General features: G+C 38.5%; 410 protein-coding genes, 2 tRNA genes, 8 pseudogenes and 2 riboswitches (2 of these 422 cut by a window edge). Of the genes and pseudogenes, 358 read left to right on the forward strand and 62 right to left on the reverse strand.

The window, feature by feature from the left end; genetic code table 11:
* The 57 genes from hslU to QNH17_RS09035 form a co-directional block, all read left to right on the forward strand.
* Positions 1-105, forward strand: the 3' end of a protein-coding gene (gene hslU, locus QNH17_RS08755) for an ATP-dependent protease ATPase subunit HslU (RefSeq protein WP_283878312.1). It extends 1,299 nt beyond the left edge of the window; the window shows 105 of its 1,404 coding nt (coding positions 1,300-1,404); its start codon lies off the left edge, out of view; its stop codon occupies positions 103-105.
* Between the two features lie 118 nt (positions 106-223).
* Complete coding sequence (codY, locus tag QNH17_RS08760; RefSeq protein WP_144549032.1) at positions 224-1,003, forward strand: GTP-sensing pleiotropic transcriptional regulator CodY; 780 nt, start codon at positions 224-226, stop codon at positions 1,001-1,003.
* A gap of 387 nt (positions 1,004-1,390) precedes the next feature.
* A complete protein-coding gene (gene rpsB, locus QNH17_RS08765) occupies positions 1,391-2,095 on the forward strand; it encodes a 30S ribosomal protein S2 (RefSeq protein WP_144549034.1) in 705 nt (234 codons plus the stop codon).
* 140 nt (positions 2,096-2,235) lie between these two features.
* Positions 2,236-3,117 carry a translation elongation factor Ts gene (tsf, locus tag QNH17_RS08770; protein ID WP_283878313.1) on the forward strand — a complete coding sequence of 294 codons (882 nt, stop codon included), beginning with the start codon at positions 2,236-2,238 and terminating at the stop codon, positions 3,115-3,117.
* Positions 3,118-3,223: 106 nt separating this feature from the next.
* Positions 3,224-3,949 (forward strand): UMP kinase, encoded by a 726-nt coding sequence (gene pyrH / locus QNH17_RS08775; protein ID WP_283878314.1) that lies wholly within the window; start codon positions 3,224-3,226, stop codon positions 3,947-3,949.
* Positions 3,949-4,506 (forward strand): ribosome recycling factor, encoded by a 558-nt coding sequence (gene frr / locus QNH17_RS08780; protein ID WP_283878315.1) that lies wholly within the window; start codon positions 3,949-3,951, stop codon positions 4,504-4,506. The genes pyrH and frr overlap by 1 nt, the downstream gene beginning before the upstream one ends.
* Before the next feature lie 267 nt (positions 4,507-4,773).
* Positions 4,774-5,550 (forward strand): undecaprenyl pyrophosphate synthase, encoded by a 777-nt coding sequence (locus tag QNH17_RS08785; RefSeq protein WP_283878316.1) that lies wholly within the window; start codon positions 4,774-4,776, stop codon positions 5,548-5,550.
* 24 nt (positions 5,551-5,574) lie between these two features.
* Positions 5,575-6,369, forward strand: a complete 795-nt coding sequence (locus QNH17_RS08790; protein ID WP_283878317.1) for a phosphatidate cytidylyltransferase — start codon at positions 5,575-5,577, stop codon at positions 6,367-6,369.
* A 34-nt stretch (positions 6,370-6,403) separates the two neighbouring features.
* On the forward strand, positions 6,404-7,546 hold the full coding sequence (dxr, locus tag QNH17_RS08795; protein ID WP_283878318.1) for a 1-deoxy-D-xylulose-5-phosphate reductoisomerase: 1,143 nt from the start codon (positions 6,404-6,406) through the stop codon (positions 7,544-7,546).
* Positions 7,547-7,563: 17 nt separating this feature from the next.
* The gene (gene rseP, locus QNH17_RS08800) at positions 7,564-8,823 is read left to right on the forward strand and encodes an RIP metalloprotease RseP (protein WP_283878319.1); all 1,260 of its coding nucleotides are present in this window, start codon (positions 7,564-7,566) and stop codon (positions 8,821-8,823) included.
* A gap of 501 nt (positions 8,824-9,324) precedes the next feature.
* Complete coding sequence (locus QNH17_RS08805; protein ID WP_283878320.1) at positions 9,325-13,650, forward strand: PolC-type DNA polymerase III; 4,326 nt, start codon at positions 9,325-9,327, stop codon at positions 13,648-13,650.
* Between the two features lie 215 nt (positions 13,651-13,865).
* A complete protein-coding gene (gene rimP, locus QNH17_RS08810; protein ID WP_283878321.1) occupies positions 13,866-14,336 on the forward strand; it encodes a ribosome maturation factor RimP in 471 nt (156 codons plus the stop codon).
* Between the two features lie 35 nt (positions 14,337-14,371).
* Positions 14,372-15,493, forward strand: a complete 1,122-nt coding sequence (nusA, locus tag QNH17_RS08815; RefSeq protein WP_283878322.1) for a transcription termination factor NusA — start codon at positions 14,372-14,374, stop codon at positions 15,491-15,493.
* Positions 15,494-15,512: 19 nt separating this feature from the next.
* Positions 15,513-15,785 carry an RNase P modulator RnpM gene (rnpM, locus tag QNH17_RS08820; RefSeq protein ID WP_026566468.1) on the forward strand — a complete coding sequence of 91 codons (273 nt, stop codon included), beginning with the start codon at positions 15,513-15,515 and terminating at the stop codon, positions 15,783-15,785.
* An 8-nt stretch (positions 15,786-15,793) separates the two neighbouring features.
* Entirely contained in the window at positions 15,794-16,096 is a 303-nt protein-coding gene (locus QNH17_RS08825) for a YlxQ family RNA-binding protein (RefSeq protein ID WP_283879464.1), read from the forward strand.
* A gap of 19 nt (positions 16,097-16,115) precedes the next feature.
* Positions 16,116-18,437: a translation initiation factor IF-2 gene (gene infB / locus QNH17_RS08830; RefSeq protein ID WP_283878323.1), complete on the forward strand. Its 2,322-nt coding sequence runs from the start codon at positions 16,116-16,118 to the stop codon at positions 18,435-18,437.
* A complete protein-coding gene (locus QNH17_RS08835) occupies positions 18,434-18,715 on the forward strand; it encodes a DUF503 domain-containing protein (RefSeq protein ID WP_098571697.1) in 282 nt (93 codons plus the stop codon). Before infB ends, QNH17_RS08835 begins: the two co-directional genes overlap by 4 nt.
* A 17-nt stretch (positions 18,716-18,732) precedes the next feature.
* Complete coding sequence (rbfA, locus tag QNH17_RS08840; protein WP_283878324.1) at positions 18,733-19,104, forward strand: 30S ribosome-binding factor RbfA; 372 nt, start codon at positions 18,733-18,735, stop codon at positions 19,102-19,104.
* A gap of 235 nt (positions 19,105-19,339) precedes the next feature.
* The gene (gene truB / locus QNH17_RS08845) at positions 19,340-20,260 is read left to right on the forward strand and encodes a tRNA pseudouridine(55) synthase TruB (RefSeq protein ID WP_283878325.1); all 921 of its coding nucleotides are present in this window, start codon (positions 19,340-19,342) and stop codon (positions 20,258-20,260) included.
* A gap of 30 nt (positions 20,261-20,290) precedes the next feature.
* Complete coding sequence (ribF, locus tag QNH17_RS08850) at positions 20,291-21,229, forward strand: bifunctional riboflavin kinase/FAD synthetase (RefSeq protein ID WP_283878326.1); 939 nt, start codon at positions 20,291-20,293, stop codon at positions 21,227-21,229.
* Positions 21,230-21,414: 185 nt separating this feature from the next.
* Positions 21,415-21,684 carry a 30S ribosomal protein S15 gene (gene rpsO, locus QNH17_RS08855; protein WP_026566475.1) on the forward strand — a complete coding sequence of 90 codons (270 nt, stop codon included), beginning with the start codon at positions 21,415-21,417 and terminating at the stop codon, positions 21,682-21,684.
* Positions 21,685-21,922: 238 nt separating this feature from the next.
* Positions 21,923-24,040: a polyribonucleotide nucleotidyltransferase gene (gene pnp / locus QNH17_RS08860; RefSeq protein WP_283878327.1), complete on the forward strand. Its 2,118-nt coding sequence runs from the start codon at positions 21,923-21,925 to the stop codon at positions 24,038-24,040.
* 157 nt (positions 24,041-24,197) lie between these two features.
* Positions 24,198-25,145 (forward strand): polysaccharide deacetylase family protein, encoded by a 948-nt coding sequence (locus QNH17_RS08865; RefSeq protein ID WP_283878328.1) that lies wholly within the window; start codon positions 24,198-24,200, stop codon positions 25,143-25,145.
* 96 nt (positions 25,146-25,241) lie between these two features.
* The gene (locus tag QNH17_RS08870; protein WP_283878329.1) at positions 25,242-26,480 is read left to right on the forward strand and encodes a M16 family metallopeptidase; all 1,239 of its coding nucleotides are present in this window, start codon (positions 25,242-25,244) and stop codon (positions 26,478-26,480) included.
* A 142-nt stretch (positions 26,481-26,622) separates the two neighbouring features.
* Positions 26,623-26,865 (forward strand): YlmC/YmxH family sporulation protein, encoded by a 243-nt coding sequence (locus QNH17_RS08875; protein WP_088086400.1) that lies wholly within the window; start codon positions 26,623-26,625, stop codon positions 26,863-26,865.
* A gap of 166 nt (positions 26,866-27,031) precedes the next feature.
* The gene (gene dpaA / locus QNH17_RS08880; RefSeq protein WP_144549075.1) at positions 27,032-27,934 is read left to right on the forward strand and encodes a dipicolinic acid synthetase subunit A; all 903 of its coding nucleotides are present in this window, start codon (positions 27,032-27,034) and stop codon (positions 27,932-27,934) included.
* Entirely contained in the window at positions 27,931-28,530 is a 600-nt protein-coding gene (dpaB, locus tag QNH17_RS08885) for a dipicolinate synthase subunit B (RefSeq protein WP_026566481.1), read from the forward strand. Before dpaA ends, dpaB begins: the two co-directional genes overlap by 4 nt.
* A 202-nt stretch (positions 28,531-28,732) precedes the next feature.
* A complete protein-coding gene (gene asd / locus QNH17_RS08890; RefSeq protein ID WP_283878330.1) occupies positions 28,733-29,782 on the forward strand; it encodes an aspartate-semialdehyde dehydrogenase in 1,050 nt (349 codons plus the stop codon).
* Between the two features lie 33 nt (positions 29,783-29,815).
* Positions 29,816-31,060, forward strand: a complete 1,245-nt coding sequence (gene dapG, locus QNH17_RS08895; RefSeq protein WP_283878331.1) for an aspartate kinase — start codon at positions 29,816-29,818, stop codon at positions 31,058-31,060.
* A gap of 81 nt (positions 31,061-31,141) precedes the next feature.
* The gene (dapA, locus tag QNH17_RS08900; protein WP_283878332.1) at positions 31,142-32,017 is read left to right on the forward strand and encodes a 4-hydroxy-tetrahydrodipicolinate synthase; all 876 of its coding nucleotides are present in this window, start codon (positions 31,142-31,144) and stop codon (positions 32,015-32,017) included.
* Between the two features lie 227 nt (positions 32,018-32,244).
* A complete protein-coding gene (locus QNH17_RS08905; RefSeq protein ID WP_283878333.1) occupies positions 32,245-33,912 on the forward strand; it encodes a ribonuclease J in 1,668 nt (555 codons plus the stop codon).
* A gap of 97 nt (positions 33,913-34,009) precedes the next feature.
* Positions 34,010-34,765 (forward strand): ClpP family protease, encoded by a 756-nt coding sequence (locus QNH17_RS08910; RefSeq protein ID WP_283878334.1) that lies wholly within the window; start codon positions 34,010-34,012, stop codon positions 34,763-34,765.
* The gene (locus tag QNH17_RS08915; protein WP_283878335.1) at positions 34,762-35,001 is read left to right on the forward strand and encodes a YlzJ-like family protein; all 240 of its coding nucleotides are present in this window, start codon (positions 34,762-34,764) and stop codon (positions 34,999-35,001) included. The genes QNH17_RS08910 and QNH17_RS08915 overlap by 4 nt, the downstream gene beginning before the upstream one ends.
* 129 nt (positions 35,002-35,130) lie before the next feature.
* Positions 35,131-37,479: an FtsK/SpoIIIE family DNA translocase gene (locus QNH17_RS08920; RefSeq protein WP_283878336.1), complete on the forward strand. Its 2,349-nt coding sequence runs from the start codon at positions 35,131-35,133 to the stop codon at positions 37,477-37,479.
* A 297-nt stretch (positions 37,480-37,776) separates the two neighbouring features.
* The gene (locus tag QNH17_RS08925; protein ID WP_283878337.1) at positions 37,777-38,502 is read left to right on the forward strand and encodes a GntR family transcriptional regulator; all 726 of its coding nucleotides are present in this window, start codon (positions 37,777-37,779) and stop codon (positions 38,500-38,502) included.
* A gap of 87 nt (positions 38,503-38,589) precedes the next feature.
* A complete protein-coding gene (locus QNH17_RS08930; RefSeq protein ID WP_283878338.1) occupies positions 38,590-39,669 on the forward strand; it encodes a BMP family lipoprotein in 1,080 nt (359 codons plus the stop codon).
* A gap of 205 nt (positions 39,670-39,874) precedes the next feature.
* Positions 39,875-41,410: an ABC transporter ATP-binding protein gene (locus QNH17_RS08935; protein ID WP_283878339.1), complete on the forward strand. Its 1,536-nt coding sequence runs from the start codon at positions 39,875-39,877 to the stop codon at positions 41,408-41,410.
* Complete coding sequence (locus QNH17_RS08940; RefSeq protein WP_283878340.1) at positions 41,403-42,449, forward strand: ABC transporter permease; 1,047 nt, start codon at positions 41,403-41,405, stop codon at positions 42,447-42,449. The genes QNH17_RS08935 and QNH17_RS08940 overlap by 8 nt, the downstream gene beginning before the upstream one ends.
* Before the next feature lies 1 nt (position 42,450).
* Positions 42,451-43,410 (forward strand): ABC transporter permease, encoded by a 960-nt coding sequence (locus QNH17_RS08945; RefSeq protein ID WP_283878341.1) that lies wholly within the window; start codon positions 42,451-42,453, stop codon positions 43,408-43,410.
* Between the two features lie 196 nt (positions 43,411-43,606).
* Positions 43,607-44,887, forward strand: a complete 1,281-nt coding sequence (gene yfmF / locus QNH17_RS08950; RefSeq protein WP_283878342.1) for an EF-P 5-aminopentanol modification-associated protein YfmF — start codon at positions 43,607-43,609, stop codon at positions 44,885-44,887.
* Complete coding sequence (gene yfmH / locus QNH17_RS08955; protein ID WP_283878343.1) at positions 44,888-46,180, forward strand: EF-P 5-aminopentanol modification-associated protein YfmH; 1,293 nt, start codon at positions 44,888-44,890, stop codon at positions 46,178-46,180.
* 67 nt (positions 46,181-46,247) lie between these two features.
* Complete coding sequence (gene ymfI, locus QNH17_RS08960) at positions 46,248-46,970, forward strand: elongation factor P 5-aminopentanone reductase (RefSeq protein WP_283879465.1); 723 nt, start codon at positions 46,248-46,250, stop codon at positions 46,968-46,970.
* A gap of 82 nt (positions 46,971-47,052) precedes the next feature.
* Positions 47,053-47,310 carry a DUF3243 domain-containing protein gene (locus QNH17_RS08965; protein ID WP_098571722.1) on the forward strand — a complete coding sequence of 86 codons (258 nt, stop codon included), beginning with the start codon at positions 47,053-47,055 and terminating at the stop codon, positions 47,308-47,310.
* Between the two features lie 171 nt (positions 47,311-47,481).
* Positions 47,482-48,270 (forward strand): DUF3388 domain-containing protein, encoded by a 789-nt coding sequence (locus QNH17_RS08970; RefSeq protein WP_283878344.1) that lies wholly within the window; start codon positions 47,482-47,484, stop codon positions 48,268-48,270.
* Between the two features lie 21 nt (positions 48,271-48,291).
* Entirely contained in the window at positions 48,292-49,188 is an 897-nt protein-coding gene (locus tag QNH17_RS08975; RefSeq protein WP_283878345.1) for a helix-turn-helix domain-containing protein, read from the forward strand.
* Positions 49,189-49,239: 51 nt separating this feature from the next.
* Positions 49,240-49,824 carry a CDP-diacylglycerol--glycerol-3-phosphate 3-phosphatidyltransferase gene (gene pgsA / locus QNH17_RS08980; RefSeq protein WP_283878346.1) on the forward strand — a complete coding sequence of 195 codons (585 nt, stop codon included), beginning with the start codon at positions 49,240-49,242 and terminating at the stop codon, positions 49,822-49,824.
* A 35-nt stretch (positions 49,825-49,859) separates the two neighbouring features.
* Complete coding sequence (locus QNH17_RS08985) at positions 49,860-51,113, forward strand: competence/damage-inducible protein A (protein WP_283878347.1); 1,254 nt, start codon at positions 49,860-49,862, stop codon at positions 51,111-51,113.
* Positions 51,114-51,383: 270 nt separating this feature from the next.
* The gene (gene recA, locus QNH17_RS08990) at positions 51,384-52,427 is read left to right on the forward strand and encodes a recombinase RecA (protein WP_144549118.1); all 1,044 of its coding nucleotides are present in this window, start codon (positions 51,384-51,386) and stop codon (positions 52,425-52,427) included.
* Between the two features lie 325 nt (positions 52,428-52,752).
* Complete coding sequence (gene rny, locus QNH17_RS08995) at positions 52,753-54,312, forward strand: ribonuclease Y (protein WP_098571727.1); 1,560 nt, start codon at positions 52,753-52,755, stop codon at positions 54,310-54,312.
* Positions 54,313-54,425: 113 nt separating this feature from the next.
* Complete coding sequence (locus QNH17_RS09000; protein ID WP_283878348.1) at positions 54,426-55,223, forward strand: TIGR00282 family metallophosphoesterase; 798 nt, start codon at positions 54,426-54,428, stop codon at positions 55,221-55,223.
* A gap of 365 nt (positions 55,224-55,588) precedes the next feature.
* The gene (gene spoVS / locus QNH17_RS09005; RefSeq protein WP_026566505.1) at positions 55,589-55,849 is read left to right on the forward strand and encodes a stage V sporulation protein SpoVS; all 261 of its coding nucleotides are present in this window, start codon (positions 55,589-55,591) and stop codon (positions 55,847-55,849) included.
* Positions 55,850-56,334: 485 nt separating this feature from the next.
* The gene (locus QNH17_RS09010) at positions 56,335-58,071 is read left to right on the forward strand and encodes a 2-oxoacid:acceptor oxidoreductase subunit alpha (RefSeq protein ID WP_283878349.1); all 1,737 of its coding nucleotides are present in this window, start codon (positions 56,335-56,337) and stop codon (positions 58,069-58,071) included.
* 3 nt (positions 58,072-58,074) lie between these two features.
* Complete coding sequence (locus QNH17_RS09015; RefSeq protein ID WP_283878350.1) at positions 58,075-58,941, forward strand: 2-oxoacid:ferredoxin oxidoreductase subunit beta; 867 nt, start codon at positions 58,075-58,077, stop codon at positions 58,939-58,941.
* A gap of 186 nt (positions 58,942-59,127) precedes the next feature.
* Complete coding sequence (gene miaB / locus QNH17_RS09020; protein WP_283878351.1) at positions 59,128-60,672, forward strand: tRNA (N6-isopentenyl adenosine(37)-C2)-methylthiotransferase MiaB; 1,545 nt, start codon at positions 59,128-59,130, stop codon at positions 60,670-60,672.
* Between the two features lies 1 nt (position 60,673).
* The gene (locus QNH17_RS09025; RefSeq protein ID WP_283878352.1) at positions 60,674-61,129 is read left to right on the forward strand and encodes a YlbF/YmcA family competence regulator; all 456 of its coding nucleotides are present in this window, start codon (positions 60,674-60,676) and stop codon (positions 61,127-61,129) included.
* A gap of 239 nt (positions 61,130-61,368) precedes the next feature.
* Complete coding sequence (locus tag QNH17_RS09030) at positions 61,369-61,911, forward strand: outer spore coat protein CotE (RefSeq protein WP_283878353.1); 543 nt, start codon at positions 61,369-61,371, stop codon at positions 61,909-61,911.
* A gap of 93 nt (positions 61,912-62,004) precedes the next feature.
* Positions 62,005-62,205 (forward strand): hypothetical protein, encoded by a 201-nt coding sequence (locus QNH17_RS09035; protein ID WP_283878354.1) that lies wholly within the window; start codon positions 62,005-62,007, stop codon positions 62,203-62,205.
* A 13-nt stretch (positions 62,206-62,218) separates the two neighbouring features.
* Here the strand turns inward: QNH17_RS09035 and QNH17_RS09040 are convergent, their stop codons facing one another.
* On the reverse strand, positions 62,219-62,770 hold the full coding sequence (locus tag QNH17_RS09040) for a GNAT family N-acetyltransferase (protein ID WP_283878355.1): 552 nt from the start codon (positions 62,768-62,770) through the stop codon (positions 62,219-62,221).
* Positions 62,771-62,900: 130 nt separating this feature from the next.
* Here QNH17_RS09040 and QNH17_RS09045 point away from each other — a divergent pair, with 130 nt between their 5' ends.
* The 7 genes from QNH17_RS09045 to sda (QNH17_RS09075) all read left to right on the forward strand — a co-directional run bounded on the left by QNH17_RS09045 (position 62,901) and on the right by sda (QNH17_RS09075) (position 69,381).
* A complete protein-coding gene (locus QNH17_RS09045) occupies positions 62,901-63,548 on the forward strand; it encodes a protein kinase family protein (protein ID WP_283878356.1) in 648 nt (215 codons plus the stop codon).
* Positions 63,549-63,576: 28 nt separating this feature from the next.
* Positions 63,577-64,041: a flavin reductase family protein gene (locus QNH17_RS09050; protein ID WP_283878357.1), complete on the forward strand. Its 465-nt coding sequence runs from the start codon at positions 63,577-63,579 to the stop codon at positions 64,039-64,041.
* 284 nt (positions 64,042-64,325) lie between these two features.
* The gene (locus QNH17_RS09055) at positions 64,326-65,135 is read left to right on the forward strand and encodes an ABC transporter ATP-binding protein (RefSeq protein WP_283878358.1); all 810 of its coding nucleotides are present in this window, start codon (positions 64,326-64,328) and stop codon (positions 65,133-65,135) included.
* Between the two features lie 147 nt (positions 65,136-65,282).
* Complete coding sequence (locus QNH17_RS09060; protein WP_283878359.1) at positions 65,283-66,167, forward strand: SCO family protein; 885 nt, start codon at positions 65,283-65,285, stop codon at positions 66,165-66,167.
* A 138-nt stretch (positions 66,168-66,305) separates the two neighbouring features.
* The gene (locus QNH17_RS09065) at positions 66,306-66,953 is read left to right on the forward strand and encodes an SH3 domain-containing protein (RefSeq protein ID WP_283878360.1); all 648 of its coding nucleotides are present in this window, start codon (positions 66,306-66,308) and stop codon (positions 66,951-66,953) included.
* Positions 66,954-67,149: 196 nt separating this feature from the next.
* The gene (locus tag QNH17_RS09070; protein WP_283878361.1) at positions 67,150-69,219 is read left to right on the forward strand and encodes a bifunctional aldolase/short-chain dehydrogenase; all 2,070 of its coding nucleotides are present in this window, start codon (positions 67,150-67,152) and stop codon (positions 69,217-69,219) included.
* A 36-nt stretch (positions 69,220-69,255) separates the two neighbouring features.
* On the forward strand, positions 69,256-69,381 hold the full coding sequence (sda, locus tag QNH17_RS09075; RefSeq protein ID WP_283878362.1) for a sporulation histidine kinase inhibitor Sda: 126 nt from the start codon (positions 69,256-69,258) through the stop codon (positions 69,379-69,381).
* 43 nt (positions 69,382-69,424) lie between these two features.
* On the opposite strand, the gene QNH17_RS09080 is transcribed toward sda (QNH17_RS09075), so the two are convergent.
* Together QNH17_RS09080 and QNH17_RS09085 are read right to left on the reverse strand one after the other, a co-directional pair.
* Positions 69,425-70,360, reverse strand: coding sequence for an amidohydrolase family protein (locus QNH17_RS09080; protein WP_283878363.1), 936 nt, complete (start codon positions 70,358-70,360; stop codon positions 69,425-69,427).
* A gap of 25 nt (positions 70,361-70,385) precedes the next feature.
* Positions 70,386-71,168, reverse strand: a complete 783-nt coding sequence (locus QNH17_RS09085) for an IclR family transcriptional regulator (RefSeq protein ID WP_283878364.1) — start codon at positions 71,166-71,168, stop codon at positions 70,386-70,388.
* 218 nt (positions 71,169-71,386) lie between these two features.
* Between QNH17_RS09085 and QNH17_RS09090 the strand changes: the two genes are divergently transcribed.
* The 12 genes from QNH17_RS09090 to QNH17_RS09145 all read left to right on the forward strand — a co-directional run bounded on the left by QNH17_RS09090 (position 71,387) and on the right by QNH17_RS09145 (position 85,228).
* Complete coding sequence (locus tag QNH17_RS09090) at positions 71,387-72,850, forward strand: aldehyde dehydrogenase (RefSeq protein WP_283878365.1); 1,464 nt, start codon at positions 71,387-71,389, stop codon at positions 72,848-72,850.
* Between the two features lie 17 nt (positions 72,851-72,867).
* Complete coding sequence (locus tag QNH17_RS09095) at positions 72,868-73,644, forward strand: 2-keto-4-pentenoate hydratase (RefSeq protein ID WP_283878366.1); 777 nt, start codon at positions 72,868-72,870, stop codon at positions 73,642-73,644.
* 21 nt (positions 73,645-73,665) lie between these two features.
* Complete coding sequence (locus QNH17_RS09100; protein WP_283878367.1) at positions 73,666-74,448, forward strand: 2-keto-4-pentenoate hydratase; 783 nt, start codon at positions 73,666-73,668, stop codon at positions 74,446-74,448.
* A 160-nt stretch (positions 74,449-74,608) separates the two neighbouring features.
* The gene (locus QNH17_RS09105; RefSeq protein WP_283878368.1) at positions 74,609-74,794 is read left to right on the forward strand and encodes a 4-oxalocrotonate tautomerase; all 186 of its coding nucleotides are present in this window, start codon (positions 74,609-74,611) and stop codon (positions 74,792-74,794) included.
* 110 nt (positions 74,795-74,904) lie between these two features.
* Positions 74,905-75,753 (forward strand): DODA-type extradiol aromatic ring-opening family dioxygenase, encoded by an 849-nt coding sequence (locus QNH17_RS09110; RefSeq protein ID WP_283878369.1) that lies wholly within the window; start codon positions 74,905-74,907, stop codon positions 75,751-75,753.
* A 36-nt stretch (positions 75,754-75,789) separates the two neighbouring features.
* A complete protein-coding gene (locus QNH17_RS09115; RefSeq protein ID WP_283878370.1) occupies positions 75,790-76,998 on the forward strand; it encodes a 4-hydroxybenzoate 3-monooxygenase in 1,209 nt (402 codons plus the stop codon).
* A gap of 195 nt (positions 76,999-77,193) precedes the next feature.
* A complete protein-coding gene (locus tag QNH17_RS09120) occupies positions 77,194-78,294 on the forward strand; it encodes a two-component system sensor histidine kinase NtrB (RefSeq protein WP_283878371.1) in 1,101 nt (366 codons plus the stop codon).
* A gap of 178 nt (positions 78,295-78,472) precedes the next feature.
* A protein-coding gene (locus QNH17_RS09125) for an IS3 family transposase (protein WP_283876058.1) occupies positions 78,473-79,851 on the forward strand; the annotation gives its coding sequence in 2 pieces (ribosomal slippage) (positions 78,473-78,947 and positions 78,947-79,851; 1,380 coding nt in all).
* Between the two features lie 395 nt (positions 79,852-80,246).
* The gene (locus tag QNH17_RS09130; RefSeq protein ID WP_283878372.1) at positions 80,247-81,161 is read left to right on the forward strand and encodes a DMT family transporter; all 915 of its coding nucleotides are present in this window, start codon (positions 80,247-80,249) and stop codon (positions 81,159-81,161) included.
* Between the two features lie 281 nt (positions 81,162-81,442).
* The gene (gene rhaB, locus QNH17_RS09135) at positions 81,443-82,861 is read left to right on the forward strand and encodes a rhamnulokinase (protein ID WP_283878373.1); all 1,419 of its coding nucleotides are present in this window, start codon (positions 81,443-81,445) and stop codon (positions 82,859-82,861) included.
* A gap of 21 nt (positions 82,862-82,882) precedes the next feature.
* Entirely contained in the window at positions 82,883-84,136 is a 1,254-nt protein-coding gene (rhaA, locus tag QNH17_RS09140; RefSeq protein WP_283878374.1) for an L-rhamnose isomerase, read from the forward strand.
* Positions 84,137-84,466: 330 nt separating this feature from the next.
* Positions 84,467-85,228, forward strand: coding sequence for a DeoR/GlpR family DNA-binding transcription regulator (locus QNH17_RS09145; protein ID WP_283878375.1), 762 nt, complete (start codon positions 84,467-84,469; stop codon positions 85,226-85,228).
* A 210-nt stretch (positions 85,229-85,438) separates the two neighbouring features.
* Here the strand turns inward: QNH17_RS09145 and QNH17_RS09150 are convergent, their stop codons facing one another.
* Positions 85,439-86,449, reverse strand: a complete 1,011-nt coding sequence (locus QNH17_RS09150) for a phosphotransferase (RefSeq protein WP_283878376.1) — start codon at positions 86,447-86,449, stop codon at positions 85,439-85,441.
* A gap of 203 nt (positions 86,450-86,652) precedes the next feature.
* On the opposite strand from QNH17_RS09150, the gene QNH17_RS09155 reads away from it, so the two are divergent.
* Complete coding sequence (locus QNH17_RS09155; protein WP_283878377.1) at positions 86,653-87,408, forward strand: class I SAM-dependent methyltransferase; 756 nt, start codon at positions 86,653-86,655, stop codon at positions 87,406-87,408.
* A gap of 123 nt (positions 87,409-87,531) precedes the next feature.
* On the opposite strand, the gene QNH17_RS09160 is transcribed toward QNH17_RS09155, so the two are convergent.
* Complete coding sequence (locus QNH17_RS09160) at positions 87,532-88,416, reverse strand: LysR family transcriptional regulator (protein WP_283878378.1); 885 nt, start codon at positions 88,414-88,416, stop codon at positions 87,532-87,534.
* Positions 88,417-88,585: 169 nt separating this feature from the next.
* Between QNH17_RS09160 and QNH17_RS09165 the strand changes: the two are divergent.
* The 4 genes and pseudogenes from QNH17_RS09165 (at position 88,586) to QNH17_RS09180 (ending at position 95,285) form a co-directional block, all read left to right on the forward strand.
* Positions 88,586-91,499 (forward strand): annotated as a pseudogene (locus tag QNH17_RS09165) (2-oxoglutarate dehydrogenase E1 component).
* A 50-nt stretch (positions 91,500-91,549) separates the two neighbouring features.
* Positions 91,550-92,800, forward strand: a complete 1,251-nt coding sequence (gene odhB / locus QNH17_RS09170; protein WP_283878380.1) for a 2-oxoglutarate dehydrogenase complex dihydrolipoyllysine-residue succinyltransferase — start codon at positions 91,550-91,552, stop codon at positions 92,798-92,800.
* A gap of 558 nt (positions 92,801-93,358) precedes the next feature.
* Positions 93,359-94,186: a rhamnulose-1-phosphate aldolase gene (rhaD, locus tag QNH17_RS09175; RefSeq protein WP_283879466.1), complete on the forward strand. Its 828-nt coding sequence runs from the start codon at positions 93,359-93,361 to the stop codon at positions 94,184-94,186.
* A gap of 130 nt (positions 94,187-94,316) precedes the next feature.
* Positions 94,317-95,285 (forward strand): AraC family transcriptional regulator, encoded by a 969-nt coding sequence (locus QNH17_RS09180; protein WP_283878381.1) that lies wholly within the window; start codon positions 94,317-94,319, stop codon positions 95,283-95,285.
* Positions 95,286-95,388: 103 nt separating this feature from the next.
* On the opposite strand, the gene QNH17_RS09185 is transcribed toward QNH17_RS09180, so the two are convergent.
* Positions 95,389-96,159, reverse strand: coding sequence for an IclR family transcriptional regulator (locus QNH17_RS09185; RefSeq protein ID WP_283878382.1), 771 nt, complete (start codon positions 96,157-96,159; stop codon positions 95,389-95,391).
* A gap of 288 nt (positions 96,160-96,447) precedes the next feature.
* On the opposite strand from QNH17_RS09185, the gene QNH17_RS09190 reads away from it, so the two are divergent.
* Complete coding sequence (locus tag QNH17_RS09190) at positions 96,448-98,415, forward strand: acetate--CoA ligase (RefSeq protein ID WP_283878383.1); 1,968 nt, start codon at positions 96,448-96,450, stop codon at positions 98,413-98,415.
* A 51-nt stretch (positions 98,416-98,466) separates the two neighbouring features.
* Here QNH17_RS09190 and QNH17_RS09195 read toward each other — a convergent pair whose 3' ends face one another.
* Positions 98,467-99,165: a pirin family protein gene (locus QNH17_RS09195; RefSeq protein ID WP_283878384.1), complete on the reverse strand. Its 699-nt coding sequence runs from the start codon at positions 99,163-99,165 to the stop codon at positions 98,467-98,469.
* A 513-nt stretch (positions 99,166-99,678) separates the two neighbouring features.
* Between QNH17_RS09195 and QNH17_RS09200 the strand changes: the two genes are divergently transcribed.
* From QNH17_RS09200 to QNH17_RS09300, 21 genes are all read left to right on the forward strand, one after another.
* Positions 99,679-100,581, forward strand: coding sequence for a LysR family transcriptional regulator (locus tag QNH17_RS09200; RefSeq protein ID WP_283878385.1), 903 nt, complete (start codon positions 99,679-99,681; stop codon positions 100,579-100,581).
* 189 nt (positions 100,582-100,770) lie between these two features.
* On the forward strand, positions 100,771-101,127 hold the full coding sequence (locus QNH17_RS09205) for a hypothetical protein (protein WP_283878386.1): 357 nt from the start codon (positions 100,771-100,773) through the stop codon (positions 101,125-101,127).
* A gap of 180 nt (positions 101,128-101,307) precedes the next feature.
* A complete protein-coding gene (locus tag QNH17_RS09210; RefSeq protein ID WP_283878387.1) occupies positions 101,308-102,345 on the forward strand; it encodes an LLM class flavin-dependent oxidoreductase in 1,038 nt (345 codons plus the stop codon).
* Between the two features lie 179 nt (positions 102,346-102,524).
* Positions 102,525-103,583 (forward strand): LLM class flavin-dependent oxidoreductase, encoded by a 1,059-nt coding sequence (locus tag QNH17_RS09215; RefSeq protein ID WP_283878388.1) that lies wholly within the window; start codon positions 102,525-102,527, stop codon positions 103,581-103,583.
* 22 nt (positions 103,584-103,605) lie between these two features.
* Positions 103,606-103,920: an LLM class oxidoreductase gene (locus QNH17_RS09220; RefSeq protein WP_283878389.1), complete on the forward strand. Its 315-nt coding sequence runs from the start codon at positions 103,606-103,608 to the stop codon at positions 103,918-103,920.
* Positions 103,921-104,053: 133 nt separating this feature from the next.
* Complete coding sequence (locus tag QNH17_RS09225) at positions 104,054-104,821, forward strand: alpha/beta hydrolase (RefSeq protein ID WP_283878390.1); 768 nt, start codon at positions 104,054-104,056, stop codon at positions 104,819-104,821.
* A 182-nt stretch (positions 104,822-105,003) separates the two neighbouring features.
* The gene (locus QNH17_RS09230) at positions 105,004-106,338 is read left to right on the forward strand and encodes an LLM class flavin-dependent oxidoreductase (protein WP_283878391.1); all 1,335 of its coding nucleotides are present in this window, start codon (positions 105,004-105,006) and stop codon (positions 106,336-106,338) included.
* 135 nt (positions 106,339-106,473) lie between these two features.
* On the forward strand, positions 106,474-106,752 hold the full coding sequence (locus tag QNH17_RS09235) for a glutaredoxin family protein (RefSeq protein WP_283878392.1): 279 nt from the start codon (positions 106,474-106,476) through the stop codon (positions 106,750-106,752).
* A 112-nt stretch (positions 106,753-106,864) separates the two neighbouring features.
* Positions 106,865-107,701 (forward strand): transporter substrate-binding domain-containing protein, encoded by an 837-nt coding sequence (locus tag QNH17_RS09240; protein WP_283878393.1) that lies wholly within the window; start codon positions 106,865-106,867, stop codon positions 107,699-107,701.
* Between the two features lie 35 nt (positions 107,702-107,736).
* A complete protein-coding gene (locus QNH17_RS09245; RefSeq protein ID WP_283878394.1) occupies positions 107,737-108,444 on the forward strand; it encodes an amino acid ABC transporter permease in 708 nt (235 codons plus the stop codon).
* Between the two features lie 21 nt (positions 108,445-108,465).
* Entirely contained in the window at positions 108,466-109,176 is a 711-nt protein-coding gene (locus QNH17_RS09250; RefSeq protein ID WP_283878395.1) for an amino acid ABC transporter permease, read from the forward strand.
* Positions 109,173-109,943: an amino acid ABC transporter ATP-binding protein gene (locus tag QNH17_RS09255; protein ID WP_283878396.1), complete on the forward strand. Its 771-nt coding sequence runs from the start codon at positions 109,173-109,175 to the stop codon at positions 109,941-109,943. The genes QNH17_RS09250 and QNH17_RS09255 overlap by 4 nt, the downstream gene beginning before the upstream one ends.
* A gap of 34 nt (positions 109,944-109,977) precedes the next feature.
* The gene (locus QNH17_RS09260) at positions 109,978-110,508 is read left to right on the forward strand and encodes a GNAT family N-acetyltransferase (RefSeq protein ID WP_283878397.1); all 531 of its coding nucleotides are present in this window, start codon (positions 109,978-109,980) and stop codon (positions 110,506-110,508) included.
* Entirely contained in the window at positions 110,501-111,631 is a 1,131-nt protein-coding gene (locus tag QNH17_RS09265) for an amidohydrolase (RefSeq protein WP_283878398.1), read from the forward strand. The genes QNH17_RS09260 and QNH17_RS09265 overlap by 8 nt, the downstream gene beginning before the upstream one ends.
* Before the next feature lie 114 nt (positions 111,632-111,745).
* Positions 111,746-112,273, forward strand: coding sequence for an NADPH-dependent FMN reductase (ssuE, locus tag QNH17_RS09270; RefSeq protein ID WP_283878399.1), 528 nt, complete (start codon positions 111,746-111,748; stop codon positions 112,271-112,273).
* A gap of 149 nt (positions 112,274-112,422) precedes the next feature.
* Positions 112,423-113,262 carry a MetQ/NlpA family ABC transporter substrate-binding protein gene (locus QNH17_RS09275; RefSeq protein WP_283878400.1) on the forward strand — a complete coding sequence of 280 codons (840 nt, stop codon included), beginning with the start codon at positions 112,423-112,425 and terminating at the stop codon, positions 113,260-113,262.
* Positions 113,263-113,303: 41 nt separating this feature from the next.
* A complete protein-coding gene (locus tag QNH17_RS09280) occupies positions 113,304-114,386 on the forward strand; it encodes a methionine ABC transporter ATP-binding protein (RefSeq protein WP_283878401.1) in 1,083 nt (360 codons plus the stop codon).
* Positions 114,325-114,978, forward strand: coding sequence for a methionine ABC transporter permease (locus QNH17_RS09285; RefSeq protein ID WP_283878402.1), 654 nt, complete (start codon positions 114,325-114,327; stop codon positions 114,976-114,978). Before QNH17_RS09280 ends, QNH17_RS09285 begins: the two co-directional genes overlap by 62 nt.
* A gap of 72 nt (positions 114,979-115,050) precedes the next feature.
* Complete coding sequence (locus tag QNH17_RS09290) at positions 115,051-115,905, forward strand: MetQ/NlpA family ABC transporter substrate-binding protein (RefSeq protein ID WP_283878403.1); 855 nt, start codon at positions 115,051-115,053, stop codon at positions 115,903-115,905.
* Positions 115,906-115,926: 21 nt separating this feature from the next.
* On the forward strand, positions 115,927-117,261 hold the full coding sequence (locus tag QNH17_RS09295) for an LLM class flavin-dependent oxidoreductase (RefSeq protein WP_283878404.1): 1,335 nt from the start codon (positions 115,927-115,929) through the stop codon (positions 117,259-117,261).
* 210 nt (positions 117,262-117,471) lie between these two features.
* Positions 117,472-117,726, forward strand: a complete 255-nt coding sequence (locus QNH17_RS09300) for a DUF2255 family protein (protein WP_283878405.1) — start codon at positions 117,472-117,474, stop codon at positions 117,724-117,726.
* A gap of 99 nt (positions 117,727-117,825) precedes the next feature.
* Here the strand turns inward: QNH17_RS09300 and QNH17_RS09305 are convergent, their stop codons facing one another.
* Positions 117,826-118,374: a TetR/AcrR family transcriptional regulator gene (locus QNH17_RS09305; RefSeq protein WP_283878406.1), complete on the reverse strand. Its 549-nt coding sequence runs from the start codon at positions 118,372-118,374 to the stop codon at positions 117,826-117,828.
* 215 nt (positions 118,375-118,589) lie between these two features.
* Here QNH17_RS09305 and QNH17_RS09310 point away from each other — a divergent pair, with 215 nt between their 5' ends.
* The 10 genes from QNH17_RS09310 (at position 118,590) to QNH17_RS09355 (ending at position 127,055) form a co-directional block, all read left to right on the forward strand.
* Positions 118,590-119,345 (forward strand): carboxymuconolactone decarboxylase family protein, encoded by a 756-nt coding sequence (locus QNH17_RS09310; RefSeq protein WP_283878407.1) that lies wholly within the window; start codon positions 118,590-118,592, stop codon positions 119,343-119,345.
* A 92-nt stretch (positions 119,346-119,437) separates the two neighbouring features.
* On the forward strand, positions 119,438-120,301 hold the full coding sequence (locus QNH17_RS09315; RefSeq protein WP_283878408.1) for an aldo/keto reductase: 864 nt from the start codon (positions 119,438-119,440) through the stop codon (positions 120,299-120,301).
* 35 nt (positions 120,302-120,336) lie between these two features.
* Complete coding sequence (locus QNH17_RS09320; protein WP_283878409.1) at positions 120,337-121,494, forward strand: MFS transporter; 1,158 nt, start codon at positions 120,337-120,339, stop codon at positions 121,492-121,494.
* Between the two features lie 126 nt (positions 121,495-121,620).
* The gene (locus QNH17_RS09325; RefSeq protein ID WP_283878410.1) at positions 121,621-122,031 is read left to right on the forward strand and encodes a cupin domain-containing protein; all 411 of its coding nucleotides are present in this window, start codon (positions 121,621-121,623) and stop codon (positions 122,029-122,031) included.
* Positions 122,032-122,044: 13 nt separating this feature from the next.
* Positions 122,045-122,296 carry a hypothetical protein gene (locus QNH17_RS09330; RefSeq protein ID WP_283878411.1) on the forward strand — a complete coding sequence of 84 codons (252 nt, stop codon included), beginning with the start codon at positions 122,045-122,047 and terminating at the stop codon, positions 122,294-122,296.
* Between the two features lie 286 nt (positions 122,297-122,582).
* Entirely contained in the window at positions 122,583-123,578 is a 996-nt protein-coding gene (locus QNH17_RS09335; RefSeq protein WP_283878412.1) for a DUF4822 domain-containing protein, read from the forward strand.
* Between the two features lie 124 nt (positions 123,579-123,702).
* On the forward strand, positions 123,703-125,160 hold the full coding sequence (locus tag QNH17_RS09340) for a sensor histidine kinase (protein ID WP_283878413.1): 1,458 nt from the start codon (positions 123,703-123,705) through the stop codon (positions 125,158-125,160).
* A 13-nt stretch (positions 125,161-125,173) separates the two neighbouring features.
* Entirely contained in the window at positions 125,174-125,863 is a 690-nt protein-coding gene (locus QNH17_RS09345; protein ID WP_283878414.1) for a response regulator transcription factor, read from the forward strand.
* A 58-nt stretch (positions 125,864-125,921) separates the two neighbouring features.
* Entirely contained in the window at positions 125,922-126,332 is a 411-nt protein-coding gene (locus QNH17_RS09350; protein ID WP_283878415.1) for a nucleoside deaminase, read from the forward strand.
* A 9-nt stretch (positions 126,333-126,341) separates the two neighbouring features.
* A complete protein-coding gene (locus tag QNH17_RS09355) occupies positions 126,342-127,055 on the forward strand; it encodes an ankyrin repeat domain-containing protein (RefSeq protein WP_481858584.1) in 714 nt (237 codons plus the stop codon).
* A 230-nt stretch (positions 127,056-127,285) separates the two neighbouring features.
* On the opposite strand, the gene QNH17_RS09360 is transcribed toward QNH17_RS09355, so the two are convergent.
* Positions 127,286-127,359, reverse strand: a tRNA-Arg gene (locus QNH17_RS09360).
* A gap of 68 nt (positions 127,360-127,427) precedes the next feature.
* On the reverse strand, positions 127,428-128,171 hold the full coding sequence (locus QNH17_RS09365; protein ID WP_283878417.1) for a YwaF family protein: 744 nt from the start codon (positions 128,169-128,171) through the stop codon (positions 127,428-127,430).
* 356 nt (positions 128,172-128,527) lie between these two features.
* Between QNH17_RS09365 and mutS the strand changes: the two genes are divergently transcribed.
* Together mutS and mutL are read left to right on the forward strand one after the other, a co-directional pair.
* Complete coding sequence (gene mutS, locus QNH17_RS09370) at positions 128,528-131,128, forward strand: DNA mismatch repair protein MutS (RefSeq protein WP_283878418.1); 2,601 nt, start codon at positions 128,528-128,530, stop codon at positions 131,126-131,128.
* A 13-nt stretch (positions 131,129-131,141) separates the two neighbouring features.
* Positions 131,142-133,073 (forward strand): DNA mismatch repair endonuclease MutL, encoded by a 1,932-nt coding sequence (gene mutL, locus QNH17_RS09375; RefSeq protein WP_283878419.1) that lies wholly within the window; start codon positions 131,142-131,144, stop codon positions 133,071-133,073.
* A 92-nt stretch (positions 133,074-133,165) separates the two neighbouring features.
* Here mutL and QNH17_RS09380 read toward each other — a convergent pair whose 3' ends face one another.
* Complete coding sequence (locus QNH17_RS09380) at positions 133,166-133,387, reverse strand: hypothetical protein (RefSeq protein WP_283878420.1); 222 nt, start codon at positions 133,385-133,387, stop codon at positions 133,166-133,168.
* 306 nt (positions 133,388-133,693) lie between these two features.
* On the reverse strand, positions 133,694-134,701 hold the full coding sequence (gene mreBH, locus QNH17_RS09385) for a rod-share determining protein MreBH (RefSeq protein ID WP_283878421.1): 1,008 nt from the start codon (positions 134,699-134,701) through the stop codon (positions 133,694-133,696).
* Positions 134,702-135,008: 307 nt separating this feature from the next.
* Between mreBH and miaA the strand changes: the two genes are divergently transcribed.
* From miaA to spoVK, 3 genes are all read left to right on the forward strand, one after another.
* Positions 135,009-135,965, forward strand: a complete 957-nt coding sequence (gene miaA, locus QNH17_RS09390) for a tRNA (adenosine(37)-N6)-dimethylallyltransferase MiaA (RefSeq protein WP_283879467.1) — start codon at positions 135,009-135,011, stop codon at positions 135,963-135,965.
* A 26-nt stretch (positions 135,966-135,991) separates the two neighbouring features.
* The gene (hfq, locus tag QNH17_RS09395; protein ID WP_283878422.1) at positions 135,992-136,222 is read left to right on the forward strand and encodes an RNA chaperone Hfq; all 231 of its coding nucleotides are present in this window, start codon (positions 135,992-135,994) and stop codon (positions 136,220-136,222) included.
* 203 nt (positions 136,223-136,425) lie between these two features.
* Complete coding sequence (gene spoVK, locus QNH17_RS09400) at positions 136,426-137,373, forward strand: stage V sporulation protein K (RefSeq protein WP_283878423.1); 948 nt, start codon at positions 136,426-136,428, stop codon at positions 137,371-137,373.
* A 55-nt stretch (positions 137,374-137,428) separates the two neighbouring features.
* Here spoVK and QNH17_RS09405 read toward each other — a convergent pair whose 3' ends face one another.
* Positions 137,429-138,034: a trimeric intracellular cation channel family protein gene (locus tag QNH17_RS09405; RefSeq protein WP_283878424.1), complete on the reverse strand. Its 606-nt coding sequence runs from the start codon at positions 138,032-138,034 to the stop codon at positions 137,429-137,431.
* Positions 138,035-138,226: 192 nt separating this feature from the next.
* On the opposite strand from QNH17_RS09405, the gene hflX reads away from it, so the two are divergent.
* The 6 genes from hflX (at position 138,227) to QNH17_RS09435 (ending at position 143,654) form a co-directional block, all read left to right on the forward strand.
* Complete coding sequence (gene hflX, locus QNH17_RS09410) at positions 138,227-139,489, forward strand: GTPase HflX (RefSeq protein ID WP_481858585.1); 1,263 nt, start codon at positions 138,227-138,229, stop codon at positions 139,487-139,489.
* 11 nt (positions 139,490-139,500) lie between these two features.
* Complete coding sequence (locus tag QNH17_RS09415; RefSeq protein WP_283878426.1) at positions 139,501-140,772, forward strand: methionine gamma-lyase family protein; 1,272 nt, start codon at positions 139,501-139,503, stop codon at positions 140,770-140,772.
* 133 nt (positions 140,773-140,905) lie between these two features.
* Positions 140,906-141,310 (forward strand): MerR family transcriptional regulator, encoded by a 405-nt coding sequence (locus QNH17_RS09420; protein WP_283878427.1) that lies wholly within the window; start codon positions 140,906-140,908, stop codon positions 141,308-141,310.
* A 37-nt stretch (positions 141,311-141,347) separates the two neighbouring features.
* Positions 141,348-142,682 (forward strand): type I glutamate--ammonia ligase, encoded by a 1,335-nt coding sequence (gene glnA / locus QNH17_RS09425; RefSeq protein WP_283878428.1) that lies wholly within the window; start codon positions 141,348-141,350, stop codon positions 142,680-142,682.
* Positions 142,683-142,991: 309 nt separating this feature from the next.
* A complete protein-coding gene (locus QNH17_RS09430; RefSeq protein ID WP_283878429.1) occupies positions 142,992-143,201 on the forward strand; it encodes a hypothetical protein in 210 nt (69 codons plus the stop codon).
* 198 nt (positions 143,202-143,399) lie between these two features.
* On the forward strand, positions 143,400-143,654 hold the full coding sequence (locus tag QNH17_RS09435; protein WP_283878430.1) for a hypothetical protein: 255 nt from the start codon (positions 143,400-143,402) through the stop codon (positions 143,652-143,654).
* A gap of 69 nt (positions 143,655-143,723) precedes the next feature.
* On the opposite strand, the gene QNH17_RS09440 is transcribed toward QNH17_RS09435, so the two are convergent.
* Together QNH17_RS09440 and lexA are read right to left on the reverse strand one after the other, a co-directional pair.
* Positions 143,724-144,011, reverse strand: coding sequence for a DUF4257 domain-containing protein (locus tag QNH17_RS09440; protein ID WP_283878431.1), 288 nt, complete (start codon positions 144,009-144,011; stop codon positions 143,724-143,726).
* Between the two features lie 200 nt (positions 144,012-144,211).
* Positions 144,212-144,835 (reverse strand): transcriptional repressor LexA, encoded by a 624-nt coding sequence (gene lexA, locus QNH17_RS09445; RefSeq protein WP_144549340.1) that lies wholly within the window; start codon positions 144,833-144,835, stop codon positions 144,212-144,214.
* A 157-nt stretch (positions 144,836-144,992) separates the two neighbouring features.
* Here lexA and yneA point away from each other — a divergent pair, with 157 nt between their 5' ends.
* The 9 genes from yneA (at position 144,993) to QNH17_RS09490 (ending at position 153,621) form a co-directional block, all read left to right on the forward strand.
* Positions 144,993-145,319, forward strand: coding sequence for a cell division suppressor protein YneA (gene yneA, locus QNH17_RS09450; protein WP_283878432.1), 327 nt, complete (start codon positions 144,993-144,995; stop codon positions 145,317-145,319).
* Positions 145,320-145,330: 11 nt separating this feature from the next.
* Complete coding sequence (locus tag QNH17_RS09455) at positions 145,331-145,978, forward strand: YneB family resolvase-like protein (protein WP_144549344.1); 648 nt, start codon at positions 145,331-145,333, stop codon at positions 145,976-145,978.
* 78 nt (positions 145,979-146,056) lie between these two features.
* Positions 146,057-146,287, forward strand: a complete 231-nt coding sequence (locus QNH17_RS09460; protein ID WP_283878433.1) for a DUF896 domain-containing protein — start codon at positions 146,057-146,059, stop codon at positions 146,285-146,287.
* Between the two features lie 181 nt (positions 146,288-146,468).
* The gene (tkt, locus tag QNH17_RS09465) at positions 146,469-148,475 is read left to right on the forward strand and encodes a transketolase (RefSeq protein WP_283878434.1); all 2,007 of its coding nucleotides are present in this window, start codon (positions 146,469-146,471) and stop codon (positions 148,473-148,475) included.
* Positions 148,476-148,720: 245 nt separating this feature from the next.
* Positions 148,721-149,161, forward strand: coding sequence for a sporulation inhibitor of replication protein SirA (gene sirA, locus QNH17_RS09470; RefSeq protein WP_283878435.1), 441 nt, complete (start codon positions 148,721-148,723; stop codon positions 149,159-149,161).
* A 71-nt stretch (positions 149,162-149,232) separates the two neighbouring features.
* The gene (locus tag QNH17_RS09475) at positions 149,233-149,445 is read left to right on the forward strand and encodes a YneF family protein (protein WP_373561664.1); all 213 of its coding nucleotides are present in this window, start codon (positions 149,233-149,235) and stop codon (positions 149,443-149,445) included.
* A 184-nt stretch (positions 149,446-149,629) separates the two neighbouring features.
* Positions 149,630-149,926, forward strand: a complete 297-nt coding sequence (locus QNH17_RS09480; RefSeq protein WP_283878436.1) for a hypothetical protein — start codon at positions 149,630-149,632, stop codon at positions 149,924-149,926.
* Positions 149,927-150,077: 151 nt separating this feature from the next.
* Positions 150,078-151,829, forward strand: coding sequence for an ABC transporter transmembrane domain-containing protein (locus tag QNH17_RS09485; protein WP_283878437.1), 1,752 nt, complete (start codon positions 150,078-150,080; stop codon positions 151,827-151,829).
* Position 151,830: 1 nt separating this feature from the next.
* Positions 151,831-153,621, forward strand: coding sequence for an ABC transporter ATP-binding protein (locus QNH17_RS09490; RefSeq protein ID WP_283878438.1), 1,791 nt, complete (start codon positions 151,831-151,833; stop codon positions 153,619-153,621).
* A gap of 55 nt (positions 153,622-153,676) precedes the next feature.
* Here QNH17_RS09490 and QNH17_RS09495 read toward each other — a convergent pair whose 3' ends face one another.
* Entirely contained in the window at positions 153,677-153,853 is a 177-nt protein-coding gene (locus tag QNH17_RS09495) for an aspartyl-phosphate phosphatase Spo0E family protein (protein ID WP_283878439.1), read from the reverse strand.
* Between the two features lie 279 nt (positions 153,854-154,132).
* On the opposite strand from QNH17_RS09495, the gene QNH17_RS09500 reads away from it, so the two are divergent.
* Both QNH17_RS09500 and QNH17_RS09505 read left to right on the forward strand, forming a co-directional pair.
* A complete protein-coding gene (locus QNH17_RS09500; protein WP_283878440.1) occupies positions 154,133-154,840 on the forward strand; it encodes a cytochrome c biogenesis CcdA family protein in 708 nt (235 codons plus the stop codon).
* A gap of 176 nt (positions 154,841-155,016) precedes the next feature.
* The gene (locus QNH17_RS09505) at positions 155,017-155,496 is read left to right on the forward strand and encodes a CcdC family protein (protein WP_283878441.1); all 480 of its coding nucleotides are present in this window, start codon (positions 155,017-155,019) and stop codon (positions 155,494-155,496) included.
* Positions 155,497-155,811: 315 nt separating this feature from the next.
* Here QNH17_RS09505 and QNH17_RS09510 read toward each other — a convergent pair whose 3' ends face one another.
* On the reverse strand, positions 155,812-156,237 hold the full coding sequence (locus tag QNH17_RS09510; protein ID WP_283878442.1) for a DUF2621 domain-containing protein: 426 nt from the start codon (positions 156,235-156,237) through the stop codon (positions 155,812-155,814).
* Positions 156,238-156,546: 309 nt separating this feature from the next.
* On the opposite strand from QNH17_RS09510, the gene QNH17_RS09515 reads away from it, so the two are divergent.
* Both QNH17_RS09515 and QNH17_RS09520 read left to right on the forward strand, forming a co-directional pair.
* A tRNA-Sec gene (locus QNH17_RS09515) sits at positions 156,547-156,643 on the forward strand.
* 188 nt (positions 156,644-156,831) lie between these two features.
* Entirely contained in the window at positions 156,832-157,548 is a 717-nt protein-coding gene (locus tag QNH17_RS09520) for a tyrosine-type recombinase/integrase (protein WP_283878443.1), read from the forward strand.
* A 77-nt stretch (positions 157,549-157,625) separates the two neighbouring features.
* Here the strand turns inward: QNH17_RS09520 and QNH17_RS09525 are convergent.
* Both QNH17_RS09525 and QNH17_RS09530 read right to left on the reverse strand, forming a co-directional pair.
* Positions 157,626-157,779: pseudogene (locus tag QNH17_RS09525) on the reverse strand (IS110 family RNA-guided transposase); the annotation flags it as partial.
* 233 nt (positions 157,780-158,012) lie between these two features.
* Positions 158,013-159,116, reverse strand: a complete 1,104-nt coding sequence (locus QNH17_RS09530; RefSeq protein ID WP_283878444.1) for a mandelate racemase/muconate lactonizing enzyme family protein — start codon at positions 159,114-159,116, stop codon at positions 158,013-158,015.
* Positions 159,117-160,188: 1,072 nt separating this feature from the next.
* Between QNH17_RS09530 and QNH17_RS09535 the strand changes: the two genes are divergently transcribed.
* The 28 genes from QNH17_RS09535 to QNH17_RS09665 all read left to right on the forward strand — a co-directional run bounded on the left by QNH17_RS09535 (position 160,189) and on the right by QNH17_RS09665 (position 188,447).
* A complete protein-coding gene (locus QNH17_RS09535; RefSeq protein WP_283878445.1) occupies positions 160,189-161,214 on the forward strand; it encodes a TRAP transporter substrate-binding protein in 1,026 nt (341 codons plus the stop codon).
* A gap of 36 nt (positions 161,215-161,250) precedes the next feature.
* Positions 161,251-161,826, forward strand: a complete 576-nt coding sequence (locus QNH17_RS09540; protein ID WP_283878446.1) for a TRAP transporter small permease — start codon at positions 161,251-161,253, stop codon at positions 161,824-161,826.
* Positions 161,823-163,100: a TRAP transporter large permease subunit gene (locus QNH17_RS09545; protein WP_283878447.1), complete on the forward strand. Its 1,278-nt coding sequence runs from the start codon at positions 161,823-161,825 to the stop codon at positions 163,098-163,100. Before QNH17_RS09540 ends, QNH17_RS09545 begins: the two co-directional genes overlap by 4 nt.
* A gap of 61 nt (positions 163,101-163,161) precedes the next feature.
* The gene (locus QNH17_RS09550; protein ID WP_481858586.1) at positions 163,162-164,223 is read left to right on the forward strand and encodes a TRAP transporter substrate-binding protein; all 1,062 of its coding nucleotides are present in this window, start codon (positions 163,162-163,164) and stop codon (positions 164,221-164,223) included.
* 28 nt (positions 164,224-164,251) lie between these two features.
* Positions 164,252-165,502, forward strand: coding sequence for a nickel pincer cofactor-dependent isomerase, group 22 (locus tag QNH17_RS09555; RefSeq protein WP_283878448.1), 1,251 nt, complete (start codon positions 164,252-164,254; stop codon positions 165,500-165,502).
* 68 nt (positions 165,503-165,570) lie between these two features.
* Positions 165,571-167,775, forward strand: coding sequence for a dihydroxy-acid dehydratase domain-containing protein (locus tag QNH17_RS09560; RefSeq protein ID WP_283878449.1), 2,205 nt, complete (start codon positions 165,571-165,573; stop codon positions 167,773-167,775).
* A 61-nt stretch (positions 167,776-167,836) separates the two neighbouring features.
* A complete protein-coding gene (locus tag QNH17_RS09565) occupies positions 167,837-168,604 on the forward strand; it encodes an IclR family transcriptional regulator (RefSeq protein WP_283878450.1) in 768 nt (255 codons plus the stop codon).
* A gap of 36 nt (positions 168,605-168,640) precedes the next feature.
* Positions 168,641-169,531 carry a fumarylacetoacetate hydrolase family protein gene (locus QNH17_RS09570; RefSeq protein ID WP_283878451.1) on the forward strand — a complete coding sequence of 297 codons (891 nt, stop codon included), beginning with the start codon at positions 168,641-168,643 and terminating at the stop codon, positions 169,529-169,531.
* Between the two features lie 11 nt (positions 169,532-169,542).
* Positions 169,543-169,842, forward strand: a complete 300-nt coding sequence (locus QNH17_RS09575; RefSeq protein ID WP_283878452.1) for a UxaA family hydrolase — start codon at positions 169,543-169,545, stop codon at positions 169,840-169,842.
* Entirely contained in the window at positions 169,832-171,004 is a 1,173-nt protein-coding gene (locus tag QNH17_RS09580; RefSeq protein ID WP_283878453.1) for a UxaA family hydrolase, read from the forward strand. The genes QNH17_RS09575 and QNH17_RS09580 overlap by 11 nt, the downstream gene beginning before the upstream one ends.
* A gap of 23 nt (positions 171,005-171,027) precedes the next feature.
* Positions 171,028-172,494, forward strand: coding sequence for an alpha-ketoglutaric semialdehyde dehydrogenase GucD (gucD, locus tag QNH17_RS09585; protein ID WP_283878454.1), 1,467 nt, complete (start codon positions 171,028-171,030; stop codon positions 172,492-172,494).
* A gap of 64 nt (positions 172,495-172,558) precedes the next feature.
* Complete coding sequence (gene dgoD / locus QNH17_RS09590; protein ID WP_283878455.1) at positions 172,559-173,707, forward strand: galactonate dehydratase; 1,149 nt, start codon at positions 172,559-172,561, stop codon at positions 173,705-173,707.
* 18 nt (positions 173,708-173,725) lie between these two features.
* Positions 173,726-174,649 (forward strand): dihydrodipicolinate synthase family protein, encoded by a 924-nt coding sequence (locus QNH17_RS09595; RefSeq protein WP_283878456.1) that lies wholly within the window; start codon positions 173,726-173,728, stop codon positions 174,647-174,649.
* Positions 174,633-175,580: a U32 family peptidase gene (locus tag QNH17_RS09600; protein ID WP_283878457.1), complete on the forward strand. Its 948-nt coding sequence runs from the start codon at positions 174,633-174,635 to the stop codon at positions 175,578-175,580. Before QNH17_RS09595 ends, QNH17_RS09600 begins: the two co-directional genes overlap by 17 nt.
* Before the next feature lie 75 nt (positions 175,581-175,655).
* Positions 175,656-176,615: a C-terminal binding protein gene (locus QNH17_RS09605; RefSeq protein WP_283878458.1), complete on the forward strand. Its 960-nt coding sequence runs from the start codon at positions 175,656-175,658 to the stop codon at positions 176,613-176,615.
* Positions 176,616-176,633: 18 nt separating this feature from the next.
* Entirely contained in the window at positions 176,634-177,497 is an 864-nt protein-coding gene (locus tag QNH17_RS09610) for a fumarylacetoacetate hydrolase family protein (RefSeq protein WP_283878459.1), read from the forward strand.
* A 25-nt stretch (positions 177,498-177,522) separates the two neighbouring features.
* Positions 177,523-178,479 (forward strand): sugar kinase, encoded by a 957-nt coding sequence (locus QNH17_RS09615; RefSeq protein ID WP_283879469.1) that lies wholly within the window; start codon positions 177,523-177,525, stop codon positions 178,477-178,479.
* Between the two features lie 32 nt (positions 178,480-178,511).
* The gene (locus tag QNH17_RS09620) at positions 178,512-179,144 is read left to right on the forward strand and encodes a bifunctional 4-hydroxy-2-oxoglutarate aldolase/2-dehydro-3-deoxy-phosphogluconate aldolase (RefSeq protein ID WP_283878460.1); all 633 of its coding nucleotides are present in this window, start codon (positions 178,512-178,514) and stop codon (positions 179,142-179,144) included.
* A gap of 55 nt (positions 179,145-179,199) precedes the next feature.
* Positions 179,200-180,015, forward strand: coding sequence for an ATP-dependent sacrificial sulfur transferase LarE (gene larE / locus QNH17_RS09625; protein WP_283878461.1), 816 nt, complete (start codon positions 179,200-179,202; stop codon positions 180,013-180,015).
* Positions 180,012-180,779 carry a nickel pincer cofactor biosynthesis protein LarB gene (larB, locus tag QNH17_RS09630; RefSeq protein ID WP_283878462.1) on the forward strand — a complete coding sequence of 256 codons (768 nt, stop codon included), beginning with the start codon at positions 180,012-180,014 and terminating at the stop codon, positions 180,777-180,779. The genes larE and larB overlap by 4 nt, the downstream gene beginning before the upstream one ends.
* Entirely contained in the window at positions 180,760-181,674 is a 915-nt protein-coding gene (gene larC, locus QNH17_RS09635; protein ID WP_283878463.1) for a nickel pincer cofactor biosynthesis protein LarC, read from the forward strand. The genes larB and larC overlap by 20 nt, the downstream gene beginning before the upstream one ends.
* Positions 181,671-182,147 (forward strand): nickel pincer cofactor biosynthesis protein LarC2, encoded by a 477-nt coding sequence (larC2, locus tag QNH17_RS09640; RefSeq protein ID WP_283878464.1) that lies wholly within the window; start codon positions 181,671-181,673, stop codon positions 182,145-182,147. The genes larC and larC2 overlap by 4 nt, the downstream gene beginning before the upstream one ends.
* On the forward strand, positions 182,144-182,386 hold the full coding sequence (locus QNH17_RS09645) for a hypothetical protein (RefSeq protein ID WP_283878465.1): 243 nt from the start codon (positions 182,144-182,146) through the stop codon (positions 182,384-182,386). The genes larC2 and QNH17_RS09645 overlap by 4 nt, the downstream gene beginning before the upstream one ends.
* A gap of 191 nt (positions 182,387-182,577) precedes the next feature.
* Positions 182,578-183,600 carry a zinc-dependent alcohol dehydrogenase gene (locus QNH17_RS09650; RefSeq protein WP_283878466.1) on the forward strand — a complete coding sequence of 341 codons (1,023 nt, stop codon included), beginning with the start codon at positions 182,578-182,580 and terminating at the stop codon, positions 183,598-183,600.
* Between the two features lie 17 nt (positions 183,601-183,617).
* On the forward strand, positions 183,618-184,379 hold the full coding sequence (locus QNH17_RS09655; RefSeq protein ID WP_283878467.1) for an SDR family oxidoreductase: 762 nt from the start codon (positions 183,618-183,620) through the stop codon (positions 184,377-184,379).
* Positions 184,380-184,791: 412 nt separating this feature from the next.
* Entirely contained in the window at positions 184,792-185,136 is a 345-nt protein-coding gene (locus QNH17_RS29865) for a hypothetical protein (RefSeq protein ID WP_349632568.1), read from the forward strand.
* 76 nt (positions 185,137-185,212) lie between these two features.
* Positions 185,213-185,461, forward strand: coding sequence for an NAD(P)-dependent oxidoreductase (locus tag QNH17_RS29870; protein WP_349632584.1), 249 nt, complete (start codon positions 185,213-185,215; stop codon positions 185,459-185,461).
* A 2,362-nt stretch (positions 185,462-187,823) separates the two neighbouring features.
* A complete protein-coding gene (locus QNH17_RS09665; RefSeq protein ID WP_283878468.1) occupies positions 187,824-188,447 on the forward strand; it encodes a tyrosine-type recombinase/integrase in 624 nt (207 codons plus the stop codon).
* Positions 188,448-188,943: 496 nt separating this feature from the next.
* Here the strand turns inward: QNH17_RS09665 and QNH17_RS09670 are convergent, their stop codons facing one another.
* A complete protein-coding gene (locus QNH17_RS09670; protein WP_283878469.1) occupies positions 188,944-190,314 on the reverse strand; it encodes a sigma-54 interaction domain-containing protein in 1,371 nt (456 codons plus the stop codon).
* Positions 190,315-190,653: 339 nt separating this feature from the next.
* On the opposite strand from QNH17_RS09670, the gene QNH17_RS09675 reads away from it, so the two are divergent.
* The 15 genes from QNH17_RS09675 (at position 190,654) to QNH17_RS09745 (ending at position 209,936) form a co-directional block, all read left to right on the forward strand.
* Positions 190,654-191,712 carry an aromatic ring-hydroxylating oxygenase subunit alpha gene (locus tag QNH17_RS09675; protein WP_283878470.1) on the forward strand — a complete coding sequence of 353 codons (1,059 nt, stop codon included), beginning with the start codon at positions 190,654-190,656 and terminating at the stop codon, positions 191,710-191,712.
* Positions 191,713-191,782: 70 nt separating this feature from the next.
* Complete coding sequence (locus QNH17_RS09680; RefSeq protein ID WP_283878471.1) at positions 191,783-193,501, forward strand: thiamine pyrophosphate-binding protein; 1,719 nt, start codon at positions 191,783-191,785, stop codon at positions 193,499-193,501.
* A 181-nt stretch (positions 193,502-193,682) separates the two neighbouring features.
* Positions 193,683-194,843, forward strand: a complete 1,161-nt coding sequence (locus tag QNH17_RS09685) for a M20 family metallopeptidase (protein WP_283879470.1) — start codon at positions 193,683-193,685, stop codon at positions 194,841-194,843.
* 147 nt (positions 194,844-194,990) lie between these two features.
* Positions 194,991-196,463, forward strand: a complete 1,473-nt coding sequence (locus QNH17_RS09690; RefSeq protein WP_283878472.1) for an aldehyde dehydrogenase family protein — start codon at positions 194,991-194,993, stop codon at positions 196,461-196,463.
* Positions 196,464-196,565: 102 nt separating this feature from the next.
* On the forward strand, positions 196,566-197,741 hold the full coding sequence (locus tag QNH17_RS09695) for a Glu/Leu/Phe/Val family dehydrogenase (RefSeq protein ID WP_283878473.1): 1,176 nt from the start codon (positions 196,566-196,568) through the stop codon (positions 197,739-197,741).
* Positions 197,742-197,783: 42 nt separating this feature from the next.
* Positions 197,784-199,202 carry an amino acid permease gene (locus QNH17_RS09700; protein WP_283878474.1) on the forward strand — a complete coding sequence of 473 codons (1,419 nt, stop codon included), beginning with the start codon at positions 197,784-197,786 and terminating at the stop codon, positions 199,200-199,202.
* Positions 199,203-199,299: 97 nt separating this feature from the next.
* Positions 199,300-199,491 (forward strand): DUF3311 domain-containing protein, encoded by a 192-nt coding sequence (locus QNH17_RS09705; RefSeq protein ID WP_063254992.1) that lies wholly within the window; start codon positions 199,300-199,302, stop codon positions 199,489-199,491.
* On the forward strand, positions 199,488-200,969 hold the full coding sequence (locus QNH17_RS09710; protein WP_283878475.1) for a sodium:solute symporter family protein: 1,482 nt from the start codon (positions 199,488-199,490) through the stop codon (positions 200,967-200,969). Before QNH17_RS09705 ends, QNH17_RS09710 begins: the two co-directional genes overlap by 4 nt.
* Positions 200,970-201,015: 46 nt before the next feature.
* Positions 201,016-202,458 (forward strand): aldehyde dehydrogenase family protein, encoded by a 1,443-nt coding sequence (locus tag QNH17_RS09715; protein WP_283878476.1) that lies wholly within the window; start codon positions 201,016-201,018, stop codon positions 202,456-202,458.
* A gap of 50 nt (positions 202,459-202,508) precedes the next feature.
* Complete coding sequence (lhgO, locus tag QNH17_RS09720) at positions 202,509-203,723, forward strand: L-2-hydroxyglutarate oxidase (protein ID WP_283879471.1); 1,215 nt, start codon at positions 202,509-202,511, stop codon at positions 203,721-203,723.
* Between the two features lie 27 nt (positions 203,724-203,750).
* Entirely contained in the window at positions 203,751-204,089 is a 339-nt protein-coding gene (locus QNH17_RS09725; RefSeq protein WP_283878477.1) for a DUF3870 domain-containing protein, read from the forward strand.
* Between the two features lie 324 nt (positions 204,090-204,413).
* Positions 204,414-205,352, forward strand: coding sequence for a glutarate dioxygenase GlaH (glaH, locus tag QNH17_RS09730; RefSeq protein ID WP_283878478.1), 939 nt, complete (start codon positions 204,414-204,416; stop codon positions 205,350-205,352).
* A 72-nt stretch (positions 205,353-205,424) separates the two neighbouring features.
* Positions 205,425-207,443: an oxidoreductase gene (locus tag QNH17_RS09735; protein ID WP_283878479.1), complete on the forward strand. Its 2,019-nt coding sequence runs from the start codon at positions 205,425-205,427 to the stop codon at positions 207,441-207,443.
* A 70-nt stretch (positions 207,444-207,513) separates the two neighbouring features.
* Positions 207,514-208,728: a CaiB/BaiF CoA transferase family protein gene (locus QNH17_RS09740; RefSeq protein ID WP_283878480.1), complete on the forward strand. Its 1,215-nt coding sequence runs from the start codon at positions 207,514-207,516 to the stop codon at positions 208,726-208,728.
* A complete protein-coding gene (locus tag QNH17_RS09745; protein ID WP_283878481.1) occupies positions 208,725-209,936 on the forward strand; it encodes an acyl-CoA dehydrogenase family protein in 1,212 nt (403 codons plus the stop codon). The genes QNH17_RS09740 and QNH17_RS09745 overlap by 4 nt, the downstream gene beginning before the upstream one ends.
* 88 nt (positions 209,937-210,024) lie before the next feature.
* Here the strand turns inward: QNH17_RS09745 and QNH17_RS09750 are convergent, their stop codons facing one another.
* A complete protein-coding gene (locus QNH17_RS09750) occupies positions 210,025-210,345 on the reverse strand; it encodes a DUF3870 domain-containing protein (RefSeq protein ID WP_283878482.1) in 321 nt (106 codons plus the stop codon).
* Positions 210,346-210,588: 243 nt separating this feature from the next.
* Between QNH17_RS09750 and QNH17_RS09755 the strand changes: the two are divergent.
* Positions 210,589-210,762: pseudogene (locus QNH17_RS09755) on the forward strand (PQQ-dependent sugar dehydrogenase); the annotation flags it as partial.
* Between the two features lie 153 nt (positions 210,763-210,915).
* On the opposite strand, the gene QNH17_RS09760 reads toward QNH17_RS09755, so the two are convergent.
* Entirely contained in the window at positions 210,916-211,374 is a 459-nt protein-coding gene (locus QNH17_RS09760) for an Lrp/AsnC family transcriptional regulator (protein ID WP_283878484.1), read from the reverse strand.
* A 301-nt stretch (positions 211,375-211,675) separates the two neighbouring features.
* Here QNH17_RS09760 and QNH17_RS09765 point away from each other — a divergent pair, with 301 nt between their 5' ends.
* The 5 genes from QNH17_RS09765 (at position 211,676) to QNH17_RS09785 (ending at position 217,983) form a co-directional block, all read left to right on the forward strand.
* Positions 211,676-212,815, forward strand: a complete 1,140-nt coding sequence (locus QNH17_RS09765) for a Leu/Phe/Val dehydrogenase (protein ID WP_283878485.1) — start codon at positions 211,676-211,678, stop codon at positions 212,813-212,815.
* Between the two features lie 26 nt (positions 212,816-212,841).
* Positions 212,842-213,909 (forward strand): pyruvate dehydrogenase (acetyl-transferring) E1 component subunit alpha, encoded by a 1,068-nt coding sequence (pdhA, locus tag QNH17_RS09770; protein WP_283878486.1) that lies wholly within the window; start codon positions 212,842-212,844, stop codon positions 213,907-213,909.
* Positions 213,909-214,931, forward strand: a complete 1,023-nt coding sequence (locus tag QNH17_RS09775; RefSeq protein ID WP_283878487.1) for an alpha-ketoacid dehydrogenase subunit beta — start codon at positions 213,909-213,911, stop codon at positions 214,929-214,931. Before pdhA ends, QNH17_RS09775 begins: the two co-directional genes overlap by 1 nt.
* Before the next feature lie 12 nt (positions 214,932-214,943).
* Positions 214,944-216,230 (forward strand): dihydrolipoamide acetyltransferase family protein, encoded by a 1,287-nt coding sequence (locus QNH17_RS09780; RefSeq protein WP_283878488.1) that lies wholly within the window; start codon positions 214,944-214,946, stop codon positions 216,228-216,230.
* A 376-nt stretch (positions 216,231-216,606) separates the two neighbouring features.
* Positions 216,607-217,983 carry an amino acid permease gene (locus QNH17_RS09785; protein ID WP_283878489.1) on the forward strand — a complete coding sequence of 459 codons (1,377 nt, stop codon included), beginning with the start codon at positions 216,607-216,609 and terminating at the stop codon, positions 217,981-217,983.
* A gap of 278 nt (positions 217,984-218,261) precedes the next feature.
* Here the strand turns inward: QNH17_RS09785 and QNH17_RS09790 are convergent, their stop codons facing one another.
* Positions 218,262-218,711, reverse strand: coding sequence for a PaaI family thioesterase (locus tag QNH17_RS09790; protein ID WP_283878490.1), 450 nt, complete (start codon positions 218,709-218,711; stop codon positions 218,262-218,264).
* 340 nt (positions 218,712-219,051) lie between these two features.
* Here QNH17_RS09790 and paaK point away from each other — a divergent pair, with 340 nt between their 5' ends.
* From paaK to QNH17_RS09865, 15 genes are all read left to right on the forward strand, one after another.
* Positions 219,052-220,377, forward strand: coding sequence for a phenylacetate--CoA ligase PaaK (gene paaK / locus QNH17_RS09795; RefSeq protein ID WP_283878491.1), 1,326 nt, complete (start codon positions 219,052-219,054; stop codon positions 220,375-220,377).
* Between the two features lie 198 nt (positions 220,378-220,575).
* Positions 220,576-221,532 carry a 1,2-phenylacetyl-CoA epoxidase subunit PaaA gene (gene paaA / locus QNH17_RS09800; protein ID WP_283878492.1) on the forward strand — a complete coding sequence of 319 codons (957 nt, stop codon included), beginning with the start codon at positions 220,576-220,578 and terminating at the stop codon, positions 221,530-221,532.
* An 18-nt stretch (positions 221,533-221,550) separates the two neighbouring features.
* Positions 221,551-221,901: a 1,2-phenylacetyl-CoA epoxidase subunit PaaB gene (gene paaB, locus QNH17_RS09805; RefSeq protein ID WP_283878493.1), complete on the forward strand. Its 351-nt coding sequence runs from the start codon at positions 221,551-221,553 to the stop codon at positions 221,899-221,901.
* Positions 221,898-222,710 carry a 1,2-phenylacetyl-CoA epoxidase subunit PaaC gene (gene paaC / locus QNH17_RS09810; protein WP_283878494.1) on the forward strand — a complete coding sequence of 271 codons (813 nt, stop codon included), beginning with the start codon at positions 221,898-221,900 and terminating at the stop codon, positions 222,708-222,710. Before paaB ends, paaC begins: the two co-directional genes overlap by 4 nt.
* 26 nt (positions 222,711-222,736) lie before the next feature.
* Entirely contained in the window at positions 222,737-223,237 is a 501-nt protein-coding gene (gene paaD / locus QNH17_RS09815) for a 1,2-phenylacetyl-CoA epoxidase subunit PaaD (protein ID WP_283878495.1), read from the forward strand.
* A 27-nt stretch (positions 223,238-223,264) separates the two neighbouring features.
* Positions 223,265-223,567 carry an EthD family reductase gene (locus QNH17_RS09820; protein ID WP_283878496.1) on the forward strand — a complete coding sequence of 101 codons (303 nt, stop codon included), beginning with the start codon at positions 223,265-223,267 and terminating at the stop codon, positions 223,565-223,567.
* Positions 223,567-224,343: an enoyl-CoA hydratase/isomerase family protein gene (locus QNH17_RS09825; protein WP_283878497.1), complete on the forward strand. Its 777-nt coding sequence runs from the start codon at positions 223,567-223,569 to the stop codon at positions 224,341-224,343. The genes QNH17_RS09820 and QNH17_RS09825 overlap by 1 nt, the downstream gene beginning before the upstream one ends.
* A gap of 4 nt (positions 224,344-224,347) precedes the next feature.
* A complete protein-coding gene (locus QNH17_RS09830) occupies positions 224,348-225,121 on the forward strand; it encodes an enoyl-CoA hydratase-related protein (RefSeq protein ID WP_283878498.1) in 774 nt (257 codons plus the stop codon).
* Between the two features lie 15 nt (positions 225,122-225,136).
* Complete coding sequence (locus QNH17_RS09835) at positions 225,137-226,648, forward strand: aldehyde dehydrogenase family protein (RefSeq protein WP_283878499.1); 1,512 nt, start codon at positions 225,137-225,139, stop codon at positions 226,646-226,648.
* A gap of 68 nt (positions 226,649-226,716) precedes the next feature.
* Positions 226,717-227,589, forward strand: a complete 873-nt coding sequence (locus tag QNH17_RS09840) for a 3-hydroxyacyl-CoA dehydrogenase (protein ID WP_283878500.1) — start codon at positions 226,717-226,719, stop codon at positions 227,587-227,589.
* Positions 227,586-228,791, forward strand: a complete 1,206-nt coding sequence (locus QNH17_RS09845; protein ID WP_283878501.1) for an acetyl-CoA C-acyltransferase — start codon at positions 227,586-227,588, stop codon at positions 228,789-228,791. Before QNH17_RS09840 ends, QNH17_RS09845 begins: the two co-directional genes overlap by 4 nt.
* A gap of 144 nt (positions 228,792-228,935) precedes the next feature.
* Positions 228,936-229,712, forward strand: coding sequence for an enoyl-CoA hydratase-related protein (locus tag QNH17_RS09850; RefSeq protein ID WP_283878502.1), 777 nt, complete (start codon positions 228,936-228,938; stop codon positions 229,710-229,712).
* A 64-nt stretch (positions 229,713-229,776) separates the two neighbouring features.
* Entirely contained in the window at positions 229,777-230,673 is an 897-nt protein-coding gene (gene paaX / locus QNH17_RS09855) for a phenylacetic acid degradation operon negative regulatory protein PaaX (RefSeq protein WP_481858587.1), read from the forward strand.
* A 91-nt stretch (positions 230,674-230,764) separates the two neighbouring features.
* Positions 230,765-231,715 (forward strand): NAD(P)H-dependent flavin oxidoreductase, encoded by a 951-nt coding sequence (locus QNH17_RS09860; protein ID WP_283878504.1) that lies wholly within the window; start codon positions 230,765-230,767, stop codon positions 231,713-231,715.
* Positions 231,716-231,754: 39 nt separating this feature from the next.
* The gene (locus QNH17_RS09865; protein WP_283878505.1) at positions 231,755-232,177 is read left to right on the forward strand and encodes a PaaI family thioesterase; all 423 of its coding nucleotides are present in this window, start codon (positions 231,755-231,757) and stop codon (positions 232,175-232,177) included.
* A gap of 173 nt (positions 232,178-232,350) precedes the next feature.
* On the opposite strand, the pseudogene QNH17_RS09870 reads toward QNH17_RS09865, so the two are convergent.
* Positions 232,351-232,539, reverse strand: a pseudogene (locus tag QNH17_RS09870) (gamma carbonic anhydrase family protein); the annotation flags it as partial.
* Complete coding sequence (locus QNH17_RS29965) at positions 232,524-232,697, reverse strand: AAA-type ATPase lid domain-containing protein (RefSeq protein WP_481858588.1); 174 nt, start codon at positions 232,695-232,697, stop codon at positions 232,524-232,526. The gene QNH17_RS29965 and the pseudogene QNH17_RS09870, both read right to left, overlap by 16 nt.
* A gap of 214 nt (positions 232,698-232,911) precedes the next feature.
* On the opposite strand from QNH17_RS29965, the gene QNH17_RS09875 reads away from it, so the two are divergent.
* The 5 genes from QNH17_RS09875 to QNH17_RS09895 all read left to right on the forward strand — a co-directional run bounded on the left by QNH17_RS09875 (position 232,912) and on the right by QNH17_RS09895 (position 236,850).
* Complete coding sequence (locus QNH17_RS09875) at positions 232,912-233,346, forward strand: Gp49 family protein (RefSeq protein WP_283878506.1); 435 nt, start codon at positions 232,912-232,914, stop codon at positions 233,344-233,346.
* A gap of 402 nt (positions 233,347-233,748) precedes the next feature.
* Positions 233,749-233,991, forward strand: a complete 243-nt coding sequence (locus tag QNH17_RS09880; protein ID WP_283878507.1) for a hypothetical protein — start codon at positions 233,749-233,751, stop codon at positions 233,989-233,991.
* Complete coding sequence (locus QNH17_RS09885) at positions 233,939-234,583, forward strand: IS3 family transposase (RefSeq protein WP_283878508.1); 645 nt, start codon at positions 233,939-233,941, stop codon at positions 234,581-234,583. Before QNH17_RS09880 ends, QNH17_RS09885 begins: the two co-directional genes overlap by 53 nt.
* A gap of 297 nt (positions 234,584-234,880) precedes the next feature.
* Complete coding sequence (locus QNH17_RS09890; RefSeq protein ID WP_283878509.1) at positions 234,881-236,173, forward strand: Glu/Leu/Phe/Val family dehydrogenase; 1,293 nt, start codon at positions 234,881-234,883, stop codon at positions 236,171-236,173.
* A 176-nt stretch (positions 236,174-236,349) separates the two neighbouring features.
* Positions 236,350-236,850 carry an acyl-CoA thioesterase gene (locus tag QNH17_RS09895; RefSeq protein ID WP_283878510.1) on the forward strand — a complete coding sequence of 167 codons (501 nt, stop codon included), beginning with the start codon at positions 236,350-236,352 and terminating at the stop codon, positions 236,848-236,850.
* Between the two features lie 86 nt (positions 236,851-236,936).
* Here QNH17_RS09895 and QNH17_RS09900 read toward each other — a convergent pair whose 3' ends face one another.
* From QNH17_RS09900 to QNH17_RS09910, 3 genes are read right to left on the reverse strand one after another with little or no spacing between them, the layout of a single operon-like run.
* Positions 236,937-238,148: a Ger(x)C family spore germination protein gene (locus tag QNH17_RS09900; protein ID WP_283878511.1), complete on the reverse strand. Its 1,212-nt coding sequence runs from the start codon at positions 238,146-238,148 to the stop codon at positions 236,937-236,939.
* Positions 238,132-239,235: a spore germination protein gene (locus tag QNH17_RS09905; RefSeq protein ID WP_283878512.1), complete on the reverse strand. Its 1,104-nt coding sequence runs from the start codon at positions 239,233-239,235 to the stop codon at positions 238,132-238,134. Before QNH17_RS09905 ends, QNH17_RS09900 begins: the two co-directional genes overlap by 17 nt.
* 7 nt (positions 239,236-239,242) lie before the next feature.
* Complete coding sequence (locus QNH17_RS09910; RefSeq protein ID WP_283878513.1) at positions 239,243-240,832, reverse strand: spore germination protein; 1,590 nt, start codon at positions 240,830-240,832, stop codon at positions 239,243-239,245.
* A gap of 473 nt (positions 240,833-241,305) precedes the next feature.
* On the opposite strand from QNH17_RS09910, the gene QNH17_RS09915 reads away from it, so the two are divergent.
* Complete coding sequence (locus tag QNH17_RS09915; RefSeq protein WP_283878514.1) at positions 241,306-241,464, forward strand: hypothetical protein; 159 nt, start codon at positions 241,306-241,308, stop codon at positions 241,462-241,464.
* Between the two features lie 134 nt (positions 241,465-241,598).
* On the opposite strand, the gene QNH17_RS09920 is transcribed toward QNH17_RS09915, so the two are convergent.
* Both QNH17_RS09920 and QNH17_RS09925 read right to left on the reverse strand, forming a co-directional pair.
* Complete coding sequence (locus tag QNH17_RS09920) at positions 241,599-243,032, reverse strand: alanine/glycine:cation symporter family protein (RefSeq protein ID WP_283878515.1); 1,434 nt, start codon at positions 243,030-243,032, stop codon at positions 241,599-241,601.
* A 110-nt stretch (positions 243,033-243,142) separates the two neighbouring features.
* Positions 243,143-244,123: a glutaminase gene (locus QNH17_RS09925; protein ID WP_283879472.1), complete on the reverse strand. Its 981-nt coding sequence runs from the start codon at positions 244,121-244,123 to the stop codon at positions 243,143-243,145.
* 377 nt (positions 244,124-244,500) lie between these two features.
* On the opposite strand from QNH17_RS09925, the gene QNH17_RS09930 reads away from it, so the two are divergent.
* The 3 genes from QNH17_RS09930 to QNH17_RS29970 all read left to right on the forward strand — a co-directional run bounded on the left by QNH17_RS09930 (position 244,501) and on the right by QNH17_RS29970 (position 247,332).
* Positions 244,501-245,754 carry a sensor histidine kinase gene (locus QNH17_RS09930; RefSeq protein WP_283879473.1) on the forward strand — a complete coding sequence of 418 codons (1,254 nt, stop codon included), beginning with the start codon at positions 244,501-244,503 and terminating at the stop codon, positions 245,752-245,754.
* 10 nt (positions 245,755-245,764) lie between these two features.
* Positions 245,765-246,709: a response regulator gene (locus QNH17_RS09935; RefSeq protein WP_283878516.1), complete on the forward strand. Its 945-nt coding sequence runs from the start codon at positions 245,765-245,767 to the stop codon at positions 246,707-246,709.
* Positions 246,710-247,071: 362 nt separating this feature from the next.
* Entirely contained in the window at positions 247,072-247,332 is a 261-nt protein-coding gene (locus tag QNH17_RS29970) for a GNAT family N-acetyltransferase (RefSeq protein ID WP_481858616.1), read from the forward strand.
* Between the two features lie 210 nt (positions 247,333-247,542).
* On the opposite strand, the gene QNH17_RS09940 is transcribed toward QNH17_RS29970, so the two are convergent.
* Positions 247,543-248,670 carry a GntR family transcriptional regulator gene (locus QNH17_RS09940; RefSeq protein ID WP_283878517.1) on the reverse strand — a complete coding sequence of 376 codons (1,128 nt, stop codon included), beginning with the start codon at positions 248,668-248,670 and terminating at the stop codon, positions 247,543-247,545.
* A 281-nt stretch (positions 248,671-248,951) separates the two neighbouring features.
* Between QNH17_RS09940 and araD the strand changes: the two genes are divergently transcribed.
* The 21 genes from araD to QNH17_RS10045 all read left to right on the forward strand — a co-directional run bounded on the left by araD (position 248,952) and on the right by QNH17_RS10045 (position 285,207).
* Positions 248,952-249,647 (forward strand): L-ribulose-5-phosphate 4-epimerase, encoded by a 696-nt coding sequence (araD, locus tag QNH17_RS09945; protein WP_283878518.1) that lies wholly within the window; start codon positions 248,952-248,954, stop codon positions 249,645-249,647.
* Positions 249,648-249,758: 111 nt separating this feature from the next.
* Entirely contained in the window at positions 249,759-251,249 is a 1,491-nt protein-coding gene (gene araA / locus QNH17_RS09950; protein ID WP_283878519.1) for an L-arabinose isomerase, read from the forward strand.
* 101 nt (positions 251,250-251,350) lie between these two features.
* Complete coding sequence (locus QNH17_RS09955; RefSeq protein ID WP_283878520.1) at positions 251,351-252,946, forward strand: xylulokinase; 1,596 nt, start codon at positions 251,351-251,353, stop codon at positions 252,944-252,946.
* Positions 252,947-253,393: 447 nt separating this feature from the next.
* Entirely contained in the window at positions 253,394-255,043 is a 1,650-nt protein-coding gene (locus QNH17_RS09960; protein WP_283879474.1) for a cache domain-containing sensor histidine kinase, read from the forward strand.
* A gap of 35 nt (positions 255,044-255,078) precedes the next feature.
* Positions 255,079-256,284, forward strand: coding sequence for a response regulator transcription factor (locus tag QNH17_RS09965; RefSeq protein ID WP_283878521.1), 1,206 nt, complete (start codon positions 255,079-255,081; stop codon positions 256,282-256,284).
* Positions 256,284-258,167, forward strand: coding sequence for a substrate-binding domain-containing protein (locus tag QNH17_RS09970; RefSeq protein ID WP_283878522.1), 1,884 nt, complete (start codon positions 256,284-256,286; stop codon positions 258,165-258,167). Before QNH17_RS09965 ends, QNH17_RS09970 begins: the two co-directional genes overlap by 1 nt.
* 317 nt (positions 258,168-258,484) lie before the next feature.
* Positions 258,485-260,455: a family 43 glycosylhydrolase gene (locus QNH17_RS09975; protein WP_283878523.1), complete on the forward strand. Its 1,971-nt coding sequence runs from the start codon at positions 258,485-258,487 to the stop codon at positions 260,453-260,455.
* A gap of 104 nt (positions 260,456-260,559) precedes the next feature.
* The gene (locus QNH17_RS09980) at positions 260,560-263,304 is read left to right on the forward strand and encodes a family 43 glycosylhydrolase (protein WP_283878524.1); all 2,745 of its coding nucleotides are present in this window, start codon (positions 260,560-260,562) and stop codon (positions 263,302-263,304) included.
* A 356-nt stretch (positions 263,305-263,660) separates the two neighbouring features.
* Positions 263,661-264,671 carry a substrate-binding domain-containing protein gene (locus tag QNH17_RS09985; RefSeq protein WP_283878525.1) on the forward strand — a complete coding sequence of 337 codons (1,011 nt, stop codon included), beginning with the start codon at positions 263,661-263,663 and terminating at the stop codon, positions 264,669-264,671.
* A gap of 12 nt (positions 264,672-264,683) precedes the next feature.
* Positions 264,684-266,501 carry a cache domain-containing sensor histidine kinase gene (locus QNH17_RS09990; protein WP_283878526.1) on the forward strand — a complete coding sequence of 606 codons (1,818 nt, stop codon included), beginning with the start codon at positions 264,684-264,686 and terminating at the stop codon, positions 266,499-266,501.
* A gap of 34 nt (positions 266,502-266,535) precedes the next feature.
* Positions 266,536-267,768, forward strand: a complete 1,233-nt coding sequence (locus QNH17_RS09995) for a response regulator transcription factor (RefSeq protein WP_283878527.1) — start codon at positions 266,536-266,538, stop codon at positions 267,766-267,768.
* Between the two features lie 213 nt (positions 267,769-267,981).
* On the forward strand, positions 267,982-269,055 hold the full coding sequence (chvE, locus tag QNH17_RS10000) for a multiple monosaccharide ABC transporter substrate-binding protein (RefSeq protein WP_283878528.1): 1,074 nt from the start codon (positions 267,982-267,984) through the stop codon (positions 269,053-269,055).
* A gap of 79 nt (positions 269,056-269,134) precedes the next feature.
* Positions 269,135-270,664: a multiple monosaccharide ABC transporter ATP-binding protein gene (mmsA, locus tag QNH17_RS10005; RefSeq protein WP_283878529.1), complete on the forward strand. Its 1,530-nt coding sequence runs from the start codon at positions 269,135-269,137 to the stop codon at positions 270,662-270,664.
* A 106-nt stretch (positions 270,665-270,770) separates the two neighbouring features.
* Positions 270,771-271,901 (forward strand): multiple monosaccharide ABC transporter permease, encoded by a 1,131-nt coding sequence (mmsB, locus tag QNH17_RS10010; RefSeq protein ID WP_283879475.1) that lies wholly within the window; start codon positions 270,771-270,773, stop codon positions 271,899-271,901.
* 286 nt (positions 271,902-272,187) lie between these two features.
* Positions 272,188-276,702: a family 43 glycosylhydrolase gene (locus QNH17_RS10015; protein ID WP_283878530.1), complete on the forward strand. Its 4,515-nt coding sequence runs from the start codon at positions 272,188-272,190 to the stop codon at positions 276,700-276,702.
* 221 nt (positions 276,703-276,923) lie between these two features.
* Positions 276,924-277,925, forward strand: coding sequence for an ABC transporter substrate-binding protein (locus QNH17_RS10020; RefSeq protein WP_283878531.1), 1,002 nt, complete (start codon positions 276,924-276,926; stop codon positions 277,923-277,925).
* Positions 277,926-278,005: 80 nt separating this feature from the next.
* Positions 278,006-279,538, forward strand: coding sequence for a sugar ABC transporter ATP-binding protein (locus QNH17_RS10025; RefSeq protein WP_283878532.1), 1,533 nt, complete (start codon positions 278,006-278,008; stop codon positions 279,536-279,538).
* Positions 279,528-280,610 (forward strand): ABC transporter permease, encoded by a 1,083-nt coding sequence (locus QNH17_RS10030; RefSeq protein ID WP_283878533.1) that lies wholly within the window; start codon positions 279,528-279,530, stop codon positions 280,608-280,610. Before QNH17_RS10025 ends, QNH17_RS10030 begins: the two co-directional genes overlap by 11 nt.
* Positions 280,588-281,607, forward strand: a complete 1,020-nt coding sequence (gene yjfF / locus QNH17_RS10035) for a galactofuranose ABC transporter, permease protein YjfF (protein WP_283878534.1) — start codon at positions 280,588-280,590, stop codon at positions 281,605-281,607. The genes QNH17_RS10030 and yjfF overlap by 23 nt, the downstream gene beginning before the upstream one ends.
* A 49-nt stretch (positions 281,608-281,656) precedes the next feature.
* Positions 281,657-284,686, forward strand: coding sequence for an immunoglobulin-like domain-containing protein (locus QNH17_RS10040; RefSeq protein WP_283878535.1), 3,030 nt, complete (start codon positions 281,657-281,659; stop codon positions 284,684-284,686).
* Between the two features lie 302 nt (positions 284,687-284,988).
* Positions 284,989-285,207 (forward strand): hypothetical protein, encoded by a 219-nt coding sequence (locus tag QNH17_RS10045; protein ID WP_283878536.1) that lies wholly within the window; start codon positions 284,989-284,991, stop codon positions 285,205-285,207.
* A 99-nt stretch (positions 285,208-285,306) separates the two neighbouring features.
* Here the strand turns inward: QNH17_RS10045 and fsa are convergent, their stop codons facing one another.
* Complete coding sequence (fsa, locus tag QNH17_RS10050; protein WP_283878537.1) at positions 285,307-285,975, reverse strand: fructose-6-phosphate aldolase; 669 nt, start codon at positions 285,973-285,975, stop codon at positions 285,307-285,309.
* Between the two features lie 23 nt (positions 285,976-285,998).
* Complete coding sequence (tkt, locus tag QNH17_RS10055; RefSeq protein WP_283878538.1) at positions 285,999-287,987, reverse strand: transketolase; 1,989 nt, start codon at positions 287,985-287,987, stop codon at positions 285,999-286,001.
* A gap of 249 nt (positions 287,988-288,236) precedes the next feature.
* Between tkt (QNH17_RS10055) and QNH17_RS10060 the strand changes: the two genes are divergently transcribed.
* The 14 genes from QNH17_RS10060 to QNH17_RS10125 all read left to right on the forward strand — a co-directional run bounded on the left by QNH17_RS10060 (position 288,237) and on the right by QNH17_RS10125 (position 304,108).
* Complete coding sequence (locus QNH17_RS10060) at positions 288,237-288,986, forward strand: DeoR/GlpR family DNA-binding transcription regulator (protein WP_283878539.1); 750 nt, start codon at positions 288,237-288,239, stop codon at positions 288,984-288,986.
* Positions 288,987-289,691: 705 nt separating this feature from the next.
* Complete coding sequence (locus QNH17_RS10065; protein WP_283878540.1) at positions 289,692-290,699, forward strand: tripartite tricarboxylate transporter substrate binding protein; 1,008 nt, start codon at positions 289,692-289,694, stop codon at positions 290,697-290,699.
* 81 nt (positions 290,700-290,780) lie between these two features.
* Positions 290,781-291,230 (forward strand): tripartite tricarboxylate transporter TctB family protein, encoded by a 450-nt coding sequence (locus QNH17_RS10070; protein ID WP_283878541.1) that lies wholly within the window; start codon positions 290,781-290,783, stop codon positions 291,228-291,230.
* Between the two features lie 14 nt (positions 291,231-291,244).
* Positions 291,245-292,753, forward strand: a complete 1,509-nt coding sequence (locus QNH17_RS10075; protein WP_283878542.1) for a tripartite tricarboxylate transporter permease — start codon at positions 291,245-291,247, stop codon at positions 292,751-292,753.
* A 167-nt stretch (positions 292,754-292,920) separates the two neighbouring features.
* On the forward strand, positions 292,921-293,163 hold the full coding sequence (locus QNH17_RS10080) for an HPr family phosphocarrier protein (RefSeq protein ID WP_283878543.1): 243 nt from the start codon (positions 292,921-292,923) through the stop codon (positions 293,161-293,163).
* A gap of 127 nt (positions 293,164-293,290) precedes the next feature.
* Entirely contained in the window at positions 293,291-294,349 is a 1,059-nt protein-coding gene (locus QNH17_RS10085; protein ID WP_283878544.1) for an Ldh family oxidoreductase, read from the forward strand.
* 126 nt (positions 294,350-294,475) lie between these two features.
* Positions 294,476-295,102 (forward strand): fumarylacetoacetate hydrolase family protein, encoded by a 627-nt coding sequence (locus QNH17_RS10090; RefSeq protein ID WP_283878545.1) that lies wholly within the window; start codon positions 294,476-294,478, stop codon positions 295,100-295,102.
* A 391-nt stretch (positions 295,103-295,493) separates the two neighbouring features.
* On the forward strand, positions 295,494-296,342 hold the full coding sequence (locus QNH17_RS10095) for a MurR/RpiR family transcriptional regulator (RefSeq protein WP_283878546.1): 849 nt from the start codon (positions 295,494-295,496) through the stop codon (positions 296,340-296,342).
* A gap of 563 nt (positions 296,343-296,905) precedes the next feature.
* Entirely contained in the window at positions 296,906-297,799 is an 894-nt protein-coding gene (locus QNH17_RS10100) for a DUF1932 domain-containing protein (RefSeq protein ID WP_283878547.1), read from the forward strand.
* Positions 297,800-297,942: 143 nt separating this feature from the next.
* The gene (locus QNH17_RS10105) at positions 297,943-298,644 is read left to right on the forward strand and encodes an RraA family protein (RefSeq protein WP_283878548.1); all 702 of its coding nucleotides are present in this window, start codon (positions 297,943-297,945) and stop codon (positions 298,642-298,644) included.
* 169 nt (positions 298,645-298,813) lie between these two features.
* Positions 298,814-298,972, forward strand: coding sequence for a helix-turn-helix domain-containing protein (locus QNH17_RS10110; RefSeq protein ID WP_283878549.1), 159 nt, complete (start codon positions 298,814-298,816; stop codon positions 298,970-298,972).
* A 369-nt stretch (positions 298,973-299,341) separates the two neighbouring features.
* Complete coding sequence (locus QNH17_RS10115; RefSeq protein ID WP_283878550.1) at positions 299,342-300,640, forward strand: CitMHS family transporter; 1,299 nt, start codon at positions 299,342-299,344, stop codon at positions 300,638-300,640.
* 192 nt (positions 300,641-300,832) lie between these two features.
* Positions 300,833-301,993 carry an MFS transporter gene (locus tag QNH17_RS10120; protein WP_283878551.1) on the forward strand — a complete coding sequence of 387 codons (1,161 nt, stop codon included), beginning with the start codon at positions 300,833-300,835 and terminating at the stop codon, positions 301,991-301,993.
* 549 nt (positions 301,994-302,542) lie between these two features.
* Positions 302,543-304,108, forward strand: a complete 1,566-nt coding sequence (locus tag QNH17_RS10125) for an FMN-binding glutamate synthase family protein (protein WP_283878552.1) — start codon at positions 302,543-302,545, stop codon at positions 304,106-304,108.
* Positions 304,109-304,214: 106 nt separating this feature from the next.
* Here the strand turns inward: QNH17_RS10125 and QNH17_RS10130 are convergent, their stop codons facing one another.
* A complete protein-coding gene (locus QNH17_RS10130; RefSeq protein WP_283878553.1) occupies positions 304,215-304,370 on the reverse strand; it encodes a hypothetical protein in 156 nt (51 codons plus the stop codon).
* Positions 304,371-304,787: 417 nt separating this feature from the next.
* Here QNH17_RS10130 and QNH17_RS10135 point away from each other — a divergent pair, with 417 nt between their 5' ends.
* Positions 304,788-305,048 (forward strand): FAD-dependent oxidoreductase, encoded by a 261-nt coding sequence (locus tag QNH17_RS10135; RefSeq protein WP_481858589.1) that lies wholly within the window; start codon positions 304,788-304,790, stop codon positions 305,046-305,048.
* A 45-nt stretch (positions 305,049-305,093) separates the two neighbouring features.
* On the forward strand, positions 305,094-305,906 hold the full coding sequence (locus QNH17_RS10140) for a VOC family protein (protein ID WP_283878554.1): 813 nt from the start codon (positions 305,094-305,096) through the stop codon (positions 305,904-305,906).
* Positions 305,907-305,968: 62 nt separating this feature from the next.
* On the opposite strand, the gene QNH17_RS10145 is transcribed toward QNH17_RS10140, so the two are convergent.
* Positions 305,969-307,108: an AbrB family transcriptional regulator gene (locus QNH17_RS10145; protein ID WP_283878555.1), complete on the reverse strand. Its 1,140-nt coding sequence runs from the start codon at positions 307,106-307,108 to the stop codon at positions 305,969-305,971.
* Between the two features lie 139 nt (positions 307,109-307,247).
* Here QNH17_RS10145 and QNH17_RS10150 point away from each other — a divergent pair, with 139 nt between their 5' ends.
* Positions 307,248-308,120: a LysR family transcriptional regulator gene (locus QNH17_RS10150; protein WP_283878556.1), complete on the forward strand. Its 873-nt coding sequence runs from the start codon at positions 307,248-307,250 to the stop codon at positions 308,118-308,120.
* Between the two features lie 173 nt (positions 308,121-308,293).
* On the opposite strand, the gene QNH17_RS10155 is transcribed toward QNH17_RS10150, so the two are convergent.
* Entirely contained in the window at positions 308,294-309,313 is a 1,020-nt protein-coding gene (locus QNH17_RS10155) for a YeiH family protein (protein WP_283879476.1), read from the reverse strand.
* 139 nt (positions 309,314-309,452) lie between these two features.
* On the opposite strand from QNH17_RS10155, the gene QNH17_RS10160 reads away from it, so the two are divergent.
* From QNH17_RS10160 to katG, 4 genes are all read left to right on the forward strand, one after another.
* Positions 309,453-310,349 (forward strand): LysR family transcriptional regulator, encoded by an 897-nt coding sequence (locus tag QNH17_RS10160; RefSeq protein WP_283878557.1) that lies wholly within the window; start codon positions 309,453-309,455, stop codon positions 310,347-310,349.
* Positions 310,350-310,419: 70 nt separating this feature from the next.
* Complete coding sequence (locus QNH17_RS10165; protein ID WP_283878558.1) at positions 310,420-311,103, forward strand: hypothetical protein; 684 nt, start codon at positions 310,420-310,422, stop codon at positions 311,101-311,103.
* A 140-nt stretch (positions 311,104-311,243) separates the two neighbouring features.
* Entirely contained in the window at positions 311,244-311,432 is a 189-nt protein-coding gene (locus QNH17_RS10170) for a hypothetical protein (RefSeq protein WP_283878559.1), read from the forward strand.
* 465 nt (positions 311,433-311,897) lie between these two features.
* Positions 311,898-314,099 carry a catalase/peroxidase HPI gene (gene katG / locus QNH17_RS10175; RefSeq protein WP_283878560.1) on the forward strand — a complete coding sequence of 734 codons (2,202 nt, stop codon included), beginning with the start codon at positions 311,898-311,900 and terminating at the stop codon, positions 314,097-314,099.
* Between the two features lie 348 nt (positions 314,100-314,447).
* On the opposite strand, the gene QNH17_RS10180 is transcribed toward katG, so the two are convergent.
* Complete coding sequence (locus tag QNH17_RS10180) at positions 314,448-315,749, reverse strand: CitMHS family transporter (RefSeq protein WP_283878561.1); 1,302 nt, start codon at positions 315,747-315,749, stop codon at positions 314,448-314,450.
* A gap of 385 nt (positions 315,750-316,134) precedes the next feature.
* Between QNH17_RS10180 and QNH17_RS10185 the strand changes: the two genes are divergently transcribed.
* From QNH17_RS10185 to fbp, 3 genes are all read left to right on the forward strand, one after another.
* Positions 316,135-317,688 (forward strand): ATP-binding protein, encoded by a 1,554-nt coding sequence (locus tag QNH17_RS10185; protein ID WP_283878562.1) that lies wholly within the window; start codon positions 316,135-316,137, stop codon positions 317,686-317,688.
* A 16-nt stretch (positions 317,689-317,704) separates the two neighbouring features.
* Entirely contained in the window at positions 317,705-318,409 is a 705-nt protein-coding gene (locus QNH17_RS10190) for a response regulator (protein WP_283878563.1), read from the forward strand.
* 171 nt (positions 318,410-318,580) lie between these two features.
* Positions 318,581-320,512 (forward strand): fructose-1,6-bisphosphatase, encoded by a 1,932-nt coding sequence (gene fbp / locus QNH17_RS10195; RefSeq protein ID WP_283878564.1) that lies wholly within the window; start codon positions 318,581-318,583, stop codon positions 320,510-320,512.
* 180 nt (positions 320,513-320,692) lie between these two features.
* Here the strand turns inward: fbp and QNH17_RS10200 are convergent, their stop codons facing one another.
* The gene (locus QNH17_RS10200) at positions 320,693-321,610 is read right to left on the reverse strand and encodes a LysR family transcriptional regulator (protein WP_283878565.1); all 918 of its coding nucleotides are present in this window, start codon (positions 321,608-321,610) and stop codon (positions 320,693-320,695) included.
* A 136-nt stretch (positions 321,611-321,746) separates the two neighbouring features.
* Here QNH17_RS10200 and QNH17_RS10205 point away from each other — a divergent pair, with 136 nt between their 5' ends.
* The 10 genes and pseudogenes from QNH17_RS10205 to QNH17_RS10250 all read left to right on the forward strand — a co-directional run.
* A complete protein-coding gene (locus QNH17_RS10205; protein WP_283878566.1) occupies positions 321,747-323,264 on the forward strand; it encodes a long-chain-fatty-acid--CoA ligase in 1,518 nt (505 codons plus the stop codon).
* 33 nt (positions 323,265-323,297) lie between these two features.
* Entirely contained in the window at positions 323,298-324,818 is a 1,521-nt protein-coding gene (locus QNH17_RS10210) for an aldehyde dehydrogenase family protein (protein WP_283878567.1), read from the forward strand.
* A gap of 36 nt (positions 324,819-324,854) precedes the next feature.
* Entirely contained in the window at positions 324,855-326,063 is a 1,209-nt protein-coding gene (locus tag QNH17_RS10215; RefSeq protein ID WP_283878568.1) for an iron-containing alcohol dehydrogenase, read from the forward strand.
* Between the two features lie 145 nt (positions 326,064-326,208).
* Positions 326,209-328,113, forward strand: coding sequence for an alkyl/aryl-sulfatase (locus tag QNH17_RS10220; RefSeq protein WP_283878569.1), 1,905 nt, complete (start codon positions 326,209-326,211; stop codon positions 328,111-328,113).
* A gap of 139 nt (positions 328,114-328,252) precedes the next feature.
* Positions 328,253-329,524, forward strand: a complete 1,272-nt coding sequence (locus QNH17_RS10225; RefSeq protein ID WP_283878570.1) for an MFS transporter — start codon at positions 328,253-328,255, stop codon at positions 329,522-329,524.
* A 62-nt stretch (positions 329,525-329,586) separates the two neighbouring features.
* The gene (locus QNH17_RS10230) at positions 329,587-330,231 is read left to right on the forward strand and encodes a hypothetical protein (protein ID WP_283878571.1); all 645 of its coding nucleotides are present in this window, start codon (positions 329,587-329,589) and stop codon (positions 330,229-330,231) included.
* Between the two features lie 18 nt (positions 330,232-330,249).
* On the forward strand, positions 330,250-330,798 hold the full coding sequence (locus tag QNH17_RS10235; protein WP_283878572.1) for a polyhydroxyalkanoate biosynthesis repressor PhaR: 549 nt from the start codon (positions 330,250-330,252) through the stop codon (positions 330,796-330,798).
* Between the two features lie 23 nt (positions 330,799-330,821).
* Positions 330,822-331,886 (forward strand): alpha/beta fold hydrolase, encoded by a 1,065-nt coding sequence (locus QNH17_RS10240; protein WP_283878573.1) that lies wholly within the window; start codon positions 330,822-330,824, stop codon positions 331,884-331,886.
* A 38-nt stretch (positions 331,887-331,924) separates the two neighbouring features.
* The gene (locus QNH17_RS10245; protein WP_283878574.1) at positions 331,925-332,320 is read left to right on the forward strand and encodes a YidH family protein; all 396 of its coding nucleotides are present in this window, start codon (positions 331,925-331,927) and stop codon (positions 332,318-332,320) included.
* Between the two features lie 278 nt (positions 332,321-332,598).
* Positions 332,599-332,784, forward strand: a pseudogene (locus QNH17_RS10250) (four-carbon acid sugar kinase family protein); the annotation flags it as partial.
* A 74-nt stretch (positions 332,785-332,858) separates the two neighbouring features.
* On the opposite strand, the gene QNH17_RS10255 reads toward QNH17_RS10250, so the two are convergent.
* Positions 332,859-334,271, reverse strand: a complete 1,413-nt coding sequence (locus QNH17_RS10255; RefSeq protein ID WP_283878575.1) for a PQQ-dependent sugar dehydrogenase — start codon at positions 334,269-334,271, stop codon at positions 332,859-332,861.
* Between the two features lie 166 nt (positions 334,272-334,437).
* Positions 334,438-335,052, reverse strand: coding sequence for an RraA family protein (locus tag QNH17_RS10260; protein ID WP_283878576.1), 615 nt, complete (start codon positions 335,050-335,052; stop codon positions 334,438-334,440).
* Between the two features lie 198 nt (positions 335,053-335,250).
* Between QNH17_RS10260 and QNH17_RS10265 the strand changes: the two genes are divergently transcribed.
* Complete coding sequence (locus QNH17_RS10265) at positions 335,251-335,568, forward strand: Ldh family oxidoreductase (RefSeq protein WP_283878577.1); 318 nt, start codon at positions 335,251-335,253, stop codon at positions 335,566-335,568.
* Positions 335,544-335,738, forward strand: a complete 195-nt coding sequence (locus QNH17_RS10270) for a hypothetical protein (protein WP_283878578.1) — start codon at positions 335,544-335,546, stop codon at positions 335,736-335,738. Before QNH17_RS10265 ends, QNH17_RS10270 begins: the two co-directional genes overlap by 25 nt.
* 678 nt (positions 335,739-336,416) lie before the next feature.
* Here QNH17_RS10270 and QNH17_RS10275 read toward each other — a convergent pair.
* Positions 336,417-336,947 carry an ECF transporter S component gene (locus QNH17_RS10275; RefSeq protein WP_283878579.1) on the reverse strand — a complete coding sequence of 177 codons (531 nt, stop codon included), beginning with the start codon at positions 336,945-336,947 and terminating at the stop codon, positions 336,417-336,419.
* Between the two features lie 180 nt (positions 336,948-337,127).
* Here QNH17_RS10275 and QNH17_RS10280 point away from each other — a divergent pair, with 180 nt between their 5' ends.
* The 4 genes from QNH17_RS10280 to QNH17_RS10295 all read left to right on the forward strand — a co-directional run bounded on the left by QNH17_RS10280 (position 337,128) and on the right by QNH17_RS10295 (position 342,207).
* Complete coding sequence (locus tag QNH17_RS10280; protein ID WP_283878580.1) at positions 337,128-338,393, forward strand: MFS transporter; 1,266 nt, start codon at positions 337,128-337,130, stop codon at positions 338,391-338,393.
* A 597-nt stretch (positions 338,394-338,990) separates the two neighbouring features.
* Positions 338,991-339,818, forward strand: a complete 828-nt coding sequence (locus QNH17_RS10285; RefSeq protein WP_283878581.1) for an electron transfer flavoprotein subunit beta/FixA family protein — start codon at positions 338,991-338,993, stop codon at positions 339,816-339,818.
* Positions 339,819-340,853 (forward strand): electron transfer flavoprotein subunit alpha/FixB family protein, encoded by a 1,035-nt coding sequence (locus QNH17_RS10290; RefSeq protein WP_283878582.1) that lies wholly within the window; start codon positions 339,819-339,821, stop codon positions 340,851-340,853.
* Between the two features lie 175 nt (positions 340,854-341,028).
* Positions 341,029-342,207, forward strand: a complete 1,179-nt coding sequence (locus QNH17_RS10295; RefSeq protein WP_283878583.1) for a GNAT family N-acetyltransferase — start codon at positions 341,029-341,031, stop codon at positions 342,205-342,207.
* 204 nt (positions 342,208-342,411) lie between these two features.
* Here QNH17_RS10295 and QNH17_RS10300 read toward each other — a convergent pair whose 3' ends face one another.
* Entirely contained in the window at positions 342,412-342,561 is a 150-nt protein-coding gene (locus QNH17_RS10300; RefSeq protein WP_283878584.1) for an RNA-binding protein, read from the reverse strand.
* 60 nt (positions 342,562-342,621) lie between these two features.
* Positions 342,622-343,755, reverse strand: a complete 1,134-nt coding sequence (locus QNH17_RS10305) for a 2-methylaconitate cis-trans isomerase PrpF family protein (protein WP_283878585.1) — start codon at positions 343,753-343,755, stop codon at positions 342,622-342,624.
* A gap of 146 nt (positions 343,756-343,901) precedes the next feature.
* Here QNH17_RS10305 and QNH17_RS10310 point away from each other — a divergent pair, with 146 nt between their 5' ends.
* Positions 343,902-344,765 (forward strand): LysR family transcriptional regulator, encoded by an 864-nt coding sequence (locus tag QNH17_RS10310; RefSeq protein ID WP_283878586.1) that lies wholly within the window; start codon positions 343,902-343,904, stop codon positions 344,763-344,765.
* Between the two features lie 263 nt (positions 344,766-345,028).
* Positions 345,029-346,348 (forward strand): CitMHS family transporter, encoded by a 1,320-nt coding sequence (locus tag QNH17_RS10315; protein WP_283879477.1) that lies wholly within the window; start codon positions 345,029-345,031, stop codon positions 346,346-346,348.
* Between the two features lie 101 nt (positions 346,349-346,449).
* Here the strand turns inward: QNH17_RS10315 and yyaC are convergent, their stop codons facing one another.
* On the reverse strand, positions 346,450-347,034 hold the full coding sequence (gene yyaC, locus QNH17_RS10320) for a spore protease YyaC (protein WP_283878587.1): 585 nt from the start codon (positions 347,032-347,034) through the stop codon (positions 346,450-346,452).
* 285 nt (positions 347,035-347,319) lie between these two features.
* Positions 347,320-347,421, forward strand: a riboswitch (glycine riboswitch).
* Between the two features lie 341 nt (positions 347,422-347,762).
* Between yyaC and QNH17_RS10325 the strand changes: the two genes are divergently transcribed.
* The 14 genes from QNH17_RS10325 (at position 347,763) to QNH17_RS10390 (ending at position 361,809) form a co-directional block, all read left to right on the forward strand.
* Positions 347,763-349,151 carry an amino acid permease gene (locus QNH17_RS10325; RefSeq protein ID WP_283878588.1) on the forward strand — a complete coding sequence of 463 codons (1,389 nt, stop codon included), beginning with the start codon at positions 347,763-347,765 and terminating at the stop codon, positions 349,149-349,151.
* A 108-nt stretch (positions 349,152-349,259) separates the two neighbouring features.
* A riboswitch (glycine riboswitch) is annotated at positions 349,260-349,363 on the forward strand.
* A gap of 196 nt (positions 349,364-349,559) precedes the next feature.
* Positions 349,560-350,810, forward strand: coding sequence for a serine hydroxymethyltransferase (glyA, locus tag QNH17_RS10330; RefSeq protein WP_283878589.1), 1,251 nt, complete (start codon positions 349,560-349,562; stop codon positions 350,808-350,810).
* A gap of 14 nt (positions 350,811-350,824) precedes the next feature.
* Complete coding sequence (locus tag QNH17_RS10335; protein ID WP_283878590.1) at positions 350,825-351,337, forward strand: serine dehydratase beta chain; 513 nt, start codon at positions 350,825-350,827, stop codon at positions 351,335-351,337.
* Complete coding sequence (sdaAA, locus tag QNH17_RS10340; protein WP_283878591.1) at positions 351,337-352,236, forward strand: L-serine ammonia-lyase, iron-sulfur-dependent, subunit alpha; 900 nt, start codon at positions 351,337-351,339, stop codon at positions 352,234-352,236. The genes QNH17_RS10335 and sdaAA overlap by 1 nt, the downstream gene beginning before the upstream one ends.
* Before the next feature lie 11 nt (positions 352,237-352,247).
* The gene (gene gcvT, locus QNH17_RS10345; protein WP_283879478.1) at positions 352,248-353,345 is read left to right on the forward strand and encodes a glycine cleavage system aminomethyltransferase GcvT; all 1,098 of its coding nucleotides are present in this window, start codon (positions 352,248-352,250) and stop codon (positions 353,343-353,345) included.
* 89 nt (positions 353,346-353,434) lie between these two features.
* Positions 353,435-353,827 (forward strand): glycine cleavage system protein GcvH, encoded by a 393-nt coding sequence (gene gcvH / locus QNH17_RS10350; protein WP_283878592.1) that lies wholly within the window; start codon positions 353,435-353,437, stop codon positions 353,825-353,827.
* A 1-nt stretch (position 353,828) separates the two neighbouring features.
* Positions 353,829-355,181, forward strand: coding sequence for an aminomethyl-transferring glycine dehydrogenase subunit GcvPA (gene gcvPA / locus QNH17_RS10355; RefSeq protein ID WP_283878593.1), 1,353 nt, complete (start codon positions 353,829-353,831; stop codon positions 355,179-355,181).
* Positions 355,174-356,658, forward strand: coding sequence for an aminomethyl-transferring glycine dehydrogenase subunit GcvPB (gcvPB, locus tag QNH17_RS10360; protein ID WP_283878594.1), 1,485 nt, complete (start codon positions 355,174-355,176; stop codon positions 356,656-356,658). The genes gcvPA and gcvPB overlap by 8 nt, the downstream gene beginning before the upstream one ends.
* A gap of 120 nt (positions 356,659-356,778) precedes the next feature.
* Entirely contained in the window at positions 356,779-357,654 is an 876-nt protein-coding gene (gene lipA / locus QNH17_RS10365) for a lipoyl synthase (RefSeq protein ID WP_283878595.1), read from the forward strand.
* Positions 357,655-357,682: 28 nt separating this feature from the next.
* A complete protein-coding gene (locus tag QNH17_RS10370; protein WP_283878596.1) occupies positions 357,683-357,988 on the forward strand; it encodes an iron-sulfur cluster biosynthesis family protein in 306 nt (101 codons plus the stop codon).
* A 92-nt stretch (positions 357,989-358,080) separates the two neighbouring features.
* On the forward strand, positions 358,081-359,481 hold the full coding sequence (lpdA, locus tag QNH17_RS10375; protein ID WP_283878597.1) for a dihydrolipoyl dehydrogenase: 1,401 nt from the start codon (positions 358,081-358,083) through the stop codon (positions 359,479-359,481).
* Between the two features lie 66 nt (positions 359,482-359,547).
* Positions 359,548-360,417 carry a formyltetrahydrofolate deformylase gene (gene purU / locus QNH17_RS10380; RefSeq protein ID WP_283878598.1) on the forward strand — a complete coding sequence of 290 codons (870 nt, stop codon included), beginning with the start codon at positions 359,548-359,550 and terminating at the stop codon, positions 360,415-360,417.
* A gap of 21 nt (positions 360,418-360,438) precedes the next feature.
* Positions 360,439-360,654, forward strand: coding sequence for a hypothetical protein (locus tag QNH17_RS10385; RefSeq protein WP_283878599.1), 216 nt, complete (start codon positions 360,439-360,441; stop codon positions 360,652-360,654).
* Between the two features lie 450 nt (positions 360,655-361,104).
* Positions 361,105-361,809, forward strand: coding sequence for a DUF421 domain-containing protein (locus QNH17_RS10390; protein WP_283878600.1), 705 nt, complete (start codon positions 361,105-361,107; stop codon positions 361,807-361,809).
* A 392-nt stretch (positions 361,810-362,201) separates the two neighbouring features.
* Here QNH17_RS10390 and QNH17_RS10395 read toward each other — a convergent pair whose 3' ends face one another.
* Positions 362,202-362,936: an SH3 domain-containing protein gene (locus tag QNH17_RS10395; protein ID WP_283878601.1), complete on the reverse strand. Its 735-nt coding sequence runs from the start codon at positions 362,934-362,936 to the stop codon at positions 362,202-362,204.
* Positions 362,937-362,941: 5 nt separating this feature from the next.
* The gene (locus QNH17_RS10400) at positions 362,942-363,862 is read right to left on the reverse strand and encodes a hypothetical protein (protein ID WP_283878602.1); all 921 of its coding nucleotides are present in this window, start codon (positions 363,860-363,862) and stop codon (positions 362,942-362,944) included.
* A 792-nt stretch (positions 363,863-364,654) separates the two neighbouring features.
* On the opposite strand from QNH17_RS10400, the gene QNH17_RS10405 reads away from it, so the two are divergent.
* From QNH17_RS10405 to QNH17_RS10460, 12 genes are all read left to right on the forward strand, one after another.
* Positions 364,655-365,485 carry a DUF427 domain-containing protein gene (locus QNH17_RS10405; protein ID WP_283878603.1) on the forward strand — a complete coding sequence of 277 codons (831 nt, stop codon included), beginning with the start codon at positions 364,655-364,657 and terminating at the stop codon, positions 365,483-365,485.
* A gap of 137 nt (positions 365,486-365,622) precedes the next feature.
* Positions 365,623-366,408 carry an ABC transporter ATP-binding protein gene (locus tag QNH17_RS10410; protein WP_481858590.1) on the forward strand — a complete coding sequence of 262 codons (786 nt, stop codon included), beginning with the start codon at positions 365,623-365,625 and terminating at the stop codon, positions 366,406-366,408.
* A 19-nt stretch (positions 366,409-366,427) separates the two neighbouring features.
* Positions 366,428-367,078, forward strand: a complete 651-nt coding sequence (locus QNH17_RS10415; RefSeq protein WP_283878604.1) for an ABC transporter permease — start codon at positions 366,428-366,430, stop codon at positions 367,076-367,078.
* Positions 367,079-367,103: 25 nt separating this feature from the next.
* Positions 367,104-368,048: an ABC transporter substrate-binding protein gene (locus QNH17_RS10420; RefSeq protein WP_283878605.1), complete on the forward strand. Its 945-nt coding sequence runs from the start codon at positions 367,104-367,106 to the stop codon at positions 368,046-368,048.
* Positions 368,049-368,109: 61 nt separating this feature from the next.
* Positions 368,110-369,459 carry an LLM class flavin-dependent oxidoreductase gene (locus QNH17_RS10425; RefSeq protein WP_283878606.1) on the forward strand — a complete coding sequence of 450 codons (1,350 nt, stop codon included), beginning with the start codon at positions 368,110-368,112 and terminating at the stop codon, positions 369,457-369,459.
* 1 nt (position 369,460) lies between these two features.
* Positions 369,461-371,131 carry a thiourocanate hydratase gene (locus QNH17_RS10430; protein WP_283878607.1) on the forward strand — a complete coding sequence of 557 codons (1,671 nt, stop codon included), beginning with the start codon at positions 369,461-369,463 and terminating at the stop codon, positions 371,129-371,131.
* On the forward strand, positions 371,124-372,230 hold the full coding sequence (locus tag QNH17_RS10435; protein WP_283878608.1) for a thiohydantoin desulfurase: 1,107 nt from the start codon (positions 371,124-371,126) through the stop codon (positions 372,228-372,230). Before QNH17_RS10430 ends, QNH17_RS10435 begins: the two co-directional genes overlap by 8 nt.
* Positions 372,223-373,776 carry an HAL/PAL/TAL family ammonia-lyase gene (locus QNH17_RS10440; RefSeq protein WP_283878609.1) on the forward strand — a complete coding sequence of 518 codons (1,554 nt, stop codon included), beginning with the start codon at positions 372,223-372,225 and terminating at the stop codon, positions 373,774-373,776. Before QNH17_RS10435 ends, QNH17_RS10440 begins: the two co-directional genes overlap by 8 nt.
* Positions 373,777-373,795: 19 nt before the next feature.
* Positions 373,796-374,626: a DUF427 domain-containing protein gene (locus QNH17_RS10445; protein WP_283878610.1), complete on the forward strand. Its 831-nt coding sequence runs from the start codon at positions 373,796-373,798 to the stop codon at positions 374,624-374,626.
* A 342-nt stretch (positions 374,627-374,968) separates the two neighbouring features.
* On the forward strand, positions 374,969-375,127 hold the full coding sequence (locus QNH17_RS10450) for a hypothetical protein (protein WP_283878611.1): 159 nt from the start codon (positions 374,969-374,971) through the stop codon (positions 375,125-375,127).
* 446 nt (positions 375,128-375,573) lie between these two features.
* Positions 375,574-377,109 (forward strand): argininosuccinate lyase, encoded by a 1,536-nt coding sequence (argH, locus tag QNH17_RS10455; protein WP_283878612.1) that lies wholly within the window; start codon positions 375,574-375,576, stop codon positions 377,107-377,109.
* A gap of 317 nt (positions 377,110-377,426) precedes the next feature.
* A complete protein-coding gene (locus QNH17_RS10460; protein ID WP_283878613.1) occupies positions 377,427-377,609 on the forward strand; it encodes a Fur-regulated basic protein FbpA in 183 nt (60 codons plus the stop codon).
* A gap of 421 nt (positions 377,610-378,030) precedes the next feature.
* Here QNH17_RS10460 and fbpA read toward each other — a convergent pair whose 3' ends face one another.
* Positions 378,031-378,189 (reverse strand): Fur-regulated basic protein FbpA, encoded by a 159-nt coding sequence (fbpA, locus tag QNH17_RS10465; RefSeq protein ID WP_283878614.1) that lies wholly within the window; start codon positions 378,187-378,189, stop codon positions 378,031-378,033.
* A 79-nt stretch (positions 378,190-378,268) separates the two neighbouring features.
* Complete coding sequence (locus QNH17_RS10470; RefSeq protein ID WP_283878615.1) at positions 378,269-379,042, reverse strand: alpha/beta hydrolase; 774 nt, start codon at positions 379,040-379,042, stop codon at positions 378,269-378,271.
* 595 nt (positions 379,043-379,637) lie between these two features.
* On the opposite strand from QNH17_RS10470, the gene QNH17_RS10475 reads away from it, so the two are divergent.
* The 11 genes from QNH17_RS10475 (at position 379,638) to QNH17_RS10525 (ending at position 393,435) form a co-directional block, all read left to right on the forward strand.
* Entirely contained in the window at positions 379,638-380,627 is a 990-nt protein-coding gene (locus QNH17_RS10475) for a sulfonate ABC transporter substrate-binding protein (RefSeq protein WP_283878616.1), read from the forward strand.
* Positions 380,628-380,644: 17 nt separating this feature from the next.
* Positions 380,645-381,784: an FMNH2-dependent alkanesulfonate monooxygenase gene (gene ssuD, locus QNH17_RS10480; RefSeq protein WP_283878617.1), complete on the forward strand. Its 1,140-nt coding sequence runs from the start codon at positions 380,645-380,647 to the stop codon at positions 381,782-381,784.
* A 13-nt stretch (positions 381,785-381,797) separates the two neighbouring features.
* Positions 381,798-382,556 (forward strand): aliphatic sulfonate ABC transporter permease SsuC, encoded by a 759-nt coding sequence (gene ssuC / locus QNH17_RS10485; RefSeq protein ID WP_283878618.1) that lies wholly within the window; start codon positions 381,798-381,800, stop codon positions 382,554-382,556.
* Positions 382,557-382,571: 15 nt separating this feature from the next.
* Positions 382,572-383,345 (forward strand): ATP-binding cassette domain-containing protein, encoded by a 774-nt coding sequence (locus tag QNH17_RS10490; protein WP_283878619.1) that lies wholly within the window; start codon positions 382,572-382,574, stop codon positions 383,343-383,345.
* Positions 383,346-383,424: 79 nt separating this feature from the next.
* Entirely contained in the window at positions 383,425-383,583 is a 159-nt protein-coding gene (locus QNH17_RS10495; RefSeq protein WP_283878620.1) for a YezD family protein, read from the forward strand.
* Between the two features lie 142 nt (positions 383,584-383,725).
* Complete coding sequence (gene ssuE, locus QNH17_RS10500) at positions 383,726-384,283, forward strand: NADPH-dependent FMN reductase (protein WP_283878621.1); 558 nt, start codon at positions 383,726-383,728, stop codon at positions 384,281-384,283.
* A gap of 348 nt (positions 384,284-384,631) precedes the next feature.
* Complete coding sequence (locus tag QNH17_RS10505; RefSeq protein WP_283878622.1) at positions 384,632-385,705, forward strand: Wadjet anti-phage system protein JetD domain-containing protein; 1,074 nt, start codon at positions 384,632-384,634, stop codon at positions 385,703-385,705.
* Positions 385,696-387,207 (forward strand): hypothetical protein, encoded by a 1,512-nt coding sequence (locus QNH17_RS10510; RefSeq protein ID WP_283878623.1) that lies wholly within the window; start codon positions 385,696-385,698, stop codon positions 387,205-387,207. Before QNH17_RS10505 ends, QNH17_RS10510 begins: the two co-directional genes overlap by 10 nt.
* Positions 387,207-387,953: a DUF6063 family protein gene (locus QNH17_RS10515; protein WP_283878624.1), complete on the forward strand. Its 747-nt coding sequence runs from the start codon at positions 387,207-387,209 to the stop codon at positions 387,951-387,953. The genes QNH17_RS10510 and QNH17_RS10515 overlap by 1 nt, the downstream gene beginning before the upstream one ends.
* Complete coding sequence (locus QNH17_RS10520) at positions 387,931-392,394, forward strand: coiled-coil domain-containing protein (protein WP_283878625.1); 4,464 nt, start codon at positions 387,931-387,933, stop codon at positions 392,392-392,394. Before QNH17_RS10515 ends, QNH17_RS10520 begins: the two co-directional genes overlap by 23 nt.
* Positions 392,395-392,655: 261 nt before the next feature.
* Positions 392,656-393,435 carry a Cof-type HAD-IIB family hydrolase gene (locus QNH17_RS10525; protein ID WP_283878626.1) on the forward strand — a complete coding sequence of 260 codons (780 nt, stop codon included), beginning with the start codon at positions 392,656-392,658 and terminating at the stop codon, positions 393,433-393,435.
* A 72-nt stretch (positions 393,436-393,507) separates the two neighbouring features.
* Here the strand turns inward: QNH17_RS10525 and QNH17_RS10530 are convergent, their stop codons facing one another.
* Positions 393,508-393,819 (reverse strand): replicative helicase loader/inhibitor, encoded by a 312-nt coding sequence (locus tag QNH17_RS10530; RefSeq protein ID WP_283878627.1) that lies wholly within the window; start codon positions 393,817-393,819, stop codon positions 393,508-393,510.
* A 309-nt stretch (positions 393,820-394,128) separates the two neighbouring features.
* On the opposite strand from QNH17_RS10530, the gene QNH17_RS10535 reads away from it, so the two are divergent.
* Entirely contained in the window at positions 394,129-396,465 is a 2,337-nt protein-coding gene (locus tag QNH17_RS10535; protein WP_283878628.1) for a YhgE/Pip domain-containing protein, read from the forward strand.
* A 71-nt stretch (positions 396,466-396,536) separates the two neighbouring features.
* Here QNH17_RS10535 and gltC read toward each other — a convergent pair whose 3' ends face one another.
* Positions 396,537-397,448, reverse strand: coding sequence for a glutamate biosynthesis transcriptional regulator GltC (gene gltC, locus QNH17_RS10540; RefSeq protein ID WP_283878629.1), 912 nt, complete (start codon positions 397,446-397,448; stop codon positions 396,537-396,539).
* A 147-nt stretch (positions 397,449-397,595) separates the two neighbouring features.
* Between gltC and gdhA the strand changes: the two genes are divergently transcribed.
* Positions 397,596-398,978: an NADP-specific glutamate dehydrogenase gene (gene gdhA / locus QNH17_RS10545; protein WP_283878630.1), complete on the forward strand. Its 1,383-nt coding sequence runs from the start codon at positions 397,596-397,598 to the stop codon at positions 398,976-398,978.
* Positions 398,979-399,089: 111 nt separating this feature from the next.
* On the opposite strand, the gene QNH17_RS10550 is transcribed toward gdhA, so the two are convergent.
* Positions 399,090-400,397, reverse strand: coding sequence for a M14 family zinc carboxypeptidase (locus QNH17_RS10550; RefSeq protein WP_283878631.1), 1,308 nt, complete (start codon positions 400,395-400,397; stop codon positions 399,090-399,092).
* Between the two features lie 346 nt (positions 400,398-400,743).
* On the opposite strand from QNH17_RS10550, the gene QNH17_RS10555 reads away from it, so the two are divergent.
* Positions 400,744-403,272, forward strand: a complete 2,529-nt coding sequence (locus tag QNH17_RS10555; RefSeq protein ID WP_283878632.1) for a GH39 family glycosyl hydrolase — start codon at positions 400,744-400,746, stop codon at positions 403,270-403,272.
* A gap of 63 nt (positions 403,273-403,335) precedes the next feature.
* On the opposite strand, the gene QNH17_RS10560 is transcribed toward QNH17_RS10555, so the two are convergent.
* Together QNH17_RS10560 and QNH17_RS10565 are read right to left on the reverse strand one after the other, a co-directional pair.
* Positions 403,336-403,728 carry a C-glycoside deglycosidase beta subunit domain-containing protein gene (locus QNH17_RS10560; RefSeq protein ID WP_283878633.1) on the reverse strand — a complete coding sequence of 131 codons (393 nt, stop codon included), beginning with the start codon at positions 403,726-403,728 and terminating at the stop codon, positions 403,336-403,338.
* A gap of 1 nt (position 403,729) precedes the next feature.
* Positions 403,730-404,749, reverse strand: a complete 1,020-nt coding sequence (locus tag QNH17_RS10565; protein ID WP_283878634.1) for a sugar phosphate isomerase/epimerase family protein — start codon at positions 404,747-404,749, stop codon at positions 403,730-403,732.
* Between the two features lie 358 nt (positions 404,750-405,107).
* Here QNH17_RS10565 and QNH17_RS10570 point away from each other — a divergent pair, with 358 nt between their 5' ends.
* The 10 genes and pseudogenes from QNH17_RS10570 (at position 405,108) to QNH17_RS10610 (ending at position 416,856) form a co-directional block, all read left to right on the forward strand.
* Positions 405,108-405,896 (forward strand): sugar phosphate isomerase/epimerase family protein, encoded by a 789-nt coding sequence (locus tag QNH17_RS10570; RefSeq protein ID WP_283878635.1) that lies wholly within the window; start codon positions 405,108-405,110, stop codon positions 405,894-405,896.
* 19 nt (positions 405,897-405,915) lie between these two features.
* Positions 405,916-407,013: a Gfo/Idh/MocA family protein gene (locus QNH17_RS10575; protein ID WP_283878636.1), complete on the forward strand. Its 1,098-nt coding sequence runs from the start codon at positions 405,916-405,918 to the stop codon at positions 407,011-407,013.
* Between the two features lie 269 nt (positions 407,014-407,282).
* Positions 407,283-407,474: pseudogene (locus QNH17_RS29975) on the forward strand (fibronectin type III-like domain-contianing protein); the annotation flags it as partial.
* 422 nt (positions 407,475-407,896) lie between these two features.
* Complete coding sequence (locus tag QNH17_RS10580) at positions 407,897-409,294, forward strand: MFS transporter (protein WP_283878637.1); 1,398 nt, start codon at positions 407,897-407,899, stop codon at positions 409,292-409,294.
* 70 nt (positions 409,295-409,364) lie between these two features.
* Complete coding sequence (locus QNH17_RS10585) at positions 409,365-412,043, forward strand: glycosyl hydrolase (protein ID WP_283878638.1); 2,679 nt, start codon at positions 409,365-409,367, stop codon at positions 412,041-412,043.
* A 258-nt stretch (positions 412,044-412,301) separates the two neighbouring features.
* Entirely contained in the window at positions 412,302-413,207 is a 906-nt protein-coding gene (locus QNH17_RS10590; RefSeq protein ID WP_283878639.1) for a sugar phosphate isomerase/epimerase family protein, read from the forward strand.
* 66 nt (positions 413,208-413,273) lie between these two features.
* Positions 413,274-414,398, forward strand: coding sequence for a Gfo/Idh/MocA family protein (locus QNH17_RS10595; protein WP_283878640.1), 1,125 nt, complete (start codon positions 413,274-413,276; stop codon positions 414,396-414,398).
* A 14-nt stretch (positions 414,399-414,412) separates the two neighbouring features.
* Positions 414,413-414,868 (forward strand): C-glycoside deglycosidase beta subunit domain-containing protein, encoded by a 456-nt coding sequence (locus QNH17_RS10600; RefSeq protein ID WP_283878641.1) that lies wholly within the window; start codon positions 414,413-414,415, stop codon positions 414,866-414,868.
* Positions 414,865-415,836: a sugar phosphate isomerase/epimerase family protein gene (locus tag QNH17_RS10605; protein WP_283878642.1), complete on the forward strand. Its 972-nt coding sequence runs from the start codon at positions 414,865-414,867 to the stop codon at positions 415,834-415,836. The genes QNH17_RS10600 and QNH17_RS10605 overlap by 4 nt, the downstream gene beginning before the upstream one ends.
* Positions 415,837-415,890: 54 nt before the next feature.
* Positions 415,891-416,856, forward strand: coding sequence for an ROK family glucokinase (locus tag QNH17_RS10610; RefSeq protein WP_283878643.1), 966 nt, complete (start codon positions 415,891-415,893; stop codon positions 416,854-416,856).
* Between the two features lie 95 nt (positions 416,857-416,951).
* Here QNH17_RS10610 and QNH17_RS10615 read toward each other — a convergent pair whose 3' ends face one another.
* A complete protein-coding gene (locus QNH17_RS10615) occupies positions 416,952-418,385 on the reverse strand; it encodes a DHA2 family efflux MFS transporter permease subunit (protein ID WP_283878644.1) in 1,434 nt (477 codons plus the stop codon).
* A gap of 317 nt (positions 418,386-418,702) precedes the next feature.
* Between QNH17_RS10615 and QNH17_RS10620 the strand changes: the two genes are divergently transcribed.
* From QNH17_RS10620 to QNH17_RS10650, 7 genes are all read left to right on the forward strand, one after another.
* Positions 418,703-419,596, forward strand: coding sequence for a sugar phosphate isomerase/epimerase family protein (locus QNH17_RS10620; protein WP_283878645.1), 894 nt, complete (start codon positions 418,703-418,705; stop codon positions 419,594-419,596).
* An 11-nt stretch (positions 419,597-419,607) separates the two neighbouring features.
* Entirely contained in the window at positions 419,608-420,009 is a 402-nt protein-coding gene (locus QNH17_RS10625; protein WP_283878646.1) for a C-glycoside deglycosidase beta subunit domain-containing protein, read from the forward strand.
* A gap of 27 nt (positions 420,010-420,036) precedes the next feature.
* On the forward strand, positions 420,037-420,318 hold the full coding sequence (locus tag QNH17_RS10630; protein ID WP_283878647.1) for a carboxylesterase family protein: 282 nt from the start codon (positions 420,037-420,039) through the stop codon (positions 420,316-420,318).
* A gap of 79 nt (positions 420,319-420,397) precedes the next feature.
* The gene (locus QNH17_RS10635; RefSeq protein ID WP_283878648.1) at positions 420,398-422,038 is read left to right on the forward strand and encodes a glycoside hydrolase family 43 protein; all 1,641 of its coding nucleotides are present in this window, start codon (positions 420,398-420,400) and stop codon (positions 422,036-422,038) included.
* Between the two features lie 191 nt (positions 422,039-422,229).
* Positions 422,230-423,465, forward strand: coding sequence for an MFS transporter (locus tag QNH17_RS10640; protein ID WP_283878649.1), 1,236 nt, complete (start codon positions 422,230-422,232; stop codon positions 423,463-423,465).
* A 20-nt stretch (positions 423,466-423,485) separates the two neighbouring features.
* Complete coding sequence (locus QNH17_RS10645) at positions 423,486-424,019, forward strand: sugar phosphate isomerase/epimerase family protein (protein WP_283878650.1); 534 nt, start codon at positions 423,486-423,488, stop codon at positions 424,017-424,019.
* Between the two features lie 45 nt (positions 424,020-424,064).
* Positions 424,065-424,367, forward strand: coding sequence for a hypothetical protein (locus tag QNH17_RS10650; RefSeq protein ID WP_283878651.1), 303 nt, complete (start codon positions 424,065-424,067; stop codon positions 424,365-424,367).
* Between the two features lie 792 nt (positions 424,368-425,159).
* On the opposite strand, the gene QNH17_RS10655 is transcribed toward QNH17_RS10650, so the two are convergent.
* Positions 425,160-426,071 carry a nuclease-related domain-containing protein gene (locus QNH17_RS10655; protein ID WP_283878652.1) on the reverse strand — a complete coding sequence of 304 codons (912 nt, stop codon included), beginning with the start codon at positions 426,069-426,071 and terminating at the stop codon, positions 425,160-425,162.
* A 253-nt stretch (positions 426,072-426,324) separates the two neighbouring features.
* Here QNH17_RS10655 and QNH17_RS10660 point away from each other — a divergent pair, with 253 nt between their 5' ends.
* From QNH17_RS10660 to QNH17_RS10680, 5 genes are all read left to right on the forward strand, one after another.
* A complete protein-coding gene (locus tag QNH17_RS10660; RefSeq protein ID WP_283878653.1) occupies positions 426,325-427,410 on the forward strand; it encodes a BMP family lipoprotein in 1,086 nt (361 codons plus the stop codon).
* 50 nt (positions 427,411-427,460) lie between these two features.
* Complete coding sequence (locus QNH17_RS10665; RefSeq protein ID WP_283878654.1) at positions 427,461-428,570, forward strand: carbohydrate kinase; 1,110 nt, start codon at positions 427,461-427,463, stop codon at positions 428,568-428,570.
* Positions 428,567-429,481 carry a pseudouridine-5'-phosphate glycosidase gene (locus QNH17_RS10670; RefSeq protein ID WP_283878655.1) on the forward strand — a complete coding sequence of 305 codons (915 nt, stop codon included), beginning with the start codon at positions 428,567-428,569 and terminating at the stop codon, positions 429,479-429,481. Before QNH17_RS10665 ends, QNH17_RS10670 begins: the two co-directional genes overlap by 4 nt.
* Before the next feature lie 220 nt (positions 429,482-429,701).
* The gene (locus tag QNH17_RS10675; RefSeq protein WP_283878656.1) at positions 429,702-431,468 is read left to right on the forward strand and encodes a sigma-54 interaction domain-containing protein; all 1,767 of its coding nucleotides are present in this window, start codon (positions 429,702-429,704) and stop codon (positions 431,466-431,468) included.
* 16 nt (positions 431,469-431,484) lie between these two features.
* The gene (locus QNH17_RS10680; protein ID WP_283878657.1) at positions 431,485-433,239 is read left to right on the forward strand and encodes a sigma-54 interaction domain-containing protein; all 1,755 of its coding nucleotides are present in this window, start codon (positions 431,485-431,487) and stop codon (positions 433,237-433,239) included.
* A 97-nt stretch (positions 433,240-433,336) separates the two neighbouring features.
* On the opposite strand, the gene QNH17_RS10685 is transcribed toward QNH17_RS10680, so the two are convergent.
* Positions 433,337-434,686 (reverse strand): MFS transporter, encoded by a 1,350-nt coding sequence (locus QNH17_RS10685; protein ID WP_283878658.1) that lies wholly within the window; start codon positions 434,684-434,686, stop codon positions 433,337-433,339.
* A gap of 521 nt (positions 434,687-435,207) precedes the next feature.
* Here QNH17_RS10685 and QNH17_RS10690 point away from each other — a divergent pair.
* The 10 genes and pseudogenes from QNH17_RS10690 (at position 435,208) to QNH17_RS10735 (ending at position 443,636) form a co-directional block, all read left to right on the forward strand.
* Complete coding sequence (locus QNH17_RS10690; protein ID WP_283878659.1) at positions 435,208-436,338, forward strand: FAD-dependent monooxygenase; 1,131 nt, start codon at positions 435,208-435,210, stop codon at positions 436,336-436,338.
* 48 nt (positions 436,339-436,386) lie between these two features.
* Positions 436,387-437,493, forward strand: coding sequence for an alpha/beta hydrolase family protein (locus QNH17_RS10695; protein ID WP_283878660.1), 1,107 nt, complete (start codon positions 436,387-436,389; stop codon positions 437,491-437,493).
* A gap of 33 nt (positions 437,494-437,526) precedes the next feature.
* Positions 437,527-438,471 carry a VOC family protein gene (locus tag QNH17_RS10700; RefSeq protein WP_283878661.1) on the forward strand — a complete coding sequence of 315 codons (945 nt, stop codon included), beginning with the start codon at positions 437,527-437,529 and terminating at the stop codon, positions 438,469-438,471.
* A gap of 75 nt (positions 438,472-438,546) precedes the next feature.
* Positions 438,547-439,452 carry a fumarylacetoacetate hydrolase family protein gene (locus QNH17_RS10705; RefSeq protein WP_283878662.1) on the forward strand — a complete coding sequence of 302 codons (906 nt, stop codon included), beginning with the start codon at positions 438,547-438,549 and terminating at the stop codon, positions 439,450-439,452.
* A gap of 12 nt (positions 439,453-439,464) precedes the next feature.
* Complete coding sequence (locus QNH17_RS10710) at positions 439,465-439,767, forward strand: SDR family NAD(P)-dependent oxidoreductase (protein WP_283878663.1); 303 nt, start codon at positions 439,465-439,467, stop codon at positions 439,765-439,767.
* Positions 439,768-439,781: 14 nt separating this feature from the next.
* A pseudogene (locus tag QNH17_RS10715) lies at positions 439,782-440,165 on the forward strand (SDR family NAD(P)-dependent oxidoreductase); the annotation flags it as partial.
* A 34-nt stretch (positions 440,166-440,199) separates the two neighbouring features.
* Positions 440,200-440,955, forward strand: a complete 756-nt coding sequence (locus QNH17_RS10720) for a cyclase family protein (RefSeq protein WP_283878664.1) — start codon at positions 440,200-440,202, stop codon at positions 440,953-440,955.
* A gap of 320 nt (positions 440,956-441,275) precedes the next feature.
* Positions 441,276-441,953: an MFS transporter gene (locus QNH17_RS10725; protein WP_283878665.1), complete on the forward strand. Its 678-nt coding sequence runs from the start codon at positions 441,276-441,278 to the stop codon at positions 441,951-441,953.
* Between the two features lie 133 nt (positions 441,954-442,086).
* Positions 442,087-443,340, forward strand: a complete 1,254-nt coding sequence (locus tag QNH17_RS10730; RefSeq protein ID WP_283879479.1) for a flavin-dependent oxidoreductase — start codon at positions 442,087-442,089, stop codon at positions 443,338-443,340.
* Positions 443,340-443,636, forward strand: coding sequence for a Dabb family protein (locus QNH17_RS10735; RefSeq protein WP_283878666.1), 297 nt, complete (start codon positions 443,340-443,342; stop codon positions 443,634-443,636). The genes QNH17_RS10730 and QNH17_RS10735 overlap by 1 nt, the downstream gene beginning before the upstream one ends.
* A gap of 129 nt (positions 443,637-443,765) precedes the next feature.
* Here QNH17_RS10735 and QNH17_RS10740 read toward each other — a convergent pair whose 3' ends face one another.
* A complete protein-coding gene (locus QNH17_RS10740; protein ID WP_283878667.1) occupies positions 443,766-445,016 on the reverse strand; it encodes a multidrug effflux MFS transporter in 1,251 nt (416 codons plus the stop codon).
* A gap of 144 nt (positions 445,017-445,160) precedes the next feature.
* Between QNH17_RS10740 and QNH17_RS10745 the strand changes: the two genes are divergently transcribed.
* Complete coding sequence (locus QNH17_RS10745; protein WP_283878668.1) at positions 445,161-445,787, forward strand: DNA-3-methyladenine glycosylase; 627 nt, start codon at positions 445,161-445,163, stop codon at positions 445,785-445,787.
* Between the two features lie 190 nt (positions 445,788-445,977).
* Here the strand turns inward: QNH17_RS10745 and QNH17_RS10750 are convergent, their stop codons facing one another.
* Positions 445,978-446,679: a hypothetical protein gene (locus QNH17_RS10750; protein ID WP_283878669.1), complete on the reverse strand. Its 702-nt coding sequence runs from the start codon at positions 446,677-446,679 to the stop codon at positions 445,978-445,980.
* Between the two features lie 316 nt (positions 446,680-446,995).
* Here QNH17_RS10750 and thrC point away from each other — a divergent pair, with 316 nt between their 5' ends.
* From thrC to QNH17_RS10780, 6 genes are all read left to right on the forward strand, one after another.
* Positions 446,996-448,399, forward strand: a complete 1,404-nt coding sequence (gene thrC / locus QNH17_RS10755; protein WP_283878670.1) for a threonine synthase — start codon at positions 446,996-446,998, stop codon at positions 448,397-448,399.
* Positions 448,400-448,631: 232 nt separating this feature from the next.
* Positions 448,632-449,072, forward strand: a complete 441-nt coding sequence (gene phaQ / locus QNH17_RS10760) for a poly-beta-hydroxybutyrate-responsive repressor (protein ID WP_283878671.1) — start codon at positions 448,632-448,634, stop codon at positions 449,070-449,072.
* Positions 449,053-449,697: a hypothetical protein gene (locus tag QNH17_RS10765; RefSeq protein ID WP_283878672.1), complete on the forward strand. Its 645-nt coding sequence runs from the start codon at positions 449,053-449,055 to the stop codon at positions 449,695-449,697. The genes phaQ and QNH17_RS10765 overlap by 20 nt, the downstream gene beginning before the upstream one ends.
* 196 nt (positions 449,698-449,893) lie before the next feature.
* The gene (gene sda, locus QNH17_RS10770; protein ID WP_283878673.1) at positions 449,894-450,064 is read left to right on the forward strand and encodes a sporulation histidine kinase inhibitor Sda; all 171 of its coding nucleotides are present in this window, start codon (positions 449,894-449,896) and stop codon (positions 450,062-450,064) included.
* Positions 450,065-450,187: 123 nt separating this feature from the next.
* On the forward strand, positions 450,188-450,349 hold the full coding sequence (locus QNH17_RS10775) for a hypothetical protein (protein WP_283878674.1): 162 nt from the start codon (positions 450,188-450,190) through the stop codon (positions 450,347-450,349).
* A gap of 305 nt (positions 450,350-450,654) precedes the next feature.
* Positions 450,655-451,575 (forward strand): patatin-like phospholipase family protein, encoded by a 921-nt coding sequence (locus QNH17_RS10780; RefSeq protein WP_283878675.1) that lies wholly within the window; start codon positions 450,655-450,657, stop codon positions 451,573-451,575.
* 175 nt (positions 451,576-451,750) lie between these two features.
* Here QNH17_RS10780 and QNH17_RS10785 read toward each other — a convergent pair whose 3' ends face one another.
* The 4 genes and pseudogenes from QNH17_RS10785 to QNH17_RS10795 form a co-directional block, all read right to left on the reverse strand.
* Positions 451,751-452,470 carry a 3-ketoacyl-ACP reductase gene (locus QNH17_RS10785; RefSeq protein ID WP_283878676.1) on the reverse strand — a complete coding sequence of 240 codons (720 nt, stop codon included), beginning with the start codon at positions 452,468-452,470 and terminating at the stop codon, positions 451,751-451,753.
* A 152-nt stretch (positions 452,471-452,622) separates the two neighbouring features.
* On the reverse strand, positions 452,623-452,853 hold the full coding sequence (locus tag QNH17_RS29980) for a Ger(x)C family spore germination C-terminal domain-containing protein (RefSeq protein ID WP_481858591.1): 231 nt from the start codon (positions 452,851-452,853) through the stop codon (positions 452,623-452,625).
* A 76-nt stretch (positions 452,854-452,929) separates the two neighbouring features.
* A pseudogene (locus QNH17_RS10790) lies at positions 452,930-453,920 on the reverse strand (spore germination protein); the annotation flags it as partial.
* A gap of 538 nt (positions 453,921-454,458) precedes the next feature.
* Entirely contained in the window at positions 454,459-455,013 is a 555-nt protein-coding gene (locus QNH17_RS10795; RefSeq protein ID WP_283878677.1) for a MerR family transcriptional regulator, read from the reverse strand.
* Between the two features lie 385 nt (positions 455,014-455,398).
* Here QNH17_RS10795 and QNH17_RS29985 point away from each other — a divergent pair, with 385 nt between their 5' ends.
* The 6 genes from QNH17_RS29985 to QNH17_RS10820 form a co-directional block, all read left to right on the forward strand.
* Entirely contained in the window at positions 455,399-455,557 is a 159-nt protein-coding gene (locus QNH17_RS29985; RefSeq protein ID WP_481858592.1) for a YuzK family famiily protein, read from the forward strand.
* A gap of 281 nt (positions 455,558-455,838) precedes the next feature.
* On the forward strand, positions 455,839-456,987 hold the full coding sequence (gene ftsZ, locus QNH17_RS10800; protein ID WP_283878678.1) for a cell division protein FtsZ: 1,149 nt from the start codon (positions 455,839-455,841) through the stop codon (positions 456,985-456,987).
* Between the two features lie 260 nt (positions 456,988-457,247).
* Positions 457,248-457,514, forward strand: coding sequence for a hypothetical protein (locus QNH17_RS10805; protein WP_283878679.1), 267 nt, complete (start codon positions 457,248-457,250; stop codon positions 457,512-457,514).
* A 130-nt stretch (positions 457,515-457,644) separates the two neighbouring features.
* Entirely contained in the window at positions 457,645-459,579 is a 1,935-nt protein-coding gene (gene glgB / locus QNH17_RS10810) for a 1,4-alpha-glucan branching enzyme (RefSeq protein ID WP_481858593.1), read from the forward strand.
* Positions 459,527-460,657: a glucose-1-phosphate adenylyltransferase gene (locus QNH17_RS10815; protein ID WP_283878681.1), complete on the forward strand. Its 1,131-nt coding sequence runs from the start codon at positions 459,527-459,529 to the stop codon at positions 460,655-460,657. Before glgB ends, QNH17_RS10815 begins: the two co-directional genes overlap by 53 nt.
* 31 nt (positions 460,658-460,688) lie before the next feature.
* A protein-coding gene (locus QNH17_RS10820; RefSeq protein WP_283878682.1) for a GlgC family sugar phosphate nucleotidyltransferase crosses the window boundary here: on the forward strand, positions 460,689-461,373 show its 5' portion. 332 nt of this gene lie beyond the right edge of the window; 685 of the gene's 1,017 nt are visible here — the first part of the coding sequence; it begins with the start codon at positions 460,689-460,691; its stop codon lies beyond the right edge, outside the window.

Raw genomic sequence — 461,373 nt, forward strand, 5'->3', positions numbered from 1 at the left:
GCACCAGATATTTCTATGGAGAAGGTTACCATTACACCACAGTATGTAGATGATAAACTCGGTGCTATTTCGAAAAACAAAGATTTAAGTCAGTTTATCCTGTAAAAGTGAACATCTCAATTTCCATTTGGAAGCAATGTTCATTTATTAAATACCTAAAATGTAGAAATTATGCTTGATTAAAATTTAATAATGGTTGTAGTTACTTAGGAGGAAGAAACAGATGGATTTACTTACAAAAACTAGAAGGATTAACGTATTATTGCAAAAGGCAGCTGGAAAACCAGTTAATTTTAAGGAAATGTCCGAAACATTGAGTGAAACAATTGAAGCAAATGTGTATATTGTCAGCCGTCGCGGAAAACTTCTTGGCTTTTCAATTTATCAGCAAATTGAAAACGAAAGAATGAAAAAGATGTTTGAGGATCGTCAATTTCCTGAAGAATATACTAAAGGTTTATTTAATATTCAAGAAACATCTTCAAACCTTGATATTGAAAGCCAATACACTGCTTTTCCAGTGGAAAACAGAGACTTATTCCGTACAGGTTTAACAACAATTGTGCCAATTATTGGTGGTGGGGAGCGTCTTGGAACACTCATCCTAGCAAGATTAGAAGCAAAATTCCATGATGAAGATTTAATCCTCGCAGAATATGGTGCAACAGTTGTAGGTATGGAAATCCTTCGTGAAAAGTCAGAAGAAATTGAAGAAGAAGCAAGAAGTAAAGCTGTTGTTCAAATGGCAATTAGTTCATTATCATATAGTGAGCTGGAAGCGATTGAGCATATTTTTGAAGAGCTTAATGGCCGTGAAGGGTTATTAGTTGCATCTAAGATTGCAGACCGTGTTGGAATTACCCGTTCAGTTATCGTTAACGCTTTAAGAAAGCTTGAGAGTGCTGGGGTAATTGAATCTCGTTCACTTGGTATGAAAGGAACATATATCAAAGTCTTAAATGATAAGTTCTTGATTGAATTAGATAAACTAAGAGCAAATTAATTAAACCATTCCCTAGCCTCGCTAGGGATTTTGTTTTTTTTAGTAATGTTAGAGCTCATTCATTATTTTGGCACCCTGTTGATTGGAGTGGAAGGTGCGAAGACTCCTGCGGGAGGACGGGGCAGGGGAGACCCCACAGGTGCGTAGCACCGAGGAGGCTCCCCGGACCGCCCGCGGAAAGCGAAGCACCTGGAACGGAAATCGACAGGCAAGTTAAATAGAACCTTTTTATAAAAGTAATGCTTGATTGTTATTATCACATATGCTATATTATTTTACGGTGTTAATACACACGCTTATTGATTTAAACAGATGGTGCTGTTCATAACAGTTTCTGTTTAAAAATGAAGTGAGCGGAGGACAACAAACCATTAGGAGGAAAAAATCATGTCAGTAATTTCTATGAAGCAATTGCTTGAAGCTGGTGTACACTTTGGACACCAAACACGCCGTTGGAACCCAAAAATGAAGAAATATATCTTCACAGAGCGTAACGGTATCTATATCATTGACCTACAAAAAACAGTTAAGAAAGTTGAAGAAGCTTATAACTGGGTTAAGGAACTTGCTGGTAACGGCGGAACAGTTCTTTTTGTTGGTACTAAGAAACAAGCTCAAGATTCTGTTAAAGAAGAAGCGGGCCGTTCTGGTATGTACTATGTTAACCAACGTTGGTTAGGTGGTACACTAACAAACTTTGAAACAATTCAAAAGCGTATTGGCCGCTTAAAAGATATTGAAAGAATGTCTGAAGACGGTACTTTCGAAGTATTACCGAAGAAAGAAGTAGTACAATTAAAGAAAGAACAAGAACGTCTTGAAAAATTCCTAGGCGGAATTAAAGACATGAAACAACTTCCAGATGCATTATTCATCATCGACCCTCGTAAAGAGCGTATCGCTGTTGCGGAAGCAAAGAAATTAAACATTCCTATCGTTGGTATCGTTGATACAAACTGTGATCCAGACGAAATCGATGTTGTTATCCCAGCGAATGATGATGCAATCCGTGCGGTTAAACTTTTAACTGGTAAAATGGCTGATGCGATCCTTGAAGCTAAACAAGGTGAAGAAGTAGCTGTAGAAGCTTAATTTAAGTGATTAAATGAAAAGGTGATAAGAGGGAGACCCTTTATCACCTTTTTTTAAGAAGGTTTTTTTAAGAAAGTTTTATATTAGCTGTCATTGGCTAAGATATGGATACATAGAAAAATAAAGGAGGAATTTACATTATGGCAATTACTGCTCAAATGGTAAAAGAATTACGTGAAAAAACTGGTGCAGGTATGTTGGATTGTAAAAAAGCATTAACTGAAACTGATGGTGATATGGACAAAGCAATTGACTTCTTACGTGAAAAAGGAATTGCATCTGCGGCTAAAAAAGGTGACCGTATCGCTGCAGAAGGGTTAACATATGTAGTTACTGAAGGAAACAACGCAGTGATCCTAGAAGTAAACTCTGAAACTGATTTCGTAGCGAAAAACGAAGCGTTCCAAGCACTTGTAAAAGAATTAGCTGCACACCTTCTAAAAAACAACCCAGCATCTGTTGAAGAAGCATCTGCTCAAACAATGGAAAATGGCGCTACTGTTGCAGACCATATCAATGCTGCGATTGCTAAGATTGGTGAAAAATTAACACTTCGCCGCTTTACAGTGTTATCAAAAACTGACAACGATGCATTTGGTGCTTACATTCATATGGGTGGACGTATTTCTGTGTTATCTGTTCTTGAAGGTACTACAGATGCAGACGCTGCAAAAGATGTTTCAATGCATATCGCTGCACTTAAGCCAAAATATGTTTCTCGTGACCAAGTTTCACAAGACGAAGTTGAGCATGAGCGTCAAGTATTAACTCAACAAGCTCTAAACGAAGGCAAGCCTGAAAAGATCGTTGAAAAAATGGTTGAAGGCCGCCTTGGAAAATATTTTGAAGATGTTTGTGTTCTTGACCAAACTTTTGTTAAAAACCCTGATCAAAAAGTACGTCAATTCGTTGAATCTAAAGGTGCTACAATCCGTGAATTCGTTCGTTACGAAGTAGGAGAAGGCATTGAAAAACGTGAAGATAACTTTGCAGAAGAAGTAATGAATCAAATTAAAAAATAATCGGCAATATTCTCGAACATAAGGGAATATTACGAAATAGCTATTAAATAGGGGACACTATGTGTTCCCTTTTTTAAGAAGAAATAAATACATATTGGAGGTTAATATGAGCGGTCCTAAGTACAAACGGGTAGTTTTAAAGTTGAGCGGTGAAGCACTAGCTGGTGATGAAAGCTTTGGTATTAAACCTTCAGTAATCAAATCGATTGCTATTCAAGTGAAAGAAATAGCGGAACTTGGTGTAGAAGTTGCTGTCGTTGTTGGCGGTGGTAACATTTGGCGTGGTAAAATAGGTAGTGAGATGGGAATGGACCGGGCAACAGCTGATTATATGGGGATGCTTGCAACTGTAATGAATTCTTTAGCGCTACAAGATAGCTTGGAGCACTTGGGGATTGAATCAAGGGTGCAAACATCAATTGAAATGCGCCAAGTGGCAGAACCTTATATTAGACGCCGTGCGATTAGGCACTTAGAAAAAAAACGGGTGATTATTTTTGCGGCTGGTACAGGGAATCCATATTTCTCTACTGATACAACTGCAGCACTCCGAGCAGCGGAAATTGATGCTGAAGTGATTTTGATGGCAAAAAATAATGTCGATGGAGTTTACTCTGCTGACCCTCGTTTAGATGCCAACGCAATCAAATATGAAGATCTGTCTTTCCTTGATGTGCTTAAAGAAGGATTAGCAGTTATGGACTCAACTGCATCTTCATTATGTATGGACAATGATATACCATTAATTGTTTTCTCAATTATGGAGCAGGGCAATATTAAACGAGCCGTTATGGGTGAAAAGATAGGAACAATTGTTAGGGGGAAAAATTAATGCCGAAACAGGTCATTGCTGCGACAAAAGATCGTATGACAAAAGCGATTCAGTCATATTCACGTGAACTTGCAAGTATTCGAGCTGGAAGAGCAAGTGCTTCATTATTAGATAGAATTACAATTGATTACTATGGTGCACCAACTCCTGTCAATCAAATGGCTGGAATTACCACACCTGAAGCAAGATTAATTGTGATTCAACCTTACGATAAATCTATTCTTGGTGATATTGAGAAAGCTATTCTCAAATCTGATTTAGGATTAAATCCTACTAATGACGGCACGGTAATCCGCCTTGCGATCCCACAATTGACAGAGGAGCGCCGTAAAGAACTGGTTAAGTTAGTTAAAAAGTATTCAGAAGAAGCTAAAGTAGCTATCCGTAATATCCGTCGTGACGGTAATGATGATTTGAAGAAGCTTGAGAAGAATGGGGAAATTACTGAGGATGCTCTTCGCGGTCATTCTGATGATATTCAAAAGTTAACTGACGAATACATTAGTAAAATTGATCAAGTCACAAAAGATAAAGAAAAAGAAATTATGGAAGTATAATTCATTATCGAACCCTCTGTTTAGGGGGTTTTTCACTATTTTATTACGTAAATAAGATCTATTGAGGGATTTTGAAAGTTGTCTGAAAATAATTCTTAATTCCTTTTATTTTACATAAGTTAATTAATAGAGATATCTTAATGCTTTTTTGGTATGATAAAAACATGCTACCCCGAAATGTCCATTACATAACAACACACGCTTCAATGGAATTGATCGATGATTTATTTTCGGAGGAAATGATTAACTAATTAGAGGAGCAATGTCATGTTTAATAAAATAAGGCTTGGGAAGAACCGAAACACCCTTTCCACACTCCGAAATAAAATAGATGAAATAAAAAAATTGCCTGTTCCTGAACATGTGGCGATTATTATGGATGGAAACGGGCGTTGGGCTAAAAAACGGGCATTACCGAGGATTGCTGGTCATCACGAAGGTATGAAAGTAGTCCGTAAAACAACGAAATTAGCAAATGAACTTGGAATTAAGACGTTAACATTATATGCGTTTTCGACTGAGAATTGGAAAAGACCAAAGAATGAAGTGGAATATATAATGAGCCTTCCTGATGAGTTTTTAGGTACCTTTCTCCCCGATTTGATTGCAGAAAATGTACAGGTGAAAATGATGGGGTACAAAGATCAACTTCCTCCACATACGCTCCGTGCAATCGAAAAAGCGATTGAGGATACGAAGGATAACAACGGGTTAGTTCTCAATTTTGCTTTAAATTACGGGAGTAGAGCGGAAATACTTGATGCCGTTAAGAAGGTCTTAAATGATAGCAAAAGTGGTAAACTAAATGAGATAGACCTAGATGATAAAGTCTTTTCTTCCTATCTAATGACTGCCAACTTTACTGACCCGGACCTATTAATACGTACGAGTGGTGAAATTCGTTTAAGTAACTTTATGCTTTGGCAGTTAGCTTACTCTGAGTTTTGGTTTACAGATGTGTTATGGCCGGATTTTAGTGAGGAACATTTACTTGAGGCAATTGAAACATTCCAAAAACGGCAGCGTCGGTTTGGTGGTATATAGTACAACAAAGGTGTTGAAAATTAAATGAAGCAACGAATCATAACAGGAGTCATCGCAGCTGCACTTTTTTTGCCCATCGTTTACTTTGGTGGATTTCCAATGGTATTGCTTACGTATTTTTTAGCGACGATCGGTTTGTATGAATTATTGAAAATGAAAAAACTGAATATTTTTTCGGTTAATGGTGTATTATTAGTTTTATTTCTATGGGTGCTGCTTTTCCCTGAAAAGTATCATCACATATTAGATTCATTTTATTACTCAAAAGCCGAAATTTGTATTGCGTTAATCCTATTGTTATTAACCTTTACCGTCATAACCAAGAATCAATTTACTTTTGAAGATGTTTCATTTTCGATTTTATCTGCTATCTATGTGGGGATTGGATTTTACTATTTCTTTGAAACTAGACAAGATGGCGGACTCGTCTTTATTTTGTATTCCTTGTTTATGATCTGGGCTACCGATTCGGGGGCATATTTTATTGGAAAGGCTCTTGGAAGGACAAAGCTCTGGCCGGAAATTAGCCCCAATAAAACGGTGGAAGGATCAATTGGCGGTATTGCTTGTGCAGTTTTGGTTGCTGTGCTCTTTGCACTTTTCTCTGACATCAACGTCGGTCTTTTATCATTAATGGGAATTACAGTAGTTCTTTCTATTTTTGGACAAATCGGTGACTTAGTTGAATCTGCTTTTAAGCGTCATTTTAATGTTAAAGACTCTGGAAATATCTTACCAGGTCATGGCGGGATCCTTGACCGATTTGATAGCCTATTATTTGTTTGGCCCTTGCTTCATCTGTTTCACCTATGGATATAAAACGTATGTGCTTCGCATTTAGGAGTTGACCTTTTTGAAAAAAATTAGTTTATTGGGTGCCACTGGATCAATCGGCACCCAAACGTTAGATATTATTCGTGAGCATCCAACTGAATTTAGTGTTGCAGCCATTTCTGTTGGTAAGAATATTGATTTGGCTCGTAAATCGATTGTTGAGTTTCAACCTGAGCTTGTTTCTGTACAAGACTATCATGACTGTCATACATTAAAAGCAGAATTCCCTACAATTAAGTTTACATATGGTCAGGAAGGATTAATTGAGACTGCCGTTTATAAAAAAGCAGATATCCTTGTCAATGCTGTCATCGGCAGTGTGGGTTTAAATCCAACGCTGCAAGCGATTGAGAGCGGGAAAGTCATCGCAATTGCTAATAAAGAAACGCTTGTAACTGCTGGTCATTTGGTAATCGAAGCTGCTAAAAGAAATAATGTTCCACTCCTTCCTGTTGATAGTGAACATTCTGCCATTTTTCAAGCCTTGCAGGGGGAGAAAGAAAAAAATATTGAAAGATTAATTCTAACTGCTTCAGGCGGAAGCTTTCGTAATCTTTCCAGGCAAGAATTGAAAAATGTGACTGTAGAACAAGCATTAAACCATCCAAATTGGTCGATGGGTGCCAAAATCACCATTGATTCGGCATCGATGATGAATAAAGGTTTGGAAGTAATTGAAGCACACTGGCTCTTCAATATGCCATATGAAAAGATTGATGTATTGCTGCATAAAGAAAGCATCATTCATTCAATGGTTGAATTTCATGATAGCAGTATTATTGCACAGCTTGGTACACCAGATATGAGAGTACCAATCCAATTTGCACTCACCTATCCTGATCGCTTAGCATTGCCTACATCAAAGCGTTTGGATTTAGCAAGTATTGGGAAATTGCATTTTCAGGAAATGGATATGGCAAGATTCCGCTGTCTAGGTTTTGCCTATGAGGCAGGAATAAAAGGAGGCTCGATGCCTACCGTATTAAATGCAGCTAATGAAGTGGCTGTTGCAGCATTTCTAGACGGAAAAATTCATTTCTTGCAGATTGAGGATTTGATTGAAAAGGCATTAACTTCTCACCAAACCGTGGATCACCCTAGCTTAGCAGCTATCCAAGAGATAGATACAGAAACAAGACAGTATGTACGTTCACTTCTATAAAAAAAGGTGGTTTTAATTTGACTACAGTTATTGCCTTTATTGTGATTTTTGGCGCACTTGTATTCTTTCATGAATTAGGTCATTTGATTTTCGCAAAAAGGGCAGGTATTTTATGCCGTGAATTTGCCATAGGGTTTGGGCCAAAAGTATTTTCTCATAAAAAAGGGGAGACGACTTATACCATTCGCTTACTACCGATTGGCGGATTTGTCCGTATGGCAGGCGAAGACCCAGAAATAATTGAAATTAAGCCTGGATATCGAATTGGCCTGTTATTTGATAAGAATGAGAAAGTAAATAAAATCATCTTGAATAATAAAGAAAAATTTCCTAATTGCCGGATTGTTGAAGTGGAATATGCTGATATTGAAAAAGATTTAATCATTAAAGGATTTCCTGACGATGAAGATGAGGAATTAAAAACATTTGCCATTAACCCAGAAGCCGTCATCGTTGAAAATGGAGTTGAATCACAGATTGCTCCCATTGATCGCCAATTTGGTTCAAAAACATTGGGGCAAAGAACAATGGCTATTTTTGCTGGACCAATGATGAATTTTGTACTAGCATTCATTGTCTTTATTATTATTGCTTTTATTCAAGGTGTACCAACGAATGAACCTAAGTTAGGTGAAATCACTCCTGAAGGGGCAGCAATGGCTGCAGGTCTTAAAAAAGGTGATCTAATACAGACGATCAATGGTTCAGAAATAACTAGTTGGTCTGATGTTGTAGAAGTTATTCGGAAAAACCCAAATGAAAAACTCGATTTTTCAATTCGTCGTGACAACAAGGATTTAGATATCACTGTAACCCCAATTGAAAAAACGGTTGAAGGAAAGAAAATCGGACTAATTGGTGTCTATAGTCCAGTTGAAAAATCACCCGTTCAAGCGATAAAAGCAGGATTCACAGAAACCTATTTCTGGACCAAGCAGATTTTTGTGATGGTTGGTAAATTAGTAACGGGACAATTTTCAATCGATGCACTATCAGGACCGGTAGGTATTTACCAAGCTACTGATTCTGTTGCTAAATCTGGAATTTATTATTTAATGAAGTGGGCCGGGATATTAAGCATTAACTTAGGAATTATGAACTTATTGCCGATTCCCGCTCTGGATGGCGGCAGATTGATGTTTTTTGCTGTTGAAGCAGTTAGAGGAAAGCCAATTGATCGTCAAAAGGAAGGGATGGTCCATTTTATTGGATTTGCCCTACTCATGTTACTCATGCTTGTTGTAACATGGAATGATATTCAAAGGTTCTTCCTGTAAATATGATAAATTTTCTGTAAAATAAGGGGCCGTTAATCCGGTCCCTTATTTTTTTAAAGGCTATGTTAAGCTTATTGTATATTTTGGCCCCCTGTTGACCTTCGTTCCAGGCACGAAGACTCCTGCGGGAGGACGGGGCAGGGGAGACCCCACAGGAGCGCAGCGACGAGGAGAAAGAAATGCGGAAGCGCCTTGTACAGCCCCGACAAGCGCTGGAGGGCCTGACGTTGAAGTCGTTCTTTGACTTCAGCGGCAGGACCGAAGCGACCTCGAGTGGCTAGGCGCTGCAGCTGGACAAGCTCCCCGGACCGCCCGCGGAAAGCGAAGTGCCTGGAGCGGAAATCAACAGGCAAGTTTAACAGAGCCTTTTTAAAAGAAAACTTTTTAACTAAATTGGAGAATTTTTTCTGTCGATTAATGCCGAATCAAATCGACTCATATGATATAATTACTTTTTGACGAGATAAATAAAGTGATTTTTAATAGATGGGAGAGAGAACGATGAGCGAACATGCCCTAGGCAAAAAAGAGCGATTCCAACTCTTGCTCCAGCAGCTGCAATTAATTGAGGATGCTGTTGTAGTGCATTTCAACAATGCGCAAATAGATAGGTTATTAGTTGAAAAAAAGAATCGAAAGTGGCATTTTCAATTTTTACTCGAAAATATTCTTCCCTATAATATCTATGTTCTGTTTACGACACAACTTGAACGGACATTTTCAAATATCGCCACGATATCTTTCCAAATTAATGTAACAAATCAAACCATTTCATCTGAATTAATACGAGATTATTGGAGTTATAGCATTCAGCAAATAGATGGGATTGCTCCGCCTCTTTTAAAACTGTTGCATGAACAACTCCCTGAAGTGAATGGAAATAAACTAACAATTACGGTTCGTAATGATACAGAAGGACTTGCATTAAAGAGGAAATATGGTGAGGTAATCTCAAAAATATATCAATCGTTCGGGTTTCCTAGCCTTTCAATAGAGACGGACCTGAAAAATGTAGAAAAAAGTGATGAATACCAACAATTTTTACTTGCTAAGCAAAAAGAAGACCAAGAACGCGGACTGCAGGCAATGGTAGAATTGCAGAAAAAAGAAGCTGAAAAGGATCAAGCATCTGGAGAGCTGCCATCTGGACCACTTACTATTGGTCTTACGATTAAAGATAATAACGACTTCCGCACTTTGATTGATATTGTCGACGAAGAAAGAAGAGTAGCGGTGGAAGGTTACATCTTTGATGCTGAGATTCGTGAACTCAGGAGCGGTCGGTCTCTGTTAACATTTAAAATAACGGATTATACAAGTTCCATCATGGTAAAAATGTTTTCACGAGACAAAGAAGACGCTGCTCTCTTCCAATTAGTCAAGAAGGGTATGTGGGTAAAGGTTCGAGGAAGCATTCAAAATGATACCTTTGTCCGAGACCTCGTCATGATAGGCAATGATATTAATGAAATCAAACCGGCAGGTCGGAAGGATACGGCTCCTGAAGATGAAAAACGGGTTGAGCTCCATCTTCATACCCCAATGAGTCAAATGGATGCTGTCACACCTGTGAGTGCGTTGATTGCCCAGGCTAAAAAATGGGGGCATAAAGCGATTGCCGTAACTGATCATGCCGTTGCCCAATCCTTTCCTGAAGCATATGGTGCAGGGAAGAAAAATGATATTAAAATTCTTTATGGCGTTGAAGTAAACTTAGTAGATGATGGGGTGCCAATCGCGTATAATGATGCGCACCGTCAGCTTACCGAGGATACCTATGTCGTTTTTGACGTTGAAACGACTGGTCTCTCAGCTGTGTACAACACCATTATCGAACTAGCCGCTGTAAAAATACATGATGGAGAAATCATTGACCGTTTTGAATCCTTTGCCAATCCACATCACCGATTATCGGCAACAACAATCAATCTTACGGGAATCACCGATGACATGGTCCAAACTGCTCCGGAAATAGAAGAAGTTCTTCGGAATTTTAGAGAATGGGTCGGAGATTCTGTCCTTGTTGCCCATAATGCTTCCTTTGATATGGGGTTCCTAAATGTCGGCTATAAAAAAATAGGCTTTGATAAAGCCAATAATCCTGTTATTGATACGCTTGAACTTGGTCGATTCCTCTATCCAGAATTGAAAAACCATCGGTTAAATACGCTGGCAAAGAAGTTTGATATTGAATTAACCCAGCATCACCGAGCAATTTATGATGCAGAGGCCACTGGTTATTTACTTTTGAAAATGTTAAAAGATTCACTTGAAAAAGGAATCGAATATCATGATCAATTTAATGATAATATGGGTAAAGGTAATGCCTACCAACGTGCTCGTCCGTATCACTGTACATTATTAGCTCAAACTCAAGCAGGTTTAAAGAATCTGTTTAAACTTGTATCCATTTCCCACCTCGAATACTTTTATCGTGTCCCTCGATTGCCTCGTTCTGTTTTACAAAAATACAGAGAAGGGATTCTTGTTGGCTCTGGATGTAATAAAGGAGAAGTATTTGAGGGGATGATGCAAAAATCTCCTGAGGAAGTAGAAGGCGCTGCCCGCTTTTATGATTACATTGAAGTTATGCCAAAAGAAGTCAATGCACCGTTAATTGAAATGGAATTGGTTAGCGATGAAAAAGCAATGGAAGACATTATTTCGAAAATTGTTAACTTGGGGGATAAATTAGGACTTCCAGTCGTTGCCACAGGAAATGTTCATTACCTTAACGAAAATGATAAAATTTATCGCAAAATATTAATTAATTCCCAAGGTGGAGCTAATCCGCTCAACCGTCATGAACTTCCAGATGTACACTTTAGAACAACTAATGAAATGCTGGATGCTTTTTCCTTTTTAGGAAAAGAGAAGGCAAAAGAAATAGTCGTCACGAACACGAATAAAATTGCTGATATGATTGAAGTCATTAAACCAATTAAAGATGATTTGTACACACCGAAAATTGAGGGTGCCGATGAAGAAATGCGTGAAATGAGTTACGCAATGGCACGAAAAATATACGGTGATAACTTGCCAGAAATTGTTGAAGCCCGGTTAGAAAAAGAATTAAAAAGTATTATTGGTCATGGATTTGCCGTTATTTATTTAATTTCACATAAGCTAGTAAAAAAATCATTGGATGACGGCTACCTTGTAGGTTCCAGGGGGTCTGTCGGTTCATCACTGGTTGCGACCATGACAGAAATTACCGAAGTCAACCCGCTGCCGCCACATTATGTATGTCCAACGTGTAAGCATTCAGAGTTCTTTAATGATGGATCGGTTGGGTCTGGTTTTGATTTACCTGATAAAGATTGCCCGCAATGCGGCGGGAAATACCATAAAGACGGACACGATATTCCGTTCGAAACGTTTCTTGGATTTAAAGGGGACAAGGTTCCCGATATCGATTTAAATTTCTCGGGAGAATACCAGCCGCGTGCCCATAACTATACCAAGGTCCTTTTCGGAGAAGAATATGTTTATCGTGCCGGGACAATTGGTACGGTTGCAGATAAAACAGCTTTTGGTTATGTGAAGGCATATCAGCAGGACAACAATCTTCAACTCCGAGGGGCAGAAGTGGAACGACTAGCATCGGGCTGTACGGGTGTAAAAAGAACAACAGGACAGCACCCGGGGGGGATTATCGTAATCCCTGATTACATGGATGTTTATGATTTTTCACCAATTCAATTCCCAGCAGATGATAGAAATTCTGAATGGAAGACAACGCATTTTGATTTCCATTCCATCCATGATAATGTCTTAAAGCTCGATATTCTTGGACATGACGACCCGACTGTCATTAGGATGCTTCAGGACCTGAGCGGGATGGATCCAAAAACAATTCCAACTGACGACCCTGAAGTTATGAAGATCTTCAGCGGCACCGAGTCATTAGGCGTAACAGAACAGCAGATTATGTGTAAAACGGGGACATTGGGAATCCCTGAATTTGGTACGCGATTTGTTCGTCAGATGCTTGAAGATACAAAACCTACTACTTTTTCTGAATTAGTGCAAATCTCAGGTCTGTCACATGGTACCGATGTATGGCTGGGGAATGCACAGGAATTAATCCATAATAAAACATGTAATCTTAGTGAAGTAATTGGCTGCCGGGATGATATCATGGTTTACCTTATTTATCAGGGATTGGACCCTTCATTCGCTTTTAAAATTATGGAATCAGTGCGTAAAGGTAAAGGCTTAAGTGAAGAAATGGAAGCTGAGATGAGGAAAAACGAGGTTCCGGAATGGTATATTGACTCCTGTAAAAAGATCAAGTATATGTTCCCTAAAGCCCACGCTGCTGCCTATGTACTTATGGCAGTTAGAATTGCCTATTTCAAGGTTCATTTACCGCTTCTCTATTATGCCGCTTACTTTACTGTTCGTGCTGAAGATTTCGACATAGAAGCGATGTCGCGCGGTTCAGAAGCAATTCGAGCTAAAATTGAGGAAATCAATGCGAAAGGCTTGGAAGCATCAAACAAAGAGAAAAACTTATTAACGGTTTTAGAACTAGCCTTAGAAATGACAGAACGCGGCTTCGTATTTCAAAACTACGATTTATATAAGTCATCTTCATCTGAATTCATCATTGAAGGCAATACCTTAATACCGCCATTTAACTCGATTCCAGGTCTCGGAACAAATGCGGCCTATAATATTGTCAAAGCTAGGGAAACAGGAGAGTTTTTATCTAAAGAAGATTTGCAGCAGCGCGGAAAAGTATCTAAAACCATTCTTGAATATTTGGACAAACAAGGGTGCCTCGCATCCCTTCCAGAGCAAAACCAGTTATCGTTGTTTTAAATAGGAAAATACTTGACAAACGGCGAAGCTATTTGCATAAAAATGATGGTTATGGTATAGTTTTATTGGAAATACTAAGAAATACTCTCGTGAACAAGAGTGGGGAAACCCGCTCTTTCCTTTTTGTATACGACTTTTTTTCTTAGTATAACTTGATAAAACTTTCCGTGAACTACATACAATATGGGTGAAATTATCGGAAAAGGAGGTAGAGCATGAGCAAGGTAACGGAAGTTGTAGAAGAATTGGCTGCACCTATTTTTCAAGAACTTGGTTTAGAATTAGTGGAAATTGAGTATGTGAAAGAAGGGAAAAGTTGGTTTCTACGCGTATATATCGATAAAGACAACGGTGTTGATATTGAAGATTGCGGACTCGTTAGCGAAAAACTCAGCGAAAAACTCGATGAGCTTGATCCGATTCCCCATAACTATTTTCTTGAAGTTTCTTCACCTGGGGCAGAGCGTCCATTAAAAAAAGATAAAGACTTTCAAAAAGCAATCGGTAAAAATGTTTTTATCAAAACTTATGAACCAATCGATGGGGAAAAAAGCTTTGAAGGGACCTTATTAGAATTTGATGGACAGCATCTGAAAATTGAAATGAAGATAAAGACCCGTAAAAAGACGGTTGAACTTCCCTATGAAAAGGTAGCAAATGCGCGCTTAGCGGTTACTTTTTCGTAATGAAATTATAGGAAAAGATAGGGGGATACACAAAGATGAGCAGCGAATTATTAGATGCTCTTAATATACTGGAAAGAGAAAAAGGTATTTCCAGAGATGTAATCATAGACGCAATAGAAGCAGCACTTGTTTCGGCTTATCGCCGTAATTTTAATCAGGCCCAGAATGTTCGGATTGATATAAATTTACAGTCAGGATCGATGCGTGTTTTTGCTAGAAAAGAAGTGGTCGATCAAGTATTTGACCCTCGACTTGAAATTTCGGTAGAGGATGCTAGACAAATCTCACCAAATTATCAAGTTGAAGATGTTGTCGAAATGGAAGTCACTCCTAAAGATTTCGGACGGATTGCAGCTCAGACAGCTAAACAAGTTGTTACCCAGCGTGTTAGAGAAGCAGAACGAGGAATTATTTATTCTGAATTTATCGACCGTGAAGAAGATATTATGACTGGTATTGTTCAAAGATTGGACTCGAAATTCATTTATGTAAGTCTTGGGAAAATTGAGGCATTACTTCCAATGAATGAACAAATGCCGAATGAACGTTATAAACCTCATGATCGAATCAAAGTATTTATTACAAAAGTAGAAAAAACGACCAAAGGTCCCCAAATATTTGTTTCGCGGACACATCCAGGCCTCTTAAAACGTCTGTTTGAGATTGAAGTACCGGAAATTTATGATGGAACCGTTGAAATTAAATCAGTTGCTCGTGAAGCAGGAGACCGCTCGAAAATCTCTGTTCATTCAGATAATCCCGAGGTAGATCCTGTTGGTTCTTGTGTTGGGCCTAAAGGAGCTAGGGTTCAAGCGGTAGTTAATGAATTAAAAGGTGAGAAAATCGATATTGTTAAATGGTCAGGGGACCCAGTAGTATTTGTGGCAAATTCTCTTAGTCCGTCTAAAGTTTTAGATGTAATGGTGAATGAAAATGAAAAAGCAACGACTGTTGTTGTTCCTGATTATCAACTTTCATTGGCAATCGGTAAACGGGGACAAAATGCCCGCTTAGCAGCAAAATTAACAGGTTGGAAAATTGACATTAAATCAGAAACAGAAGCACGCGAAATTGGTATCTATCCGCGTGAAGAAACCATTAGGCTTTTTGATGATCAGGTTGAAAATGACTTTGATTATGAAGAAGAGCTAGATTAAAAAGTGAGGTGAATGATGAGTGAACCAAAAGAAAAAAGTTCCTATGCGTAAGTGTGTAGCAACCGGTGAAATGAAGCCGAAAAAAGAACTAGTTCGCATCGTTCGCTCAAAAGAAGGGGATGTATCCATCGACCTGACGGGGAAGAAATCCGGAAGAGGTGCCTACCTTTCAAAGGACAAGGAAGCAGTTTTACTTGCCAAGAAAAAAAATACCCTATCTAATCACTTACAGGTTTCTATAAATGATTCGTTATACGAAGAGCTACTTGAGCTTATAGAGAAGGAGAATTGACAATCCAAATGAAAGAGAATCAATGGATGTCATTGCTTGGCTTGGCCAATCGAGCACGTAAAATCATATCAGGTGAGGAGCTAACCGTGAAGCAGATTCAAAACGGAAAGGCACGCCTCATTTTATTATCCGCAGATGCTTCTGCAAATACGACAAAAAAAATTACTGATAAGTGTAATTCGTATGAGGTTCCATATAAATTTGTGGAAAATCGTCATCTTCTTGGCCAAGCGATTGGCAAGGAAGCCCGCGTTGTTGTAGCTGTACTGGATGATGGCTTTGCAAAAAAAATGGTAACGTTGCTCGATTAAATCTAGCGGGGGTGAAAAGATGAGTAAAATACGTGTATATGAATACGCAAAAAAACACAACATTTCAAGTAAAGAAATCATCACAAAACTAAAAGAAATGAATATAGAGGTCTCTAACCATATGGCAACAATAGAAGACGCAGACGTTAAAAAGCTTGACGCAGCATTCAGCAAAAAAGAAAACAACACGCCACAACAAATACAAGAGAATAAACAAAATGGACAGCAGTCACAACGAACTAACTCACGTCCAGGGCAACAGCAGCAACGTTCAAGCCAAAGGCCTGCTCAGTCAGCCCAAAGACCGCAAGTGCAAACCAAAACAGCAAAAGCATTTGAAGAAGCGGCCGATAATAATGTTGCTCCAACGAAAGTAAAAGTGGTCTCGCCTCCAAAAGCGGTAGAAGGCAAAAAGCAAAACCAGGAAAATCAATCCAAAGAGAATAAGGTCTTCAATAATGCTGATAAAGCAAAGTCCAGACCTTATAATAATAATCAAAATCGCAATAATAATAATAATAAAAATAAGAAGAAGACTCATACGCCAGTTCAACAATCACAACCACAGAAGAAAAAAGAGAAGGAACTTCCAGCTAAAATTACTTTTAGTGAATCTCTAACGGTTGGTGAATTAGCGAAAAAGATCTATCGTGAGCCTTCGGAAATTATTAAAAAGCTCTTTTTACTTGGAGTAATGGCAACAATTAACCAGGTATTAGATAAAGATGCAATTGAATTAATTGCAAGTGAGTATGGTGTTGAGGTTGAAGAAGAAATAAAAGTGGATACCACTGACCTTGAAGTTTACTTTACTGAGGATTCAGAGGATTCTCTTGTAGAGAGACCTTCTGTCGTCACAATTATGGGTCACGTTGACCATGGGAAAACAACCTTGCTTGACTCCATTCGAAACACAAAGGTAACGGAAGGAGAAGCTGGTGGGATTACGCAACATATTGGTGCGTACCAAGTTGTTGAAAATGGCAAAAAAATAACCTTCCTTGATACTCCAGGACACGCTGCCTTTACGACAATGCGTGCACGCGGAGCTAAAATTACCGATATTACCATTCTTGTCGTAGCTGCTGATGATGGTGTAATGCCACAAACAGTTGAAGCAATCAACCATGCGAAAGCTGCCGAGGTTCCAATTATTGTCGCAGTGAATAAAATGGACAAAGAAGCTGCCAATGCAGACCGTGTAATGCAGGAATTAACAGAACATGGGTTAGTTTCAGAGGCTTGGGGTGGGGATACTATCTTTGTTCCACTATCCGCAAAAACAGGTGAAGGAATCGATAATTTATTAGAAATGATCCTTCTTGTTGGTGAGGTAGAGGAATATAAAGCTAATCCAAACCGAAAAGCTGTAGGTACTGTAATTGAAGCTCAATTGGATAAGGGCCGTGGCTCTGTTGCAACTTTACTTGTCCAAAACGGTACATTAAAAATTGGTGATCCAATCGTAGTTGGTAACACGTTCGGTCGTGTACGTGCGATGGTAAATGACAAAGGCCGCCGCGTGAAAGAAGCAGGTCCATCCACACCGGTTGAAATAACTGGACTTAATGACGTGCCGCAGGCAGGGGACCGTTTCGTTGTATTTGAAGATGAAAAAACTGCACGTCAAGTTGGGGAAACAAGAGCTCAATCTGCATTGGTAGCCCAACGTGGTGAAAAATCGATTGTCAGTCTAGAAACGCTATTTGATCAATTGAAGCAAGGTGAGATGAAGGACCTAAATATCATCTTAAAAGCAGATGTTCAAGGTTCTGCTGAAGCCGTTGCCGCTTCATTACAGAAAATAGATGTTGAAGGTGTCAACATCAGAATTATTCATAGTGGCGCTGGTGCGATTAATGAGTCGGATATTAGTCTTGCCGCTGCATCGAATGCCATCGTCATCGGTTTTAACGTCCGCCCAGATGTTAATGCTAAACGTGCAGCAGAGGCTGAGAAAGTAGACGTTCGTCTTCACCGCATTATTTATAAAGTTATCGAAGAGATCGAAGCTGCTATGAAAGGTATGCTTGATCCTGAATTCCAAGAGAAGATTATTGGTCAGGCAGAAATTCGTCAAACTTTCAAGGTTTCAAAAGTTGGGACGATTGCTGGTTCATATGTTACGGATGGTAAAATTACCCGTGACAGTGGAATTCGTCTAATTCGTAACGGTGTTGTTACTTTTGAAGGTAATATTGATGCGTTAAAACGATTTAAGGATGACGTAAAAGAAGTATCACAAGGGTACGAATGTGGTATTACCATTAAAAACTTTAATGATGTGAAAGAAGGAGACATCATTGAAGCATATGTAATGGAAGAAATTGAACGTAAATGATCATCGGTGCAGCTGAATGCGAATGTATAATCTATGATGCGCATTCGTTAAAGGAGAAACGAGCGGTTTTACAAAGGATCCTAACTCGCTTAAAACAGAAATTTAATGTTTCTGTAGCTGAAGTAGGCTTTCAGGATGTGTGGCAGCGAACGAAAATTGCGATCGTTGTCGTCACTTCCACTCGTGTAAACACGGAACATGAGTTGAATAATGCGTTAAAATTAATTGACTCCTTTCCAGAGATAGAGAGAACGATCACCGAGATTGAATGGCTTTAAGTTAAGAGGTGAATGTGATGAGCCACAGAGCAAATCGTGTTGGAGAACAAATGAAGAAAGAACTGGGTGACATTATCGGTCGTAAAATTAAAGACCCCCGGATTGGTTTTGTTACGGTTACCGATGTTGAAGTATCAGGTGATCTACAACAAGCCAAAGTATATATTTCCGTATTAGGGGATGAAGAACAAAGGGAAAATACTTTAAAGGGTCTAGCCAAAGCGAAAGGCTTTATTCGGACCGAGATTGGCCACCGAATTCGTCTTCGAAAAACCCCTGAGATCATCTTTGAATGGGATGAATCGATCGATTACGGGAATCGAATCGATACACTTCTTCACCAACTGCATAAGGATGAAAAGCCTTTAGAAAATAGGGAAGAAGAATAACTGGATAGACATACGTCTATCCTTTTTTTAATATGAAAAGAATGTATAAGTTTTTGAACTAAGATTACTGTCTAGCTCCAGTGCCCTAGCGGCTAGTGTCCTTCGCTCTCCGCCCTACGATAAGTCAAGCACGAATACGCTAACACTCTTCGTGTTTCCTTTATCTCGGTTGGAGTGCTCCAGGCCATACGCCGCTGACCAGGGCACTTGCGCTTTTCTTTTTGGAGGTTATAGAGTGGAAGGAATACTACCTTTATTTAAACCAGCGGGACTAACATCACATGATTGTGTCTTTCGGTTACGGAAAATTTTAAAAACAAAAAAAGTAGGGCATACAGGCACACTGGATCCAGACGTCACAGGGGTACTTCCTATATGTATTGGAAAAGCAACTAAAGTGGCCGAATATATTACGGATGCAGGTAAAGCATACGAGGGAGAAGTAACTATTGGTTATTCAACAACAACGGAAGATGCTTCAGGTGAAACAGTTGCCGAGAAGTCAGTAACCAGGGTTATTCAACGGGAAGAAATTCTTAAAGTACTACAGTCATTAACTGGTGAAATTGAACAAACACCACCAATGTTCTCGGCAGTAAAAGTGGGTGGTGTCCGACTGTATGAATACGCGCGCAAAGGCATTGAGGTCGAACGTCCAACTCGGAAGGTAACGATTTATTCAATCGACTTATTAGACGATCAATCTGAATATATCGGTGAAACGATAAAATTTAAGTTTAGAGTCAGTTGCAGTAAAGGAACGTATATTCGAACCTTGGCTGTAATGATTGGTGAAATGCTTGGCTTTCCAGCACATATGTCATACCTGCAAAGAGTTCAATCAGCTTCTTACTCCTTAGAAGACTGCTTAACGTTTGAAGAGATTGAAAAACATATGGAAGCAGGAACGATTTCGAGTGTATTAAGGCCTCTAGAAACTGCACTTTCTCATTTGCCGAAACTCCAAATTAATGATAAAGTAGCAGAGAAAGTGAAAAATGGCGCATTATTACAAATGCCTGAACATTTAAAAACTAGTAACGGACCGATTATCGTTGAAACTGTAGATGGAATGGCTCTTGCTATTTATTCAAAGCATCCTAACAAGCCTGACCTCTTTAAACCAGTTAAAGTGTTACGAAATGATTTAGATTAAAAGGTACGGTATAGAAAAGGTGAGTTTCTTTTGGAAGTAATTAGGCTAAGATTCCCATTTAATAATGCAATTGATGAATATCCGCCTCTCTCAATGGCGTTAGGATACTTTGACGGTGTTCACCGTGGACATCAACAGGTTATTCTTGAGGCCAAAAATCAAGCTAAAGAAAAAGGAATTTGCAGTGCGGTGATGACATTTGACCCACATCCTTCCGTTGTATTAGGAAAAACAGATAAGCAGATTAAGTATATTTCCCCATTAACTGAAAAAATTAAGATAATTGAAGAACTAGGTATTGATTATTTATTTATTATTCATTTTAGTGTGGAGTTTGCTAATTTGCTGCCACAAGAATTTATTGACCAATATGTGATTAGCCTGAACGTAAGGCATGTGGTCGCTGGTTTTGACTTTACCTATGGACGAATGGGAAAAGGAACAATGGAAACATTGCCCTTTCATTCTAGAGAAAAATTTTCTTATTCAATTGTTCCAAAATTTACACAAGGTGAGGAAAAGGTAAGTTCAACCAGAATTCGCAAACTGCTTAAAGAAGGCAGGACCAACGAACTCTATTCATTATTAGGAAGATATTATACAACACCAGGCATCGTCATCCATGGTGATAAACGAGGAAGGACGATTGGTTTTCCTACTGCGAATGTAGATTTTAATGATGAGTATATTATGCCGCCTGTCGGTGTTTATGCAGTTCGAATGAAAGTACATTCAAAATGGTACACTGGCGTATGTAATATTGGCTTTAAACCTACATTTAATAAGGATGCATTCCTTCCTTCGGTGGAAGTTCACTTATTTGATTTTAATGAAAATATTTATGGTGAAAAAGTGATTATTGAATGGCATCTTCACTTACGTAATGAACAAAAATTTTCAGGAATTGAAGAGCTCGTCGCACAAATTGAACGTGATAAGCAAAATTCGCTTATTTACTTTAACAAATAAGAAATTCTTCTTAATTATCGTCTTAAAAGGTGTTTTTCCTACAATAAACTTTGTTATTGCCTTGCTTTTTGGCGTAAAAAGTTGTATTCTTATTAACGTATTAAAAATAACCTCTACTTGGCAAGACGAATCACCAACGCTTGCTCGGTATCAGGGGATTTGTAAAATTTAGGAGGTGAATCCGGATGGCAATCACTCAAGAACGTAAAAATGAACTTATCAATGAGTTTAAAACTCATGAAAGCGACACTGGATCTGCAGAAGTTCAAATCGCTGTCCTTACAGAATCAATCAACAATTTGAATGAGCACTTACGTACTCATAAGAAAGATCACCACTCACGTCGCGGTCTTTTGAAAATGGTTGGTAAACGTCGTAATCTTTTAACATTCCTACGTAACAAAGATGTTCAACGTTACCGTGTGTTAATTAATAAGCTTGGTCTACGTCGTTAGTTTACAGAAGCGGGATTATTCCCGCTTTTTTATTAGGTTAAAAAACTTTATTGCTAAATAAAGAATTTTTTATACATATTTTTAAGTCATGACTTTTTTGTGCATACTATTAAGGTGATTTGCATTGATAATATAAGCTTTTTAAGCTTTTTAATATTAGTTTAGAATGATGAGTACAGCGAGGGTAGAAATTTTCGCTTCATCCTCCTAAGTGATTTAGATAGAGAGGGGTAAAAATATGGAACAATTGAAACATGAGTATTCCATTGTTTGGGCAGGTCGTAAATTAACTGTCGAAATTGGACAATTAGCCAAACAGGCAAACGGTGCTGTCCTAGTTCGTTATGGGGATACAGCAGTATTGAGTACGGCAACAGCATCAAAAGAACCTAAAAACTTAGACTTTTTTCCATTAACTGTTAACTATGAAGAACGTTTGTATGCAGTTGGTAAAATTCCTGGGGGCTTCATTAAACGTGAGGGTCGTCCAAGTGAAAAAGCAATCTTAGCCAGCCGACTGATTGACAGACCTATTCGTCCACTATTTGCCGATGGGTTCCGCAATGATGTTCAAGTTATTAGTATTGTCATGAGTGTGGATCAGGACTGTTCAACAGAAATGGCAGCAATGTTTGGTTCTTCGTTAGCACTAAGTACTTCAGATATCCCATTTGAAGGGCCGATTGCTGGTGTCGTTGTTGGTCGGGTTAACAATGAATTTGTCATAAATCCAACCGTGGAACAAGCTGAAAAAAGTGATATTCATTTAACTGTGGCAGGTACGAAAGATGCCATCAACATGGTAGAGGCAGGGGCGTTAGAGGTTCCTGAGGAAACGATGCTTGAAGCGATTATGTTTGGTCATGATGAGATTAAGCGCCTCATTGAATTCCAAGAAAAAATCGTTTCTGAAATCGGAAAGCCAAAAAGAGAAATAACTCTTTATGAAATTGATAAGGACCTCGAGGCTGAAGTGAGGGAAATGTGTGAAGCTGATATGGTAAATGCCATCCAGGTTCAAGAGAAGCATGCCCGTGAAGACGCTATTAAAGAGGTGAAAAACCGAGTTATTGCTAAATATGAAGATCAAGAAGCAACGGATGAAGATTTAAAACAAGTTAAGCAAATATTGGACAAGATTGTTAAAGGTGAAGTACGTCGTTTAATTACAGTTGAGAAGGTTCGTCCTGATGGCCGTAAAATCGACGAAATCCGTCCGCTTTCTTCACAGATAAGTATTTTACCTCGCACACACGGTTCCGGTCTGTTCACACGTGGACAAACTCAGGCCTTAAGTATTTGTACACTTGGAGCAATGGGAGATGTACAAATTCTTGATGGACTTGGAATAGAGGAAGAAAAACGCTTTATGCATCATTATAATTTTCCTCAATTCAGCGTAGGTGAGACAGGTCCAATTCGTGGACCAGGTCGCCGTGAAATTGGTCATGGTGCCCTTGGTGAACGTGCACTTGAACCAATCGTTCCGTCTGAAAAGGATTTCCCATACACGATACGTCTTGTATCTGAGGTACTTGAATCCAATGGTTCGACTTCACAGGCAAGTATATGTGCTAGCACTTTAGCAATGATGGATGCTGGTGTACCGATTAAAGCTCCTGTAGCCGGAATTGCAATGGGTCTTGTGAAATCTGGTGAGCACTATACTGTGTTATCTGATATTCAAGGGATGGAAGATCATCTTGGAGATATGGATTTTAAAGTGGCCGGTACAGCTAAAGGGGTTACTGCCCTTCAAATGGATATTAAGATTGAAGGACTTTCACGTGAGATTTTAGAAGAAGCCCTTCAACAGGCAAAGGTTGGCAGAATGCATATTTTGGATTCAATGCTAGCTACGATTTCTGAACCAAAATCAGAGCTTTCGCAGTTTGCACCGAAAATCTTGACGATGACAATCAATCCAGATAAAATTCGTGATGTTATTGGACCTAGTGGAAAACAGATCAATAAGATTATTGAAGAAACTGGTGTTAAAATTGATATTGAGCAGGATGGTACAGTATTTATTGCCTCAACAAATCAAGAAATGAACCAAAAAGCCAAGAAGATCATCGAAGATATTGTTCGTGAAGTCCAAGTAGGCGAATTGTATCTTGGTAAAGTAAAACGAATTGAAAAGTTTGGAGCTTTCGTAGAAATCTTTGCTGGAAAAGATGGTCTTGTTCATATATCTGAACTTGCCGAAGAACGTGTCGGTAAAGTGGAAGACGTTGTCAAAATCGGGGACGAACTTTTAGTTAAAGTAACTGAAATTGATAAGCAAGGTCGTGTAAACCTTTCCCGAAAGGCTGTCTTAAAAGAACAGCGTGAAAAAGCCGAAGAAAACAAATAATAAGAATCTAAATAGTTAAGTCAGGGTAATTACCCTGGCTTTTTACATATGTAAATCATACACTTTTTTCTTTTAAATTTTGCAATATTGTATTGAAGAACCTGAAGTTCTACCTTGTCCCTTTTATACATAATCTTATGGAAAGGGGGAAAGTTAGATGAAAAAGGTTTCTATCATAATAATTATTTGTATTGTCGGATGGATCACAGTAAGTAATCCATTTGTTAGCGAATACTTAACAATTAAAAAGGAATCATCTTTGCCAGCAGCAAAAGTGTCAGACCCTCTTTACCAAAGTATTATTAAAAATGCCCATACATACGATATAGCGCCTAAAGATGCGACCATAGACAGGGTTTGGAAAGCAATTCCGGGCTATAATGGACGGAAGGTTGACATTAAAGCATCATATAAGAATATGAAAAGTAAAGGCGTTTTTAATGAAAAAAAACTTATCTTCACGCAAATAAAACCGAAGGTCCACCTCAAAGATTTGCCTCCATCCCCAATTTATAAGGGGAATCCGGATAAACCAATGGTATCATTTATTATTAATGTAGCGTGGGGGAATGAATATTTATCTGAAATGCTTGCTACGTTAAAAAGACATAATGTATCAGCGAGTTTTTTTCTGGAAGGAAACTGGACTAAAAAAAATCCCGATCTTGCTAAATTGATTGTTAGTTCAGGTCATGAAGTCGGCAATCATTCTTATTCTCACCCTGATATGAAACAACTGACTGCTGCGAGAGCCAGGGAACAAATAGTGAAAACCAACGAAATTATTGAAGCCGCTACTGGTAAGAAATGTGTTTGGTTTGCCCCTCCTAGTGGCAGCTATCGGGATGAAACCGTAAAAGTGGCCGCTGAATTTAATATGATGACCGTTATGTGGACGGTTGATACGGTTGACTGGAGAAAACCAACTCCTGATGCGCTTGTTTCCCGAGTCATGTCAAAAATTGATAATGGTTCAATGGTTCTCATGCATCCAACAGAGTCCACAGCAAAATCACTTGATCGCTTGATTACTCAAATTGAACAAAAAAACCTAAAAATTGGCACTGTTTCAGAATTATTGAGTGAAGAAAGAGTGGACCAATAATAATGGGTAAGAAATACTGAAAATTGGAGAAAATACACTATTATAAGTATAATGATAGATGGAGAATCAGCTGCGTTTATAGACTGGAGGAAGTCGATGATTAATAAATACACATGCCAAAATGGAGTAAGAATCGTTTTAGAAAATATTCCTACCGTACGTTCGGTAGCAATTGGTGTTTGGATAGGTACTGGTTCGAGAGATGAGAACCCCGTAAACAATGGTATTTCCCATTTTCTTGAGCATATGTTCTTTAAAGGCACTACAACTAGATCAGCAAAGGAAATAGCCGAATCCTTTGATAGTATCGGCGGGCAGGTGAATGCGTTTACCTCTAAGGAATATACATGCTATTATGCTAAAGTCCTTGATACACATTCCCAATTTGCATTAGATGTACTCGCGGATATGTTCTTCAACTCAACATTTGTTGAGGAGGAATTAAACAAAGAGAGAAACGTAGTTTTAGAAGAAATAAAAATGTATGAAGATACTCCAGATGATATCGTTCATGATTTATTAAGCAGAGCAGTATTTGGTGATCACCCACTTGGCTATCCGATCCTAGGTACAGAGGAAACACTTAATACGTTTACTGGAGAAACACTGAAGGAATATATCCATGAGCGATATACTCCAGAAAATGTGGTCATTTCGATTGCTGGAAATGTATCCGATGCATTTATTAAAGAGGTCGAAAAGTATTTTGGATCTTATAAAGGTGCGGACCAACAAGTAAATGAAAATATTCCAACCTTTCATTCGAATCAAATTTCTCGTAAAAAAGAAACTGAGCAGGCCCATTTATGCATCGGTTTTGAAGGATTAAAGGTGGGGCATGAAGACATTTACAGCTTAATTACTTTAAATAATATATTAGGCGGAAGTATGAGTTCGAGATTGTTCCAAGAGGTTCGTGAGCAAAGGGGCTTAGCATATTCAGTATTCTCTTACCATTCTGCATACCAAGATAGTGGGATTGTGACAGTATACGGCGGAACTGGTGCGAAACAGCTAAATGTATTATTTGAAACCATCCAAGAAACACTTAATACATTAAAGCGGGATGGGATTACCGAAAGGGAATTAACTAATAGTAAAGAGCAGCTTAAAGGCAGTTTAATGCTAAGTCTTGAAAGCACAAATAGCCGGATGAGCCGTAATGGGAAAAATGAACTTTTATTAAAACGACACCGTTCCCTTGATGAAATAATTGAACAGATTGATTCAGTTACAAAAAACGGAGTAGATGAAATGGCAAGAAATATCTTTACAGATAAATATTCTGTAACATTAATAAGCCCAGACGGAGAATTTCCTAATAAACTTTCATAATAAGATGAGGTATTCCATTTAGAGGGATACCTCTTTTTTTAGATGGAAAACTCCACTTCTTAGCTCTGCAAGCTTTTCTTTAGTCTAAATAAGGACTTCCTCTTATAAACTAATTGTAGGGAGAAGGAAGGGGGCTATTGCATTGAGATTGAGTGAATTAAGCGGAAAAGAAATAGTGGATGTTAAAAAGGCAGAACGACTGGGAGTACTCGGGCAAACCGATTTAGAAATTAATGAAGGGACAGGACAAATTCAGGCATTGCTTATTCCTTCTATAAAATGGTTTGGTTTTCGTAAACAAGGGGAAGAAATTAGGGTTCCGTGGCAGCATATAAAAAAAATAGGCTCTGATATGATCATTATCGATGTACCAGACGAAGATTAAAACACAAACCTAAGTTGGCCCAAGCAAGTTTCATCTTGCTTGGGCTTTTTTTATTTAGTACGTATGGAAAACTCACCGAATGAAGAGAACCGACATAAGATGGTGAAGTGATATAAAGAAAAGGATTCTTAGAAGGATTTTTAAAAAAAAGAAGGTGAATGTTTTCATGCTGACAGGGATGCAGATTGCCGTGATTGGCGGGGATGCCAGACAGCTGGAAATCATCCGCAAGTTAACCGAATTAGATGCGAGATTATCGCTTATTGGTTTTGAACAACTTGACCATGCCTTTACTGGTGCCGTCAAGGAAAAGTTGGATGAAGTCGATTTTTCAAATATGGATACCCTTATCCTGCCAGTTCCCGGTACAAATTTAGAAGGTCAGGTAGAAACAATCTTTTCAAATGAAAAGGTTATTTTGACAGGAGATTTGCTTGCAAAGACACCTGAGCATTGTACGATTTATTCCGGAATTAGCAATTCCTATTTAAATGGAATTACTAAGGAAGCTAAACGAACTCTTATTCAATTATTTGAAAGGGATGATGTGGCCATCTACAATTCAATTCCGACGGTTGAAGGGACTATTATGATGGCGATTCAACATACTGATTTTACAATACATGGGTCGAATATTACGGTTCTAGGCTTAGGGAGAGTGGGTATGAGTGTGGCAAGAACTTTTGCGGCACTAGGAGCAAAAGTTAAGGTAGGAGCAAGGAAAAGTGAGCATTTAGCAAGGATTACTGAGATGGGATTAACACCATTCCATTTAAATAATCTAGTTAATGAAGTGAAAGACACCGATATTTTAATAAATACAGCACCACATTTGATCGTAACAGCGATGGTTATTTCAAAAATGCCTTCACATACGCTCATTATTGACTTGGCATCCAAACCAGGAGGTACTGATTTTCGTTATGCAGAAAAAAGAGGGATTAAAGCATTGCTAGCACCGGGGCTGCCGGGAATTGTCGCTCCGAAAACGGCAGGTCAAATTTTAGCCAATGTTCTTGCCCAACTGCTTCAAGATGATTTAAGAAAGCGAAAGGGGAAAGTGAAATGAGTTTAAAAGGTAAAAGAATTGGCTTTGGCTTAACCGGCTCGCATTGTACGTATGACGCTGTATTCCCAGAAATTGAAAAGTTAGTGCAAGCCGGTGCAGAGGTAATGCCAGTCGTGACTTTTACAGTTAAAAATACAGATACCCGCTTTGGAAAAGGGGAAGATTGGATCCAAAGAATTGAGGATTTAACAGGAAACAAAGTAATCGACTCCATCGTAAAAGCAGAGCCGCTTGGACCAAAAATTCCTTTAGATTGTATGGTAATTGCTCCATTAACAGGGGTTTCAATGAGTAAATTCGCTAATGCCATGAATGATAGCCCAGTGTTAATGGCAGCAAAAGCAACACTGCGTAATTTAAAGCCTGTGGTGCTGGGGATTTCTACAAATGATGCACTGGGTTTAAATGGGGTAAATTTAATGAGATTAATGGCTACCAAGAATATATACTTTATTCCGTATGGTCAGGATGACCCAATTAAAAAGCCCAATTCGATGGTTGCGAGAATGACCCTGCTTACAGAAACGGTAGAAGCAGCAATCGAAGGTAAACAAATTCAACCTGTATTAGTTGAAAGATATAAAGATTCTGACTAATAATTCCCTCATTCATCAAAATAGGTTATTTCTTTAAAGGAATATGTTAAAATAAATTATTCAATCATCAGTGGGAAAATTCAACCCACTGATGAGATAATAAAATAATTATTAAACAAAGCTGGATGTTATATATGGCAATTTCCTTTTAAAGTATGATAACCAGTAATGTACAACGATGAATATGGAAGGGGAACTAGTAATGACACAACAAAATGGATTTCACGTTGCTGTTGTTGGAGCAACAGGAGCAGTAGGACAACAAATGATACAAACATTAATGAAAGAGAACTTCCCAATCAGAAAACTTACCCTATTATCTTCAGCTCGTTCAGCAGGGAAAAAAGTAGAAGTTAATGGACAGGAATATACGATTGAAGAAGCTAAGCCTGAGAGTTTTGAAGGCGTTGAGATAGCCCTTTTTAGTGCAGGAGGCAGTGTTTCTAAGGAGCTTGGTCCAGAAGCAGTTAAGCGTGGTGCGATCGTGGTGGACAACACTAGTGCGTTTAGAATGGATGAGAATACCCCTTTAGTTGTCCCTGAAGTGAACGAAGAGGACCTTCATCAACATAATGGAATTATTGCTAACCCCAATTGTTCCACTATTCAAATGGTTGTTGCCCTTGAGCCAATTCGTCAACAATTTGGTTTGAAAAAGGTGATCGTCTCCACTTATCAAGCTGTTTCTGGTTCAGGTGCTGCAGCTGTGGAGGAATTAATGCAGCAAACGCAGTCAATCTTAAACGGAGAAGCATATGAACCAAAGATTTTACCAGTGAAGTCAGATAAAAATCACTATCAAATTGCTTTTAACGCGATTCCACAAATTGATAAATTTCAAGATAACGGATATACATTTGAAGAGATGAAAATGATTAATGAAACCAAAAAAATCATGCATTTACCAGAGTTACAGGTTTCGGCAACTTGCGTTCGGCTTCCTGTAGCAGTTGGTCATTCTGAATCAGTTTATTTTGAAATTGAAGCGGATGATGTTAGTGCGAATGACATTAAAGCATTGTTAAAGGATGCTCCAGGTGTTATTTTACAAGATGATCCAGAAAATCAACTATATCCAATGCCTGCAAATTGCGTTGGGAAAAATGATGTTTTTGTCGGTAGAATTAGAAAAGATATCGATGAATCTCGTGGTTTTCATATGTGGGTTGTCTCTGATAACTTGCTTAAAGGAGCAGCATGGAACTCTGTCCAAATCGCAGAAAGTTTAGTAAAATTAGGTATTGTAAAATAAAGTTACATCACAAAGGCAGGTTTTGGTGTCCCCATGAAAATTATTGTTCAAAAATTTGGCGGTACATCTGTTAAAGATGAAGAAAGCAGAAAATATGCTCAAGGCCATATCGAAAAAGCCTTAGCTGATGGCTATAAAGTGGTAGTTGTTGTTTCCGCGATGGGAAGAAAAGGTGATCCTTATGCAACAGATTCATTACTTTCTTTAGTCGGTGGAAATTTAAGTAAAATATCAAAACGCGAACATGATCTATTATTGTCATGTGGTGAAGTTATTTCCAGTGTAGTGTTTGTTAATATGTTACTAGAGAGCGGAATAAATGCTGTATCATTAACAGGTGCACAAGCAGGTTTCCGTACAAATAATGACCATACAAATGCAAAAATTATTGATATGCAATGTGATCGGTTGCTTAGTGAGTTAGAGAGTAATGATGTTGTCGTGGTAGCAGGCTTTCAAGGAGCGGCAAAAAATGGTGATATGACAACCATTGGCCGGGGTGGAAGTGATACTTCAGCGGCTGCCTTAGGAGCTGCCCTAAACGCTGAATATATTGATATATTTACAGATGTGGAAGGAATTATGACAGCCGACCCGCGTATTGCTGAAAATGCACGACCGCTATCTGTTGTAACTTACACTGAAGTATGTAATATGGCTTATCAAGGGGCAAAGGTCATTCACCCTAGGGCAGTTGAAATCGCTATGCAGGCTAAAGTTCCAATCCGGATTCGCTCGACTTATTCTGATAATTTAGGAACATTAGTTACTTCCTTAAATAAAAATAATCGTGGCAGTGATATCAAGGAACGAGTTGTTACCGGAATCGCCCATGTTTCAAATGTTACGCAAATTAAAGTCTTTGCAAAAAAGGATCAATATTACTTGCAGGCTGAAGTTTTTAAGGCAATGGCCAATGAAGGAATCAGTGTAGATTTTATCAATATTTCTCCTAATGGAGTGATCTATACAGTTACGGAAGAAATGACGGACCGTGCAATTACAGTTCTAAATGAATTAGGCCATGACCCCGTCGTTGAGCGTCATTGTGCGAAGGTTTCTGTAGTTGGTGCAGGAATTGCCGGTGTCCCTGGCGTTACCTCCCAAATCGTGACTGCCTTATCGGATTATGGGATTCGTATATTGCAATCTGCAGATAGTCATACTACGATTTGGGTACTTGTAAAGCAGGAGGACTTAGTAAAATCGGTTAATGCCCTTCACGACGCCTTTCAGTTAGAAGATGAATCAGTAGAATTTAATTATACTGATTTATAAAAGTTATCTTCAAATGAATAGTAAATCCCTTAGATGAATGTGGATTTAATTATGCTTGACGGTATTGAGAGGAGTAGAAATATGGTTCATTTCGGGCGAGTATCGACTGCAATGGTAACTCCCTTTGATAAAAAAGGTCATATTGACTTTGCTAAAACCACGCAATTAGTGAATTATTTAATTGAAAATGGAACAGATTCCCTTGTAATTGCAGGAACTACTGGTGAATCACCAACCTTAACAAAAGAAGAAAAACTGGCATTATTTGATCATGTTGTTAAAGTTGTAAATAAACGCATTCCTGTAATAGCAGGAACAGGAAGCAATAATACCTACGCATCCATTGAATTGACAAAAAAAGCTGAGCAGCTGGGTGTCGATGCGATTATGATTGTTGCCCCTTATTATAATAAACCAAATCAAGAAGGCCTGTATCAGCATTTTAAGGCTGTTGCAGAAGCAACTGTCTTGCCGGTAATGGTTTACAACATACCTGGCCGTTCTGCAGTTAATATCCATCCTGAGACCATTATTCGACTTTCAAAGATAGCGAATATTGTTGCGGTTAAGGAAGCAAGCGGTGATCTTAATGCTATGACACATATCGTTGCAAATACAGATGATGATTTTGTTTTATATAGTGGGGATGATAGTATGACAATCCCTGTTCTTTCTATTGGCGGGGTAGGTGTAATTTCGGTTGCATCACACGTAATTGGGAATCAGCTGCAGGAAATGGTTAAAGCATTTTTTAACGGTGAAAATGAAAAGGCTGCTAAAATGCACCAACAGCTTCTCCCAGTTATGCAAGGTTTATTTGCTGCTCCGAGTCCTGCTCCTGTAAAAACAGCGTTACAGATATCAGGATTAGATGTCGGGTCAGTAAGGCTCCCACTCGTAGGGCTGACAGAAGAAGAACGTACAACATTAATTACTCTATTAAAACAATTAAAATGAATTGAAAAAGCCAACCGAAAGAAAATAGTCGGTTGGCTTTTTTATTTCAGTAAACCTCCATTATTACTTTTTTGTTGGAAAGGTTTTCAAAAATCAAGTATAATAATCATAACTGATTTGGATCGGAAATAAGAAAAGCGGATGCACCCAAAAGAGCGGAGCTACAGCTAGACATTTTTCGGAGTTCAATAAAACAAATTTAGCTACAACATAGGAGGATTTACAAATTGATAAACAAAATTAATAACTCCATTAAGGTAATCACACTTGGTGGTGTAGGAGAAATCGGTAAAAATATGTATCTGGTTGAAGTGGACAAGGACATATTTATTATTGATGCCGGCTTAATGTTCCCCGAGGAAGAAATGCTAGGCATAGATATTGTGATTCCTGATATTACATATTTAAAAGAAAATAAGGAACGGGTAAAGGCAATATTTTTAACACATGGTCATGAAGATCATATTGGGGCATTATCGTATGTTCTCCGTAATATTGATGTACCTGTTTATGGAACTAAGCTCACACTGGCTCTTGCAAGTGCAAAACTTAGAGAGCAAGATTATTTTAGTAAAACCAATTTTATTGAAGTTCAGTCTGATACGATTGTTAATTTAGATGCAGTAGATGTAAGCTTCTTTAAAACCAATCACAGTATTCCTGATTCTGTAGGGATTTGCATTCATACCACTGAAGGAATCATTGTCTATACAGGTGATTTTAAATTTGATCAAGCGGCAACAAAGCTTTATAAACCTGAAATAGGAAAGATGGCTGCTATCGGGGAACAAGGGGTCCTATGCTTATTGTCTGATAGTACAGAAGCTGAAAAGCCTGGCTATACAGCATCAGAAGCAATTGTTGAGCGCGAAATGTCCAATGCCTTTTATAATGCACCTGGAAGGATTATTGCAGCATGCTTTGCCTCAGATATAAATAGAATTCAGCATATTTTTAACGCAGCCAAGGAAAACGGACGTAAAGTCACCGTGGTTGGAAAAAGCTTGGAGAGAATTTATCATATTGCCCTTGATTTGGGATATTTAGAAGTAGATGAGGATTTAATTATTCCTGTTAGTCAGATAAAAGAATATCAAGATCGGGAAATTGTCGTATTAATGACTGGAAGTCAAGGTGAACCAATCGAGGCTTTGCAAAAAATGGCAAAGCAAATGGATAAAGTGGTTAACATTCAAAAAGGAGATACCGTATTAATTGCCGCTTCCCCATTAAGAGGTAGTGAAGTATTTTTATTTAAAACTATCGATATGCTCTTTAGAGCTGGTGCTAATGTTATATCGGGTAAAAGGACCATCCATGTATCAAGTCATGGCAGTCAAGAAGAATTAAAATTTATGATTAACTTAATGAAACCAAAATATCTGGTTCCTGTACATGGTGAATACCGGATGCTTAAGGCCCATCGGAAATTAGCTTTGGAATGTGGGCTAACTGATGAGCAAATTATTATCCCTGACCGTGGTGATATTCTTGAATGGAAGGAAGGCAGGCTCGCCGTGGCAGGCAAGGTTCCTTCTGGGAATATTCTAATTGACGGCATTGGTGTTGGTGATGTTGGGAATATTGTGCTTCGTGATCGAAGGCTCTTATCACAGGATGGAATCCTAATTGTTGTTGTGACATTAAAAAAACAAGACAAGAGTATAGCAGCTGGTCCTGAAATTATTTCTAGAGGATTTGTTTATGTTCGCGAATCAGAAAAATTGATGGAGGAGTCAACAAAACTAGTTCGTGACATTGTAGAGAGAAATATTGCGAAGGACTCATTTGAGTGGTCAAGTTTAAAGCAAGAAATTAGAGAAGAATTAAACCGTAACCTATTTGAAAAAACAAAAAGAAGACCAATGATTCTTCCAATCATTATGGAAATCTAGAAAGAAAGCACTGGAATGCCAGTGCTTTTTATTTTTGGCATGAAATTACCTTATAAGATAATACTAACCTATATCATGCTTGAAGGGAGTATTAAGGATGAATAACGATTTACAAAAGGATAAAACTGCAAGTCAAGAAGGCGGGGAACCCCAAAAAGAAGATAAACCTTCTTCTGCATTAATAGAAAAAATTCAGCAGTTAGGACAAACAAATGTCCCACAGCTTTCAACAGATTCTAAAATTCATTGTCTGACAATTATCGGTCAAATTGAAGGACATTTGGCACTGCCACCACAAAACAAAACAACAAAATATGAGCATATCATTCCTCAACTTGTAGCGATAGAACAAAACCCTAAAATAGAGGGCGTTCTCATCATATTAAATACGGTTGGAGGTGATGTTGAGGCAGGTCTGGCAATATCCGAGATGCTTGCGACTCTTTCAAAGCCGACGGTTTCCATTGTATTAGGAGGTGGGCACTCCATCGGAGTTCCGATTGCTGTTTCCTGTGACTACTCCTTTATTGCGGAAACGGCAACAATGACAATTCACCCAATAAGGTTAACAGGTCTTGTGATTGGTGTGCCGCAAACCTTCGAATATATGGATAAAATGCAAGACCGGGTAATTAACTTTGTAACAAAGCATTCAAAAATTAGTGAAGAAACATTTAAAGATTTAATGTTTGCAAAAGGAAATTTAACCAGGGACATTGGAACAAATGTAATTGGTGTTGATGCTGTTAAGACAGGTTTAATTGATGAAGTAGGAGGCCTCGGTCAGGCAATGAAAAAGTTAAATGAAATGATTGAACTCCATAAAGAAAAGGATAAAGGGCTGATCCAATGATACTTTACACAATGATGCCGCCCGAATTAATTTTCCCTAATGAGACAGAATCACCCAGCAAACAACAAATGGTCAGCTATCAGGGCATACCCCTCTTAGTAGAGTTGATTGATGGTCAAAATGTTCAAGTCATTCGGAATCTAAGTACAGATCCTCAGCATTTCTTGGATAACCAAATATGCCCGGGAGCAAAAATTTCTTTCACAAACCTAGAAGGATTGTCCGCTATGTATTAGTAGATTATGGTATAATCAAGTGAACACACAAGAGCAGCCAGCAAGGCTGCTTTCTTCCTTTTTACCCTCTGATAAAGGGATGTTTTATAGTAAAGGAATGATATACCATAATAAACACAGGGTGATTAGATGGCAAAGAAAAAGAGAAGACAACCTAAAAAGAGAGATAACCATTTGAAAAAGACCGTTCAATTTGAATTATCCGCATTGGCCATTTTAGCAGTTGCAATCATATCGATAGCAAAACTTGGTGCAGTAGGGAAAGCAACCGTGATCTTCTTCCGATTTTGGATGGGTGAATGGTATATGCTCAGTTTAATGGGACTAGTGGTATTAAGCGTTTATTTAATGTGGAAACGCAATATTCCTTTTTTCTTCCATATTAAATTAGTTGGAGTGTACTTTATTACTTCAGCGATTCTGCTCCTAAGTCATGTAACCCTTTTTCATTTGCTAACCAATAATGGGAAATTTAAAGACCCCAGTGTCATCAGCAATACATGGGAACTGTTTATGATGGAACTTAGAGGTGAAACAAGCACAACCGATTTAGGCGGGGGAATGCTAGGGGCAGTATTATTTGCCTTATTCCATTATTTATTTGCTGAGACTGGAACGAAAATTATTGCTTTTATTTTTATCTTAATTGGAGTTATTTTACTGACTGGGAAATCATTTGGAGATTTTGTTGGGAAAATCATGATGGTTCTTGTTGATTTTTCAAAAAGTCAGTGGGATGCGTTTAAAACTGATATGACAGAATGGAAACAAAAAAAGCAAGAGAAAAAAGCAGAAAGAACTACACAAAGAAGACAAGAGCAGGAAAATCACGAACAAAATCGTCAGACAAGGTCAACTACAGAACCACAATCTCCTCAGGAAGAAATCAGTTCACCAGAGCCAATAATTTCAAGCTTCGCTGATAGGGCCTATGTAGAAGAGGTAATTGATACAAATCAACCAGTAGAAACGAAGCAAACAAAAAGCAAACCGGAAGAAAATGAAGATCCAATTCCGCCCATTACTTTTACAGAAGTGGAGAATATTGACTATGAGTTGCCGCCACTTCGATTGTTAAGTCTGCCTAAGAAAGCAGACCAAAGTGGTGAATATGAACAAATCCATGCAAATGCTGCAAAGCTTGAAAGAACATTTCAGAGCTTTGGAGTGAAAGCGAGAGTAACCCAAGTACATTTAGGACCAGCTGTTACAAAATATGAAGTTCATCCAGATGTAGGTGTAAAAGTTAGTAAAATTGTCAGTCTAAGTGATGACTTAGCATTAGCACTAGCTGCTAAAGGAATTCGAATTGAAGCTCCTATTCCTGGTAAATCAGCAATTGGAATAGAAGTCCCTAATTCAGAGGTGGCAATGGTGTCACTTCGTGAGGTATTAGAAGCAACCCAAAATGACAAACCTGACTCAAAACTATTAATTGGTTTAGGTAGAGACATTACTGGTGAGGCAGTTTTAGCTGAATTAAATAAAATGCCCCATTTGTTAGTTGCGGGTGCAACTGGTAGCGGAAAAAGTGTTTGTATCAACGGAATTATCACTAGTATATTGATGCGAGCAAAGCCTCATGAAGTAAAATTAATGATGATTGACCCTAAAATGGTTGAATTGAACGTATATAATGGCATACCACACTTATTAGCACCGGTAGTAACAAATCCAAAAAAAGCATCACAAGCTTTGCAAAAAGTTGTAAGCGAAATGGAAAGGCGTTACGATTTGTTCTCACATACAGGAACACGTAATATTGAGGGCTATAATGAACATGTCAGAAGGCATAACTTAGAAGAAAATGATAAACAACCATTGTTACCATTTATTGTTGTTATTGTTGATGAGTTAGCTGACTTAATGATGGTTGCCTCCTCAGATGTAGAAGATTCAATTACTCGACTTGCACAAATGGCCCGTGCCGCAGGAATTCACTTAATTATTGCTACACAACGGCCATCTGTTGATGTAATTACTGGGGTAATCAAAGCAAATATTCCATCCAGAATTGCCTTTGCCGTATCAAGTGCTACCGATTCCAGGACGATTTTGGATATGGGGGGGGCTGAAAAATTGTTAGGAAGAGGTGATATGTTATTCCTTCCAGTTGGGGAATCTAAACCAGTTCGAGTTCAAGGTGCTTTCCTTTCAGACCAAGAAGTTGAGGACACAGTAGAATTTGTAATTGGACAGCAAAAAGCGCAGTACCAGGATGAAATGATACCAGATGATATCCCAGAAGTAACGGGCGCGGTCGATGATGATATTTATGAAGAGGCAGTTGACTTAATTATTGAAATGCAAACAGCATCTGTTTCTATGTTACAAAGACGATTTCGTATTGGGTATACAAGAGCAGCAAGGTTAATAGACGAAATGGAGGCTCGTGGGATCGTTGGGCCTTATGAAGGCAGTAAGCCACGAGCAGTCCTTCAGGCGAAACCAATAGATAAAGAAGAACAAAGTTCATAATTTATTTGAAGAAACTAATAGAAGCGGTAAATGATAGACTGAGATAAAATGATGCCTTTATTATGATAGGAAAATTATCATAATAAAGGCTATTTTTACGGGTGAAATTTCTCCCTATATCAAAAATGTTATATAGGAAGAATTACCCTGAAACAATTGTGACATAACCTTCACCCATTATCGACAAAATTTATAAATAGCTATTTATTTATTCAAAAAAAAGTGTTAATATAAATTTCGATTAGTAGAAATGATATCAGATGTCTGATGTCTAAGGAAAAGGCTGGAGGAAGCAGCATGTCTATAAAATCAGATAACCGGCATTTATACCTACAAGTTATCGATCACCTGAAGCAAGATATTGCAGATGGGATATATAAAGAAAAAGAGAAATTACCATCTGAGTTTGATCTTGCCAAACAGCTAGGTGTGAGCAGGGCAACTCTTCGAGAAGCATTGAGAATCCTCGAAGAAGAAAATGTTATCATTAGACGCCATGGCGTTGGTACTTTTGTTAACGTAAAGCCTTTATTTACTTCAGGGATAGAACAACTTAATAGTGTTACAGCCATGATCAATCAAGCTGGAATGACTCCAGGAACAATTTTCCTTAGTTCATCAACACAAGATGCTACCGAAGAGGATATTCGTCGTTTTTCCTGTTCTATTGATGAGGAGATTTTCGTGATGGAGAGGGTTAGAACCGCCAATGGGGAACCAGTCGTCTACTGTGTCGACAAAGTACCCAAACGAATTCTGCCGGAAACATTTTCCCATGCAGAAGAATCAATCTTCCATATTTTGGAAGAAGAAGCGAACCGAAGAATTACATACGCGGTTGCTCAAATTGAGCCACTTGGCTATCATGAAAAAATTTCCCCAATTCTAGAATGCGAACCAGAAACTGCATTATTAGTCTTAAAACAAATGCATTTCGATGAAATGGATGAACCTATCCTATTTTCGGTAAACTATTTTAAAGCAGACAAGTTTAGTTTTCATGTTTTAAGGAAAAGAATTTAATTTTTTTTATCCAGATTGAAAACGCAATCAGTCTTGCTACACAAACTTTTTTACTAAATCAATCCATATTCATAGGGGGTCAATACCGTGAAAAAGCGTAAAATTGGAACGGCTTTATCACTAGTTCTAGCTGCTGGTACACTTTTAGGAGCATGTGGAAAAAGTGATACAGGCAAAGAAACATCAAAAGGCGGAGAAAAGAAAAATGAATTCTCTGTTGCAATGGTTACTGATGTTGGTGGTGTTGATGACAAATCATTTAACCAATCTGCTTGGGAAGGTCTTCAAAAATTCGGTAAAGATAACGGTATGTCAAAAGGTAAAGGCGGATATGATTACCTTCAATCAAAATCTGATGCTGATTATTCTACAAACTTAAACACACTTGCTCGTCAAGACTTTGATTTAGTTTACGGAATTGGTTTCTTAATGCAGGCTGCTGTTGAGGAAATCGCGAAACAACAAAAAGATTCACACTTTGCGATCATCGATGCTGAAGTTAAACAACCAAACGTTGCAACCGTTCTTTTCAAAGAGCAAGAAGCTGCCTTCCTTGCTGGTGTAGCAGCAGCTCTTCAAACAAAATCTAACCACATAGGATTCATTGGTGGTATGGAAATCCCTGTTATTGAACGTTTTGAATCTGGATTCTTAGCTGGTGTTAAGGCTGCAAAACCAGAAGTAAAAGTAGATGTTCAATATTCTGGGGCATTTGATAAAGCGGAACTTGGACAAAACATTGCTTCTAAAATGTATTCTTCTGGTGCAGACGTAGTTTTCCACGCAGCGGGTGGTACTGGTAACGGACTTTTCAAAGAAGCTTCTGACAGAAAAGCAAAAGATCCAAGTAAAGAAATTTGGGCTATCGGTGTAGACCGTGATCAAAACGACATGGGTCCAGATGTGGTTCTTACTTCAGCACTTAAGCGTGTTGACGTTGCAGTTCAAGATTTATCAAAGAAAGCAATGGATGGAAACTTCCCTGGCGGCAAATCTATCGTTTATGGATTAGCTGAAGATGGCGTAGGCTTAGCACCAGTCAATGCGAAAGCAGATAAAAAAGCGGAAATCGAAGCTGCTGTAAAAGAATGGATTGAAAAGATTAAGTCTGGTGCGGTAAAAGTTCCAGGAACTCGTGATGAATTAAAGAACTTTAGTGCAAAATAATTTTGTGTGGAATAAGCGGGACATCATACCTGCTCGCTTATTCCTTTTTAATGAATCTTAACTGAAGCGTAGAATGGTCATTCTACCTTTCATTTAGGATTACAGTGGGGAGGGATTCCCTGTTTTTTTAAAATTCGGAAAGGTCTGACCTCTTACTACTTCTGGTCAATTTTTCCTTTTACCTTATCACAGGGAGTGAGAAAAGATGGAATATGTAATTGAAATGCTTAACATCCGTAAAGAGTTTAATGGCTTCGTTGCGAATGATAACATAACCCTTCAATTAAAAAAGGGTGAAATCCATGCCTTGCTTGGAGAAAATGGTGCGGGAAAATCTACTTTGATGAATGTTCTCTTTGGTTTATATCAACCAGAAAAAGGTGAAATTCGTGTTAAAGGAAAACCTGTTAACATTTCAAACCCAAATATAGCTAACGATTTAGGAATTGGAATGGTCCATCAACACTTTATGTTAGTTGACACATTTACCGTTACAGAAAATATTATTCTAGGAAGAGAAATTACATCTGCAGGAAAAATCGACATTAAAAAAGCTGAACAGCAAGTTCGTGAAATTTCAGAACGTTACGGATTATCTGTCGACCCGCAGGCGAAAATTTCCGATATTTCCGTGGGAATGCAGCAGCGTGTGGAAATTTTAAAAACGCTATATCGCGGAGCAGAAATTCTAATTTTTGATGAGCCCACAGCTGTTCTAACACCCCAAGAAATTAAAGAATTAATTCAAATTATGAAAACGCTTATAAAAGAAGGTAAATCTATTATTCTCATTACCCATAAGCTCAAAGAGATTATGGAAGTTTCAGACCGCTGTACAGTCATTCGAAAAGGTAAAGGAATTGGAACAGTCACAGTAAGTGAAACAAACCCAAATGAACTTGCAAGCTTAATGGTAGGACGTGAGGTTGTTTTTAAAACTGATAAAAAAGAAGCATCACCAAAACAAGATGTCCTTGAAATTAAGGATTTGCTTGTAAAAGACACGCGTGGTGTGATGGTTGTTAATGGCCTGAATCTTACTGTTCGTGCTGGTGAGATTGTCGGAATCGCTGGTGTTGATGGGAATGGACAGTCGGAATTTATTGAAGCTATTACTGGATTACGTAAGTCTGAAAGTGGCAGTGTGAAACTAAATGGAAAAGAATTGATCAATCAGACACCAAGACAGATTACCGAATCTGGTGTCGGTCATATTCCTCAGGATCGTCACAAGCATGGGTTAGTATTAAACTTTCCGATTGGTGAGAACATGGTTTTACAAACCTATAATAAGAAGCCATTCTCTAAAAACGGAATCTTGAACTTTGGTGAAATTTATAAAAAAGCAAAAACATTAATTAGTGAATTTGATGTTCGTACACCAAGTGAATATACTTTGGCGCGTGCCCTATCGGGAGGAAATCAGCAAAAAGCAATCATTGGTCGTGAAGTCGATCGGAATCCTGACTTACTAATAGCAGCACAGCCAACGCGCGGACTGGATGTTGGAGCAATTGAATTTATTCATAAGCGCTTAATCGAACAGCGTGATAATGGCAAAGGTGTCTTGCTGGTTTCCTTTGAATTGGATGAAATTATGAATGTCAGTGACCGTATTGCTGTTATATACGAGGGAAGAATTGTTGCTGTCGTTAATCCTAAGGAAACAACTGAGCAGGAACTTGGATTATTGATGGCTGGATCGAATAGAAAGGAAGCGGGTGAAGGAACACATGTCTAAACGGGTGAGAAGTATATTAACACCAATTATTGCCGTGCTATTAGGCATTCTGGTTGGAACTATAATTATGCTAGTAAGTGGATACAATCCCTTAGCGGCCTTTACAGCACTTTGGAATGGGGCATTTGGAGATATTTATTATATCGGGGAAGTAATTAGACAGTTTACCCCTTATATATTAGCTGGATTGGCTGTTGCCTTTGCTTTCCGAGTAGGCTTATTTAATATCGGGGTAGAGGGACAATTCTTAGTAGGCTGGCTTGCAGCTGTTTGGGTTGGGGTAGCTTTTGATCTGCCGCGTATTATTCATTTACCGCTAGCTATCCTAGCAGCAATTGTTGCAGGTGCACTTTGGGCATTTATTCCTGGTTTATTAAAAGCTCGTTTTCGTGTCCATGAAGTAATTGTTACCATTATGATGAACTATGTAGCCTTACATGTATCGAACTATCTAATTAGAAATGTAATTACAGACCATGGGGACAATTCCGGCCCTATTCATAAATCAGCAACCTTACGATCTGGATGGTTAGAAAGTCTAACTGATTATTCACGTCTTCACTGGGGTATTCTACTTGCAATTTTATCATGCTTTATTATGTGGTTTTTATTAGAAAGAACAACAAGAGGATTTGAATTAAGGTCAGTAGGTTTTAACCAACATGCGGCACAATATGCCGGCATGAACGTTAATAAAAATATTATCCTTTCAATGGTTATTTCCGGAGCATTTGCAGGATTAGCGGGTGCCATGGAAGGACTAGGTACTTTCGAATATGCCGCAGTTAAGGGTGGATTCTCAGGCGTTGGTTTCGATGGTATTGCCGTTGCGTTACTTGGTGGTAATACTGCTTTAGGTGTATTTTTCTCAGCAATTTTATTTGGAGTTCTAAAAGTCGGAGCATTAAACATGCCGCTCGAAGCAGGGGTACCGAATGAATTGGTTGATATCATCATTGCCTTAATCGTATTCTTTGTGGCATCTAGTTATTTCATTAGAGTATTTCTTGATCGAATCAGTAAGAAGGAGGTGAAGTAAGTTGAGTTTTATGGATATTTTAATGATTCTTGTTCCATCTACTTTACTATGGGCAGCTCCACTTGTCTTCACTGCATTAGGCGGTATATTCTCAGAGCGTTCTGGAGTCGTAAATATTGGGCTTGAAGGTTTAATGGTTATCGGGGCATTTTCAGCTATTGTGTTTAACTTATTTACATTTGATACATTTGGCAATGCTACACCTTGGATTGCCCTTTTAATAGCAATGGTTGCAGGAGCATTCTTTTCTATGTTACATGCTGTCGCTGCCATTACATTCCGTGCAGACCATACAGTTTCTGGTGTTGCCATTAACTTACTTGCAACGGGTCTTACTCTATTTCTGGTAAAACTTATTTTTGATAAAGGTGAAACAGGAATTATCAGTAAAGGGTTTAGCAAAATTGATATTCCAGTTTTAAAAGATATTCCAGTTATCGGAAAAATCTTCTTCCAAAATACGTATTGGACATCATTCCTTGCCATCCTTGTTGCTATTATAGTTTGGTACATTGTTGCCAAGACACCATTTGGACTTCGCCTTCGCTCAGTCGGTGAACATCCAATGGCTGCAGACACAATGGGGATTAATGTAACCAAAATGCGTTATTACGGCGTCATCCTTTCTGGAGCTCTAGGTGGACTTGGTGGTGGAGTATATGCACAATCCATTACATCTAACTTCAGCCACTCAACAATCAGTGGTCAAGGTTTCATGGCATTAGCGGCAATGATTTTCGGGAAATGGCATCCACTTGGCTCATTAGGTGCTGCAATATTCTTTGGTTTCGCACAAAGTATTAGTATCATTGGATCAAGTTTACCATTCCTAAAAGAAATTCCGAACGTATATTTGTTAATAGCTCCTTATGTGTTAACAATATTAGCACTTACAGGATTCATCGGACGTGCCGATGCACCAAAAGCATCTGGTACTCACTACATTAAAGGCAGCAGATAATATCATTTACAACGAAGAACCCCTGATTAATATACCAGGGGATCTTTTTTTTGAAGATAAAGTGATATCGCTTGTATTATACAAGCCTGCCAAATTATAGTAATAAGTATAGGTTTTCTTTCAATGGAAATGATATAAAGAAAAATGTTTACATATTGTAATAAAGAACCCTTTGAACAGTTAAGGAGGAATGTATGTGGCAACAGCTACAGAAAAAATAACGGAGCTTAAAGGATATAGACTTCATGTGATCCCGACAGAAAAATATAAAACGAATACTTTAATCTGGAAAATGAAAGCCCCGCTTACAAAAGAAGATGTAACCAAACGAGCACTCCTTCCACAAGTATTGCAAAGCAGTTCAGCAAAATATTCTTCAACCACAGCACTTCGGTCCTATCTTGATGAGTTATATGGCGCGACACTTTTTGTTGATTTATCTAAAAAAGGTGAATACCATATCATGAGTTTTTCAATCGAAATTGCCAATGAAAAATTCTTAAGTGATCCAAGTCCATTATTAAAAAAAGGGTTTGAATTATTAGCAGAAATATTAACAAAACCAAACCTTAAAGGTAATGCTTTTGATCCAGACACCGTAGAAAAAGAGAAACGGACACAAAAACAAAGGATTCAATCTGTTTTTGATGATAAGATGCGTTACTCGAATGTTCGCCTTATTCAAGAAATGTGTAAGGGTGAACCCTATGCCTTAGAAGTAAACGGGGATGCCGCAGATGTTGATGCCATTACGGCAGAGAATTTATATGAATATTATCAAAACGCCTTTTTAACGGATGAAATGGATTTATATATTATCGGTGATGTTAATGAAGAAGAAGTAAAGCAACTTGCATCAGATCTATTAAAGTTTGAGGATAGAACACCGAAAAAATTAGTACAAGAAAAGGTAAGTTTGAATAGACAAGTAAATGAAGTGAAAGAGCAGCAAGATGTAAAACAAGGGAAATTAAACATTGGTTATCGCACAAACATCGTCTATGGGGACCAAGATTATTTTGCCTTGCAAGTGTTCAATGGTATATTTGGCGGGTTCTCGCATTCTAAATTATTTATAAATGTACGTGAAAAAGCAAGTCTTGCTTATTATGCAGCAAGTCGTCTTGAAAGTCATAAAGGCTTAATGATGGTTATGTCAGGTATTGATTTAAAGAATTATGATCAGGCAGTTGGAATAATTCATGATCAATTAGAGGCGATGAGGAAAGGTGATTTTACAGACCAAGAACTCGTCCAAACCAAAGCTGTCATCCAAAATCAAATCCTCGAGACGATCGATACATCAAGAGGGTTAACTGAAATTCTTTATCATAATGTTGTGGCCGATGCAAATATTAATCTTGATACATGGCTGCAAGAAATGCAAAATGTAACGAAAGAAGAAATCATCGCAGTTGCTAAAAAAATCGAAGTAGATACCATCTACTTCTTAACAGGAACGGAGGCGGGCAAATAAATGGAGAAAATTAGTTTTGACCAGCTTCAAGAAGAACTTTACCATGAAAAACTAGCCAATGGTCTAAATGTGTATATTTTACCGAAAAAAGGATTTAATAAAACCTTTGCTACCTTTACGACAAAGTATGGTTCTGTGGATAATACATTTGTTCCATTAGGAAAAGAAGAGTATGTTAAAGTACCTGATGGAATAGCTCACTTCTTGGAGCATAAGCTGTTTGAAAAAGAAGATGGAGATGTTTTTCAACAATTTAGCCGCCAGGGAGCATCGGCTAATGCGTTTACCTCTTTTACTCGAACCGCCTATTTATTTTCAAGCACCTCTGACGTAGAAAAAAATCTGGAAACCCTCATTGATTTTGTTCAGGATCCATATTTTTCAGAAAAAACAGTTGAAAAAGAAAAAGGAATAATTGGGCAAGAAATTACCATGTACGATGATAATGCGGATTGGCGTTTATATTTTGGTTTGATTCAAAATCTTTACAAAAACCACCCAGTAAAAATTGATATTGCTGGAACAATTGAATCGATTTCCCATATTACTAAAGATTGGCTGTATGAATGCTATAATACCTTCTATCATCCGAGTAATATGCTATTATTTATTGTCGGGCCTGTTAACCCAGAAAGTTTTATGAATCAAGTAAAAGAGAATCAAGCGAAAAAAGAATACAAAGATATGCCTGAGATTCAGCGTAAATTTGAAAATGAACCGACAGAGGCAGCTGAAAAAAGACAGGTACTTGAAATGAATGTGCAGACATCTAAATGTTTACTTGGAATTAAAGCCCTCCATGTCGATCAAAGCGGAAATGAAATGTTGAAAAATGAATTAACCATGAATGTTTTATTGGATTTATTGTTTGGGAAAAGTTCGGAAAATTACAATCAACTCTATAATGATGGACTAATTGATGAAACTTTTTCTTTCGATTATACCCAAGAACAAGGCTTTGGTTTTGCCATGATTGGCGGAGACACTGGAGAACCTGATAAATTAGCGGATACTCTTCAAAAAATGCTGCTTGATGCTAAGAATCAAACTGTATTTAATGAAGAACAGTTAGAAAGAGCGAAGAAGAAAAAGATTGGTGCATTCCTTCGAGCGGTAAACTCGCCAGAATATATTGCTAATCAATTTACGCGCTACGCGTTTAATGATATGAATTTGTTTGATGTGGTTCCAACACTTGAAAAAATCACATTAAACGATGTTAAGATACTGGCATCAGAGGTCATATCAGAAGAACGGTTTTCAGTATGTCAAGTGATTCCTAAGAAAAAATAAATACATGAAAGCGTCGTATCCCCGGCGCTTTTTCTGTGTAAAAGTTTCAAATAAAGAGAGTGGGAACATAATGAAATATGTATTAATAACGGGAGCTAGTGGTGGAATCGGCCAAGCGATTGCGTATAACCTAGCAGAAAAAGGCTATCATTTGTATCTGCATTACCATAAAAATAAACAGGCAATAAAGGAATTAATAAATAAACTGGAGTCCTACGGTGGGGAGTATATTCCAATTCAAGCAAATTTAGCTGACCCTATTGGATATAAGAAGGTCTGTTCAGAAATATTTTCGTTAGATGCGATTATCCATTGCGGGGGCCAAAGTCAGTATGGACTTCTTGTAGATTTACAACAATCTGAAGCCGAAGCATTATTAAATGTTCATGTGTTAACGCCATTAATGCTCACAAAAGAGCTTCTTCCGAAATTACTTACTAAAGGAAATGGAAATATTGTGATGATTACCTCAATTTGGGGGCAAACAGGCGCGGCTTGTGAAGTGGCATATTCTACGGTTAAGGGTGCGCAAATTGCATTTGTTAAGGCATTAAGTAAAGAAGTTGCCATGAATGGTATTCGGGTAAATGCCATAGCCCCTGGAGCTATTGTAACTCCTATGATGGAAGGTTTTGCACCAGAAGAAGTGGATCAGCTTTCTTATGAAATACCAATGGGGAGATTGGGCCAACCGGAAGAAATAGCGAGGAGTGTAGCATATTTGCTTTCCGAAGATTCTTCCTACATGACAGGACAAATCCTTGCAATAAATGGAGGGTGGTATACTTAAAAAATTCAAAAGTAACCAATGCATAGTTCCCTCCACTTCGTCACAAAATAACCTTGTACTAATTTAAAGGAGGGAAAAAACCATGTCTGTTTTAGATAATTGGAAACAATGGGAGGACTTCTTAGCCGATCGTCTTCATCATGCACAAAATGAGGGTATGAGCGATGGAGCCATTAGTAACCTTGCTTTTCAAATTGGTGATTATTTATCAAACCAAGTAGAGCCAAAAAACGAACAAGAAAGAATTCTTGCTGATCTTTGGTCAGTTGCAGATAAAGAAGAGCAACAGGCAATTGCAAATATCATGGTAAAATTGATTCAAAATAACGGCAGCCGTTAAAAGAGAGGAGGACTTTCTCCTCTCTTTTTGTATGCATTCTTTGAGGAATCTCCGTTAACGAGCGGAATATCTTTGTTTTTACTTTCATCTTCATCCAAAATCATTTATTATAGGGGTTAGATAAGAAATTGTAAAAAAAATGTCGAAACTTCTTTTAAGGAGGTTTATTACTTGAAAAAAGAATGGTATTTAGAATATGAGATTCAGAAGAACCGACCAGGCCTGTTAGGGGATATTTCATCACTGTTAGGAATGCTCTCTATTAACATTGTTACAATAAATGGTGTGGATGAAGGCCGTCGTGGATTACTCATTTTAGCAAAAGATGATGACCAAATTAAACGACTTGAGTCAATTTTACATACGATGGACACAATAAAACTAATTAAACTTAGAGAACCAAAACTGCGTGACAGGCTTGCGGTAAGACATGGACGTTATATTCAAAGAGATGCGGACGATAAAAAAACCTTCCGTTTTGTAAGGGATGAACTTGGCTTATTAGTTGATTTTATGGCAGAATTATTTAAGAAGGAAGGCCATAAGCTGATTGGTATTCGCGGAATGCCTCGAGTTGGAAAAACAGAATCATTGGTGGCTGCAAGTGTTTGTGCAAATAAACGCTGGTTATTTGTGTCTTCCACTTTGTTAAAGCAAACAATCCGAAATCAATTAATTGAGGATGAATATAACGAAAACAATCTATTTATTCTGGATGGAATTGTTTCCACCAGACGTGCTAATGAGCGTCATTGGCAGCTTGTCCGTGAAATCATGCGACTTCCGTCCGTAAAAGTCATCGAGCATCCTGATATTTTTGTTCAAAACTCAGAATATACACTAGATGATTTTGATTATATTATTGAGCTTAGGAATGACTCGGAAGAAGAGATTACATATGAGGTCGTTGATCAACATAATATGTTCTCCGGATCTGATTTTGGAGATTTTGATTTTTAATAAATTGGAAGGTGTTAACAGTTGACTGAATTAGGGAATCGACTAAAAGAAGCCCGATTAGCTAAAGGATTAAGCTTGGACGATTTACAATCCATGACGAAAATTCAAAAGCGGTATTTAATAGGTATTGAAGAAGGGAATTATGCAAGCATGCCCGGGAATTTTTATGTTCGGGCATTTATTAAGCAGTATGCAGAGGCGTTAGCTCTTGATCCAGATGAAATTTTTGAAACCTATAAAGGTGAAATTCCTGCAAGCTTAAATGACGAATTGCCACAGCAATTGTCCAGAGTGAAAACACATAAATCGATTTCAGAAAGCAATTCTAAAATATTCGATATATTACCCAAGGTTTTAATCGGTGTTTTTGTGATTGGAGTTGCCAGCCTGTTATATTATTTTGTATATAAACATGCGGGTGATAATACAAATGAATCGATTAATAAGGAAAATGAACCGGTTAAAATTGTAAAATCGGAGAATCTTGAAAAAGAAAAAGTAGAAGAGAATAAAAAGGACGACACCGAAGAAAAGAAAGATACTACAGAGCAGAAAGAGCAGAAAACAACAGTAGAAGAAACACCAAAACAAGAAATTACTGCTGTTAAAAGCAGTGGCAGGAATTCGACCTATGAATTAAAAAATGCAGACAAGTTTGTTGTGAAGTTGGTTTCTAAAGGGCAGACTTGGGTTAGTATTAAAAATGGAAAAGGGAAATCCTTTTTTCAGGGATTATTAAAATCAGGTGATAATGAAAGTCAAACAGAGGATTTATCAGCAGAAAGCGAGGCTGTTCTTCGTATTGGAAATGCTGCTGATACTGATATCTTTGTAAATGATCAAAAGCTCGAGTATGCAGTGCCAGCGACTGCAAATGTTCAGAACATAACGATCCAATATGTTCTGAAAAACGAATAGTCATCTGTTGATGACTATTTTTCGCTTTTAATAATAAAACGGAGGAAAACTATGAATATTCCGAATAGAATCACCGTATCAAGAATATTATTAATTCCAATATTCTTGATTGTTATGCTCGCTCCTTTTGATTGGGGCGACATGCATCTCCTGGGAACTGACCTTCCAGTGACCCATTTTGTAGGTGCATTGATCTTTATTTTAGCCTCATCAACTGACTGGGTTGATGGGCATTATGCCCGAAAGTATAACCTTGTGACTAATATGGGGAAATTTCTCGATCCACTAGCCGATAAACTATTGGTCTCGGCTGCCTTGATTGTTCTCGTTGAATTGAATGATGTTTATGCACCTTCATGGATCGTGATTATTATTATTAGCAGGGAGTTTGCGGTAACAGGATTACGTCTCTTGCTTGCAGGGGAAGGCGAAGTTGTTGCGGCTAACATGCTTGGGAAAATTAAAACATGGGCGCAAATTGTCGCCATTTCAGCACTTTTATTACATAATATTATCTTTGCAATGATTCCATTTCGTTTTGATATCGTGGCATTGTGGGTAGCGTTAATTTTTACGATTTGGTCTGGATGGGATTATTTTGCAAAAAATAGTCATGTCCTTAAAAATTCAAAGTAAGCTTTACTTACTAAGAAGAAAGGATGATGATTACGATGAACGCTGAGATTATTGCAGTTGGTTCGGAGTTATTGCTCGGTCAAATTGTAAATACGAATGCACGATTTTTGTCTCAGCAATTGGCGAATCTTGGGATTAATGTCTTTTTTCATACGGTAGTTGGTGATAATCCTGAAAGATTGGAATCGGCAATTGAATTAGCTGAGAAACGTGCAGATCTTATTATCTTTACGGGTGGCCTTGGACCAACAAAGGATGATTTAACGAAGGAAACAATTGCGCGCCACCTTGGAAAAGAACTTGTAATTGATGAGGATGCGTTAACTTCGATAGAATTGTACTTTAAACGAACAAATCGTGTAATGACAGAAAATAACCGAAAACAGGCACTTGTATTAAGCGGGGCACATATTCTTCCAAATGATCATGGAATGGCTCCAGGAATGGTTATTGAAGCTAAGGACCACACCTATATGCTGCTTCCTGGCCCGCCTAAGGAACTTGAACCGATGTTTAGTCAATACGGGTGTCAGGCACTTTCTAAAGCAAACCTAGCTAAAGAGGTAATTGTTTCAAGGGTGTTAAGGTTTTTTGGAATTGGTGAAGCTGCCTTGGAAACCGAGATCATGGATTTAATTGATGCTCAGAGCAATCCAACGATCGCTCCGCTCGCTGGGGATGGGGAGGTTACATTGAGGCTGACTGCAAAGCATGTAGATGGAAAAATAGCTCAGTCACTGCTCGATAATCTAGAAAATACCATTAATCAGCGTGTAGGTTCATTTTTTTATGGATATGATCAAACTTCTCTTCTGGAAGAAGTAATGAAGACCTTACAGACACGAAAACTTACAATTACTGCGGCTGAAAGTTTAACCGGTGGACTGTTCCAACAGGGGCTGACCTCCATTTCAGGTGCAAGCTCCGTGTTCACAGGTGGAGTTGTCTGCTATTCAAATCAAGTAAAACAAGAGATTTTAAAAGTTCGGCAAGAAACGCTTGAAACACATGGTGCAGTAAGTGAACAATGTGCTAGGGAACTGGCTGAAAATGCGACCAAATTATTCAAAACGGATCTTGGGATTAGTTTTACTGGTGTAGCAGGTCCTGAAGAACTTGAGGGCAAGCCAGTTGGTACTGTATTTATTGGGATTGCAATAAAGGGAAAGCCAACCATTGTTGAAAAACTTATCCTTGGCGGAACCAGAGAAGCAAACCGCGGTCGTGCCGTAAAATATGGATGCCATTTTCTCCTACAATTGTTAAAAGAGTCACAGAATGCTAAATAGTATTCTGTGACTTTTTTTGAATAGATTTGGATATTCGGAAAAGTTAGACAGTGGATGAACCTAACTTTATCTGCTAACCAAAGTCGCAAAAATTTACAAAAAGGATAGAGAATTACCTAAAATTACATCAAAGTTGCTTTGAAAATAAACGAATGAATGTTCGTTTTTTTACTCGACAAATATTCGAAAAGCGGTTATATTATTTATAGGAATTAATTTAATAGATTATAGCAATTAGCTTGTGTTTATATATAAGGGAGGAAATGATTCGTGAGTAATGATCGTAAAGCGGCCTTAGAAATGGCGTTAAAGCAAATAGAAAAGCAATTTGGTAAAGGTTCCGTCATGAAGATGGGAGAAAAGACGGACACGAAGATTTTAACGAGTCCAAGCGGCTCATTAGCACTTGATGCAGCGCTTGGAGTGGGTGGATATCCTCGAGGCCGTATTATTGAAGTGTATGGCCCTGAGAGCTCTGGTAAAACAACGGTTGCTTTACATGCAATTGCTGAAGTTCAAGCAAATGGTGGACAAGCCGCATTTATTGATGCTGAACATGCCCTTGACCCAACCTATGCCCAAAAATTGGGTGTTAACATTGATGAGTTATTATTATCACAGCCTGATACGGGTGAACAAGCACTTGAAATCGCGGAGGCATTAGTACGAAGCGGAGCCATTGATATTCTTATCGTTGACTCTGTAGCCGCACTGGTTCCAAAAGCGGAAATTGAAGGGGAAATGGGAGATTCTCACGTTGGTTTACAAGCACGTCTAATGTCACAGGCACTTCGTAAACTATCTGGAGCGATCAACAAATCTAAGACAATCGCAATCTTTATTAACCAAATCCGTGAAAAAATTGGTGTAATGTTCGGGAATCCTGAAACCACACCTGGTGGTCGTGCGTTAAAGTTTTATTCAACAGTCCGTCTTGAAGTGCGCCGTGCGGAAGCGTTGAAGCAAGGAACTGACATTGTTGGGAATAAAACCAAAATTAAAATCGTAAAGAATAAGGTTGCTCCGCCTTTCCGTACAGCAGAAGTAGATATTATGTATGGCGAAGGGATTTCTAAGGAAGGCGAGATAGTTGATCTAGGCTCCGAATTAGATATCGTTCAAAAGAGCGGTTCATGGTATTCCTATAACGATATTAGAATTGGTCAAGGCCGTGAAAACGCAAAGCTGTACTTAAAGGAAAACCCTGATATTCGTCTCCAGATTCAAACGAAAATCCGTGAACATTATGGCTTAGACGGTGAAAAGTTTGTAACTGAAACAGACGATGATGAACAATTTGAATTAATTGATTAATTAATGTAAGAGCAAAGCTAATTATGGTTTTGCTCTTTTTTTACAAAATATATTTTATTTACAATTATATAATCATAAAAATGAAATAGATTTTGGCCTGTGGATTGAAAAATGATGTCCTATTCTAAATATTTCAAAAAGCCAATAGGACTAAGCCTTGACAATGAATATTCCCACCTTTACAATTAACATGTATATTTTACATTTTTGGTATTATTACAATCCGAAAAAAGCCTTGGTGCTTGCTGTATGTTGAGTCTAAACAATGTACATGCCGACACTTAAAAAATGTAACAAAAGTTCATAGCAAGAGGAGGTGTAACGATTGGATTTAATTACTATCATCTCCATTTTGCTTGGCCTTATCGTCGGTGCCGTTGTTGGCTATTTTGTTCATAAATCCATTGCTGAAGCAAAAGTAGCAGGTGCAAAGAATGCTGCTGAGCAGATTCTTGAAGATGCGAAACGTGATGCTGATTCATTGAAAAAAGAAGCTTTGCTAGAAGCAAAGGATGAAATTCACAAGCTTCGTACAGAAGCAGAACGTGAGGTTCGTGAACGAAGAAATGAAATGCAAAAACAAGAAAACCGTTTACTGCAAAGAGAAGAGAATTTAGATCGAAAAGAGGAAACGTTAAACAAGCGTGAAAATCTTTTAGAAAAGAAGGATGATTCTCTAAACCAAAGACAACAGCATATTGAAGAGATGGAAAGCAAAGTGGACGAGTTGGTACGAAAACAACAAACTGAACTCGAACGAATTTCAAGCTTAACGCGCGAGGAAGCGAAAGCCATCATTATCGACAGAATGGAGCAGGAATTAACCCATGACACTGCCATAATGATTAAGGAAAGTGAGAATCGTGCGAAAGAGGAAGCAGACAAGAAAGCGAAGGAAATTCTTTCGCTAGCAATCCAGCGTTGCGCTGCTGACCATGTTGCGGAAACGACTGTCTCTGTCGTCAACCTGCCAAATGACGAAATGAAGGGCCGTATTATTGGCCGTGAAGGAAGAAATATTCGTACGCTAGAAACGTTAACAGGAATTGATTTAATTATTGATGATACTCCTGAAGCTGTTATTCTATCAGGTTTTGATCCTATTCGCCGCGAAACGGCTCGCTTAGCACTAGAGAAATTAGTTCAAGACGGGCGTATCCATCCAGCACGAATAGAGGAAATGGTAGAAAAATCTCGTCGCGAAGTGGATGAATATATTCGCGAGGTTGGTGAGCAAACCACCTTTGAAGTGGGTGTTCATGGACTTCATCCAGATCTTATCAAAATTCTTGGCCGCTTGAAATTCCGTACAAGCTATGGTCAAAACGTCTTGAAACATTCAATGGAAGTAGCACAGCTATCTGGATTACTTGCTGCTGAATTGGGTCAAGATGAAACTTTAGCACGTCGTGCGGGCTTGCTTCATGATATTGGGAAGGCGATTGACCATGAAGTGGAAGGCAGCCACGTAGAAATTGGTGTTGAACTAGCAACAAAATACAAGGAACACCCTGTAGTCATTAATAGTATTGCATCACACCATGGGGATACAGAGCCAACGTCTATCATTGCTGTTTTAGTTGCTGCTGCTGATGCATTATCAGCTGCAAGACCAGGTGCACGTAGTGAGACGCTTGAAAACTATATCCGCCGTCTTGAAAAGTTAGAGGAAATCTCTGAGTCTTATGAAGGTGTAGAGAAATCTTTTGCCATTCAAGCAGGACGTGAAGTACGTATTATTGTTAGACCTGATTCCGTTGATGATCTTGCTGCTCATCGATTAGCGCGAGATATTCGTAAGCGCATTGAGGAAGAACTTGATTATCCTGGACACATTAAAGTAACAGTTATCCGAGAAACGCGGGCTGTTGAATATGCGAAATAAAGCGGTGCACATGCACCGCTTTATTTTTTTGGGGGAGTGCTTATTCGATTAAATAAAGTTTGAATGTGATACAATTAAAACATTAACAATTTTTCTTGATGAGAGGAATAAAAATGAATCTACTTTTTATAGGTGATGTTGTAGGGTCACCAGGCCGTGATATGGTAAAGGAATACTTGCCAAAATTAAAAGAAAAATATCGTCCGCATTTTACCATTATAAATGGGGAAAATGCAGCTGGCGGTAAAGGAATTACTGAAAAAATTTATCGTGAATTTTTAGGATATGGTGCGCAGGCTGTAACTCTTGGTAACCACTCGTGGGATAACCGTGAGATCTTTGAGTTTATTGGTTCAGCCAAAAATATGGTTAGACCAGCGAATTTTCCTGAAGGAACACCAGGAAAAGGAATGGCGTTTTTTAAAGTAAATGATTTAGAAGTTGCCGTCATTAATTTGCAAGGGAGAACTTTCATGGCACCATTGGACTGCCCCTTTAAAAAGGCAGACGAATTAATTGAAATTGCCAGAGAAAGAACCCCGTATATTTTTGTGGATTTTCATGCGGAAGTAACAAGCGAGAAACAGGCAATGGGATGGTACTTGGATGGGAGAGTATCAGCGGTAGTGGGGACGCATACACATGTTCAGACAGCCGATAGCCGCATTCTGCCAAATGGCACAGGGTATTTATCCGATGTGGGCATGACTGGTCCGTATGACGGCATTCTAGGGGTGGAGAGAGAGGCTGTTCTTAAAAGGTTCCTTACAAGCCTGCCAGTTCGATTTGAAGTAGCTGCAGGAGGAAGAAATCAGCTTAGTGCAGTTGTTATTGAGTTAGACCGAAAAACAGGATTTACAAAAAAAATACAACCTATATTAATAAACGACGATCATCCGTTTTATTCTTAGGCTGTGATAAATCTTATTGTTTGGCACCCTGTTGATTGGAGTGGAAGGCGCGAAGACTCCTGCGGGAGGACGGGGCAGGGGAGACCCCGCAGGAGCGTAGCGACGAGGAGGCTCCCCGGACCGCCCGCGGAAAGCGAAGCGCCTGGAGCGGAAATCAACAGGCAAATTTAAACAGAGCAAATACTTAAAAAGAAAATTGATTTTGCTATTAGTTTAGCTCCAGCTCCTAGGCGCTGGAGCTTTTTTTTTGTCCAAGCCGGAATATGTTATTTTACAACTGAATATAGTAGCAGTGGAATGTTATAACCTGATTTGTTCATGAAACTGCTCATGCGGGATCGGGATTTTCTAAGGAGGAGCTAGAAATGGATATATTAAAAGTTTCAGCAAAATCTAATCCTAATTCTGTAGCTGGTGCGCTTGCCGGGGTTCTGCGTGAAAGAGGTGCAGCGGAAATACAGGCAATTGGGGCGGGTGCATTGAATCAAGCCGTTAAGGCAGTAGCGATTGCTCGAGGATTTGTAGCACCTAGCGGAGTTGATTTAATTTGTATCCCTGCGTTTACCGATATTTTAATTGACGGGGAAGAACGCACAGCTATCAAACTAATTGTAGAACCGCGTTGAAAGAGATAGACTTTTGACAAGAAAAAACAAATATTAATTAATACTACCTGCTTGTATAATCAAGCAGGTATTTTTTAGCTTCAAGTCAAAAATCATACAATGAATGAAATAAACATTATTCTAAGATAGACTATGATGAATTCTAGAATATAAATATTAGATATTCGTATGAAGAATAAATATAAGGAAAATTGCCATATAATGAGGAGGATTTATGTTTCTAGAGCAGTCGACATTATCGAATCGAAGTATGTTTCAAATAATAAAAAAATATTCATATTTTAGACAATATTTCGCTTTAAAGGGTTGCAATTTTTAGTGCATAGGTCTAGAATTGTAAGCGTTTAGTACATATCTTAAGTTACATTTTTTAGTCTTTTTGTAATCATAGGCTAATTTCTAGTGAAATACTCGGAATAGTGCTAAACTAATAAATGAATCAATTTATTCTACTTAATTTTTACATATCCAAAGGGGTGTAAGTCATGATCAATCAACTTTCATGGAAAGTTGGAGGACAACAAGGGGAAGGTATTGAAAGTACTGGGGAAATCTTTGCAATTGCACTGAATCGCCTGGGATATTACTTGTATGGTTATCGTCACTTTTCTTCACGTATTAAGGGCGGTCATACAAACAACAAAATCAGAGTAAGTACGACAGAAGTGCGTTCAATTTCTGATGACCTAGATATCCTAGTAGCATTTGACCAAGAAACGATTGATTTAAACTACAAAGAACTACACAGTAATGGTGTAATCCTTGCTGATGCAAAATTTTCACCAAAGAAACCTGATGATACGCAAGCATCATTGTATGCGGTACCATTTACTGAAATTGCTACTGAACTTGGAACTTCTTTAATGAAGAATATGGTAGCAATCGGTGCAACCTCTGCCGTATTAGACTTAGATATTAATGTATTTGAAGTAGTAGTTCGTGAGATTTTTGGCAAAAAAGGCGACCAAGTAGTTGCAAAGAATATGGATGCAATCAAAGCTGGCTTTGAAAAAATGAAGGAAAATCTTGCTTCAGGTATCCAAACCATGGAACTTGAAAAGGCTGACGGCAAAAAACGGATGTTTATGATTGGTAACGATGCTATTGCACTTGGAGCTATTGCCGGCGGATGCCGTTTTATGGCAGCATACCCAATTACACCTGCATCTGAAATTATGGAATATTTGATTAAAAAGTTACCTGCACTAGGTGGTACAGTAATTCAAACAGAAGACGAAATTGCTGCTTGTACAATGGCAATTGGGGCTAACTACGCCGGTGTACGTACGATTACTGCTTCTGCCGGACCTGGATTATCATTAAAGATGGAAGCAATTGGACTTTCAGGTATTACTGAAACTCCGTTAGTAATTGTTGACACGCAACGTGGCGGTCCTTCAACAGGATTACCAACTAAACAAGAACAATCAGACCTTATGGCAATGATCTATGGAACACATGGTGAGATTCCGAAAATTGTCATGGCTCCTAGTACAGTTGAAGAAGCGTTCTATGATACTGCTGAGGCATTCAATTTAGCTGAAGAGTATCAATGTCCTGTCATTATTTTATCTGATCTTCAATTATCTTTGGGTAAACAAACCGTTGAACCATTAAGCTATGACAAGGTTGAAATCAGACGTGGGAAATTGGTAACAGATGAAATACCTGCTAATGAAAATAATGCGTACTTCAAACGTTATGAAGTAACAGAGGATGGAGTTTCTCCACGTGTAATCCCTGGTATGAAGAATGGTATTCACCATGTAACAGGTGTTGAGCACGATGAGACTGGTAAACCATCTGAATCTGCTGCAAACCGGAATGCACAAATGGATAAGCGTTTCCGCAAAATCGAAAATATTCGCTTTGATACTCCTGTATATAAAAATGTTAAGCACGAGGATGCGGATGTTTTATTTGTAGGATTTAACTCAACACGGGGTGTTATTGAAGAAGCAATGACACGTTTAGAGAATGATGGCATTAAAGTCAATCATGCGCACATCCGTCTAATTCATCCGTTCCCTACGGACGAAGTTCTTCCACTTGTTCGTTCTGCTAAGAAAGTTGTAGTTGTGGAAAACAATGCAACTGGCCAATTAGCGAATATTATGAAAATGAATGTAGGACATGCTGAAAAAATTACAAAGCATCTTAAATATGACGGAAATCCATTCCTACCACACGAAGTATATACAAAATGTAAGGAGTTGTTCTAAATCATGGCCACTTTTAAAGACTTTCGAAACAATGTAAAACCGAACTGGTGCCCTGGCTGTGGCGACTTCTCCGTACAAGCGGCAATGCAACGTGCGGCAGCGAATGTTGGCTTAGAGCCAGAAAACCTTGCTGTAATTTCTGGAATCGGCTGTTCTGGTCGGATTTCAGGTTACATTAATTCTTATGGATTCCATGGAATTCATGGCCGTTCACTTCCAATAGCACAAGGTGTGAAAATGGCTAATCGTGACCTAACTGTTATCGCCTCTGGTGGTGACGGGGATGGATACGCAATTGGAATGGGGCATACCATTCATGCCATTCGCCGTAATGTCGATATTACTTATATCGTAATGGATAACCAAATTTATGGTTTAACAAAAGGTCAAACTTCTCCTCGTTCAGCAACGGGTTTTAAAACAAAATCAACGCCAATGGGGTCAATTGAGCAATCAATTTCACCGATGGAAATGGCTTTGACTGTTGGAGCAACCTTTGTAGCGCAAAGTTTCTCTACAGACCTAAAAGATTTAACAGCATTAATCGAAGCAGGAATTAAACACAAAGGATTTTCTTTAATTAATGTATTCAGTCCATGTGTCACTTATAATAAGGTAAACACATATGATTGGTTTAAAGAAAATCTAACTAAGCTTAGTGATGTCGAAGGTTATGACCCTTCAAATCGCGAAGAGGCCATGCAGACATTAATGAAACATAATGGTCTTGTTACAGGACTTATTTATCAAAATACAGAGCGTAAGTCTTATCAAGAATTAATCACTGGCTATTCTGAGACGCCTTTAGCCAAAGCAAATCTTGACCTAGATCAAAATTATTTTGATAAATTAGTATCTGAATTTATTTAATGTATAATAGAGAATCCCGTGGCTTTAGCCTACGGGATTTTCTATTGTTTTCAAGCCAGTAAACCTTTATACTATTATAATGTGTGGATAATGTCTGGATTTTCAAATTCATTGTTGCACAAGATTATAATCTTAAAAAATTAATAGATGAAATTGTAATATGGATAGAAAGGGGTATTTGAACAAATGAATGAAAAACAACGTTTAGAAGGTACGCAAGTCGAGTCTGTTAATTCTTCGGACAAAAAATCCGCCAAGGATTACAGCAAGTACTTTGAACAAGTAATTACTGCACCATCATTGAAAGATGCTAAGAAACGTGGGAAAGAAGATGTAAAGTACCATAATGACTTTGCGATTCCAGAAGAATTCCGTGGGATGGGCCAGGGTCGAAAGTTTTATATCCGTACCTATGGCTGTCAAATGAATGAGCATGATACGGAAGTTATGGCAGGAATATTTTTAGCATTAGGCTATGAACCCACTGACAGCACTGAAGATGCAAATGTCATTTTATTAAATACATGTGCAATTAGAGAAAATGCTGAAAATAAAGTGTTTGGTGAACTAGGTCATTTAAAGTCATTAAAATTAGAAAAGCCTGACTTACTATTAGGTGTTTGTGGATGTATGTCACAAGAAGAATCTGTTGTTAACAAAATTCTAAAAACCTACCACCAGGTTGATATGATTTTTGGTACCCATAATATTCACCGTTTACCACATATCTTGAATGAGGCATACATGTCAAAAGAGATGGTTGTTGAAGTATGGTCTAAAGAAGGGGATGTTATTGAAAACCTTCCAAAAGTCCGCCGTGGGAATATTAAAGCATGGGTTAACATCATGTACGGCTGTGATAAATTCTGTACGTACTGTATCGTTCCATTTACCCGTGGGAAAGAAAGAAGCCGCAGGCCTGAAGAAATTATTCAAGAAGTTCGTCATCTTGCTGCACAGGGTTACCAAGAAGTTACCTTGCTTGGTCAAAATGTAAATGCCTATGGAAAAGATTTAGAAGATGGTTCCTATGGTCTTGGTGAACTGATGGATGAATTACGAAAAATTGATATTCCGAGAATTCGCTTCACAACAAGCCATCCGCGTGACTTTGATGATCGTTTAATTAATGTGCTTGCTAAAGGCGGCAACTTAATGGACCATATCCATTTACCAGTCCAATCAGGTTCTACTGATGTATTAAAAATTATGGCACGTAAATATACTAGAGAACAATATTTAGAACTAGTAAGAAAAATTAAAGCGGCCATTCCTAATGTTGCGTTAACCACAGATATTATTGTTGGTTACCCGAATGAAACGGATGAGCAGTTTGAAGAAACAATGTCACTCTACCGTGAAGTCGGTTATGAATTAGCATATACCTTTATTTATTCTCCACGTGAAGGTACTCCAGCAGCAAAAATGGAGGATAACGTTCCGATGGAAGTGAAGAAAGCACGTTTACAGCGCTTAAATGCCCTTGTGAATGAGCTTTCCTTAGAAGCGATGAAAAAACATGAAGGCCAAATCGTCGATGTCCTTGTTGAAGGGGAAAGTAAGAACAATCCTGATGTCCTAGCAGGATATACGTCTAGGAATAAGCTTGTAAACTTTGTTGCCCCGAAATCAGCGATTGGAAAAATTGTAAAGGTTAAAATAACTGAAGCAAGAACATGGTCATTAAACGGAGAAATCGTAGAGAAATTCGAACCAGCAGAGGTGAAGTAAAGTGGCGAAATATACAAAAGATGATATCGTTGCACGTGCAACAGACTTAGCTCGAATGATTGCAGAAACAGAAGAGGTTGACTTCTTTAAGCGAGCAGAAGCACAGTTGAATGAAAACAAGAAAGTTCACACTTTAATTTCGGATATTAAAGGCTTACAAAAGCAAGCTGTAAATCTTCAGCACTATGGTAAACCTGAAGCCTTAAAAAAGGTTGAAGATAAAATTGCTTCGATTGAGCAAGAATTAGATGAAATTCCAGTGGTACAGGAGTTCAAACAATCACAATTAGATGTAAACGAATTGCTTCAAATTATTGCTTCAACCATTTCAAATACGGTTACCGATGAAATCATCATTTCTACGGGCGGCGATGTATTATTAGGAGAAACTGGTTCTAGCATGCAAAATGGCGGCGGATCTTGTGACGGCCACGACGATTGCGATCACGAACATTAAGAATTCAGCCAGGCTTATTAGAGCCTGGCTTTATTTTTTCCTTACATTTATTTTCCCCACTGACCAGAATCTTATTACTCTTCCTTTATAAGTACATGCATACAAGGCACACACCTATAACTCCCGCATAAAATGAACTATGACTAAACTTTTATCCAGTACTAAACAAAATAAATTTCACACTAGTCTTATATCTTGCATACGATGAAATGAAAATGAATGAGGAGGGTTCGCGCGAAATGGGAGAATATAGAGAGATAATTACCAAGGCCGTAGTAGCGAAAGGACGAAAATTCACCCAGTCCAATCATACGATTAGCCCGGCGCATAGTCCAACAAGTATACTTGGCTGTTGGATCATCAACCATAAATACAATGCGAAAAAGGTAGGCAAAACTGTAGAGATACATGGCTCTTACGACATCAATGTTTGGTATTCATTTAATGATAATACCAAAACAGAAGTTGTCACAGAACGTGTCCAGTATACAGATGTCATTAAGTTAAAGTATCGCGACCATGATTGCCTCGATGACAATGAAATTTGTGCTCGAGTGCTGCAACAGCCAAATTGTGTTGAAGCGGTCATTTCCCCGAATGGCAATCGTATCATCGTCCATGTTGAAAGAGAGTTCCTCGTAGAGGTAATTGGCGAAACCAAGGTTTGTGTTCTTGTCAGCTCAGAGGGACACAAAGACGACGATGATTGGGGCTTGGACGTTGACGACGAAGAATTCGAAGAGTTAAATCCAGATTTCTTAGTCGGTTCCGAAGAAGAATAAAAGTAACTAGGAGGTTTTTACTTCCTAGTTTTTTTCTTTTCCGGGGGAATTAATAAAGGCAAAATTAGCAAGCTAAGACAAGGAGGTGTTAGAATGGATCCTAGACAGCCAGGAAATAAAAATATGCCAGATTTTGACCAATTAAATGACCGAATAATCGCTGAAAGTTCACCCTCACCAATGTTAGTGATCAAAACAAATCTCGATCCACAAGATGCTACGGAATGTAATCCGTATTACAATGATACTGTAGTAAAAAACCCTAAAAAAGTTAAGGATTATTTTGAGGAATAAGAAAGCCAGGAGTTTAACCCTGGCTTTCTATCCATTCTGGTTTTAATAACGACAGGACGTACGTATCATGAAAATGCTCATTTTGATTAATATAGCCGCGCAGGATTCCTTCATTTGTGAAACCAATCTTCATTAGTAAATTGATTGATGCTTCATTTTCCGGGTAGACAACGGCACCAATACGATATAGATCTAATTGTTGAAAGCTAAAACGGATCACTTCATTTATTGCTTCGGAGCTTAGTCCCATTCTCCAAAAATTTGGATGGAGTTCATAGCCAATCTCTGCACGCTTATTTTTTAAATGTAAACCATTAAGACCCACTGTACCGATGAAACGCTGATTTTCTTTTAATTTAATACCCCAACGGATCCCGCGCTTATCAACAAAATTCTTATGAAACATGTCAATTAATCTTGATGCTTCAACGGGAAGAGTAAAACGATTAGTCCCATAAAACCTTGTCACTTCTTCTAAGGATAAAATATCGTATATGTAGTCAACATGCTGATGGGTTATTTCAATTAATTTAAGTCTTTTGGTTTCTAAAATGGGAAAAGTCATAGCAAATCCTTTCTATTAGCCTTTATTGCTTCCGAATTTCTATATGAATTCTAAATCTTTATACTAATTATTAGTGTATAATGGCATAAAAGAAATTTCCATTATATTTTGGTTTAGAAGGTGTACAATTTTGCAAAAAGCAGAGTATATAAATTTAATAGAAACAGAGTTATTCCCGAAAATACAATTAACGACAATCAGTCCGTTTGACCCCATTATCATAGAAAATCAGTCACCGATCTGGAGAACCATCGGAAGTGGTAATTATGCTGGGGTATTTTCGCTTGATGCAAAGCCAGAATGGGTTGTAAAAGTATATGGGCGAAATCCTGAGGAACTTAAGAAGGAAATTGAAGTATATAAAAGATTAGGAAATCATAAAAGTTATTCTACACTGTATGATTATGGGGAAAATTATTTAATCTTAAAAAAGCTTGAAGGTATTACTTTGTTTGATGCCCTTGTAAAGGGGGTTCCAATTCCCGAATCAGTTATAAAAGATATTGATTCCGGTTTAGATTATGCAAGGTCAGTTGGATTAAATCCCTATGATGTCCATGGGAAAAATGTCGTCATGTTTGAGGGTAGAGGATATATTGTTGATATATCCGATTTTTATAAGAAAGGATTTTGTAGGAAATGGAAAGATTTAAAAAAAGCTTATTATAAGATTTATTTACCATATATATATAAATATCATCCACCAATCCCTTTTTTAATGGTGGATGCAATGCGGAAAGGATATCGGATGTATCGTCGTTTGAAAAAGAAAGGCTAAAAATAATAATATTTAGCGAGGTGTAATTATGGATGACCGTCAGTTTCGAAACGCAATGGGGAAATTTGCAACTGGAGTAACAGTAGTGGCAACAGAAGTAGCGGGAAATGTACATGGAATGACTGCGAATGCCTTTATGTCTGTTTCGCTTAATCCAAAACTTGTTGTCATTTCGATTGCTGAAAAAGCACAAATGCTTGAAAAAATAAAACAAAGCAAAAAGTTCTCGGTCAATATCCTTGCTGCCAAACAGCAAGAATTATCAATGATTTTTGCGGGGCAGTTAAAAAATCAACAAGAAGTACCGTTTGAGCGTATTGAAGGAATCCCAGTTTTACCTGGTGCAGTGGCACAAATTACATGTGAAGTATCGGCCGAGCATGTGGAAGGAGATCATACCCTTTTTATTGGCCGGGTAACTAGCATTAACCTGGAGGATTCGGACCCGCTAATTTATTTTGGTGGAAAATATAGATCGCTTGCAGATGAGTAGATTATGAATCAAACAGTTTGCGAAAACTGTTGTCGCAATCAATACAGATTCAGAAGCGCCTATTTTTAAACGTGCCAATCTCGGTGTGATTGCGACTACAAGACAGTAATTCCAGCACTTACGGAAAAATTAAAAAAGGTACTAGTATAATAGATTAAATTGTCGATTGAAGGAATTTAGTAAGTCCTCCTAGAAGGGCTTATTTTTTTATTTTCTGAATATTTGATACAATAGAGATACAAAAATTTCTTAGTAAAATTGATGATAATAAAGGAGCTTAAACTATGATACTACAACTCGAAAATGTCTCTTTAAGACGAGAAGGAAATTGGATTTTGCAAGATGTAAATTGGCAGATTAATAGAGGAGAAAACTGGGTATTATTTGGTTTAAATGGCTCGGGTAAAACTGCAATCTTAAATTTATTAAATGCCTATTATTTTCCGACAAAAGGGAATGTAACTGTACTGGGGATGGAATTTGGGAAAACGTATTTAAGTGAGAGGCTGCGCAAACAAATTGGATTTGTTTCATCTTCACTTCAGGAAAAATTTCATCCAGGAGATAATGCATTTGAGGTTGTCTTAAGCGGTGCTTTTGCTTCGATTGGTCTCTATGAAACACCCACAGATGAAATGAGAAAAAAGGCTGTTGGACTCTTAGAGACACTTGGTTGTATTAGATATGCAAACAGAAATTACGAAAAATTATCACAAGGGGAAAAGCAGCGTGTTTTAATTGCTCGTGCACTGATGGCAGACCCCTCTTTGCTCATTTTGGATGAACCGACAAATGGACTAGATTTTATCGCACGTGAACAACTATTAGAATCAATTGAAAAAATTGCAAAAAATCAAGATGGCCCGACCATGATTTATGTCACCCATCATGTCGAAGAAATCCTGCCAGTTTTCAATAAAACCCTTTTACTAAAAGAGGGTCAAGTTTTTGCAGATGGAGAGACAAGTGAATTGATATCAAGTGAAAAGTTAACGGAGTTTTTCAATCTTCCTGTACAGGTTGAGTGGAAGATAAACCGTCCATTGCTTACTAGACTTCAGGTTGATGAGAAAGATAGAATTAGAGCATATTAATGATCGAAAAAGGCGCATGAATGCATCATGTGCCTACTCTAGTTATTTTGGTTAATGTGTAAAACTTCACAGATTTAGAGAAGATCGTAGTATATAGTATAAGGGAACTATATTACTAAAATTTATCTGACTGAGAGGTTGGGCAAGATGAAAAAATCTTTTGTTTTCATATTGAGTCTGATGTTTATATTAATTACAGGCTGTGGGTCAGCAAGTAACTTAACAATAAAACTTTCTACACCAAAAACATTTATACCTGGAAAAATATATGCGATGCAGTTTTCAGTGATTGACAAACAGGGAAATCCGGTGAAGGGTGCTAAAGTAAGTGCTGACTTAAATATGAAAAATATGGATCACGGAACAACCCCTTTAACTATAGAAGAAATAGGGGATGGCAAATATTTAGGAACCGCTAATTTAGCGATGAACGGTGATTGGGTTGCTTCAATAAAAGTAGAACACGATGGCAAAATTGTTGAGGACGAAAAGCAATTTACTGTTGAGGCAAAAACATTAGAGAATGCCCATAAAGTGACAAAAGAGGTTACTTTACCTGATTTTAAGTTTATTGACCAAAATGGAAATTCAGTAACGAAACAAGATTTTTTAGGAAAAACCGTTATACTAACCTTTACGTATGTTAATTGTATCGACCCAAACGCATGTCCAATATTATTGGGGAATTTCAGCAACTTGCAGCAGGATCTGAAATCAAAAGGAAGTAAAATAGATAATCTTTTACTTGTTTCCGTTTCACTTGATCCTGAAAATGATACACCAGAAGTCATGAAAGAACATGCAAAGAAAATGAAATTTGATCTATCCTATTTGAAAATGCTTACAGGGGATAAGAATCAGATTCAAAGCTTGGCAGATACCCTTGGTGAGCATTTCGAAAAAACCGAGAGAGAAGTTTTGCATGATAATAAAACGTTTATATTTAATAAGGACGGAAGGTTAACTCATGAATTTACTGGAAGCATGATTGATCGAAATGAATTGTATCAGGTAATTAAACTAGGAAAATAAATGAAAGACCACTATTACAAATGATAGTGGTCTTTCTATTTAAAAAAATAATTGCTTAATAGAGAATTTTTTTGTAAAATATTCCATATTATGTGAACCTGAGAAGGGCATAGAGTAGAGAATACGGAGGAGAAAAATATGAGAAAAAACTTGAAATTAATCCTGGCATTTTTACTTGTTTTTACATTATTTCAACCAATGAGTGAAGCTTCTGCTGCAACGAAAAAAATAACTGTGTCCTCAAGTAGTGCAAAAGTTTATTCAGGGCCAGGAACGAAATATAGGGTCTTAGGTAAAGTGTATAAGGGGAAAACCTTAACTGTTTATTCGATTACAAAAAATAACTATTATAAAATTTTATATAAAAGTAAAAAAGCATATATTTCGAAAAAATACGTTAAAATAGCAACAGCCAAGAGTTATAAAAAATATAGCGGTAGATGGTTTACCTCTGCAACAAGTAAACCAGGTGTTGGTTTGGATTTAAAGTTTACGAGTAACAATAAAGCAAAAATTAATCTATATGGAATCTGGTGGTCCATGCCGGATGGTTCCAATGCAAGGGAATCAGATACAGACAAATATACGATTACCTTTGATAAAAATGGAGTTGGAAAAGTTAAATTTATAGAAGGATATGCTTTAAACAAAGGGATCGCAACTGTTAAATTAAGCGGAAACAATGTTTATTTAACAGTTGTTTATCCAAGTTCTTATCCTGAAAATGAATTCATGGGGTCTTATATCTACGAGGGTAAACATAAATTAGTAAAAAGAAAATTCTAATCAAAGATTTTAAAGGGGTTGACGTACACTGCTTAGGTGTTCGTCAACCCCTTTTTAAATTCGAGATAGTCAGTGGATTTTTAAAAACCAAATAAAAAACAAAATTTTAGGTTTTATATTCAAAAATAAACAAAAGTAATATATAATAATAACGGAAGTTAATAAACATATATACATACAAACGGAGGAATCTTGGATGGTTAAAAATCTTTGGGATACTGAAAAAGCTTCACAGGTTTCAAAAGGGGTAGAAGAATTAGTGTATCGCTCCAATTTAATTGGAACAGATCGTGCCGTATGTAACTGGGGTGGCGGCAATACTTCAATGAAAACAATTGAAAAGGATTTCCGTGGACGCGATATCGAGGTAATGTGGGTAAAAGGCAGCGGTTCTGATTTAGCGACTATGAAAGCACAAAACTTTACTGGATTAAATTTAGAAGATATTCGTCCATTATTTGAACGCGATGAAATGACAGATGAAGATATGGTTGCTTATCTTTCACATTGTATGATTGACAGCAAACATCCAAGAGCTTCGATTGAAACATTATTACATGCGTTCTTGCCATTTAAACATGTAGATCATACACATCCAGATGCGATTATTAGCCTTTGCTGTGCTGATAACGGAAAACAGCTTGCCGAAGAGATTTTTGGAAATCGTTTTGTCTGGGTCCCGTATGTACGTCCTGGCTTTACACTTTCAAAAATGATCGCAGAAGGAGTTAAAAATAACCCCAATGCTGAGCTTGTTTTAATGGAAAAACACGGACTTGTTACGTGGGGAGAAACATCTGAACAGTCTTACGCAAAAACAATTGAAATCATCAATGAAGCAGAACAATATATTAATGAAAGAATCGATGAAGCGTCGGTATTTGGCGGACAAAAATATCAATCTCTTTCTGAGGAAGAAGCAACCAGTATTTTAGCAAAAGTAATGCCAATCATCCGCGGTGCAGTAAGTGAAGAAAAGAAAATGCTGCTAACCTATGATCGTGGAGAAGATGTTTTGCAATTTGTTAACAGCCAAAATGCACCTGAGCTTTCACAAATCGGTGCGGCATGTCCAGACCATTTAGTTCACACAAAAATGCTTCCACTTTATATTAACTGGAATCCACAATCAAAAGACGTGGATGTCCTAATTGCTAGTATTAAAGAGGGCGTTGCCAGTTTCAAAGCAGCTTACCAAGAATATTTTGATCGTAACAAAAATCAAGGCGATAAAATGTTTGAACCAGCTCCACGTGTCATCCTCATTCCTGGGGTTGGTATGGTGAACTCTGGTAAAGACATTAATAATTCTAGAGTGAGCGGTGCCTTATACCATCGTGCGATTGCTGTTATGAAAGGTTCTACCACATTAGGAAACTTTGTATCTTTAAGCGAGAATGAATCCTATAACGTGGAATATTGGCCATTAGAGCTATATAAATTAACTCTTGCTCCACAAGAGGCAGAATTTTCTAGAAAAGTAGCTTTTATCACTGGTGGAGCTGGCGGAATTGGCAGTGCAACAGCTCGTCGCCTTGTTTCAGAAGGTGCTCATGTGGTGCTAGCTGATCTAAATTTAGAAGGTGCAGAAAAAGTTGCTGCTGAAATTAACGAAAAATTCGGAGCTAATCGTGCTCTTGCTGTTAAGATGGATGTTACGAGTGAAGAGCAAGTTCATACTGCTTTTAATCAAACCGCACTAACATATGGCGGTGTAGACATTATTGTAAACAATGCAGGTCTTGCAACATCAAGTCCATTCGAAGAAACAACTCTCAAAGAGTGGAATCTAAATATGAATGTATTAGGTACAGGTTACTTCTTAGTTGCCCGCGAAGCATTTAAGCAAATGAAAGAACAAGCGATTGGCGGTAACATGGTGTTTATTGGATCGAAAAACTCTGTGTACGCTGGTAAGAATGCTGCAGCCTACAGCTCTGTGAAAGCACTAGAAACACACCTAGCAAGATGCATTGCGGCTGAAGGAGGCGAATATGGAATTCGTGTAAACTCTGTTCTTCCGGATGCGGTTCTTCAAGGTTCAGCAATTTGGGGTTCAAGATGGCGTGAGGAACGTGCTGCAGCATATGGGATCGAACCGGATCAATTAGAAGAGCATTACCGTAAACGCACGACCTTACTCGTAAATATTTATCCATCAGATATTGCAGAATCAATTGCATTCTTTGCTTCATCAAAATCAGACAGAACAACTGGATGTATGTTAACGGTGGATGGCGGAGTGCCTGCTGCATTTACTAGATAAGATTTTTACGTCAAAGCTTTCTGGAGTGATATGATTATGCAGAAATTAAGCATGGAACAATTGCTCGAAACACTAAATAAAGCAATTGAATTAAATTTAAGACAAGACTTTATTGATTTACTAGTAAACGAGTTAGATAGAAAACGATTCTTGATTAATTAACAAAAAAGTTGACTCCTATATAAATGGGGTCAACTTTTTTCATCTATACGAAGATCGAACTTGCACCTTTTGTATTAAATTCCTTTGGAGGCCACATCGAGAGGTCAAAAGGGTAATCAGAACCTGGAACGACTCTGTCTTCTCCGACTGTTTTAATAAGAAAATCAATACTATCAGGGCTCCATAAAACGGTATCATACCAGAATCGATTTAAGTATTCAGATGGTTTTGCTTTCAGTTTGGAAGAGACTAGCCCCCATTGTTCATAACCTTTATCAAGTCTGCCAATTTGATAGGGCAGGAAACCTCCGCCATGTGCAAATAGTATTTTTACATTCGGATATAGATCAATCATTCCGCTTAAAAGAATATCTGTTGCACAAACAGTTGTTTCCCAAGGTACCCCAATTAAATTAGGCATCATTCTTCGCTTTAAGCGAGGGTCTTCACATAGTAAGGGGTGAATAAAAACAATCGCATGTAATCGATTGGCTTCTTCGAAGAAAGGGATAAAAATGTCATCAGATAACATATGGTCAGATAAACCCGGACCAATGATGACTCCTTTTAATCCCAGATTCATCGCCTGATTTAATACTTGAGCCGCTTTATCAGGATTGATGAGAGGGACAGTACCTAAGGCAGATAGTTTCTGAGGTGTTTTATTGGTCCAATCGGCTAATGTATGATTGTATATTGCGGCCATTTCAGTGGTTATTTCTTCAGGGAAATCATACAGAAACAGTTGGGGGATTGGTGAGATAAGTGAATGAGAAACACCCGCTTTTTCTTGTTCGGTCAAATAATATTCACCATCAATAAAACCCTTTTTTAGCTCAAACCCCCATTTTTCATTAATCGTTAAGAAAGGCTCTTTGGTGTCATCTTTTTGGCTCCATTTCGCATTAATGATCTTTTGATGTTCTTGCAGCCAAACGATTACTTCAGGTGGAATAAAATGAGTATGAAAATCAAGCATTAACTTTCACTCCTATACGATTATATTAATCTATTTTTCGATAGCCCATATTTCTAGAAATATCTAAACCAGCACTAATTACTTTTTTAGCTATACTTTGAATTTTATGAGGTGGGAATCGCTGCTTTGGACCCACAATGGACAAGGCTGCAATTACTTTTCCTTTGTAATCATAAATCGGTGCAGCAATAGAAGTGACTCCATCAAGTAATTCTTCGACACTAGATGCATAGCCATTTTTCCTTACTTCACGTAAGTGAGCATGAAGCATATCGGTGTCTGTGATCGTGTTTTTTGAGAATTTATGAAGCCCTTTTTCGATTACGCTCTTCGTCACATCTTCATCAGAGAATGCTAGTAAAACTTTCCCTGAACTTGTACAGTAAGGCGGATTTCTTCGTCCAACATGAGTTAAGAATCGAACAGGATGATTGCATTCTACTTTATGAAGATAGATGACATCCGACTGATCTAAAACAGATATGTGAGCGGTTTCACCAAGTGTGTCAACTAGCTTGTTTAAGACCGGCTGTGAGTCACGATAGATATCCATTGAACTATATACGACACCGCTAAGAGTAAGAATAGAGAGGCCTAAGCGATATTTTTTCGTTTCGGGATCTTTATGCACGAACCCTTCGCTTGCAAGGGTTGCCATGGTCCGGCTGACTGTACTTTTGTTTAATCCTAGAGAAGTTGAAATTTCACCAATTTTCTTTTCAGGTTCATCCATCGAGAAACTATTTAAGATCCGAAGAGCATTTTTTAAGGAAGAAAGATAATTTTCTTCCTGTTTCTTTGTTTCCATCACTCATTCCTCCCTCTACCCACTGTTTCATTATGTAAAACTAGGTTCCTTTATAGTGGTCAATATATCAAAAGAAAAATGAAAAGAAAAGTTATTTTTTAAAAATTAAAATTATTTTTAATTGTTTCACATATAGAAACAACGGTGTTGTATATGAAATTGAAAGGGGATATCTTCTAGTTAAGAAAATATAGTTTTTTAATTGGAGGAATAAAAAGATGACTGTCGAAACAAGAGTAAAGGCTATCAATTGTTTGCATTTCATTAACGGCCAATTTGTTGAGTCGCATAACAAAAAAACATTTGAAAATATTAATCCTGCCACTGAAGAAGTTTTAGGGATGGTAGCAGAAGGGGGAAAAGACGAGGTTGATTATGCCGTAGCAGCCGCCCGCAGAGCATTCAATGGCAGTTGGAAAAAGATGACGACAGGAGAACGTTCAAAGATTCTTCGTCGAATAGGAGATTTAATCCTCGAAAGACAAGAGGAATTAGCCCGGTTGGAATCGTTGGACACTGGTAAACCGTTCTGGTTGGCTAATAGTATTGATGTCCCGAGGGCTGCTTATAATTTCCACTTTTTTGCTGATTATATGATTTCTGTTAATACGGATGCAAACCAACAGGATGACATAGCCATTCATTACTCCTATCGGCGCCCAGTTGGGGTAGTTGGTATTATTAAACCTTGGAATTTGCCATTATTATTACTGACTTGGAAATTAGCACCATGTTTAGCGATGGGCAATACAGCCGTGATTAAACCAGCAGAATGGACTCCGATGACGGCAACGGTATTGATGGAAATTTGTAAAGAAGCTGGGGTTCCAGATGGAGTGGTTAATCTTGTACATGGCTTCGGACCAAATTCCGCAGGCGGTGCCATTTCGGAACATCCTGATGTCGATGCGATTTCCTTCATTGGTGAGCCAGGAACCGGATCTTCTATTATGAAGGCTGCATCAAGTTCATTAAAGAGATTGTCGTTTGAATTAGGAGGGAAAAATCCTAACATTATTTTTGCCGATTCGGATCTGGATGAAGTGGTCGAAACAACAATCAAATCAAGTTTTATTAACCAAGGTGAAGTTTGTCTCTGCGGTTCACGCATTTATGTTGAGCGCCCGGCGTATGAAGAATTCCTGAACAAATTTGTAGCAAAGGTTAAAAACTTAAAAGTAGGGCTTCCAGAAAATGAAGATACAAAGGTGGGGGCATTAATCAGTAAGGAACATTATGACCGGGTTAATAGCTATATTGAAATTGCCCGCAATGATGGTGCGACCATTCTGACAGGAGGAAAACGTCCAGATGGGTTTGAAAAAGGATATTATTTAGAACCCACGATCATCACAGGAGTAGACCGGAATTCCCGTTGTGTCCGTGAAGAGATTTTTGGGCCGGTTGTAACAGTAATGCCTTTTGATATGGAAGAAGAAGTGATCATGCAGGCAAATGATACCCATTTTGGTTTAAGTGCAACGATTTGGACAAACGATTTAAGACGGGCGCACCGGGTTGCTCATCAAATTGAAGCAGGCATCATTTGGGTAAACACTTGGTTTCTACGTGACCTGCGCACCCCATTTGGAGGGATGAAAAATAGTGGAATTGGCAGAACAGGCGGAATGCATAGCATTGATTTTTACTCTGAATTATCCAATATTACGATTAAATTATAAGAAGGGGAGTCATTCTTTTGACGGACAAAATAAAGCAATATGCAGAAAAACTAGCTGAAGCGGAGAACACACGGATCGGTACGGTTCCGCTTACTTCAGTAGATTCAACACTGACAGTAAAAGAAGCCTATTATATTCAGTTGGAAAATATTCAGCGCAAAATAGAACAGGGACAAATCATAGTAGGGAAAAAGATCGGATTAACGTCCTTGGCGATGCAGAATTTATTAGGTGTAGATGAACCTGATTACGGACATTTGCTGGACAATATGGTGGTAGAAAATGGTGGTCAGATTAATATAGAGCAAGTTCTTCAACCAAAAGTAGAAGCGGAGATTGCCTTTATCCTAAAAAAGGAATTACGGGGGCCAAATCTAACAGCGCTTGATGTCATTCAGGCAACCGATTATATTGTACCTGCTCTGGAAATCGTCGATAGTAGAATAAAAGATTGGAAAATTAAGTTGGCTGATACAGTGGCAGACAATGCCTCATCTGGTTTTTATGTGCTTGGTGGTAAGCCAACAAAAATAGCCGATATTGATCTTGAATTAATTGGCATGGTACTAATGAAAAATGGTGAGCTCGTCAATACGGGGGTGGGTGCAGCGGCTTTAGGAAATCCAGCAAAGTGTGTTGCCTGGTTAGCGAATAAATTAGCCGAATTCGATCTCTCGCTAAAAGCAGGCGAAGTGATTCTCTCAGGGGCTTTGTCAGCAGCAGAAGCAGCTCAAAAGGGTGATACATTTACGGCAAGATTCGCTCATATCGGTCAGGTTAGTGTACGGTTTTAACCGTTTAAAGGAGGAAAGAGGATGAGTCAATACAAAGAGATTGCACACTATTTAGAATCTGCGGAGCTTGATAAGCGCGAGGTTGCCAAAGTCACAGTAAACTTGAAGCCTGATTTAACAGTGGAAGAAGCTTATCAAGTACAACAGGAAATTGTACATTCGAAATTAAATGAAGGAAAAAAAATCATTGGCCCGAAAATGGGATTAACCAGTCAGGCCAAAATGAAACAAATGGGGATCGAAGAACCGATTTATGGGTATGTGTTTGATTATATGATCATTGAAAATGGCGGTCAGGTGCCATTACATGAATTAATTCACCCAAAAGTTGAGGCTGAAATCGCGTTTGTGATTGGAGAAGATATTGAAGGTCCTGGCGTAACAGGGGCTCAGGTTTTAGCTAAAATCGAGTATGTTTTACCAGCCTTAGAGATTATTGATAGCCGGTACGAAAATTTTCAATTTACCTTACCCGACGTGATTGCGGATAATGCTTCAACTTCAAGAGTGGTGTTTGGTACCACCCTTAAAAAGCCGGAGCAATTTGAACTCGATTTAGTTGGGGCAACACTTTCAATCAATGGCAAAATCAAGGAATTGGGAGCAGGTGCTGCGGTCCTTGGTCACCCTGCAAATTCCATTGCCGTGCTTGCCAATATGCTGGCAAGAAAAGGAGAAAAGGTCCGTAAGGGCGATGTAATTCTAACAGGCGGGATTACAAGTGCGGTTCAATTGAAATATGGAGATATTGTAAGCGGTAAATTCGACGGTCTAGGTGAAGTGGCCTTTACAGTAACTGATTAATAATTTTTGCCACCCTGTTGACCTTCGTACCAGGCACGAAGACTCCTGCGGGGGCAAAGCGATGAGGAGACTCCCCGGCACCCCCAAGAACCGCTCGTGTCTGGAGCGGAAATCAACAGGCCACAATAACAGAGCCTAATTTTTAAAAAGGAGAATTTACATGCCAATTATTAATGTTCAAATATTAGAAGGAAGACCAAAAGAGAAAATAGAAGAAGTCATTCACAATATTACTAATACTGTTTCAGAAACATTAGATGCTCCAAAAGAGAACATAAGAGTCATCGTAACAGAAATTCCAAAATCTCATTGGGGAATAGCTGGGGTACCAGTTTCGAAAAAGTAACCAACATTAAAAGGGAGATTATGGCGATAGGGGATATTCCGTCATACTCCCAAGAATGTATATGAACGATGTAAGCGCTAACTAAATAAATTTAAGTTTTGGAGGGTATTATGACGATAGAATTGAGTTTGTTAGTGCCTCATGTTCCCAGCCTTTGTGACGAGGGTCAAGTACCAGAATTTCAACAGGACATGGCAAGAGAAATGAAAAAAATGGGGAGACAAATTAAAGAAATAAATCCAGATGTTATTGTGTTAGTTTCCTGTCATTGGCCATCCACCTTTTTCCATTATGTCGACTGTACGCCTGTACATAAAGGGATTCTTACTGCGTTTGAGGCCCCGGATTTAATTAAGGATGTTCCCTATCATTACCCTGGGGATGAAAAATTGGCAAATGAACTAGTAAAAGCGGGGGAAGAGGCTAATCTTCAAGTTCAAGGAGTGAACGATCCCTATTTTATTTGGGATTATGGGAGTTTGGTCCCTTTACGGTATTTGGTCCCAGACGAGGACATCCCAGTTATTAATTTATCAGTTACACTAGCAGCGAGTTTAGAAGAAACGTATAAATGGGGGCAAGTAATTGCCAAGATATTGCGTGAAAGTGATAAAAAAGTGGTATTTCTTTCAAGTGGTGCCTTATCCCACAATATAGTTCGAGGCAGACATAACAAGCCAACTCTTTCCGAACATGCTTTGGATAAGCAGTTTATTGAATTTGTAATGAGGAAAGATTATAAAGCGGCTTATGACATGCTGCCGGAATATGCAAGAATGGCAAGAGTGGAATCAGGAGGGCGACATCTTGCCATGTTATTCACGATGATTGAGGATGATTGTGTACCTACTTATCTAGCAGAAGGCCAGTCCTCGGGAAGCTGGAATGCGCTAATTACATTTGAAAAAAGCGAAACAGCAAATTTAAAAGCAGAAGTTGAGAGTGAATTTGTAAAATAACTCTACTAAAGAAAAGGAAAGGGGGAGATGGTTTATATGCGTACTCAAGTAGGGATTATCGGAGCTGGTCCAGCGGGGCTGATGTTATCACATCTATTACACTTACAAGGAATAGAATCTATTATCATTGAATCCCGTTCACGTGAAGAAATTGAGGGAACCATTCGTGCTGGGGTTTTAGAGCAAGGAACGGTTGACCTATTAAATGCCACTGGTGTCGGTGAACGAATGATGAGGGAGGGACATGTTCACGAGGGGATCGAATTGCAATTTAATGGCAATAGACATCGTATTGATTTCGCCGAGTTAACCGGTGGAAAACAAATTATGGTATATCCTCAGCATGAAGTCATTAAGGATTTGGTTGCTGCCCGACTAAAAGCTAATAGAACCATTTTCTTTAATGTTTGCGATGTTAAACTAGTAAATATTGAATCTACTCAACCCAAAATAGAGTATACGAATGAATTGGGTGAGTCTCAGGTCATTGAATGTGATTTTATTGTTGGCTGTGATGGTTTTCATGGACCCAGCAGACAATCCATCCCAAAAAGTAAAAGAGTTGAAAAACAGCAAATCTATCCATTTGGATGGCTTGGAATTATTGCCGAGACACCTCAAGTGAACCCAGAGTTAATCTATGCCCACCATGAACGAGGTTTTGCCCTACTAAGTACCCGTACCCCATCTATTCAGCGCCACTATCTTCAAGTTGACCCAAAGGATGATATTGCAAACTGGTCAGATGATCGAATTTGGTCAGAACTGCATGCGAGAGTTGATATGGAAGGCTGGACACTTCCACAAGGACCGATTATACAAAAAAATATTGTTTCTATGAGAAGCTTTGTTTGTGAAACGATGCAATATGGACGTCTCTATTTAGCAGGAGATGCTGCACATATCGTGCCTCCTACAGGAGCAAAGGGACTAAATTTAGCTGTAGCGGATGTCCAAGTTTTGAGCCAGGGAATTAGAGAATTTTATGAACAAGGTAATCAAAATATCCTGCAAAAGTATTCCCAAACATGTCTAAAAAGGATTTGGAGAGCACAAAGATTCTCATGGTGGATGACCACTATCCTTCATACCAACCAAAACCATAGTCCATTTGAATACGGCATTCAATTGACAGAACTTGATAATGTTACATCATCTCGAAATGCAGCTGCAAACCTAGCTGAAAACTATGTCGGTTTACCATTTGAACTCCCTTTATATAAACATGAATTATCGCAAAAATAGCCCTTTAAATAAACCGTACTATTTACATACTAGTAGGGTTTTACTTTAAGAAAGCATCTCTTTCTTTTAGACTGTCCTTTAACATAACAGGACAGTCTTCTTATTTATGATGGTATAATTAGTCTGAGGTTTTTGATCGGAAAATCGAGTATAATCATTTGGACAACCTTTAGATAAGAGAATCGGAGAGAATATATGTTTTTTCGTTTAATGTACCATGTCGTCTTGCCTATTTATGTTGTATTTGTGATTTTTTCCTCGATCACGTTGGATAAATCCCAAAACAACTTTTTAATGATTTTACTAGGCAGTATTTTTATAACAAGCATTTATTTGGAAAGGGTTTATCCACGCTCTTTTATTTATATAGCTGCTATTGAGATCCTTTCATTACTATTGTTTCATTTCACAAGCCAGTTGAATTGGTGTTTCTCCATTTATATCATTTTACTTAGTAAATTCCTATTTCAAATCAAGGGTGTTCTCAAAGGGATTTTTCTTGGTTTTGTCTTGATTGCTTTTTACACAGTAATACGCATTTCGTATACTCCTATCAATGCCTATAGCCTGCTTGCGGTTGTGTCTGACTTCTTAACATCTCTAGCTGTAGTGCTTATCATTCAATACATAATTGAAACAGAGAGAGCAAAAAATCTTCTCGAAGAAGAGAAGAAACGGGAAGAATTGCGTTATCAAGAGGAAAAAATGAAACTTTTAGGTGAAATGGCTGGCGGTCTCGCACATGAAATTAGAAACCCTTTGACCATCATCCAAGGATTCCTCAAACATTCTAAAGAGTATAATTATAATATTAAACCTTGGTATGATTTAATCATTAGTGAAGTTAGTAGGATGAATAAATTAACTGTCGAATTCCTACAATTTTCAAAACCAAATGTTTCTTTATACCAAACATTTGCCATCCACGAGTGTTTAAAGAGAGTAATCTCATTAACCGAATCTAAAGCCCGTAGTTCGGGACATCAAATCATATACACGGATTCCAATCCCGATCTGTTTTTACCAATGGACTTTGATAAAATGGTCCAAGTTTTTGTAAATTTAATAAATAATGCCATTCAATCGATGGTTAAAGATGGAGATATTACGATTCGATTATTTAAAGTGGAGAACAAAGCCGTAATTGAGATAAGCGATATGGGTGTAGGTATAGAAGAGGCAAATCTGGAGAAAATCTTTAGTCCATTCTATACAACGAAATCTGATGGAACGGGGTTAGGGCTATCTATTTGTCAGAAAATCATTTTCAAGATCATGGAGGAACGATTGAGGTGATTAGTAATCCAAATCAAGGAACTACATTCACCATTTGTTTTCCTTTGAATAATGGATTTCACGATACTCAGAGAGCTTTTGTTGAAAACCAAAATAAATAAGTATAAGGAAAACTCGCCAATATTTGATCTGCCCCGTAAATGTTAGACACCATTCTAACATTTACGGGGTGTTTTTTATGGCTAAATTTAATTCGGAGGATAAAATAGCTGCTGCTCAGCGCTATTTGAATGGCAATGATAGTTATCAAAAGATTGGTGATTCCATTGGAGCACACTCTTCTCTCATAAAAACTTGGGTGAAGCAATACGAGATAAACGGTGTAGAAGCGTTTCAAAAATCCTATACAAGTTTCTCAACAGAGTTTAAACTAGACGTACTAAAATATATGAATAACTACGGGACGTCACCGAATGAAACAGCTGCTATTTTTAAGATAGCTGATCCTTCTACCATTCGAAAATGGAGCAGGCAGTTCGAGGAACATGGAATTGATGCCCTTAAATTAAAGAAAAAGGGGCGTCCATCCATGAAAAAAGAAACAGTGAAAACAGAAACACAGAAACAAAAAGCCAACAAACCAATACATAGCGAAGAATCTTTGGAGTTTTTACAATCAAAAGTTGAACGTTTAGAAATGGAGATTGCCTACTTAAAAAAGTTGAATGCTTTAGTTCAAATGCAGGAAAAATTACAAACAAAATCAAAGCGCAAGTAATTTTTGATCTAAAGCAAAAGTATGAGGTTGTGGATCTAGTTGAAGTCGCTGACATGAAACGCAGCACGTATTATTATTGGGAAAAACGATTAAATCAGCCTGATAAATATGAAAAAATAAAGGATGCAATTAAAGAGATTTTCCATGAACATAAAGGTCGTTATGGGTACCGTCGAATCACGAAAGAATTAGAAAAAAGAGGTTTCCACCATGATCCCAAAACCATCAATAGTTTAATGAATGATATGGGGATAAAATGTATGGTGCGTATGAAGAAGTATAAATCTTATAAAGGTAAGGAAGGCAAAATAGCTCCGAATGTCTTAAATCGAGATTTTACTGCTGAGAATATGAATGAAAAATGGGTAACAGATGTTACAGAATTCCGCCTATTTGGTGAGAAGCGCTACCTCTCTCCTGTCCTGGATTTGTGTAATGGTGAGATCATTGCCTATAGCGTCATGAATCGTCCTGTATATACATTGGTAGGAGACATGTTAAATCAAGCAATTGAACGTCTTAAGCCCGGAGACAAGGTCATTCTTCATTCAGATCAGGGTTGGCACTATCAAATGGGAAAATATCAAAAAAAATTGAAACAACATCAAATTACACAGAGTATGTCCCGGAAAGGAAATTGTTTTGATAATGCAGTCATGGAAAATTTCTTTGGCTTATTAAAGTCCGAACTCCTTTATCTACAGGAATTTGATAGTTTAGAGCATTTTGAACGGGAATTAGCTGATTATATTTACTATTACAATCACAAGAGAATGAAGTCAAAATTAAAAGACCTGAGTCCAGTAGAATTCCGAACTCAAGTCTTAAAAGTTGCATAAAAGTATTTGTCTAACTTTTTTGGGTCAGTTCATATTTTTCGGCGAGTTTTTGGTTTAAATTTATCCCTTTCAAAACAGAGCCCCTACTTTACTCTTTTGTTGGTATATAGCATGAACAAAAAAATCTGTTAATAAAGCCTTTCCTGCTAGTGTTTGTAGCAGTGCTGAATCAAAATAACTTGTTCGAATCATGATATTGATATTAATATCCCATTTTCGGTAGCGCTTTAAATTCCATGAGTCAGTAAACAGAGATTTCCTTCTTTCGAGACTACCTCTTTCCCAATATGGAAGATGAATGGAGATTTCTCGAGATATTTCTTTCGATATGCGAAATATCGTGTTATACTTGTAAAGTTATTAATAAAAACGTCCTAGAAGGGTTGTTTATATAAATGTCTAGTACAATAAAAGCTTTTATAAGTCTCTTTTTGGTTTCTGTTTTGTGGGGGTTAAATTATCCAATCAGTGCCTATTTGCTTCAAGATTTTTCACCTGTCTTTTTATCAACTGTTCGAATTTGTTGTACCTCACTTTTTTTGATTATCGTTGCCTTAATTCATAAAGGAATAAAGCGTCCCACCATTTCAGAGTGGAAATTCCTAGTTGGTGTTGGAATCTTTGGAACTCTGTTAAATCAAACCTTTTACTTTACTGGGCTGCATCATACAACACCAGCAAACGCCTCATTAATCATTTCCTTGGCACCCATAGCAACAATTTTATTGGAACGGATCATCTTTAAGGTCAAGTTTACGGTGAAAAAATCCGCAGGAGCCATTATAAGTCTAATCGGTGTTTTTTCAATAATTGGCCTTGGAAAGGGCGGTTTGGGAATCTCATGGGGAGATTTTAACATTCTAATCGCCATGCTTTGCCTCTCGATTAGTCTATTATTTATTCGAGGTTTAGCGAAAACCATGAATACCTTTATTATCACCATTTACTCGACCGTACTAGGAAGCGTACTGATGATTCCTGCAGCAGGAGTTGAAAATTTGGTAAGCGGCTCCTATATCAGTCATTCTCTTTTTATGTGGATATTATTAGCTTTTGCTGGGATTATCGCTCAAGGAGTTGCCGGCTTTTGGTGGAATAAAGGTGTAGCAAAAGTTGGAGCAGGTACAGCTTCAATGTTCATGAATATTCAGCCATTTGTGGCCATCCTTGCCTCCCATTTTATACTAGGAAATCATATCTTGATGAATCAAATCCTTGGGGGTATTTTGGTATTGCTCGGGGTATTTATTGCGAATATGCCATCGATTAAAAATGCGGTTTCTACTGGACCAAATAAAGTGGCAATGTGAAAAGTCATCCCATTCAGGGATGACTTTTTTTTAGCAGTAAATGTAACCTTTCCAAGTCAGGTTTTTATTTGCATTCATATTTGAGTTTCAAAAGTAAGGGTAGATAAAACTAACAGGACTTGGCTTGCCAAGTGAAATGCTGAGTATCGTAACAGAAAGGAAGAAATAATCCCTGTTTGCAAATAAGGACAATAAATTGGTCGAATCACGTTATAGGAAAATCTTATATTTCTATTAAAATAGAGTCATTAGTAAGCGTTTCCATCCGAGAGGTGATGTTAATGACAAAATACAGTATTGCTGTTGATATCGGTGCTTCAAGCGGCCGGCTTATTTTAGGCTATTTAAAAAATGGATTATTAAAATTAGAAGAAATTAATCGTTTTGATAACAAAATAGTTAAAAAAGGTGAGTCCTATTGCTGGGAAGCCGATAATCTTTTTCAAGAGATTAAAAAGGGACTAAAAAAATGCAAAGAATTGGGTATTAGGCCGGACAGCATCGGAATTGATACATGGGCCGTAGACTTTGTTTTGTTAGATGAAAACGACCAGCCATTAACAGAAGCTGTATCTTATCGAGATCCTCGGACCGACGGCATGATGGAGGAAGTGTTTCAGTTATTTTCAATAGAAAGACTCTATCTAGAAACCGGCATTCAGTTCCAGAAGTTTAATACGATTTATCAATTATTTTCGATGAAAAGAAACACCCCAGAGATTCTCGATAAAGCTAAATCATTCTTAATGATTCCGGACTATTTCAATTATCTGCTCACTGGCAAAAAAGCAAATGAATATACGAATGCAACTTCCACTCAATTAGTAAATGCTTTTACAAAGAAGTGGGACCATCAGCTATTGGATGTCCTTGGAATAAATAAAGAAATGTTTCAGGAAATTAAAACGCCAAAAACGATACTTGGAACACTTACCGAAGAATTAGTTTCCGAGCTTGGGTTTGATTTACAGGTCATTCTGCCTGCAACACATGATACCGGTTCCGCCGTCATTGCCGTACCAGAAGAAAATGAAACGATTTATATCAGTTCTGGTACATGGTCATTGATTGGCGTCGAAAACTACTTCCCAATCTGTGTAACGAAAGCACTGGACTACAATTTTACGAATGAAGGCGGAATCGACTATCAATACCGTTTCCTAAAAAACATCATGGGTCTCTGGATGATTCAGGAAGTGAAGCGAAACTTCCATGATGAATATTCCTTCGCAGAACTCGTGGATTTAGCCAGCGAAGCAAAAGAATACCGGGCCATCGTGAATGTAAATGATGACCGCTTCTTGAAACCTGATCATATGATTGACGAAATCCAGAACTATTGTGTGGAGACAGAGCAGCCAATACCTAGTACTCCGGGTGAAATTGCCAAATGTGTGTTTGAAAGTTTAGCAGAAAGCTACCAGGAAGCCGTAATGCAAATAGAAGAAATTTTTGAGAGAAGATTTGAAAAAATAAATGTCATTGGCGGCGGCTGTCAAAATGAAATGTTGAATCAACTTGTTGCGGATGTAACGAAGAAAGAGGTAAATGCTGGACCAGTTGAAGCTACTGCCATAGGTAATATCGTGGCTCAGCTAATGGCTCTCGATGAAATTCAAGATATTAAAGAAGCTCGTACGATAGTTAAAAATTCATTTGAAGTGAAAAAATATTTGCCCGCCGCACCGATTACAAACTAACAGATAGAAAGGAAGAATGTCATGTCTATTCAAGAAAACTACGAACTTGCTAAAAAAGCTTATGAAAAATGGGGAATTAATGTTGATAAAGTCATCGAAAAATTAAAAAATGTTCCTATCTCTATTCATTGCTGGCAGGGGGATGATGTTGGCGGATTTGAAGTAAATCCGAACGAATTATCTGGTGGAATTTCCGTTACTGGTAATTATCCAGGTAAAGCATCAACACCGGAAGAATTAAGAGCAGACTTAGAAAAAGCGCTTTCCTTGATTCCAGGAAAACATCGCGTCAATTTACATGCGATTTATGCAGAAACAAATGGAGCAGTAGTGGAAAGAGATCAATTAGAACCAAAGCACTTTGAAAACTGGGTGAAATGGGCAAAAGAAAATGGTTTAGGGTTAGACTACAACCCAACATTGTTTTCACATCCAAAAGCAGATGATGGCTTAACACTATCACATCCAAACGAAGAAATCCGGGAATTCTGGATTAATCACTGTATTGGCAGCCGTAAAATTGGTGAGTACTTCGGTAAAGAACTTGGTACACCAGCATTAACAAACATTTGGATTCCAGATGGGTACAAGGATATTCCAAGTGACCGCCTCACACCAAGAAAGAGATTAAAAGAATCATTAGATAAGATTTTTGCGGTGGAAACTGATGAAAACTATAACTTAGATGCTGTTGAAAGCAAGGTATTCGGAATTGGTTCCGAATCATATGTAGTCGGATCCCATGAATTTTATTTAAACTATGCAATGAAAAACAATAAATTGTGTCTATTAGATACCGGTCACTACCATCCAACAGAAACTGTATCTAACAAAATTTCATCTATGCTTTTATTCAGCGAAAAACTTGCGTTGCATGTTTCAAGACCGATACGTTGGGACAGTGATCATGTCGTTATTTTAGATGATGAACTTAAAGAAATTGCTCTAGAAATTGTACGTAATGATGCCTTAGACCGTGTAATTATTGGACTTGATTTCTTTGATGCGAGCATAAACCGTGTGGCTGCATGGACAATCGGCACACGGAACATGATTAAGGCTTTACTTAATGCCATGTTAGTTCCAAACGGGTATTTAAAACAGCTTCAGGAAGAAGGAAACTTCACTGAAAGATTGGCGTTAATGGAAGAATTCAAGACTTATCCATTTGGTGCTGTTTGGGATAACTACTGTGAAAAAATGGGAGTTCCAGTAAGAGAGTCTTGGTTAGAAGAAGTAAAAGCGTATGAGCAAGAGGTTTTATTAAAGCGATAACTTGTGATGAAAGACTCAAATAGGAGATTTATAGGCTCCTTTGGGTCTTTTTTTGGATTTATTTCTTAAATTAGGAAGGGATTATACAAAATATAGGGAGAATATTACGAAGTTTTAAGTTATTATACAAAATAACGAGTAGATTCTACAAAAAGTGTAAATCAATTCCCAATTCGATTTAATACCGTTTTGAAAAAAGGATGGGCATATAAAAAGTATAATCTTTGTTTGTTTTCCAAAGATATATGGTATAGTTATAGTGATAATGACAATAAATCAAATATAAAACAACATAAATAAAAATTTCTTCAGCAGGAAGGGGCAGCACTAGTGCTAGTTGCAGAAAGACAAAAAAAGATTGTGGACTTAGTTAATGAGCGGTTGAGTATTCGGGTCACGGAGCTTAGTAAAATTTTCTCCGTAACAGAAGAAACGATACGGCGTGATCTTGAAAAGCTTGAAAAAGATAATCTCTTAATGCGCAGCCATGGTGGGGCAGTTAGTATTGAAAAGGATCAGGGGGAGACCTCTTATTTAGAAAGGGAAATCACTAACGCTGCCGAGAAAAAAGCGATCGCTGTAGAAGCGATTCGTTCTATCGAGCCAGGGGATCAAATCGTCTTGGACGCAAGTACAACGGCATGGTATGTGGCGAAGGAACTGCCTGATATGCCTTTAACGGTTCTGACAAATTCGATAAAAGTCGCCATTGAACTTAGTAAAAAAGAACAAATCAAGGTGATCTCAACAGGGGGAATGCTGCTTTCACAATCTCTTTCATATGTCGGACCGCTTGCAGAACGTTCTCTGAGTATGTACCACGTAAATAAGGCGTTTCTTTCCTGTAAAGGGGTTCATTTAGAAAAGGGATTAAGTGACTTTAATGAATCACAAGCCTTATTAAAAAAACAGATGATGGAAATTTCAGATGAAACCATCTTAATGGTTGACTCGAGTAAATTTGGAACACGAGCCTTCTCACAAATTGCACCTGTTTCCACCATCGACTGCATTATTACAGATTCGAATATAAATGAAGAAACTAGGAATGAACTGGAAGAGAAAAAGATAAAGCTATTAATTGTAAACTAGCAGGCCATCTCACGGTCTGTTTTTTTTATACACTTATAGAGTAAATAGAGGCATACTCTGTAAAAAAACAAATTGATGCTAGATCCAGATGGTTGACAAAAAATGAATTTTAAATAAAAATAATCGAAATGATTAATTAGTTATATACCAATAAAAAATGACTATCAGTTGGTTTACATTTTGATAGTCATTTTTTTACATTTATTTTAATTACTTTTCACGGAATTTGATGAACTTGTCTTGATGTCTTAAAATCCATGAAATTCTTTGTGCAGCCTTACGAATATACTTCTTTACCGTTTCAATAGTGTCAACCCCGTCCCAATAACGGCCGAGAAAATGGATAAAGACATCTAAACTTCGAAGCTGGATTAGAAAAAGAAGGGAATCAATTTCTCCTTCTGTCAGCTTAATCGTACTGCCATATCCTTTTAGAAAGGCAGTAATCTTTTTAAAAACAATGGTCTCATCCTCTTCATCATCTATAAAATCGGACATAGCAACTGCAACTTCCATCACTCGTAAATCATGTGTAACAAATTCAAAATCAAGTATTGCGGAAATCTTTCCATCCCCACCCGAAAGAATATTGGAAGCATTTAAATCTCCATGAACGAGCTGATGAGGAAGGCTTTTTAAAAACGGGACACTGTCTTGAAAGGAAACTAGTTGTTTATAGATTATTAATAATTCTTGAGTTAACTCCACAAAGTCTTCTGGTGGATTGAGGGAAAAAACTTTAATCTGATCCAAAGAACATCTTGGGTGTGTACTATTAATATCATAATACGGTCTGTATACTGGCGTTTGATTTACAATGACCTCGGCAAGTTCTGCAGTAAGTTGACCAGCCGCCTTACCAAATGAATAGATTTGATCTAAGTCTTCTAGGGCAGGATTCGTCCCATTGATAAATTTAAACACCCCCGCAAGATTTCCAGATTGAGTTTTGACAATGGTTTGCCCATCTATTGTTTTCATTGGTACAGGAATGGAAAAGGAAAAGGGCCGTTCGATTAATGCTAATAATACAGCATGTTCATAGTTTACCTTGTCTTCATCTTGATGGGTTTGGTATATTCTCAGTACGTATTTCTCATTATTTGCCAGAATAAATAGGGTTGTATTGTTTTTCCCACTTGGCCCGGGAACAATCTCCCAATTCTCAAAAGGAAAGTACAAAGGTACTATTTCTTCAATATATGATAAAATTTTTTTCATCTTATTCAAAAATCCTTTTTTTTAAAAGAAGTCTATCACGTACAGGAACAAGAGGAAAGTATTTTTGAATAGGTAATTTGGAAAATCCTTGGAGATGAAGCTGTTCAAAACCATTTTGAAGGTTAACAAGTAAATTAAACCCGATGTGGAAATATGGTAAAATAGGATAATGTATCCATTTGGAACAGAGAGAAGGTGGCTTTATGAAATCAAATGATAAATTCACAGGAAAAGCAGAGGTATATGCAAAATATCGTCCCAGCTATCCTCCTGAATATATTGAATATTTAATTTCTGAAGCTATTTTAAAGGAAGATAGTATTATTGCAGATATTGGCTCCGGGACTGGAATATTTAGCAATCAGCTTCTTGAACGGGGATACTCAGTAATCGGAGTGGAGCCAAATGATGATATGAGAACAGTTGCGGAACAAAATTTGATGACGGATTCCCGTTTTATTTCCATTAAGGGCACGGCTGAAAACACAACTTTAAATGATAATAGTATAGATCTAGTAACAGTAGCTCAGGCATTTCATTGGTTCGACATGGAGCTGTTCAAATTGGAATGTCAACGGATTTTGAAACAGGATGGTAGAGTGGCCCTTGTCTGGAATAGCCGAGATGGGTCAAGCGATATAAACAAGGAGAGTGCAGAGGTTTGCCAAAAGTACTGCCCAAATTTTAAAGGATTTAGCGGCGGTATCGAGGAAACTCCGATTGCATTTCAGCAATTTTTTAAAGATGGAAAGTATGATTTAAATTACTTTCGCAATGACCTGCAATTTAATTTAAGTGGATTTTTGGGAAGATACTTATCCGCTTCCTATTCCCCAAAAAAGACCGACGAGGAATATCATCCCTTCATTACAGCATTATCAAATCTATTTGAAAAATATAGCAATCATGGGCAAATAGTTATTCCAAATATCACAAGAAGCTATTTGGGTAAAGTGTAATTATTTAAATGATGACTATTTGTTAACTTTATAACAAAGTATTCTTCTTTTATAATAATGACAACAATGTAGTCAGTCAAAACGGGTCACGTAGAAGTAGTCTACGTGACCCGTTTCACTCATTCAATTATCTTTCCAGTCAAAGTTTTCGATAAAATTAACAAACGCCTTAACAACATTCCATTCCATAGCTTCCTTATGGTAATACATCCACGTTCTCCGCAAAATCGGATTTCCTTCTTGGTCTTTTAAGTGGACTTTGTTTAAGTCTTCTATCCCTTTAAGTACTCGACTAGACAAAATGCAATAGCCTAAACCATTTATAACCATTTCCTTACATGGGTCTACTTGGTCGACTTCAATACTTATAAAGGGGGCTTCAGAAAAATTTTCAGCCCACCAATGATCAATGACTGATTTTAATAAGTAATCCCCTCTATATTCAATTCTTGGAAGACGAGGGAGATCTTTCATATCAAACTCATTTTTTGAAGCAATGCAAATAGTTTCCTCGAACAATTGATATTTTGATAATCCCCGCCAGCCATAATCTCCACGGACAAAGCTGATATGAACGTCCTTATTATGAATAAGTTGAGTCACATCTCTGCTCCATCCCGTCGTTACTTTGAATTCAACATGCGGATATTGCATTTTAAATAATTTCAAAACATAGGGAAGTTCATAATTCGCAAAAAAATTGGAAACCCCCAATTTCAACGTACCTACCACTTCATCACTTTCGTTATTACTCATATTTTGGACATTTTCTTTTATCTTCTCATAATGTGCTAGGGCCTCCTCAGCACAATGAACAAGGTATTCTCCTTGTGGGGTAAAATGCACACCCCTGCTTTCACGGGTTACGATTTTTACGCCTAGTTCTTCCTGCATATGCTTTAATCGAGTCGTTAATGCGGGTTGAGTAAGAAATAAGAGGCGAGCTGTTTTTGTTAGATTCTTTTGATGATAAAGCACCTTTAGTATTTCCCAATCACGGTAATCCATTTTTCCACCCATCTATCTGATATTAATATTTTTTATAAGTTAATATAATTTTTTAGCATTTTATTTATTTCAATTATTACATTATCCTTAACCTTAAGCAATTGAAAATTACTTATTAATTAATCTGAAATTAAACATATAAAGTAAGACAACAATGGAGGAATTGTGAATGGGAGTCCAGAAAAACCAGCATAATCCATGGCGGAAATTCAATGGTCCAAACCTTGGCTATGTAATTGAACAATACGAGCGGTATACGAACGGAGAAGAAGCTATTGATCCAAAATTAAGAGATCTTTTTATAAAATGGGGCTCACCATTGTCTTTTGAGTCAAATCATACCGAAGAAACCCCCAATAATGAATCTTTTAATCCTGGTAATTCCACAAATATTCAGAAAGTACTGAAAGTGGTAAAGCTGCTTGAGGACATTCGTTCAAACGGTCATTTAGCGGCAAACATGAACCCATTAAAGTGGAATCAACAAAATCAAGAGTTGTTTCAGCCCGAAAAATATGGGGTTAGTGAACAAGAACTGAAAGCGATTCCAGCAATCCTCGTATGGGAAGAGGCTCCTGTAGGGATACAAACTGCGTGGGATGCTATCAATCATTTAAAAAGTGTATATACCTCTACATTAGCCTATGAATTTAACCATGTGCACCAGATGGATGAACAAGCCTGGTTAACTCAAATGGTGGAGACAGGTTCCTTGCATCGATCTTTATCGAAAGAAGAGCAAACGAACTTGCTGCAGAGCCTAACAGAGGTTGAAGGATTTGAACAATTTTTGCATAAGACCTTTGTCGGACAAAAGAGATTCTCCATTGAAGGCGTAGATATGCTAGTACCAATGCTGAATGAAGCAGTGCACGAAGGCGTTGAGGATGGAGCACGAAATGTCGTGATTGGTATGGCGCATCGCGGCCGCTTAAGTGTCCTTTCACATGTGTTAAACAAACCATACAGCAAGATGTTCGCTGAATTTCAGCATTCGTCTGCTAAACAACAGGGTCCGTCAGAAGATTTAGTCGACATAAGTGAAGGCTGGACTGGAGATGTGAAATACCATCTTGGACGTAATCGATTCATGGAAGGTCCCGGTAATGTGCGCGCACGGATTACCTTAGCCAATAACCCGAGTCATCTTGAATTTGTTAATCCGGTAGTCGAAGGGTTTGCAAGAGCTGCCCAAGAAGAACGAAAAAATGCAGGTTACCCTAAGCAAGATGTGAATAGGGCGTTTGCCATTTTAGTTCATGGCGATGCAGCCTTTCCAGGCCAGGGGATTGTAGCGGAGACCCTGAATTTAAGCGGGTTAAAAGGATATAAAACAGGTGGAACGATCCATATCATTGCTAACAACATGGTTGGTTTTACAACCGATAGCCATGATTCTCGTTCAACGAGATACTCCAGTGACTTAGCAAAAGGATTTGAGATCCCGATCGTACATGTTAATGCGGACGATCCAGAAGCCTGTCTAGCCGCTGTTCGACTTGCTTATCAATACCGTGCCAAGTTCCAAAAAGACTTTTTGATTGATTTAGTTGGATACCGTCGATTTGGCCACAATGAAATGGACGATCCAGCGGTCACCCAACCGCAGGTATACAAAAAAGTTGTGAACCATCCAACTGTAAGAGCAGTGTATGCAAATCAGTTGAAAGAAAGAGGCATTCTCAATCAAGAAGATGTTGAGCTAATGAATCGCAGCGTACAAGAAATGTTGCAAGTGGAGTACGAAAAAGTGTCAGAGAAGAAGCAGAGTGAACACATTTCAGAAGTAGAGGTTCCGATGGTAATCGCTAAAGGAATTCCATCGTTGGAAACAAGTGTCCCACTTGATACGCTTCGTGAAATAAACCAAGATTTGCTGAAATGGCCGGAAGGTTTTCATGTTTATCCAAAATTAAAGCGGATTTTAGAGCGTCGTGGAACGGCACTAGAAGAGAACGGTAAAGTAGAATGGGCGGTAGCAGAGGTGCTGGCATTTGCGTCGATGTTAAAGGATGGTACGCCGATTCGTCTCACTGGCCAAGATTCAGAACGTGGAACGTTTGCGCAACGGCACATTGTACTGCACGACGCAGAAACAAACGAAACTTATTCTCCATTGCATAATCTTCCGCAAGCACAAGCATCATTTGCGGTTCATAATAGTCCGCTGTCAGAAGCAGCTGTTGTAGGTTTTGAATATGGATACAATGTATTTGCTCCTGAAACACTTGTCATGTGGGAAGCACAATATGGCGACTTTGCAAATACAGCGCAGCCACTCTATGATCAATTTGTTTCATCTGCAAGGGCAAAATGGGGACAAAAATCAGGCCTTATTCTCCTGCTGCCTCATGGGTATGAAGGCCAAGGTCCGGAGCATTCCAGTGCCCGCCCTGAACGGTTTTTACAGTTAGCGGCTGAAAACAACTGGACGGTTGCCAACCTGACAAGTGCGGCCCAATATTTTCATATTTTACGCCGTCAAGCCTCCATCTTAGGTTCAGAGTTTGTTCGACCATTAGTGATTATGACACCAAAGAGTCTGCTCCGTCACCCGATAGTTGCTTCTACTGGTACTGCTTTAAGCGAAGGTCATTTCCAAACCGTTTTGGAACAGCCTGAACTAGGAAAGTCGCCGGAAAAGGTAAGACGCTTAGTGTTAACAACTGGTAAAATGGCCATCGATCTGGCTGTAGAAATCGACTCACAGAAAGAAAATCTAGAAGAGGTACACATCGCTCGAATTGAACAATTGTATCCATTTCCTGAGGAAAAAGTAGAAGCCATTATAAAGCGTTACCCTAACTTAAAGGAAATTGTTTGGGTGCAGGAAGAACCGAAAAATATGGGTGCGTGGCATTATATCGCTCCAACTCTCTTTGAACTTGCATCTGGCAGACTGACTGTCGGTTATATTGGGCGTCAAGAGCGTTCAAGTACAGCAGGCGGAGATCCAACCGTTCACAAAAATGAACAAGAACGGATTATCAAACAGGCTCTGAACTTTATTGAATCAAATAAATACTCAGAAACAAGAAATAGAACTAGTTTCTAATTCCAATTCCGGAAAATCATTTAAGTAGAAATACTACTTTATAGAGGACTTACCAACAAACATAGGAGGATACACCACATGATTGAAATCAAAGTACCAGAACTGGCAGAATCCATTACGGAAGGAACCATCGCTCAATGGCTCATTAATATTGGTGATAAAGTAACCAAAGGAGATAGTGTGGTTGAGCTGGAAACTGATAAAGTTAATATAGAATTAAATGCCGATTACTCAGGTGTAGTTACAAAGTTTTTAAAAGAGCCTGGCGATATCGTCGAAGTTGGCGATGTCATTGCGATTATCGAAGAGAATGCGGCGGCTGGAGCCACTCCGGCTGTTCCTGCTGCAGCTTCGGAAATACCAGTAGAAGAAACCTTAAATCAACCAAACACCCAACCCGAGCCAGAACTTCCAAAAGGCAATAGTCCAATTGCCTCACCAGCAGCGAGAAAATTGGCTAGAGAATTGGGAATCGATTTAACGCAAGTAAGCAGCCGGGATCCACTTGGCAGAATTAGACCAGAGGATGTAAAAGCATACACACCGACACCTGTGGTTAAAGAAGAGCCAAAGGTGGAAAAGGCCAGCACCAAACCAGTCGTACAACAATTAGATGAAGAGTTCGACAAACCAGTTGAACGGGTGAAAATGACCCGCCGGCGTCAAACAATCGCAAAACGCCTAGTAGAAGTTCAGCATACAGCAGCGATGTTAACCACTTTTAACGAAGTTGATATGTCGGCTGTTATGGATTTACGCAATCAGCGTAAGGATGCTTTTTTTGAAAAACATGGTGTTCGTCTTGGGTTCATGTCATTCTTTACAAAAGCCGTGGTCTCAGCGTTAAAGCAATTCCCGCTTTTAAATGCTGAAATTCAAGGCGATGAATTGATTATCAAGAAGTTCTATGATATTGGAATTGCAGTTGCAGCACCAGAGGGTCTAGTGGTACCGGTTGTACGCGGTGCAAATCAGAAAAACTTTGCTGAAATCGAACAGGATATTAGTAATCTTGGTAAAAAGGCTCGTGATAATGCCCTTACGTTAAATGATTTGCAAGGTGGTACATTTACCATTACAAACGGCGGAGTTTTCGGTTCGTTAATGTCAACGCCAATCTTGAATAGCCCGCAAGTAGGGATTCTCGGAATGCATAAAATCCAAACAAGGCCAATAGCGATTGATAAGGAACGAATGGAAAATCGCCCAATGATGTATATTGCCTTGTCTTACGATCATCGAATTGTAGACGGCAAAGAGGCCGTTAGCTTCCTAGTTGCCGTGAAAGAATTGTTGGAAGATCCTACATCTTTATTGTTGGAAGGTTAATAACGCTAATCGTGCCCGGCGGAGTTGAAAAAGCGAGCCAATGGTAACGAATAGAAAGCGTGTTTTAATTTAATATTGAATAAAAATAGAGATGGGAGGAGTCCATCTCTATTTTTTTATTATGGAGAATGGTCTGCTCAACAGTCTACAAACATATTCCAAAAAAGTCCGTACACAAATCAAAAAAATAGAGCACTATCGCTCTAATTACTGCTGGGCTATGATGATGGTATTGGCGTATGAATAGCTGCAGGGAAGTATATTGATTTGCAAATTACTCTTCCGGAGGCTGTAGAAGCTCAGATTACAGCACCTAAAAATACAAGAGTCATAGTAAATGGTGAATGGAAACGGACCTATTAGGTCTGTTTTTTATTCAATCGGAAGTAAACAAATTAATTTTGTGACAAAAATGTTAATTAAACAAAAGTAATCAAAAATATAATTTTTGTTTATGTTGATTTATATTTGTTATCGAGTTATGATGAAATTGTAAAGAAGATAAATACACATAAATATAAAAACCAATTTTTATTAAGGGGGAGAATATAAATGAGTATGACATTGAGAAATTTAATATATACAGCACCTTTTTTACAAGAAATGATTGAAGCAACTACTAACCTATACCGTTTAGGATGGGATGAACGTAATGGCGGAAATATTAGTTACCTTTTAAATGAATATGAAGTTTTACCTTATTTGGATGTTGATAATGTTGTAAGAACAGTACCAATGAGTTTTGATGCCTCTGAGCTTGCAGGAAGATATTTTGCAGTAACAGGTTCTGGAAAATACTTCAAAAATGTTAAAGAGGATCCGGCTTCAAACCTGGGTGTGATTCGAATTGCAGCAGACGGCAAAAGCTACGAAATTCTTTGTGGGCTGGAAGATGGCGGTGTAGCAACAAGTGAGCTGCCAACACATTTAATGAATCATAAGAAGCGATTAGCAGCAGACAATAACCACCGCGTGATCATGCACTGTCACGCGACAAATTTGATTGCCATGACATTTTCACATAGTTTGAAGGAAGAAGAATTTACAAAAACACTTTGGGAAATGTGTACAGAATGTATTGTTGTTTTCCCTGATGGTGTAGGCGTCATTCCTTGGATCATCCCAGGAACCAATGAAATTGGTGAAGCAACCGCAGAGAAAATGGAACATGTCCGCCTAGTAGTTTGGCCGCATCATGGAATTTTCGGTGCTGGCGCCACAATGGATGAAACCTTTGGTTTGATTGAAACAGCAGAAAAAGCGGCTCAGGTTTATACGATCGTTTGTGCACAAGGAGGGAAAAAACAAACGATTACCGATCAGCAGCTTCAAGACCTTGCTGATGCCTTTAAGGTAGTTCCGCGGGAAGGAATTTTGCAATTATAAATATTTAATCAATCAAGAGGCATGTTCCTGTAATAGGGAGCATGCCTTTTGTAGATTAGTTGTTTTTTCAATTGGGGAATAAGAAATATGATATGATTTAGAGATAGAATTCAGAAAATAGGTGAATCAAATGAATCTGGAACTTCTTGAGGAACTAATGGAAATAACAGATGAAGAGAGAACCATTCTTGAACAACGAAAAAAAGTAAGTAAAGAACTATATACCAATAAGACAAATTTTATTATTGAAAGTGAAAAATTCCTCAGTAAAGATAAGATGATTATGGTTCGTAAGCACACAAGATTTGTGGATTTCCCTTTACATAAACACGATTATATTGAAGTCAATTATGTCTATACCGGGGAATTGAATCAAATTGTGGGCGGCAGGCAAATTACCTTGAAAAAAGGAGAACTTCTCTTATTAAATCAGCATATTGAGCATGAGATCACGGCCTGTGCCAAAGAAGATATTGTCATTAATTTTATCATTCGCCCTTCTTTCTTCGACTTTATTTTTTCCTTTTTAAGTTCTGAAAACATTGTCAGTGATTTTCTGATTAATAGCTTATATAACAACACTCAGAACGGCCAATTTCTTTATTATAAAGTTGCTGAAGTGCCGGCTATTCAGGATATGATTGGAAAAATGATTGAGGAAATCATGCATCCTACTGCTTTCTCAGAGTCAACCATTAAACTTTATATGGGGCTTTTCTTGATTGAACTCATTAAAAATTCCGATAAGGTGGAGAGAAAAGAAGAAGCATCTATTAATCATTATTTAGTAGTAGAGTCACTTAAGTATATTGAAGATCAGTTTAAGGATGCCTCGTTATATGAATTAGCCGATCAATTGAAACAATCTCACTATGGTTTAAGTAAAACCATAAAAAAGGCCACATCCCACACATTCAAAGAGCTTCTTCAAGGGAGGCGACTTGTCAAAGCGAAAGAATTACTGGAAGGAACCGACATGGCGATTGCTTCGATCGTAGAGCAGGTGGGATATGATAATATCAGTTATTTTTACCGGATTTTTAAAGGGAAATATGGACTGACACCAAAGGAATACAGGAAGAGGATTCTCGGTGGATAACCAAACGTTTTTGAAAGAATTTGAAATAAAACAACGGAGAAGTTCCTCTTAAATAGAGGTTTTCTCCGTTGTTTTATTTTTCACCAGCTCTTTGTTATATTTGTTAATTCACTTCTGTCATATACCCGAAACTAGCAGAAATTTCTTTGCTGATTTCTATTAAATAATGGGAAAGGTCATTATTTTCATTTTGAGGAATAAACTCAGAAAAGCCTACTACTGTAACAGCTCCTAGTAGTTTTTTCTTATAGTTTAAAACCGGGATGGATACGGATGACACAGATGATACAAGAGGTTCCCTTGCAAAGGCAATTTCTTTCTCACGTATGAGTCCGCATTCATCCTCAAGCTGACTAACCTTTTCAGTAGGAATTTGCATAAATTCTTTCGCTTTCCATTCACGCACCATATGCTCATCCATAAAGGCCATAAACACTTTTCCTGTTGCCGAACGAATAGGTAGTAAGGTTCCAATTTGAGCGCCAATATTAAACCCTCGATTGTTGTTCAAATCCCTAACAATCATTGGTCCATTATCGGTCCAGCTGGAAAATAGAACTGTACTCGAACTTTTTTCGTTAATTTCATGCAGAAAAGGTGAAATCCGATCGATAACATTTTCTTGATCGACAGCGGCCATTCCATATTCAATCAACTTGCTTCCCAATACATATTCTCCTGTATCCATGTGTCGATACAGAAGACCTAATTGTGTAAAAGTATTTAAATATTTATAAAGATTACTCTTTGTAATCTGTGTTAAGTCTTGAATATCGGAAAACCTTAATGGCCTGCCTTGTTTGGCAATAATATCAATAATGCCCATTCCAATTTGTAATGACTGAATAGTTGTTCCTTTTTTAATGGCTTCCATATTTAACCTCCTATAAACCTTAATCCTTATATTAACATAGCAGAGGACTAAATCCTATGCAGAACAAAATAGTTTTCTGAATATTCCTTTTTACTTTTACAGAAAAATTAGTATTATTGAAAATTCAGAATATTTATGTTAACCTTATTGATGTACATCTAATGACGGGCTACTATTTTAGAGTAATTTTTGTATTCCATAAAAATAAAGCGCTTTCATCAGTTTGGCGCTGAACCGACCAACTAGTGATCACTATGGTTCTAATATTTTCAATTTAGGGGGATTTATATGGATGTAAGCGGAATTTTAAAGGTAGTTGCTGAAAGTAAACTTGTATATCCGAGTGAAGAAAAACAATCTAACACCTCAATTGGAAGCAGTAAAGCTTTTCATGAACTTCTTCAAAAATCCCAAAAAGATCCCGAAGCCTTTTGGAACGATGCGGCGAAAGAGCTATTTTGGTATGAGCCTTGGCAAAAAACAATAAGTGGAAATCTTCCAGACTTTCGTTTTTTTGAAGGGGGCATCAGCAACCCTTGTGTAAACTTACTCGACCGTCATGTGGAAAATGGTGCTGGAAATCGCACCGCACTGATTTGGGAGGGAGAAAACGGGGACACGAAGTTTTTTACATATAATATGCTGTTAGCAGAAGTAAATCGCTTTTCGAATGTCTTGCGTTCCTTTGGTGTGAAAAAAGGGGATTGCGTGGCTATTTTCCTTCCGAATTTGGCTGAGGCAATTATTGCCGTGCTTGCATGCTTCCGGATTGGGGCAATTTACAATACAGTATTTTCAGGATACTCCGAAAAGTCATTGAAGGACCGTCTGATTAGCTTTGAGCCCAAGATTATCGTGACGACTGACGCTACAATCAGACGTGGAAACAAAGTTTGCTTAAAGGAAAAAGTGGACAGGGTAATTCCAGATATTCCATCCATTGAAGCGGTGATCGTCGTTAATCGCCTAAATACAGAAATCAATATGACAGAAGGACGGGATTTCTGGTGGGATGACCTAACCAAAAAGGCAAGTATCCTTTGTGAACCTGAGAAACTAGAGGCCAATGAATATGGAATTGTCTTCTATACAAGCGGTACAACTGGAAAACCAAAGGGTGTCGTTCATTCAGGAATGGCCTTTGTAATCCAAAATTACATCTATAGCAAATATCATATGGATCATCATGATGATGATGTTTTCTGGTGTACGGCTGATATAGGATGGTTAACGATGCATATTTGGGGCATTGCGGGCGCACTCGCAAATGGAGTGACCACTGTCGTATATGAAGGATCGATTGACTTTCCAACAAAGGATAGATTTTATCAGGTAATCGAGAAATACCGTGTCAATAAATTGTTTACCGCCCCAACAGCTTTGCGGATGTTAAAAAGTCTAGGTGAAAAAGTACTGAATCAATTTGATTTATCATGTCTGGATGTAGTTTCCCTAGTGGGTGAACCCTTTGACCCAGAATCATGGCAGTGGACGTATGAGATATTAGGGAAGAAAAAGATATGTGTCAATAATACGTGGGGACAAACGGAGACAGCGGGCTGTCCAATTGCTGGTGCAGCATGGTTAACCCCAATGAAGCCTGGATCAGCCGGAATGCAATTTTTAGGTGCAGATATAGCTGTAGTAGATGAAGAGGGAAATTCAGTTAAACCGGGTACGTTAGGAAATTTAATCATTAGAAAACCATTCCCAATGCTTTGCCGTACGCTTTGGAAGGAACCGGAGCGTTATATTTCCTCTTATTTTAGTCAGGTAGAAGGAAGCTATTTTGCAAGTGATTTGGCTCTAATTGATGAGGATGGCTATGTGTGGGTTGTTGGTCGTTCTGATGATGCCTTCAATGTTGCTGGGCATCGTTTAAGTACAATGGAAATTGAAAGTGCGGTTCTTGAATGTGAAGGAGTTGCTGAAGCGGCTGTAATTGGTGTCCCAGATGAAATCAAAGGAGAAGTCCCGCTTGTATTTGTCCGGGTAAATAATCTTTCTCTAGGGACTTCTGATTTAAAAGAAAGAATAAATAAAAATATTATTCAGCTTATCGGAAAGATTGCCCTGCCAAAATCTATCATTTTCACAGAAACATTACCAAAAACAGTTAGCGGAAAAATCATGCGCCGCTTATTAAAGGAAATTTTCGTTTCAGGTAAGGTTTCAGGTGATATTACAGGGCTTGAAGATCCAGCAACAGTAGCTCAAATTCAAATGATTATCAATGAAAGGTCGACAGTGAAATAAAACAAAAAGTCTGATGGGATTTCCATCAGACTTTATATATATATCAAACTACTATGCTTTTTTCATCTCTATTAGTAAGATATGAGAGGTTTTTTCTGCCTTAATTGTGATATCTTCTTCAACAATCTCCATTCCATCTCTATCAGAGAGTTCAATGCCATTAATGAAAGAAGTACCTTCTATTTGAACTAAATAAGCCTGCCTGCCTTCTTTAACTGGAAAGCTTATTTCATTTCCTTGCTCCAATTCCAAAGAATAGATGTTTGCATCTTGATTAATCGTAATTTGAGCATCTCCGTCTTTTCCTGATACCATGTGCAGCCAAGTATTTTTTCTATCATCCCAATTGAATCTAAAATCACCATAAGCTGGTGTATGGCCAATTTTGTCTGGTAAAATCCAAATTTGTAAAAACCTTGATGTATCTTCGCCTAAATTATATTCGCTATGCAGCACACCCGTCCCCGCACTCATATATTGAACTTGACCGCGAATTATTGTATTTTGGTTACCCATGCTATCACCATGAGTCAACTCACCATTCACCACGTAGGAGATAATCTCCATATTTTTATGTGGATGCGTGCCAAAACCTGTTTGCGGATTAATTAAATCATCATTGATTACACGTAAAACCCCAAACTGAATATTGTCTGGATTATAATATTCTGCAAATGAGAAGTGAAATTTACTTCTTAACCATCCAAGATTACTAGAACCCATATTATTGCTGTTTATTTTTCTTAGCATATTTTTCTCTCCAATCTATTATAAAAAATGTATATAAAGAAAACTGGCCTCTTTTGTTCTCTATTGATATTTGTGAATCTAAAATATAAATATCTTGAATTCGAGATAATTATATATATTATATTTCCATGTGTCAACATTAGTCGAGGGCAATAATAAATTACCAAGTAAATTAAAAACCCCCTTGCATGGCAAGAGGGTTAATGAATGAAATGTAAAATAAAATTTCGTTCAATTCATACTTTACTTATTGGATTAATTGGAGTAAAATTTAGAGAATTCAAATTAAATGTAATTAGCTGATTGGTCGTCCAAAGGCTCCTAAACGCATTTTCGCGTAAAGGAGCCTTTTTTAATGCTATTAATCATTATGTTAATGTATTATATTTTGCTGCAATTTTGGCTTAAAGGGAGTGACTTTACGCAGATACTGAAAGGTAAATCGAACCCGAAAGCCATTCTACAGCTTTGTTTACCACTGCTAATATTATTTCAAGAAAGGGGTTTGGTAAAATGAATATTGATCATTTTGAAGCTTTTATGTATGTAGTTCATTTGGAAAGTATACATAAAGCAGCTGAAGCTTTGTATTTATCACAGCCAACCGTTACAGCGAGAATAAAATCGTTAGAGCGTGACCTTGGCATTGAGTTATTTCTACGAAAAGGGAGAAGTTTGACATTATCAGAGGAAGGGAAAGCCTTTATCCCATATGCCGAGCAAATTATTCGTACCTATCAACAAGGAAAGAAACTATTGAAGAGGGAAGAGCATCCAAAGGAAATTGTCATTGGAGCAAATACGATTACATCACAATACTTTATTCCTTTTGCCCTTCCAATTTGGAAGAAAGAAAACCCTCAATTGCGATTTAAATTTATTTCAGCGCCAAACGACGTATTGCTGGAAAAACTTCTACAGAAACAGGTGGATTTGGCCTTTATGAAGGAGATTGCTCACCCTCGAATTCAACAACATGAGCTTTTTAATAATTCTGTTCGGTTGGTAGTTTATCCTGGACATTCATTTCAATTTCAAGAGACTGTAGTTGTTCAGCAATTAGCAGTTGAACCGATGGTATTTTTTGAATGTGGCGCTTTTGATTGGAATCGGGTCCATAAATTATTTGAAGTAGCTAATATTGAACCACGGATCGAATTTTTAGTTGACCATCTTGAAGTTGCAAAATCTATTATTCTGAGCAAAAATGGCATAGGGTTCTTACCCTACTTATGTATTAAGGAAGAGCTTGAGCGGGGTGAGCTGATTGAAATAAATGTTTCTCATATTTTAAAAATAGACCAGTATATTTTTGCGACACATTTTATCAATGGTTCTGAATTTCCGTTGTTATGGAATAATATTCTTATGTCTGTTAAAGAATTTGAAAACCCGAGTCTTTTGTTAATTGATTAATTTTTTTGATGCAATGATTAATTTTTCTATCAGTTCCAGTATTGCCAATACAAACTTCTAGGTGATAGGATTAATTTCAATAAAATATCACGCAATCATCGCCCTGAATTGTAGGGACAAACAGATTTATAAATCCGATTATTCCAGTGTGAATTGTTGGTTATAAGAAATTAAAGGAGGATGACAAATATGAAAACCCAAAATATTCATTATGCAGGACTATTTTCAAATACAAAAATACAAAATTCTATCAAAACAAGCCAATATCTTAATTTGCCAGATTTACAGTTTTTTATTTGGTGCAATCAAGAGTATGGCGTAAATAGAGGTGTTTATAATACGATTGAACAGTCGTTTTATGAGTACGGGATTGTTAATATTCATCAGCGAAGAATTCACCTTTTGGCCTTCTTAGATTTTGTTAAAGATGAGAAGCAAGATCAAATGAAATTTATCCGTTTTGGTCATGGTGGACTTAACAGAAAAATAAAAGAATTTTTTAAAGTTAGTGGACAAAACGATAATGTAATACCTCTGGAGAGATGAAGACTCTTAATAAGTGTAATGATACCGTGTAATTGATAGATTTTCTTAATCAATATCGAATATTTTCCTATCAGCGAAAGTATTGCCAGCTCAGTATTTTCAGTGATAGGATAAAAATCACTATTATAAAACATACTTTTCTTATGAGTTAAGTCGGATTAATAATTGGAGGAAAAAGAAATGAGTTATAAGCTAAGTATTTTAGATCAGAGTCCCATTTTTCCTGGAACGAATGCTTCTCATGCATTACAGCAAACTGCCCTTCTCGCTCAAAGAGCAGAAGAATGGGGCTATACACGTTTTTGGGTTTCAGAACATCACCATACTGACCAATTGGCTGGTTCCTCACCTGAGGTATTAATTTCATACTTATTGGCTCAAACTAGCACAATTCAAATTGGTTCAGGAGGCGTGATGCTTCAGCATTACAGTCCATATAAGGTGGCCGAAAACTTTCATGTTTTATCAAACTTGGCTCCTGGGAGAGTAGATCTTGGTGTCGGAAAAGCACCAGGTGGTCTTCCGCTATCAACAAGGGCTTTACAATATGGAACAGTCAATGATGGTAAAGACTTTCCAGAACGGTTATCTTTTCTGGTCCAAATAGTTGAAAATACAGTTAGTGAAAGTCACGCTCTTGCTGGAATTCAAGCAACACCGATTCCCCAGGAAAAACCTGAAACTTTTTTACTTGGCGCGAGTGTAAAAAGTGCTCAGCTTGCCGCAAATCTTGGAATATCTTTCGTTTTTGCTAAATTTATCAATAGCGATCATAGGGTACTGGAAGAAGCAGTAAAGGTGTTTCGTGAAGGTTACCCAAATGGGAGATTCATAATCTCAATGGCTGTTATTGCGGCTCCTACTCAAACAGAAGCAGAACAATTGGTAGGAGAAAGAAAAATAGTCAAAGTCCATCTTCAAAGCGGAAGGTCGGTGACCTTACAATCCATTGAACAAGCAGAAGTATTTGGGAAGCAAGCAGGTGAACCATATGAAATTAGCGAACACGAAGCTGATATTATTGCAGGAACCCCTGATTACGTGAAGGAAGTTTTAGCTTTGCTTCAAAAAAATCATCAGGTGGATGAATTTATGATACATACACCGATTGAAAAGGAAGCAGAAAGATTTCGGTCATTTAAGCTTTTAAGCCCACTTTACTCTAATGAAAAAGTAGGGGATGAGATAACTGAAAATAATGAATATATCGCAAAATAAAAACTTTGATTGAAAAATTTGTAAGGGGGAGGATGCAGATTTCATACCCGTTGCCGGGAAGAACAGCCGCTATTTAGGGAAGTGAGTAAAGGGCATTGGGTTGCTTGCCAATATGCAGTCTAGTTTATATTAAAAGTTTAATAGTGAAAAAATGAGTGGTATCGGAGGGAATCCTTAAGATGAAATTTGTTTTGTTTGATCTAATCAGTAATCATCCAAATGGTGTGACAAGAGAGATTTTAACTGCACAGGAAAGAATTCAAGAAGTGATTAACCAGGCTGTATTTGCTGAACAACTTGGATTTGATGGCTATGGGGTAGGCGAACGACATGGTCCCCCATTTTTATCTTCCTCACCAGCAGTAATCTTAACGGCGATTGCGGCCAAAACCTCTAAGATTCGTCTGTTGCCTACCGTATCGGTTTTAAGTGTCCTTGATCCAGTGCGAGTAGCAGAGGATTATGCCACACTTGATCATCTTTCAGGAGGAAGATTAGAGATGATGATTGGAAAAGGGAATGATCCTCGTCATTACCCGTTATTTGGAATAACAGAGGAGGAGCAATGGGTGTCACTTGCGGAGCGATATGATCTTCTTAAACGTTTATGGACAGAGGAAAATGTCTCATGGGAAGGGACCTACCGCTCTCCATTAAATAAGGTAACGACAGAACCTAGACCGTTTCAAAAACAGATACCTATTTGGCATGGCAGTGCATCAAGTCCACTATCAACTGAGCTTGCTGCCAAGAATGGGGAGCCTATTTTTTCTTCCAATGCTTTTCATCCTATGGCTAAATATAAAGAATTAATTGATCATTATCGAGAACGTCTAGAATTTTATGGATATGATTCAACAAAAGCTGTTGTCGGCGCGGGAGCTGGCAGTTTGTACTTGGCTAATACATCGGAAGAAGCCATTAACCGATTCCGGCCGTATTATGATATTGAAATGAATACCGAGGCAGCAAAACATAATCAATCACCATTTAAGGATCTCGAGGATCACATTCAAAATGGTTCAGCACTAATTGGAAGTCCCGATAAAGTAATAGAGAAGATCCTTAAGTATCATCAAGCCTTCGGACATCAGGTACAAAGTATAAGTGTGGGGGGCTTAAGCAAAGAGGAGCAATATGAACAGCTTGAGAGGTTTGCTGCTGAGGTTATGCCTGTGCTTAAACGGGAGATTCCTAGTTCAGTTTGGGATATCGAACCAGCTGCAGTGGAGTCTTAAGCCATGATATTTTTTCATTCAATTGGCCCAAAGAGAAAATCTTACTGTTAAACAATTACTTATTCGCTTAGGAGGAGGAAGGGGGCATTATACAATTAGCGGGACACCAAAAAGAATTGCAGATGAGCTTGAATTTTGGTTCCTTAACGGCGCAGCAGATGGATTTAATCTCATGCCCCAAGTAATGGATCGTGATTTTGATCGATTTGTACAATTAGTAATACCTGAATTGAAACGAAGACAGATATTTAGAAAAGACTATACAGGCGATACATTAAGAAATCATTATGGGCTACCACTACCAGAAAATAAACCTGTCTTTTTAACGGAACCATAGATAAAAAAAGGGTTTAAATAAGTTTTTTATAGCTATAATTCCTACTTATTGAATAGGTTTAGTAGGTTTAGTTTTGAAATTTAATAGAGAGCTAGAGTTTGGAAAATAGTACTCGAAACGGAGGATGATAGGGATGGATGAAATGTTTCCTATTATAAAGGGGGCAGAAAAATTTTATTTTAAGGGAAGCAAGATTGGAATTCTGATATCACATGGATTTGTCGGTACTCCCCAAAGCGTACGTTACCTTGGTGAAAGACTTGCACAATATGGGTATTCTGTTCTGGCTCAAAGATTAAAAGGGCATGGCACTAATCATTATGATTTTGAGAAGTGCACTCATGAAGAATGGTTTGAATCATTGGAAAGGGGTTATCAGGAATTAAAACAGAACTGTACAAGTATTTTCGTATTGGGTCAATCCATGGGCGGGACACTGGCGCTTTGGCTTGCCCATAAATATCGGGACATTAAAGGGATTATTTTAATTAATGCGGCTTTAACTATTCCCGCTTATGAACATTTAAAAGGAAAAGCCAATCCAAGATTTATTGATGAAGGAGAACCAGATATTAAAGAAAAGGATGTTTATGAAATCACATATCAAAAAGTACCGATCAAGGCCATTCATCAACTGCAAACACTAATGGACATTACACCCAAAATATTACCGGAAGTTAAAAGTCCTGTTTTAGGCTTTAAGTCAGCCGAGGATCATGTCGTACCACCTGAAAATACAGATTATATTATTGATCACATTGGCTCTCGCATTAGGGAAAGGGTTGTTCTCTCGAACTCCTATCATGTGGCTTCTTTGGATTATGACAAAGAGCAAATTGTAAATGGGTGTCATCGTTTCGTACAGCAACAAGTCGGATCTGGAGTGAATCAGTCTTTATAGGATATGTACAGAAAAATAAATCAAAGCTTCTATTTTTTTGATAGATTTTTTGAATCAAACCAATAAATTTTTCTATCAGTAAAACTATAGAATTCCATTTATGTAAGTGATAGGATAAAACACAGCAATATAAATAAGTATTCCCATCTAATTACTAGGAATTAAGAAAGGGTGGATCGTAGATGTCCAATCAAAAGAAATTGAAATTTGGTGCAATAATTCATGGGGTTGGAGGAAATATTGCTGGATGGAGGCACCCTGATATTCAGGCAGATGCAAGTGTAAGTTTGGAATTTTACACCAATCAGGCACAGAAAGCTGAAGAAGGAAAATTCGATTTAGTCTTTATCGCAGATGGTCTTCATATAAACGAGAAATCTATTCCACACTTTTTAAATCGTTTTGAACCACTCACTATTTTGTCTGCCCTTGCTGCTGTAACGTCAAAAATAGGACTTGTGGGAACGCTGTCTACTTCGTATAGTGAACCGTTCAATGTGGCAAGGCAATTTGCTTCTCTTGACCATATTAGCCACGGTCGGGCCGGTTGGAATGTGGTTACGTCTCCATTAGAAAAAACCGCATTAAACTATAGCAAAACGATCGAAGAACATCCTGATCATGCTAAACGATATCGAATCGCTTCTGAATACCTGGAGGTAGCAAAAGGATTATGGGATTCTTGGGAAGATGATGCATTTGTTCGTGATAAAGAAACGGGGGTATTCTTTGATCCTGATAAATTACATCCATTAAATCATCGTGGGGAATTTTTCACCGTACAAGGGCCGCTGAATATTGGTCGCTCCAAGCAAGGACGACCGGTTATCTTTCAAGCTGGTTCGTCCAATGCAGGAAAAGACCTTGCAGCTAAAGAAGCAGAGGCTATCTTTACAGGACATCCCACTTTAGAAACGGCAAAAGATTTTTATCAGGATGTTAAAAACAGAGCAAAAGCATTGGGGCGTAATCCGGAAGATCTGGTCATCATGCCAGGAATTGCACCTATAATCGGAGCAACAGAAGAGGAAGCAGAAAGAAAATATCAGGAAATTGCGAATTTAGTATCGATTGATAAAGCTCTTGATTACCTGGGGCGATATTTTGAGCATCATGATTTCTCACAATATCCTCTTGATGAACAGTTTCCTGAACTGGGTGACTTAGGAAATAACAGCTTCCAAAGCCATACCAGTCGAATTAAGCAGGAAGCAAAGGAAAAAAATTTAACCCTCCGCCAAGTAGCCTTAAAAGAGACGACTCCGAAACCAGCTTTCATTGGAACGCCAGAAAAAGTGGCCGATCTGATCCAAGAATGGTTTGAAGGCGGAGGGGCTGACGGATTCATTGTCGGGTCAAGTGTTCCGGATGGTTTGAATGATTTTGTTGACTTCGTCGTACCGATTCTTCAAAAACGAGGATTGTTTAGAACGGAATACGAATCTGAAACCTTGCGAGGCAACCTAGGAATACCTTTTCCTGAAAACCGTTATGCAAAAACAGTGATAAAGCATTGATCTTTCAAATTAAAGATGTTATTCGCGATATGTATTTGTGCCGGCTAGTCAACTAGAGGCTCTCTATTTAAGATGATAAGTACCTTAAATAGAGAGCCTTTTTAACTAAAAAAAAGAAATAGGGAGGAAAAAAAGATGGGAAAAGAATTATCTGTTGTGGTTTGGGCTAAAGAAGGTTGTCACTATTGTGGTGAAGTTAAGCAATATTTACAAGATAAAGGAATTAATTACGAAACAATTGATGTTACTCATCACGATGAACGCCGAGATATTTTGGAAATGAAGTATGGTGTCCGTCATGTACCTGTCGTTGAAATTGGCCAGGGGGAAGTGTATGAGGGGGTAACTAAAGTAGGAATCGAACATCTCGAAAAGGTACTGGCGAAATATAATAAGAGTAAAATTTCAGGATAATTCCGACTAAAATCATGTGATTAATCAGTTAAATTCAAAGGGGGAGTATTTGTATTACATATCCTAGAAGAGTGGGATGAGTTCAAAAATAAAATATAAAGGATTGGTGTAAATGAAAAGGAAAAAATCCTTAGTGATGACGATGACGTTATTGCTTGCCTTAGTGGTAGGAGCATGCTCTTCTCAAGAGACGAAAACTACTACAAAGGCAAGCGCCGGAGCTCAGAATGAGGGATCAAAAGTACAAAAAATTATAGTCGGTACAGGGACGCAATTTCCGAATGTATGCTTTATTGATAAGAATGGAAAGTTAACCGGTTATGATGTTGAGTTAGTTAGGAAAATTGATGAAAAGCTGCCTGAATACCAATTTGAGTTTAAAACCATGGAATTCTCCAATCTTTTAATAAGCCTAGAAACTAATAAAATTGATTTTATTGCCCACCAAATGGAAGTGAATGAAGAACGACAGGAGAAATTTCTTTTTAATAAAGAACCATATAATATCTTTCCTCTTAATGTAACGGTCAATAAAAATAATAATGACATTCACTCTATAAAGGATTTAAAAGGGAAAAAAGCGATTGTAAGTGCAACAAGTAATTCGGCTGTATTTCTGGAAAAGTATAACAAAGAAAATAACGCCGGAATTCAAATTGTATATGCAGGTAATGGTCCTGATTCTACTATTAATCAACTGAAAACAGGTCGTGCAGATGCAACGATCACAACACCATTTTCAGTGGATTTTCTTAATAAGTCAGTTGATGCTCAACAAAAAGTAGTAGGTGAGCCGCTATTAAATTCAAAGGTTTATTTCCTACTAAGAAAAGATGAAGTACCCCTTCAAAAGAAAATTGACGAAGCCCTGGTTGAATTGAAAAAAGAAGGGGTCGTTAGTGAATTGAGTAAAAAATGGTTAGGTGCTGACTATACGGTTAAATTTTAATAGTTTAGAAGGTACAGTTTGGAGGGTGTATAAAAATGGGGAAATCATTTGATCCTTTGTTAATCATCGAGTTTATTCCGACACTAATTCATTATCTAGGGGTAACTCTCCAGATTTTGGCAGCATCCATTTTCCTAGGACTTATCCTCGGTGTAGCAGCAGCTATACCGAGGTTGTTTAAAATACCTTTATTAAATCAAGTGGTCATTTTATATGTTTCTTTTATACGAGGGACACCGATTATTATCCAGTTATTCTTGATTTTTTATGGCTTACCTGCCGTTCTCATGCTTTTCAATATTGATATATCTAAGCTCGAAGCGATTTATTTTGTCATCATTACCTATGCGATAAGTAATGGAGCCAGCTTTGCTGAAATTTTTCGAGGGGCGATCCGAGCCGTCGATTATGGGCAGACAGAAGCAGCCTATTCGGTTGGAATGACGGCAAGACAAAACTTTTTTCGCGTAGTTTTCCCGCAGGCGATACGGATTGCTTTTCCGAATATGGCGAATTCAGTCATCGGATCGCTTAAGGATACGTCACTTGCTTTCACCATCGGTGTAATGGATATGGTGGGAAGAGGGGATACCCTCATAGCCTCAACAGCCCATGCCCTGGAAGTGTATATATCGCTTTCTATTATCTATTATGCTGTTGTGCTATTGTTTGAAAAAATATTTAGTAAATTAGAAAAATATTTCAATCGTTATCAGAAATCTAATGTATCTACTACTGCCTAAACTTAAAAAGGAGGAGTGACCATGACGATTGATATTCCCTTTATTTGGATCGCTTTTAAAGAAATTGTAAAGTCCCTGCCTATAACTCTCATTTTAACGGTTGTGCCCTTATTGATTGGATTTTTAATCGGCATTGCGGTAGCACTCGTTCGAGTCTATCAAGTGAAATTTCTATATCGGGCAGCAAATGGCTATGTATCTTTTTTTCGAGGGACTCCTATCATCATGCATGTTATGCTTATTTATTTTGGATTTCCCTTATTAATCAATCAAATTTCGGAGAGGTTTGATCTTGGTATCCAAGCAAATTCAATCCCGATTATCCTATTCGTTCTAACCGCATTATCCTTGGCCGCCGGAGCTTATTTATCAGAAATTATCCGTTCTGGTATCCTCAGTGTTTCTAATGGGCAATTGGAAGCGGCCTATTCCGTTGGGATGACAAGCTTTCAAGCAATGATACGAATTATTTTACCTCAGGCGTTAGCGCAATCCATTCCTAATTTTACAAATATTTTTGTTGGTTTTTTGCACACATCCTCCATTGCTTTTCTTGTTTCGGAGAAAGAGGTGACAGGTGCTGCTAATATTGTCGCATCGACAAACTTGAAATTTCTTGAAGCCTTTATTGCAGCCGGTATGATTTATTGGGGTCTCACCATCATTGTTGAGGGAATTTCCTTTTTACTGGAAAAAAGGGTGACAGCTTATAATCGAGGAGGCGTGTCATGATTTCTTTAAAAGGTATAAAGAAAACATTTAACAAACAACCTGTTTTAAAAGGAATTAACTTGAAAATAAATAGAGGCGAAGTTGTTACAATTCTTGGTCCAAGTGGTTCAGGGAAAACAACGCTGCTGAGATGTCTGAATTTTTTGGAAACACCTGATACTGGTATTGTTCAAGTTGGAAATATACAGGTTCATTCAGAAAAAGCGACGAAAAAAGAAATATTATCGATTAGAAAACAGTCGGCCATGGTTTTTCAGCATTATAACTTATTTGCTCATAAAACTGTTGTGGAAAATGTGATGGAAGGATTAATTACCGCCAAAAAAATGAAGAAAAAGGAGGCTAGAAACCAAAGTGAACAAGTGCTTGCAAAAGTGGGACTAAGTGAAAAACTCCATCACTATCCATCACAGCTATCTGGTGGACAGCAGCAGAGGGTAGGTATAGCAAGAGCGTTAGCATTAAATCCTGAAGTTATCCTTTTTGATGAGCCTACATCGGCTCTTGATCCAGAGCTAGTAGGTGATGTACTTTCCGTAATTAAAGCCATTGCACAAGAAGGGATTACGATGGTGGTTGTCACACATGAAATGACTTTTGCAAGAGAGGTATCGGATCGTGTGTTGTTCATGGATGAAGGTGTCATCGTGGAAGAAGGTACCCCATTGGAAATTTTCAATGCCCCAAGGGAGGAACGAACTCGGCGGTTTTTACAGCGGATATCGAGTGAAACATTCTTTACACAGCCCAAAAAACAAGTGAATTAAAAAGTAAATCGTATAGAAGAGGGTGGAGTTTTTGGTGACAAATCAAATTATCGTTGATGAAATTGCGGAAGAAGAAATAGAGGCGGTTCGCCGGTTATTGGTTGAAAGCTATCAGCAGTATGAGCATGCGTATACAAATCCTCAGCTTTGGGATAGTTATTTAACCAATATCAAGGCATCGGTTGATAATCCAGATGTAAAAAAAATATTGGTCGCGAAAAGTGAAGACCATATTCTTGGGACATTACAGTTATTCGATTCATCTGAGACAGCATATCAAAAGCCTGATTTAGAAATTTTTTCACCGATTATCCGCCTTTTGGCCGTCCATCCCCAGGCAAGAGGCCGCGGGGTAGCGCAAGCCTTAATAAAAGCAAGCGTTCAGTTTGCCAAGTCGCAAGGGGCAGATCAATTGTATTTGCACTCTAGTGATAAAATGCAACAAGCGATTCGTTTATATGAATGGCTTGGTTTTAAGCGAGATGAAACTAAAGAGTTTCGGAATAATGATATTTTAGTAAAGTGCTTTCGTCTAGATTTAAAGAAAGGAGAAAACTATGAATGAAACGGATTTAGAGGCCCATCTGATTTCCATTTATCGTCATTTACATCAATATCCAGAATTATCTAAACAAGAATTTGAAACTACTAGATTCATTGAAAAATGGATGAGGGAATTGGACATTCCGATTCGGAAAACGAAATTGAAAACGGGGGTCTTTGCTGATATAAAAGGAGGAAATCCTGGTCCTATAGTCGCTGTACGTGCGGATATTGACGCACTCCCAATTGAGGAAAAAACAGGACTTCCCTATGCTTCAAAGATAAAAGGGGTCATGCATGCATGCGGACATGACTTTCATACAGCCGCTCTAATTGGTGCCGCCTGCCACTTAAAAAGAAACCAGTCTCAACTAAATGGAACAGTGCGTCTTCTGTTTCAACCGGCTGAGGAATTAGGAGGAGGAGCTAAACAGGTAATAGCAGATGGGCAATTAGAGGGAGTAGAGGCAATAATTGGGCTCCATAATAAACCGGAGCTGCCTGTCGGGACTATTGGATTAAAAGAAGGACCCTTAATGGCGGCAGTGGATCGTTTTCATATCGTTCTTCAAGGAAAAGGGAGTCATGCGGCGATCCCGCAAAACGGAAAGGATCCGATTGTAACGGCTGGGCATCTGATTACTGCACTCCAGACCATTGTCAGCCGGAATGTGTCTCCGCTTCAAAGTGCTGTAGTGAGTGTCACGAAAATTATTGGCGGGAGTACGTGGAACGTTATTCCAGGTGATGTGACACTGGAAGGTACCATTCGATCCTTTGACCCTGCTATTCGTGAGGAAGTTAAAACCAAGCTCTATACCATTGTCGAAGCAATTGCGACCGCTTTTTCACAGAAAGTTGAAATTGGCTGGTTTCCTGGGCCGCCGCCACTGGTTAACCATAAGGCTGTGACTGAGATCGTCAGGAAAGCTGCTACGCAAGAGGTGTTGGATGTTATTGATCCTGAACTTTCAATGGCTGGTGAAGATTTCTCTTACTATCTTTACAATGTCCCAGGGACATTTGCATTTTTTGGAACAAACGGGAAAGAGGAGTGGCACCACCCTGAATTTACTCTTGATGAGTCAGCCCTTATACAAGCGGCTAATTTTTTATATAAAAGTTCTAGAGCATTATTAAATTGATATGTTTTATGATCAAAACGAAAAATGTTTGATCTATAAACTAGATCTATTGTTTGGATAGGGAAAATTTTAATTTTTGATAATAAAGGCCACTATAGAAAGGGAGTACGAATGATGAGTAGAGTATCAATTATTTCTGGTAGTCCCTCAGAGCAAACGAGATTAAATGAAGTATTACATTGTGTTGTAAATCAATTTCAAGCGAGTAAGATTACTCCTGAAATTATTAATGTCCGTGATCTTCCTGCAGAAGATTTAATTCAAGCGAGATTTGAAAGTGAAGAAATTGTAAAGGAAAATAAGAAAGTTGAGAATTCAAATATTATCGTGATTTTGACTCCCGTTTATAAAGCCTCCTTTTCCGGGGTCTTAAAAACTTACTTGGATCTCCTGCCGCAAAATAGTCTCGAGGGTAAAACTATTATACCAATTGCTGTCGGTGGGACTTTTGGACACTTATTAATGATTGATTATGCCCTTAAACCTGTTCTTGCAGCTTTGGGAGCAACCCACATTTTAAAAGGAGTATATATTTTGGATAGTCAAATAAAAAAATTAGGAAATAATCGTTATGAATTAGAGCCAGACGCAAAAAATCGACTAAATCAGTTTATTACTGGTGACATTTTGGTCACGAACTAAAAATAACTAAGATAATTAGGATGAAAAGTCCACCGGTCATCTGGAGACAAAAACAATTGTTGCTGTAAACAACAAAATGTTTTTGTCTCTATTATTTTATTACCATCAATTAAATTTTTATAGATATAAAAAAGAAGGGAAAAAAGCAAATGAAAAAGATCCTATTACCATTTCTACCAATACTAATATTAATTGGCGTTGTTTTGTCAGGCTGCGGTGTTAACAAAGAAACTTCAACGACAGCGAAAGGCAGTTCACAGAAGGAGGCAGTCCTTAAAGTAGGCGCTTCTTCTACTCCGCATGCAGAAATTTTAAAGTTCATCGAGCCAGAACTAAAAAAGCAGGGAATTAAGTTAGATATCGTAGTGATTAACGATGGAATTCAAACCAATCAGCAAACAGCAAATGGAGAATTAGATGCCAATTACTTTCAGCACATCCCTTACTTAAACCAGGTGAATAAGGACAGCGGTCTTGATTTAGTCAGTGTAAAAGGAATACATATTGAGCCATTCGGTGTTTATTCCAAAAAAATAAAATCGATTGATAATTTGTCAGATGGTGCAAAAATTGCCATTCCAAAAGATCCGGTGAATTTTTCCCGCGCACTGCAGCTATTTGCTGCAAATGGGTTAATTGAACTCAAGCAAAAAGAGAAAGACAACTTTGATTATACACTTGAAGATATCACTAAGAATGACAAGCATCTTAAATTTATTGGTGTGGATGGACCGGTACTCGTGCGCTCACTTGACGATATTGAAGCGGCTGCCATCAATACGAATTACGCCCTTGAGGGAGGATTTAAACCCAAAAAGGATGCCCTAATTATCGAAAGTGATCAATCACCATATGTCAATATTCTAGTTGCTGATAAATCTAGGAAAAATGATAAAAACATTCAAAAATTAGCGAAAGCATTGACAACCGAAGAAGTGAGAAAGTTCATTGAAGATAAATATCAGGGTGCAGTAGTACCAGCATTCTAATTTTTCTCCAGCCAAAAAGTTTATAAGAAAGGAGCAGCAGCATGATTCAATTTAATAATGTTTCCAAGGTATTTGAAAGCAAAGGGAAAAAGGTAACAGCATTAAAGAATATCCAATTAACGGTGGAAAAGGGAGATATCTTTGGCGTAATAGGGTTTAGCGGCGCGGGTAAAAGTACATTGATCCGTACGATAAATTTGCTGGAGTACCCTACAGCTGGCGAAATACTTGTGAACGGCATAAATTTGAAGGAGCTTTCTGAAAAGAAGCTCCGTGAGGCTAAAAAGAATATTGGGATGATCTTTCAACATTTTAATTTACTCGAGTCAAAAACGGTGTTTGAAAACGTGGCTATGCCACTTTTACTGAGCAACAAAAAGAAAAAGGATATCAAACCTCGAGTTGAAGAACTGCTTCAATTTGTCGGGTTAGAAGACAAGATGGAAAGTTATCCTAATCAGCTTTCAGGAGGACAAAAACAGCGTGTCGGGATTGCGCGTGCCCTTGCCACTAATCCATCAGTCCTCTTGTGTGATGAAGCTACTTCGGCACTGGATCCACAGACCACCGAGTCCATCCTTAGGCTCCTTAAAAGAATTAATGAGGAATACCGGATTACAATGGTCCTTATTACACATGAAATGGAGGTCATCAAGCAAGTTTGCAATCGGGTTGGGGTGATGGAGGATGGAAAAATAATTGAATCAGGCAGTGTCTTTGATATATTTTCCCAGCCTCGCACAGTAACAGCAAAGAATTTTGTCAGGTCGGTTGTCCGCGATGAAATTCCTTCTAGTGTTTGGGAACTACTAGAGACCGATGATCAATACCATAAGATATTTAAAATAAAGTTTTTTGGAATCCATTCCGGGCAACCAGTCATTTCGCAGGTGGCCAAACGATTCGATGTACAAGCAAATATCTTGTTTGGAAGTATTAATGAGCTTCAAGGCGTACCATTCGGGCATTTAATTGTAGATTTTAGCGGTCCTGAAACAGAAATTGAAAAGGCTCGGGACTATATTGCAAGGCAGAATATAAAAGTAAGAGAGGTGACTGGAAATGTTGGAGGTAAGTCCGCAACTAATTCTCACGTCCATGTGGGAAACCTTATACATGGTTAGCATTTCCTTGGTGTTTGGTACGCTGATCGGTATCCCACTAGGCGTCTTGCTTGTTGTAACTCGAAAAGGTCATATTCTTGAGAACCGCTTGATATTTTCCATTCTTAATCCAATCGTAAATATCTTCCGGTCCATTCCATTTATTATTTTGTTGGTAGCTATTATTCCTTTTACTAGATTTATAGTAGGAACATCAATTGGAACTACAGCTGCCATTGTTCCTCTTGTTCTTCATATTGGACCGTATATGTCGAGACTGGTTGAAAATTCCTTACTCGAAGTAGATGAGGGGATTATTGAAGCGGCTAAGGCTATGGGGGCTTCTCCAGTTCAAATTATTTTTCGCTTTTTATTCCCAGAGGCTTTTCCTTCACTTCTACTCAGTATTACAACGGTAACAATTGGTCTAATTGGTGCAACAGCGATGGCAGGGGCCATTGGAGGCGGAGGGCTTGGTGATTTAGCGATCACTTATGGCTATCAACGATTTAGTACGATTACGATCGTTGTGACAGTGGTCATACTCGTAATTCTTGTTCAGGGTATTCAATCGTTAGGAAATCTTCTTGAACGAAAATTGAGGAGGTTATGAGAGATGGATGTTTAACATCTTTGACATGAAATCAAAAATAGAGACTACCTAATAGAAAAGAGGATACAAGAAATGAAGAAATGGATTTTTCCTTTGTTGCTTATTATTACCATTATTATCACAGGATGCTCAACCCAGACATCCGACCAGCCAACTAAGAGCAGTACAACAATCAAGGTGGGCATCAGGAGTTCAGAGCTTCGGACCTGGGAGTTTATAAAGAAAAAGGCTGCAAGAGATGGTTTAACCATCAAACTAGTCAATTTTTCTTCTGCTTATGATCCTGACCAAGCTTTAGCAGAAGGGGACATCGATGTAAATGCCTTCCAGCATGTGGCCTATTTAGATTCGTTTAACCAAAAAAATGGGACTACTATCGTGCCTATTGGAACAACAATCATCGCTCCGCTTGGTTTATATTCTGAAAAATATAAGTCAATCAACGAGATTCCGCAGGGTGCTCAAATCGCTGTTCCGAATGACCCGCCTAACTGGGGACGTGCTCTATTACTCCTACAGGAAGCAGGACTCATTAAAGTAACCGATGATTTTGACGGCAATGGCGGGCAGGATAAGATTAAGGAAAATCCTAAAAAGCTCAAGATTATTCCAGTTGAGGCAGCAAATACTCCGCGCGTGATGCAGGATACCGCTGGATCGATTATTAATAACGGTGTTGCAGTTGAAGCCGGTCTCGGCCTGAAGGATGCCCTTGTTCATGAAAGCAAAACCGCTAAGCCGTACATTAACATCATTGCTGCTAATAAGAAAGATAAAAATAGAACAGAATTAAAAAAACTGGTATCTATCTATCAATCTGAAGATACAGCAAATTTTATAAAGAAAACGTATAAAGGAAACTATATCCCTACCTTTATTAGTTTAAAAGAATTAAGTACGTACAAAGAAACTTTTCAAACAAAGTAGTTGGAAAGAGGAGCGAGGTAAATGACAACAAAAAGGCAGATTAAGCTTGCTACATATTTAATTGGCAGTGGAATGCACGTCGCCTCATGGAGGCATCCAAAAGCAAAGCCAAACGCTAGTATTGATCCCTCCGCTTATATCGAGTATGCACAAATTGCAGAAAAGGGAAAATTTGATATTGTCTTCATTGCTGATAGTTTGGCAGTCAATAAAGAGTCACATCCCCAGATTTTAAACCGGTTTGACCCTGTTGTCATTATCACGGCAATGGCGGCGGCGACTAAACAAATTGGCATTGCTGGAACGTCTTCAACAACGTACAATGAGCCATACATATTAGCAAGGCAATTTTCCTCAGTGGACCATGTCAGCGGTGGGAGAGCTGGGTGGAATATGGTGACTACTGCAGATGCAACAGGGGAAACAGCTTTGAATTTTAACCTGGAAAAGCATTGGGAGCATGACCAACGGTATGAGCGTGCCGAGGAATTTATTGATGTGGTCAAAGGGTTGTGGGACTCATGGGAAGATGATGCCTTTTTATACGATAAGATAACTGGTCAGTTTTTTGATCCTGAGAAGATGCATGAACTTCATTATCAGGGAAGATATTTTTCAGTCAAAGGCCCTTTAAACATAGCTCGGTCTAAGCAAGGGCAGCCTGTCATTATTCAGGCAGGATCGTCTGAGCCTGGCCAACGTTTGGCGGCACGAACAGCAGAGGTTGTATTCGCCCACCGAGACGATATTGAGGAAGCAAAACGATTTTACAAAGAGTTAAAATCGAGGCTCCCCGAATATGGACGGAGTGAAGATGAACTATTAATCCTTCATGGTATTTCACCGATTGTGGGGGAAACAGAAGAAATAGCAATAGAAAAATATCATGAATTGCAAAAAGGGATCGATCCATATGAAGCGTTGAAGTTTGTTTCCGGATATATGGGGAATGTGGATTTTTCAAATTACTCTTTAACTACCCCGGCAAAAAAAGTAGAGTTTCCACCAGTAAATAGCATTCAAAGCCAGTTTTTTGAAATGAAAAAAATCATTAATGAAGAGAATTTAACAGTTGGTGAACTTTACACAAGATTTTTCGGGGCAGCTAAAAAAGACGGCTTTATCGGAACTCCTGAACAAGTGGCGGATGAAATGGAAAAATGGTTTACTGAAAGAGCTGCAGATGGATTTATGATCCAATTTCCTCTGCTACCTTATGACCTTGAAGATTTTGTCAACTTGGTTGTTCCTATCCTGCAGGATAGAGGGTTGTACCGATTTGAATATGAAGGGGACACACTAAGGGAAAATCTTGGCCTCAAAATACCGCAAAATAGATTTACCTTGAAAAATTGAAATTCAAGGTTAGCAAGTTTTGAAGACAAAAAATAAAGTTTAATATTTCAAAAAAGCTGTCCTAATTTTTTTGTATTGCCCCAAATAATGATGGTATTTGGAAATGGTTGAAAGATGAACTGCTTAAAATCGCTGCTGCTGATGACCTGCACATCTCACCGCCGAGAGGATAGGGTAACCTATGGCACACCGACCTGGATTTGGTCCGTCGTGGTTGACGATGCGCGGTATGTTCGGGCATATAATGGGAAGAACTCTCGTTGGTACCAAGCAGAAGTAAAACAGAGACCTTGGCGAATCACTGTCGGCGGCATGGCGAAGGAAGTCAATTTTGAGCCAGAAGATAACGCAATCAATGCCCGAATTGACGGCGCATACCGTCAAAAGTACAGTGACAGCCCGTATCTTAACTCAATGATCAGCACACGTGCCCGATCTGCGACTGTCAAGGTCATCCCACGATAAAGAATTAGACGGAGAAAGCCACCATAGCAACAGATAAAAGAGGGCGTCTAAATGCAATTTGATCTGCTTTTGGACGCCCTCCATTTATTATATTTTCTGCTATTCCAGGTTTCTGTCCAACAACGCTCCCGTCTGCTCTGCCATCACACGAGCTGGCAATGGCATTCCATTCTTGAACCACCATTCCACGGCACCAACAACCGCTGAGCCAAAAAATTGAAGAATAACATCTTCACTTAAGCCTTGATTAGTTCCTTCGGTTGTTTCCACTTCCACTTTAAACTCTTCGATGACTAATTCGAGAAACCGACTTCGAAAATAGGGAGCACCTTTACTCGCTAACATGGTTGAAAAAAATAAATAATTACGCTCAAAGTATTCGTACCAGACATAATTTCCTTCTTGAAAAGTCATTTCAGATGCCGATTGGCATAGTTCTCGGAGATTGTCCATATGCTCTTCAATCATTTTATCCAATAGATCATATTTATCTGTGTAATGCAGATAGATGGTTCCTCTATTAACATCTGCCCTGTCAGCAATATCCTGAATGGTAATATCATCAAAACTTTTTTCAGACATCAGTTCAATGACAGCATTTTTTATTGCTACTTGGCTTTTGGCTATTCTTCTATCAACTTTAGACATTTTATTTCACCAATCTTTCAAAAGATACTCAACAATTTTACTTGATTTGTTGAGTAATCAACGAATTGTGTTCATTTAACCATTGAAAGTATAACAAGCTTTTTTATAATTATAAACAGATGTTGATTAATCAATCAATATTAATTTTTAAAGCATCATGTTGAAGCTACTTTTGGAATAATAAATGAAATTAACTTCAAACTGGAGGCCAATTCATGGACCGCATTGAAAAGAGCAAGGAAAAATACAAACAGCTATTTGGAAATGGAGAATCAGCCGCATACGCTGCCGATCCTGATTTTTTGGACATTCTTAGCCGCTTCATTTTTGGAGAAGTTTTTTATCAAGGGAACCTGGATGACAAGCAACGTGAGCTTATCACTCTGGTTGTGCTTGCTACGAGCCAGACGTTGCCTCAGCTCAAGGCACATGTAGTTGCTGCACTGAACGCCCAGCTGACACCTGTTGAAATTAAAGAGGCCGTTTACCAGTGTGCTCCTTATATCGGATTTCCCAAAACATTAAACGCCATCAGTGAAGTCAATGGGGTTTTCAAAGCAAAGAATATTGCTTTACCAATAGAAAGCCAAAAGACTGTAGAAGAAGAAAATCGCTTTGACAAGGGATTATCCGTACAGGTAAAGATTTTTGGTGAGATAATCGCAAAAATGCAAGAGAGTGCCCCGTCAAATCAAAAGCATATACAGGAATACCTTTCCGCCTTTTGCTTTGGAGATTTCTACACTCGAGGCGGACTTGATTTGAAAACACGAGAGTTACTGACACTCTGCATCGTAAGTAGCCTTGGCGGTGCGGAAAGACAAGTAAAGGCACATGTGCAGGGTAACCTAAATGTGGGCAATGACAAGGAAACATTGATCTCCGCCATCACTCACTGCCTCCCATATATGGGCTTTCCAAGAACACTGAACGCATTAGCTTGTATCAATGAAATTATTCCAGAAAATTAAGAGAGAAGTAGAAAAAGGGATGCCGCTTATTCTTGTAAAACTTCTACCCGGCAGGGATGACAAAAATATAACAATGCAAAGGAGACAAAAGCATGTTTAACGAAACTTACAAATTATCAAATGGTGTAGAAATACCAAAATTAGGTCTTGGTACCTGGCTGCTTGACAATCCACAGGCAGCACAGGCAGTGCGAGATGCGGTATCTATCGGATATCGTCATATTGATACTGCTCAGGCTTACATGAATGAAGCTGGTGTAGGAGAAGGAATCCGTTCCAGCGGTGTCGCAAGAGAAGAACTTTTCATTACGACAAAGGTTGCTGCAGAAGCAAAGACCTATGATGCAGTTACGAAGTCTATTGATGAGTCTTTAGTAAAGTTGGGACTTGATTACATTGACCTTCTGATTATTCACAGTCCACAGCCTTGGAAGGAGTTCCGTGAGGCGAACCGTTACTTCCAGGAAAACAAAGAAGTATGGAATGCAATGGAGGATGCTTATATGACAGGTAAGTTAAAGGCAATCGGTCTTTCTAACTTTCTACAGGATGATATAGAGAATATTCTTGCAAGCTGTGAGATCAAGCCTATGGTAAATCAAATATTGGCACATGTGAGCAATACTCCTTTTGAACTAATTGAACACTGCCAGAAGAATGACATCTTGGTAGAGGCATATTCACCAATTGCACACGGTGCAGTTCTCGATAATGCTGAGGTAAAGGTAATAGCTGATAGGTATGGAGTATCTGTTGCTCAACTTTGCCTACGTTACGATATCCAGCTTGGTCTTGTAGTAATTCCTAAAACGGCAAATCCTGACCACATGAGAAACAATGCAGAGCTTGATTTTGTTATCAATGATGAAGATATGGAAACTTTGAAGAATGTAGAGCATATCCAAAATTATGGTGAGCATAGCTTCTTCCCGGTATTTGGGGGGAAATTAAAATAATAAGCAAACAAATAAATAACGATTGGAAAATTTACTTGCTGGCTCTCATTACTTTTATGGTCAGTACATCAGAGTATGTCATTGCAGGTATTTTGGATAAAGTTGCTGCCTCCGCCAATGTATCGGTATCGGTAGCAGGACAACTGATCACCATATTTGCGTTAGCTAATGCGGTTGGTTCTCCCCTCGTCGTGATGGGGACGACAAGATTGAATCAGCGGAAGTTATTAATGCTTTCTCTAGTGTTAATGGTGATTGGCTGCGTAATGACTTTTACCCTTTCTGGTTTCGGTTTTCTAATCGTCTCACGCATTATTCTTGCTCTAGGAAGCGGCGTTTTTGCTATTGGTGCGAAGACTGCAGCAGTCAATTTAGCTTCCCCAGAAAAACAAGCAGGTGCTATCGGCACTGTTTTACTTGGATTTAGTGCTGCAATCATCATCGGTGTTCCAATTGGTCGTCTTATAGCCACAGCATATGACTGGAAGCTAATTTTTGTGGGGATAGGTGTTCTGAGTCTACTAGCAATGTTCGTCATTATACGTACGATTCCTGCTACAAATAACGGGTCAGCCGTCCCTCTAGGCAAGCAACTCTCATATTTAAAGAACCCGAAAATCTTAATGGGCCTTGGTGCAACGTTCTTTTGGCAGTTAGGATATGGCGTAATGTATTCCTATATTGCACCCTTCCTGCTGATCGTTACATCCATGAACGGACGAGAAGTTAGCGGTGCCTTGTTTGCCTTCGGTATCGCTACCTTAATAGGTTCAAAGTTTGGTGGCTTCATGACGGATCGGATTGGTAACCCTAGAACTCTTGTTAGCGGTTTGGTTGTCCATTGTTTAGCTCTAGTGTTGCTATCTACAATTGCAAGGTCACCTCTTGTCGCCATTCCGTTGCTTATACTCTGGTCCTTCTCGGCATGGTCGTCAGGCCCAGGTATGCAGTATAACCTGGTTTGGCTTGCACCAGAAGCTTCAGGAATCATGCTAAGTTTATATGGCTCATTCATACAATTAGGCATAGCTGCAGCGGCAGGCATTGGGGGTATTGCTGTAAAAAGTATATCGGTACTAGCGGTCAGCTGGATTGGGGCCGCAGCAGTGGCAATTGCTGCAATTATTGCGGCGGTATCATTTAGTTTTAATAGTAAAGTAGCCAGGAAGTCGTTTAATAAGGAAATACTATGAGCAATATAGATATAACATTTAACACCGAGGAAGTAATAGTGCAACAGATGTAGCAATTAATGAAATGATTATTCATCCAACTGTTCGAGTTATTTAATAAAAGTAAATTTATTGGGGGAATTAAAAATGGTAAAACATGAAGAAGTAAAAAATGGCGTTATTTTCCCGGTTGGCGAGAAAAATGATGCATATGCACAATTTTTTGTGGGACAAAGTTATCTTAAAGGATTAGTTGCTGATCCTAATGTGAATGTTGGTGTAGGGAATGTAACCTTTGAACCAGGGTGCAGAAATAACTGGCATATCCATCGTGATGGATTTCAAATTTTATTGGTAACTGGCGGCGAAGGTTGGTACCAAGAAGAAGGAAAACCTGCTCAATTCTTAAAAGCAGGTGATGTTATTGTTACTCACGATGGTGTAAAACACTGGCATGGCGCTGCAAAAGACAGCTGGTTTGAACACATTGCAATCACAGCTGGTACGCCTGAATGGTTGGAACCAGTATCAGATGAGGAATATAACAAAGTAAAATAATAGTAGAGGAATGGTGTGTGTTCTCGGAGACATTTCAGAAACTGGCTGGTTCGTTAGACCTGATTGTGAAAACAGTGAGCGCATTCTAGATTCAGATGTCCGCTATCGATTTGTAGTCGATAGCAGTACGATGGAAAATGAATTACGAGTATTTCTAGTAATATATTTAGAGGCACGCCTAAAAGGTGTGCCTCTTTACATGTTGGAAGATAGAGAGGGTTATTTAAAAGATAATAAGAGGAATGAATACTTTGCATATTCTTAATAAAATAAAAAGCCTTGAAGAACCAAGGCTTTTTGACGTCCCGAAGAGGATTCAAACCTCCGGCCTGCAGTTTGAGAAAAGTATAAAAAGGGTAAAATCGACCGCCAAACTCTTAAATGGGGTTTTACTGTAAACCGCCACTTTATTTCTTAAGGTTTAAAACTTAAAAGTTAAGAATTTGTTAATGTTTTTTATATAGGGAGTTAAGTTCTGTCAGGTACAATCAATGTACGTCGACGAAATCATAAATAAAGAATACAAAATTATAGTATAAGGAGATGGAAAAATGATTAATAAAGCAAAAATAATATCATCTTTACTGGGTGTAACAATAGCTTTATCAGCATTCAGTACAAGTACGCAAGTAAAAGCAAGTGAACAAAAGAAAGAGGCAACAGCAGAACAAACGAAATCAAATAATGTCCAAGATTCAAATCAAATAAAGCAATCAAAAGAAAAACTAACTAAAGGTCAGGAAATGGCTAACATTCTAAGCAGCACAAATTGGCAAGGTACAAGAGTGTACGACAAAAATAAAAATGACTTAACAAAAGAGAATGCGAACTTCATTGGTCTTGCGAAATACGATGCGAAATCAGGAAGATATGAATTTTTTAATGCAAAAACAGGTGAAAGCCGTGGCGATAAAGGAATTTTCTTTATCACCAATGACGGGAAAAAGAGAATATTAATCTCAGAATCTATGAATTATCAAACTGTTGTCGAAATGACAAAACTAAAAAATGATGTTTTTACTTACAAAAGAATGGGGAAAGACGCTAATGGTAATCCTGTAGAAGTATTCGTTGAGCATGTTCCATTTAAAGAAAAAGAACTGTCTTTTACTGATCCAGACAAGCAATTGGACGCTATTACAGGAGATATTGTTAAAAACGTTGATGGAGATAAAATTTTAGGTAGTACCCTTTGGCACGGGACAAAGGTATTGGATGAGAACGGCAATGATGTAACAAATTATAATTTAAATTTTATAAGTCTCGCAAAATTTGATAATAAAACGAATAAATATGAGTTTTTCAATAATGATATAGGCACGAGCCGCGGTGATTATGGCTATTTCGATGTTGTTCGTGGAAATAAGGTAAGAGCCCATGTTTCAATTGGAGATAGGAAGTATGGTGCCGCTCTTGAACTTACAGAACTGAATCTAAATAAATTTACGTATAAAAGAACTGGCAAAGATAAAGATGGCAAGGATATTACGATATTCGTTGAACATGAGCCTTATAAAGGTGAACTAAAACCAAAACTTAGTTTCTAAAACATAATACTCCAGTAACAGGATCTAATGTACAATTGGAAAAAAGGTTGTCTACAAAAGGTGACAACCTTCTTACCTTTACGGGAAATTAAAAAAACTGTACCTCGGATTGGGAGGCAATCTTATGTCCATTCGGTGGCGATTATTAATTTCACATACAACAATGCTAATCGTAACAATAATATTATTCATAATAAGTGCTTTGTTAATACCAGTGGCGATTACAGGTGATGTTCGGAGTATTAAAGATTTGTATACACGTCAATATGCACTTAAGCCCTTAACAAAACCAGAGGAAAATGTTTTTCTAGATGTTAAATATTTAGCTAAAAAACAACCAACTCAATTGTTAAATGAAGTCACACTTAAACAATTTGATCAACAGTTAGATACAGTAACGGCTGGATTAGTCATCCGTAAAGGAGAAAAAGTTGTACATTCCTCAAAAATTTTAAATTCCATAAAAGACGTTAAAAAGCTTCCTTCTTTTGAACCAGAAAATATAAAAGTAAGAGACACCATCAGTATAGATCATAAATTTTATTTATATGTAAAGTTCGATTTTTATTTTCAGGATCAGGAAAAGGGCAGTGTTATCATAATGAGGGAAGTGAGCCCATTTGTTGAGCTGTCCAGAAGTTTATTTCCATTAATATTCGGCTCATTATTTCTATTATTAATTCTTGTAAATGGACTATTAAGTTATTTTGTATCCAAAAGTATTATTAAGCCCTTATTTTTTTTAAAAAATGCAACAGAACAAATGGGCGAAGGTAATTTAAATGTGAAGATAGATCAAGTTAGGCAGGATGAAATTGGTCAGCTAAGTCATGCATTTGACAAAATGAGGATAAGACTAAAAGAATCCATTGACATTCAGCTTCAATATGAAGAAAGCAGAAAGGAATTAATTTCTAATATCTCGCATGATTTAAAAACCCCTATAACAGCTATTAAAGGATATATTGAAGGAATTCAGGATGGTGTTGCAGTTTCACAGGGGAAAATGGAAAAATACCTTTCTACAATTAAACGTAAAGCAACAGATATGGATCGATTAATTGATGATTTATTTCTTTATTCTAAACTTGATTTAAATAAGCTTCCATTTTACTTTGTAGATATTGATATATTCCGATTTATAAAAGATTTTGTTGATGAAATATATTTTGATTTAGAAGAAAGAGGTATTAAGATAACCATAGAAAATAAGACGAAAAATATATTGATGGTAATTGCTGACCGGGATCAATTAAGGAGAGTAATGACCAATATCATTGATAACTCTGTTAAGCATATGAAAAAGCCAGAAAAAATGATATGCATTCATATAATCGAAGAGAAAGATTTTGTTGAAATCAAAGTCAGTGATAATGGCTCAGGAATTGAGCCAACTTCTCTACCATATATTTTTGAACGTTTTTATCGTGTTGACGCATCAAGAAATCAATCAACCGGCGGAAGTGGACTAGGTCTTGCCATTTCAAAGCAGATTATTACAGAGCATAACGGTGATATATGGGTGAAAAGTCAATTAGGAGTAGGTACGAGTATTTTCTTTACATTGAAGAAGTCGAAATAGAGTGGTGAAAACTTTGAAAAAAATATTAATCGTAGAAGATGATCATGATATTGGAGAATTACAACAAGATTACCTTGAGATTAACGGTTATGATGTTGAATTACAGACCTCAGGCAAAGAAGGATTAAAACGTGCACTAAATAAAGACTATAACTTATTAATTATCGATGTCATGTTGCCAGAGGTAGATGGATTCGAGATCTGTAAACAAGTCAGAGCTGTAAAAAATATCCCCATCTTATTTGTCTCGGCTAAAAAGGAGGATATTGATAAAATAAGAGGTCTGGGTCTTGGAGCGGATGATTATATTATTAAGCCGTTTAGCCCAAGCGAGCTTGTTGCCAGGGTGAAGGCACACTTGGCTCGATATGAGCGATTAATAGGGAATATTGAAACAACAAAAAAGGAAATAAGAATTCGCGGGCTTCTCATTGATGAAATGGCTCGAAAGGTTTACGTGAACAATCAGAAGATCGCTTTAACCGCTAAAGAATTTGACCTATTACTTTTCTTAGCACAGCATCCAAATCGTGTCTTTAGCAAAGAGGACCTATTCGAAACCATTTGGGGCCTCGATTCCTCAGGGGATATTACTACCATAACGGTGCATATAAGAAAAATACGCGGTAAAATTGAAAAGGATCCCTCCAATCCTCAATTTATCGAAACCGTTTGGGGTGCAGGATATATGATATCGGTTTAAATTATTTTTAACATCAATTAAAACAATATAACCAAATAAATGATAGGAGTGAGTCTCAATGAGTAACAAAAAATGGATGGAACATGCCATCAATTTGGCAAAAAGTAATGCGAATAGAGGCGGAAAACCATTTGGGGCAGTTATTGTAAAAGATGAAACAATTATTGCTGAGGCAGTAAATGATGTCATTGCAACACACGATCCAACAACACATGCAGAACTTCAGGCAATCAGTAAAGCTTCACGTTCATTAGGTAAAGAAGACTTATCTGATTGTGAACTGTATGCAAGTGGTGAACCATGTCCAATGTGTTTAAGCGCTATTTATCTCGCAAATATGAAGAAGATTTATTTTGCCAATCCGATGGAGGGAAATCCACTTGCGGTTCAAGCAAAAAAAATCTATGAACAGGTTGGATTAACAAACGAAAAAAGAACAATTAGACTAATTCAACTATCGATTAATTAATTATAAGGTTTGATTATGAAACGGTTATCTTTTTCTTTTTGTATCATGTTCCTAATTTTGGCAGGTTGTCAAAATCCTAAAATGTTTGAAAAGTCAAGTGAAGTACCGATCGATAAGGTGAATAATATGAAAGAACAATTTTTTAAAGCTGTAGAAAATGGACAAATAGACCGGATAAATAGCTTATTAAATCAAGGAGTAAATATAAACAGCCAGGATAGTATGGGAAGGACAGCGGTAATGATTACTACCTATGCTAATGATATAGAAACAACCCATGCCTTAATTGAAAAGGGTGCGGATGTTAACATTCAGGATAATATGAATAATAATCCGTTCCTTTATGCTGGTGCAGAAGGTTTAATTGGGATTTTAAAGCTTACTATCGAGGCAGGGGCAAATCCAAAGCTTTTAAACAGGTATGGTGGTACAGCCTTAATTCCAGCTTCTGAACATGGACATATAGAGGTTGTAAAAGAACTTCTAGAAAAAACAGAAATAGATGTTAATCATATAAACAATTTAGGCTGGACAGCATTAATGGAGGCAATTGTTCTAAATGATGGCGGAAAGAATCAGCAGGAAACAATTAAGCTTTTGATAAAACATGGGGCAGATGTTAGCATACCAGACTCTGAGGGTGTCACACCTCTTCAACATGCAAGCGAAAGAAACTTTGCAGAAATTGAAAAAATTCTACTGCAAGCAGGTGCAAAAAGATAACTATTTAAAAGCCAATATATAAGATTAGATGTTAAATATATGTTTTGACTTATTTTCTTTTTGAAAAATAATTAACGACATTTACGGCCCAAAAACAGGGTACCATGACGACGGGTATTTTGTTTATGATGGTGTTATTTTCCTCTTTTTTGGATGGAAAACTAGATGTTTCATAAATACATCTATTAAAGATAAACAGAAAAAACCTTGCAATAGCAAGGTTTTTTAGACGTCCCGAAGAGGATTCGAACCTCCGACCTACAGTTTAGGAAACTGTTGCTCTATCCTGCTGAGCTATCGAGACACACATATTAGGAACGTTATTTATTATAAGTTGTTAATGGCAAAAGGTCAATAGAAAAGTTGTTGCTGTCATTGAAAAGGCAGGTCCCGGACGACTTCGCTTTTTTTTGTACCCCTTTCACGGAATATCAGCCAGACAATCAAACTAAGCCCAATTAGTAAACCTTCCAGCGATAAAATGTACCAAGGATAGGGTCCTAAAACATCTAATAAACTCGCACTATCTGGCTTATGACTTAAGAACATATAATTTCCGCCAACCAGTTTATTAATCAACATGATAATCGGCATGAGTACATTTAAAAAGATACATAATTTTAAGACAGACCAAATCGTCGGACGGTAACCCTTTGACCATGTAAAATATAGCGGCACCCAAATTTCCATCAAATGTGTATAGAAGAAATGGAAAAACCGAAAATGTGGGAAGTCATAATTTAAGGCTGGAGTAAATAATGCCTGTGATGCGCCTAATAATGCCGTAAATAATAAAATCTCATAGATTATTTTTTTCGTGGTTAGCAACAGTAGGACCGTTAATATTAAACTAATGCTGCATAACTCCAAAGGAATAGCGTGACTGACATTCCAACTGCCATTTAAAATCATCCAAAAATGATAGGTCAATTCCATGATGATGAGAGTGATAGCGATCCCTATTTCGGTCCGTCTTCTTTGCCTAGCATTCAATTTATCTCTATTAAGATAGATAAAGATGGAACCTAGGATTAAGACGGCAATAATAACAAAATGACTGGTTGAAAACATTTCAAAATCATAATTTGTGAAACTGCGCCCAAACACCCCATCCATACCCCCACCACCTAATTCGGCTAATAGTACCTTTTCTAATTATATTCAATGGAATTGCTTTTACACCTCTTCCAAAATATAAAATATTTCCATTTCACTCCGTTCTATAATTAGGATTTTTCTTCCTAAAAAAGTCTGTATGAAGTATGGTATAATAGTTTGTCGAACATACTCGAAAAAAAGAAAAGCGGAAGCGCCCGTTTAGCGCACGACAGGACTGGAGCGCTCTGACTGAGATAAAGGAAACACGGAGAGCGTTAGCGATTCGATGTTGACTTATCGTAGGGAAGAGAGCGAAGTACACTAGTCGCTGGGCGCTGAAGCTAGACAGTAATATAAATTTAGTGGAGGTCATTATGGCTGCATATACGCCGATGATACAGCAATACTTAACCGTTAAGGCAGATTACCAAGATGCCTTTTTATTTTTTCGCTTAGGCGATTTTTATGAAATGTTTTTTGATGATGCCATCAAAGCATCACAAGAATTAGAAATAACCTTAACAAGCAGACAAGGTGGTACGGATGACCGGATCCCGATGTGCGGTGTTCCCTATCATTCTGCACCTAACTATATTGAACAGCTCATTTCAAAAGGCTTTAAAGTGGCGATTTGTGAGCAGGTTGAAGACCCGAAGCTGACCAAAGGTATGGTGAAAAGAGAAGTTGTCCAATTGATCACGCCTGGTACAGTGATGGAAGGTAAGGGTTTAACTGATAAAGAGAATAATTATATTGCCTCAATTACCCGATTTGATGACGGAACCTTTGGGTTTGCCTACAATGATATCTCAACAGGTGAAAGCAGAGTAACACTGTTATCTAAAAATTTTGATGAGGTCCTAAATGAGTTAGCAGTTCTAAGTGCGAAGGAAGTAGTTGTAGCCAGCAGCTTTGATGGTGAATGGCAAAAGAAACTTCGTGAACGTGACGTTCTAGCGATTTCATTTGAAGATAATAGTTCAATAGATATGAATTTTTCACATCTGCTAAAAGATTTGAATCAAGAAAAACTAAAGGTAACAATTGCGCGGCTTTTTCATTATTTATATCGGTCGCAAAAAAGAAGTTTAGATCATCTACAGCCAGTAACCACCTATCAAATCCATCAATATATGAAAATTGACTACTATTCCAAGAGAAATCTTGAATTAACGGAAACCATTCGTTCCAAAGGAAAAAAAGGGTCCTTGTTATGGCTCCTTGATGAAACGATGACCGCAATGGGCGGAAGGATGTTAAAGCACTGGATCGACCGTCCGTTAATCAGTCAAACTGAGATTGAATCGCGCCAATCTATTGTGGAAGTCCTAATGTCACATTATTTTGAGCGCCAAGAACTACGTGAAAAACTAAAGGAAGTTTATGATTTAGAACGATTAGCTGGAAGAGTAGCCTTTGGCAATATCAATGCCCGTGATTTGGTCCAATTGAAGCGTTCGTTAATGCAGGTTCCATATTTACAACAAATTTTGCAAGGTATGCAGGATGAAAAAGTGAACCAAATCGCTGAACTGCTTGATCCTTGTGAAGAAATTACGGATTTGTTGGAGCAGGCGATTGTTGAAAATCCACCGCTTTCCTTAAAAGAAGGTAATATGATATGCGATGGGTACAATGCCCAGCTCGATCAATACCGTGATGCCAGCCGGAATGGGAAAACTTGGATTGCTCAGCTGGAACGGGAAGAACGGGAGAAGACCGGCATTAAGTCATTAAAAGTTGGTTACAACCGTGTATTTGGTTATTATATTGAGATTACACGTGCAAACCTCCATCTGTTAGAAGAAGGACAATACGAACGGAAACAAACATTATCCAATGCGGAACGGTTTATTACTCCGGATTTAAAAGAAAAAGAAGCTTTAATTTTACAAGCAGAAGAAAAAAGCAGTGAACTGGAATATGAATTGTTTGCGGAGATTCGTGAGATTGTAAAAGAACAAATTCCGCGTTTACAAGCATTGGCAAAAACGATTAGTGAACTAGATGTCCTGCAGTGTTTCGCTCAAGTAAGTGAAGACCGCCACTATGTTAAACCACAGTTTTCAATGGAGGGCCGTGTCGTTGTTAAGGAAGGCCGTCATCCCGTGGTTGAAAAGGTATTGAACGCTCAGGAATACGTTCCAAATGATTGCTTCATGGACAGCGACCGGGAAGTTTTATTGATTACAGGCCCAAACATGTCAGGGAAAAGTACCTACATGCGCCAAGTCGCTTTGGTTGCGATCTTAGCGCAAATCGGCTGTTACGTCCCAGCTTCCGAAGCGGTCTTGCCGATATTTGACCAAGTATTTACCCGGATTGGTGCAGCTGATGATTTAATTTCCGGACAAAGTACCTTTATGGTTGAAATGCTTGAAGCCAAAAATGCGATTTCAAATGCTACACAAAACAGCTTAATCTTGTTTGACGAAATCGGTCGTGGGACTTCGACTTATGATGGGATGGCCCTTGCGCAAGCAATCATTGAATACATTCATACCAATATTGGCGCAAAGACTCTTTTTTCGACACATTATCATGAATTAACGGTCTTACAGGAAGAACTGCCTAAGTTACAAAACATCCACGTCAGTGCGATTGAGCATAATGGAAAAGTCGTGTTTCTTCATAAAATAAAAGAAGGACCAGCCGACAAGAGTTACGGAATTCATGTCGCTCAGCTTGCAGGACTGCCAACTGACTTAATCAGCCGTGCGAATGAAATATTAACCGCACTTGAGCAGTCTGATACCCAGGAGGTCAAGCCAAAAAAGGAAGCAGTGAAGGTAGTTAACGTAGAAGAACAGCCTGCTCAACTTTCTTTCTTTGATGAACCGAGAGATGTGAAAAAGCAAGAACTTTCTTCGAAAGAGAAACGCGTGATTGAAAAAATGAAGGAATTAGATATATTGGATTTAACACCACTTCAAGCGATAAATATGTTGTATGAGCTCCAGAAAAAGTTAAAGTAGGGGGTGAATTCGAATGGGTAAAATAATTCAATTAGATGATGCCTTATCGAATAAAATCGCAGCGGGAGAGGTAGTAGAACGTCCTGCTTCCGTGGTAAAAGAGTTGGTTGAAAATTCAATTGATGCCGGCAGTACGGTGATTGAAATTGAGGTGGAAGAAGCAGGGCTCGCTAAAATCCGCATTACCGACAATGGAAATGGGATTGAGGAAGAGGATGTGTTAATCGCCTTTCAACGCCATGCCACCTCTAAAATAAAGAATGAAAATGACTTGTTCCGAATTCGGACCCTTGGGTTCCGGGGAGAGGCCCTGCCGAGTGTCGCCTCTGTTTCACGGCTCGAGATGAAAACTTCTACGGGTGAAGGGGCAGGAAATCGGGTGGTCTTCGAAGGCGGCAAAGTTGAAATATTTGAGAAAGCATCGAGCCGACGAGGAACCGATATTACGATTACCGATTTATTTTTCAATACACCTGCCCGCTTGAAGTATATGAAGACGATTCATACCGAGCTTGGAAATATAACGGACGTTGTGAATCGACTTGCCCTTTCCCATCCAGAGGTAGCTTTCCGCCTCATTCATAATGATAGGAAATTGTTGCAAACCAATGGAAACGGAGATGTTCGTCAGGTTCTAGCCTCGATTTATGGTCTGGGGATCGCCAAGCAGCTCGTTCCCATCTCCGGGACATCGCTTGATTATAAAATTACTGGATTTGCTTCGATGCCTGAGGTAACCAGAGCCTCACGAAACTATATTTCAACAATGATAAATGGTCGTTTTATCAAAAACTATCCATTAGCAAAGGCGATCCAAGAAGGCTACCATACATTACTTCCAATCGGCAGGTTCCCAATAGTTCTCCTGAACATTGAAATGGACCCATTGCTTGTGGATGTCAATGTCCACCCTTCGAAAATGGAGGTTCGTATTAGTAAAGAAGCAGAGTTGAATGAACTTGTCACAACGATGATCAAAGAGGAGTTTAAATCAAAAATCCTGATCCCGACAGCTTATACAGCGGTGAAAAAGGAAATTCAAAAGGAAGAACAGACTTCCTTGGCCCTTGATGAAGGAACAATGCCGCCTGTCGAGAGGAAAGACTTCGAGTGGTTCCGGCCAGAAGCCACAGCAATCGTCCAAGAAAAACGACCATCGCTAGTTGATATGCCAACAGAATCTTCTTTTTCAAAATTGCCGATTCAACCCGAAATCGAAGAGGAAGAAACAATGGTGCCTGACACCTGGTTCTCTACCAATCCATTTAGCGAGGCGCCGGCTCGGTCAGATTCAGATGAAAGCATTACTGTTCAACCCAACCCTGATATTATCGAGACTAATTGTGATACTCCGTCCGAGAGTAGAGTTCCCCGGTTATATCCAATTGGGCAAATGCACGGGACTTATATTTTTGCCCAAAATGAAAATGGACTGTATATCATTGACCAGCATGCTGCCCAGGAGAGGTTGAAATATGAATATTTCCGGGAAAAGGTAGGTCAGGTCCAATCTGAGTTACAAGAAATGCTGGTACCATTAACGTTTGAGTATTCGACGGATGAATTCTTGAAAATAAATGAATACCAACATGAGCTCGAAAAGGTCGGGGTTTTTCTTGAGGAGTTCGGGATTAATAGCTATATTGTCCGTTCCCACCCGCAGTGGTTTCCAAAAGGGGAGGAAAAAGAAATCATTGAAGAGATGATTGAGCAGCTATTATTAATGAAAAAGGTAGATATTAAGAAACTACGTGAAGATGCAGCAATTATGATGAGTTGTAAAGCATCCATAAAAGCGAACCGCCATTTACGAAATGACGAGATCCAAGCACTCTTAGATGATCTCCGGAGGGCTTCCGATCCATTTACATGTCCGCATGGAAGACCGATTATCGTGCATTACTCGGTTTATGAGATGGAGAAAATGTTTAAACGGGTGATGTGATCTACAATATATAGATAGTGACCTCTATGAAAAAGGGGAAAAACCTCACTTAATTGAGTGAGGTTTTTCCCCCCTTTTTTAGTTCCATAGCATCATCCAAGTTCTTGACGACGTTTTTGTCTATTCCTCTGTAATTCTCCCTGTTTCCATGTGTATTTTTGCATATATAACTTTAAAACATCATTAATAGACTTTCCGCTTTTATCTACTGCTTCCAGAAAATTATCTCTAATATGTTGTGGAACGTCGATACTTAATTGAACAGTTTCGGTCAATTTCTTCTCCTTTTGTTCCTCTTTTCTTAGCTGCTGCATAAATAATGCCTCCCCTTTGCAATTAAAAAAAAAGAATAGTTTAAAAACAATAAAAATTTTAAATATTTACGATAAATTGATTTTAACAAGTGGAAGCGGATACAATGAAACAATATTTTTCGTCAAATTTCGACATTTTTTCGCCGTGAAGGTTTTCTGTATCAGAATAGTAAACTCTCTTGAATCTAACAAAGATTAAATGATGATTCAATAATAAAGAAAAAAGCTGCAGAATGTGGTATTCTACAGCTTTTTTCTAATAGTTTTTATATTGAGGAGAATGTCAGGCTACGCCATTGAATCGGTTTATTTCAAAGCAGCCTGAACTTTACTCATGTACTGCAGGGCCCTGCCAGTACCGATTGCTACTGATTCAAGCGGATTTGGAGCAAGTTGGACGGGAACGACGATCTCTTGGCTTAGCCATGCTTCCATTCCATTTAATAAAGCTCCACCACCGGTGAGAATTACGCCGCGGTCGACGATGTCTCCGCTAAGTTCGGCAGGACAATCTTCTAGGGTGGCACGAATCGCTTCTAAAATATGCAAGAGTGCTTCCTTGATGGCCACACGGATTTCATAGGATGATAGTTTAATTGTTTTTGGCAGACCGGTTACAAGGTCACGGCCGCGGATGTCCATGAATTTTTCCTCGTGGTCAATGAGGGCATATCCAATTTCTATTTTGATGTTTTCCGCTGTTCTTTCTCCGATGAGAATATTATATTCTTTTCGAATATGTTGGATGATGTCTTCATCAAGACGATCTCCGCCAATTTTAATAGAATGGCAGGCAACAACACCGCCAAAGGAGATAATTGCAACTTCGGTATTACCGCCGCCAATATCGACCACAACATTGGCAACTGGTTCATCAACCGGCATTCCTGCCCCGATTGCTGCTGCGACAGGTTCTTCAATTAAGCTGATTTTCTTAGCCCCAGCTTGTCTAACCGCATCTTGGATCGCTCTTCTTTCCACACTTGTAGAACCAGATGGGATACTAACGACCACATTTGGTTTCCGGACGGCGAATCCAATTTTTTTTGATGCTTTGCGCATGATATGTTTCAGTAATTCAGTCGTTACGTCATAATCAGCGATTACCCCATCCTTCATAGGACGAATGGCCACGATTTTTTCAGGCGTTTTTCCAATCATTTCTTTCGCTTCCTGACCAACTGCTACCACATTTTTGGTAACCGTATCGATGGCCACAACCGCTGGTTCATTTATCGCAATTCCTTTATTTTTACTATAAACTAGTATATTTGCAGTTCCTAAATCAATTCCAATATCAAAAGTTGATAACATCTTATTTCACCTTATTTCATTATTTTTGGTTACTAGATATGCTACGGGTAGTCTATCATAAAGTTGGGGGTGGAAAGCGCTTTGTAAATGAACCGTTATCCTTTTGTAAAGTTACAAGAAAATTATTCCTTTTTGGTAATGAAAATGAAAAATTATGATTCATGTGGATTATGAGCATAGAAAAGAACTTTTATGTATATACTAGTTTGATGTTCAACTGCTTTTTAAATTTATGTTACGATGAAGGGGTGAAAGTAGAATCGAAAGCGTGCTTTCACTGAAAATGGGATAAGGCAGTGTGAAAATATTGGATTCAAAACAAAAGTTATTAGTAATCATCGGACCAACTGCTGTCGGAAAAACAAAGCTAAGTATCGAAATGGCTAAACGCTATAATGGTGAGATTATTAGCGGGGACTCGATGCAGATCTATCGTGGCATGGATATTGGTACAGCAAAAATCAAACCAGAAGAAATGGAAGGTATTCCACACTATCTAATTGATATTAAGGAGCCTACTGAAAATTTTTCGGTTGCAGAATTTCAACTCCTTGTTCGGGCTAAGATTGATGAGATTGCTCAAAAAGGCAAGCTGCCTATCATTGTTGGTGGGACAGGGTTGTATATACAGTCTGTCATTTATGATTATCAATTTTCCGATGTCCCAGGTGATGAGGCCTATCGCCTAGCGTTGGAGGAAAGAGTAAAGGAAATCGGACATGAAGCTCTGTATAAAGAATTATTGGAGGTGGATCCGGATAGCGCTGCACAAATCCATCCGAATAATGTAAGAAGAGTCATTCGTGCCCTAGAAATTTTCCATCTGACAGGGAAGACCATGCAAGAGTTTCAACGTACACAGCAACCAGACCTTTTGTACGATACAGCCATTATTGGGTTAACGATGGAACGAGAGAAACTTTATGAGCGTATTAATTACCGAGTGGATATCATGGTTGAGGAAGGGCTCATCGAGGAAGTAAAACGATTATATCAACAGGGTTTACGTGATTGTCAATCCATCCAAGCGATTGGCTATAAAGAGCTTTTTGCTTACTTTGATGGTAAAATTGCGTTAGATGAAGCGATAGCCAATTTAAAGCAAAATTCGAGAAGATACGCGAAAAGACAATTGACTTGGTTTCGGAACAAGATGGAAGTTGTTTGGTTTGATATGACCGATGTGGAAAATGTATCAAAAAAAATAAAGGAAATTTCACATTGTGTTGAAGGAAAGCTTAAAGTAAAATCGAATACATATTAGTAGAGATAAAAGAGGAGGAAATACAAATGAAAACAACAATCAATATTCAGGACCAATATTTAAACCAGTGCCGCAAAGATAACATAAATGTGACCGTCTTTTTATTAAACGGATTCCAATTAAGAGGCCAAATTAAAGGCTTTGATAATTTTACCGTCCTTTTTGAATCAGAAGGAAAGCAGCAATTAGTATATAAGCATGCGATCTCAACCTTTGCGCCGCAAAGAAACGTTCATCTTGAATTGGATAATCAATAAGTTTTTAAAAGCCCATCTTACGGGCTTTTTTTTATTTTTAAGAAAACTTTTTTAATGAAATTCAACGTATATGAATACATATTAGTTGAAGGACTATGCATTCCTCAAGAGTGAATTTGAGTTCGGAATTTAGAGGATAAATTCTGAGTGGCCATAAACAAGCATCCTTTGTAAACTGTTGGCGAAAATGAGAGGTGAAAGCTTTGGACCAACCCATTCGAATGAAAAGTAACGGCCAAATAAGTGTTGTCCTCAACTCACAAAAAGGTAAAACCATTTCAAAAGAGTTACCTGATTTTCAAGTGGTTCCAAAGGATATTCCTCCTGAACACTCGGCTCTAAAAGAAATTGAAGACGAGCTAGGGGCTTTGGTTGGAATGGAAGAAATGAAAAAGATGATCAAGGAAATTTATGCTTGGATTTATGTGAATAAAAAACGTGAAGAAATGGGTTTGAAAGCAAGAAAACAAGCCCTTCATATGATGTTTAAAGGAAATCCAGGTACAGGAAAAACGACAGTAGCAAGATTAATTGGCAAGCTTTTTCAAAAAATGAGTGTATTAACAAAAGGTCATTTAATTGAGGCTGAGCGTGCTGACCTTGTAGGAGAGTATATTGGTCATACCGCTCAAAAGACAAGGGATTTAATCAAGAAGGCCCAAGGGGGAATCTTGTTTATCGATGAGGCGTACTCATTGGGCCGCGGGGGAGAAAAGGATTTTGGCAAAGAAGCCATCGATACACTTGTTAAGCATATGGAGGATAAACAGCATGAGTTTATTTTAATCCTTGCGGGATATTCTCGGGAGATGGATCATTTCTTAACCCTAAATCCTGGACTGCATTCACGTTTTCCATTAGTAATAGATTTTCCAGATTACAATATCGAACAATTAATGGAAATTTCAGCGAGAATGCTAATTGAAAGAGAATACGCATTCAGTCATGAAGCAGAAAAAAAGCTTAAAGAACATTTAATATGGGTGAAAGCAGTATTAAGCCCAAATAGTTTTTCAAACGGCAGGTATGTTCGGAATATTATTGAAAAATCAATTCGTGTTCAGGCGATGAGGCTGCTTATGTTAAATAGCTATGACCGGCATGAATTAATGACCATTCGAAGCAATGATCTTGTGTTTGAAGAAGATTAAATACAAAAAAACGGCAGATTCTTGGGAATCTGTCGTTTCTTTTTCGATTATCCTTTTAATTTGCTTCAAACTTTCGAATGGGCAGTTTCCAATCGAAGGTATAGGAAAGGACTCGTAATACGGTCACAAGAATGAATAAGGTATATAACTCCCAAGGCTGTTTCGCCAAACCCAGCCCAATAAATATACCTGTCAAAATGGCCCATAGCGCATAAATTTCTGCTCTAAGTACGATAGGTTTTCTTCCTGCTAATAAATCACGAATGATTCCGCCGCCGATTCCGGTTAAGACTGCAGCAACGATAACGGCACTAAGCGGACGGTCCATGTCTACGCCATAAATGGCACCTTGGATCGCAAAAGCTGAAAGGCCGATCGCATCGAATAAGTTCCCCCATTTTTGCCAGTGTTTGAGAAGATTGCCTGGAAATAAAAATACAGCAGTAATCGATAACAAGGCAATCTGAAATAATAATCCTTGGTCCCAAAGTGCAGATACTGGTACGCCGATTAACAAATTTCGAATCGCTCCGCCTCCAAAAGCAGTAACAATTCCTAAAATATAAACCCCGAAAATATCATATTCTTCCTCCATCGCCACAATCGCTCCACTGACAGCGAAGGCAATGGTTCCAATCATACTTAATACATCCCATGTCATTTTGCTATCCCCTTGATGTCTATTTTCTTATTACATTATTAATATAGTAAATTTATAACGGATTTCAAACATTAAAATTTTATCATTTTGTAGGAAAAAAACAATAAGTTTTTTCTGGAATTGGAGAAAATAGAGATTATAACTTTTTTTTGTTATGATGAAAGGTAGATGTTTAGAAAGGAAGGATGCCTTTTGGAACAGAAAGAAACGAAAGAGAAAGTAATCCTGGTTGGCTGCCAAACCAGCGGGGACGATGACTTACGTTTTCACTATTCAATGGAGGAGTTAGAGGCATTAACTGAAACCGCACAGGGTGAAGTGTTGGTATCTGTCGTTCAAAAACGAGAGCGCCGTCATCCAGCGACATACATAGGTAAAGGGAAAGTAGAAGAACTAAATGCACTGGTAGAGGAACTCGAGCCAGATGTTGTTATTTTTAATGACGAACTTTCCCCCAGCCAAAAGAGAAATCTTGCGACTGAACTGAATGCCCGGGTAATTGACCGTACCCAGCTAATTTTGGATATTTTTGCTCAAAGAGCAAGATCCAAAGAGGGAAAACTACAAGTAGAACTAGCCCAGATGCAATATATACTGCCTCGCCTTGCTGGTCAAGGGACCGCTTTATCTCGTCTTGGTGGTGGAATTGGTACAAGAGGGCCAGGTGAAACCAAGTTAGAATCAGACCGCCGTCACATCCGCCGCCGTATTGATGAAATTAAAGGTCAGTTATCTGTCATCGTTCAGCACAGGGATAGGTACCGAGAAAGAAGAAAGAAAAATAAGGCCTTTCAGGTGGCGATTGTTGGATATACCAACGCTGGTAAATCCACCTTGTTTAATCGTTTATCTGAAGCCGAGTCCTATGAGGAAAATCAATTGTTCGCCACACTGGATCCAATGACACGCAAACTGATTCTGCCTAGTGGTTTCTTTGCGTTGATTACGGACACAGTTGGCTTTATTCAAGATTTACCGACAACGCTGATTGCTGCCTTCAGGTCTACTCTTGAGGAAGTAAAGGAAGCAGATCTACTACTTCATGTAGTGGATATGTCCAACCCGGATTATTTCCATCATGAAAAAACGGTTAAAAAGCTGTTAGATGACTTGGAAGTGAAAGATATCCCGCAAATAACGGTATATAATAAGAGGGATATTCAGCATGCCGATTTTGTTCCAACCGCGGATACACCGACAGCATTTATCAGTGCTTTTGACGAAAATGACCGCCATACGTTAAAAGAAAAAATAGAGCAAGTTGTGATGGAAATGATGGTACCTTATGAGGTGGCTGTTCCTTCTACCGAGGGAAAACTGCTTTCTCAATTAAAAAATGAGACCATCTTAAGAGGACTTTCCTTTGATGAAGAAGATCAGTTATATCACTGTAAGGGATTTTCGCTGCAAGATCATCAAATTACAGGCCAATTACAGAATTATAAAAGTAGATAGGAGATTCATGCATGTTTCAACAGTTAAAAAATGGGGAAAAACTCCAGCCAATCGTTAGAGAAGTCGAACAACAAATTGCTGGGGTACATCAGGAAATTGACGAAAGAATCGAAACCAATCAATTTAGGGTTTTACAGAGTTTTCAAAAACATCGGGTCAGTGACTCACATTTTATCCCGTCAACTGGATACGGCTACGATGACCTAGGCAGAGATACACTGGAAAATGTCTATGCAGATGTCTTTGGCGGTGAAGCAGGATTGGTTCGCTCGCAAATTATTTCTGGGACTCATGCCATTTCCATCGCCTTATTTGGAGTTCTTCGACCTGGGGATGAACTCCTTTATATTACGGGCAAACCGTACGATACCTTGGAAGAAATCGTCGGACTTCGTGGAAATGGGGTTGGTTCTTTAAGGGAATTTGGCATTTCATATGATAGCGTGGCCCTGACAAATGAAGGGCAAATTAACAGGGATAAAGTATCTGAAAAAATAAAACCGAATACAAAGATGATTGGGATTCAACGTTCCAAAGGTTATGACACCAGACCATCTTTTACAGTTGCTGAAATTGGCGAAATGATTAAGTATGTGAAAGAAATTAAGCCAGATGTCGTAGTGTTTGTGGATAACTGCTACGGCGAATTTGTAGAAGAGATGGAGCCTTGTCATGTCGGCGCGGACTTAATGGCTGGCTCGCTGATCAAAAATCCTGGTGGCGGAATAGTGAAGACTGGCGGCTATATCGTTGGGAAAAAACAATGGGTAGAAGCATGTTCATATCGGATGACATCACCTGGGATTGGGGCTGAAGCCGGTGCATCACTCTATAGTCTTCAAGAAATGTACCAAGGCTTTTTCCTAGCTCCTCATGTAGTAGGCCAAGCCTTAAAAGGTGCTGTGTTCACGGCAGCAATGCTGGAGAAATTAGGCATGAATTCCTCGCCCAAATGGAATGCAAACAGAACCGACTTAATTCAATCTGTGCAATTCGATGACCGTGGTAAAATGATTGCTTTTTGTCAGGCCATTCAATTTGCATCGCCCATAAATTCTTATGTTACTCCACATGCGAGCTATATGCCAGGGTATGAGGACGACGTGATTATGGCTGCCGGCACCTTTATCCAGGGAGCAAGTATAGAACTCACTGCAGACGGACCGATTAGACCGCCATATGTAGCCTATGTACAAGGCGGTTTAACATATGCCCATGTAAAAATGGCTGTTTGCCTCGCGATTGATCACTTGACTGAAAAAGGATTAATGGACCTGTTTTAGAGATTGTAAGTGTTTTTTTAGTTGTCCATTTATAATGTAAATTCTATGTAAGAAAATCTAACATATCATTGACAACTTTTCTAACACGAAATATAATAGCATTATAAACAAACCCGAAGGGAGGAGTAATTAGGTGAGTGGAAAAGAAATTCGCCGTTCCATGCCGCTGTTTCCGATCGGAACGGTCATGCAGTTAACGGAACTTACAGCCAGGCAAATTCGATACTACGAAGAACACCAATTGATTTCTCCAGCTCGTACCGAAGGGAATAGACGTCTATATTGCTTAAATGATATTGATAGGCTTCTAGAAATTAAGGATTTGATTGATCAAGGTGTGAACATGGCTGGTATAAAACAATTATTCCTAGTTAAAGAACAACAACAATCTAACATTATCGAACAACAAGCCGAGAAGTCCAAACGCGAATTAACAGATGAACAGCTTAGAAAACTGCTGCGCAACGAAATGATGCATTCAGGCCGAAACAACCGATCATCATTACGTCAAGGAGATATGTCAAGATTCTTCCATTAAATTGGAAGAATCTACTCAAAAAATAGGGGGTAAGAAAATGGCAAAGTATTCAAGAGAAGATATTAAAAGATTAGCTGTTGAGGAAAATGTAAAATTTATTCGTTTACAATTCACAGACATCCTTGGAACCATTAAAAACGTGGAGATTCCAATTTCTCAATTAGAAAAAGCACTTGATAACAAAATGATGTTTGATGGATCTTCTATCGAAGGTTTCGTACGAATTGAAGAGTCTGATATGCTACTTTATCCAGACCTTAATACATGGGTAGTATTCCCTTGGACAGCTGAAAAAGGGAAAGTAGCCCGCTTAATTTGTGATATTTATACTCCAGAAGGAAAACCATTTGAAGGGGATCCTCGTAATAACTTAAGAAGAGTATTAAAAGAAATGGAAGAGTTAGGTTTCACTAACTTTAACCTAGGACCTGAGCCGGAATTCTTCTTATTTAAATTAGATGAAAAAGGCGAACCAAGTCTAGAGCTAAATGACCAAGGCGGTTATTTCGATTTAGCACCAACAGATTTAGGTGAAAACTGCCGTCGTGATATCGTGCTTGAGTTAGAAGAAATGGGCTTCGAAATTGAAGCTTCTCACCACGAAGTAGCACCAGGTCAGCACGAAATTGATTTTAAATATGCAGATGCATTAACAGCATGTGACCAAATCCAAACATTTAAATTAGTTGTTAAAACCATTGCTCGTAAACATGGCTTGCATGCAACATTCATGCCAAAACCATTATACGGAGTAAATGGATCTGGAATGCATATGAACCTTTCCTTATTTAAAAATGGTGAAAATGCATTCTATCAGCCAAGCGGCGACTTAGAAATGAGCGATACAGCTCGTCAATTTATCGCAGGAATTCTAAAGCACGCTCCAGCCTTTACAGCGGTTACAAACCCAACTGTAAACTCTTATAAGCGTCTAGTTCCTGGCTATGAAGCACCATGCTATGTAGCTTGGTCTGCTAGAAACCGTTCACCATTAATTCGTATCCCTGCTTCACGTGGATTGAGTACACGTGTCGAAGTGAGAAGCGTAGACCCATCTGCAAATCCATATCTTGCAATGGCTGTTCTTCTAAAAGCTGGCTTAGATGGAATTAAAAACCAATTAACTCCTCCAGCACCAGTTGACAGAAACATCTATGTAATGAGCAAAGAAGAAAGAATTGAAGAAGGCATCGTCGATCTTCCTGCAACATTAGCTCAAGCATTAGACCAATTAAAAGCTGACGAAGTAATCGTGTCTGGTCTAGGCGAGCACATTATGGAACACTTCGTTGAAGCAAAAGAAATCGAGTGGGATATGTTCCGTACAGTCGTTCACCAATGGGAACGCGATCAATATATGAGCATGTATTAATATCATTAAACCCTGTTGCTTGTAGCAACAGGGTTTTTTGTTGGTTTGTGGGGAACTAAAAGGGGGGAATTACCGAGAGGACAAAAAAGGCAGGACGGTAAATGAAAGAGGGTTGCATTTACCGGAAGGAGGAAAAAAGCAGGCTAGCGGTAAATGAAAGAGGGCTGGATTTACCGGAAGGAGGAAAAAAGCAGGCTAGCGGTAAATGAAAGAGGGCTGGATTTACCGGAAGGAGGAAAAAAGCAGGCTAGTGGTAAATGAAAGAGGGCTGGATTTACCGGAAGGCGGAAAAAAGCAGGCTAGCGGTAAATGAAAGAGGGCTGGATTTACCGGAAGGAGGAAAAAAGAGCCTCAAAGGTAAATGAAAGAGGCTGGATTTACCGGAAGGAGGAAAAAAGCAGGCTAACGGTAAATGAAAGAGGCTGGATTTACCGGAAGGAGGAAAAAAGCAGGCTAACGGTAAATGAAAGAGGGCTGGATTTACCGGAAGGAGGAAAAAAGCAGGCTAGAGGTAAATGAAAGAGGGCTGCATTTACCGGTAGGAGCAAAAAAGAGCCCAAACGGTAAATTACATTGAATCAGTACATCAAACTACAGTAGTCAATCCCCACACATACCAAAATAATTCCTTATTTCTTGAAAAATTCACAATTATCTTCGTTCTGCTACTCATATATATTATATGCTTAACTTGAAAACATTTGGGAGGTGCTCTAATTGTATAAACTGCAAATTTGTAATGCTCAAACCCAAGAAATACTTCGTGAAAAGACGTATAAGAAACCGGACCTTATATTAAGTTTGCTAGAATCAGGAGCCAAAGGTCAGGAATGTTTTCTATTTGATGAGGAACGTAGAACGTTAAAAGGAGATTATGTAAGTCATTCGGTCTATATGGAAGCGGATACTAAAGTTTATAAAGCGGTTTTTAAGGTGAAATTATCTGAAATACAGGCAAGGATATCAAAATAGTCAAATAAACAGCCTTAATCGATAAGAGAAACGCCATGATACGAACTATATCATGGCGTTTTTCTAGATTTATTCATTATTCTTTTCCGTCTGATTTAGTTTGATTTTAGAAAGAACTGCATCACCGCCCATTCCTGCAATAACCGAAAAAAGGATATTTTCCACCAATAAATTTGGAGCGGTATATAAGATAAGAATAAGCGCAGCAACAGCACCTAGGAGTAAATCCTCTAAAAAGCCGAGATAAATGAACCTTTTTGTTTTCCGTGGCATGATGATTTTTCCATGCTTACGAACATGTCCAACAATACCTACCGTTCCACCAATTACTAGAGAGAAAATAATGTCGACTAACACTGTTTCTCAACCTCCTTAAGCCTATATTTTTTGGACCTAAGGTAAATCTTGGTGTAGTACAATTATATCGAACATTAACAACATGGGCATGAGTAAAAATACTGAATTTTTACTATAAAAAATACATGAAATGATAAAAATGAAAAAAATTACCAATAAACGACATAAAAAAGAGCATGCACCGTAGTGCAAACTCTCTATTAATGAATATGCCGATAAACACCAATAACTTTTCCTAGAATTGAAACATTTCTTAATATAATAGGGTCCATAGTAGAATTTTCCGGCTGCAGGCGTATGTAATCTTTTTCTTTAAAAAATCTCTTACAGGTGGCTTCATCTTCCTCGGTCATTGCTACAACGATATCACCGTTATTTGCAGTAGGCTGCTGTTTCACAATAACGTAGTCCCCATCTAATATCCCGGCTTCTATCATACTCTCACCCATGATTTCTAGCATAAACACTTGTTCATCTGCAGGTGCAAGACTTTCTGGTAGAGGGAAAAACTCTTCAACATTCTCAATAGCTGTAATTGGTAATCCTGCAGTTACTTTACCAACAACGGGAACATTTACAACCGCATTTCTTGGTATATGTGCTGCTATATCTGCTTCCAATATTTCAATTGCTCTTGGTTTAGTTGGATCCCGTCTAATCAGACCTTTGCTTTCCAACCTTGCCAAATGTCCGTGAACAGTTGAGCTGGATGCAAGTCCAACTGCTTCTCCGATTTCTCTAACTGAAGGGGGATATCCTTTACTCTTAACCTCACTTTTAATGAAGTCTAAGATATCCTGCTGCCGCTTTGATATTTTAGCCATGATAAATCCACCTCGTCTGGTTTTTGTTGACTTTATTATACCATGTTCGTATTTTATATACAAACATAAGTTCGAAAAAATAGTTGACAACAAACAAATGTTCGATTTATAATCAAATTAATAAAACGAACATATATTCTTAGTAGAGGTGTTTTATATGAAAAAATTATGGAACAAATACTCCTATGCTATTACTCTAATTATTTTAAGCTGTTCACTTTCCTTCATATTATCTTTACAGCATCATTCAAATGATCAAGATAAGTATTTAAAGATTACGGTTTCAGAAGGTGATTCACTTTGGGGAATCTCTAACCAATATTCCGAACAACATTCATTATCTAACCAAGAATTTGTTGCATGGATAAAAAAGCATAATGAAATTGATGAAGATCGAATTTTTCCTGGAGAAGAAATTATTATTCCGGTAAGTAACGAAGAAGGTTCAGCAACACAAGAATTAGCTAGTGCTGTGGGTGAATAGAAAGGAATACAATGAAAGCAATCATATACTGTCGTGTCAGCACCAATAAAGAAACACAAGAAACATCTTTAAAGCGCCAAGAAGAAGAATTAACACAACTTGCTGAGTCCTATCACTTTGAAATTGATAGGGTCATTAAAGAAAAAGCAAGTGGCTACGATTTCGACCGGGAAGGGATTTTTCAATTATTAGAACGAATCAAAGATGATCAAGTACATGCGGTTTTAATCCAGGATGAAACCCGCCTTGGTAGAGGGAATGCTAAAATAGCGATATTGCACTGCATTTTAAAAGAAAATATTAAACTTTTCAGTATCTCTCATAGTGGGGAATTGCAACTGTCAGAATCTGATTCCATGGTCTTAAAAATTGTTGGTATGGTGGAGGAATATCAACGGAAACTTCATAATGCGAAGATTAAGCGCGGAATGAAGCGGGCTGTCCAGAATGGTTATAAACCTGAAAAAAACTTAAAAAATCTAGGGGATGCTTCCGGACGTGAAAAAATTGAGGTACCGGTAGAAGAAATTGTCAGGTTAAGAAAGAATGGATTAATTTTTGCTGAAATAGCTGCGACTTTGAGAGGTTTTGGTTATAACATTTCAAAGGCAACCGTACATAGAAGATATCAAGAATATATCGAATCTCAAGAAGAGTAAACCTTTTGCCTTGTCATTAGGTTTTTTTTTTAGTAAAATCAGGTGTCATGTAAACAGGTAGAAAGGAAGGTTCACTCCATGCTATCCAAAGAAAAAATGGCTAGAATTAACGAGTTGGCAAGAAAATCAAAAGCAACGGGATTAACTGAAGCGGAAGCCAAAGAACAATCAAAATTAAGAAGCGAATATTTGGCAACATTCCGTTCAAATATGCTTGATACCTTAACCAACACAAAGTTCATTGATCCCGAGGGAAATGATGTCACGCCAGAAAAAATTAAAGCAAGGAAAAAAAATACACTTCACTAAAAAATTCAGGAATACAATTTTTGTATTCCTTTTTTACATAGAACAACAATTTCTGTGTCAAACTAAAAAATAAAGTGGGTTTTGCTTCTTATTATTATGCTATTTGTTGAATAAAACACGGTATCAATATAAAATTGAAATGTACTTAGTAACTAGTAGTCATTAGGAAAGGATGTAATTCATGTTTAATAATATCGATGATTTATCTGTTACCTCGATCCGAACTTTATCGATTGATGCAATCGAGAAAGCAAACTCTGGACATCCAGGGATGCCAATGGGTGCAGCCCCAATGGCGTATACTTTATGGACTCGATTCATGAACCAAAATCCGAAGAATCCACGCTGGTTTAACCGAGATCGTTTTGTTTTATCTGCTGGACATGGGTCAGCATTGTTATACAGCATGCTTCACTTGTCTGGTTTTAATTTGTCCATGGATGACTTAAAACAATTCCGTCAATGGGGTTCAAAAACACCTGGTCACCCTGAATACGGCCACACTGAGGGTGTAGAAGCAACAACTGGTCCACTTGGACAAGGGATTGCAATGGCAGTGGGAATGGCAATGGCAGAACGCCATGTTGCAAGTGTTTATAATAAAGATAAGTATGAACTTGTGAACCATTTTACATACAGCATTTGTGGAGATGGCGATTTGATGGAAGGTGTTTCTGCAGAGGCGGCTTCACTTGCAGGACACTTAAAACTAGGCCGTTTAGTGGTCCTTTATGATTCAAACGATATCTCTTTAGATGGTGACTTAAATAAGTCTTTCTCAGAAAGTGTTAAAGATCGCTTCCTATCCTACGGCTGGCAATATCTTCGTGTCGAGGACGGTAACAATCTAGAAGAAATCGCAAAAGCGCTTGAAGAATCAAGAAATGATTTAGAACGACCAACGATGATTGAAGTAAGAACAGTAATCGGTTATGGTTCACCAAACCGTGCGGGTACATCAGGTGTTCATGGTTCACCACTTGGTGCTAATGAATTAAAACTTACTAAAGAAGCCTATAAATGGACTTTTGAAGAAGATTTCCATGTACCGCAGGAAGTCTATGACAACTTCCAAAAGCTTATCGTTGAAAATGGTGAGAAAAAGGAAAAAGAGTGGAATGAGCTATTTGCTCAATATAAAAAAGAATACCCAGAATTAGCAGCTCAGCTTGAACAAGCATTAAATAATGAGCTTCCAGAGGGTTGGGATAAGGAAATCCCCGTCTATAATGAAGGGAAAAGCCTTGCGAGCCGTGCCTCATCAGGTGAAGTAATTAATGGGATTGCTAAAAATCTACCAATTTTTATTGGGGGATCAGCAGACCTTGCAGGATCTAATAAAACAATGATCAAAGATACGAAAGACTTTATGCCAGGGTCTTATGAAGGCCGCAATATCTGGTTTGGAGTTCGTGAATTTGGAATGGGTGCTGCAATGAACGGGATTGCTCTTCATGGCGGGGTAAAAGTTTTTGGCGGAACATTCTTTGTCTTCTCTGATTACTTACGTCCAGCAATTCGCTTAGCCGCGTTGATGGGATTACCTGTTACCTATGTATTTACGCATGATAGTATTGCTGTTGGGGAAGATGGACCAACACACGAACCGGTAGAACAATTGGCAGCATTACGTGCAATGTCAGGAATTTCAGTGATTCGCCCTGCAGACGGGAACGAAACTGCGGCTGCATGGAAGCTTGCTGTTGAGTCAACAGACAAACCAACTGCACTTGTGTTAACTCGTCAAGATTTACCTACATTAAAAGGAACTGATACCAATGCATATGAAGGTGTTTCTAAAGGTGCCTATGTGGTATCTCCTTCTGAAAGAGAAACTCCAGATGCATTGATATTAGCAACTGGTTCTGAAGTAAGTCTTGCAGTGGAAGCTCAAAAAGCACTTGCGGGAGAAGGGGTTCATGTTTCGGTTGTAAGTATGCCTTCATGGGACCGCTTCGAGCAACAATCCCAAGAATACAAGGATTCTGTTTTACCAAGAAGCGTGAAAAAGCGTCTTGGAATTGAAGTTGGCTCATCATTTGGCTGGCACAAATATACTGGTGACGAAGGTGATGTATTAGCGATTGATCATTTCGGAGCTTCAGCACCAGGAGAAAAGATTATGGAAGAATTCGGTTTCACCGTAGATAATGTAACTGCACGTGTGAAGGCACTTTTGCAAAAATAAGATCGTATTTTTAGGAGAGCGGAATTTATCCGTTCTCTTTTTTGGTTTGGAAAGAAATTTTTTACAATAATATGAACAAAGATTTTTTGCAGGAAAATTCATAAAATATACCGAAATATAAAAAAATAGCTTGCAATTCTGATAATCGACAAAAAAAGTGGAAGTTTTTGGCGCCGTAAGACAAATGTTTCGCTTGTCTTTTTTTATAATAGTAAAAAGGGTAACCAACGAAGGAGAGAACAGTGGTGAGAAAATATCAGCTATATTTAATAGAAGATGAATTTGCGACCCATTACTTCGGAAGAGAGCGATTGTTTTTTCAGCTTTTTCAAGAGAATCATAAAGCAAACGGTGAGCTTAAATTTATAACCCAAAAACAAATTTCATATATAACAAGAAAGGTCGAGGCGCTAAAAATCCATCAACTTATTCAAAAGCAGCTTGGAAAAATAAAGGGATTTAAAGCAGAAAATGGTGCATATTCGATGGAATTAAGCGGAAAACTAAGTACGGCAAAGTTAGAAGTATTCCAAGATTTAATTACCATTGATGCACAAGGAAGCTATGAAGCCGAGACTGCCTTTTTTGAAGTGTTACGAAAATGCGAGACTTCCTTTTTAGCGCTTGATCTTGAACATCAACGATACGGTTGGTTAAAACCGATAAAAGAAAGAAAATTTATCTGATTGCAGATATTGTCTAATCGTGTTTTATTTAGTACACTGTATGGTAGACAACACGAAGGAGGAAGTTGAATATGTATTACGTTCTAGTTGGTATACTGGCACTAGCAGCTGGTGTAGCACTAGGATTTTTCATTGCTCGTAAATATATGATGAGCTACTTAAAGAAAAATCCGCCTATTAATGAACAAATGCTGAAAATGATGATGATGCAAATGGGTCAAAAACCATCACAAAAGAAGATCAACCAAATGATGGCTGCCATGAACAAGCAACAATCTAAATAAACGGACAAGCAAACACGATCCGATTAGACCAATAAATAACCACCTTTCTGAATTTTTTAAATTCCGACAGGTGGTTTTTATTTTAAAAAAAAAGCAGATATTATGACGAATTTATGAAACAAAAAGGGATGGAAGGGAACGCTTTTATTTGTGTCGTATAATAGTGAGGACGGGAGGAGATTATATGAAAATTGACTTGGTTCCTACTACTGTTGTTCAAGGTAACAAGCATTGTGTATTTTGTGGTGATCTATTTGATTATGTGGCCCTTGTAAATGGGGAGAATATTCTTGAGGAATTAAAAAATTTCAATCCCGAAAAAGCGGTAACGGACCAGGTGGTTGTTCTGAAGAATAGCTCAGTCAATAGTACCAAACAACAGATTATCGATTTAGAGATTACGGTTCGATGCCCTCAGTGCAATTCAAATAATAGGTTTACTGGTTATTTTGGTGATTCGGATAAAGTAATAGAATTTTAAGTTGAAAGCGCCCATATAAATGGGTGTTTTTTTATGTATAGATAATATACTTAATCTTCCTTATTTTAATAATATTTGGTAAAATTAAACCTCTGTTAATGGATTAGTTTGACTAACAGCAATAATTTTCTTGTGTTTTGGGGGCGGTAGCATGAAAGTATTTTTAGACTTAGGCTGGTATTTTAAAAAAGAGAAAAAGGCGTATATTTCTGGGATCTTCATTTTAATGCTTGTGGCTGTCCTGCAGCTGGTGCCGCCAAAGGTCATTGGAATCATTGCAGACGAAATTAAGAATGGGACTATGACCAAGGGAATACTCCTTCAGTGGATAGGGGCACTCGTTGCAGTAGGGGTAGCTATGTATGTTCTTCGCTATTATTGGAGAGTGATGATTTTTGGTTCTTCCGTTAAGCTCAGTAGACTGCTGCGGAATCGACTGTATCAGCACTTTACCAATATGTCCCCATCATTCTACCAAAAACGTCGAATTGGGGATTTGATGGCTCATGCTACAAACGATCTGCAAGCGATTCAGCAAACAGCTGGTGTTGGTGTGTTAACTTTTGTTGATTCGCTGTCTACTGGTGGCTTTGTTATCTGTGCGATGGCATTTACGATCAGCTGGAAACTTACCTTAATTTGTTTGATTCCTATGCCTTTTATGGTCATCCTTACGAGTTGGTTTGGAACGATGCTCCATCGAACCTTTTATCAGGCTCAAGAAGCCTTTTCATCATTAAATGATAAAACGCAGGAAAGCATTACCGGGATTAAAGTCATTAAGACATTTGGTCAGGAAAACGAAGATATCGAGGATTTTCGGAAGCAATCAGAAGATGTTGTCCAAAAAAATATTACTGTTGCAAAAATTGATTCACTGTTTGATCCAACGATATCAATAATTGTGGGAATTTCTTTCTTTTTATCGATTGTATTTGGTTCTAGATATGTCCTTAATGGGGAACTAACGATTGGACAATTACTTTCGTTTACTACATATTTGGGGTTGCTTATTTGGCCAATGCTTGCATTTGGCTGGTTGTTTAATATTGTTGAGCGGGGCAGGGCTTCCTATGACCGTGTCACCTTGCTCCTTCAGGAAAAAGTAGATATTACGGATCTGGAGGATGCCTTAAACATAGTGCCGGCAGGAAAAATAAAATTCGACCTTGCGAAGTTTACCTACCCAGGTGAAAATGAACCAGTTTTAAAGGATATTCACTTTTCACTACAAGCAGGGGAAACACTTGGCATTGTGGGTAAAACGGGTGCCGGGAAAACAACACTATTAAAGCTGCTCATTCGTGAGTTTGATAGTTATCAAGGGGAAATTACCATTGGTGGTAAGAAACTTCAGGCCTACAAACTTGAAAAATTACGTGAAGCGATTGGTTATGTACCGCAAGATCACTTTTTGTTTTCTGCTACAGTCGGAGAAAACATCGCCTTTACAAACCCTAACTCCTCCACAGAGGAAGTAGAGAATGCCGCAAAGTTAGCGAATATCCATGATGATATCCTTCAATTTGTGGAAGGGTATCATACGGTTGTTGGGGAGAGGGGGGTGTCATTATCTGGCGGGCAGAAACAGAGGATTTCGATTGCCCGGGCTATTTTGATGAATCCAGAAGTATTGGTCCTCGACGATTCCTTATCTGCAGTAGATGCAAAAACAGAAGAAGCCATTCTTTCCTCGTTAAGAGAAAACCGAGAAGGAAAAACAACCATAATTACTTCCCACCGATTAAGTGCGATTCAACATGCCAATCTCATTCTCGTTCTCGAAGAAGGTAAGATTGTCGAAAGAGGCACCCATGAAGCATTAATGGAAATCGGCGGATGGTATAAGCAAATGTATATACGCCAGCAGCTAGAAGAGCTGGTCGAGCATGGAGGACATTAATATGGAAGAAAAAATACAGCTTTCTGACCGTGAACAACGAAATATTTTATTTCGGCTGCTGTCCTACACGAAACCCCATAAAAAACTGGTAGGAATGGCATTTATCTTTCTATTATTAACAACCATCGGTGATATTGTCCTTCCGATCTTAGTCAAAATTTTTATCGATGATTATTTAACACCAGGAAAGCTCGAATTTCAACCTCTATTAATCCTTGGCTCCACATATATGGGCATTCAAATCATCAAAGCCATTCTAATGTTTTTTCAATTTGTAAAATTCCAAGAGCTGGCTTTAAAAATTATCCAACAGCTTCGAATAGATGTTTTTTCTAAAGTTCAATCACTTGGGCTAAAATATTTTGATCAAACACCTGCCGGCAGTATTGTTTCTAGGGTAACGAATGATACCGAAGCGATTAAAGACATGTTTGTCACAGTTATTGCAACGTTTATCCAAGGTGGGTTTTTATTATTAGGGATTTTTATCGCGATGTTTATCTTGAATATCAAACTTGGATTATTATGCGTCATTATCCTTCCAATGCTGGTATTTGTCATGAACCTCTATCGAAAGTTAAGTTCACGATTTTACCTTGATATGCGCGAACGACTGAGCCAGTTGAATGCCAAGTTAAGTGAATCTTTATCAGGAATGGGCATCATTCAAGTGTTTCGTCAGGAAAAAAGACTCCGTGCTGAATTTGGAATGATAAATGACCAGCACTATGAGGCAGGAATGAAGAATCTTAAAATTGACGGCCTTCTGTTAAGGCCAGCGATTGATTTGATTTACGTTTTAGCATTAATCATTGTGTTATCATATTTTGGGCTCACTTCTTTGAACCATGTGATTAAAATCGGAGTTTTATATGCCTTTATCAACTATCTGGATCGTTTTTTTGAACCGGTTAATCAAATGATGATGAGACTTTCCTTATACCAGCAGGCAATTGTCGCTGGATCACGAGTCTTTAAATTATTAGATGAGGAAGAGTTAGCACCTGCCCAAAAGGAAGAGAACAGTCTAACGATTGAGCAAGGGAAAATTGAATTTAAGGAGTTAAGTTTTTCCTATAATGGGAAACAGGATGTGCTTAAATCTATTTCTTTCACGGCTAAACCTGGCGAAACCGTCGCCCTAGTTGGTCATACCGGAAGCGGGAAAAGCTCAATCATTAATTTGTTGATGCGCTTCTACGAATATGAACGGGGTGACATTTTCATTGACGGTCAATCCATTCGAAATTTCACCCAAACAGAGCTCCGAGAGAAAATGGGCCTCGTTTTACAGGATCCATTTTTATTCTTCGGGACGGTAAAGGACAATATCCGCCTGCATGCCAATGACATGACGGACGAACAAGTGGAAGAGGCGGCGAGGTTTGTCCAGGCCCATACTTTTATCGAAAAATTGGAGGATGGTTTTGACCATAAGGTGGTTGAGCGAGGGACCACTTTCTCAAGCGGTCAAAGGCAATTAATCGCCTTTGCTAGAACGATTGCAACCAATCCGAAGATTTTGGTCCTAGATGAAGCGACAGCTAATATTGATACCGAAACAGAGGAAGCCATTCAAACAGCACTCGCCAAAATGCGAAAAGGGCGAACAACCATTGCAATTGCCCATCGGTTGTCAACGATTCAGGATGCTGATTTAATCTTAGTTTTGCACCAAGGAGAAATTGTTGAAAGGGGAACCCATCAAGAACTGCTTGCTCTAGGCGGGTTATACCATAAAATGTTCCTTTTACAAAATGGAGTGGTAGAGAGTCTAGATGTTGTGAATTGATGAAGAAAGCCTGGCATCGCTGCCAGGCTTTTAGTATTTTTATAGGAATTTTTTCTTAACAGGCTGATGATGGAACCTTTTTTATATATATGCGCTGATATTCATTTAAAAGGTGGTCAAGCTCCTGGCTGTAGCGAATCGCAATGGAGGATGTCAAGCCGTTGCTAGTAGCGACTTGAATTAATTCAGCTCGTTTTTTTTCAATTAATGTAACTAAATCATTCTTTGTCACGGCCGTTTCCTTTCCAGAGTAACCCCTAAATTTTGGTTAAAACAGAATACTAATATACCAAATTTCAATTGGTTTTACTAGTATAACCTATGTTGTAAATTTTTTCAAAGAGAATTGTAAATAAATACCCATCCAATTTATGCATATAAATAGTTAGAAGGAATATTGGAAAGGAGAAATAAAAAACTAGGGCGACACAAAATATTCAAGTTCATCATTATCATTTATAACAAACATTTGTTAGAATAGAAACGTATCGACTAGAGTGGGAGTGTTAATATGTCAGATGTAAATATATTTTTAGCATTAGGGGCAGGATTTTTAAGTTTTATTTCACCTTGTTGTTTGCCGCTTTATCCTGCATTTCTCTCATATATCACAGGGATGTCTGTTGGAGAGTTAAAGAGTGAAAATGCCATGCTTCAAAGACGGAGTCTACTTCACACCTTATTTTTTCTATTAGGCTTTTCGATTATTTTTATTGCGATTGGATTTGGAACTTCGTTTCTAGGAAGCTTTTTCTTACAGTATAAAGATTTAATTCGTCAGCTTGGCGGAATTTTTATTGTCTTCTTTGGTTTGGTGATTGTTGGGATTCTAAATCCGAAGTTTATGATGAAAGACCGTCGTATTGAATTTAAAAATCGTCCTTCTGGTTATTTTGGTTCCGTTTTAATCGGGATGGCATTTGCAGCTGGATGGACACCTTGTACCGGTCCAATTCTTTCCTTTGTTATCTCACTAGCAGCGACTAATCCTGGCTCAGGAATGATGTATATGATTGCTTATTCGCTAGGTTTTGCGATTCCATTCTTTATTCTTTCATTCTTCCTTGGCCGTATGAATTGGATTAAGAAGAACAGTGCGAAAATCGTCAAAATTGGCGGTTACATAATGATTGTCATGGGGATTGTCTTATTCTTTGACTGGATGACAAAAATCATATCGATCTTTTCAAATCTGTTTGGTGGTTTTACAGGGTTCTAAATATATAAAAATATAAATATTGTATGTAAGGGAAAATTCCTGAGGAGGTTTTTCCCTTTTTGTATCAATAATCAGGTTGGTAAAAATGGGTTACTTTTTATTGAGATAATTTTTTTCAAATCCATTTATTTGAGTTATAATGGGTTAGTAAATAAATTAGATAAGGAATGAATCTAATGAACATAGTTCTTGCTTCTTCAATTGGAGCGGTGTTTATGGGTAGTCTGGCCTTAGTGGTCCGGATGAAAGCCGCAAAAAAACCCACCAACGCTCGTAAAATTATTCTACCGCCTCTGTTCATGTCGAGTGGGGCATTAATGTATATTGAACCTCAGTTTAGACTAACTGGAGCAGAAATGATCGAAGCAGCGATCGTGGGGATGTTATTCTCCATTTTACTTATTAAAACCTCGAAGTTTGAGATCCGCGATAATGATATTTATCTAAAACGGTCCAAAGCATTTTTCTTTATATTGATTGGGCTATTAGTTGTTCGCCTAGTAATGAAATCGATACTAAGTGCGACCATCGATATTGGTGAACTAAGCGGCATGTTTTTCTTCCTAGCCTATTGTATGATTGTGCCTTGGCGGATTGCGATGTATTTGGATTATAAAAAACTGTTTAAACGGCTGCATGGTGGTAAACAGATATAGTTTGATGTGGGACTGGTCCATTATTGGATCAGTTTTTTGATTTAGTTTTAGGTAAGTTTAGGAAACATTGTCGAAAATGGCATTGTTGCAATTGAGTATTTGGGCCATTTAACGAGAAGTGTAAAAAAGAGGACTTGAGGTAAATCCAAGTCTGTTTCATTTACCGAGAAGTGTAAAAAAGAGGACTTGCGGTAAATCCAAGTCTGTTTCATTTACCGAAGAGTGTAAAAAAGAGGACTTGCGGTAAATCAAAGTCTTGGTTTAATGACTATACGATTAATACTTAAAAACAAAAAACCGTCCCTTGATGGACGGTTAAAATAGGTGCTCGAAGGGAGCAACATCAATTCGATTTTCAAAAAGTTTTTTGCGTAAGAATTTATGATCTCTTTTTGGTGTTGCTTGGATATAGCCGCGAATAACGAGATCTTGAGTAATTTTTGGTGCATTTTCATTTAAGGCGATTTCGCCAATTTTTCCGGCAATTTTATGTCTGGCCACATCACGGAAAAGCTCGGGAACAGGGCTAACTAAATCCTCTAGGAGCTCTTTCTCCTCAGTTCCCCACAAGTGACGGGATTCATTTACATAATGCTCTTCCCAATCCATTACAGACTTGCCGTCTTCTTTCGGCATCTTTTTCAAAAACTTCCGGAACATAAAAAATCCACCGATGGCAAAAGAACCAACTAGGAAAACTACCCAGAACAGGATAAACCATAAAAACCAACCATGAAGCATATCTATTCACCTACATAAATAACTATTTTTTCATCTTATTATAGTCTTTTTTTATAGGTTTAGACAAGTATTGGACATAATTGTATGAATTTAGCCTGATGATCTTCTGCTGTAAATTGATTTTATAGTAAGCTCCAATCAGCTTAAGAATTCCGTTTTGACAATTGAAAAGCTTGTCGAAAAAATGACAAAAATCCGGATTCTATTGATTATCACCATATTCCATTGTAATATGATAACAAGTGATCTATAGCATAGAGATAGATTGTGTTTCTACAGACATAACTATATTGATATATTTACATCCATGGGGCTGAATGGGGTACTGGTGTCCTCCACAGTCTTCAAAACTGCTTGAGACCTGCGTGCCAGGTCTGGTGGGTTCGATTCCCACGCAGTCCCGCCAACCAAATTCAATAATATCAAGGGTTTCAGCTGTTTTTTGTAAGTGTTTTTTCAACAGTTGAACCTATGGCCTAAGAGTGAAAAGTCACCAGTATTTTTTCTAAAATTTACATAGTACTAGTGCGACTGATTTTATGTGTACTAGTGTGTCAAAGCCACCAAATTCTTAAATGAGAGGTGGATTTTTTTATGCAATTTATAAGAAAGTCTCAGCGGAAAGGTTCAAGAAGTGCTCAGAATATTAAACAGTTCAAACAAAGTGAACAAAAGATGACTCTGTTTGAAATGTTTGAGCGATTTATGGTCTTCAAACAAACTGAGGGGTTGGCAAAGCCTACAATCCAAGGCTATTATGAACATTTTCATTATCTCAATGATTACTTAGGAGGAGATGTTCCTAATGAAGAAATTACAGTGGAATTGTTTCGATATTATATTGGATATATGCTTAATGACCAAGGTTTAAAACCAACTACTGTTAATGTACGTATCAGAACCAATCGTGCTTTCTTGCGACATTGTTATCAAGAAGGATGGATTGAAATACCTATTCATTATAAATTCAAGCCCATTAAAACTCCTGAAGATGAAATACAATCCTTTACACCAGCTGAAATAAAAGCGTTACTAAATCAGATTGATGATTCAAGGTTTGTAGGATTTCGTGATAAAGTTATGATTTATGTATTGTTAGATACTATGGTTATAATATCAGAACTTCTTAATATGAGGAGAAGTAACGTGGATTTAAAAAGTGGGTACATCAAACTGGAACCTCGTGAAACGAAGACAAAGCGTAGCAGAAGCGTACCAATCTCAACAAAGACAATAAAGCTTCTTGAAGAATATATGAGAGAGTCGGACGACTTCGGTAGTGAATACCTATTTGTTTCGATCAAACGGTGACGACCTCCTCTGACTAATTATTCAATTCGTTCAATATCCTATTATAAGCTTCATATACAACCATAAATGCAGATGCACTTTTCTTTATTTTCAAATGTGAGAGGATCTCCGACTACAATTCCACGGACAATTCACTGCTCGAGCGACGTGAAATTGTTGAGTAATGTCCACACCAACAACGAGGTGAATATCGGACATTCTTTCAATTAGTTGCTTTTGTTTGTCTTGCATTTAAAACTTTATAGTACCTAAGGTTTTGAGTTAGAGTGGTGTCTATACTCATATCTTACTGAGGTGGTCCTTTTTTATCAAAGTCAATAATTAACTCTCTACAGGAATGCTAACACTACCCTTTAGTGGAACAAGTTTTTTCATTTTATACCTATAAATCTTGAGATAATCGAACCATATCCCTGCATTGTATACCGTTTTCAAAAGTTCAATAGTCTTTCTCTTGAGGCATCTTAAAAACTAGTTTTATATTCTTTTATTAAATCCCAACGGAATTCTACTCCTGTTCCCGGAGTATCCGAAGCAATAGCGCGGCCGTTTTCAATAACGAGTGGTCGAGTCGTATACTGATCGATCGGGAAACTGTGAACTTCTAAATAGGATGCATGAGGCATTGCAGACATTAAGCTGACATGCAATTCCTGCATCCCGTGTGTACAAACAGGAAGGTTATAGGTGAAAGCAAGATTGGAAACTTTTAACCATCCTGTAATACCGCCAATGTTAGAAGCGTCCGGCTGGGGAAAATCGATGTTTCCTCTAGTAATCATATTTTGAAACTCATAAATAGTATGAAGATTTTCTCCGGCTGCGATTGCCAGCCCGCCTTCCTGAGAAATTCGTTTATAGCCATTGTAGTCGTCTGGAATTGTCGGCTCTTCTAGCCATAATACATCATATTGGCGCAAACGTTTTGCTGCTTTAATCGCGTTTTCGATGGACCATTTCATATTTGCATCCACCATGAACACGATGTCTGGCCCAATTAATTCACGAACAGCTGCAACCCGCTCTAGATCTTCTTTTAATGTTTCTTGTCCTAGCTTAATTTTGACGGCATGGAAACCTTGATCTAAATACCTTTGTATATTATTTAATAGTTTTTCTGTTGGGAAGTTTAAATCGATTGCACCTGCATAGCATTTTGTACTATTGCTTGATCCGCCTAGTAGTTTCCAAAGAGGTTCATCCGCCTTTTTGGCACGCAAGTCCCATAAAGCAATGTCAATGGCGGAGACCGCAAAGGAGGCAACTCCGCCTCTTCCTACATAATGAATTTTCCAGTTCATATCTTCCCACAGCTTTTCAATACAACTGGCATCTTTGCCAAGAAGATATGGCTTTAAATCATGCTCAATCATAGCACAAATAGCACGTCCACCAAGTCCGCCTGTGTACGTATAACCTATTCCTTCCGATCCATCTTCGATTTTAATTTTGACAATTGGTAGCTCAAAATGTGTATGTATACCGTGTTTTGCATCACCCATTGATTCTGATAAAGGAATCCGATAGTATTCCGTCATTACATCGACAATTTTTCTTTTATTTTCCATATGGTGATCATCCTTTTTTCTTCATAAAGTGGTTGGTGAATCATTCAGTACAATTAAAATTTTCGGTTTATTCAGCCGTTTACATTCAGACACCATCAAATAAATAAAGCGTTTTCATTACAAGTAATAAATAAACATGGAGAATTTTATTATTACTCTTTTATCACCTTTCTACTGCCCTTTGAATGCCTTAGTAACTTTTCTTTCAATTTCTCCAATAACTCGACCCTTTAATTATAGCTATTAAAACGATAATAACATATGAGCCATAATAATTAACACTCCTTTTCAGTCAAACTGGCTGATATCTTGTAAATTAATGGAACAAGAATAAATAGACCTTCTTTCGTCCACGGGGCATGCTTTTACCCTTCTATATTAGAAAAAAAGTTTTAAAATACATGTCAAAATAAAAATAACACATTATCTTATATTTATTTACTCAACTTACGCAGCTTAAATTATTGAACAAACCCTTGAACTAACTAGGCAGAACGGCTATCCATTCGTAGAGGTAACAAACACATATGACTTTTCCGATTTCGTCTTGGGCAATTTGCAAAAACATTGCCATCAGTTGCTGCAATGCTGTGTGATAATCTAAATCCCGCCCCTGATCTGCAAAAAGGAAGAACAAGCCGACGAGGGACTTCACATCATTCTCGTGACGACGCTCGAATTCTATTAGCAAATAGCGATCGAAGACTATTTTTAGAAAATATCGAAAAATCCAAAAAAGATTTGACAAGGATAAAAAAAGGAGATTATAATCAACGTAAGTTCTCTTTTGTAAAACGCTGTTTTATAATATAGAACAATTTAAATCTATCAATTTAAAAAAAAAGCAAAAATATGGTGACTCAACATTGCGTAAAGATTTTATAATAGGAGAGAAACAGTTGTTAGAGGATAATTGTTTTTCTTTCTCCGATTTAATGAGAACGGAGTTTTATATTATAAAACAAGTAGTGTTGCACTTATAAAAAGGAGGAAGGAGACGTCTCTTAATTTTAGTACAATATGATAACGCTTACAAATAGAAGTTTACCAGGATTTAGGGGGAGGATTTTTAATGAAAAAAAGAAAGTTTTTTGGAATTGCTTCAAGCATAACTCTTGTCGGGGCATTACTTCTAGCAGGCTGTGGAAGTCAGGGAGAAAAAACTAGCGGATCTGGAGTTGAAAAGAAAACCATTAAAGTTGCGAATTATTTTGCAGAAGATCACCCTCAAAACATCGCATTAAAAGAAAAATTCAAAAAAATAGTGGAGAAGGAAAGCCATGGTGAACTAGAAGTACAGATTTTTGCGAACAGTACATTAGGAGCCGAGAAAGAATTTTATGACGGTGTAAGGAACGGAACAATCGAAATGGGTATTCCAGGACTAATTATGCAGTCGGACATTCCAAAAATGGGTGTTCCTGAATGGCCATTCCTATTTAGAGATTTTGACCATGTAAAGAAGGTATTGAATGGTCCTATCGGTGAAGAATTGACAGCAGACCTGGATCCAAAACATGGAGTAACACCTCTAGCTTGGAGTGCAAATGGATTTAGAATGTTTTCTAGCAATCGCCCAATCAAGAGTATGAAAGACTTTAAAGGACTTCGACTAAGAATGCCGAACATACCGAACTACATAAAATTAGGTGAATCACTCGGGGCAAACGTTAGTCCATTGCCTATTTCTGAAGTATTTACAGCACTTGAACAAAAGGTAGTGGATGCTCAAGACAATCCTATTGCCACACTGAGATCCTCAGGATGGAATGAAGTTCAAAGTGATGTACTAGAATCAAGGCATATGTTTAGTCCTAATATTTATATTATTAATAGCAAATTCTTTAACGGATTAACAAAGAAGCAACAAAAAATTATTGAAAAAGCAGCAAAAGAGTCGGCTGCATATGAGTTTGAATTATTGGAAAAAGGCTATGAAAATGATAAAAAATTCCTCCAGGAAAATGGAATTAAATTTACTAATCCAGACGAAAGTTTCACCAAAGAGATGATAAAAGCATCTCAGCCTGTATATGATGACGTCTTTGCGGAAAATGACTGGGCTAAAGAGCTCGTTAAAAAAATTAAAGCAGAATAAAGCAACGCGCTCTAGGTAGAAAGGGGAGATGTAAAGATGAATAAAATATCCAGACTCTTAGAAAACACGTTGAACATTATTATGGCTGTTGCATTAGCGATCATGGTGGTTCTCGTCTTTGGTAATGTAGTTCTTCGTTATTTCTTTAATTCAGGAATTACTTGGTCAGAAGAAATGTCAAGGTATCTCTTTATCTGGCTGACGTTCCTTGGTGCGATTGGAGCGTTTAAAAACAAAGAACACTTAGGTGTTGACATGGTCATCAAACGGCTGCCTAATAAGATGAAAAAAGTGGTACTTGTTTTAAGTGATTTGATGATGTTATTTGTTCTTTTCCTTATCATGGATGGCAGCTGGAAGATGACGTTGATTAACATTCATAGTTCGGCGCCGGCTACAGGCATGCCACTAGCATTTGTATATGGGACAGGAATTCTTGTGAGTGTTTCCATGGGCTTAATGATCATTTACAATTTGTATCGGATCTTCTTCAATAAAATTAAGGACGAAGAATTAGTTAGGATGAGCGAGTCTGAAGAGCTAATTTCTCTCCACAGTGATGAATTGGTCACAGATATTCATATGGGATGGAAGGAGGAGAAACAAGGATGATCGGAGTATTTGTGGGATCTTTACTTGGAGCTATGGCATTTGGAATGCCTATTGCCTTTGCCTTACTCGTAAGTAGTGTAGTGTTAATGTACTTCCTTGGTATTTTTGACAGTCAAATTATCGCGCAAAACCTAATCAGTGGCGCCGATAACTTCCCTCTTATGGCGATTCCGTTCTTTATGCTGGCGGGGGAAGCTATGAATCGGGGTGGATTGTCGCGGCGTATCGTTGATATGGCAATGACTATGGTCGGCCATATCAAGGGAGGCCTTGGCTATGTTGCGATCATTGCGGCAGTCTTGTTTGCAAGTTTATCTGGTTCAGCAGTTGCCGATACAGCGGCTCTTGGTGCTATTTTAATTCCAATGATGTCGAAAGCAGGTTACAATGTTAATCGTTCAAGCGGGTTGATCGCAGCGGGTGGAATTATTGCCCCGATTATCCCGCCAAGTATTGGTTTTATTATTTTCGGTGTAGCGAGTGGTGTGTCCATAACAAAGCTATTCATGGCAGGGGTCGTCCCGGGTGTTTTGCTGGCCGTAGGACTCACGGTTACCTGGGCATTTATAGCACGCAGAGATAATGTAGCTGTTAAACCTCGTGCATCAGTTAAAGAAATTCTTATAGCTCTTCGTCAAGGTATATGGGCACTTTTCCTTCCCGTCATTATCATTGGGGGGTTGAAATTTGGATTATTTACACCGACTGAAGCTGCAGTAGTAGCTGCAGTGTACGCATTATTTGTCGGTCTTGTAATCTATCGCGAAATGAAAGTGTCAGATTTGTACGATGTCTTTGTTCATGCAGGAAAAATGACCAGCGTAGTCATGTTTCTGGTCGCAGCCGCACTCGTTTCGTCCTGGCTGATTACTGTTGCCAATTTACCTGGACAAGTAATTGGACTGCTGGACCCATTTTTGGATCACCCGTTCCTTCTATTAATAATGATTAACTTGCTGGTTATCGTGGTTGGAACAGCAATGGATATGACGCCAACGATCCTAATCTTAACACCTGTCTTGATGCCGCTAGTTAAAGCAGCGGGGATTGATCCAGTTTACTTTGGTGTCCTGTTTATCCTAAATAACGCCATTGGTTTGCTTACACCACCGGTCGGAACTGTCTTAAATGTCATGTGTGGGATAAGTAAAATCAGTATGGAAGACATCATGAAAGGGGTCTGGCCTTTCTTGCTGGTCGAAGTGGTTGTCTTGGTCTTGTTAATCTTGTTCCCGTCCTTAGTAACAGTTCCTCTTGGATGGTTAACATCCTAATGGAATGAAACCAGTAATTGAGTTTGTAGCTAGGATTTATATCATTTTAGGAGGAATTATAATGAATAATTGGGTGAAACGTTTGGCAGCTGGTGTGATATTACCGGGAGTTTTACTTTTAGGTGCTTGTAGCAATGCTGGTGGCAGTACAACTACATCAAAAAATGAAAGCGCTGCAACAGAGGGAATCCAGGAAAGAACAATCAAAACAGGAATCGGAAATAGTAAAACACACCCACAAGGGCAGGGGATGGAAAAATTCAAAGAACTGGTTGAAGAAAAAAGTGGAGGGAAAATGAAAGTCCAAAACTTCTTTGATGCCACTCTTGGAGATGATCAGAAAATGACAGAAGCTCTTCAAGGCGGCTTACAGGAAGTAACTGTTCCTTCTACTTCTCCAATGGTGGGAATGATTAAGGAATTTGGGATTTATGACTTCCCATTTGTCTTTAATAATGAAGAAGAAGCTTACGCAGTACTTGATGGTGCAGTAGGTAAAAAGCTTTTGGATAAATTACCCGAGCATAATTTAGTAGGTCTGGGATACTGGGAAAACGGCTTCCGAAATTTAACAAACAGCAAACACCCAGTTGAAACGGCTGCTGATTTCAAGGGCCTTAAACTTCGTACAATGCAAAATGAAGTGCACTTAGATGCATTTTCAAAGTTAGGGGCTAATCCATCGCCGATGGCTTTTTCTGAAGTATTTACCGCGTTAGAAACAGGCACTGTGGATGGCCAAGAGAACCCACTCGCAACCATTCAAACGCAAAAATATAATGAAGTACAAGACTATCTAAGCATTACAAATCATGTTTATACACCATTTGTATTCCTTGTCAGCAAAAAGTTCTGGGATGACCTATCAGAAGAAGAGAAAAAAATCATGAGTGAGTCTGCACAAGAAGCTGGAAAGTACCAACGGGCACTTAATCAAAAAGAAAATGAGAAAGCACTTAAATTTCTAGAAAAAGAAGGAATGAAAATCAACAAAGTAAAACCAGAAGAAATTGCAAAAATGAAGGAAATTATTCAACCAGTAACGGACGAATATGCTAAAAAATTCGGTCCGGATTTAGTGAAAGAAATGATGACCGAAGTTGAAAAAGTGCGCAGTAAATAATCCAGCTCTGCATTATGGAGGAATGATAATGGATATTATCTCTGAGCTTTTACGAGAAATCCAATTACCGAAAATGGTCAAAGTACGGCAGAAATTTCATGCACCTCAACTCGCTGATGTAGCGGGTGAGGTGCAAAAAGCGATAGAAGAAGCAGGTGTCTTATCAAGAATAGCTGAAAAAGACAGTGTTGCTATTGCTGTAGGAAGCAGAGGGGTAGCCGATCTACCAATACTGGTAAGGGAAACAGTCGCTGCGGTTAAAAAAGCAGGCGGCAATCCATTTATCGTACCTGCAATGGGAAGCCATGGCGGTGCAACAGCAGAAGGGCAAATCGACGTGCTGCTTCAGCTGGGTGTAACAGAAGAAGTTGTTGGAGCGCCAATCAGGTCTTCAATGGAAGTAGTAAAACTGGATGAATTACCCAATGGACTCCCTGTATATATTGATAAGATTGCCTATGAATCGGACAAAATCATTGTTATTAATCGGATAAAACCGCACACTGCATTCCGCGGTCCGGTTGAAAGCGGCCTTATGAAAATGATCACAATCGGTTTAGGTAAGCAAAAGGGAGCTGAAGCCGCTCATGCATACAGCTTTAAGTATATGGCTGAACATGTACCTGAGATGGCGAAAATTTCCTTAGCAAAAGCTCCAATCATATTTGGGCTTGCGACCATTGAGAACGCCTACGATAAACCCGCGAAAATCGTCGCTGTACCGGTGGAGGACTTGGAGAAGATAGAGCCGGAACTGTTGACAGAAGCAAAATCATTAATGCCAAAGATACATTTCGATACGATGGACGTACTCATTGTTAATGAAATAGGAAAAGACATTTCCGGAGATGGAATGGATCCAAACATAACAGGAAACTTCGCCACCCCTTATGCAACTGGGGGTCCAGACGTTAAACGGACTGTTGTCCTTGGACTGACTGAGAAAACTCACGGGAATGCAAACGGCATCGGTATGGCAGATATGACGACGAAAGCGGTTATGAATGAAATCGAATGGGAAAAAGGGTATGCCAATGCACTCACCAGCACCGTGACAGAGGTTATAAAGCTTCCGATGTGTTTAGATACGCAGGAATTGGCTGTTAAAGCTGCGATCAAAACGTGCAATGCCTTCGATTTAAATAAAGTAAGAGTCGTAAGAATAAAAAACACACTTGAAATCGGTGAAATTTGGATTTCTGAAAGCATGATTGACGAGGCTGAAAAAAATAACAGTTTAGAGATTTTGTCAGAACCAGAAGACTTGGTATTAGATTAATAGACTGTTATCGTTCTCTATTCCTTTTTAGAGTATTCATTCCAATGTAGTGAAAAGGAGTGCTTAAAATGACTAATCTATATCCCCACATTGATAACGATGTAAACCCTTACCGCGATAACGTACAGGGAAAAGCAAATGAACCGATTACAGTGGCTGGGCTGTTGGATCGCTCAAAGCTGACGCTTGGCTCCACATATGAGGGCGGCAAGCCGGACTGGACTCTGGAAGAAATTTACTTGAGGCTAGAACGGAATGCACCGCGTATTGCGATTATCGGCGGTTCGTCGGATCACCCGGCGCACATTATGGATTACCAAACGTCCGCACGGGCAGCAATCCGCATCTGGCAAAACGGCGGTGTGCCGTTTCACTTCTCGACACCGGTTATGTGTGATGGTACTGCGCAAAGCAATCAAGGGATGAGTTACTCACTCCAAAGTCGGAACGCGGTTGCACAAATGGTTGTCAATCAGCTTGAAGCACACAGTTATCATGGCGCTTTCGTTATTCAAGGGTGTGATAAGCAGCCGCTTGGTGTTGTAAGCGCGCTCGCGCATGTCGATCGCGTACGCCGCAGCCGCGGTGAAGCACCCTTTTTCGCGACATTCGCACCGGCTCACGTATTAGAAGGTGGCTCGATTCCAGATGACGTCATTGAAGAATTGGAAACGCTGGCGAAAAAAGCAGAAAGTGAAGGGGCAACAGATGTTGCCGTTGATTTACGCGATACGATGGCGTACATACTGCAATGTTCATCGAATACCGCATTCCAGGGTGTATTCGAACGGGCATACGAGCGGGGTATTTTGACGAAAGAACAGCACAAATATTTTGAAATGCGGCTCGCTGTTGCAACATGTGACGGGCAGGGAGGCGTGTGTGCCTTTAACGGAACGGGCAATAGTTCACGCCATTTAGTCGCGGGCATGGGGCTCGTTCATCCAGCAGTCGAGTTATTAACAGATCCACCATCACAGCGCCAGATTAACGCGGTGCTTGACAGCTTTGCGGGAATGATAAACGACGAGCGTTACGGCGTGGCCAACATTGTCGCGACGAATATTAAAAATGCAATTCGCATTCACAGCGCGTCCGGCGGATCGACAAACTTAATGATGCATATCGTCGCCGGCATGCTCTATGCAGGATACAAATTCAGCTTATGGGATCTTGACCGCATTCACCATTCGCATCCGATTCCTGATTTATTTGATTACAGCTTGACAGAAGGACGAGATATTTATTCGCTTGCGATGCAGTGTTGCAGCGGCACAAGCCGTGGAATGGAAACGCTCTTTTATGAACTCGTTGAAAATGGAGTTCCAATGGACCAGGATGCGCCGACTGTCGCGGCAAAAACGTGGAAAGAACGTCTGGCGATTACACGCAGCTTGCAGGCGGTGAATGTAAAAGAAAATAAAGTCATTTTATCCACTCCACGCCGTGGATTCAGTGGTGTGGATGTCTTAAAAGGAAATTTCTTTGAAAGTGCTGTTGTGAAAATTAGTGGCATGCCGACACCACAGCTTGATCAGTTTGATGACAAGCTTGCATTCGCTCTTTATTACGAAAATGAAGATGATGCGAATAGAGGCCTGCTTGATTCTAATTTGCTTGCAAAAATAAGAGAGCAAAAGCTATTTACGCATGACCGTTTGATTTCAACATTGAAATACAATAACGAACAAGAATGGCTGCGTCTTCAAGATAAATCATATGATGAATTGTTTGATGCGATGGCAGAAGAAGGCAATTTGAAAATTGCTGTCATTATCGCAGGTCAGGGACCAGTAGCATTCGGTATGCCAGAAATGTTTACACCAATGCAGCACATTAATGCGAGCCGTGTCATGAAAAAACTGGCGACAATCATCAGTGACGGGCGCTACTCTGGAGTGACGTATGGTGCAGCAATTGGTCATATGACTCCAGAAGCTTACGAAGATGGCGGCATCGGCTACTTGAAAACAGGAGATATCCTGCATCTTCAGCTTCGTGGTCGCCGTATTGATTTTGTTGATCCAATACAGCTTTTAGATGGTGAAGTCGTACACGATTTTACAGAAGGATTGAAAGAAGAGAGACAATTACTAGTAACAGAGCGAAAGCAGCGAATGAAAGTTCGCCAAAAAATGGTCGCAGCCAGCAATCGGATGTATGGACATACAGATGCAGCAAATGGGGTTGTCCCAATCGCAGTCGTTGAAGATGCGGTACTTGATTATGAGCAGGATATATTGCTTCAGGAAACAACCACAGTTATAAAGTAAGACATCCCTCGTCATACATCTGGTAAAATGAAGACAGCAGAAGAAAGAGGAGTGAGGAACAATGCCTATAATCCAATCGGTGGACCGTGCATTGAAAATATTGGATTTATTTGACGAGCGTGAGCGGGAATTAACAATCACAGAGATTAGCAAACGAATGAATTTGCATAAAAGTACCGTTCATTCGCTTTTAAAAACCTTAGAGTTGCATCACTATATTTCACAAAATGAAGAAAATGGAAAATACTTGCTCGGTTTAAAGCTAATTGAGCGAGGAAACATGGTGGTGAGCAATCTCGATTTGCGCAATATCGCAAGAAAACATCTTGAATGGCTTTCAGAGACCACTAACTTAACGATTCACCTCGTTATATTAGACGGGCAGGAAGGCGTATATCTCGATAAAGTGGAAGGTAGCGGAGTAACAGTTGTGTATTCTCGTATCGGCCGGCGTGTCCCGATTCATACGAGTGCAGTTGGCAAATCACTTGTCGCAACAAAAACGGACAGTGAACTCGATTTGCTTTTAGACGGCTATATGTATACGAGACATACTGAAAAATCAATTGGTTCTAAAGAGGAATTTTTAGCGGAAATCGAGAGAGCACGTATTGCCGGTTATTCAATTGATAATGAAGAAAACGAACCAGGCATTGTCTGCCTGGCTGTCCCGATAAAAGATTATTCAGGAAAAGTAATCGCTGCTGTCAGCGTATCGATCCCTGCAGCGAAGGTAAATGATGAAACGCAAAATTATTATATACGTATTTTAAAAGAATGCAGCAGTAAAATTTCGCATGAGCTTGGATATGAATATCAAAAAATATAAAACATGACGACTTGTCATTTAGGAGGAAGATTGCAAATGAGAATTATTCGATATGTAAAAGAAAATGAGAAACAACTTGCTGCCGTAACAAACGAAAACAATGTAGTGGACCTTCCATTTACAGATTTCATGTCATTGATTGAAATAGCACGCGAGCAAAACAAAACAGCATTTGACATTGTAAAACAAATAGCAGCTGATGGAGAAAAACAGCCCTTGGAAGGTCTCAATTTAACAACGCCGATCGACGCGCCGGAAGTATGGGCATCTGGGGTGACGTATAAAAAAAGCAAGGAAGCACGCAACTATGAAGCGACAGAAGGAAAGCTTGACCGCGAAACGTTCTATGACAAAGTGTATGAAGCAGTGCGCCCCGAGATTTTCTTTAAATCGACTGCAGCAAGAACCGTGGGACCGAATGATCCAGTTTACTTACGCTCAGATTCCAACTGGCAAATTCCTGAGCCGGAGCTTGGTCTTGTCATCGATAAAGAAGGGACAGTACTCGGCTACATTGCAGGAAATGACATGAGTTGCCGGGACATTGAAGGTGAAAATCCACTTTACCTGCCACAGGCAAAAGTATGGAAAAACTCATGCTCCATCGGACCAGCTATTTTATTAAAAGAGGCTGTTTCAGATCCATATGAGTTTAAAATTATGTGTCGTATATATCGAAACGAAGAAAAGGTATTTGACGGCGAAGCGCAAGTCAATCAGCTGAAACGCACATTGGATGAACTTGTCCACTACTTAGTCCTGGACAATGATATTTTTGACGGTACCGTACTTTTGACAGGCACGTGCGTTGTGCCGCCAAATGAATTTACATTAAACGATAACGATCGCATTGAAATTGAAATTCCTGGCATTGGCATTTTAAATAACCCGGTTGTCCTAAGCAAGAAAGTAGTACAAGCAATTTAAGGGGTGGCGAAATGAGCGAATACAAAACACTGTACTTAAGCGAAAAAGATAGTGTAGCTGTGGCTTTATCGGACATACCTGAACACGCTTCTGTCATCGTGAAAGGAGAAACACACGACATTCCGGTGACCATCCTTGAACCGATTCGCTTTGGCCATAAGTTCGCAGTCAAAGCAATCGAGCAAGGGGCTGACATTATTAAATACGGAGAAGTGATTGGTGCGGCAGTCATCACGATTCCAGCAGGTGCACATGTTCATGTACACAACTTAGAAGGTAAAAGAGGGAGAGGTGACAAAAATGCTGAATGAAAAAATGCAGTTTTGGGGCTATCGCCGTCCAGATGGGCGCGTAGGTGTCCGGAATCATGTACTGATTTTGCCTACGATTACATGCGCGACGCAAACAGCCCAGCGCGTAACAGAGCTTGTCAGCGGAACGGTCACATTTATTCACCAGCATGGCTGTGCACAAGTTGGCACTGATTATGATCAAACGGCCAGAACTTATGCGGGAATGGGTATGAATCCCAATGTATACGGTGTTATCGTTCTAGGTCTTGGCTGTGAAACGCATCAGGCGCACCGTATTGGAGATGAGATTGCCAAATGTGGCAAACCGGTCGAAACGGTGTCAATTCAAGATCATGGCGGCACGCTTCAAACCATTGCGGAAGTAGCGAAAATTGCGGTCAAAATGGTGCAGGATGCCTCGATGGTGCAGCGTGAATTATGTGATTTTAGTGAGTTGATTGTCGGTACAGAATGCGGTGGGTCGGATGCATGTTCCGGCTTATCAGCGAACCCGGCAGTCGGACGCACGAGCGATATGATTGTCCAGCAGGGAGGAACCGCTATTTTAGCGGAAACGACTGAACTCATCGGTGCGGAACACTTGCTCGCCAATCGTGCAGCAAACGATCAGGTTGCGAAAAAAGCTTATGCAGTTATTAAAATGATGGAAAACCGCTCAATTCAAATGGGCGTCGACATCCGCACTGGCAATCCGAGTCCCGGCAACATAGAGGGAGGTCTCAGCTCGCTCGAAGAAAAATCACTTGGAGCCTCGACAAAATCAGGTACAACCCGGCTGGAAGAAGTTATAGACTATGCACAGGTGCCGACGAAAAAAGGGCTCGTGTGGATGGATACACCAGGTCACGATATTGAGCAATTGACGGGTATGGTCGCAGGCGGTGCCCAAGTCGTTCTCTTTACGAGTGGACGCGGCACACCGACGGGGTCACCAATTGCCCCTGTTATTAAAATTTCAACGAATACGCCAATGTTTGAGCGGATGAATGAAAATATGGATTTAGATGCAGGTACGATTGTCGATGGAATAGAAACCGTTGATGACGTCGGCCAGCGAATCATGAATGAAATTCAACACGTTTCAAACGGCAAACTCACAAAAGCAGAAATTTTAAAGCAGCATGACTTTGGGATCTGGAGAATTGGACCAACATTTTAATTAAAAAGGAGCTAAAAAAATTTATGTCAACGACATTTGCAACGAAAACATATAAAAACTTTATTAACAATGAATGGGTGGACGCTTCTTTCGAGAAGACGATCGCAAGCATTAATCCAGCGGACAAAGAACCGGTTGGCTACGTGCAAAGCTCAACGGAAGATGATTTAAACAAAGCAGTAGAAGCAGCGCACAGTGCCAAAAAATCATGGCGTAAGCTCGGTCAATCAGCGCGTGGTCAAATTCTTTTCAAGGCAGCAAATATTATTGAAGAAAACCTTGATGAAATTGCTGAAACAATGACGCGCGAAATGGGTAAAACGCTTCCAGAGGCAAAAGGCGAAACAGCACGCGGTATCGCGATTCTTCGTTACTATGCAGGAGAAGGGATGCGTAAAGACGGTGATGTTATTCCATCATCGGATAAAGATGCGCTTATGTTTACGAAACGGACACCACTTGGAGTTGTTGGCGTGATCACACCGTGGAATTTTCCCGTTGCGATTCCAATTTGGAAAATGGCTCCGGCACTCGTATACGGCAATACAGTTGTTTGGAAGCCTGCTACTGAAGGAGCCGTTACAGCAGCGAAAGTAGCGGAATGCTTTGCAAAAGCCGGGTTCCCAGCAGGTGTTTTAAACTTCATCACTGGTTCCGGATCCGTGATTGGTCAGGGACTTATTGATCACCCGCTTTTAAATGCCATTACTTTTACTGGTTCTGAAAATGTCGGCCAGGGTGTGGCGAAATCAGCCTCTGCACGTGGCATTAAATATCAGCTTGAAATGGGCGGCAAAAACCCGGTTATCGTCACGAAAGAGGCGAATATCGATCAAGCGGTGGAAGCGGTCATCAGCGGCGGATTCCGTTCTTCCGGCCAAAAATGCACTGCCTCAAGCCGCGTTATCGTCGAATCATCGATCTATGACGAATTTAAACAAAAGCTTGTTGAAGCAGCGAAAAAAATTACTGTCGGCAACGGGTTGCAAGAAGGTATCTGGATGGGTCCTTGTGCAAGCGAAAGCCAGTTTAATACTGTTATAGAATACATTGAGAAAGGAAAACAAGAAGGCGCAAAACTCGTACACGGTGGTGAGGTGTTAATAGGCGGCGAATACAATAATGGCTTTTTCGTCACACCTGCGGTTTTTGAAGATGTGACAACGGATATGGCAATTGCTCAGGAAGAAATTTTCGGTCCAGTCATTGCACTTATTAAGGCAGCTGATCTTGAAGAAGCAATTGAGATGGCGAACAATACAAAATACGGATTGAGTGCATCTATCTTTACCTCTAACATTAACTCAATTCTTGAGTTTATAGATGAAATCGAAGTGGGACTTGTCCGCATCAATGCCGAAAGTGCGGGCGTTGAGCTGCAAGCACCGTTCGGCGGTATGAAAGCATCGAGCTCCGGTTCACGCGAGCAAGGAGAAGCGGCGAAAGAATTTTTCACAGCAATCAAAACGGTCTTCATTAAAGGTTCATAATCACAAACTGAAAAAGAGGTTTCCTGATCAGGAAATCTCCTTCCACAAAAATTGCGAGGTGCTTATGAAAATTACAAAAGTTTCGCTGTTTAAAGTTCCGCCACGCTGGCTGTTTTTGAAAATCGATACAGATGAAGGCATTTCAGGCTGGGGAGAGCCTGTCGTTGAAGGCCGCGCTGAAACGGTGAAAGCAGCAGTAAACGAACTGGCTGATTACTTAATCGGCCGCGATCCGAACGACATTGAAGACATCTGGCAAACGCTGTACCGGGGCGGTTTTTACCGGGGTGGTCCAATTTTAATGAGTGCCATTTCAGGCATTGAGCAGGCACTATGGGACATTAAAGGTAAATATTATAATATTCCTGTATACCAAATGCTTGGCGGCAAAGCACGACAAAAAATTAAAGTGTACTCATGGGTCGGCGGCGATCGTCCGGATGATGTCGTTGCTGCGGCAAAAGAAAAACAGGATCAGGGCTTCCTTGCTATTAAAATGAACGCATCAGAAGAAATGAACTACATAGACAGCTTTTCGAAAGTAGAAGCAGTCATTGAACGTGTGGCGTCAATTCGTGAAGCGGTTGGCAAAGACTTTGGCATTGGCGTTGATTTTCATGGGCGCATTCATAAAACGATGGCGAAAGCGATTGTGAAAGAACTCGAACCATACCACCCAATGTTCATTGAAGAGCCGGTTCTGCCGGAAAACAATGACGCGCTTCGTGAGATTGCCTGGCACACAACGTGCCCGATTGCAACGGGTGAAAGAATGTATACGCGCTGGGGCTTTAAACAGCTCCTTCAAGACGGCTATGTCGATATTATTCAGCCGGATCTGTCTCATGCAGGCGGTATTTTAGAAGGGAAAAAAATTGCTGCGATGGCAGAAGCGTATGATGTAGCCGTTGCGCCCCACTGTCCGCTCGGTCCGATGACACTCGCTTCATCGATTCACCTGGACGCAACGACGCCAAACTTCATTATACAAGAGCAAAGCCTGGGCATTCACTATAACGAAGGAATGGACATTCTCGACTATATGAAAAATCCAGAATTATTTGACTTTGAAAATGGTTATGTAAACGTTTCTGATAAACCCGGTCTTGGGGTAGAGATTGATGAAGAAAAAGTAAAGCAGGCAGCAGAACTCGGACATGACTGGAAAAACCCAATATGGCGGCATGAAGATGGCAGTATCGCCGAATGGTAATAACGAGGGGAGAGAACAATGAACTTTCATGGTATTATTCCACCGGTTGTCACATTGTTTGACGAAGCTGGGAATTTGGATTTAGCGCTGAACAGAAGCTATATTGATCAATTAATTTCACGGAATATTAACGGTATTTTATTAATGGGGAGTTCAGGGGAGTTCTCGTCACTCACAACAGAAGAACACAAGCTGTATGTGAGGGAAATGCTCAAGCATATTAACGGCCGTATACCCGTTATGGTCGGTGTCGGGCATACCGCGTTAAAAGAAGTACTTGAACTGACGTCTTATGCAGAAAAGCACGGAGCAGACGGTGTTCTTGTCGTCAGCCCGTATTACTGGAAGCTATCTGATGAGCAGCTATACCGTTTTTATTCGATCGTCGCGAACCATACAAAGCTGCAAGTGTTCATTTATAACATTCCGCTCTTAACAGGACAAAATCTGCCGGTCGAGTTGATCAAAAAATTAGCCGAAGCGCATCCAAACATTGCCGGTATTAAAGAAACAGTCAGTGATTTTGGCCACCTTCGTCAGGTTCTAAAGGATGTGAAAAAAGTGCGCAGTGACTTCCGCGTCTTCTCTGCATTTGACGAACATCTGCTTCCAGCTCAAATGATTGGCGCAGCGGGAAGCATAAACGGAAGCGCTGTCTTCGCGCTGGAAATATCTGTTAATTTATATCAATCGTATCAAAAAGGTGATTTGGCTGAAGCGCAGAAAAATCATCAAGTGATTTCAAAGCTGATGGATGTGTACACATTCGGACCTACATTTTTTACAGCAATGAAAGAAGCCGTTCACCAGCGCTGGTTTGACGTGCCAGCTGGACACCGTGCTCCGTGCGATGTATATCCGGCTGATTTGCGTGACAATGTAGAAGCTCTTTTGAAAAATATTGAAATGAAAGAAGGTACCAAATATGAAAGAATCACGTGACTTGCTCGAAAAATTAGGCTACCCATCTACCGATTTTCAAGAATTGCCAACATCAACAAAAACATTTCCTGATGGCGCACAGTATCGTATTGAACTTCCCAGTGTAGAAGGTCCGGTCGCATTAAAAGAAACATTGAAAGAAATTGACCGCCTCGGCTTGACGATTCACCGTATATCTCAAGGAAGCGGCATCATGCTTCAAACGGATGAAGAAATTAAAGAAATGTGCGAAATGACAGCAGAACGTGGCATGGAGCTTAGCTTGTTTGTTGGCCCTCGCGGTACATGGGATGTTAGTGCAGGACCGCTTACACCTGGTGGCAAATCACAGGGGATCCGCCATGAAGGTGCCGACCAGCTTGTGTATGCAATGGAAGACTTGAAAAGAGGAGCAGCACTTGGACTTCGTGGTGCATTAGTTGGCGATGAAGGACTTCTTCTTTTAACGAAAGAAATGAAAAAACACGGACAGCTACCGGAAGATTTTGTTGTTAAAGTATCGGTTCAAATGGGTTCAGCTAATCCAGTATCCGTTAAATTAATGGAAGACATCGGTGCGGATACATACAACGTGCCACCTGCACTGACGCTGTCTAAACTTGCAGCGATCCGTCAGGCAATTGATATTCCGATTGATTTGTACGTAGAAGTGCCGGACACATTCGGCGGCTTTCTTCGCTATTATGAAATACCAGAAATTATCCGTGTATTGGCGCCAGTTTACATCAAATTTGGGCTTCGTAATCACCCTGATGTATACCCTTCTGGAAAACAGTGGGAAAGTACAAACATTTCACTCGCTCAGGAACGTGTACGTCGTGCCTCGATTGGTATTCAAATGATTGAACGTTACTATCCTGAAGCGAAAACATCGAAACTCGGTGCAGAAGGACTCGGTATTGCGAAAGTCCGAAAAGAAGCAATGAAATAATGATTTCCATCTAAAAAGTGAGGGACCCCCTGTTCGTTTCGGGAATTTATTACAATATTTAAGGAGTGGAGCCATATGGCCTTTAAAGTATTATTAACTGATTATGAATTTGAGCATTTGCAATATGAAGAAGACGTTTTTCAAGAAAGTGGACTAGACATTGAATTCATTAAAGCACAATGTAAAACTGAAGAAGAAGTGATTGAACAGGCAAAACATGTTGATGCAATCCTAAACCAGTATGCGCCTGTGTCACGCCGTGTAATTGAATCACTTGAAAACACAAAAATCATTTCCCGTTACGGGGTCGGCGTTAACACGATTGACTTAAATGCAGCAAAAGATAAAGGGATCACCGTTGCAAATGTACCGGACTATGGCATGGAAGAAGTATCGAATCATGCATTGGCGCTTTTGCTTTCATGGGCACGTAAAGTGACGTTGTTAAACAATGAAGTGAAAAAAGGCAACTGGGACTTTAAAGCATGTGTACCGATTCATCGCTTTAATGAACAAACGGTCGGTGTTCTCGGCTTTGGACGCATTCCGCGACGGTTTATTGAAAAAGTGAAACCGCTCGGCTTTAAAACCGCTGCGTATGATCCATTCGTATCGGCAGAAGACATGGCTGCCGTCGGTGTTCAAAAAATGGAGCTTGACGAAATTATTCGCGAATCCGATTTCTTGTCGGTACACGTACCACTTATTGATGATACGTTCCATTTAATTAACGAAGAATGTCTCAATCAAATGAAGAGAAACGCGGTCATTATTAACACAGCGCGCGGACCGATAATCGATGAAAAAGCACTTGCTGATGCACTTGAAAAAGGAATCATTGCCGGTGCCGCACTTGATGTGACAGAAGATGAGCCGGTCAGCATCAATAGCCCGCTTCTTAGAATGGATAACGTGATCATTACACCGCACAGCGCGTGGTATTCAGAGGAAGCAATGATTGAGCTTCGCCAAAAAGCAGCGAAAAATATCGTTCACGTTCTAAGCGGTGAAAAAACACCGTACGCGTTGACATAAGAAAGGAAAAAAACCTTTATGAAAATAGCGGCATTTTCTGTTCAAAACAACCAACACATTGGCGTTGTGCAAAACGATCAAATCATTAGCTTAACGGTACTAAGTGCAGATGAATTTCCTGCCAGTATCAAAACATTTATCGAACGAAGCGATGAACTGCGGCCACGCGCAGAGCAATTGATTGAGCAGCGTGACAAAGAAAATGCTGTATTTTCTCTTTCAAACGTCAAGATACAGGCGCCTATTCCCCAACCGGAAAAAATCATTTGCGTTGGACTGAATTACATTGACCATTGTAAAGAAACTGGGATGGAGCCTCCTGCTTCACCGGTCATTTTTTCAAAATATCCGAATGCGATTGTCGGTCATAATGAAGCTGTTGAAATTCCGGTTAATTCAAACGAAGTTGACTTTGAAGCAGAGCTTGCGATTGTCATTGGAAAAAAAGCGAAACGTGTAACAGAAGAAGAGGCAAATGACTATGTCTTTGGCTATACAATTTTAAATGACATTAGCGCACGTGATTTACAATTTGCAGACGGGCAATGGTCACGCGGTAAGACGGCGGATACATTTGCCCCAACAGGGCCTGTTGTTGTCACACATGATGAAGTGGGTGACCCGCATACGCTAGCGATTTCACTAGAATTAAATGGTGAAATGATGCAAGACTCCAATACGAATAACTTAATTTTCACCGTTCCGAAAATCATTTCATTTTTATCACAGTCCATGACACTAAAGCCAGGTGATTTGATTGCAACAGGTACACCGCCGGGCGTTGGAATGGGACGGAATCCGAAAGTTTGGTTGAAAAACGGTGACCGGATAAACGTCACGATTGAAAAGATCGGCACGCTTTCGAATCACGTTAAAGGCTGACGAAAAGAGAAAGAAGATGATTGACATGGATGTTGTAACAATCGGAGAAACGATGACATTATTTACGCCGAATGAAGAAGGTCTGCTTCGCCACGCCAACTCTTTTTCTATGAAATTCGGCGGTGCGGAATCCAATGTTGCGATCGGGTTAAGCCGTCTCGGGTACAGGTCGCGCTGGATCAGCCGTCTCGGCGAGGATGAATTTGGCGATGCGATGGCGTCATTTATTCGCGGTGAAGGTGTTGATGTATCCTACGTGACACGCGACAGTGATGCGCCGACCGGCGTCTTTTTCAAAGAATTCAGGCGGCTGAATGATACGCGCGTCTATTATTACCGGAAAAATTCGGCGGCTAGCAAAATGACAGCTGAATTACTGCCGGAAGCAGCAATTCAAGACGCCAAGTACCTTCACATTACCGGTATTACGCCTGCACTCGGTGAATCGTGCCGTTTAATTTTAGAGAAAGCGATCCGCATCGCAAAAGAAAACGGAACAATAATCGTTTTCGATCCAAATATTCGCTTGAAAATATGGACCGATGAAGCTGAAGCACGCCACTTCATTATAAAGTACTCATCGGAAAGTGATATTGTCCTGCCGGGAGTGGCAGAAGCCGAATTTTTATTCGGCTCACATACACCAGAGCAGTTTGTCGATCATTTTCATGAACTCGGTGTTGAAACGGTCATAATGAAATTGGGTAAAGAAGGATCACTCATTTCCGCTCCGTCTGTGCCGAAAACACGCGTACCTGGCTTTTTTGTGGAGCGTGTCGTTGATCCAATCGGTGCCGGTGACGCTTTTGCAGCCGGCGTGCTTTCCGGCCTCCTTGATGGACTGCCGCTAGAAGAAGCAGCAAGGCGCGGAAATGCCATGGGAGCCATGGTAACGATGGTGAACGGTGATGCAGAGGGTTTGCCTGTCCGCGCCGACCTCGCTTTGTTTATGAACGGCGGTGCGGATGATGTGACGAGATAGACAGATAGACAGATAGAAAGGTGGAAAAAAGAGTGAATAAACTAGAAGAGCTGAAACAAGGAAAGCTGGTGGCTGTAATTCGCGGTGCACGCCCTGATCAAATTGTACCGATCGCTCGAGCCCTGAAAGAAGGCGGCATCCGTACACTTGAGATTACAGTAGAAACACCAAAAGTGTGCGATTCCATTGAAAGAGTAAAAGAAGAGTTCGGCGATGATATCATTGCGGGTGCAGGTACAGTATTAGATCCTGAAACGGCCCGTGAGACCATTATGGCTGGAGCGGAATTTATCTTTTCGCCAACGGTCAATGTTGAAACGATTAAAATGGCGAAGCGCTATGGCGTTATCAGCATCCCCGGTGCGTTCACACCAACGGAAATTTTGACTGCTTATGAGCATGGAGCCGACATTATTAAAGTATTCCCGGCAGATGCACTTGGGGTTGGCTACTTTAAAAATATTAAAGGCCCGTTACCGCACATTCCTCTAATGCCAACAGGCGGTGTCAACCTTGACAACATCGCTTCCTTTCTAAAGGCAGGCGCTGTCGCGGCAGGACTCGGCGGTTCTTTAATCAATCCAGCGAAATTGGTTTCAGATGAAGACTACTCCGAGCTGACAGAAACAGCAAAAAAATTCTCTTATATCGTTCAAAATAGTTAATGCAAGCCGTCGACAATTAAGAATGCGCTATAAGAAGAAAGGAGAATAAGTTGCTATGTTACAAGAAAAATATAAAAAACTTCAGGATATTCTCCTTGAAATGGAGACGGTTGTTGTCGCATTTTCAGGAGGGGTTGACAGCACATTTTTGCTTAAAGCAGCTATTGATACATTAGGATACGACAATGTGTTAGCCATTACAGCGGATTCGGAAACCTATCCGACGAGTGAGCTGGAAGAAGCCCTTAAGCTCGCAAAATGGATTGGTGCCAGCCATCGAGTAATTGAAACTTCAGAGTTGGCCATCCCAGGATATACAGAAAATGACCAAAATCGCTGTTATTTCTGTAAAAGCAGTTTATTTGACCACTTGCTTCCTATTCTTGATGACTATGAATTTAATAATATTATTTATGGTGTTATTGCCGATGATGCGAATGAATTTCGTCCAGGAATGAAAGCAGCGAAAGAAAAAGGCATTCGGGGTCCTCTTCAAGAAGCCGATTTATTTAAAGAAGAAATACGCACGTTGTCTAAAGAAGCTGGTTTGCCAACCTGGGATAAGCCGGCATTTGCCTGCCTGTCATCACGCATAGCATACGGCGAAATCATTACAAAGGAAAAATTGACGAAAGTAGATAAGTCAGAAACTTATTTAAAATCATTAGATATTCGCCAGGTGCGCGTTCGGACACATGAGGATACTGCCCGCATTGAAGTAGAACCTGCTGATATGCCGCGCGTGCTTGAATATCGCGTGGCGATTACGAAACGGCTGAAGCAATTTGGTTATAAATATGTGTCTTTGGATCTCGCCGGCTATACAAGCGGGAGTATGAATAAAATGCTTGAAAAGGAAGAAATGGTATGATTGACGATATTTTAGAGCAATTACAAAATGGTACATTGACAGTAGCGGAAACAAAAGAAAAACTTGCATCCTATGAAAATTTAGGGTTTGCAAAAATTGACCATCACCGTAAAAATAGACAAGGCTTTCCTGAAATTGTGTTTGGAGAAGGGAAAACAGCTGACCACATTTTAGCGATTGTTCAATCACTGCGGGCAAGGAATGATTCTGTACTGGTTACACGTATTTCTCGGGAAAAAGCGGTATTTGTACAAAAAGAATGTCCGGATTTTGAATATAACGAGATTGCCCGGACACTCGCATGGGTGAAAGAAAAGCCGAAAAGGGATGGACCATATATCGCGATTGTGTGTGCGGGGACATCGGACTTGTCCGTTGCTGAAGAAGCAGCTGTAACAGCCGAAACGTTAGGTATTCCAGTCCGTCGTATTTACGATGTTGGTGTTGCTGGGCTGCACCGCCTCCTTGATAATATAGACGAAATACGAAGTGCGACTGTTTCGGTTTGCGTCGCTGGAATGGAAGGCGCGCTTCCGAGCGTGCTCGGAGGACTTGTCAGGAATCCGATTATTGCTGTACCGACAAGTGTCGGGTACGGTGCAAATTTCAACGGATTATCGGCACTTTTATCGATGCTCAATTCATGTGCATCAGGTGTAAGCGTCGTCAACATCGATAATGGGTTTGGTGCTGCTTACAACGCAGCGCTCATATACAAACTTGTACATAAAGAGGAGATTAATAATGAGGACATTATATCTTGACTGCTTTTCCGGCATAAGCGGTGACATGGTAATCGGTGCACTTATTGATGCAGGTGCCGATCCTTTTCAAATGGAAGAAGAGTTAAAAAAGCTGAACATAGAAGAAGAATATACTCTATCCTGGGAGAAAGTCGTCAAAAACGGTATTACCAGTACAAAATTTGGTGTCATTCTCTCCGGAGAATCAGAGCATAGTCATGTTCACAGCCACAGCCATGAGCACCAGCATGAACATAGTCATGATCACGGACATAGGCACAGCCATGAACACAACGACAGTCACAGCCATGAACACCAACATAGTCATGATCACAACCACAGTTACAGACACAGCCATGAACACCAACACGAACAAAGCCATGATCACCACCATCATCATGAACACCGTGCGTACAAACAAATTGTCGAGATGATCAATGCGGCAAACTTTAATGAATCGGTTAAGAACATGTCGCTCGCTATTTTTAAAAAGATCGGTGAAGCAGAAGGGCACATTCACGGTCTTCCTCTCGAAAAAGTTTACTTTCACGAAGTAGGCGCGGTGGATTCAATTATAGATATCATTGGTGCAGCGATATTAATCGATCAACTTGGTATTAAATCGATTCAGTCATCAGCTATTACAACTGGGTCCGGAAGTATTCGTATTGATCACGGCATTTATCCGGTTCCGGCACCTGCCACATTGGAAATCTTAAAAGGGGTGCCGATTGCCGCAAGCGATATTCGCTCGGAACTGGCAACGCCGACTGGTGCTGCCATCGCCGCGGTTTTAGCAGAAATATTTTGCCCGCTCCCTGCCATGACTGTCGAATCAATCGGCTATGGTGCGGGAACAAAAACATTTAAAGATCATCCGAACGTCCTTCGCATGATCATAGGAGAGACGCAATGAACCGTCCACCGGATCAAGAGCATCTTGATGACCAGATGGTCAAAATGGAAGTGAACCTTGATGATATTTCCGGTGAATGGCTTGGCTATGTAATGAATCTGTTGTTTGAATCAGGAGCAAATGATGTATATTACACGCCGATTTTTATGAAAAAAAATCGTCCGGGTGTACTGTTGCAGCTTCTCTGTTCACATCAGATGATTCCCAAAATGAAAAAGATTTTGTTTGCTGAAACAACGACGCTCGGTATCCGTTACTATCCACTTATAGTGCACCGGCTTGAACGCTCTTTTTCCAAATTGCTTACACCATGGGGAGAGGTAACGGTCAAGAAAGGGTTCCATGGCAGCGAACTCATACAGCAAGCACCTGAATTTGAAGATTGCCGGAACATAGCCGTGCAGAATAATATTCCTCTTAAACGGGTGTATGAAGAAGTATGGAAGTGTCTTGGGGAGAAGAAAGAAAAATGAGTTTTATGTCGATATTCCCAATTGGGTTCATACACGGTCGGGCTGGAAGTGCCGCTATGGTCATTTTAGGGATGTCGAACGCTTACATAGTTGAAGGAGCTGTTTATATTATTATATTAGGCGCAGGGACGATTGCTGGCATGCTGTGCTTTACGACGATACTCGGCATACCGTTTGCCTTTAATAGAAAAAACACGGGTTTAAACCGATCACTCATCCGAGTGGCGGGAGCCTATTAGTTGTGCATTCGGACTTTATTATATGTATAACCTGGGTGTAACTGAAGGTTTGTTTCGCTTTGGGCAAGTTAAAAAAGTTTTCTTTTTAAAAAAGGAAGCTCAGACCGTTGGAAATATCCAGACGGTCCTTTTTATACTTATTTATCAAGCTGTAGATAATACACAACATGATATAGAGGAGGATAACACAAATGACAATGATGAAAGCAGGTTTATTTCTCGCAGAGAAAAATGTAGCAATGGGTGAGCTGGAAAAGCCTATAACAAAGAATGGGGAAGCGCTTGTCAAAGTAAGTTTTGCTGGTATATGCGGCACAGATATGATGATTTATTTCGGAAAGCATCCAAGAGCAAAAGTTCCACTGGCAATGGGCCATGAATTCAGCGGGGTAATTGAAAACATTAACGGGGAATCTGAATTCTCTGTGGGAGACCGGGTTGTTGTAGAGCCAACACTTAGCTGTGGAAAATGTGAAGCATGTCTTGCTGGTCAATCCCATGTTTGTAAAAACTTGAAGTTGATTGGAATTGATAAACATGGTGGGTTTGCAGAATATACAACGGTACCCTTGGATCGTCTTCACCCAATCCCGGATGGGTTGTCGGACGCCCATGCGGCCCTTGCTGAACCGGTTGCAGTTGCAGTTCATGCTGTGCGCCGTTCCAATTTGAAAGTAGGCGATAACGTAGCCATTTTAGGAGGAGGTCCTATTGGTTTATTGATTGGATTAATGGCGAAGCGGGCTGGTGCAGATCAAATTATAGTATCAGATATTAGTCCTTACCGATTGGATAAAGCAAAGAAGCTTGGGCTTTTCGCGATTGACGCAAAGGAAGTTAATGTTACAGAAGAAATAAAGCAGCGGACAAATGGAGTCGGAGCTGATGTTGTTTTTGAAGTAGCTGGAACACAGATAACAGCAAATCAGATGATAGAAATAAGTAGAATACAAGGGCAGATCGTCGTAGTAAGCGTATACAAGCAGTCGCCGTTGATTGACATAGCAGCCATGCACTTCAAGGAAATATCACTAACGACGACGAGATGCTACAGCCGGGGAGATTTTGAAAAAGCTATCCGCTTAATGGCAACAGGAATGGTTGAGGTTGCTCCATTCATTTCGCATGAACTTCCGCTTGAAGAAATTGCAAAGGGGTTCGAATTAATGGAGAACCCTGATGTGTCTTTAAAGGTTTTATTTCAACCTAATTAATCGAAAGAGGTGCAGGTATGGTCGGTAACTTATTTGTATTAGAGGGAAAAGTGGCAGCGGTGACAGGAGCTACCAGAGGAATAGGACGTTCTATGGCTTTGGCTTTAGCAGAAGCAGGTGCAGACATTGCCCTCCTCCAACGTTCGGTTGAACAAGACGATGTAAAGAACGAAATTGAAAACTTAGGAAGAAAATGTTTGGTTATTCCCTGTGATTTGGAAAATGTGAATCAAGTAAAAGAAGCAATCCCTAGGGTCGTCGCTCACTTTGGAACGATTGATATTTTAGTGAACAATGCTGGTATTCAGCGCCGCTCCCCTTCAGTCGATTTTGAAGAGTCAGACTGGGATGATGTCATCAATGTGAATTTAAAGACAGTTTGGCTTTTATGTCAGCAGGCAGGTCGCTATATGGTTCCACAAGGAAAAGGAAAAATCATTAATATGGCTTCTCTACTGTCCTTTCAAGGAGGATTAACTGTCCCTGCTTATGCAGCAGCCAAAGGTGGTGTAGCACAGTTAACAAAAGCCTTGTCTAATGAATGGGCTCAATACAATGTTAATGTAAATGCTATTGTTCCAGGTTATATAGCAACAGATATGAATAAAGCTCTTATCAACGATGCTGCAAGAAACCGTCAAATACTCGAACGAATTCCCGCTGGGCGCTGGGGGAGTTCGGATGATTTTAAGGGGGCTGTGGTATTTTTAGCTTCAGATGCAGCAAATTATGTTCATGGTCACTTATTAACTATAGACGGTGGCTGGTTAGGTCGATAATCTTTGAGGAGATGCAATATTATCAATGCTATCTAGACCTTATGCGGGGGTATCGATTTAGAACAATTCAGGTTCAATGAGTTGGGAATAACTCGGCATTTTCAATTGTTCCTGGACCATGTTCGTTAGATGATGCCATAAGGAATTCATCTGATTGGATAACAAACCGTATTGAAGCTTTAATGAAGGTAATTGGCTATTAATAGAAATTTTTGTATAAAGACTTTAAACACATAAAAGGGAGAGAACTCGAATTGAGAGCAAAAGTATATATTACGAGAAAAGTCCCCGATGAAATCATATCAAAAATGGAAAAAGATTGTGTTATCAGGATGTGGGAGGAAACGGATATACCTGTTCCAAGGGAATATTAGAAAAAGAGATTTCAGATGTAGAGGGACTTTTTTGTCTGTTGACAGAATCAATCGACAGAGAATTACTTGAAATAGCCCCTCAGCTAAAAGTGTTAAGTAATATGGCAGTCGGCTACAATAATATTGATATTGTAGCAAAAAGAAAAAGGCATAACGGTGACGAATACTCCCGGTGTTTTATCAGAAAGAACAGCAGACTTGACGTTTGCCCTGTTGATGGGAACAGCACGAAGACTAGTAGAATCATCAGATTATTTAAGAAAAGGAAGCTGGAAAACTTAGTCACCTATGCAATTAGCGGGACAGGATATTTATGGGGCAACCATTGGTATTATCGGTATGGGAAGAATGGGGCATCGTTAGCTAAAAGGGCTTTGATATGAATGTCCTATACTATAACTGTAGCCGAAAAATTGCATTAGAAGAAGACCTATTCTTATTAATACGGCTTGAGGCGGGATAGTAAATGAAGATGACTTGTTCTCTGCATTAAGAGATGGGGAAATTTGGGCAGCAGGACTAGATGTTTTTGAGAAAGAGCCTATTTCCTTAAATCACCCGTTACTGACACTACCCAACGTAATGACATTGCCACACATTGGCAGCGCAAGTATTAAAACTCGAATGAAGATGGCTGAACTGGCAGCCGATAACTTGCTTTTAGCCATAAAAAAACAAACACCCAAGCATGTGGTAGTAGTCTATTAATTAGAGACTCATTCCACAGAAAAGAGCTCTACTAAAGAGCCCCTTTCTGTGGAAAAACTGGTGTTTATCCAATTGTTTTCATTTTTTTAACACGTTGAACCTTCTTAAAAGCAATTTTGCATAGAGAATAAATGCAATAGGCTTGAAGGCTAAAGATGAATAGTACGGATAAGAGAAAGATATAGAGAATTAATCCGCATAATACTAACAACATGATTATTAATAGTGTAATAGGAAAATAGGTGATTGATAATATTAGTGAGTTTTTTATAGCACCTTTCGTTTTAACTGTTATTGAACAATGGTAGGAAAGATAAAAACGCTGCTGATTACAAAAATAAAGCCTATAACAAGTAAAATGGGAAATATAAAATTCTTATAAGGACCTGCTACTCCATTTGGTGAGGATTATGGCCAATCCCAGCTCTTGGTATTGGTTATGGGGAAACTAAAATTATCGAAATCTATGATTTCTTTAAAGAAATTGTAGAAGCTTATACAAGCTTCACCAAACTTCAATGATGGCTACCGTATTGAAGTTTGGTGAAGGAATTCTTGAATCAGCTCAAAAAGGTGAATGGGTAAAACTTGAAAAAACCCACGCGTCTGTAAAATAATAGAAAAAGAGGCTTTTCAGTGAGGGGTTTCTTTGATTTGTCTAGTTGTATGATAATTTATAGGGGTATGGAAAAAATTGTTTAACACCACCTGTAATCTTTATCTCTGGCTTGAAGGCTATAGCAGTAGGAAAATAGGACAATAGAGCCTTTTTAGTGAATTATTTAGAATTTAAAATTAAGGAAATTTCAAACATAGGGCGTCGTGGTTTGGATAAAAATACGCCGAACAAACTGGGAGATTGAAACCATTACGAAGCATACTCTCGATATCATTAATCATTGTCGACCAAAACAACTGGTATAGTTTGTTAAACCTTCCTTCGAAACTATAATGGGTTGTAGATCCAAAGGTGATTTTCAAAGAAATACGTCGAAAGTATTAGTCTAAAAGACTCTTGGAGGAGATTACTATGAAGGTTGTGAAGGTTGTTATTTTATTCATTTTTTTAACAGGATGTAGCAATGCAAATGTTTCTTCAAATCCTCCAAAAAATGTACTGCTGTTACAAAGACTATTGAGGAGAAAAAGAATGTAATAAAATTTACAGATGTTGAACAGGCAGAAGCAATACATGTATGAGTCGATCTAGTATATCTTTTGGTTCATATAGAGGTAAATGAGTTATTTCTCTCCATTATGATACAAGACATTGAATACCATTAAATATACTGGTTCATGCTTCGCCGCAGCTTCACCCTATCTGAAAAAAACTGAAAATCTGCTCATAACAGCCTGAAATTTGGTTTCCCAAAAACATCTGTGATCACCACTTCCCCATCGAGGACGGTCCCTTTTGGAATGTTTAAATCTAATAGCCGAGGAAAACGATTGGTGACATCGGTTTTATGGCGGGTATAAAGTTTTTTATCTTCTATATTGGAATAGATGAGGAGGAACACATCCATTTTAGCTCCGAAAAATAATCATCATTATTGGACAGTTCATCCGTTTTTATGGAGCAACATTGGGCTAATAAACATTTTTTTACCTCTATTTTATGATACTACGGAAACGGTTTACAGAAATTAGGTGGTTGTGGGAAGGTTTCTTTTCGGTGTATGGCAGGTTCAGCACCGGAATAGAAATGGAAAGAGATATCTGATATTAGTGCAATAAAAGTAACAAAGAACTAGAATTATCACTTTGCTAATCGATCCCCCAATAGTCACAAAAGCTCCGCAATTAATCCTAGTCAAAGAGCGATTTACTAATTTTAATTTCTTCTTGATTTCATCATATGCTGTTACATGAGAATAAGGGGATTTCTTTGATGCTGTAGATGTTATGAAAGGAAAATCTAAAAGTTATGAGGTATACTTAATACTAGTGGATTAGACATTAATACTAGTGATTAAATTAGAAAAATACTTGTGACACTTTCTTAATAAAACTAATTTGAAGTTGATTTGGTGAGGATTAAACTGTTTTAGGTGGTCAAGAAGATAATCAAAAAAAGGACGTCCAGTCTTCAAAACTGCTTGAGACCTGCGTGCCAGGTCTGGTGGGTTCGATTCCCACGCAGTCCCGCCAATACTGACTTTCTTGTCAAACGAACAATTTCAAACACACACAGTCTTTTGGTCATTTTAAACGAAACTGTGTGAAACCGAGAATACGAAACTGTGTGAGTTCAGAACCTTCAAATACTATATTTGGAGGTTTTTTATATGCGGAAAGGTGTTAGAAAACATGGTAAAGTCATAGCAACGAGGAAGGTAACAAGTCGTTTACAATAGTTGAAATGTTCGAGAGGTTCATGTGGTTTAAGAACTCTGAAGGTAATGTACCTAGAACTGTTGAAGAATACGAGATACACTTCCAGTGGCTTTGTGATTACTTTGGGAAAGATTTATCACGAGAAGAAATCACAACTGAAGCTTTCCTTGGTTGGACTGATTTTATGACCCACGAGAAGCAATTGAAACCCAACACGGTCAACATAAGAATTAGAACAATGAGAGCTTTCCTTCGATATTGCTTCATGGAGAATATGATAGACGAACCAATTCACGAGAAATTTAAACCAGTTAAGGTTGCAGAGGAAGTAATTGAAGCTCTTTCTGTTGCAGAAATTAAGAGTCTGTTGAACGCTTTTGACGAGTCTACATTTGCTGGGTATCGTGACAAGGTAATGGTATTGGTCTTACTTGATACAATGGTGAGAATATCAGAATTACTAGCAATGAAGCGGCCAAATGTGGACTTTAAAGCTGGTACAATCAAACTGGAAGCAATGAATACAAAGACTCGTAAAGCTCGTGAAGTTCCACTCTCGATAAAGACAATAAAACTCTTGAAAGAATACATGAACGAGTCCGAGGACTTGGAGAAGACCTTTTACTCCTTCAGACCTCAAGGAATTTAGAAGTAAGAAGGTATAAAAAAGACTATGACCATGAAGAAGAAGTGAATATTACCGAGAAGGAGGTCTCACTGGTCTTCTTTTGCCTAACCTTTTTTAGGTTGTCAATTCCAAGGTGGCTATATAGAATATCAAATAATTTTGCAAAATTATAAATTTGATTTGCTGTTTAACAATCAAATAAAAGGAAGCTTTGAATGGAAATTGTAAATCAATGGTTATCCAAACATGTACGTTTTAATTAATCACCTTTTCGTGAGTTCATGACCAGTTTACATGTTATGTATAATCCCGCACACCACCTGACGAGGTTAGAATGGGCGGAGAAAATAAAAAAGTAACATGTCAACTTCTTGGGATAATGGGGTCAGACACATTTTTAAGACCCCATTTTTAGATAACAGGTTCGGCACTCAAAACATTGTGAGAGCCTTTTTTGAAAAAAGATTAAAATTCGGAGTACTTTTTAGGCTTTTTGCCGCATAGTTAAATTGGAATCTCAATCCTCCGACATGTCCTGACAATATTCTCTAATCAATCTAGACGCATATGTTTGGCTGATTTGCAGATCCTTAGCCACGCGCCTAGAGCTTTTATTTACTTTATAGGATTTACGAATCATCTCTTTTTTTGCCAATTCGACGGCCTCGTTAAGGGTAGCGGGGGCAGTATTTTCAATTTGGGCCAGTCCTTGGTTATAAATGCCTTCGGGCAGGTCATCGATACCGATGACATCATTGCTTACAATGACAAGCTTTTCTATTAGGTTTTCTAATTGTCTAATATTTCCGGGCCATGAATAATGGGTAAGCCATTCGAGGCAATCTTTAGAAATTAATTTGTTCATTTCAAGGATTCGATTAAATTTGTATAAGAAATTATAGATGAGCGGGACTATATCTTCTTGCCTTTCCCGAAGCGGAGGCATTTTGATATCCACTACGTTCAGCCGATAATATAAATCTTCTCTAAACATTTTGTTTTTTACCATTTTGTTTAAATCTTTATTGGTCGCGGCAATAATTCGGATATCGACTGACTTTTCTTTATTGCTGCCAATGGGAATGAATTTTTTCTCCTGAATAACTTGCAATATTTTAGCCTGAAGAGGCAAAGGCATGTCCCCAATTTCATCAAGAAATACCGTCCCCCCCTCTGCGCATTCCAGTATCCCTTTTTTACCGGAACGGTTTGCATTAGTGAAAGAACCAGGTGTATAACCAAAAAGCTCGGACTCCATTAATTCAGCAGGGATTGCAGCACAATTGATGGTTAAAAATGGGCCGTTCCCTCTATTTCCGTTTTCGTGAATATATTGGGCTAAGAGGCTTTTACCTGTTCCGGACTCACCTAAAATTAATATAGTAGAGTTTGCTGCTGCCACCTTCTTGGCAAACTTCAACACATTTTTTACCTTTTCATTATTTGTAATAATGCTGCCAAATGGATCTTCAGCTTCTTTACTTTTTTTTGAATCCCTTTCTTTTACTTTCAGCATTTTGTAGCTTTGTAATTCCCTTGCTGTCGTTACGATTAATTCCACTTCTTTTTGATCATTTAAAATAGGGACGACAGAGGTGAGCAGTTCCGCACCAAGGATTGTGGTTTGTTTAATCGTAATTGGCTCTTTTCTTTCCAAAACATCGGGGAAAATGGAGGGATACCAATAGCCTTTATCAGCCAATTCCATGCTCGCTTTACCTATAACTTCTTCCTTATTTAACCCATAATGCTTCTTACAGGCATCATTTACATAGATAATTTTCTTATCCTTATTTAAAACAAAGATTTCGTCAGAAGAATAATCTAAAATTTTTATAAGCGCTTCCATATTTAAATCTAAATCGGTTAGAAAATTGGATAATGTCATGAAGTGACCTCCCTATAAACATAATCTGAGTTCGATGGAGCTCAGAGTGAGTTTGGTTGTATTCAGAAAAGTGTTACAATAGGCAAAAGTGTGATACTAATCACATCCATTTTAATAATAGTCTAAATATTTCGAATTGTAAACAGCCCAAGAAGTGTCTAAAATAGGAAAATGTCCATGGGAAAGTAAGCCGGTGAACACTAAAGAACTCACTTCCCACTTTTAAAAATCCTATTAATCTAGGCTTTTTAGATAAAAAGATAGTTGGCACGAAATTTGCATTTAATAAAATATGAAAAGTACAATAAAGGATTTGAATGACAAAAGGAGGAATGACAAATGAAGCCGTTTACAGAGAATACCCTGGAGAACACTCTCCCGTACGATAATTATGTGAATCCGCACATATTTGAAGAGGAAAAGAAAAAGATTTTTCAAGATAGCTGGGTTTTAGCTGGACATATAAGCCAGGTGGAAAAACCGGGGGATTTCTTTACTTTTGATATAGCAGATCAGCCAATAATCATTAGCCGGGATAAAAACAATGAATTGAATGCCCTTTACAATATTTGCCCGCATAGAGGAACCAAAGTGGAAAAAAACGAGTGTGGAAATAAAAAGGTTTTCACCTGTACCTATCATGGCTGGACATTCCATATGAACGGGAAGTTGAATAAAGCGCCAAACTTCGGTACAAATGAATTAGGAAACCATAGCTGTATGCCACAAGTAAAGCTAGAAGTATTCCAGTCCATGATCTTCATAAATTTGAACCCAGAAGCAAGACCAATGGAAGAAACGTACGGAGAATTTATGGCCAACCTGGAAAGATACACCTTCCTGGATTCTTTGAAAAAGGTTCGGGTAACCCAAAGGATCATTGATGCTAACTGGAAAGCGGTTATTGATAATTACCTGGAGTGCGATCATTGTAAAATTGCCCATCCTGAGTTTTCAAAAACATTTGATATGAAGAATTACCACATCGACTTACATGGCAATTTCTCTTGTCAATATTCAGAATTAACCAATAAATCGAATGAACAACAAGAAGATCACGCCAATTTCTATTGGGTATGGCCTAACTTGATGGTTAGCATTTATCCTGGAAAAGAAGGGAATATGACTACAAGTCAAATTTTGCCGCTGGCACCAGATAAATCACTTGCCATCTATAGCTACTACTTTAAATCGGATGAAATTATAGAAGAGCAAGAGGAACTGATTCGTTTTGTCGATCAGGTAAGATTAGAGGATTTCGACCTTGTAGAGTTATTGCAAAAAGGCTTCCATACGAATGCCTTCAAGCATGGGGTGTATTCACCGACTGAGTATGCACTCAAATTTTTTCACAACCTTTATGAAGAAGCTATGAACGTGAAAGAAGGCATGCTATAGCGTACCCCTTCGTTTATATGAAAATAGATTTATATAGAAATATATTACTAGACATATTTGGAGGATTAAAATGAATAATCAAACAGAATTTACAGCCGTTGCAGAACCAAATGTTAAAGGTTACCAAACAGAATTCACCGTTGCGGACGCAATAGTAAAAGAGCTCCTGCAAGCAGGAGTGGAAGCGGTATTTGGAATCGTTAGTATCCACAATATGCCGATATATGACGCGATCCTAAGGGATGGGAATATCCGCACCGTTACTGCCCGTGGCGAAAGTGGAGCGGTTAACATGGCTGATGCCTATGCCCGTGCTACAGGAAAATTGGGTGTTGTCATCACAAGTACTGGTACTGGAGCAGGTAATGGGGCAGGTTCCTTGTCAGAAACATGGAACTCAGGGACTCCTGTTCTGCACATTACTGGGGAAGCGGATTCTAATTATATTGGAACAGACCAACGTTATATTCACGAAGCTAAAGACCAGTTAAAAGCGATGGAGGGCGTGAACAAAGCAGCCTATCTATTGAAGCGTCCAAAGCAAATCATTCCGTTTATGCGTAAAGCGATCAAAGAAGCACTGACTGTACCAACAGGTCCGGTAACTGTTTCCATTCCAACGAATTTCCAGGCACAGATTATTCCTAACAATCAATTGATTCAAATGGAAGCGCTTCAAAACAAGGAGGTAAAGCTCAATATTCCAGCTGATGCTATCGAAAGGATCGTCTTAGCAAAAAGACCAATCATTTGGGCAGGAAATGGGGTAATTGCGTCAGGTGCATCAGAGGAACTGCAAAGACTGGTAAATAAAATTCAGCCTGCGGTCGTTACAAGTGAATCTGGAAAAGGGTCTATCCCTGAAAACCACCCGCTTTGCATCGGTAACTTTACGTTATCCCCTCAAGTGGAGGAACTATTGAAAAAGTCGGATTTACTTATTAGTGTCGGGGTCCGTTTCCGTGGTAGTGAAACGAATGGATGGACACTTCCGGTACCGGAAAATCACATCAATATTGATTTGAACCCTAATGCCTTTAATCGTAACTTTGATACATTGTATACACTGAATGGAGATGCCAAGGCAGTTTTACAAGAGATTAATAGTCTTTTGGCCAATAAGGAGATCCATCCGGATGCAGATTATGTCGATGAAGTGCAGTCAGTCCGTCAGGCTGTACGTGATGATCTTCGAAGCCAAATTGGGCCTTATGGTGAAGTGGCGGATATTATGCGTGAACAGCTGCCTGAGAATACAGTATTGGTGACGGACGTAACGATCCCTGGATACACTTGGGGGAATAAATTGTTCGATATTTATGAACCAAGAGACTACCTCTACATGACAGGCGGCGGCATCGGACAAGGTTTGCCAATGGCGATTGGCGCCCAAATCGGTCAGCCGGAAAAGAAAGTCGTTCTCATTGCTGGTGATGGTGGATTCATGGTGAATTCAAGTGAGATGATCTCAGCGATTCAGGAGGATGCGCCGATTATCGTTCTATTATTCGATGATGGTGGATATGGAATCTTACGATACTATCAAGAAGCGGCATATGGTCGACGTATATCTGTAGACTTGAAAAACCCTGATTTCGTCCTGCTGGCAAAATCAATGGGCTTCGAATCAGAGAAAGTTCGCTCGGTTGAAGAGTTCAAGGCAGGATTAGCGAATGCAATCGCAAGCAGAAAGCCTTATATGGTTGTAGTAGATGTAGAAGCAGTTGGAGTATTGGAATACAAGGATTCGGATGAATACATCGCTTCTTTCCGTCCAAAACAGGGATAGGTTTTAGCTAATGAACCGCTCGCTCTTAGAGAGCCTATGTGTCTATTAAAAGTGAGATAGAATTGGTGGCCATATGAAGTAATATGGCCAGTAATTCACTATATTGGAATTATTATTCCGATGCAATGAATGGTTATATTCAGAAAACATAATCTGAAAAATAAGGACGGTCATGTTAAAGGTGAAAGATATACTTAAACTTGAATTAGATAAAATAAAGTCAAAGTTATGGGAAATCAGCGGTCAGATGTACAGAAATCCTGAACTTGGTGACAAGGAATTTGAATCAATGCAACTATTGACAAACTTTTTGTCTGCACACGATTTTCGGATTGAATCAGGATTGGTTGACCGACCAACTTCTTTTAAAGCTGAATTTAAAGGTGAAAAAGCGGGTCCTACAATCGCCTTTTTAGCAGAATATGATGCTTTGCCTGAAATTGGCCATGGGTGCGGACATAATTTGATTGGCACGATGAGTATGGGCGCTGGTATTATTCTTAGCAAGCTGATAAGTGAAATAGGGGGAAGCGTTGTCGTATTAGGTACCCCGGCAGAGGAAACGAATGGTGCTAAAGTGCCGATGAGTCAAGAAGGAGTATTCGAAAGTGTAGATGTTGCGATGATTCTCCATCCTAATAATGTATCCGTTGCAAGTGGAACAACTTTGGCGGTAGATGCACTTCAATTCAAATATAAAGGAAAAGCATCGCATGCAGCGGCGGCTCCTGAACATGGAATTAATGCACTAGATAGTGTTATCCAACTTTTTAATGGTATAAATGCACTTCGTGAGCATTTGCCGACAGATGTTCGTGTGCACGGGATTATTTCTGAAGGTGGTCAAGCCCCGAATATTGTTCCAAATTTAGCAGTCGCTCAATTTTATATTAGAGCAAAACAACGTTCTACTTTAGATGAAGTTGTAAAAAAAGTAAAAAATATCGCAAATGGTGCTGCCCTAATGACGGGTTCACAGCTTGAAATATTAAATTATCAAATAAGCTATGACAATATGGTTACAAATCAATATCTATCCCACGCTTTCACTAAGAATTTAAAAGAAATCACCGATCAACCGGTTCTAGCTTCTGAACATAGTAATGGATCTATGGATATGGGGAATGTAAGTCGTGTCGTACCTGCAATTCATCCATTTATTGGATTGAATGATTCAGAGTTAGTATTGCATACCCAGGAATTTGCTGATAGTACAGTATCAGAAAAAGGACGTCAAGCACTTGTTAATGGTGCATTAGCATTAGCTTGTACGGGATACGATGTTTTAACAGATAAAAACTTATTGGAAAATATTAAGACAGAATTTAAAAAGAATAAATAGTTTGTTCGCTTTTGATCGTGATCAGAATAGCTAAATTCAGCAGAGTCCTAAAGCCTATCAAAGATTGTGTATTGTTTATTATTTTGATAGAACGCTTACATTTGATGATAATAAGTCAACCAAGGCAAGTGGGGAGGAAACAAAGTTATGACAATAGAATTGAAACAATATATAAATGGGCAATGGGTAGAATCAAGTGACCCGAAAAAACTTAATATCATTAATCCTGCTACACAGGAAGTCATTGCCAGAGCCCCGAAAGCAACAAAAGAAGAAACGGAAGAAACAATCAAAATAGCTAAGAGAACATTTGAAAGTGGTGTCTGGTCTGACCGTTCTCCGCAAGAAAGAGCGGCGGTTTTACTACAAATTGCTGATAAATTGCAGGAAAACATTGATGAGTTAACAGAGTTGGAAGTACAAAATAACGGAAAAACGAGAAGAGAAGCACGGTCGGATGCTGAAGAGGCCGCTCATACATTTCGTTATTATGCAGGTCTGCTTACTATGCCTAATGGCCAAGCGTATGAAGCCTCTGGGGATATGCAGACATTGATTGTAAAGGAACCGATGGGTGTTGCCGGATTGATTGTTCCTTGGAATTTTCCCTTATTGATGAGTGTATGGAAGATTGCACCGGCGCTTGCGGCCGGTAATAGCATTCTTCTAAAGCCGGCAGAAATTACTCCGATGACAGCAGTAAAATTGTTTGAACTGATTGATCAGTCCGATTTACCAAAGGGAGTAGCTAACCTCATTATGGGAATTGGATCGGTCGTAGGGCAGACGATTGCTGAGAGCGATGATGTGGACGTTGTTTCTTTTACTGGAAGTACAGAGGTCGGCCGTCGGATCATGCAGGCGGCAGCAGGTAATTTGAAAAAAGTGTCCCTTGAGTTAGGAGGGAAATCTCCGAACATTATCTTTGATGATGCGGATTTAGAAACAGCCGTTGATTATGCCCTATTTGGCATTTTTATGGGCTCTGGGCAAGTTTGTTCTTCGGGGAGCCGTCTTCTTGTCCAAGAGGGAATCTACGACACATTTGTGGAGAAATATGTAGAAAAGGCAAAAGGGATTAGGGTTGGTCCCGGAAATGATGGACATTACCAAATGGGTGCCATTGTCGGCAAAAAGCATTTTGAAAGTATACTAGACTACATTCGAATTGGGAAAGAAGAAGGAGCGAAACTTGCTCTAGGTGGTAATCGAATAGAGAAAGATGGGCTGGAAAAGGGATTTTTCATTGAGCCTACCGTCTTTACTCATGTAACAAGCGATATGCGGATTGTCAGAGAAGAAATCTTTGGTCCCGTTGTTGCTATTCAGAAATTCAAAGATGAAGAAGAAGCAGTCAAGATTGCCAACGACTCAGACTTTGGACTTGCAGGGGCGGTTTTCTCTACAGATCAAAACAAGGCAATAAGAGTCATCAAAAAAGTCCGCGCCGGTATTACATGGGTGAACGCTTACCACCTCACGAATATTCAAGCGCCGTGGGGGGGCTATAAACAAAGCGGCATCGGCAGAAGCCTTAGTACTTATGGACTGGATGAATACCAGGAAACGAAACAGATTAACGTTAATTTGAATCCAAAGCCTATTCGGTGGTTTGAATAGCAGCTTAATTTTTTAAGGTATTAACAACATATTCACAGTGTTAATAGTGTTTTTTTAAAATAGCAGCTGCATGAGAAAATAAAATTCTTAGGAGGTATTGAAATGACTAAACCATATTTAGTTGTAGAGTGGAATGATACGGAAACGGATGCACAGGGGTGGCTTGTTGTTCATAATTTCGTGAAGGGATATACAGGCGGCGGTACGAGAATGCATCCATCAGTAACAAAAGAAGAGGTTGAAAGATTGGCCCATGCAATGGCTTATAAGTATGTAGCGAGTGATAGCGGAACGACCGGAGGATGTAAAGCTGGTATTAAGTATGATTACAAAGCTCCGGATGCTAATAAAGTCTTAAGAAGATTTTTAATTGCCATGATGCCTTATATTGATAGCGGCGTATCTTTAGGAAGTGACCTCGGTACGAAGTATGAAGATGTCCTTCAAATCTTTAATGAATTCGGCATTGATATCCCTCTAACAAAGACAATGAAACAAGATCCTGCAATTCTTCAAGGGATAAAGGATTTTGATGGACTGATGAAAACAAGAATTGATGGATTGCTTTTAAATGATGCTGTGACAGGATATGGTGTCGCCTTTTCGGCAGATGAAGCTTGGAAGTTTAAAAATGGCAGGGACGGAGCGGAGGTTGTCATTCAAGGCTTCGGGTGTGTAGGAGCAAGCTGCGCATTAAAACTGTCTCAATTAGGTTATAAAATCGTCGGAATTTCAGATGCGAACTTGTTAGTCAAATGTGAAGAAGGATTGGATATTCAAACCCTTATTGACCATAAGAATGTATTTGGAGAAATGGATACCAATTATTTTGAACCGAACTATACGGTAAGGCCAAACTCCGACTGGCTTGATGTAGATTGTGATATTCTCATCCCGTCTGCATTAGAGGATGTTATTAACCAGTCTAATGCTGAGATGGTAAAGGCCAGCTTGATTGTTGAAGCGGCTAATATCCCAGTATCTTCCGAAGGAGATGAAATCATTAAACAAAGAGGAATTGACATCGTCAATGATTTTGTTGCCAACCTAGGGGCCATAAGATTTTATGACGCTGTGATTTTTGGACTGGTCAAACCAGACCCTCAGGCTGTAATGGATGATATTGAAAAGCTATGCCGAAAAAATACCAATCAACTATTTTCAGAAGCGAAAAAACAAAACAGATATCAGCGAGATGTTGCGTATGAAATTTTTAAACCAGAAGTCAGTGATTTATTAGAGTTTGCTGAACCATCTGAAAAAGCAGCAGTCAGATAATCTGTTAATTCATATGGATAGAGAAAATAAAGGAGGAATTGGATGAAACCAGATCAGGGAAGTCAACCGAAAGAATTAAAACGTTCGATGAAAAGCAGGCATTTATTTATGCTTTCTATAGGTGGAGTCATTGGTACGGGTCTTTTCCTAGGATCGGGGTATGCGATTGGCGAGGCCGGACCTTTCGGAGCTATTACTGCCTATTTATTCGGAGGCTTGCTTATGTACTTGGTCATGGTTTGTCTTGGGGAGCTATCCGTCGTAATGCCGGTTTCCGGTTCATTTCAGGCCCATGCAGAGCGGTTTATCGGCCCTGCCTCTGGGTTTATGATTGGCTGGACTTACTGGCTAAGCTGGGCAATTTATGTAGGACTAGAGTTTATTGCAGCCGGTTTGTTGATGGCCAGGTGGTTTCCAGATGTACCGGTATGGGTATGGTGTACCGTTTTCTCCTTACTTTTATTCGGTATAAATGCCTTGACTACAAGAAGCTTTGCTGAGATGGAGTACTGGTTCTCAGCCATTAAAGTATTAGCTGTTCTCTTTTTTATTGTCGTTGGTGGGGCAGCGATTTTCGGTTTGGTTCCTATAAAGGGACAATCGGCCCCCCACCTTTCAAACTTTTTCGGTGACGGATTATTTCCAACAGGTTTCATCGGCGTCTTTATATCAGTGATGACAGTCGTTTATTCCTTTATGGGTTCAGAAATTATGGGAGTTGCAGCGGGTGAGACAGAGGATCCTGAAAAGAGTATCCCAAAAGCTATCCGGAGTATCATCGTCCGTATTTTACTTTTCTATGTACTGGCAACTTTTGTCTTATCAGCCATTGTTCCGTGGAAGAAGGCGGGTGTGCTCGAAAGCCCATTTGTAACTGTATTCGATATGACAGGAATTCCTTATGCGGCTGATATTATGAACTTTGTTATATTAACAGCGATACTTTCAGTGGGAAATACAGGTTTGTTTGCTTGTACGAGAATCCTTTTTTCACTTTCCCAAAGCGGTCAGGCTCCGCTAGCCTTCGGTAAGGTAAACAAACGCGGTGTTCCTATGAACGCCTTACTTGTGACACTTGCCTTTGCTTTACTTTCCTTGCTTACCAGTGTTATAGCAGAAGAAACATTATTTGTTGTCCTGCTTGCGATCAGTGGTGTTGGAGGGGTAGTTACGTGGATGGCAATTGCGTTTGCACAGTATAAATTCCGTAAACAGTATATGGCGGATGGGGGAAAGCTTGCGGATTTGAAATTTAAAGTTCCTTTCTTCCCGCTAGTTCCAATTGTCTGCCTTATCATGTGCGTAGGAATCGTCGTGTTTACTGCTTTCGATCCGGCACAGCGGACATCACTGTATATAGGATTCGGCTTTGTTGTCGCTTGTTATGTTTTTTACTACTTTAAATTTACAAGAAAGAGAATGGATACAACCGTCCTAACAAATGGGGAGCAGATTAACTAGAGGAAAATGGTTAAATGGAGTTTTAATTATCAGAAGGTTCAAATAGTGGATATCCAACTGTATTACATTTATGTATTCTAAACTGGGATGGTGAAATATGAAGAAGGTTTTTCTATTAACTTTAATACCAGCCTTGGGTTCACTTTTTGTCATTAATCGAGTGGAACCCTATGTACTTGGATTGCCATTTGTCCTTTTTTGGGCTATATGCTGGGTTGGCCTGACATCTTTGTTCCTGATCATTGCTAATAAGCTGGATCCTGCGAATAAGGAGGAAGAAGAATTATGAACGCAGCCCTTCTAGTCATCCTTTTTTTTCTAGGATTGTGTATTTGGTTAGGGCTTCAAGCCCGAAAAGGCAAAGAAATGAATATGGAGCAGTGGTCTGTCGGGGGACGGGGTTTTGGAAGTCTTTTGATGTTCTTTTTATTAGCAGGTGAGATGTTTACTACCTATACATTCCTGGGGGCAAGTGGTGGTACTTATCGATCCGGCATGCCTCCCGCCCTATACGCATTCAATTGCTTTTACTTTGTAATCGGCTACTGGCTGCTGCCGCCTGTTTGGAAGTATGCTAAGGAAAATAAAGTCCTATCCCAATCAGATTTTTACGAGAAAAAGTATAATAGCCCGGCTCTCGGCGTTCTAGTAGCAATAATAAGTGTTATTGCCATTATCCCGTATTTGGTGATGCAGTTAAAAGGGTTAGGAATTATTGTATCCCAAGCATCCTATGGTTCGATTTCTCCCAACATGGCGATAGTGGTAGGGGTGATTGCCATCACAATTTATGTAACGGTATCAGGGATGCATGGGGCCGCATGGACAGCGATTATTAAAGATATTCTAATCCTGGCTGTCGTCGTCTTTATGGGATTTTATTTTCCTTTTCATTATTACGGCGGAATACAGCCGATGTTTGAAGCAATCAATACGGCAAAAAGTGGATTTTTACTTTTCCCTGAACAAGGGTTGAGTATATCATGGTTTGTTTCTGCAACGATCATGACGGCACTAGGCTTTTACATGTTTCCACATATGCTAGCGGGGGTGTTCTCGGCTAAAAGTGCTAAATCACTGCGTGTGAATGCGGGGGTAATGCCCATTTATCAGATTATTATCGTTTTTTCCTTGCTTATCGGTTTTTCCGCTATTATTCAAGTTCCAGATTTAAATGGTACAGATGCAGATTTAGCCTTGTTTAAAATGGCGAAAATGTCTTTTGATCCTTGGTTTGTTGGTGTGATTGGGGCAGCTGGAGCAATGGCCGCTCTTATCCCAAGTTCATTAATATTGACGGCAACTGCAACGCTTCTTTCTAAAAATATCTATAAAGTATGGAAACCAAACACAACGGATCAACAGTTGGTAAAGTTGAGCAAGATGTTGGTGCCTGTCATTGCTTTGGTGGGACTTTACTTTTCATTCAATGGCGGAAACTCCGTTCTTACGCTATATATCATGTCTTATAGTTTTATGGTTCAGTTGTTTCCTGCTTTGTTTTTTAGCCTTTGGAAAAGCAACCCAGTTACCGTTCAAGGGGCCTTCGCTGGAATGATTGTTAGTAGTATAATCGTCATTTATTCAACCATTACAGAAATGTCACTTGCAACGTTATTCCCGTCATTACCAAATGTCATTAAGGATTTAGATCTAGGATTAGCCGTATTAATGATCAATATTGCTGTAACGTTGGGAGTAAGTGTTGTAACGAAGAAATCGGCTGCTAGTGTGGATGATGACACTAATATTAGTAATCTAGCATGAAATAAAAGTAAAAAAGATTGATAGAAGAGTTTAGGAGGATCTATTGATGCGCCATTTGAATTACATTAACGGTAAATGGAAAGAACCAACTACAAATGAATATAAAGAGAATCTAAGTCCACATAATGGAGAAGGCTTGGGGGAATTCCCATCCAGTGCAGCAGCTGATGTTTACGACGCAGTAGCTGCTGCAAAAAGTGCATTTCCTGCCTGGAAAAAACTCTCTATTCAACAAAGGGCCGTTTATTTACAAAAGGCTGCGGCAATTTTGAAAGAAAACATAGAGGAAATAGGACGGGATCTGATTAAGGAAGAAGGAAAAGCGTTTTTGGAAGGGATGGGGGAGGCGAATCGCTCAGTTAGCATTCTCGAATATTATGCAGCTGAAGCACGGCAGCCGCTTGGAGATGTCATTCCGTCTGCGAGTGAGAAAACATTTTTGTATACGACCCGTACCCCACTAGGTCCTATTGGGTTAATTACACCATGGAATTTTCCCATTGCCATTCCAGTATGGAAGATGGCACCAGCACTTATATACGGAAATACAGTGGTGATTAAGCCTGCTGATTTAACACCGAAATCTGTCTATCACGTTATGAAAGCTTTTGATGAAGCTGGTCTGCCAGCAGGTGTCCTTAATTGTGTATTTGGCCGAGGATCTGTTATTGGGAATGAATTGGTGAACCATCCAGATATAAAAGCCATTTCTTTCACCGGTTCGAACCAAGTTGGACGGCAGATTCAAAAACAGGCTGTAGAACACGGAAAAAAGGTACAGATGGAAATGGGAGGAAAGAATCCGCTAGTTGTACTAAATGATGCAGATCTTGAAAGAGCGGTTGAAATAGCTGTAGGTGGAGCATTTAAATCTATCGGTCAAAAATGTACAGCAACGAGTCGTGTGATTGTCGAAGAAGGGATTTACGAGTCATTCCGTGATCAGCTTGTAAAGCGTACGAAGGAATTAACAATTGGTAACCCGCTTCACGAGGGAACCGTTATCGGTCCGGCCGTATCAAAAGCACAGCTTGATGGGGTGCTCGAAATGATCGAAACGGGGAAATCAGAAGCAACACTGCTTTGCGGTGGAGAGATCCCGGAAGATGAAGAATTAAAAAATGGTTTTTATGTAAAACCAACAATCTTTGAAAACGTGCCTAAAGATGCTCGGATTGCCCGTGAGGAAATTTTCGGTCCAGTTCTTGCCTTGTTTAAAGCCAAAGATTACGAGGAAGCAGTGGAAATGGCAAATGATACTGAATTTGGTCTTAGCGCAGCCATTTGCACAAACAACTTAACATTGGCCCGCCGTTTCATTGAAGATGCGGAAGTAGGACTTGTACATGTGAACTCGGAAACTTCGGGAGCAGAACCACAAATGCCTTTTGGCGGATGTAAAAATTCTAGTTCAGGCAGTCGTGAACAAGGAAAAGCTGCTATTGAGTTTTATACAGAAGTGAAGACTGTTTATATGGATCCAATGTAATTCTTACTACTCAACAAGGAAAATCAAAATGGAGAGGGGTCCTAATGAAAATGTATGATTTTGCAATAGTTGGCGGAGGAATTGTTGGTTTATCAACAGGGATGGCCATTTATGAGCGTTTTCCTAATGCGAAGGTAGTCGTCATTGAGAAGGAATCCGTTGTTGCGGAACATCAAACAGGGCATAACAGCGGTGTGATTCATTCGGGCATTTATTATAAGCCCGGTAGTTTCAAAGCTCGTTTTGCCCGCCAAGGAAGTAAATCGATGACGGCATTCTGCCAAACACATGGAATAGACCATGATATTTGCGGAAAAGTAATTGTTGCAACCAAACAAGAGGAAATACCGATTCTTGAGAATTTATATCAACGCGGGCTGGAAAATGAATTAGCTATTCATAGAATCGGGACAGATGAATTAAAGGAAATTGAACCACATGTTAATGGTTTAGGCGCAATCCGTGTTCCGATGGCCGGCATCGTAAATTACAGACAAGTTAGTGAAAAGTTCGCCGAAATTATCCGAGGGAGTGGCGGAGAGATTCGTCTAAATACCAAAGTGGAGAAAATGTTAGAAGAATCGGATCAAGTAATCATTGAAACGAATCGCGGAACATTAAAAGCTGGAATAGTCATTAACTGTGCTGGGCTTCACAGTGATCGTGTAGCACTAGCAACAGGATATAAAACAGATATGAAGATTTTGCCTTTTAGAGGCGAGTATTACAAATTAAAACCTGAAAAGCGCTATCTAGTAAAAAATTTAATTTACCCTGTTCCAAATCCAAAGTTCCCATTTCTGGGGGTCCATTTCACCCGAATGATCAGCGGTGAAGTCGATGCGGGACCAAATGCAGTGCTTAGCTTTAAACGGGAAGGATACAGAAAGACAGATTTTAATGCAAAGGATATAATAGAATCATTAAGCTTTCCTGGATTATGGAAAATGGCAGGGAAATTTGCGAAGGAGGGGTTTGATGAATATATTCGCTCCTTCAGTAAGAAACAATTTACAAAGAGCCTTCAGGAACTGATTCCGGAAATCCAAGAAGAGGATTTAATCCCCGCACCTGCTGGAGTACGCGCTCAAGCATTAAGGAGCGATGGAAATATGGTAGATGACTTCCATATTATTCAAGGAAAACGAACGATCCATGTATGTAATGCGCCATCTCCTGCTGCAACGGCTTCCATCGAAATTGGAAAAGAAGTGGTGAATAGAATACCAGAACAAACAAACTTAAAGGAAGCTAACATTGTTTAAATAATTCTTTCGAGAGGTAGGTCCATTATGCTAAATGGAAAAACAATTTTTATTGCAGGCCACGCTCGTCTGCCGCAAGGAATGGCAGCAAAAAGTGTCTTCGATACGTTAACGATTACAGCTGAAGTAGATATTAAATATGGTGTGATTTTAGAGGCGTCTTGTACTCTAGCAACCGAACAGGGGCGCGACTTTATCGGCCGTATATTAAGGGGCATTAGTTTAAAAGATGGAGTAGAAGATGCAATCGAAGAAATTGAAACCTACTACCGAGGCAAGGCGACAAATGCTATTGTTGCGGCATTAAAGGATCTGGGCCTTCATTTCCATCAAATAAAAACTGAAGAAAAGCAGAAGGTACTATAATCATTTCCAAATTATTCAAAAAAACAATTGACAATCTAGCAAATACAAAGTATACTAAGAGTATTCAAAATATTTCTAATACTTCCACTCTCTGAATAACACCCTTTCAGATCCGTGGATAGATTATAAATACTTGGAAACAGGAAATATAAATAACAATTAACTGCTAATTCATTGTGACTCTATTAGCCATAGAGCTGTGAAGTGAATATAAGCCAGTTGTACATTGGGTCCCGCTATTATAGGGTACTTTGTGCAGCTGGCTTTTTATATTCCCTGACTTCCATATTTTAACTATCTCACACAAAACTGGAGGAATAAAAAATGGTAATCGCAGAAAAACAAAGAGGGAAATTCGAAACAAAAACAAACATGTATGAAGTAAAAGTTCATCAGCAAACAGACCGTCTATACCACATTCAACTTTCGAAAGAGGCAATTCAAGGGTTTTTAAATGCCGTCAAATCAGAAAACTATTCTGTCCAGCATTTAGAATATACACCATATGCTCGTCTTATTGTCGCTTCCATGCTATTAGACCAGGTTGGTGAAGAATTCGGCGAGTTGCTTCCAAACATCGTTCATGACCGTGAATCAGGCGGATTTACGATTGGATTGGATGGTGTTACAAATAATACAGATGAATACGTTATTTTCTCCACTGCTATTTCTTATTTGTTAGGTTCATCAAATTTTGATTCGATGTCAGGTAAATATTACGCACGCTTTTCTGTCAAACATACCGATAACAGTGACTCTTATCTCCGTCAAGCCTATCGCTTATTTACACTTCATACTGATGGGACATTTGTAGATGAGCCGACAGATTGGCTGTTAATGATGAAAATAGTTGAAGAAAATGCACGCGGTGGTGAATCTCGATTATTACACCTTGATGATTGGAAAGACCTTGATAAGTTTTCAAATCATCCATTGGCAAGCCATAAGTTTACTTACAAAGCACCATCTAGTAAAAATGTAGACCAGGAAATCCAGCGCTTAACCTTCTTCAATTACAATAATAAGCCTGGTGCATGTTTCATCGACCAATTTGTTTGTCCTGAAACCATTGAAGAAGCTAAATATCTTCGTGACCTTTCACATTCAATGGAAACCGATGAAAGCGTTACAGAACTCGAACTTCCAGTCGGAGATTTAGTCGTTGTTAACAATATATTCTGGTTACATGGGCGTGCAGCCTTTGAGGTAAATCCCAACTTAAACCGCGAATTACTACGTCAGCGAGGACGTTTTCATCAGTAAAAAGTTCCAAGTGACAAGCACCATCGGAATTATGTCAAAAGGCCAATTATCTTTTTCTGGGAGTGATTATGAATGACACAGTTTAAACATTTATTTAGTCCAGTTGAAATTGGCCATACAGAATTGAAAAATAGGATTCTAAGTACGGCACATCAAACAAATCATGTTATGAATGGAATCCCTACATTGGATATGACTGCCTATCATGTAGAACGTGCCAAGGGCGGCGCTGGATTACTTATACTAGAAGCCGCCGCTGCACATCCATCGGGGATGCTGACAACCAAAACAATTGCTGGATATGATAAAAAGATTGTCCCCGCTTACCTGGAGCTTTCCAATGAAGTGAATAAATATGGAACGAAAGTATTTTCACAATTATTCCATGGTGGCAGGGAAGTAGTTTCAAGTGAGTACCGGAATGCGGCCTGGGCACCGTCAGCGATTCCGAGCCTAAGATTCAGTACGATGCCCAAACCGATGAGTATTGAGGAAATTAAAGATGTAATTGAAGGATTTGCGTTGTCTGCTAAATTGGCGAAGGAAGGCGGACTGGATGGTGTAGAAATCTGTTGCTCACACGGATACCTGCCTGCACAGTTTTGGTCGGCGCAGACTAATCATCGAACCGATGAATATGGGGGATCGTTTGAAAACAGAATGCGGTTTATTATTGAAGTGATGGAGCGGGTCTGGCAGGAAGTTGGGGGGGACTTTACGGTTGGACTCCGTATGAGTGCAGATGAAATGACCATGGATGGAACAACCGTAAAAGATGCCGTACAAATTGTTGAATATTTGGTCGAAAGAGTAAGAGTGGATTTTATTGATATCACCTCTGGAGATTCCAGTACATTTAACGGATCCACACATATTGTGCCGCCATCTCCAATGAAGCATGGATATAACACACCCAATGCATTTAAAATTAGAATGGCTGGCGCTGTGCCGGTTTTCGTCGGCTCGCGTATTGTAGATCCGGCAGAAGGGGATAAGATTGTGGCAACAGGAAAAGCAGATGTTGTCGGCATGACCCGTGCCTTAATTGTAGATCCTTACATGCCTAACAAGGCAAAGTCAGGCAATCTTCAACAAATTGATGCCTGTTTAGGCTGTTTACAGGCTTGTATTGGGCATTATCACAATGGTTTAACCATCGGCTGTGTCCAAAACCCCTCAGCAGGCAAGGAAAATGAAGTGCAAGCTCTTAAGGATAGCCATAGAGACAAGAAGAAAGTTCTTGTGATCGGTGCTGGACCAGCAGGAATGCAAACGGCGGCTACATTAGATGAACTTGGCCATAGGGTTATTCTGGCCGATAAAGCGGACAAAATCGGCGGATTATTGAATACATTAAAAAAGATGCCAATGAGACATGAACTTGCGGAATCGATGCTTGATAATTATATGCGAAAAATATCTACTAGTAACGTGAAAGTTACACTTGGAGTGGCTGTACAACCAGAAGATATTAACAAAATTTCACCGGATGCCATTATCTGCGCCACAGGATCAAGACCGTATATTCCCGATATTCCAGGGATTCATGATCACCGTGTAATGACGGTGGAAGAGGTGTTTCATCATCCGAATAACCATATAGGGAAAAATGTTTTGGTATTTGATTTTGCAGGTGATTGGCCAGCCATAGAAGCGGCGATTGATTTGGCGGAAAAAGAGCATATCGTCTCGCTTATTACTGCAAGGCTGCATGTGGGTGAAGGTGTGCCTCAATACTTACGAAATGAATATTTAAAAAAGCTTTATCAACTAAACGTAAAAATAATGCCTCATTATGATTTAGGAGAAATTAAAGGGGATTCTGTTGTCATTAGAAATCTATTCTCATATGAAAAAGAGACAATGGAAAATTGGGATTCTATTATTCTTTCGCACGGTCGTGTACCAAATAGTGAACTATATGAACAAATGAAGAAATTAGCACCTGAAGTATGGCAAATCGGTGATTGCTTGGCGCCGAGAACAATAGAAGAGGCAACTTTTGAAGGTATGTCTATAAGTTTGCGATTAGGAGTCCAAGACAATGGAAATCTTCCCATTTCAACTATTAAAGGGCTTCTAACGAAATAATAGTGTAACCTTCAAAGTGTTTTTTCAAATAAGAGCTTGAATGTATGGAATGAGTAGGAGGTGGGAGTTTTTGAAAGGAGCTTTGGAAGGTATAAAAGTATTGGATTTATCGAGGGTACTGGCGGGTCCATACTGTACGATGATTCTTGGGGACCTTGGAGCAGATATCATGAAAGTGGAGGCCCCGGGAGGCAGTGATGAAACGCGGGGCTGGGGGCCGCCGTTCCAAAATGGTGTAAGTGCCTATTATTTATGTGCTAACCGCAATAAGCGTAGCATCACCGTAAATCTGAAAACTGAAGAGGGAAGGGAAATCATTCGCACTTTAGCCAAAGATGCGGACGTAGTGATTAATAACTTCAAAACCGGTTCGATGGAAAATTGGGCCTTGGACTATGACTCTTTGAAAGCGATCAACCCGAGGCTGGTATATTGCTCCATCACAGGCTTTGGCGAAACGGGACCATATTCTCATTTGCCGGGCTATGATTACATTATTCAGGGAATGAGTGGACTGATGAGCATTACCGGGAATGATGGAAGTGGGCCAATGAAAATTGGCGTAGCAATGGTTGATATTTTAACAGGTTTGTATTCTGCCATTTCGATTGAAGCAGCATTACTGGAAAGAGAGAAATCCGGACAAGGGCAAAAAATAGATATGTCGCTTATGGATACGGCCGTAAGCTCACTCGCCAATGTAGCAAGCAATTATCTTATATCTGGAGCAATCCCAAGAAGACTTGGTAACGACCATCCAAATATTGTTCCATACTCAACATTCAGGGCAATGGATGGAGAATTGATTATTGCAGTTGGTAACAACCGGCAGTTTGCTACCCTTTGTGAAGTAATGGGAATAAGTGAAATTGCAGCAGATGAACGGTTCCTTACGAATGAAGCAAGGGTTAATAATAAACGTGAACTCACGGGTATTTTAGAAACCCGGCTGAAAATCAAACCAGTCAATGAGTGGATGGAGCTGTTTTCACAGCATAATATTCCGTGCGGTCCTATTGCGATGATGGATCAGGTATTTAACCATCCACAAGTATTGGCCCGGGAGATGGTCGTTGAAGTGGATCACCCGGAAGCAGGTTCAGTCAAGCTAGTCGGCTCGCCCATTAAACTGTCAAGAACGAAGACAAAAATAGAACGTCATCCCCCGATTGCTGGGGAACATACCGTTGAAATCTTGCAGCAGGTGGGATATTCACATGTGGAAATTGAACAATTACAAAAGAATAATATTATTCAAATTTACCTGGAGGCCTATACGCTATGAATTTTGAATTTTCGGAAGAGCAGGTAATGTTAAGAAAAATGGTTAGAAGTTTCGTAGATAAAGAAATTATTCCAAATATGAAAGAATGGGACGAGCAAGGGAAATTCGATCCGATTATTTGGAAACGATTAAGTGAGCTGGATCTTATGGGTGTTTGTATTCCTGAAGAATATGGCGGCAGCGGCATGGATTACAATTCACTCGCCATTGTTTGTGAAGAAATGGAAAGAGGCGATACTACTTTCCGTACCGCTGTATCCGTTCACATCGGCTTAAACAGTTTAACACTACTGCAATGGGGTAATGAGGAACAAAAACAAAAATATCTCGTTCCGCAGGCAAAAGGTGAAAAAATCGGCGCTTTCGGGTTAACGGAACCGGGGGCTGGTTCAGACGTGGCAGCCCTTCAGACCACTGCAGTAAAAGACGGGGATGACTATATTTTAAATGGTTCGAAAACGTGGATTTCCCTTTGCGATGTAGCGGATCATTTCATTGTGTTCGCCTATACGGATAAATCGAAAAAACACCACGGTATTTCCGCATTTATTGTGGAGCGCACCATGCCTGGTTTCTCATCAAAAGCAATAAAAGGCAAAATGGGTATCCGTTCTGGAAATACAGGAGAGTTATTCTTTGATAATGTAAGGGTTCCAAAGGAAAACCTATTAGGTTTAGAGGGCGAAGGGTTTAAAATCGCTATGGCCGCACTTGATAACGGTCGCTTTACCGTTGCAGCAGGAGCTGTAGGCCTGATTATGGCGAGCTTGGAGGAAAGCGTAAAGTATTGTCATGAGCGTAAAACATTCGGCAAAGAAATCGGCCGGCACCAGCTTGTACAGCAAATGATTGCAAATATGGAAGCTGGATTGCAAATGAGCAGCTTACTCGTGTACCGTGCCGGTGAGCTTAAAAATAGGGGAGTACGTAACACAAGAGAAACATCACTCGCTAAATGGCAGGCTTGTGATTTTGCCAACAAAGCAGCTGATGACGCTGTTCAAATTCATGGGGCTTACGGGTTTTCAAGCGAATATCCTGTTGAACGATTCTTAAGAAACTCAAAAGCACCTGTTATTTACGAAGGAACAAGGGAAGTTCATACGATTATGCAGGCTGAATATGTTCTTGGTTATCGTGTAGATAAGTCGTTAAATAAAAAACTGCCGGCGTGGCCGTATGAAAAAGAAACGGTAAAGAGTAGGTAAAGGAATTCACAATGAAAGCATAGAATGAATGTAATAGACTTCCCTTGTTAACAGGGAAGTCTATTACGGCTTTGGTCGAACGGGTCCCTTAAAGTACCGAATTATAGATTAAGGATTCATATTGTTTATACAAATCCTTTAACGCTGCAACTAGCGCGTGATTGGCTTTTCCTAAATAACCCTCTTTTAACTCTTCAAGAGGCATGTCAATCCCATTTCTCAAACTATGGCCTTTTAGCAGTCTTGAAATAAAATCTCTCCTATGTTCAGTTGCCAGCGTACAAGAGGCATCCACAATTACCCCATAATATTTATCAATTTCTGCCGTAATAGTCAGTGTTTCATAAATACTTCTAACTGCCATTCCTGTAGGTAGTTTCGCATGTCCATCGATAAAAATGGTATTCATTTGAACTCTCTTAAATGAAGTTTTACTTTTAGAATAATATAAAATCGAAGTAATAGTAAGGATAATTACTTCACTCAATATATAATATATAGTTTTTTAGTGTATGTAGAAAGAATTGTAAGAGTGGAAACGATAAAATAAGTTGCAATTGAAAAAATTGTTTAGGAACCGTGTTCAAAGTATCCTAAACGCAAAAATAAGATTTACTTCAACGTTGCAACTGGGTGAGCCCATGAAGGAGAGTTTGCACAAGATATTGATAATTTGGCTGGTAAGATTTTAAGAATGAATTAAATGGTACAATACCAGAGGATAATCCTATTTCCTGACTCGTATGTATATTCATACGGTCATCGGAATCCCCAAGGGATAGCTTGGAATAGTGACGGAACAATAATGTACAACTCTGAGCACGGTGAACATGAAGCGTAAAGGATAGGCAGGAAGTTGAAAATATAGATTTATAATTATGCCAAAGAGGATGACCATAATAAAGCTGACCCCAAAGGTCGTTTAAAAAACGATTTTTAGGGTCAGCTTTTTCCATTTCTCGCTCGCATTGCACCAAGTTTACTTTGTTTCTTCCTTAATGGAATTCGCGGTGACGCAGCGATATGAGAGGGGGGATGATAAAACGATTGATGTATTTACATTTCCATAAGGAGTTAGCCGGTCGATAAGCCTGCTCAAATGATCCATCCCTGTAACAGCAGCTTTAAGTAAATAGCTAACCGAGCCGGTTAACCGATGACATTCAACGATGTCGGGGTCATCGAAAATCCACTTCTCAAATTCAGTATAAGATAATACCTTGAGTTCACTTACCTGAATGTAAACTATTACATCCCTTCCCATGGCTTTGAGCGATACCCTGGCACTGAATCCTTCAATAATTTCCCTATCTTGAAGCCGTTTTAAACGTTCCGTAATACTTGGACGACTTAAGGATAATTTCTTCGATAATTCACTTAAAGTCATCCGCCCGTCCATTTGCAGAAGTTCCAGCAGACGAATATCTAATTGGTCCATAGAAATATCCCCTTTTTAAAAATGAAGTTAAATACTTAAAAAGTTATGCAAAATATAATGATTAGCCCTAAAACTTATGCAGTTTGATATGTTTTTCAATTTTATTATAGCTTATCATTAAATGGAAGCGTAATCTTTTTAATTTTAAAACAAATTAGAAGATTAAATATTCGAGAGGAAGAGTCAAGCAAATCATCGAAAATGAAACTCCTTCATCATTAACTTCGGAAAAAACGTTGTTTTTTCTCTTTTTTTAAAATGTATTTCTACTATTATCACAGTGCTAATGGAGGTTAATTAAATGAACGTGTTAGAACATTCTGTACAAACAACTGAATCAGTTATTGAAAAAATGCATGAGCATGAACAAATTGTTTTTTGCAATGACCCGACAACAGGGTTGAAAGCGATTATCGCCATCCATAATACAACACTCGGACCTGCATTGGGGGGCTGCCGTATGCGCCCGTATCGTACAATGGATGAGGCCTTAGAAGATGTACTGCGTTTATCTAAAGGGATGACATATAAATGCGCTGCTGCCGATGTCGATTTCGGTGGAGGAAAAGCGGTAATCTTCGGTGATCCTGCAACGGATAAAACACCGGCTATGTTTAGAGCTTTCGGCCAATTTGTTGATTCTTTAAACGGCCGTTTCTATACAGGAACGGATATGGGTACTTCAATGGATGACTTTATCCATGCCTCAAAAGAGACAAATAACATCGTTGGAATTCCTGAAGCTTACGGAGGAGGCGGTGATTCATCCATTCCGACTGCGCTTGGAGTCATTTACGGTTTAAAAGCTACGAATAAAGTCGTTTTTGGCACAGATGATCTTTCCGGAAAGACATTCACGATCCAAGGTCTTGGAAAAGTGGGATTCAAAGTAGCCGAACAATTGCTTGAATCCGGCGCTGATTTATACGTAAGTGATATTAATGAAGAATCCGTAAAAGCCATTCAAGAACGGGCAAAACAGTTAGGAAGCATTGCTCGTATAGTTAGCGGAAATGATGTGTATTCGGCAGAAGCAGATGTATTTGTTCCTTGTGCTTTTGGCGGAATTATCAACGATGAAACGATCGAACTGTTAAAAGTGAAAGCGGTGTCAGGTTCGGCAAACAATCAGCTTCTTACGGAGAAACACGGAGAAGTACTGAAACAAAAAGGAATTTTATATGCTCCAGATTATATTGTAAATGCTGGCGGTCTAATTCAAGTAGCAGATGAACTATACGGCTACAATAAAGAGCGTGTGTTATCGAAAACAAGATCTATTTACACGTCGTTATTGGAGGTTTACAGACAGGCAGAATTGGATGATATCACGACCATTCAAGCGGCAAACCGGCTATGTGAAAAACGAATAGAAGACCGGAAAAAGCATAATAGCTTTTTCACTCCTATCAAACGTCCTAAATGGGATATTCGAAAATAATTAATTTCTGTATATGAGGTGATGACATGTCAACAGAATTTCCTATATTTCAAATTGTCGATGAAAACGGCCAATTAATAAATGAGGATTACAAAGATAAAATAACCGAAGATCTTGTAAAAAAATTCTACTATAATATGGTTCGCATTCGTACCTTTGATCGAAAAGCCATTAGTTTGCAACGTCAAGGAAGACTTGGAACGTATGCCCCGTTTGAGGGTCAGGAAGCTTCTCAAGTTGGAAGTGCACTGGCGCTTATTAAAGATGACTGGGTATTCCCTACATATCGTGACCATGGTGCTACGTTAACGTTTGGTGCTGGCATGGCCCGTACGTATTTATACTGGAATGGGCGTGTGGAGGGGTGCGTGCCTGAAGAAGGGAAAAAGATTTTCCCTCCAGCTGTGCCCATTGCAACACAAATCCCGCATGCAGCAGGGGCTGCTATGGCGGAAAAAAGAAAAGGAACGAAAAATGCAGCGATTGCCTATTTTGGAGACGGTGCCACTTCAGAGGGAGATTTCCATGAAGGATTGAATTTTGCCAGTGTGTTTAAAGCTCCAGTAATCTTCTTTAATCAAAATAACGGCTTTGCCATTTCCGTTCCGATTGAAAAACAAATGAATTCTAAAACGATTGCCCAAAAAGCACTTGCCTATGATATGCCGGGTGTCCGTGTTGATGGAAACGATATTTTTGCTGTGTATTTCCAAACGATGGAAGGGCTTGGCCGTGCCCGTAAAGGAGAAGGCCCAACTTTAATTGAAGCAATGACATGGAGATATGGTGCCCATACAACGGCAGATGACCCGACGAAATATCGCGATCAGTCCCAGAGTGACATAATGCGAGAAAATCGAGATCCTCTTCTTCGTGTAGAACGCTACATGAAAGCAAACAACTTCTGGGATGAAGATTGGGTGATGAAGGTCAAAGAAGAAACCGCAACCGAAGTCGAACTGGCGGTAAAAGATATGGAAAGCTATCCAAAACCAAATATCAATGACTTATTCGATAATGTATTTGAAAAGCCGACTTGGACGATTGCAAAACAGAAAGAAGAATATTTTCAATTGATCGGGAGGGAAGCTTGATGATTTTAAGTGTAGATAGACCGACAGAGAACCAAACTGGAAAAACTAACGAGTTTACACTCGTTCAAGCCGTAACAGATGGGTTGCGCACAATGTTAAAAGAGGATGAGCAAGTTCTTTTGCTTGGTGAAGATATCGGTAAAAACGGCGGTGTATTCCGTGCTACTGAGGGTTTGCAAAAAGAGTTTGGGGAAGATCGCGTTATTGATACGCCGCTGAGCGAAGCAGGGATTATCGGAACCTCTATCGGAATGGCTGTCAATGGATTCAAACCAGTAGCGGAGATGCAGTTTTTTGGTTTTATTTATCCTGCGTATGAGCAGATCATGACACATGTATCACGCATTCGTATGCGAACGATGGGAAGCTATACAGTTCCAATGGTCATCCGTGCTCCATACGGTGCCGGCATCCGTGCTCCGGAGGTCCATTCAGACAGTGTGGAAGCATTGTTTACACATATGCCTGGAATAAAAGTGGTTTGCCCTTCATCTGCATACGATGCAAAGGGGCTGATCATTGCGGCTATCGAAGATCCGGATCCCGTCTTATTTTTAGAGTCCATGAGAATCTACCGTGCTAACCGTGAAGAGGTTCCAGAAGGAAAGTATATAGTCGAAATTGGGAAAGGGAAAAGGCTCAAAGAAGGAAATGACGTTTCTGTTCTTGCATGGGGGGCGATGGTACCGGTAGCCATGAAAGCAGCGGAACAGGCCGAAAAATACGGCATTACCTGTGATGTCATTGATTTAAGGACCCTATATCCACTTGATAAGGACATTATTGCAGAATCTGTTCAAAAAACAGGACGTGCGGTTATTGTTCATGAAGCCCATGCTACAGGCGGAGTGGGTAATGATATTGTTTCCATTATAAATGATACATCATTTTTGTATATGAAATCTCCGATTGAGCGTGTGACAGGTTTTGATGTACCGGTGCCATTATTTGCGCTCGAAGAACATTATTTACCTACACCAAAGCGGGTATTTAACTCAATCGAAAAAGTTATGCATTTTTAGGAGGGGAAAACATTGGTTGAAGTAAAACTTCATGATATTGGTGAAGGGATGACAGAAGGAGAAATTATCCACTATTTCGTCAAAGTGGGGGATTCGGTCAAGGTGGACCAGCCTCTTGTAGAGGTACAAACAGATAAAATGGTGGCTGAGCTTCCTTCCCCAGCTTCAGGGAAAGTAAAGGAAATTGTAGTGGATTATGGTAATACAGTCTCCGTTGGTACTACTCTTCTTGTACTGGAAACAGAAGGAGCAAAAGCGGTTGATACAGATAAGAAACTTGCAGAAGCAGCTTCTAAAAAGGTAGAGGCGTTACAATCACAACCGCAGCAAACGGCAGTGACCGAACAAAAAGGAGAAAAAAAATTCATCATGGCGGCGCCTTACACAAGAAAAATTGCACGAGAGTTCCGTGTAGATATCAACGAAATTTCAGGTACTGGTACTTTTGGGCGCATCACTGTTGAAGATATATACAACTTTGTGAAAAAACGTGATGAGATCCAATCTCCTAAGGAAATGAAAGCGACTTCAACCGAAGTGGCCGAAGTAAAAACAGAATCTAAACAAGTGATTCAAAAGCAGGAAGTTCGGAACATAAATGAAACAAATGCAGAAGTGATTCCGTTTAGAGGCCGTCGGAAGCAAATTGCGAAGAAAATGACACAGTCACTTTATACGATTCCTCATGTGACACATTTTGAAGAGGCAGATTTAACTGAGCTGCTCGCCTATCGAACCGCTTTAAAAGAAATGAATATCCATGTTTCGGCTGTTGCTTTCTTTATCAAAGCAATCGCAGTAGCCTTAAAACAATTCCCAGTATTCAATGCCAAGCTTGATGAAGAAAACGAAGTGATTCGTTTAGAAAAAGAATATAACATTGGAATTGCCACGGATACAGAAAACGGTTTAATTGTGCCTATCATTCATCATGCTGACCAATTATCCGTTCGCCAAATTCATGACAAATTAAAAGAGTTAACGAAAAAAGCGCAAGAGGATAAGCTGACGCCGGCTGAGTTAAAAGGTGGAACATTTACCATCAGTAATGTCGGTCCATTAGGAAGTATCGGCGCTACTCCTATTATTAATCATCCGGAAACAGGGTTAATTGCCTTTCATAAGACGAAAAAAATGCCTGTTGTGATGGAAAACGATGAGATTGCGATCCGCTCGATCATGACCATGTCGATGGCTTTTGACCACCGCGTAGCAGACGGTGCCACAGCAGTAGCCTTTACGAACCGTTTTAAACAATTGATTGAAAACCCTAAGTTGTGGCCAATAGAACTTGCATAGTACACTTACAATCCACTAAACTTCAAGAATATAACTAGTAAGTCCGTCACGCTCAGCGACAATAGGACACTAAATTAGGAAGACTACTCCACATCATTTTGGTAATGGATCATCATTGTCATAGATTGGTCGAGGTCTTCCTATCTCAAAAGCAGATAAGATGGGGAAACAGTTCTCCCGAAAATAAACCGGACCTTACCAGAGGCAAGGGATGGAGGGGGGAATTTCCAATAAGAACAACAGTAAATTTGTAAGCGTTTGCTTTTAAGGGTTTTCAGTTTGGACAAGTTCGTTTCCATCTTGTAAACTCGTTGATAGTTCATTTTGATCTTTTTGTTTACGTATAGTAATTAATAGAGTTTAGGAGGACTAATGAATGAAAGATGCATCATTGCAAAAGAAGTTGTTGCCGCGGCATATAAGTTTGATGGCCATGGGAGGAGCAATAGGTACCGGGATTTTTAAAGGGAGTGCCGAAACTGTATCATTAGCAGGACCGGGAGTGATCTTGACTTATTTGTTCGCAGGTCTATTGCTTCTCGTTGTTATGGGTGCCATAGCAGAAATGTCCATCGTCTACCCGAACACAAATATGAAAGGGTTTGTTCAGAAAGCATTTGGTAAGCGCGCTTCCTTTGTTATGGGCTGGATGTATTGTTTCATGTGGCTGGCCGTATGTGTCATTGAGATTGTCGTGGCAGGGAGTTTCCTGCAATACTGGTTTCCCTCCATTCCACTTTGGGAATTAAGTTTAGGCTGTGCCGCTTTAGTTATTGGAATTAATATGATGAATGTTAAAAATTATGGGGAATTTGAATTTTGGTTTGCAGGCATCAAAATCACAATGATTATCGTATTTATCATATTAGGTGCAGGTATTTTATTTGGAGTCATTTCAAGCAATCAATCCAACAATCTACATAATCTTACAGAGCATGGCGGTTTTTTCCCAAAAGGGTGGATGTCAATCTTTTCAGCGCTGATCATTGTTATGTTTTCTTATGGAGGCTCTGAATTAATAGGATTAACAATAACTGAAGTAAAAGATGGAGAACGGATTTTACCTAAGGTGATTAAAAGTTTTGTTTGGAGAATTGTTTTGTTTTACACGCTGCCCATTCTGGTTATCTGCGGTTTAATTCCTTGGAATGAAATTGCAAGCAGTGATGCGAGTCCGTTTGTCCAGGTGTTATCCATGGCCGGCTTTAAAGGGGGGGCACACCTAATGAACTTTATTTTAATTACAGCTGTCTTATCTGCAGCCAACTCTGGTATATATGGTTGTACACGGATGCTGCATTCCCTAGCGGTTGAAGGGGAAGCTCCGAAGTCTTTCTCTTTTGTATCAAAAAAGGGTGTTCCGTTGTATAGTTTAATATTAACTTCAGTTGTATTAGTCCTCGGCTCCATGATTGCCTTTGTTGCGCAGGAAAAGGTATTTACTTTATTAATGGCAGTTCCAGGTTTTGTCGTATCGTTGGTCTGGATTGGTATTTGTCTAGCACATTTAAAACTTCGCAATTCCTATCCTAAAGAACCAAGCTTTAAATTGTGGGCCTTCCCATATATAACTGGGATTACAGTCGTTACGTTAAGTATCATATCAGTAATATTTTTGTTTGATCAACAGAATCGAACGAGCATTATTACTTGTCTCGTTGTTTTAGCAGTACTATTTTTGATCTCCATCTTTAAGTTTAAAAATGTGGATGAAAAAGATACCATGATAGTAAAAAAGAATAAAATAGTATAGTCATATATATATGGGAATAGGAAATCTATTAAAAAAATGATATGGGCCATTTTGGCTCATATCATTTTTTTACATTTGGCTGTGTTAAACTTGTCTGTTGATTTCCGCTCCAGGCGCTTCGCTTTCTGCGGGCGTGCCGGGAAGCCTCCTCGGCGCTTAAGCGCCTGTGGAGTCTCCACTGCCCCGTACTCCCGCAGGAGTCTTCGCGCCTTCCGCTACAATCAACAGAGTGGCAAAATCAACAATATACCTTAACACAGTCTTACATTTATAAATACTTAATCTTCTGTTTTAATAAAGGACTGATTTTTACGATAAACCATTGCTTCCATAGTAGCAATCAATTCTTTGTTGCTATATACACGAATGTAATACCAGCCGAGACGATGGTTTTTCTTAATCTCTTCAGCCGTTGCGGTGAGTGTTTCACCTAATTTTCCAGCTGACATAAAATTGACGTTGGTTGTTACGCCTACCGCTGTTTTTCCATATGAGTTACTTGCTGCGGCAAATACATAATCTGCTAAAGAAAAGATTACTCCTCCATGAACGGTTCCATGGTTGTTTACCATGTTTTCGTCTGGGGTTAATTCAGCGGTTGCCGTGCCTGGACCTAGTTGTGTCAGCTTTATGCCTAGAAATCGACCATAGGGCTCGTTTTTCATAATGTTGAGAATTTGGTCATAATGTCGTTCGAGAAGTGTTTGATCATCTAGTTGAGTCGTCATAATATTCCCCCCCTTTTTACTTACCGTTTTTTGATAAAACGTTTTTAAAGTGTTATAGAATATATTTGAAATATAACATTTTCGATGATTATTATCAATTTTTTAAATAGGTGAAAATATATTTTAATGTCAAGATTAATAGAAAAATCGCCTTGTTTCAGTGGAAACACCTGAAAATAAGATGATTCTTTATAATTAAAATTTTCAGTTTTCAATATTGACACAGTGAAAATGAGGTATTAATCTATAAGTATGTTACATTAATTTTAACTTCCGTAGTTTTTTTGTTATTAGAAGGCTATCTATACTATTTATGGAATTAATAAGGAGGATTAGAGGTATGTACAATCCGGAGATTGAAACGATGAACCGTAAAGAATTGGAAGCATTACAAGTAGCGCGTCTTCAACAGACAGTAAAAAGGGTTTATGAAAATGTTCCTTTTTACAAAGCAAAATTCGATGAGTTAGGGATCACACCAGAGGATATTCTATCGTTAGACGACCTCAAAAAGCTTCCTTTTACAATGAAAAAAGATTTGCGGGATCAATATCCATTTGGATTATTTGCCGTTTCGATGGAAGAAGTAAATCGAATCCATGGATCATCTGGAACGAGTGGTAAACCGACAGTTGTTGGCTATACCAAAAATGATATTAGGAATTGGGCTTCGATTGTTGCACGGGCAATTGCAACTGCTGGGGGAAGAAAATCAGATATTTTCCATAATGCTTATGGATATGGTCTTTTTACAGGCGGACTTGGCCTTCATTATGGTGCGGAAGAACTTGGAGTGGCAACGGTTCCTATTTCAGGCGGTAATACAGAAAGACAAATCACCATTATACAAGATTTTAAACCAAGAGGAATTTGTGGTACTCCATCCTATATTTTAAATATTGTTGAACAAATGGAACAAATGGGCATGGATCCGCGTGAGACAAGTCTTGAATATGGAATATTTGGCGCCGAACCTTGGACAGAGGAAATGCGTGCTACACTTGAGGAAAAGCTGAATATTAAAGCAATTGATATTTATGGTTTGAGTGAAGTTATGGGTCCTGGGGTAGCCATTGAGTGCATTGAGGCTCAAGATGGTTTGCATATCGCTGACGATCACTTTTTGATAGAAGTCCTTAATCCTGAAACATTGGAACGAGTTGAAGATGGTCAGGATGGTGAGCTAGTATTTACTAGCTTAACAAAGGAAGCGCTGCCAATTATCCGTTACCGTACAGGGGATATTGCCTCCATTACGCGTGAAAAATGTATGTGTGGCAGAACACACACGCGTATGTCTCGATTAAAGGGACGAACTGATGACATGCTGATTATCCGTGGTGTAAACGTTTTTCCTTCCGAGATTGAGAGAGTACTCTTCCAAATTGAGGGACTGGTTCCAAATTACCAAATTCACTTGATTAAAAAAGGAAGCTTAGACAGTGTGGAACTCCATGTTGAAATCGAAAAGCAGCGTTATCAGGAAATTGGAGAAGATTTAGGACATGCTGACATTCAAAAGTTAAAACGGAATATTCAACACCATATGAAATCTAGCTGTCTAGTGACAATGGATACTATTATCAATAAACCTGGAAGCCTTCCACGTTCGGATGGAAAAGCAAAGAGAGTTGTAGATAAAAGGAATCCCGTGCCAGTAGTGTAATAAGTTATTAATAGATAAAATGAAAGCGAATTCACCTGTGCTGCAAAGTCTATCTTGTTCTATGACAGATCGACTGCATGGGTGATTGGCTAAGAAAATACTATTAAAACAATGATAATAGAAAATATTCTTGCCATTCATATAACAATAAAATATAATAACGTTAAATACACGTTATATTTAAAAGGTGGTATTAACATGAGCAGCCTGGAAAAAGATTTAACTGAACAAGAAGAATTGGCAAAATTTGTTGCTCGAATTGAAGCGGGCGATAAAATAGAAGCGGATGACTGGATGCCGGAAGAGTACCGGGTCGCACTTATAAAATTAATTTCACAGCACGGAATCAGTGAAATTATGGGGGCACTGCCAGAAAAGGAATGGGTTCCAAAAGCGCCATCACTAAGAAGGAAATTAGGAATTATGGCTAAAGTGCAGGATGAAATGGGGCATGGACAACTGCTCCTTCGTGTAGCAGAGGATTTATTAAAACCTTATGGAAAAGATCGCGGCGATTTAATGCAGGATCTCTTTAAAGGAGATTTAAAGTTTCATAATGTGTTCCATATGGAAACCAAAACATGGGCTGACGCTGGAATGATTGGCTGGCTCGTTGATGGTGCTGCTATTATCACTCAAACAAACATGCTTGGTGCATCTTATGGTCCATATGCAAGAGCACTGCAACGCATTTGCGCAGAGGAAGTGTTTCATGCACAGCACGGAGAAGCGATTATCATGGCACTTGCGGAAGGAACAGACCAACAAAAACATATGATTCAGGAATCGTTAAATGACTGGTGGGAAGCTCTTCTGATGTTCTTCGGCCCGGCAAGCAGTTCAACTACCGGTACAAGTAAACAGGATGTAACGATTAAGTATCGAATCCGCACAAGTACAAACGAAGAATTACGACAAAGCTTCTTTACGAAGTACATTCCGCGAATTTTATCATTAGGCTTAACCATTCCGGATCCAACTCTTCATTTTGACGAAGAGCAGCAGCTTTGGGTTTACCAGCAGCCTGATTGGAATAAATTTAAGCAAATTATTAAAAACAATGGCCCGCGCTCACAAGCACGCTTGAACTTACGGAGAGTCTCTTATGAAAACAATGCTTGGGTGCGCGATGCCTTAAGTGCGGCAGTTAATTAAGGAAAGGGGAAGGGAAACATGGAGCAAAAGAAGACATTTTATCAGGAATTTGAAGTTTTCAGCAAACGGACACCTTCTGCACCCTTTCAGCACCAATTCAGTTTATTGGCACCAAATGCTGAAATGGCGATGGTGATGGCCCAAGAAAACTTTATGCGCCGTGATCCGGTTGCAGATATTTGGGTAGTGAATCGTGAACATATACGTGGAATGACAAAGGAAGAAAAGCTTACATTGCAACGTTTGGACAATAAGGAATACCGTACAACGAAGGGATACGGATACTTAAAGAAAAAATGGCGTCATTACGAACAAGCGATGTTGGATGAAAAGGAAATCCTTTCATGGGCAGGAGGGGACAAAAAATGACGGAACAAAATGTAACCAACAATTCTGAATTAAAGGATGCAGTGGTAAATTTATTATTTCAACTTGCAGACGATGACTTCTTTTATTCCTACCGTGGCTCTGAATGGCTTGGGTTGGCACCGCATATTGAAGAGGATGTTTCTTCTTCCTCGATCAGCCAAGACAGCATGGGCCATGCCGCAATGTTCTATCAATTGTTAGAAGAAATCGGAATCGGAAATGCGGATGCACTCGCCCACTTGCGACCAGCAAATGAGAGAAAGAATAGTATTTTAGTAGAACGTCCAAATGGTGAAGGATATTACATGGAAGTTCCAAAATATGACTGGGCCTACGCCGTCGTTCGAAATTACTTTTACACCGCCGCAAAGAAAGTGAAAATCGACTCTTTGAAAAACAGTTCCTATGAGCCGCTAGCCAACGTGGCGACTAAGGTCAATATGGAATTGTATTATCACTTGCTTCACTGGAAAACATGGTTTGTCCAGCTTCTAAGTTCAACAGAAGAAGCAAAACAAAGAATGCAATCTTCGATTGAACAAGTCATGAAAGATTTTACCGATGTTTTCTCATTCGGTACGGATGGGGAAAAAATTATCGCAGCTGGATTAATTGAAAATGAGGATGTCCTTAGCGGGCGATGGAAACAACTTTTAGAGCCTGTTTTCCAATCGATCGGTTTAACTGTTCCAGCAATTCCGGTAAATGGAGAAAGAAATGGCCGTAATTTTGAACATACAGAAGATTTAGTATCAACGATTGAGACACTTTCAGAAGTTTATCGAATAGATACTGCTGCAACTTGGTAATGAACATATAGAAAAGAGGTGTGATCATGCAAATGTCTGTAATTTCACTGGAAAAGCAGGTATTAGGAGTACTGGATGAAGTGAAAGATCCTGAAATCGATACAGTGAGTATTATCGACCTAGGTATGGTAGAGGAAGTAATGGCCGAAAACGGTGTAGTTGAAATAAAAATCCTGCCAACCTTTTTAGGCTGCCCGGCACTTAGCATTATAAAGAATAATATCGAAAAGGCAGTTAATGCCATAGAGGAAGTACAAAAGGTTGAGGTGAAATTTATTAACCACCCGCCCTGGACGTCCGACCGTATATCTGAAAAAGGGAGACAAGGGCTAAAGGCATTCGGAATTGCTCCTCCACCTCGTTTTCTGGACAGTGACGGATCGTGGCATGTTGACTGCCCGTATTGCGGTTCCACCTATGTGACCATGGACAATATCTTTGGACCAACGGCTTGCAGAAGTATTTTGTATTGTAAAAGTTGTAAAAACCCTTTTGAAGCAATGAAACCGATTTCAACTTTAATGTAAATAAAGAGAATGTGAGGAGAAACGATTATGGCAAAACTAATTGCATTATATAAACAACCAGAAGACAAGGCTGCATTTGATGAACATTATTTTAACGTGCACGTACCGATTACAGAAAAAATTCCTGGCCTTCGTGAAATGAAAGTAACAAAGTTTACAGGAACGCCAATGGGCGGAGAAGCTCCTTATTATTTAATGTGCGAGATGCGTTATGACAGCCATGAGGATTTACAAAATGGCTTACGCTCTGAGGAAGGAAAAGCCTCCGGAAAAGACCTTATGAAATTTGCCGGCAAGCTGGTTACTTTGGTTATTGGGGAAGACGATTAATGAAAGCGTTTGAATTTATTGAAGCTTCACATCTGGACGGTGTAGCGCTTATTGAGCTAAACAGACCAGCACAATATAATGCATTGAACCGAAAAATGGTCCGTGAAATTTTGGATGCGATAGAAGCCCTTGATCGAGATGATGAAGTGAGGGTGATCGTGATTACAGGTAAAGGGCGTGCGTTTTCAGCCGGTGCAGATATTGATGAGATGGCAGGGGATGATCCGGTCCAGTTGGAGTTATTAAATCAATTCGCAGATTGGGACCGTTTATCGTTAATCAAAAAGCCTATCATTGGTGCGGTAAAAGGATTTGTTTTTGGCGGGGGATTTGAGTTGGCCCTGTGCTGTGATTTATTAATTGCAGCCAATAGTACGGAATTTTCATTCCCGGAAGTGAACCTTGGAGTCATGCCGGGAGCTGGCGGTACCCAGCGTTTAACAAAAATTGTCGGCAGGACGAAAGCGTTAGAATGGCTATGGAGCGGCACTAGAATCACAACAGAAACGGCCCTGCACCATGGACTCATTAATCGTGTCGTTTCTCCTGAATTATTAATGGAAGAAACGATGAAAACAGCTAGATTTATCGCAAACCAAGCACCGCTTTCGATTCGTTTAATTAAAGACGCTGTCAATAAAGCAGTCGATTATTCGCTTTATGAGGGGATGCAATACGAACGGAAAAATTTCTATTTATTGTTTGCATCAGAGGATCAAAAAGAAGGTATGAGCGCATTTATCGAAAAACGGAAGCCAGAATATAAAGGGAGATAACCATATGTATGAAACGATTTTCTATTCTGTCGAAAACGGTGTAGCGCGGATTAAGTTAAATAGACCCAATACATTAAATGCGTTCGTGGGCCTAATGAATAAGGAAATAACGAAAGCGATTAAAGCCGCTTCCTCTTCTGAAGAGGTCCGCTGCATCGTCATTACCGGAGAGGGACGGGGTTTTTGCTCTGGCCAGGATTTGTCGGAAGTGGATGAAAATATGGACCATGGCCAAGTCTTAAGGGAGAAATACGGCCCGATGATCAAGCAAATTTATCAATGTGAGAAGCCAATTATTGCAGCAGTCAACGGGGTTGCTGCCGGTGCAGGCTTTAGTCTTGCTCTTGCGTGTGATTTTCGCCTTTTATCAGACCGTGCCAGCTTTTTAAATGCCTTTATCCACATTGGTTTAATCCCTGATTCAGGAAATAGCTATTTTCTTACAAGATTAGTAGGAGAAGCAAAAGCATTAGAAATATCGGTGTTAGGTGAAAAAATACCTGCGGACCAGGCTTTGGCACTGGGACTAGCGACAAAAGTGGTTTCGTCCGATAATTGGGACTCTGAAGTGAATCAGTTTGCGGAGCGAATTGCTGCCTTACCAACCAAAGCAGTTGGTTTAATCAAACGGACGATTAAAGCTGCCGGAGAACTAACTTTCACCGACTATTTAGAAGAAGAAGCCCAAGGGCAACGAATTGCTGGTTTAACAAAAGATCACCGTGAAGGTGTTCAAGCATTCATGGAAAAAAGAAAACCAACTTATATAGGCAAATAAGAGGAGGATAACGAGATGTCAACACAACAACTAACGGAAGCAGTTTCATTAAAAAGAGACTATTTTCACCTCATCATTAACGGTGAAAAAGTAGAAAGCTCAAACGGACAAACAATTAAAACCTATAATCCTGCTACTGGGGAACTGGTTGCCGAAGTGGCAAAAGCTTCAAAGGAAGATACAGAAAAAGCGGTACAGGCTGCCCGTCAAGCATTTGATCATGGAAAATGGCGCAAATACCCAATTAACCGCCGTTCACAAGTTTTGAATAAAATTGCTGCAATTATGCGTTCCCGTTTTAATGAGATTGTAGAATTAGAGATTTTGGATACTGGTAAATCATTGGCTGCGGCTCAAGGCCAAGTAACCCAAGCTATTGAAGATTTTGAATTTTATGCGGCTGCCATTGTTGGCCATCGCGGTGTAGTGAACAATATGCCAGGCCAGTTTCATAATTTCACAGAAAAAGAGCCTGTTGGGGTTTGTGCGCAAATCATTCCTTGGAACTATCCATTAATGATGGCTGCCTGGAAAATTGCTCCAGCTATTGCGGTTGGTTGTTCTGTAGTTGTAAAACCAGCAAGCTTAACTCCTCTTACTGCGATTATTCTTGGAGAAATCTGCTTAGAGGCAGGAGTTCCTGCCGGAGTAGTAAACATTGTTCCTGGATCAGGTTCAGAGGTTGGAAACTACCTAGTTGAACATCCAAACGTAAATAAAGTGGCTTTCACCGGTTCTACGCCAATCGGAAAAGATATTATGGCAAAAGCATCCGAAACATTAAAGCGTGTCACTCTTGAATTAGGCGGAAAGTCTCCTAATCTCGTGTTTGAAGATGCGGATATTGATGCTGCTGTTGATGGATCTCTTTTCGGTATCTTCTACAATTCAGGACAATCCTGTGAAGCCCGTTCTCGTTTGTACGTACATGAAGATATTTACGATGAATTCGTGACTAAATTTGTTGAAAAAACTAAGAAGTTAGTCCTTGCAAATCCATTTGATAAAGGCACGCATGTTGGTGCAATCATTGACCAAGGACAAGTGGATGTTATTGATGGTTATGTAAAGTCAGCGATTGAAGAAGGAGCAGAGATTTTAGCCGGTGGGAAGCCAGCTATAGTTGAAGGCTTTGAAGGCGGATTTTGGTATGAGCCTACTGTCATTGCGAACGTTGACCATAATATGACCGTTGTAAAAGAAGAAATCTTTGGCCCTGTCGTCGTTATTATGAAATTTAAGGATGAAAAAGAAGCGATTATGCTTGCCAATGATACGGAATTCGGACTAGGTTCAGCAATTTGGTCAAAGGATGGTGCCCGTGCAACCCGTGTGGCGAAGCAAATCGAAGCAGGCATTGTAATGGTGAACTGCCCATTCTCTGCATTCCCTGGTACACCATTTGGCGGTTATAAACAATCTGGATTCGGCCGTGAACTTTGCATTGAAACACTTGACCTTTATACCGAAACAAAGAGCATTATTTCATACTTTGGAAGTCGTCCATTAAATCCACTAGGTGTTTAATATCCTACCCGTACGAATGAGACTTCTGGTCTCATTCGTACTTCTTTAATCAGGAAAAGGAGTGATCGATGATGAAGAGCATCGTTGTTGTTGGTTCCGGTGTAATGGGAAGAGGAATTGCTTATGTGTCTGCACTCGGGGGATTTTCCGTTGCATTGGTAGATGTGAATGAAAATGCGCTAAAAAGCGCCGAAGATGAGCTACATTCAATTTTTGCAAAAGGTCTTGCGAGAGGGAAAATTTCTGCTGAACTGGAGCAAATGGCAAAAGCAAACCTCTCCTTTGTTAGTGATTTACCGCAGGCTTGTTCTTCCGCCGATTTAATTATTGAAGCCGTGCCTGAAAAAGCTGAAATCAAAAAGCAAGTTTTTGAAACAATGGAGCAATATGCACCGGAACATTGTCTTTTTGCTACGAATACTTCTACAATGAGTCCAACTGAAATTGCTTCTTATGGAAAACGTGCGGAGCGGACCATTGCTATGCACTTCTTTAATCCAGTTCACAAAATGCCGCTTATTGAAATCGTTCGTGGCCTTGAAACGAGTGATGAAACGGCAGAAAAGATTAAAAAAGTAGCTGAACGAATGGGAAAAGAAACCGTTGTAATCAATGAATTCCCGGGCTTCGTGACAAGCCGAATTAGCTGTTTAGTTGGAAATGAAGCCTTTTATATGCTTCAAGAAGGTCTCGGCACCCCTGAGGACATTGATAAAGCCATTAAATTAGGTTTGAATTTCCCAATGGGCCCATTTGAGCTGGTCGACCTTGTCGGGTTGGATGCACGTTTGAATAACTTGAAATATTTACATGAAAAATTAGGTGAAAAATACCGTCCGGCACCATTGCTTGAACAATATGTTCGCGCAGGCAGACTAGGCCGGAAAACCGGAAAAGGTGTTTATGATTATACCAAAAGAGAAGAGTTGGTGAGAAAATGAAAGAAGTAGTAATTGTCGATGCTGTTAGAACGCCAATTGGAAAATATAAGGGCGCTTTAAAAAGTGTTCGCCCAGATGATCTAGGTGCCATCGTGATTAAAGCTCTTCTTGATAGAAACCCAAATCTTTCACCGGAACAAATTGAAGATGTCATTTTTGGTAATGCCAATCAAGCTGGGGAAGATAATCGAAATGTTGCCAGGATGTCGGCCTTGCTTGCCGGCTTACCGATTACTGTAGGTGGAACAACGATAAACCGGCTTTGCGGTTCTGGTTTGGATGCGGTGCTTTATGCAGCTAGATCGATTGCGGTAGGTGAAGGGGATATTTATATTGCCGGAGGCACCGAAAGCATGACAAGAGCACCATACGTTATGGGCAAGCCTGAGGTTGATTTTCCAAGAGGTTCCATGGAACTTCAGGATACGACGATTGGCTGGCGCTTTACAAATAAAAAATTAGCAGAGATGTACGGGGCAGAATCCATGCCGCAAACAGCGGAAAACGTGGCAAAGCGCTATTCAATCACTCGAGAAGAACAAGATGATTTTGCTCTTCGAAGTCAACAAAAAGCAAAAGCCGCAATGGAAAACGAACGTTTTGCCAATGAAATTGTTCCCGTCCGCTTTAAAGATCGTAAAGGGAACGAGGTAGTGATTTCTCAGGATGAGCATCCACGCCCAGATTCTTCCTTGGAAAATCTGGGAAAACTAAAACCTATATTTGAAGGCGGTACTGTCACGGCAGGAAACGCATCAGGTGTTAATGATGGTGCGTCTGCCTTATTATTAATGAGTGCTGAAAAAGCGAAGGAATTTGGATTTAAGCCCCTTGCAAAATATGTGGTGGGAGCAGTTGCGGGTCTTGAACCATCGGTAATGGGGCTTGGACCTATCTATGCTTCAAGAAAAGCCCTTACTAGAGCGAATTTATCAATTGATAAGATCGGCTTAGTGGAATTAAACGAAGCCTTTGCCTCTCAATCAATAGAATGTATGAGACAGCTGGAGCTTGATGCAGAGAAAGTAAATGTCAATGGTGGTGCCATTGCCTTCGGACATCCACTTGGTGCAAGTGGAGCCCGCATCTTAACTACACTTGTCCATGAGATGAAAAAGCAAAAGGTTCAATATGGCCTGGCAACGATGTGCATTGGCGTCGGTCAAGGGATTGCAGCGATTATAGAAAACATCGAAAATTAAACGTAAAAGCCCTTAAATAGCATGACTATTAAGGGCTATTTTTCAAATTGGCTTGTTAAACGATATTGTTGATTTTTATACTCTGTAGCGGAAATCAACAGCCAAATTAAAAAGAGCTTTCAAATTAAAGGAGCGGAATTGTTTATGGTAAATGTGCTATATAAAGTAGAAAATCATATTGGATATGTTACTGTCAATCGTCCTGACGTTCTCAATTGTTTTAATTATGAAACACTATTTGAACTTCAAGAAGTTGTGAATACTATTTCTTTAAGTCAAGATGTACACGTCGTTATTTTTACTGGAGCCGGTGAAAAGGCTTTTAGTGCTGGCGCAGATTTGAAGGAAAGAAAAACGTTAACGGAAACAGAAGTTAGAAGGAATGTAAAAGCGATTCGCGATGTGTTTAACAGCATTGCTTTACTTCCACAGCCAACGATTGCTGCTGTTAATGGCTATGCACTTGGCGGAGGCTTCGAATGGCTGCTATCTTGTGATTTTGCCATTGCTGCTGAAGGAATCACTTTAGGACTGACAGAAACTAGCTGGGCAATTATCCCTGGTGCAGGCGGTACGCAGCGTTTGCCAAGGTTAATCGGAGAGACGAAGGCAAAAGAATTAATTTTCACAGCAAAAAAATTGACTGCAAAAGAAGCTCTTCATTTAGGGATTGTCCTGGAGGTAGTACAACGAAATCAGTTGATTCCGGCTTGCGAGGAATTTGCGTCAAAAATAATGAAAAATGGACCTGTAGCTATTCGGCAGGCGAAATATGCGATTACAAGAGGGCTTAACACAGACTTACAAACAGGGCTTGAAATTGAAGCAAAAGCATATGAAATAACGATTCCAACAGAAGATCGAATCGAAGCCTTAAATGCGTTTAGTGAAAAAAGAGTTCCCCATTTTTCTGGGAAATAGATTTGTTTTTGCTGAACTATATAATAATATTAACGCTCGTATAAAATTTGTGATATAAAAAGAAATGGGGGTGAAGATCTTGAGTGAAAATTCACGTTCAATGATTTTTACAATATATGGTGATTATATTCACCATTATGGAAATAAAATTTGGATCGGCAGTTTAATACGTCTTTTAAAGGAATTCGGTCATAATGAGCAGGCGGCCCGGGTTGCTGTCTCCCGCATGATGAAGCAGGGATGGCTCCAATCTGAAAAGCGAGATAATCGCAGCTATTATTATCTGACGGATCAGGGGATAAGCCGTATAGAAGAAGCAGGGCATCGCATTTTTAAGCTTAATCCCAATGAATGGGATGGGAAATGGCGGGTCCTCATGTATTCCATTCCAGAAGAAAAAAGACATATTCGCGATGAGCTTCGTCAAGAGTTATTGTGGAGCGGCTTTGGCAGTTTTTCTAATGCCTGTTGGATTTCTCCTAATAATTTAGAGAAAGAGGTTAAACTCCTCATTGAAAAATATGACATCAGTGAGTATGTCGACTTTTTCGTTTCTGAATATATAGGTCCAAAAGACAACCATTCTCTTGTGGAAAAAAGCTGGCCGTTAGAACAAGTCGTGGAAAAATACGAAGAATTTATTATCAAGTATAGCAAGCAGTTCATTGCCAATCAGGAGATTATTAATCGCGGCGAAATGTCGGATGCCGATTGTTTCGTTGAGCGGACAAAACTTATCCATGAATACCGAAAATTCTTGTTTATTGATCCAGGTCTTCCGAAGGAACTGCTGCCGGAAAATTGGAATGGAACTCTAGCCGCTACATTATTTAACCAATATTATAAAGTTCTTGCTGAACCAGCTAGTCGCTTTTTCGAAAGCATTTTTCAAGAAAACAATGATCTTTGCAAAAAAGATGACTCCTATGATGCCAAACAACATCCGTTTATGATTCAGTAAGCAGCAAAGAAGCTTTTCCGGTTCCATGAGAAGAGCTGTTTGGTTGAAATTGAATCGGGTGAATTTCCTTTAGAAGAGGGGAGAAATTCGAGTGAAATATGTTACTGAGGTGCTTTCCATAAATTATCCGATAATTCAGGGCGGAATGGGGAATATAAGCAATTCACAGCTTACAGCCGCAGTTTCAAATGCTGGCGGGCTTGGGACCATTGGATGTGGAACCATGACCCCGGAGCAAGTCGAAACGATTATATTGGAAACAAAGGAAAAGACGGATAAACAATTTGCAATTAATATACCAATTAATGTAAGTCCATATACGGAAGAATTAATTCAACTGGTGATTAACTATCAAATCCCCATTGTGTCATTGTCTGCAGGAAATCCGGCGCCATATATTCCTCTTTTACATCAACATAATATTAAGGTCATTGTCATTGTCGCCGCCGTTAAACATGCGCAAAAGGCAGAAGAGGCCGGGGCCGATGTGTTGGTTGCGGAAGGCTTTGAAGCTGCAGGGATAAATTCAAATTTGGAGCTGACAACCTTTACGCTCATTCCGCAAATCTGTAAACATGTTTCTATTCCGGTTCTGGCTGCAGGGGGAATTGGCGATGGACAGGGTTTGGCAGCAGCATTGATGTTGGGGGCATCAGGAGTGCAGCTTGGGACACGGTTGATTGCCACAAAGGATGCCCCATTTCATGCGAACTATAAGCAAAGACTTATGGAGGCTGATGGTAATGAAACTGTTATTTTAGGCCGATCGCTTGGGCATGTTAGACGGGTGTTAAAATCACCTTATGCAAAACAAATTATCGAATTAGAACGCGCAGGTTTGTCAGAAGAACAATATCGTCATATGACATCCGAAGATTTTCATCTTATTGGTGCATTAAAAGGTGACGGTGAAAATGGCTTTATGAACAGTGGACAAGTTTCTGGGCTTATTGAAGATATTCCTTCAGTGCAAGAATTATTTGACAAAATGATGAGCGATGCACGAGCCGTCATGGAGGATCGCTTACGGTTTTTCACCTAGTAGTTCAGAAGATCATTAACAGGTAAAGGAGGATTTGTATTGGAAAAAGAAAAAAAAGGTGTAGACCTTATGAAGGTCATTGCGCACGAGGCATCTCCTCCCCCATGTGATAGAACATTACAAATTGAAGTGACTGAAGCTCATGATGGAATAGCGCGTGGGTTATGGAAAGTGGATGAAAGGTTTATGAATGGAATAGGTGTGGCAATGGGGGGGTTTGTGTCATCTGCAGCGGATATTATGATGGCATATGCCATTGCTACTAAATTAAGTGGTGAACAAAGCTTTACCTCAATTGATTTGCACACGACTTTTCATAGACCTGTTCTAATGGGAGAAGTGATGGTTGTGGCCAAAGTTGAAAGGATGGGAAGAAAGGTCGGCTATGTTCTAGCAGACTTATTCCAAAACGAAAAGAAGGCGGCAAGTGTTGTTTCTTCTGTGATGATTCTAGATCAATAAAACTCTAAATAGGAAAGGTACGGATTATGTAAAGACATGAACCTTATTGTTAAATAGGTTTAAGATTACTTGATAAATCCGGAGCCCGACCTTCGTTTATTTAAAATATAGCTGAAGAAATGGAAACCTTTAATCAGTAAAAATTCCTAGGAGCAATGCTCCTAGGAATCTTTTTATTTATTAAGGATTTCCTTAAATTCATAACCTTTCTGTACGTAAGTATCGATGGATAGTTGAATTAGCTCCAAATCTTTGTCATTTATTTCACGAACTACTTTTCCAGGGGATCCCATTACGAGAGAACGAGGCGGAATCTTCTTTCCGGATGGAATTAGTGTATTGGCACCTATGATACATTCTTCACAAGTCGTTCTACAAGATTTTTTAGTTCTCGTATGTTTCCTGGCCATTCATACGATAAAAGTAAATCGATTAAGGATGGTGAAAACGTTTTGGTCTTCTTGTACCTTTTATTAAACACTTCAGAAAATGCATGAGAAGTGCAAAAATATCTTCCCATGAACGGTCGCGAAGAGAAGGAACTTGAATGGATAAAACGTTTAAGCGAAAGAACAGATCACTCGAAATAATTTTTCTTTTATCAGCTTTTCTAGGTTCGCATTAGTTGCAGATATCACTCGGACCTTTTTTTTCAAGTTTCACAGCTTTTCAACATGCTGAATAAACTAGTTTAACGGAAGCTTATTTAAAAAGGCATGGTGGAGGGAAAGAGCTTGAAGATATACCAATTGAAAGGGTCGCCAGATAGTTTAATGGAATTGTTGGAAATCACAGCGAATGGGAAAGTGAAGGTTAGGGATATCAACAATGATAAGGTCATTGAAACAACAGTGCAAGCCTTTGAAATGGCATTTGAACCATCATCAGAGTATTCCTTTATTGCAAAACAACAAGAAAAGGCACATATGATAAATCAAAACGAACCAGTGTATATCAATGAAATGATCGAAAATTCTCAGGTTAAAGTTGTTAAGGTTTTTGATCGATGCACAACGGTTGCTGTCAAGTTGCCTAATGGGTTTATCATCACCGAATCGATATCCAGTGTAGATGAGGCTTCCTATAACGAAGAAACAAACACTCAGATTTGTTTGGAACGGATTAAACATAAAATTAGTGAGTTTGAAGCTTACAAAACTCAAGTCTAGAGATACAGTCAAGTTATAAGAATTAGGGAAAGTTATGGCTGCGACGGACCCTATCTAACCCAAAAATTCAATGAATATGACTACTCTGCAAAGAGAAAATGGATTGATTCTCTTGATATTCCTGATTACCTACTCACCAACATCTCATGTGTTGCCACATAAAATCGGCACACGTTTAGTGCATCTCGCAGATAATTTTTAAAGAAGCAGCAGACACCAAATAGGGGATTGATATGCCCCGTAAATGTTCTTGCACGTGAAAAACACGACAAGCGATTTGAAGAGACCTAGTTAAATGAGACAAAGGAAAAAACACCCCTTGAGTCGTAATTATTATTTGACTTGCAGGAGGTGTTTTTCTTATGGGGGAGATCTAAGAATTTTTACCCGTATGAGACAAAAATGAAAGCAATTGAAATGAAAATGTCAGGACAATACTCCAATAGTGAAATCATGAAGGAATTGGGTATTGTAAATGACTCTCAAATAAGGATATGGATGATGTGGTATCGTAAGGGCGAAATGCATCGTTTTGCACAACCTATCGGTAAACAATATAGCTATGGAAAAGGACCTGAAGGGCTGACTGAGGTTGAGCAGCAAAGAGAGAAAACCACCATTTACAAATTCAGGTCGAGATATTAAAAAAGTACTAGGAAATCGAAAGGGGTTGGTACCAGAGGTTGTTCTAGAATTAGTGGAAGTCTTAAAAGGGAAATACTCCATATCTTCTATTTGTGATTGTATTGGGGTTTCACGTTCGACCTATTATCGATGGAAGAAACGAGAATTTTGTAAACCTAATGAATTAGAACTCCAAATTAAAGAGCTGTGTGAAAGTCATAAATTTCGTATCGGATATCGAACAGTAAAAGCTTGGCTTAAAAGAGATTATAATGTTGTAGTTAACCGAAACACCGTTCAAAAGATCATGCAGAAATATAATCTCCAATGCCGAGTAAAACCAAAGAGGAAGGTAAAATTTGCAGGAGAAAGCAATATTGTCGTCCCTAATCGTTTGGAGCGTAATTTTAAGGCATCTAGACCAAATGAAAAGTGGGTTACAGATATTACTTATCTTCCATTTGGACAATCAATGATGTACCTTTCCGGCATTATGGATCTTTATAATAACGAAATCATTGCTTATCGTATCAGTTTGAATCAGGACGTTACGCTTGTATTGGATACTCTAAGAGACGCTGTTAACTCGAAATTAAAGGGAGTCTTTTTTTAAAAAAATTCATCTTATTTTTGTATTTTTCCGTATCATTATGTAGTTCCTATTATAAAGTAAAGCTACGTTTTTAATAAAGAAAATGTGAAAAAAGCGTTTAATATTTTGGATTATAGTGAAGAGTTAACCTGAGTAGAGCAGGTGAAGAAAACAAGGCTTCAAATACTTTTTTGTTCATTTCATTTTTAGGATTCAGGAGGTGGGGATTTCCCAAATTTCATACTTCAGCATGAAAGAATTCTATTAGATGATTGGGTTCAAATTAACCATTTTATAGACTAAGAGGTGTAAAGAAAAATGACAGTACTTGTTAATAGTGATCAAGTCCAAAAGCCAGGTAATAAGCAAAGTGAAACAAAAGATTTATTAAGTTCAACTCAGTTGATCATAAAAGAGGCGGTTCAAAATTTAGGGTATACCAATGATGTATATGAGCTATTAAAGGAACCACTTAGAACTATTACGGTACGTATCCCAGTACAAATGGATGACGGGTCTATTAAAATATTTACCGGTTACCGCTCGCAACATAACGATGCAGTAGGTCCGACAAAAGGTGGAGTACGTTTTCATCCTGAAGTTAATGAGGCTGAGGTAAAAGCGTTATCAATTTGGATGAGTCTAAAGTGCGGGATTGCAAATCTCCCTTACGGCGGTGGAAAAGGTGGTATTATTTGTGACCCGAGAAACATGTCGTTTAGGGAACTGGAGAGATTAAGTCGTGGATATGTTCGTGCAATCAGCCAAATTGTCGGCCCGACAAAAGACATTCCGGCACCCGATGTGTATACAAATTCTCAAATCATGGCGTGGATGATGGATGAGTACAGTCGTCTTCGTGAATTTGATTCTCCTGGTTTTATTACGGGTAAGCCGGTTGTTTTAGGGGGGTCACACGGTCGTGAAACAGCAACAGCTCGCGGTGTAACAATTTGTATTGAAGAAGCTGTAAAGAAAAAAAACATTGAATTACAAGGTGCACGAATCGTAATTCAAGGCTTTGGAAATGCAGGAAGCTTTTTGGCCAAATTCATGCATGACGCCGGCGCAAAGGTGATTGGTATTTCAGATGCATATGGCGCTCTTTATGATCCAGAAGGACTTGATATTGATTATTTACTTGAACGACGCGATAGTTTCGGTACAATAACAACTTTATTTACTAATGTCATTACGAATCAAGAATTGCTTGAAAAAGAATGTGACATTCTTGTACCAGCTGCCATTTCAAACCAAATTACAGCAGAAAATGCTGGTCGTATTAAAGCAACGATTGTGGTGGAGGCAGCGAATGGACCAACATCCCTTGAAGCGACAAAAATTTTGGATGAAAGAGGAGTCCTCCTTGTACCCGACATACTGGCAAGTACAGGTGGTGTCACCGTTTCTTACTTTGAATGGGTTCAAAATAATCAAGGATATTATTGGTCAGAGGATGAGGTTGCTGAAAAACTGAGAAACGTAATGGTCGCTTCCTTTGAAGAAATTTATCAAACATCACAGACCCGTCATGTTGATATGCGTTTAGCAGCATACATGGTGGGCATAAGAAAACCGGCTGAAGCTTCGCGTTATCGGGGCTGGATATAATGCTAAAAGGTTCATTGAAACAAAGAATGTCGTGCACGAAAACTTACTCGCTTGATTAAAAGAAAATGTGAAAACGCTTAATATTTTGGGTTTTTGTTTTTAGGTAGGAAGAGGATAACCCTGTAATGATGTAAATATAACGTAAACAGATTGATATGTTTTAGGGAGATGTATGTATGGAAGTAAAATACTGTAAAGAATCACGAGTGATACGAACTAGTCGTGTATTCCCAAACGATGTAAATAATCACAATACTTTATTTGGTGGTCGGTTAATGAGTGATTTAGATCAAATCGCCTCCATTTCCGCAGCGCGTCATAGTCGAAGGGAATGTGTCACGGCTTCAACAGATTCAGTTGATTTTTTACATCCCATTCGACCAACAGATTCAGTCTGTTTCGAATCGTATGTGACATGGACAGGTACTTCATCAATGGAGGTATTTGTAAAAATTATTGCAGAAGACTTAAAAAGCGGTGAGCGTAAGATGGCAGCGACTGCCCTCTTAACATTTGTTGCACTTGATGAACATGAACGTCCAACGCGTGTTCCACAAGTTATTCCGGAAACAAAAGAAGAGAGAAAATTATACGAAACTGCTCCAGCGCGAACAAGAATGCGCAAAGAAAGAAAACAAAAAAGTAAAGAACTAGCCTCATTTTTAACTACAAATTAGCTCTTGAATTTACATAAAAGTTTAAAGCCTGTATCAATTAGGATCAGGCTTTTTTCTTTTTCTAACTATTGCTACTCTCAACAATCTCAATTTTTGAAGCTTGACGATCCATAATCCATAATAGTTAATTTCACGTTGTATTCAATTGGAACTTCACTAAATGTTTGGTCCCAATCTTTTTTGACTTTTTCCCATACTTTAGGATGTTCAATTCTCAATCGGTTTCCGAAGCCGGCAACGTCGACTTGGTAATCCTTTTGCATTTTTTCTCCTACATTATTTACCATTCGTTTTACTTCTTCTTCAGCGGCTTTTTCAGCTCTTTTTAAAAATTTATTTTCAGAAGTTTCCCCCGTAACCACCCAATTTTCAGAAAGTCGCCCTTCTGATTCGATTTTTACATCAAAAGAGATGTTGTTCCCATTAACATGAGGTGTAATTTTACTTTTCATTGTCTTTACCTCGTAAATGATTGGCTGATTTGTCGCTGTATTAAAGCTTTTGACCAAACCGCCTTTTCCCTTTCCAGTTATCCACGTTAAGCCTTCCATTTCCTCTTCATTCAAAAAACCAATCAGCTTTTTTGTCTTTCCTGTAATCACGGCAGCTCCTGAAAATTTAACTTCTCCGTTCGTCGGAATAACATTTTGCATAAGAAAACTAGATCCTGAATGCATCTTGCCTTCTAATTTGGCAAGTGACATAGGGGGCAAAATCCTTGCTGTTCGATATTCATTATCTGAAATTCCAATCAAACGGAACGCTGGAATTTTTCCTGATTCTTTTGATTCTAGTGTCTCATTTGCCCGCCCCTTGCTAATGAACACAAGACAGCTTGGTCTAATTTCATTATCACGAAGTTGTTGATCAACTAATTGTTCTAATCTATACTTACGTACAAGATCCTCACTAATAACAATCACTTTAAGGTGAGGGCTGAATATAGGGCGATCACTTCTCAATGAAAATTCGCGACTCATTTGATGGATGGAATCACCGGTTTCAGAAATATTCAAGTAAGGTTTTTGTTGTGATTCCGTGCCTTTACTCTCTGAACCTGTTCCTTGTGGGTTAACAATTTGAAAAGTCATGGTTATTTTTTCTGTTTGGTTATATCCTCCTCCTTGTTGCTCTAATTCTTTCTCAATAGTTGACTCTTTTCCTTCATCTAGTGCCAAACCTACACTTAAACCTATTTCTTCAATTTCGTTACTGCTCCAGCAACCTGTAAGAAACAGGAGTAATAGAATGGAAAGTATACCCTTGAGGGACCGTACGTTGTTATTGCTTTGCTTCATGCTTTCCCACCTTCCATCTTGAAACAATGAGAAGCAGCAACGGTAGTAAACCAAATAAATATAACGCGACATTGCCAATCATATCGCCGAGTTTAAATAGGTCATTAATATTTTTCGGCATTCTCGTAATGATGTAAATAACCGGAAGTAATCCATACAAAAATGGATGAATATTCTTTTTGAAGAGTTGAGCCAGTCCCAAAGCAGCCGCATAGTAGGCGATGGTAAATGTAGCAAATATTTGCATGATCCATATTACGAGTAACATAGACTCAAATCTTTCAAAGATTAAGCCGGGGATTTCAAAACTTCTTATCAATTCAAGGGACGGCCACGTTCTTGTGACCACTCCATCGACGGATAACGCACCGATAACCATAATGACGGTTATTACATAAAAAATTAAGGGTATGGCTATTCCGACTACTACAGCTTTTACTGCTTTATCCGGATGTATCATAAATGCCGGAAGGATCAACATGATTTCCAAACCTGTATATGCGAGAGCCGTTGTCTTTACCCCTTTTAGTACAGATATGACTCCCAATCCTAATACTGGACGAAGATTATCCATCTCAAATATTCCGGAACTCATAAAGGTAACCAGCAAAAAAAGGATAACCGTTATAGGGAAAATAATTTCAAACATCCGTGCGATTGGGTTGATGCCTCCAATGGTCAAATAGAGACCTACCCAAATAAATGACATAGTAATTGCCCAATCGGGGGTGCCTTCCAGTAAATAAAATCCTGTTACTTCCACCATGGCACGGACTTGAAACCCGGCAGTTATTAAAAAATAACATACAAAAAGAACACTGAGAAGCCCGCCTACCCATTTACCTGCGATTATACGACTATATTGATAAAAAGTTTTTTCGGGAAACTGTTGGCTTAATTTTACAATCATAACCCCAGCCATCATCGCGATTAGTCCGCCTATAATAACGGTAATCCAAACATCCGGTGTTTTTACCTTTTCTACAGATGCCCTGGGCAGTGTGAGGATCCCTGTTCCAAGTATAAAATTGATGACGACAACAGCTGCTTGGGGAGTGGTTATTCGGTCTTTGGGACTAAGAATCATCTTGGGTTCACTTCCTTCGAAGTAGGCTATCTTTTACATGATCTTTCGTATGCATCATCTTCGGACGACGTTTCATCATCTGAATAGGCATGCGGATCATAAAATCTTTTAAGTCACTTAATCGATAAGGTACAGCAGGACTGGTATAAGGTACGCCAAAACTCTTCAGTTTCACCAAATGACTGCAAAGCAAGAGGAAAAACAGAATAACTCCGTACAATCCAAACAATGCAGCAGCAAACATGGCTACAAAGCGAAGAATACGCAAGGGGATCCCTGCACTATAACTCGGAATGGCAAAGGAAGAAATGGCGGTTATTGCTACTACAATAACCATAATATTACTAACAATCCCTGCTTGGACGGCTGCTTCACCGATGATTAGTCCGCCAACAATCCCCATCGCTGGGCCAATGGGTTTAGGTAAGCGCAGCCCAGCTTCCCGTAAAATTTCGAGGGCAATTTCCATAAGCAATGCTTCTATTAGTGAGGGGAACGGAACACCTTCCCTAGTTCCTGTAATTGAAATGGCTAACTTGCTTGGGATCAATCCCTGATGAAACGAGATAAAAGAAATATAAAGTGAAGGTGCAAACAACGTAATAAGGGCTGCTCCAAAACGTAAAAGACGGAAGAGAGAGCCGGGAATCCATCGTTCATAATAATCTTCCGGCGATTGTAATAACATACTAAATGTAACCGGTACGATCAAAGCGAAAGGTGTTCCATCTAACAAGATTGCCACTCGTCCTTCCATCAATGCGCTGATTACACGGTCAGGACGCTCTGTACTTTGTACTTGCGGAAAGGGACTAAGGTAATTATCTTCGATCAGTTGCTCTACATAGCCTGATTCCGGTATATGATCCATATCGATCTTCTGAATTCTTTTCTTTACTTCTTCTACTAATTCCGGGTTAGCAATCTCATTCATATAGGTGATGGCCAATTCTTTTTTTGCCCGTTTTCCTATTTGGAATTTTATTAATGTTAAGTTCACGTTTTCACCATGGCGTCGCAAAAGGGCGGTATTATCGGATAAAATTTCAGTAAAACCAACTCGTGGACCTCTGACCAGTGCTTCTGATACCGGCTCTTCAATATTCCGTTTGTTTGCTTTGGTTGTACCAAGAATGAACGCATCTGATAGTCCATCAATCAAAAGGGCTGTCATACCTGTCAATATTTTTGCTATCAACTCTTTAATATGATTGACTTCTTTTATTTCACTAATAGAAAGAATTTGATTTTTAATAAACTCTTTTGAAATGGTTCCTTTTACATAAGGGGGTTCCAGTTTAAATTCGTTGAAAAAATCAACCATCAATGATTTCATAATATGTTTGTCGATGAGATCTTTATCGGACAGTCCTTCTACAAAAATGATGGCCGACCGAATGCCTGTACGCCCGATACTAAACTCCCGAACGTGCACATCCGAGTTAAGACTGATTTCTTGCCTGATAAGTTCCAAATCCAAGGTAAAATCGCCCGTAAAATGACCTGTTGGATATTTATAAGGCTTATAATCTTCCTTTTTTTCACTTTCATTTGTATGGGTTCTTATTTTTCTGATCTTTGATTTCCAGATTCTCATCACTCTTCCTCTAATGTAATGATCCAACTAAAAAATTTCGAGATAGAATAGGGGATGAAAAACGCAATAAAAGCTTGCATAAAAACATACCAGTCTGGAAGATAGGAAGCTATCGTTGTCCACATATTTATCACCTAATAAATATCCCATGCCTGTAGCTGACATAAGGAGCATCTTCTGTAGAATGTTGTCATTTATAAAAAATCATTTCTCGACTAGTAATATTACCTTATATAGGGAATTTATGTATCGAGTCTTAATTTTGTTCTAACCATTCTTCATTGAAAGACGATGATCATTGGATTTTGTTAATGACTAATATAACACTAATATGTTTTGAAACTTTTAAGTTGTTTTGTATTCTTCTGTTTGATTGTGTAGGTCTTATTATTAAATTAAAGCTACAGTATTAGAAATTATCTATCAGTCAATGAGAAAAAAGGAACAGTAATCTTTTATTGGGGGAATTTTTAATGTGGGTAATCACTCTCTATTCAAACAAAAATACGTCGATGTTCGAATTTGATACAGAAAAAGAAGCAAGGGAAGCTTTCAAGAATATTAAAGGATGCAAGATTCTTTCCGAGATTATTTATTTTAATGATCATTGTTTTGCTTCAGCTACTGTTTAAGAACCTTATCATGATAACTAGAAAATCCACTACTTGAATGTCAAAGTAGTGGATTTGTTTTAGATAGATATGCAGGATTCTACCAGAAAAAATCTATAGATATTCAGACCATAATGTGTTTAAACGTCTTATGATTATATGGCCTTTTCCTCTTCTAAGGTTGAATCAACTTGAGAGAGTTCCCAACATTCAATGTTCTCATGATTCTTAATATTATCTTTATAAAATACCGGATCTTTACCATCCTTTTTCTGTTTAATGTAATCGTTTAATGCACTAAATGCTACTTTTGATAATAGGAGAATGGCAATTAGGTTTACAATCACCATGAAGCCCATAAATAAATCAGCTAAATCCCATACAAGTTGAATCTTTGCAACTGAACCGAATATAATCATGGCGAATACGCTTATTCGGTATAGCATCAACCATGCTTTACTTGTATGTAAAAAGCGAATGTTTGTTTCCCCGTAATAATAGTTACCAATTAACGCACCGAATCCAAAAAGGAAAATAAAGATGGCAAGACAGCCTGATGCCCATGAACCGATATGTTCACTTAATGCTGCTTGTGTAAGTGCAATACCATTTAGCCCAGGTTGTTTGTAAGCATCAGAAAGTAAAATAATAAATGCTGTGCTTGTACAGACAATCAGTGTATCAACTAATACGCCAAATGCTTGAATAAGTCCTTGTTTTACCGGATGACTTGTAGTTGCTGTTGCGGCAACGTTTGGCGCACTTCCCATACCAGCTTCATTCGAGAATAAGCCACGTTTAACTCCATTCATGAGCGCAGCTCCAAGTGAACCACCTGCCACTTGTTCAAAGCCAAACGCGTTTTTAACAATAAGAGAAAGAATTTCCGGCATTTTTGTTATGTTCGTAGCTATGACAAAGAATGCAACACCAATGTATAACACAGCTAAAAGCATAACCTTGTATTCAGCCAGTTTTGCAATACTCTTCACACCGCCAAAGATAATCGCAGCGAAAGCAAGTGCCATGATAATCCCTACAGTTAAACGATCTGTACCAAATGAGTTCTCAAAAGCAAGTGTAACAGTATTTGATTGTACAGAATTGAATACAAGACCGAAAGAAAGCGTAATTAAAATGGAGAATAATACTCCCATCCAACGTTTGTTTAATCCTTTTTCCATATAATAGGATGGGCCGCCGCGGAAACCGTCTTTATCTTTTACTTTATATACTTGTGCTAACGTACTTTCAATAAAGCTGGATGCTGAGCTAATAATAGAAATAATCCACATCCAAAATACCGCTCCAGGACCGCCTAATGCAATCGCAATCGCAATTCCTGTAATATTACCTGTTCCAACGCGTGCAGCCATACCAATACAGAACGCTTGAAATGGCGAAATGCTGTCTTTAGAACCAGTTCTCCCCTCCATTAAAACACGGACCATTTCCTTCAACATTCGAAACTGTACAAATTTCGATTTAAATGTGAAATAAAGACCGAATAAAACTAGCATAATAATCAATAACTTTGACCATAGAAAATCATTTGAAAAGCTAATAATGGCATGTAGTAATTGTTGCATGTGCATCACTCCAGTAAAAGTTTAGTAGTTTGATATCAAAAAATAAAGATCTAGCGACTTAGTGTCTTCCTTTTATTACTTGGCAGAAGCAAAGTTTCTGCATATGCTTATTAGAAAATACTTAGATCCCATTCTTGTACTAAATGTTTTAATAGCATAACCCCTGTTAGGCTATTCCCATATTCATCAATAGCTGGTCCATATATACCAATACCGCATCCATCTTGAAAAGGCAGTTTACTTCTGACGTTTGGAGGAACTAGTGCCATTATGCCCCCAGATACACCACTTTTTGCTGGCAACCCGACAAATGCCGCAAATTTACCCGAAGCATTGTACATTCCGCAAGTAAGCATTAAGGCTTTGGCTAATTTAGCTACTTTTTTGGGCAGGACCTGTTCTTGACGAATAGGATGATATCCATCGTGTGCAAGAATCAGTCCAATCAAGGCTATGTCTTCTGTGGTTACTTCTATTGAACATTGTTTCATGTAAACCTCTAAAGCTGCCTCTACATCCGATTCTAAATAATCCGTTTCCTTTAAATAGTAAGCTAAAGCTCTATTTCGGTAAGATGTTTTCCACTCAGATTGATACACTTCCTCATTAATAGCCGGACGTTTTCCTATCAGTTTTTCGATTAATTGATAAAGAACTTCTAATTTTTTGTTTGAAGTTTCTCCTGGCAGTAGTGAAGCTATGGTAATCGCCCCAGCATTAATCATTGGGTTAAACGGCTTTCCCGTCTTATGCATTTCTAAACGAATAATGGAATTAAAGGCATCCCCAGTTGGTTCTACATCAACTCTCTCTAACACATAAGAAATACCACAGCTCAAGCATGCGGCTATAAAGCTAAGCACTTTTGATATACTTTGCAATGTGAAAGATACTTCATAATCCCCTGACTTTATCGCTGTTCCATCCGGTCTTATGATGCAAATGCCTAAATGCGATACGTTTTTCGTTCTTAAAGCAGGAATATAATTGGCGGTTTGCCCTTTAGTAGCAAAGGATCTATAATGTGCAACCCATTCATCTAAGAAAGCATTCCTTTGGCTATAAAGCTTATCGTTTTGGTCTTTAATCATCCCTTCAGCCATATCCTTCCACCTCTCTAATTTTTTGAATGAAAACTTCCTTCCTTTAATACCTTCTGCAGAAAAAAATAATAATAGACTGGTATAAAGACATGAAAATTGAATACCTTTAAGCGCTTTCAGAATATTTCCATAAAAACCTAGCTTTAATTTATGATTGGAACTATATAATCTGACGGAAAACTACAAAATAACTAAAAAATAAATTTCAAATATGGGAGAGCCCAATTAGTAAGAGATTTCTTATAAATCATTTTAGCGTTGTATTGAGGTCGATGAGACTGTATACTGATTTCAAATAAAACTAGGGAGGTGACTCCTTGAACCTAAGTACTATAGTTAAAAAAGACGTCTATATTCTTGTTCTAATGGTATTAACCGTTCCACTGGCAGGTGAAATAAAGTTTTATCCGTTAAATGAAACATTTCGAGTAAGCTTAGGTGCCCCGGCATTTTTCTTTTTATTGTTACTGCTGCAGAAAACACCAGCAGTTTTACCGGGTTTTTTAACAGGAACAGCGGTTGTTCATTTTCGTATTCTTTTAGACCTTATTGAGCAGGAGAATTTTGATTGGACATCCTCCTTCCAAGCCCAGTATCCCAGTTTTTTCTATTATTTCACTTATTCTTTGCTGTTTTTTTTAGTGAAAACCAACCGCTTTCAAAATAGACCCTTAATGATCGGATTTATTGGCCTTTTAATCGAAATTTTGTCCGATATGTTTGAACTAATGATTCAATATTTCGTATTAGAAACAACGATAACCTTCACGAAACTAAGTGAGATCATCATGATCGCGTTCACCCACAGTTTTATTGTTCTTAGCTTTTTCAATATGATGAAATTGTATGAAGTACAGAAGAGGGAAAGACAAATTAGAAAACAAAATGAACACATGTTCATGCTTATTTCCAATTTATATGAGGAAAAGGTTTATTTAAAAAAAACATTAAAAAATATAGAGAATATTACAAAGGAATCTTATCATTTATATCGCAATTTAAAAGAACAGGAACAACGACATCATGTTTTAAACCAGCAGTTTAGCCAAAAGTTATTACGTATTGCTGGTGAAATTCATGAAGTTAAAAAAGATAACCAACGAATTTTTGCCGGGCTCTCAAAATTAATTACGAATGAAAGTTTTCAAGACTATATGAATGCTGCTGAATTAATTCAATTAATTATACAAATAAATAAAAAATATGCCGACTCACTAGGAAAAGAGATTAAATTTTTATATTCCGTAGAAGGGAACCATCCCAATTATCATGTTTATACCGTGTTATCTCTCATCAATAATTTAGTAGCGAATGCAGTGGAAGCAATAATAGAAAAGGGAAGCGTTCGTTTAAGTCTGCGTGAACTTAGTGATACTGTTGTATTTCAAGTTGCTGATACTGGACCTGGCATCCCTGGAAAATATGAAAATGCTATCTTTCAGCCTGGATTTACCTCGAAGTATGATCATTTAGGAATACCTTCAACAGGGATTGGACTTTCATATGTAAAAGAAGTAGTGAAAGACCTTGGAGGGGAGATCCTATTCCAGAATAATCATAGCAACGGCGTTGTTTTTTCAATCGAGTTACCAATAATGAATTTGATACAGAAAGGGTAAGGGTGGGTCCATGCGTTTTTTTATAACGGATGATGATAGTGCTATTCATTCAATCTTAAGCCAAATAATTGAAGACGAAGATCTGGGAGAAGTGGTAGGGGAAGCCGAAGATGGCTGCCTATTAGAAGGACACATTTTGAATTTAAAACAAATTGATATTTTATTTATTGATTTATTAATGCCAATCCGTGATGGTATTGAAACAATTCGTCATATAAAAGGTGAGTTTTCTGGAAAAATTATCATGATTTCACAAGTTGAATCAAAAGAACTAATTGGTGAAGCGTTCTCTCACGGAATCGATTATTATATTAGCAAACCAATTAATCGGATTGAAGTATTAACAGTTATTCGAAAAGTAATGGAACGGATCAATTTAGAAAGATCGATTAATGTTATCCAAACCTCTTTAAATAGTTTATTAAATTTGAATCAGCCAAAAGTTGACAAATCCAATATTTTAAATGAAAAAAGAATTCTAGAGGTCGGAGAATTTCTGTTGGCTGAATTAGGGATCGTAGGAGAAAATGGGCATAAAGATTTAATAGAAATTCTTCAATATTTATTTAAGTATGAACTTACACATACTTTTGAACAACATTTTCCAACCCTTAAAGAGATATTTGTACAAATATCGAAAAAAAAACTTGGACTATCAGCTTCACAAGTTGATATTAATCGAGAGATTAAAGCTTCCGAACAACGCATTCGCAGGGCGATTACTCATTCGTTAAATCATTTTGCGTCGCTAGGTTTAACAGATTTTTCAAATCAAAAGTTTGAAAATTATGCTTCAAAATTTTTTGATTTTACCGTCGTCCACCAAAGGATCAAGGAATTGCAAAAAAATACAACAATACAAGCAACTCAAACTCGAGTAAATACAAAAAAATTCATTCAAGTATTTTTTTATGAAGTGAAACGCCTGAATTCAGAGGAATTTAAGTATAGGTAGTTATTATTGGATAAAAAATGAAATTGTGTAAGATTAGTCCGAACAAAAACTAAATTAACTAGGTGCCTTGGTGACATGCTTGGTGCCTAAATTTTTAAAATTACGAATCACAAGAAAACACTAGATAGCATGAAAGCTTGATTTATCAAGACTTGAGGGTATATCAAGATACTAGAAAGACAGGTGCCAGCAAACTTCAAAACGCCTGAGACCACGTGCCAGATCTGGTGGATTCGATTCCCGTGCAGTCCCGCCAAAAACATTGGTATGACTGAATTTTTAGACTTTTCGAACTTTCGATAAAACTATTTTTTTACATATATGCTGTTGGTGTTTTTAATAAATAAGGTGTAATAGTTCCCATTGGTGGACTAAATAAAGACCCTTTTTCAAATCAACTATATATCGGTAGGTTGAGAAGGTTTTATGTTAATAAGAAGTATAGGAGAAACAGTATTGGAAGATTGTTTTTAAAAAAGCTAATTAACCAAGCAAAAAAGTATTTTAAAATATTGGTATTAGATACGGATAGCAAACAGGCTGATAATTTTCTATACTTGCTTTGGATTTTAATGGAAATTCTTTATCCGAATTCAACTCACTTTATGAAAATGGAAAATTAATGTGTTATTAAGTTAAAAGAAAATCAAAAAAGTTTAATGGTTGGTCTGCTGTTTTATCGAAAGAATGGCGGCTATTTTTTTAGATGTTAACGAATGAACTCGATTATAAGCTGTCATCCATCTTGGATTTGATAAATGAAATGGACCATTAGACTTTATACGAGTCTGATGGTCCATTTCATTTATTATTCATAAGTGATTGGGCACTTACTAACTTTGTACCTTCACAAATGGAGCTGTAGAATTTCTTATGACTAAATTTGGCTCATATACAATGGATGGAGGACGATCCCCTTTTTTCTCAACAGCAGAAACAATCCATTTAGCTGCTTCAATGCCCATTTCCATTTTAGGATGGGCAATAGATGTTAGTTTCACGTCTGTTGCCACTGCCAAAGATGAATCATCAAAGCTCACGATTGATATATCCTCAGGAACACGAAGTCCAAGCCGTCTTACCATATTTAAAACATTTAATGCAAGCTGATCGTTGTAACAAACGATTGCGGTAGGCATAGAGTTTGTTCTAAAGAAATTCTCTAATCGTTCCAACAAGTTGTTATTTTGATCTTCTGTTGTAAAGGAAATAACCATTTCTGGGAAAAATGGAAGGCGGTGTTCTCTAAAAGCACGGATAAAGCCTTGCATTCGGTTTACACCTTGAAGGTCATCGTTTTTAAAAAGTCCAATGATTTTCTCGTGTCCAAGTTTAATTAAATGTTCAGTTGCAATAAAACCGCCATGTTCATCATTCATAATCATGTGTGGAGGTATCAACTGAGAATAGAATTGGTTAATCATTAAATAAGGAATGTTGTTTTGCTCCAATTCCAGATAGTAATGTATATTCGGGTTGTACTGGCTGCTTTTTGTTGGTTCTACGATAAGGCCATCAATATTTCGGCTTAACATTGTCTGTAGACATTGTTTTTCCTTTTCCACATCGTTATCCGTACAAGCAAGGGTTAAAGTATATCCTTGAGCAGTTAAATGGGATTCAATTCCTTTTATAATGGATGGGAAAATATAATCTGAGATGTATGTCGTTATCACACCGATATTTTTCCCGTTTGTATTGGATGTATGGATGAAGGATGGAGTTTGCTCCATTGTTTGATCTTTTTTGAAGGAGCAAAAGGTTCCTGCGCCTTGTTCTCTATATAGCAAACCTTCATGTACCAGATCCCCCACGGCTTGTCGAATGGTATGTCTGCTTACCCCGAAAATTTTAACTAACTCATTTTCAGAATAAATCTTTTCACCGGGTTTCACCTTTCCGCTCGTAATCCAATCTGTTATTTTTTCCTTGACTATATTGTATTTAGTTTTTGAAGCCACTATATCACCACTTTCAACTTTAAAGCACTATTTATAACATATACGTACAACATTTTTAATAATCATATCCTAACAAATAAATAACGAGTTGACCATGATAAATTTTTTTCTTTTAGAAAAGATCAAAGATTTATAGTTAACTAGTAAATTTAAGATAAAAAATGCATTGTAAAAAATTTAAAAGATGGTAAAATCTAAATTAAAGTTATACGTACAAGTTTAGGGTTTTGAATAAGTTGTAAGGATAACTGAAGTGAATTATAGTAAAAGGAGGAGACGTTATGTTAGAACGATTGAAAAAGGATGTTTTGGAAGCGAATCTTCATCTGCCAAAACATGGTTTGGTCACTTTTACATGGGGAAATGTAAGCGGTATTGACCGTCAAACAGGCCTCGTGGTTATTAAACCAAGTGGTGTACCGTATGATGAGTTACATATAGATGATCTCGTTGTATTAGATTTGGACGGGAAAATTGTTGAAGGGACCTTAAGACCTTCTTCCGATACCCCAACACACCTTGCCTTATATCGTGGCTTTCCACAAATAGGAGGAATAGTACATACTCACTCTCCATGGGCAACAAGCTGGGCTCAAGCAGGGCGGCGGATACCTGCCCTTGGTACTACGCATGCGGATTATTTTTATGGAGAAATTCCTTGTACACGCACCTTGACTGAAGAGGAAATTGAACGTGGATATGAGCTTGAGACAGGAAATGTCATCATTGAAACCTTTGAAAAGGAAGGCCTTAATCCTGTTTCAATGCCAGGAATTTTATTATCAGGTCATGCTCCATTTAGCTGGGGAAAAAATGCCAAACAAGCGGTACACAATGCTGTCGTTTTAGAAGAAGTGGCCAAAATGGCATTAAACACTTTTATGCTAAACCCGCAAATAAAGGAGATCGACCAATTCTTGCTTGATAAACATTATCTTCGTAAGCATGGTGTTAATGCCTATTACGGACAAAAGTAGTCTATGAGGAACATATTCGCCTTAAACTAAGGTAACTTGTACGTACGAATACTTAAAGAGTACCAATTAATAATTTGATAGATAAATATCTTTTATTTAGGAGGAATTACATTGTTAACAACAAAAGCCTATGAATTCTGGTTTGTAACAGGGAGTCAATTATTATACGGAGAAGATGTACTTCGTCAAGTGGAAGTAAACTCAAGAACCATTGTTAATGGTATGGATGATGATTCTCAAGTCACCCATAAATTAATTTTTAAATCAGTATTAAAGGATTCAGATTCAATTCGCAAATTGATCCTAGAAGCAAATGCTGACCAAAATTGTGCGGGAATCATTACATGGATGCACACATTCTCGCCTTCAAAAATGTGGATTGCTGGCCTTTCTTCGCTTCAAAAACCTTATCTTCATTTAGCTACACAATTTAACCGTGATATCCCTTGGGATTCAATCGATATGGATTTCATGAACTTGAATCAAGCAGCACATGGTGACCGTGAACATGGTTTTATTGCAGCACGTATGAATGTTAAGCGTAAAGTTGTAGTAGGGCATTGGGAAAACCCAGAAGTAAGAGAGCGTGTGGGCAGCTGGATGAGTACAGCTGTGGCGTTTGAGGAAAGCAAAAACCTTAAGATTGCGAGATTTGGTGATAATATGCGCCAAGTTGCTGTAACGGAAGGTGACAAAGTAGAAGCACAAATTAAGTTTGGCTGGACAGTTAATGGTTACGGTGTTGGTGACCTGGTTCAACGCATAAATGATGTGACTGAACAGGAAGTGGATCAGTTAATGGCTGAATATGAACAGCAATATGATATAACTCCTGAAGGACTTACTGATGGTCCGGTTCGCGATTCCATCCGTTATCAAGCGAGAATTGAGCTTGGCATGAAGGCATTCTTGACGGAAGGCGGCTACACAGCATTTACTACTACTTTCGAGGATTTACATGGCATCCGTCAGCTTCCTGGTTTAGCGGTACAGCGTTTAATGGAACAAGGCTATGGTTTTGCTGGTGAAGGGGATTGGAAAACGGCTGCTCTTGTAAGATTGATGAAAATTATTGCAGGCAACGATGGAACTTCCTTCATGGAAGATTATACGTATCATTTTGAGCCAGGGAATGAAATGGTTCTTGGTTCTCACATGCTTGAAGTTTGCCCAACCATCTCTGCCACTCGTCCTAAAATCGAGGTTCATCCACTTGGGATCGGCGGTAAAGAAGATCCTGCCCGAATTGTATTTGATGGAAGAGGCGGCTGCTCAGCATTGAATGCGACCATCGTAGACCTTGGACATCGTTTCCGTCTTCTTGTAAATGAAGTGGATGCTGTACAGCCAGAAAAAGACATGCCAAATCTCCCTGTTGCCCGGGTATTATGGAAAACCCAACCATCCTTAAGTCAAGCCGTTGAAAATTGGATTCTGGCTGGAGGAGCCCACCATACTGGCTACTCTTACAAAGTAACAACTGAACAGTTGAGAGACTTTGCTGAATTGACTGGAATTGAGATGGTCGTAATTAACAACGATACTAAAACCGAATCTTTCAATAACGAATTACGTTGGAATGAAGTTATCTATCGTAAATAGTAAAAAAGTAAGATGATTTAAACAGAAATAATGAAGGAAACAAGGGCCTATTAGAGATAGTTGCCCTAATTTTCAGCTTTAAGGTTTGGGAGGGAAATAACATGAAGCTTGATATAAAAAACGCCATTCAAAGTGGAAAAACAGTTCTTGGTATTGAACTTGGTTCAACCCGAATTAAAGCTATTCTCATTGGAGAAGATAATATGCCGATCGCATCGGGCAGCCATGACTGGGAAAATAGCTATGTGCACAATATCTGGACCTATAGCGTCGAGGATATTTGGAAGGGTGTACAAGACAGCTATCAAAAGATGACTAACGATGTGAAACAGCAATATGGTGTCACCTTACAAACTATAGGAGCAATCGGTTTTAGTGCGATGATGCATGGCTATATGACATTCGACAAAGAGGGAGAGCTTCTGGTACCTTTTCGCACATGGCGTAACAATATTACCGAACAGGCTTCAAAAGTACTCACGGAACTGTTTAACTACCACATTCCTCAAAGATGGAGTATTGCCCATTTGTATCAGGCCATCTTGAATCAGGAAGAACATATTTCTGACATTAGCTTCCAAACAACTCTAGCTGGTTATATCCATTGGAAACTGACCGGAAATAAGGTTTTGGGTGTTGGTGAAGCATCCGGTGTATTTCCAATTGACTTGAATACGAAGAACTATAATCAGAAAATGATTGATCAATTCAATGAATTGATTGCATCTAATTTTCTGCCATGGAAACTTGAAGATATTCTACCTAATGTTTTGGTCGCAGGTGAAAACGCCGGAGTCCTAACTGAAGAAGGAGCAAAACTATTGGATGTTACCGGAGAGCTGAGGGCTGGTATTCCACTTTGTCCGCCTGAAGGTGACGCAGGAACAGGTATGGTAGCAACAAACAGCGTAGCGAAGCGTACTGGTAATGTTTCTGCCGGAACTTCTGTTTTTGCAATGGTTGTATTGGAAAAGGAACTGTCCAAAGTCTATTCCGAGATCGACCAAGTTACCACACCTACTGGTAACTTGGTAGCTATGGCTCATTCTAACAACTGTTCTTCAGACTTGAATGCATGGATTGGATTGTTTGACGAATTTTCAAAAGCAATGGGTATGGAAGTTGACATGAATAAGTTGTATGGAACTCTCTATCATTTGGCTCTTCATGGAGATTCGGATTGCGGCGGTCTGCTCGCTTATGGCTATCTTTCCGGTGAACATATTACCCACTTCGAAGAAGGTCGTCCATTGTTTGTTCGTTCAGCAGATAGCAATTTCAACCTAGCCAATTTCATACGTGTTCATTTATTTACAGCATTGGGTGCGCTGAAAATTGGTATGGATATTCTTCTCAAACAAGAAGAAGTAAAACTGGATGAAATCTTAGGTCATGGCGGCATGTTTAAGACCAAAGGTGTTGGACAGAGTATCATGGCCGCTGCTCTCAATGTTCCAGTTTCCGTTATGGAAACGGCAGGAGAAGGTGGAGCATGGGGGATCGCCCTGCTTGCCTCTTATATGATTAACAAAGCGGATAATGAAAAGTTGGAAGAGTATTTAAGCCAAAAAGTATTTGCAGAAAAAGCTGGTTTGACTATGTCTCCTGATCCTAAGGATGTAGAAGGATTTGAGCATTTTATGAAACGTTATACTAAGGGACTGGCCATCCAAAGAGCAGCAATAAACGCTTCTTAAATGGAGATCATATATTTTGTTTAAACAACAAGAAATCTATTAAATTCTATAAATATGGAGGGTCCGCTGCAGCGGATTTTTTATAAAACTCCCTATAGAAATGATCGTGGATGAAATAAAATCTTATAATAATCCTCAAAAAGCAATGTTTTACGGCATTGCTTTTTGGTATTATACTTATAATACAAATGTCTATATATCGACATAAAATGAGTAAAACTAGTATGATAACCTAGAAAATTTTATTGATAATATCTTTTTTGAAAGGGTATTCATCTTTAAAAATTAATTTTTTACTTCATAAAGAATTAACAGGAGGGATAGATCATTTATTGGTTTTTTAGAAACAAATCTTTATATTTTAAGCTTATTTGTATATTTATTACAATTATCTTACTATCTATAACCATCTCAACAGCATTACCGGCTCATCAATATTCAAAGCAGATTGAACAGCAAGCGAATGATCATACGAGGAAAGATATTGAGCAGGTGAAAAAAAATATTGAGTCTCATATTAAGGAATTAGAAAATATTACAGAGTATTTAAGCAGGACCGAAAATGTAAGCGATTTTTTGCTCGTACAAAAGTCCTCTGCGGGTCTGCAATCTAAAATAAAGAAGCAGATGAAAATGTATACGGATACACACCCTGAGATTGCTGGGGTTTTAATAGTTAATAAGTCCGACTTGTTAATTAGTAATGAAATGTCCAGAACGACAAGAGATCCTCTAACCAATGAGAGTTGGTATAAGCAAGCAGCTAATGCTCCTTCTGTGATTCATTTGGAAAGCAGGCCAATCGGCAGGAACCTCACCACAAGTCCAAAATACAGCGCGGATGAAGTCCTTTCAGTCACCAAAGCGGTCATAAATGAAAAAACAGGTAAAGTTTTGGGAGTTATTCTGATAGATTGGAAGCTTGATACAATTAATAATGAAATCCGGAATATGGGCTTTGGTGCGCATGGATTTGTGTATGTTATAGATGAACAGTCTCGTATAGTATATACCCCAGTTAATAAAATCGTATATCGTATAAAGGATTCTTGGTTCAATAATAGAAAATCAGGAAGCTTTATTAAAAACATTCAAGATACTGATTTCCAAGTGATGTATGACTACTCTAAATATACAAAATGGAAGATTGTTGGAGTTTTCTCAATTAACGAAACGCTTGCTTTTATAAAGGATATGAGATGGACTGCAGGAATAATAGCAATGGTTGTGTTAATTCTGGCCATTATTGCAGCCGCTTTTTTCACATCGTCGATTACCAGGCCTCTCGGCCAACTTAGCTCGCTAATGAAAAAAGCAGCACAAGGAGATTTGGACAATAAATTTGAGAGTAAAAATGAAGACGAAATTAAACAGCTTGGAGACAGTTTTAATAGCATGATTGAATCGATTAAAAACCTTCTCAACCTGATTAATTTGATAGAGAAACGAAAGCGTGAGGCAGAGTTAAAAGTTCTGCAAGAGCAAATTAAGCCTCATTTTCTTTACAATACATTTGATACCATTAAGTGGATGGCCATGGAATATCAAGCAAAGGACATTATGGACGTGATTGATGCGTTGACAAAACTTTTTAGGATTGGCTTGAGTAAGGGAAGAGAAAGTATAAAGGTATTAGAAGAGATCGCGCACATAGAAAGTTATCTGATTATTCAGATGACTAGATATGAAGATAAGTTTGATTATGTTATCGACGTGCAGGAGGAAGCGAGAGAACTTTTTGTTCTCAAACTCATTTTACAACCTCTGGTAGAAAACTCGATCTATCATGCGATTAAAACCAAGAGAGGTCGAGGAAAAATATTAATTCAAGTAAAGATTATTGACAACAAGCTGTTTCTTAGTGTAACGGATGATGGAAGTGGAATGAATCCAGAAATGATAACAAAATTAAATCAACGACTGCAAAAAACAGGGATGATAGGCGGCGAAGATTCGAGCGGATATGGAATGTTGAATGTAAATGAAAGAATAAAGCTCTCTTTTGGAAATGACTACGGGTTAAATGTTCATAGCATAGAAAATCAAGGTACAACAGTAGAGATTTGGCACCCAATCGTACGAGATGTGTCAAGTTGATAAGTTTTTCTTTCATTTAATAGGGGGGGATGAAAGTGTTGAAATTACTTATTGCTGATGATGAACCTAAAATTATTAGGGGTCTGAAAAAATCGCTGAATTGGGATGAATGGAATATTCAAATTGCAGGTGAGGCTCAAGATGGGGAGACTGCATATGAGTTGGCGCTGGAGGTTAAGCCTGATATTCTTTTTTTGGATATTAATATGCCTTTCCTTAATGGATTGCAATTGATTGGAAAACTGAAAAATAAACTGCCTTCATCCATTATTATAATAATTAGTGGACATGATGAATTTTCTTACGCACAGGAGGCCCTGAGATTAAATGTTTTTGAATACTTACTAAAACCGGTTAATCCTGATGACTTGAAAAGAACTGTTACCAAAGCGGTCAACCATCTAAATGAATCTAGAAGAAGTAATCAAAGGGTCCAATGGATGAATGAACAATTGGAAGAGAATGTCGATTTGGTTAGAAACAGCTTTCTATGCAAGTGGGTTAAAGGGCAGTTAAATGAAGAAGAAATACATAAGCAGCTCCACTATTTTCAACTAGATTGGGAAAAAGTTGGGATCTTTGTAATGAAGCCTATCAGGCTAGCTGCAGAAGGAAATATCGGAGATGCTTGGGAAATGGACCTATTGTTTTTTAGCATGCAAAACATTATCGATGAATTACTCGAGGCTTTCAAGCCGCGTGTTGTCTTCCGAGATGAAAGCAATCATATCGTAGTAATGATTCCTTCGGAAGAGTTAGAACCAATGGATCTATTATGTGACCAATTTGAAGAGGTTATCGAAAAGTTGACAAGTAAAAAAATAATGATAGCCAAAAAAGTTGTAGAAAAGCCACCAACCGAAATCCCAGATGTTTATAGTCATTTCATCAAAGAGCTTAACGAACAATCTATGATTCTGCCTGTGGTTATATTGGCTAAAAGATATATTGAGAGACACTATTATAAACAAGATTTAACCCTCCAGGAGGTAGCTCAAGAAGTTAATGTTAGTCCAAGTTATTTAAGCCGGCTTTTAAAGGAGGAATTAGGATCTTCCTTTATCGATTACTTAACCCAAGTCAGGATTCAATATGCGATTAAATTTATGGAAAACCCATCATACAAAATTTATGAAATTGCGGATAAAGTCGGTTATAACACTCAGCATTATTTTAGTACAGCTTTTAAAAAGGTAATGGGTGTATCTCCTTCTAATTATGTTAAGGAGGCAGGGCATTAGTGAAAGCTGGGTTTCGGATTAAGAAAAGATATTGGATGGCAATTTTAGTCTTAATAATCCTTGGATGGTTTGGCTATAAAGCAGCGCATGCTTCTCACCAGTCGAATGAAGGGACAAAATTTGTTATAGGTGTGTCCCAGGCAAATTTAACTGAACCTTGGCGAGTAGCGATGAATAATGAAATTAAAAGTGAATCAGATCGATATAAAGATTTGCATGTAATTTATACTGATGCAGCTCATAGTATTGATAAACAAAAGCAAGATATTAATAAATTACTTGATTTTGGGATTGACTTGTTGATTATCTCCACTAATGATTCCAAAAGTTTAACACCTATAATCGCTAAGGTGCATAAAAAAATACCCGTTATCGTCTTAGGTCGAGCAATCGATGGGTATGATTATAGCTTATTTATTGGACCAGCCAATGAGGTCATTGGAAGAAACGCAGGGCAATTGGTGGCAGATCTGGCTGGAGATAAAAAAGTAAATTTAGTAGAAATACAAGGACTTTCCCAATCACCTCCAGTGATTGAAAGAAGTAAGGGCTTCAAAGAAATAATCGAAAATCATCCGAATATTCACCAGGTGGATACGATAGTTGCAGATTGGAATAGAGATAAGGCCGAAGATGAGGTAATAAAGAGGCTAAAAAAGAACCGCAAAATCAATTTCGTCTTCGCACATAGTGATGCAATGGCACTTGGGGTACATAGGGCATTAGAAAAAAAGGGAATTCAAGGATTTAATATCATTGGCGTGGATGGACTAGAAGGTGATGATGGAGGACTTGATTTGGTTAGACGTAACATTTTGAAGGGGACCTTCGCCTATAGGACGGGTGGCAAAGAATCTATTCAGTATGCAATGGATCTATTGCAAGGAAAATCGGGTATTCCCAAAAAAATTCTTTTACGTGTGAATAAAATTACGAAAGATAATGTGGACCAATATGTACAAACCAAGCAAAATACATTAAATATTTCTAAACAACAAAAAAATAGGATTGAACTAGGATTTGTACAAGTTGGTAAAGAAAGCAGCTGGCGAGCAGCCAATTCCAGCTCTATCAAAAAAGCCGCCCAAGACTTTGGAATTGAGCTTAAATTTAAAAATGCCAATCAAAGTATGAATAATCAAATAAAAGCTATTCGGAATTTTATTCGGGAAAGGGTAGATATTATTGCGTTTTCTCCGATTGTGCAAACGGGGTATGAAGATGTTTTGAAAGAGGCAAAAATGGCTGGAATCCCTGTGATTTTGACGGACCGGGAATTGAGCCTCAAAGATGATACCCTTTGGCTGACCTCTATTGGCTCTGATTTTCAGGAAGAGGGAAGGAGAGCTGCCAGATGGCTTTTAGAACAAACCAAAGGAGTAAAAAAGAACATAAATATTGTAGAATTGCAGGGGACACCGGGTGCTTCACCAACTGTTTATCGGAAAAAGGGATTTGAGGAGCTGCTAAGAAACCATTCGAACTATCACATCATCGCTTCTCAATCAGGGGATTTTACGAAAGAAGCAGGCAGGAGTGTCATGAAAGATTACCTGGAAAAGTATGGGGAGGAAATTCAGGTAGTTTACGCCCATAATGATGACATGGCGCTGGGAGCGATTGAGGCCATCGAAGAGTATGGGAAAAGGCCTGGTAAAGACATTTTGATCATTTCAGTAGATGCTACAAAAGAAGCCTTTAATGCCCTGTTTGCAGGTAAGTTGAATTTGACAGTGGAGTGTAATCCGATGTTAGGGCCTGAATTAATGAAAGTGATAATGGATTATACGGAAGGAAAAGAGATTCCGGTCAAAATCGTCACAGAGGAAGGGATTTTTAGTCAGGAGAACGCCAAACGGGATTTCATTAATCGGGCTTATTAAGACTAGAACTAACTAGGAACAGGGATAGAAGAATTGAACATGGTTATTGCTTATATGAACAATAATAAGCTTCATTTAAACATCTAGTGAATAGACCTTGAAACCACGGTAAAAGTGGTTTTAAGGTCTATTTTTCTTTTTAATATACTTAGTTAAACTAGTATGCAATTTCTACCGAAAATTTTGCAATAAAAATAATGTGTTGTATTTTATAAAATATCGTAGATTTTTATAAAGATTGTCTACAACTGATTTGATATACTCTCACATATGAAAGCGTTTAAATATGATCTTTTAAGGAGGTATTTCACAACCTTATGAAAAAAGTAGTATCGAAAATTATGTTATCAACACTACTATTATCATCTTTTTCAACTGCAGCCTATGCGGATAACCCTATCATTAAGGATAAGTTCACCGGAGACCCGGCAGCGCTCGTTCAGGGTGACAAGGTTTATCTCTATGCAGGACACGATGAAGCAAATGCAGGTGGAAACTTCTATTACATGCCAGAATGGGTTATTTATTCTACCACTGATATGGTGAACTGGAAACAAGAGGGGTCACTAAGCGTCAAGGATACCTTCTCATGGGCAAGGGAAGATGCCGCATGGGCGAGTCAAGTAATCGAGAGAGACGGTACCTATTATTGGTATGTGGCCACTAATAATAAGGACGGTAGTGGATATTGTATTGGTGTAGCTACCTCCAAAAGTCCAACGGAAGGGTTTAAGGACGCACTTGGAAAGCCATTGATTACCAATCAAATGACGACTTCAAATATTTCTTGGGATGATATTGATCCTACAGTAATGATAGATGATGATGGACAGGGTTACCTATACTGGGGAAATTCGTATCCATACTATGCAAAGCTCAAACCGAACATGATCGAGCTGAACGGGGAAATTCAAAAGGTTACCATCAACAACTTGAAAGGTGGTTTTACAGAAGCTCCGTGGATTCATAAGCGAAATGGCAAATATTATTTATCATTTGCTCATAATTGGCCAGAAGGTCTAGCTTACGCGATGAGTGAAAGTCCTACCGGTCCATGGGAATATAAGGGAATGCTTATGGATCCGTTCACCTCAGACCCTAATGATAAAAACAATAGTAATACTAGTCATCAATCCATTATTGATTTCAAAGGAAAGTCGTACATTATTTATCATAGCGCTGCTTTGCCAACCGGAAGTTCATACAGACGCTCAGTCTCAATCGATCGATTATACTACAATCCCGACGGCACAATAAAAAAAGTTGTCCCTACTTCCACAGGCTTGGATGGTGAAGGACAAAAGCTGCAGTCGTACAGTTTCCTAGACCGCTATATTAGGCACTATAACAATGATGCACGGATTGATCCTTTAGACGCATTAAATATTTCAAATTTTGATGCCAGATGGCAGATAGTCCCTGGACTAGCGAATTCAGGAGAGGAGTATGTTTCCATTCAGTCTGTGAATAAGCCAGGATATTATTTAAGACATAGTAATAATGTTCTCGCTCTTGTAAAAAATGACGGGTCAAATCTATTCAAAGCTGATGCCACGTTTAAAAAGGTTCCAGGTTTATCGGATTCGAACTGGACTTCCTTTCAGTCATATAACTTCCCGAATTTATATATTAAGCAAAAAGATTACTTATTGAAGTTAGAGCAAGTGAATACCGAAGGGGATAAAGAGAATGCAACATTTAAGATGTCAGAAGCAGATGTAAAGGATGTCCAACTGGATATTGATAGCCTTACACTGCAAGAAAATGATGAAAGCAGTATGTCTGCTGTTGTATTACCAAATAGTGTAATTAATCAAAAAGTGACTTTTACTTCCAGTGACCCTAATGTGGTATCCATTTCTAAACCAACATATAATCCTGAAGATGGTAAGACAACCGTTACAATTACTGCAAAATCTCCTGGTAAGGCTGATATCATTGCCACAACTGACGAAGGACAATTTACTGATTCGGCTACAATTACTGTAGAAAAACAGTTGCCTACAACTATAAAGGATTTAAAAATATCTGTGAACAATAGAAAAGTAATAATTGAGGGCTATCTGACCCAGAAAAAAGGGACGGATGTGGCTGTTAGAGTTACAGCACCTAATGGCAAATTGGATTATCTTGATCAAATAACCACTGAAGATGATGGTAAATTCAGTTATAACTTTACACTTTCGAATCATGCAGCTGGCAAATATGATGTAAGTCTCGGTGCTACAGGCTTAAATGAAATTGTGAATACCAGCTTCCAATATAAGCCCGGACCACAAAATCAATAAATATCTTGGAATACTTAACTAGGTATCTAAGCACTAGTTTAGGAGAGACAATCTAGTAAACTAAAAAGTCAATCTTATATAAGAATCATAAGGAGGGATTAAATATGAAGTTGAAAAAAACAATTCATTGTGCACTGGCAGTCACACTTTTGTCGGTTCCAACAACGGTTGTTCCTTCTTGGGCTGCAACATTAACTCCAGAAACAACAAGTGCTGTTCAACAGTCAACTGGAAGTGTTTCAGTAACAGAGGAAGGCCTCACATCTTGGTATAAATTCGATAAGTTAATCGGGACATCCATAACTGATGCCTCGGGTCATGGCAAGGATGCCACCGTTATGAACGGGGCTTCCCTAACTACCGTGGACGGCAGGACCGGTATTGATCTTGATCATACGAAAAGCCAATATGTGCAGCTACCAACAGGTATTATGAGTACTCTGGATAATTTCACCATCTCCACATGGGTATATTTGGATTCAAAAACAGGTGATTGGACTCGAATTTTTGATTTCGGAACAGGAGCTAATGCAGGTAAAATCTTCCTTACTGAAAACTTGTATTTGGATGTAGTAGGACGAGTTGCAGATGCAACTCCGAGTGCTCCGAAGGTCGGTGAATGGACACATATCTCTATCAGCAAAACCGGAACAGCTTACACAATCTATGTTAATGGCAAGATTGGTGCCACGGGAACTTCAACCAAGAAACCGTCCGATTTCGGGGAAACTGCCTATAACTATATCGGAAAATCGAATTGGCCCGATCCTTATTTAGACGGTAAAGTGAGTGATTTCCGCATCTATAACAGAGGATTGAGTGCTGATGAAATCCAGCAGCTTGTCTCAGAATCTATGACTGACCAAGAAGCCGTTGGAAGGATTGCTAAAACTCTGACTCTTGGTGATACTTCAAAAGTCATACAAGATTTAAAATTACCTGTGACTGCTGACGGTGGGGTATCGATTTCTTGGAAATCTGACTCTCCTTCAGTAATTTCCAATACAGGTGTAGTGACAAGACCTGCAAAAGACCAGAAGGATGCAAGTGTTTCCTTGACAGCAACAATTAACCGGAATGGTTATACAGAAATGAAAACCTTTAACGTCACTGTGCTGGCTGATAGTATCGTATCGATTGATGACGTGAATCTGAGAACAATGGTAGATTTCCCGCCAAAGTTTCCTAAGAAGGTAACTGTACACCATTTCGATGGTCATACTGAGCAACTTGATGTAGAGTGGGACCCTATTTCAAATGATGATTTCTCACAAGTTGGGAAGCTTGAAGTCAAGGGATCGGTTTATGGTACCAAAATCCAGCCTGTTGCCAATATAAGTGTTACTAAGATTGCTAAAGTTGACGAGGTGAACGTTAAGACAAAACAGGGCACCGCTCCACAGCTTCCATCTACTGTAGATGTACATTATAGTGACGGATCTACTGGAACACTCAATGTGGATTGGGCAGAAGTGAACAAACAAGATTATTCAAAAACCGGAACCTTTACTGTAAAAGGCGAGGCGACAACCTATGAATATACTGACCCCTTGATTGAGCAAAGAGCAGATCCTCACATTTTTAAACATACAGATGGCTATTATTATTTCACAGCATCGGTTCCTGAATATAACCGTATTGTGTTGCGGAGAGCAAAAACTCTCCAGGGCCTTGCTACAGCAGAGGAAAAAGTAATTTGGACCAAACACGCTACAGGGGATATGGGAGCGCATATTTGGGCCCCTGAAATCCATTTTATTGATGGAAAATGGTACATTTACTTTGCAGCGGGTGCAGCGGAAGATATTTGGAAAATCCGTCCATATGTTCTCGAGTGCGGGGATGCGAACCCACTTACAGGAACATGGACAGAAAAAGGCATGATGCAAAAACCAGCAGGCAGTACGGCCTTCACCAATTTTTCTTTAGATTCCACCACATTTGAGAACAATGGCAAACGTTATTTCGCCTGGGCACAGAAGGATGGCGGAAATTCAAATCTTTATATCGCGGAAATGAGTAATCCATGGACGATTGCAGGGAAACCGGTTATGATCTCCACTCCGGATTACGCTTGGGAAAGACAGGGATTTTGGGTCAATGAGGCACCGAGTGTTTTAAAACGGAATGGGAAAATATTCATGACTTTTTCTGCAAGCGCCACCGATGCTAACTATAGTTTGGGGTTATTGACCGCTTCGGAAACTAGTGATTTATTGGATCCTAAATCATGGAAGAAATCGCCAGAACCAGTGTTGAAAAGCGATGAAACAACGGGCCTGTACGGACCGGGACATAATGCCTTTACTGTAGCGGAAGATGGGAAAACGGATATCCTTGTTTATCATGCCCGCTCCTACAAGGATATTCAAGGAGATCCCCTGTATGATCCAAACAGGCATACAAGAGTGAAGAGAATAACTTGGAATGCAGATGGTACACCGAATTTCTCAAGTGTTCCAGTAAACGGAAAAGTACCAGGACCTACTATTCCGGTAGAGGCAAAAGTAACTGTTGATGACAATGCGGATTTTTCGGTCGTCACTGATTTTAGTTCATTAAAACTACAACCGAAAGAAAAGTTAAGTGCTAAAGTTCAGGTTAGTAGCAATAAAAGTATTACCCAATCTATTTTAGTGACAATGGTTCTATATGACGGTGAAAATAGACTAGTAGACTCCCAATCTCAGACCCAAAGCATAGCAGCAGGTTCTAAGTCATCTTTTTCTGTGAGTATGAAGCTTCCTTACAAATTGGATGGTCACAAAGTGAAGGTATTTGTGTGGGAAGGCGAGGATATTGAATCCTCATCACTAAAGCCTGTATCGGTACCGAAAGTTTTGGAATAGAACTAGGATATGTAATAGGTAGTATCAGAAATATATGAGTAAAAATAGAAATGCCAAATCAGCCAAGTGCTTTTAAAAAAAGCCTTGGCTTCTTTGCATTTATCCTCTCCCCAGTGCGATCATAGATGATAATACTAATTCCAATTTACCTTTTAACGCTAACCAAAAAATAGCAGATTATTATAAACAATTCTTGATTTTTATAAATACATTTATTGTTTTTTTCATTAGAATCATTCAAAGAGAAAAGAGTGAAATAGCCGTCTAAATAAAGAGATGAGGACTGTTCGAATGGTATGTACAGTGAACTTTTATTGTAATCGCTTTCTCTATGACCTTTGGAAGGGGGTTTATAAGTGAAAAAACTATTACTAATTTATGTCTTTCTGTTAATCTCCTACTTTCTTTATATGTATAACTATCATTTTAATGAGTCGCAATTATCTCATTTAGAGAAAATTCAAAGAGAAAGCCAAGAGGGAATTAGTGAGAAGTACGTAATGGTTACTTTCCAGTCAGGAATTGACTATTGGAAAGGCTCTTTAAAAGGGTTTGAGGATGCAGCTCAGAAGTTGAATGTATCAGTTGAGTACCGTGGAGCAACACAGCATGATATACATGAACAAATTACTGTGATTGAACAGGTAATAGCCAAAAAGCCAGCGGGTATTGCGATTTCTGCTATTGACCCTGACGCATTATCTATCACTTTTGAAAAAGCAAAGGATGCGGGTATTCCTATCGTTTTATTTGACTCAGGTGCTCCCTCGGACAAAGTGTCTTCATTTTTGGGCACTGATAATTATAAAGCTGGCATAACGGCAGCGCAAAAGTTAGCTGAATTAATGGGTGCTAAAGGAAAAGTGGCTGTTATAACATCACCAAATCAATTAAATCACCAGGAAAGAACAAAGGGATTTCTAGACACAATTAAGAAAACAGCAGGAATAGAGGTGATAGCAGTAAAAGATGGAAAGGGAGATCAGTTTGTTTCAAGGAAGGTAGCTATGGACCTTTTAAAGAATCATCCAGATTTGAAAGGGATTTTTGCTACAGAAGCCAATGGAGGGGTTGGGGTCGGTGAAGCTGTTGGTATTCTAAAGAGGAATCAAAAAGTGAAAATTGTAAGTTTTGATACAGATAAACCAACTCTGGATTTGATAAAAGACGGTACTATATCTGCAACCTTGGCTCAAGGTACTTGGAGGATGGGGTTTTGGTCTTTACTGTTCTTATTTGATCTCCAACATAAAAATTCTCCAATAATAAAACGTGAATTTTCAGATCAACCTCAAATGACATCATATGTAGATACAGGGATTTCTATTGTTACTAAAGAAAATGTAGAAAATTACTATGCAAAGTGAGCCACCAAGAATATGAGAGATTTGAAGAAATTAGACAAAAATAAACTTTTTATAATAAACAATCTTCCAATACGATTTAAGTTAATTATTCTATTGATGCTAATCAGTATTCTGCCTTCCATTGGTCTTGGGTTTCTGACGGGATGGACTGTAAACCACATTATCGAGAGACAAGTGAATCAAAATACACTTCAGCTAATTGGTCAGGTCAATAAAACTCTGGATTTCTACGCCGGTAACATGCAAAACATGAGTTATTTGATAGCTTTTAACCCGGAAATTAAGCAATTTTTGTACGAGAAAAAAAGTCAGCAAGGCAAACGGCTAAATGATGATTATCAGATACAAACATTTCTGCAAGGACTTACAACTTTGTATCCCGAAGCAGCAGGCATTCTTGTGGTAAACAGCAATGGTCAGTACATCAGTAACGACATGTATACCCGCTCAAAGAAAAGCCTTACGGAAGAATCATGGTACCAAGCTGCTGTAGAAAGTGAAGGGATATTCAAAATATTAGGGCACCCCTCTAACAGAAACATAACTAGCCATGTACATTACAAGGATGATGAGGTTGTGTCAGTTGTACGAGCTATTTTAGACCCTGATACCCAGCAAGTAAAGGGTGTTATATTAATTGATATGAAACTGAGAGTTATATCGGAAGCAACAAAAGATGTTCGCTTAGGGAAAACCGGTTATTTAATGGTGATTGACGATAAAGGCGAAAATATCTACTCGCCATCAGAGCCCTTTCTAAACAAGATTCCGATTGATTGGTTCCATTCAAATGAAGATGGTAATTTCTCTAAACAAGTCAAAGGCAATAAGCTTCAATTCATTTACAGTAAGTCTCCTTTTACCGGTTGGACAACTGTAGGTGTATTTTCTACAAAAGAATCAGTATTCGAGGTAAGGGAAATTCATTTTTATGTGATAAGTTTCGTTTTCTTCGTGTGTTTGTTTGGCCTTGGGGCCTCTTATTATTTATCCTATTCTATGTCAAGACCCATCAGGCAACTCATGTCGTTTATGCAAAAAGCAGAATTAGGAGATTTTTCTGTCCGTTACAAAGGAGAACGAATGGATGAAATAGGGTTACTTGGGCGCAGCTTTAATACCATGCTTGTTCAAATTAACAAACTAATTACACTAAATGAGCAGCAAGAGCGCCAAAAACGTGAAGCTGAACTACGGAGTCTACAGGCTCATATTAAACCTCATTTCCTTTACAATACATTAGACACTATTCATTGGTTGGCCCGTAAAAAAGGTGCAGAAGAAGTTGCTGAATTGGTAGAGTCGTTATCAAGGCTTTTCCGTATTGGGTTAAGTAAAGGTAACGATATTATTCCTCTAAAAGAAGAAATGGAGCATATTAGCAGTTATCTAAAGATTCAAAAAGCTAGATATCAAGAAAAATTACATTACACATTAGATATTGCTTCAAATGTAGAAAGGATCAATGTATTAAAACTTGTATTACAGCCAATTGTAGAAAACGCTATATATCATGGAATCAAAGAGAGGCGGGGACCTGGTCATATTAGTGTAAAAGCAGAAGAACATGAAGGAAAAATAGTTTTTCATGTTAAAGATGATGGGAAGGGAATTCCCAATGAAAAGCTGGAAGCTCTAAGAAGTAAATTGGGAACGTTAATCACTCAATCTCAACACTATAAAGGAAGTGAGAATTTCGGGTACGGAATGATTAATGTCCAAGCCAGAATTAAACTGACTTTTGGTGATGAATACGGTATATCAATTGATAGTGAAATAGGTAAAGGTACAACAGTGAAGGTTGTACTTCCTGCCATTAAAGAAAAATGAAGCGATGATAGAGTTCGAAAGGGGAGAAAATTGTGTGCCAAATCATTGGAAGGTATTGATTGCTGATGATGAACCGATTATTCGGGAAGGTATACGTGAATCGGTCAATTGGCAAGAACTTCATATGAAAGTTGTCGCAGAAGCGGAAGATGGAGAAGAAGCATTCGAAATTGCCATCGAATATTCAGTAGACATATTGCTGGTAGATTTGAATATGCCAATTATAGATGGTTTGACCTTAATTAAACATGTTCGAGAAGGGTTGCCTAACTGTAAAATTATCATAATTTCAGGACATGACGAATTTACTTATGCCCAAGAAGCATTACGCTTAAATGTTAATGATTATATTCTCAAACCTGCAAATCCCAATCAATTGAAAAACGTCCTTCAGCGTATTAGAAGTCAATTGGAGGAAAGTGAGAAGCAAAGTGAGTATTTAGCACTAGCGAAAGACCAAATTATTAAAAATATCCCTCTCTTACAGCAAAACTTTTGTCAGGAGTGGATGAAAGGGAATTTGACAGAATCTGATATTATTAAACAACTAAAATTCTTACAATTGCCTATACAATGCCCGAAACAGATTGGTCTTATCCAATGTCATGAAATTTATATCAATAAACCTTTATTGAATGAAAATAATGAGCAATTATTTAATTTTACTGAAAATATCGTAGCTGATGCACTTGAACCTTTCCAAAAAGTTGTTTTTCGTGATCCTTCAGGGTTTATAATCGTTTGTATTTGGGGATGTGAACAAGAAGATTTCGTATTATTTTTATCAAAGAAATTAAAAAATTATATGACCACGACACCGAATATGCACTTTGAGAAAGTTACAGGAGAAACATTTGTGATCTCTGAAATTTATAGACATTGCGAAACAATGATTTATGAAAATTTAAAAATCTCGCCGATCGTCCGGCGAGCGAGATTCTATCTTAGCGAACATTTTTCAGACACAGGTTTAACATTGGAATCATTGGCACAGTATCTGCACGTATCTCCTGTTTATTTAAGCAGGATCATGAAAAAGGAATTAGGGACTTCTTTTGTTAGTATAATTACAAATATGCGTATCAGCAAGGCACTTCTGTTGCTAAATTCCACAGAACTTTCTATTCTTGAAATCGCTGAAAAAGTTGGTTATGACACGCAGCATTATTTTAGTACTGCTTTTAAAAAAGTAATGGGTGTCTCTCCCAATCAGTATCGAAAAGGTGCCGGTTTTACAGTTTCGGCAGCTAGTACAGAATTATTGTAATATAGTTTATTTAGTTAAATTCGAATTTTAGGACAGTCCAAATGAAATAATTTGGACTGTCCTTTTTTGTAATCTGGCAAATATTGAAAGCGCTTAAAAGTAAGTTAAATTTTTATAAAAATAGTTGTTTTATTGAAAAGACGTAAAAATGAGAGGGTGATATATTCATAACATGGAAAAGAATAAAATCTAAAAAACAAAGGGGCGATTCAGATGAAAAAGTTGTTGTCGGTAGTTATGTTAATAACATTGTTATTTTCGTTGGCAGCGTGTGGAAGTAAAAGTACTAGTGGAGATAGCGGATTTGTAGGTATTGCAATGCCTACAAAGTCATCGGAAAGATGGGTAAGTGACGGTCAAAATATGAAAAAAGAATTTGAAAAGTTAGGGTATAAAGTGGACTTGCAATATGCAGAAGACGTAGTAGAGAATCAGGTATCTCAAATCGAGAATATGATTACAAAAGGTGTAAACGTTTTAGTCATTGCGTCAATTGACGGTGAAGCCTTAACAGATGTTTTAGACAAAGCAAACAAGCAAGAAATTAAAGTCATTGCATATGATCGTTTAATTAAAAACAGCAAATATGTTAGCTACTATGCAACATTTGACAACTTTAAAGTAGGTGTTCAACAAGGCACTTACATTGAAGAAAAATTAGGTTTAAAAGCAGGAAAGGGCCCATTCAATATCGAGTTATTTGCAGGCTCACCAGATGATAATAATGCTTATTTCTTCTTTGATGGCGCCATGTCAATATTAAAACCGTACATTGAATCGGGGAAGTTAGTAGTGAAAAGCGGTCAAAATTCATTTGATCAAGGTGCCACATTAAGATGGGACGGCGCAGTTGCACAAGCAAGGATGGATAATCTATTAAGTGCTCACTATACTTCCGACAAGGTGGATGCCGTTTTATCTCCATATGATGGAATTAGCATCGGTATCATATCATCTTTAAAAGGTGTTGGATATGGATCAGCTGCTAAACCACTTCCTGTTATCACTGGACAAGATGCTGAACTAGCTTCTATTAAATCAATAATAAATGGTGAACAAACACAAACAGTGTTTAAAGACACGAGGGAATTGGCCAAAAAAGCCGTTTCTATGGCTGATGCCGTTTTAAAGGGCAAAAAAGCTGAAGTGAATGATACCAAAACGTACGACAATGGGAAAAAAGTCGTTCCTTCCTATCTATTAGAACCAGTTTCTGTTGATAAAACTAACTATGAGTCTGTACTAGTTGACTCGGGATATTACAAAAAGGAAGAACTGAGTAAATAATGAGTAATGAAAATGAGTTAGTGACTGTTGATTAAATGTCACTAACTCATTTTATCAAATTGTGAGGGTGTGGTGAAATTTGTCAAAGATTATTTTAGAAATGAGGAATATTACAAAAGAGTTCCCAGGAGTCAAAGCTCTTCAAAATGTAAATTTAAAGATAAAAGAGGGAGAAATTCACGCTTTATGTGGAGAGAATGGGGCTGGGAAATCTACATTAATGAAGGTATTGAGTGGTGTCTACCCACATGGTTCGTACACCGGGGACATACTGTTTAATGGAAACGTTTGTAAATTCAAAGACATCAAACAAAGTGAAGAATTAGGGATTGTTATTATTCACCAAGAACTCGCATTGATTCCACACCTATCGATTGCTGAAAATATCTTCCTTGGTAACGAACAGGCGAAAAATGGAATTATCAATTGGAATGAAACTGTGTTAAGAACGAGAGAATTGCTGAAAAAGGTAGGATTAAACGAATCACCAAATACAAAAACGGCAAACTTGGGCGTTGGAAAACAACAATTAACTGAAATAGCGAAGGCACTTTCTAAAAATGTAAAATTATTAATATTGGATGAACCTACTGCTGCTTTAAATGAACACGACAGTGAAAATCTATTAAATCTGTTATTAGAATTAAAAAAACAAGGCATGTCAGCCATTATTATATCGCATAAATTGAATGAAATTTCCAAAGTGGCGGATTCCATCACCATTCTGCGTGACGGTCAAACTGTAGAAACACTAGATATGAAGAAAGACAAAATTTCAGAGGATAGAATTATCAAGGGAATGGTTGGAAGAGAATTAACGAATCGCTATCCAAAAAGGGAAGCGAAAATAGGAAATACTATTTTTGAAGTGAAAAACTGGAATGTCTTTCACCCATTGCATACGAATCAAAAATCTATTGATGATGTGAATTTTCATATTCGTAAAGGTGAGATTGTTGGTATAGCCGGCTTGATGGGTGCCGGAAGAACTGAGCTGGCAATGAGTATCTTTGGAAAATCGTACGGAAAGAAAATAACAGGACAAATATTTAAGGATAATAAAGAAATCCATTTGAATAATGTTAGTCAGGCAATTGAACATGGAATCGCTTATGTTTCTGAAGATCGAAAGGGAAACGGGCTCATTTTAATGGATGACATTAAACAAAACATTACATTAGCCAGTCTAAATAAGATAACAAATAAATTTGTTATTAATAAGAATCAAGAAATTATTGAATCGGAACAATTCCGTGAAAAATTAAAGATCAAAACTCCAAGTATTTATCAGAAAACTGGAAATCTTAGTGGTGGAAATCAACAAAAAGTTGTATTAAGTAAATGGATTTTTTCAGAGCCTGACATTTTGATTTTAGATGAACCTACCCGCGGCATAGATGTAGGCGCAAAGTATGAAATATATACGATTATTAATCAGTTGGCTTCAGATGGAAAAGGGATTTTAGTTATTTCTTCAGAATTACCAGAAATTCTTGGAATTTGTGACCGAGTGTATGTAATGAATGAAGGCAGAATAACTGGTGAAGTTTCCAAAGAAGAAGCAACTCAGGAACGTATTATGAAATATATGACTAGAAGTAGAGTTTAGGGGGTAGGAAAACATGCAAACAATAACGCATAAAACAGCGGAAAACGAGAAAGCTGCAGACCGTGAACCGAAAGGAAATTTGCTTTCTCAATTGTTCAAAAATAATATGAGACAATACAGCATGATACTGGCACTAGTTTCAATTATGATTCTTTTCCAGGTTCTAACTGATGGAATTTTGTTAAGGCCGTTAAATATAACAAACTTAATCTTGCAAAATAGCTATATATTAGTGTTGGCAATTGGTATGATTTTAGTAATAATTACCGGCCATATTGACCTATCGGTAGGTTCAATAGCTGCATTTATCGGAGCGATATCAGCAATTTTAATGGTAAATCATGAAGTCCCAACATCAGTTGCAATTATTATCTCGTTATTAATTGGTGCGCTTATTGGTGCCTGGCAAGGATTTTGGGTGGCCTATGTAAAAATTCCTGCCTTTATTGTTACTCTAGCAGGTATGCTTTTGTTTAGAGGATTAACTATGGTAGTGTTAGAGGGCAAATCAATCTCTCCTTTTCCTGAAGCATTTCAAAAAATCAGCTCTGGTTTCATTCCGGATGTGTTTAACGGAGCCAACCTTCATATTTTAACTCTTGTAATTGGAGCGCTGCTATCAGTAATTCTAATTTTCAATGAACTGAAAACTAGAAAAACAGAAATAAAATACAATTTCGATGTTTCACCTGCAGGAATTTTCATTTTGAAGATTATTGCATTAGTTGCGTTAATCAATGTATTTGTTTATGTTCTTGCTACATATGAAGGAATTCCAAATATTTTGGTTATCTTGGCTTTATTAATCTTGGCTTATCAATTTATTACCACAAAAACAATAGCAGGGCGTCACATTTATGCGATCGGTGGAAATGAAAAAGCAGCTCAGTTATCTGGGGTAAAAACTAAGCGTGTAACATTTTGGGTCTTTGTAAATATGGGAGTGTTATCTGCGCTATCTGGACTTCTGTTTGCTGCAAGATTAAACGCTGCAACACCTAGAGCAGGAAATCTTTTTGAATTAGATGCAATTGCGGCATGTTTTATTGGTGGGGCTTCAGCATATGGTGGAATCGGTACGGTGCCAGGTGCTATTATTGGCGGTCTGGTTATGGGTGTCATGAATAACGGAATGTCCATCCTAGGTTTAGGCATAGATTGGCAGCAAGGTATCAAAGGGCTTGTATTATTAGCTGCTGTAGCTTTTGATATTTATAATAAAAATAAATCTTCATAATTAAGTCTCTAATGAATAGACCTCAAAACCATTATATATCTGGTTTGGGGTCTATTTTTCATTATTGACAAATTTAATTAGGGCAATGACTCTTACCAGTCTATTATCCTAGTTCCGTGTTTTAGTAATACAATCCCATCATACTTCATCAAAAAATAGCCAATTTTTATAAACAATCCATGTTATTTATAAATACAGTTTTTGTTTTTATTTTTAAAATTATCTAAAAGAGAAAGGAGTATAGCTTCCTGTAAAAAGAGTGCAGAAAAAATAGAGGAGGAAAGAAATGAAAGGTAGGCAGTATTTTTCATTATTTTTATCTGTATTAATGGTTTTTTCACTGATTCCAAAACCGGTAATTCAAGCGGAGGAGATTGGCAGTACAGAAAATCGCTTAATCGCTCACTATGATCTGTCGAGAGCGGATGGTAAGTTGACAGATGTTACGAACAATGGATTTGACGCAGAATATGTTGGGTTTCAAGATGGAGATTTCTTAGAAGAACAAGGCGATACAATTCTGAACTTCACGGGAGATAAGTCTAAATATGTAAAATTACCAAGAGGACTTATTGATGATGAAACCTTTACAATTGAAACCAAATTTAGCACTTCAACGAGTGCTGGCCATTGGCTATACGCCCTTGGGACAAAGGAAGGTTCTTGGCCAAATGTTAACAATTATATCTTTTTAAATCCAAAACAAGGAAACGGAACGACTCGTTTTGGGATTAAAAATTCTAGCACGGAACTTCTTTTTCAAAATGCAACAATTAAGACAGGTGAATATAATACATTCACAGCAACATTTAAAGAGGGAGAAATAATCCTTTATTTAAATGGACAACTAGTAGGAATACTGCCACATACGTATAAGGTAATGGATATTCTTGCAACTGGGACAGACCCTACAGCTAATTTTATCGGCTATATTGGTAAATCCTTGTACACAGCTGATGCAGCATTTACTGGAAAATTAGCTGATTTTAAGGTATATAACTATACATTATCAGCAGAAGAGGTAAAACTGAATGCTGGTTTATCAGATGAGGAAATTGTTGCATTAACAAAAGCTAACTTAACAATTCCAAATGCTGATGACATTCGTGGAAACATTACATTACCTACAAGTACGGATAAAGATGCAACAATTACTTGGGAAACGGACAATGCAGCAGTTGTAAATGTAAATGAAAGAATCAATGAAGATTACTATAAGACTCCTGCTGGTGTTGTAACAAGACAGGAAACTGATACGAAGGTAACATTGACAGCAACAATCAAATATAAGGGAATAAGCGATACAAAGCAAATACCACTTATAGTTAAGGCTAAACCTGCAAAAAAGAATTTCACATCGTATTTATTTGCTCACTTTACAGGTGAAAGTGCAAATGGAGAACAGATGTATTTTGCTAGCAGTAAAGATGGTTTGCACTGGAAAGATTTAAATGAGGGTGAACCAGTATTAACGTCTGATGTAGGTGAAAAGGGTGTACGTGACCCGTCTATCATACGCTCAGCCGAGGGTGACAAATTCTACATTATTGCAACAGATTTAAGAATTGCCAGCGGAAAAGGCTGGGGTGCCGCACAAACGGCTGGAAGCAAATCTCTGATCATTTGGGAGTCTAAAAATTTAGTAAATTGGTCTAAACCAAGAATGGTAGAGGTAGCTCCACCCAATGCAGGTGATGCATGGGCACCAGAAGCATTTTATGACGAAAAGACAGGAGAATACGTAGTATTCTGGGCTTCAACTGTGAAGAATGACCAAGGGGTATACGAACCACATAACATCTATTATGCAAAGACAAGAGATTTTTATACTTTCACAGAACCAAAGATGTTCATTGATCGTCCTGGTAGTCAGCATATTATTGATACAACCATTATTGAAGATGGGAATTTGTATTACCGTTATTCAGGGGATGGTCAAATTACGATTGAAAAAAGTAATCAAATTCTAGGTGAGTGGTCAAAAATTGGTACCATTCAATCTTCAACAGGATTAACAGGGTCCGACGTTGAAGGGCCATTAATTTATAAATTCAATGATAGAAATGCCTGGAATTTAATGGTCGATCAGTATGCGGCTGGAAAAGGTTATCTTCCATTAATTACATCTGATTTAGCAAGCGGCCAGTTCACAAAATTAACAACTGCAGACTATTCTTTGGGTTCTAACCGTAAGAGACATGGATCAGTACTTAATCTAACACAAGAAGAGTACAATGCTGTAATGTCGCAATGGGATAAGGTCGTCAATGTTCCTGATGAAGAAGAACAAGAACAGCCAATACTTGAGTATAACTTTGATACAGTCACTACAGACAAGACGATCCATGATAATTCGGGAAATAACCATACAGGTACATTGAATGGAAATGCAACTTATGTGACAGATAGCGAAAAGGTTTCAAAGGCATTATATCTAGATGGAACAACTAATACTTTTGCCGCCTTTCCGGCAGGTTTCTTTGATGGAAGAAATACTGTGACTATCTCTATGGATATTAAACCGGAAACGGTTTCAGGAAACTTCTTTACCTTTGCCATAGGTAAGAATGACCAAAAATATATGTTCCTAAGAACACGCGATACAGAAATAAGAAATGCGATGACGACTACTAGCTGGTCATCTGAACAGGAGGTAAAAGCGAATACCACTTCTATTAAGAGCAAGTGGTTCAACATCAAACTTGTCATTTCACCTACAAGCATGTCCATGTATAAGGACGGGATCCTTGTAGCTGAAAATAGCAATGTAACAGTATCAATGACAGACTTAGGTGCACAATTATCAACATTTTTAGGTAAATCCTTTTACTCAGGAGACCAATACTTCAAAGGTTATTTCGACAACGTAAAAGTGTATAATCGTATACTTTCAGAAGCCGAAATTCTAGAAATGTCTATTCAATCGACTGGAATTGGTAATTTTGTAGTACCTGGTCAAAAAGGTCAAGCTGAAATAGATTCAAAATCACATAGAATTACAGTTCCTGTTAAAGAAGGGCAAGGTTTGGATATAACTAATTTGGCTCCAACTATAACTATTAAACCTGGATCTACCGTAAGTCCAATGTCAGGCGAAGGACAGGACTTTACTAATCCTATTACCTATACGGTGACGGATAAGGATGGAAATAAACAGGAATGGATTGTGAGTTTGAAAGTATATCCATCAGGTACATTGCCAGGACTTTATGCAGATCCACAGATCGCTGTTTTCGGTGATACTTATTATATTTATCCTACAACAGATGGCTTTACCGGTTGGTCAGGTTCTCAATTTAAAGCATTCTCCTCTAAAGATTTAATAAATTGGAAGGACGAGGGTGTAATCTTAGATTTAGCAACTGACGATGTTACATGGGCAGATAAGCGCGCGTGGGCACCGGCAATCGCAGAAAAGAATGGTAAATATTATTACTATTTCTGTGCAGACGCCAACATTGGTGTAGCAACAGCACCAACACCAACAGGACCATTTAAAGATGCTTTAGGCAAACCATTGGTGCCAAGTGGAAAATATTCGGGCCAAGCTATTGATCCATACGTATTTACAGATGATAATGGCGAATCGTACTTTTATTGGGGTAATGGTGATCTCTATGCTGCTAAGCTAAATGATGATATGGTTTCTTTTGAAAGTACTCCTGTCAAGATGACCCCGCCTAATTTTAGAGAGGGATCTGTTGTATTTAAAAGAAACGGTACTTATTACTTAATGTGGTCAGAAGATGATACTGGTAGCGAGAATTATCAGGTTGCTTATGCAACAGGGACATCTCCAATGGGACCATGGACAAAAAAAGGTGTCATTCTGAGTAAAGATTTAAGCCTTGGAATCAAAGGGCCAGGTCATAACTCTATTTTAAACATCCCAGGCACGGATGAATATTATATTGTTTATGCACGGCATGAAATGCCTGATGGCAACGGTTTTAACCGTGAAGTGGTGATTGATAAGATGGAATTTAACGAAGATGGCACTATAAAGCCAGTAAAACCAACCTTAACAGGTATTACTGATCCAGTTTATGTAGATTCAGAAGGTCCTGTAGGGAAGTTTACGATAAATTCTGGTGTTGAATTTACAAAAGACCCCAATGTTACACTATCACTTGAAGCAACCGATAAACTAAGTGGAGTGAACCAGGTTCGTTTTTCCACCAATGCTAAGGATTGGACAGAATGGGAAGAGTATAAGCCAGCAAAAGAATTAAACTTGCCTTTAGGAGATGGGCAGAAGACTGTTTACGTTGAATTTAACGACCACGCGGGAAATGTCAGTGACAGGTATCAACAAAAGATAACCCTTGATACGACAGCCCCTGTGATTAAATTTATTGGACTACAGGATACTTATTCCGTTGATTCATTGATTAAAATCACTTGCAGTTCAAGTGATGATTTGTCCGGAATTGAATCAAAAGAATGTCCAAGTGTCGAAGGACCTGCCTATAGCTTCGAGTTAGGGATTAATAAAATCATTGCATCAGCCACAGATAAAGCTGGTAATACGGCGAAAGTCGAAACTGAGTTTAAGGTGACGGTAGATTTTGATAGTCTAGGCAAGTTGACTCAATCTTTTGTAAGTAATGATGGGGTTTCAAATTCGCTAGTGACGAAACTTCAATCAGCTAAAGAAGCAGCTGCCAAAGGAAATAAACAGGCCGTAGATGGTAAACTGAGGGCATTTGAAAATGAGTTGTCTGCTCAAATGGGGAAAACACTCACTGATAAACAGGCAAATATTTTGATTGCTTTTTCTGGGAAGCTGTATTTAGATTAAACCCACAGATCGATAGTTAAAACCAAAAACAATAACTGTTTCTTTAAACAGTTATTGTTTTTTTATGCACGCATTGTTCCTAGTAATCTTTTATTCCTTAATTTATAAAATGAAGCAAAAAGAATGCGGAATATTATAAAAAAATGCATTTCATTGAAAATACATTACTAGGAAATCTTTCTATAATTAACATAGATTCAAATATTAAAGGGGGAAGTCAAATGAAAAAATTAAAAAAATTGTTTACTGCGTTGATTTCAACAGCAACTGCGATCTCATTAATGACAGGATGCGCTGCTGGAAACAACCAACAGGCAAGTAGTGGATCAGGCGGTGGGAAAGATGGCAAGATTGTCGTTGGTTTTTCACAAGTAGGAGCTGAAAGCGAGTGGAGAACAGCTAATACTAAGTCAGTCAAAGAAAGTGCAGAAAAAGATCCACAAATCGAGTTAAAGTTCTCAGATGCCCAGCAAAAACAGGAAAACCAAATTAAAGCCATCCGTTCGTTTATTGCTCAGAAGGTGGATGTAATCGCTTTCTCTCCTGTTGTTCAAACAGGTTTTGATACAGTTCTTCAAGAAGCGAAAACGGCCGGTATTCCTGTTATTTTAACTGACCGTGCTGTAGATGCCGATCCATACCTTTATAAAACGATGATTGGATCAGATTTCGTTGAGGAAGGCAAGAAAGCGGCACAATGGATGTTGGACAATATAAAGACGGATAAGCCTGTAAATATCGTTGAGCTCCAAGGAACGGTAGGTTCTGCTCCAGCCATTGACCGAAAAGCTGGTTTTGAAGAAGTAATCAAAGCTCATACGAATTATAAAATTATTAAATCTCAAACAGGTGACTTTACCCGTACTAAAGGTAAAGAAGTAATGGAAGCATTCTTAAAGTCTGAAGGAAAAAATATCAATGTCGTATACTCTCACAATGACGATATGGCAATTGGTGCAATTCAAGCGATTGAAGAATATGGCTTAATTCCAGGGAAAGATATCAAAATCATTTCCATGGATGGTGTAAAAGGAGCTTTTGAAGCAATGATGGCTGGTAAATTAAATGCTTCTATCGAGTGTAACCCTTTATTAGGAGACCAATTGATGCAAGCAATTAAAGATGTTATAGCAGGAAAAGAGTTACCAAAATGGATTAAGACAGAAGAAGGCATCTTTGATACTACTAATGCAGCGAAGGAATTCCCTAATCGACAATACTAAAAGCTATTTTCGATATAGGAGTTCTCTTGATAGGGAACTCCTATATTACTCATAAAATAAACAAAAGGAGCATTATACCAATGTTCATACAAGAGAAACCAATTCTATACATGGAAGGTGTTACAAAGTCCTTTCCTGGAGTAAAGGCATTGTCTGACGTTAACTTTACTCTTCGTAAAGGAGAAGTTCATGCTCTTATGGGTGAAAACGGTGCAGGTAAATCGACGTTAATAAAAGTACTAACCGGGGTCCACCATTTAGATGGAGGAACCATCCTTTTCGACGAAAAGAACATTGAGCCGAAATCTCCGTTAGATGCCCAAAATATTGGAATCAGCACAGTTTATCAAGAAGTGAATTTATGCCCTAATTTGACAGTAGCAGAAAATATTTTTATTGGCAGACCACCGAAAAAAGGCGGTAGAATTGATTGGAAGTTGATGAATCAAAAATCACAAGAAATTCTGCAGCGAGTAAATCTCGATATTGATCCAACTAAATTACTCTCTTCATACTCTGTTGCCATTCAACAAATGATTGCGATTGCTCGCGCAGTTGATATTTCAGCAGGGGTTTTAATCTTGGATGAACCGACCGCAAGTTTGGATGAAAACGAAGTAAAACAGTTGTTTAAGATCATGCGTAAGTTGCGTGATGAAGGAATGGGAATTATATTTGTCACACATTTCTTAGATCAAGTCTATGAAATAACGGATCGTATCACCGTCCTTCGGAACGGTAAACTTATTGGCGAGTACAAAACGAGTGAATTATCTAGAATAGAATTAGTCACTAAAATGGTTGGTAGAGAAATCGATGAAAAAGAACACAGCAAACAAAACAAAAGCATTGTTTCTTCTTTAAAGAAAAAGGAAGAACATTTCTTAAAAGCTGTCAGTCTTGGAAAAAAAGGCACGATAGAGCCATTTGATCTGGAAATGAAAAAAGGAGAAGTACTTGGTCTTGCTGGTTTACTTGGTTCCGGCAGGTCTGAAATTGCTAGACTGATATTTGGAATTGATAAAGCGGACGATGGTGTCATTTATATAGATGAAAAAAAGATTTCGGCCATGTATCCTAAAAAAGCTATCCAACAAGGGATGGGATTTTGTCCGGAAGATCGTAAAAAAGAGGGCATCATTGGAGAATTAACTATCAGGGAAAACATGATTCTTGCTCTTCAGGCTAAAAGAGGCATATTCAATTATATCTCTAGAAAAGAACAAGAAGAAATCGCTAATAAATATATTAATATGTTGCGAATAGCTACACCATCAATGGAACAACAAATTCGGAACCTTAGTGGAGGTAATCAACAAAAAGTAATTCTAGGGAGATGGCTAGCAACCAATCCAAAGTTGCTTATATTGGATGAACCGACTCGTGGAATTGACGTAGGTACTCGGACGGAAATTCAAAAATTAATCAGAACACTTGCTAATGATGGTATGACAGTGTTGCTTATTTCCTCCGAATTGGAAGAATTAGTCGCTTGTTGCGATCGAGTAATTGTTATGCGTGACCGTTCTCCGATTGGACAGCTTCGCGGAGAGAATATTTCAGAAAGTATTATTATGAAAACTATAGCAGGAGCTGGCGCAAATGTTTCTTAATCAATGGAACAAACTGAGGCATTCAAAGGTATTTTGGCCTTTAATGGCCGTAATAGCATTACTTATATTTAATTATTTTTATATTCCAGGTTTTTTTACCATTGAAATCAAGAATGGTCATTTATTTGGAACCCTAATTGACATATTAAATCGGGCGGCACCGCTTATTATTGTATCTATCGGTATGACCTTAGTTATTGCCACAGCTGGCGTGGATATCTCGGTTGGAGCTGTTGTAGCGATATCAGGTGCCATGGCAGCTTACCTGATCGGAGGAACTTTGGTTGTTAACAATGGAGTTCAAGAGTATGTGAGTGATACACCTATGGCGCTAGCCATCTTTGCTGCCCTTGGTGCTTCCGTCCTTTGCGGAATGTGGAATGGCGCATTGGTATCTAAAATAGGTGTTCAGCCAATGGTAGCTACCCTTATCCTTATGACAGTTGGACGGGGAATTGCACAGCTGTTCAGTGAAGGACAAATTATCACTGTCTACTATAAACCGTTTAGCTTTTTTGGTGGTGGATACTTTTTAGGAATACCGTTTGCTATTTTTGTTGCCGCCGTAGTGGGGTTACTAGTTTACTTGCTTATGAGAAAAACCGCAATGGGATTGTTTTTAGAATCGGTAGGAGGGAACATGGAATCCAGCCGATTTACTGGGATTAATTCAAAGAAGATCATCTTCTGGGCTTATGTAATCTGTGGTTTGTGCGCAGGAATCGCAGGCATCTTGATTAGTTCGAATGTAAAGAGTGCAGATGGAAATAACGCTGGATTATGGATGGAGTTAGATGCAATTTTAGCTGTCGTCATTGGCGGCACTTCAATGAATGGTGGTAGGTTTTACCTATCAGGTACCATAATAGGTGCTCTTTTCCTTCAAATGTTAAAAACAACTATTTATTCCACTGGAGTTCCTCCAGAAAGTATACTCGTAGTAGAAGCAATAGTAGTCATTATCGTATCGCTTGTTCAATCGGAAAAATTCAGAAGCTTATTTATCTTAAAAATGGGCAGCAAGCGTAAGAAGGGAGTAATTCAATCTAATGAGAAACATGCTGCGAGTTAGTCAATTAAATATCACGTTAATTTCGACCATAATTCTATTTCTTTCCTTATTTAGTGTAGGTTCTTTTCGATATACTGGCTTCTTTTCACTACAGGTTTTTCTGAATCTATTTATCGACAATGCTTTTTTAATCATCATTGCTACAGGATTAGTATTTGTCATATTATCTGGTGGAATCGATTTGTCAGTAGGATCGGTTGTTGCGTTAACCACTATGGTGTCCGCAAGTATGCTTCAGAAAGGTGCAAACCCGATAATTGTTATGGTTGTAGTTCTTTTAATGGGAATCATATTTGGATTTGCACAAGGATACATCATTCAGCGTTTTCAATTGCATCCATGGATTGTTACATTAGCAGGTTTGTTTTTGGCTAGAGGACTTTGTTATTTTATTAGCATCGAATCTATTACTATCACAGATCCATTGTTCACCAATCTTTCTCTCTATAAGATTATGCTGGGTGGCCAATACTTTATTTCCATAAGTGTGCTGATTAGTATCGTGTTTGTATTGGCTGCCATGTATGTGGCTAAATATACAGAGTTTGGCCGGACTGTTTACGCCATTGGAGGAAACGAACAATCGGCTATGCTTATGGGACTACCTGTTGTAAGAACGAAAATTCTTATTTACGCTATCAGTGGCTTTAGTTCTGCCCTTGGAGGATTGGTCTTCACCTTTTACATGTTGTCTGGATATGGGCTTCACGCGTTAGGTCTGGAAATGGATGCTATTGCAGCATGTGTCATTGGTGGAATCCTTTTAACTGGAGGGTATGGTTATGTTGTAGGTCCAATGTTTGGTGTGCTGAGTATGGGAGTAATTCAAACCATTATCATGTTTGAAGGGACGCTCAGTTCTTGGTGGACAAGAATTGTTATTGGAGTCTTGTTGTTTATCTTTATCGTTTTGCAACGAGTAATTGTTATTCAAAGTGAAAGAAACAAAACGATTATTAAAAGAAAAGAAAGAAAAGCACTCGCTACTCAACCATGAGAGGGAATGAACTTACTATAATAAAACCATTTTGATCAGGAGGGGAAACATGAAGAAGAAAAAAATATTTTCAACTTTTTTATTAACCATGATGCTCTTCAATACTGTGTCAGTAACTGTTCCTCAAGCAACATTTGCTGAGGAACCACAAAAAACAAAGTTAATTCTTGATTACGATATGAACAATATTGATGGTACAACAGTGAAAGATAGCACTGGGAATTTTGATGGAAAGCTGGTGAATTCTCAAAACGCTGACCTTATTAAGGGAACAGATGCAGGAGTTATAAGTTTTAAGGGCGGTACTACTAGTTCATATATTGAAATGCCAAAAGGTGTATTAAATAATTTGGATAGTATCACCGTTTCTTCTTTGGTGAATTGGAAGGGTGTTAATGAAGCCGAATGGTTATATGCGTTAGGTCAGGACAGTAACAAATATTTGTTTACGACGCCGAAGCGCAATTCGGGTGACCGCTCTTCAAGAGCTGGAATCGGGGTAACAAGCTGGATGAATGAGGCGGGTGCAAATGCAACAACTGGGCCCTTGAAGTCGAGTGAATGGAAGTTGATAACTACTGTTATGTCAGGTGTAGATAAAACGATTAAGCTGTACATTGATGGGGCTGAAGTGGGGACTGGTTCTACGAACGGTTATACACTAGCACAAATCAACAATGTTAATGGAATAAGTGGTTTTATCGGGCGATCCTTTTATTCTGCTGACCCATATTTTGGAGGCATGATCGCTGATTTTAAAGTGTTTAATGGAGCTTTGACAGCTACAGAAGTAAGTAAACTAAAAGAAGAAGCTGATAAAAAAATTGCTGCCATGGATGGACTGCTGCTAAATCATGCGGCTGAAAAATTAGATTACTCCATTTTTATTAAACAAAACCAAAACAAAGACGAAATTAATTCGGATTTATCATTCCCTAGAAACGGGGCATTTGGAACAACCATCACTTGGGAATCACAAAATCAAAACATTATTACAAATGATGGTAAAGTTAATAGACCTTCTTTTGAAGATGGTGACCAATCGGTAGGAATTACAGCTAATATTACGGATGGTACAAAGACTTTGACAAAAGAATTTATTGTTACAGTATTAAAGAAACCTCAAGATTCAGTGACTGTTCGTATGGATGCAGAAGATTTGAAAGTTCATAACATTAATGATGTTCGCGGCAATCTAACTTTACCGAAAACGGGAGTTAATGGTTCTACAATCACATGGACATCAAATGACCCATCTATCATTACACCAACTGGAGAAGTGAAACGTCCTGGAAATGGTGAAGGTGATAAAACGGTTAAATTGACGGCAACTCTCACATTACACAAGGAGTCAATCACAAAAGCGTTTTTAGCTAAAGTGAAAGAAATGCCGAAAAAGGAAAACTATGAAGGATATGTCTTCAGTTATTTTACAGGAGAAGGTTATTCGAATGGTGAACAAATTTATTTTGCCTTAAGTGAAGGAAACAATCCACTTAAATGGCAGGAGTTAAACAATGGGGCTCCAGCAATCACTTCTAATTTGGGTGAAAAAGGACTTAGAGATCCATTTATCATTCGTTCCCCTGAAGGTGATAAGTTCTATTTAATTTCCACAGATTTAAAAATTAATGGAGATTGGAATTGGGACAGATCCCAAAGGGCTGGCAGCCGCTCTATAATGGTATGGGAATCTACTGATTTAATTAATTGGTCAGAGCAAAGAATGGTAGAAGTATCTCCAAAAGAGGCTGGAAATACATGGGCTCCGGAAGTTACGTATGATGACACGACTGGTGAGTATATTGTGTACTGGGCTTCCAAATTGTATGACAATGAAGCGCATAGTGGCTCCACTTACAACAAAATGATGTATAGCAAAACAAGAGATTTCTATACGTTTACGGAACCAAAAGTTTATATGGATTATGGATATTCAGTTATTGATACCACCATGATTAAGCATGACGGTAAAATCTATCGTTTTACAAAAGATGAAAGGAACAACACAACATCCTCTCCAAATGGTAAGTTTATTTTTTCAGAGGTTGGTGATTCGGTTCTGGATCCTACATTCGATCTGATTAAAGAAGGTATCGGAAAAGGTTCAATTGGTGCTGGAGAGGGACCAAGCATCTTTAAATCCAATACAGAAGAAAAGTGGTACATGTTTATTGATGAATTTGGCGGTAAAGGCTATGTGCCTTTTGAAACTACAAATTTACAGTCTGGTGAGTGGAAAATGTCTACAGAGTATAAGTTACCTTCACGCCCTCGTCATGGTACAGTAATGCCGGTTACAAAACGGGAACACGAGGCTTTACTTGCAAATGTTCCCAAAGTTAAAAACGAAGATTCCATTCAAAAAGTAACAGGCGTTACGGTAGATAAGGAAAAATTGGAACTAGTACAAGGACAAAAAGAACGGGTGTCTGCAATTGTAACACCTAATGAGGCAGTTAATAAAGAGGTCCTGTGGTCTAGCAATAATGAAGAAGTAGCTGTTGTAGATGAAAATGGGAATGTTAGCGCATTTAAAGAAGGTATAGCAAAGATCACTGCAACTACAGTTGATGGAGGCTATATGGCCGTTAGTGAGGTCCATGTCAAAAAAGATACTACTCCTCCTGTGATTCAATTTATCGGTAATGATGGTACCTATCCAGTTGATGCCAAGATATCGATTACCTGCACTGCAGCTGATGATTTGTCAGGGGTTGCTTCCGTGAATTGTCCAAGTACGGAAGGATATGCTTATGACTTCGGGGTTGGTGTTCATAAACTTGTGGCTTCAGCTATTGACAAAGCAGGAAATACTGCGGTACATGAAACAGAATTTACGGTAACAGTTGATTATGATAGTTTAAGCCGACTGACTCAATCTTTTGTAAATAAGGATGAGTTGTCGCATTCTCTTGTTGCAAAACTCCAGTCAGCAAAAGAAGCGGCCGCTAAAGGTAACAAACAGGCTGTGGAAGGTAAACTGAAGTCGTATGTAAATGAACTCTCCGCTCAAAGTGGAAAGGTGCTTACTGATCAACAGGCTAATCTTTTGATATCCTTGTCTAATAATCTTTAGTTTAAAAGACACATAATACTAGAATTGTGAAGCTTATCCTTCTTATTATCTGGAAATCTGATCGTAATTCATCAGATTTCTTTTTTTTATAGATTTATATAAATCAATTTCTTGTGATTGGTTTATAAAGCAAAAAATTATAAACATTATTTGTTTTCTATAAATACAGGTAATATTTCATTATTTATAATTAGATTAATTGACTTACTGGAAGACTGCAAATTAATATGGTTCCTTATTAGCCAGGCCAAAACGATTCAAATGGCCAAAATAGTCCTAGCTTTCTAGCAAATGCTAAAAAGGTGCATGAAACGGTATGGCGTGCTGGTAATACAGGACTAACTGGATTTTTATCGGAGCCAACCCAAATAGTAGATGGTAACTTTGATGTCGAAAATGGAAATGGTACATTGCCAGTCCAAACTGACAATTTGGAAAGTTATTATGCCCTCGGAGCGTGGGGGATCGCTCTACTGGCATCTTATATCCTAAACAAAACAGATAATGAAACGTTATACTAAGGGACTTGCAATTGAAAGAGAGACAATTGAAAATCTTAAATAACAATTAAGGAATTAAAAACACGACAGGCTATTAACCTGTCGTGTTTATTCTTAAACTTAGTTTTTAAGAGTATTTTCCCAATCTGCAGCAAATTTTTCGATCCCTTGATTAGTAAGTGGATGTTTTGAAATTTGCTCAATGACTGAAAACGGAATCGTTGCAATATGTGCACCTGCCATTGCTACACGAGTAACATGATCCGGGTGACGAACAGATGCTGCAATAATTTGTGAGTCGAAATTATGAATACGGAACAGTTCAGCTATTTTTGATACTAATTGTACGCCGTCTTCGGAAATATCATCTAAGCGTCCTAAAAATGGAGATACATATGTTGCACCAGCACGAGCCGCTAATAGTGCTTGATTTACTGTAAAGATAAGAGTGACATTTGTTTTAACGCCTTTATCAGCAAGATAACGGCAAGCTTCTAAACCGTCTAAAGTCATAGGAAGCTTGATTGTAATTTTCTCATCTCCGCCGTTAATTTTAATAAGCTCTTCAGCTTGAGCAATCATTTCGTCAGCTGTAACGGCATCTGGAGTTACTTCAGCAGAAACAGATTCTACTTGTGGAACTGCTTGGCAGATTTCTTCAATGCGGTCTTCGAATTTTACGCCTTCCTTAGCAACTAGGGAAGGATTAGTGGTAACACCTGATAAAACACCAATTTTATATGCCTTTTTAATATCAACAAGATTAGCAGTATCAATAAATAATTTCATCGTATATTTCCTCCATTTTTAGATTAAAGTAGACTTTTTACAGTTCGAACAACATTTTCTGTCGTAAATCCAAATAGCTCCATGACTGCAGCGCCCGTTCCAGAAGCACCGAATGTATCAATAGATAATACTTTCCCTTCTGAACCTACATAGCGCTCCCATCCAAGGGAGATACCCATTTCAAGTGCCACACGCTTCTTAATAGCAGCAGGGAGGACAAGCTCTTTGTATTCTTTCGGTTGACGATCAAATAGTTCCCAGCTTGGCATAGCGACAACCCGAACCGATACATTTTCTTTTTCAAGTTCAGTTTTCGCGTTAATGGCTAATGACACTTCTGAACCGGTAGAGATCAAAATAACCTCTGGTTGGTCATTTGTTTGCGTTAAAATGTAAGCTCCTTTAGAAAGGTTGTCTAAATTGGCTTCTGTTTCTTGGAGCACAGGCAGGTTTTGACGACTTAGTACGAGGGCAACCGGACCGTCTGTTTGTTTTAGTGCATAAGCCCAAGCACTTGCAGTTTCATTTGCATCTGATGGGCGAATCACGGTTAGCCCTGGGATGGCACGAAGAGAAGCTAGCTGCTCAATTGGTTCATGAGTTGGACCATCTTCACCAACCGCAATCGAATCATGAGTAAATACATATGTGACTGGAAGCTTTTGCAAGGCTGCCAGACGAATGGATGGTCTGAGATAATCATTGAAAACAAAGAATGTGCTTACAAATGGCTTTACCCCGCCATGAAGAGCCAAACCATTTCCAGCTGCTCCCATTGCGTGTTCACGAACACCAAAGTAGATATTTCGTCCGCTAAATGATTCTACTGCGAATGCTGCGTTTTCCTTTATGTCTGTCATTGTGGAGTGAGAAAGATCCGCACTTCCACCAAAAATAGAAGGAACTGATTTGACAAAATGGTTAATGGCTTCCCCGCTTGCTACACGAGTTGAGATTGTTTTACCTGTTTCAAATGTCAGGATGTCTTCTGCATTTATTAAAACCTCTCCCGAGATGGCTTGTTGCAGTTCCTTAGCTAATTGAGGATATGTCTCTTGATAAGAATGGAATAATGCATTCCATTGTTGTTCTTGACCCATTCCTCTTTGTTTTAACTCTTCAAAATGAGCTTTAACTTCTTCCGGTACAAAGAAATCCTCTTCATAGTGCCAACCATATACCTGTTTTGTTGCAAGAGCTTCTTCTGCTCCAAGGGGATTTCCATGTGCCTTGTTTGTTCCTGCAACTTTGGGACTTCCATAACCGATAGTGGTTCTAATTTCGATCAATGTTGGTTGGTTTGTATTTTGTTTAGCTAATGTAATAGCTTTTGAGATTTCTGCTACATCATTGCCATCTTCTACTCGTAAATATTGCCAGTGAGCAGATTCTGTTCTTTTTTGAATGTCCTCTGAAAATGAAAGGTTTAATTCACCGTCCAAAGAAATATCATTTGAGTCATATAGTGCAATTAATTTTCCTAGTTTCATATGACCGGCCATAGACATGGCCTCATAAGAGATGCCTTCCATTAAATCTCCATCGCCAACTAGAGCATAGGTATAATGGTCAATTACAGGGTATCCATCCTGATTGAACTTTGCAGCTAAATGCGCTTCAGCCATCGCCATTCCTACTGCATTTGCCATCCCTTGCCCTAAAGGTCCAGTGGTCGCTTCAACACCATCTGTGTGACCAAATTCGGGATGACCAGGTGTTTTGCTATTAAGCTTTCTAAAACTTTTTAAATCTTCTAAAGATACATTGTACCCAGCTAAATGAAGCAAACTATACAACAAACTAGAGCCGTGTCCGGCAGAAAGAATAAATCGATCTCGATTAAACCATTTTGCATTTGCAGAATTATGACTTAGATGATTGGCCCAAAGTGCATATGCCATTGGAGCAGCCCCCATAGGCAGGCCTGGATGACCGGAATTAGCACTATTGATCGCGTCAATTGATAAGGTGCGAATCGTATTTACAGCTAGTGTTTCAATACTGTTATTCATCTTTTTTCCTCCTTTTATTTCGTGTGATTCTTAAATTGGCACAAAATGTGAGTATTAGGTTACTTGCTTCAAATGATTTCTTGTTTTTGCATATTAACGTAAGTTTTTTCTTATTCGTGAATATTTTATCTTTATAAACAAGAAAAAACAAGAATAATTTTGCCTATTTTAAAAAATAAATTGTGAATTCAAGAAAAAATAATATAATATAAGAAAAAACATGCAAAAACACGGAGGCTGATCATTGTTATGCTAAGAAAAGAACGACAAAGCAAAATTTTACAAATACTTGAAAAAGAAGGGAAAGTCGTTGCTAAGGAATTAAGCATGAAATGGGATGTTTCCGAGGACACAATTAGACGGGATTTAAGGGAAATGGATTCATTAGGTCTTCTCAAAAGAGTACATGGCGGTGCCTTTCCTGCATCTGCGAGCGCTTTAACATTTTCTGAAAGAACGGAAGAAAATATAGATGCCAAAAAAGAATTAGCCTTAAAAGCAGTGAAGATTATTAAAGATGGACAAGTTCTTTTAATAGATGGAAGTACAACCAATCTTTTTCTGGCTCAAGAAATTCCAATGGAGTTTAAAGGGACCGTTATTACCAATAGTCCCTCTATTAGTTTGGCATTATCAAAACATCCAAATACCGATATTATCCTTTTGGGTGGAACCTTTTTTAAGGAATCTTTTGTAACTGTAGGATTAGATGTAATTGAAGTGCTTAAAAATATTAGAGCCGATCTCTGTTTTTTAGGAGTGTATTCCCTGCACCCTGACTTTGGTATCAGCATCCCACATATAGAAGAGTCTTATGCTAAACGGCAGATGATTAAAAGTTCAAATAAGATTGCAACCCTGGTTACAAGAAGTAAACTTAATACGATTTCCAATTACTTGGTTGGTCCCGTTTCAGAACTTGATTACTTAATTACGGAAGACGGTCCGCTAAGTCATAATTTAAACAAGTACATGGAATTCGATATTGAAATCATTTGACGAGCTGCTCAAATTTAAGAGCGGCTTTTTTTTATGCGAATATAATAATGGACCTGCGGGCGTTTTCTGAAAATTTTATTTTTTTTGTTAAATCTATTTACTCTTAAATATAAGCGTGATACCATACTGTTAAGTAATGTTGTAAAAAAAATTACAAAAAGATAATTGTTAGTAATATTTACTACATAAAATATTCTTTTTACAATATTACTATCTTTAATAACAAAAGGAGGTCATATGAAGTAAGCATATTTCTATTTCTTCTAGACGGAATTTATTGGAAACGTTTTCTATGACACATTGAGTTTAGGGGATAATTTATTCAAAAAAGAATACGTTAGAGTTTAGAAGAAGTCTTAGAGAGAGGATATTTATCTGAAGTAAACTGATCATAACAAAAGGGATGGGTTATGGAAGTTGAAAATGCTAGTTTCCCCTTGGGGGAATTTCCTCCGATTAGAAGATTATTTTTTTGAAACGATGATTGTGGGTTAATGTTTCTTAAAAATGATTAGACGGATGCATAATCAGATAAAATGTAAGCGCTATAAAATGGGAGGGTGCGAATTGTCAAAGCAAAAATGCAAAAGTTAGCAAGTTTTATTTGAAAGACAAGTTTGCAGGCTTTATAACTAAGTACTGTCTCGAAGTAAATGACGCATTTAAACAGGCTTAAAATTATCCATTTATATGAGGGGGATATATATGAAAAAAATTCTAACATCTGCATTAGTGCTAGCGTTATCTGTTGGAACCTTGTTGGGGTGCACTGCTAAGACATCGGAAACTCCGAAAGCGGGTGAGCAAGCCAAAACTGAAAAATCGGATTATCCAACTAAGCCAATTAAATTAATCGTCTCTTTTCCTGCAGGTGGAGGAACGGATTTAGGTGCTCGTCAGTTAACGCCTTATTTAGAAAAAGAATTAGGTGTTCCTGTAGTCGTTGAAAATAAAGCCGGAGGAGGCGGTTGGGTCGGATATTCGCAATTGCTTAGTTCTGATCCGGATGGTTACACAATTGGGTATGTGAATACACCTGGCCTGATTACTGGCTATGTCAATCCGACGGCGCAAAGAAAAGAAAATTTGGATAGCTTTGAGTTCATTATTAATCACGTAAAAGATGCAGGTGTGATTGCTGTACGTACGGATGAAAAGCGTTTTACGGATATCAAAGGATTAGTTGAGTATGCAAAGAAACACGAATTGTCGGCAAGCAGTAATGGTGTTGCTTCAGGAAATCACATTGCTGCACTGCAGATGAACAAAGAATTGGGAACCAAATTTAGATCCGTTCACTTCGGAGGAACATCTGAAGCGATTACCGGTGTGCTTGGCGGCCATGTAGATGTATTAATTGCCAAGGTAGGGGAAGTCAAAGAACCCGCAGCAGATAAACAATTGAAGGTGTTGGCTGTGATGATGCCGGAGCGTGTTCCTCAATTTCCAGACGTCCCTACAGTGAAAGAAGCTGTTGGTGTCAATATTGAAAACTATTCAATTCGAGGTATCGCCGGTCCTAAAGGAATGGATCCTAAAATCGTAGCTAAGCTTCAAGCTGCGTTTGAAAAAGCTGAGAAAAATACAGAGCACGCCAAGAAAATGAGTGATATGGGGCTAAATATCGATACCACCGAAGGTCCAGACTTTAAAGAAATGTTAAAGAAAGAAGAAACCAATGTAATAGAAATGAAGAAATTGTTGGGTTGGTAATTTAACAGAATACTAGGCTAGCGTTAGTCTTGAGCAAAACGTCAGCCTAGTAAAGCTTTTAGGGAAAGGATTTGTTTTCGATTGAAAAATTTAGGAATTTACCTTAGCTTATTCTTCCTACTCCTTGGTGTCATTGTTTTTTCACAATCATTTACGATGGGATATTATAGCGAATACGGTCCAGGACCAGGCTTGTTACCACTTTGGACTGGCGGTTTGATAATATTATTATCCTTATTCTATCTTTGGTTTTCGATCAAAAAGGAAATCATTCTCTTTGCTAAAGTGATGCCAAAAGGAGAAGGGTTCATCAATGTATTAACTTGTATGGGCTCGCTCATTCTGTTCATGATCATCGTTCCCTTTACGGGTTTTCTCATTGGCAGTTCGATAACACTATTGCTGCTGTTTAAGCGAGGATACAAATGGCCTTGGGCTATAGGGTTATCGGTAACCGTTTCTTTTGTTGTATTTGGATTATTTGATGTGTTATTGCAGGTTCCACTGCCTGTAAATGAATTTGGTTGGTAGGAGGACAGGTTGATATGGAATCAGTAGGTTTTTTACTTGGAGGATTTGAAACGGCGCTTACTTGGACGAATTTACTTTATTGCCTGGTCGGGGTCACCTTCGGAATGTTAATTGGGGTATTGCCAGGACTTGGCCCCACTGCCGGAACCGCATTGCTTCTGCCGTTGACGTTCGCACTTGAACCGGTTTCCGCCATAATTATGTTATCTGGAATTTACTATGGTTCGATGTATGGCGGTACGATTACTTCCGTACTTATTAATACGCCGGGGGAAGCAGCATCTCTAATCACTTGTTTGGATGGGTATCCGTTAGCAAAACAAGGTCGAGCGGGAGTGGCTTTAGGAAGCGCCGGTATTGGTTCTTTTATTGGAGGTATCATTTCGATTATTGGTCTAGTGTTGGTGGGGCCGATTTTGGCTAAACAGGCACTCAAATTTGGTCCGCCAGAATTTTTCGCGATGGTGTCATTAGGACTCGCGTTACTTCTCGGATTAATGGGAAAATCGTTGCTAAAAGGGATTCTTGGAGCGCTGTTTGGATTATCTTTGGCATTTGTCGGACAGGATCCAAGTTCAGGAATTATCCGGTTTGCTTTTGGTGAAGCCCATCTCATGAATGGTTTCGATTTTATATCGATTGCTATGGGGCTTTTTGGTTTATCTGAATTATTTTTGAATGCAGAGGCAAGCATGAGTTCAAATGCTGAAGCGCTTCCGAAGGTTCAAGGTCTCCTTCCCCATCGTGAGGAGTGGAAACCGATGATGAAGTCCATTGGGAGAGGAAGTCTTTTAGGTTTCTTCATCGGATTAATTCCGGGGACTAATTCCGTTATTCCAACCATTTTGAGCTATTCCATGGAGAAAAAGTTGGCAAAGGATCCTTCCCGTTTTGGTAAAGGGGCGATAGAAGGAGTTGCTGGTCCGGAAACGGCTAACAATTCCTACTGTGGTGGTGCGCTAGTGCCTCTATTTACACTGGGAATCCCAAGCTCCCCCGCCATAGCCGTCTTATTAGGCGCCTTTATCATGCATGGTCTGACACCGGGGCCAATGTTGTTCCAAAAGAATCCAGAAATGGTCTGGGGAATTATTGCAAGTATGTTCGTTGGGAATGCGATCTTGTTGATTATGAACTTGCCGATGGCCAATTTCTGGGCACGACTGACGTTGGTTCCATATCGTCTACTTTTCCCCATCATTTTGATGATTACCATCGTAGGAACTTACAGCTTGAATAATAGTTTGTTTGATGTAGGTGCGATGTTAGTGTTTGGTATCATAGGCTATTTCCTGAAAAAAGCTGAATTTCCTTTGGCTCCAATCATTTTAACCTATGTATTAGGAGTTCTCTTAGAAAAAACCTTATTGCAGTCGTTAACCATTTTTGAAGGAAGTTTCTTTGGATTCTTCACGCGTCCAATCTCTGGAACGATTCTAACCATTGCGATTATTTCTATTGTTTTCAGCATCGTTGCTTCTATGAAAAATAGAAGATTAGTTACCGAAGATGTAGAGATGTAATCCAATTTGGTGGAAGGAGATGTATTAGGAAGACTTTATCTCCATTTTATGGGCATTTTGAATTCTGTCGACCTGCTTACAGCAGACCATGACGTGATGACCGATGGGCAAGTACCTTATTATCAAAAGTTGATGTTAGATCTTCATTAAAGTATGGAGGCATAAAAATGAGTATTATTACGACAACCGCTATTGTCGAAATAAATCAAACAGCTAATAATTTCCAATCGAGTATTGTTCTCCGTGTTAATAACCGAAGTCTGGATGTAAAGAGCATTATTGGTTTGAGTGTTACCCTTATTACTTCTAATGAGTATCATCTTGAAATTCATGGGACAGATGAAGAGGAAGCAAAAAAACAAATGGTTAATGTTTTTCAAAAGCACGGATTAAAGGTAGAACTAATTTAAATTTGGATGTTTATCTCGAGTGTTAAAAAGCCTGGGAACTGACCCCCAGGCTTTTAAATAATGTGAGGGTTTGCAGTAAAGTGAACTCGATTCCTTGTTGCTAGGAATAATGAAAGGATGGGTAACGTTGTCTGAATCTTTTACAAGAGTAAATAAAGAAGAGTTGGAACGGTTTGTGTCCAATGTCTTTCAAGTTGCAGGCTTGAACGAGGAACATTCTTCGACAGTTGCAAAGCATCTTGTACTTGCAAATCTTCGGGGAATTGACTCCCATGGGGTAAGTAGGGTGGATATTTACACCAAAAGACTGGATTTAGGCGTAACGGCAAAGACGACAGAAGGAAAGGTAGTAAAAGAATCTGCCGCGAGCATGTTAGTTGACGGAGGAAATGGTTTAGGCATTATTTTGGCAACGAGGGGAATGGAAATTGCGGTTAAAAAGGCGAAGGAAGCTGGGATCGCGGTTGTCGGGATTAAAAATTCATCGCATTGCGGAATGCTGGCGGACTATACCATGTATGCAGCAAAACACGATTGTATAGCTTTAGCCACCACCAATGCACCATCTAGCATGGCGCCTTGGGGAGGAAGAGTGGGCTATTTTGGTACGAATCCCTTTTCCTATGGAGTACCTGCAGGTGAAGAGCAGGATATAGTTTTTGATATGGCTACTAGTGTGGTAGCACGAGGCAGAATTACACTTGCTCGTAAAAATAATCAGCAAATCCCATTAGGATGGGCCATTACAAAGGATGGTCACCCAACCACGGATCCAGTCGCTGCGGCAGATGGTTTGGTACTTCCCGTTGGAGGACCCAAAGGGTATGGACTTGCCTTTTTAATGGAGGTATTATCCGGTCTTTTAACGGGAGCAGCATTTGGTCCGTATATTGCGAGTTTATACAAAGATTTAGACAAAAACCAAAATGTTGGCCAATTTTTCTTTGTCATGAGAGCGGATTTATTCGAAGAGTTAAAAGAATTTAAGAACCGCATGGATCAAATGATTAGAGAGGTCCGCCATATTCCTGCTGCTGAAGGATTTGAAAAAATCTATTTGCCTGGAGAAATCGAATTAGAACGGACCGTGGAGAGGCAAACAATTGGAATCCCCTTATCAATTCATATTTTGAACGAATTGGAAGCAGTCGGAAGACGATATGGACTTCCTTTTCCTTTTAAATAAAGAATATGCGAAGGTGAAACAAGTAGAAAGAATTTACAAATTTCATTGGACTGTTACTTGACAGGAAGTTCATTTTTAGTGGATGGTGGAATGGTAAAATCAATCTAGGAAAGAGGTAGGACAAAAATGAACGCAATTCAGAACATCTACTGTGTAGGTCGAAACTATAAACTGCATGCCCAGGAATTAAACAATGAAGTGCCAACATCTCCATTTCTTTTTGTCAAGCCAACTCATTCTCTTATATTGGCGGATGGACGTGATGTGAAGCTGCCAGGCGATCGGGGGGCTGTCCATTACGAGGTGGAACTAATAATTCATATCAGCAAAGAATATGAAAAGGGAATGAAGGTTGAGGAGCTTGTTGATCGCATAGCACTAGGCATTGACTTTACTCTTCGCGACGTTCAAAGCGAACTGAAACAGAAGGGTTACCCTTGGTTGCTTGCTAAGGGTTTTCCTAACTCAGGCGTGTTGACGAAGTTCATCGAATTTCCAGGAGTTGAAGATTGCAAAAAAATTGATTTTTCTCTTATGAAAAATGGCGAACAGGTACAACGTGGCAATATCAAAGATATGCTATTTGACTTGAGAACCATTATTGATTTCGTAGCCCTTAATTTTGGATTGGGGAAAGGCGATATTATATTTACTGGGACACCTGCTGGTGTAGGAGCTGTATTAGATGGCGATCGTTTCTCGTTAAACTGGGGACAAGAGGAGCTAGGCAAATTTACAGCTAAATTAGGTTGAGTTAGAGGAATCTTTCAATTTGGCAAGTAACGTAGAAATTAATTTAAAATTTTTATATTGGTTTTTCGTTCTCAGTAGAAAAAGGAGAATAGGGCATTAAAATGACCATGTTCTCTTTTTTTCTATTAGTAATTTCCTCTTATTTTTTCTCCGCTGTTTCTTAACTATTTCTTTCACCAAAGCGACGCTACCAAACGATGGTTTTTCCTTATCTTTTGGTATAGGAACCTTTTGTCTTCCCTCTGACGTCTAGGAAGTATATTTAGTTCTTTTAACATTTATGATAGTATGTGGCAGGCAAAACCTTTATAGATTTCATATCAAAGTAATAGAAACTTTATGGTATGATGTAGAATATGTACCGTTATCATTACAATATAGGAGAAAAGTCATGAAAACGAATGTAATACAATTAATTCAAAATAAGGCACCTGAATTAACCGAATCACAACGTAAAGTAGCCGATTACATAATCAAGAATGCGATGGATGTTGCTTTTTTAACAGTTGATCAATTAGCAGGACTCGTAGGAACGAGTACAACTACGATTATGAGGATGGCTTTTAAATTAGGATTTTCGGGTTATGCAGAATTTCAAAAGGAACTTCAAGAACTACTTAGAAATAGGGTTGATCCTCAAACAAGGTTGCAAGTAAATCTGAAGGAAATTGATGAAAGCGATTTATTAGTGCGTTGTGCAGAAAAACAAATAGAAAATATTCGTTCCACAATGGATCTCATCGATAGCCAAACTTTGAATAAGATGATGGATATGATTTGTTCTGCCAATCAGATTTATTGCTTGGGTTCTAGAACAAGTAAGCCAGTTGCTCAATTTTTAAATCAAGGATTCAATCGATTGTTTGGTAACAGTCATTTGCCAAATGAGGATGAGTGGCCAGAAAAAGTAACTAATTTTTCACCGTCAGATTTAGTGATAATTATCAGTTTTCCAAGATATTCAAGCAAAATGATTAACATGGCGAGAGTCGCAAAACAAAATAATGCGAAGATTATTTCTATTACTGACGGATACTCATCTCCTCTAGTGGGTTATACCGATTTATTACTTCCTTGCAGTTACCAAAGCATTGCTTTTCACAATTCCATCATTGGACCAATGTTTATCGCTGATTATCTTATTAGTGCAATTGCAATTAATTACTCAGATAAAACAAAAGAACGCTTTAAGTCAATTGAACCAATCATTACCGATTTGGGCTATCACTATTTGGATTAAGGGAAAAAGGATGACGTAAATCTATTGAAGATGTTCATGGGATTGCGGATTTATTAATATAGTACTTTATACAATATTTAAATTAATTACTTATTGACTAACAGGAGTAAGTTTAGAATTTTTTATTTCTTTATGGGACTCCATAAATAACTGAAAGTCATTCTGAAACGAAAAGGCCATACGTGGAAAGTTCACGTATGGCCTTATTTTTATATATTAAATTCAGAAAAGTGTAGCAAATTCAGTAATGATTAATGTGAATTTTACTTATTTTCAAAATTTATATAGTGAAAAGGTTTACATGTAAACAAAACGATGATAATATTAGGGTGTAATAAATATTACATTTTATTTACTAGTTGTTATTTTTACTACACAAAAAGCATTTTACTTTAGGAAAAGTTTATAACCATATAGGATTTTCACTGCGTTAGGTAAAATGTCCATTTGCAATTTTGCTATTAGTTATACAAAAAGAAAAGCCTAAAAATGAGGAACCTGAATTAAAGTAATGAAAACCAAAATCAGAAGCTTTTGTATTAAAAGAGGGAGGATATATCAAAATGAAATTAGGGTTTATAGGGTTTGGAGAAGCAGCTTTCGAAATGGCGGCTGGACTAAAAGTACATGGTTTGGAAAAAATAGCTGCATATGATCCGCTCTGGAATCACCCCGTGTACGGAAAACTTGTCCGTGAACGTGCAGAACAAGCACAAGTTAAACTGGAAAATTCGTTAGAATGTTTATTCAATTTGGAAGAAATCAATATCCTGATTGTCGCTGTGCCTGCAAATAAAGCATACGAGGTTAGTGAGACAGTAAAACCATATATTAAAAACGAACTTGTGTATATCGATGTATCTGCTTCAAGCCCAAATGTTAAGCAAAATATTAATGATAATATCAAGGAGAAAGGAGCATATTTCGTTGATGCAGCGATGATGGGTCCTTTGCCAGTTTATAAACATAAAGTACCAATTTTAGCAAGTGGTAAGGGAACGGATGCTTTTATTGATTTTATGTCCCCATATGACATGAATATTACAAAAGTAAGTGAAAATCCGGGAGATGCATCTGCCGTAAAATTAATTCGCAGCATCTTTATGAAAGGCTTACCTGCTCTTTTGCTTGAAATGTTAGAAGCTGCAAGTGAGTTTAATGTGGAAGAACTAGTCATTAACTCTCTAAGTGAAACCATGAATGCAAAAACATTTGAAGAAACTATGAATCGTTTGGTAACTGGAACTTCTATTCATGCATTAAGAAGATCGATTGAATTAGAAGGGTCGATAGAAATGCTAGAATCCTCAAATTTGAGTTCCGTGATGAGTAGGGCAGCTAGAGATAAACTTAAATTGTTGGCAGAAATAAATTTAAAAGAAAAGTTCCAAGGAAAGACCCCCGAAAGCTGGTTGGATGTAATAACAGCTTGTAAGGAGCAAGACTTGATATCTTAGCATAATAATAGTTTGTAATTTTGATAGATCTTTAATTGAAATGTAGTTGATACTAAAGCTATTTATCACTCTTAGTCTTAATTGTAAAACCCTTAAATTAAGATATGAGAGAGGATAGCTTATAAAGAGAGGAATGTATAAGAATGAGTGTTGGAAATAGGGTATTTTTGAAGAGAGAGTTACCGGATCAAAATATAATAGAAGGTTTTAAAACAATTCCAGCGGCGAATGTTGCAGATTGCATGGGAAGATTAAGTGCATTAAGTTCAGAAATAAAACTAATGTCCAATCTTAAAAATGGAATAATGGTTGGTGTAGCTCTAACAGTAAAAGCGCGTCCGGGAGACAACCTTTTATTGCACAAAGCTTTAAATATGGCTTCTGAAGGTGATGTTATTATTGTTTCAAATGAGGGTGACCGTACACAAGCTCTCATGGGAGAGATTATGGTTTCCTACGCGGAACACACGAAAAAAATTGCCGGGTTAGTATTGGACGGACCGATTCGTGATATTAACGAGATTTCAAAAATGACAATTCCAGTTTATGCAACGGGAACGACACCAGGAGGTCCTTATAAAGAGGGTCCAGGAGAAATTAATGTTCCGATTGCCTGTGGGGGTATTCATGTTAGTCCAGGGGATATTGTCCTAGGTGATTCTGATGGTGTTATTGTAATACCTAAAAATGATGCCGAACAAATTCTAAAAGATGCACAGATTGTATCCGCCAATGATCATAAAAAATTACAGGCAGCCATAGACGGATCTGCAAAACGAGATTGGGTAGACGAAACACTAATGAAGAAAAATTGTGAGATTATTGATGATATATATAAATCTTAAGTAGTAAAGAAATTTTGCGTTTGGGACTGTAGTAATATTTACATTATTAAAATTAAATAATGTAAATATTACTATTATGTCTAAAAAACATAACAGAAAAGCATTATAAAGTTTCATAAATAAAAAATGATAAAAAAAACGTTGTAGTTCAATTTACGGAGTTGAAATCATGATACGTATAAAATATATAAAAGAGTTTAAAATACAAGTTTGTAAAGAAGCTATTAACAAAGGTAATGCAGCAAATATTGCTCGTCACTATGAGCTTTGTCCCAAAATGGTGAACCGTTGGGTTAAAGAATATAGAAACGGAAAATATTATGGCTAAACAATTATTCTAATAAATGGAAGAAATTTACGAATTGTATTAGATTGATAATGTATCTAGAATAAGGTATAAGTAACAATCATCATCGTTCTTTTTTCTATAACTTTTTGCTAATGTTTCTTTGACTATATCTATTAAATTTAACATTTTTATAGTAATAAAAGCCCGGCATGTATTTTAGTTTTGCATATGTAAGAAGATTTCAGCCTGTTAGATTTGAAAGCCTTTACAAATGAGAGTGAAGTCATTGGGCACTTTATGCCTTGAATACTTCTTTGTGTTTACTATTGATGTTCAACCTAGAAGGATTACCTGCTGAAAACTGACATGTAACCTAAGGAATTCAACGAAATATGGAGGAAGTATATAATGCTAGCATTTCTAGGATTTGCAATGATTGTGGTCTTTATGTATTTAATAATGAGTAAGCGTTTGTCAGCCTTCAACGCACTAACTATAGTTCCGGTCATTTTTGCACTAATTGGCGGTTTTACCGATTTAGGACCAATGATGTTGGAGGGACTCGAGAAAATTGCTCCAACTGCTATTATGATTATTTTTGCCATTCTTTACTTTGGTGTGTTAATAGATACAGGATTCTTTGATCCACTTGTATTGAAAATTTTAAAAATGGTGGGTGGTGACCCTTTAAAAATTGTACTTGGAACGGCAGTTTTATCATTGATCGTTGCTCTAGATGGTGACGGGACAATTACGTATCTTATTGTAGTAACCGCATTTCTTCCATTGTATAACCGTCTAGGTATGAATAAACTTATTTTAGCTTGTATTCCCGCATTGGCGATGGGGATTATGAATCTAACACCTTGGGGAGGACCGGCTGTTCAAGCTGCTACAGCAGTAAATGAAGATATAATAGAAATGCTTATTCCAATCCTTCCTTCTATGATTGCAGGTGGAGTATGGGTTCTGGCCGTTGCCTATTTTCTCGGACGCAGGGAACGTAAGCGGTTAGGAGTTACCCATATTGATGTAGATTTTAACAATGAGGTCGCTGCTACTCTTGAAATAGGAATGGAATCTTCTATAAAGCGTCCAAAATTATTTTGGTTTAATCTAGTTTTAACAATCTTAGTCATGGTGGCTTTAATTGCAGGCTTCTTACCGATACCAGCATTATTTATGCTTGGATTTGCGATTGTTATGATTGTTAATTATCCCAACTTGCAGGACCAAAAGGACCGGTTGCACGCACATGCAGGGAACATATTAACTGTTGTCTCTATGATATTTGCAGCGGGTGTATTCTCGGGTATTATAGAGGGCACTGGAATCGTTAAAGCTATCGCTGATGTTCTAATTGCGGTAATTCCAGATGCACTTGGACCTCGATTAAACGCTATTGTTGCACTAATAAGCATGCCATTTACATTTTTTATGGCGAATGCTCCCTTTTATTTCGGGATTATACCAATCATGGCGGAAACTGCAGCCCACTTTGGGATTCAACCAATAGAAATTGGGCAAGCTTCATTATTAGGACAGCCGCTTCACTTGTTGAGCCCGCTTCAAGGTTCTATTTACGTACTAGTAGGTCTTCTTGGTATTGATATAGGTGACCATATTCGTTTTACGGCCAAGTATGCCTTAGGGACAGCATTGGTTATGACCATTGTCGGAGTTTTGATCGGAGTGCTATCTATTTAATTATTTAAACATTATAAGACGGGAGTTCTCATATCTCCTTCTGATTTGGACAGACTTCATCTTTTTAGTGAGTTTGTCCTTTTTCATTATATGCATATATTATATGTCGCTTAAAAATTTTGGGTAGACTTACTCTCGTGTATAAGTCTGCCTTTTCTTTTATGGTAGATAAGAGATAAGGAGTAGATTGAGATGAAAAATAGACATGATCGTTACGCTGTGTTTATTAGTGTATGTTTGTTTATGATTACGATTGCGGGAAGTCGCCCCCTTATTCCGCTTTACGCAAGAGATTTAGGTGCCACCCATGCAGAAATTGGGATTATTGTTGCGTTGTTTTCTTTTTTACCTTTGTTCTTATCGATAAAAGCAGGGAAAATAATTGATCGTATCGGGGTAAGAAGCCCGCTTATCCTCGGCATTTTGTTTGGTAGTCTTTCAATGTTCGTTCTAGCGGTATTCAACAATCTAGTGGGTATATACATATCGCAAATTTTTTCCGGTCTTGCTCAGTTAATATTTGTTCTGTCTATACAGGCGTATGCCGGGCAATTTTCGAAAAGTAAGTTGCGTGAATACTTTATTTCTGTTTTTAGTATTGCGGTTGCTGCGGGCAGCTTTGTTGGCCCGCTGATTAGTGGAGGACTTTCAGATTTATTGAGTAATACTTACGCTTTCTTCATTTTGGGATTTGTTATCTTACTAGCTGTGCCTTCGTCCTTTCTGTTAAGAAAATTACAGGTGAAAAAACTAGAAACAGCCGATCAGAGAGAAAAAGAAGAGAATTCTTTTAAATTACTACGCATCCAAGATTTGCGCAAAGCAGTCCTAGTTAGCTCGCTTGTTTTGTTGGCGAAAGATGCATATATCGCTTTTTTTCCATTATTGGCAGCGGAAAAAGGTGTATCAACTCTTGCGATTGGTGTCATTATCTCATTGAATGCCGCTGCTGGAATATTAATTCGAAGCATCTTGTCATGGGTTGTACGTCGTTTGAAGCGAAACGTTATTATTACGATATCAATCGTTGTAGCTGGAATTATTTATATTTTAAATCCATTTGTCGATAGTGTAATAGGTCTAAGTATTCTCGCCTTTGTTCTTGGATTTTGTTCAGGCATAGGGCAGCCGCTTTCTATTTTTTCAACCATTAGTTCATTGCCGCAAGATCGAGTGGCGGAAGGCCTTGGTCTTCGTCTAATGTTTAATAAGTTAACACAGATTATTGCTCCTCTGTCGTTAGGGGCCGTTTCCAGTTTTGCAGGAATGTCTGGTGTATTTTATGTGTGTGGCGCTTTTATTATGGCTGGTTCCCTTAATCCAGATAGAAGGTTATTCACAAAAAATAAATAAAATTAGCGCTACTATCATTTCTGAAGTGTAGAGAACATCTAAAAAAAGTGCATAATTGGTGCCATGCTTGGTGCCCAATTCTCTAGAATTTACCCGGTTAAGAAGGCGAATTAGTTCACTACTTAAAGAAAGAAGAAACTTTCTCCAATTGCTATATTCAAAAAACAATACACCGTATCCTTTCCAGAGGGGGAAGATGCAGAGGAAACGGTCCAAGTGCTCGAAGAAGTGATGAAAAAAGAAGGATTAGCTAATTAATCATTCTGATAGATTTGGCTAACTACATATTCTCCAAAAAAAATACCCTGTAGCTGTACTGCAACTACCTTTGGCTATCCTTTCTGGGTAGCCTCTTTTTTATGATCTAAGGGGGCAGTCCTTTTCTAATTGATATTGTCCGAGCTGTCGTTTAATTGCAGATATTACATTCTAAGATAAAAATTAGGCAACATGAAGGAAAGTTATAAATAAGGTATTAGTAGTGAAGAAAATAACCGCTCAGTATCAAAACTACAGATCTTGTCTTGTTAGATAAGGAGGGATTATTTGATGGGATGGACTATTTTTATATTTCTATTGATTGTATTTATTGTTGGCCCGATTTGCTTGCTTTTGTGGTTAAATATTTTAGCAAAGAAACCACAGCATTCGATTATCAGAGCACACCCTTATTTGGGATGGATGCGCTACTTATTAGAAAAGATTGGCCCGGAATTCAGGCAATATTGGTTTGATGATGATAATAGTGGCAAACCATTTTCACGATCAGATTTTTTAGGGATTGTTTTTTCTGCCAAATATCGAAGCGACCTTTTAAGCTTTGGTTCCAAACGTGACTTTGATCAGCCTGGGTATTATATTGCGAATGGTTTATTTCCACTATTAAACGAAGAATTAAGGGTAGACAATCAGGAAAAAGTCCACTCAATGAAATATAAAATTGACCATGAAGGATTGTTTACTCGTCATGAAAAGCTTGAAAAGGACCAAACAAACCGTTGGCTTTACCATGAGGAAGAGACAATAATCGTTGGCGAGGATCGGAAATTTCCATGGAGACTTCGGGGGCCATTTGGTGCCTCTGCCACATCTTACGGAGCAGTCGGTGAAAACTATATCCTTTCAACTGGTCATGGCAGCCATATGGCAGGTGGTTCATGGATTAATACGGGAGAAGGCGGAGTGGCACCAGAGCATTTAGAAAGTGGTGCAGATGTGATCGCTCAAATTGGTCCTGGTTTATTTGGTTTTCGCGATGATGAGGGGAAATTTTCTATTAAAGAATTTCGGTTAAAAGCCCAGGAACCGAATATAAAAGCATTTGAGCTTAAATTCGGCCAAGGAGCAAAAATCCGTGGCGGACATCTGGAAGGGTCGAAGGTTACAACAAAGGTGGCAAACATTCGGAAGGTACCAATGGGGAAAACCATTAATTCACCAAATCGATTTCCGATTTTGCATAATGCGTTCGAAACCTTGCAGTTTATTAAAATGCTGCAAGATGAAGGTGGAAAACCTGTCGGAATCAAAATCGTTGTGGGCTATCCTTCCAGTTTAGACGAATTTTTCGAGGCTATGAATAATCTTAGGATTTTTCCAGATTTTATTACGGTTGATGGGGGAGAAGGCGGAACAGGCGCTACTTTTAAATCAATGGCAGATACAATGGGGCTTCCTTTATTTCCCGCTTTAATTGCTGTTGTCGATAAGGCCAACCAGTTTGGTCTGCGAGACAAGCTGAAAATCTTTGCTTCAGGAAAGTTAATTTCAGCCGATAAAATTGCTATCGCCCTTGCAATCGGTGCTGATGCCGTGAACTCTGCGCGAGGATTTATGATTGCTAGCGGCTGTATTATGGCTCTTCAATGCCATACTGGTAAATGCCCTGCGGGTATAACCACAACCGATCCAAAATATCAAGAAGCACTTGTTCCAGAGGAAAAGAAATGGCGAGTCATGAACTATATTATAAATGTACGACAAGGTTTGTTTGCCTTAGCCGCGGCTTGTAGCATTGATAGTCCCCGTAAATTCACTCGTGAGCACATTGTATTTAAAGATGTCGATGGAAAAATAAAAAGGTTATCAGAACTGTTTCCGGAATCTAGGGGTTAGTCCCCAATAAATTAATGCTTTAATGTGGCGGGGGACTGACCCCTAACATCAGAAATACACTTTTATAATTCATGAAATTTAAAAAGGGGGCAGGTGGGCCCTGCCATTAATTTTCATCTTCTCGCTTCGTGAGTACTGTTTCATTACCACATCTGTTACATCGATACCAAGTCGCGATATATCCCCATCCATCGGGTCTCTGATTTATTTCTTCATACACGTGACCTTTAAATTTACAGATGATATTTGCTAATATACTCATATATAAACCTCCTGCAAAGAAAAGTTGTTTTTTTATTTATTACATCTTTATGTTCCAATGCTTGTACTCGTTGTTTTAAGATTTCACTACAATTTTTACAATAAAGTAATAACTGCATGGTCCTGTTTTCTTCGGATACAACTCATAACCGTTTGATTTGTTGTAGACAGCAGAAAGATAAACCTATTCATACAAAAAAGTTATTTGTTAATAATAGCTAAATAGATAGATATAAAGTAAAGAGGAGATAAATTTGTTGTTAAATGTAGAAGATGTAATTACGTTTGAACGGACTTTTACAGTAAAGAAACGTATAATTGTTTTATAAACCACACAATCATATAATTGTATGGAAAAGGATGCGTATCATGCCGATTAATTCGTTTAAAAACTATCCGATGAGCTGGAAGCCATCGATTGATAAAACCAAAAAATTTAAAGGCTCTTTTATATAAAGATTGGTCCAGCGATTCTGAAACCACAGTTGAGGAAGACTTAAGTCTTCTTAAAAATTACCAGAGCTATGGTCCACCACCAGTAGAAGGGTTATGGGAAAAGAAAATTATTTTTGCTGGTACAGAAACAAATTCAGAATATAGCGGACATCTTGAAGGTGCCCTTCAGTCAGCTGAACAGGCAGTTTTTGAAATCATTCATTTAAATAATAAGCCTTTATGACTCGATTTTTGAGGTTTATTTTATTTCTTGTAAAGGAGTACTATAATGCAATTTTACTTTGATCACCTTGTTTGGTTCTTTAAGAAACCAGAGGAAGCAATTTCACCGTTAAAACAAAGTGGGCTTCATGTTGTAAAAGGCGGCCGTCATGAATCTTGGGGAACATATAATACCCTAACCTATTTTGGCTTAAGTTATATTGAATTTTTAGGAATTGAAAATTTATCAGTAGCTGAAAAACATGGGGAAAATCGATTGATTACACAAATCGTTGAGCAGCTAGCAAAAGAAAGTCGGGAAGGTCCTGCGAAGGTAGCGATCCGAACAAATCAAAATGAAGAACTAGCTATAAAACTTAAAGCAGAAGGACTTACAGTATATGGGCCGCTGGCAGGGGAGAGAGTTCGTGCTGATGGTCAGGTAATCAAGTGGTCATTGTTATTCCCTGAATCCAAAGAAAAAAAGGCTCCTTTACCATTTTTTATTGAATGGGAAAAATCAGATGAAGAAAGGTATTCGGATTTAGAGGAACAAAGACTCATAGGGTCACACATATTAGGCGAACCAAAATTGGAAAGTGTGGGCTTTGTCGTAAATAATTTGGATAAAACACTAGAAATTTGGAGTAAATTGTTTAGCCCTAAACTAGGCGAGGAGTATATCGATACAGAAATCAATGCACGTTGTAGAATTTTAGAATTGAACGGAACTAATTTATTATTTTGTACACCAATTGGAGATGGAACGGCTGTTAAGGTATTAAAAGAAAAAGGGGAGACTCCTTTTTTAGTGAACCTTACTGACACGAATCAAAGTCACTTTTTTGAAATGTTGGATGGTTATTGGAGGTTCCAGTAATATTAGGGTTAGTCCCCCCATAAATTAATGCTTTAATGTGGTGGGGGACTGACCCACTGGCGCTAAGCGGATGTTTTAGACAAAAAATGTTTTTTCTGCTCAAGATAATTTAACAATCGGAAAAACTGCGGCAAGATCACACAAATAATGAGGATGCGAAGAACCTGTACTGCTACGACAAAGGTCGAGTCTCCATGAAGGACGACAGAAGTTGTCGTCATTTCAGCAATTCCGCCCGGTGCGAATGCAAGAATAGAGGTTATAAGTGAGATTTCCGTTATCCTAACCACTAAAATAGCACAAATAACCATCGAAAAAATGAGACCAACTGTACTTAAGAAGGAGACCATGATCGTCCGCTTTAAACCGATAAACATGCTTTTCTGAAAACGGGAGCCAATACTGGCGGCAATCATAATCTGCGATAAAATGATGACTTCATGTGGCCACCATGAAATGATGTCACTTCCTATAAAGAACGAACCAAGAGATTGGGCAATCGCAACACCCACCATGCTTCCAATCAGCCATGGAGCAGGAACCCGTAAATATTTGATCAATCGATAACCTGCATAGGCAAATCCAATAAGTGCAAAAGTCCAAAGTAACATCCCGATTTTAAATTCCGGGTCAGTCAGTACCGAAATTGGGACATGATTAGCCGAGTTTCCATTAGTCGAAGCAGAAAATGAAGCAACCAACGGAATCATTAGGATCACTAAAAAAACACGCATGGTTTGAATAATGCTGACGACAGCCGTATTAGCCCCTGCCTCTTCTGCAATCCCAGGCATGGCGGATAATCCACCTGGAGCCGTTCCGAAAAAGCTGGTCATCATATCCGTATTACTATATTTCCAGAGTACGAGGCCGGAGAGTAAGGAAAAAATGATAGATAGAAGAAGCATAAGAATTATGGCAAGCCAATTTTCTTTAAAAACATGCAAAAAAGTCAAGTTTAATTTCTGTCCCAAATGAATGCCTAAAATAAACTGTCCCATATATAACCAGTATTTTGGCATTCCTTTTTGATTCCCATTCCCCCTTAAAATTGATGGACGCCAATATGAAAGGAAAGCAGCTGCTAAAAATGTGCCGATCATCCATCCAATGGATAGGTCCGTCAATGAAATCAAAAATCCTCCTAAGCTACTTACAGATATAAAACAAACACTACGAATAAAGGTGTTTTTTCTATTCATGAACATCCTCCTTGCATTCAAACCATCCTTTTAACATTTCGTAATTCAAATATAGTATAATCAAAGCAATAAATAAAATATCGAATTTATATCAAAGGCCATAATCAAAAATTATTTCTTATGGTAAGAGGTGATCCTGATGGATGAAAGAGACTGGATGGTTTTGCAAACTCTTTATCAAGAAAAAAATATAACCAATACAGCTAAAATACTGCATATTTCGCAGCCGGCTTTAACCAATCGTTTAAAAACAATGGAAAATTACTTTGGAGTAAAAATCGTTAATCGAAACTGGCGCGGAGTCGAATTTACCCCACAAGGTGAATATCTTGCAAAAAATGCCCATGAACTATTATTACGAATCCAAAGGATGAAAGAAACAGTCCTTAATATGGAGGAAAAAATATCGGGTACATTAAGGCTGGGTGTTTCAACCTTTTTTACAGATTATAAACTTCCCGGATTATTAAAACTTTTCAAAGATCAGTACCCTGATGTCGAGTTTAAAGTTACAACGGGGCCAAGCAACGAGATTGCCCATTTAATGTACAATCATGATGTACATGTTGGCTTTTTAAAAGGGGAATATGGCTGGAAGGATCAAAAAAAGCTCCTCTTCGAAGAAAGCATTTGTATCGCTTCAAAAGAAGAAATAGACCAGAATTTACTGCCTAGTTTACCTAGAATTGATTACGAAACCGATCCGTTATTAAAAGCTGTAATTGATAACTGGTGGGCTGAAAATTACTCACAGCCTCCACTTGTCAGTATTAATGTGGATAAGGCTGATACATGCAAAAAGATGGTCGGTTATGGTTTGGGCTACGCAATTATGCCAAGCATGAATATTGATGACCTTGTTCATATCAATAAAATTAAAATTAAAAATAAGGAGGGAGAAAAAATTATCCGAGAGACGTGGATGTTTTACCATGAAGAATCTTTAGAATTTAAAGTAGTAAAAGCCTTCGTCGAATTTGTTGATGCAATTGACCTGCAATCCATTACCTAAAATCTTTTATCGTAAAACTAATCATTATCCTCATAAGCTTTTTAAAAATAATAATGACGCTAAGGTATCATCCATATAGGAAGTGATAAATGAAATGGACCATCAGACTTTATATAAGTCTGATGGTCCATTTCCAAGAACTCATGCTGCTTAAAAATGATTTTATAAGATTTTTAAAAACTAATATACGTTAGCAATGATAAAAAAATGGATGTAATAATAATGGCAATTAGTGGACGCATTGCTTTGGTTCGTAATTCTTTCAAGCTAATATTTAAACCTAATCCTGTCATTGACATTGTCAACAAAAATGATGTACCGTATGCAATATCAGACATTACTGTTTTTGATACCACTACCTTTTCTCCAATGATATAGCTTCCCACAAAACTCATAACTATAAATCCAATTAAAAACCATGGAAACTCAAATTTTGTCTCTCCCTCTATATTTCCTTTCTTTTTCATCCAAAGCATAAGGATAAAGCAAACCGGAACTAAAAGAAATACTCGTGCAAGTTTAGCAAGTAATGCTTGAACAAGAGCATCTTGGCCTGCTGGGGCAGCAGCTAAAGCAACATGGCCGATCTCGTGTAGGCTGATTCCAACCCAATTTCCATAGTTTATAAGACCTAAAGATAAAAAAGGAAATATTATCGTATAGATGATGGAAAACACTGTGCCGACTAATGCGATGATGCCGACACCCATAGCTGTATCCTCATCTTTTGCTTTAATAATTGGTGAGATGGCCGCGATGGCAGCCGCACCACAAATACCTGTACCGAGACTTAATAATAAAGAGAGATTAAAATCTGCCTTCAGCCATTTAGCAAGGGTCATAAGAACAACAATGGAAAAAATGATCGTTATTGACCCTCTTAGCAATAGTGGGAATCCCTGATGAAAGACCACAATCATGTTTAGCTTTAAACCATAAAGTATGATGGCTAATCTTAAAAGTATTTTTGATGAAAATTGAATACCAGTACGTAATTTTTCTGGATATCCAAAAACCTGTCTATAAACGACAGCTAATAAAATGGCACACGCAAGAGGTCCAATACGATTTAGTCCCGGAAGCACTGCCAAAGCAAAACCTAACACGGCTATGATCAACGTAAAACCAATTCCAGATATCAAAGAAACATCTAGCTTTTTTGCTGCTTTTTTTTGCTGATTAGGATTGGGAATTATTAATACTTTTTGTTCCAATTGTATTCAACCCCTAATTTGTGTCTATATAATTTATCGTAACTAAAGATTTACAATAAGAAAAATAAATGATTATTATAGTTATAATAAGTAAATACGATAATGAGGGAGGGAAACTATGGATCAATTATTATTGGTATTTTTATCTGTGGCTGATAAAAGAAATTTTTCCAGAGCAGCGGAAGAGCTTCATATGACCCAGCCCGCAGTCAGCCAGCAAATTCAACAATTGGAAAGATATATAGGTGCAAAACTATTGCTCCGAACAAATAAAAGTGTGCAGCTAACTAAAGCAGGAGAAATAGTCTATTTGCATGCTAAAGAAATAACAAGTTTATACAAACGTATGTCGGTGTTAGTGAATGAATTAAATAACGAGCCAACAGGACCATTAAAAATTGGTGCCAGCTTTACCTTTGGAGAGTATGTATTACCACATATACTTGCAAGAATGAAAAACCTATTCCCTAATATCGTCCCTTCTGTACAAATTGGCAACACAAGGGATATTGCTAAAGCAATCACAAGTCATGAGATCGATGTAGGAATTATAGAGGGGGAAATTCCTCATCGAAATTTATATGTAAAATCGGTTTCCACCGATCAAATGTATATCGTGGCAGGAGGGAACTATCCAATTTATTTCAATAAAGAAGTGACACGAAGACAGGTAGAACAAGAGAATTGGATTGTTCGTGAAGAAGGTTCTGGAACAAGAGATGCAACAGAAAAATTGTTTGAAACCTTAGAAATACGCCCTGCTAGGTTAATGGAGTTCGGCAGCACACAACTAATTAAAGAAGCAGTCGAAGCGGGGCTTGGTATTAGTTACCTATCTGAACTGACTGTAAAAAAAGAACGAATGCTTGGTACCATTCAAGTATTAAATGTAAAAGGAACACCGATAAAAAGAAATTTTTCAGTTATAACAGAATCTGTGGAATTACATACGAAATCTATGAACTTATTTATTGAGTTAATAGAAAAATTTGTAGAGAATCAATTATTGCACTAGCTCTTAAATCAAACATATATTACTAATAATCTTTTGTTAAAAGATATACAGAAAAAAGTTGGTGTAACGATTGAGTAAAAAGAAACAAAAACGAAAAGCAAGGAAGAAGGAACCTAGTACATTCGGTACAGCAATAAAGCTATTAGTCTGTTTTTTCCTTGTATTATTTTTAGGCTGGTATATGATGGTAGGCCATTTAGATGGGGAAACTTTTCAGGGAGTCGTGGAGCTCCCCTTAAAGGAGAGCTATGCGAACGCAGTATATGGTTTGGCATTGATACATTGGGTCATTGGAATTCCTAGCGTCATTGTTTTTTTACTATTAATGGTAAAAGGGCACATTAGGGAATTCATGATTTCCTGCTTCTATAGTGTTCCTATTATTTTATTGAGTTTGGGCTTTACGATTCAGTATATGGTTTTATTAATTAAAGTTGGTGCTGAATCCTTATGGTGGTTTTATGTATTGGCATCAGTCCTCGGCTTTCTAATAGCTAATCTCTTAATCTATTTGAAAAAAAGTAAATTACATACCGTTTTTATTGGACTGGGTGTTCTGTTAATAGTCCTTAGCTGGATCCTTCTAGCCGTGGCTAACTCTGCCGATGGAAATTTTATTATTACATATAAGGATAAACTAAGAGGAAGTTTCTCGATTAAGACCATGGTAGGAACCTTTCAAACCATTGGAATTATGATTTTCCTGCTTATGTATGGTTTTCTATTGAAGCTTCGATTTGGCGGGGAAGAATAAGAGTCTCTTCCCACATCTTACATTTTAGTGATTCCATGGAATTCTCGGACATGAACAAGGATGGCAGAGTTGAATAACACGACATAAAAAAGATGATTTCATCATATTTATCATCAATAAGAGGTTAAAGAGGTGAAAACATGTTACGAAATGTTGGTAGAAGACTTATCTGGTTTCTGATCGGAAGTACGATCTATGCTACATTTATCGGATTTACCCTGTTTAAGGCTGGCCTCATATCATTTCCAGGTATTCCTAAATCCCAAAATGCACTGAATAATAATGATCGTAATCGAAATAAAAGAGTTGGTAGAATTCGAGTTACTTAGAGATAAGATATTGTTAGCTTCAATAGTGTCTATGTAGTAATTCAAAGTCAAACATGGGAGGTTTGGACTTCTTGCACCGCCATGTGCTAAAAGTCCAAACCTTTATATATTTGTATCTTGACTCAACAGTGAAGCCAAAGCGTGAGCAAGAGGGGATTTTACTGTTTATTTTTTCAACATAGTGAAATCAACATTCAGCAATAACTTCTGCCCTGATGCAAATGTCAGGAAAGGGGTCTTTTTGAGATTACGGAACACAAGAAACTTCAAGGCAGTAAAAAATGATACAGCAGCAATTCCGGAAAATATTACAAATTTGTGATAACATTGGTTATTTTTTCAATTTTAAGTAATAGTTTAGTAGAATTGAATCATATAATTAATACAACCAGTTTGTAAGCTTCTTACTACATGAGACATAATTATAAGCTGCTTAATTCGCTAGAACAGGGAGGAGAAAAACGAATGGATGCTAATATTGGAAAGTGCCCGTTTCATGGCGGCGCTGCTAGTAACAATTCTAGGGGTACGTCTAATCGAGACTGGTGGCCAAACCAGTTGAACTTGAACATTCTCCATCAGCATGACAGAAAATCTAACCCTATGGGAGAAGAATTTGATTATGCAGAAGAATTTAAAAAGTTAGACTACTATGCCCTTAAACAGGATCTTCGTGATTTAATGACCAACAGTCAAGATTGGTGGCCAGCTGACTATGGACATTATGGTCCATTTTTTATCCGTATGGCTTGGCACTCCGCTGGTACATATCGGACTGGAGACGGCCGTGGTGGCGGTGGAACTGGCACACAGCGTTTTGCTCCACTGAACAGTTGGCCAGACAACGGTAACCTCGATAAAGCTCGTCGACTACTTTGGCCGATTAAGCAAAAATATGGCAACAAGATTTCTTGGGCTGACTTATTTATTCTTACAGGTAATGTCGCTATTGAATCAATGGGCGGAAAGACATTTGGGTTTGGTGGAGGACGAGCAGATGTTTGGCATCCAGAAGAAGACATTTACTGGGGTACTGAATCAGAATGGTTAGGTGATAAGCGATATACAGGTGATCGTGAGCTTGAGAACCCACTTGCAGCCGTTCAGATGGGTCTTATCTATGTTAACCCAGAAGGTCCAAATGGTAATCCAGATCCGCTTGCAAGTGGTCGTGACATACGCGAAACCTTTGCACGTATGGGAATGAACGATGAAGAAACAGTAGCATTAATAGCCGGCGGCCATACTTTTGGTAAGGCACACGGTGCAGGAGATGCTGCTCATGTTGGTCCGGAACCAGAAGCTGCTCCAATTGAAGCAATGGGCTTAGGATGGTTAAGTACACACGGCAGCGGTAAAGGTCATGACACCATCACAAGCGGTATTGAAGGTGCTTGGACTGCTAATCCAACACAGTGGGATAATGGTTACTTTGATTTATTATTTGGGTATCAATGGTGGCTTACAAAGAGTCCTGCAGGTGCCTATCAGTGGCTTGCGGTAAACCCTGATGAGAAGGATCTAGCACCGGATGCAGAAGATTCATCCGTTCGGGTACCGACTATGATGACTACTGCCGATATGGCATTGCGTTATGATCCAGAGTACGAAAAGATATCTCGTCGTTTCCATGAGAATCCAGAAGAGTTTGCTGATGTATTTGCACGTGCTTGGTTTAAACTAACACATCGTGACATGGGGCCTCGTTCTAGATATCTAGGACCGGAAGTTCCAGAAGAAGTTCTTCTCTGGCAAGACCCTGTACCAGCTGTTGAATATACATTAACAGATGCAGAAGTTGATAAGATCAAAGTCATGATCTTAGACTCAGAACTTACTATCAACGAATTAGTAACAACTGCTTGGGCTTCAGCAAGTACTTATCGCGGCTCAGATATGCGCGGCGGTGCTAATGGTGCTCGCATCCGGCTTGCTCCACAGAAGGATTGGGAAGTAAACCAGCCGGAACAACTGACCAAAGTACTTTCTGTCCTAGAAAGCATTCAGAATCATTTAGGAAAGAAAGTTAGCATGGCTGACTTGATTGTACTAGGCGGTAGTGCGGCAATAGAAAAAGCTGCAAAAGACGCAGGCTTTGATGTAACTGTTCCTTTCGCTCCAGGACGTGGCGATGCAACCCAAGAGCAAACTGACTTAGAAAGTTTTGCAGTGCTAGAACCTGCCGCTGATGGTTTCCGCAACTATCAAAAGGAACAGTATCGTGTAAGTGCGGCAGAGCTGCTAGTTGACAAGGCGCAACTTTTAGGCCTTACTGCACCAGAAATGACCGCACTTATTGGCGGTATGCGTGTATTAGGTACTAACTTCGGTGGCACGAAACACGGAGTTTTCACTAATCGTGTAGGCACACTTACTAACGACTTCTTTATTAACTTACTTGACATGGGAATAGCGTGGACGCCTGTAGGCGATGACGTTTTTGAAGGACGTGATCGGAAGACAGGAGTAGTAGTACGTACAGCAACTAGCGTTGACTTAGTTTTTGGTTCAAACTCCGTTTTACGTGCCATAGCAGAAGTTTATGCTCAAGATGATAACAAAGAGAAGTTTGTGCGTGATTTTATAGCTGCTTGGGTCAAAGTTATGAATGCAGATCGTTTCGACCTTCGATTGAAGAAAGCTCAACTACTAGGCTTTTCGAAGTAAAATCTAATTAGAGAAAAAAACAGGCTCAAACCTTTAATCAAAAAGGGTTTGGCCTGTTTTTTGTTTTAGGGAAATAAGGGTCAGTCCCCCATTTAATTAATGCTTTAATATGGTGGGGGACTGCCCCTTAACAGCTCATTCTTAGGATAAAGAAAAATATGGGGAGTGATTATAAATAACCTCGGAAAGAATTTTGCAACCTTGAATTCTTTCATAATTTTCTTTGGCTTCCTTTTCCGTCTCAAATTCGAACATTGTAATTTTATTATCCTTAGAGTAGGTGTTGTATAAAGTAATAATCCACATGGAATTAGCCCCCAATTTAAATATGAATTTTTAGCATTTGTTTTATAAAGAAATAACCCCTAAAACTAGTGCTGCTATTACCATTACTGTAGTAGTTCCTAGCGCCCATTTAATTAAGAAACGCTGTAAATCACTAAATTCGATTCCTACCATACCTATTAATAAATGTGCTGCTGCCACTAATGGACTTAGTACATGTACAGGCTGTCCCAGTATGGAGGCACGGCCTATTTCGGCAGCGCTAATGCCATAAGACTCGGCAGCTTGGGCAATAATGGGAAGTACACCAAAATAAAATGCATTATTGGACATAAAAAAAGTAAAGGGTGCGCTCAAAAATGCGACAATAACTGGTAAATGCTGCCCCATTGCTTCTGGAATCAATGACACTAAAGTAGTAGCCATCGCATCAATCATTTTCGTTCCTGACATTATACCTGTAAAAATACCGGCTGCAATAACAATGGAGACGACCGCTACTGCGTTACTTGCGTGTGAAGAGATTCGTTCTTGTTGCTCTTTTATATTTGGATAATTAACTAATAAAGCAATAGCAAATGCAACCATAAATAAAATCATGAGCGGAATAACATCCATAATTAACAAAACAATGAGAATGAGGGTTAAAGCAAAGTTAAACCATACCAGTTTTGGACGGCGATAGTTAAACTGGATTTTTGCATCCATTTCAGCCGTACTAGCCACTTCCCGATATGCATCATTATCGATAACTCCAAGTCTTCTCCGTTCCATTTTTCCGAAAATAAAGGATATAACAAGAACCCATAAAAGCCCAAAACCCATGACAGGAATGAGTGGCAGAAACAACTCAGATGAGTCAAGCTTCAATGAAGTCATCGCCATTGCAGAAGCTCCTCCCCAAGGAGTCATATTCATTACTCCCATTGAGGACATGGCTACTCCTGCTAGAATTAGAGGATTCATTCTTAGACGTTTATAAAGCGGAAGCAAGGAAGAAACCGTAATCATATAGGTCGTGGTTCCATCACCATCTAAAGCAACCATCATCGACAGGACAGCTGTACCTACAACAATTTTTAAAGGATCACCTTTGACGAGTTTTAAAATTTTGCCAATAAGTGGTTCGAATAAACCAGTATCAATCATAAGCCCAAAGTACAAAATGGCGAAGAAGATCATAATGGCGGTTGGGGCAATAGCTTTTACCCCCTCAAACATCATCGGACCTAGATCATTCGCATAACCCCCGATTAGACCAAATAGGATGGGAATGATCATGAGAGCGACAAGGGGTGTTAACCGTTTTGACATAATTAAATACATAAAAACTGCAACCATAGAAAAACCCAAAAAAGATAGCATACTTCATATCCTCCTTCGTTGTTAAAAGCGGGTCAAAAAAAATCTCATTTTCTTGGAGTAATGTAGATCCATAAAAGAATACAAGAGTGTGACCTACTGATTGTTAGCGCTTTCTCAGAAAGATTAACACGGGAACAGTCAAAGGAATATATATAACGAATATTTTCAATATTCGTTATAAATATAATTATTTTCATATTTTTCACAGCCAATTCTATAATTCTTCAATGTTACTAAATAGCTAGTGACATTGATGGAGGTTGAACTAAAAAAATTAGAATATTACTATAATTGTTATATAATAAAAGTAGTTACATTATGAAGGAATATAAGCGAGGGGAAATGTTTGGGCAAAAGATTTAAAAAAACAAGGCTGCTAACACAAATGATTGTATTTATTTCTATTATTATTCTTCTTACGATTGTATCAGTAAGCGCTCTCTTCTCTTCTATGATTGATGATATGATTAAAACTTCATTGGGAAACCAGGCCATGACAGTAGCAAAGATGACGTCTCAAAAGGAACAAATTATCAATGCTTTTAAGGATCCGAATCCTTCTTTAACCATACAGCCCATTGCAGAAGAAATACGCAAAGACACAGGTGCCGGCTATGTTGTAATAGGCAATAAAGAAAATATTCGCTATTCTCACAATATAACAAAATATATTGGAAAGACTATGGGTTCCAGCAATAAACCGGTATTTGAAAATAACGCCTCAATTATATACGAAGGAACTGGTATTTCAGGAAAGGCTATTAAAGCAAAGACTCCTATTTATAATGAGGACGGAGAAATAATCGGTGTATCGTCTGTTGGTTTCTTAACCTCGGAAGTGGAGGGTAAAGTCCATAGCTATCGCCTTAAGTTACTTCATTTTACTGTTTTTATTTTGCTAATTGGGATTGGAGGGGCGGTCATTATATCAAAGAGGGTGAAAAAATTGATTTTTAATCTCGAGCCCGAAGAAATATCTTTTTTGTTTAAAGAAAAAGAAGCGACCTTAGAATCGATTAGAGATGCCACCGTTGCAGTCAATAAAGATGGCAAAGTAACCTCCATCAATAAACGGGCAAGAGAGTTGCTTAAACACGATCACATTGAGAAAGGCATAAGAATGGAACATGGGCGTTTAAATACGTTGATTAAAACCGTAATGGGAAATCAACAAAACACCATTAATCAAAAAGTTATCTTTGGCGAACAGCTCTATTTGGTTGATGCATCTCCCATACTGGAGAATCAAAGAACAAGCGGAGCCGTATTAACCTTACGTCCTGTTTCTGAAATAGAGGAGATTATAGATGAAGTTTCTAAAGTTCAAAACGTTTCTGAGCATATCCGCGCCCAAAATCATGAGTATTTAAATAAATTAAATACTATTTATGGATTGATTACCCTGGAACAATATGATGAGGTAAGGGAACTAATCTCAGAAGAGGTCAAAGAACGGCAGGATATTGTGGTTTTCTTAACTTCTTCCGTAAAAGATCCTTTTATTGCCGCTTGTCTACTCGGAAAAATAAATCGATCAAAGGAATTAAAAGTAGACCTGGAAATAGATAAAGAGAGCAACCTTGAGAGTATCCCCTCTACATTAAATACAAAACTACTTGTTTCAATACTTGGTAATCTTATAGATAATGCCATGGAGGCAGCGGTTCGAACTAATTCTGACGGGGCTAATGTGAAAGTTTCTTTCACAGATATTGGCAGTGATATCATCTTTGATATAGAAGACAACGGCAACGGCATTCCCCAAGAATGGCATGATATGATTTTTATTCAAGGATTTACGACAAAAGAAGGAGAAAATCATGGTTTGGGACTAGCCATTGTTAAAAATGCGTTAAAAAAAATGGACGGGGAGATTTTTATTTCTACCAGTGATTCAGGCGGAGCTCAATTCACCATTGTTTTACCAAAAGGCAAATAAGAGAGGGTTACGATAAATGAGCAAAAGTTTAATCAAAGTAATGATTGTAGAAGATGATGAAACAGCGGCTAAAATTTATGAAAAATTTACTGATAAAGCAGAAGGATTCCAAGTAGTGGCCATTGCAAATACGGGGAAACAGGCACTGGACATGCTTAATGTGTTTACTCCAGATCTCATTTTACTTGATGTCTTTCTTCCTGATATGAATGGAATCGATCTATTATGGGAGATTAGGAAGAATATGAGAAGTTTGGACATCATTATGATTACAGCAGCTAATGATGTTGGCACGGTAAGTGAAGCAATCAGGGGAGGCGCATTCAGTTATATCCTTAAACCGATTATGATTAACAAGTTTTTTGAGGTACTTGAACAATTCAAAGAAACTAGAGAAAAACTAGTCAAATTAACCATTGTCGAACAGGAAGATGTGAATGATTTTTTCATGTTGAAAAAACCACGGAAAGATCCTTTAATCAGGGAGGAATTACCTGAAAAACTACCAAAGGGAATTGACAAACATACTTTAAAAAAAGTGAGACAGCAAATAAAGGATATAAATGAAAACATAAATGCAGAAGAATTTTCAAAAATAATCGGAGCCAGTCATTCAACAGGCAGGAGATATCTTGAGTATTTAGTTTCAATCAATGAGATGGAAGTAGAAGTTATTTACGGGACCATAGGACGCCCTGAGAGGAAATATCGGAAGAAGTAAAAGCTTTAATATTGCTTTAATATTTTGGTCATTGATTAAGAATACGGTTGACAGAGAGATTCTTAATAGTAAAATAACAATAATTTCAGTTTATCTGATAATATTAATAATAAATCTCAATCTATTAGTATAAAAAATTTAATGGTCAGTTTTGAAAGGGGATACATAATTTTGAATTCAAAGTACCTAGACTTACTTGTCCAGAAATATGATTGTGAAGAAAAAGTAGTAACTGAAATTATTAATTTGGAAGCCATTCTTAATCTACCAAAAGGGACAGAACATTTCGTCAGTGATTTACATGGGGAGTATCAGGCTTTTCAACATGTATTAAGAAATGGTTCAGGTAATGTAAAAGAGAAAATCAGGGACTTGTTTCAGGATGTTTTATTAGAAAAAGAAATCAATGAATTTGCAACATTAGTTTATTATCCTGAAGAAAAATTACAATTAATTAAAAATCATTTTGGCAATGAGCAAGAATTAAACCAATGGTATATAGTTATCATCGAGCGGATGATCAGGCTTATTTCTCATGCTTCCTCCAAATATACACGTTCGAAATTAAGAAAAGCATTGCCGAGTCAGTTTGTGTTTATTATAGAAGAGCTGCTATATAAAACTTATCAATCTACAAATAAAGAGCAATATTATACAGAAATTGTCCAGCAGATCATCTCCTTAGGTCAGGCTGATAAACTCATAACAGGGCTTGCGTATACCACTCAGAGATTGGTTGTCGATCATCTTCATGTAGTGGGAGATATTTATGATCGTGGACCTGAACCTGATAAAATCATGGATACTTTGATCAATTATCATTCCGTTGATATTCAGTGGGGAAACCATGATGTACTTTGGCTAGGTGCTTTTGCTGGTTCAATGGTTTGTCTCGCTAATATCATTCGTATCTGCGCGAGATACGACAATTTGGATATTATTGAAGATGTATATGGAATCAATCTCAGACCCTTGCTGAATCTTGCGGAGAAATACTACGAGGACAATACAGCTTTCAGGCCAAAGCTACATTCAGATAAGAAACTAACTGATCATGAAAAATTACAAATAACGAAAATTCATCAAGCAATTGCGATGATTCAGTTTAAACTTGAAATGCCTATTATAAAGAGACGCTCGAATTTTAATATGTCAGAAAGGCTTTTGCTGGAGAAAATAGATTATGACAAAAACGAAATAACGATTAATGGGAAAACCTACCCTCTAGAAAATACTTGCTTTGCAACCGTAAATCCAGAGCAGCCTGATCAATTATTAGAAGAAGAAAAGCAGGTTATGGAAAAATTATTATTTTCTATTCAGCATTCAGAAAAGCTGGCCAGACATATGAATTTCCTTATGAAGAAAGGGAGTCTGTATTTAAAATATAACGGGAACCTTTTAATACATGGTTGTATTCCTTTAGATGAAGAAGGGAATATGGGGAAAATGGTGATTGAAAATAAAACCTATTCAGGCCGTGATCTACTGGATGTTTTTGAGCATTATTTACGCCATTCTTTTGCACATCCTGAAGAGACAGATGATCTTGCGACAGATATGGTCTGGTATTTATGGACAGGAGAATATTCATCACTCTTTGGAAAAAGAGAAATGACAACTTTTGAGAGGTATTTTATTAAGGATAAGGCAACTCATAGAGAAGGTAAGAATCCATACTACCATTTACGTGAAAATGAAGATTTTTGCCGCAGAATCCTAACAGAATTTGATCTGAATCCTGACCAGGGTCATATAATAAATGGCCATACACCTGTGAAAGAAATTGAGGGAGAAAATCCAATTAAAGCAAATGGTAAGATGATCGTGATCGATGGAGGTTTCTCCAAAGCTTATCAATCAACAACAGGTATTGCAGGGTATACATTACTATATAATTCCTATGGGATGCAGCTGGTCGCCCATAAGCACTTTAATTCAAAAGAAGATGTTCTACTTAACGGGACAGATGTTTTATCAATAAAAAGATTGGTAGATAAAGAATTAAAGAGAAAAAAGGTAAGAGAAACGAATATTGGAGAGAAATTATTACAGGAAATCTCTATTTTGAATAATCTGAGAGAACATCGCTATATGGATTGATACGAAATAGTTAGAAATACCTATACAGTAAAAAAGGGGAAATTACCTGCAAGCAACAAACTCTTAGTCCCCTATGATAATTGCTTACTCTAGAAGAATTATTAACACATTTTAATTAATCATTAAGTCCCATAAAGAAAAATCCCTTCATTTTGGAAGGGATTTTTTTAACAATAATCGTTAAGATGAATATGTCAACATTCGGGAATGAAAATTAAAATGTTCCAAAAATTTCTTGGTGTTAATAGAAAAATGGTTATTCTCTGAGCGTACCCAGCCTACCCCTATCTTTTCCTGTTCATAATCTATGATTTCGATAGGAACGATTTCGCCGCTTAATACATAAGGATCATATTTGTTAGAAAAGTCTGGTCCGAAGCTAATTCCTAAGCCCTCTAAAATTGCTTTTTTTATCACTTCTGTATTATCTGTGGTAAATAAAATGTTCATTTGCCCAAATTTATTAATTAAATCGTTTGCAAATCGTTTTACATAATCCCCATTATATAAAATAACGTTTTGAGTCATCAATTGTTCAGGTGTTATAAATTTTTGTGCTGCTATAGGAGATGATTTGCTGACGTACACTTGCATCTTTCCCTCTAGTATTACTTCGAATTTTAAATCTTCTCTTTTTTTTATTAAATCATCGTAGATCGTGATTAGGCCAATGTCAATCTGGTTATTTTCGACAAGTTCAATGATATGCTGCGTTCCTTTTTCTGAGACTTCGATATTTACATTTGAAAACGCGTTTTTAAAAGAAGCTAAAGGTTCTAGTAGGAACAACATAAAGCCAGGGATCGAAGATAGCTTTAAATTTCCCGAAGTCACTGTGTTAAAAGATTGAGCCTCCTCTTTAAATTCTTGAAGTCTGATTAATACCTCGTATGCCTTTTTAATTAAGATTTTGCCTTCATTCGTGGGAACGGCGCCAAGTCGTCGGTGGCGTTTAAATATTTTTACGCCCAACTCATCTTCTAATCTAGTAATCGATTGACTGATTCCCGATTGAGAAACATGGAGGTTTTCTGCTGCTATGGAAATTGAGCCTGTTTCCGCAACTTTCACAATATATTCCAATTGTTCGATATGCATAATTATCTCCTTTGAATATAGAAGTATAGCTTCTATATTCTTCATTATCAGTTGATTTATTTAAGTGTAAATTATATATATAATAAATTCAAGGAAATCTTAATTTTCTAAAAAATGAAAGGGGGAAAGGATACCCATGGCTTTGAATTTGAATGAGAATTTAAAGGAAAGTGTAGCAAGATTTCCAAATCGCACCGCCTATACATTTTTGAATCAAAGTAAAACATATGCAGAACTTGATAAATTAGTAGATTGTGCTTCTATCAGTTTACATGATGCAGGCATCAGAAAAGGGGATAGAGTCGCTTTAGTGCTTGGTAATTGTCCTGAATTTGTTATTGCTTACTTTGGAATCCTACGGGCAGGTGCAGTGGTTGTTCCGATTAATCCTGTCTACACTTCAGCAGAAATCGCTTATATTCTATCTAATAGCCAAGCAAAGGCTGTAATTGCTCATTCCTCTTTAGAACCAACAATATCTTCAGTGAAAGAGAAACTGGAACATTTGAAGATGGTGATCTACACAGAATCAATTGGGTCTGAATGGTCTTGGGAGCGTCTTATTCAAGAATCAAAAGAAGTTTTTGAAAGCCCTTCCATTAATGAAGGTGATTTAGCTGTCATTCTTTATACCTCTGGCACAACTGGAAAGCCAAAAGGTGCCATGCTATCGCATCGAAATATGGCATCCAATACTGCTTCGATGGCTCAGCTTGCTGAGTTCACGGAAGAAGATCGAATCATTGCCGTTCTTCCCATGTTCCATGTGTTTAGTATTGCTACTTGCATCAACATGCCGATTGCTTCTGGGGCAGCCATTGTCATTGTTCCAAGATTTAGCCCAACCGATGTGATCAACACGATTAAAAGAGAGAAGGCGACGATTTTTGCCGGAGTTCCAACCATGTTTAGCTTTTTGTTGCAGGTGCCAGGCGCATCGGCAGAAAACTTTTCATCGATAAGGGCTTGTTTTTCAGGAGGTGCTTCGATTCCAGTTGAATTATTACATAGATTCGAAGAGAAGTTTCAGGTTCCGGTTTTAGAGGGGTACGGTCTTTCTGAAACGGCTCCCGTAACAGCTTTCAATCCGTTAAGGGGAAAACGGAAACCAGGGTCTGTGGGTATAGATATACCTGAAGTGAAGAATAAAGTGGTGGATCTGAATGGAATTGAAGTTCGAAGAGGCGAAATCGGCGAACTAATTGTAAAGGGTCCTAATGTAATGATGGGTTATTTAGGAATGCCGGAAGCTACCTCCTCCACATTGAAAGATGGTTGGTTTTACACCGGAGATTTAGCCCGAATGGATGAAGAAGGATACATTTATATCGTGGACCGTATAAAGGATATGATTCTTGTTGGCGGATACAATGTCTACCCAAGAGAAGTCGAAGAGGTATTATACCAACATCCGGCCATAGTGGAAACATCCGTGATTGGAATACCGGATAATGAGTACGGTGAAATCGTGAAGGCATTTGTGGTAACGAATGATGAGGGAATCACGACGGATGACATCCTGTATTTCTGCAAAGACAAACTTGCAAAGTACAAGCTGCCTAAACAAGTGGAATTTATGAAGGAATTACCTAAGAATAGCACAGGGAAGATTTTGAGAAGAGCCTTGCGTGTTGAGAAAGTAGAAGTTAATTAGTTTTATAGAGAACGAATTTAAGGAGGAATTGCTATGAAAGCAGCTGTGCAAACATTGGATTTTCCACTTTTTGTAAATGGGGAGTGGAAGCCAGCGATTACCGGAGAAACGTTCGAAGTAGTAAACCCTGCAACCGGTGAAGTGGCAGCAAAGGTGGCGAAAGCCGGGAAAGAGGATGTAGATGCGGCCGTTTCTTCCGCCCGAAAGGCTTTCGATTCGGGAGTATGGTCTAAAAAATCTCCCCAAGAACGTGCGAACGTACTTGTCCAATTTGGCAACAAAATCATCGAACATGCTGAGGAATTAGGATACTTAGAATCTATTAGTTCTGGAGCAACCGTTCGCCGTATTTCTAATATGGATATTTTATCTATCGTAGATCTTCTACAGCAAACTGCGAAGTTCACTGTAGAGTACCCGTATGTTCAGTCCCTTCCTACTCTACCTTTTCCTGGACCAAGTAATAACCAGGTATGGCGGGAACCGATTGGTGTAGTAGCGGCCGTTACCGCTTGGAATTTTCCAATGATTCTAGCGATGTGGAAATTAGCCCCTGCCTTGGCAATGGGGAACTCTATTGTAGTCAAGCCCGCATCAAATACGCCTTTGTCTACCCTGAAATTGGCGGAATTGGCTGCTGAAGCAGGAATCCCAGCTGGTGTCTTCAATGTGGTACCTGGTCCAGGAGCCAGCATTGGAGAAGCACTTGTAACCCATCCAAGTGTAGACAAAGTTGCTTTTACCGGATCTACAGAAGTAGGGAGCCGTATTATGCAAATGGCAGCCGGAACAGTTAAACGAGTCACTCTTGAGTTAGGTGGGAAATCACCAGCAATCGTATTGCCAGATGCGGATTTGAGTATTACCATTCCTGGGATATTATTCGGATTCTTATCACACTCTGGACAGGTTTGTGAATCAGGCACTCGTGTTCTTGTACATGATTCCATCTATGAACAAGTCATTGAACAATTATCTGACCTTGCAAGTTCGATTACAATTGGAAATCCATTAGATATCGCGACAGGCATGGGGCCGCTCGTATCTCAGCAGCAAATGGAAACGGTCCTTTCTTATATTGAATCCGGCATTCAAGAAGGAGCACGATTGGTGTGCGGTGGAAAGCGCAGGATCGTAGAAGGATTTGAAGAGGGCTATTATGTTGAACCTACCATTTTTGCTGATGTTCATAATGACATGAGGATTGCGAGAGAAGAAATTTTTGGTCCTGTTCTCTCCGTCATTCGTTATACCACTGTTGAGGAGGCAATTGAAATTGCGAACGATACGATTTATGGACTAGCAGGCGGCGTTTGGTCCAAGGATGTAAATAAAGCTATGCAAATTGCCCGTGAATTAAAGGCAGGAACGATATGGATCAATGATTGGCATATGCTCCGAAGCGATGCGCCATTTGGCGGATACAAGCAAAGTGGTTTTGGGCGGGAATTAGGTCGCCATGCATTGGATGAATATTCTCAAGTTAAACATGTCCATTGCTCCCTTGTACCTGAAGTTAGCCAAAGACCTTGGTACCAAATATTATTAGGATAATTTTATAATAACAAATCTATAAAAGCAGGTGATTCTATGTCGACTTCATTTTTTCAATTTTCTGTAAGAACGGTTGTAAATAGCGGGGCGGGATCTAGGACTTTGCTTCCTGAGATGATTAAAGGGCTTGGCGGTAAACGAGCAGTGCTTTATACGGATAAAGGGCTAACTCAAGCAGGAATTACAAAAAAAATTATCGAGTTATTCGAGCTCATGCCTGGAACCCCGGAGCTTGTCGGGGTGTTTGACGCGATCGAACAGGATGCAAAGGGCGGAATTATTAATCGTGGAGCTCGTTATTTTAAAGAGTGCAACGGAGACGCCTTGATCGCTCTTGGCGGCGGCAGTGTCTTGGATACAGTTAAAGGAATCAAGTGGATGCTCCATAAAGATCTAGATGATATTCGTGATTCTCTGCTTACCGGAAATGTGATGGAATGGTGGCCAGAAGCCAATTATATACCGATTCCGCATATAGCCATTGCAACAACGGCTGGAACTGGTGCGGAGGTATCACCAGTAGCTGTTATCCTTAATGAAAATCTTGGAATTAAATCAAACCTGCTGCATCCGTTCATCAATGCGGATATGGCGATTTTGGATCCGGATTTAACAGTAGGGCTTCCTCCTAAAATCACTGCCTTTACAGGATTTGATGCCTTGACGCATGCAGTGGAAGCTTATTTTTCACCGAATTCCAATCCAATGACAGATGCCTATGCCCTGCAATCGATTCGGATGATTGTTGACCATTTACAGACTGCGGTTCACAAAGGGGACGATCTTTCAGCAAGAGCGAATATGTTGATAGCAAGTTCGATGGCCATTTCTGCTTTCTGCTTATGTCTGAATGCCGTTCCAGTACACAATATGGCACATGTGATTGGAGCAAAATTCAATATCCCGCACGGCCTGGCTAATGCTGTGCTTTTGCCAAATGTAATGGAATCTTTGCCTGCCTACTATTTGCCGAGAATCAATGGGTTTGCCCAGGCATTAGGTATTGCGGATCCATCAGAACAACCAGATAAATGTTTAGATGAAGTTATCCAGTTTATTAGAGATCTCCGCAAAGCGGTGAATTTACCTGACACTTTTGCTGAATTTGAATGTAACGAAGACAAGCTTCACCTTTTGGTGCCGGCTGTACATCATGACCCTGCAGGAGTTTTCTTCAAGATCCCAGCCCCTATTATCACTAAGGTGATAAATGAAGTGTTCGAGCTAAAAGCAATAGAGGCTTAACACGACTATTGGCAATCTTGTCATACGGAAAACACTTGAAAACCTCCTGTTGATGTATGGTCGCAAGACCTGACATTAGTGCCGGGACGTCAAAAGTGTTTTCCTTTTTTTATAACTTAAAAAACAACAATCCGTGGAGGTTACTATGATAAGCAAAGTTTTTAATTCATCTAAGTCCGCAACTTCTTTTACCAAAAAGGCAAATTTAGCAGTATATGAATCACTAAATTTCGATGATCGCCAGGATTTTGAAGATGCTAACCGAGGTTTTATTGCTCCTTTAAAGTCTACAATCATTAAAGATCATTCTGGGGAGGTCGTTTGGGACATTGAAAAGCTAGAATTTCTTAACGACGCTGCTCCAGAGACAGTGAACCCAAGCCTTTGGAGAAATGCTCAATTACAGGCTATATCTGGTTTATTTGAAGTAGTAGAAGGTATTTATCAAGTGCGTGGGCAATCCATCGCCACCACTTTCTTCTTTGAAGGTAAACAAGGAGTTATTGTCTGTGATGCATTAGGAAGTACGGAATCTGCAGAAGCCGCTATGGAATTATATTATCAACATCGTCCGAAAAAGCCCGTTTCAGCCATTATTATTAGTCAAAGTCACGCAGATCATTTCGGCGGTATCCAGGCTGTTCTAAAATATGCTGAAAATCCTGCCATTCCTATTATCGTTCCTCAGCATTTTACAAAAGAAGCGTTAAGTGAAAATGTACTTTTGGGTACCATTATGGCGCGCAGGGCCGAGTATCAATTTGGTAAAAATATTCCCGATGGCAGTGAAGGATCGGTATCGATCGGTATCGGTAATACAATGAGTTCGGGGACCACGAGTTTTGCCCTGCCTACAATTGAAATAGAAAACGAAATCCAAACGATGGAAATCGATGGGGTGACCTTTGAATTCTTGTTAACACCAAACACAGAAGCACCGGCCGAAATGCATTTTTATGTACGTGAGTACAAAGCATTATTTGTCTCGGAGAACGCTAATCAATTAATGCATCAAATTTATTCGGTTCGAGGGGCAAAAACTCGGGATGCTCTGCATTGGGCCAATTCGCTCGATAAAACTATCGATTTATTTGAACAAGAAGAGATTGATGCCTTGCTCATGATCCATGCATGGCCGGTTTGGGGCAAAGAGCGTGCTTTAGGGCATTTGAAATTGCAGCGTGATTTGTATAAATATATGCATGACCAGACAGTACGTTTAGCCAACCATGGATATACGATGGAGGAAATAGCAGATTCAATCAAACTTCCCAAAGCATTAGATACGTATTGGGGTAATCGCGGGTATTACGGTACGGTAAAGCATAATTCAAAGGGGATATACAATTATTATTTGGGCTATTATAGTGCAAATCCTTCCGATTTAGATCCATTACCACAAGTGGAAACCGGTCTGAAATATGTAGATTACATGGGCGGGACGTCCGCCATTTTGGAAAAGGCAAAAGCCGATTTTGAAAATGGGGAATACCGCTGGGTAGCTCAAGTATTAAAAAATGTGGTAATGGCTGATCCGGAGAATACGGAAGCCAAAAATTTATTGGCAGATGCCTACGAACAATTGGGTTACCAAGCCGAATCAGCCAATTGGCGTAATATTTATCTTGTTGGTGCTTCCGAACTCAGGAATGGAATCAATAAAGATCTTTCCCCATTAGATGTTTCCGGAATTATCAACCATATGCCAATCGAGGATTTCTTAAAGCTGATCGCTGTTAAACTACACGGACTAAAGGCAGAAGGTAAAAAAATAACGTTGAATGTATCTCTAACAGATATTAACCAAAACTTTTCTATTTATTTAGATAACTCCGTTTTGATTCATAAGGCTGGAAAATTAGACGCTAATCCGGATGTTTCCTTAACTTTGGAACGATTAACATTCTTTGGAGTTGGACTCGGTCTGATTTCACCACAACAAGCAGCAGTGGCAGGTAAATTAATCGTTTCTGGTGACCAAGCAAAACTAGATGAATTTTTATCTCTTTTAGATGACTTCCAACGGTATCACAATATCGTTACTCCTTAATGACTTAGAAAAGGATTTTTCCAAAGGGCACCCGCTTTTTTGGCGCATAGGTGGATAAAGCGGGTGTTTATTCACCTTTGGTTTGACTGCTAATGTATATCGAAAATATAAATATACTTAATGAGGGGTAGGAGTATGAATGAATCGTTGGACAAAATGGGTTATTTTATTTGCACTTTTTATTTTGTCTATTGTTAATTTTTCCGATAAATCTATTACAGGGTTAGCCGGAATTCATATTATGAAGGATTTGAATCTAACTTTCTCTCAATTTGGAATGGTTGGAAGCAGTTTTTTTTGGTTGTTCCCATTAGCTGGAATATTAGGGGCTTCTTTATCAGATCGTTATGGAACAGAAAAATTATTGGTAGTTATGGCAATTATTTGGACCCTTGCTCAATCAATGGTGATATTGGTTTCTGGCCTTCCGCTACTTTTATTTAGCAGGGTATTACTTGGTATAGGAGAAGGTCCTTTCCAAGCAACCGCAACCAGTCATATTAGTAAATGGTTTAAACCGGAATCACGTGGATTAGCCATAGCGATCCTGAATTTTGGCAATGTTGTGGGCATAGCGGTTTCAGCTCCAACAGTGGTTTACCTAATGTCAAATTTCGGCTGGAAACAAACATTTTTAATTTCTGGCATTATTAGCTTTGTCTGGTTAATTGTCTGGCTTTGGCTCGGAAGACTGAAACCAGATGTTTTGTTTGAAGAAGAGGAAAGAAAACAGGAAAACAAACTAGAGACAAATGGGAAGGAAAAATGGAAGGCGTTACGATCTCCTATTTTTATTTTTACATCCTTAGCTGCATGTATCGGCTTTTCTTATATTGTTTTTGGGCTTACCTTTAATCCCGCCTATCTAATTAAAGTAAAGGGGTTCACTGAACAACAGTCTGGAAAAATCATTGCTATATCTGGATTAATTGGTGCGATGCTTGCATTAGTGATGGCAATCATTTCAGATCGTATTTACAAAAAAACACTAAATTTATGGAAGTCGAGAATTTTTTTCTCTGCAAGTAGTCTGACTTTAGCAGGCATAATATATGCGTTATATCCCTTAGTTACTGAAAAGGGTTCAATCATTCTTATCCTTTCTATCGTCTATATGTTAGTGGCTACAGCTGGAAATCTTAATCCCGCCGTAATCATTAGTTTATATCCTAAACGGAGAGGGCTTATGACAGGAACTTATTATGGAATCATGACATCATCAGGTATTTTTGCTCCCCTTATTTTTGGGAAGCTCATTCAATCTTCAGGTGCAAATCCTGCCGTTGGCTTTAGCACTTCCATTTATGGAATCTCTGTTGCTATGGTAATTTCTGCTATATTCATGTTCCTTTTTGGTAAGCCAAAACAACTAGTCTCAATAGAGAAGGATAAAAAAACAGTGAACCTCTAATAGCAACTTTTATTTCACTGGACTAAAATCATTAATCTTTTTATAAAAGGATGGGAATAAATATGACAGCAAAAAAAGATAATCTAAAAGAATCATTGGAAGAGACAATGCCGCCAAAGAAAAAACAAGAAGTAGACAACACGTCAGAAACTGTAGATGAACCAACGCTTTCAAGCCTGGACCTCCTTTGGAGATATTCATATCAGGGTTTGGATGAATGGGCAAAGTGTGGTGATCATCGCGACGAGGTCTTATTAAAACAGGTGAGACGATTCTCTGGGAATCAAGGAAATAAAAAAGCTATAACAGAGCAATTGACGAAGGAGGTTACTGAGTGGGAAAAGAATGCACGAGATGAATTTTTAATGTCCACCACCACCTTACACCATTTCTTTCCGGTTCGATCTTATGAGGAAATAAATGCGCAAATGGATCAGATTCAAAAGACAGTGTTGTCTCTCTTAAGGACTCCTTGTCAATCCATTGCAAATAGTCAAGCCACAGAGAAATATGTAGAAATGATGGAGCAATATATTGAGTTTAGGAAAAAAGGAAGAATGCAATATATCAACATTGTTAAACAAGCTGGGAATCCACTCTATGAATTTCAAAAAGGATTGGTCAATCAGTTTACAACTCAATTCAAAGAACTGATCTTCCCACTTAATAAATATATGGAAAAAACAGAAGAACCTTCAAAGTCTTAATTTAAGGAGAGCAACAGCATGTCAAATGAAAAAATCTATGATCCATTTGTTGGATTAATCCAATTGAGTGAAATGTGGGACAAACAATTAACTGGCCTTTTATATAACTTAACAGACAACAAAGAATTTGTTCGCACAGCAAGTCTCGGAATCAACACTTATTCATTTTACCTAGAGCGACTTAGAAAGGACCAAGAGGTTTTTGCTTCTCTTCTGAATATCCCGACAAAGAAAGATGTAGCGAATGCCGCAAAGCTATCTATTCAGACAGAAGAAAAAATTGATATTTTAGAAGAACAAATTTGGAAATTACAAGATAATGTTAGCTCCATTACGAAAGAAAATGTAGGAATGTTCGAAGAAATATTAAATATTGTCTTGCAAATGAAAAATAAATTCCAACAGATGTCCCAAGAATTAGCGGAAACGCAAAAAATGAATACTGACCTTCAGGAATTTCGTAAAGAAGTAGAAAGAGGTCTTATCGAAATTCGGCGAGAGAAGCAGAAAAAGGAACCGGAAAAAAAGCAGAATAAAGAACTGGTGCTCACCGGTATTAATAAATAACATTAAAGAGAGCAGTGATTATTATGAACTTATTAGGAACAAACATCATTCCGAGCTTTAACTTGGAAAAAGAATTGAAACGGTGGAAGCAGCTTAATAAAATTATGACCGGTCCAAAGTCAGATATCGTGCCTACGCCGAGACAGGCTGTCTGGAAGAAAAATAAAGCAACTTTATGGTATCATCCTGCCAAGGAAAAAAGACATACCATCCCGGTATTTCTAGTCTACTCCTTGCTTAATAAGGTGTACATCCTTGACATCGGTGAGGGAAGCAGCGTTGTAGGTGGGCTTACTGAGCTCGGCTATGATGTCTACCTATTGGACTGGGGGTCACCTGGGTTAGAAGATTCTGATATCACCCTGGATAATTATATCATTGATTATTTGGAGAACGGTATTAAACGAGCTTTAAGACATTCGAGTGCAAAGGAAATATCCCTTGCCGGTTATTGCCTAGGCGGAACCATCGCTGCCATTCTGGCCTCTATCACGGAGCTGCCAATTAAGAATTTATCCCTTGCAGCCGTTCCAATCGATTTTAGTATCGGCATCTTTCCTGATAAATTGCTGGAAGGACTACAAAAAGGGCAGCTAAGTCTTGACCATTTTGCCGATGCACATGGGACCATACCATCAGAAATTATGTATTTGATATATAGGATGGTATCACCAGGTTTTGCAAGTTCTAATATCAATCTTGTCACCCGTGCACATGATGAGAAATATGTAGAAAAGTGGCGTCGTATGGATAGGTGGACTAAGGATTCTTCTTCCTTTGCAGGTGCTTCATTCAAACAGTTGTTTAATGATCTCTATAAAAATAACAAACTCTTAAAGGGAGAATTGGTAATTGGCGGTAGGAAGGTGGATTTAAAGAATATAAACTGCCCACTTTTTGTCTTCTCTTGTTCACGTGACACACTTATATTAGAGAAGCAAAGTCTTCCTTTGATGAACCTTGTTTCAAGTAAGGATAAAACTTATGAGGTTTTTGAAGGTGGACATGTTTCACTGGTATTGACCGGGGTGTTCGCAGAAATTTGGGATAAGTGGCTTTCAGCTCGATCACAGGAAATTAGGGATTAATGGGATTAATAAAGTTTATAAAGGGGATTTAATAATTAGTGAAAGCTTTATACAGAATAGAAGGTTCACCAGGAGAAAGTGTCAAGTATGCACAGCAGCATTTAGCAAATGAAAGAACGTATCTTGCATGGATTAGGACCGCGATATCAATTACTGGAGTAGGTTTTTTAACTACCTCATTGCACTTTACAACTAAAATCAGTTCAAATCCCTATATTAATACTCTAGTCATAATTCTTGGAATCTTTGCATGTGTTATAGGTGGTATTACTAGTGTGTTGTCGACGATACAATACACTAGGAAAAGAAAGGAAATTGAAACTGGCATCTTCACACCATCAAACCAATCCATTCTCTTTGTTTCTAGTTTATTTTCTCTGTTGGTGTTCATGATTTTTATGTATCTCTCTTTTTTATTATTAGTGAAGTCCTAGTTTTAAAAAGCTAAAAGGCATGCCTCAAAACGGCATGCCTTTTCCATTTAATGATTTATCATTACATTGGCTAGTTTTAATGCTTGACCATTTTTTTCCTGTTCAAAATAATAATTTGATGTCCAATGCTTCATCGGTGAAATTATGCATCAGTAAATACCTAACCCGGAGTAATTTATATAGATTAATATAATCAGAGATCTGAATTAATTCTTCTTGCTCAAGTTCTTGATTTATAAAATCCATTTCTTCAAAGTGGTTTTGGAGCAGGTTGGGACACTTCTGGAACTGTTAGTTGGAAATTAGGAATAAGAGGAAACTATGTTCTTAAAGAGATTGAGACTTTATTACCGTCTGGATTGGCTTTAGGACGTCATATGTTAATTCTCTTAAAATCGGGAAGTTTTGGTAAACCTAATTTTCTTGTACATGCTGTTGAGCATTTGAAACAACTTTCACAGTAGAAACAAACAAACAAACAAGTGAGTATATAATTGCTTACTTGTTTGTTAGAAAATTTATGCGAATAAATCAATCATCATCGAATAATTTCAAAAACAGTACCTTGGTTAAAATCCGTCACTTTCATTGAGCCATAGACCCCTAAGTATAGTCTAGACTGATCCAGATTCGTTCCCAAATTTACATAATAAGCTGACTGAGTTCCAAAATTATAATCGGTTTCAATCACACTATAATCATTTGATTTGCCATCTGTTCTTACCTTGGTATATGCTAAGACCCCTCTGACCGGAGATGGCGATTTTTCTTTCCGGGCAAGATCGGTAAATACAACACTTCCCGTTAAATCGGGGATTCCATTCCCCATATAGGGCTGGACTCCTGTAAGAGCCGTTCCTCCAAATTTATCTGGCCTTTCATCTTTATGAAAATAATTAGTTAGAGGCTGAAGACGCTTCACTGAAGTGTTTATTGCTTCATTGAAATAGGCAATTGTTTTTTCCTCCAAATTCTGATGCCCAGAGCAGCCCCTTATAATGGAAGTAGGAAAAGCACCTTCCCACCCTCGCCAGCCAAAGTTAATAAATCCTTCTTGGTCAGGTTCGGCGTTTGTTAAAGAAGCTTGAACAAGTTGAGTAACCGGTATTGGTTTATAATGAGCGAATGAAAAAATCGACTCTACCAGGTCCTGTCCGACAATTCCCACATATTTAATATACTGATTATAAAACCTTTGAAATGAAATACCTGGAATATTGCGGACTCCTTTGGCAATGACCGTAAGCGTTTCCTGAATAGGTGCAGGAAGTTCGTTAAAACGTGTAACTACAGGTGGATTATTGATAAATGCATTCTTAGCAACGTCAATTTCAATTATTTTACCGGCTATTTCCATATGATCCTGACTTAAATTAAATGGATCATAGCCTGATCCACCATCTCCGGTGGTTAAAACAAGTTTTCCTGTTTCGGGAGAAAAGTTTAAGCTATTGAACCCATTATGATTCAAAAATGGTCTTCTTAAGTTAAGTAATGTCCGTCGTTTTTGAGGTTGACCATTCGATTGTAAAATCCATTCTTCAACAGTATCAATATGTTCATATTGTGTTTCTCTATTGATCCATTTTAGGTTTAACGTTTTGGGATCACACGGGTTTGGATTAAAACCTCCAGGAAGAGCACCCGGGCCCTGTGTCCCGGCTACTGAGTAATGTAGATAAAACAGACCATTATAATAAAATTCAGGATGAAACGCCAGCCCCAGCAAACCCCGTTCATCATAACCACCAGAAGGACCAAGTTTTATAATTCGCGTACGAATATCTAAAAAAGTCCTTATTGCTCCGTTTCCTATGTAAAAGATTTCTCCAACTTGGGTTGCAATAAATAATCTTTCAATAGAGTCACCTGGGAGTATCGCTGTTTTCAAAACTGTGGGTAAGTTAATCTTACTAACAATGGGCTGTAAGCGTATCTTAACTTTTTTCACCTAACTTTACACCCCTTCAAATTATTATCTTTTATAAGATTATGTTTAGAACTATTCTATTAGTACCAGTACCAAATAGGGGCTGTGGAATCTGATAAAAGGCATTCAAAAATAAATAAAAAGGGGAAACGTCATGATCTCGTTTCCCTTCTTTTTGGTCATCTATTTATTTCAACATACTATCCAAATACCGGATCACTTCATCGGGTTTTCCGGAAACTTTCTCATCACGTTCCTTATCTTTAACAAGTTTTTCTTTTGCTTTCCTTAATACCTCTTCCTCGATTGCCTTCGGTATGACTACAACCCCATCAGCATCCGCTACAATGATGTCTCCAGGACTTACTGAGGTGCCCCCGCAAGAAATCGGTATGTTTACTTCTCCCCAACCACCCTTAGCGCTTGATGCAACAGTCGTCCCTTTACAGAAAACTGGAAAATTTAGCTTTTTTACACCAAGGATGTCACGAATAACCCCATCGGTTACGACCCCTGCAATTCCTAATGTTTGTGCAAGTCCAAGGATAAAATCCCCTGCAATGGTACGATACGTATCTCCTTTTGCATCGACAACGAGAATATCTCCTGGCTTGGCTTCACGAATTGCACGTAAAACACATTGATTATCACCAACAGGCATTTTAACCGTATAGGCGCGACCTGCAATTCGGTATTCCTCTTTTAATGGTTTAATTAATGGATCCATATTATTTAGTCCTTGCATCGTGTCAGAAATGCACGTGGTTGGAATCTCTTGAAATGCTGAAACAATTTCACTCATTGAGTTGCCCTCCTTTAAGATAGGAATAGAATGTAATTCTATGTTACAAAAAACATTGGACTTTATATAATAGTAAAAAAGAATGGATGAATATAACCAAAAGGAATCAAAAAAGGTTTGCCAAGTTTCAAGTTGTAATAGATGTAGAATTCTAAGTTTTTCATAGATATGACGGTCATTGCAAGAGGGAAGATTAGATTGGCGGCCACGCATGGAGAAGAAATTCCACTTGGTTTAGCATTAGACAAAGACCGGGGACCTACAACTGATGCAGCCAAAGCATTCGAAGGAGTCTGTTTGCCATTTGGGGGTGCAAAGGGTGCTGCATTCGCTATGCTTATGGAATTACTAGCAGGTGTCCTTACAGGTGCAAATTATGGCGGAGAAGTGAAGAGTCTTTATTATGATCATTCCGAACCGCAAAATGTAGGACATTTATTTATAGCGATAAAACCAGATCTTTTTATTTCAAAAGAAGAATTTGAAAATCAATGGATACGTTTGTTACACGAGTGAAATCACTTCCAAGAGCACAAGGCTTTGAGGAAATTTTAATCCCAGGTGAACCTGAAGGACGTAAGACGAAAGAAAGACTGGGGACAGGTATTCCTATTACCACAGAAGTGAGAGATAGTTTATTGAAGGAGGCAGAGGGTTTAGGTATTGATCTTTCTGATATTTTTTAGTAGAGGATGATCGTACTTTTATAGCTGAAAGTTGTCTGGATCATTTCAAAATTGCTGATGATGACCGAAACTCCGTAAGTCAGAAGTAGAAATGGTCATCATTTAGCGGATGATGACCAAAACTCCAAATGCAAGCCGGAGAAAAGGTCATCATTAAGCTGATGATGACCAAACTACTGAAAGAAAGCCGAAAAAAAGGTCGTCATTAAGCGGATGATGACCAAAACTCCAAAAGCAAGCCGGAGAAAAGGTCATCATTAAGCGGTTGATGACCAAAACTCCAAAAGCAAGCCGGAGAAAAGGTCATCATTAAGCGGTTGATGACCAAAACTCCAAAAGCAAGCCGGAGAAAAGGTCATCATTAAGCGGATGATGACCAAAACTCCAAAAGCAAGCCGGAGAAAAGGTCATCATTAAGCGGATGATGACCAAAACTCCAAAAACAAGCCGGAGAAAAGGTCATCATTAAGCGGATGATGACCAAAACTCCAAAAACAAGCCGGAGAAAAAGATTATCATTAAGCTGATGATGACAAAAATACGTAAAGTAAGCCAAAGAAAGGTCGTCATCAAACGGATGGCGACCTTTTCTCTGAACAATTACATAAGAATAGTAATTAATCCACTATAATTTTTTGTTGCTAGTGACTTCTGTAATACACAATGATTTCTATTATGTTATCTTAAAGCTCTACTCTTTAAGCGTTCTGCAAGAGGTACTACAATGATACCTGCTATTACGACTTGCATGATGTTTCCAGGGATGGAGCCGAATGGCTGTATCCAGTTACCATAAAGGATTACTTCTGCAAAATAATAGCCAACCACTTTTATTATTAATGCAGTTGCAATTGCCAAACTGTTAACAAACATTTTATTGCCGGGTACTTTTTCGGAAATAAGTCCTACGATGAAGCCCATTGCACCTACGATAATAAATGTAAACGGGGACCATAATGCGTAACCGGAAATAAGATCGAATAAGCCCATTCCGAATGCACCTGCTACAGCTCCTGTTTTTTTGCCGTAAACCAAGGCCGCTATAAAAAGAGGTACATTACCCAGATGGATTAGCCCTCCGTTACCCATTAATGGGAGCCTAATGTTAATGAACATCGTGGCAACTAAAGTTAATGCGATGAAAAGTGCATTGATGACAATGGCTTTTGTCTTAGATGTTGTTTTTGTTGATGAGAATGTTGATTCCATATGTTGTAGACCCCTTCTTTTTTTAAAAATAATATCATACAAATAATATTTAATAAATGGAATTTTGAAACATTTATTAGATTTTCAAGTTGATTTTCCACATCTTTTTAAAAACTGGTTTCTACCGTTACAGGAAATCCATATATATAAAGGATTAAAAGTAAATAGGAGTAGAAATCATTGGACAAACAAAATAGCAGATTTAGATGGATTGTATTTGCTTCTGTCATGTTTACTTATTTATTGATGGCGAGCCAGCGAACCGCACCGGGGTTGATTACAGAAGAAGTGATGACGGATTTTAATGTAACAGCTACAACGATTGGGTTACTGACAAGTATTCAATTTTTTGTATACACAGGATTGCAAATCCCAATGGGTATTTTGGCTGACCGATTTGGACCTAATTTTTTCCTCATAATAGGTGCCATACTTACCGGCTTAGGTACAATCATTTATAGTCTTGGTACCCATGAAATTGTCCTATTTTTGGCCAGAATACTGACGGGGACGGGGGATGCGACTATCTGGGTCAATATGGTGTTAATTTTGGGTCAATGGTTTAAAGTAAAGGAATTTGTTCGATTAATTGGTCTGGCGGGAATGACGGGAAGTCTTGGTTTCCTTTTTGCAACAGTCCCGTTCTCCATATTAATTAACCTTCTAGGTTGGAGGGGGGCGTTTTTTTCAGCGGGACTGCTCTTATGTCTTTGTGGAATTCTTCTTTATTTTGTTCTCATAAAAAAACCAAACCAAATCTTTCTTACCAAATCGGCTGCTGTTAAAGAAGAGATACCACGTGAAAAAACGTTTGCGCTATTACGAAGAATATTTTCGAATCGTCAGGCGTGGGCTTTATTTTTTTGTCACTTTGGGGTTGTAGGTGCGTATGTAGGATTTATCGGTTCGTGGGCAGTGCCTTATGGGATGGATGTCTATGGAATGACTCGGTCAGATGCTAGTCAACTCATAATGATTGGTCTTATCGGAGCGCTTATTGGTGCTCCTTTAACTAGTTGGATTTCAAGTCGATTAGAAACAATTAAACGACCTTATGTTATTGTTCATATCATGATTTTATTGGGGTGGTCCTTCTTTCTTTTATTTAATGGGAATCCACCTTTACTCATCCTCGTGATGCTTTTCTTTATCATTGGCTTTGGTTACGGGGCAAGTGCATTAACCTTTGCTGTCGTTCGTCAATCTTTTCCTATGATAGAATCTGGCATTGTATCTGGGTTTGCGAATACGGGCGGATTTCTAAGTGCAGTATTACTGCCAAGCATTTTTGGATATGTGTTGGATCATTCTCAGACAGCTTCAAGTAGTGTAGGTAATGGGTACTTCTACGGTTTCATCACTCCAGTTATTTTCTCCATGCTTGGCTTGCTGGGTGTGATTTGTCTTAAGGAAAAGCGCCAGGTGAAAAACATGCCTCAAAATTAATATAAAGAGTTCCGTTTTCGGGTGCTCTTAGTACTAATTTTATTAATCTTTATAAGCTGGTCGATAAAAAGCGGCTGATTCCCGCATCTAGGATCAGAGGGTTCGCACTTATCGGTTGGGGGATTAGGTTTAGTATCCGAGTTATTAATAGACGGAAAAATTCCGCTTAATTCGTAATTATTATTAAAAAAGGCGTAAATAGAAGGAGAGATTCCGTCTATTTACTCGAAAAACATGAAAATGGGAGATTTTGCTTTGCGTAATTGGAAAATTTTACCTTATTTAACCCGAAACGAGCTCCATTTTACATTTAACCGGAAAATCTCCGTTTATTTAACTTTTGCTGGTTACTCGATTAAGGACAAGACATCTTATTTAAAAAGGGGTGAGGTTTATCCCAAAAATCTTTTTCCTAGTTTGCCTTGTCATTTGCAAGTTTTACATAGATATTAATCAGAAAATTCGCATGTATGGACATCTCTTCTAATAAAGTAATTGTAACGGGAGTAAAAAGGCTTTTTCACCGAAAAATAGCCGACAAGTTTCATATTACTGTAGCTAAAGGACCATGTGTCTTTTAATAAAGGGAGGGATTAAATGCTGCACATTGTAGCCTGTATCAAGCAAGTGCCTGACACCAAAATTATCAAGATGAATCCAAAGACAAATACGATGGACCGCAGGACGGCACCCGCAATCTTAAACCCGTATGATGCTCATGCTGTGGAAGAGGCGGTTCGTCTAAAGAATAGGTATGGAGGAATCGTATCTGTTGTAACAATGGGGCCGCCTCCAGCGGTTACCGCGATAAAAAAGTGTATTGAAATTGGCGCCGATGAGGGCTATTTAATCACAGACCGCCGGTTTGCAGGTGCAGATACATTGGCAACGAGCTATGCCGTGACAAAGGCGATTGAAAAAATCGCAAAAACAAATCCCGTTGATTTGATCATTTGTGGGAAAATGTCCATCGATGGAGATACCGGGCAAGTCGGACCTGGAATAGCAAGAAGGCTCGATATTCCTCCCCTTACGTCTGTGAATAAAGTAGAGGAAATCAATCAAGAGGAAGGATATGCAATTGTTCATCGCAAGTTTGAGGAAGGTTATGAAGTCGTAAAGTCCACATTGCCATGTCTGTTTTCCGTTGAAAAAACAATCAATGAAGTACCGTATTCTCCGTTTCCAAACATGATAAAGGCTGCAAGATATAATCCCCATATTTGGTCTGTTGATGACTTGGAAGGGGTAGACATTAAGCAGCTTGGTTTGAAGGGATCCCCAACGATCGTATCTAAAGTATGGGCTCCTCAAAAACCGGCAGGGGGAACATTCTTTGATGGCAGCCCCTCTACACAAGTTGAACAATTGCTATCTGTCCTGCTTGAAAAGAAAGAACTGTTTGAAACAAAGGAGGGAGTGTAATTGGATTTTAAAGATTACAAAGGTGTTTGGGTATTCATTGAACAAAAGGATGGTGTTGTTGCCTCCGTATCCCTAGAACTACTGGGTGCCGGTAGAAAGTTGGCCGACAAACGGGGAGTGGAATTGGCCGGTATTCTAATTGGAGAAAATGTTAAACAATTAACAAAGACCGTTTTTGAATATGGAGCAGATACAGTGTACGTTTATGATCAACCCATCTTTAAGCATTACCGGACTGAAACCTACATGAAGGCTCTGCTGGAGTGCTCTGATAAATATAAACCAGAAATTATCCTCTATGGGGCCACCTCAACAGGAAAAGACCTGGCTAGTGCGGTAGCTACCGATCTTCCGACAGGTCTAACAGCGGATACGACGGAACTGGATGTTGAAGAGGAAACGGGTTTACTATTGGCGAGCAGACCGGCTTTTGGCGGAAATATTATGGCGACCATTTTATGTAAAAAATACCGGCCGCAAATGGCGACAGTACGCGCCAAAGTCATGAAGGCGCTGGACCCGGAGCCGGGAAGAACCGGCAAGGTGGTTGAAGAAACCATACCTCTAAAGGAAGAAGATATTCGGACAAAAGTCTTGGAAATTGTAAAGGAAACAGTAAAGAAAGTACGAATCGACGAAGCGGACATTATTGTTGCAGGTGGAAAAGGATTAGGGAGCTTCGAAGGATTTCAGATAATACACCAATTGGCAGAAACACTTGGAGGAGCGGTTGGTGCCAGCAGGGATGTAGTAGAAGCGGGTTGGATCGACCATCCTCATCAAGTTGGGCAAACCGGTGTTACAGTAACGCCAAAAATTTATTTTGCAATTGGAATCTCCGGAGCGATTCAACATATTGTGGGAATGAAAAATTCAGGATTAATTATTGCCATAAATAAGGACAAAGAGGCCCCTATTTTTCAGAATTGCCATTATGGAATTGTTGGCGATGCCTTTGAAATCGTTCCTATCCTAATCGAGCAGTTTAAAAAGGCTTTATCCAGGGAAAAAGTAAGCCAAACTAGAGAAGCGTAAGTTAATGACGGTGGAGCGACCTCGTTTGCTTCGTTGGGAAACCCAATGAAGCAAACGAGGCTTTTTTAGAAGTATGATAGTATCTAATTCCTAGATTTTGTTGGAAAAATAAGCAAATTGTTTTATCATTAAACTCATAAATATTTAAGTTGAGGAAAGAAAGGGAAGGGTCTAATTGCAGATTAGAGAAATCACAGAAAATGAATACTTTGAAGCAATGAAACTATCAATGTACGCTTTTCAATATAAGGTCCAGGAGATAGATATACCGGCTAGGAAAGAATCATTGAAAAATCATAATATTTTAGGAATATGGGATAATGAGAACATTCTGGCTGCCAAACTGCATATTATTCCACTCACCATTTTTATGAAGGATGCTGAATGGAAAATGGGTGGAATCGCTGGAGTTGCTACATACCCAGAGTTTAGACGAAACGGTTATGTAAACGCACTCATTATCGAATCTTTAAAACACATGCGAAACAATAATCAGATTGTTTCGCTTTTACACCCATTTGAAATCTCTTTTTATCGGAAGTATGGTTGGGAGGTATTAAGTGAACAGAAGAAAATAACATTTGAAAAAGGAAACCTTAAGTTCCTTGAAACGCAGCCAGGTTTTATAAAGCGATATTCCAAGGAGTCCCATAACGAAGAGATAGAAAAGATTTACCAGCAATATTGCACTCAATATACTGGAATGCTAAAACGCGATACAAATTGGTGGAAACATAACGTTTATAATGAAAATTCGCAGCTTGCTGTCTATTACCATTCCGCGAACGAGGCAAGGGGCTATCTTCTGTACCAAGTGAAGGATAGAAAAATGGAAGTGGAGGAGCTGGTTACTCTTGACCACGATGCAAGAAAAGGGCTATGGAATTTTATCTGCCAGCATGACTCCATGGTTGAAACAGTCACTATTAATCTTGCAAGTCACGATCCTTTTCCTTATTTTCTGCCGCAGCCGAAGGTGAAAATGGAATTAGCTCCCTATTTTATGGCACGCGTTGTCGATGCTGAAGAATGTTTACGGAGATTTCCGTTTCTACAAGAAAATGACTCTCTATTTCTCCATCTTGAAGATACACATGCACCATGGAATATTGGGAGCTATCTGCTGGGAAAAGGTGAAATCAGGGTGTTTAAAGAAAAAACGGGAGGTCAGTGTGTTCATCCTCCTAAAAAAGGGATTCAATTAAATATTAATTCCCTTTCAGCGATTTTATTCGGTTACAAGAGACCGATGGATCTTTTTGAAATGGGATACTTGAAAGGAACCAAGACAGAGATCGATCTTTTCGAAAAAATGGTCCCAGCGCTGAAATCGTCATTTTTTGATTTCTTTTAATATTATTGTTGATTGCTTGATAAGGAGTATAAAAGAAGACTCAATAAAGGAATAAAAGTTTCCTTATTGGGTCTTCCTTTTTTAGAAATAATGGTTGTTTACCCAACTGCATCGTGTGAATTTGAAATTAATAACCCCATCCTCACAAGAGAATGGGGTTACTAATTATCTTTTCTGGTAAATTATCATTTAAATACCTAATATTTATATAGCAAGGCAGGGGTTATTATAAAAGATCACTTCTGTTAAAATTGAATATCCGTGCATTTTGCTTAATGCATCTCTCGCTTCTTTTTCGGTATCAAATTCAAAAATTTTAATACTTTTTTCTGTATACCTTGTGATCACCCACATTTAAATTCCCCCGCTTTTTTGTGAATTTTTATGACTAGCACACTGAAATTAGGAAGTTACCTATGCCTCTTTAGCGAAATCTGAAAGTTGATAATCGTCCTTTGTAAAAACGGAACCTTCTAGGATTGTTCGAGCTGTACGCACTACCTTTATTGAATTTATATGGCCTGCAAGCAAATCCACCTTTGTTTCCATAATTCCAGCAGGGTGTGCTAATCTAAGGATTTCGTGGTTGATTGTCACGATATCCGACAAAATGGTATCTTTCAGGAAAGCACCGGCAGTTGTACAAATGGCACCTGTAATAGCAAGAGCTTGATGCGGCTTTTGCATTGACATCATTCTTATAGCCAAATCCATTTCTGACGCATTTCTCTTAATGCCAGTCACATCAATAAAATCCATTGGAGGGGCAACGAGGGTCATTTTTGGCACAGCTGGAGACTTTTTAGTTGCTTCTTCTTTTTTCGAAAAGTGGCACATTTCAGCTGCAAGAGATCTAATTTCTTCTAATTCCTTTAATTTTTCCGGAGTATACTCATGTGGCAATTCGTTTCCTTTTAGCCCCACATCTTCCGCCCTGACAAAAACAAGGGGATTGGCAACATCAATAATGGAAATAGGGATGGTACTATTGTTTGTTTGGATCCAGTCTACAGGTTTTCCGGTGGGAAAGAGCTTCCCAGTTACAGCCCCCTCAGAACGGGTAAAGGAAAGGTAAATAGGGGACCCAGTTCCTGGAACACCAGGGATAGAACATTTTCCTTCAGTTTTCACTTTCCCATTTTTAACTTCAACTTCTGCTATAATTAATTTTTTTGTATTAGTATTAAATATTCTTACTATCGTAACAGGTTCTATTGCATGTACAAGACCTTGTTCAATCGCATAGGGCCCTACAGCAGAAGAAATATTGCCGCAATTTCCTTTAAAATCAACTAATTGATCTTCAATGCTAATCTGTGCAAATGTATATTCGATGTCAACTCCTTCTATATAAGACTTTTTAATAATAGCTGCTTTACTAGTTAAGGAATTTGCGCCGCCCAACCCGTCAATTTGTCTTTGATCAGGACTGCCCATAATATCAAGAAGAAAATCCTCCCAAACTGCACGATTTTCAGGCATGTTTTCGTAATTCAAGAAGACTCCTTTACTTGTTCCTCCTCGCATAATAACAACCGGAACTTTCATATTCCATACCCCTTTATTTTAATTATTTGAAAAATTATTTTTCTTATGAAAACATCGTATGATAAACTAGATCATAAGTAAAATAGATAATTTTATGAAAAAATATAAAAAAAAACTTATAATATAAAAAGGTATGGGTGATTCATATGGATGAGAAAGATTGGGTTGCAATTAAAGTTTTGTATGAAGAAAAAAATATTAGCCGGGCATCGGAACGATTATTTATATCACAGCCTGCTTTAACATACCGCTTAAAGAATTTAGAAAAAGAACTGGGGACTGAATTGTTTTACAAGATAAAAGGGGGAACCGAATTTACTTCTGAAGGTGTTTATTTAGCTGAATATGCTGAAGAAATGATAAAAAAACTTCAGCAGACAAAAGATTATATGCTAAATATGCGGGAGGAAGTAAGAGGAACATTAAGGATAGGAGTATCAAGTAACTTTGCTCAATATAAACTTCCCAAACTATTAAAGAAGTTCTCTATTGAGTATCCTAACGTACAGTTTAGTGTGCATACAGGCTGGAGTACCGGTATTATGAACTTGCTTAATTCATCAAGTGTTCACTTGGGAATACTGCGTGGAAATTATGATTGGTATGGAGTCAAAACAATATTGCATGAGGAAAGGCTTTACCTTATATCCAAACATGAAATTGACATCAATAAATTGCCTGAACTTCCTTTTATTCATTATCAAACAGATAGTTCCCTAAAAAATCTTATTAATGGCTGGTGGCACGATCGATTTTCTGAACCACCGGTGGTAACAATGGAAATAGATAGGCAGGAAACGTGCAAGGAAATGGTTAAAAATGATTTAGGGGTTGCCATATTGCCTGAAATTTGTTTACAACCCTCTGATAATTTATATACATATGGATTGTCTTACAAAAATGATACACCCGTATTAAGAAGTACATGTTTAATGTATAACAAGGAAGCATTACAACTTTCAACTGTAAAAAACTTTGTTGATTTCTTAAACCAAAATTCTAATTTATAAATAAATAGATCTGTAGGGACAAAGAATTATTTCTTTACTTCTTTGTCTTTATTTGATTAATACACTACCTATGAAAGTTATCTATACATAGTGTTTAAGTTGATTATAAGTTTTTTTTTACTAATACACAAAAAAATATATATTTTACTTATTATACTCATTGCAATATTCTAAAAATATAGTTTTCAGAGATTAATAGAAGTTGAAATAATTTCTTTTTTTCTCTTTGTATGTAAGCGATTACTTATTAAGGGGGGATTTATATTATTACGTTTTTAGGAATTTCAATGGTTGTCGTTTTTACTTACTTGATCATGGCTAAACGATTATCACCTGTTACTGCTCTTGTAGTTGTTCCGATTGGCTTTGGATTAGTTGGAGGCTTTGGTTCAAAGCTTGGAGATATGATGCAGGAAGGATTAAAGGTTGTTGCGCCTTCAGCAGCTCTATTATTATTTGCAATTCTATTTTTCGGTATTTTAATTGACGCTGGGTTGTTCGATCCGCTAATTAAACAAATGTTGAGATTGGTAAAAGGGGATCCAGTAAAAATCGCAATAGGAACTGCAATCATTGCCATGACAGTTGCACTTGATGGAGACGGTACAACAACACATATGATTACAATTTCTGCATTGCTGCCGCTTTATTTACGATTAGGGATGAATCCACTTGTTCTTGGGACTATTTCTATGCTTTCTGTTAGTATTATGAGCGGCATGACTCCTTGGGGAGGTCCAGCTACAAGAGCTATTGCCTCATTGGGCCTTGATGCCAATGAATTTTTTATTCCACTCTTGCCTACATTATTTGCAGGAATGGGAAGTATCTTGTTTACAGCATATTTCCTTGGGAAAAAAGAACGAAAAAAGATTGGAATAATTAGTGTGGAGTTTCCGTCTAGAAACTTTTCTGCCATTCCCGAAGCAGCTATAGCTTTGGAAATGACTGAGAATTTTAAGCGCCCTAAGTTGATATGGATTAATTTTCTGTTAACTCTCGTGGTCATGGTCGTTTTGGTAATGGGAATATTGCCAGCTCCAGTGTTATTTTTAATAGGGTTTGTTCTTGCTTCTACGATTAATTACCCTAATTTGAAGCAACAAAAAGATCGTATCATTTCACATGCAGGTAATGCTCTAACAGTTGTTACTCTCGTTTTTGCAGCAGGGATATTTACAGGTATTTTTTCTGGAACAAAAATGGTAGATGCAATCGCCCATTCACTAGTTTCTATAATACCAGCTTCTGTTGGATCTTACTTCCCTGTAGTGGTGGCGTTGACAAGTATGCCGTTTACATTCGTTTTGTCGAATGACGCTTATTACTTTGGTGTTTTGCCAATTTTGGCAGAAGCGGCATCAGCATATGGCGTCGATCCTTTGGAAGTAGCCAGAGCTTCCGTTTTAGGTCAGCCTGTACACTTTTTAAGTCCTTTGGTCGCATCTACACTGTTATTAATAGGAATGATTAATACCGACTTGGGAGAATTCCAGAAATATGCTTTCAAATGGGCTGTTATCTGCTCATTGGTGGTCACCATTGCTGCTATATTAACTGGAGCATTTACACTTTTTAAATGAGGAAATGAAATGATAATAGAATAAATTCAGAGCTGTTTTCGAATCGGTAAAGCCAGTGATTTTGAAAGCAGCTCTGTTTTATATATTTTGTAAATGGAGGTTTATTGTACGGTAAGACGAATGATTTTCACAATCGTTCTGGCAAAATTGAAAACGGTGTATAATCGAGTGTCATTAATAAATTGCGATGCGGGCAGGGGATCAATATAGTTGACCACACCTTTGATATGGTAATCTCCAACTTCAGGTAAAATTTTCTCCAGGGCCTTGCCAGGAGCAAGCGGCCCTTTGTTAAAAATCATAAATCCAACTTGGCTTTTTTCACCCAAACATGCATCAATACTGATAATTAACGGCTTTTTTAGTTGCTTATTGATGTCTTTCAAAATATCCTTTAAGTTAAAGGCATGAACGGGTTCTTTCAAAGTACCATACACATGATAAGGAACATGACTTTCTCTAAGCATAGTACCCACTAAAGGCCCCAGTGAATCTCCTACATACCGGTCTGAACCAATGCATAGAAACACAATATCTCTATGTTCAAGCGTAGAGCAAGTGATTATTTCTTCCAAAATCCTTGCAGAGGCCTCAATTTCCTTTTCTTCCATCATTTCTTTCACTTTAATTCTAAACAATGTGTTTTCTTGTTGTGTGTTGACATGATTATTGTAAAAAGGGCACATTCCATTTCCCCCAAATTGAATACATAATTATTTTTCCTGTAAAAGTACCTCCTGCTATTATATCAGCTAAACCAGCATGAAAACAGTAACTTAAAACTGGGCACGATGCGATTCCCACGGAATCCCGCTAAAATAGATTTTTTAAATCTTCGAAATTTTTTATTATTTTATTGACATAGGAATAAGTCTGTGAGATTATTATTTTGTGAATACGCTTTCAATTTTTAGACAATTTACGCTTTTAAAGTTTGACAAATTTTTTATACATAATTAAATAGTTTACGGTTGATTGTATTGGGAGAGAGTGACGAATGTCGCCGCCGACGGAGCAAGTTCCATAAAATCCTTGGAATTAATCTCTCAGGTAAAAAGAACCACTACATGACGTAGCTCTGGAGAGTGCATATTTCTGGATATGCCACCAAAGGGGATTCGCGTTAATGCGAAACAAACTTTCAGGTAAAAGGACAGAGAAGGTGAAACATTGCCTTCTTCTGTCCTTTTTTTGTTGCTGAAATGAACAAAATTCTAATTTATCACTATTAAACCCTACATTAGCATTTAGCCATGTAAAAAGTGAAGATCATCAAAAACTTCCTTAATGGCTTTTTATATTTTTTATCTACTGATTAGGGAAACAACAAATTAATAAAATAAGGAGGGCAAGAATTGTAATCGGATGGGACAGACCTTTTTCAAATTAAAAAAATAGAGGGTGGGGATTTAATATGCAGGAACAGACATTGTCGAGAGGCCTAAAAAATAGGCATGTACAATTAATCGCTATTGGTGGAGCAATCGGAACAGGATTATTTCTAGGTGCCGGAAAATCTATTCATTTAGCTGGACCATCAATATTATTTGCTTACTTAATTACAGGTGTCATTTGCTTTTTGATCATGCGGGCACTTGGCGAACTGCTCTTAACCAATTTGAACTATCATTCTTTTGTTGACTTTGTAAGAGACTATTTAGGTAATATGGCAGCATTTATCACGGGATGGACCTACTGGTTTTGCTGGATATCTATTGCAATGGCAGACTTAACAGCAGTTGGTCTTTATACCCAATATTGGTTTCCTTCTGTACCACAGTGGATGCCAGGATTAATTGCTCTTGTCATTTTGCTAGTTATGAACCTCGCTACTGTCAAGCTTTTCGGCGAGATGGAATTCTGGTTCGCATTAATTAAAGTCATCGCGATACTGGCACTCATTGTCATTGGTGTGTTCATGATTATTAAAGGTTTTTCCACCAATGCAGGAGCATCCAGTTTCACGAATTTATGGAGCCATGACGGCTGGTTTCCAAATGGCATAAATGGGTTTATTCTCTCATTCCAGATGGTTGTGTTTGCATTTGTTGGCATAGAACTGGTAGGACTAACAGCAGGTGAAACCGAAAACCCAGAAAAAGTAATCCCAAAAGCCATCAATAATATTCCTATTCGAGTTTTAATTTTCTACGTTGGAGCCCTTATTGTCATCATGAGTATTTATCCATGGAACGCGATAAATCCAGCGAAAAGCCCATTTGTTCAAGTCTTCGTGGCAGTTGGAATCGCTGCAGCTGCTGGTATCGTCAATTTTGTCGTGCTAACTTCCGCGGCTTCGGCATGTAACAGTGCCATCTTCAGTACAAGCCGGATGGTATACTCACTAGCCAGAGATAAAAATGCACCTGTACCATTTACAAAACTTACTTCCCGTCAAGTACCTTCGAATGCATTGCTCTTTTCAACTGTGGTCATTTTAATTGCCGTTGTGTTGAACTATGTCATGCCAGAAGGAGTATTTACACTAATTACAAGTATCTCTACCGTATGTTTCATCTTTATTTGGGGTATTACGATTATCAGCCATTTGAAATATCGTAAAACAAGACCAGATCTAGCAAAAGTAAACAAATTTAAATTGCCGCTTTATCCATTTTCTAATTACTTGATCCTAGCTTTTCTAGCATTTGTTTTGGTTGTGCTTGCACTTGCTGAAGATACTCGCGTTGCCTTGTTTGTAACACCTGTTTGGTTTATTTTACTAATTGCCATATATAAGATGCGGAATATGAAGGCAAACTATGCAGATCAAGTCAATCCAGAAAAGATAGCAGAAAATTAAGAGGTAACTCAAAAATGTCTTATTTTCCATTTTTGATACCGTTTTCAAAAAAAGCTTGACTTGGTTCCCTTTTACAATTATTCTGAAAATAATAAAAAAATAGAGCGGATGACGGTTGTGGGAGAGTGCAATTTTTACACGCCACCGAAGGAGCAAGTTCCAAAAAAACCCTTGGAATTAATCTCTCAGGTAGATAGAACCACAGCGGGACGCAACTCTGGAGAGCGCATTATAGTTATGCCACCAAAGGGGAATGTTCGTAACAGAACTAAACTCTCAGGTAAAAAGGACAGAGAAGGGAATATGAAGCTACATGCTTCCCCTTCTTCTGTCCTTTTTTGCGTCCAAAAAAAGCAGATGTTTGAAGCACAAAGGGGAGCCTGAACGATATTTCAAGGAGGAGTTTACATGAGTTTACAACAAAATGATCAAACCATTTTTGAAGCGATTAAAAAGGAGCAAGATCGTCAGCATCAAACATTGGAGTTGATTGCATCGGAAAACTTCGTTAGCCAAGATGTCCTAGAAGCCATGGGAAGTGTGATGACCAATAAATATGCAGAAGGCTATCCAGGAAAGCGTTATTATGGCGGATGTGAATTTGTCGATGTGGCAGAACAAGCAGCTATTGATCGTTTAACAAAGCTGTTTGGTGCTAAATATGCAAACGTTCAACCTCACTCAGGTGCGCAAGCTAACTTTGCTGTTTTTTTCGCATTGCTTGAGCCTGGCGATAAAATCATGGGAATGAACCTTTCACAAGGGGGACATTTAACGCATGGAAGTCCTGTTAGTGTTTCAGGAAAATGGTTTGAGGTTGTGTCTTATGGCGTTAAAGAAGATACTCACTTGATTGATTATGATGAGTTAGAAGAAATCGCAAAAAAGGAAAAGCCGAAATTGATTATTGCAGGGGCAAGTGCTTACCCAAGAACAATTGATTTTGCACGCTTTAGAAAAATTGCTGACCAAGTTGGTGCAAAATTCATGGTGGATATGGCGCATATTGCAGGACTCGTTGCCGCTGGTCTTCATCCATCGCCAGTGCCATACGCAGATGTTGTGACAAGCACTACGCATAAAACGTTGAGAGGACCACGAGGCGGTATCGTTTTATCAAATGATGAAGAGATTATCAAAGCGATTAATAAATCTGTGTTTCCAGGAATTCAAGGCGGCCCCCTTATGCACATCATTGCAGCTAAAGCGGTTGCTTTCAATGAGGCTTTACAACCAAGCTTTAAAGATTATGCGAAACAAATCATTGATAATGCAGCAGCGCTAGCGGATACGTTAAAGAAAGAAGGAGCAACCCTTGTCTCTGGAGGTACAGACAATCACATTGTTCTTTTAGATGTTCGCCCGTGGAATTTAACAGGAAAAGAAGCAGAGAGATTGTTAGAAGAATCAGGTATTACTGTTAACAAAAACACGATTCCCTTTGATCCTGCAAGCCCGTTTGTCACAAGCGGAATCCGTATGGGAACTGCTGCTTTAACAACTCGCGGAATGAAGCAGGATGATATGGAGAAGATTGGCAAAGTAATCGCTGCTGTTCTGAAAAGTAAAGGTAATCTAGAAGTTCTTAAACAAGCAAAAGAAACTACTAAAAATATTTGTGGTAACTATCCACTATTTCAACAGCTAATTACTGTTTAAGAAGGAGACATTTCATGGAATTTCAAAGTTGCTTTGATATAATCGGCCCGATTATGGTTGGGCCCTCGAGCTCACATACAGCGGGTGTTGTGTCAATTGGTAAATTTATTTACGAACTTTTAGGCCGTTGTCCAGAAGAGACAAAAATTGTATTTTTCGATTCCTTTGCCGAAACGTACCAAGGACATGGAACGGATAAAGCGCTCATAGGTGGATTGATTGGTATGAATACCGATGATCCACGAATAAAAAATTCGTTGGAGTGGGCAAAAGAGGTTGGCATGCAGTTTCATTTCGAATTTGAAGATAAATGTACTTATTATAACCATCCCAATACAACGATTGTGACAGCAAAGTGCAATAATCGTGCTGTAAAAGTAGGAGGTGTATCCCTTGGCGGTGGTTTATCGAAAATATTTATGATTAACGGAAGAGAAGTAGATATTCGTTTAAGTTCAGGCGATGACTTTACGTCCCTCGCTAGCCATTACCAACCAAACGAGAAAGCATTTATGGAGGCAATTTAATGGAAATTAAGTCCATGGCAGAACTGATTGTAGCTTGTGATAGAGAACAAAAAACCATTGGTGAAATCATGTTGATGATGGAAGCGAAAAAGTCAGGAAGAGACGAAGAAACCATCATCAGCATGATGGAAGAACGATTGATCAAAATGAAGGAAGCTGTTGATACCGGCATTAAAGACGGCTCAACAGCACCAAGTGGTATCTCCGGTGGTGATGCGGTGAAAATGTATAACTACATGGCTCAAGGTAATGCCTTGTCAGGAAATTACATTAGTAATGCAATGACGTTTTCATTAGCTACATCTGAAAGCAATGCACGAATGGGGATCATTGTAGCTACACCAACCGCTGGAGCGGCTGGTATTTTACCTGGTGTATTGTTTTCACTTTATAAAAATGACACCTATTCATATAAAGATTTAGTCATGGGCTTATTTACTGCAAGTATGCTAGGTTATGTGATTGCTAACCGTTCCTTTATTTCAGGAGCAGCAGGAGGTTGTCAAGCAGAAGTGGGATCCGCAACGGCAATGGCAGCGGGGACAATCGTAGAGTTAAAAGGCGGTACACCACAACAAGCTGTAAATGCCACCGCAATTGCTATGAAATCATTATTAGGCTTGGTGTGTGATCCGGTTGCAGGACTTGTTGAGGTTCCTTGTATAAAGCGAAATGTCATTGGTACATCGATAGCCTTTTCAGCAGCCGACCTATCACTTGCTGGCGTGGAAAGCCGTATTCCATGTGACGAAGTCATTGAAGCGATGTATAAGGTTGGAAAGGAAATGCCACGGACACTAAGAGAAACCGCACTTGGCGGTCTGGCGATGACCGAAACAGGTAAAAAGGTAAAAGAACAGTTATTCTGTCGGAAATCTAAATCGGAGGTAACAAAATGAGTACAGAAACAATGCTAAAGCGAACCCCCTTATTTGAAACATATAAAAAACATGGCGCAAAGGTCATCGATTTTGGCGGCTGGGAACTTCCGGTACAGTTTTCAAGTATTTTAGAAGAACATGAGGCAGTACGTATTCGAGCAGGACTTTTTGATGTCTCTCATATGGGTGAAGTGCTGGTAGAAGGAAAAGATGCTGAAAGCTACATAAACTATCTGGTCACAAACGATGTTACAAAGCTCAGCATCAATCAGGCACAGTATACTGCAATGTGCTACCAGAACGGCGGAACGGTCGATGATTTATTAGTTTATAAATTAACAAATGAAAAATATTTACTCGTCATCAATGCGGCCAACATTGATAAAGATTTTGCATGGATGAAGCAACATGTAAAGGGTGAGGTAACACTCAAAAATATCTCTAATGAAACCGCTCAGCTAGCCATTCAAGGGCCAAAGGCTGAACGTATTTTGCAAAAACTAACGGAAACCAATCTATCTGAAATTGGCTCATTTAAATTTGCACAACATGTCAATGTTTCCGGGATAACAGATGTCCTCGTTTCACGTACAGGTTATACAGGAGAAAATGGTTTTGAGCTTTATTTAGCAGCTGACCAGGCAGAAGCACTATGGGAAAAGCTGATAGAAGCAGGTACTGAAGATGGCTTAAAGCCATGCGGACTGGGTGCACGTGACACCCTTCGTTTAGAGGCACGTCTTGCACTTTATGGTCAAGAACTATTAAGCGATATTAGTCCTCTTGAAGCAGGAATCGGCTTCGCCGTAAAAACCAATAAAGAAAGTGATTTTATTGGAAAAGAGGCACTTTTAAGACAAAAAGAAGAAGGATTAAAACGCAAATTAGTAGGAATTGAAGTAACTGGCCGTGGGATTCCCCGTCATGGTTATAAAGTAATTTCAGAGAGTGGAGAGGAAATTGGTGTAGTTACATCGGGAACACAATCACCCACTCTAAAGAAAAGCATTGGTCTTGCTCTTATTTCAGCTGAGTATGCACAAGTTGACACACAACTAAAAGTAGAAATCCGTAATAAACAAATTGATGCAGTAGTAATTAAGACCCCGTTTTATAAAATGAGTTAATTAAAATCATAGAATTCTATTCTTTCAGTTTCATAATAATAAGATCTCAATGGTCCAATTCAAATTTACTAATGAAGGGAAGTAAAATTATGACAAACGCAACTGCAAGTTTACTATATAGCAAGGAACACGAATGGGTATTACAACTAGACGGAAATCGGGTACGTATTGGAATTTCTCACTTTGCACAAAAACAGTTAGGAGATATCGTGTTTGTTGAAACTCCGGAGGTTGATGATGAAGTAACTGTGGAAGAATCAATGGGAACTATCGAATCGGTTAAAGCAGTTTCTGAAATTTACGCTCCTGTATCTGGAACGGTTATTTGTGTAAATGAGGATTTAAACGATAGTCCTGAGACAATCAACGAACAGCCATATGATGCAGGGTGGTTAGTAGAAGTGGAACTATCTAATCCAGAGGAGTTAAAATCCCTTTTAAATGAAAATGAGTACCAGGAATATATTGAAGGAGGGGAATAAGATGACCAACACATTTAGATACCTTCCTGATACGAAACAAGATCAAGAGGAGATGCTCTCATTTTTGAACGTGTCTTCAATCGATGATTTATTTGAGGACATTCCGAAAGAAATACGATTAGAGGGTGAGCTGAACATTCCAGAAGCGGATCCAGAGCCGCTCCTGTTGAAAAAAATGCAACAGCTTGCTTCGAAAAACAAAAATGCCAATAACTATCCAACCTTTCTTGGTGCAGGTACATATGATCACTACATTCCAAGCGTGGTAAATCATATGATATCACGTTCAGAATTTTACACAGCTTATACTCCCTACCAACCGGAAATCAGCCAAGGTGAGCTGCAAGCCATTTTTGAATTCCAGACAATGGTTTGTGAGTTAACTGGAATGGATGTGGCCAACTCATCCATGTACGATGGCTTTACATCACTTGCAGAAGCTGCCTCGCTTGCTATTTCATCAACAAGGCGTTCAAAAGTGCTTGTATCAAAAGCGGTTCATCCTGAATCACGATCAATATTAAATACAGTAGCACGCGGCCAAGAATATACAGTAGAGGAAGTCAATCTTGTTGATGATGTCACCGATTTAAGAGGACTAAAAGAACAAATGGATAAGAGTATTGCCGCCGTTATTGTTCAATACCCAAATTTTTTCGGATCAATTGAAGATTTGGCAGAAATTAAAAAAATTGCGGATACACAAGGGGCGCTGCTCATTGTAAGTTCTAATCCACTGGCACTTGCACTTCTACAGGCACCAGGTAAACTCGGGGCAGATATTGTGGTGGGTGATATGCAGCCTTTAGGGATACCAATGGCATTTGGAGGACCACACTGTGGTTATTTCTCTGTTCACAAAAAATTTATGCGTAAAGTACCAGGGCGGATTGTCGGTCAAACAACAGATGAGCAAGTAAAACGTGGATTTGTCTTAACGCTGCAAGCACGTGAACAGCATATTCGCCGTGATAAAGCGTCTTCTAATATTTGTTCCAATCAGGCATTAAATGCTCTTGCTTCCTCTATTTGCATGTCTGCACTTGGAAAGCAAGGAATTCGACAAATGGCCCAGCTAAACATTGAGAAAGCAGATTATATGGCAAAGTGTTTGCAAAAGGCAGGCTTTATCATTATTAATCAATCACCATTTTTTAATGAATTTGTGGTAGAACTTCCTCGTCCGGTCAAAGAGGTCAACACGAAACTGCTTGAGGCGGGAATCATCGGAGGATTTGATTTGGAAAGTGATTACGGTTTTGACAATCAAATGCTTATTGCAGTGACAGAGCAGAGGACAAAAGAAGAGATTGACCAATTTGTAAAAGTATTGGAGGAAGTCGTAAATGATTGAATATAATGAGCTAATCTTTGAAATTAGTCGTCCAGGACGTATGGGTTCAAGCCTGCCGCTATCTGACGTGGAGAGCATTGATTTAAATACTAAATACCCGAAGCATTTGATTCGTGATGTACCAGCAGAACTCCCGGAAGTATCAGAACTTCAGCTTGTACGTCATTACACAGCCCTTTCCAATCGAAACCACGGAATTGATAATGGGTTTTATCCATTAGGTTCTTGTACCATGAAATACAACCCAAAAATTAACGAAGATGTTGCACGTTTTGACGGCTTTAGCCGTATTCACCCGTATCAGCCAGCTGAAACGGTTCAGGGCGCTTTAGAGCTTTTATATAATTTGCAGGAAGAGTTAGCTGAGATCACCGGCATGGATTCAGTAACGTTACAGCCATCTGCTGGAGCTCAGGGAGAATGGACTGGCTTAATGATGGTAAAAGCCTATCTTGAACAAAAAGGAGAAAAAAGAACAAAGGTCCTTGTTCCGGACTCCGCGCATGGTACAAACCCTGCCAGTGCAACAGTTGCCGGCTTTAAAACAGTTACCATTCCTTCCAATGAGAATGGGTTGGTCGACTTAGAAGAATTAAAAAAGCATGTGGATCAGGATACAGCCGCATTGATGCTGACAAATCCTAATACACTAGGATTGTTTGAAAAAGAAATTTTGGAAATTGCCAAAGTTGTTCATGAAGCGGGTGGCTTATTATACTATGATGGAGCAAATGCCAACGCCATTCTAGGAAAAACAACACCGGGTCATATGGGCTTTGATATTGTGCATTTAAATCTTCATAAGACGTTCACGACCCCTCATGGCGGCGGCGGCCCAGGAGCTGGTCCAGTCGGTGTGAAAAAGAAACTCATTCCGTACTTACCTGTCCCACGTATTGAAAAAGACGGTGAGAAATATGTACTGAACTCAAATCATCCGCTATCAATTGGCCGGGTAAAAGGATATTATGGAAACTTTGGCATTTTGGTTCGTGCTTACACCTATATTCGTACGATGGGACCTGTAGGATTACGTCAAGTATCTGAAGGAGCAGTGCTTCATGCGAACTACCTCCGTAAAAAACTTGAACCGTATTTTGATGCTCCGTATTCACAAGTTTGTAAACATGAATTTGTCTTATCCGGTTCTAGACAGAAAAAGCTGGGTGTAAGAACACTTGATATGGCAAAAAGGCTCCTTGATTTTGGTTATCATCCACCGACCATCTACTTCCCGCTAAATGTTGAGGAGTGTTTGATGATTGAACCTACAGAAACGGAATCAAAGGAAACAATGGATGCCTTTGCAGATGTAATGATAAAAATTGCCAAAGAAGTAGAAGAAAACCCAGAGATTGTGTTAGAAGCACCACACACGACAGTCATCGGCCGGTTGGATGAAGTACAAGCGGCGAGACAACCAATCTTACGCTATATAATAGAAGAAACTGATCAGAAAGTAACAGTAAAATCTTAAACGAATGATGATTGAACCACTAGGAATGAAGAAATGAAGATAATTAACCTTCTTATGATCTCATTCTTGGTGGTTTATTAAATACTAAAAATCTAATGTCTGTTCTTAGGAGTGATAGACATGTCTACTAATGTTCGCAAACCAGAATGGTTAAAAATAAAACTAAATACAAATGAACAATATACAGGCCTAAAAAAAATGATGCGTGAAAAAAATCTTCATACCGTCTGTGAAGAAGCCAAATGTCCCAATATTCATGAATGCTGGGCGGAACGGAAAACAGCGACTTTTATGATATTAGGAAGTATTTGTACACGGGCCTGCCGGTTTTGTGCGGTTCAAACAGGCCTGCCGACAGAATTGGATTGGGAAGAACCAGAGCGTGTTGCAGATTCAGTGGAAAAAATGGGCCTTAAGCATGTCGTGATTACCGCAGTTGCTCGTGATGACTTAAAAGATGGCGGTGCAGGGGTATTTGCAGAAACGATAAGAGCCATAAGACGTCGAAATCCATTTTGCAGCATTGAAGTCCTTCCGTCCGATATGAAAGGTGAATATGAAAACTTAAAAACATTAATGGATGCAAGGCCAGATATTTTAAATCACAATATTGAGACCGTCAAACGGTTATCACCAAGTATTCGGGCACGGGCAACGTATGAACGTTCCTTAGAACTTTTACGCCGGGCCAAAGAAATGTATACAACTATTCCAACAAAATCAAGTATTATGATCGGTCTTGGGGAAACAAAGGAAGAAATCATCGAAACGATGGACGATCTTCGAGCGAACCATGTGGATATAATGACAATTGGTCAATATTTGCAGCCAACGAAACATCATTTAAAAGTTCAAAAGTATTGGAGTCCACAAGAGTTTGAGGAACTAAAAACGATCGCCATGTCAAAAGGATTTAGTCACTGCGAGGCCGGTCCTCTTGTTCGCTCCTCTTATCATGCGGACGAACAGGTCAATGCCGCAACCAAAACAGTGTAATGAAATTGGCATTAGGAGAAGAAGGTCGATGATGATAAAAATGACAGAAGCGGCCATTAACAAACTTAAAGAAATGGTGGCCAGTGAAAATTTAAATCCTCGGATTGATGCCGAAATTAGCGGCGGATGCGGAATATCTGTTAAGTTTTCGATTGTATTTGATGAACCTAGGCGAAACGATTTATGTATAGGGATGGAAGGGATCCAAATTCAAATAGACCGCTTTACAAAACGCTATTTAGATGAAGAAACGCATATTGACTATAGCGAAGAACAAGGTTTTGTAGTTGGGGAAAGCTTGGCCTCTAGTGCATGTGCCATTCCAATCGATTAATCGGATAGAGAAGCTTATAACTATAAAGGAAAGTTTCAGCAGTTTTATAGCAAGTTTTCCGATAGATATAATGTTAAGAGGAGATAACGAACATGACAAAAGAATATGATGTCGTAATTATCGGTGGTGGCACGGGTGGGTACGTGGCTGCCATTCGCGCTTCACAATTAGGTTTAAGAGCGGCCGTTATTGAAAAAGGAAAAATCGGTGGAACTTGCCTTCACGCTGGTTGTATTCCGAGTAAGGCCCTATTAAGAAGTGCAGAAGTATTCGCTCAAACAAAGCATGCAGATAAGTATGGTGTAATCGCCCCTGTAGTTGGTCTTAATTTTTCAAAAGTTCAGGCCCGAAAAGAAGAAATTACGGACCGCCTATATAAAGGTGTCCAACATTTAATGAAAAAAGGAAAGATCGATGTTTATGATGGAAAGGGAAGTATTACACAGACAAAAGATGTGTTAGTCGATTTGAATAATGGTGAAGGGGAAGTCCTTTTAAGCCCTAAAAATATTTTAATTGCCACAGGATCCCGTCCAAGAACACTTCCAGGCCTTGAAGTGGATGAGAAGTATGTGATGACATCGGATGAAGCGCTAAAAATGGAGAAACTTCCGGGTACTATCATTATCGTTGGCGGCGGTGTAATTGGAATTGAATGGGCATCGATGCTTTCGGACTTCGGCGTCCAAGTTACCGTAATTGAATATGCCGATCGTATTTTACCAACAGAGGATACAGATATTTCAAAGGAAGTACAGCGTTTAATGAAGAAAAAAGGAGTAAAAATCGTTACTGGAGCAAAAGTGCTTCCGGAAACGCTGGAAAAAGGTGAGGGTGTTTCCATTAAGGCGGAGCATAAAGGCAAAGAAACAACATTTTCTGCAGACAAACTTTTGGTATCTGTAGGGCGCTCTCCAAATACAGAAGGTTTTGGCCTTGAAAAAACGGCCGTTGAACTAAGTCCGATTTTTATTAAAACAAATGAGTTCTACCAAACAAATGAACCGAACATTTACGCGATTGGTGATGTTATTGGCGGCTTGCAGCTTGCCCATGCTGCTTCACATGAAGGGATCATAGCTATTGAACATATGGCAGGTAAAACTCCAAAACTACTTGATTCAAACCTTATTGCCAGATGTACCTATTGCAGTCCTGAAGTAGCGAGTGTCGGACTCACAGAGGAATCAGCAAAGGAAAAGGGATATCGAGTGAAAGTTGGTAAATTCTCCTTCCGTGCAATTGGAAAGGCATTGGTTTTTGGTGAATCAGACGGATTTGTCAAACTAGTTGTTGAGGAAGGAACGAACCAGCTTTTAGGAGCCCATATGGTAGGTCCTCACGTAACGGATATGATAACGGAGGCTGGGCTTGCATGTGTATTGAATGCAACAGCAATGGATATTGCACATACGATACACCCGCACCCTACATTAGCCGAAGCAATAGGTGAAGCAGCCCTTGCTGTGTATGGACAGGAAATTCATGCCTAACCCATTACGAAGGTATTAGCCCTTCTATAATACATAATTAATAACCTTAAGGATGGTGTATCAGCGGTGATCACAAAATCAAAGCCCAACCGGGCAAAATTACTAATTTCATGTAGGGAAAAGCCGGGTATTATCTCGACTGTCACGAATTTTTTATTAGAACACAAAGCCAATATTGTCCATTTTGACCAACATACAACAGATCCAAGAGCAGGTATGTTTTTTATGAGAATCGAGTTCGAGTTGGAAGAATTTGATTCTTCTATTAAAAAGCTTGAAGAAGATTTACATGAGATCGCGAGGGAACATGCCTTAGATTGGCAGTTGAGTAATAATGAAAAAAGAAAGCGGATGGCCATCTTTGTTTCGAAAACTGATCATTGTCTAAACGAACTTCTTTGGCGCTGGAAATCCAATGAAATTTCAGTAGATATCCCAATGGTAATTAGTAATCATACTATTTTAAAAGATATAGTTGAAAGTTATGGCATCCCTTTTTATCATATCCCTATGTCTCACGAAACGAAAGAAGATGCCGAACAGAAAGCATTAGAATTAATGAAAGGGAAGGTGGACTTAATAGTCCTCGCAAGGTATATGCAGATACTTTCCCCTAACTTTATTTCAAAGTATCCTAATCAAATTATCAACATACATCATTCATTCTTGCCGGCATTTGTTGGCGCAAATCCTTACGTGAGAGCGTTTAACCGTGGTGTGAAGTTAATCGGTGCAACCGCACATTACGTTACGAATGATCTTGATGAAGGACCAATTATTGAACAGGATGTACAGCGAATCAACCAACGTTATACAGCAGAGGATTTAAAGACCGCGGGGCGTCATGTGGAAAGAAGAGTTCTTGCTGAAGCAGTTTCCTGGCATGTTGAGGATAAGGTACTTGTTCATGGTAATAAAACGATTGTATTTGCTTAAGATTATAAGGAGAGGGTGCCATTGCCAGGAAATGAACTTGTAGGGGACTTGATTAATATCCTTTTAGCTATTCTTTGGATATGGATTTTTCTTCAAAATAAACGAAAGCGTACGGTAAACCACGCACATGTTTTTCTGTTTGTTCTAGCAGTGGGGATATTACTTAATTCATTTTATGAAGCAATCAATAGTTGGTGGGTTTTTGGAACAGGGTTAAATGTAGATTGGTTTAAATAGATTATTAGTTAAGCAAAAATTAGAGGATTTAATGGTTAAAATCTCGCTTTCTATTATGGAAGGCGAGATTTTTATTTTTGTTAGAATAGAGATGGTGAAAAATTAGATATCATAAGACCAATTCCTACCACTTCAGGACCGGTTCAGAGGTGACAAATATTTCCGTACTATCTAGGCATTTTTTTTATGGCAGTAAAAAGCAAAAGAAAAGGCAGGAAGACGGTATTTTATAAAAAAATGTAACAAATACTTTACTCTCCCTTTATACGGATATAAAAATTAGTGTTGTCCTAAATTTACATCTGATGGATAAATAAAATAGCAAATTGGAAAGATAAATTAACTAAAAGGGGATACTTTATGATTTGTTCAAGTACACTTAATGGATTCTGTTCTAAGAGATAGAAACCAGTGTCTTTTAACAACAATATAAGTAAACAGGAGATTTACATGGAAGATACAATTATACCAATTCTGAGAACAGGTTTCAGCTTTATGCTTTTAATTCTCGTTACTCTGGCTATTGGAAAGCACATTAACTCTCATAAAAACCACTATAGCTTTGCCTTATCCGTTACGATTGGTTCCTTCATAGCTAACATGGGGTTTGATACGAATTTAAAGTTCAAAGAAATGCTAATTTCATTTCTTGTATTAGTTTTAATGTTTTATTTGTTCATGGTGTTATCTTCTAGGAGTCGAGGTTTTAGAAGATGGTTATCTGGCAGACCTACCGTGCTAATAGAAAAAGGAAAATTACTAGACAAGAATATGAAGAAGGTAAAGTTCTCGATTGATGACCTTAATCAGCTTTTGAGGGAAAAGGATATCTTTAATATATTTGAAGTTGAATACGCATTGCTAGAAGTGAACGGGGAATTATCCATTCTTAAAAAGACACCGTTTAAAAATGTAATAAATAAAGATTTAAATTTGCCCATTTCATCAGAGGCGCTGCCAGTTGAACTAATTATGGATGGTGAAATCATCCAAAAGAATGCTACCGGCATCTATAACCGTGAGTGGATTGAAGCTGAATTCAAAAGAAGAAATTTACGAATAGAAGAAATTTATTATGCTGTAGTCAATAGTAATGGTTACCTTTTTGTAGATAAATATGAAGATAAACTAATTTCACCTACAGATGTTGAATAATTTGAAAAATCTAATTAATAATAAGGTGTGTAAAAGGATACCATAATTCAACTCCGAAATCTCCTGACCCTTGAGTACTTTCTTAGATACCCTTGCCGGTCTAATAAAGGTTTTGGGAATCGCTCGAATTCCAGGCAGCCCATTCATTTATGTGGAACGGAAGAATGCTGTTTAGCGAAAGGAACTAATAAAAAAGATTTCAAAACTCTATTGATGGAGTATTGATGAAAGGAGGAATTGTGAGGGGACGGCCGTAGTTAAGGAGAGGGGACTATACCCATTGAAGTCATCTCTCCTTATTTAGATAGTTCTATGAACTGGAAAAAGGATCATAAAATCATGAAATTTTTTCAATCCATTGCGATACTAAGACAGTAAATTACCCTCTCAATTTATTTTTCCCTGACAATCAGGGCTGAAATCCAGCCTTCAATCCCGTTTGGGGTTTGAACTTTTAACCACTTTATTCCTTTGGAATCTACTTGTTCTTCATTCAAAAAGTGCATTATTTCTCCATTTGTAATAGTGTATAGATGGGACGCTTTTAGTGTGGGAGCATTACGAATATTTCCGCCTTCTTCATATTTCTTATTTAAAATTAATTCTTTTCGTTCAGGTGAAGCCACGGATGCTTGTCTGGGCACATGTTCTTGGTTTAACCATACCTCAGCTTTCTTCCATTTTTGTGTATACCACTCATTTGGATTGTTGATGATTGCAGCAGTAAGCAAGATCACTAGAGTTATGACAGAATAGAAGGTCCATCTTTTAATCCTTGTCTTATTCCTTTTCCGTTTCATGGAAAGCTGAATGATTTTGTTGAAAAAACTTTCGAACAAGGCAAACATTCCTTCAATGATATCAATCCAAACAGATATGCCAGCTTTTCCTGCTTCTCTCCGGCTTCTTTGCATCGTGCAAAGGAGTGCCATGATTGGGTAAGAAATGGGATAAAGCATTTTTTTCAACAAACGGCACAACAAGTTTAAGAAGGGAGGAACCATGTACAACAAAATCAGCCTTGCGAGCTGCAGGAACACAAAGAGAACCAAAAAAATACGCAACCATTCCGGAAGTACAGAAATAAGTGACCAGATCCAAAACAGCTGATTTAAAATGGATTCCACAATCGCTAATCTCCTTTATATAAATAGGATGAAAGTTCTCTCCTTGGACCAGCAATCTGTTTTTTTCTATTGATGTTTTCCAGATTGACGGGGAGATAGGGGAATAGTTTTTTTAGCTTGGCCAATCTTTGTTCTGCCTCGAACTGGTCAATAGTGTGATCGTTGATCAAGTTTAAAAGTTGTTTGTTTACCTCATATTTGAAGGCTTGATTTTGGCTAAACTCCGATTCCACTAACCGCTTTGCCATTTCATTCTTTTCTCCCAGCTTCCCTGCAGTGATAAAATCACCTGCTTGAAGGGCTTCTTTAATCGAGGCCGAAATCCGGCGCGCTTCCTCCAAGTCCAGAGCTTCTTGATAGGCGGATAGTTCTGCGTTCCGGTCTAAATCGGCGATCGCCTCATCATGGCGCTGGTCCCGAATACCTTGCCGGATCAAAACACGAACATTTCGAACCACAATACCAGCCTCTCTTAACACCTTGACCAATCGCGAGGTTTGAAAAAATTCTTCAATATGTCTGGCAAAACTCAGATCCTCTTCAATAGGAAAAAATCTTGCTTCCGACTCCACCCAGAAGGGCAGATTATTGTTGAAAATGTTGCCAATTTCTCCTGCATTTTGTTGAACTAACCGTTCGGGGTGTTCAACGGCAATATCGATAAATAAATTGACAGAAAACCTTCTTCCTCTTGTTGCGGAAGGGACTTCCTCCTTGTAGGTGATGGTTTGCTGCTGCATATTGACAGTATAAACCCTATTATATTTGCCAATCCGCAATTCACTTCGCGACAAACGCTCTCCATTTTTTACTGCATAGTATTCGTTGTGATTATTAACATAAACAAAGGCATAAGTCATTGACGACGCCGGTGGTTTTTCCAAAAAGCTAAATTTCACGTCTTTAACATCTTCAATAAATTGCATTAGGTTATTTCCTCCAGGTTTAGTATTTTCATTGAGAGATCACTTACCCTTGTCTCCATTCTATGCAATAAATCGGAAGAAAAGCCCCCAAAACTATCCGAAAAAATGGGGGATGAGGGAGTTGAAGTAACATAATTAAAAGATTTTCTTATCTAAAACGGTGGTTTTGATTAATAGTATGTCATCTATTTACTACAATAAGAGTAAAAATCTGTTGCATTTCAGGCATACGAGATTAAGAGTTTTACTAAATCAAAGGGGGCTAGATTGTAGCACAAGTTGCCATTGATGCACATGAATCTTTCTTAAATCATATTTGACATATAGGAATTGTTTGATATAAAATGCAATTAATCAAATTAATTTTGTTAACCGACTAGGCAACTAGAGGATCTTAATTCAAGGCAACCTTTCTTGAATTGAGAGCCTTTTTTTTAAAACTTCTTCAAATGAAAGCCTAAATCTCCCTTAAAAGATAGCTGCAGCTGATTAATAGTTGGGGAAGTACTGATGGATATACCTTTTTCTTTAGTCTGTTCTTTAGTGCGTGGATAATTTTGTGAAATATGGTAAAAATATTTATATTATACTTGACTGATAGGAATTCACGGGTATAAGATGTTAGTAAATATTTGGTCAATTTATATGCCGACTGGTTAACTGGAGGCTCTCAATTCAAGGTGAGGTTATCTTGAATTGAGGGCCTCTTAATTTTTTCCATCAAAGAGAAAGGGAATAACGAACGGCCGCCAAAATCCTGGCGGAAATAACTAAAAACTGGAGGGAAGTAAATTGTCAAATTCCGTTAATCAATTAAAAAAAGATACTCAAAAAAGTACAACCCAACGACGATTAATTAAAATAGATTCAACTCCGAGATGGGTACGAGTTAAGTTTAATGGATTAATAATAGCAGATAGTAAAGAAGTATTGGTCCTGCATGAACGGGGGCACCTACCAGTCTATTATTTTCCTGAAAAAGATGTTACTAAAGAAGTATTGGTCACTTCAGACAAAAGGAGCCACTGCCCATTAAAAGGAGATGCCAGCTATTGGACGATTAAAGTGGGAGATCGAACAGCAGAAAATGCTGTTTGGAGTTATCAGAATCCTATTCCTGAAAGTAAAGAGATTAAAGGCTATTTTTCGTTCTACTGGAATCAGGTGGATGCTTGGTTTGAAGAAGAAGAGGAAATATATGTTCATCCAAGAGATCCATATAAACGAGTAGATGCCCTATTGAGTTCAAGGCATATAAAGGTAGTACTAGAAGGAAAGACCGTAGCAGAAAGCAGGAGACCCGTTATTGTATTTGAAACCGGAGTCCCAGTTCGGTATTATCTTCCAAAAGAAGACGTTGCTCAGGAAGTTCTTGAACTGTCCAATTTAAAAACAAGATGCCCGTATAAGGGAATTGCATCGTATTGGTCCGTAATAATTGATGGAAATAGTTTTGAAGATATTGTTTGGAGTTATCCTCACCCTATTCCAGAGATACCAAAAATTGCGGGACTACTTTCATTTTATAATGAAAGAGTAGAAATTTATGTGGATGGTGAGCTGCAGAAAAAACCAGAATGGCATTATTCCGCGCTAGATTTTATTAATTCAAGTGAGATTTAATTCAGTCCTTACTAAATAGAACTTGGTAATAAACATCAGAAATCAATTAAAACAACATTGATCGACCATGCAAATGGAGGTCACATTCTCACACATGAGGATGTGGCCTTTTATATTTTTTGAGAGGAATGAAGGAAGTGAGCCAAACAGCAGTAGAGTTTAAAGAGGTTAGCAAGGATTACGGTTCGGGATCTGTTCTTAATAACTTCACCCTTTCCATTCCCCAGGGGAAAATCATTACCATTATTGGTCCCTCAGGCTGTGGAAAAACCACGCTACTTAAAATGGTGAATCGGCTTATTGAGCCGGATGTGGGAACTATTATCATCGATGGTAGTGATATCAAAGGATTAGACCCGGTGCAATTAAGAAGGAACATCGGGTATGTCATCCAACAGATAGGATTATTTCCACATATGACAATAGAAGAAAACATTTCTATAGTGTCCAGGTTGAAAGGTGAAAAGAAAAAGGCATTAACAAGTCGTGTAGAAGAGTTATTGGAGGTAATTGGATTAGAACCAAAAGCTTACCGTAATCGCTATCCCCATGAGTTGAGCGGTGGACAGCAGCAGAGGATCGGTGTTGCCCGGGCGCTTTTTTCGAATCCGTCCATTATTTTGATGGATGAACCGTTTAGTGCTCTTGACCCGATTAGCCGGATCCAACTTCAAAATGAATTAAAAAAGTTAAATAAGCACCTGAAAAAAACGATTATCTTTGTCACACATGATATTGACGAAGCATTAAAAATAGCGGATCAAATTATTCTTTTACATCAGGGACAGGTCGTTCAGTATGCAACACCAGCAGAGATTCTGAATCATCCGGCAAATGAGTTTGTCCGACAATTTATGGGAGAAGAAAGATACCAATCAATCGATTCAGTGGGATTAGGAAACCGCAGACGGGTTAGTAATTGAATTAGGAGCAGGTGATGTTATGAATTATTTTTGGGAAACGTTAAGAGCTGATTGGCCATTAATTCTACAAAAGACAAGTGAACACATGTATCTTTCACTGATTTCGGTCCTTATTGCCTGTGTCATTGCCATTCCTCTTGGTATTTTTTTAACCAGTCAAAAAAAGTTGGCAAACGTGATTATTACGATTATTTCCGTTATTCAGACGATACCAAGCTTAGCCTTGTTTGGTTTTTTAATCCCATTCTTTGGAATCGGCACCACACCTGCCATTATTGCGTTAACGTTATATTCATTACTTCCAATTCTTCAAAACACATATGTAGGAATTTTGGATGTCAATAAGGCTTTAATTGAAGCAGGAACAGGGATGGGAATGACGAAGGGGCAAATTCTAAGGATGATTCAGCTGCCTATCGCAAGAGGAGTCATTTTAGTTGGAATCCGGCTAGTTGTGGTCCAAACGATTAGCCTTGCAACGATTGCCACCTATATTGCTGCAGGAGGATTAGGGGATATCATTACACGTGGTATTTCAATGGTGAATACTGCTACGATTTTAGAAGGAGCCATACCCGTATCGATTCTGGTAATCGTCGTCAATCTACTATTACTGGGTGCTAATTATTTTCTAACTCCGAAAGGGTTAAGGGGTCAAACAAAAATATAATAATAGATTTCTAGGGGGAAAATTGATGAAAACGTTTTTCAAGTTTAATAACTGGAGAAAAGCAAAAATCAACTTATTCGCAGCTATGATGGCCATATTGTTGTTTGTCATAACGGGATGCGGTGCACAAGATGAAAAGGCTTCAGGATCAAGTAAAACTGACACCATCGTAATTGCAACAAAAGGCTTTGCCGAATCAGATATTTTAGCAAATTTGGAAAAGCTTCTCATTGAGAATGATACAGACTTGAAAACAGAAGTGAAAACATTGGATAACAAACTTCTATGGGATGCGATTAAGGCTGGAAAGGCGGATACATATGTGGAGTATACAGGGACAGCCTTACTAAATTTATTAAAAGAAGATCCAATATTTGATGCCGACCAAGTATATGAAGTGGTATCAAAGGGATTACATGAGAAACACCATTTGAAAATTTTGGAACCGATTGGTTTTAATAACACGTATGGTTTAGCAGTAAAGAAAGAAACAGCAGATAAATTAAGCATTCATTCGATTTCAGATTTGGCAAAGGTATCAGATGAGCTTGTTTTTGGAGCCAGCCAGGAGTATCTGAACAGGCCTGATTCATGGCCTATTATTGAAAAAACCTATGGCCTTAAATACAAAGAAATTAAAACGATTCAGGAACAGTCCTTGCAATATCAAGCCGTTAAACAAAACTTGATTGACTCTATGATTGTCTATTCAACTGACAGCAAAATATCTGAAAGTGGTTTGACGGTGTTAAAGGATGATAAAAATGTCTTTTTACCTTATTATGCAGCTCCTTTAATTAGAGAAAGTGTACTCAAAGAACACCCAGAACTAGAGAAGACGCTTAATAAATTGGCTAATAAAATTACCGACGAAGAAATGCAAAAATTAAATGGTGAAGTAGATTTAAAACAACGGCCGCCCCTTGATGTAGCAAAGGAATGGTTAAACGAACAGGGGTTAATCAAATAAAATTCCAAATGGTGTCGTCAGTCCTAGTGGACCTAAAGTCATATTAAATAAGGAGAAGGTTATGGAACAAGAAAAACGTAAAATGATCCTTAGTGCTATGATGTTTTTTCCGGCTGGAGAGCAAATATCCAGCTGGAGACATCCAAAGGCTGAAGCAGAAGGATTATTAAACTTCGACTATTACAAGAGGATTGTTCAAACCGCAGAAAGGGGTAAATTTGATCTCTTTTTCTATGCGGATGAGTTGTATGTATGGGATGACTTTGAATCGAGTGTGAAATATGCAAATAGTATTCGTCCAGAACCATTTACGCTTCTTTCAGCCCTTTCAGTTGTTACAAATCATATTGGATTAGGTGCAACGATTTCCACCACCTACAATGAGCCGTATCATATTGCCAGAAAACTGGCGACACTTGACCACTTAAGCGGCGGTAGAACCGCATGGAATATCGTTACTTCTAGAACCGATGAAGAAGCTCAAAACTTTGGGAAAGAGAAGCACCTTTTACACGAAAGACGATATGAACGGGCGAAAGAGTTTATCGATGTAACCGAAGGATTATGGGATAGCTGGGAAGATGATGCTCTCCTTTTTGATAAAGAGAGCGGCCATTTTGCAAACAATAATAAGCTTCATTATTTACAGCATAAGGGGCCAGAATTTTCCGTGCGCGGTCCCTTGAATGTGGCACGTCCGCCTCAAGGTTATCCAGTTCTTATTCAAGCAGGTGCATCTGAAGCGGGAAAAGAATTAGCGGCGGCAACGGCTGAAGTTGTATTTGCACCTAAAGGAACATTAGAGGAAGGGATGCATCTTTATCAAGACATTAAGGGAAGAATGGCGAGGTATGGCCGGTCAGATCAGCATTTGAAAATCCTGCCTGGCATTATGCCGGTAATCGGAAGAACAAAGGAAGAGGCTGAAGAAAAATTAGCAGCTATTGATAATTTAATACCATGGCAGTTAGGACTCGATTTACTTTCTCATGAAATTGGTGAGGATCTTTCTGTTTATCCGCTTGACGAGCCATTACCTTTTCTTCCTGATATTGAGAGTGCTAACAAAAGTAAAAGCAAACTCTTGGCTGTTCGAAAATTGATGGAAAAAGAAAATGTAACGCTTCGTCAATTGTGCAAAAGGTTTAATTCACGAGGGATTGCTGGAACTCCTGAACAAATTGCGGATCAATTAGAAGAAAGGTTTGTAAACAAAGCAGCAGACGGATTTAATATTGCCTTTCCTTATTTGCCGGGTGCGCTTGATGATTTTGTTGACTTGGTGGTTCCCGAACTGCAGCGAAGGGGATTGTTTAAAACTGAATATAGTGGCAAAACACTTCGTGAAAATCTTGGATTAGAACGCCCTAGGAATCGTTTTACCACAACCCATGTTAATGGAGAGAAATGAGGTGGAAAAAGTGACAACTATTCTAGCTAAACGTGGATCAGAGCTCCGCTGTAAGGGATGGAGACAAGAAGCTCTTTTACGAATGCTTGAGAACGTATTGGAAAATGGAGAAAACCCTAATGAATTAATCGTTTACGCTTCATTAGGAAAGGCAGCGAGAAATTGGCCTTCTTATCATGCGGTTGTTCGTATATTAAAGGAATTAGAAGATGATGAAACTCTTGTGATTCAATCTGGTAAACCGATTGGTATTTTCAAAACCCATCGCCAAGCTCCCTTGGTGGTTATGGCCAACTGTAATTTAGTAGGAAAATGGGCCACGAGTGAAAACTTCTATCATCTCCAGGAAAAAGGGTTAATTATCTGGGGCGGATTAACAGCAGCGGCTTGGCAATACATCGGTTCACAAGGTGTGATCCAAGGAACTTATGAAATCTTTCAAAGTATTGCACGGCTTCATTTCGGAGGAGATTTAAGCGGCCGATTTATCTTAACCGCAGGTTTGGGAGGAATGGGCGGTTCCCAGCCATTAGCAGGTAAAATGGCCAATGCTGCTATTCTATGTGTAGAAGTATCTGAGGAAAGAATTGATAGAAGAGTTGCTTCCGGTTATTTGGAAAGAAAAACAGAGAATTTAAATGAAGCATTAAACTGGATTCAACAAGCTGTTGAAAATAAGGAAAGCTTGTCTGTTGGTCTGCTGGGAAATGCAGCGGATGTTTATCCGGAGCTTTTAAGAAGAAACATCATACCTGATATTGTAACGGATCAAACGTCTGCACATGATCTTTTATATGGATACGTTCCAAGAAACTATACTCCGGAGCAATTAGCAAAAGCAAGAGAAGCACGGTCTGAAAAGCTCCAAGAAGATGCCGGAATCTCCATTGCAAAAGAAGTGAAGGCGATGCTTGGTTTTAAAGAAAAAGGGGCCATTGTTTTTGATAATGGTAATAACATTCGAACTCAGGCAAAACAATTTGGGGTAGATAAGGCCTTTGATATTGATATTTTTACAGAAGCATTTCTGCGACCGCTTTTTGCAAGAGCGATCGGCCCTTTCCGATGGATTGCCCTTAGCGGTGTTGCTGAAGATATTCGAACGATTGATCAATATTTAATAGAAGAATTTAGTGACAACGAAATTGTAACCAATTGGATTAGGCTGGCCAATCAGTATATTCCAGTCGAAGGTCTCCCAGCAAGAATCGGATGGCTAGGCCATGAGGATCGAACCAAACTGGCACTTGCGGTGAATCGTTTAGTAAGAGAGGGTAAATTGTCTGGTCCTATTGCGTTCTCGCGGGATCATTTGGATGCAGGTGCTATGGCCCATCCGAATATCATGACAGAACGGATGAAGGATGGAAGTGATGCCATCTCTGACTGGCCATTACTAAATGCGATGTTGAATTGCTCATCAATGGCTGATTTGGTTGCGATTCACTCGGGAGGAGGAGGTTATACAGGTTTCATGACTAGTGCAGGGGTGACAATTGTGGCGGATGGTTCGGAGGAGACGGATATTCGAATTCAGACACTTCTGCAAAATGATACGGGTTTAGGCGTCTTACGTTATGCGGATGCGGGTTATGAAGAATCGTTTGATGAAATTTCCAAAAAGGGTATTAATCGAGTCAATACAAATGAGGAGGAGAATATTCATGCGTGAATTAACAAAAGATGATGTACTAGCAGCAGTTAAAGGAGGATCCGTATTCGCAAGCGGCGGCGGAGGTTGGGTGGATCATGGTTTAGAAATCGGAGGCGCAGCATTAGCTGTTGGAAAACCAAAGCTGGTTTCAGTGGATGAGCTCCCGGATGATGCGATTATTTTGACTTGTACTGCGATAGGGGCACCGGCAGGAAGAGATTGGCAAATGTTAGGGAAAGATTATATAAAAGCGGTCCAGCTGATTATTGAAAAATATGAAGGGAAAATTGTCGGTGTAATGACTCCACAAAACGGGATGTCAAGTACCATAAACGGATGGCTTCCGGCTGCTGCTCTTGGCTTAGTTGTGGTAGATGCTACTGGAGATATCAGAGCACATCCTACTGGAAAAATGGGTTCTTTAGGACTTTCTTCTAATATTGAGTACGAAACCATCCAGGCCGTGGCAGGGGGAAAACCAGAGATTGGCAGCTACCTGGAACTCATAGTAAAAGGAACGGTAGCAAGGACATCCAATATCTTGCGTACGGCCTCCGATATGGCTGGCGGATTTATTGCCGCTGCAAGACATCCCCTTCCTGCTAAGTATATAAAAGAACATGCAGCGATTGGAGGAATATCGATTGCCATTGATTTAGGCAGAGCTATTATCGAGGCAGAGCCTTTTGGACCTGCACATGTATTGGAGACCATTACTGAAAAAACTGGCGGAAGAATTATTGGCACAGGAAAGGTAAGGAAAAAAGATGTCCATTACTCAGGAGCCTTTGATATTGGTACCATTGAGATAGAAAGTGAAGAAAATACTTACATTCTCCACGTTATGAATGAATATATGGCCGTTGAGGATCGGGGTGGTAAACGATATAGTACATTCCCTGATGTCATTACTACCTTTTCCATTGAGACAGGTCAGCCTGTCAGTGTTGGTAATATAGAAGAAGGGGCAGAAATCGCTGTATTTGCGATTGATAAAGCTAAGATTCCTCTAAGTTCTAGCGTGAAAGACCCATCAGTTTATCCAGAAGTAGAAGAAGTATTAGGTATCGAACTCTATAAATATGCCTTCGAAGAGAAGAAAGAAATCAATGTGTGATCTAACCAATGCAGTCGAGGTCATTACTTCTCAAAAGGATCAGAGCTCAGCATTGGTACTGGATGGCCATCATCTTACAATTGAGGATGTTTTTTCTGTCGTATTTGAAAATAGAAGAGTAGAAATTAAAGAAGAAGTAACACGAAAAATTCATGAATCTAGGCAATTAATCTATGAACTTGCAAGCAAGGATGTCCCGATTTATGGATTTAATCGGGGGGTAGGCTGGAACAAGGATAAAGTCATTGGGCTAGCTTCCTTTGAACAATATAATCGTAATCTGCTTCTCTCTCATTCTGCTGGTGTAAAACCAATGGCAGAAAAGGCAGAAATCCGCGCGATTATGCTTGCGAGGCTGAACAGTTTGCTGTTAGGCTGCACGGGTGTTCAACCTGAGATTGTCGAGAGATATGTAGATTTTCTCAACTTAGGTATCCATCCGGTGCTGCCCTTAAAAGGGTCGGTAGGTGCTGCAGATATTTCGACTATTTCCCATATCGGACTCGCCATGATTGGTGAAGGGGAGGTAGAAGTGGAAAAGGTGCGTTTGCCTGCAGACAAAGCCCTAAAAAATGCAGGGTTATCACCGCTTAAACTTGGACCAAAGGATGGCCTTGCCATTGTAAGTTCCAATGCGTTATCTGCTGGGACAGGAGCAATCGCATTATTGGATTTTAAGAGAGTCCTAGAATTGGCTGATATGGTTTATGCGCTATCGTTAGAGGCCATTCGAGGGAATATTAGCCCGCTTGATGAGGCGGTACATCGAGTACGTCCCTTTCCGGGACAATTAGAGAGTTTAACAAATATCAGAAAGATTCTTGAAGGCAGTGACTTGTGGACCAGCTATAATAAAGAATCGCTGCAAGACCCGCTTAGTTTTCGAGATGCTTGCCAAATTCATGGTGCGGCTCGGGATGCTTACCATTATTGTAAAGAGCAGCTGGAGCTACATATAAATAGTTCCGATGACAATCCATGTGTGCTCGTCGAGGAAAAGCGAATCGTTTCTTGTGCGAATTTTGATCCTCTCTCGTGGGTTCTTGGTTTTGAAATGGCAGGAAATGCTTTACACCATATTTCAAAAAGTTCTTGTTACCGGACGATTAAATTAGGAAATCCTTCATTTACTTGTCTGTCACGCTTCTTAACACCCAATGAACAGGAGTCGAACGGATTCTGTACATTGCAGAAAACGATTACGGCCTTGGATGCTGAGATTCGTCATTTATCAAATCCCGCTTCAGCCGATTACTTTTCACTTGCAGGGGATATTGAGGATCATGGAACTAACGCGCCATTTGTTGTCTCAAAAACAAGGGAGATATTGGATAAACTTTTTTATATCTTGGGCATTGAAGCTATTCATGCTGCTCAAGCTGTCGATCTTCGCGGTTCTATTCAGTTAGGAAAAGGCACAAAAGCAGCTTATCAAGCGATTCGTGCAGTGGTTCCATTTTATTCAGAGGACCGTAATTTAACAGTTGATATTGAGAAAATTTATTCGCTCTTTAAAAATGGGAAATTCATGGAAACAATAAAATGAAATCATAGGAGTGAGGTTAATGGTACATAATGACCCCCAATGGTCATTGAGAGATGGCAGCAATGAAGGATGGCAAATTAGAGCTGAAATTAGTCCAAAATGGGTTCGAGTGAAATTTGGGAGTGAATTTATCGCCGACAGTAAACGTGTCGTTACCGTTACGGAAACGGGAAAACTGCCAGTCTATTATTTTCCATTAGCTGATATCCGGCACAAGAAGTTAATTAAATCAGATAAACGAACGGTTGATTTAAATAAAGGAGAGGCCATTTATTGGCATATCAAAACAGGAGATAAAGTGATTGAGAACGCAGCTTGGAGTTTTCCAAATCCTCCAGAGAATAGTTCTGTTATTAGTGGTCTTATATCCTTTGTTTGGAATAAAGCAGACTCCTGGTACGAAGAAGAAGAAGAAGTATTTGTTCATGCGAGAGATCCTTACTCAAGAATTGATGCCATTCCCAGTGCTCGGCATGTCCAAGTAATAGTCGAGGGTGAAATTGTTGCAGACAGCAAGCGACCAGTCATTCTATATGAAACAGGATTAACTCCTAGGTATTATTTGCCAAAAGAAGATATTAAACTGGATTTATTAATTCCGACTCAAACACAAACTCAGTGCCCATATAAGGGATTTGCAAAGTATTGGTCAGTTTCCATTAATGGAAAGGAATATAAGGATGTTGTCTGGAGCTATAATGACCCACTTCCAGAAGTGCATGAAATAAAAGGGTTGCTAAGCTTTTATAATGAAGCAGTGGATACATTATTAATTGACGGAGAAGTATGGTCATTAAACACAAACGATCGACTGCCATATAAAAAAGTGGTGGAAAGTTCATTGAAGTAATGGAGAATAAATAATCATGAATCGAGAAAGAACTGTAGACGAAATTTTCTACAGTTTCTTTATGGAATCATACTAAAACCTCAACCAGGACCAGGTATATTATTTTTAAAATTCACAGTTGATTTATAGGATTAATGCGTTTTATAATATAAACAATTAAGTGGAAAATTAAGAAAAAGCTGACTGGTCTTCTAGAGGCGCTTTATTTAGGATTAATTATGGTCCTAAATAGGGAGCCTCTTTATTTTTAAAGGGTATCCATGGAAATAAAACAAAAAAGGAGGCTCTGTTTAGAGTACATTTAGTCATAAAATGGGATAAAAAAGTGAAAGGGGAATTTTCATGAACGATGGAGAGGTAAAAATGTGGATAAATGATTATTTAGATTTGTACCTGTATGCCAAAAGTATGAATGATGTTTTGTGGCAACAAGAAATTATAGAAAAACTACAACATCCCCAACATAATCTCATTAGAGAGGAAACATCAATTGATGTCTAAAAATCATTTGAAGCTTCCCCATACTATTATAATCCCCATAAGCTGCGTAAGTAGTAATCTATATGTATCAGTCTGTCCTACCAAAATATTTAAAATTGTACCGGGCAGGATGTTCCTTCTATTACTAAACAACCTCATTAACAATGTTGCTTTTTTCCAATTTTGTTTTCTAGGGAAATTTTCTAGAAGAAAAATTAAGCTCACACTAGTTATAATTTTTCTCAATCTAATAGGCATAAAAAAATTTAGTTTCGAAAAACCGATGGCATGAACATTCAATGTGCATGCTTTTTTTATTAACATAAGAAGGCTGCAGACATAAAATAAACAAAAGATTGAAAACTTTCTTTCTCATGTTTTTATTTTCAGAAGTTTACTAATCATGTAAGGTTTATTCATACTTGTAGCCTTTTTAAAGAATTAACCATGATAAGGGTGGAATTGTGATGAATATTAAAGATAGCATTTTTGAAAAAGAAGGGCGGAAGTTTCCAGGGGCGACCTATTCAGAGGTAGTATTGGCCCCTGCTTATGAGCACGCTAAGCAATCCTTACTAGAGCCGATGCTTGCAGTCCATAAAGCCCACCTGATTATGCTGGTGAAACAAGGGTTGTTGCAGGTGAGTGATGCTTCCCGAATCCTAGCCGGTATTTGTGCAGTTGATAAGGAGAAACTTCTTCAATCCAGCTATAATGGACAATATGAGGATCTTTTTTTCCTTGTAGAAAGTCAAATTATGAATGTTGCCGGAGAAATAGGTGGAAGTTTGCACCTTGCTCGGAGCCGGAACGATATGGGGCTTGCAATGTACAGAATGGTCCTTAGGGACAAGATTCTACTCGCCACCCGGGCGCTGCTTTCCTTTCAAGAAACACTTTTAAAGGTGATTGACTCTCATAAGGAAACAATTGTACTGGGGCATACACATACGCAGCAGGCCCAGCCGATGACGTTCTCCCATTATCTTCTGGGAATGTACGATGTCGTTGACCGTGACTTAAAAAGATTGAAGGCAGCCTATGATACATGCAATGCCAGTCCTCTCGGCGCGGCGGCCCTCACTACGACCGGATTTCCAATTGATCGAAAGACAGTCGCAGAGCTATTAGGATTCCCGAAAATCATCAAGAGTGCCTATGATTCGATTAGCGGTGCCGATTATTTAGGGGAAATTGCAACAGCGATCCAATTAACCTTTATTAATCTCGGCCGGTTTTCACAAGACCTTCTCTTATGGTCCAGCCAGGAATTTTCAGCGATTCGTGTGGCAGACCCCTATGTTCAAACAAGTTCCATTATGCCGCAGAAAAGAAATCCTGTTTCACTAGAGCATATTCGTGCATTAAGCTCAAGCGGTATTGGAAATGCTCAAACCGTACTTCAAATGTTACATAACACACCATACGGTGATATAAACGATACCGAGGATGACCTTCAGCCGTATTTATGGAAGGGCCTGCACCTCATTGATCAAGTTTTTCGGTTAACAAAAGTGGTGGTTGGAACACTTGAAGTAAATGAAGCACTGTTAAAAAGAAGGGCCAAAGAAAGTTTTGCGACGATAACGGAATTAGCAGACACGCTATTTAGGGAAGCAAACATACCGTTCCGAACCTCACATTCCATAGCCAGCCAGGTGGTGAAAATTGCCTTGGCAAGGGGACTGAATGCTACTCATGTTACATCTGTAATCGTCGATGAAGCGGCAAAAGCAGTTGTCGGTGTTCATTTGAATTTACCGGAGGAGATCATTCGTACAGCAATGGATCCAGAACACTTTGTTAAGATTCGGTCGCTTCCTGGCGGACCAGCACCGGAGGAAATGAAGCGTGCGATTGTAGAAAGAGAAGCTAGTCTACACCACCATGTTTCAGTATTCCATACCGAGGTTAATCGAATTAAAGTTTGTATGGAAAAACTTGATCAACTGACAAATCAATGGGGCAAAACGGATGAAGACACTATTAATACTGGAGATTGATAAGAGGCGAATTGATGCCTAGAGACACAATGTGTAGTTGAGGATATCTTCTTTGCCTTTGCAGATGGCCCCATGCCCTGGACAAAAAAACAAGGTGATTACGATGAAATCGGTTGATCTCGGGCAAGTCCAACATATTTAATTCTTGATGATTTGAATATGAAGGTGTGCCTTCTTTATTTAATTTTAATTCCTACTTTACACATAGGAATTATAGGTTTATAATAAAATTAATCTAATACAAATAGGTAATGGGACTGAATTTAAAGTTGTTTTTTCAAGGGAAAGTTATTTAAAACGCTGAAGGAGTGTTTATGATGAGAAAAAACGAGGAAAAAAAGCGGCAAAAACTTATCAATAAACTCATTTTTTTAAACATATATAACAAAGAAGATCAACAGCTTTATAATCTGCCACTGTCCAAATTAGAATATGAATATAGGAGATTTCAATTACAACACCATCCGCATGGTGAGTTTGGCTCTATTAAATTTGTATAAAATAGATTTACATGAAATTAGGAAAAGAGCGGTATAAGGCATTTTCAGTTAGACCACAAGATGTTACAGAGGCCGTATTTTTTAGAATTATTGATGTAATGTGGGATTAAAATTAGTTTCTGGTCAATAAATTAGTTAACTAGAGGCTCTCAATTCAAGGTGATAGTATCTTGAAATGAGGGCCTCTTATTTAAAATCACAATCATCCACAGTAGTGGTGGAGACATCTGGATAATTAGTCAAAGATCAAACGGTGAGGATTAATTATTGTACATATTTAAGAAGAATGGTATGGTTGAGGGAAATGAAGTGGTATTCGTGGAAACCCATAAAAACTTCTATTTGTATTTATCAAATAAAATTGTGACCTTCCGTATGTCGGATAGGTCAATACAAACTATAACCTAAACACTTAATATATCTATCTTGCTTTTCTAAAGGACCTATATTCCTCTTCAAGTTCACTTAAAGTCAACTCAAAAAGGTGTTTGTCATTACTTTTAAAAACCCTCAAGGCTATCAACTTATCAATTAATAAATTTTTTTTCATCTCAACAGCCTCCCGAAGCATATTCTTCATTTCGAAACACCTCCGAATATCCTCTAGTTATTTTTGTATTGAATCCTAATAGATTAATTATGAATTAGAAGAAATAAGATTATAAAATCTCCATCTCCCTTTGGTTACGAGCAAATTTTTCAATAAACAAGCAGCATTGTTTAGCAATAAATTCTTTTTCATTATCCATAGAAGCCACGTGATAAGAGTTATAAAGTGGAATGTTTTCTTTGAAGTCAGATTGAATCCGAGCCATGATATAATCTGTGTTTTCTGGGGGAACGACATGGTCTTCCACTGACTGAAAGGCCAACAAAGGACTCTTAACATTCGGTAATTTTTTGCGTGTTTCATCCATTAATGACAACAACTGTTGAATGGATCGGATAGGTGCTTTTTCATATGCAATTTCAAATACGTCTGCTGCTTTAATATCAGGAGATCCTTCATCAATAAAGCGAGGTAACTGCTTCACTCTATACTCCTCCATTACAGGAATAGTCGTCAACGCAGCATTGATCAACACCGCTCCTTGGATGTCGGAATATTTACTAGCAAGATTTAGTGTTAGAGTACCACCCATGGATTGGCCGATAATGAAGATATCACTGCACTGTTGGCGTAGGAAGTGATATCCATCTTCAAGACTTTTAATCCAATCTTGGAAGTTGCATCTTTCCATATCCTCATAATGCGTGCCATGTCCTTTTAATCTTGGTCCGTAGACCGTATAACCTTGAGAAGCAATATACTCTCCTAAAAAACGAATACTTTGGGGTGTCCCTACAAATCCGTGGGAAATCAAAATACCGATATCATTACCTTTAAAGAAAAATGGTTCTGCGCCTGGTAAAATGGGATATCTCTCTAACATGTAAAAACTCCTTTCCCTTTGTTTAATAAAAAAGCACCTACCTCGATAGAGTTAGGTGCTTTTGGTGTACCAATCAGCCATACGTTTCAAATAAGTTTCCCTAAATTGTAAACCAATTATTCCGATGAGTCAAGTAGGGTATTGTGGGTGTTTTGCAAAATATTTAAAAAAATCAATTGACAACTGGTGCATTAGAATATAAAGTTTAATCATAGTTTTAAAACCAAGTAAACAAGTTGGTTAAGTTGGTTAATTAGTTTTTGTTAATATATATAACCTAGTATCTTATAAAAATACTTATTTCTAACTTGACTAATTGAAAATGTATAGATAAAATAGTGGTTAAATTTCCCAATAATTAAAATTTGGTAAAGAAAATACAAAATATGCTGATCGGACTACCGAAGGCTCCTTTTCTCTAATTAATGAGATCAGGGGCTTTTTTATTTACTTAATTCCGATTAAATAAATAGGTTTAATGGATATAATTTTTCATATTTTCTTATCAGTCCACTGAAAGGAAGTGATACATTGTGTGTTATTAAAAAATATTTCAGAATCTACCAAAATAATAGAAAAAATGGAGGAGTCATACGTGATTAAAAAAAATAAAAATCAATGGTGGTTGGCATTTATCTTACTTTTGTCCTTTTTGGTAAGTGGGTGCAGTTCTTCCACCTCAGGTGAAGGCAAAGAAACTGCTTCAGAAAGTAAGGAATCAAAGGTCATTAATATTGGTTATCAAAAATTCGGTACCTTAAACATCTTAAAGGCAAAAGGAACCTTGGATAAAGATTTAAAATCACTTGGATATACGGTGAAATGGACCGAGTTTCCTGGAGGCCCACAATTGCTTGAGGCAATGAATGTAGGAAGTTTGGACTTTGGCCATACAGGAGAAGCGCCGCCCATTTTTGCTCAAGCCGCAGGTGCCCCGCTCGTTTATTTTGCCAATGCAACCGCCAATCCAAAAGGAGAAGCAATTTTAGTACCTAAAAATTCATCAATTAAAACGCTGAAAGATTTAAAAGGAAAGAAAATCGCATTAAATAAAGGTTCAAATGTTCATTTCCTATTAGTCGAAGCATTAGAAAAAGCCGGTATTCCATACAGTGATATTCAAACCGTCTTCTTGGCTCCTGCAGATGCGCGAGCAGCGTTTGAAAAAGGAGATGTAGATGCCTGGGTGATTTGGGATCCCTTCTTAGCAGATGCCCAGCTGGCTACGGATGCAAGGATCTTAGCAGATGGAACAGGCTTAGTAAACAACCGCGAGTTTTTCTTAGCTACCAATCAATTTGCAAAGGACAATCCTAAAGTATTAGACGTCATTTATAAAGAATTAGAAAAAACTGATCAATGGGTGGAAAAGAATCCAAAGGAAGCCGCCAAATTCCTTGCGCCTCAAATTGGAATGAGTGTGGATACATTAGAATTAACACTCAATCGAAGAACATTTGGATTAGAAAAAATGAGTGAACAAACGGCAAAGGATCAACAACAAATCGCTGATGTATTCTACAACCTTAAATTAATTCCAGAAGATATTGAGGTACAAGAAGCACTTTTAAAAACTAATCATTAAAAAAGGGGACTAAAAAAATGAACGTATTCTGGTTTATTCCAACACACGGTGATTCAAGATATTTAGGAGTTACAACAGGAGGCAGGGCAGTTACCCTGCCTTACCTAAAACAGGTGGCACAAGCAGTTGATGAGTTAGGTTTTACTGGGGCTTTACTTCCAACAGGAAGATCTTGCGAAGATTCATGGGTGGTAGCATCAAGTTTAATTTCCGTTACCTCACGAATGAAATTTCTAGTAGCCGTGCGGCCCGGTCTAAGTTCTCCATCACAAGCCGCTAGAATGGCAGCCACATTTGATCGTTTATCAAATGGCCGGTTATTAATCAATGTGGTAACCGGAGGAGATCCTGTTGAATTGGCAGGAGATGGTCTTCATTTAAACCATACGGAACGCTATGAATTAACGGATGAATTTCTGACAATATGGAGGGATTTATTAGAAAAAGGAGAGGCCAACTTTTCTGGAGACTACTTAACTATAGATAATGGAAAGCTGCTATATCCTCCTGTTCAACAACCTTATCCGCCTCTTTATTTCGGAGGATCTTCAGAAATTGGGCAAGAAATCGCTGCTAAGCATGTCGATTACTACTTAACATGGGGAGAACCGCCTGCGAAAGTGGCAGAAAAAATTAACGAGGTAAAAAAATTAGCGGAAAAGCAGGGCCGAACCGTTCGTTTTGGTATTAGATTGCATGTCATTGTGAGAGAAACAGAGCAGGAAGCATGGGCGGCAGCGAATGATTTGATTAAATATGTAGATGATGATTTAATTGCCTCCTCTCAAAAGATCTTTTCGCGGTTTGATTCGGTTGGACAGCAGAGAATGTCGGAATTACACAATGGAAGTAAGGACCAATTAGAAATAAGTCCGAATTTATGGGCAGGAGTAGGCCTTGTTAGAGGAGGAGCAGGGACAGCTTTAGTAGGAGATCCTGAAACGGTAGCACAAAGAATGAAGGAATATGCTGACCTTGGAATCGAAACCTTTATCCTATCAGGATATCCACACTTAGAAGAAGCGTACCGTGTATCTGAGTTATTATTCCCGCATCTTCCATTAGCAAAGGCTGATCCTCAATCTGGTTCAACGAATATCATCAGTCCATTTGGAGAAATTGTTGCAAACAACGAATTGCCGAAAGTCTTAAAGTGAAGGGGTAATAAACATGAATAATAAACAGATCGTTCCGTGGATTGTCCCCATTTTATTACTTGCTGCCTGGCAGCTATCAAGCCAATTGGGGCTATTATCTTCACGTGTGCTGCCAAACCCTGTCGATGTATTCAAGTCAGCGGCTGAACTAGCCAAATCAGGTCAACTATTTGAATATATTGGTGCAAGCAGTAAACGGGCTATCATCGGGTTTATAATAGGTGGGGGAATCGGATTTGCTTTAGGGCTATTGAACGGCTTATCGAGAATTTCAGAAAGTCTGTTGGATAGTTCCTTACAAATGGTTCGGAATATACCGCATCTTGCGTTGATCCCCATTGTGATATTGTGGTTCGGAATTGAAGAAGAGGCAAAGTTATTTCTCGTAGCATTAGGTACTTTTTTTCCGATTTACTTAAACACCTTCCACGGAATCCGTTCGATCGACAAATCTCTTATTGAAATGGGAAATGTTTATGGTCTTAAAGGGTTTTCGTTATTCTGGAACATTATTTTGCCCGGCGCTCTTCCTTCTATCTTAGTTGGGGTTCGTTATGCAATCGGTATTACCTGGGTCACCCTTATTGTCGCTGAAACAATTGCATCAAATTCAGGTATAGGCTATATGGCCATGAACGCTAGAGAATTTATGAGGCTGGATATCGTCGTATTAAGTATTATTCTTTATGCACTTCTCGGAAAGCTATCTGACCTTTTAGCAAAAATAGCTGAGAAGAGATTTTTACAATGGAATCCGTCTTATCGAAAATAGGGAGGAGGGTAATTAATGACTGAAAAAAAAGAACGTCAAACAATAGTAGAAATTTCTAACCTCCAAAAATCATACGGCAAACATAAAGTACTCCGAAATATTAATCTAAAGGTTCAAAAAGGAGAATTTATTGCGATTGTAGGAAAAAGCGGATGTGGTAAAAGTACATTATTACGCTTACTTGCTGGATTAGAGACGGCAGGTGATGGTGAGATCTATACAGATGGTGAACGTTTGGAGGGTAGAAATCAATTAGCAAAAATCATGTTTCAGGATGGCAGACTCCTCCCGTGGAAAAGAGTGGTCCAAAACGTCGGTCTGGGTTTAAAAACAGACTGGCGGCAGCGTGCCGAAAAGGTATTGGAACAAGTCGGATTAGCTGACCGCGGAAATGATTGGCCATCTGTTTTATCAGGAGGACAACGCCAGAGAGTCGCACTTGCAAGAGCATTAGTTCATGAGCCAGAAATACTTTTATTAGATGAACCACTTGGGGCACTGGATGCACTGACACGAATCGAAATGCACCAGCTTATTGAAGATTTATGGCTGGAAAAGAAGTTTACTGCCGTGTTGGTGACGCATGATGTAGAAGAAGCGGTTGCGCTAGCTAATAGAGTGATATTAATTGAAGATGGGGAAATTGTAATGAACCATCCTATTAAACTACCCTATCCAAGGCAGAGGGAACATCCATTATTTGCTCCAACTGTAAGCCATATATTGAACCGAATATTGAAAAAAGAGAAAATGTCAACTAGTGATTTAAGACTGACGAAAATTGAGTAGCGGGTTTCATTTGACTTAAAGCATAGTATTCGAATAGGAATTCTCGTCTTTATTGTTAAAAATGAGAGGGGATAACAAAATGGCAGTAGTTGATAAAGAAAAAATTGATAATATTTTAGTCATGCTAAAAAACTTAGAGTACGGTTCTTTGGTCATAACCATCCATGCTGGTAACATTACACAAATTGATTGTACAGAAAAAAATAGATTTGCTACGCAAAAATCCATCAATAAATAAAAAGTTATCTTTAAAATGAACATCAAACACAACATTGAAGGATTTTCAGGAGGAGATAAAAGATGTCAGAAGGAGTGAAGGGGTCTTTAAAACAAAATGAATACCTATACAGATATTCCACTTAAGAAAGGAAGTTTATTTGATGAGTAAAATTACAATTATTTCTGGAAGTCCTTCTGAGCAAACCAGATTAAACGGGGTGTTGGCTGAAGTTGTAAAGCAATTAGAAGGGGTGAATATCATTCCAGAAATCATCCATGTTCGAAATCTACCTGCCCAGGATTTAATTCAAGCGAAATTTAATAGTGAAGAAATTGTTAGAGCCAATAAAAAGGTCGAGGATTCAACAATAATTGTCATTCTGACACCTGTTTATAAAGCTTCTTTTACTGGAGTTTTAAAAACCTATCTTGATCTCTTACCGCAAAATAGTCTTGAAGGTAAGACTGTTTTACCTATTGCTATTGGAGGAACCTTTGGACATCTATTAATGATAGATTATGCATTGAAGCCGGTCCTAGCTGCTCTGGGAGCAACGCATATTTTAAAGGGAGCCTTTATTTTGGATAGTCAAATAAAAAAAATAGAAAATAATCAATATGAAATTGATGAGGAAGCTGAAAATCGAATAGATACTTCCTTGAATTTCTTGAAAAATGCTTTATCTCCAGAGAAGAATATGACCAGATCTATAGTTTAGAAAAGTTCATGAAAAAATGTACTTATGCTCCCTCAGTTAGATACGATTATCTATCAAAGATTCACTTATTCACAGGATTTCAAAGCACTTGTATAAAGTTAAAGGTTTTTGATATACATGAAGTTTATAACCATCCGCACGGTGATTTTTCACTTGTGCGGTTTTTTGATTGATTAACTTCCACTCCTAGGTTCGAGTGTTTTAGCATTGTTTTTTTGTCCTTTCGCATCCGGTAATTATTTTAAGAAAATTTCATTTACCAACCATATCACAACTAGTTTATAATAAAAGGATGTCCAAATTGAATAGTAATAGTCTAGTCCTATGAAACTAAGAAGATTTAAGTAGGTGAATACCATCGACATCATTGAAACAAGGGTGAGAGGTTTTATAGCTGATATTCAACACCCTAAACAAAAAAAGAAAATAAATATTAACGATTTAGAACTTCAGTTACGGAAACTTATGGATGATTATTTTGAAATGGATGGATATTCGTTGTTTTATCGTGCTATTGATACATTGAAAGCAGAAGGACATCTAATTCCTATCCTAAACAATCAATTCAATGGAAGAACACCTTCTCTATCATTATATTATTGGGTAAATTTAAAAGTTCAAGAAGACCAATGGGATCGACTCGAGATGATGAAATTAGGTGATCAGTTTGATTTTTCCTTTTATGAACGGCATTCCGAATGGCAAACGAAAGATGAATGGAACAGAATTCAGAATGTCTATACATTTCTAAAGTCCAGTCAGGAACGGGAGGTCGTGTCAGTCGAAGAAAGAAGCCTGGAGCTTTTTGGTCATGAAAAATTCTTACTCGATAGTGATAGCTTTCCTGATGGAATAGGATTTTTAGCTAGAATTGGCATTGGAGAAGACCAACTTAAAATGGTGAACTATGGCGAGCCTTTTGTCTTTTGGATGAAACAAGGGAAAGAATTGAAAGATATTCAGAGAGTTCTAATCGTCGAGAATCTATCTTTCTTTCATACATCCATTAAGCTATTGGAAGGAAATCAACTCGACTATGAACCGGACCTGATTATTTATGGTGAAGGAACGAAAATTGAACGGAGCTTTTCCTTTTTCTTCAGAATGTTTCCACCTAAACCCTATCTTTTCTATTATGCAGGTGATCTTGATGCTGCAGGTTACGGAATCCTCATTCGGCTTATCGAAAAATATCCAGATTGCTGTATTCAGCCGGCCTTAAAAATTTACCGAAAGATGCTGGAATGTCTAGAACAAAGGAATGACCAAAAACAAGGTCAAACACAAAACCTCAAATACCGTGATTTATTCTTTCAATGGTTTACCGAAGAAGAGCAAATGAAATTACAGAATTTATGGCAGGAAAATAAGCGGATAGCTCAAGAAGTGTTAACAATCGAAACATGGAGGCGATGGATGTGAACGAATCATGGGAAGGTTTCGCCCAGCGGATGAAACGATTAAATCCATTGTTTGAACTTGGGAGGGGAATGGAAGTAGGTGAGCTAAAACCCCATATCCAAACCATTCTTATGCAAGTGCTCCTCACCATCTTTTATCGAGAATTAAATGATGATGATCATCGAAGTAAATCCGATATCAAATATATGGTGGAAGATTCGATTAAGCAAATGAAGCTTTTAGCAGACGATAAGCAAATTGAACGAATTACAAGTGGGCTTTTATATCAGGGAAAGGAAGAGTTTAGTAAACCGTTTGAAGCCCTATATTACGATGAAATCAGACAATCATGGGAAACGCAAACCTACCGATATGTCACGATGGATGAATTATATACGAACTTAGAAATAGGCGGATCGATTGTTTATAAACTCACGGATGTCGCTCAGGAAATGATTTTTATGAGCAGGGAAATGGCAGAGGAATTCTCCATTACGATAGAACAACTCTATAGTATGCAGTTGATTAAAAACGGTAATTTTCGAAAAGCTACGCGAAACCTCGATCACCTCATTTCACGAGTAAACCGCTTAATGGCAAATGAATTCACTTTTCAAAAAGAAATGATCAACAATCCCAAAATCTTATTGATGGAAGAGGAATGGCAAAGGGCCGACAATCGGGTTGAAATTGAAAAGCAATTTGAAGAAGAAAAAAATCACTTCCGTACCATTACTAGTATGATAGAAAAGACCAAACGCAGGAATGAAGAAGATGATTATATGCAGAAAGAATTGATACTTCTTCAAGAAAAGATTGGCCATACACGACAATTACATGATCGATTTGCAAAGCTAGTCATTCAAAATATTTCCTATGAGATGAAATTAAAGGCTGAAAATCCTTCATTGTTTTGGGAAAATAGTCTCGTTTCATTTCGAGAGCATTTTTATGAAAACTGGTTCATGAAGGAAGGGGTCAAAGATTTCGAGACGATAGAAGGTGTCCTTTCTCCGTTATTTTCACCGAAAAATGAATTTATTCTCCCGCTCGATTGGATTTGGGGAGAACAAGAATTTGATGAAAAACAACTTACAGATGCCATAATCGAAGAAGAGGCTGAAGAAAGTATTACTCGTTTGCGAGTGACGAACTGGGATTCAGTTATTAAGGCATGGAGTTATGTTTTTCAATTTTTACAAACAAACGGAGAGTTCTCGTTAGCTGATTTAGCCGAGATGCCATTGGAAGTACAGGATTTATGGTTTGAAGAATCTGAAACGATTGATTTATGGATGATGTTCGATAAAAAGCCGCTGAAGGTTCAAGTGCTGCATAGAAAGGAAGAAACCTTAACAGATGAGAGGGAAATTCTTCTTTATAAATTAATGAAAGAATATCCGCAATTTCAAGTCTTCGAAGGCTTAAAGATTTATACCATGTTTGACCATCGTGCGGAGCCTTTTCTATGGTATCAAATGAAAATTACCCCTTTTAAAATATGTGTTCAGGAGGAGAAATGATGAATGCAGAAACAATCAAAAGAGCATCATCTGTCTATTTTACTCTATTAAAAGATAAAGTCATCGACGAAAATAGCGAACACTTTCAGACGTATTTTGATCCGGAAGTAAGACAGACGGTTCTTTTATTAGCAGACGAATCAGGTACATATATCATTGAATCGCCTAAACGGATTCACTTAGTTGTTCAGCCAACCGGCTCTGTCTTTGCTACGAATTTTACTCATATGAAAGAAAAGCATCGGCAAGTTGAAACGAAAAAACACTTTCATCTGATTAGCGTTGTCATTATGTCTTTTTTAGCAGCCATAGACCGCAACCAGGCTGCAAAAATCCGCACAAAGCGGGAAGGGATTAGTTACTATGCATTAGAACGGCAAGTCAATGACTTAATGATGAAATGGGAGAGCGTTCTTAAAGTTGAACTGACCTTCGGTGAAGAAGAACGGATTGATATGAAGGAAGTTGTGACCACATGGAAATACATGGAGGTTGACACAGATGATTATGGGAGTAAAAAAGGTAATCGACGGACCCGAATCGGTTTAATTGCCAGCGCTATGCGCTTATTAGAGACGGAAGGGCTAATTGTCATTCTTGATCGGGACGATATAGCTAAGGTTATTCCAAAACAAGAGCTTTTTGAGCGGATCGAATACTTATATCACGATTACGATCGTTATGAAGTTTTTAAAAAATTAATGACTACAGAGGAGGATATGCATGCCGAAAATCCATCGAATTAGAATTGTTGGCCTCAAGTATGATGGCATGCAAAAGCAGTATAAAGATACCACTTTTAATTTTCATAATGATGAGACATCAACAAATGGGCTCATTGCAATGATGAATGGGGGTGGGAAAGGTGTGTTCCTCCAGACCATATTCCAAATACTCAAACCTGGAACTTCGTGGGGAAAACAAAACAATCGTTATTATCAGCAGTTCTTCTTTAACAATAAAGAGCAATTTATTCCCTATACCTTTCATGTTCTTATTCAGTGGGAATTAGATGGGGCGGACAGCCGGCATCTAGTAACTGGCGGAATGTTCTCAGCAGAGCAGCGGATCTCTATGAATGAAGAAGGTGGACATGAAGGTAAATCTTTGGAACAGGAAGCAAAGATCCTTCCTATTTTCACCTTTTATACGAGAGAATTTGAACGAAAAGAAGAAGCATCGCTTGAGCATATTCCACTCTATGAAAATGGTGAGGTTGCTGAAACGGAAAGCTTGAAGGATTATCTAAAATGGAATGGATATGACGTTTACCGAGATCCGAAGAAGCACTATCGTATCCTTGATACATACGGAATTAATCGTAAAGACTGGGATATTATGAAGGACATTAATAAGGATGAAGGCGGCGTTGGAAAATATTTTGAGGGAGCTGAGGATGATCATTCTCTCTTTCAAAAACGAATCATTCCTACCGTAAGTCAAGTGTTGATTCGAACCGAACATCAAAAGAATGATCTTGTGGAGATTTTCAAAAGTCAGGCAAGTATCGCTAAAGACCTGCCTGTACTCTTGAAGAGGGAGCAAGCCCATAAAGAGTTTTTAGAAGATATTGTTCCATTTGAAGAGCACTTAGCAAAAGGAGTAGAACATAAAGAAATTGTACATGCAAGTATACAGACAGGAAGACAACTGCTTGGTGCCTTAGAACACTTAAAGCAATCGGAAGAGGCAAGGCTGCAAGAGTTAGAGAAAGACCTAGAAAAATTAGCTATTAGACAGGAAAATTTACGTTATCAAAAAGAAAATTTAGAGTTTGCTAAAGCTCACAGAGAGGTCATGCAATGGGATAAGAAATTAGTAGAAGAAAGGGAGAAACATTCTTCCTTACAAGCAATCGTTAAAGAGAAACAGGAACGAAAAGCACAACTGGACTTTCAGCTGTTATTAAAAGAGTGGAGTGAAAATGAACAAACTATTCGCTCTCTTTCACAGCAGATTGCGACCTTGGAACAAAACAGCGGCTTAGAGCAAGTGAATCAAAGAATGGAAGAAATCAAACAAGAAGCTAAAAAGCAATGGGAGCAATCCTATCTTCTGATTCAAGATGGTGTTAAACAGTATGTGGGGTATCAAAAGTTCTTACATAAAAAGGCATCGGGGCTGTTGCAGCAGGATAAACAAAAGACAAAAGAAATGGCTCAGCTTAGTACGGAGATTGATTTTCTTTATACGCAAATGCATGCGTTTGAGTCGAAGGAAGCAGCACTTATTAAAGAATTTGGCGATCGCTTAACCTATGACCTAAAGGGCTTGATCGAGAGTCTTTTGAAACAAATTGAAGATAAAAAGTCTGGATTAGTTGAGTTGCAAGCAAAAGATCATGAATCTAGCGAAAAGCAAAATCAACTTGCCACTTCGCATGGTACGCTTGTCCAATCGATTCAGTTTTCAGAGGAAAAATGTGAAGACTTAAACTTAGCAAATGAAAAGCAAAAGAAAAAAGAGGCAAAACTATTAGATATGCTTCTTGGTTTAATTGATGATGTCACGGCACCTTTTACTCAATCTCTCTTATCGAAGTATGCGATACAATTAGAAGAAATACTAGGCAATAACCGCCAACAAGCTGAACAAATCAAAAAGGAACTTTGGGAAACACAACTCGACCACTCCTTAAACGATGAGCCCTTCTGGATCGCAAATAAAGATGTGAAGGAATTAAAGGAATGGATCGATGAGAAGACTGGGATTGATGTATTTTATGGAACCCAATTTCTCCAATCATTAAGTGCATCGGAAATGGCTCATTCACTTATGAAGTATCCGCTCCTCCCATACGGGTTGGTCGTAAGCGGGCAGCAATGGCAAAAAATTAATCAGCAGGTTCTTACAGGAAGGATGTTTAAAAGTCCTGTACCGATTTTCATGCGTGAGGAAATGAACAGTGAAAATCACCAGCCAACCTTTGTAATTATTAACGGAACGGAGAAAGAACTTTTAAGTGATAAAAATCAATTCACTAGCTGGAAAATAACGATTGCTAAACAAATAGACGAAAAGAAAGATACTCTTCTTGAAATTGAAAAAACAGAAATCTCCTTGCGTCGTATTTTAAAAGAAATTGATCGTTTTTTATCAAGCGAGCTTTCTAGTGATATCGAAAAAGTTCTCAATCAGGAACAAAACGCTCTACTTTCTAAAAAGACGCAATTGCAGGAAATTAAAACACAAGAAGAAAAAGAAAAAGAATTACAGCTTGGGTTAAAAGAACAACTGGAAAAGACAAAAGGTAAGATGGAGAAACTTACAAGAAATGTAGAAAGATTAGAGGAGTTTGATCAAGAAAAAACTCTTCACCATGAAAATAAACGGGTAAAACTAGAGAAAGAAAAGCTAAAGGAAGTCTTAGGAGTTCAGCAGCAAGAAATAGGAAAAGACCACCAGAATACAGTTGAATTACAAAACCAGTGGAATCAAACGTATGTGGAATGGAAACTTACAACGGAGCAAAATATAAAGGAAATCCGGTTCTTTATAGAGGAAGCAGCTTTTCCTGCGGATGAAAAAGCAGACCAATGTGAAGAGGTCCCACATCTTTCAACGCATTTACTACAAGAGATAAACGGCAGTATGAAAGAGTTAAAACAGCTTCAAAAATCTAAAGAAGAACAGGCTAGAGAATTACTCGTTCTTCAAGCAAAAAGAGAAACCGAACAAAAGCAGCAAAAGAAATTAGAGAAAAAACTAACTGTTCATGATCAGGATTGGAATAAAGCAGCAGAACCCGATGAACCTCTAAGTATATTAGAAAATATGCTGCAAACTGCACAGAAGGAAGCGAAGACTGCAGAAAAAGAAGAACGGGAACAAGGAACGGCTGTAACGGTGGCGGAAACGTCTTTAAAGCATGCGGCTGAACAGCGTGATAAGGCAGGAAAGAAAGTCGAGAAACATGAAAAACAGCCAGAACAGTGGGAAGACCTGGACTTAGAAATCAAGGAAGTTGAAATTAAGGACCAGACGAAATTAGCGAAAGAAGAAGTAAAGAAGGCAGAGAAACGCCAAAAAGAAACGGTAACCAAAATTACGGGTTATGAAGGCGATTTGTTAACTTTATCCGTTATCTTAAAAGAGGAAGCTGCAGTATTTACAAATGATGATCTCGAAAAAATTAATAGTCAAGGAAAAGCATGTATCTTATCCTGGTGTGAAGAACATCAATTGATTCAGGAAGAAGGGCAAGAGAAACATGCGAAAATCGATCAATCATTAAGGAATTTAAAGCTTACGATTGAAGGAAAAGATTGGGAGATTCGTTTTAAAAATGAAGTGTTAACGACACTAGACCATATGGATACAAGGCATTATACGCATATCCAGACCATCGTTAAAAATATGAAACGTTTTTCACAAAGTGGATTGGAACAATTAGAACGCGACAAAGAAAGAGCAGAAAAAGCTCAAAACTTCTGGGCCAGCCGTGCCAGCATGAAAGTGATGAGTATTGCAGAGGCCATTCGTTCCATGGTTTCGAAAATGAAGCTAAAAAATGAACGGGGATCCTTCCCGCTCGTCCAGCTCAAAGAAGATATCTTACCTAAAAAGGCTGAAGATATCGAACCCCTGCTAAAGCAGCACTTTGTTACTGCGATTAACAAAATTACCAAAAAATTTGATATGATTGATGACAATAATCGAGTATTAGATGAAGAAATAAAACAACTCATAAGTGATGAGCAAATTTTATTTGTTTCACTCAGGAATAGATACCCTGAGCTGCTCGTCTATAATATGCGTACAGATAATGCCTTTATGTACGGCAAACCGCAAAAAGAACATTATTCAACCTGGCAGACAATTAATCAGGGTTCTAAGACGAAATCCGATGGCAGCGGCGGACAGAAGTTATCAGCCCGAATGGTGATGATGATGATGTTATTATCCGTCAAAAGCGAAAACGATCAAAGCTGGGTCCCTTTAGTCTGTGATAATCCATTCGGCCAGGCTGCATCCGCACATGTCCTTGACCCAATCTTCGCAGTTGCCGAAAAACTGAAGTTCCAATTCATTGTCGTTACTCCGCCAGAACTGGTAAAAACGGAAATCAGCCAAAGATTTGACGCCTATTATAAATTAGACTTCATCCGTGAAAAAGGAAAAGAAATTGTTTCAGACACGATTGTTCCAGCATTTCGGATTTATCAGGGCGAGGCAGTCGTTCAATAAAATAATAAAAATCTCACTTTCTTTCTGGAAGGTGAGATTTTTTTTGTACTCGGGAAACGTTTGTAGTGATTGGCGGGCGATACTCTCGGTTAAGTGTGGAATACTCTCTGATAAGCCGCTGATACTCTCGACAGACCAAAATCCTTGGGGATATCTATAACTAAACCTGAGGTATAATACAAAAAATTAGGCTGTATTGTTCGAGTGATTTATAATGGTACATAATAATTTAAAAATACACATCGAAAGTGGGAACTAAAAATGAGCGATAAAAGCATTATATTCTTTGATATAGATGGAACCTTGCTTAATCATGATAAAGAATTACCGCTTTCAACGAAAGAATCCATCTTTAAATTAAAGGAACTTGGACATGAAGTAGCCATTGCAACTGGACGAGCTCCGTTTATGTTTGAGGATCTGCGAAAAGAATTAGGGATTACTACATTTGTAAGTTATAACGGACAATACGTCGTGTTAAGAGGCGAAGTGTTATATAAAAATTCTTTAAATGCCTCAGCAATTGAAAAGTTAACAGAAGCAGCTCTTCTTAACAATCATCCGGTAGTCTTTATGGATCACGAGGATATGAAAACGAATGTACCAGAGCATAGCTACATTACAGAAAGTATCGCAACATTAAAAATTAGCCGTTTTCCTTCGCACGATCCGCATTATTACAAAGGACGCGAGCTGTTTCAAACTCTCCTTTTCTGTCAAGAAGGGGAAGAGAAACAATATGAACAGGAATTTCGTGATTTTGATTTTGTAAGATGGCATCCTGTTTCAGTCGATGTGCTCCCTAATGGTGGCTCAAAAGCAAAAGGGATTGAAAAAATAGTCGAAAAACTAGGTATTTCAAAAGAAAACCAATTTGCCTTTGGTGATGGGCTTAATGATTTGGAAATGCTAACAACCATAAAAAATAGTGTGGCAATGGGGAATGCGGAAGAAAGTGTTAAGGCAGTCGCAAAATATGTGACAAAATCCGTTGACGACAATGGAATTACTCATGGTCTTCAATTAGTGGGGTTATTATAACTTCATACAGATAAACTTTAAAAACCGAAATATAAGGTTTCTTAATGAAACTTTATATTTTCGGTTTATTTTTTATCTTGCTGAATACTCTGCAAGCCATTGGTCGGATTTCCATTCATGTTTCATTTTCTCCCGTCCTTTCCACAACCATATTTGTAATGTTTCTGGAAAATCATTTTCTTCAGAAGCGAATACAGCGATATCAGCAAATGCAGGAGGAAATGGACTTTTTCGAATGTGGTTTTTCACCCGGTCCATTACTTTTTCATAATCCATTTTAGAACAAAATTGGAACCATTGCTGGACCGTCTCGTCCTTAAATACGCAGTTGGGATATACCGATTCTATAAGTATTAAAAGTTTAACTACCTCTTCCTTGGTCATAGTGATCTTCTCCTAACTCAATTTTCCCTTCATGAATCAGCCGTTCCATCTGATCGGGCATGGTTTTTTCTCTTTCTTCTCCACTACTAGTATTGACTTGAGGGTCTTTTCTCAAAACAAATATCAACATTGAAATGGTTGAAACTAAAAATAAGTTGTGGTATTATAACAAAGTCTTATAAATGACTAAAAAACTAAAATGGTCAATCAGGTGATAATATTCTTTTTTTAATCCTAAAATGACTAAATGGGGATTATAGTCATGACGGGCCGAGTTGAGAAGTAGAATGAATGAATGAGGTGAGTTACATGAGATTTTTCCCTTCTGTGACGAGTGAATTTCTGCGGATATTTCGCACGCGTAAATTGCTAATCGCCATTATCGGTGTGATGACGATTCCGGTTCTTTATAGTGGAACCTACTTATGGGCCTTTTGGGATCCATATTCCCATTTGGACAGAATGCCTGTAGCAATCGTCAATAATGACCACGGTGCCGAGTACAATGGAGAACAAATAACAGTTGGCAGTGATTTAGTTGAGAACTTGAAAGAGAAAAAAACTTTTAATTGGAATTTCGTCAGTGCAGAAAAGGCAAAACAAGGTTTGAAGAATCAAGATTATTATTTGGAGATTGAAATTCCAAAAGATTTTTCAAAAAATGCCACGACACTGCAAAGTGAAAATCCCCAAAAACTAAATCTGATCTATACCGTTAATGAAGGTAATAACTATTTATCATCCAAAATCGGCGATTCGGCTATTGAAAAAATTAAAGAAGCCGTGTCCGAATCCGTAACGAAAACCTATGCGGAATCTATGTTTGACAGTTTAAAGGATGTAGCTAAAGGGTTGAACAAGGCAAGTGATGGTGCAGGGGAACTTTCAAACGGGATGGCAGAAGCCAAAGAAGGGGCCGGCAGTTTATCAGATGGAATTACATCTGCTAACAGCGGCGCAGAAAAATTAGCGAATGGTGCAAAATCAGTAGATGATGGCGCCAAGACGATCAAGCAAAACCTTGAGGTTTTAGCGGATAAATCTGTAGCTTTTTCAAATGGAGTTGTTTCAGCTTCATCGGGTTCAGAGCGGCTCCAAAACGGATTGGAGCAATTCAGCACTGGCCTCACCAAAATGAAAGATGCCAATACGAAGCTGTTAGCAGGTGCGAAAAAAGCGGAGGATGGCACGAAGCAATTATCTGATGGTTTAATATCTGCTGCAGAAAATGTTCCTAGACTGCAAGACGGGTCAAAGCAGATTGTAAATGGTTCTGAGCTGCTCTCAGCTTCTTTAGATAAATGGAAGACAGGTGCAGACCAAACAAAGTCCGGTGCCGACACGGTCAGTCAAGGCCTTCAGCAGCTGCTCGACCAAGTAAGTAGCATGGAGGATAATACGACTGATCCAACAGAGAAGGAAAAACTAAACGCATTAAAGGATAGCCTGACAAAATTATCGAAAGGCAGCCAGCAGGTGGCTTCTGGTGTAGGCGATTTGTCTAGCAGTGCTGAGCAGATAAAGCAAGGCTCTGATTCATTAGCCGCAGGTGCAAATCAGTTGGATAAAGGTCAAAAGCAATTAGCTGATGGTATTAACCAATTATCTGGCGGGGCTAAACAGGTATTAAATGGTCAAGAACAGTTAACCCAAGGACTTACCCTGTTTGGTACAAAGATGGTTGAAGCACAAAAAGGATTCGGTCAAATTGAAAGTGGTTCAAGCAGCCTAACTTCAGGGTTAGGGAAATTATCATCCAGCTCCACTTTATTGAATGAAGGGACAAATAAGTTAGCACAAGGCGCAAATAAATTAGCATCTGGAACCACATCGTTATATCAGGGTGAAAAAGATTTAAATAACGGCATGTCCGCCCTTGCGAGTGGTTCAAAGGATTTAAACAGCGGGATGACTAAACTAGTGGATGGCTCAAAGGAATTGGGTGATCAACTGTCTGACGGAGCCAAGGATGCCAGTGATGTGAAAGCCAATGATCGAGTTTATGATATGTTCGCTAAACCAGTAAAACTATCGAACAACAAGATGAATCATGTTCCAAACTATGGTAGTGGATTAGCACCTTATTTCTTGTCACTTAGTCTTTTTGTCGGTGCTCTGATGCTCTCAGTTATTTTTCCAATGTTTGAACCAGCCTCGGAGCCGAAAAACGGTTTTAGATGGTTCATTGGAAAAACAAGTGTTATTTTAGTAGTAGGAATTGGCCAGGCGCTTTTAGTCGATGCGGTTATGCTGTTGGGTCTTGGACTCGAAGTGAAGAGCATTCCATATTTCATTATGCTAAGTATATTTACGAGCTGGGCATTCTTAGCCATCATTCAATTCCTTGTTACAGCTCTTGATAATCCTGGACGTTTCTTAGCGGTTATTATCTTGATATTGCAGCTAACAGGCAGTGCAGGAACGTACCCGATTGAACTAGGTCCAACATTCCTGCAAAATATAATGAAATACTTACCTATGACCTATTCGATTTCTGGCTTCAGGTCGATTATTTCAACCGGTGATTTTGGTTATATGTGGAATAATATCGGGCACATTGCGATTTTCTTTGTCTTATTCCTGGCTGCAACTTTGACATTTTTTATCGTCAAATTCAAACGGCAGTCTCCATTACAGGTACAGTAATCATTAAATATCGGGAGGCAGGACCTTTTAAAGGCCTGCCTCTTTTTCTATTTCTGGACGCTAGGAACATATTAATTCCGAAACTCATTTAATCTTTCATAAGTTTCAAGCAAAAAATCATAAAATAATGCTTCGGTGGGAAGCAGTTTTCTCTGCGTCGGATAGATGACACCGACTGTTCGAGTCAGATTCGCATCGGATATTGGAATCACCACGGTAGACCGCGGGGTGTTATCTACCAATGTCATCTCTGGCATCAATGCTACACCTAAGCCTGCAGAGACTAACCCTTTTAATGCATCAATATCTTTTCCTTCAAAGGCGATTTGTGGAGAAAAACCTGCATCATTACATGCTTGAACCACTTGTTCACGAAATACAAACCCTTCAGGAAGGACACAAAATGAATCATTCCTTAAATCCCGCAGCCGAATTGTTTTCCGATCAGATAATGGATGATGAAGAGGGATAAGGGCCACGATATTTTCTGTAAATAACGTAGCTCCTTTGATTTTTTTCTCTTTATCCTGATTGGGCATGGGTGCAATCATGGCCAAATTAAATTCTCCATTTACAACACCATCAATTAAATCATAATAAAGGGCATTGCTCATTTGAAATTTCGCGTCTGGGTACCGAGTACGAAAAGCGTAAATGATGGAAGGCAATGTATGGGCCGCCATGCTAATAGGGAATGCAATTCGTACAGTTCCTTTTTCAGGATTTAAATTTTCTTCTACTTCTCTCTTTGCATCCTCCATCAAATACCATACTTGTTGCATCCGTTCATAAAAAATTCTGCCTAGAGGGGTTAGCTTTACACTCCTTCCCTCACGTATAAAGAGTTTTACACCTAATTCGTCTTCTAAATTGAAGATTTGTCTGCTAACGGAAGATTGGGCAACATGCAAGGCATCTGCTGCTTCAGTTACATGCTCTCTTTTTGCCACTTCTAGAAAATATTGAATTTGCCTTGTCTCCATTTTCATTTCACTCCATTTTAATGCGTTAAACGCATTAATTTCATCGTAAATTAAGATTGAAACTATTAATTATTAAATTATAAAATGAAAATACACGTAAGAAAAGGGAATTTTCTTAACTTTATAATACATTAGGGGCTGACCGAGATGAAAATGCTGGACAGAGTAGAAGAGAATCAAATGCAGATCGTGAAAGATTACGTAGATCGTTTATTTAAAACGGTTCAATTACGTAATCCAAATGAAGGGGAATTCCAGCAGGCTGTTAAAGAAGTACTTGATTCTTTAATACCTGTCCTTGTGAAAAATCCAATATATATAAAGCAAGCAGTTCTCGAAAGAATGATGGAACCTGAGCGATTAATTAGCTTTCGAGTGCCATGGGTAGATGATCAAGGAAATGTACAAGTGAATCGAGGGTATCGTGTTCAGTTTAGCAGTGCGATTGGACCTTATAAGGGAGGTCTCCGTTTTCACCCTTCAGTTAATGCAAGTATCATAAAGTTTCTCGGTTTTGAGCAAATCTTTAAGAACTCATTAACAGGGCAGCCAATCGGCGGTGGAAAAGGCGGTTCTGACTTTGACCCGAAAGGGAAATCAGATTTTGAAATTATGCGTTTCTGTCAGAGTTTTATGACGGAGCTTAGCAGGCATATCGGGCCGGATGTTGATGTTCCCGCTGGGGATATCGGAGTAGGGGCGAGAGAAATCGGTTTTATGTTTGGGCAATATAAAAAATTAAAAGGCGCATTTGAAGCAGGTGTTCTAACCGGAAAAGGCATTGGTTATGGAGGAAGTTTAGGACGTAAAGAAGCGACTGGATATGGATTAGTATATTTTGTTGAAGAAATGCTCAAGGATAATGGATTAAGCTTCGAAGGAAGTACAGTGGTAGTATCGGGTTCTGGAAATGTCTCCATTTATGCAATCGAAAAAGCTAACCAGTTTGGTGCAAAAGTGCTTGCATGCAGCGATTCCAATGGCTACGTTTATGATCCTAATGGAATTAACTTAGATACGCTTAAACGTTTAAAAGAAGTCGAGAATAAAAGAATTTTTGAATATGTTAAAGAACATCCAGATGCAATCTATCAAGAAGGGTGTTCAGGCATCTGGACAATCCCATGTGATATTGCTTTACCTTGTGCAACACAAAATGAGTTAAATAAAGAAGCGGCAGAAATTTTAGTTTCGAATGGGGTTAAGGCAGTAGGCGAAGGTGCAAATATGCCTTCAACTCTTGAAGCTATCGAGACGTTTATCGAACAACATGTTTTATTTGCTCCTGCCAAAGCAGCAAATGCAGGTGGGGTTGCAGTCTCTGCGTTAGAAATGGCGCAAAATAGTGCAAGGCTGGCTTGGACACAAGAAGAAGTGGACCTAAAATTACAAGGGATCATGAAAGATATATATAGTAAGAGTATGAAAGCTTCAGAAGATTACGATGCCTCAGGGAATCTTGTTGTCGGTGCTAATATAGCTGGATTCGTAAAAGTAGCTGATGCCATGATTGCACAAGGAGTAATATAAGATATAGGATCTAGTAAGAATTAATAGAATAGAAAAAACTGACCCAAAAGGCGATTTTTCATCATCCTTTTGGGTCAGTTTAATTTAACATGTTAAATTATCATACATGAATTAGTCCCTTGTAGTTGGGTCTTCAATTCTATTGGTTGATTCTGGAATCGCATCATAAATTGCTGTATCCACATCATGAATCGATCCGTCCGCAAGTCCTTTAAATACCTCAAATAATGGTACTTTTACTGTTTCTTTCAGCATTCCAGCCTGTTTTTGTCCAAGTGTCTGGCTTTGTCCTTTGAGTTCAATCAACATAATGGCTGCATCATTTAATGCAAACGCGCCTAGAGCGGTACCTGGAAGGTTAACATCAGGATATTTTTGCACAGCTCCATAGTGCGAGTTCCCTCTTTGAAGAGCGAGATTGGCCAGCGCATTAACTTGTTTGCCAAGCTTTAATACGTCTTCATCCACTTCATATTGCTTACCTGAGAATGGATCCTTGTAAGGGTCTGCTACTACAGCTGCCACTTGAACTGGAACAGATCTGTTATCTTCATCTGAAAGCATATTGAAACCACGGTGGTGAACATCAACATATACATCTGGTTTAAATTCTTTAAATACGCTTGTAACGGTTCTGGCCTCGGCTGTTACATAAAAGCCGCCGTAATTACTGTTATTTGTTGCTTTGCTATTTAAAAACGCTGTCACTTTAGACTTGTCTGTATTTTCTACCCTAAAATCCAAATTCGGATTGTAGTCTCGGTTTTGGTCATAACCAGGGATTCCATAGACCACACGGCCATCATTTGTCTGGCCTCTCTCATCGCCAACTGCATTATAGTACCATGGCGCCGCGGTACCTGCAGGAAGATTTATGTTTGCTGGAAGCCAAGTTTGGTGTGTATAACGGGTAGGGTACCATTTTCCTTCGAATGTATTATCTGCTCCTTCTGGATTAATTCTTGGCATAATCCAAATGGAGACCTTATCTAGTATTTCGTTTATTTCCTGGCCGCCGCTAGATAGTTTTTGAATAATATCAATGGCTGCCTCGGTTCCAATTTGCTCGTTACCATGAATTTGCGTCGTAATTAAAATCCTTTTTTTGTTTGGATCCGCATTACCGAATTTAACGACATACAAGGGATCTCCTTTATCGACTTCGGTCTGATATCCATCTAATGTTTGATTGGAATATCCTACAACCTCTAACTTCATTTTCCCTTTAGATGATGCTTCAAGTTTCTGTAAAGTTTTGGCTAGTTCCTCATTTGACATATAGCTTGATAATGAGATGTTTTGCTCATCCTCGATATAAGGTCCGTTTGGATTTGATTGAGGTTCGGCCATTGCAGGAGATGATAGAGTCATGGTTAGAGCCATGGCAGTTGGAATAATAGCCTTTGAAAACTTTTTCATAAAAATTCCCTACAGTATGTAATTGATCCCATTTTTCTTGTTATTAATAGTAAAAGTTGGGAGTTATTCATTATATTACCAGATATAGAAATGGTTATTAACTGAAAAAATATTATATTTAGAAAATTGGAGCAATAGTACTTGTATATTATTTCGTTTCGGTAAATATTACCCAATATTTTCTTTTGGAAATTCGAGTCTTTTTTCCTGTTCGACCTTTTTTTTAACAATAACTAAGAACAACTTTCGGATAAAAAAATTGTCGAACTATTATTTTAATTTATGCTATATTAAAGAATAGTAGTTAAAAAAAACTAGAGTTAGTTTCTTATGGCGGTGATTGAACTTGAGTGGTACGCATATTTTCCAAACTTCAATAGATTCAAAGTTAATAACTGTTTCCGTTATGAGTAACAAGAGTAACCTGGAACATGCTCATCGAGAAATTGAATTAATCTATGTAATAAAAGGTCAGCTCCAAGTGAAAATCAAAGGGAATACCTATCACCTGGACAAAGCTGATTTTATCTTAGTGAATTCAAATGATTTTCACTCTTTTCAATCGGAGAAGGATAATTTATTTATTGTTTTTCATTTTAATTATTTGGAATTAAGCTCCTTGCTGGCTCAAAAAAATCTATTATTCACTTGCAATTCAGTGGAACAGGGTGAATCTCCTAATCAAGAACTAAGAATAATCGTTGAAGAACTACTGTCCGTATATATGCAGCAACGACATGATTCCGAAGTTGAGTCTTTAGAGAAAACATTTAAATTAATTTCATTTCTAAAATTACATTACTTGAAAAGCACAAATCAGTTTGAAATACAGAGCTATTCGACTAGTAAAGGACAAAATGATCGATTATTAGAAATCATTGAGTACATGCAGAGCAACTATCGTGAGCCCTTAACGTTAGAAGAGGTAGCCGGTCTGCATTACATTTCGGTTCCCTATTTGTCTAAGTTTTTTAAAAAACAAACAGGAAAAACCTTTTCGCAATACGTAAATGAAATCCGTCTAGCCCATGCAGTTAACGAGTTAGTGAACTCTAATAAGCCGATCACTCGTATTGCTTTAGATAATGGATTTCCAAATTTAGCGGCATTCAACAGAGTATTTAATGAGAATTATCAATTAAAACCAGTTGAATACAGAAAGAAAATGTCAGAAACAGTAGAGAAAGAAACAAAATCTACTAATGATATAAGCAATCTAGAAACGAATGAAGCACTTACCGAGCTGCGCCAATATCTTAAAAATACCGAGGACAAAAGTGTTCAAGCATTACCTCAATCCAGAAGTACTGCGGATAATGAAATAATAAAAGTTGGAAAAACCGATTCTTTTGTAAAGTATTGGAACCGATTACTCAATATTGGATATGCAAAAGATTTATTGAATTCAGATATGCAAGAGCAAATCAACTTTCTACAATCGGAAATCGGTTTTACCTATGCTAGGTTTTGGGGATTGTTTGGGGACGATATGCTTTTAGAAGATCGCTCTGGAGGAACCATCGCCTACAATTTTTCTAACGCTAACAAATTATTGGATTTTCTCATTAAAAATAAATTAAAACCCTTTATTGAAATGGGTCCTAAACCAAAAATCATTCAAAAAGCAATTGGGGAGACTCTTGTCATCCAAACCGTAAGCAGTGAAAGGACACTGGAGGAATGGCATAATCTCGTGACGGCATTTTTGTTACAATGCATCGAACGTTATGGAATTGAAGAAGTCGAGACCTGGTACTTTGAATTGTGGCGGCCGATGGAGGAACTTAATAGTAACGCAGAGGAAGAAAAAGATTTCTTAGCTAAAATGAAGAATAATCAAGATCCTCGATTTGATAGGTATTTTAAAATATTTAGTGAATTTAAAAGGACGGCACAAGAACTTGTACCTGGTGCAAAGGTTGGAGGATGTGGGCTCAGTATGGACCTAGAAGGTGACAAACTGGATTTGTTACTGGAACAATGGAAGCAGGAAGAAATCCAACCAGACTTTCTGTCCATTTATCTTTATCCCATTGAAATCGATCGTGATAAATACCGGGTTCCTATTAAAAATTTACATTCCACTAATCCTCATTATGTATTAAACAAGTTGAATGATGTGAGAAAATCATTGAAAAAAGCAGGATTTGAGAATTTAGAACTGAACGTGACTGAATGGAATATTTCTATCTCAAATCGTAACTATCTTAATGATAGCAGCTTTAAAGCCTCATATATGGTAAAGAATATTGTTGAAAATTTGAATCAAAATCATTTGAAAATGATGGGATATTGGTTAAGTTCTGATATATTTAGTGATTTTAGAGATTCTAAGAACATATTACATGGCGGTGCCGGACTGGTGACGAAAAATGGCATCAAAAAACCGAGTTTCCATGCATTCGTCCTGTTAAAACAATTAGGAGAGATTTTAGTGGCTAAAGGTGACAATTATATTGTTACAAAAAAGTCGGGTGATCGCTATCAAATATTGTGTTTTAACTATAAACATTTCAATTATTCTTATTACTTACATCCCGAGGGCAGTACAGGAATCCACGAGCAATACGATATATTTGAAAACAATGAGCCTTTAAACCTTTCATTGGAAATTCAAGGTATTGCGAATGGGAAATATCGTGTAAAAGAACTAAAACTGAATCGCAATCATGGTAGTGTACTAGATGAATGGTTGAAATTTGGTGCGGTAAATGACATCAAATCAGATGAAGTGGATTATTTTAAACAAATCTGTGTTCCTTATATGAAAGTAGAGCATTCCCTTGTTGAGAATCATACGATTGTTTTAAGAGGGGAACTTCAACCCCATGAGGTGCGGTTGTTTGAGCTAAATTTGTTATTTGGTGAGAGATGATTTTCGGCTAAATAAAAAAAGAGGGTAAAAATCTTTCATAGATTTTTACCCTCTCCCATTTTTTTAAGCGATTTCGACAGTTCTTACCTTACGTCCCGCTAAGGGAACAGGTATATAGGCAGTACGAACAACGACATCTAAAGCTACCTCATGATTCCCCTTAGATAACCCACCTTCTTTGAGTACTCTTACTGTTAACGGTTCACCATATTCCCATTTATAGGAAGTGACGGTTTCCATTTCATCTAAAGTAAACCAATCTATTTCATCAACTGAGCACACAATATGTTCACGTGCAATCTTTTCGCCATCGACTGCAACGCCAATATCATTAACCATGCTTAGCGGAATGCCCCGGTAATAGGTAATATTGGTCTTTAATTCAAATCCAGTAACGTGACCAGATTCTACTATATTTCTACAAGTATTTTCTAGGAAAACATTATTATCAAACATATCAATATACCTCCTGACCTTCTAATGTCTTAATTACGTTTCGAATAAGCGCCTGATGTGCCAAAACTTGCTCTTTTTCCTTCATCGGATTTCCAGGGAGTACCCAGCGGTTTCCTTCATATTCTGTAGAAACATAACCATCGTAGCCTTTATCATGCAAATATTGCAGAATGCCTTTATAATCAATCGAATACTCTTCTCCAGTTTCTGTCATTTCAAATAGTTTAAAGTGGAAATGTTTAATGTACGGCATATATTCATCTAACACAGTGAAAGGATCATTTTCATATCCATCTGCCATATGTGCAAAGAAGTAATCAGCATCGGATTTTAATAATGTCTTTAAGTCATCTGGGAATCCACCATTTTCAAGATATACTTTCCTAGGGTCTTTCCCTTGCTCGAAAATGTGATTGATATAATCGATTACTTCCTGGCTTGTTCCTAGATGTTTGCAATAATCAGCCATTACTCTTGGCAGCCTTCTACAGAAGATTCCCGTATCAATTACAAGTCCGATATATGGAGAATCCAATCGTTTCATCTCTTTAATAAAATCTTGCGTCTTCTTAACATCAAAACTCAAACCTGCATGAATTTCCAATGCTAATGTTACATTGTATTTTTCTGCATACGGCAATAATGGCTCGATAACAAAAGCTGGTACCATGGACACCAAACGAATCAGCCTAATTCCTAATTGATTGGCAAGCTTTATTTCTTCAATTAATAGTTCAACACATTCTTTTTTTGTTAATTCGCGATTTTTGTATAAGTTTGTATTTAAGAAGACATCCGCTATGACTGGCTTCATTTTATAGGTAGATACTAGTCGATCCCATTCTGTTAACGTTTCTTCTGAAGGATGGGGGGTGTTATGCATCATTTGATCCGGAATAATTTCAATTCCTTCCACTGAATTGTCTGCTAAAAATTTAAAGATATCCTCTAGGCTCATACGCTTATTTAAATATTCATCCTGCAAACTATACAAACTCACGCATGTTTTAATTTTGCTCATAAAAAATCTCCTTCGTTTAATATTTTCCTTATTTAATGCCGCTTACATATGTATCATAACTTGTGCTTCTCCTCATTCCTTTTCATTATTTATCATTGCAGATATAGATTTTCGTCTCCTTTTTGTGTCTTTCTACTAATCATGAGTAGAGGTTAAAAATCATGTGTAAATTTTTAATCTCTCATGGTTATAGGTATTTAAAAGAAAACAAAATGAATAAAAAACTGACAATAAAGTGGTTAAGAGGTGGAGAGAAACTTATAAACGTAACCTTTAAAATAAAATTGTAAGCGCAAATCAAAAACAAAAAGTTATATAGATTGTAAGTCCCAAAAAATTTAGAGAAGAGGTTTTTGAAATGATGCAACTTGGAATCATAGCAGCACCAACTGAGGAAAGTTTTCAACGTGCCAAGCAAAAAGGGCTGGATTTTATTGAGGTCTGTGTGAATGAAGGGCAAGATGTAGATGCCTTTTATCAAAATAGAGGCAATTTACTAAAGTGGAAAAATGAATACGGTGTTTCGATTGAATCTATTGGCAGATGGAAGTCTTTACGTATTGATGAAAAGGGAAGTGTCATAGAAGAAGAATTAGAGAGGTGTTACAGATTAATTGATGTCGCTAGTGAACTAGGATGCACCAATTTTGTTAGCGGATGTAATTATGTCGAAGAATTATCCTTTTATGAGAACTGTACAGCTGCGATAACCTTTTTTTCACTGCTTATTGACTACGCTAAACCAAAAGGGATAAAAATTTCTACTTACAACTGCCGAAAAGTAAACTTTGTCCATAACCCTGAAGTTTGGAAAATCGTTCATGGCCATTTAAAAGACTTGGGGATTAAATTTGATCCATCCCACAGCAGATACTTCGGTGGGGATTATTTACAAGAAACTTTAGATTGGGGAGATCGTTTCAACCATGTTCATCTAAAGGGTTCCATGATTATTAATGGTCAGAGAGTGGATGATCCGCCTGCAGGGCTGGATCAGACGGATTGGAAAACATTTATTTCTTTATTAAGAGTGAAAGGGTATTCCGGCGGTCTGAGTATTGAACCTCATTCACCCGTTTGGACAGGAGAATTAGGCGAAAAAGGAATCGATTTTACCATCGAATACATGAAGAAACTTGCATTTTAAAGCATAAGGAGAGGATTAGATGAATAATCGGAAATTAAGATATGGGGTAATTGGTGCTGGCAGTAACGCGGAGAGAAAACACTTAAATAATTATATGAATCTCCCTAATGTTGAATTAGTCTCCATATGTGATGTGAATCTAGAAAATGCTAAAAGATTAGCCGAAAAATATAATATTAACAACGTTTATAGCAATTATGAGGAAATGATTACTACAGAAAATTTGGATCTTGTTAGTGTCTGTACACCGAATTATCTGCACGCAGAAATTTCTATTTACGCTCTATTAAAGGGAGTAAATGTTCATTGTGAGAAACCCCTTGCCGTTAATGCAATCGAAGCGAAAAAAATTGTAGAGGCAAAAAATAAAGCTGGGAAAAAGGTAATGGTCGGTCTTAATAACCGATTTACAAATGAAGCCGTTTATTTAAAAAAGTATATTGATGAGGGGTTCTTGGGAGAAATCTATCATGCAAAAGCTGGATGGATTAGAAGGAGTGGCATACCAGGAAGAGGCACATGGTTTACAAATAAAGATTGTGCCGGCGGCGGAGTGATGATCGATTTAGGGGTTCACTATCTAGATTTAGCATTGTACCTTATGGGTATGCCAGAACCTTCTTATGTGACTGGAGCTGCTTATAATAATTTTGACCACACAACAACCCGTAATCGCAATGGATATCAGGGAAATCCGAATGGAATCTTTAATGTTGAAGATTCTGCACTGGGCTTTATCGGTTTAAAAAATGGAGCAACTGTTAATTTCGAATTCAGCTGGGCATCTAATATTGAAAAAGACAAACAGTATGTAGAAATACTCGGAACAAAAGGTGGAGTTTCTCTTATTAATGGGGAGCTGAAGATCCATTCTGAATTATTGGATACTTGTGTTGATATTTCTCCCATTCTGAATCCAAATATTAAATTAATGAATGAGTTTGAACATTTTACAAATAGTATTCTATCAGGTGAGCCATTAATGGCTCCTGCAGAGCATGGTGTTTACACGATGGATATTATTGATCGTTTTTATCAAGCAGCAAATCGGAACGAACCCGTTTTTTTCGAGAAAGAAGATAAAAATAAAATTCTATTACTTTCTTCATCATTTTGAGGAAAAAGTATCCTATAGATAGAAACAAAATCTATCTATATAGGGTACTTTTTTGCTTGAGTATAAAAAATAGAGGGGAATGATTTTGGGTATGGCAGAATTAAACATACAGGAAAAAATGATAGTAGAGGATTACGAGAATAAGATTAATGAACTGATTGCTAATATCAGCTTCTGAAGTTACGAAGGAAGGTAAAGTAACAATTAGTGTTGATGTGCAAAATACAGGGGACCGGTCGAGAGAAGAAATTGTATAGCTTTATCTAACAGATGTAGTTGCAAGCAGAGTAAGATCGGTTAAGGAGTTAAAAGGATTTAAAAAAATAGAGTTTCTGCCAGGCGAGAAGAAAACAGTAAGTTTTGAGATTGAGATCAAGAATCTTGGTTTTTATAATGAAGCAATGAATTATATCATTGAACCTGGTTTATTTAAAGTAAGTATCGGTCCAAACTCAAAATAAGGACTGGAAGGAGAATTTATTGTAGTAGATTATTAATCTTTCTTTAACCGTTAGTGATCCTATAGACGCAGCAATTTAACTTAAGTTAAATTGCTGCGTTTTTTTATTGTTATTATCCAAATACTTATTCTTCATCTAAGCTAGTTAATAATGTGATAAAATAGCTAAAAAAGTGATTCAAATTGACTATTCCTAGTTAATAATTTCTGAATCTTGAAACAATAGATTAAAAATTACAGTTAAATTTTTATCCTTTTAAATATGAAAGCCCTTTAAATCTTAAAGAGGTTAAAATATTTAAGTTATATGTGTAATAATATGAAGGCGTTTGCATATGGGGTAAGTTAATATAATTTTAACAGTAGCTACTGTAATCAGAGATACACAATTTAGGGTCAGTACTTTAAATTAGGAGGAGAAATATGGCAAATGCAGTGGTTCAGAATACAAATGAGATTGTTGCTTCTCAAAATACTGAAAAGCTTAGTTTTTTTACAAAATTAAGTTATGGATTTGGAGAGTTTTCTGCAAGTGTTGTATGGAGTTTAGCGTCATCTTATTTATTGTTTTTCTACACTGATGTTTTTGGTATAGCTGGTGGTATAGCTGCTATTATTTTACTAGTAGCAAGGGTATGGGATTGTTTTGTAGATCCTCTCCTCGGCTTAATAATGGAACGGACCAAAAGCAAACACGGACGTTTTCGACCATATATCCTTTATGGTGCATTAGCACTTTGTGTCCTCAATATATTGACTTTTTACACTCCAGATCTTTCAACTACTGGGAAAGTCATTTACGCTGCTGTTACATATTTATTATTAGGCACCGTTCATTCGGTGGTTAATGTTCCATATGGTGCACTGGCAACCGTAATGACAAGGGATACAAATGAAAGAACAAATTTAAACGTTTATAGAGGTGTTTTTGGACAATTAGCAGGTATTCTAACTGGTGCTGCTGTAATGCCCTTAATTACTTTTTTAGGTAAGGGAGATCAACAAAACGGTTTTTTCTATGCAGCAATTGTTTTATCATTGGTATCGGCTCCACTTCTCATCTTAACGTTTAAAAACTGTAAGGAAATTGTAACTCCTGCAAAAGAAGAAAGACCTTCTATAAAGGAATCATTAAAATCAGTTTGGTCCAATAAACCAGTATTGTTAATTTTATCAAGTCTTTTCATTGTTTTACTTGGTGTATTTGGTAGAATTGGGACTATCGTGTATTACGCTATTTATGTGTTAAACCGACCTGATTTAATCGCGGTATTATTTACAATATTATCGGTTTGTGGAGCTATTGGTGCATTTGGGGTTTCGTTTATTGCAAAATTCTTTGAAAAGAAAACTCTTTTAATAGGTGGATCCATCATCATGGGACTTGGTTGGTGTGGATTGTATTTAACACCAGTCACAAACTTTACGATGATCTATATTTTGTCAGCGGTTTCATGTATTCCGCTTGGTTTTAGTGGCCTTATGGTGTTCAGTATGGTTGGTGACGCTATTGATGAGAGTCAATTGAAGACAGGCGTACGTGCAGATGGTGCGATCTATTCTTTTACAAGTCTAGTTACCAAAATTGCAAGCGCTTTAGTAGGATCCATAAGTGCAGCCGTTCTAGGGGCAATTGGTTATGTTGCGAATACACAGCAAACTCCTGATGTAGTGAACGGAATTAACATGTTAGTAAACTTAGGACCTGGTATATTATTAATTATCGGAACCATCCCTTTGTTTTTCTATCACATTACGAAGGCAAGAGCAATGGCGAATACAGAAGAACTTCTTAAGAGGCAAAGTGGAATAACAATGTAATAATCTTTATGGAGCTTATAAGTTACGCAGATATGTGTAGCTTATAAGCTATTTTAATAGGAGGTACATCATGAAAGGAATCTTACAAGATTTGACCAATCAGAATAACAAAAATTATATTCTTCCTTTTCTGTGGATGAGAGGGGAAGAGGAAGAAGTAATCAGAGAAGAAATGGCTAAAATCTATGAATGCGGAATAAGGGCTGTTTGTGTAGAGGCAAGGCCGCACCCTGATTTTGCAGGTCCTGGCTGGTGGCATGACCTCGATATCGTAATGGATGAGGCTAAGGAGCGTGGTATGCGTGTTTGGGTGTTAGATGATGCCCATTTTCCAACTGGATATGCCAACGGTTTAATTGAAAACAAATATCCGGAACGAAAGAAAACCTATATTAACTATAATACTTTGGATATATTAGGAGCACAAAATGAGGTAACGGTACATATTCCGCCCATGTTAAAACCAAAAAGTTCCTGGCTTGATATTGGTAAAACGATCGACAAAGAAGAGCAGAAAAACAATAAGTTAATAAGTATTGTTGCAGCAAAGTTAGTAACAGACGGGATTATTCATGAAGAGTTAATTGATTTAACGGACAGTGTTGAAGGTGATTTCTTGACATGCACCCTACCAGAAGGTCCATGGAGACTTTATGTCGTTTATGAAACGAAAACAGATGGCGGCAACCCGAAATATATTAATATGATCGATGAAGATTCTGTCAGTACGCAACTTGAAGCTGTATATGAACCCCATTATGCACGTTACAAAGATGAGTTTGGAAAGACATTTGCCGGGTTCTTTTCTGATGAACCAGCTTTCGGTAATGTAAATGGATTTGACTTTAATGAATCGATTGGTAGAAAAGATATGCCATTACCTTGGAGTGAAGAAGCAAAAACTATGCTTACAGACGCTCTAGGAGAGAATTGGCGATTGTACCTGCCCTATTTATGGAATAGCTCTGAAGAAATGAATCAAAGTGTCTATACTCGATATACATATATGGATATCGTTACTCGTTTATATAAAAAGAACTTCAGTAATCAACTAGGAAAATGGTGTGAAGATCATAATGTTGAATACATTGGCCATGTTATTGAGGATAATGATCAGCATAGCCGTTTAGGAAGCGGTGCGGGCCATTTCTTTCGAGCATTATCTGGCCAGCATATGTCTGGAATTGATGTCATTGGCGGTCAAGTGATTTTTGGCGGTGCCGGTCTAGAGAGAAGGGGAGTCTTCAAAGGAGATGGAGAATTCTATCATTATACTTTAGGAAAGCTAGGTTCTTCTTATGGTCATCTTGACCCAAAGAAAAAAGGGAGAACCATGTGTGAACTTTTTGGAGCTTATGGTTGGAAGCTTGGAGTCAGGGATATGAAGTATATTTTGGACCACTTGATTGTCCGTGGGATTAATTATCTTGTTCCACACGCTTTTTCGATGCGTGAATATCCTGACTTTGATTGTCCGCCCCATTTTTATGCACGTGGACATAATCCGCAGTTCAAACATTTTGCTCATTTGATGCAATACGCGAATCGCTTATGTCATCTTTTTAATGACGGTACCCACGTCGCCCCTGTTGCTGTTTTATACCACGGTGAGAGCGAATGGACCGGGGAATATATGAAAATGCAAAAACCAGCTAGAGTTCTAACTGAAAATCAGATTGATTTTGATTTTGTTCCAATGGATATTTTACATGATTTAACTTCCTATAACGGAAAGTTAGAGAATCAACAGTTAAGTATTAACGGTGAAGAGTTTAAATGTTTGGTGATACCATATAGTCAATATATTACAAAAGAGTTGGCTTCTTTTATTAAAAATTCAGTCGGCTTGGAAATTATTTTTGTAGATGGCAGACCGCAAGGGATTTCTAATGTGGTAGACCAAAAGGAAGCAGCCGAACTTTTACGAGCAACGGAAGAATATAAGGTGATCCCATTGAACAATTTGGCGAATGAACTGAAAGTCTTAGGAATTTATGATATTCAATTAAAGAAGCCATTTAAGGATTTAACTTACTATCATTATAGGAAAGAGATTAATATTTACATGTTCCAAAATGAATCCGCACATGAGACCTTTAGCGGCGAGATTGAATTATCGCTTGGGGAGTCTGCCATTGTTTATAACGGTCTTGAAAATAAATTTGAAAAGCTTCCATTTAGAAAAGACAATGGAAATGATATTATTTATTTGAAGTTAAAGCCATATGAATCATGTGTTGTATTTGCATGTTCTGAGGAACAAGCCGACAATTGCGAAACATATATTCCATATTCTACTAAACTTTGTAGTTGTAAAACTAGCCTAGATTTATCATCTGATTGGAATTATTCTTTGGTCAATAACAAGGAATATCCGAATTTTGGTGAAGTAAATCTCATGAAGGAACTCATTCCGATTTCAAAACAAGATCCAACTTATACGGGTATCATTAGGTACGAAAAAACCTTCGAAATAGAGGGAATATCAAAGCAGGGGATAATAGCTTTTGATCATATTTATGAAGCAGCAGAGTTATGGATCAACGATGAATATGCAGGCATAAAGGTTTGCCCGCCATATGTATTTGAAGTGGCAAAATATTTAAGGAAAGGTACCAATACCGTTCGTGTCGAAGTGGCCACTACCTTAGATCGAGATCGTTTCAATCATCCAGAACCACCATTTATTGTTTGGCACGACGCAATTGATCCAACAGGAATATTTGGAAAAATAACTTTATGGACGTAAAGATAGGTGAGGTGTGATACAAAGTGTATCGCACCTTTTTTCTGTTACTATCATCATTTTTCAAATAGATTAAAAATAACAGTCTAATATTTATCCTATTTATAATTTTGATAAAAGAAAATGATAAAAAAGACGAAAATCTATACCTGAGAAGGTTAATTAAAGAAAGGGAACATCTGAAAAAAGAGGTTAAGATATATATGTAAGCGGAATCAATAGATAAAACTTGATAGAAACATAGGAGGAGGAACAGACAGCATGAAACTTGGATTCAACAGCGCAATATTGAGTGAATGCAGCTTTGAAGAAGTAATTGACTATGCAGCTAATAATGAATTTTCATGTGTGGAGATATGTGCATGGCCGATTGGGAAAGCTGCTCGAAAATATGCCGGTGTTACCCATATTGATGTTGATAACTTGAATGTGGATTACATCAAAAATTATAGCGAAGCAAAAGGAATCAAAATTTCCGCCATTGCTTATTATCCCAATGCATTAGATGAGGATCCAGAAAAAAGTGATTACTATGCAGCACATATAAAAAAATGCATCGAAGCGGCTAAGAAGCTTGATATTAACATGGTAACTACCTTTATTGGTAGGAACCAAAAGAAAACAGTAGAAGAAAATTTGGAAATAATGACTTCTGTTTGGAAGCCTATCGTGGAGTACGCTGATGAACTGGGAGTGAAAATTGCGATTGAAAACTGTCCTATGTTATTTACCACAGATGAGTGGCCTGGCGGACAAAACCTGATGACAACACCAGCCATCTTCCGACGTGTCTTTGAAGTTATTCCAAATAAAAATTTCGGATTAAATTTTGATCCATCGCATTTTGTTTGGCAGCAAATGGATTACATCAAGCCAATCTATGAATTCCAAGAGCGGATTTTCCATATCCACTTTAAAGATATAAAGGTATACGAGGATCGCTTAAACGATGTTGGAATCATGGCATCTCCGCTTGAATACATCTCACCTAAATTACCTGGTCTAGGGGATGTCAATTGGGGAAAATATGTATCTGCCTTAACAGATATCGGTTACCGCGGATATGCCGTCATTGAAGTAGAGGACAAAGCATTCGAAGATTCACTTAAATCTAAAAAAGATTCTATTAAAATTAGTAAAAACTATTTGAGTCAGTTTTTTGCTTAAATAGCTTATCAATATTTTAATCAAATCAATCATTTATTTAATGAAGAAAAAGGAGAAGGATAAATTATGGGTAAATTAAAAATCGGTATTATTGGCTGCGGTGGTATTGCAAATCAAAAGCATTTTCCAGCATTATCAGAATTAAAAGATATGATCGAAATCGTTGCGTTTTGTGATATCGTCGTTGAACGTGCTGAAAAAGCAGCGAAAGAATTTGGAACACCAGATGCTAAAGTTTACGAAGACTACCATGAGCTATTGAAGGATGAATCGATCGATCTTGTACATGTACTAACACCGAATGTGAGCCATAGCCCAATTACGGTTGCAGCCTTTGAAGCAGGCAAGCATGTTATGTGTGAAAAACCAATGGCTCATACTACAGAAGCTGCTCAAAAAATGATCGACGCTTGGAAAAAATCCGGCAAGAAATTCACCATTGGTTATCAAAACCGATTCCGTCCAGAAGTACAATCTCTTCATAAAGCATGTGAAAAAAATGAGCTTGGGGATATCTATTTTGCAAAAGCACATGCCCTTCGCCGCCGTGCCGTACCAACTTGGGGAGTGTTTCCTGATAAATCTCAACAAGGCGGAGGTCCATTAATCGATATCGGTACACATGCTCTCGACATTACTTTATGGATGATGGATAATTACAAACCAGTTTCTGTAACAGGTTCTGTTTTCAATAAATTAGGTCATTTACCGGAAGCCGTTGAAGGAAATATGTTCGGTCCATGGGATCCGGAAACGTTTGAGGTAGAGGACTCCGCGTTTGGTTATATCAAAATGGAAAATGGAGCAACAATTTTCCTTGAATCATCTTGGGCGCTTAACGTTTTAGAATCTAGAGAGGCTGCTACTACTCTTTGCGGAACAAAGTCTGGAGCACAAATCAATTCCGGCATGAGCTTCCGTACCAATGAGTTAGTTTATAATTCCTCACGCAATGGTATGTTAACAGAAGAGAAAAATTCCGCAGGTGGTGCAATTGCGTTCTTTGAAGGCGGATCAAATAAGCCAGAGGTCCTAGAAGCAAAACAATGGTTAGAGGCTGTAAAATATGATAAAGAACCACTTGTAAAACCAGAACAAGCATTTGTGGTAACGAAAATTTTAGATGCGGTTTATAAATCTGCAGAAACTGGTAAGGAAATTGTTTTTGAGGAAGAGACTGTTTTAAGCTAATAGGAGGTGTAAACATGGCATTTAGTATGAAACTGCCATTCGTCGATGTCGTTTGTGATAATAGTCTGAAAAACACATACGTGAATGGGAAAAAGTTGGGATATGAATTCCAAATCCGTTTAAGTAACTATCGTGGACATTATTTATCCTGTATTGAGGAATTTGCTGTTACGGTTGATGGCAAGGAAGTTAATACAGATCATCTAACTTTTACTCTTAATGGCAAAGAGTTTACAGTAAGACAGCTTCCAAGTCTGGTTTCAGAGTTTTGGAATTTAATAGAACCCGCTACAATTAATGTTTATCAACCAGGGGGACTGTCTGAAGGGGATCATCAAATTGATGTAAAGTTAATGTTACGAATCCCATATATGGCAGTTCCAGGAAGAAAGATTGAACGCGAATATGCTGTACTAGATTCTTGTGGCAGTAAAACACTAGCGATAAGAGAGGAGGTTATAGCCAAATGAGTAATATTAAGTTAGGTGTTTCTTTATATAGCTTCACAGATGAGTATGTAAAAGGCAAATTTACATTAGAAGACTGTATTCGTACGGCAGCTGAATATGGAGCAGAAGGATTTGAATTGGTAGGAACCCAAATGCTGCCTTCTTATCCATATGTAAGTGACAAGGTGTTAAATGAATTTAAAGCGATGACGAATCACTATGGAATTGAATTTGTGTCCTACGGAGCAAATGCGGACCGGGGCTTAAGATCCGATCGTGATTTAACGGATGATGAATTGCTTCAATCGGCGATTATTGATTTGAAAACGGCCAAAAAATTAGGCTGTAAGATCATGCGTGCCCAGTATCTTTTATCGCCGGCAGCATTCAGCAAATTAGCCCCTTACGCTGAAGCTTATGGGATTAAGGTAGGAATTGAAATTCATAATCCTGAGACACCAACATCACCAAATATCCAAAAATATGTGGAAGTAATTGAGAAAACAGGATCTAAATATCTAGGATTTGTAACAGACTTTGGAACTTTTGCAACTCGCCCAAATAAACCACATTGGGATGAGGCTTTAGCTAATGGAGCTCCGCTTGAATTGCTGGAAATGGCTGCGCAATTACGCTATGATGATGTGCCTAGAGAGGAAGCAAGACAACTGTTGCTTGATGCTGGTGCCAATGGTCCAGTAATGGGTGCACTTCAGGGAATGTATGGGTTTGTTACATTCTATAATGAGCCTGATTTAGAAGGGTTAAAGAAAATCATGCCATACAATATCCACTTCCATGGAAAATTCCATTATATCGATGAGAATCTTGAGGAAGCGAGTATTCCGTATCAGGACATTTTACCAATTATCCAAAATTCTGATTTTGACGGTTATATTATGGCAGAATACGAGGATCATTTATCGGGAAGGGCTTTACTAATGACGAAGCGTCTTTTGGATTTGGAAAGAAAAATACTAACTAGATAAATTGAGAGAATACAGGTGAATTTCACCTGTATTCTTTACTAAGGCGGGAGAAAAATGAAGAAATTAATTGGGATCGATTTAGGTGGCACAACAGTTAAATTTGCCATTTTGACAGAAGAAGGGGAGATCCAACAAAAGTGGAGCATTGAGACAGATATTCAAAATGAGGGAAAGAATATCGTTCCTAGCATTATTGAATCTATTAATCACCGTATAGAATTATATGGTCTTGTAGCTGATGAATTCCTGGGAATTGGAATGGGTTCACCTGGAACAGTAGATCGCGAAAGAGGAACTGTGATTGGGGCATATAATTTAAATTGGAGTAATTTGCAGCCAGTGAAAGAATCGATTGAAGCTGGGACTGGAATTCCATTTTATATCGATAATGATGCGAATGTTGCTGCGTTAGGCGAGCGTTGGAAGGGTGCCGGTGAAAATGGTGCAGATGTGGTATTTGTTACACTTGGAACAGGTGTTGGCGGCGGAATTATCGCAGATGGCAATCTGATTCATGGCAAGGTTGGAGCAGGAGGAGAAATAGGACATATTAATGTAGAGCCAAATGGATATCATTGTACATGTGGAAATCAAGGCTGTTTGGAAACAGTGGCCAGTGCAACAGGTGTAGTACGTTTAGCCAGGGATTTTTCAGAAAGATATGCCGGTGAATCTGAATTGAAGTGGTTAATTGATGATGGACAAGAAGTAACAGCAAAGACTGTATTTGATCATGCAAAACGGGGAGATAAATTGTCTTTAATTGTTGTAGACAAATTTTATTTTTATTTAGGACTGGCTTGCGCCAATATTGGGAATATATTGAATCCTGAAACGGTTGTGATTGGCGGAGGAGTTTCAGCTGCAGGTGAGATGCTGTTAAAAGGGGTCCAAGATTACTTCCTTAAATTTGCATTTCCAACGGTTAAAACAAGTACGAAATTAAAACTGGCCCAACTAGGAAATGATGCAGGTGTCATCGGTGCAGCATCGTTGGTTAAAGAATCCAGCAAGAGTTAACAAATAAAAGATGCCAATTATTCAGTAAAGAATAAATTGGCATCTTTTTTATTGTCTGTTGCTATGAAGTCCTCAGACAAAATTAGAAATAGTCATTAATGCATTGGATTCATGGCTGAATGCTTGACGATAACGCGGCGGATGAAGAAGGCCATGGCGAGGCCGACCAGCGTCACGATCATCGCAAACAAGAACACATGCTGTGAGCCCACCGTCATAGCGTTAGCCATCTCGGTCTGCTGAGTCGGTGCAGAGGAGTCATGCAAATAGTTCTCCATTCCTGTCGTAAGAATGATGATTGCGATAGCTGTACCAATCGCACCCGCGACCTGCTGCAACGTGTTCATGACTGCTGTTCCGTGTGGGTATAGTGCAGGTGGCAGCTGGTTTAGGCCGTTGGTCTGTGCTGGCATCCACACCATGGAAATGCCGATCATTAATCCAATATGAAGGACGACGATAAAAGCGATTGATGATGTGGGCGATATGCTGGAGAAAAACCATAACGTTACCGCAACGATAGCAAGTCCGGGAATAACGAGCCACTTCGGTCCATACTTGTCAAATAAACGTCCCATCCGCGGTGATAAGATGCCGTTTAGCGCACTGCCCGGCAACAACATGAGACCGGCAGTAAACGCAGACAGTTTCATACCATTTTGAAGAAACATTGGCAGAATAATCATGCTCGACAAAATGATCATCATGCACGAGAGCACCATAAGTAATCCTACATTGTACATTGGATACTTAAAGACTCGCAGGTCCATCATCGGATCACTCATTGTGGTCTGGCGTAGTGTGAACAAAACGAGCGCGATTAACCCGATGGCAATCGAAGTAATCACGACCGTGCTGGTCCAACCCTCGGATCCTTCTCCTGCTTTGCTGAAACCAAAGACAATCCCTCCGAACCCGATGGTTGATAATGCCACGGACAGTAAGTCAATCCGAGGCTTTGTTACATCGGTGACATTTTCCAAATATTTCAGCCCTACAAACAGCCCAATAACCAAAAACGGCAGCGAGAGCCAGAAGATGTAGTGCCATGTAAAATATTCGATTAGGAGACCTGCAACAGTTGGGCCAGTTGCCGGCGCGAACATGATTACAAGTCCGACGAAGCCCATCGCGGCTCCACGCTTCTCGGGTGGATACACGACGAGGATCGTATTGAACATGAGCGGAATCAAAAGACCCATGCCTGCCGCCTGTAGAACGCGAGCAACCATAAGCATTTCAAAGTTGAACGCGAGCGCCGCAATAACTGTGCCGACAATAGAGCTAGCAAGCGAACCAATAAACAATTGCCTCGTTGTAAACCATTGTAGCAGCAGGCCTGTCATCGGCATCAGAATACCGAGAGTAAGCAAAAATCCCGTCGTCAACCACTGTGCGGTTGCGGCCGAAATTTGAAACACATCCATTAAATTACTAATCGCAATGTTAAGTGCAGTCTCACTGAACATACCAACAAAACCGCAAATGAGCAGCGAAGCCATGATGGCACGCGTGTTATATTCCTTCATTAACCATACCCCTTCTCTCTTGAAAATTTTCTATATACGTTCCCCTGTAATCGGTCCGTTATTTGATACAATACAGGTCAAAAATATCCTAGTCAATAAATGAGTTTGTAGCTTTCATTGTAAAAAAGTATCAATTGAATGGATAAGAATTATACATTAATTTTTATCCTATATTTTTTAATAAAAAAATGGACGATAAAAGAAACAAAAATCTACATCTATAAAGTTAATTTAACGAGAGGATTAAGTGATAACAAACGGTAAGATTGAATGTAGGCGGAATCATTTATTGAATGAAAAAAGGAGAGAAGGCTGAAATGACTAATCAGGTGGAGATTAATAGGAAACCGAAACGGGGAGTTTCTCTTTATAGTTATGCTGGTGAATATGGAGTTACGATGAGTTTGGAAGATATGTTTGCTGAAATGGATGATATGGGTGCAAGGGGATTGGAAATCCTAGCAAACTCGCATATTGAAGGCTATCCAAATCCTAGTGAGGAATGGCTGGAGAATTGGGACCGATTAATTAATAAATATAATATCGTACCGGTTGAATATGGACATTGGGTAGATTCCCGCCTATATCAGGGAAGACATCTTACTCCTGAAGAATCATATGAAATGTTGGTTCGCGATTTCAAACTGGCCAACCGACTCGGATTTACCGTTCTTCGTACAAAATTAGGTGTAATCGATGACGATCTTACTCCAGTAGAGAATTGGAGAGAGTTTATTAAAATAGCTCTTCCGCTGGCAGAAAAATATAATGTGCGCATGTGTCCGGAAATTCATGCCCCTACGCTTTTAAAATCCAAGATGGTGGATGATTATGTCGAGTTTATTAACGAGACGGGAACTAAACATTTTGGACTGAACATCGACTTCGGTGTTTTTACAACCCAGACTATACCAGCCAGTGAATGGGGCCCTGATGAGTTTATCATGCCTGAAAGCGATCACAGCCCGGTAGAGGATATGATTCCGTTACTGCCTTATGTATATTGCTGTCATGCAAAATTCGTGAAGATGTCAGATGATTTCGAAGAGATTACGATACCGTACGAGAATATTATTAATACTTTAATAGAGCACAAATGGGACGGTTATATGGTAAGTGAGTATGAAGGTCCAAAGAAAGATTTGCCTGGTTATGCTGTTGAACAGGTTCGGAAACACCATGTCATGATGAAAAGAATATTGGGAGAATAGGAGAGAAGCGAATGTTAGAAAAACCTTGTATTCAATCGAGAGGATTTAAAAATGTGGAACGTGAGGGAGAAATTGTCGGCTTTCAGGTTAACATTAGATCCTTATATTATCGAGGACTCTGGCTTTCTCAGTTGCGCCCGGCTACAGTTACTGTTAATGGGGAAACTTATTTGGTAGAGCAAATTACCTGGACCATCAACGGTGTTACCTATACACAATCTGAAATGGCCGAACTCGGGGATGTTCACTGGGGTCTACTAGAACCTGCTACTCTTACCGTTGCAAAAGAAGGCGGTCTGGAATCAGGAAGCCATGAAATTGAAGTCAACTATACCTATAGCTGCTCTTATTTTCCTCCAGTGGCGGATACTGTTCTCGGTGGAACGCATAAAAGAACTTTGATTTTGGTTTGATCAATAATAAGGTCCTTGGCGACCGAAATGGTGAGCGGAACCGGTGCCAGGGTCGACAATAAGGATCCTTGGCGATCGTACTATTTTAATAGAAATCTTCCTGGTGACGATAGTTGCGCTTTTCATTCCGGAGAACTATGGTACATGTTTGGTACATTTAAAAGGAATTGGCGCCCAAATAAGGCAGCTGATTTTGAACTGTCAGAAAGAATGGTTACCGCTTGGACAAACTTCATAAAAAATGGCGACCCTAACACTAACAATAATAATGAATGGTTGCCATGTACCATTAATAACCCATTGATGTGAATTCAGACTAATCGCTTTTTAAAGTAGTTTAATAGAAATCAAATGGCACAGTGGGAAAAATATAAAAGAGGCGATTTATTTGGAGAAAAAACAGTTAATAAATCCAATTTTACCAGGTTTCTACCCTGATCCTTCCATCTGCAGGGTAGATGATGATTTCTACATGATAACATCAAGTTTCTCCCTATTCCCGGGGGTTCCCATTTTTCATAGCACGGATCTTGCGCATTGGGAGCAGATCGGGCACATACTCGACCGTAAGTCACAATTGCATACGACAGCGGATCATATGACAGCCGGAATCATGGCCCCTACACTTCGGTATCATGACGGCACCTTCTATATGATTACGACGAATGTCAGCGACAAGTGGAATTTTATTGTCACTGCTAAGGACCCTCGTGGGCCATGGTCAGATCCGTATTGGCTAGAGGGCTGCCCGGGCATTGATTCTTCTTTATTTTTTGACGAAGACGGCAAGGCATACATCACTGGTACTAGAGGCGATATCAGTGAGAATGGGACCCATGGAAATCAAGTAATCTGGATCAGTGAAATCGATTTAGTCAATCTGAACCTTGTTGGCGAGAAACAGACAATATGGGGGGGAGCCTTGAATAATTGCGCTTCACCTGAAGCTCCTCATCTTTACAAAAAGAATGGTTATTATTATTTGATGATTGCTGAGGGAGGTACGGAACACTTCCATGCAGTCACAATCGCACGAAGTAAAAATATTATTGACTATTATGAGGGCTATGCGGGAAATCCGATTTTGACGCATCGACATCTAGGGAAACAGTATCCAATCTGTAATGTTGGCCATGCTGATTTTGTTGAACTGAAAAACGGGGAATGGTATGCGGTTATGCTAGGTTCCCGCCTGATTGAGGGGTATCATAAAAACCTTGGCAGGGAAACCTTTATCGCACCAGTCGTTTGGGAGGAAGGTTGGCCGGTCATAAGCCCTGGTACAGGAAAAATAGAATGGAGTTATCCAGCTCCTGCCCTTCCTGCCTATACATCAAAACCTATTCCAATCAGGGACGATTTTGAGGGCGAAAAACTCGGTATGGATTGGGTTTTCTTCGGAACACCTTATAATGATTTTCATACGCTCTCAGACAGCAAGTTGTCCTTGAGCTTGCTGCCACGTTCCATGAGCCCAGAATTACGCAAGATAGACTTGTCTGCAACTGAAACGGTTAAGGATGTTCCGAGTTTGAGCTTTGTTGGACGAAGACAATTGCATACTAGCTTTCGGATCTCTGTCAAAATGCACTTTAATGCATTATCAGAGAATGAGACGGCAGGGATTGTCGTGATGCAGGCGTCTAACCATCAAATCCGGTTTGAGCGATCAATGGAAAAGGGGCAGCAAATACTGAGGTTGATCCAGTGTACTAGCGAGCTTAACGGATACCCGCACCAACCGCATTTTAAAGGTGTAACAACGGAAACTGAGCTTGCTACTACTAAAGTGGATGGTGGAGATATCATTCTTAGCATGATCGCAGAAGGGCAAGCTTATAGCTTTTATTATGGCAACGTGCACGAAAGTCTCTCATTACTTTACGAGAACGCAGACGCGAGAAAAATAAATCCGGAGATTGTTGGTGGCATGGTGGGGACAATGCTTGGTATGTTTGCTAGTTCGAACAACCAGGATAGCAACAACTATGCTGAGTTTGATTGGTTTGAATATAAAGGAGCCGAATAATAAAAGAAAAATTGGTAAGTAGAGATTAAAAATCACAATAAGATTTTTAATCTCTTTATTTTTAAAAGAAATTTGAAAAAATCAAAGATAAAGATTGCACTAATAAGAGATTAAAAAAGTGAAATGAAATGAGTGAATAGACAGGTAAAATAATAAGTAAGATTTTAAGTTTTTAGAACAGGAGAAAGTAAATGCAAAGGTTTAATTTGTTAAAGGTAAAAATGAATATGCCGTTATTAATTCTAATGATAAACACATTTATTGCTTTAGTAGGGGTGGGGTTAGCGATCCCGGTTCTTCCGAAATTTATTCTAGAGATCGGAGCCAGCGGTAAAGATATGGGGTACCTCGTAGCAGCAACGGGACTAACTCAGTTTCTTTTTTCACCTCTAGGTGGGAAGCTTTCAGACCAAAATGGTCGGAAAAAAATTACGATTATAGGGTTAGCCATCATTATGGTGTCTCAATTTCTATTTAGTGTAGGTACCGACCTATGGCTTCTCTATTTATCACGTTTCATTGGGGGAATCGGTGTAGGATTGCTCATTCCAGCTACTATGGCGTATGTGGCAGATGTTACAACAATAGAAAATCGCGGGAAAGGGATGGGGTTACTTGGTGCTTCCATTTCACTGGGTTTTGTTATTGGTCCAGGAATTGGTGGATTTCTAGCAGAATTCGGTATACGTGTCCCGTTCTATGCTTCAGCACTTGCCGCTGGAATCGCCATGATCGTCTCCCTATTATTTTTACCTGAGTCATTGTCAAAAGCACAACAGCGTGTGTTTAGAAATTCATCGTTGGAACAAAACGGAATGATTCATGAAATCAAAAGGTCTTTTAAAGTGTCTTACTTTGTCCTTTTACTGCTTATTTTCACCATGACGTTTGGCTTGGCAAACTTTGAAACGATCTTTGGAATATATGTTAGTGAGAAATATGAGTATACACCTAAAGATATTTCCATCATCATGACTATCGCCGCTTTGACCGGGGTTATCATTCAGGCGCTTATGGTAGATAAGCTTCTTCGACGTTTTGATGAGATTCGAGTAATTAATATTTGTTTCTTCTTATCTGCTGTAACCATGGTTCTTATTTTAATTTCTGGGAATTTTTTATTCATGTTATTTATGAATATTTTGTTTATCTTGTTTACATCCATTCTTCGCCCAGCCATTAATACCCTGTTATCAAAGATGGCAGGAAGTGAACAAGGTTTTGCTGCGGGGATGAACAATGCCTATAGCAGTTTAGGAAATATTATCGGCCCCTCATTAGCGGGAATTTTATTTGATGTATCATATAATGTTCCATTTATTTTTGGTGCTGTTATTTTGTTAGGCAGTATTGTCATGTGTGTGGCCTGGAATCAGAGAGCAAGACAAAATTCTGATTTTGTTTCGATTTTAGGTGGACATAAATAAACTCCAAAGGAGAAGAAAATATGACAATGGCAATTGGATTGAATTTATTTTCAGTATTTAAAGAATTAAACGAAGATTACTTCGGCACCTTAGAAAAGGATGCAGAAATGGGATATCAAAATGTCGAGTTGATAACTGTAAATTTTTCTACGGGACAGCGCTACACCGATACTTTTTCTCTTCCGATAATTAAACAAAAGTTAAGTGATTTAGGATTAAATGCTTTTTCAGCACATGAAGGTGTTGCTCCAGGGAGAGCAATTATGGATGCCGATTGGGATCGGATTATTGAAGAAAATGCAGAACTTGGTTGTCAGTCGATTGTTTTCCCAATGGCAATGATCTCAGGATATGAAGACACACTTCACACAGCAGAACATCTAAATCTAATTGGAAAGAAGTGCAAAGAAGCGGGTTTAAACTTTTACTATCATAACCATGCACATGAGTTTAAGAGAATAGAAGAAACATCATTATTTGAACTACTCGTAGAAAATACGGATCCAGCACATGTGAAATTTGAGTTAGACCTCGTATGGGTGATGAGAGGTTGACATGATCCGTTGGCATTACTTGAAAAACTGGGGAATCGTTGTGATATGGTCCACCAAAAAAACTTAGGTAAGCACGTAAATCCAGTTAATATTTTTATGTCTTCACCACAAGTAAACACTTTAGATACGATGAAAATCTACACAGAGTATGTGAAACCAACTGATTTTGTTAATCTAGGGAACGGACTTGTAAATTTTCAGGAGACCTATCAGAAGTTACATCGATTAGGATATATCCGTTATGCCATTGTAGAAAATGAGGGACACCTTGAAGATAAATTCTCAAGTATTGAGAATGATTTAAAAGTCATGGAAAAATACGTACTTGGACTTAAAAAAATTAATTAATCTATACAACATATTTGTAAGCAAGATTAACCGCAAAGTGATTGCTAGAACTTATGCGGTTTTTTTAATTGTATTATTTTATTAATAGTGGGGAGGAAGCATGAAATATCCATACGAGAGTGTTGTATTAAATGAAGAAATACCGATATTTATTTTGATAAATAGGTGGAAAAGGTCATCATTTAAGCGAATGACGACCAAAACTCACGAGGAAGAAGGGGAATAGGTCATCATCAAGCGGATGATGACCATAATTTAAGAAGTAAAAAGCGGAAAAGGTCATCAACAAGGGGATGACGACCAAACCTCAGGAGGAAAGAAGTAGAAAAGGTCATCATCAAGTGGATGACGACCAAACCTCAGGAAGTAAGAGGCGGAAAAGGTCATCATTAAGCTGATGACGACCAAACCTCAGGAAGTAAGAAGCAAAAAAGGTCATCATCAAGCGAATGACGACCAAATCTCAGGCGGAAAGAAGTAGAAAAGGTCATCATCAAGCGAATGACGACCAAATCTCAGGAGGAAAGAAGCAGAAAAGGTCATCATCAAGCGAATGACGACCAAACCTCAGGAGGAAAGAAGTAGAAAAGGTCATCACCAAGCGGATGATGACCAAACCTCAGGAAGTAAGAGGCAGAAAAGGTCATCATCAAGTGGATGACGACCAAACCCCAGGAAGTAAGAAGCAAAAAAGGTCATCACCAAGCGGATGACGACCAAACCTCAGGAGGAAAGAATCAGAAAAGGTCATCATCAATCCCGTGATGACCTAAACTCCAATCGATAGAAAGTTCATTCATAATAAGTCCACTGACGAACTCCAATCTGTTTATAATTCCTCACTAAAATCCTCTTAATTGTCCTTTTTAACTCTATCACCATGCACCAATCATAAATTAAATTCGTGGTAATCCTCATTTCAGGAAATAAAAGTCGTATTTCGCTTACATTTCGTAAAACTGCAACCGTAACCAACTCTTCGTGCCCACAGACTCCACACTTGCATATCTTACCGTTAACATGAATTGAAAATGAGTCACACACTGCACAAGTTATTCCTTTGCGCAACTTCTTAAATTCATAATGTGGCAGTACTGTATAAGGATTTTCTTCAATATGAAGAGAAATCAATTTGTCAGCAAGCAGTTTATCCTTTCCGTTTAATTTAGAAGGAATTGCATCTAACTTTCTCATATAGCTATTTAATTGTGTTGGAAAAATAATAGGACTGTCGAGGGGGGCTTGGTATAGGGTAAATTCGGGATTAATAAAAACGACTTGGGCCTCGATTGGCAAGTTATACCCAATATTCTGAAGTAATTGACGGAGCAGGGAGTCGCTGCGAATCAATTGGAGAAGTGGATTATTATATTCTTTTTTGGGCTTTTTGTATAAGCGGTTTGTGTTTGGCTCAATAAAATAATCCCCCTCAAAATTTTTTATTTCGTAAAAGAAGATTCTACCAGAAGTAATAATCAAGGAGTCTATTTGAAATAAGGTGTTGTTTACCTTAAACAGCAGATCATTCAATATATAGCATTCGCATTGGAGCTCCTCGGTTAGTTTATCAAACATGACTTCTCCTTCAAACCCCTTCTTAAGGGTGAAAAAGTGCTGCTTGTCCTTTTCAGATAACATCATCCGTTTATTTAACACTCTTAAAATCTTTAATTCCTTTGATTCAAAACGGGGCTTATAAGCCATATGCCACAACCTTTCTTCTTATTCAAATCTTATTTTATAAAAAAATATGGACAAGGGTACTAATAAGAAGTGAATATTTGGTTAACTTTACCTCAAGTGTTTCCCTGACCACTGTTTAAGTAATGTTAGATTAAAAAAAGTTGACCTAAAAGTTTATTAGAAGTATAATCATAAACGTAAGTTTACATTATAAACAAATGTTTAATAATCTATTGCTGCTTAATCTTATAACATTCATTAGGGGGAACATCAATTGAATAAGCGGAATACTGGAATGGCACTATCACTTATACTTGCCGCAGGAACACTATTAGGTGCTTGTGGGAAAAGTGATGACAACAAAGGAAACGATACGACTAAGGGCGGAGAAAATGGAAAAGGCTTCTCAGTAGGTATGGTGACTGACATCGGCGGTGTGGATGACAAATCATTTAACCAATCTTCTTGGGAAGGTCTTGAGAAATTTGGTAAAGAGAATGGCTTAACAAAAGGTAAAGGCGGCTATGATTATCTTGCTTCTAAATCAGATGCTGATTATACAACAAACTTAAATACTCTTGTTCGTCAAGGATTTGACTTAGTATACGCTATCGGATTCTTAATGCCAGCATCACTTGAAGAAATTGCGAATCAACAAAAAGATTCTAAATTTGCAATTGTGGACGCTGAAGTAAAACTGCCAAACGTAGCAAGTATTTTATTTAAGGAGCAAGAGGCTGGATTCCTTGCAGGAGTAGCTGCTGCTCTCTCAACAAAAACTAACCATATTGGATTTATTGGCGGAATGGAAATTCCTGTTGTTGAACGTTTCGAATCTGGTTACTTGGCTGGTGTTAAGGCAGCTAAGCCAGAGGTAAAAGTTGATGTTCAGTATGCAGGTGCGTTTGACAAGGCCGAGCTTGGTCAATCGATTGCATCTAAAATGTATTCCTCCGGTGCGGACGTTGTCTTCCACTCAGCTGGGGCTACTGGTGTTGGTCTATTTAAGGAAGCTAATGACAGACAGAAAAAAGACCCAAGCAAACAATATTGGGCAATTGGGGTTGACCGTGACCAAGCTGACATGGGTCCAGATGTTGTCCTTACATCAGCACTAAAACGGGTCGACATCGCTGTTAATGACCTTGCAACAAAAACAAAAGATGGCAATTTCCCTGGCGGCGAGGTTGCATTATATGGTTTGAGTGAAGATGGTGTTGGCTTAGCACCGATTAATGCAAAAGCAGAAAACAAAGCTGAAATTGAAGCAACAGTAAAAGAATGGGTCGATAAGATTAAATCAGGTGCTGTAAAAGTTCCTGAAACACGTAAAGAATTAAAAACGTTTAATCCAAAATAATAACACTGATTAGGTAGGACAGGATTAGTGTAATTTATGGGGTGTGTTATATGCCTGAGAGAATGACGGAGAAAGAGCTTTTGATACTCGATTTAATAAGAAAGAATCCATATGTTTCTCAACAAGAGCTTGCAGAAATATTAGGGTTATCCCGACCCTCGATCGCTAATATTATTTCTGGTTTAACTAGAAAAGGAAATATTTTAGGCAGGGCCTACATTTTAAGTGAATCACAACGGGTAATTTGTATCGGCGGCGCCAACATAGACCGAAAATTCCATATCAAAGAAAAAGCCCAGTTAGGAACTTCCAATCCTATTTATGCCACTCAGAATGCAGGCGGCGTTGCACGGAATATCGCTGAAAACCTAGGACGGCTTGGGATGGAAGTGTCACTAATATCGGCATGCGGCGTTGATAAGGACTGGTCAGTCATAGAAGATGCATCAAATCTTTATATGAACCTAGAAACCGTAACCCATTTTCCTGAAAAATCAACTGGTTCTTACACAGCTGTTTTAGACTCAGATGGAGAATTAGTTATTGCCTTAGCCGATATGGAAGTGTACGACGCAATCACACCTGAATTGCTGCTAAGGCATGATGTATTATTAAGCTCAGCAAAATGTATCATGGTCGATTTAAATTGTCCAAAAGAAACCATCCAATTCTTATGCCATTTTGCTAAAAATCATAATCTACCGATTGTTTTAGTACCTGTTTCTTCACCAAAAATGGCACGATTGCCGGATGCTTTAGACGGTGTTACATGGCTAATTACGAACCGAGACGAATCAGAAACTTATTTTCATACAGAGATCAAAAATGAAGATGACTGGAAAGATGCAGTAGAAAAGTGGCTAGCACTCGGCATCTCCAATGTTATCATTACGAATGGAAAAGCAGGTTCCATGATTGGGAATAGGGAAGAGGGTATCTTTCTTGTTCCTCCAATCGTGACTAAGGAAATTGTCGATGTAACGGGGGCTGGAGACGCCTTTTCCTCTGCTGTTATTTTTTCTTGGTTAGAGGGAAAATCATTAATTGAAATCGCCAAAACTGGAAGTATGAATGCATCTAAAACATTGCAATCACCCTATACAGTCCGACAAGATTTATCAGCAGAACAACTACAAAAAGACATGGAGGAATTATCATGAAACAATATATTACATTCTCTGACGAAGTACAGACAGCTAAAGAACAAGGAAAACCAATTGTTGCCTTAGAGTCTACGATTATTTCTCACGGAATGCCTTATCCGCAAAATGTTCAGACTGCTCGTGAAGTTGAACAAATTGTGCGTGATAACGGGGCAGTTCCGGCTACAATTGCTATCATTGATGGAAAAATTAAAATCGGATTATCTGATGAAGAGTTAGAAATGTTCGGTAAAAGCTCAGATGTTGCAAAAGCATCACGACGAGATTTAGCTTATTTGATTGCTACAAAAAAACTTGGAGCAACAACAGTAGCTGCGACAATGATTTGTGCAGAAATGGCAGATATTCAAATCTTCGTTACAGGTGGTATTGGCGGTGCTCACCGTGGGGCAGAAACCACAATGGATATCTCAGCTGACCTCGAAGAACTAGGGCAAACAAATGTTGCCGTTATTTGTGCGGGTGCTAAATCTATTTTAGATTTAGGGTTAACGATGGAATATCTTGAAACTAAAGGTGTACCGGTTATTGGCTACCAAACTGATGTACTCCCTGCTTTCTATACACGCAAAAGTGAATTCGGATTAAACTTAAGTGCAGATGATGTTGATACAATCGCCTCTACATTAAAGGTAAAATGGGATTTGAACCTAAAAGGCGGAGCGGTTATTGCTAATCCAATTCCTGAAGAATACGCTATGGATGAGAAAGTAATAAATGCTGTCATTGAATCAGCATTAAAAGAGGCAGAAGAACGCCACATCACTGGTAAAGATGTAACGCCATTCATGCTTGGTAAGGTGAAAGAACTAACAGAAGGCAAAAGCCTAGATGCAAACATTGCATTAGTTAAAAACAATGCTGTTGTGGGAGCAAAAATCGCTGTAAGCTTTAACGCATTGAAATAATAAAAAGAAGAAGAAATGCTTTCTGCTTGTAGATCAAATCTAGCTCTAGATTGGTCTACAAGCTTTTTTTATTATTCTTTTATAGTTTTTACTATATTTCAAAATAATCTGATAATATGGTATAATTATTTGATACATATTGAAAGATCGTTAATTGAAATCATTTCCTAAACCGATGTGCTAAATTGTTAATGATATTGTAAGAGGCGGTGAATATAGATTGAGTACATTAGAATATGGTTTACTAGATTGTTTTCAAAATGTTTGCAGCTCAATTGGCAATTATGAAACAGGAATATCTAACATTATCCTCCTTAGCAATCTCTATACATACCATTGCCATTACGATGTCCAGGAAAGAAAAATAGAATTTAATGAAGATAGAATGGACTGGATTAAACGAGTAAAGTGGAGCCAATTATCCAATTCTAGTACTTTTTCATTCGGAGACTCCCAATCGGAGTGGATCTATATCCGGCCGATTTCGCACAAAGGCGAGCATAAATATTTTTTGGTCCTAATATATCCGGAAAAAAATCAAAAGAAAATACTTCAAATTTTAGACCTCCTTGCCAAACAACTCAGTTATCAAATAGTCACACAGCCGAATTTGTCATCCCTTTTTTTGCAAAGTACATATCAGCAGCAAATTACCAACACTATTGATGAAGGATATTTGACCGTCGATAAAAAAGGAATTATTACTTTTATCAACAAAACTGGCGAAATTATCCTCGGACTTGAAGAAAGTGAACTAACAGACCATCCACTTGTCGAAGTCCTGCCAAATTTTTATCCTTCACCACTTGAAACTCTCCATACAAAAGAAAATTGGGTGAACCGGGAAGTATTTTTTGATTTACCAAAGGGTAAGATTCATCTTATTTTTTCTGTCATTCCTTTGTTAGAAGGCGGACTTCCTGTTGGGGTTGTTATTACATTCAAAGAAATGAAAATCATTATGAAAAAGTTGGAGAGTATAGTCAGCATCCAGCCCATTTTTCAATTTGAGGATTTAATCTATAAAAGCCGTGCCATGCATGAATTGGTTAAAACCGCAAAAGTTGCTGCCAAAACTGAGTCCAATATATTAATAGAAGGGGAAAGCGGGACAGGTAAGGAATTGATCGCTCAATCTATTCATAATCAAAGTCAGCGAAAAGGAAAACCGTTTATTGTGATTGACTGTTCCTCTATACCAAGGGATTTAGTAGAGAGTGAGTTATTCGGATATGTAGATGGCGCATTTACAGGAGCGCGCAAAGGAGGCAGGCTGGGGAAATTTGAAGTGGCCAATGGCGGTACTGTATTTCTCGATGAAATAGGAGAAATGCCTTTAGAAATTCAGGTGAAACTGCTGCGTGTTTTACAAAGCCGTACGATTACACGAGTTGGGGGACATGATCCCATTCCTAGCAACGTTCGAATTATAGCTGCAACGAACCGAAATCTTGAGGAAGAGGTTGAAAATGATAATTTTCGATTAGACCTTTACTATCGATTAAACGTCCTCCAGCTCACTGTCCCCTCATTAAGGGAGAGAGATGGTGATATTCCATTACTTGCCAAGACATTGGTGGAAGTAGCAGCCAATCGAACCAATCGCTATTCACCAAAAATCTCTGTGGATACAATGAAAATTCTTGAAAGTTATCCTTGGCCCGGAAATATAAGAGAATTAGAGAATGTAATAGAAAGAGCCATCTTGATAGCGCATGATGTGATTGAGCCTGAACACTTGCCTAAAAATATTCTTCATGCTGCTCAATTAGATGAGCAGAGAAAGCATGAAAAACATTTAACTTTAAATCTCACTGATAAAAATGTGAATTCATTTAGAGGGATGGAAAAGGAGTTAATTATGAACACTCTCCGTAATGTGAATTGGAACAAAAGTCAGGCGGCTCGAAAATTAGGGATTTCCCGTTCGAACTTATATGAAAAAATTGCAAAATATCATATAGAACCGGTAAATGAATTTTATTAAGGGGGTATTTTCTAAAATGAACCTTCTGACCGGCTTTGTGGTTGACGAGGTTAAAAAGGTTTTTGAGCAGTATAAAAACGACAATGAAGTTGAATCAGAGCTGCAAATGATTGGCTTGGATTTCTCCTACATTTGTCATTACGATCCTATTTTAAAAGAGGTAGTTGTGGGACGTGACAGAGGGATTGAACTTCCCATTGATTTTACATTCATCCATAAAACGGCATGCTACGATAACCGAATCATCGGAATGGATAGGGCCGGACAATTAAGGTATCTTTACTCCACACCGATTATTTTAGAACAAGAAACGAAATTCTTTCTAATTTGCACTTCTCATATAGGCCATGACCCATTTACCCTGCTAATTTTAGAATTGTTAGCAAATTTTATTAGCACCCGGCTTGAAACACACATAAAGCTTCAAGAGGTTCATCTTAAAAATGACCATATGAAACAGATAACAGAAACTGTTAGTGCTGGCAGTTTATCTGTTGATAAATTCGGCACCATCCTGTTAATCAATGAAGTCGGAGCGGACATGCTGGGGTTAACTCCTGAAGTAGTTATTGGAAAGCCAATTTCTGAAGTTTTGGATAGTCAGGCATTTTCATTACATATCTTGAAAAGCGGTAAGCCAATTATAGATAAAGAAATAAAAATAAAAATTAATAAAGGGCAATATTATTTTCGACTATCTTCCGTCCCCCTCTATGATCATTTGGATGAACCGATTGGGATTGTCTACCATTTTAAAGATGTTAGAAAAGAAGTAGAAATGATCGTGAACACGAAGAGTTTTTTTCATTTTGACGATATTATTTATCAATGTGAAGAAATGGAGAACTTAATTCATTTAGCCCAAAAAGCGGCATTGCAGGACTCAAGTATCTTAATAGAAGGTGAAAGCGGAACAGGGAAAGAACTTATTGCCCAATCCATTCATAATTACAGCAACCGATCTAAGAAGCCATTTGTTGTTATTGATTGCTCAGCGATCCCTAGAAATTTAGTGGAAAGTGAATTATTTGGCTATGAGGATGGTTCTTTTACAGGCTCTCGCAAAGGGGGCAGAATGGGAAAGTTTGAACGGGCCAACGGAGGGACAGTTTTTCTGGACGAAATAGGGGAGATGCCATTAGAAATTCAATCCAAGCTGCTCCGTGTTATTCAAAGCCGATCAATTACAAGGGTCGGAGGGCATGAACCGATCCCAATTAATATACGAATCATTGCGGCTACAAATCGAAATTTGGCGCAAGAAGTATCAGAAGGAAGTTTTCGAAATGATTTGTATTATCGACTGAATGTCATTAATTTATTTGTCCCTGCTTTACGTGACCGGAAAGGAGATCTTCCGTTACTCGTTCAGAAATTAATGGAAAAGACAGCAAAACGTGAAAAAAGGGAAGTTCCATACCTTTCAGGTCGGATCATGGAGGTTCTTGAAAATTACACATGGCCGGGGAATATCAGGGAATTAGAAAATACAATGGAACGTGCTGTAATTCTGGCAAATGGAGAAATTGACAATCAACATTTACCGAAGCGTTTGTTGGGATTACAAAATATGAATTCGTCTTCTACTCCCACTCCAAATGAATCTTTTGTTGACCAACCATCTTCACATAAGCCCAAGATTGTCATGGAACGGCACTTAATAATAAACGCTCTTAAAGAGTCAAATGGGAACAAAAGCAAGGCAGCTAAAAAGCTTGGGATTGCTAGGTCAACTTTATATGAAAAAATGTATCTGTATCAATTACTTTAGGGTTCCATTTCCATTCATGTGTTAAAAGGAATCTACTTTTATTTTAGCAGTTACAAGGAATGAGTCTCCCTTTTCCAAGGGAGACTTTTATAATCCATTAGCTTACATGAACTTTAATAGATTCATCTTTGGCATTGTTTTCATATTGATAGGCATTTTTTATAGGTACCATTAAGAGGGCGGCAGCTGCAATCAAACCAGGAATGGCAAAGGCGATAAAGTTTAATGGAATTGGTAAAGAAATTGATAGTAGGAATCCTCCTAAAAGGGGCCCGAGCATACCACCGGTCCTGCCGACTCCTGAAGCCATCCCTAATGCTGTAGATCTGATTGATGGAGGATAGTACTGGGAAACATATGCCTGAACAATATTTTGTGCACCAATGGTTGCAGCTCCGGCAATGGCTACTAACAAATATATTACTAACGTATTTCCTCCAAATCCTAGGAGTGTCAGAGCCACGGCACCTGAGGCATACATCGGAACAAGCATTCTTTTGGAACCGTATTTATCACAAAGTCTTCCGATTATAAGTGTCCCGATAATGGCTCCACCTTGGAGGGCAATGAGAAATCCTAAGCTTGAGTTTAATCCATATCCTGCTTCCATCATTAATTTTGGGAGCCAAGTATTCAAACCATAAACCATCAATAGACAACTGAAGAATGCTGTCCAAAACATAACCGTACTGAAGGCCCTGTTCTCTTTAAATAATCCTATTATAGGAACCTTTGTTTCTTGGGTTTTTAAGTTGATAACCTCGTCATTTTGACTAAAATGTGATTCGGGACTTACTTTGGCAAGGGTTGCAATCAATTTTTCTTTTTTGCCTGTACGGATAAGATAACTGGCTGTTTCAGGCAGTTGTTTATACATAATAGGTAATAATAATAGAGGAAGACCCGCAAACCAGAAGATTGATTTCCATCCGAATGTTGGCATCAAGGTGATCCCTATTAAGGGAGCAAGAATTCCCCCAACAGAATAACCACATAATACGATACTTACAATCATACTTCTCATCGTTTTAGGAGCATAATCAGTTAATAGTGCGATAACATTCGGCATGATTCCTCCCAAACCCAAGCCAGCTAAGAAACGAAAGGTTGAGAAAGTAGTAGGGGTTTCGGCAAAGCCGCAAAGGAATGTAAATAAACTAAACAGTACTAACGTTATAGCAACTACGTTCTTTCTGCCAATCCGGTCAGCCAAAGTACCGAAAAAGATAGCCCCAAACATCATCCCAAATAACCCATAGGTCCCGATTGCTCCTGCTTCCACCGATGAAAGATTCCATTTTTCTATCAAGGTGGGTAAAACCGTTCCATAGACAACCAGATCATAACCATCAAACAAGATAATGAAAAAACTCCATAATAGTAACCCTAAATGAAAGCGGTTAAATTTGCTGTTTGCAATAACTTCAGTAGAATTAATCGTTGTCATTTTCTTATCCCCTTCAAAAATAAAATTAGATGATAACGCTTACGAAGATTTGAGAGAAATTCTTCTTTGTTATCGGTTATTACTAATAACACTTTACTTATAGTGAAATGCGTTCTCTATTTAGAAATTATAAACACTAGTGGTTTCAATTTCAATAAAATATTTATATTTTTCGGAATATTGATACTGAATCGGGTAGATAGAACCATCAAACACATAAAAAAGCGGGAATTTTCCCGCTTTTTTGGTTGGCTCCAGCATGACTGCCCAAGAACGAGCTAAGTTTGTTGTACTGATTTCGGACAATTCGAACAGTAGTGTAGTGATTTTGGACAAAAACATCGGAAAAATTTAAATGATTATTTTTCTGAATGTTGTAAATGATAGCGTTTTCCATATTGGCACGCTTCTTGCATTATTAGTTGGTATAGGATTCATTCACCTTTTTACTATCTGCACAATGCAAAGATTAATATTTTTTAAGTTAAGAATCCTAAAACCAAATAAAAGGAGGGGTTTTCATGTCAAACGTAAAAAAGGTTCTAATTGTTGGAGGGGGGATTGGAGGGCTGGCAACAGCTATTGCTTTACAGAAAGCTGGAATTCAAACAGAAATTGTTGAAAAGCAAAAGGAATGGAATGTTTATGGGGTGGGCATCATTCTGCAGTCAAATGCACTTAGGGCCATTGATGCACTCGGGCTCATGGAAGAATTTTTAGCTGTTGGAACGACTCATTCAGCCTTACATATTCGTGACTCACAAGGAAATATGATCTTTGATGCACCTATTCATCCTTCCGGTAAGTTCAACATGACGGGAGGAATACCGCGAAGAGATCTTCACGATATATTGCTTCGGACCGCTTTAAACCATGGAACTAACATTCGAATGGGCACGACTGTAGAAGTAATTGAAAGTGCAGCTAATTTTGTCTATACGACATTTACTGATGGTACCTCTGGGACCTATGATCTTGTAATTGGAGCCGATGGAGTCAGATCGAAAGTTCGAAACATGGTGTTTGGTGAAATTGAACCGAACTTTGTGGGCCAAGCCGTTTGGCGCTACACGCTAGAGCGTCCTAAGGATATCGAGAACATTACGATGTATTATGGGCAGAAAGCAAAGGCCGGAATCGTTCCGATGACAAAGGATAGCGCTTATGTCTTTATTGTTACGGCAGAACCCGGAAATCCATGGAAACCAGAGGACCAACTGCATGTGCTAATGCGTGAGGCCTTTAATGAATTTGGAGGTTTAATTGCTGAATTAAGTGAGCAAATTTCCAATCCAAAAGAAGTCGTGTATCGGCCGCTCGAGACCCTAATTGTTGAGAAACCTTGGTATCGGGATCGGGTGATTTTGATAGGTGACTCTGCTCATGCAACGGTTCCTCATTTAGCACAAGGAGCGGCGATTGCCATTGAAGATGCCCTTGTTTTAGCGGAATTGCTTCAAACAGACGCACCTTTACCAGACATATTAAATCAATTCATGGAAAGACGTTTTGAGCGCTGTAAATTTATTGTTGAAAATTCAAACAAACTGGTTAACTGGGAACTTCTTCAGTTAGAAGGAAGGCTGCCTAGAGAGAATAACCCGAACGCAATTGTCGCACAAAGCCTCATGAAAATGACAGAGGCCATTTAATAGACCGTCCTAGAGTCAAAAAATAATATACGTATGGAGTGTAGTAAAATGTGGCATTATTTTCCTGAACATTATATGTGGTCCTACCAAATTGTTAGGATGTTTAGCCAAGCCCACTTTGGCGGTGGTGAAGTAAATGAAATCCTGGAAGCAGCAGGCAACATTACCCTGGGTGATACGGATAGCTTTCACAACGCATGGATGGGAATGGGTAACCGCTCACTAGCTGTTGCCAATGAAGCCCTCGACAAAGAACAGATTGAAACGGCTAGAGCAGCCTATTTACGGGCTTCTAATTATATTCGGACGGCAGAATTTTTCCTTCAGCCAGACGATCCTAGAAAAATACCAACCTATTTAAAAGGGGTTGAATCCTTTCGAAAAGGAGCGGAGATGCTGGATAACCCGCCAAGGGCAGTTGAAATTCCTTATGAAAACTCGTTCCTGCCAGGATACTTTTTCGAAGTCCCGGGCAAAAAAGACAGCCCATTAGTGGTTATGTTTGGCGGGCTTGATTCCACAGCTGAGGAACTTTATTTTGGTCCTGCCCAGTTATTAAAGGAACGGGGAATTGCCCTTCTAGCTGTAGATGGTCCCGGACAGGGCGGTGCATTAAGGTTAAATCATATTCCTTCCCGATACGATTACAATGTGGCGGGGACTGCTGCCTATGACTGGGCCATTCAAAACCTTGATGTCGATGCTAATCGTGTGGGAATAATGGCCGTATCCATGGGCGGTTATATGGCAGCAAGGTCTGCAGCCTTTGAACCTCGCTTTAAGGCATGCGCCATTTGGGGGGCAGTTTATGATTATCAATCAGTTTGGTCTAAGCGTCCAGATAATCATCCTTTGGCAAAAATTCTTCAGCATGTTGTAGGCGCGGAAACCATGACTGAGGCACGTCAAAAGCTAGACCTATTTAATCTTAAAGGGGTGGCTGAAAAAATCATCATGCCAACCTACATTATTCATGGTGAGGATGATCGTCAGGTCTCCGTAGAGAACGCCTACAATCTATATAATCATTTAACTTGTCCAAGATGGTTGAAAATTGTTCCAAAAAGCAGTCCGGGTTCCGCTCATTGCCAGGTGGATAACGTAACCGAAACTTACGAAATGTACGATTGGCTCAAGCTTCAGTTGAACGCATAATATCATATTTTTCATTATTAGGAGGAAGAAATCATGCCAAAAAGAAATCACTTTATTTCTCAATTAGCCCACGTCGAACTTTTAAGTCCAAAACCAGAAGAGTCTGTGAAATTTTTCAAAGATATATTGGGAATGGAGGAATCTGGAAGGATCGGTCAATCGGTTTACATGCGTGCATGGGGCGAGTTTTTTCACCATAGTTTAAAGATCACAGAGGCTAAATCAAATGGGGTCGGACATATTAGCTGGAGAGCGGAAAGTGATGAAGATTTGCTTGATGCTGTTCAATATATTGAGAACATGGGCTGCGGAAAAGGATGGATTGAAGGGGACCTAGGACATGGTAAGGCCTATCAATATTACTCGCCCGATGGTCATTTAGAAGAAATTTTTTGGGATGTGGAGCTTGCCGAGATACCTGCTCATTTGAAAAGTAAATGGAGATCCCGTCCACAAAAAAATCCAAGCCGGGGTGCCTCTGTAAGACGCTTAGACCATGTAACTCTATGGACCAGTGATGTAACCCGTCATACAAACTTCTATAAAGAGTTAGGATTTAAGCATAATGAAGGAATTGTCATTCCAAATGGTACAGAGGTTGGATCCTTACTAGCCGTGTCAAGCTTATCACATGAAATTGCCTTATTTGCTGATTTTAAGAAGGAGCATGGACAGCTGAATCATTTATGTTTTGCGGTCGAAAATCGAGATCAAGTGCTAGAGACCGCTGATTATGTGGTTGATAACGGCTATAGGCTGGAAATGAAGCCATTTAAGCATGCTGTGGGTGAGGCGTTTACTACGTATGCGATTGAACCAGGCGGTAATCGGATTGAAATATATGGCGGATCTCCATTATACTTTGCCCCGGATTACGGTCCTAAGATTTGGAAGGTTGAGGAAAATCCGAACGATGCCTGGGATGAAGTAAATATTTTTGAATCAGCACAGTTTGATAGTATTAAAGAAAAAGCTTAGAAGTAGTGCAAAAGTGATAAAGGACGTCTTGATAGATGTCCTTTGTTAATTTAAGAGAATTGGGGAGCTCTGACAATGAAATTTATTACTTTTCGAAATCCTAACGGTGAACAATGCGGAGGATGGCTAAGCGGTGATGGAGTAGTGGATATGCAGCTTGCCGGTCAAGGGAAATTACCGTTCAGCATTCGTGAATTGTTGGTTAAACATGAAACTTATATGCCTTTGATTCATTCAATAGAAAAAGATGCCCAGCCGAATTATTCAATCAAAGAAATAGAACTAATGGCTCCACTGCCAAACCCATGTACATTTCGGGATTTTGTAGCGTTTGAAACACATGTAAAAAACGCATCCGCAACACATGATAGCACTGTGGCACCTGAATGGTATGAAGTACCGATTTTTTATTTCTCAAATCCAAATGCCATGAGGGGACCTGGTGAAGAGGTAGCACGCCCTAAAAAGTGTGTAAAGTTGGATTATGAATTAGAAATGGCTTGTATCATTGGAAAAGAAGGGAAAAACATTCAAGCCCGTGAAGCAGAAGAGTATATTTTCGGTTATACCATTTTGAATGATTGGTCCGCCCGTGATCTGCAGGCTCAGGAATTGAAGGTTTTACTTGGCCCAGCAAAGGGAAAAGACTTTGCTACATCAATAGGACCGTGGATTGTAACAAAGGATGAATTGCTCCCATACAAAATCGATGACCGCTTCGATTTGGAGATGACGGCCAAAGTGAATGGAGAAGTATGGTCCCATGGGAATTTTAAAGATATTTACTATTCATTCGGACAAATGATCGAGCGAGCGTCAGAGGATGTTACCTTGTATCCTGGTGACATTATCGGATCTGGAACTGTCGGGTTTGGTTGTATTTTAGAATTGGGAACAGAAGAATACCGCTGGCTGGAGCAGGGGGATGAAATAGAATTGGAGATTACGGGATTGGGAGTTTTAAAAAGCAGGATTGTTTAGGGGGAGGACCCAATGTCGACGAGATTTGCGGGGAAGGTATGTTTAGTTAGTGGTGCAGGTTCGGGAATCGGGCAGGAAACAGCCAATTCTTTTGCAAGGGAAGGAGCAATGGTCATCGTGGCTGACATCGATGAAGCGGGGGGAATGCAGACGGTAGCTTCTATTAAAGCTGAAGGCGGGCAAGCGATCTATTGTAAAACTGATATCTCAAAAGCGGCTGATAGTGAAGCAATGGTTCAAGCCGCTGTGGAGCATTTCGGCGGGCTGGATCATGCTGTAAATTGCGCGGCGATAACGGGAGGAGTTAGTGGGTAAAAGCCCAATTAAATCAAATGCTGAAACAAGGGGGAGGAACCATCGTCAATGTTGCCTCAGCTGCCGGCCTTAAAGGACATCCCAATAATGTTCCATATTCAGCCACTAAGCACGGTGTCGTTGGGCTAACGAAAACCGCCGCCATAGAATACGCAACGAAAAATATTCGCATCAATGTGGTATGCCCTACTGCGATTGATACACCTATGATCATGGATGGCCGTTTAAATTTAAGAAATAACCAGGAATTGAGAGATAAATTTACAAGTGAGCAGGCGATGATGAGGATGGGGCAGCCAAGAGAGGTAGCAGATGTTATTTTGTGGCTTAGTTCAGATCAATCCTCATTCATAACTGGGCATGCTATGCCCGTCGATGGCGGGGCATTTGCAAAATAATTGAAAATCAATAGATAAATACGGAGGCTACAGTATGTCTAAAATAATAGATTTAAGTGTGTCACTCGAAAAAGAGTTAAAAGATCCACTTCCATTTTCAATCCGCTATGAAACGCATGAAGAAGGTGCCGAATTTGGCGCGAAGCTGGTTGGTGTAACACCAGATGATTTCCCAGAAAGAAAGGGACTTGCCGGTGAGTTTCTTACCTTGACAAGTCATGCCGGCACCCATGTCGATGCACCATGGCATTACTGGCCTACATCAGAAGGAAAACGGTCAAGGACAATTGATGAAATGCCGCTGGAATGGTTTTTTAACGATGGGATTGTCCTAGACTTTACGGATAAGCCAGCGGGTTATGCACTCACTATTTCAGATCTGCAGGAAAAATTGCAAAATATAGAGTACCAGCTAAAGCCTTTTGATATCGTGATGATTCGCTCTGATGCGGATAAAAAAAGATATGAGCCCAACTATAGTGAGATACATGTTGGTGTTTCAGCCGAAGCCACCCTTTGGTTGATTGAACAAGGCATAAAAGTGATGGGGACAGACGGATGGGGCTGGGATACTCCACTTGCTATTCAAGCTGCAGATTATAAAGAAAATCCTCGTCCTGGCGTGCTTTGGGCCGCCCATTTTGCCGGTAAAGAAAAAGAATATTGTCAAATAGAAAAACTAGCAAACTTGGATCAATTACCCCCATTTGGTTTTAAGGTATCGGTATTCCCTGTCAAAATTAAAGGTGGAAGCGGCGGCTGGACCCGGGCAGTAGCAATTATCGATTAAAACTACTAATTATTGCTATGGGAATTTACAGAGTTAGCTGTTGGAATCTCCAAATATGTACAAAATTCATATTACTGTAAACAATATTTTATATGTCTCTAACAATTTAAACTGCCCTATACTATTAATCGGTAAAGCGCTTACATTTGATAAAAAGTAGGTTTCATGTTGATAGGATCAATAAAGAGGGGCCATTGCACTTGTATTAGTAGTGGCGATTGCGGCAGCATCGAATTGGCGTTATTCATTTTTTGCCCTAGCCATACCGGGGATCATTTTAGGAGTGGTTTTAATATTTTATATGAAAGAGCCTAATTTTAATGTCGGCGGCAACACCACCTAAGGACATTAAAATAAAACCAACATTTCAGGAATACAAAAGTGTATTTAAAACCCGTAATGTTTGGGTAGGTATGCAGATGGCTATTTTTTACATGATGTACCTATTGGTATTTACAGCCTTTATGCCGCTGTTTTTATCTGGAGTATCGAATTATAGCGATGCTCAATACGGGGCCATTTTAGGAATCCTGGGGATTGGAATGTTCTTTTGGCAATTCCTTCTACCATTTTTATCAGAAAAACTAGGTAGAAAGGCCATCATAGTTCCCGAGACATTTATAGCCATTCTACTCCCGCTAGCGGTTGCGGGATTCCATACGAACTTTGCCCTGCTCGCCATTTCGATCTTTATCCTTAGCCTAGGGTTTGGCGCACAGCCGCTCTATCTCGCTATTATCCCGTCAGAATCAGTTAGCAGGTTGTTTGCCGCAACGGCAATAGCGGCTGTTGTACTGACCGGAGAAATCATTGGGGGAACAGCAGGACCTGTTATTGCGGGAATCCTGGCTGATAAGTTTACGCTATATTCACCGTTATGGCTTGCCAGCGGGACAGCTGTTGTTTTCTTCTTGTTGTCGTTCATGCTCAAAGAAACGGCACCGGTAAAAGTGTCGCGTGGTATTTCAGAAGATTCTGGAATTACAACATCTGTATAAAGTTCACATATAGGACTATCAATATTTGTAGAGTGAGTTTTTATAAAACTTACTCTATTTTTATTGATATGCAAGAAAACTATTGTAAAATTAAGAAAAGTGAAATTTACTTGGAGGAATTCAATTGACTAACATGAAATCAGCTATAATTGTTGGTGGCGGAATTGGCGGGCTTGTGACTGCCCTGAAACTTCACCGCGTTGGTGTGTCAGTGCGCGTGTTTGAAAGTGTTGAAACTATTAGACCACTTGGTGTTGGGATTAATCTGTTGCCCCATGCTGTTAGAGTTCTCACAGAATTAGGATTAGCAAATGAACTCGAACAAACGGGATTGCCTACCGCAGAACTAATTTATGTAAATAAATTTGGCAAAAAAATATGGCAGGAGCCAAGAGGAATGAACGCAGGATACCGCTGGCCACAGTACTCTATCCATCGCGGACGCTTACAAATGCTTCTCTTAAAGGCTGTAAAAGAACAATTGGGAGAAAACGCAGTGTTAACTGGTCATCATTTGATTTCTTTTCAAACGTTAGGCAACAAAGTCGAGGCGCAGTTTGAAAATCGCAAAACTGGAGAGCATTTGGGCTCTTACACTGCAGATGTGTTAATTGCGGCAGACGGAATACATTCTGCAGTTCGAAAATTCTATTATCCAAATGAAGGGCTCCCTAAATTCAGCGGGCGGATTTTATGGCGTGGCCTAACTGAATCCTCTTCATTCTTAACAGGGAGATCTATGATTATGGCTGGATATCAGGATCAAAAGTTTGTTGCCTATCCAGTTTGCCCTGAAACTGCCGCAAATGGAAGATCCCTTGTAAATTGGATTGCTGAGTTAACTGTAAGTGATGAAATGCCGTCACGTGCAGATTGGAACCGTAGAATCGACAAGAATAAATTTGCACCTGCCTTTAAATCGTGGGATTTTGATTGGCTTGATATTCCGAAGTTAATTGAGGAAACAGACGATGTTTTTGAATTTCCAATGGTCGATCGCGATCCGCTTCCGCAATGGACCTTTGGCCGGATAACATTACTTGGAGATGCAGCACATCCAATGTATCCGATTGGTTCAAATGGTGCTTCTCAAGCAATTCTTGATGCAGATGCTTTAGGAAAAGCAATTGTTGAACAGCCTACTCTTGAACAGGCTTTAAAGGTATATGAAGCTGAAAGATTAGAGGCAACAGCTAGCATCGTGTTGGCTAATCGAAAAAATGGTCCTGAGGTCGTTATGCAAATCGTGGAAGACCGTGCACCTAACGGCTTTGAAAATTTAGAAGAAGTAATCTCCCAAAGAGAATTAGAAATAATTTCCAAAAAGTATAAACAAATCGCTGGATTCGATCGTGAAAAATTGAACCAATTAAAAGAGGTCCAATAATGGTAGAACATATAGTCTTAATAAAACTATTACCAAAAGCAACAGAGGAACAAAAAGAGGAATTGATACACCGGACCTTACAGTTAAAAGACATGATACCCGGGATATTGGACATCCAGCAAGGCGTTAATTTTTCAGATAGAAACAAAGGATACGAAATAGGATTAACAGTTCGATTCAAGGACAGAACTTCACTAGAAAACTATGGCCCTCATCCTGCCCATCAAGAGATATTTACCTTTTTAAAGGAGATAGGATTGGACGACGTAATCATAGTTGATTTTGATGTGAAATAATTAATTTATATCGATTAGCGTTTAAAATTAAAGAAATTGAAATTACTGAAGAAGGATAGTTTTAGAACAAAAGGGAACGGTTATTACTCGTTCCCTTTTGCCATCATATTAGATTTACTAAAACTCTATCTAACTTGTTAATGAACTTCTTTTGGATTTTTCTTCATGTCGTGGTTTCAGGAAAATGTAAATCAGGACAGCTCCAAAACTTACAATAGCCATGACAATTCCCATAGATAGTGCAGGGACATTTCCTAAACCAGTTAGAGGAGCCGTACTTCCCCCAAAAACGAATGATAATACTCCAAGTAATGCTGCTGCACTTCCAGCTGACCTGCCCTGATTTTGCATGGCTATGGAAGATCCTGAAGTACTTACCATCCCTACACTTGAAACAACAAAGAATAATGGCAGCAAGATTAAGTATAGACCTGCATGAAGTAAAATCAAAATCAATAACATAATAGAACCAGCGAAAGCGATGCTTATGCCCACAACAAAAAGTTTTTTCTCACTGACTTGTCCAGCTAATCTGCCTGTAATTTGACTGGAAATAATAATGCCAATACCGTTAATGGCAAATATCAGACTAAAAAACTGTGGAGAGGCACCATAAACATTTTGTAAAACGAAAGGCGAGCCCGATATATAAGCGAACATGGCCGCAAAAATTAACCCTTGTGATAATGCATATCCGATGAAACTACGATCAAATAAAAGGTTTTTAAATGTAGTCATTGTATGATAAATGCCACCCTGCGACCTTGATTCAGTAGGGAGTGTTTCGGGCAAACCGAACAGGACAATGAAGAACATGCTCAAACCTATTAAACTTAAAACTAAAAATATACCTTGCCATGGGGCAATCCGTAAAAGTTGACCGCCTACTATAGGGGCAAGAATTGGAGCAACACCATTGACCAAAGCTATTAGGGAGAAAAATTTAGTTAACTCTGAACCTGAGTATAGATCTCTTACAATGGCACGGGCAATAACAATTCCAGCAGCCCCTGCAAAACCCTGAATAAATCTCAAAATTATCAAAAACCAGATGGATTGACTAAAAGCACATAAAAGTGAGGCAATCATATAAATCATTAATCCAAAGAGAAGTGGTTTCCTGCGCCCGCGTACATCGCTAAGTGGTCCTGAAACTAACTGCCCGAGAGAAAGACCGAGAAGGAAAAAGGTCAAACTGAGTTGCACAAGGGAAGTAGTGGTGTGAAGCTCTTTAGCGATATGTGGAAGTGCAGGTAAATACATGTCAATGGATAATGGGCCAAAAGCAGCTAAAGTTCCTAAAATCATTGCCAGCCCTACTCTTTTTGAACGTAACGATGAACTCTTTGTACTTTCTATATCCCCGAATGAATCATTCATAAATCTATTTCTTCCTTTCTAAAATCATAAATATTGATTAAAATTGATAAACCTTAGCTAGATTAAATGTTAATAATAAACAATTTTTCAAGAACATTCAAATATTTTTCTGGAAGAAAATCATTTAAATGGAGGGAGTAGAACGTGGTAGAATTTACAAAAGATTTAAAACCATTACCCGAGGATTTTTATGATCAGCCCACCCTTGAACTGGCAAAGGCATTGCTTGGATGCCTGCTCGTAAAAGAATCGAAAGAGGGAATGTCGGCAGGATATATTGTTGAAACAGAGGCATACATTGGTCCTGGTGATAGGGCTGCACACAGCTACAATAATAGAAGGACGCGAAGAACAGAGGTGATGTTCCAACGTTCAGGACTTGTTTATACTTATTTAATGCATACACACTGCCTTTTCAATGTGGTCAGTGGCGGTGAAGACCATCCTGAAGCCGTTTTGGTCCGCGCCCTTGAACCTAAGTTCGGTCTCGAATTAATGAAAAAGAGAAGAGGTAAGGAAGACTTGCCAAGTTTGACAAATGGCCCTGGCAAACTGACAAAATCATTGGGTATTACGATGGAGGATTATGGTCATCCTCTCACGCTTCCACCATTATTTATTGCCAAAGGTATTTCTCCAGAAAGTATTTCTGCCGGAAAAAGGATTGGAATTGACAAAACTGGTGAAGCCCGGGATTATCCATGGCGATTTTGGATTACGAATAATCAATTTGTTTCAAGGCATCAAAAATCTGATTATGTAATTGTTTAGAAAGTAAAAAGGACTTAACTCATTGGTTAAGTCCCTATTATAAATGGATTCGTTTAGTTTTCCCTAGTAAGTATCAGGCTTTCAGCCAATATTTCCTTCCTTTCCTAAAGTGTATTCTATCGAAAAGGATTATCCATTTAATCCTTTTGATTCGATCTTACAAATATGAAGTTTTATAAAAATAACGCCTCTAATCAACACCCCCCAGGAATAAAATGGTTTGGTTCTGATCACCTGGACCGATAAAATCTAATGCGGCAGGAGAAAAAACTATAACTTTTCTTTTAACAGCCTCCAAAGGTATTCGGATTGGCTCAAAAACTTTAGAAGCACGGAAAGCATGATCTCCGATGCTTATTCGCTTTTTCTCTCTCCTTCCGAAGGCAATCATAGTTTTTCTGTCAAATGTGTTCACAGTGACATGCTCTTTCACTTTTTCATTTAGCAGTGATGGTTCTTTCTCAGTTTGGAAAACTTCTACTTCCATCGAGGCTACTATTCCGATTTCTCGATTATTAACCACCAAAATGAAGTTGTAACCAGCTTTGGTTTTCTTTTGAACAATTTCAACTTCATCTGTGATTAACGTGACGAATTCTTCAGGTTGTTTCGTGTGAGAGTCTTGAGAGTTTTCTTTTTCCTTAATCACTCGATAAGCTGCTTTTGCGCCAATTCCTTCATCTGTAAAGTCAAAAGGTTTGATACTCTGTGTGCGTACAAGGTATACATCATTAACCTTTTCTTTGTTATTTAATTGGACACATAAAGCAACATCTTCTTTCACCGCCTTTCCCTCACCGCTCGAGAGAATAGGGACATTCATTTTCATTCCTGGAAATTGGACGAAGATGTAGCTGAAGTTTTTCTTGGGCTGCACATCTGAAAGTCTCATAAACTCACAACCTTTCCGATTTGTACAAGTTTTTTTCCTTGTAGTTGTATAATTCAATATCATTCTTCTCAATCCTTTATAAGTATGTAGAGTTTTAATCGTCACTTTCTTATGAAATACGAGGGTTACCCCTATTTGTTGAGTAATTATGAGGAAATCTACTATCGAAACATGTAAATAATATAAAAACGCTTACAAAAACGACAATTTATAGACTATTCGCTCAATTATGTTACAATAAATTTTATATATTAATGCGACACAAAGAATCTCCCGCTAAAAAAATCTTAAAACTTATATACCATGGAGGAAAACTATGAACTTTGTTAGTACACGCGGAAGCGTAAATAAAATTGGTTTTATTGATACAGTCTTAATGGGATTAGCTAATGATGGGGGATTATTAGTACCAGAGAAGATCCCACAAATTCCTGCAGAAAAGTTAGAAGCAATGTCAAAACTTACTTATCAAGAATTAGCTTACGAAATCTTTTCCTATTATGTAGATGGTGAAATTCCAAAAAATGAGTTAAAGGAATTAATCGAGAAAAGCTATGCTACCTTCCGCCACCCAGAGGTAACACCGGTACAAAAGCTGAAGGATAATATGTATGTATTAGAACTTTTCCATGGCCCTACCTTTGCCTTTAAAGATATTGCTCTGCAATTCTTAGGAAACCTATATTCCTATGTTTCAAAGAAGACTGGTGAAACGATTCATATACTTGGTGCAACTTCGGGAGATACGGGGGCATCAGCTATTGAAGGTGTAAGAGGTAAAGAAGGGATTCGCATTTGTATTTTGCATCCCCACGGTAAAGTAAGTAAGGTGCAAGAATTACAAATGACGACTATTGATGACCAAAGTGTATTGAATTTGGCTATAAAAGGAACGTTTGATGATGGTCAAAGAATCATCAAGGAAGTGTTTGCAGATGTAGAGCTAAAAAATAAATATCATCTGCGTGCAATTAATTCGATCAACTTTGTTCGTATTTTAGCGCAGACAGTTTATTATTTTTATGCTTATTTCCAAGTGACAAAAGAAAACGAAGTAAAGAATGTTAACTTCAGTGTGCCCACCGGTAATTTCGGAGATATCTTTGCTGGATATCTTGCAAAGAAAATGGGACTTCCTGTAGGTAAACTAATCGTAGCTACAAATGAGAATAACATTTTAGAAGGTTTTATCCGTGATGGTGTGTACCAGCCTGGTGAATTCCGCAGCACCTATAGTCCTTCGATGGATATCCAAGTAGCCAGCAATTTTGAGCGCTATTTATACTACTTGCTTGGTGAAAATCCTAATGAAGTGTCTGCCTTAATGGAGAAATTTAAGTCAGAAGGAAAAATCGTCGTGAACGAAGATCAGCTCCGCCAAGTAAAAGAGGATTTTGCGGCACATGGAGTTGTAGGGGAAGAATGCCTGCAAACCATCAGTGAGTACTATGCTGAAACAAATTATTTATTAGATCCTCATACTGCATGTGGGGTCGCTGCATACGAAATGTGTAATAAACCTAATGAGGTTTGTGTCACACTTGCAACTGCTCATCCGGCCAAGTTTAATGAATCGATTGAACGTTGCGATATTAAGCAGCAATTTCCTGAGCAAATAAATCAATTGTTTAATAAACCACAGCATCTCAAAGTGGTTGAGGCGGATAAAGATGAAATAGTTCGTCAATTAGTAACGCTATTTCACTTTTCGGCTAAATAAATTCTTTTTTTTAAGTAGAAAAAGCAACTGCCCCATACTTGTGGTAGTTGCTTTTTCTATCTTAAAATATTAGATCAGCAGTTACTAATAATGTGCCTCTGTCTTCCATGTATAATTGCCCCCTTTAATTTTATAAATATTATAAACATTATTTATTTTCGTTTTTTGCTATTGACGAGATCTGACCTATATGTGTAAAATACACCTATAGTAATTTTATTGAGGTGTAGTCATGACAAATAACAATAATGAAAAAAATGTTACTCCATCTAAGCACTTTATCCTTCCATTTATTTTATTGCTTCTTAGCAGGATGTCACTTCATGGCTATGAACTAATACAAAAGCTTCAAGCTCTCGGTTTTCACACTCTTGACCAGGGAAACTTGTATCGTTTATTGAGACAGCTAGAGAAAGACAATCTTGTGCAATCAGAGTGGCATACAAATGAAAGTGGTCCTGCCAAACGATGTTATTCAATAACTGATACTGGTAAAGGGTATTTAAAGGGCCATGCAATACAACTTGAGCAATACCAATCCATGCTCGATCAATTTTTCAACATGTACTTTAGTTTTCTTGAGCTCTACCTACCTCCATTTCATAGGGAGGATAATATAGAGAAAGTAACGAAACAAATGAGGAGGAACGACGATGAGCCAAAAGGTGATTGATCAAAAAGAAGAAGTCCTAAAAAAGGAAGTTAAAAAAGGAGAGGTTAAAAAAGTGGAAGTTTCAAAAGTGGTAGTTCCAAAAGTAGAGAAGCAAAACGAAACAAACTATGTTACCGATTCATTTATTAACATTTTTTGGGGTCAATTTGAAGCTGCAGTTTCTCGTACAAGAGAACTTAGAGAACAACAGCAAGAACTTTACTTAAAGGCTATAAAAGAAACAACCAATTTCAATGGAGTGTACCGCAATACTTTAAAGGGTCTTTTTGAACAAGTTACAACAATAAATAGCGATTTACGTAAAGGGATATTCCAATACAATGTTATGAATGGAAATGAATCCACTGAAGTAATTACAGAATCTTTAAAAAGTCAAGTAAGTGAAGTAGCTAGTAAATTAGAGGAGCTTTATTTAACTCCAATTAACTCAGCTTTTGATTTAATTGAAAGTACAGAGAAGCGTTTTGAACAAAATAGCGAGGCATTCATCGAATCTACAAATGAAGCACTAAATGCTTGGGAATCTGTCACAGACAACTATTTAAAACAAGCTAGAGAAACTCATGAAAATATTGCTCATAGATTGGAAGATAGCGTACGTGGACTTGTTGCTCCAAGTAAATAGTGTACATATCTAAAAGAAAAAATATTCTTTATCGAATGTGCCCTTCTTTTTTAATAGATACCCTAAATCGTACAAAAAAGCAGCTTTACCTTCAAGGCAAGCTGCTTTTTTAATAATAATGATTTTACAACTTAGTATTCCATCTTCATATTATTACTTGAAAGTAGGTAATTGAGTAAAGTGGAGTGAGAGAAGTATGCATAACCTTAGCACTGAACAATTGCTAGAAGCATTTGATTCTGCTATTAAGTTAAATCTTTGCAAAGACTTTGTTCTGCTATTGGCTAATGAGTTAAACACACGATTTATTAATGAATCATCACCCATAGATGATTATAGAAAAATTTTAAATCAGTATTCAGATTAAGATTTGAAAGTAGTAAAATACTTTTTCTCGTAGATAAGTGGAATGTTTTTCAGTCATAGATTACTTGCACCGTAAGAAGATTCATTAGACTTTTTGATATCGATTTAATGTGGAGGAATTTTTATGAATGAACAAGAAAAAACTGTATTTATGAGTGAACAAGAAAAAACATTAATAAATAAAACTTCAAGCATTTTAAGAAAAGATACCAGCATCATGAGACTAAACGATATTATTGAAGAACTTGTTCATGTTATAGAATCAAAAATAAAGATTGAAAAATAATAGAAATGAAGCAATTAGGTTTTAAAAGCCCATCCATTTATATTTGGATGGGCACTTTTAATTATCAAGGAATAATATCAAAGAATATTTGTAAGGAATGCACATTATTATGACATAGAAGTCCTATTTTACTATATAAAAAAGTGGATGAGGTAGAAAGAAATGGTAAATATGACTTTCGACGTATATTCACGGTCAGTATACTATAAAGATACTATTATAGAGTATTAATTCCCATATAAATCCTCCTTATTATTGAAAAAGGTAGGTTATACTATGAAATTATTAATCGTGAGGTGGAAAAATTGAAGGCAGATGCTGTTTTTGAAGGTGGTGGGGCTAGGGGAATTGCTTTTATTGGCGCGATTCATGCAATGGAAGAGGAAAATGTAGAATGGCAAAGATTGGCAGGAACATCAGCGGGGGCGATCATCGCTGCTCTTTTGGCAAGCGGTTATAAAAGCTATGAAATTAGAAATCACCTAAGTAAACTTAATTTTTCTAAACTTCGCGGCAGAACGTACTTAAATCGAATTCCTATTTTCGGCTCCTTATTAGAACTACTGTTTCATCTTGGTATTTATAAAAACGATTATTTGGAAACATGGCTGGATTCGCTTCTTACAGAAAAAGGGATTAAGACATTTGCGGATCTTCCAAAAGATAAATTGAAGATAATTGCTTCTGATGTATCGAATGGGCAAATGCTTATTTTGCCAGATGATTTGGAACGCTATGGGATGACTCCTGCTGATTTAAAAATTTCAACCGCTGTTATGATGAGTGCTTCACTGCCATTTTTCTACCGTCCAGTTATTTGGAAATTAAAAGACCGAAAAAAATCCTATATTTTAGATGGCGGCTTACTTAGTAACTTCCCAATATGGATATTTGATACAGACAACCCCCGGTTTCCGACGTTCGGCTTCCGTTTTGTGAAAGAAAAAGTGAACATAGACGCAGTTATACCAACCCCGCTTCACCTTTTTAAAAATATTATTAAAACGATGATTCAAGCTCATGATTTACGATATTTGAACAAGGATGCGATTGAACGGACCATTCAAATTCCAACTGGTGACATCAATGCTACTGATTTTGAACTTGATCAGGATGAAATCGATTTTCTGTATATGTCAGGTTATGCTTCTACAAAAGAATTTTTATCGAAGTGGGATTTTGAACAATATAAAATTATTCGATTTAATAGATTAAAGAATAAATAGCTGAAAAGGCCATTTCTGGAACTGTATTTTTTGTCAAATATCGGAAATTGAAATAATAATTTTAGAGGTATTAAATGAGCGATTACTTTCATCCCTCTTCTTTTTTTAATCATATTTACATATAAGAGTATTTTGTACGAACTAAAGAAGCAGACCCCACTGGATCTGCTTCGTTTTATGATGGATTTGTTGACCATAATCCAGCTGTTTTAACGAATACTCTTGGATTAAATTTTAAAGTAGCCACGACTAATTCTGCAAGGTCTTCTGGGTGCATCACGTTTTCTTCATTGCCTTTAACAAGATTTGTATCAATGGCTAAATCTGTAACGACCGTACTTGGTGTTAAAGCAGTAACACGGACATTATGTTTTCTTACTTCTAGCATAAGTGATTCTGTTAGCCCTAAAACAGCGAATTTAGAAGCACTGTAAGCACTTGTAACTGGAGCACCTTTTTGGCCAGCAGATGAAGAGATATTGATGATATCTCCTGATTTTCTTTCGATCATTCCTGGTAATACTGCTCTTGTTACATTATACACACCCATTAAATTGACTTGGATGATTTTTTCCCATTCTTCTGGTGTTAGATCAAGGAACCCACCAAATTTAGCAACACCAGCATTGTTGATTAGGATATCAATTGGGCCTAAGTCTGATTTGATATGTTCAACAGCATGGGTAACGGATTCAAGATCGGTCACATCTGCAGTTGCTGCAGAAACCTTTACATCAAATTGTGCTAGTTCAGCAGCTACCTTTTCTAGATTAGCCATATTTAAGCCGATTAGGCCTAAATGAACGCCTTCTTTTGCTAAGGCGATAGCAGTAGCACGTCCAATGCCTCTACCTGCGCCAGTAACTATTGCAGTTTTTCCATTTAAAGAAATCATTTTATCACTCCTAAAATTATTACAAATTGAAGTAGTTCATTCTAACAGAAAGACCGCAATCTTGCATGGAAACAGCTTGCGGTCTTTCCTATTTAGAACTCGAGGAATAATATATTTATTCTAAGTTGGGGTCAACCTCTTTCCATGATAATTTAATAATTATTTTTAGTATTTTGTAATGCCTCAAAATAAAGCTGATAATTAACCTTTATTTTCATTTTTCCCCAAGTGGCTAACCATACCTTTTCTCTGATGGGTTTGGAAAAGGGGCTAAGGGTGTGTGTCCCGATTTGAAGAGGATCCACCTTCAGCTCTTGCATTTTTTTTATGAGGTCAGTCGTTTTCCTTTCTAATTCAGTTTCAATTTCCTTATGAAGCTGCATCAGTTCATTTCCGTTGAGGATATTTTTATTACCTTGATATTCCTCAATTCTTCAATTTAGTTTCACGTTTATTGTAACCACCAATCACCCCTAAGGTTTGACTTGATTTGGTCGGCATCCGTAAACTAGCTTCTTTTATGATTTCAAGAATAGTTAACATTAATATTGCTTCCCAAAATGGTGTAAAAGGTAGTTTACTTCTAGATTCCACTATAACAAATAGTATTTGTAAGGGAATCATTTGATAATGGTGGGTTGTTAGTGCAACATAAAATGGTATCAGTGTGACGGACAGAAAAAAACTTAAATATCGAATAATTCTTAAAAAACTTGCAACCGGCCAACGATTAATATAATCCTCAGGTGATTGGAAAAGGTGAAAAAAGGTGATTGGTGCAATTAATACAAACGGTGTGTTCTCTACCAAGATAGTTAATTTACCGAGCCCTAAGGAATAAGCACAAACATCTGGGCGGTCAGTTTGTTGGAATTGTGGAAAAATACTGTGATGATGTTCCTCCATAAATGCCGCTACCTGGGATGAATCGAAAAATAAATCAAAGTTAATTTCAGAGATTTTCTTTCTTGCTATTGATATATATTCAGGATTGGTTAACCCGTCTATGTACATTAGGACAACCGTTGTTTCACTTAATGAACCTACATTATATTTCTCTGTTTTTAATTCAGTAATAGGAAGTCTTCTGCGTATGAGGGTGATATTTGGTTCTAATTGTTCAGTGAAACTATCTTTTGCACCGTATAAAATAGTTTCTGTTTCAGAGGTTTCAATCCCCTTTAGGTATGGCTATGCTTTCAAAAATCATGGCATGTGGACATTGGATAACAGGTTCTATTATCGATTCATTTAAACGATCCTGGTCAATTAAGGTTCTTAAATAGATTAAGACAACTTTTTGATCGTTAAGTGTAGTGCGTTCGATTATCTCAACATCGTCCATATTGTCTAAAACCTGTTTTAGAGAGTCTAGTGATATCTTTCTTTGCACAGGTTGTTGTGTGTCACTACTATCATTAGAAATTCTTTTACCCTTTTTCCAAAACATAAACATCCCTCACTGATATAAGCTGCCATTTGTTCACTTTAGAAAAAGTGTAATGGTAATTCTTCCTTTTAGTATTAAAAGAAAAGATTATTTTATCCTAATAAAATAAGGTAGGGGAAACTAAATAAATTTTACAGTATAGTTTTTTTCACTATGTAATGAAAAAGTGCGTACTTGTTCAAATTTTTCATTTCTCTAATAATAGGATTAAATGATTATTACAAATAGAAAGAAGGGGATTGTATGCAAAATGAGAGGTATTAGGTCGTAAACGATTAATTTGGGGGATTGTTGTTATTTTTATAAGTGTAGTGACTGTGTATGAGCCAGGTGGGAAGGTCAAAATGCCGGAGCCGGCTAGTGCCAACAAGAAATCAACAAACACCGGTAACAAGTGGAGGCGACTAATGCCCGTTAAGTTTAAAAAATCATCTCACCGGTAACTAGTGAAGGCAACTAAAGTCCGAGATGAAAAAAATTTTCATTGCTGACTTATGCTTGTAAAAAGAAGCCATGCTTATCTTTAGCACGGCATTTCTCATTTCCACCACTGCCACCATTTCTTTTGCTCGGCGGCAGCGATTTGTTTTCTTGTTTCTTCATCAATCATCTTACTTCGTTCTTTCTCCAGTTGCTCTGTACGTTCTACATACTTCCAAATTAGATTAATTTTCTCTTCTTGCTTAGCTTCACGTACTGCCTTCTCCTTCAAAAGTTTGATTAATTCTAAGTTTATTTGCTCCAAATGTTCCATACGATCCAATAGTTCGATAGTGTCAGTATTCTGCTCAAGATCCCCATCATTAGTTGTCTGTAATGGCACCTCTTCCGCAAGGGTTACAGGTTTATATTCTTCAGAGACCCATGTCATCACTGCTTCGGCAGATCGATCCATCGTCATACCCTCTTGGTTACAGAATTCGATTAACTTGCGTAGTGTAATAACATCTTTTTCAAAATATGTTCTATGTCCTCTATTATTGCGCTGAACTGGATACCCATGTCCTTCCAAGAGAGAGGCATACTTCCGTAATGTACTCGCATCAATTCCAAGCAATTCCTGTATGTCACTAGGTGAATATTTGGTCGTCATAACACAGCACCTCCAATTTAACACTTCTATAAATCGATGAGAATTTCCTTTCATTAATTAGAAAATCAATCTTCTGTACTAGTTAGATGTTTTCTCTATTTGCAAATCAATTCAGTCGCAGATAATCAGCAATGAGAATTTTAGGTTAAGCACTATATGGAAGGATATGGCTAAAAAAGTTAGGATGTCAGAGATATATTCTCGAGTTTGGATGACATTCTTTTATACAGCAAAATACACCGATATTTCGACTTTGTGTGACCTAGGATTTCAATGATAAGATGAAAACTACGTTAAGAACAATTCGCCATGTGAAAAAAACTGAGAGGAATGATTTGTTATTAATCATTTACAATTAAGTTATACAAGCGAAATGGAAAAAGCGATGCGTAGTGCCCATGGTGTAGGTTATGAAGACTACAGTAGATATCATACAGTGAGAATGAGAGTCGAAAAACGCCGTAAAAAGGACTATATTAGGTGTCGTAGAATGACAGCTGATTTAGACAGACTTGCTCATTATAATAATCGCTTAAAGGCATGAATGAAAAGGGAAACCAATGTGAATCAACCACACTGGTTTCCCTTTTTTTACTTTTAAGATCTGGCACTTCTCAATATTTGAAGGTGTGTTCTTTTTACTATTTTTAAATCAAATAAATAGGTGTATCTTAACTGGACAATAAATTTATAGTTAAGTAGACTACAACTAAATCAAAATAACCGTCCTTATTTTCTTATCAAGATAAAAATTTTGGTCTGCGATTATTGAAAAGCAACAGGAAAATATCCTGCCACCTAATTTACTATAGAGGAGAAATGAACATGTTAGAATTTGATACATCTATGGACCAACTCGCCACGATTAAAGTCATCGGTGTAGGCGGCGGGGGAAATAACGCCGTAAATCGTATGATCGACGAAGGCGTTGAGGGTGTAGAATTTATTTCCGTTAATACCGATGCACAAGCTCTTCATCAATCTAAAGCAGCCGTCACGATGCAAATCGGTACAGCATTGACAAGAGGTTTGGGAGCAGGAGCAAATCCGGAAATAGGTAGAAGAGCAGTGGAAGAAAGTAAACAGCAAATAAAGGAAGTGCTAGAAGGCGCAGACATGGTTTTTGTTACAGCAGGTATGGGCGGTGGTACGGGGACGGGCGCAGCGCCTGCCATTGCAGAAATTGCCCGTAATCTTGGTGCCTTGACAATTGGGGTTGTAACACGTCCCTTTAAATTTGAAGGCAAGAAGCGTGCGTCTAACGCAGAAAATGGAATTAGCGAGATGAGGGAAGCAGTAGACACATTGATTATTATCCCCAACGATCGCTTATTAGAGATTGTAGATAAAAAAACTCCCATGATTGAAGCTTTCCGTGAAGCGGATAATGTACTTCGCCAAGGGGTTCAAGGGATTTCAGATTTAATTGCTGTGCCAGGTTTAATCAATCTTGACTTTGCTGACGTGAAAACCGTTATGTCCCATAAGGGAACAGCGTTAATGGGAATTGGTATTGCCAAAGGTAATAATCGTGCTGTTGAGGCTGCAGAGAAAGCATTAAATAGCCCGTTACTTGAAACTTCCATTAATGGGGCCCATGGTGTGATCATGAACATAACTGGGGGAAATAATTTAAGTCTTTTTGAAGTACAGGAGGCAGCTGATATCGTTGCTTCTGCTTCTCATGAAGAACTAAATATGATTTTTGGCTCTGTCATTAACGAAAACTTAGTGGAAGAAATTATTGTGACGGTTATTGCCACTGGCTTCACTGAGAAAGAGGAGCCAACAATACAAATGCCTACAAAGCCAATAGTGGAAGAGATACCGAATACATATCAAAGGGAGCAACGAGTACAACGTAACCCAATAAACCGTAACGAGCCAGTGCAAGATTATGACAGACACTCAGAACAGACAGAAGGATCTCTGGATATTCCAGCGTTCTTGCGTAATCGGAAAAGACGATTTTGATAAAATTAAAATCCCCTACTAGATATAATAGTCTATCTAGTAGGGGATTTTTTATCAGGCAGTATTCCGAGATAAAATATTTGAAGTATTGAAAGGGCTCCTGGAGCTTGATCAGTACGATTTAATAATTCAGTACTATTTCTATGATTGAATCCATTGATTATTCGAATTTTTATGACATTTACACTTCTCCTACTAATGAAAGAACAATCTAGTATGTTATAATACTATCAAATTAAAAAGAGACGGGAGTGAATGGTATGATTATTCGAAGCAAAGCGAATGTGGAGCAGTTTTGTGAGAGGTTTGGTGATTTGGGGAGTTGGGATGGTTCGAAACACTACATCGCCATAGAAGATGAAGAAAACAACGGAGTCCTTACGTTTATGCAATATCCTGATGGCTCATTGACAGCCCATCGGAAATACCAAACGTATTGGGACATAAAGGAATTCCCAGTTGATACTAAAGATATTTGGCGGTATAGAAAAGTATTAAATAATTATTTGAAAAATATCAAAAATTAACATAGGCGGCTCTGATTTTTTCGGAGTCGTTTTTCAACTTTTTAGTAACTTTATGTGTTATGAATTAAACAATTTATTTATGAAAAACTACAAGAGAGCCAACCAACAAATTGAAAAAAGAGGTGAAAATGTGATTTCAATACATCCAACAGATTATGAAGTGCACCTTTTTCACGAAGGAAGTTTGTACGAAAGCTACAAAGTATTTGGGGCTCATCCTGTAACACAAAAAGGAGTAAAGGGTACGCGCTTTTCTGTTTGGGCTCCCCATGCTATTGAAGTGAAAGTTGTCGGAAACTTCAATAAATGGGATGGCAGCAATCATGGAATGACTAAGGTAAATACTGAAGGAATATGGTCAATATTTATTCCTGGACTACTAGAAAATGAAATCTATAAGTATCAAATTGAAACAGCTGCTGGAAATAAGTTCTTAAAAGCAGATCCCTATGCCTTTTATTCAGAGCTCAGACCTCACACAGCGTCTGTCATCTACAATATTGAGGGATATGATTGGAAGGATCAACAGTGGTTCAAAAATAAAAAAAAGAAAAGGATTTATGAAGAACCGCTTGCGATTTACGAGATACATTTAGGTTCGTGGAGAAAAAAGGATGAAGGAAGATTTTATACATATAGGGAGTTAGCTGCTGAACTAATTCCATACGTACTTGAGCATCATTTTACACATATTGAAATTATGCCACTTGTTGAACATCCTTATGATCGTTCATGGGGATACCAAGGAACCGGATACTATTCTCCAACAAGTCGCTATGGGAGTCCGCACGATTTAATGTATTTTATCGATCAATGTCATCAAAACGGTATCGGTGTTATTCTTGATTGGGTTCCTGGACATTTTTGCAAAGATGCCCATGGTTTGTATATGTTTGATGGGAGGCCAACCTATGAATATAAAGATATATTTGTACGAGAAAATGAAGTCTGGGGAACAGCCAATTTTGATTTGGGGAAAGGTGAAGTAAAAAGTTTCTTAATTTCTAACGCCTTATTCTGGATGAAATGCTATCACGTCGATGGATTTCGAGTGGATGCAGTGGCCAATATGCTGTACTGGAAAGCCGGGGGTATTTCTCAAAAAAATGAATATGCAGTATCCTTCTTACGAAAGCTGAATGAAGTAGTTTTTGAGACAGATCCTACAGTCCTAATGATTGCAGAAGATTCCACAGATTGGCCGCTTGTGACAGGACCTGCCTATGAAGGTGGCTTAGGCTTTAACTATAAGTGGAATATGGGTTGGATGAACGATATTTTAAAATATATGGAAGCAGAATCGCAAAACAGAAAGTATATGCATGATAAAGTAACCTTTTCTTTAATGTATGCTTATTCTGAAAACTTCGTCTTACCATTTTCACATGATGAAGTTGTACACGGTAAAAAATCACTTTTAAATAAAATGCCTGGCGATTATTGGCGGAAATTTGCCCAACTACGCTTATTATATGGGTTTCTAATGTCACACCCCGGTAAAAAGCTCCTATTTATGGGCGGAGAATTTGGTCAGTTTGATGAATGGAAGGATTTAGAGGAGTTAGATTGGGTATTACACGATTATGAGATGCACCGCGTTTTGAATGATTACTTTAAAGAATTGATGCTGTTCTACAAACGTACGAAAGCATTGTGGGAGCTTGATCATTCAAATGAAGGATTTGAGTGGATTGATGTTAATAACAAAGATCAAAGTATTTTCTCTTTTATAAGAAAAGGAAAAAAAGAAAGTGATCTTATAATTATCGTTTGTAATTTTACAGAGGTCGTGTATGAAAACTTCAAAGTCGGGGTTCCATCCTACGCATATTACCATGAAATATTTAATAGTGATGCAGTTTCCTATGGTGGTTCTGGGCAAATAAATAAAAAGAAAATCAAATCAGTCAAAAAACCGTTTCACAACCAGCCAAGTCATCTAGAAATGACCATCCCGCCCTTTGGTATATCGATCTTACAACCAGTGAAAACAAGAAAGGGGAGTATAAGCAATGGGAAAGAAAAAACAGTGCGTAGCCATGCTGCTAGCAGGCGGTCAAGGTAGCCGATTGAGCGCACTAACAAGAAATAAAGCAAAGCCAGCTGTATCCTTCGGAGGAAAATATCGAATTATTGATTTTCCATTAAGTAACTGCACAAACTCAGGAATTGATACAGTAGGAGTATTAACTCAGTATCTGCCCCTTGTATTGCATACGTATATTGGAATTGGAAGCGCATGGGATTTAGATCGAAATAATGGCGGCGTTACCGTCTTGCCTCCCTATTCGGAAACAGCAGGTCTTAGGTGGTATAAGGGTACTGCCAACGCGATTTATCAAAATTTAAATTATTTAAAACAATACAATCCAGAATATGTCCTCATTCTGTCTGGTGACCATATTTATAAAATGGATTATTCTAAAATGCTCGCGTATCATATTGATAAGGAGGCAGATGTTTCCATCTCTGTCATTGAGGTACCTTGGGAAGAAGCAAGCCGTTTTGGGATTATGAATACTAATGTGGATTTAGACATTATTGAATTTGAGGAAAAACCGAAGGATCCAAAAAGTAACTTAGCATCGATGGGGATTTACATTTTTAAATGGCCGGTTTTAAGAACCTTTTTAGAAATGGATGATAAAAACCCTGAATCTTCCAATGATTTTGGAAAGGATATTATTCCTCTATTACTGGAAGAAAAGAAAAAGGTCGTGGCTTATCCATTCAAGGGTTACTGGAAGGATGTTGGGACTGTAGGCAGCTTGTGGGAAGCCAATATGGATTTATTAAAAGAGGATACTGACCTGGATCTTTATGACCGTAATTGGAGAATTTACTCTGTGAATCCAAATCAACCGCCTCAATATATTGCCCCAACCGGTCACATTGAAGAGTCATTAATTAATGAAGGCTGTATTGTAGAAGGGACCATAAAGCACTCCGTTTTGTTCCAGGGTGTTACAGTGGAAGAAGGAAGTGTGATTAAAGACTCAGTGATCATGCCGAATGCCCATGTTGGGAAAAATGCGGTAATTGAACGCGCCATTATTGCTCCAGGAATGAAAGTGGAGGACAATGCCGTTATTCGTCCATCAAAGAACAATGATGCCGTTATATTATATGCGGATGAAGAATAGTTAAAAACCACAGAAAAGGAAGGGCGATCCTATGCCGTGCTCAATGCTGGGAATTATTAATGCAACGAATGAGTTTGACACCTTTAAAAACTTAACTGCTCATCGTTCTTTAGCATCTCTACCGTTTGCCGGTCGATATCGATTAGTCGATTTTATGTTATCAAATATGGTGAACTCAGGTATTACTAATGTGGCTATTTTCACTGGAAAAGAAGTTCGGTCGCTGATCGATCATTTAGGATCCGGAAAGCAATGGGACCTGGACAGAAAGCGTGATGGCCTGTTTGTCTTTTCACCTGAGGGCACTTCCAGAATCGAGCGTTTTGGTTCCTTTGCTCATTTTGCCAAAAATATTACCTATTTCTTACGCAGTAAGCAAAAATACGTAGTGATTACAAATTGCAATACAATCGGAACCATTGATTTTTGTAAAATATTAGATCACCATATGGAAACAGAAGCGGATATTACCGAGGTTTTTCATAATGGGCAATCGCTGCAGACATATATTCTGGACAAAAATTTATTATTATCTCTGTTCGAGCAATACAAAAATCAAGGATATTACACGATTTTTGATGTTGTGCATGATAAACGCCATAAATTTAAAATTAATATGTATGAATGGTCTGGCTATATTACCATAATTGACTCTCTCCAAAGCTATTATCAAAATAGTTTGGATTTGCTGCAGCCTTCCGTATGGAAGCAGGTTT

Source organism: Neobacillus sp. SuZ13, from assembly GCF_030123365.1.
Classification (GTDB): Bacteria; Bacillota; Bacilli; order Bacillales; family Cytobacillaceae; genus Neobacillus.

What these genes read in the sequence shown, in the direction of transcription:
- codY (WP_144549032.1), top strand. Translation starts at nt 224, where the DNA reads ATGGATTTACTTACAAAAACTAGAAGGATTAACGTATTATTGCAAAAG.
- rpsB (WP_144549034.1), top strand. Translation starts at nt 1,391, where the DNA reads ATGTCAGTAATTTCTATGAAGCAATTGCTTGAAGCTGGTGTACACTTT.
- tsf (WP_283878313.1), top strand. Translation starts at nt 2,236, where the DNA reads ATGGCAATTACTGCTCAAATGGTAAAAGAATTACGTGAAAAAACTGGT.
- pyrH (WP_283878314.1), top strand. Translation starts at nt 3,224, where the DNA reads ATGAGCGGTCCTAAGTACAAACGGGTAGTTTTAAAGTTGAGCGGTGAA.
- frr (WP_283878315.1), top strand. Translation starts at nt 3,949, where the DNA reads ATGCCGAAACAGGTCATTGCTGCGACAAAAGATCGTATGACAAAAGCG.
- QNH17_RS08785 (WP_283878316.1), top strand. Translation starts at nt 4,774, where the DNA reads ATGTTTAATAAAATAAGGCTTGGGAAGAACCGAAACACCCTTTCCACA.
- QNH17_RS08790 (WP_283878317.1), top strand. Translation starts at nt 5,575, where the DNA reads ATGAAGCAACGAATCATAACAGGAGTCATCGCAGCTGCACTTTTTTTG.
- QNH17_RS08805 (WP_283878320.1), top strand. Translation starts at nt 9,325, where the DNA reads ATGAGCGAACATGCCCTAGGCAAAAAAGAGCGATTCCAACTCTTGCTC.
- rimP (WP_283878321.1), top strand. Translation starts at nt 13,866, where the DNA reads ATGAGCAAGGTAACGGAAGTTGTAGAAGAATTGGCTGCACCTATTTTT.
- nusA (WP_283878322.1), top strand. Translation starts at nt 14,372, where the DNA reads ATGAGCAGCGAATTATTAGATGCTCTTAATATACTGGAAAGAGAAAAA.
- QNH17_RS08825 (WP_283879464.1), top strand. Translation starts at nt 15,794, where the DNA reads ATGAAAGAGAATCAATGGATGTCATTGCTTGGCTTGGCCAATCGAGCA.
- infB (WP_283878323.1), top strand. Translation starts at nt 16,116, where the DNA reads ATGAGTAAAATACGTGTATATGAATACGCAAAAAAACACAACATTTCA.
- QNH17_RS08835 (WP_098571697.1), top strand. Translation starts at nt 18,434, where the DNA reads ATGATCATCGGTGCAGCTGAATGCGAATGTATAATCTATGATGCGCAT.
- rbfA (WP_283878324.1), top strand. Translation starts at nt 18,733, where the DNA reads ATGAGCCACAGAGCAAATCGTGTTGGAGAACAAATGAAGAAAGAACTG.
- rpsO (WP_026566475.1), top strand. Translation starts at nt 21,415, where the DNA reads ATGGCAATCACTCAAGAACGTAAAAATGAACTTATCAATGAGTTTAAA.
- pnp (WP_283878327.1), top strand. Translation starts at nt 21,923, where the DNA reads ATGGAACAATTGAAACATGAGTATTCCATTGTTTGGGCAGGTCGTAAA.
- QNH17_RS08865 (WP_283878328.1), top strand. Translation starts at nt 24,198, where the DNA reads ATGAAAAAGGTTTCTATCATAATAATTATTTGTATTGTCGGATGGATC.
- QNH17_RS08870 (WP_283878329.1), top strand. Translation starts at nt 25,242, where the DNA reads ATGATTAATAAATACACATGCCAAAATGGAGTAAGAATCGTTTTAGAA.
- dpaA (WP_144549075.1), top strand. Translation starts at nt 27,032, where the DNA reads ATGCTGACAGGGATGCAGATTGCCGTGATTGGCGGGGATGCCAGACAG.
- dpaB (WP_026566481.1), top strand. Translation starts at nt 27,931, where the DNA reads ATGAGTTTAAAAGGTAAAAGAATTGGCTTTGGCTTAACCGGCTCGCAT.
- asd (WP_283878330.1), top strand. Translation starts at nt 28,733, where the DNA reads ATGACACAACAAAATGGATTTCACGTTGCTGTTGTTGGAGCAACAGGA.
- dapG (WP_283878331.1), top strand. Translation starts at nt 29,816, where the DNA reads ATGAAAATTATTGTTCAAAAATTTGGCGGTACATCTGTTAAAGATGAA.
- dapA (WP_283878332.1), top strand. Translation starts at nt 31,142, where the DNA reads ATGGTTCATTTCGGGCGAGTATCGACTGCAATGGTAACTCCCTTTGAT.
- QNH17_RS08910 (WP_283878334.1), top strand. Translation starts at nt 34,010, where the DNA reads ATGAATAACGATTTACAAAAGGATAAAACTGCAAGTCAAGAAGGCGGG.
- QNH17_RS08915 (WP_283878335.1), top strand. Translation starts at nt 34,762, where the DNA reads ATGATACTTTACACAATGATGCCGCCCGAATTAATTTTCCCTAATGAG.
- QNH17_RS08920 (WP_283878336.1), top strand. Translation starts at nt 35,131, where the DNA reads ATGGCAAAGAAAAAGAGAAGACAACCTAAAAAGAGAGATAACCATTTG.
- QNH17_RS08925 (WP_283878337.1), top strand. Translation starts at nt 37,777, where the DNA reads ATGTCTATAAAATCAGATAACCGGCATTTATACCTACAAGTTATCGAT.
- QNH17_RS08935 (WP_283878339.1), top strand. Translation starts at nt 39,875, where the DNA reads ATGGAATATGTAATTGAAATGCTTAACATCCGTAAAGAGTTTAATGGC.
- QNH17_RS08940 (WP_283878340.1), top strand. Translation starts at nt 41,403, where the DNA reads ATGTCTAAACGGGTGAGAAGTATATTAACACCAATTATTGCCGTGCTA.
- yfmH (WP_283878343.1), top strand. Translation starts at nt 44,888, where the DNA reads ATGGAGAAAATTAGTTTTGACCAGCTTCAAGAAGAACTTTACCATGAA.
- QNH17_RS08965 (WP_098571722.1), top strand. Translation starts at nt 47,053, where the DNA reads ATGTCTGTTTTAGATAATTGGAAACAATGGGAGGACTTCTTAGCCGAT.
- pgsA (WP_283878346.1), top strand. Translation starts at nt 49,240, where the DNA reads ATGAATATTCCGAATAGAATCACCGTATCAAGAATATTATTAATTCCA.
- QNH17_RS08985 (WP_283878347.1), top strand. Translation starts at nt 49,860, where the DNA reads ATGAACGCTGAGATTATTGCAGTTGGTTCGGAGTTATTGCTCGGTCAA.
- QNH17_RS09000 (WP_283878348.1), top strand. Translation starts at nt 54,426, where the DNA reads ATGAATCTACTTTTTATAGGTGATGTTGTAGGGTCACCAGGCCGTGAT.
- spoVS (WP_026566505.1), top strand. Translation starts at nt 55,589, where the DNA reads ATGGATATATTAAAAGTTTCAGCAAAATCTAATCCTAATTCTGTAGCT.
- QNH17_RS09010 (WP_283878349.1), top strand. Translation starts at nt 56,335, where the DNA reads ATGATCAATCAACTTTCATGGAAAGTTGGAGGACAACAAGGGGAAGGT.
- QNH17_RS09015 (WP_283878350.1), top strand. Translation starts at nt 58,075, where the DNA reads ATGGCCACTTTTAAAGACTTTCGAAACAATGTAAAACCGAACTGGTGC.
- miaB (WP_283878351.1), top strand. Translation starts at nt 59,128, where the DNA reads ATGAATGAAAAACAACGTTTAGAAGGTACGCAAGTCGAGTCTGTTAAT.
- QNH17_RS09030 (WP_283878353.1), top strand. Translation starts at nt 61,369, where the DNA reads ATGGGAGAATATAGAGAGATAATTACCAAGGCCGTAGTAGCGAAAGGA.
- QNH17_RS09035 (WP_283878354.1), top strand. Translation starts at nt 62,005, where the DNA reads ATGGATCCTAGACAGCCAGGAAATAAAAATATGCCAGATTTTGACCAA.
- QNH17_RS09040 (WP_283878355.1), bottom strand. Translation starts at nt 62,770, where the DNA reads ATGACTTTTCCCATTTTAGAAACCAAAAGACTTAAATTAATTGAAATA.
- QNH17_RS09050 (WP_283878357.1), top strand. Translation starts at nt 63,577, where the DNA reads ATGGATGACCGTCAGTTTCGAAACGCAATGGGGAAATTTGCAACTGGA.
- QNH17_RS09055 (WP_283878358.1), top strand. Translation starts at nt 64,326, where the DNA reads ATGATACTACAACTCGAAAATGTCTCTTTAAGACGAGAAGGAAATTGG.
- QNH17_RS09060 (WP_283878359.1), top strand. Translation starts at nt 65,283, where the DNA reads ATGAAAAAATCTTTTGTTTTCATATTGAGTCTGATGTTTATATTAATT.
- QNH17_RS09065 (WP_283878360.1), top strand. Translation starts at nt 66,306, where the DNA reads ATGAGAAAAAACTTGAAATTAATCCTGGCATTTTTACTTGTTTTTACA.
- QNH17_RS09070 (WP_283878361.1), top strand. Translation starts at nt 67,150, where the DNA reads ATGGTTAAAAATCTTTGGGATACTGAAAAAGCTTCACAGGTTTCAAAA.
- sda (WP_283878362.1), top strand. Translation starts at nt 69,256, where the DNA reads ATGCAGAAATTAAGCATGGAACAATTGCTCGAAACACTAAATAAAGCA.
- QNH17_RS09080 (WP_283878363.1), bottom strand. Translation starts at nt 70,360, where the DNA reads ATGCTTGATTTTCATACTCATTTTATTCCACCTGAAGTAATCGTTTGG.
- QNH17_RS09085 (WP_283878364.1), bottom strand. Translation starts at nt 71,168, where the DNA reads ATGGAAACAAAGAAACAGGAAGAAAATTATCTTTCTTCCTTAAAAAAT.
- QNH17_RS09090 (WP_283878365.1), top strand. Translation starts at nt 71,387, where the DNA reads ATGACTGTCGAAACAAGAGTAAAGGCTATCAATTGTTTGCATTTCATT.
- QNH17_RS09100 (WP_283878367.1), top strand. Translation starts at nt 73,666, where the DNA reads ATGAGTCAATACAAAGAGATTGCACACTATTTAGAATCTGCGGAGCTT.
- QNH17_RS09105 (WP_283878368.1), top strand. Translation starts at nt 74,609, where the DNA reads ATGCCAATTATTAATGTTCAAATATTAGAAGGAAGACCAAAAGAGAAA.
- QNH17_RS09110 (WP_283878369.1), top strand. Translation starts at nt 74,905, where the DNA reads ATGACGATAGAATTGAGTTTGTTAGTGCCTCATGTTCCCAGCCTTTGT.
- QNH17_RS09115 (WP_283878370.1), top strand. Translation starts at nt 75,790, where the DNA reads ATGCGTACTCAAGTAGGGATTATCGGAGCTGGTCCAGCGGGGCTGATG.
- QNH17_RS09120 (WP_283878371.1), top strand. Translation starts at nt 77,194, where the DNA reads ATGTTTTTTCGTTTAATGTACCATGTCGTCTTGCCTATTTATGTTGTA.
- QNH17_RS09130 (WP_283878372.1), top strand. Translation starts at nt 80,247, where the DNA reads ATGTCTAGTACAATAAAAGCTTTTATAAGTCTCTTTTTGGTTTCTGTT.
- rhaB (WP_283878373.1), top strand. Translation starts at nt 81,443, where the DNA reads ATGACAAAATACAGTATTGCTGTTGATATCGGTGCTTCAAGCGGCCGG.
- rhaA (WP_283878374.1), top strand. Translation starts at nt 82,883, where the DNA reads ATGTCTATTCAAGAAAACTACGAACTTGCTAAAAAAGCTTATGAAAAA.
- QNH17_RS09150 (WP_283878376.1), bottom strand. Translation starts at nt 86,449, where the DNA reads ATGAAAAAAATTTTATCATATATTGAAGAAATAGTACCTTTGTACTTT.
- QNH17_RS09155 (WP_283878377.1), top strand. Translation starts at nt 86,653, where the DNA reads ATGAAATCAAATGATAAATTCACAGGAAAAGCAGAGGTATATGCAAAA.
- QNH17_RS09160 (WP_283878378.1), bottom strand. Translation starts at nt 88,416, where the DNA reads ATGGATTACCGTGATTGGGAAATACTAAAGGTGCTTTATCATCAAAAG.
- odhB (WP_283878380.1), top strand. Translation starts at nt 91,550, where the DNA reads ATGATTGAAATCAAAGTACCAGAACTGGCAGAATCCATTACGGAAGGA.
- rhaD (WP_283879466.1), top strand. Translation starts at nt 93,359, where the DNA reads ATGACATTGAGAAATTTAATATATACAGCACCTTTTTTACAAGAAATG.
- QNH17_RS09180 (WP_283878381.1), top strand. Translation starts at nt 94,317, where the DNA reads ATGAATCTGGAACTTCTTGAGGAACTAATGGAAATAACAGATGAAGAG.
- QNH17_RS09185 (WP_283878382.1), bottom strand. Translation starts at nt 96,159, where the DNA reads ATGGAAGCCATTAAAAAAGGAACAACTATTCAGTCATTACAAATTGGA.
- QNH17_RS09190 (WP_283878383.1), top strand. Translation starts at nt 96,448, where the DNA reads ATGGATGTAAGCGGAATTTTAAAGGTAGTTGCTGAAAGTAAACTTGTA.
- QNH17_RS09195 (WP_283878384.1), bottom strand. Translation starts at nt 99,165, where the DNA reads ATGCTAAGAAAAATAAACAGCAATAATATGGGTTCTAGTAATCTTGGA.
- QNH17_RS09200 (WP_283878385.1), top strand. Translation starts at nt 99,679, where the DNA reads ATGAATATTGATCATTTTGAAGCTTTTATGTATGTAGTTCATTTGGAA.
- QNH17_RS09205 (WP_283878386.1), top strand. Translation starts at nt 100,771, where the DNA reads ATGAAAACCCAAAATATTCATTATGCAGGACTATTTTCAAATACAAAA.
- QNH17_RS09210 (WP_283878387.1), top strand. Translation starts at nt 101,308, where the DNA reads ATGAGTTATAAGCTAAGTATTTTAGATCAGAGTCCCATTTTTCCTGGA.
- QNH17_RS09215 (WP_283878388.1), top strand. Translation starts at nt 102,525, where the DNA reads ATGAAATTTGTTTTGTTTGATCTAATCAGTAATCATCCAAATGGTGTG.
- QNH17_RS09225 (WP_283878390.1), top strand. Translation starts at nt 104,054, where the DNA reads ATGGATGAAATGTTTCCTATTATAAAGGGGGCAGAAAAATTTTATTTT.
- QNH17_RS09230 (WP_283878391.1), top strand. Translation starts at nt 105,004, where the DNA reads ATGTCCAATCAAAAGAAATTGAAATTTGGTGCAATAATTCATGGGGTT.
- QNH17_RS09235 (WP_283878392.1), top strand. Translation starts at nt 106,474, where the DNA reads ATGGGAAAAGAATTATCTGTTGTGGTTTGGGCTAAAGAAGGTTGTCAC.
- QNH17_RS09240 (WP_283878393.1), top strand. Translation starts at nt 106,865, where the DNA reads ATGAAAAGGAAAAAATCCTTAGTGATGACGATGACGTTATTGCTTGCC.
- QNH17_RS09245 (WP_283878394.1), top strand. Translation starts at nt 107,737, where the DNA reads ATGGGGAAATCATTTGATCCTTTGTTAATCATCGAGTTTATTCCGACA.
- QNH17_RS09250 (WP_283878395.1), top strand. Translation starts at nt 108,466, where the DNA reads ATGACGATTGATATTCCCTTTATTTGGATCGCTTTTAAAGAAATTGTA.
- QNH17_RS09255 (WP_283878396.1), top strand. Translation starts at nt 109,173, where the DNA reads ATGATTTCTTTAAAAGGTATAAAGAAAACATTTAACAAACAACCTGTT.
- QNH17_RS09265 (WP_283878398.1), top strand. Translation starts at nt 110,501, where the DNA reads ATGAATGAAACGGATTTAGAGGCCCATCTGATTTCCATTTATCGTCAT.
- ssuE (WP_283878399.1), top strand. Translation starts at nt 111,746, where the DNA reads ATGAGTAGAGTATCAATTATTTCTGGTAGTCCCTCAGAGCAAACGAGA.
- QNH17_RS09275 (WP_283878400.1), top strand. Translation starts at nt 112,423, where the DNA reads ATGAAAAAGATCCTATTACCATTTCTACCAATACTAATATTAATTGGC.
- QNH17_RS09280 (WP_283878401.1), top strand. Translation starts at nt 113,304, where the DNA reads ATGATTCAATTTAATAATGTTTCCAAGGTATTTGAAAGCAAAGGGAAA.
- QNH17_RS09285 (WP_283878402.1), top strand. Translation starts at nt 114,325, where the DNA reads ATGTTGGAGGTAAGTCCGCAACTAATTCTCACGTCCATGTGGGAAACC.
- QNH17_RS09290 (WP_283878403.1), top strand. Translation starts at nt 115,051, where the DNA reads ATGAAGAAATGGATTTTTCCTTTGTTGCTTATTATTACCATTATTATC.
- QNH17_RS09295 (WP_283878404.1), top strand. Translation starts at nt 115,927, where the DNA reads ATGACAACAAAAAGGCAGATTAAGCTTGCTACATATTTAATTGGCAGT.
- QNH17_RS09305 (WP_283878406.1), bottom strand. Translation starts at nt 118,374, where the DNA reads ATGTCTAAAGTTGATAGAAGAATAGCCAAAAGCCAAGTAGCAATAAAA.
- QNH17_RS09310 (WP_283878407.1), top strand. Translation starts at nt 118,590, where the DNA reads ATGGACCGCATTGAAAAGAGCAAGGAAAAATACAAACAGCTATTTGGA.
- QNH17_RS09315 (WP_283878408.1), top strand. Translation starts at nt 119,438, where the DNA reads ATGTTTAACGAAACTTACAAATTATCAAATGGTGTAGAAATACCAAAA.
- QNH17_RS09325 (WP_283878410.1), top strand. Translation starts at nt 121,621, where the DNA reads ATGGTAAAACATGAAGAAGTAAAAAATGGCGTTATTTTCCCGGTTGGC.
- QNH17_RS09335 (WP_283878412.1), top strand. Translation starts at nt 122,583, where the DNA reads ATGATTAATAAAGCAAAAATAATATCATCTTTACTGGGTGTAACAATA.
- QNH17_RS09340 (WP_283878413.1), top strand. Translation starts at nt 123,703, where the DNA reads ATGTCCATTCGGTGGCGATTATTAATTTCACATACAACAATGCTAATC.
- QNH17_RS09350 (WP_283878415.1), top strand. Translation starts at nt 125,922, where the DNA reads ATGAGTAACAAAAAATGGATGGAACATGCCATCAATTTGGCAAAAAGT.
- QNH17_RS09365 (WP_283878417.1), bottom strand. Translation starts at nt 128,171, where the DNA reads ATGGATGGGGTGTTTGGGCGCAGTTTCACAAATTATGATTTTGAAATG.
- mutS (WP_283878418.1), top strand. Translation starts at nt 128,528, where the DNA reads ATGGCTGCATATACGCCGATGATACAGCAATACTTAACCGTTAAGGCA.
- mutL (WP_283878419.1), top strand. Translation starts at nt 131,142, where the DNA reads ATGGGTAAAATAATTCAATTAGATGATGCCTTATCGAATAAAATCGCA.
- QNH17_RS09380 (WP_283878420.1), bottom strand. Translation starts at nt 133,387, where the DNA reads ATGCAGCAGCTAAGAAAAGAGGAACAAAAGGAGAAGAAATTGACCGAA.
- mreBH (WP_283878421.1), bottom strand. Translation starts at nt 134,701, where the DNA reads ATGTTATCAACTTTTGATATTGGAATTGATTTAGGAACTGCAAATATA.
- hfq (WP_283878422.1), top strand. Translation starts at nt 135,992, where the DNA reads ATGAAAACAACAATCAATATTCAGGACCAATATTTAAACCAGTGCCGC.
- QNH17_RS09405 (WP_283878424.1), bottom strand. Translation starts at nt 138,034, where the DNA reads ATGACATGGGATGTATTAAGTATGATTGGAACCATTGCCTTCGCTGTC.
- QNH17_RS09415 (WP_283878426.1), top strand. Translation starts at nt 139,501, where the DNA reads ATGTTTCAACAGTTAAAAAATGGGGAAAAACTCCAGCCAATCGTTAGA.
- glnA (WP_283878428.1), top strand. Translation starts at nt 141,348, where the DNA reads ATGGCAAAGTATTCAAGAGAAGATATTAAAAGATTAGCTGTTGAGGAA.
- QNH17_RS09430 (WP_283878429.1), top strand. Translation starts at nt 142,992, where the DNA reads ATGAAAGAGGGCTGGATTTACCGGAAGGAGGAAAAAAGAGCCTCAAAG.
- lexA (WP_144549340.1), bottom strand. Translation starts at nt 144,835, where the DNA reads ATGGCTAAAATATCAAAGCGGCAGCAGGATATCTTAGACTTCATTAAA.
- yneA (WP_283878432.1), top strand. Translation starts at nt 144,993, where the DNA reads ATGAAAAAATTATGGAACAAATACTCCTATGCTATTACTCTAATTATT.
- QNH17_RS09455 (WP_144549344.1), top strand. Translation starts at nt 145,331, where the DNA reads ATGAAAGCAATCATATACTGTCGTGTCAGCACCAATAAAGAAACACAA.
- QNH17_RS09460 (WP_283878433.1), top strand. Translation starts at nt 146,057, where the DNA reads ATGCTATCCAAAGAAAAAATGGCTAGAATTAACGAGTTGGCAAGAAAA.
- tkt (WP_283878434.1), top strand. Translation starts at nt 146,469, where the DNA reads ATGTTTAATAATATCGATGATTTATCTGTTACCTCGATCCGAACTTTA.
- QNH17_RS09475 (WP_373561664.1), top strand. Translation starts at nt 149,233, where the DNA reads ATGTATTACGTTCTAGTTGGTATACTGGCACTAGCAGCTGGTGTAGCA.
- QNH17_RS09480 (WP_283878436.1), top strand. Translation starts at nt 149,630, where the DNA reads ATGAAAATTGACTTGGTTCCTACTACTGTTGTTCAAGGTAACAAGCAT.
- QNH17_RS09485 (WP_283878437.1), top strand. Translation starts at nt 150,078, where the DNA reads ATGAAAGTATTTTTAGACTTAGGCTGGTATTTTAAAAAAGAGAAAAAG.
- QNH17_RS09490 (WP_283878438.1), top strand. Translation starts at nt 151,831, where the DNA reads ATGGAAGAAAAAATACAGCTTTCTGACCGTGAACAACGAAATATTTTA.
- QNH17_RS09500 (WP_283878440.1), top strand. Translation starts at nt 154,133, where the DNA reads ATGTCAGATGTAAATATATTTTTAGCATTAGGGGCAGGATTTTTAAGT.
- QNH17_RS09505 (WP_283878441.1), top strand. Translation starts at nt 155,017, where the DNA reads ATGAACATAGTTCTTGCTTCTTCAATTGGAGCGGTGTTTATGGGTAGT.
- QNH17_RS09510 (WP_283878442.1), bottom strand. Translation starts at nt 156,237, where the DNA reads ATGCTTCATGGTTGGTTTTTATGGTTTATCCTGTTCTGGGTAGTTTTC.
- QNH17_RS09520 (WP_283878443.1), top strand. Translation starts at nt 156,832, where the DNA reads ATGCAATTTATAAGAAAGTCTCAGCGGAAAGGTTCAAGAAGTGCTCAG.
- QNH17_RS09530 (WP_283878444.1), bottom strand. Translation starts at nt 159,116, where the DNA reads ATGGAAAATAAAAGAAAAATTGTCGATGTAATGACGGAATACTATCGG.
- QNH17_RS09535 (WP_283878445.1), top strand. Translation starts at nt 160,189, where the DNA reads ATGAAAAAAAGAAAGTTTTTTGGAATTGCTTCAAGCATAACTCTTGTC.
- QNH17_RS09540 (WP_283878446.1), top strand. Translation starts at nt 161,251, where the DNA reads ATGAATAAAATATCCAGACTCTTAGAAAACACGTTGAACATTATTATG.
- QNH17_RS09545 (WP_283878447.1), top strand. Translation starts at nt 161,823, where the DNA reads ATGATCGGAGTATTTGTGGGATCTTTACTTGGAGCTATGGCATTTGGA.
- QNH17_RS09550 (WP_481858586.1), top strand. Translation starts at nt 163,162, where the DNA reads ATGAATAATTGGGTGAAACGTTTGGCAGCTGGTGTGATATTACCGGGA.
- QNH17_RS09555 (WP_283878448.1), top strand. Translation starts at nt 164,252, where the DNA reads ATGGATATTATCTCTGAGCTTTTACGAGAAATCCAATTACCGAAAATG.
- QNH17_RS09560 (WP_283878449.1), top strand. Translation starts at nt 165,571, where the DNA reads ATGACTAATCTATATCCCCACATTGATAACGATGTAAACCCTTACCGC.
- QNH17_RS09565 (WP_283878450.1), top strand. Translation starts at nt 167,837, where the DNA reads ATGCCTATAATCCAATCGGTGGACCGTGCATTGAAAATATTGGATTTA.
- QNH17_RS09570 (WP_283878451.1), top strand. Translation starts at nt 168,641, where the DNA reads ATGAGAATTATTCGATATGTAAAAGAAAATGAGAAACAACTTGCTGCC.
- QNH17_RS09575 (WP_283878452.1), top strand. Translation starts at nt 169,543, where the DNA reads ATGAGCGAATACAAAACACTGTACTTAAGCGAAAAAGATAGTGTAGCT.
- QNH17_RS09580 (WP_283878453.1), top strand. Translation starts at nt 169,832, where the DNA reads ATGCTGAATGAAAAAATGCAGTTTTGGGGCTATCGCCGTCCAGATGGG.
- gucD (WP_283878454.1), top strand. Translation starts at nt 171,028, where the DNA reads ATGTCAACGACATTTGCAACGAAAACATATAAAAACTTTATTAACAAT.
- dgoD (WP_283878455.1), top strand. Translation starts at nt 172,559, where the DNA reads ATGAAAATTACAAAAGTTTCGCTGTTTAAAGTTCCGCCACGCTGGCTG.
- QNH17_RS09595 (WP_283878456.1), top strand. Translation starts at nt 173,726, where the DNA reads ATGAACTTTCATGGTATTATTCCACCGGTTGTCACATTGTTTGACGAA.
- QNH17_RS09600 (WP_283878457.1), top strand. Translation starts at nt 174,633, where the DNA reads ATGAAAGAATCACGTGACTTGCTCGAAAAATTAGGCTACCCATCTACC.
- QNH17_RS09605 (WP_283878458.1), top strand. Translation starts at nt 175,656, where the DNA reads ATGGCCTTTAAAGTATTATTAACTGATTATGAATTTGAGCATTTGCAA.
- QNH17_RS09610 (WP_283878459.1), top strand. Translation starts at nt 176,634, where the DNA reads ATGAAAATAGCGGCATTTTCTGTTCAAAACAACCAACACATTGGCGTT.
- QNH17_RS09615 (WP_283879469.1), top strand. Translation starts at nt 177,523, where the DNA reads ATGGATGTTGTAACAATCGGAGAAACGATGACATTATTTACGCCGAAT.
- larE (WP_283878461.1), top strand. Translation starts at nt 179,200, where the DNA reads ATGTTACAAGAAAAATATAAAAAACTTCAGGATATTCTCCTTGAAATG.
- larB (WP_283878462.1), top strand. Translation starts at nt 180,012, where the DNA reads ATGATTGACGATATTTTAGAGCAATTACAAAATGGTACATTGACAGTA.
- larC (WP_283878463.1), top strand. Translation starts at nt 180,760, where the DNA reads ATGAGGACATTATATCTTGACTGCTTTTCCGGCATAAGCGGTGACATG.
- larC2 (WP_283878464.1), top strand. Translation starts at nt 181,671, where the DNA reads ATGAACCGTCCACCGGATCAAGAGCATCTTGATGACCAGATGGTCAAA.
- QNH17_RS09645 (WP_283878465.1), top strand. Translation starts at nt 182,144, where the DNA reads ATGAGTTTTATGTCGATATTCCCAATTGGGTTCATACACGGTCGGGCT.
- QNH17_RS09650 (WP_283878466.1), top strand. Translation starts at nt 182,578, where the DNA reads ATGACAATGATGAAAGCAGGTTTATTTCTCGCAGAGAAAAATGTAGCA.
- QNH17_RS09655 (WP_283878467.1), top strand. Translation starts at nt 183,618, where the DNA reads ATGGTCGGTAACTTATTTGTATTAGAGGGAAAAGTGGCAGCGGTGACA.
- QNH17_RS09665 (WP_283878468.1), top strand. Translation starts at nt 187,824, where the DNA reads ATGTTCGAGAGGTTCATGTGGTTTAAGAACTCTGAAGGTAATGTACCT.
- QNH17_RS09670 (WP_283878469.1), bottom strand. Translation starts at nt 190,314, where the DNA reads ATGACATTATCCAATTTTCTAACCGATTTAGATTTAAATATGGAAGCG.
- QNH17_RS09675 (WP_283878470.1), top strand. Translation starts at nt 190,654, where the DNA reads ATGAAGCCGTTTACAGAGAATACCCTGGAGAACACTCTCCCGTACGAT.
- QNH17_RS09680 (WP_283878471.1), top strand. Translation starts at nt 191,783, where the DNA reads ATGAATAATCAAACAGAATTTACAGCCGTTGCAGAACCAAATGTTAAA.
- QNH17_RS09690 (WP_283878472.1), top strand. Translation starts at nt 194,991, where the DNA reads ATGACAATAGAATTGAAACAATATATAAATGGGCAATGGGTAGAATCA.
- QNH17_RS09695 (WP_283878473.1), top strand. Translation starts at nt 196,566, where the DNA reads ATGACTAAACCATATTTAGTTGTAGAGTGGAATGATACGGAAACGGAT.
- QNH17_RS09700 (WP_283878474.1), top strand. Translation starts at nt 197,784, where the DNA reads ATGAAACCAGATCAGGGAAGTCAACCGAAAGAATTAAAACGTTCGATG.
- QNH17_RS09705 (WP_063254992.1), top strand. Translation starts at nt 199,300, where the DNA reads ATGAAGAAGGTTTTTCTATTAACTTTAATACCAGCCTTGGGTTCACTT.
- QNH17_RS09710 (WP_283878475.1), top strand. Translation starts at nt 199,488, where the DNA reads ATGAACGCAGCCCTTCTAGTCATCCTTTTTTTTCTAGGATTGTGTATT.
- QNH17_RS09715 (WP_283878476.1), top strand. Translation starts at nt 201,016, where the DNA reads ATGCGCCATTTGAATTACATTAACGGTAAATGGAAAGAACCAACTACA.
- lhgO (WP_283879471.1), top strand. Translation starts at nt 202,509, where the DNA reads ATGTATGATTTTGCAATAGTTGGCGGAGGAATTGTTGGTTTATCAACA.
- QNH17_RS09725 (WP_283878477.1), top strand. Translation starts at nt 203,751, where the DNA reads ATGCTAAATGGAAAAACAATTTTTATTGCAGGCCACGCTCGTCTGCCG.
- glaH (WP_283878478.1), top strand. Translation starts at nt 204,414, where the DNA reads ATGGTAATCGCAGAAAAACAAAGAGGGAAATTCGAAACAAAAACAAAC.
- QNH17_RS09735 (WP_283878479.1), top strand. Translation starts at nt 205,425, where the DNA reads ATGACACAGTTTAAACATTTATTTAGTCCAGTTGAAATTGGCCATACA.
- QNH17_RS09745 (WP_283878481.1), top strand. Translation starts at nt 208,725, where the DNA reads ATGAATTTTGAATTTTCGGAAGAGCAGGTAATGTTAAGAAAAATGGTT.
- QNH17_RS09750 (WP_283878482.1), bottom strand. Translation starts at nt 210,345, where the DNA reads ATGAATACCATTTTTATCGATGGACATGCGAAACTACCTACAGGAATG.
- QNH17_RS09760 (WP_283878484.1), bottom strand. Translation starts at nt 211,374, where the DNA reads ATGGACCAATTAGATATTCGTCTGCTGGAACTTCTGCAAATGGACGGG.
- QNH17_RS09765 (WP_283878485.1), top strand. Translation starts at nt 211,676, where the DNA reads ATGAACGTGTTAGAACATTCTGTACAAACAACTGAATCAGTTATTGAA.
- pdhA (WP_283878486.1), top strand. Translation starts at nt 212,842, where the DNA reads ATGTCAACAGAATTTCCTATATTTCAAATTGTCGATGAAAACGGCCAA.
- QNH17_RS09775 (WP_283878487.1), top strand. Translation starts at nt 213,909, where the DNA reads ATGATTTTAAGTGTAGATAGACCGACAGAGAACCAAACTGGAAAAACT.
- QNH17_RS09785 (WP_283878489.1), top strand. Translation starts at nt 216,607, where the DNA reads ATGAAAGATGCATCATTGCAAAAGAAGTTGTTGCCGCGGCATATAAGT.
- QNH17_RS09790 (WP_283878490.1), bottom strand. Translation starts at nt 218,711, where the DNA reads ATGACGACTCAACTAGATGATCAAACACTTCTCGAACGACATTATGAC.
- paaK (WP_283878491.1), top strand. Translation starts at nt 219,052, where the DNA reads ATGTACAATCCGGAGATTGAAACGATGAACCGTAAAGAATTGGAAGCA.
- paaA (WP_283878492.1), top strand. Translation starts at nt 220,576, where the DNA reads ATGAGCAGCCTGGAAAAAGATTTAACTGAACAAGAAGAATTGGCAAAA.
- paaB (WP_283878493.1), top strand. Translation starts at nt 221,551, where the DNA reads ATGGAGCAAAAGAAGACATTTTATCAGGAATTTGAAGTTTTCAGCAAA.
- paaC (WP_283878494.1), top strand. Translation starts at nt 221,898, where the DNA reads ATGACGGAACAAAATGTAACCAACAATTCTGAATTAAAGGATGCAGTG.
- paaD (WP_283878495.1), top strand. Translation starts at nt 222,737, where the DNA reads ATGCAAATGTCTGTAATTTCACTGGAAAAGCAGGTATTAGGAGTACTG.
- QNH17_RS09820 (WP_283878496.1), top strand. Translation starts at nt 223,265, where the DNA reads ATGGCAAAACTAATTGCATTATATAAACAACCAGAAGACAAGGCTGCA.
- QNH17_RS09825 (WP_283878497.1), top strand. Translation starts at nt 223,567, where the DNA reads ATGAAAGCGTTTGAATTTATTGAAGCTTCACATCTGGACGGTGTAGCG.
- QNH17_RS09830 (WP_283878498.1), top strand. Translation starts at nt 224,348, where the DNA reads ATGTATGAAACGATTTTCTATTCTGTCGAAAACGGTGTAGCGCGGATT.
- QNH17_RS09835 (WP_283878499.1), top strand. Translation starts at nt 225,137, where the DNA reads ATGTCAACACAACAACTAACGGAAGCAGTTTCATTAAAAAGAGACTAT.
- QNH17_RS09840 (WP_283878500.1), top strand. Translation starts at nt 226,717, where the DNA reads ATGATGAAGAGCATCGTTGTTGTTGGTTCCGGTGTAATGGGAAGAGGA.
- QNH17_RS09845 (WP_283878501.1), top strand. Translation starts at nt 227,586, where the DNA reads ATGAAAGAAGTAGTAATTGTCGATGCTGTTAGAACGCCAATTGGAAAA.
- QNH17_RS09850 (WP_283878502.1), top strand. Translation starts at nt 228,936, where the DNA reads ATGGTAAATGTGCTATATAAAGTAGAAAATCATATTGGATATGTTACT.
- paaX (WP_481858587.1), top strand. Translation starts at nt 229,777, where the DNA reads ATGGGGGTGAAGATCTTGAGTGAAAATTCACGTTCAATGATTTTTACA.
- QNH17_RS29965 (WP_481858588.1), bottom strand. Translation starts at nt 232,697, where the DNA reads ATGGGAAGATATTTTTGCACTTCTCATGCATTTTCTGAAGTGTTTAAT.
- QNH17_RS09880 (WP_283878507.1), top strand. Translation starts at nt 233,749, where the DNA reads ATGAAAGCAATTGAAATGAAAATGTCAGGACAATACTCCAATAGTGAA.
- QNH17_RS09890 (WP_283878509.1), top strand. Translation starts at nt 234,881, where the DNA reads ATGACAGTACTTGTTAATAGTGATCAAGTCCAAAAGCCAGGTAATAAG.
- QNH17_RS09895 (WP_283878510.1), top strand. Translation starts at nt 236,350, where the DNA reads ATGGAAGTAAAATACTGTAAAGAATCACGAGTGATACGAACTAGTCGT.
- QNH17_RS09900 (WP_283878511.1), bottom strand. Translation starts at nt 238,148, where the DNA reads ATGAAGCAAAGCAATAACAACGTACGGTCCCTCAAGGGTATACTTTCC.
- QNH17_RS09905 (WP_283878512.1), bottom strand. Translation starts at nt 239,235, where the DNA reads ATGATTCTTAGTCCCAAAGACCGAATAACCACTCCCCAAGCAGCTGTT.
- QNH17_RS09910 (WP_283878513.1), bottom strand. Translation starts at nt 240,832, where the DNA reads ATGAGAATCTGGAAATCAAAGATCAGAAAAATAAGAACCCATACAAAT.
- QNH17_RS09915 (WP_283878514.1), top strand. Translation starts at nt 241,306, where the DNA reads ATGTGGGTAATCACTCTCTATTCAAACAAAAATACGTCGATGTTCGAA.
- QNH17_RS09920 (WP_283878515.1), bottom strand. Translation starts at nt 243,032, where the DNA reads ATGCAACAATTACTACATGCCATTATTAGCTTTTCAAATGATTTTCTA.
- QNH17_RS09925 (WP_283879472.1), bottom strand. Translation starts at nt 244,123, where the DNA reads ATGATTAAAGACCAAAACGATAAGCTTTATAGCCAAAGGAATGCTTTC.
- QNH17_RS09930 (WP_283879473.1), top strand. Translation starts at nt 244,501, where the DNA reads ATGGTATTAACCGTTCCACTGGCAGGTGAAATAAAGTTTTATCCGTTA.
- QNH17_RS09935 (WP_283878516.1), top strand. Translation starts at nt 245,765, where the DNA reads ATGCGTTTTTTTATAACGGATGATGATAGTGCTATTCATTCAATCTTA.
- araD (WP_283878518.1), top strand. Translation starts at nt 248,952, where the DNA reads ATGTTAGAACGATTGAAAAAGGATGTTTTGGAAGCGAATCTTCATCTG.
- QNH17_RS09955 (WP_283878520.1), top strand. Translation starts at nt 251,351, where the DNA reads ATGAAGCTTGATATAAAAAACGCCATTCAAAGTGGAAAAACAGTTCTT.
- QNH17_RS09975 (WP_283878523.1), top strand. Translation starts at nt 258,485, where the DNA reads ATGAAAAAAGTAGTATCGAAAATTATGTTATCAACACTACTATTATCA.
- QNH17_RS09980 (WP_283878524.1), top strand. Translation starts at nt 260,560, where the DNA reads ATGAAGTTGAAAAAAACAATTCATTGTGCACTGGCAGTCACACTTTTG.
- QNH17_RS09990 (WP_283878526.1), top strand. Translation starts at nt 264,684, where the DNA reads ATGAGAGATTTGAAGAAATTAGACAAAAATAAACTTTTTATAATAAAC.
- chvE (WP_283878528.1), top strand. Translation starts at nt 267,982, where the DNA reads ATGAAAAAGTTGTTGTCGGTAGTTATGTTAATAACATTGTTATTTTCG.
- mmsB (WP_283879475.1), top strand. Translation starts at nt 270,771, where the DNA reads ATGAGACAATACAGCATGATACTGGCACTAGTTTCAATTATGATTCTT.
- QNH17_RS10015 (WP_283878530.1), top strand. Translation starts at nt 272,188, where the DNA reads ATGAAAGGTAGGCAGTATTTTTCATTATTTTTATCTGTATTAATGGTT.
- QNH17_RS10020 (WP_283878531.1), top strand. Translation starts at nt 276,924, where the DNA reads ATGAAAAAATTAAAAAAATTGTTTACTGCGTTGATTTCAACAGCAACT.
- QNH17_RS10025 (WP_283878532.1), top strand. Translation starts at nt 278,006, where the DNA reads ATGTTCATACAAGAGAAACCAATTCTATACATGGAAGGTGTTACAAAG.
- QNH17_RS10030 (WP_283878533.1), top strand. Translation starts at nt 279,528, where the DNA reads ATGTTTCTTAATCAATGGAACAAACTGAGGCATTCAAAGGTATTTTGG.
- yjfF (WP_283878534.1), top strand. Translation starts at nt 280,588, where the DNA reads ATGAGAAACATGCTGCGAGTTAGTCAATTAAATATCACGTTAATTTCG.
- QNH17_RS10040 (WP_283878535.1), top strand. Translation starts at nt 281,657, where the DNA reads ATGAAGAAGAAAAAAATATTTTCAACTTTTTTATTAACCATGATGCTC.
- fsa (WP_283878537.1), bottom strand. Translation starts at nt 285,975, where the DNA reads ATGAAATTATTTATTGATACTGCTAATCTTGTTGATATTAAAAAGGCA.
- tkt (WP_283878538.1), bottom strand. Translation starts at nt 287,987, where the DNA reads ATGAATAACAGTATTGAAACACTAGCTGTAAATACGATTCGCACCTTA.
- QNH17_RS10060 (WP_283878539.1), top strand. Translation starts at nt 288,237, where the DNA reads ATGCTAAGAAAAGAACGACAAAGCAAAATTTTACAAATACTTGAAAAA.
- QNH17_RS10065 (WP_283878540.1), top strand. Translation starts at nt 289,692, where the DNA reads ATGAAAAAAATTCTAACATCTGCATTAGTGCTAGCGTTATCTGTTGGA.
- QNH17_RS10075 (WP_283878542.1), top strand. Translation starts at nt 291,245, where the DNA reads ATGGAATCAGTAGGTTTTTTACTTGGAGGATTTGAAACGGCGCTTACT.
- QNH17_RS10080 (WP_283878543.1), top strand. Translation starts at nt 292,921, where the DNA reads ATGAGTATTATTACGACAACCGCTATTGTCGAAATAAATCAAACAGCT.
- QNH17_RS10090 (WP_283878545.1), top strand. Translation starts at nt 294,476, where the DNA reads ATGAACGCAATTCAGAACATCTACTGTGTAGGTCGAAACTATAAACTG.
- QNH17_RS10095 (WP_283878546.1), top strand. Translation starts at nt 295,494, where the DNA reads ATGAAAACGAATGTAATACAATTAATTCAAAATAAGGCACCTGAATTA.
- QNH17_RS10100 (WP_283878547.1), top strand. Translation starts at nt 296,906, where the DNA reads ATGAAATTAGGGTTTATAGGGTTTGGAGAAGCAGCTTTCGAAATGGCG.
- QNH17_RS10105 (WP_283878548.1), top strand. Translation starts at nt 297,943, where the DNA reads ATGAGTGTTGGAAATAGGGTATTTTTGAAGAGAGAGTTACCGGATCAA.
- QNH17_RS10110 (WP_283878549.1), top strand. Translation starts at nt 298,814, where the DNA reads ATGATACGTATAAAATATATAAAAGAGTTTAAAATACAAGTTTGTAAA.
- QNH17_RS10115 (WP_283878550.1), top strand. Translation starts at nt 299,342, where the DNA reads ATGCTAGCATTTCTAGGATTTGCAATGATTGTGGTCTTTATGTATTTA.
- QNH17_RS10120 (WP_283878551.1), top strand. Translation starts at nt 300,833, where the DNA reads ATGAAAAATAGACATGATCGTTACGCTGTGTTTATTAGTGTATGTTTG.
- QNH17_RS10125 (WP_283878552.1), top strand. Translation starts at nt 302,543, where the DNA reads ATGGGATGGACTATTTTTATATTTCTATTGATTGTATTTATTGTTGGC.
- QNH17_RS10130 (WP_283878553.1), bottom strand. Translation starts at nt 304,370, where the DNA reads ATGAGTATATTAGCAAATATCATCTGTAAATTTAAAGGTCACGTGTAT.
- QNH17_RS10140 (WP_283878554.1), top strand. Translation starts at nt 305,094, where the DNA reads ATGCAATTTTACTTTGATCACCTTGTTTGGTTCTTTAAGAAACCAGAG.
- QNH17_RS10145 (WP_283878555.1), bottom strand. Translation starts at nt 307,108, where the DNA reads ATGAATAGAAAAAACACCTTTATTCGTAGTGTTTGTTTTATATCTGTA.
- QNH17_RS10150 (WP_283878556.1), top strand. Translation starts at nt 307,248, where the DNA reads ATGGATGAAAGAGACTGGATGGTTTTGCAAACTCTTTATCAAGAAAAA.
- QNH17_RS10160 (WP_283878557.1), top strand. Translation starts at nt 309,453, where the DNA reads ATGGATCAATTATTATTGGTATTTTTATCTGTGGCTGATAAAAGAAAT.
- QNH17_RS10170 (WP_283878559.1), top strand. Translation starts at nt 311,244, where the DNA reads ATGTTACGAAATGTTGGTAGAAGACTTATCTGGTTTCTGATCGGAAGT.
- katG (WP_283878560.1), top strand. Translation starts at nt 311,898, where the DNA reads ATGGATGCTAATATTGGAAAGTGCCCGTTTCATGGCGGCGCTGCTAGT.
- QNH17_RS10180 (WP_283878561.1), bottom strand. Translation starts at nt 315,749, where the DNA reads ATGCTATCTTTTTTGGGTTTTTCTATGGTTGCAGTTTTTATGTATTTA.
- QNH17_RS10185 (WP_283878562.1), top strand. Translation starts at nt 316,135, where the DNA reads ATGATTGTATTTATTTCTATTATTATTCTTCTTACGATTGTATCAGTA.
- QNH17_RS10190 (WP_283878563.1), top strand. Translation starts at nt 317,705, where the DNA reads ATGAGCAAAAGTTTAATCAAAGTAATGATTGTAGAAGATGATGAAACA.
- QNH17_RS10200 (WP_283878565.1), bottom strand. Translation starts at nt 321,610, where the DNA reads ATGCATATCGAACAATTGGAATATATTGTGAAAGTTGCGGAAACAGGC.
- QNH17_RS10205 (WP_283878566.1), top strand. Translation starts at nt 321,747, where the DNA reads ATGGCTTTGAATTTGAATGAGAATTTAAAGGAAAGTGTAGCAAGATTT.
- QNH17_RS10210 (WP_283878567.1), top strand. Translation starts at nt 323,298, where the DNA reads ATGAAAGCAGCTGTGCAAACATTGGATTTTCCACTTTTTGTAAATGGG.
- QNH17_RS10215 (WP_283878568.1), top strand. Translation starts at nt 324,855, where the DNA reads ATGTCGACTTCATTTTTTCAATTTTCTGTAAGAACGGTTGTAAATAGC.
- QNH17_RS10220 (WP_283878569.1), top strand. Translation starts at nt 326,209, where the DNA reads ATGATAAGCAAAGTTTTTAATTCATCTAAGTCCGCAACTTCTTTTACC.
- QNH17_RS10225 (WP_283878570.1), top strand. Translation starts at nt 328,253, where the DNA reads ATGAATCGTTGGACAAAATGGGTTATTTTATTTGCACTTTTTATTTTG.
- QNH17_RS10230 (WP_283878571.1), top strand. Translation starts at nt 329,587, where the DNA reads ATGACAGCAAAAAAAGATAATCTAAAAGAATCATTGGAAGAGACAATG.
- QNH17_RS10235 (WP_283878572.1), top strand. Translation starts at nt 330,250, where the DNA reads ATGTCAAATGAAAAAATCTATGATCCATTTGTTGGATTAATCCAATTG.
- QNH17_RS10240 (WP_283878573.1), top strand. Translation starts at nt 330,822, where the DNA reads ATGAACTTATTAGGAACAAACATCATTCCGAGCTTTAACTTGGAAAAA.
- QNH17_RS10260 (WP_283878576.1), bottom strand. Translation starts at nt 335,052, where the DNA reads ATGAGTGAAATTGTTTCAGCATTTCAAGAGATTCCAACCACGTGCATT.
- QNH17_RS10270 (WP_283878578.1), top strand. Translation starts at nt 335,544, where the DNA reads ATGGATACGTTTGTTACACGAGTGAAATCACTTCCAAGAGCACAAGGC.
- QNH17_RS10275 (WP_283878579.1), bottom strand. Translation starts at nt 336,947, where the DNA reads ATGGAATCAACATTCTCATCAACAAAAACAACATCTAAGACAAAAGCC.
- QNH17_RS10285 (WP_283878581.1), top strand. Translation starts at nt 338,991, where the DNA reads ATGCTGCACATTGTAGCCTGTATCAAGCAAGTGCCTGACACCAAAATT.
- QNH17_RS10300 (WP_283878584.1), bottom strand. Translation starts at nt 342,561, where the DNA reads ATGTGGGTGATCACAAGGTATACAGAAAAAAGTATTAAAATTTTTGAA.
- QNH17_RS10305 (WP_283878585.1), bottom strand. Translation starts at nt 343,755, where the DNA reads ATGAAAGTTCCGGTTGTTATTATGCGAGGAGGAACAAGTAAAGGAGTC.
- QNH17_RS10310 (WP_283878586.1), top strand. Translation starts at nt 343,902, where the DNA reads ATGGATGAGAAAGATTGGGTTGCAATTAAAGTTTTGTATGAAGAAAAA.
- yyaC (WP_283878587.1), bottom strand. Translation starts at nt 347,034, where the DNA reads ATGTGCCCTTTTTACAATAATCATGTCAACACACAACAAGAAAACACA.
- QNH17_RS10325 (WP_283878588.1), top strand. Translation starts at nt 347,763, where the DNA reads ATGCAGGAACAGACATTGTCGAGAGGCCTAAAAAATAGGCATGTACAA.
- glyA (WP_283878589.1), top strand. Translation starts at nt 349,560, where the DNA reads ATGAGTTTACAACAAAATGATCAAACCATTTTTGAAGCGATTAAAAAG.
- QNH17_RS10335 (WP_283878590.1), top strand. Translation starts at nt 350,825, where the DNA reads ATGGAATTTCAAAGTTGCTTTGATATAATCGGCCCGATTATGGTTGGG.
- sdaAA (WP_283878591.1), top strand. Translation starts at nt 351,337, where the DNA reads ATGGAAATTAAGTCCATGGCAGAACTGATTGTAGCTTGTGATAGAGAA.
- gcvT (WP_283879478.1), top strand. Translation starts at nt 352,248, where the DNA reads ATGCTAAAGCGAACCCCCTTATTTGAAACATATAAAAAACATGGCGCA.
- gcvH (WP_283878592.1), top strand. Translation starts at nt 353,435, where the DNA reads ATGACAAACGCAACTGCAAGTTTACTATATAGCAAGGAACACGAATGG.
- gcvPA (WP_283878593.1), top strand. Translation starts at nt 353,829, where the DNA reads ATGACCAACACATTTAGATACCTTCCTGATACGAAACAAGATCAAGAG.
- gcvPB (WP_283878594.1), top strand. Translation starts at nt 355,174, where the DNA reads ATGATTGAATATAATGAGCTAATCTTTGAAATTAGTCGTCCAGGACGT.
- lipA (WP_283878595.1), top strand. Translation starts at nt 356,779, where the DNA reads ATGTCTACTAATGTTCGCAAACCAGAATGGTTAAAAATAAAACTAAAT.
- QNH17_RS10370 (WP_283878596.1), top strand. Translation starts at nt 357,683, where the DNA reads ATGATGATAAAAATGACAGAAGCGGCCATTAACAAACTTAAAGAAATG.
- lpdA (WP_283878597.1), top strand. Translation starts at nt 358,081, where the DNA reads ATGACAAAAGAATATGATGTCGTAATTATCGGTGGTGGCACGGGTGGG.
- QNH17_RS10390 (WP_283878600.1), top strand. Translation starts at nt 361,105, where the DNA reads ATGGAAGATACAATTATACCAATTCTGAGAACAGGTTTCAGCTTTATG.
- QNH17_RS10400 (WP_283878602.1), bottom strand. Translation starts at nt 363,862, where the DNA reads ATGCAATTTATTGAAGATGTTAAAGACGTGAAATTTAGCTTTTTGGAA.
- QNH17_RS10415 (WP_283878604.1), top strand. Translation starts at nt 366,428, where the DNA reads ATGAATTATTTTTGGGAAACGTTAAGAGCTGATTGGCCATTAATTCTA.
- QNH17_RS10420 (WP_283878605.1), top strand. Translation starts at nt 367,104, where the DNA reads ATGAAAACGTTTTTCAAGTTTAATAACTGGAGAAAAGCAAAAATCAAC.
- QNH17_RS10425 (WP_283878606.1), top strand. Translation starts at nt 368,110, where the DNA reads ATGGAACAAGAAAAACGTAAAATGATCCTTAGTGCTATGATGTTTTTT.
- QNH17_RS10435 (WP_283878608.1), top strand. Translation starts at nt 371,124, where the DNA reads ATGCGTGAATTAACAAAAGATGATGTACTAGCAGCAGTTAAAGGAGGA.
- QNH17_RS10440 (WP_283878609.1), top strand. Translation starts at nt 372,223, where the DNA reads ATGTGTGATCTAACCAATGCAGTCGAGGTCATTACTTCTCAAAAGGAT.
- QNH17_RS10445 (WP_283878610.1), top strand. Translation starts at nt 373,796, where the DNA reads ATGGTACATAATGACCCCCAATGGTCATTGAGAGATGGCAGCAATGAA.
- QNH17_RS10450 (WP_283878611.1), top strand. Translation starts at nt 374,969, where the DNA reads ATGAACGATGGAGAGGTAAAAATGTGGATAAATGATTATTTAGATTTG.
- argH (WP_283878612.1), top strand. Translation starts at nt 375,574, where the DNA reads ATGAATATTAAAGATAGCATTTTTGAAAAAGAAGGGCGGAAGTTTCCA.
- QNH17_RS10460 (WP_283878613.1), top strand. Translation starts at nt 377,427, where the DNA reads ATGAGAAAAAACGAGGAAAAAAAGCGGCAAAAACTTATCAATAAACTC.
- fbpA (WP_283878614.1), bottom strand. Translation starts at nt 378,189, where the DNA reads ATGAAGAATATGCTTCGGGAGGCTGTTGAGATGAAAAAAAATTTATTA.
- QNH17_RS10470 (WP_283878615.1), bottom strand. Translation starts at nt 379,042, where the DNA reads ATGTTAGAGAGATATCCCATTTTACCAGGCGCAGAACCATTTTTCTTT.
- ssuD (WP_283878617.1), top strand. Translation starts at nt 380,645, where the DNA reads ATGAACGTATTCTGGTTTATTCCAACACACGGTGATTCAAGATATTTA.
- ssuC (WP_283878618.1), top strand. Translation starts at nt 381,798, where the DNA reads ATGAATAATAAACAGATCGTTCCGTGGATTGTCCCCATTTTATTACTT.
- QNH17_RS10490 (WP_283878619.1), top strand. Translation starts at nt 382,572, where the DNA reads ATGACTGAAAAAAAAGAACGTCAAACAATAGTAGAAATTTCTAACCTC.
- QNH17_RS10495 (WP_283878620.1), top strand. Translation starts at nt 383,425, where the DNA reads ATGGCAGTAGTTGATAAAGAAAAAATTGATAATATTTTAGTCATGCTA.
- ssuE (WP_283878621.1), top strand. Translation starts at nt 383,726, where the DNA reads ATGAGTAAAATTACAATTATTTCTGGAAGTCCTTCTGAGCAAACCAGA.
- QNH17_RS10510 (WP_283878623.1), top strand. Translation starts at nt 385,696, where the DNA reads ATGGATGTGAACGAATCATGGGAAGGTTTCGCCCAGCGGATGAAACGA.
- QNH17_RS10515 (WP_283878624.1), top strand. Translation starts at nt 387,207, where the DNA reads ATGAATGCAGAAACAATCAAAAGAGCATCATCTGTCTATTTTACTCTA.
- QNH17_RS10520 (WP_283878625.1), top strand. Translation starts at nt 387,931, where the DNA reads ATGCCGAAAATCCATCGAATTAGAATTGTTGGCCTCAAGTATGATGGC.
- QNH17_RS10525 (WP_283878626.1), top strand. Translation starts at nt 392,656, where the DNA reads ATGAGCGATAAAAGCATTATATTCTTTGATATAGATGGAACCTTGCTT.
- QNH17_RS10530 (WP_283878627.1), bottom strand. Translation starts at nt 393,819, where the DNA reads ATGACCAAGGAAGAGGTAGTTAAACTTTTAATACTTATAGAATCGGTA.
- QNH17_RS10535 (WP_283878628.1), top strand. Translation starts at nt 394,129, where the DNA reads ATGAGATTTTTCCCTTCTGTGACGAGTGAATTTCTGCGGATATTTCGC.
- gltC (WP_283878629.1), bottom strand. Translation starts at nt 397,448, where the DNA reads ATGGAGACAAGGCAAATTCAATATTTTCTAGAAGTGGCAAAAAGAGAG.
- gdhA (WP_283878630.1), top strand. Translation starts at nt 397,596, where the DNA reads ATGAAAATGCTGGACAGAGTAGAAGAGAATCAAATGCAGATCGTGAAA.
- QNH17_RS10550 (WP_283878631.1), bottom strand. Translation starts at nt 400,397, where the DNA reads ATGAAAAAGTTTTCAAAGGCTATTATTCCAACTGCCATGGCTCTAACC.
- QNH17_RS10560 (WP_283878633.1), bottom strand. Translation starts at nt 403,728, where the DNA reads ATGTTTGATAATAATGTTTTCCTAGAAAATACTTGTAGAAATATAGTA.
- QNH17_RS10565 (WP_283878634.1), bottom strand. Translation starts at nt 404,749, where the DNA reads ATGAGCAAAATTAAAACATGCGTGAGTTTGTATAGTTTGCAGGATGAA.
- QNH17_RS10570 (WP_283878635.1), top strand. Translation starts at nt 405,108, where the DNA reads ATGATGCAACTTGGAATCATAGCAGCACCAACTGAGGAAAGTTTTCAA.
- QNH17_RS10575 (WP_283878636.1), top strand. Translation starts at nt 405,916, where the DNA reads ATGAATAATCGGAAATTAAGATATGGGGTAATTGGTGCTGGCAGTAAC.
- QNH17_RS10580 (WP_283878637.1), top strand. Translation starts at nt 407,897, where the DNA reads ATGGCAAATGCAGTGGTTCAGAATACAAATGAGATTGTTGCTTCTCAA.
- QNH17_RS10585 (WP_283878638.1), top strand. Translation starts at nt 409,365, where the DNA reads ATGAAAGGAATCTTACAAGATTTGACCAATCAGAATAACAAAAATTAT.
- QNH17_RS10590 (WP_283878639.1), top strand. Translation starts at nt 412,302, where the DNA reads ATGAAACTTGGATTCAACAGCGCAATATTGAGTGAATGCAGCTTTGAA.
- QNH17_RS10595 (WP_283878640.1), top strand. Translation starts at nt 413,274, where the DNA reads ATGGGTAAATTAAAAATCGGTATTATTGGCTGCGGTGGTATTGCAAAT.
- QNH17_RS10600 (WP_283878641.1), top strand. Translation starts at nt 414,413, where the DNA reads ATGGCATTTAGTATGAAACTGCCATTCGTCGATGTCGTTTGTGATAAT.
- QNH17_RS10605 (WP_283878642.1), top strand. Translation starts at nt 414,865, where the DNA reads ATGAGTAATATTAAGTTAGGTGTTTCTTTATATAGCTTCACAGATGAG.
- QNH17_RS10610 (WP_283878643.1), top strand. Translation starts at nt 415,891, where the DNA reads ATGAAGAAATTAATTGGGATCGATTTAGGTGGCACAACAGTTAAATTT.
- QNH17_RS10615 (WP_283878644.1), bottom strand. Translation starts at nt 418,385, where the DNA reads ATGAAGGAATATAACACGCGTGCCATCATGGCTTCGCTGCTCATTTGC.
- QNH17_RS10620 (WP_283878645.1), top strand. Translation starts at nt 418,703, where the DNA reads ATGACTAATCAGGTGGAGATTAATAGGAAACCGAAACGGGGAGTTTCT.
- QNH17_RS10625 (WP_283878646.1), top strand. Translation starts at nt 419,608, where the DNA reads ATGTTAGAAAAACCTTGTATTCAATCGAGAGGATTTAAAAATGTGGAA.
- QNH17_RS10630 (WP_283878647.1), top strand. Translation starts at nt 420,037, where the DNA reads ATGGTGAGCGGAACCGGTGCCAGGGTCGACAATAAGGATCCTTGGCGA.
- QNH17_RS10640 (WP_283878649.1), top strand. Translation starts at nt 422,230, where the DNA reads ATGCAAAGGTTTAATTTGTTAAAGGTAAAAATGAATATGCCGTTATTA.
- QNH17_RS10645 (WP_283878650.1), top strand. Translation starts at nt 423,486, where the DNA reads ATGACAATGGCAATTGGATTGAATTTATTTTCAGTATTTAAAGAATTA.
- QNH17_RS10650 (WP_283878651.1), top strand. Translation starts at nt 424,065, where the DNA reads ATGGTCCACCAAAAAAACTTAGGTAAGCACGTAAATCCAGTTAATATT.
- QNH17_RS10655 (WP_283878652.1), bottom strand. Translation starts at nt 426,071, where the DNA reads ATGGCTTATAAGCCCCGTTTTGAATCAAAGGAATTAAAGATTTTAAGA.
- QNH17_RS10665 (WP_283878654.1), top strand. Translation starts at nt 427,461, where the DNA reads ATGCCTGAGAGAATGACGGAGAAAGAGCTTTTGATACTCGATTTAATA.
- QNH17_RS10670 (WP_283878655.1), top strand. Translation starts at nt 428,567, where the DNA reads ATGAAACAATATATTACATTCTCTGACGAAGTACAGACAGCTAAAGAA.
- QNH17_RS10680 (WP_283878657.1), top strand. Translation starts at nt 431,485, where the DNA reads ATGAACCTTCTGACCGGCTTTGTGGTTGACGAGGTTAAAAAGGTTTTT.
- QNH17_RS10685 (WP_283878658.1), bottom strand. Translation starts at nt 434,686, where the DNA reads ATGACAACGATTAATTCTACTGAAGTTATTGCAAACAGCAAATTTAAC.
- QNH17_RS10690 (WP_283878659.1), top strand. Translation starts at nt 435,208, where the DNA reads ATGTCAAACGTAAAAAAGGTTCTAATTGTTGGAGGGGGGATTGGAGGG.
- QNH17_RS10695 (WP_283878660.1), top strand. Translation starts at nt 436,387, where the DNA reads ATGTGGCATTATTTTCCTGAACATTATATGTGGTCCTACCAAATTGTT.
- QNH17_RS10700 (WP_283878661.1), top strand. Translation starts at nt 437,527, where the DNA reads ATGCCAAAAAGAAATCACTTTATTTCTCAATTAGCCCACGTCGAACTT.
- QNH17_RS10705 (WP_283878662.1), top strand. Translation starts at nt 438,547, where the DNA reads ATGAAATTTATTACTTTTCGAAATCCTAACGGTGAACAATGCGGAGGA.
- QNH17_RS10710 (WP_283878663.1), top strand. Translation starts at nt 439,465, where the DNA reads ATGTCGACGAGATTTGCGGGGAAGGTATGTTTAGTTAGTGGTGCAGGT.
- QNH17_RS10720 (WP_283878664.1), top strand. Translation starts at nt 440,200, where the DNA reads ATGTCTAAAATAATAGATTTAAGTGTGTCACTCGAAAAAGAGTTAAAA.
- QNH17_RS10725 (WP_283878665.1), top strand. Translation starts at nt 441,276, where the DNA reads ATGTCGGCGGCAACACCACCTAAGGACATTAAAATAAAACCAACATTT.
- QNH17_RS10730 (WP_283879479.1), top strand. Translation starts at nt 442,087, where the DNA reads ATGAAATCAGCTATAATTGTTGGTGGCGGAATTGGCGGGCTTGTGACT.
- QNH17_RS10735 (WP_283878666.1), top strand. Translation starts at nt 443,340, where the DNA reads ATGGTAGAACATATAGTCTTAATAAAACTATTACCAAAAGCAACAGAG.
- QNH17_RS10740 (WP_283878667.1), bottom strand. Translation starts at nt 445,016, where the DNA reads ATGAATGATTCATTCGGGGATATAGAAAGTACAAAGAGTTCATCGTTA.
- QNH17_RS10750 (WP_283878669.1), bottom strand. Translation starts at nt 446,679, where the DNA reads ATGAGACTTTCAGATGTGCAGCCCAAGAAAAACTTCAGCTACATCTTC.
- thrC (WP_283878670.1), top strand. Translation starts at nt 446,996, where the DNA reads ATGAACTTTGTTAGTACACGCGGAAGCGTAAATAAAATTGGTTTTATT.
- phaQ (WP_283878671.1), top strand. Translation starts at nt 448,632, where the DNA reads ATGACAAATAACAATAATGAAAAAAATGTTACTCCATCTAAGCACTTT.
- QNH17_RS10765 (WP_283878672.1), top strand. Translation starts at nt 449,053, where the DNA reads ATGAGCCAAAAGGTGATTGATCAAAAAGAAGAAGTCCTAAAAAAGGAA.
- sda (WP_283878673.1), top strand. Translation starts at nt 449,894, where the DNA reads ATGCATAACCTTAGCACTGAACAATTGCTAGAAGCATTTGATTCTGCT.
- QNH17_RS10775 (WP_283878674.1), top strand. Translation starts at nt 450,188, where the DNA reads ATGAATGAACAAGAAAAAACTGTATTTATGAGTGAACAAGAAAAAACA.
- QNH17_RS10785 (WP_283878676.1), bottom strand. Translation starts at nt 452,470, where the DNA reads ATGATTTCTTTAAATGGAAAAACTGCAATAGTTACTGGCGCAGGTAGA.
- QNH17_RS29980 (WP_481858591.1), bottom strand. Translation starts at nt 452,853, where the DNA reads ATGCAGCTTCATAAGGAAATTGAAACTGAATTAGAAAGGAAAACGACT.
- QNH17_RS10795 (WP_283878677.1), bottom strand. Translation starts at nt 455,013, where the DNA reads ATGACGACCAAATATTCACCTAGTGACATACAGGAATTGCTTGGAATT.
- QNH17_RS29985 (WP_481858592.1), top strand. Translation starts at nt 455,399, where the DNA reads ATGCGTAGTGCCCATGGTGTAGGTTATGAAGACTACAGTAGATATCAT.
- ftsZ (WP_283878678.1), top strand. Translation starts at nt 455,839, where the DNA reads ATGTTAGAATTTGATACATCTATGGACCAACTCGCCACGATTAAAGTC.
- QNH17_RS10805 (WP_283878679.1), top strand. Translation starts at nt 457,248, where the DNA reads ATGATTATTCGAAGCAAAGCGAATGTGGAGCAGTTTTGTGAGAGGTTT.
- QNH17_RS10815 (WP_283878681.1), top strand. Translation starts at nt 459,527, where the DNA reads ATGGGAAAGAAAAAACAGTGCGTAGCCATGCTGCTAGCAGGCGGTCAA.